The organism is Chryseolinea lacunae, assembly GCF_016735595.1.
GTDB lineage: Bacteria > Bacteroidota > Bacteroidia > Cytophagales > Cyclobacteriaceae > Chryseolinea > Chryseolinea lacunae.
In genome coordinates, this window is sequence record NZ_JAERRB010000005.1 from 57,672 (window position 1) to 519,044 (window position 461,373).

The 461,373-nt window shown below is 51.5% G+C and carries 397 protein-coding genes (2 of these 397 running past the window's edge); 174 read left to right on the top strand and 223 right to left on the bottom strand.

Annotated elements, in window-relative coordinates; genetic code table 11:
- Nucleotides 1-1,652, bottom strand: partial view of a heavy metal translocating P-type ATPase gene (locus JI741_RS15735; protein WP_439647550.1) — the 5' portion only. 268 nt of this gene lie to the left of the window's left edge; 1,652 of the gene's 1,920 nt are visible here — the first part of the coding sequence; it begins with the start codon at nt 1,650-1,652; its stop codon lies beyond the left edge, outside the window.
- Between the two features lie 212 nt (nt 1,653-1,864).
- Between JI741_RS15735 and JI741_RS15740 the strand changes: the two genes are divergently transcribed.
- From JI741_RS15740 to JI741_RS15755, 4 genes are all read left to right on the top strand, one after another.
- Nucleotides 1,865-2,548: a FadR/GntR family transcriptional regulator gene (locus JI741_RS15740; RefSeq protein WP_202011183.1), complete on the top strand. Its 684-nt coding sequence runs from the start codon at nt 1,865-1,867 to the stop codon at nt 2,546-2,548.
- A gap of 17 nt (nt 2,549-2,565) precedes the next feature.
- Nucleotides 2,566-3,792: an MFS transporter gene (locus JI741_RS15745; protein ID WP_202011184.1), complete on the top strand. Its 1,227-nt coding sequence runs from the start codon at nt 2,566-2,568 to the stop codon at nt 3,790-3,792.
- 244 nt (nt 3,793-4,036) lie between these two features.
- Entirely contained in the window at nt 4,037-4,654 is a 618-nt protein-coding gene (locus JI741_RS15750; RefSeq protein WP_202011186.1) for a cysteine hydrolase family protein, read from the top strand.
- Between the two features lie 3 nt (nt 4,655-4,657).
- Complete coding sequence (locus tag JI741_RS15755; RefSeq protein WP_202011188.1) at nt 4,658-5,188, top strand: hypothetical protein; 531 nt, start codon at nt 4,658-4,660, stop codon at nt 5,186-5,188.
- 24 nt (nt 5,189-5,212) lie between these two features.
- On the opposite strand, the gene JI741_RS15760 is transcribed toward JI741_RS15755, so the two are convergent.
- The 3 genes from JI741_RS15760 to JI741_RS15770 form a co-directional block, all read right to left on the bottom strand.
- Nucleotides 5,213-6,622 (bottom strand): sigma-54-dependent transcriptional regulator, encoded by a 1,410-nt coding sequence (locus JI741_RS15760; protein WP_202011190.1) that lies wholly within the window; start codon nt 6,620-6,622, stop codon nt 5,213-5,215.
- Nucleotides 6,623-6,721: 99 nt separating this feature from the next.
- Complete coding sequence (locus JI741_RS15765) at nt 6,722-7,513, bottom strand: MBL fold metallo-hydrolase (protein WP_202011192.1); 792 nt, start codon at nt 7,511-7,513, stop codon at nt 6,722-6,724.
- Nucleotides 7,510-8,451 carry a helix-turn-helix domain-containing protein gene (locus tag JI741_RS15770; RefSeq protein ID WP_202011194.1) on the bottom strand — a complete coding sequence of 314 codons (942 nt, stop codon included), beginning with the start codon at nt 8,449-8,451 and terminating at the stop codon, nt 7,510-7,512. Before JI741_RS15770 ends, JI741_RS15765 begins: the two co-directional genes overlap by 4 nt.
- 220 nt (nt 8,452-8,671) lie before the next feature.
- Between JI741_RS15770 and JI741_RS15775 the strand changes: the two genes are divergently transcribed.
- The gene (locus JI741_RS15775; RefSeq protein WP_236676103.1) at nt 8,672-11,230 is read left to right on the top strand and encodes a cation-translocating P-type ATPase; all 2,559 of its coding nucleotides are present in this window, start codon (nt 8,672-8,674) and stop codon (nt 11,228-11,230) included.
- A 62-nt stretch (nt 11,231-11,292) separates the two neighbouring features.
- On the opposite strand, the gene JI741_RS15780 is transcribed toward JI741_RS15775, so the two are convergent.
- The 6 genes from JI741_RS15780 to JI741_RS15805 form a co-directional block, all read right to left on the bottom strand.
- Nucleotides 11,293-11,970 (bottom strand): BON domain-containing protein, encoded by a 678-nt coding sequence (locus JI741_RS15780; RefSeq protein ID WP_202011195.1) that lies wholly within the window; start codon nt 11,968-11,970, stop codon nt 11,293-11,295.
- A 75-nt stretch (nt 11,971-12,045) separates the two neighbouring features.
- The gene (locus JI741_RS15785) at nt 12,046-12,432 is read right to left on the bottom strand and encodes a response regulator (protein ID WP_202011197.1); all 387 of its coding nucleotides are present in this window, start codon (nt 12,430-12,432) and stop codon (nt 12,046-12,048) included.
- A 113-nt stretch (nt 12,433-12,545) separates the two neighbouring features.
- Nucleotides 12,546-12,737, bottom strand: a complete 192-nt coding sequence (locus JI741_RS15790) for a hypothetical protein (protein WP_202011199.1) — start codon at nt 12,735-12,737, stop codon at nt 12,546-12,548.
- A 242-nt stretch (nt 12,738-12,979) separates the two neighbouring features.
- Nucleotides 12,980-14,302 (bottom strand): hypothetical protein, encoded by a 1,323-nt coding sequence (locus JI741_RS15795; protein ID WP_236676104.1) that lies wholly within the window; start codon nt 14,300-14,302, stop codon nt 12,980-12,982.
- A 53-nt stretch (nt 14,303-14,355) separates the two neighbouring features.
- Nucleotides 14,356-14,946, bottom strand: coding sequence for a YceI family protein (locus tag JI741_RS15800; protein ID WP_202011201.1), 591 nt, complete (start codon nt 14,944-14,946; stop codon nt 14,356-14,358).
- A gap of 449 nt (nt 14,947-15,395) precedes the next feature.
- Nucleotides 15,396-16,895, bottom strand: a complete 1,500-nt coding sequence (locus JI741_RS15805) for an OmpA family protein (RefSeq protein WP_202011203.1) — start codon at nt 16,893-16,895, stop codon at nt 15,396-15,398.
- A 774-nt stretch (nt 16,896-17,669) separates the two neighbouring features.
- Between JI741_RS15805 and JI741_RS15810 the strand changes: the two genes are divergently transcribed.
- The 3 genes from JI741_RS15810 to JI741_RS15820 all read left to right on the top strand — a co-directional run bounded on the left by JI741_RS15810 (nt 17,670) and on the right by JI741_RS15820 (nt 19,549).
- Nucleotides 17,670-18,482, top strand: coding sequence for a helix-turn-helix domain-containing protein (locus JI741_RS15810; protein ID WP_202011205.1), 813 nt, complete (start codon nt 17,670-17,672; stop codon nt 18,480-18,482).
- Between the two features lie 95 nt (nt 18,483-18,577).
- On the top strand, nt 18,578-18,976 hold the full coding sequence (locus tag JI741_RS15815) for a GNAT family N-acetyltransferase (protein ID WP_202011207.1): 399 nt from the start codon (nt 18,578-18,580) through the stop codon (nt 18,974-18,976).
- A gap of 9 nt (nt 18,977-18,985) precedes the next feature.
- Nucleotides 18,986-19,549, top strand: a complete 564-nt coding sequence (locus JI741_RS15820) for a dihydrofolate reductase family protein (RefSeq protein ID WP_202011209.1) — start codon at nt 18,986-18,988, stop codon at nt 19,547-19,549.
- A gap of 38 nt (nt 19,550-19,587) precedes the next feature.
- Here the strand turns inward: JI741_RS15820 and JI741_RS15825 are convergent, their stop codons facing one another.
- The 19 genes from JI741_RS15825 to JI741_RS15905 form a co-directional block, all read right to left on the bottom strand.
- Nucleotides 19,588-21,192 carry an arylsulfatase gene (locus tag JI741_RS15825; RefSeq protein ID WP_202011211.1) on the bottom strand — a complete coding sequence of 535 codons (1,605 nt, stop codon included), beginning with the start codon at nt 21,190-21,192 and terminating at the stop codon, nt 19,588-19,590.
- Nucleotides 21,193-21,322: 130 nt separating this feature from the next.
- A complete protein-coding gene (locus JI741_RS15830; protein WP_202011213.1) occupies nt 21,323-22,318 on the bottom strand; it encodes a type 2 periplasmic-binding domain-containing protein in 996 nt (331 codons plus the stop codon).
- A gap of 32 nt (nt 22,319-22,350) precedes the next feature.
- The gene (locus JI741_RS15835; protein ID WP_202011215.1) at nt 22,351-24,810 is read right to left on the bottom strand and encodes a TonB-dependent receptor; all 2,460 of its coding nucleotides are present in this window, start codon (nt 24,808-24,810) and stop codon (nt 22,351-22,353) included.
- 12 nt (nt 24,811-24,822) lie between these two features.
- The gene (locus tag JI741_RS15840; RefSeq protein WP_202011217.1) at nt 24,823-26,286 is read right to left on the bottom strand and encodes a sulfatase family protein; all 1,464 of its coding nucleotides are present in this window, start codon (nt 26,284-26,286) and stop codon (nt 24,823-24,825) included.
- A 161-nt stretch (nt 26,287-26,447) separates the two neighbouring features.
- Nucleotides 26,448-27,851: a sulfatase family protein gene (locus JI741_RS15845; RefSeq protein ID WP_202011219.1), complete on the bottom strand. Its 1,404-nt coding sequence runs from the start codon at nt 27,849-27,851 to the stop codon at nt 26,448-26,450.
- 26 nt (nt 27,852-27,877) lie between these two features.
- Complete coding sequence (locus JI741_RS15850; RefSeq protein ID WP_202011221.1) at nt 27,878-29,527, bottom strand: sulfatase; 1,650 nt, start codon at nt 29,525-29,527, stop codon at nt 27,878-27,880.
- A gap of 20 nt (nt 29,528-29,547) precedes the next feature.
- Nucleotides 29,548-31,185, bottom strand: a complete 1,638-nt coding sequence (locus tag JI741_RS15855) for an arylsulfatase (RefSeq protein WP_202011225.1) — start codon at nt 31,183-31,185, stop codon at nt 29,548-29,550.
- Nucleotides 31,186-31,222: 37 nt separating this feature from the next.
- Nucleotides 31,223-31,696, bottom strand: coding sequence for a DUF6841 family protein (locus tag JI741_RS15860; RefSeq protein ID WP_202011228.1), 474 nt, complete (start codon nt 31,694-31,696; stop codon nt 31,223-31,225).
- Nucleotides 31,697-31,718: 22 nt separating this feature from the next.
- Entirely contained in the window at nt 31,719-34,013 is a 2,295-nt protein-coding gene (locus JI741_RS15865) for an arylsulfatase (RefSeq protein WP_202011230.1), read from the bottom strand.
- A gap of 88 nt (nt 34,014-34,101) precedes the next feature.
- Nucleotides 34,102-36,006: an arylsulfatase gene (locus JI741_RS15870; RefSeq protein ID WP_202011232.1), complete on the bottom strand. Its 1,905-nt coding sequence runs from the start codon at nt 36,004-36,006 to the stop codon at nt 34,102-34,104.
- 36 nt (nt 36,007-36,042) lie between these two features.
- Entirely contained in the window at nt 36,043-36,981 is a 939-nt protein-coding gene (locus tag JI741_RS15875; protein ID WP_236676105.1) for a sterol desaturase family protein, read from the bottom strand.
- A gap of 24 nt (nt 36,982-37,005) precedes the next feature.
- The gene (locus tag JI741_RS32545) at nt 37,006-37,170 is read right to left on the bottom strand and encodes a hypothetical protein (RefSeq protein ID WP_236676106.1); all 165 of its coding nucleotides are present in this window, start codon (nt 37,168-37,170) and stop codon (nt 37,006-37,008) included.
- 7 nt (nt 37,171-37,177) lie between these two features.
- The gene (locus JI741_RS32830) at nt 37,178-37,303 is read right to left on the bottom strand and encodes a hypothetical protein (protein ID WP_255534566.1); all 126 of its coding nucleotides are present in this window, start codon (nt 37,301-37,303) and stop codon (nt 37,178-37,180) included.
- Nucleotides 37,304-37,442: 139 nt separating this feature from the next.
- The gene (locus tag JI741_RS15880; RefSeq protein ID WP_202011235.1) at nt 37,443-39,056 is read right to left on the bottom strand and encodes a RagB/SusD family nutrient uptake outer membrane protein; all 1,614 of its coding nucleotides are present in this window, start codon (nt 39,054-39,056) and stop codon (nt 37,443-37,445) included.
- A 35-nt stretch (nt 39,057-39,091) separates the two neighbouring features.
- Complete coding sequence (locus tag JI741_RS15885; protein ID WP_202011237.1) at nt 39,092-42,214, bottom strand: SusC/RagA family TonB-linked outer membrane protein; 3,123 nt, start codon at nt 42,212-42,214, stop codon at nt 39,092-39,094.
- Nucleotides 42,215-42,238: 24 nt separating this feature from the next.
- Nucleotides 42,239-42,412 (bottom strand): hypothetical protein, encoded by a 174-nt coding sequence (locus tag JI741_RS15890; RefSeq protein ID WP_202011239.1) that lies wholly within the window; start codon nt 42,410-42,412, stop codon nt 42,239-42,241.
- Nucleotides 42,413-43,017: 605 nt separating this feature from the next.
- A complete protein-coding gene (locus tag JI741_RS15895; protein ID WP_202011247.1) occupies nt 43,018-43,770 on the bottom strand; it encodes a tetratricopeptide repeat protein in 753 nt (250 codons plus the stop codon).
- A complete protein-coding gene (locus JI741_RS15900; RefSeq protein WP_202011250.1) occupies nt 43,770-45,785 on the bottom strand; it encodes an ABC transporter ATP-binding protein in 2,016 nt (671 codons plus the stop codon). The genes JI741_RS15895 and JI741_RS15900 overlap by 1 nt, the downstream gene beginning before the upstream one ends.
- Before the next feature lie 95 nt (nt 45,786-45,880).
- Nucleotides 45,881-47,281: a GumC domain-containing protein gene (locus tag JI741_RS15905; RefSeq protein ID WP_202011251.1), complete on the bottom strand. Its 1,401-nt coding sequence runs from the start codon at nt 47,279-47,281 to the stop codon at nt 45,881-45,883.
- A gap of 215 nt (nt 47,282-47,496) precedes the next feature.
- On the opposite strand from JI741_RS15905, the gene JI741_RS15910 reads away from it, so the two are divergent.
- Nucleotides 47,497-48,039 carry a hypothetical protein gene (locus JI741_RS15910; RefSeq protein ID WP_202011253.1) on the top strand — a complete coding sequence of 181 codons (543 nt, stop codon included), beginning with the start codon at nt 47,497-47,499 and terminating at the stop codon, nt 48,037-48,039.
- Between the two features lie 57 nt (nt 48,040-48,096).
- Here the strand turns inward: JI741_RS15910 and JI741_RS15915 are convergent, their stop codons facing one another.
- The 3 genes from JI741_RS15915 to JI741_RS15925 all read right to left on the bottom strand — a co-directional run bounded on the left by JI741_RS15915 (nt 48,097) and on the right by JI741_RS15925 (nt 50,125).
- Nucleotides 48,097-48,639 (bottom strand): hypothetical protein, encoded by a 543-nt coding sequence (locus tag JI741_RS15915; protein WP_202011255.1) that lies wholly within the window; start codon nt 48,637-48,639, stop codon nt 48,097-48,099.
- Between the two features lie 64 nt (nt 48,640-48,703).
- Nucleotides 48,704-49,309, bottom strand: a complete 606-nt coding sequence (locus tag JI741_RS15920) for an RNA polymerase sigma factor (RefSeq protein ID WP_202011257.1) — start codon at nt 49,307-49,309, stop codon at nt 48,704-48,706.
- Between the two features lie 159 nt (nt 49,310-49,468).
- Nucleotides 49,469-50,125, bottom strand: a complete 657-nt coding sequence (locus tag JI741_RS15925) for a response regulator transcription factor (protein WP_202011259.1) — start codon at nt 50,123-50,125, stop codon at nt 49,469-49,471.
- A gap of 202 nt (nt 50,126-50,327) precedes the next feature.
- On the opposite strand from JI741_RS15925, the gene JI741_RS15930 reads away from it, so the two are divergent.
- Complete coding sequence (locus tag JI741_RS15930; RefSeq protein ID WP_202011261.1) at nt 50,328-50,882, top strand: DUF4136 domain-containing protein; 555 nt, start codon at nt 50,328-50,330, stop codon at nt 50,880-50,882.
- A 34-nt stretch (nt 50,883-50,916) separates the two neighbouring features.
- Here JI741_RS15930 and JI741_RS15935 read toward each other — a convergent pair whose 3' ends face one another.
- Nucleotides 50,917-52,338, bottom strand: coding sequence for a sensor histidine kinase (locus JI741_RS15935; protein WP_202011263.1), 1,422 nt, complete (start codon nt 52,336-52,338; stop codon nt 50,917-50,919).
- 105 nt (nt 52,339-52,443) lie between these two features.
- The gene (locus JI741_RS15940) at nt 52,444-52,989 is read right to left on the bottom strand and encodes a hypothetical protein (protein WP_202011265.1); all 546 of its coding nucleotides are present in this window, start codon (nt 52,987-52,989) and stop codon (nt 52,444-52,446) included.
- A 481-nt stretch (nt 52,990-53,470) separates the two neighbouring features.
- On the opposite strand from JI741_RS15940, the gene JI741_RS15945 reads away from it, so the two are divergent.
- A complete protein-coding gene (locus tag JI741_RS15945; RefSeq protein ID WP_202011267.1) occupies nt 53,471-54,334 on the top strand; it encodes a sigma-70 family RNA polymerase sigma factor in 864 nt (287 codons plus the stop codon).
- Between the two features lie 76 nt (nt 54,335-54,410).
- Here JI741_RS15945 and JI741_RS15950 read toward each other — a convergent pair whose 3' ends face one another.
- Both JI741_RS15950 and JI741_RS15955 read right to left on the bottom strand, forming a co-directional pair.
- Complete coding sequence (locus JI741_RS15950; protein WP_202011269.1) at nt 54,411-54,842, bottom strand: hypothetical protein; 432 nt, start codon at nt 54,840-54,842, stop codon at nt 54,411-54,413.
- A gap of 65 nt (nt 54,843-54,907) precedes the next feature.
- Nucleotides 54,908-55,837, bottom strand: a complete 930-nt coding sequence (locus tag JI741_RS15955; RefSeq protein ID WP_202011271.1) for a Kelch repeat-containing protein — start codon at nt 55,835-55,837, stop codon at nt 54,908-54,910.
- Nucleotides 55,838-55,960: 123 nt separating this feature from the next.
- Between JI741_RS15955 and JI741_RS15960 the strand changes: the two genes are divergently transcribed.
- Both JI741_RS15960 and JI741_RS15965 read left to right on the top strand, forming a co-directional pair.
- Nucleotides 55,961-56,428: a hypothetical protein gene (locus JI741_RS15960; RefSeq protein WP_202011272.1), complete on the top strand. Its 468-nt coding sequence runs from the start codon at nt 55,961-55,963 to the stop codon at nt 56,426-56,428.
- 93 nt (nt 56,429-56,521) lie between these two features.
- Entirely contained in the window at nt 56,522-56,728 is a 207-nt protein-coding gene (locus JI741_RS15965) for a hypothetical protein (protein WP_202011274.1), read from the top strand.
- 62 nt (nt 56,729-56,790) lie between these two features.
- On the opposite strand, the gene JI741_RS15970 is transcribed toward JI741_RS15965, so the two are convergent.
- From JI741_RS15970 to JI741_RS32550, 4 genes are all read right to left on the bottom strand, one after another.
- Nucleotides 56,791-57,036, bottom strand: coding sequence for a hypothetical protein (locus tag JI741_RS15970; protein ID WP_202011276.1), 246 nt, complete (start codon nt 57,034-57,036; stop codon nt 56,791-56,793).
- 36 nt (nt 57,037-57,072) lie between these two features.
- A complete protein-coding gene (locus JI741_RS15975) occupies nt 57,073-57,726 on the bottom strand; it encodes a hypothetical protein (RefSeq protein ID WP_202011278.1) in 654 nt (217 codons plus the stop codon).
- A 114-nt stretch (nt 57,727-57,840) separates the two neighbouring features.
- Nucleotides 57,841-57,999, bottom strand: a complete 159-nt coding sequence (locus JI741_RS15980) for a hypothetical protein (protein ID WP_202011280.1) — start codon at nt 57,997-57,999, stop codon at nt 57,841-57,843.
- A complete protein-coding gene (locus tag JI741_RS32550; RefSeq protein WP_236676107.1) occupies nt 57,996-58,184 on the bottom strand; it encodes a hypothetical protein in 189 nt (62 codons plus the stop codon). The genes JI741_RS15980 and JI741_RS32550 overlap by 4 nt, the downstream gene beginning before the upstream one ends.
- Nucleotides 58,185-58,750: 566 nt before the next feature.
- Between JI741_RS32550 and JI741_RS15990 the strand changes: the two genes are divergently transcribed.
- Together JI741_RS15990 and JI741_RS15995 are read left to right on the top strand one after the other, a co-directional pair.
- On the top strand, nt 58,751-58,915 hold the full coding sequence (locus JI741_RS15990) for a hypothetical protein (RefSeq protein WP_202011284.1): 165 nt from the start codon (nt 58,751-58,753) through the stop codon (nt 58,913-58,915).
- A 462-nt stretch (nt 58,916-59,377) separates the two neighbouring features.
- Nucleotides 59,378-60,001: a hypothetical protein gene (locus tag JI741_RS15995; RefSeq protein ID WP_202011285.1), complete on the top strand. Its 624-nt coding sequence runs from the start codon at nt 59,378-59,380 to the stop codon at nt 59,999-60,001.
- An 11-nt stretch (nt 60,002-60,012) separates the two neighbouring features.
- Here the strand turns inward: JI741_RS15995 and JI741_RS16000 are convergent, their stop codons facing one another.
- The 3 genes from JI741_RS16000 to JI741_RS16010 form a co-directional block, all read right to left on the bottom strand.
- Nucleotides 60,013-60,726, bottom strand: coding sequence for a hypothetical protein (locus JI741_RS16000; protein WP_202011287.1), 714 nt, complete (start codon nt 60,724-60,726; stop codon nt 60,013-60,015).
- Nucleotides 60,727-60,854: 128 nt separating this feature from the next.
- Nucleotides 60,855-61,406, bottom strand: a complete 552-nt coding sequence (locus tag JI741_RS16005) for a hypothetical protein (RefSeq protein ID WP_202011289.1) — start codon at nt 61,404-61,406, stop codon at nt 60,855-60,857.
- 190 nt (nt 61,407-61,596) lie between these two features.
- Nucleotides 61,597-62,217, bottom strand: a complete 621-nt coding sequence (locus tag JI741_RS16010; protein ID WP_202011291.1) for a fibronectin type III domain-containing protein — start codon at nt 62,215-62,217, stop codon at nt 61,597-61,599.
- Nucleotides 62,218-62,584: 367 nt separating this feature from the next.
- Here JI741_RS16010 and JI741_RS16015 point away from each other — a divergent pair, with 367 nt between their 5' ends.
- From JI741_RS16015 to JI741_RS16035, 5 genes are all read left to right on the top strand, one after another.
- Nucleotides 62,585-63,010 (top strand): hypothetical protein, encoded by a 426-nt coding sequence (locus JI741_RS16015; protein WP_202011293.1) that lies wholly within the window; start codon nt 62,585-62,587, stop codon nt 63,008-63,010.
- A gap of 158 nt (nt 63,011-63,168) precedes the next feature.
- Nucleotides 63,169-63,783: a PAS domain-containing protein gene (locus tag JI741_RS16020; RefSeq protein ID WP_202011301.1), complete on the top strand. Its 615-nt coding sequence runs from the start codon at nt 63,169-63,171 to the stop codon at nt 63,781-63,783.
- A gap of 101 nt (nt 63,784-63,884) precedes the next feature.
- On the top strand, nt 63,885-65,075 hold the full coding sequence (locus tag JI741_RS16025; protein ID WP_202011303.1) for an FG-GAP repeat domain-containing protein: 1,191 nt from the start codon (nt 63,885-63,887) through the stop codon (nt 65,073-65,075).
- Nucleotides 65,076-65,454: 379 nt separating this feature from the next.
- Entirely contained in the window at nt 65,455-66,246 is a 792-nt protein-coding gene (locus JI741_RS16030; RefSeq protein WP_202011305.1) for a serine/threonine protein kinase, read from the top strand.
- The gene (locus tag JI741_RS16035; RefSeq protein WP_202011307.1) at nt 66,243-67,421 is read left to right on the top strand and encodes a hypothetical protein; all 1,179 of its coding nucleotides are present in this window, start codon (nt 66,243-66,245) and stop codon (nt 67,419-67,421) included. The genes JI741_RS16030 and JI741_RS16035 overlap by 4 nt, the downstream gene beginning before the upstream one ends.
- Here the strand turns inward: JI741_RS16035 and JI741_RS16040 are convergent.
- Genes JI741_RS16040 through JI741_RS16050 form a run of 3 tightly spaced genes read right to left on the bottom strand, consistent with a single transcriptional unit; the run spans nt 67,401 to nt 69,224 of the window.
- Nucleotides 67,401-68,063: a hypothetical protein gene (locus tag JI741_RS16040; RefSeq protein WP_202011309.1), complete on the bottom strand. Its 663-nt coding sequence runs from the start codon at nt 68,061-68,063 to the stop codon at nt 67,401-67,403. The two genes, JI741_RS16035 and JI741_RS16040, sit on opposite strands and share 21 nt — an antisense overlap.
- A 6-nt stretch (nt 68,064-68,069) precedes the next feature.
- Complete coding sequence (locus tag JI741_RS16045) at nt 68,070-68,738, bottom strand: PP2C family protein-serine/threonine phosphatase (RefSeq protein ID WP_202011311.1); 669 nt, start codon at nt 68,736-68,738, stop codon at nt 68,070-68,072.
- Between the two features lie 60 nt (nt 68,739-68,798).
- Nucleotides 68,799-69,224, bottom strand: coding sequence for a helix-turn-helix domain-containing protein (locus tag JI741_RS16050; protein WP_202011313.1), 426 nt, complete (start codon nt 69,222-69,224; stop codon nt 68,799-68,801).
- Between the two features lie 306 nt (nt 69,225-69,530).
- On the opposite strand from JI741_RS16050, the gene JI741_RS16055 reads away from it, so the two are divergent.
- Nucleotides 69,531-70,094, top strand: a complete 564-nt coding sequence (locus tag JI741_RS16055; protein ID WP_202011315.1) for a hypothetical protein — start codon at nt 69,531-69,533, stop codon at nt 70,092-70,094.
- A 63-nt stretch (nt 70,095-70,157) separates the two neighbouring features.
- Here JI741_RS16055 and JI741_RS16060 read toward each other — a convergent pair whose 3' ends face one another.
- The 5 genes from JI741_RS16060 to JI741_RS16080 form a co-directional block, all read right to left on the bottom strand.
- Complete coding sequence (locus tag JI741_RS16060; RefSeq protein WP_202011317.1) at nt 70,158-70,856, bottom strand: hypothetical protein; 699 nt, start codon at nt 70,854-70,856, stop codon at nt 70,158-70,160.
- Nucleotides 70,857-71,110: 254 nt separating this feature from the next.
- Nucleotides 71,111-72,475 (bottom strand): Gfo/Idh/MocA family protein, encoded by a 1,365-nt coding sequence (locus JI741_RS16065; protein ID WP_202012020.1) that lies wholly within the window; start codon nt 72,473-72,475, stop codon nt 71,111-71,113.
- 299 nt (nt 72,476-72,774) lie between these two features.
- Entirely contained in the window at nt 72,775-72,960 is a 186-nt protein-coding gene (locus JI741_RS16070) for a hypothetical protein (protein WP_202011319.1), read from the bottom strand.
- 383 nt (nt 72,961-73,343) lie between these two features.
- Nucleotides 73,344-74,150 carry a hypothetical protein gene (locus JI741_RS16075; protein ID WP_202011321.1) on the bottom strand — a complete coding sequence of 269 codons (807 nt, stop codon included), beginning with the start codon at nt 74,148-74,150 and terminating at the stop codon, nt 73,344-73,346.
- On the bottom strand, nt 74,147-74,635 hold the full coding sequence (locus tag JI741_RS16080; RefSeq protein ID WP_202011323.1) for a glycine-rich domain-containing protein: 489 nt from the start codon (nt 74,633-74,635) through the stop codon (nt 74,147-74,149). Before JI741_RS16080 ends, JI741_RS16075 begins: the two co-directional genes overlap by 4 nt.
- 667 nt (nt 74,636-75,302) lie before the next feature.
- Between JI741_RS16080 and JI741_RS16085 the strand changes: the two genes are divergently transcribed.
- On the top strand, nt 75,303-77,039 hold the full coding sequence (locus tag JI741_RS16085; protein WP_202011331.1) for a L,D-transpeptidase family protein: 1,737 nt from the start codon (nt 75,303-75,305) through the stop codon (nt 77,037-77,039).
- Between the two features lie 8 nt (nt 77,040-77,047).
- On the opposite strand, the gene JI741_RS16090 is transcribed toward JI741_RS16085, so the two are convergent.
- Nucleotides 77,048-77,848: a murein L,D-transpeptidase catalytic domain family protein gene (locus tag JI741_RS16090; RefSeq protein ID WP_202011333.1), complete on the bottom strand. Its 801-nt coding sequence runs from the start codon at nt 77,846-77,848 to the stop codon at nt 77,048-77,050.
- Nucleotides 77,849-78,265: 417 nt separating this feature from the next.
- Here JI741_RS16090 and JI741_RS16095 point away from each other — a divergent pair, with 417 nt between their 5' ends.
- On the top strand, nt 78,266-79,120 hold the full coding sequence (locus JI741_RS16095; protein WP_202011335.1) for an alpha/beta hydrolase: 855 nt from the start codon (nt 78,266-78,268) through the stop codon (nt 79,118-79,120).
- On the opposite strand, the gene JI741_RS16100 is transcribed toward JI741_RS16095, so the two are convergent.
- Entirely contained in the window at nt 79,099-79,383 is a 285-nt protein-coding gene (locus JI741_RS16100) for a hypothetical protein (protein WP_202011337.1), read from the bottom strand. The genes JI741_RS16095 and JI741_RS16100 overlap by 22 nt on opposite strands.
- A gap of 305 nt (nt 79,384-79,688) precedes the next feature.
- Here JI741_RS16100 and JI741_RS16105 point away from each other — a divergent pair, with 305 nt between their 5' ends.
- On the top strand, nt 79,689-80,135 hold the full coding sequence (locus tag JI741_RS16105) for a 5-fold beta-flower protein (protein WP_202011339.1): 447 nt from the start codon (nt 79,689-79,691) through the stop codon (nt 80,133-80,135).
- A 53-nt stretch (nt 80,136-80,188) separates the two neighbouring features.
- On the opposite strand, the gene JI741_RS16110 is transcribed toward JI741_RS16105, so the two are convergent.
- The 8 genes from JI741_RS16110 to JI741_RS16145 all read right to left on the bottom strand — a co-directional run bounded on the left by JI741_RS16110 (nt 80,189) and on the right by JI741_RS16145 (nt 87,910).
- Complete coding sequence (locus tag JI741_RS16110; protein WP_202011341.1) at nt 80,189-80,773, bottom strand: DedA family protein; 585 nt, start codon at nt 80,771-80,773, stop codon at nt 80,189-80,191.
- 49 nt (nt 80,774-80,822) lie between these two features.
- Nucleotides 80,823-81,797, bottom strand: coding sequence for a succinylglutamate desuccinylase/aspartoacylase family protein (locus JI741_RS16115; protein WP_202011343.1), 975 nt, complete (start codon nt 81,795-81,797; stop codon nt 80,823-80,825).
- A 25-nt stretch (nt 81,798-81,822) separates the two neighbouring features.
- Nucleotides 81,823-82,731, bottom strand: a complete 909-nt coding sequence (gene rimK, locus JI741_RS16120) for a 30S ribosomal protein S6--L-glutamate ligase (RefSeq protein ID WP_202011345.1) — start codon at nt 82,729-82,731, stop codon at nt 81,823-81,825.
- A gap of 30 nt (nt 82,732-82,761) precedes the next feature.
- The gene (locus JI741_RS16125; RefSeq protein ID WP_202011347.1) at nt 82,762-83,211 is read right to left on the bottom strand and encodes an ATP-dependent zinc protease family protein; all 450 of its coding nucleotides are present in this window, start codon (nt 83,209-83,211) and stop codon (nt 82,762-82,764) included.
- A gap of 91 nt (nt 83,212-83,302) precedes the next feature.
- Nucleotides 83,303-83,806: a DUF2911 domain-containing protein gene (locus JI741_RS16130; RefSeq protein WP_202011349.1), complete on the bottom strand. Its 504-nt coding sequence runs from the start codon at nt 83,804-83,806 to the stop codon at nt 83,303-83,305.
- Between the two features lie 311 nt (nt 83,807-84,117).
- The gene (gene ffh / locus JI741_RS16135; RefSeq protein ID WP_202011351.1) at nt 84,118-85,449 is read right to left on the bottom strand and encodes a signal recognition particle protein; all 1,332 of its coding nucleotides are present in this window, start codon (nt 85,447-85,449) and stop codon (nt 84,118-84,120) included.
- Between the two features lie 93 nt (nt 85,450-85,542).
- Nucleotides 85,543-86,670: a glycerate kinase gene (locus tag JI741_RS16140; protein WP_202011353.1), complete on the bottom strand. Its 1,128-nt coding sequence runs from the start codon at nt 86,668-86,670 to the stop codon at nt 85,543-85,545.
- A 46-nt stretch (nt 86,671-86,716) separates the two neighbouring features.
- The gene (locus JI741_RS16145) at nt 86,717-87,910 is read right to left on the bottom strand and encodes a molybdopterin molybdotransferase MoeA (RefSeq protein ID WP_202011356.1); all 1,194 of its coding nucleotides are present in this window, start codon (nt 87,908-87,910) and stop codon (nt 86,717-86,719) included.
- 36 nt (nt 87,911-87,946) lie between these two features.
- Here JI741_RS16145 and moaC point away from each other — a divergent pair, with 36 nt between their 5' ends.
- From moaC to JI741_RS16160, 3 genes are read left to right on the top strand one after another with little or no spacing between them, the layout of a single operon-like run.
- Nucleotides 87,947-88,423, top strand: coding sequence for a cyclic pyranopterin monophosphate synthase MoaC (gene moaC, locus JI741_RS16150; RefSeq protein WP_202011358.1), 477 nt, complete (start codon nt 87,947-87,949; stop codon nt 88,421-88,423).
- A 3-nt stretch (nt 88,424-88,426) separates the two neighbouring features.
- The gene (locus JI741_RS16155; protein ID WP_202011360.1) at nt 88,427-89,224 is read left to right on the top strand and encodes an ion transporter; all 798 of its coding nucleotides are present in this window, start codon (nt 88,427-88,429) and stop codon (nt 89,222-89,224) included.
- 59 nt (nt 89,225-89,283) lie between these two features.
- Nucleotides 89,284-89,676 (top strand): ACT domain-containing protein, encoded by a 393-nt coding sequence (locus tag JI741_RS16160; RefSeq protein ID WP_202011362.1) that lies wholly within the window; start codon nt 89,284-89,286, stop codon nt 89,674-89,676.
- Between the two features lie 59 nt (nt 89,677-89,735).
- On the opposite strand, the gene JI741_RS16165 is transcribed toward JI741_RS16160, so the two are convergent.
- The 3 genes from JI741_RS16165 to JI741_RS16175 form a co-directional block, all read right to left on the bottom strand.
- Nucleotides 89,736-90,521, bottom strand: coding sequence for a Type 1 glutamine amidotransferase-like domain-containing protein (locus JI741_RS16165; RefSeq protein ID WP_202011364.1), 786 nt, complete (start codon nt 90,519-90,521; stop codon nt 89,736-89,738).
- An 856-nt stretch (nt 90,522-91,377) separates the two neighbouring features.
- Nucleotides 91,378-91,809, bottom strand: a complete 432-nt coding sequence (locus JI741_RS16170) for a molybdenum cofactor biosynthesis protein MoaE (protein WP_202011365.1) — start codon at nt 91,807-91,809, stop codon at nt 91,378-91,380.
- A 92-nt stretch (nt 91,810-91,901) separates the two neighbouring features.
- A complete protein-coding gene (locus tag JI741_RS16175) occupies nt 91,902-92,144 on the bottom strand; it encodes a MoaD/ThiS family protein (RefSeq protein ID WP_202011367.1) in 243 nt (80 codons plus the stop codon).
- A 301-nt stretch (nt 92,145-92,445) separates the two neighbouring features.
- On the opposite strand from JI741_RS16175, the gene JI741_RS16180 reads away from it, so the two are divergent.
- Nucleotides 92,446-93,057 (top strand): hypothetical protein, encoded by a 612-nt coding sequence (locus JI741_RS16180; protein ID WP_202011369.1) that lies wholly within the window; start codon nt 92,446-92,448, stop codon nt 93,055-93,057.
- Nucleotides 93,054-93,767, top strand: coding sequence for a YqjF family protein (locus JI741_RS16185; RefSeq protein ID WP_202011371.1), 714 nt, complete (start codon nt 93,054-93,056; stop codon nt 93,765-93,767). The genes JI741_RS16180 and JI741_RS16185 overlap by 4 nt, the downstream gene beginning before the upstream one ends.
- A gap of 94 nt (nt 93,768-93,861) precedes the next feature.
- Here JI741_RS16185 and JI741_RS16190 read toward each other — a convergent pair whose 3' ends face one another.
- Complete coding sequence (locus JI741_RS16190) at nt 93,862-94,623, bottom strand: energy transducer TonB (protein WP_202011373.1); 762 nt, start codon at nt 94,621-94,623, stop codon at nt 93,862-93,864.
- A 242-nt stretch (nt 94,624-94,865) separates the two neighbouring features.
- Entirely contained in the window at nt 94,866-95,666 is an 801-nt protein-coding gene (locus JI741_RS16195; protein WP_202011375.1) for a DUF4349 domain-containing protein, read from the bottom strand.
- A 153-nt stretch (nt 95,667-95,819) separates the two neighbouring features.
- Here JI741_RS16195 and JI741_RS16200 point away from each other — a divergent pair, with 153 nt between their 5' ends.
- On the top strand, nt 95,820-96,209 hold the full coding sequence (locus tag JI741_RS16200) for a hypothetical protein (protein WP_202011377.1): 390 nt from the start codon (nt 95,820-95,822) through the stop codon (nt 96,207-96,209).
- 88 nt (nt 96,210-96,297) lie between these two features.
- Here JI741_RS16200 and JI741_RS16205 read toward each other — a convergent pair whose 3' ends face one another.
- Nucleotides 96,298-96,516, bottom strand: coding sequence for a hypothetical protein (locus JI741_RS16205; RefSeq protein ID WP_202011379.1), 219 nt, complete (start codon nt 96,514-96,516; stop codon nt 96,298-96,300).
- A 118-nt stretch (nt 96,517-96,634) separates the two neighbouring features.
- Between JI741_RS16205 and JI741_RS16210 the strand changes: the two genes are divergently transcribed.
- From JI741_RS16210 to JI741_RS16230, 5 genes are all read left to right on the top strand, one after another.
- Complete coding sequence (locus tag JI741_RS16210) at nt 96,635-97,510, top strand: cyclase family protein (RefSeq protein WP_369411802.1); 876 nt, start codon at nt 96,635-96,637, stop codon at nt 97,508-97,510.
- A gap of 246 nt (nt 97,511-97,756) precedes the next feature.
- Nucleotides 97,757-98,749, top strand: coding sequence for a GTP 3',8-cyclase MoaA (moaA, locus tag JI741_RS16215; protein WP_202011383.1), 993 nt, complete (start codon nt 97,757-97,759; stop codon nt 98,747-98,749).
- 7 nt (nt 98,750-98,756) lie between these two features.
- Nucleotides 98,757-99,266, top strand: a complete 510-nt coding sequence (locus JI741_RS16220) for a molybdopterin-binding protein (protein WP_202011385.1) — start codon at nt 98,757-98,759, stop codon at nt 99,264-99,266.
- Nucleotides 99,267-99,271: 5 nt separating this feature from the next.
- On the top strand, nt 99,272-100,012 hold the full coding sequence (locus JI741_RS16225) for a sulfite exporter TauE/SafE family protein (protein ID WP_202011387.1): 741 nt from the start codon (nt 99,272-99,274) through the stop codon (nt 100,010-100,012).
- Nucleotides 100,013-100,129: 117 nt separating this feature from the next.
- A complete protein-coding gene (locus JI741_RS16230; RefSeq protein ID WP_202011389.1) occupies nt 100,130-102,583 on the top strand; it encodes a YfhO family protein in 2,454 nt (817 codons plus the stop codon).
- A 92-nt stretch (nt 102,584-102,675) separates the two neighbouring features.
- Here the strand turns inward: JI741_RS16230 and JI741_RS16235 are convergent, their stop codons facing one another.
- From JI741_RS16235 to JI741_RS16290, 12 genes are all read right to left on the bottom strand, one after another.
- Nucleotides 102,676-103,968, bottom strand: a complete 1,293-nt coding sequence (locus JI741_RS16235; protein WP_202011391.1) for a Gfo/Idh/MocA family protein — start codon at nt 103,966-103,968, stop codon at nt 102,676-102,678.
- A gap of 39 nt (nt 103,969-104,007) precedes the next feature.
- The gene (locus JI741_RS16240; RefSeq protein ID WP_202011399.1) at nt 104,008-105,903 is read right to left on the bottom strand and encodes a rhomboid family intramembrane serine protease; all 1,896 of its coding nucleotides are present in this window, start codon (nt 105,901-105,903) and stop codon (nt 104,008-104,010) included.
- The gene (locus tag JI741_RS16245; protein ID WP_202011401.1) at nt 105,900-107,141 is read right to left on the bottom strand and encodes a M48 family metallopeptidase; all 1,242 of its coding nucleotides are present in this window, start codon (nt 107,139-107,141) and stop codon (nt 105,900-105,902) included. Before JI741_RS16245 ends, JI741_RS16240 begins: the two co-directional genes overlap by 4 nt.
- Nucleotides 107,142-107,248: 107 nt before the next feature.
- Nucleotides 107,249-108,583 carry an argininosuccinate lyase gene (gene argH / locus JI741_RS16250; protein ID WP_202011403.1) on the bottom strand — a complete coding sequence of 445 codons (1,335 nt, stop codon included), beginning with the start codon at nt 108,581-108,583 and terminating at the stop codon, nt 107,249-107,251.
- The gene (locus tag JI741_RS16255) at nt 108,580-109,170 is read right to left on the bottom strand and encodes a cysteine hydrolase family protein (protein WP_202011405.1); all 591 of its coding nucleotides are present in this window, start codon (nt 109,168-109,170) and stop codon (nt 108,580-108,582) included. Before JI741_RS16255 ends, argH begins: the two co-directional genes overlap by 4 nt.
- On the bottom strand, nt 109,167-110,228 hold the full coding sequence (locus JI741_RS16260; protein WP_202011407.1) for a M20 family metallo-hydrolase: 1,062 nt from the start codon (nt 110,226-110,228) through the stop codon (nt 109,167-109,169). The genes JI741_RS16255 and JI741_RS16260 overlap by 4 nt, the downstream gene beginning before the upstream one ends.
- Before the next feature lie 37 nt (nt 110,229-110,265).
- The gene (gene argB, locus JI741_RS16265) at nt 110,266-111,054 is read right to left on the bottom strand and encodes an acetylglutamate kinase (RefSeq protein ID WP_202011409.1); all 789 of its coding nucleotides are present in this window, start codon (nt 111,052-111,054) and stop codon (nt 110,266-110,268) included.
- 18 nt (nt 111,055-111,072) lie between these two features.
- A complete protein-coding gene (locus tag JI741_RS16270; RefSeq protein WP_202011411.1) occupies nt 111,073-112,032 on the bottom strand; it encodes an N-acetylornithine carbamoyltransferase in 960 nt (319 codons plus the stop codon).
- Nucleotides 112,029-113,147 carry an aspartate aminotransferase family protein gene (locus JI741_RS16275; RefSeq protein ID WP_202011413.1) on the bottom strand — a complete coding sequence of 373 codons (1,119 nt, stop codon included), beginning with the start codon at nt 113,145-113,147 and terminating at the stop codon, nt 112,029-112,031. Before JI741_RS16275 ends, JI741_RS16270 begins: the two co-directional genes overlap by 4 nt.
- Nucleotides 113,148-113,206: 59 nt before the next feature.
- The gene (gene argC / locus JI741_RS16280) at nt 113,207-114,184 is read right to left on the bottom strand and encodes an N-acetyl-gamma-glutamyl-phosphate reductase (protein ID WP_202011414.1); all 978 of its coding nucleotides are present in this window, start codon (nt 114,182-114,184) and stop codon (nt 113,207-113,209) included.
- Nucleotides 114,174-115,376, bottom strand: coding sequence for an argininosuccinate synthase (gene argG / locus JI741_RS16285; protein WP_202011416.1), 1,203 nt, complete (start codon nt 115,374-115,376; stop codon nt 114,174-114,176). The genes argC and argG overlap by 11 nt, the downstream gene beginning before the upstream one ends.
- 53 nt (nt 115,377-115,429) lie before the next feature.
- Nucleotides 115,430-116,233, bottom strand: a complete 804-nt coding sequence (locus JI741_RS16290) for a GNAT family N-acetyltransferase (protein WP_202011418.1) — start codon at nt 116,231-116,233, stop codon at nt 115,430-115,432.
- A gap of 475 nt (nt 116,234-116,708) precedes the next feature.
- Between JI741_RS16290 and JI741_RS16295 the strand changes: the two genes are divergently transcribed.
- Entirely contained in the window at nt 116,709-117,071 is a 363-nt protein-coding gene (locus tag JI741_RS16295) for a hypothetical protein (protein ID WP_236676108.1), read from the top strand.
- A gap of 46 nt (nt 117,072-117,117) precedes the next feature.
- Here the strand turns inward: JI741_RS16295 and porU2 are convergent, their stop codons facing one another.
- The 3 genes from porU2 to JI741_RS16310 all read right to left on the bottom strand — a co-directional run bounded on the left by porU2 (nt 117,118) and on the right by JI741_RS16310 (nt 122,665).
- A complete protein-coding gene (gene porU2, locus JI741_RS16300) occupies nt 117,118-122,049 on the bottom strand; it encodes a putative type IX secretion system sortase PorU2 (RefSeq protein ID WP_202011421.1) in 4,932 nt (1,643 codons plus the stop codon).
- 109 nt (nt 122,050-122,158) lie between these two features.
- The gene (locus JI741_RS16305; protein WP_202011424.1) at nt 122,159-122,461 is read right to left on the bottom strand and encodes a hypothetical protein; all 303 of its coding nucleotides are present in this window, start codon (nt 122,459-122,461) and stop codon (nt 122,159-122,161) included.
- Nucleotides 122,462-122,485: 24 nt separating this feature from the next.
- The gene (locus tag JI741_RS16310; protein ID WP_202011426.1) at nt 122,486-122,665 is read right to left on the bottom strand and encodes a hypothetical protein; all 180 of its coding nucleotides are present in this window, start codon (nt 122,663-122,665) and stop codon (nt 122,486-122,488) included.
- A 271-nt stretch (nt 122,666-122,936) separates the two neighbouring features.
- On the opposite strand from JI741_RS16310, the gene JI741_RS16315 reads away from it, so the two are divergent.
- From JI741_RS16315 to paaA, 7 genes are all read left to right on the top strand, one after another.
- Complete coding sequence (locus JI741_RS16315) at nt 122,937-123,245, top strand: PadR family transcriptional regulator (protein WP_439647551.1); 309 nt, start codon at nt 122,937-122,939, stop codon at nt 123,243-123,245.
- 22 nt (nt 123,246-123,267) lie between these two features.
- Entirely contained in the window at nt 123,268-125,652 is a 2,385-nt protein-coding gene (locus tag JI741_RS16320; RefSeq protein ID WP_202011430.1) for a PspC domain-containing protein, read from the top strand.
- A 222-nt stretch (nt 125,653-125,874) separates the two neighbouring features.
- Nucleotides 125,875-126,462: an RNA polymerase sigma factor gene (locus tag JI741_RS16325; protein WP_202011432.1), complete on the top strand. Its 588-nt coding sequence runs from the start codon at nt 125,875-125,877 to the stop codon at nt 126,460-126,462.
- Entirely contained in the window at nt 126,446-127,237 is a 792-nt protein-coding gene (locus tag JI741_RS16330) for a hypothetical protein (protein ID WP_202011434.1), read from the top strand. Before JI741_RS16325 ends, JI741_RS16330 begins: the two co-directional genes overlap by 17 nt.
- Before the next feature lie 6 nt (nt 127,238-127,243).
- On the top strand, nt 127,244-128,233 hold the full coding sequence (locus JI741_RS16335; protein WP_202011436.1) for a hypothetical protein: 990 nt from the start codon (nt 127,244-127,246) through the stop codon (nt 128,231-128,233).
- A 176-nt stretch (nt 128,234-128,409) separates the two neighbouring features.
- Nucleotides 128,410-129,006 carry a TetR/AcrR family transcriptional regulator gene (locus JI741_RS16340; protein WP_202011438.1) on the top strand — a complete coding sequence of 199 codons (597 nt, stop codon included), beginning with the start codon at nt 128,410-128,412 and terminating at the stop codon, nt 129,004-129,006.
- Nucleotides 129,007-129,148: 142 nt separating this feature from the next.
- Nucleotides 129,149-130,135, top strand: coding sequence for a 1,2-phenylacetyl-CoA epoxidase subunit PaaA (gene paaA, locus JI741_RS16345; protein WP_202011440.1), 987 nt, complete (start codon nt 129,149-129,151; stop codon nt 130,133-130,135).
- A 15-nt stretch (nt 130,136-130,150) separates the two neighbouring features.
- Here the strand turns inward: paaA and JI741_RS16350 are convergent, their stop codons facing one another.
- Nucleotides 130,151-130,390, bottom strand: coding sequence for a hypothetical protein (locus JI741_RS16350; protein WP_202011442.1), 240 nt, complete (start codon nt 130,388-130,390; stop codon nt 130,151-130,153).
- Between the two features lie 133 nt (nt 130,391-130,523).
- Here JI741_RS16350 and JI741_RS16355 point away from each other — a divergent pair, with 133 nt between their 5' ends.
- From JI741_RS16355 to JI741_RS16380, 6 genes are all read left to right on the top strand, one after another.
- On the top strand, nt 130,524-131,129 hold the full coding sequence (locus tag JI741_RS16355) for a phenylacetic acid degradation b (protein ID WP_236676109.1): 606 nt from the start codon (nt 130,524-130,526) through the stop codon (nt 131,127-131,129).
- A gap of 16 nt (nt 131,130-131,145) precedes the next feature.
- Nucleotides 131,146-131,901: a 1,2-phenylacetyl-CoA epoxidase subunit PaaC gene (gene paaC, locus JI741_RS16360; RefSeq protein WP_202011444.1), complete on the top strand. Its 756-nt coding sequence runs from the start codon at nt 131,146-131,148 to the stop codon at nt 131,899-131,901.
- A gap of 62 nt (nt 131,902-131,963) precedes the next feature.
- On the top strand, nt 131,964-132,434 hold the full coding sequence (locus tag JI741_RS16365) for a DinB family protein (protein WP_202011446.1): 471 nt from the start codon (nt 131,964-131,966) through the stop codon (nt 132,432-132,434).
- A 1-nt stretch (nt 132,435) separates the two neighbouring features.
- The gene (gene paaD / locus JI741_RS16370) at nt 132,436-132,921 is read left to right on the top strand and encodes a 1,2-phenylacetyl-CoA epoxidase subunit PaaD (RefSeq protein WP_202011448.1); all 486 of its coding nucleotides are present in this window, start codon (nt 132,436-132,438) and stop codon (nt 132,919-132,921) included.
- Between the two features lie 98 nt (nt 132,922-133,019).
- Entirely contained in the window at nt 133,020-133,625 is a 606-nt protein-coding gene (locus JI741_RS16375; protein ID WP_202011450.1) for a hypothetical protein, read from the top strand.
- 30 nt (nt 133,626-133,655) lie between these two features.
- The gene (locus JI741_RS16380; protein WP_202011452.1) at nt 133,656-134,771 is read left to right on the top strand and encodes an alkane 1-monooxygenase; all 1,116 of its coding nucleotides are present in this window, start codon (nt 133,656-133,658) and stop codon (nt 134,769-134,771) included.
- A gap of 24 nt (nt 134,772-134,795) precedes the next feature.
- Here the strand turns inward: JI741_RS16380 and JI741_RS16385 are convergent, their stop codons facing one another.
- From JI741_RS16385 to JI741_RS16395, 3 genes are all read right to left on the bottom strand, one after another.
- Nucleotides 134,796-135,923 (bottom strand): OmpA family protein, encoded by a 1,128-nt coding sequence (locus JI741_RS16385; protein WP_202011465.1) that lies wholly within the window; start codon nt 135,921-135,923, stop codon nt 134,796-134,798.
- Nucleotides 135,924-136,003: 80 nt separating this feature from the next.
- Nucleotides 136,004-137,098 carry a LysM peptidoglycan-binding domain-containing protein gene (locus tag JI741_RS16390; RefSeq protein WP_202011467.1) on the bottom strand — a complete coding sequence of 365 codons (1,095 nt, stop codon included), beginning with the start codon at nt 137,096-137,098 and terminating at the stop codon, nt 136,004-136,006.
- Nucleotides 137,095-137,907, bottom strand: coding sequence for a DUF4905 domain-containing protein (locus tag JI741_RS16395; RefSeq protein WP_202011469.1), 813 nt, complete (start codon nt 137,905-137,907; stop codon nt 137,095-137,097). The genes JI741_RS16390 and JI741_RS16395 overlap by 4 nt, the downstream gene beginning before the upstream one ends.
- Before the next feature lie 70 nt (nt 137,908-137,977).
- Between JI741_RS16395 and JI741_RS16400 the strand changes: the two genes are divergently transcribed.
- Nucleotides 137,978-139,360: an NfeD family protein gene (locus JI741_RS16400; RefSeq protein ID WP_202012024.1), complete on the top strand. Its 1,383-nt coding sequence runs from the start codon at nt 137,978-137,980 to the stop codon at nt 139,358-139,360.
- Between the two features lie 6 nt (nt 139,361-139,366).
- Entirely contained in the window at nt 139,367-140,107 is a 741-nt protein-coding gene (gene kdsB, locus JI741_RS16405; protein ID WP_202011471.1) for a 3-deoxy-manno-octulosonate cytidylyltransferase, read from the top strand.
- A 34-nt stretch (nt 140,108-140,141) separates the two neighbouring features.
- Here kdsB and JI741_RS16410 read toward each other — a convergent pair whose 3' ends face one another.
- Nucleotides 140,142-141,140, bottom strand: coding sequence for an alpha/beta hydrolase (locus tag JI741_RS16410; RefSeq protein ID WP_202011472.1), 999 nt, complete (start codon nt 141,138-141,140; stop codon nt 140,142-140,144).
- A 164-nt stretch (nt 141,141-141,304) separates the two neighbouring features.
- Here JI741_RS16410 and JI741_RS16415 point away from each other — a divergent pair, with 164 nt between their 5' ends.
- Both JI741_RS16415 and JI741_RS16420 read left to right on the top strand, forming a co-directional pair.
- Nucleotides 141,305-141,514, top strand: a complete 210-nt coding sequence (locus JI741_RS16415; protein ID WP_202011474.1) for a hypothetical protein — start codon at nt 141,305-141,307, stop codon at nt 141,512-141,514.
- Between the two features lie 80 nt (nt 141,515-141,594).
- Nucleotides 141,595-142,929: an APC family permease gene (locus tag JI741_RS16420; RefSeq protein ID WP_202011476.1), complete on the top strand. Its 1,335-nt coding sequence runs from the start codon at nt 141,595-141,597 to the stop codon at nt 142,927-142,929.
- A gap of 22 nt (nt 142,930-142,951) precedes the next feature.
- On the opposite strand, the gene JI741_RS16425 is transcribed toward JI741_RS16420, so the two are convergent.
- Entirely contained in the window at nt 142,952-144,718 is a 1,767-nt protein-coding gene (locus JI741_RS16425) for a discoidin domain-containing protein (protein WP_369411804.1), read from the bottom strand.
- Nucleotides 144,719-144,970: 252 nt separating this feature from the next.
- Here JI741_RS16425 and JI741_RS16430 point away from each other — a divergent pair, with 252 nt between their 5' ends.
- Complete coding sequence (locus JI741_RS16430) at nt 144,971-147,427, top strand: ABC transporter permease (protein WP_202011480.1); 2,457 nt, start codon at nt 144,971-144,973, stop codon at nt 147,425-147,427.
- Between the two features lie 311 nt (nt 147,428-147,738).
- Here the strand turns inward: JI741_RS16430 and JI741_RS16435 are convergent, their stop codons facing one another.
- Complete coding sequence (locus tag JI741_RS16435) at nt 147,739-148,833, bottom strand: lipase family protein (RefSeq protein ID WP_202011482.1); 1,095 nt, start codon at nt 148,831-148,833, stop codon at nt 147,739-147,741.
- 22 nt (nt 148,834-148,855) lie between these two features.
- Nucleotides 148,856-149,875, bottom strand: coding sequence for a 3-dehydro-L-gulonate 2-dehydrogenase (gene yiaK / locus JI741_RS16440; protein WP_202011484.1), 1,020 nt, complete (start codon nt 149,873-149,875; stop codon nt 148,856-148,858).
- Between the two features lie 236 nt (nt 149,876-150,111).
- Here yiaK and JI741_RS16445 point away from each other — a divergent pair, with 236 nt between their 5' ends.
- Nucleotides 150,112-151,440, top strand: coding sequence for an ammonium transporter (locus JI741_RS16445; RefSeq protein ID WP_202011486.1), 1,329 nt, complete (start codon nt 150,112-150,114; stop codon nt 151,438-151,440).
- Nucleotides 151,441-151,489: 49 nt separating this feature from the next.
- Nucleotides 151,490-151,834: a P-II family nitrogen regulator gene (locus tag JI741_RS16450; protein WP_202011488.1), complete on the top strand. Its 345-nt coding sequence runs from the start codon at nt 151,490-151,492 to the stop codon at nt 151,832-151,834.
- Here the strand turns inward: JI741_RS16450 and JI741_RS16455 are convergent.
- From JI741_RS16455 to JI741_RS16515, 13 genes are all read right to left on the bottom strand, one after another.
- Nucleotides 151,827-152,633 (bottom strand): alpha/beta fold hydrolase, encoded by an 807-nt coding sequence (locus JI741_RS16455; protein ID WP_202011490.1) that lies wholly within the window; start codon nt 152,631-152,633, stop codon nt 151,827-151,829. The genes JI741_RS16450 and JI741_RS16455 overlap by 8 nt on opposite strands.
- A 38-nt stretch (nt 152,634-152,671) precedes the next feature.
- On the bottom strand, nt 152,672-154,450 hold the full coding sequence (locus tag JI741_RS16460) for a glycoside hydrolase family 9 protein (protein ID WP_369411805.1): 1,779 nt from the start codon (nt 154,448-154,450) through the stop codon (nt 152,672-152,674).
- A 36-nt stretch (nt 154,451-154,486) separates the two neighbouring features.
- Nucleotides 154,487-156,409: a T9SS type A sorting domain-containing protein gene (locus JI741_RS16465; protein ID WP_202011492.1), complete on the bottom strand. Its 1,923-nt coding sequence runs from the start codon at nt 156,407-156,409 to the stop codon at nt 154,487-154,489.
- 124 nt (nt 156,410-156,533) lie between these two features.
- Nucleotides 156,534-157,583, bottom strand: a complete 1,050-nt coding sequence (locus tag JI741_RS16470; protein WP_202011494.1) for an IPT/TIG domain-containing protein — start codon at nt 157,581-157,583, stop codon at nt 156,534-156,536.
- A 50-nt stretch (nt 157,584-157,633) separates the two neighbouring features.
- The gene (locus JI741_RS16475; protein WP_236676110.1) at nt 157,634-159,310 is read right to left on the bottom strand and encodes a RagB/SusD family nutrient uptake outer membrane protein; all 1,677 of its coding nucleotides are present in this window, start codon (nt 159,308-159,310) and stop codon (nt 157,634-157,636) included.
- Between the two features lie 23 nt (nt 159,311-159,333).
- Nucleotides 159,334-162,507, bottom strand: a complete 3,174-nt coding sequence (locus JI741_RS16480) for a SusC/RagA family TonB-linked outer membrane protein (RefSeq protein ID WP_236676111.1) — start codon at nt 162,505-162,507, stop codon at nt 159,334-159,336.
- Nucleotides 162,508-162,934: 427 nt separating this feature from the next.
- On the bottom strand, nt 162,935-166,213 hold the full coding sequence (locus tag JI741_RS16485; protein WP_202011496.1) for a VCBS repeat-containing protein: 3,279 nt from the start codon (nt 166,211-166,213) through the stop codon (nt 162,935-162,937).
- Nucleotides 166,214-166,497: 284 nt separating this feature from the next.
- The gene (locus tag JI741_RS16490) at nt 166,498-170,676 is read right to left on the bottom strand and encodes a hybrid sensor histidine kinase/response regulator transcription factor (protein ID WP_369411807.1); all 4,179 of its coding nucleotides are present in this window, start codon (nt 170,674-170,676) and stop codon (nt 166,498-166,500) included.
- A gap of 141 nt (nt 170,677-170,817) precedes the next feature.
- Nucleotides 170,818-172,071 (bottom strand): MFS transporter, encoded by a 1,254-nt coding sequence (locus JI741_RS16495; RefSeq protein ID WP_202012034.1) that lies wholly within the window; start codon nt 172,069-172,071, stop codon nt 170,818-170,820.
- Between the two features lie 67 nt (nt 172,072-172,138).
- Entirely contained in the window at nt 172,139-172,801 is a 663-nt protein-coding gene (locus JI741_RS16500) for a beta/alpha barrel domain-containing protein (protein ID WP_202011498.1), read from the bottom strand.
- Between the two features lie 6 nt (nt 172,802-172,807).
- Nucleotides 172,808-173,806, bottom strand: a complete 999-nt coding sequence (locus tag JI741_RS16505) for a sugar kinase (RefSeq protein WP_202011500.1) — start codon at nt 173,804-173,806, stop codon at nt 172,808-172,810.
- 77 nt (nt 173,807-173,883) lie between these two features.
- On the bottom strand, nt 173,884-174,927 hold the full coding sequence (locus tag JI741_RS16510) for a Gfo/Idh/MocA family oxidoreductase (protein WP_236676112.1): 1,044 nt from the start codon (nt 174,925-174,927) through the stop codon (nt 173,884-173,886).
- Complete coding sequence (locus JI741_RS16515) at nt 174,924-175,625, bottom strand: beta/alpha barrel domain-containing protein (protein WP_202011501.1); 702 nt, start codon at nt 175,623-175,625, stop codon at nt 174,924-174,926. The genes JI741_RS16510 and JI741_RS16515 overlap by 4 nt, the downstream gene beginning before the upstream one ends.
- 107 nt (nt 175,626-175,732) lie before the next feature.
- Here JI741_RS16515 and JI741_RS16520 point away from each other — a divergent pair, with 107 nt between their 5' ends.
- From JI741_RS16520 to JI741_RS16535, 4 genes are all read left to right on the top strand, one after another.
- Nucleotides 175,733-177,379: a UxaA family hydrolase gene (locus JI741_RS16520; protein ID WP_202011503.1), complete on the top strand. Its 1,647-nt coding sequence runs from the start codon at nt 175,733-175,735 to the stop codon at nt 177,377-177,379.
- 246 nt (nt 177,380-177,625) lie between these two features.
- Nucleotides 177,626-179,005 carry an SGNH/GDSL hydrolase family protein gene (locus JI741_RS16525; protein WP_202011505.1) on the top strand — a complete coding sequence of 460 codons (1,380 nt, stop codon included), beginning with the start codon at nt 177,626-177,628 and terminating at the stop codon, nt 179,003-179,005.
- 8 nt (nt 179,006-179,013) lie between these two features.
- The gene (locus JI741_RS16530) at nt 179,014-180,255 is read left to right on the top strand and encodes a GDSL-type esterase/lipase family protein (protein ID WP_202011507.1); all 1,242 of its coding nucleotides are present in this window, start codon (nt 179,014-179,016) and stop codon (nt 180,253-180,255) included.
- Nucleotides 180,233-181,699, top strand: a complete 1,467-nt coding sequence (locus JI741_RS16535) for an MBOAT family O-acyltransferase (RefSeq protein ID WP_236676113.1) — start codon at nt 180,233-180,235, stop codon at nt 181,697-181,699. The genes JI741_RS16530 and JI741_RS16535 overlap by 23 nt, the downstream gene beginning before the upstream one ends.
- Before the next feature lie 130 nt (nt 181,700-181,829).
- On the opposite strand, the gene JI741_RS16540 is transcribed toward JI741_RS16535, so the two are convergent.
- The 5 genes from JI741_RS16540 to JI741_RS16560 form a co-directional block, all read right to left on the bottom strand.
- Nucleotides 181,830-182,189, bottom strand: coding sequence for a hypothetical protein (locus JI741_RS16540; protein ID WP_202011508.1), 360 nt, complete (start codon nt 182,187-182,189; stop codon nt 181,830-181,832).
- Nucleotides 182,190-182,338: 149 nt separating this feature from the next.
- Nucleotides 182,339-183,037: a hypothetical protein gene (locus JI741_RS16545; protein WP_202011510.1), complete on the bottom strand. Its 699-nt coding sequence runs from the start codon at nt 183,035-183,037 to the stop codon at nt 182,339-182,341.
- Nucleotides 183,038-183,046: 9 nt separating this feature from the next.
- Entirely contained in the window at nt 183,047-183,388 is a 342-nt protein-coding gene (locus JI741_RS16550; RefSeq protein ID WP_202011512.1) for a cupin domain-containing protein, read from the bottom strand.
- Between the two features lie 4 nt (nt 183,389-183,392).
- Nucleotides 183,393-184,577, bottom strand: a complete 1,185-nt coding sequence (locus tag JI741_RS16555) for a BT3233 family polysaccharide utilization protein (protein ID WP_202011514.1) — start codon at nt 184,575-184,577, stop codon at nt 183,393-183,395.
- Nucleotides 184,578-184,647: 70 nt separating this feature from the next.
- Nucleotides 184,648-185,898, bottom strand: a complete 1,251-nt coding sequence (locus JI741_RS16560) for a DUF2264 domain-containing protein (protein WP_202011516.1) — start codon at nt 185,896-185,898, stop codon at nt 184,648-184,650.
- A gap of 188 nt (nt 185,899-186,086) precedes the next feature.
- Here JI741_RS16560 and kduI point away from each other — a divergent pair, with 188 nt between their 5' ends.
- Nucleotides 186,087-186,914, top strand: a complete 828-nt coding sequence (kduI, locus tag JI741_RS16565; protein WP_202011518.1) for a 5-dehydro-4-deoxy-D-glucuronate isomerase — start codon at nt 186,087-186,089, stop codon at nt 186,912-186,914.
- Between the two features lie 301 nt (nt 186,915-187,215).
- Here the strand turns inward: kduI and rseP are convergent, their stop codons facing one another.
- The 3 genes from rseP to JI741_RS16580 are packed head-to-tail and all read right to left on the bottom strand — an operon-like array spanning nt 187,216 to nt 191,289.
- Entirely contained in the window at nt 187,216-188,547 is a 1,332-nt protein-coding gene (gene rseP / locus JI741_RS16570) for an RIP metalloprotease RseP (protein ID WP_202011520.1), read from the bottom strand.
- Nucleotides 188,548-188,585: 38 nt separating this feature from the next.
- Nucleotides 188,586-189,755 (bottom strand): 1-deoxy-D-xylulose-5-phosphate reductoisomerase, encoded by a 1,170-nt coding sequence (locus JI741_RS16575; protein WP_202011522.1) that lies wholly within the window; start codon nt 189,753-189,755, stop codon nt 188,586-188,588.
- Between the two features lie 43 nt (nt 189,756-189,798).
- Nucleotides 189,799-191,289, bottom strand: coding sequence for a GH3 auxin-responsive promoter family protein (locus tag JI741_RS16580; protein ID WP_202011523.1), 1,491 nt, complete (start codon nt 191,287-191,289; stop codon nt 189,799-189,801).
- Nucleotides 191,290-191,468: 179 nt separating this feature from the next.
- On the opposite strand from JI741_RS16580, the gene JI741_RS16585 reads away from it, so the two are divergent.
- Nucleotides 191,469-192,929 (top strand): S1C family serine protease, encoded by a 1,461-nt coding sequence (locus JI741_RS16585; RefSeq protein ID WP_202011525.1) that lies wholly within the window; start codon nt 191,469-191,471, stop codon nt 192,927-192,929.
- A gap of 86 nt (nt 192,930-193,015) precedes the next feature.
- Here JI741_RS16585 and JI741_RS16590 read toward each other — a convergent pair whose 3' ends face one another.
- Nucleotides 193,016-194,371 carry a 3-keto-disaccharide hydrolase gene (locus JI741_RS16590; protein ID WP_202011528.1) on the bottom strand — a complete coding sequence of 452 codons (1,356 nt, stop codon included), beginning with the start codon at nt 194,369-194,371 and terminating at the stop codon, nt 193,016-193,018.
- 142 nt (nt 194,372-194,513) lie between these two features.
- Between JI741_RS16590 and JI741_RS16595 the strand changes: the two genes are divergently transcribed.
- Nucleotides 194,514-195,050: an NUDIX hydrolase gene (locus JI741_RS16595; protein WP_369411808.1), complete on the top strand. Its 537-nt coding sequence runs from the start codon at nt 194,514-194,516 to the stop codon at nt 195,048-195,050.
- Here the strand turns inward: JI741_RS16595 and JI741_RS16600 are convergent.
- Both JI741_RS16600 and JI741_RS16605 read right to left on the bottom strand, forming a co-directional pair.
- Complete coding sequence (locus JI741_RS16600) at nt 195,042-195,203, bottom strand: hypothetical protein (protein ID WP_202011531.1); 162 nt, start codon at nt 195,201-195,203, stop codon at nt 195,042-195,044. The two genes, JI741_RS16595 and JI741_RS16600, sit on opposite strands and share 9 nt — an antisense overlap.
- Before the next feature lie 124 nt (nt 195,204-195,327).
- Nucleotides 195,328-196,233 (bottom strand): serine hydrolase, encoded by a 906-nt coding sequence (locus tag JI741_RS16605; protein ID WP_202011533.1) that lies wholly within the window; start codon nt 196,231-196,233, stop codon nt 195,328-195,330.
- Nucleotides 196,234-196,504: 271 nt separating this feature from the next.
- Between JI741_RS16605 and JI741_RS16610 the strand changes: the two genes are divergently transcribed.
- From JI741_RS16610 to JI741_RS16630, 5 genes are all read left to right on the top strand, one after another.
- Nucleotides 196,505-197,461 (top strand): L-threonylcarbamoyladenylate synthase, encoded by a 957-nt coding sequence (locus JI741_RS16610; protein WP_202011536.1) that lies wholly within the window; start codon nt 196,505-196,507, stop codon nt 197,459-197,461.
- A 69-nt stretch (nt 197,462-197,530) separates the two neighbouring features.
- Nucleotides 197,531-198,625 carry a 6-phosphofructokinase gene (locus tag JI741_RS16615; protein ID WP_202011538.1) on the top strand — a complete coding sequence of 365 codons (1,095 nt, stop codon included), beginning with the start codon at nt 197,531-197,533 and terminating at the stop codon, nt 198,623-198,625.
- Between the two features lie 57 nt (nt 198,626-198,682).
- Complete coding sequence (locus tag JI741_RS16620) at nt 198,683-199,597, top strand: threonine ammonia-lyase (RefSeq protein ID WP_369411810.1); 915 nt, start codon at nt 198,683-198,685, stop codon at nt 199,595-199,597.
- A 72-nt stretch (nt 199,598-199,669) separates the two neighbouring features.
- Entirely contained in the window at nt 199,670-200,563 is an 894-nt protein-coding gene (locus tag JI741_RS16625; RefSeq protein WP_202011541.1) for a TlpA family protein disulfide reductase, read from the top strand.
- 180 nt (nt 200,564-200,743) lie between these two features.
- The gene (locus tag JI741_RS16630; RefSeq protein WP_202011543.1) at nt 200,744-201,928 is read left to right on the top strand and encodes a phosphoglycerate kinase; all 1,185 of its coding nucleotides are present in this window, start codon (nt 200,744-200,746) and stop codon (nt 201,926-201,928) included.
- Between the two features lie 110 nt (nt 201,929-202,038).
- Here the strand turns inward: JI741_RS16630 and JI741_RS16635 are convergent, their stop codons facing one another.
- The 6 genes from JI741_RS16635 to rsmA all read right to left on the bottom strand — a co-directional run bounded on the left by JI741_RS16635 (nt 202,039) and on the right by rsmA (nt 207,085).
- Nucleotides 202,039-202,431, bottom strand: coding sequence for an HIT family protein (locus tag JI741_RS16635; RefSeq protein WP_202011545.1), 393 nt, complete (start codon nt 202,429-202,431; stop codon nt 202,039-202,041).
- A 30-nt stretch (nt 202,432-202,461) separates the two neighbouring features.
- Nucleotides 202,462-202,938, bottom strand: a complete 477-nt coding sequence (gene greA / locus JI741_RS16640; RefSeq protein ID WP_202011547.1) for a transcription elongation factor GreA — start codon at nt 202,936-202,938, stop codon at nt 202,462-202,464.
- 141 nt (nt 202,939-203,079) lie between these two features.
- Nucleotides 203,080-203,904 (bottom strand): pentapeptide repeat-containing protein, encoded by an 825-nt coding sequence (locus JI741_RS16645; protein ID WP_236676114.1) that lies wholly within the window; start codon nt 203,902-203,904, stop codon nt 203,080-203,082.
- Nucleotides 203,905-203,988: 84 nt separating this feature from the next.
- Nucleotides 203,989-204,924: an NAD(P)-dependent oxidoreductase gene (locus tag JI741_RS16650; RefSeq protein ID WP_255534567.1), complete on the bottom strand. Its 936-nt coding sequence runs from the start codon at nt 204,922-204,924 to the stop codon at nt 203,989-203,991.
- 6 nt (nt 204,925-204,930) lie between these two features.
- Nucleotides 204,931-206,292: a magnesium transporter gene (gene mgtE, locus JI741_RS16655; RefSeq protein WP_202011551.1), complete on the bottom strand. Its 1,362-nt coding sequence runs from the start codon at nt 206,290-206,292 to the stop codon at nt 204,931-204,933.
- A complete protein-coding gene (gene rsmA / locus JI741_RS16660; protein WP_202011552.1) occupies nt 206,270-207,085 on the bottom strand; it encodes a 16S rRNA (adenine(1518)-N(6)/adenine(1519)-N(6))-dimethyltransferase RsmA in 816 nt (271 codons plus the stop codon). Before rsmA ends, mgtE begins: the two co-directional genes overlap by 23 nt.
- A gap of 73 nt (nt 207,086-207,158) precedes the next feature.
- Between rsmA and pdxA the strand changes: the two genes are divergently transcribed.
- Together pdxA and JI741_RS16670 are read left to right on the top strand one after the other, a co-directional pair.
- Complete coding sequence (gene pdxA / locus JI741_RS16665) at nt 207,159-208,175, top strand: 4-hydroxythreonine-4-phosphate dehydrogenase PdxA (protein ID WP_202011554.1); 1,017 nt, start codon at nt 207,159-207,161, stop codon at nt 208,173-208,175.
- A gap of 91 nt (nt 208,176-208,266) precedes the next feature.
- The gene (locus tag JI741_RS16670; RefSeq protein ID WP_202011556.1) at nt 208,267-208,653 is read left to right on the top strand and encodes a TerB family tellurite resistance protein; all 387 of its coding nucleotides are present in this window, start codon (nt 208,267-208,269) and stop codon (nt 208,651-208,653) included.
- A 16-nt stretch (nt 208,654-208,669) separates the two neighbouring features.
- Here JI741_RS16670 and JI741_RS16675 read toward each other — a convergent pair whose 3' ends face one another.
- Together JI741_RS16675 and JI741_RS32555 are read right to left on the bottom strand one after the other, a co-directional pair.
- Nucleotides 208,670-208,840, bottom strand: a complete 171-nt coding sequence (locus JI741_RS16675; RefSeq protein ID WP_202011558.1) for a hypothetical protein — start codon at nt 208,838-208,840, stop codon at nt 208,670-208,672.
- A gap of 460 nt (nt 208,841-209,300) precedes the next feature.
- The gene (locus tag JI741_RS32555) at nt 209,301-209,570 is read right to left on the bottom strand and encodes a hypothetical protein (RefSeq protein WP_236676148.1); all 270 of its coding nucleotides are present in this window, start codon (nt 209,568-209,570) and stop codon (nt 209,301-209,303) included.
- Here JI741_RS32555 and JI741_RS16680 point away from each other — a divergent pair.
- The 17 genes from JI741_RS16680 (at nt 209,457) to JI741_RS16760 (ending at nt 229,993) form a co-directional block, all read left to right on the top strand.
- Nucleotides 209,457-209,858, top strand: coding sequence for a YceD family protein (locus tag JI741_RS16680; protein ID WP_236676139.1), 402 nt, complete (start codon nt 209,457-209,459; stop codon nt 209,856-209,858). The genes JI741_RS32555 and JI741_RS16680 overlap by 114 nt on opposite strands.
- Nucleotides 209,859-209,871: 13 nt before the next feature.
- Complete coding sequence (gene rpmF, locus JI741_RS16685) at nt 209,872-210,063, top strand: 50S ribosomal protein L32 (RefSeq protein WP_119755570.1); 192 nt, start codon at nt 209,872-209,874, stop codon at nt 210,061-210,063.
- Nucleotides 210,064-210,264: 201 nt separating this feature from the next.
- Nucleotides 210,265-211,260, top strand: a complete 996-nt coding sequence (locus tag JI741_RS16690; RefSeq protein ID WP_202011563.1) for a beta-ketoacyl-ACP synthase III — start codon at nt 210,265-210,267, stop codon at nt 211,258-211,260.
- Between the two features lie 81 nt (nt 211,261-211,341).
- Nucleotides 211,342-211,905, top strand: coding sequence for an elongation factor P (gene efp / locus JI741_RS16695; protein WP_202011565.1), 564 nt, complete (start codon nt 211,342-211,344; stop codon nt 211,903-211,905).
- Between the two features lie 101 nt (nt 211,906-212,006).
- Nucleotides 212,007-212,489, top strand: coding sequence for an acetyl-CoA carboxylase biotin carboxyl carrier protein (accB, locus tag JI741_RS16700; protein ID WP_202012040.1), 483 nt, complete (start codon nt 212,007-212,009; stop codon nt 212,487-212,489).
- 133 nt (nt 212,490-212,622) lie between these two features.
- The gene (accC, locus tag JI741_RS16705; protein ID WP_202011567.1) at nt 212,623-213,975 is read left to right on the top strand and encodes an acetyl-CoA carboxylase biotin carboxylase subunit; all 1,353 of its coding nucleotides are present in this window, start codon (nt 212,623-212,625) and stop codon (nt 213,973-213,975) included.
- A gap of 127 nt (nt 213,976-214,102) precedes the next feature.
- Nucleotides 214,103-215,743: a TldD/PmbA family protein gene (locus tag JI741_RS16710; RefSeq protein ID WP_202011570.1), complete on the top strand. Its 1,641-nt coding sequence runs from the start codon at nt 214,103-214,105 to the stop codon at nt 215,741-215,743.
- Nucleotides 215,744-215,758: 15 nt separating this feature from the next.
- On the top strand, nt 215,759-217,399 hold the full coding sequence (locus JI741_RS16715; RefSeq protein ID WP_202011572.1) for a TldD/PmbA family protein: 1,641 nt from the start codon (nt 215,759-215,761) through the stop codon (nt 217,397-217,399).
- Between the two features lie 23 nt (nt 217,400-217,422).
- Nucleotides 217,423-218,766: a TldD/PmbA family protein gene (locus tag JI741_RS16720; protein WP_202011574.1), complete on the top strand. Its 1,344-nt coding sequence runs from the start codon at nt 217,423-217,425 to the stop codon at nt 218,764-218,766.
- A gap of 183 nt (nt 218,767-218,949) precedes the next feature.
- Nucleotides 218,950-220,587, top strand: a complete 1,638-nt coding sequence (locus tag JI741_RS16725) for a TldD/PmbA family protein (protein ID WP_202011576.1) — start codon at nt 218,950-218,952, stop codon at nt 220,585-220,587.
- A gap of 1 nt (nt 220,588) precedes the next feature.
- A complete protein-coding gene (locus JI741_RS16730) occupies nt 220,589-221,926 on the top strand; it encodes a TldD/PmbA family protein (protein WP_202012042.1) in 1,338 nt (445 codons plus the stop codon).
- Nucleotides 221,927-222,110: 184 nt separating this feature from the next.
- Nucleotides 222,111-222,734, top strand: a complete 624-nt coding sequence (locus JI741_RS16735; protein ID WP_202011578.1) for a DUF4159 domain-containing protein — start codon at nt 222,111-222,113, stop codon at nt 222,732-222,734.
- A gap of 43 nt (nt 222,735-222,777) precedes the next feature.
- Nucleotides 222,778-223,791: an AAA family ATPase gene (locus tag JI741_RS16740; RefSeq protein WP_202011580.1), complete on the top strand. Its 1,014-nt coding sequence runs from the start codon at nt 222,778-222,780 to the stop codon at nt 223,789-223,791.
- Between the two features lie 16 nt (nt 223,792-223,807).
- A complete protein-coding gene (locus tag JI741_RS16745) occupies nt 223,808-224,704 on the top strand; it encodes a DUF58 domain-containing protein (RefSeq protein ID WP_202011582.1) in 897 nt (298 codons plus the stop codon).
- Nucleotides 224,704-225,981, top strand: coding sequence for a BatA domain-containing protein (locus tag JI741_RS16750; protein WP_202011585.1), 1,278 nt, complete (start codon nt 224,704-224,706; stop codon nt 225,979-225,981). The genes JI741_RS16745 and JI741_RS16750 overlap by 1 nt, the downstream gene beginning before the upstream one ends.
- Nucleotides 225,978-228,245 carry a hypothetical protein gene (locus JI741_RS16755; protein ID WP_202011587.1) on the top strand — a complete coding sequence of 756 codons (2,268 nt, stop codon included), beginning with the start codon at nt 225,978-225,980 and terminating at the stop codon, nt 228,243-228,245. Before JI741_RS16750 ends, JI741_RS16755 begins: the two co-directional genes overlap by 4 nt.
- The gene (locus tag JI741_RS16760; RefSeq protein ID WP_202011589.1) at nt 228,242-229,993 is read left to right on the top strand and encodes a hypothetical protein; all 1,752 of its coding nucleotides are present in this window, start codon (nt 228,242-228,244) and stop codon (nt 229,991-229,993) included. The genes JI741_RS16755 and JI741_RS16760 overlap by 4 nt, the downstream gene beginning before the upstream one ends.
- Before the next feature lie 56 nt (nt 229,994-230,049).
- Here JI741_RS16760 and JI741_RS16765 read toward each other — a convergent pair whose 3' ends face one another.
- Together JI741_RS16765 and tcmP are read right to left on the bottom strand one after the other, a co-directional pair.
- Entirely contained in the window at nt 230,050-230,643 is a 594-nt protein-coding gene (locus JI741_RS16765; protein ID WP_202011591.1) for a DUF3109 family protein, read from the bottom strand.
- Between the two features lie 52 nt (nt 230,644-230,695).
- Complete coding sequence (gene tcmP, locus JI741_RS16770; protein ID WP_202011593.1) at nt 230,696-231,544, bottom strand: three-Cys-motif partner protein TcmP; 849 nt, start codon at nt 231,542-231,544, stop codon at nt 230,696-230,698.
- Between the two features lie 145 nt (nt 231,545-231,689).
- Here tcmP and JI741_RS16775 point away from each other — a divergent pair, with 145 nt between their 5' ends.
- The 5 genes from JI741_RS16775 to murA all read left to right on the top strand — a co-directional run bounded on the left by JI741_RS16775 (nt 231,690) and on the right by murA (nt 238,802).
- A complete protein-coding gene (locus JI741_RS16775) occupies nt 231,690-233,948 on the top strand; it encodes an ATP-dependent helicase (protein WP_202011595.1) in 2,259 nt (752 codons plus the stop codon).
- Between the two features lie 159 nt (nt 233,949-234,107).
- Entirely contained in the window at nt 234,108-235,250 is a 1,143-nt protein-coding gene (locus JI741_RS16780) for an IPT/TIG domain-containing protein (protein ID WP_202011597.1), read from the top strand.
- A gap of 255 nt (nt 235,251-235,505) precedes the next feature.
- Nucleotides 235,506-236,441 (top strand): Kelch repeat-containing protein, encoded by a 936-nt coding sequence (locus tag JI741_RS16785; protein WP_202011599.1) that lies wholly within the window; start codon nt 235,506-235,508, stop codon nt 236,439-236,441.
- A gap of 222 nt (nt 236,442-236,663) precedes the next feature.
- Nucleotides 236,664-237,398 carry a DUF4290 domain-containing protein gene (locus JI741_RS16790; RefSeq protein WP_202011601.1) on the top strand — a complete coding sequence of 245 codons (735 nt, stop codon included), beginning with the start codon at nt 236,664-236,666 and terminating at the stop codon, nt 237,396-237,398.
- Between the two features lie 96 nt (nt 237,399-237,494).
- Nucleotides 237,495-238,802 carry a UDP-N-acetylglucosamine 1-carboxyvinyltransferase gene (murA, locus tag JI741_RS16795; RefSeq protein ID WP_202011603.1) on the top strand — a complete coding sequence of 436 codons (1,308 nt, stop codon included), beginning with the start codon at nt 237,495-237,497 and terminating at the stop codon, nt 238,800-238,802.
- Nucleotides 238,803-239,008: 206 nt separating this feature from the next.
- Here murA and JI741_RS16800 read toward each other — a convergent pair whose 3' ends face one another.
- From JI741_RS16800 to JI741_RS16810, 3 genes are all read right to left on the bottom strand, one after another.
- Nucleotides 239,009-239,782, bottom strand: a complete 774-nt coding sequence (locus tag JI741_RS16800; protein ID WP_202011605.1) for an exodeoxyribonuclease III — start codon at nt 239,780-239,782, stop codon at nt 239,009-239,011.
- 93 nt (nt 239,783-239,875) lie between these two features.
- Complete coding sequence (locus tag JI741_RS16805) at nt 239,876-240,028, bottom strand: hypothetical protein (protein WP_202011607.1); 153 nt, start codon at nt 240,026-240,028, stop codon at nt 239,876-239,878.
- A 153-nt stretch (nt 240,029-240,181) separates the two neighbouring features.
- Complete coding sequence (locus JI741_RS16810; RefSeq protein WP_236676117.1) at nt 240,182-240,514, bottom strand: helix-turn-helix domain-containing protein; 333 nt, start codon at nt 240,512-240,514, stop codon at nt 240,182-240,184.
- Nucleotides 240,515-241,005: 491 nt separating this feature from the next.
- On the opposite strand from JI741_RS16810, the gene hisS reads away from it, so the two are divergent.
- The 5 genes from hisS (at nt 241,006) to JI741_RS16835 (ending at nt 247,325) form a co-directional block, all read left to right on the top strand.
- Nucleotides 241,006-242,373 (top strand): histidine--tRNA ligase, encoded by a 1,368-nt coding sequence (gene hisS, locus JI741_RS16815; RefSeq protein WP_202011609.1) that lies wholly within the window; start codon nt 241,006-241,008, stop codon nt 242,371-242,373.
- Between the two features lie 44 nt (nt 242,374-242,417).
- The gene (gene hutH, locus JI741_RS16820) at nt 242,418-243,926 is read left to right on the top strand and encodes a histidine ammonia-lyase (RefSeq protein WP_369411811.1); all 1,509 of its coding nucleotides are present in this window, start codon (nt 242,418-242,420) and stop codon (nt 243,924-243,926) included.
- Nucleotides 243,923-245,833, top strand: coding sequence for a T9SS type B sorting domain-containing protein (locus JI741_RS16825; RefSeq protein WP_202011611.1), 1,911 nt, complete (start codon nt 243,923-243,925; stop codon nt 245,831-245,833). The genes hutH and JI741_RS16825 overlap by 4 nt, the downstream gene beginning before the upstream one ends.
- A 155-nt stretch (nt 245,834-245,988) precedes the next feature.
- Nucleotides 245,989-246,324, top strand: coding sequence for a YbaB/EbfC family nucleoid-associated protein (locus JI741_RS16830; RefSeq protein ID WP_202011613.1), 336 nt, complete (start codon nt 245,989-245,991; stop codon nt 246,322-246,324).
- Entirely contained in the window at nt 246,321-247,325 is a 1,005-nt protein-coding gene (locus tag JI741_RS16835; RefSeq protein WP_202011615.1) for a glycosyltransferase family 2 protein, read from the top strand. The genes JI741_RS16830 and JI741_RS16835 overlap by 4 nt, the downstream gene beginning before the upstream one ends.
- Here JI741_RS16835 and JI741_RS32560 read toward each other — a convergent pair.
- A complete protein-coding gene (locus JI741_RS32560) occupies nt 247,322-247,549 on the bottom strand; it encodes a PspC domain-containing protein (RefSeq protein WP_236676118.1) in 228 nt (75 codons plus the stop codon). The genes JI741_RS16835 and JI741_RS32560 overlap by 4 nt on opposite strands.
- 189 nt (nt 247,550-247,738) lie before the next feature.
- Between JI741_RS32560 and JI741_RS16840 the strand changes: the two genes are divergently transcribed.
- Together JI741_RS16840 and JI741_RS16845 are read left to right on the top strand one after the other, a co-directional pair.
- Nucleotides 247,739-249,514, top strand: a complete 1,776-nt coding sequence (locus JI741_RS16840; protein WP_202011617.1) for a TPR end-of-group domain-containing protein — start codon at nt 247,739-247,741, stop codon at nt 249,512-249,514.
- Nucleotides 249,515-249,651: 137 nt separating this feature from the next.
- Entirely contained in the window at nt 249,652-250,632 is a 981-nt protein-coding gene (locus JI741_RS16845) for a pyruvate dehydrogenase complex E1 component subunit beta (RefSeq protein ID WP_202011619.1), read from the top strand.
- 55 nt (nt 250,633-250,687) lie between these two features.
- Here JI741_RS16845 and JI741_RS16850 read toward each other — a convergent pair whose 3' ends face one another.
- The 3 genes from JI741_RS16850 to fahA are packed head-to-tail and all read right to left on the bottom strand — an operon-like array spanning nt 250,688 to nt 253,317.
- A complete protein-coding gene (locus tag JI741_RS16850; RefSeq protein ID WP_202011621.1) occupies nt 250,688-251,554 on the bottom strand; it encodes a flavin reductase family protein in 867 nt (288 codons plus the stop codon).
- Nucleotides 251,555-251,559: 5 nt separating this feature from the next.
- A complete protein-coding gene (locus tag JI741_RS16855) occupies nt 251,560-252,042 on the bottom strand; it encodes a hypothetical protein (protein ID WP_202011623.1) in 483 nt (160 codons plus the stop codon).
- Nucleotides 252,043-252,051: 9 nt separating this feature from the next.
- Nucleotides 252,052-253,317 (bottom strand): fumarylacetoacetase, encoded by a 1,266-nt coding sequence (gene fahA / locus JI741_RS16860; protein ID WP_202011625.1) that lies wholly within the window; start codon nt 253,315-253,317, stop codon nt 252,052-252,054.
- A gap of 145 nt (nt 253,318-253,462) precedes the next feature.
- Here fahA and JI741_RS16865 point away from each other — a divergent pair, with 145 nt between their 5' ends.
- Nucleotides 253,463-254,821, top strand: coding sequence for a methyltransferase RsmF C-terminal domain-like protein (locus JI741_RS16865; protein WP_202011627.1), 1,359 nt, complete (start codon nt 253,463-253,465; stop codon nt 254,819-254,821).
- Between the two features lie 105 nt (nt 254,822-254,926).
- Here the strand turns inward: JI741_RS16865 and JI741_RS16870 are convergent, their stop codons facing one another.
- Entirely contained in the window at nt 254,927-256,087 is a 1,161-nt protein-coding gene (locus JI741_RS16870) for an MFS transporter (RefSeq protein ID WP_202011629.1), read from the bottom strand.
- A 126-nt stretch (nt 256,088-256,213) separates the two neighbouring features.
- On the opposite strand from JI741_RS16870, the gene JI741_RS16875 reads away from it, so the two are divergent.
- Nucleotides 256,214-258,847: a valine--tRNA ligase gene (locus JI741_RS16875; protein WP_202011636.1), complete on the top strand. Its 2,634-nt coding sequence runs from the start codon at nt 256,214-256,216 to the stop codon at nt 258,845-258,847.
- Here JI741_RS16875 and JI741_RS16880 read toward each other — a convergent pair.
- From JI741_RS16880 to porX, 4 genes are read right to left on the bottom strand one after another with little or no spacing between them, the layout of a single operon-like run.
- The gene (locus JI741_RS16880) at nt 258,844-259,581 is read right to left on the bottom strand and encodes a hypothetical protein (RefSeq protein ID WP_202011638.1); all 738 of its coding nucleotides are present in this window, start codon (nt 259,579-259,581) and stop codon (nt 258,844-258,846) included. The genes JI741_RS16875 and JI741_RS16880 overlap by 4 nt on opposite strands.
- 44 nt (nt 259,582-259,625) lie before the next feature.
- Nucleotides 259,626-260,849 (bottom strand): alanine dehydrogenase, encoded by a 1,224-nt coding sequence (locus tag JI741_RS16885; RefSeq protein WP_202011640.1) that lies wholly within the window; start codon nt 260,847-260,849, stop codon nt 259,626-259,628.
- Nucleotides 260,821-261,279 carry a tRNA (adenosine(37)-N6)-threonylcarbamoyltransferase complex ATPase subunit type 1 TsaE gene (gene tsaE / locus JI741_RS16890; protein WP_236676119.1) on the bottom strand — a complete coding sequence of 153 codons (459 nt, stop codon included), beginning with the start codon at nt 261,277-261,279 and terminating at the stop codon, nt 260,821-260,823. Before tsaE ends, JI741_RS16885 begins: the two co-directional genes overlap by 29 nt.
- Nucleotides 261,276-262,835 (bottom strand): T9SS response regulator signal transducer PorX, encoded by a 1,560-nt coding sequence (porX, locus tag JI741_RS16895; protein WP_202011642.1) that lies wholly within the window; start codon nt 262,833-262,835, stop codon nt 261,276-261,278. The genes tsaE and porX overlap by 4 nt, the downstream gene beginning before the upstream one ends.
- 88 nt (nt 262,836-262,923) lie before the next feature.
- Between porX and JI741_RS16900 the strand changes: the two genes are divergently transcribed.
- The 8 genes from JI741_RS16900 to JI741_RS16935 all read left to right on the top strand — a co-directional run bounded on the left by JI741_RS16900 (nt 262,924) and on the right by JI741_RS16935 (nt 271,459).
- Nucleotides 262,924-264,147: an HD domain-containing protein gene (locus tag JI741_RS16900; protein WP_202011644.1), complete on the top strand. Its 1,224-nt coding sequence runs from the start codon at nt 262,924-262,926 to the stop codon at nt 264,145-264,147.
- Between the two features lie 106 nt (nt 264,148-264,253).
- The gene (gene lpxD, locus JI741_RS16905; protein WP_202011646.1) at nt 264,254-265,315 is read left to right on the top strand and encodes a UDP-3-O-(3-hydroxymyristoyl)glucosamine N-acyltransferase; all 1,062 of its coding nucleotides are present in this window, start codon (nt 264,254-264,256) and stop codon (nt 265,313-265,315) included.
- A gap of 89 nt (nt 265,316-265,404) precedes the next feature.
- Nucleotides 265,405-266,802 (top strand): bifunctional UDP-3-O-[3-hydroxymyristoyl] N-acetylglucosamine deacetylase/3-hydroxyacyl-ACP dehydratase, encoded by a 1,398-nt coding sequence (locus tag JI741_RS16910; RefSeq protein ID WP_202011648.1) that lies wholly within the window; start codon nt 265,405-265,407, stop codon nt 266,800-266,802.
- Nucleotides 266,799-267,587: an acyl-ACP--UDP-N-acetylglucosamine O-acyltransferase gene (gene lpxA / locus JI741_RS16915; RefSeq protein WP_202011650.1), complete on the top strand. Its 789-nt coding sequence runs from the start codon at nt 266,799-266,801 to the stop codon at nt 267,585-267,587. The genes JI741_RS16910 and lpxA overlap by 4 nt, the downstream gene beginning before the upstream one ends.
- A gap of 53 nt (nt 267,588-267,640) precedes the next feature.
- Nucleotides 267,641-268,297 (top strand): ABC transporter ATP-binding protein, encoded by a 657-nt coding sequence (locus JI741_RS16920; protein ID WP_202011652.1) that lies wholly within the window; start codon nt 267,641-267,643, stop codon nt 268,295-268,297.
- A 103-nt stretch (nt 268,298-268,400) separates the two neighbouring features.
- On the top strand, nt 268,401-268,886 hold the full coding sequence (locus tag JI741_RS16925; protein ID WP_202011654.1) for a glycosyltransferase family 29 protein: 486 nt from the start codon (nt 268,401-268,403) through the stop codon (nt 268,884-268,886).
- A 166-nt stretch (nt 268,887-269,052) separates the two neighbouring features.
- On the top strand, nt 269,053-270,834 hold the full coding sequence (locus tag JI741_RS16930) for a WG repeat-containing protein (RefSeq protein WP_202011656.1): 1,782 nt from the start codon (nt 269,053-269,055) through the stop codon (nt 270,832-270,834).
- A gap of 4 nt (nt 270,835-270,838) precedes the next feature.
- A complete protein-coding gene (locus tag JI741_RS16935; RefSeq protein ID WP_202011658.1) occupies nt 270,839-271,459 on the top strand; it encodes a DUF2306 domain-containing protein in 621 nt (206 codons plus the stop codon).
- On the opposite strand, the gene JI741_RS16940 is transcribed toward JI741_RS16935, so the two are convergent.
- Both JI741_RS16940 and JI741_RS16945 read right to left on the bottom strand, forming a co-directional pair.
- On the bottom strand, nt 271,437-273,797 hold the full coding sequence (locus JI741_RS16940; RefSeq protein ID WP_202011660.1) for an endonuclease MutS2: 2,361 nt from the start codon (nt 273,795-273,797) through the stop codon (nt 271,437-271,439). The two genes, JI741_RS16935 and JI741_RS16940, sit on opposite strands and share 23 nt — an antisense overlap.
- Nucleotides 273,794-274,168 (bottom strand): DUF4296 domain-containing protein, encoded by a 375-nt coding sequence (locus tag JI741_RS16945; RefSeq protein WP_202011662.1) that lies wholly within the window; start codon nt 274,166-274,168, stop codon nt 273,794-273,796. Before JI741_RS16945 ends, JI741_RS16940 begins: the two co-directional genes overlap by 4 nt.
- Nucleotides 274,169-274,315: 147 nt before the next feature.
- Here JI741_RS16945 and JI741_RS16950 point away from each other — a divergent pair, with 147 nt between their 5' ends.
- The 3 genes from JI741_RS16950 to JI741_RS16960 are packed head-to-tail and all read left to right on the top strand — an operon-like array spanning nt 274,316 to nt 277,144.
- On the top strand, nt 274,316-275,194 hold the full coding sequence (locus tag JI741_RS16950) for a DUF58 domain-containing protein (RefSeq protein ID WP_202011664.1): 879 nt from the start codon (nt 274,316-274,318) through the stop codon (nt 275,192-275,194).
- Nucleotides 275,195-275,199: 5 nt separating this feature from the next.
- Nucleotides 275,200-276,108, top strand: a complete 909-nt coding sequence (locus tag JI741_RS16955) for a hypothetical protein (protein ID WP_202011666.1) — start codon at nt 275,200-275,202, stop codon at nt 276,106-276,108.
- Nucleotides 276,101-277,144, top strand: a complete 1,044-nt coding sequence (locus JI741_RS16960) for a vWA domain-containing protein (RefSeq protein WP_202011668.1) — start codon at nt 276,101-276,103, stop codon at nt 277,142-277,144. The genes JI741_RS16955 and JI741_RS16960 overlap by 8 nt, the downstream gene beginning before the upstream one ends.
- Here the strand turns inward: JI741_RS16960 and JI741_RS16965 are convergent.
- Together JI741_RS16965 and JI741_RS16970 are read right to left on the bottom strand one after the other, a co-directional pair.
- On the bottom strand, nt 277,141-277,770 hold the full coding sequence (locus JI741_RS16965) for a LysE family translocator (protein WP_202011670.1): 630 nt from the start codon (nt 277,768-277,770) through the stop codon (nt 277,141-277,143). The two genes, JI741_RS16960 and JI741_RS16965, sit on opposite strands and share 4 nt — an antisense overlap.
- Nucleotides 277,754-279,310 carry a GH3 family acyl-acid amido synthetase gene (locus JI741_RS16970; protein WP_202011672.1) on the bottom strand — a complete coding sequence of 519 codons (1,557 nt, stop codon included), beginning with the start codon at nt 279,308-279,310 and terminating at the stop codon, nt 277,754-277,756. The genes JI741_RS16965 and JI741_RS16970 overlap by 17 nt, the downstream gene beginning before the upstream one ends.
- Nucleotides 279,311-279,351: 41 nt before the next feature.
- Here JI741_RS16970 and JI741_RS16975 point away from each other — a divergent pair, with 41 nt between their 5' ends.
- Together JI741_RS16975 and JI741_RS16980 are read left to right on the top strand one after the other, a co-directional pair.
- The gene (locus JI741_RS16975) at nt 279,352-280,026 is read left to right on the top strand and encodes a YggS family pyridoxal phosphate-dependent enzyme (protein WP_202011674.1); all 675 of its coding nucleotides are present in this window, start codon (nt 279,352-279,354) and stop codon (nt 280,024-280,026) included.
- Nucleotides 280,027-280,029: 3 nt separating this feature from the next.
- Nucleotides 280,030-280,407, top strand: a complete 378-nt coding sequence (locus JI741_RS16980) for a DUF423 domain-containing protein (RefSeq protein ID WP_202011676.1) — start codon at nt 280,030-280,032, stop codon at nt 280,405-280,407.
- Between the two features lie 95 nt (nt 280,408-280,502).
- Here the strand turns inward: JI741_RS16980 and JI741_RS16985 are convergent, their stop codons facing one another.
- Both JI741_RS16985 and JI741_RS16990 read right to left on the bottom strand, forming a co-directional pair.
- A complete protein-coding gene (locus tag JI741_RS16985) occupies nt 280,503-282,326 on the bottom strand; it encodes an IPT/TIG domain-containing protein (protein WP_202011678.1) in 1,824 nt (607 codons plus the stop codon).
- Nucleotides 282,327-282,542: 216 nt separating this feature from the next.
- Nucleotides 282,543-282,959: a DUF1573 domain-containing protein gene (locus JI741_RS16990; protein ID WP_202011679.1), complete on the bottom strand. Its 417-nt coding sequence runs from the start codon at nt 282,957-282,959 to the stop codon at nt 282,543-282,545.
- Between the two features lie 122 nt (nt 282,960-283,081).
- Between JI741_RS16990 and JI741_RS16995 the strand changes: the two genes are divergently transcribed.
- The 3 genes from JI741_RS16995 (at nt 283,082) to coaD (ending at nt 285,116) form a co-directional block, all read left to right on the top strand.
- On the top strand, nt 283,082-283,546 hold the full coding sequence (locus tag JI741_RS16995) for an NUDIX domain-containing protein (protein ID WP_202011681.1): 465 nt from the start codon (nt 283,082-283,084) through the stop codon (nt 283,544-283,546).
- A gap of 143 nt (nt 283,547-283,689) precedes the next feature.
- Nucleotides 283,690-284,577 carry a DUF3822 family protein gene (locus JI741_RS17000; RefSeq protein WP_202011683.1) on the top strand — a complete coding sequence of 296 codons (888 nt, stop codon included), beginning with the start codon at nt 283,690-283,692 and terminating at the stop codon, nt 284,575-284,577.
- Between the two features lie 74 nt (nt 284,578-284,651).
- Entirely contained in the window at nt 284,652-285,116 is a 465-nt protein-coding gene (coaD, locus tag JI741_RS17005; protein ID WP_202011685.1) for a pantetheine-phosphate adenylyltransferase, read from the top strand.
- Nucleotides 285,117-285,143: 27 nt separating this feature from the next.
- Here coaD and JI741_RS17010 read toward each other — a convergent pair whose 3' ends face one another.
- A complete protein-coding gene (locus JI741_RS17010; RefSeq protein ID WP_202011687.1) occupies nt 285,144-285,830 on the bottom strand; it encodes an NUDIX hydrolase in 687 nt (228 codons plus the stop codon).
- A 169-nt stretch (nt 285,831-285,999) separates the two neighbouring features.
- On the opposite strand from JI741_RS17010, the gene pyrE reads away from it, so the two are divergent.
- The 7 genes from pyrE to JI741_RS17045 all read left to right on the top strand — a co-directional run bounded on the left by pyrE (nt 286,000) and on the right by JI741_RS17045 (nt 293,219).
- Nucleotides 286,000-286,650 (top strand): orotate phosphoribosyltransferase, encoded by a 651-nt coding sequence (gene pyrE, locus JI741_RS17015; RefSeq protein WP_202011689.1) that lies wholly within the window; start codon nt 286,000-286,002, stop codon nt 286,648-286,650.
- A gap of 9 nt (nt 286,651-286,659) precedes the next feature.
- Nucleotides 286,660-287,868, top strand: coding sequence for an FAD-dependent oxidoreductase (locus JI741_RS17020; protein ID WP_202011691.1), 1,209 nt, complete (start codon nt 286,660-286,662; stop codon nt 287,866-287,868).
- Between the two features lie 45 nt (nt 287,869-287,913).
- Nucleotides 287,914-288,834: a methionyl-tRNA formyltransferase gene (fmt, locus tag JI741_RS17025; protein WP_202011693.1), complete on the top strand. Its 921-nt coding sequence runs from the start codon at nt 287,914-287,916 to the stop codon at nt 288,832-288,834.
- A gap of 52 nt (nt 288,835-288,886) precedes the next feature.
- A complete protein-coding gene (locus JI741_RS17030) occupies nt 288,887-289,399 on the top strand; it encodes a dihydrofolate reductase (protein ID WP_202011695.1) in 513 nt (170 codons plus the stop codon).
- A gap of 25 nt (nt 289,400-289,424) precedes the next feature.
- Entirely contained in the window at nt 289,425-290,225 is an 801-nt protein-coding gene (locus JI741_RS17035; protein ID WP_202011697.1) for an SDR family oxidoreductase, read from the top strand.
- Between the two features lie 13 nt (nt 290,226-290,238).
- Entirely contained in the window at nt 290,239-291,579 is a 1,341-nt protein-coding gene (locus JI741_RS17040; protein WP_202011700.1) for a glycosyltransferase, read from the top strand.
- A gap of 83 nt (nt 291,580-291,662) precedes the next feature.
- Nucleotides 291,663-293,219 carry a glycoside hydrolase family 32 protein gene (locus JI741_RS17045; RefSeq protein ID WP_202011702.1) on the top strand — a complete coding sequence of 519 codons (1,557 nt, stop codon included), beginning with the start codon at nt 291,663-291,665 and terminating at the stop codon, nt 293,217-293,219.
- A 92-nt stretch (nt 293,220-293,311) separates the two neighbouring features.
- Here the strand turns inward: JI741_RS17045 and JI741_RS17050 are convergent, their stop codons facing one another.
- Entirely contained in the window at nt 293,312-294,214 is a 903-nt protein-coding gene (locus JI741_RS17050) for a serine hydrolase (protein WP_369411813.1), read from the bottom strand.
- A gap of 86 nt (nt 294,215-294,300) precedes the next feature.
- Here JI741_RS17050 and JI741_RS17055 point away from each other — a divergent pair, with 86 nt between their 5' ends.
- From JI741_RS17055 to JI741_RS17100, 10 genes are all read left to right on the top strand, one after another.
- Entirely contained in the window at nt 294,301-294,744 is a 444-nt protein-coding gene (locus tag JI741_RS17055) for a nuclear transport factor 2 family protein (protein ID WP_202011704.1), read from the top strand.
- Between the two features lie 277 nt (nt 294,745-295,021).
- Nucleotides 295,022-297,433, top strand: a complete 2,412-nt coding sequence (locus tag JI741_RS17060; RefSeq protein ID WP_202011706.1) for an ABC transporter permease — start codon at nt 295,022-295,024, stop codon at nt 297,431-297,433.
- A gap of 79 nt (nt 297,434-297,512) precedes the next feature.
- Nucleotides 297,513-298,949 (top strand): amidohydrolase family protein, encoded by a 1,437-nt coding sequence (locus JI741_RS17065; protein ID WP_202011708.1) that lies wholly within the window; start codon nt 297,513-297,515, stop codon nt 298,947-298,949.
- Nucleotides 298,946-300,595: an amidase gene (locus tag JI741_RS17070; protein ID WP_202011710.1), complete on the top strand. Its 1,650-nt coding sequence runs from the start codon at nt 298,946-298,948 to the stop codon at nt 300,593-300,595. Before JI741_RS17065 ends, JI741_RS17070 begins: the two co-directional genes overlap by 4 nt.
- A gap of 210 nt (nt 300,596-300,805) precedes the next feature.
- Complete coding sequence (locus JI741_RS17075; protein WP_202011712.1) at nt 300,806-301,150, top strand: hypothetical protein; 345 nt, start codon at nt 300,806-300,808, stop codon at nt 301,148-301,150.
- Between the two features lie 294 nt (nt 301,151-301,444).
- Nucleotides 301,445-302,317, top strand: coding sequence for an alpha/beta hydrolase (locus JI741_RS17080; protein WP_202011714.1), 873 nt, complete (start codon nt 301,445-301,447; stop codon nt 302,315-302,317).
- Between the two features lie 165 nt (nt 302,318-302,482).
- Nucleotides 302,483-303,109, top strand: a complete 627-nt coding sequence (locus JI741_RS17085; protein WP_202011716.1) for an SRPBCC domain-containing protein — start codon at nt 302,483-302,485, stop codon at nt 303,107-303,109.
- A 54-nt stretch (nt 303,110-303,163) separates the two neighbouring features.
- Nucleotides 303,164-303,466: a hypothetical protein gene (locus JI741_RS17090; protein ID WP_202011718.1), complete on the top strand. Its 303-nt coding sequence runs from the start codon at nt 303,164-303,166 to the stop codon at nt 303,464-303,466.
- A gap of 83 nt (nt 303,467-303,549) precedes the next feature.
- A complete protein-coding gene (locus tag JI741_RS32565) occupies nt 303,550-304,632 on the top strand; it encodes an endonuclease/exonuclease/phosphatase family protein (protein WP_202011720.1) in 1,083 nt (360 codons plus the stop codon).
- A complete protein-coding gene (locus tag JI741_RS17100; RefSeq protein WP_202011722.1) occupies nt 304,629-304,970 on the top strand; it encodes a hypothetical protein in 342 nt (113 codons plus the stop codon). The genes JI741_RS32565 and JI741_RS17100 overlap by 4 nt, the downstream gene beginning before the upstream one ends.
- A gap of 479 nt (nt 304,971-305,449) precedes the next feature.
- On the opposite strand, the gene JI741_RS17105 is transcribed toward JI741_RS17100, so the two are convergent.
- Together JI741_RS17105 and JI741_RS17110 are read right to left on the bottom strand one after the other, a co-directional pair.
- Nucleotides 305,450-305,932: a DUF6232 family protein gene (locus JI741_RS17105; protein ID WP_202011724.1), complete on the bottom strand. Its 483-nt coding sequence runs from the start codon at nt 305,930-305,932 to the stop codon at nt 305,450-305,452.
- Between the two features lie 44 nt (nt 305,933-305,976).
- A complete protein-coding gene (locus JI741_RS17110) occupies nt 305,977-306,189 on the bottom strand; it encodes a hypothetical protein (protein ID WP_202011726.1) in 213 nt (70 codons plus the stop codon).
- A gap of 272 nt (nt 306,190-306,461) precedes the next feature.
- Between JI741_RS17110 and JI741_RS17115 the strand changes: the two genes are divergently transcribed.
- Nucleotides 306,462-308,237, top strand: coding sequence for a chloride channel protein (locus JI741_RS17115; protein WP_202011733.1), 1,776 nt, complete (start codon nt 306,462-306,464; stop codon nt 308,235-308,237).
- Nucleotides 308,238-308,325: 88 nt separating this feature from the next.
- Here the strand turns inward: JI741_RS17115 and JI741_RS17120 are convergent, their stop codons facing one another.
- Genes JI741_RS17120 through JI741_RS17130 form a run of 3 tightly spaced genes read right to left on the bottom strand, consistent with a single transcriptional unit; the run spans nt 308,326 to nt 311,054 of the window.
- Nucleotides 308,326-309,549 (bottom strand): hypothetical protein, encoded by a 1,224-nt coding sequence (locus JI741_RS17120; RefSeq protein WP_202011735.1) that lies wholly within the window; start codon nt 309,547-309,549, stop codon nt 308,326-308,328.
- A 31-nt stretch (nt 309,550-309,580) separates the two neighbouring features.
- Nucleotides 309,581-310,462, bottom strand: coding sequence for an anti-sigma factor family protein (locus JI741_RS17125; protein WP_202011737.1), 882 nt, complete (start codon nt 310,460-310,462; stop codon nt 309,581-309,583).
- Nucleotides 310,452-311,054: an RNA polymerase sigma factor gene (locus tag JI741_RS17130; protein ID WP_202011739.1), complete on the bottom strand. Its 603-nt coding sequence runs from the start codon at nt 311,052-311,054 to the stop codon at nt 310,452-310,454. Before JI741_RS17130 ends, JI741_RS17125 begins: the two co-directional genes overlap by 11 nt.
- Nucleotides 311,055-311,401: 347 nt before the next feature.
- Between JI741_RS17130 and JI741_RS17135 the strand changes: the two genes are divergently transcribed.
- Nucleotides 311,402-312,172 carry a class I SAM-dependent methyltransferase gene (locus tag JI741_RS17135; RefSeq protein WP_202011741.1) on the top strand — a complete coding sequence of 257 codons (771 nt, stop codon included), beginning with the start codon at nt 311,402-311,404 and terminating at the stop codon, nt 312,170-312,172.
- Between the two features lie 71 nt (nt 312,173-312,243).
- Here the strand turns inward: JI741_RS17135 and JI741_RS32570 are convergent, their stop codons facing one another.
- The 7 genes from JI741_RS32570 to JI741_RS17170 all read right to left on the bottom strand — a co-directional run bounded on the left by JI741_RS32570 (nt 312,244) and on the right by JI741_RS17170 (nt 317,827).
- The gene (locus JI741_RS32570; RefSeq protein WP_202011743.1) at nt 312,244-313,050 is read right to left on the bottom strand and encodes an archaemetzincin; all 807 of its coding nucleotides are present in this window, start codon (nt 313,048-313,050) and stop codon (nt 312,244-312,246) included.
- A 125-nt stretch (nt 313,051-313,175) separates the two neighbouring features.
- Nucleotides 313,176-313,460, bottom strand: coding sequence for a hypothetical protein (locus JI741_RS17145; RefSeq protein WP_202011745.1), 285 nt, complete (start codon nt 313,458-313,460; stop codon nt 313,176-313,178).
- A gap of 149 nt (nt 313,461-313,609) precedes the next feature.
- Nucleotides 313,610-314,170 carry a carboxymuconolactone decarboxylase family protein gene (locus JI741_RS17150; RefSeq protein ID WP_202011747.1) on the bottom strand — a complete coding sequence of 187 codons (561 nt, stop codon included), beginning with the start codon at nt 314,168-314,170 and terminating at the stop codon, nt 313,610-313,612.
- A 27-nt stretch (nt 314,171-314,197) separates the two neighbouring features.
- On the bottom strand, nt 314,198-315,259 hold the full coding sequence (locus JI741_RS17155) for a cobalamin-independent methionine synthase II family protein (protein ID WP_236676120.1): 1,062 nt from the start codon (nt 315,257-315,259) through the stop codon (nt 314,198-314,200).
- Between the two features lie 28 nt (nt 315,260-315,287).
- Entirely contained in the window at nt 315,288-315,827 is a 540-nt protein-coding gene (locus JI741_RS17160; RefSeq protein WP_202011750.1) for a carboxymuconolactone decarboxylase family protein, read from the bottom strand.
- Nucleotides 315,828-316,042: 215 nt separating this feature from the next.
- Nucleotides 316,043-316,588, bottom strand: coding sequence for a hypothetical protein (locus JI741_RS17165; protein WP_202011752.1), 546 nt, complete (start codon nt 316,586-316,588; stop codon nt 316,043-316,045).
- Nucleotides 316,589-316,660: 72 nt separating this feature from the next.
- A complete protein-coding gene (locus JI741_RS17170; RefSeq protein ID WP_369411814.1) occupies nt 316,661-317,827 on the bottom strand; it encodes an AI-2E family transporter in 1,167 nt (388 codons plus the stop codon).
- Between the two features lie 99 nt (nt 317,828-317,926).
- Between JI741_RS17170 and JI741_RS17175 the strand changes: the two genes are divergently transcribed.
- The 4 genes from JI741_RS17175 (at nt 317,927) to JI741_RS17190 (ending at nt 321,475) form a co-directional block, all read left to right on the top strand.
- Nucleotides 317,927-318,796 carry an alpha/beta hydrolase gene (locus tag JI741_RS17175; RefSeq protein WP_202011754.1) on the top strand — a complete coding sequence of 290 codons (870 nt, stop codon included), beginning with the start codon at nt 317,927-317,929 and terminating at the stop codon, nt 318,794-318,796.
- A gap of 63 nt (nt 318,797-318,859) precedes the next feature.
- The gene (locus JI741_RS17180) at nt 318,860-320,077 is read left to right on the top strand and encodes an ankyrin repeat domain-containing protein (RefSeq protein WP_202011755.1); all 1,218 of its coding nucleotides are present in this window, start codon (nt 318,860-318,862) and stop codon (nt 320,075-320,077) included.
- A 260-nt stretch (nt 320,078-320,337) separates the two neighbouring features.
- A complete protein-coding gene (locus tag JI741_RS17185) occupies nt 320,338-320,886 on the top strand; it encodes an RNA polymerase sigma factor (RefSeq protein ID WP_202011757.1) in 549 nt (182 codons plus the stop codon).
- Nucleotides 320,887-320,935: 49 nt separating this feature from the next.
- Nucleotides 320,936-321,475 (top strand): peroxiredoxin-like family protein, encoded by a 540-nt coding sequence (locus JI741_RS17190; RefSeq protein WP_202011759.1) that lies wholly within the window; start codon nt 320,936-320,938, stop codon nt 321,473-321,475.
- A gap of 125 nt (nt 321,476-321,600) precedes the next feature.
- Here the strand turns inward: JI741_RS17190 and JI741_RS17195 are convergent, their stop codons facing one another.
- Nucleotides 321,601-323,010 (bottom strand): PQQ-dependent sugar dehydrogenase, encoded by a 1,410-nt coding sequence (locus JI741_RS17195; RefSeq protein WP_202011761.1) that lies wholly within the window; start codon nt 323,008-323,010, stop codon nt 321,601-321,603.
- Nucleotides 323,011-323,556: 546 nt separating this feature from the next.
- On the opposite strand from JI741_RS17195, the gene JI741_RS17200 reads away from it, so the two are divergent.
- The gene (locus JI741_RS17200; protein ID WP_236676121.1) at nt 323,557-325,029 is read left to right on the top strand and encodes a glycoside hydrolase family 140 protein; all 1,473 of its coding nucleotides are present in this window, start codon (nt 323,557-323,559) and stop codon (nt 325,027-325,029) included.
- Here JI741_RS17200 and JI741_RS17205 read toward each other — a convergent pair.
- Nucleotides 325,026-328,046 carry a sensor histidine kinase gene (locus JI741_RS17205; protein WP_202011763.1) on the bottom strand — a complete coding sequence of 1,007 codons (3,021 nt, stop codon included), beginning with the start codon at nt 328,044-328,046 and terminating at the stop codon, nt 325,026-325,028. The two genes, JI741_RS17200 and JI741_RS17205, sit on opposite strands and share 4 nt — an antisense overlap.
- A gap of 219 nt (nt 328,047-328,265) precedes the next feature.
- Between JI741_RS17205 and JI741_RS17210 the strand changes: the two genes are divergently transcribed.
- Nucleotides 328,266-329,549, top strand: coding sequence for a cystathionine gamma-synthase family protein (locus tag JI741_RS17210; protein ID WP_202011765.1), 1,284 nt, complete (start codon nt 328,266-328,268; stop codon nt 329,547-329,549).
- A 156-nt stretch (nt 329,550-329,705) separates the two neighbouring features.
- Here JI741_RS17210 and JI741_RS17215 read toward each other — a convergent pair whose 3' ends face one another.
- The 3 genes from JI741_RS17215 to JI741_RS17225 all read right to left on the bottom strand — a co-directional run bounded on the left by JI741_RS17215 (nt 329,706) and on the right by JI741_RS17225 (nt 333,302).
- Nucleotides 329,706-331,214, bottom strand: a complete 1,509-nt coding sequence (locus JI741_RS17215) for a DUF6770 family protein (protein ID WP_202011767.1) — start codon at nt 331,212-331,214, stop codon at nt 329,706-329,708.
- A gap of 47 nt (nt 331,215-331,261) precedes the next feature.
- Nucleotides 331,262-332,695 carry a M48 family metallopeptidase gene (locus JI741_RS17220; RefSeq protein WP_202011769.1) on the bottom strand — a complete coding sequence of 478 codons (1,434 nt, stop codon included), beginning with the start codon at nt 332,693-332,695 and terminating at the stop codon, nt 331,262-331,264.
- Between the two features lie 340 nt (nt 332,696-333,035).
- Nucleotides 333,036-333,302, bottom strand: a complete 267-nt coding sequence (locus JI741_RS17225; RefSeq protein ID WP_202011771.1) for a hypothetical protein — start codon at nt 333,300-333,302, stop codon at nt 333,036-333,038.
- Nucleotides 333,303-333,317: 15 nt separating this feature from the next.
- Between JI741_RS17225 and JI741_RS17230 the strand changes: the two genes are divergently transcribed.
- The 6 genes from JI741_RS17230 to JI741_RS17255 all read left to right on the top strand — a co-directional run bounded on the left by JI741_RS17230 (nt 333,318) and on the right by JI741_RS17255 (nt 339,804).
- Entirely contained in the window at nt 333,318-333,686 is a 369-nt protein-coding gene (locus JI741_RS17230; protein ID WP_202011773.1) for a hypothetical protein, read from the top strand.
- 233 nt (nt 333,687-333,919) lie between these two features.
- Nucleotides 333,920-335,296, top strand: coding sequence for a sugar MFS transporter (locus tag JI741_RS17235; protein ID WP_202011775.1), 1,377 nt, complete (start codon nt 333,920-333,922; stop codon nt 335,294-335,296).
- Nucleotides 335,293-336,486 (top strand): N-acetylglucosamine-6-phosphate deacetylase, encoded by a 1,194-nt coding sequence (gene nagA, locus JI741_RS17240; RefSeq protein WP_202011777.1) that lies wholly within the window; start codon nt 335,293-335,295, stop codon nt 336,484-336,486. Before JI741_RS17235 ends, nagA begins: the two co-directional genes overlap by 4 nt.
- 79 nt (nt 336,487-336,565) lie before the next feature.
- Nucleotides 336,566-337,324 (top strand): glucosamine-6-phosphate deaminase, encoded by a 759-nt coding sequence (locus JI741_RS17245; RefSeq protein WP_236676122.1) that lies wholly within the window; start codon nt 336,566-336,568, stop codon nt 337,322-337,324.
- 22 nt (nt 337,325-337,346) lie between these two features.
- The gene (locus tag JI741_RS17250) at nt 337,347-338,894 is read left to right on the top strand and encodes a beta-N-acetylhexosaminidase (RefSeq protein ID WP_202011779.1); all 1,548 of its coding nucleotides are present in this window, start codon (nt 337,347-337,349) and stop codon (nt 338,892-338,894) included.
- Nucleotide 338,895: 1 nt separating this feature from the next.
- Nucleotides 338,896-339,804: a Gfo/Idh/MocA family protein gene (locus JI741_RS17255; RefSeq protein WP_202011781.1), complete on the top strand. Its 909-nt coding sequence runs from the start codon at nt 338,896-338,898 to the stop codon at nt 339,802-339,804.
- Between the two features lie 226 nt (nt 339,805-340,030).
- On the opposite strand, the gene JI741_RS17260 is transcribed toward JI741_RS17255, so the two are convergent.
- Nucleotides 340,031-340,441 (bottom strand): hypothetical protein, encoded by a 411-nt coding sequence (locus JI741_RS17260; RefSeq protein ID WP_202011782.1) that lies wholly within the window; start codon nt 340,439-340,441, stop codon nt 340,031-340,033.
- A gap of 386 nt (nt 340,442-340,827) precedes the next feature.
- On the opposite strand from JI741_RS17260, the gene JI741_RS17265 reads away from it, so the two are divergent.
- Together JI741_RS17265 and JI741_RS17270 are read left to right on the top strand one after the other, a co-directional pair.
- Nucleotides 340,828-341,265, top strand: a complete 438-nt coding sequence (locus JI741_RS17265; protein ID WP_202011784.1) for a nuclear transport factor 2 family protein — start codon at nt 340,828-340,830, stop codon at nt 341,263-341,265.
- 322 nt (nt 341,266-341,587) lie between these two features.
- Nucleotides 341,588-342,976 carry a Gfo/Idh/MocA family protein gene (locus tag JI741_RS17270; protein ID WP_202011786.1) on the top strand — a complete coding sequence of 463 codons (1,389 nt, stop codon included), beginning with the start codon at nt 341,588-341,590 and terminating at the stop codon, nt 342,974-342,976.
- Between the two features lie 101 nt (nt 342,977-343,077).
- Here the strand turns inward: JI741_RS17270 and JI741_RS17275 are convergent, their stop codons facing one another.
- The 12 genes from JI741_RS17275 to JI741_RS17330 all read right to left on the bottom strand — a co-directional run bounded on the left by JI741_RS17275 (nt 343,078) and on the right by JI741_RS17330 (nt 359,209).
- Nucleotides 343,078-344,142 carry a TlpA disulfide reductase family protein gene (locus tag JI741_RS17275; protein ID WP_236676123.1) on the bottom strand — a complete coding sequence of 355 codons (1,065 nt, stop codon included), beginning with the start codon at nt 344,140-344,142 and terminating at the stop codon, nt 343,078-343,080.
- Nucleotides 344,143-344,181: 39 nt separating this feature from the next.
- A complete protein-coding gene (locus JI741_RS17280) occupies nt 344,182-345,039 on the bottom strand; it encodes a S1 family peptidase (protein ID WP_202011788.1) in 858 nt (285 codons plus the stop codon).
- 208 nt (nt 345,040-345,247) lie between these two features.
- Nucleotides 345,248-346,624, bottom strand: a complete 1,377-nt coding sequence (locus JI741_RS17285; protein WP_202011791.1) for an alpha-L-fucosidase — start codon at nt 346,622-346,624, stop codon at nt 345,248-345,250.
- A 109-nt stretch (nt 346,625-346,733) separates the two neighbouring features.
- Nucleotides 346,734-347,420, bottom strand: coding sequence for a basic secretory protein-like protein (locus tag JI741_RS17290; RefSeq protein ID WP_202011793.1), 687 nt, complete (start codon nt 347,418-347,420; stop codon nt 346,734-346,736).
- A gap of 47 nt (nt 347,421-347,467) precedes the next feature.
- A complete protein-coding gene (locus JI741_RS17295) occupies nt 347,468-348,895 on the bottom strand; it encodes a glycoside hydrolase family 47 protein (protein ID WP_202011795.1) in 1,428 nt (475 codons plus the stop codon).
- Between the two features lie 5 nt (nt 348,896-348,900).
- The gene (locus JI741_RS17300; RefSeq protein ID WP_202011797.1) at nt 348,901-349,857 is read right to left on the bottom strand and encodes a hypothetical protein; all 957 of its coding nucleotides are present in this window, start codon (nt 349,855-349,857) and stop codon (nt 348,901-348,903) included.
- Nucleotides 349,858-350,005: 148 nt separating this feature from the next.
- On the bottom strand, nt 350,006-351,409 hold the full coding sequence (locus tag JI741_RS17305; RefSeq protein WP_202011799.1) for a PKD-like family lipoprotein: 1,404 nt from the start codon (nt 351,407-351,409) through the stop codon (nt 350,006-350,008).
- Nucleotides 351,410-351,420: 11 nt separating this feature from the next.
- A complete protein-coding gene (locus JI741_RS17310; protein WP_202011801.1) occupies nt 351,421-352,338 on the bottom strand; it encodes a DUF4843 domain-containing protein in 918 nt (305 codons plus the stop codon).
- Between the two features lie 12 nt (nt 352,339-352,350).
- Entirely contained in the window at nt 352,351-353,850 is a 1,500-nt protein-coding gene (locus JI741_RS17315) for a RagB/SusD family nutrient uptake outer membrane protein (RefSeq protein ID WP_202011803.1), read from the bottom strand.
- 12 nt (nt 353,851-353,862) lie between these two features.
- The gene (locus JI741_RS17320; RefSeq protein WP_202011805.1) at nt 353,863-357,240 is read right to left on the bottom strand and encodes a SusC/RagA family TonB-linked outer membrane protein; all 3,378 of its coding nucleotides are present in this window, start codon (nt 357,238-357,240) and stop codon (nt 353,863-353,865) included.
- Between the two features lie 228 nt (nt 357,241-357,468).
- Nucleotides 357,469-358,494, bottom strand: coding sequence for a FecR family protein (locus tag JI741_RS17325; protein WP_202011808.1), 1,026 nt, complete (start codon nt 358,492-358,494; stop codon nt 357,469-357,471).
- 133 nt (nt 358,495-358,627) lie between these two features.
- Nucleotides 358,628-359,209: an RNA polymerase sigma-70 factor gene (locus JI741_RS17330; RefSeq protein WP_202011810.1), complete on the bottom strand. Its 582-nt coding sequence runs from the start codon at nt 359,207-359,209 to the stop codon at nt 358,628-358,630.
- Nucleotides 359,210-359,564: 355 nt separating this feature from the next.
- Between JI741_RS17330 and JI741_RS17335 the strand changes: the two genes are divergently transcribed.
- The 3 genes from JI741_RS17335 (at nt 359,565) to JI741_RS17345 (ending at nt 364,048) form a co-directional block, all read left to right on the top strand.
- On the top strand, nt 359,565-360,395 hold the full coding sequence (locus JI741_RS17335; protein ID WP_202011811.1) for a fatty acid desaturase family protein: 831 nt from the start codon (nt 359,565-359,567) through the stop codon (nt 360,393-360,395).
- 5 nt (nt 360,396-360,400) lie between these two features.
- Nucleotides 360,401-361,345, top strand: coding sequence for a hypothetical protein (locus JI741_RS17340; protein ID WP_202011813.1), 945 nt, complete (start codon nt 360,401-360,403; stop codon nt 361,343-361,345).
- 276 nt (nt 361,346-361,621) lie between these two features.
- On the top strand, nt 361,622-364,048 hold the full coding sequence (locus JI741_RS17345; RefSeq protein ID WP_236676124.1) for a TonB-dependent receptor: 2,427 nt from the start codon (nt 361,622-361,624) through the stop codon (nt 364,046-364,048).
- 29 nt (nt 364,049-364,077) lie between these two features.
- Here the strand turns inward: JI741_RS17345 and JI741_RS17350 are convergent, their stop codons facing one another.
- Nucleotides 364,078-364,851, bottom strand: coding sequence for an NIPSNAP family protein (locus tag JI741_RS17350; RefSeq protein WP_202011816.1), 774 nt, complete (start codon nt 364,849-364,851; stop codon nt 364,078-364,080).
- A gap of 239 nt (nt 364,852-365,090) precedes the next feature.
- Nucleotides 365,091-365,780, bottom strand: coding sequence for a PAS domain-containing protein (locus JI741_RS17355; RefSeq protein ID WP_202011818.1), 690 nt, complete (start codon nt 365,778-365,780; stop codon nt 365,091-365,093).
- A gap of 546 nt (nt 365,781-366,326) precedes the next feature.
- Here JI741_RS17355 and JI741_RS17360 point away from each other — a divergent pair.
- Nucleotides 366,327-367,301 carry an aldo/keto reductase gene (locus JI741_RS17360; protein WP_202011820.1) on the top strand — a complete coding sequence of 325 codons (975 nt, stop codon included), beginning with the start codon at nt 366,327-366,329 and terminating at the stop codon, nt 367,299-367,301.
- Between the two features lie 75 nt (nt 367,302-367,376).
- Nucleotides 367,377-368,165 (top strand): helix-turn-helix domain-containing protein, encoded by a 789-nt coding sequence (locus tag JI741_RS17365; protein ID WP_369411816.1) that lies wholly within the window; start codon nt 367,377-367,379, stop codon nt 368,163-368,165.
- A 67-nt stretch (nt 368,166-368,232) separates the two neighbouring features.
- Here the strand turns inward: JI741_RS17365 and JI741_RS17370 are convergent, their stop codons facing one another.
- The 6 genes from JI741_RS17370 to JI741_RS17400 form a co-directional block, all read right to left on the bottom strand.
- Nucleotides 368,233-370,089, bottom strand: a complete 1,857-nt coding sequence (locus JI741_RS17370; RefSeq protein ID WP_202011824.1) for a M1 family metallopeptidase — start codon at nt 370,087-370,089, stop codon at nt 368,233-368,235.
- Between the two features lie 165 nt (nt 370,090-370,254).
- Nucleotides 370,255-370,560, bottom strand: coding sequence for a putative quinol monooxygenase (locus tag JI741_RS17375; RefSeq protein ID WP_202011826.1), 306 nt, complete (start codon nt 370,558-370,560; stop codon nt 370,255-370,257).
- Between the two features lie 58 nt (nt 370,561-370,618).
- Nucleotides 370,619-370,963, bottom strand: coding sequence for a putative quinol monooxygenase (locus JI741_RS17380; protein WP_202011828.1), 345 nt, complete (start codon nt 370,961-370,963; stop codon nt 370,619-370,621).
- Nucleotides 370,964-371,099: 136 nt separating this feature from the next.
- Nucleotides 371,100-371,771, bottom strand: a complete 672-nt coding sequence (locus tag JI741_RS17385; protein WP_202011830.1) for a type 1 glutamine amidotransferase domain-containing protein — start codon at nt 371,769-371,771, stop codon at nt 371,100-371,102.
- 398 nt (nt 371,772-372,169) lie between these two features.
- A complete protein-coding gene (locus tag JI741_RS17395) occupies nt 372,170-372,742 on the bottom strand; it encodes a Crp/Fnr family transcriptional regulator (RefSeq protein WP_202011834.1) in 573 nt (190 codons plus the stop codon).
- Nucleotides 372,743-372,905: 163 nt separating this feature from the next.
- Entirely contained in the window at nt 372,906-374,984 is a 2,079-nt protein-coding gene (locus JI741_RS17400) for a discoidin domain-containing protein (RefSeq protein WP_236676125.1), read from the bottom strand.
- Between the two features lie 154 nt (nt 374,985-375,138).
- Here JI741_RS17400 and JI741_RS17405 point away from each other — a divergent pair, with 154 nt between their 5' ends.
- Together JI741_RS17405 and JI741_RS17410 are read left to right on the top strand one after the other, a co-directional pair.
- A complete protein-coding gene (locus JI741_RS17405) occupies nt 375,139-376,011 on the top strand; it encodes an SDR family NAD(P)-dependent oxidoreductase (RefSeq protein WP_202011844.1) in 873 nt (290 codons plus the stop codon).
- Nucleotides 376,012-376,079: 68 nt separating this feature from the next.
- On the top strand, nt 376,080-377,021 hold the full coding sequence (locus JI741_RS17410) for a helix-turn-helix domain-containing protein (RefSeq protein ID WP_202011846.1): 942 nt from the start codon (nt 376,080-376,082) through the stop codon (nt 377,019-377,021).
- Nucleotides 377,022-377,047: 26 nt separating this feature from the next.
- Here JI741_RS17410 and JI741_RS17415 read toward each other — a convergent pair whose 3' ends face one another.
- From JI741_RS17415 to JI741_RS17425, 3 genes are all read right to left on the bottom strand, one after another.
- The gene (locus tag JI741_RS17415) at nt 377,048-377,464 is read right to left on the bottom strand and encodes a response regulator (RefSeq protein WP_202011849.1); all 417 of its coding nucleotides are present in this window, start codon (nt 377,462-377,464) and stop codon (nt 377,048-377,050) included.
- A gap of 360 nt (nt 377,465-377,824) precedes the next feature.
- Nucleotides 377,825-378,079: a YtxH domain-containing protein gene (locus JI741_RS17420; RefSeq protein ID WP_202011851.1), complete on the bottom strand. Its 255-nt coding sequence runs from the start codon at nt 378,077-378,079 to the stop codon at nt 377,825-377,827.
- An 82-nt stretch (nt 378,080-378,161) separates the two neighbouring features.
- Nucleotides 378,162-378,659, bottom strand: a complete 498-nt coding sequence (locus JI741_RS17425; RefSeq protein WP_202011853.1) for a hypothetical protein — start codon at nt 378,657-378,659, stop codon at nt 378,162-378,164.
- A 199-nt stretch (nt 378,660-378,858) separates the two neighbouring features.
- Between JI741_RS17425 and JI741_RS17430 the strand changes: the two genes are divergently transcribed.
- The 5 genes from JI741_RS17430 (at nt 378,859) to JI741_RS17450 (ending at nt 382,028) form a co-directional block, all read left to right on the top strand.
- A complete protein-coding gene (locus JI741_RS17430) occupies nt 378,859-379,140 on the top strand; it encodes a BON domain-containing protein (protein WP_202011854.1) in 282 nt (93 codons plus the stop codon).
- 88 nt (nt 379,141-379,228) lie between these two features.
- The gene (locus JI741_RS17435; RefSeq protein ID WP_202011856.1) at nt 379,229-379,801 is read left to right on the top strand and encodes a DUF4136 domain-containing protein; all 573 of its coding nucleotides are present in this window, start codon (nt 379,229-379,231) and stop codon (nt 379,799-379,801) included.
- A gap of 3 nt (nt 379,802-379,804) precedes the next feature.
- Nucleotides 379,805-380,395, top strand: coding sequence for a hypothetical protein (locus JI741_RS17440; RefSeq protein ID WP_202011858.1), 591 nt, complete (start codon nt 379,805-379,807; stop codon nt 380,393-380,395).
- Between the two features lie 55 nt (nt 380,396-380,450).
- Nucleotides 380,451-381,113: a DUF998 domain-containing protein gene (locus JI741_RS17445; RefSeq protein ID WP_202011861.1), complete on the top strand. Its 663-nt coding sequence runs from the start codon at nt 380,451-380,453 to the stop codon at nt 381,111-381,113.
- A gap of 72 nt (nt 381,114-381,185) precedes the next feature.
- Nucleotides 381,186-382,028, top strand: a complete 843-nt coding sequence (locus JI741_RS17450) for a universal stress protein (RefSeq protein WP_202011863.1) — start codon at nt 381,186-381,188, stop codon at nt 382,026-382,028.
- Between the two features lie 366 nt (nt 382,029-382,394).
- On the opposite strand, the gene ppsA is transcribed toward JI741_RS17450, so the two are convergent.
- Nucleotides 382,395-384,788: a phosphoenolpyruvate synthase gene (ppsA, locus tag JI741_RS17455; protein ID WP_202011865.1), complete on the bottom strand. Its 2,394-nt coding sequence runs from the start codon at nt 384,786-384,788 to the stop codon at nt 382,395-382,397.
- A gap of 246 nt (nt 384,789-385,034) precedes the next feature.
- Between ppsA and JI741_RS17460 the strand changes: the two genes are divergently transcribed.
- Genes JI741_RS17460 through JI741_RS17475 form a run of 4 tightly spaced genes read left to right on the top strand, consistent with a single transcriptional unit; the run spans nt 385,035 to nt 388,429 of the window.
- A complete protein-coding gene (locus tag JI741_RS17460) occupies nt 385,035-385,859 on the top strand; it encodes a universal stress protein (protein WP_202011867.1) in 825 nt (274 codons plus the stop codon).
- 59 nt (nt 385,860-385,918) lie between these two features.
- A complete protein-coding gene (locus JI741_RS17465; protein ID WP_202011869.1) occupies nt 385,919-386,695 on the top strand; it encodes an MlaE family ABC transporter permease in 777 nt (258 codons plus the stop codon).
- A gap of 6 nt (nt 386,696-386,701) precedes the next feature.
- Complete coding sequence (locus tag JI741_RS17470) at nt 386,702-387,439, top strand: ABC transporter ATP-binding protein (protein ID WP_202011877.1); 738 nt, start codon at nt 386,702-386,704, stop codon at nt 387,437-387,439.
- 3 nt (nt 387,440-387,442) lie between these two features.
- Nucleotides 387,443-388,429 (top strand): MlaD family protein, encoded by a 987-nt coding sequence (locus JI741_RS17475; protein ID WP_202011879.1) that lies wholly within the window; start codon nt 387,443-387,445, stop codon nt 388,427-388,429.
- Nucleotides 388,430-388,499: 70 nt separating this feature from the next.
- Here the strand turns inward: JI741_RS17475 and JI741_RS17480 are convergent, their stop codons facing one another.
- The 3 genes from JI741_RS17480 to JI741_RS32580 form a co-directional block, all read right to left on the bottom strand.
- On the bottom strand, nt 388,500-389,108 hold the full coding sequence (locus JI741_RS17480) for a hypothetical protein (RefSeq protein WP_202011881.1): 609 nt from the start codon (nt 389,106-389,108) through the stop codon (nt 388,500-388,502).
- Nucleotides 389,109-389,316: 208 nt separating this feature from the next.
- Nucleotides 389,317-389,541 (bottom strand): RagB/SusD family nutrient uptake outer membrane protein, encoded by a 225-nt coding sequence (locus JI741_RS32575; RefSeq protein WP_236676126.1) that lies wholly within the window; start codon nt 389,539-389,541, stop codon nt 389,317-389,319.
- Nucleotides 389,510-389,842, bottom strand: coding sequence for a sigma factor (locus JI741_RS32580; protein ID WP_236676127.1), 333 nt, complete (start codon nt 389,840-389,842; stop codon nt 389,510-389,512). The genes JI741_RS32575 and JI741_RS32580 overlap by 32 nt, the downstream gene beginning before the upstream one ends.
- 351 nt (nt 389,843-390,193) lie before the next feature.
- On the opposite strand from JI741_RS32580, the gene JI741_RS17490 reads away from it, so the two are divergent.
- Together JI741_RS17490 and JI741_RS17495 are read left to right on the top strand one after the other, a co-directional pair.
- Nucleotides 390,194-391,204: a helix-turn-helix domain-containing protein gene (locus JI741_RS17490; protein WP_202011885.1), complete on the top strand. Its 1,011-nt coding sequence runs from the start codon at nt 390,194-390,196 to the stop codon at nt 391,202-391,204.
- Nucleotides 391,205-391,405: 201 nt separating this feature from the next.
- Nucleotides 391,406-393,556 carry a M1 family metallopeptidase gene (locus JI741_RS17495; protein WP_202011887.1) on the top strand — a complete coding sequence of 717 codons (2,151 nt, stop codon included), beginning with the start codon at nt 391,406-391,408 and terminating at the stop codon, nt 393,554-393,556.
- A gap of 42 nt (nt 393,557-393,598) precedes the next feature.
- Here JI741_RS17495 and JI741_RS17500 read toward each other — a convergent pair whose 3' ends face one another.
- Nucleotides 393,599-394,123 carry a GNAT family N-acetyltransferase gene (locus tag JI741_RS17500; protein WP_202011888.1) on the bottom strand — a complete coding sequence of 175 codons (525 nt, stop codon included), beginning with the start codon at nt 394,121-394,123 and terminating at the stop codon, nt 393,599-393,601.
- Between the two features lie 144 nt (nt 394,124-394,267).
- Nucleotides 394,268-396,715 carry a tetratricopeptide repeat-containing sensor histidine kinase gene (locus tag JI741_RS17505; RefSeq protein ID WP_202011890.1) on the bottom strand — a complete coding sequence of 816 codons (2,448 nt, stop codon included), beginning with the start codon at nt 396,713-396,715 and terminating at the stop codon, nt 394,268-394,270.
- Nucleotides 396,716-396,978: 263 nt separating this feature from the next.
- On the opposite strand from JI741_RS17505, the gene JI741_RS17510 reads away from it, so the two are divergent.
- The 3 genes from JI741_RS17510 (at nt 396,979) to JI741_RS17520 (ending at nt 400,125) form a co-directional block, all read left to right on the top strand.
- The gene (locus JI741_RS17510) at nt 396,979-397,536 is read left to right on the top strand and encodes a hypothetical protein (protein WP_236676128.1); all 558 of its coding nucleotides are present in this window, start codon (nt 396,979-396,981) and stop codon (nt 397,534-397,536) included.
- Nucleotides 397,537-398,049: 513 nt separating this feature from the next.
- The gene (locus tag JI741_RS17515) at nt 398,050-398,679 is read left to right on the top strand and encodes a hypothetical protein (protein ID WP_202011894.1); all 630 of its coding nucleotides are present in this window, start codon (nt 398,050-398,052) and stop codon (nt 398,677-398,679) included.
- A gap of 51 nt (nt 398,680-398,730) precedes the next feature.
- Nucleotides 398,731-400,125 (top strand): hypothetical protein, encoded by a 1,395-nt coding sequence (locus JI741_RS17520; RefSeq protein WP_202011896.1) that lies wholly within the window; start codon nt 398,731-398,733, stop codon nt 400,123-400,125.
- A 279-nt stretch (nt 400,126-400,404) separates the two neighbouring features.
- Here JI741_RS17520 and JI741_RS17525 read toward each other — a convergent pair whose 3' ends face one another.
- From JI741_RS17525 to JI741_RS17540, 4 genes are all read right to left on the bottom strand, one after another.
- The gene (locus JI741_RS17525; RefSeq protein WP_202011897.1) at nt 400,405-401,469 is read right to left on the bottom strand and encodes a FecR family protein; all 1,065 of its coding nucleotides are present in this window, start codon (nt 401,467-401,469) and stop codon (nt 400,405-400,407) included.
- 65 nt (nt 401,470-401,534) lie between these two features.
- The gene (locus JI741_RS17530) at nt 401,535-402,137 is read right to left on the bottom strand and encodes an RNA polymerase sigma factor (protein ID WP_202011898.1); all 603 of its coding nucleotides are present in this window, start codon (nt 402,135-402,137) and stop codon (nt 401,535-401,537) included.
- A 78-nt stretch (nt 402,138-402,215) separates the two neighbouring features.
- The gene (locus tag JI741_RS17535; protein ID WP_202011899.1) at nt 402,216-403,820 is read right to left on the bottom strand and encodes a RagB/SusD family nutrient uptake outer membrane protein; all 1,605 of its coding nucleotides are present in this window, start codon (nt 403,818-403,820) and stop codon (nt 402,216-402,218) included.
- A gap of 23 nt (nt 403,821-403,843) precedes the next feature.
- Nucleotides 403,844-407,407, bottom strand: a complete 3,564-nt coding sequence (locus JI741_RS17540; protein WP_202011901.1) for a SusC/RagA family TonB-linked outer membrane protein — start codon at nt 407,405-407,407, stop codon at nt 403,844-403,846.
- Nucleotides 407,408-408,139: 732 nt separating this feature from the next.
- Here JI741_RS17540 and JI741_RS17545 point away from each other — a divergent pair.
- The 3 genes from JI741_RS17545 to JI741_RS17555 all read left to right on the top strand — a co-directional run bounded on the left by JI741_RS17545 (nt 408,140) and on the right by JI741_RS17555 (nt 410,416).
- Entirely contained in the window at nt 408,140-409,147 is a 1,008-nt protein-coding gene (locus JI741_RS17545) for a glycoside hydrolase family protein (RefSeq protein WP_202011903.1), read from the top strand.
- A 389-nt stretch (nt 409,148-409,536) separates the two neighbouring features.
- Nucleotides 409,537-409,794 carry a YegP family protein gene (locus JI741_RS17550; RefSeq protein WP_202011905.1) on the top strand — a complete coding sequence of 86 codons (258 nt, stop codon included), beginning with the start codon at nt 409,537-409,539 and terminating at the stop codon, nt 409,792-409,794.
- Complete coding sequence (locus tag JI741_RS17555) at nt 409,760-410,416, top strand: hypothetical protein (RefSeq protein WP_202011907.1); 657 nt, start codon at nt 409,760-409,762, stop codon at nt 410,414-410,416. The genes JI741_RS17550 and JI741_RS17555 overlap by 35 nt, the downstream gene beginning before the upstream one ends.
- 584 nt (nt 410,417-411,000) lie before the next feature.
- On the opposite strand, the gene JI741_RS17560 is transcribed toward JI741_RS17555, so the two are convergent.
- The 28 genes from JI741_RS17560 to JI741_RS33090 all read right to left on the bottom strand — a co-directional run.
- Nucleotides 411,001-411,816 carry a glycosyltransferase domain-containing protein gene (locus JI741_RS17560; RefSeq protein WP_202011909.1) on the bottom strand — a complete coding sequence of 272 codons (816 nt, stop codon included), beginning with the start codon at nt 411,814-411,816 and terminating at the stop codon, nt 411,001-411,003.
- Between the two features lie 4 nt (nt 411,817-411,820).
- Nucleotides 411,821-412,726, bottom strand: coding sequence for a glycosyltransferase (locus JI741_RS17565; protein ID WP_202011911.1), 906 nt, complete (start codon nt 412,724-412,726; stop codon nt 411,821-411,823).
- Nucleotides 412,727-412,754: 28 nt separating this feature from the next.
- Nucleotides 412,755-414,296, bottom strand: a complete 1,542-nt coding sequence (locus tag JI741_RS17570) for a condensation domain-containing protein (protein WP_202011913.1) — start codon at nt 414,294-414,296, stop codon at nt 412,755-412,757.
- 307 nt (nt 414,297-414,603) lie between these two features.
- On the bottom strand, nt 414,604-414,987 hold the full coding sequence (locus JI741_RS17575; protein ID WP_202011915.1) for a hypothetical protein: 384 nt from the start codon (nt 414,985-414,987) through the stop codon (nt 414,604-414,606).
- Between the two features lie 10 nt (nt 414,988-414,997).
- Nucleotides 414,998-415,705: a class I SAM-dependent methyltransferase gene (locus JI741_RS17580; protein ID WP_236676129.1), complete on the bottom strand. Its 708-nt coding sequence runs from the start codon at nt 415,703-415,705 to the stop codon at nt 414,998-415,000.
- Nucleotides 415,706-415,741: 36 nt separating this feature from the next.
- Entirely contained in the window at nt 415,742-417,214 is a 1,473-nt protein-coding gene (rfaE1, locus tag JI741_RS17585; protein ID WP_202011925.1) for a D-glycero-beta-D-manno-heptose-7-phosphate kinase, read from the bottom strand.
- Nucleotides 417,189-417,812 (bottom strand): D-sedoheptulose-7-phosphate isomerase, encoded by a 624-nt coding sequence (locus JI741_RS17590; protein ID WP_202011927.1) that lies wholly within the window; start codon nt 417,810-417,812, stop codon nt 417,189-417,191. Before JI741_RS17590 ends, rfaE1 begins: the two co-directional genes overlap by 26 nt.
- Before the next feature lie 40 nt (nt 417,813-417,852).
- On the bottom strand, nt 417,853-418,818 hold the full coding sequence (rfaD, locus tag JI741_RS17595) for an ADP-glyceromanno-heptose 6-epimerase (protein WP_202011929.1): 966 nt from the start codon (nt 418,816-418,818) through the stop codon (nt 417,853-417,855).
- Nucleotides 418,819-418,898: 80 nt separating this feature from the next.
- The gene (locus JI741_RS17600) at nt 418,899-419,615 is read right to left on the bottom strand and encodes a thioesterase II family protein (protein ID WP_202011931.1); all 717 of its coding nucleotides are present in this window, start codon (nt 419,613-419,615) and stop codon (nt 418,899-418,901) included.
- Nucleotides 419,616-419,771: 156 nt separating this feature from the next.
- Nucleotides 419,772-420,038 carry a hypothetical protein gene (locus JI741_RS17605; protein ID WP_202011933.1) on the bottom strand — a complete coding sequence of 89 codons (267 nt, stop codon included), beginning with the start codon at nt 420,036-420,038 and terminating at the stop codon, nt 419,772-419,774.
- Between the two features lie 10 nt (nt 420,039-420,048).
- On the bottom strand, nt 420,049-421,740 hold the full coding sequence (locus JI741_RS17610; RefSeq protein WP_202011935.1) for a cyclic peptide export ABC transporter: 1,692 nt from the start codon (nt 421,738-421,740) through the stop codon (nt 420,049-420,051).
- A gap of 41 nt (nt 421,741-421,781) precedes the next feature.
- Nucleotides 421,782-427,892, bottom strand: a complete 6,111-nt coding sequence (locus tag JI741_RS17615; RefSeq protein WP_202011943.1) for a type I polyketide synthase — start codon at nt 427,890-427,892, stop codon at nt 421,782-421,784.
- Between the two features lie 76 nt (nt 427,893-427,968).
- Nucleotides 427,969-429,573, bottom strand: a complete 1,605-nt coding sequence (locus JI741_RS17620) for a non-ribosomal peptide synthetase (protein ID WP_202011945.1) — start codon at nt 429,571-429,573, stop codon at nt 427,969-427,971.
- A gap of 17 nt (nt 429,574-429,590) precedes the next feature.
- Complete coding sequence (locus JI741_RS17625; protein WP_202011947.1) at nt 429,591-430,739, bottom strand: acyl-CoA dehydrogenase family protein; 1,149 nt, start codon at nt 430,737-430,739, stop codon at nt 429,591-429,593.
- A gap of 2 nt (nt 430,740-430,741) precedes the next feature.
- Nucleotides 430,742-430,996, bottom strand: coding sequence for an acyl carrier protein (locus JI741_RS17630; protein ID WP_202011949.1), 255 nt, complete (start codon nt 430,994-430,996; stop codon nt 430,742-430,744).
- A 20-nt stretch (nt 430,997-431,016) separates the two neighbouring features.
- On the bottom strand, nt 431,017-431,883 hold the full coding sequence (locus JI741_RS33085; protein WP_202011951.1) for a 3-hydroxyacyl-CoA dehydrogenase family protein: 867 nt from the start codon (nt 431,881-431,883) through the stop codon (nt 431,017-431,019).
- A 79-nt stretch (nt 431,884-431,962) separates the two neighbouring features.
- Nucleotides 431,963-433,324 (bottom strand): nucleotide disphospho-sugar-binding domain-containing protein, encoded by a 1,362-nt coding sequence (locus tag JI741_RS17640; protein WP_202011953.1) that lies wholly within the window; start codon nt 433,322-433,324, stop codon nt 431,963-431,965.
- A 28-nt stretch (nt 433,325-433,352) separates the two neighbouring features.
- Entirely contained in the window at nt 433,353-434,510 is a 1,158-nt protein-coding gene (locus JI741_RS17645; RefSeq protein WP_202011955.1) for a glycosyltransferase family 9 protein, read from the bottom strand.
- A gap of 48 nt (nt 434,511-434,558) precedes the next feature.
- Nucleotides 434,559-436,220, bottom strand: coding sequence for an MBL fold metallo-hydrolase (locus JI741_RS17650; RefSeq protein ID WP_202011956.1), 1,662 nt, complete (start codon nt 436,218-436,220; stop codon nt 434,559-434,561).
- 68 nt (nt 436,221-436,288) lie between these two features.
- Nucleotides 436,289-438,175 carry a condensation domain-containing protein gene (locus JI741_RS17655; RefSeq protein ID WP_202011958.1) on the bottom strand — a complete coding sequence of 629 codons (1,887 nt, stop codon included), beginning with the start codon at nt 438,173-438,175 and terminating at the stop codon, nt 436,289-436,291.
- A gap of 18 nt (nt 438,176-438,193) precedes the next feature.
- Nucleotides 438,194-443,269, bottom strand: a complete 5,076-nt coding sequence (locus JI741_RS17660; protein WP_202011960.1) for a non-ribosomal peptide synthetase — start codon at nt 443,267-443,269, stop codon at nt 438,194-438,196.
- 78 nt (nt 443,270-443,347) lie between these two features.
- Nucleotides 443,348-444,091: a class I SAM-dependent methyltransferase gene (locus JI741_RS17665; protein WP_202011962.1), complete on the bottom strand. Its 744-nt coding sequence runs from the start codon at nt 444,089-444,091 to the stop codon at nt 443,348-443,350.
- A 21-nt stretch (nt 444,092-444,112) separates the two neighbouring features.
- A complete protein-coding gene (locus tag JI741_RS17670) occupies nt 444,113-445,084 on the bottom strand; it encodes a TauD/TfdA family dioxygenase (protein ID WP_202011970.1) in 972 nt (323 codons plus the stop codon).
- A gap of 25 nt (nt 445,085-445,109) precedes the next feature.
- The gene (locus JI741_RS17675; RefSeq protein WP_202011972.1) at nt 445,110-456,164 is read right to left on the bottom strand and encodes a non-ribosomal peptide synthetase; all 11,055 of its coding nucleotides are present in this window, start codon (nt 456,162-456,164) and stop codon (nt 445,110-445,112) included.
- Between the two features lie 61 nt (nt 456,165-456,225).
- Nucleotides 456,226-456,696 carry an acyl carrier protein gene (locus tag JI741_RS17680; RefSeq protein ID WP_202011974.1) on the bottom strand — a complete coding sequence of 157 codons (471 nt, stop codon included), beginning with the start codon at nt 456,694-456,696 and terminating at the stop codon, nt 456,226-456,228.
- A 40-nt stretch (nt 456,697-456,736) separates the two neighbouring features.
- Nucleotides 456,737-457,705, bottom strand: a complete 969-nt coding sequence (locus JI741_RS17685; protein ID WP_202011976.1) for a 3-oxoacyl-[acyl-carrier-protein] synthase III C-terminal domain-containing protein — start codon at nt 457,703-457,705, stop codon at nt 456,737-456,739.
- A gap of 26 nt (nt 457,706-457,731) precedes the next feature.
- A complete protein-coding gene (locus JI741_RS17690; protein ID WP_202011978.1) occupies nt 457,732-459,816 on the bottom strand; it encodes an SGNH/GDSL hydrolase family protein in 2,085 nt (694 codons plus the stop codon).
- Between the two features lie 118 nt (nt 459,817-459,934).
- Nucleotides 459,935-461,373 carry the 3' portion of a carbamoyltransferase family protein gene (locus JI741_RS33090; protein ID WP_202011979.1) on the bottom strand. The gene runs 316 nt beyond the window's last position, so 1,439 of the gene's 1,755 nt are visible here — the last part of the coding sequence; the start codon falls outside the window, past its right edge — the gene reads right to left on this strand; the stop codon is at nt 459,935-459,937.

Here is a 461,373-nt window from a genome sequence, read left to right on the forward strand (position 1 = left end):
CCCATGGCAATGCCTGCATCGGCCAGCGCCACCACCGGTGCATCGTTCACGCCGTCGCCTACAAACGCGATGTGTTTGCCTTTGTCCTTTAAGGCCTGAACATGCTTCACTTTTTCTTCGGGCAACAGGTCGCCATAGGCATTGTCTATGCCCAGCGTGCCGGCCACACTTGTCACCACACTTTGTTTGTCGCCCGAAAGCATCACCGTGGCAATGTTCAGCGCATGCATCGACGCGATGGCCTGTCGTGCATCGTCTTTAATTTCGTCGGCAATGATGAGGTGGCCTGCATATTTTTCATTCACCGAAACCACCACCACGGTGTCTACCACTTCGGTGAGTGCGGCCGGGTAGGCAATGTTATGTTTCGCGAGAAGCTTTACGTTTCCGGCCAACACATTTTTTCCCTCCACAACTCCCGCGAGGCCGTGACCGGCAATTTCCGACACGTCTTTCACCGCGAGCGTTTTAAACGAATCGCCCGCATGGGCCACCACCGCCTTGGCAATGGGGTGTGTCGACTGATTTTCTAACGCCGCCACAAGGGCTACAAATTGTTCTTTATCAAAATCGTTTGTCACCACCTCCTGCACGTTAAAGACGCCTTTGGTGAGGGTGCCGGTTTTGTCCATCACCACGGTGTCGATGCGCGTCACCACATCCAGGTAGTTAGACCCTTTGAAGAGGATGCCGTTGCGCGAGGCCAACCCAATGCCGCCAAAATACCCCAGCGGAATAGACACCACCAACGCACAAGGACAGCTGATTACCAGGAACACCAGCGCCCGATAGAACCATTCCTGAAACACATAGTCGTGCACAAAAAAGTAGGGCACCACGCAAACACACAGCGCTAATGCAAACACGATGGGCGTATAGACTTTTGCAAACGTGCTGATGAAAAGTTGTGTTTGCGATTTGCGTGCCGTGGCACTTTGCACCATGTGGAGTATCTTGCTGAGCTTGCTGTCTTCATAGGGCGCCGTCACTTTTATTTCCACCACCTGGTCCAGATTAATCATACCTGCAAAAACCAGCTCGCCTTTTGTTTTGGTGTCGGGTCGGCTCTCGCCCGTGAGGGCGGCTGTGTTGAACGAAGCTTTGGTTGATTGCAATTCGCCATCGAGGGCCACCTTCTCACCGGCCTTCACCACCATGCTCTCACCCGGGTTTACGTCTTTGGGGTCCACCACGGTGGCCACGCCATGGCGTTGCACGGTGACCTCACCGGGCCGGATGTCGAGCAACGCTTTGATGCTGCGTTTGGCGCTACCCACGGCCGCATCCTGAAACCATTCGCCGATGGAATAGAACACCATCACCGCCACGCCCTCGCTATAGGCACCGATGGCAAAGGCTCCCACGGTGGCCACAGTCATCAACACAAACTCGTTAAAGAAATCAAGACGCATCGCTTTCCGAAACGCCAGGGCCACCACGCTGTAGCCCGCCAGGCAATAAGCCATTCCATAGATCGCAAGATCAAGAGGGAATAGGGATTTGATGTTGAAAGCAAATTCCAACGTCAACATCACCAGCAAAACAAACGTGGCCAGCAGCAACGCACCATGGGTACGCCACACCGATTCGGGCGCGGTGGTGGCCGGAGCCTTGGTCTTTTCGTTTTGCTTTACGGTTGCCGTTGTTTCCATTTTTTGTTTATTCATTGGGCCTTGAAGCTTACAAACGTTAATGCAGTGCTTCCAACGTTTCGGGAAGGTAATATTCTCGTGTTAAAAATCAGCCTTTCAGAGAAAAAAAATAGGCCAGCCTGTCTGGAGGAAATCTGCGAAACGATCTTTTTCGTTCTTGCAGAAAAAACACTACGTTTGTTCAATCATCAGATGATATGATGAATTAAGCCATGAGCCATCTCCTACGAAAATCGCTATCCGACGAAGTCGCCGCACGCCTGCAGGAAAAAATCTCGTTGGGGCACTACAAAGCCGGAGACAAACTTCCCATCGAGCCCGAACTGATGAAAACGTTTGGTGTGGGCCGATCAACCATTCGTGAGGCCATCAAGGTGTTGGCCAACGCCGGGTTTCTGAATGTGCGCCAGGGCCTTGGCACGTTTGTGGAAGCCGAAGCCGGCAGTAACGAGCCGTTTGACAAACGACTGAAACGCGCGCGCATGCAAGAGGTTGACGATGTGCGCGAAGTGCTGGAGCTGAAAATCGCCGCGAAAGCTGCGCTGAACCGAACCGAAAAAGATCTGCGCACCATCGAAAAACACCTGACACGCCGCAAGAAGGCCGCCACCGAAGGAGACCTCGAAGCCTGCGTGGAAGCCGACGTGCAGTTTCACATCTCCGTCGCCGAAGCCACCAAGAATCAAATCCTGGCCGACCTCTATCGCGTCATCTCCGTGCACCTGAAAAAAGGATTTATGCGTCTCTATAAAAACACCGACGCGTTCAAGGGAAGCCAACCCCTGCACGAAAAATTACTAAAGGCCATCGCCGCCCAAAACACCAGCCAGGCCAGCGATGCCGCCGAAAAAATTGTTGTCTATAAATATTCCAACGCCTCGAAAAGCATCTTGTAATCACACACATCATTCACATGAAAACAACGTCCGAAATATCACTGGAAGCCGAACCCATAAGTGTGCAAAAAACGGTGTTCCCCATCCTGTTCACCATCAGCTTCACCCACTTGCTAAACGACATGATGCAGTCGGTTATTCCGGCCGTCTATCCTTTACTCAAAGATCAATTCAAATTGTCGTTCACGGAAATAGGGTTGATCACACTAACGTTCCAACTCACCGCTTCCCTCCTGCAACCTTTTGTGGGATTTTATACCGACAAGAAACCCTTGCCGTTTTCACTGGCCATTGGCATGAGCTTCACGCTGGCGGGACTTCTCCTGCTTTCGGTGGCGGGCAGTTTTAGTGTGTTGCTGGTGTCGGTGGCGCTGGTGGGCATGGGCTCGTCTGTGTTTCATCCCGAATCTTCGCGCGTGGCGCAGCTGGCATCGGGTGGAAAGAAGGGGCTGGCACAATCCATCTTTCAGGTGGGTGGCAACGCCGGCAGTGCACTGGGTCCGCTGCTGGCGGCGCTCATCGTTATGCCCTATGGCATGCGCAGTGTGAGCTGGATTTCTGTGGCGGCCTTGCTGGGCATCTTTCTGCTTTGGCAGATCGGTAAATGGTATGCCAATCATTTACACTTAAAGAAAAGCAAAGTGGCTTCTCACCACGAGGGCCGTCCAAATTTATCCAAGGGAAAAATCATAGCGGCCATCGGCATTCTGTTGCTGCTCATCTTCTCCAAATATTTCTACATGGCCAACATGACAAGCTACTTCACCTTCTTCCTCATCGATAAATTTCACATCACACCACAGCAATCGCAGCTCTACCTGTTTGCGTTCCTAGCCGCCGTGGCGGTGGGCACCATTCTGGGCGGTCCCTTGGGCGATCGCTTTGGCCGAAAAGTAATTATCTGGTTCTCCATTCTCGGTGTGGCACCTTTCACACTGATGTTGCCCTATGCAAATTTGTTCTGGACCATTGTGCTCGCCGTCATCGTGGGGATGATCATCGCCTCGGCGTTCTCGGCCATTCTGGTCTATGCCACCGACCTGGTGCCGGGCAAAGTGGGCACTATTGCCGGATTGTTTTTTGGTCTTGCCTTTGGCATGGGGGGCCTCGGCTCGGCCGTGCTGGGAAATCTGGCCGATCACACCAGTATAAGCTTTGTGTTCAGAGTATGTGCTTTCCTCCCGCTTCTCGGCATTGTTACGGGGCTGTTACCCGATGTGGAGTCGCGTCATAAAAAATCCTGATCGCTTCAAAAAAAGTAAACGGCGTAAACTCAATATGATTTGAGTTTACGCCGTTTTGTTTTTCTATCTATCAAGACACCCGTTTCATCTGAATGCGTGCGAGGCTGCCGGCGTGAGTGTTGGACGTTGCAATCAATACATCTCCTTTCTGCATATAGCCATTGAACATCCGCTGGTCTGCACGCAACTTTGTGTTCCATCTCTTTTTCAGAAGTCAAAGTCGTTCACTTTAACACATAACCCTATGGCAACCTATCCTCACGAAAACACTGCGCTGGTTCTGGTCGATCCCTTCAATGATTTTCTTTCGGAGGGCGGAAAATTATATTCCTACACCCGAGAGACTGTGGAAGGTGTTGGGCTGGTAAAAAATTTGAAACGTCTTTTAACCGCGGCACGGCAACAGAAAATACAGGTGGTGTATGCACCCCACCACAACACTGTGAAGTCAGACTACCAGCACTGGCGATTCATGACACCCTCACACATCGGCAGTCAGAAAACCATGTTGTTTGAAAAGAATAGCTGGGGCGCCGAATTTCACCCGGAGCTTGTGGCGCACGAAGGCGACCTCATTGCACAAAATCACTGGACGGGTAGCGGCTTTGCCAACACCGACCTGGACTTCCTCCTGCGAAAACATGGCATCGACCACGTGGTGCTGGCAGGCATGCGCGCAAACACCTGTATCGATTCCACCGCGCGCTTTGCCGTTGAGCTGGGCTATCACGTCACGCTCATCAAAGACGGCGTGGCGGCGTTCAATTGGGAAGAGATCAAAGCGACGGTCGAAACAAATTTCCCAAACTACGGTCACGCGGTTTTGTCGACCGAAGAATTTGTCAACGCCATAACGCTGTAAGCCATGCAAGAAATCACCAGTCAATCCGTGACGGCGCTCGTTCATGCGCCGTTCGAAAAAATAAACCTGACCGAATGGTTGTTCACGTTGAGAGACCACGAATATCAGGCCTGCTCCGCAGCACACCTCGGTTGTGGCACGTCCGTCTCGCCCGAAGGCAAACGCATGTCGCTGAATGTGGAACTGATTGGCGGCACCCTGCTTGTGCAACATTATGTGGAAGACATCTCGCTGTCCGATCATTGCCGCGTCAACTCCATCTCCGATTCCATTTCGGCAGCCGGAAACACAACCTTGGGGATCACGTGGGAACTAAAGATCAGAAAGGTTAATGACGACTCCTGCGAGTTGACAAATCGTGTGGTTGTGAATTTCACAGACGCATTTCTCACACTGCTTCAACACGCCAACATCACCGACCTGGAACCGGTGAAACTCCGGATGGCCGAAAACGTGAAGGCTCACAACCACGAAGAAACACCACGCTTCGCTTCCGACATAGAGAAAAAAGCATTGGCCGGTGTGTGGAGTTGATGTGGCGGCCCGGCACGCAGGTCGTTAAGATTTTTTGAAGATGGTTTCTTTTTCGATGCCCAGCTTTTTGATTCTGGAATTGAGGGTCGACGAGTTCATGCCCAGCATTTCGGCGGCACCGCCTTTGCCAAAAATTTTGCCTTCCGATTTTCGCAGCACGGCAATGATGTGATCGCGCTCGTTCTCAAGCATGGTTTTCACCTGCTGTTTGTCGCCACCCGACGTCGGGTTCATTCCGGGGAGGAATACTTCCCTGATCTTTTTTCCCTCGGTGAGCAGAATGGAACGCTCCATGGTGTGGGCCAGCTCACGCACATTTCCGGGCCACGCATAGTTTATGAGTTCGGTGGTGAGGTCGTGCGCCAGCGGCTCGATAAGCTTGCCGTTCTTTGCCGAATAATATTCAATGAAGTGTTGCACCAGCAGGGGAATATCTTCGCGTCGTTCACGCAAGGGTGGCAACAGGAGCGGAAACACGTTGAGCCGGTAATAGAAGTCCATCCTGAACCGGCCTTCGGCGACCTCGCGTTCCAGGTTTCGGTTGGTGGCGGCCACGATGCGCACATCCACTTTAATGGTATCGGTGCTGCCGATGCGGTCTATTTCTTTCTCCTGCAACACGCGCAACAATTTCACCTGCACTTCCAGGGGTATTTCGCCAATTTCGTCCAGGAAAATTGTTCCGCCGTGGGCTTGTTCAAATTTGCCGATGCGTCGTTCGGTGGCGCCGGTAAACGAGCCCTTCTCATGGCCAAACAGCACCGACTCCACCAGGTTGGCGGGCAACGCAGCGCAGTTCACTTTAATCAACGGCTTCGCCCGGCGCGGCGACAGTTCGTGTATGCATTCGGCGATGCGCTCCTTGCCGGTGCCGCTTTCGCCCAACACCAGCACAGATGTGTCGGTGGGTGCCACAATGCGCAGGTTGTTCAACACCGTCTGGAGCCTGGGGCTTTTGCCGATGATGCCATAAAAGTTTCCGGGCCGTGGTATTCCTTCGCTGGGTTCGGTTGGGCGCAACGGGTTTTCGGTGTTGCGCATCATGGCTTCAAGGCTGTGCTGGTGGAGATACCACGCAATTTCCAACATCACCAGCACATCGGTTTCCCGAAAGGGTTTCACCAGAAATCCATAGGGCCGCGTGGCCTTTGCCGACTCCAGGGTTTCGCGGTTGGAGTTTGCCGAGAGATACACAAATGCAATGTTGCGTTCATTCAACTTCACGGCCAGGTCGATGCCCGTCAATGGGCCGCGCAGAAAGATGTCGAGCAACACCAGATCTGGTTTTTCAGACGCGACAATTTCAAGGGCGATGGGCACCGACCGCGCGATGCTGCACACGGAATAGCCGGCGCGTTCCAGAATCATCTGCAGGTTGTTGGCCTCTACAAACTGGTCTTCAACAATCAGGATTTTCTTGCTCTCGGTGTGCATAGCGCTTGGGGATGCCAGATAGGCGCGCGGGGTTCATGCCGCGGCAAAGTAAAAATACAAAAGTAAAAGATTCATCGCCCATCCCAGGTCCGCGGTTTGTCAAAACTTTGTTTTCTCTCCCGCCCTCAGAAACGTCACGCGATCGCGGGTGGTCAGGTTTCGTTTCAGAATGTTCATGAGGTCGCTTTCCTTTTCCTTGAAGTGCGTCCAACCCTTTTGGTGTATGGGAACAACCCGTCGCGGATTGAGCACGTCAACCGATTTCAGCAGGTCGCGGCTGTCCATGGTATATTGGCCAAACCCGGTGAGGTAGCGAAACTGCACGGCGCCCACGTGAAAAATGCCGATGTCGATTTTGGGAAAGTGTTTGGCCACGTCGCCAATGCCACCAAAATAAACCGTGTCGCCAGAGATATAGACAACGCCGTTTTGCTGGCCCTCGAATTCGATAACAAACCCGATCACCTTGCCCGACAAAAATTCAGGAATCCACCACGGGTGATGTTGGGCCGGGGTGGCCGTTATTTTCAGGTTTGGCACTTTGGGCGTATCTATCGCAATGCTCTCCCAGTCGTCAAGCCCGATGGTGCCGGGCATGGCGCGGCGGGCGGCTTTTGTGGAGATCACGGTCTGCACCGTTGAGGTCAGCTTTTTTCCGTTGTTGTCGAAGTTGTCTTTGTGTTGATGATGGCTGAGCAGAACAAGGTCGATGCCGTCGAGGTCGCCTTCGTTCCACACGGGGTCGCTGGTCTTTCGCGAGAAGGTGCCGTAGCCGTGGTAGTAAATTTTTCCGGCGCGGTCGAGCGTCGGGTCCGTCAGAATTTTGTAGCCGTTAATTTCCAGTAGCATGCAGGCCGTGTCGATGTGCGTGAGGGTGATGTCTGGTTTCATGTTGCACCGTGATTTTTCTGGAGGGAGGAAAGCTGCGTGTCGTGGTTCACGGACGACACGAACGCATGGGGCGAGCCCTTTTTGAAACGCGTGAAATTCACACCCGAGAAGTTTTTAAAAAACTTGCTGAAATGCGATGCGTCGTTGAAGCCGAGGTCGTAGGCGATCTGTTTCATGCTGTGGTTGGATTGGGCTGCGCGGCGTTTGGCTTCCGTCACCACATACTGGTGAATCCAGTGGCTCGCCGTGAGGCCCGACACACGTTTCACCACCTGGTTGAGATAGCTTGGCGTAACACACAACTCGCACGCATAAAATGAAACCGTTTTCTCGTTTGTGAAATGTTCGCCCACCAGCCGTGCAAACGAATTCATGAGTTCCACATTTCGCGAATATACATTCTGCGTCGACAGCACACCTTCCTTGCGCGACAGATACAGCAGGAAGAGCTTGAACAAGCCGGCCAGAATTTCGACCCGGAGCGAAAAGAAATGTAGAAACTCCTTTCTCATCTTATACAAGATATCATTTATTTCCGGCTGATTCTCATCGTCTACCTGATAGAGCAGCGGACTGTTCCGGTCGCAGCCGTTGGCCGACAACAACATGAAACTCAATTCAAATCCCGACCAGCGGAAATATTCGGCCGAAAGCGAAATGTAAAATCCTTCGAGGTCCTTGGTGAGACTCAACGTGCCCAGTTGCCCGATGGTGAGAATGCACACCGAGCCTTTCTCCATGGCAAACTCCCCAACGTCGGTGGTGAGCCGGGCCGTTCCGTGGGTAATGTAAAAGATCTCGTAACGATTCAATTGCCCCGTGAGGGTGAGGTCGGCAAACTTTCGTTCGCGCAGGTTCTTTAAGGTTTCAATTTCAAACTGACAGGTCAGGGATTGTTCGGAGGTGGTGGCACAACGTTCGTCCGTTCCTGGCGACATTGCATGTGGGGGTTCATGTTGCATAGGTCTAGGGTTGGGTTTGTGTGAATATCCCCGCTATGTCAAACGCTGTGCCTGAGTTTCAAATCGTTGGTGACCAATATCTTAACCAAATGGAGCAGCGCAGAATTTGTTATCTTTCGCAAATTGACGAAAGGCATTAGCGAAATATCACAAATACACCGCGTCATTTTCTCGCACCGTAAACGCTTGCACCTGAATGTCATTCAACCAAAAAGCTATCGAACCAGTAGTTATGTCGGCCAATAATTTCAACATCCAAGGTCTGTCGGCCAACCAAGTCCAGGAAGCCCGCGCCCGGCATGGCTACAACCGTTTGACGTTTGAGAAGGAGAATGGATTTTTGGATGCACTGAAAAGCCTCGCCAAAGAGCCGATGGTGATCCTGTTGCTGGCGGCCTCGTCTATCTACTTTGCGAGTGGCGCCGTGGGCGATGGCATTTTTCTGGCGTCTGCCATCGTGCTGGTGTCGGCCATTTCGCTTTATCAGGATTCGCGAAGCCGCAACGCCTTGGCCAAGTTGAAAGACTTCACACAGCCGTTGTGCAAAGTGATTCGCGACGGACAAACCCTCGAGATCAAAGGCGAAGAACTGGTGGTGGGCGATAGCCTTGTGGTGGACGAAGGAACGCTGATCGCGGCCGATGGCATCATCGTGCACTCCAATGATTTTTCGGTTAACGAGTCCATCCTCACCGGCGAATCGCTGGCGGTATACAAAGATAAAACCAAAGACGATCCTTTTGTCTACAGCGGCACCACCGTGGCCAGCGGCCTGGCCATTGCTACGATCACGGCCATCGGCACCAACACTAAACTAGGACGCATCGGAAAAAGTCTGGAGAGCATTGCCGAAGAAAAGACACCGCTCGAATTGCAGATCAACAATTTCGTAAAAAAAATGGTGATTGTCGGCGTGGTGGTTTTTCTCATCGTGTGGAGCATCAACTTCCTCCATTCCAGAAACGTGCTCGACAGCTTGCTGAAGGCGTTGACGCTGGCCATGAGCATTCTGCCCGAAGAAATTCCCGTGGCCTTCACCACCTTTATGGCGCTGGGTGCCTGGCGGCTCATGAAGATGGGCATTGTGGTGAAGCAGATGAAGACCGTTGAAACCTTGGGGAGTGCCACCGTGATTTGCACAGACAAAACGGGAACCATTACCGAAAACAAAATGAGCCTCGCGAAACTGTTCGTGATGGCCTCACAGAAAATCACCGCCGCAGAAGATGCAGCAACAGACCTCGAAAAACAACTCGTGCGCACAGCCATGTGGGCCAGCGAACCGATTCCCTTCGACCCCATGGAAAAAGCATTGCACGAAGCCTATGCACGACTGTTTCCGGTTGACGAACGTCCGCACTACACGATGGTGCATGAATATCCACTGAGTGGCAAACCACCCATGATGACACACCTCTTCGAAAACCGCGAGGGTCAACGCATCCTCGCCACCAAAGGAGCACCCGAAGCCATCGCCAATGTTTCAGGCCTCACACCGGCCGAACTGCAACAGGTCGACAACGCCATTGCGATGCTCACAGCCGACGGCTATCGCGTGCTAGCCGTGGGTGAGGCTCCGTTTGCCGGAAACAATTATCCCGCCACCCAACAGGAATTCAAATTCAATTTCAAAGGCATGGTGGCGTTCTATGATCCGCCCAAGAAAAATATCGGCGCCGTACTACAGGATTTTTACGCTGCCGGCATCCAGGTGAAAATTGTGACGGGCGACAACACTGCAACCACCACCGCCATTGCACGGCAGGTCAACTTTAGCGGCTCTGAAAAAAGCATCACTGGTGAAGACCTCATGAAACTGTCGGACACCGCGCTGCGCGAAAAAGTTTCGGACACGTTCATCTTCACACGCATGTTTCCGGAAGCAAAACTGAAGATCATCAACGCCCTGAAAGCCCAACACGAAATTGTGGCCATGACCGGCGATGGCGTGAACGACGGCCCCGCGCTGAAGGCCGCCCACATCGGCATTGCCATGGGCAAGAAAGGAACCGAGATCGCCAAACAATCGGCCTCACTCATCCTGGTGAACGACGACCTGTCGAAAATGGTCGATGCCGTGGCTATGGGCAGAAAAATATACACCAACCTCAAGAAAGCCATTCAGTATATCATTTCCATTCACATCCCCATTGTGCTCACCGTGTTTATGCCGCTGGTGCTGGGGTGGATATATCCCAACATCTTTTCGCCGGTGCACATCATCTTCCTGGAATTGATTATGGGGCCGACGTGTTCCATCATTTACGAAAACGAGCCGATGGAGAAGAACACCATGGTTCAGAAACCAAGGCCGTTCACCAGCTCGTTCTTCAACGGACGTGAACTGGGCACCAGCATCGTGCAAGGGCTCGTAATCACCCTGGGCACACTCCTCACCTATCGCTATGCTGTGGCACAGGGATGGAGCGAGGCGGTTACACGCTCCATGGTATTTTCGGCGCTGATCGCCGCCAACATTTTTCTCACGCTGGTGAACCGTTCTTTCTATTATTCAATCCTCACCACCATCCGCTACAAGAATAATCTTGTGATGCTCATCATCGGCATCACGCTGGCTATCACCACTCTGTTGCTCTACGTGAAGCCGTTAGCTGTCTTCTTTAACTTTGACGCGCTGAATGTCCTGCAACTGGGTTGGAGCATCGGCGCAGGGTTCGTTTCGGTGATCTGGTATGAGCTTGTGAAATGGCGGGGGCGCAGAAATCAGCGCGGGGCGCTGCATAGGGACAGATAACGATCAACGCGTGCGACCCTCGTGTTTCCCAAAAAACGAGTTTATAAAAACGATTTCACTTCCTACAAGGCAACCCAGGAGTAGTCGTGTTCGACCGACAATTTATTTTCAACGGACTCGACACCGGGCGCTTGCCACGCTATCTTGCTTGCCGCATCGCGTTCGTACCACGAGGTAACGATGCCACCGAGGGTAACGCGTGTGCCCGTGACGTTGACGTTGATGTTTTCTGCGTTAATGGACCAATGGCGCTTCAGGGCATTTTCTATTTCCACGGCTTCCACCGCGGCTTTCGATTCGGACTTTATGGTGATGTTCATCGAAATTCCTTTCACGCCCGTAAGGCCAGTCACGGCATGCTCTGCAGCCACGCGTTGGTAGTGCCAGGGCAGTTCGCCGGTGAGCGTGATCCAGCCATCTTCTACCTTCAGCGTCACATGGCCTTGCGGAACTTGCCCGTTCCACTTCAGAGCATTCATCATGACGCGCGTAAGCTCGGCGTCGGTCACCTTTTTTTCATTTCCAAACGCAACATCAATCCGATCAACGACGGCTTTCACGCCGGTGATATTCTTAACAGCCAGTTCCGCTTCTGTCTTTTTAGAATAGCTATCAACAATGCCACTCAGCGTGACGATGCCGTCTTTGACCGATACATCAATCTGGGTGGCGTGCAACAGCGGCTCCCAAACCAATGCCGTTTGAATATCTTTCTGCAATTGTTCGTTTGTCTTTGTCATTTCGTTATTGGTGCTCGTCGACTGTTATGCAAAGTGGCGACATCCGTTATTTTAGTATAATAAAGCAGCATCAGCCTATCCCGCCACTTGCAGCGTCTGCCGCAGTGCATTGCGAAAGGTTTCCAGACTGCTTGTCTTTTCAATGAATGCCACCGCGCCAAGCCCACGCACCTGCTCGCGATGCGCCACAGACGACGACAGCATGATGACCGGAACACCATTGATGGCCGGGTCCTTGGCAATCTCCGACAAACACTCAATGCCATTCATCACCGGCATATTAATGTCCATGAAGATCACGCTGGGAAGTGTCAATGCGCGCTGAAGTCTTTCAATGGCTTGTCTTCCGTTGTGAACCACATCAAACAAAATCGTATCCTTGATGTCGGTCAGGGCATCGATAAATAATTCCTGATCATCGCGATCATCCTCCACAAGCAGAATGGTTTTCAGAGATTTCATATTGGGATAGGTTAAATAAGATTTACCAAAAACTCCTAGACGACTAAGGATCTCCCGACAATTACAAAGAAATGCTGACAAAGCAACGGTGCAGCGCGAATGGGCTAGACCCCTCAAACGCGAGTGCTATCCTGAAATGTGACGGCCGACCTCAACTCGCGTTCAAAATACACGAGCTCTTTTCGTCGACCACCTTCCTGGGTCTTGCAATAGTACAGTCCGTCTTCGCAACGCATAATGATCAGTTTGTTTGTGGGACGCGTTCTCTCGATAACAATCTCGCCTTCCCGAAATTTAGTTTCCATATCCTTGCGATTTAAAGTTCACTGTCAGGTCAGGCGGCTACCGGAAAATCAAAGGACGGGATTTTGATTCCCGTCCTTCAAATCAAACAACTATATATACACTGAGCACTGGGGATTGCGTTTTTTTACGGCGCTGAATTGCCTATACAAAGATGACTATATCGACCTTTGAATCATTATACGGCTAAAAGAGATTCTTATATAAGTCACAGGTACACGATCACCACAATCGACACCAATCGTCAGAATCCAATGGACGCCTGAATGATGTAACCGTTAAACTTTCCACCGGCGCGGATGTCGGTATCGGCAAAGTCGCTGTATTGCTGTTGGGTATATTCCGCTTTCAGCATGATGTTCCGCGTAATAAACCATCCGGCCGATGCTGCCACGCGGTGTATCGTGATGTCGGAGCCATAGCGCGGAGGCGTGGCCGTCACGGAGTTATACCTTCCGCCGATCCAGAAATTTTCGCGGTGGCGGGGGAAGCGATAAATCAGGTCGATGGCATATTGTTTTGCCGTGCGCCGGGTTCGTTCGGTGATGATTCTGCCACGCGCCATCTCGTAGGTGGCCAGCATTTCAAGCCCATGGTATTTCAGAAACGGATTGATCATGAAGGTGGTGACCTGTTGACTGAACTGCGGATTGTAGCGTCCCGAAAAGGCATTATCGCCCACGGTGGCCTGCGTGTTCTCCATCACGTACACATAGTGCGAGCCGGTTCGATCGCCGAAGAACAACGTGTTGCTTGCTGTGCTTTTCACTGCATAGAAGGAACCCGTGAGCCTGAAACGGAATGCAGAGGTCAGTTGCTTGTCGAACCCCAATTTGCCGTGAAACGCCGGCGCATAGGTGTTCAATTTCTGTGTGGCCGAATCGATCTTCGCAGATTTCACGACGGTTGGATTAAGCTCGCCGTTGGTGATGCCGAGCATAACCATCAGGCCGTTGGGGTGATGATAGTATACCTCCCCGCCAATTTCGGTGGCAAACTCGTCCATGATATAGTTTTCGACAAAGGGATTATATATGGCATTGCCTCCGTCGGTGCGGCGATAGTGCTGGTCGCCATAGTCCAGCTCATAGTCGCCGATCTTGATGGTGATGTTCTTCATGATGTTGTCGATCACCGCGCTGTGAAAGAAAAGCAATTTGTCGAATTGAATGTAGCCACCCTTCACCCACGTTTCTTCGTGATGGCGCGACGATAAATACAACGTCAGGTTCATGCGAATGCCATCCGCGAGTTGCGCATCAACATTCAGGTTTGCCATGGCGCGGTTAAAGCCGTTGGTCAACCCCATGAGCTGGTTTGTATTCACGCCATCCACCACAACCGGCGTGGCCGTATTGGAATGACGAAGGCCCTGAAAGTCTTGCGTGAAATTGCCACCGATTCTCACTTTCATATCGGTAAACTGCGTGGTGTCGTGTTTGGTGGTTTCAAAAACATGAAGTCCGTCCTGGCTGTTGGGCCGGAAATATTGTATGGCCGGTTGTCCGCTGGCCACACCGGCAACGAGTGAAAGAAATGAAATGGTGATGCTCTTGATGCTGTTCATGGGGCTAATGCGGTGGGATTTAGAAATGGAGAATGCGGGATGCGCGATGGCGTTCACTTCGTATACACCACCGTGAAATCAAGCGTAATATCGTCGCCGGTTCGCATGGCACCCAGCATAAAGGATGGAGGTTTAACGTTGTAGTCGGTCATCTTCAACTGATCGGACCCCGAGCAGGTGATCGTGGCATCGGCGTTCACAACACAAAAAACATCCATAGCCACTTTGTTGGTCACGCCCGCGATTTCCAGATTGCCGGTGGTGACAACATGATAGGTATGGTCTTTTTCAGGCGATACTTTTGCCGAGATGAGCGTATAGGATATGTTTTTAAACTGGTCCGTCTTCAGCGCTTTGTAAGCATTCCGATCCAACGCTTTTTCGTCGCTTGTCAGGCTCAGCACATCCAGCTTCATCGTCAGCGAATGAATGCCATCAATTTGATTTTGATGACCCGGTGCAAAACTGAATTGCGCCGATCCCGTGAGTGTCTTCGTGTTCATAGACCACTTGTGAAGGGTGGACGTGCCTGACAATTTCATATCGAGTTCTTTCGAATCGCGAATGGTGTAAACAGTCTGCGCCTTCACCACCGTAAGCGTTGCGGCAACACAAACAAGGCCTAAAATAAATCTGGAGTACATGTGATTCCCGTTAAACAAGGGAACGTAAATGTGCGGCTAACGGGGCCAATCCTGTTATGCAATAAAATCGAATAGTTACATGATTCACGCTTCGGAAACAAAAAACTGAGCCGCTACAACACGCTGCCGCAAAAAAAAGGAGAGCTGTTGAAATTCAACAGCTCGGGGCTCCCAACATATACAGATATCTCTATGAAGATGTCCACAAATTCGAGGACAGAATGATCTATGCTCAGTGTAGGCAGTATCCTAAAGATGGGTGTTGGCCATTTTCCATTTCTTACATCCATGCTCAAAACATTTACATTTTTCACACATTTCAAAAACGACGATGTTTTCAAAAAGATAACCACGTTTCGAAACATGACACCAGATGGGACAAAAAAAGAGTGAATAACACCGTGTCATTCACTCTTGATCTTTAAAGGAAACTCTGTAACCCTATGAGACTACTTTAAAATCAGCTCCAGCGCCACTCTTCTGTTTTGCGCTCTGCCTGCTGCGGTGGCGTTTGTTGTGATGGGTTGATCCTCGCCATAGCCGGTGGCTTCAATTCTGCTTTCGGAAACACCTTTGCGGGTAAGGTATGCTTTCACAGCGTCAACCCGGGCCTGCGACAATTTGAGATTGGCGGCATTGCTGCCATTGGCATCGGTGTGTCCACCCATTTTTAAATTGTAGTCCTTATATTCTTCCAGTATGCTCGTCACTTCGTCGAGCATAGGGAACGACGATGCCTTGAGTACGGCTTTGCCGGTTTCGAACGTGATGCCGCGCATGGCAAAGTTCAATCGCTTCTTCACTTCTTCTTTCACCACGGGACAACCGCTGTTTGCGGGGTCACCTTTCGACTGGGGACATTTGTCTAAAGCATCCGTCACGCCATCGCCATCGCTGTCGGCAGGGCAACCGGTTTCATCCACTTTAACACCCTTCTCAGTGTCGGGACATTTGTCTTCCGAATCCTGCACACCATCACTGTCGGTGTCGGCGCAGCCTTCAAAGATGTCGAGACCGGCAAGGTTGGGACATTTATCTTTCGCATCTTCAATGCCGTCGCCATCCGTGTCGGGACAACCGGCAAAACGAGTAACACCTGGCACATCGGGACATTTATCGTCAAGGTCCGCCACGCCATCCTTATCTTTGTCGGGGCATCCATCGAGCAACGTCGAGCCGGCCAACATGGGGCACTTGTCGAGATAGTCGGCCACGCCATCGGTGTCAGTGTCTACCGGACATCCTTTCGAATCCACCTTGGCAGTAGAAGGGGTGTCGGGGCATTTGTCTTTCTTGTCCGACACGCCATCTTTGTCAGTGTCGGCTGGTTTACGGAAATTAAAGATAAGTCCTGCGCTGTGTTGCAGGTACAAATCGTTGCCACCGTTGTCAACACCATCCCACGCATCATAGAGCGGAGCGTTCAGCGTGTTGGCTACTTCAAGACCCACACGGTCGTTGAATTGAAACAAGATGCCGGCGCCCACGGCGAGGTTGCCTTTAAGTTCGCCATCGGAGATTTTGGCCGCACTCAAGTCATTAAATTGTTTGGAGTTGATATACGCTCCACCAATACCCGCCACCAGAAATGGCGCAATGGCCGCGTCCTCCTTAAAAATATAGCCGTTATTAAACTTGTATTTCAACTTCAAATTCACGCCATAGATGTCCGCATCAAACCCCTCGGTCTTGAGATCGTTTTGATACCGCAGCTGGTTAAACGAAATCTTCTCCACCAAATTAAAAGAAGAATTCAAATACTGCTGAAACGACAGCGCACCACCCACTTGTCTGTCTTTGAAACTATAGAAGTGATGCTTGTTGCCATTCAGATCGCCATCATACTCGGACATGGTGATGTGGAAGCCAATGGCCCCACTTTGTGCCCGCACTTGTTGCCATGTGATTAGACTGATCACACAACACATCAGAAATAATTTTTTAATCATACATTTTCATTTTTAGTTATTCATTTTCAATACTTCGTGTTCTTCATCCACTACTTCAAACGCGCGCCGAAGTGCCTTATCTTTGAACTCTTGTACGTCAATGCTATCCGCATCGATTGTTTTTAAATACACTTCCAGCAGGACACTTTCAACTTCGGTCTGGCCTTCAGATGCAACGATGATCGATCATGTTACAAAGGTGGGGCTAGGGGCCGGAAGACACCTTACACAATGTGCTCATATTGTTACATGGGTCACACCTTCAGTCGCCGGTTTTTTTAATGTATTGACAACGAGTGTCCGTGGCACCATTCAATGAATGTGCGGGTGGCTTCTGCGTTGTTTGCAAACCCTCGGTTGCACTTGCCCGCGTTAGCTTCTCCATAAATTATGATCGTTGTTTACAAGGGTCTGAGAAAAACTATGCCGCTTTCCCCCTCCAACACACTTCGCGTGCATTTGAAATCGGCAGTGAACCGATGCGCAGCAACACACAATCACAAACCCCGCGATAGGGGCTGTAAAGATCGATTCCGAAGAAAACCCTTATCAAAATAAAATATCACATCAACACTACCGTGGCGGCGTTGAATGAAGACGTCACCACCAAAACGGGCATTAAAGTTCACGTTATCGGAATTAATAGTCTCACGATCACACCGCTATATTTTCATGTTTGGAATGGCGCTTGTGGTTGTCGCAGCCTCTTCCCTGCCCTCACGTTGTCCATCTGGCAGCCAGGTATTATCTTTGACTAACGTCCGCGACTTCGCTATGATCTCTATTCAAACGCACGCACCCCTGGCGCTTTCTCCGCTCATCAAATCGTTCTGGCGTCTTCAGGTGTCCGAACGATTGGGCCAGCCCTACGTGGAAGACATTCTGCCGGATGGTCATCCGGAAATTATCCTGCATGCAAACACATCGCCCGTGCGCAGGAAAAGCGGAAGCAAAACGTGGCAGGCGGACCCGGCGGCCTATTTTACCGGGCAATACACAAAAAGCTACACACAGGCCTTGCGCCCGGGCACGGTTCTCTATGGCGTCCGGTTTCATCCGCACACACAGGCTTTGTTCTACAACCTTCCGGACTTGTCAACAGATACGCTACTGCCCCTTGCTGATATTGATTCAACCGACACGCTCGCAAGCTGCGTCCACGAAGATGCCGGAAAAACCTTTTCACGACTGGAGAAGATGTTTACAAAAAAAGCGGCGCGTGTAAAAAACAAAACCGATGCTTTTCAATATGTTGATGCCGCCATCCGAAACATCATGATGCACAACGGAAATGTGAAAATCCAGCAGCTCGAAAAAATCACAGGCGTATCGTCGCGTCATCTTGAAAAGTCGTTTCAGAAATTTGTGGGGCTTCGGCCAAAACAATTTTGCAACGTGATCCGCTACAGCCACTTTATTTCCTTTCGCGAAAAAAACCCTCACATGACGTTGACGACCTGTGCACTCGAAACCGGATTTTATGATCAATCCCAACTCATCCACCTCTCGCAGCCTCTCAGCGGACAATCGCCAAAGGCCTACTTCAACACCCCGAACCACATCAATACATTTTTTCTGAAGCCCTGACCGGCAGTTCGGATTTCGACAATTTTTCGACACCGCGTCGCTGTAGTTTTACAGTCGAACGATGAACAAAATTCAACATCAAACCCGAACAAACCATGGAAATAGTGTATGCCACCAACCGTATGCCCACGCCCGCGCAGGTCATCGAACTCTACACGCAAGCCAATCTGCCACGGCCCACGCACGATGTCACACGGATGCAGCAAATGTTTGACAACTCAAACCTCGTTATCACGGCATGGCATGGAGATATGCTTGCAGGAGTTTGTCGTTGTGTCACCGATTGGGTGTGGTGTTGCTACTTGGCCGATCTCGCCGTCAGTCCTGTTCACAAAAAAAGTGGTATCGGCAAAAAAATGATCAGTCTCACAAAAGAACTTGTGGGTGAACAATCCATGATCCTGTTGCTGTCGGTTCCGGACGCGATGGAATATTATCCGAAAGTAGGATTCACAAAAGAAAACCGTGGCTTCATCCTGAACCGTACACAATAAAAAACGAATATGCGAAAAATCATTCTGGACCTCGCCGTCTCACTCGACGGCTTCATTGAAGGACCACACGGCGAGACTGATTGGTGCGTCATGCCCGACGCGGCCGATCCCGGCACCGGATCGCCTTTCGACCGGTTCCTCTCGGGCATAGACACCATCTTCTATGGCCGCGTGAGCTACGACCTTTGGGGCCAGTATCAGCCCGACACCGGTGCTTCTGGTGAAGCGTTAAAACTTTGGAAGGGCGTGCACAGCAAAAGCAAGTACGTGTTCACGAACACGCCAACACCCGATAGCGACAAGGCAACCTACATCACATCAAACATCGCCGAGTCTGTTCAGGCCATAAAGAATAAACCCGGCAAAGATATCTGGCTTTACGGTGGCGCGAGCCTCATCACCACGTTCATCAATCTCGGCCTCATCGACACCTATCAGCTTGCCGTGCATCCCGTTCTGCTGGTCAGTGGCAAGCCGCTCTTTGCCAACGTCAAAACCAGAGTAGGCTTAACCTTAAACCATGTTGTGTCATCCAAGTCGGGTGTGATCCTGTTGCAGTATGATGCGCGATAGAAACCGGAATCGCTTCGCGGTGTGCCCTGCGCGTCGCGCTATTTCTGTCCCGGAATCGTCATGGGTTGTGTTGGCTTGATCTTGTCGTAGGGAACAACATCGGTACGCTCGGCCCATTGGAAATAATCTTTGGAAAGCTCGTCTACCACCAATGGGAATTTCGCGGCCACGTCGGTTGTCTCGCCGCGATCGGTGTCGAGGTCATACAGCTCCCAGGTAAAGCTGGGATAGGTCGACACGATCTTCCATTTTCCTTTTCGCACGGCGCGGTTGCCGGCCCGTTCCCAGAATAAAGGCTCACCCCGAACCACCTCTTGCGTTTGTCCGCGAAGCACAGGCAACAGGCTCTTGCCCACCAACGGATGTGGCGTGATCTTTTGCGCGCTCACATATTTTGCACCGGCCAGGTCGTAGAAGGTCGGCGCAATGTCTATCAGGTGCCCTGTGCCTTTCACAATGGCACCGCCCTTAATCTCCTTGGGAAACCACGCGATGAACGGGCTGCTGATGCCGCCTTCGTGCATGTTGTTTTTATATTGACGAAACGGTGTGTTTGACAGGTAGGCCCAGTTTTGTTCCTGGTAGTCGTAGCTGCCCGGCGTTCCCACGGGTCCCGAGTTGCGCGAAGGCTTGCGTGCGTTGCCCGCATAACCACCCTGTGCACCGTTGTCGGAGATGAAGATGATGAGTGTGTTGTCGTCTTTCTTCAGTTGCTTCAGGGTGCTCAGCAAGCGGCCAATGCTTTGATCCACACGGTCAAGCATGGCGGCATACACTTCCATCTTCGCCTTCCAGTATTGTTTTTGATCAAACGTCAGATAATCCCAACGGGGCACTTCCGGATCGTGGGTGGCCACGCGTTGACCTGCTGGCAAAATGCCAAGTTCTTTTTGGCGGGCAATGCGTTGCTGGCGCAGCGAGTCCCAGCCAATGTCATACACGCCTTTGTATTTGGCAATGTCTTCGGGCAACGCCTGCAACGGCCAATGGGGTGCGTTGAATGCGAGGTAGAGAAAGAAGGGCTTGGTGGTTTTGCTTTGCTCTGTCAAAAACTCCAGCGCGTTGTCGGTGATCTTGTCGGTGAGATATTCACCGGGCTTAAGCTTTTCTTTCTTATTGTTTTTCACAAGTACCACGGGCGCTGCTTTTCCATATTCACCAATGTCAAAGAAATCGCTGGCTCCGGGAATGAAACCATAGAAGCGGTCGAAGCCGCGTTGGTTGGGCCAGGCCAGGCTGTCTTTGCCAAGATGCGACTTGCCCGACATCAATGTACTATAACCATTCTGACGAAGCACTTCTGCCAACGTAAGCGACTCTTTGTTCAGATAGCCCTGATAGGCCGGCAACCCGAGGTTCACATCAAAGTAGCCCATGCCTGCGCGGTGTGGATATTGGCCCGTGAGCAACGACGCGCGCGTAGGCGCACAAATGGAGTTGTTATAAAATTCGCGAAAGCGTGTGCCTTCGGCGGCAAGCTTGTCGAGGTTGGGTGTTTTGATTTCCGAACCATACGAACCGATGTCCGAATAGCCCATGTCATCGACCATGATCAGGATGATGTTGGGTTTGGTTGCTTTTTGTGCAAAGGTGGCTGCACAAAAAAATGTGACCGCGAAAATTGTGATGACGAAATGTTTCATATGCAAGAAGATGTGGCTATGGGAGAAGATACGCAATATCCCGCACACCACCGAAGCCAATGCTGCCATCGACAGTTCAGGGCGATAAGGATCAAAGAAGCGATGCTATTCGTTTAACAAAATTTTAAGATTACGGTTGAGCCGGTGCTTTTCTGGCAGACCGCGTTTTCATTAACGCGTCGGCACCCTCGCACGACGAAACCGAAATGGCTTTGAAGGTGGCCGCGGCAATGGTGCGTTGCTCCTGCAGAACCTTTTCGTTTAGGGTCAGAAAGCCTGATGCGTGGTTAAAGGTCTGGCCTTTTGTTAACACCCAGTTCAGAAAAATTCCGGCCGCTGTGTTGGGCGATGTTTTGTTGAACAACACGTTCACGCGTTCGTCCACAAACTTTGCGTTGTTGGTTTTTTCGACATAGCCAATCACGTTGTCGAGTGTGGCATAGACTTGTTCGTCTTTGTCCACCTTGCCGTTCTCGTTCAAGTCGAGGGGAATCACGGCGAGGCCGTCCACTACTTTGCGGGTTTTCACATCGTAGATAAAACCCAGGTTGTTAAACGACACGCCGTTGGGGTCGTTCTTCACCGCGCTGGCCAGATCCTGATCGTCGCCTTTCACCCCTGTGCCCTGAATGGCCTTGGGGTCGTTGCCAAAATGTGCGGCAAATGTTTTCGCAGCACAGGCAGGTTTGTCGCGTGTGTATACGGTGATGGGCGACGGCGCCTGTGTTGACGCAAAGAAATTTGGAGGCGTTGGCGAGAAGTACAACGACTTAAAATCGCTTTCACTAAACCCACGCGCCTGCCATTGCGCCAGGTCGGCACGCTTGCTGTTGGCCACGGGCAACTGCACATAACGTGTGATGGCCACACCCCTGCGGTTGTTTTCCAGGTCCTTGCTTGTCAACGCATAGGCGGCGATGGTAAAGTCAATGCTGTCGGCCGGAGCGTTGGGCGCGATAGACACGTTTATCTGCGGGTATTCCTTTTTGAATTCCTCGATCCATTTGTTCACCAATGGATACGCGAGGCGTGTGCCACGAATCTTCACGATGCCGCTTTCGGTCGACTGGGCAACCGCCAGCGACGCGCTCGCCAGGAGCAAGAGGAAGGCTATTGTTTTTTTCATGATGGTATTGGTGTTATTATTTTTATGCGTTGTTAAAATTCCTTTTCACCGAATTCGCTTTCCGTGAACTTCAGCTTCTTTCCGATCTTGTTCAGCTGAAAACCGAAGTTGATGCGAAAAACATCCACCTCCTGAGTATAGTCGGTGGAACTATAAAAATCCGCGCCGCGCGTGGTGATGCGTTGTGCGTTCGAACCGAACACGCCGAGGTCTATGTTCTGCCATTGCAGGCTAAGCGAGCCCTGCCCTTTCAGAATTGTTTTTTTTACCGTGGCCGTGGGAATCACAAACCTGGAATCCACGCCCTGCGCCGTCACCGTTTCGGAGGTATAGTTCAGCGTCCACTGCAAGGTTAGGGTGGGCGATAACCGGAACGTGGTGTTGGCATTGATGGAATAGTTCACACTGCTGGTGTTCACGTCGGCATTGAACACGGTGCCCTGAATGTTGTAGGTATACACATTGCCGCCGGCAAACAGCGACCACCATGCCGTCAGCTTCAGGTCCGCGCCGGCCTCCAATCCAAACGCGTGCGCGTTGCCCGCGTTGGTGTAGGTGCGCAGCAAAATGGTGTCGTTATAGAGCGTGTTCACGCGGTTGATCACATGCTGCGTGTTTCGATAATACACATTGGCAAACACCGAGCCCTTGTTAAAATCCTTCACGCCACCCAACTCCACCACGTCGATATATTCCGGCAGCAAGTTCGGATCGCCAATCTCGATGGTCTCCGAATGCCGGCGCGCCGGAAAAGGATTCATCATGTTGGATGTGGTGTGCGCAATGCGACGACTGTAACCGGCCTTTAGCTTGTAGCCACGGTTGAGCGTGTAGAGCACGTTGGCGCTGGGAAATAAATTCAGCCGCTTAAACACATAGGGATCGGCTACGCTCTTGTCGGTGAGCACGCGATTCACCTCTTCCAATCTCAGGCCGGCGGTGTAGGACAACTTTCCAACCTCGTTCGAAAACTGGCTATAGAGCGAATGGATGTTCCGCGTGAGGCGGATGGTGCTGCTCAGGTCGTCGCGCACAAACCAGGTGTCGTTTTGCAAATCGCGCTGGCTATACACGAAGTCACCTTTATGCAGCAGGTAGCGGTATTGATAGCCCGCTTCAAATTTTCCTTTTTTTCCAACCGGCAGTGCATAGTCTGCTTTGAGGCGTGCGCCGTTCAGCGGATTGTTTTCCTGCATGTCGGCTTCGTTATACACATGCGCGTGCTGCTCGGGGTTCACGTCACGGTTGTGGGTCGGGCCACCTAAAATTGTTTTCTCATACAAACCCGACACAGCCAGTGTGGCGCCTTTGGGAAACGTGTGTGTATAGTCAAGATTGGTCACCACAAAATCGCCTTTGCGTTCGCGCAGGTTTTCGTTGAAGTAGTCCAGCGCATCAATGGGTGCACCAGTGGTCTCGTCAACACGTTTTTGTTGGTAAAGGATGTTTGCTTTTCTGAACTGCGATTTTTTGCCCGCATAAAATCCCGCTTCAACCAGGTTGTTCTTGTCGGCCTGATAACTCACCACGCCTTTCACGCCATAGGAATAGGAATGATAGCTTCTTTCACCGACAGAAGGAAAGTCGGTATACACATTGTCGACATACGACTTCGCTGTGCCGTCGCGATAGCCAGCAATGTCGTCGCGTTTATAGTTGGCACTGAGGGAAGCGTTCCATTTTTGTTTTTTATAGTTGGCCGTGATATCGCCACCAAAACGGATCGGTCGCTTTTCGTTGCCATAATCTTGAACGCTAGGCAAGCCGCCTTGTGCGTTTGCCAGAATGTAGTAGCCGTCGGTAGCGCCTTTTTTTGTGGTGATGTTAATGATGCCCGCTTTGCCATCGGGATCATATTTAGACGACGGCGTGGTGATGATCTCCACACTCTCCAGCGTGTTGGCCGGCAGTTGATTCAACACCACCAGCGGGTCGGCCTGCATGGCCTTGCCGTCGAGCATCACAATAAAACCCGTTGTGCCGCGCATGGCAACATCGCCTTCGCTGTTCACGGTGAGCGACGGCAGATTACGCAGCACGTCCACCGCGTTGCCTCCCTGACTCGCCTGAAACTGCGACGCTGTGTACACCTGCTTGTCGATCTGATGATAAGCTCCCATTTTTTCGGCGCGCACTTCAATCTCGTCCAGCAACGCCCTGTTAGCCTGCAACACAATGACGCCAGCGTCCACGTGTTGTCCTTTGGTGAGCGTGATGCCCGACACGTGCTTTTCTTCGTATCCCAGAAATTGCACCTTCAGATAATACGTCCCTACCTTCACATCCTTCAGCACAAAACTTCCTTTGCTGTCGGTTAGCGCGCCCGTGGCAAGTGTGCTGTCGCTGCGATAGAGCGACACCGTAGAAAACTCCAGCGGCTGCTGTGCTGCATGTTCAAGCACAGTGCCTCCAACCGACGCCGTCTGGCCCCACGCGAAGTGCGCGGCCAGCGTGCCGATTAGAACTAATACATATATCTTCAGCGCATGCATGCTGGTTCTTCTTTAGTTTCCTTTAAAATTATAGGCCGCCGCTTTGGCTTTCAGTTGCTTCACAATGTCGGGATGTTCGTGGGCCACGTCGCGTTGTTCGGCGGGATCGGTTTCCAGGTCAAAGAGCAATCCTGCGGCCGCGGGGACTCCGGTTTTTATTCCGGGAAATTGTGTTGCATTAGGTTGCTCGAACGGCGCGAGTATCGTCACCCCATCGGGCAGCCGTGGATCGATCCATGAAGCGTCAGAAGGCAACTGTGCCGACTCGGGCGACAACACGTGAAGTTTCCATTTGCCACTGCGCACCGTCTGAAGTTTGTCGTTATAGAAAGAGAACAACGCATCGTGTGGCGTCTTGCCGTTTGACACGAACAACGAAAAAATGTCGCGACCATCCAGCACCAGGTCTTTCGGAACAGCGAGGCCAACTACTTTGGCCAACGTTGGAAAAACATCAATCACGCCGGCAGGTTCTTTGCTCACCTGCCCGGGTTGTATACGACCCTTCCACCGGATGAGAAACGGAACGCGAATGCCTCCCTCCCAGTTTTGCGATTTGATGCCGCGAAGCCCGCCCGTGTTTCCTCCAAACCAGGGACCGTTGTCGGAGAGAAAAATCACGATGGTGTTTTCTTCCAGCCCGGTGTCTGCCAGTTTCTTCAGCACCTCTCCCACCGACCAGTCCAGCTCACGCATCGCGTCGGCATAGATGTCGCCTTTGGTTTGGGGCGTGTAGAATTCTTCCGACGGTGTCAACGGTTTGTGCGGCATCGCGTGGGGCAGATACAGAAAGAACGGTTTGTCTTTATGTTGCTCGATGTAGCGAACAGCTTCCTGCGTGTAGCGTTTGGTGAGCGTGGTCTGCACCACAGGATATTCAACAACCTTGTCGTTCTCCATCAGCAACACCGGGCGCATGTCGTTGGAATAGGGAATGCCATAATATTCATCAAAGCCATGACGTGTCGGAAAAAACTGGGGCTTGTGTCCCAGGTGCCATTTGCCAATGATCTTGGTGGCATAGCCCGATGTTTTGAATAACTCGCTTAACAACAACTGGCTATCGGCAATGCCAAGATCGTCGCCTCCGCGAAAGGTTTGAAAACTGTTGTTTACTTTTTCGGGATTCGGATTCAGAATGAGGCCGTGCCGCAGGGGGTAACGCCCGGTGAGCAACGACGCGCGTGTTGGCGCGCAATAGGGCGTGGGCGTGTAGAAGTGTGTGAGTCTCGCCCCCTCGGTGGCCAGCCGGTCAATGTTGGGCGTTTGCCAGCCGGGCTGTCCAAAAGAAGACAAGTCGCCATAGCCCAGATCGTCGGCGAGAATGAGAACGACATTGGGTGGACGTTGTGCGGCGGACTGGCTTCGGCCTTCCATCACCGCTGAACCCCACAACGCGACCACGAGAAAAAGGACTACACCATGCTTCGATACGAAGCGCGCCACACGTTCCACTACAAAAGAAAATCCCACCATGTCAGAAAGGTTAAAAGCATCGCCAACGGACTTCCTGGGGAAATCCGGTTGAGACAATCGATTGGTGGGATCAATTATCTACTTATTCTATAGACAAAACTAAAAAGTCTTCACGGAATTCCGAAGGCCCGGAGCAATAAACATGCTCCGGGCCACGGTTTTTATTTCACACCCTTTCGCTGCTTCAGTTTTTGAATATGGCTGTCGTCGGCGGGCATGCGCTGCACCAGCGGCTTTGGGGTTTCTCCCAGCTTGGCCTTGGCTGCATCCAAAGCCTTTAGCAAGCCGGGCACCACGGCGCGCTGCGAGGCCAGCAGGTTTGTTTTCTCTTCCACGTCCGTTTTCAGGTTAAACAGCAGCGTGTCGTTTGGTGCATTGTCGGCGCTGGGTGGAAGGGTTGGGTTGGCCGCGGCCGGGAATTTGATTTTCCAGTCGCCTTTGCGGAAAGCTTCAACCTTGCCGTTGCTGTAGTAGATAAACTCATCGCCCTTGCGTTTCCCCTTGCCGGTGAGCACATCCGAAATGTCTTCGCCGTCAATCGGGTTCTTATACATATAGGAGGTTGCGCCGGAGAGTTTCACAAATGTTGGGAGGATGTCGAACATGAGGGTGAGTTCGCTGTTCACCGTGCCGGGCTTAATTTTGCCGGGCCACGAGAAAATAGCGGGCACACGCTGGCCGCCTTCAAAGGTTGTGCCCTTGCCGTTGCGCAGCGGCTTGGCCGATCCACCTTCAATGTCAAACACAAGCCAGGGTCCGTTGTCGCTGGTGAACACCACCAGTGTGTTGTCTTCCACGCCTGCCGTTTGCAAAGCCTTCACCACCTGGCCCACACTCCAGTCGATCTCTTCAATCACATCGCCATACAGACCTTGTTTCGATTTGCCTTCAAACTCCGGTGATGCATAGAGCGGCACGTGTGGCATGGAATGCGCGAGGTAGAGAAAGAACGGTTTGTCTTTGTGCTTCTGAATAAACTTCACCGATTCGTCGGTATACACTTTCGTGGTATAGTGCTGATCCACGGCAAAGTTCTCCACTTCATTTCCGCGGAGATACACCACACCCTGCATGTCGTTGCTGTAAGGAATTCCAAAGTATTCATCAAAGCCCTGCTGCAACGGAAGATACTGACGGTGATGCCCCAGGTGCCACTTACCCACAATGCCTGTGTCATAGCCCTGCTCCTTCAACGCGTCGGCAATGGTTGTCTCCTGAGGCGAAAGCCCTGTGAAGCTCTCCGGAAAAAACACGTGATCAATGCCCAGTCTTCTGGGATAACGCCCCGTGAGCAAACCGGCGCGCGTAGGACTGCAAACCGGCGAGGGCGAATAGAACGACGTGAACTTCATCCCTCCCGCGGCAAGCTTGTCGATGTTGGGCGTGCGGATGGTTGTGGCGCCAAACGGACCCGTGTCGGCATACCCCATATCGTCGCAAAGGATAAAAACAAAGTTCGGCTTGCCTGCCTTCTTGCTTTGGGCGCTGCTTTCGGTTGAGGCGATCAGGAAAGGTGCCAGCGCCAGGCACGTGATCGTTTTGATTCTAGTTCTATATGCTTTCATCTTATCTTGAATGTACGGTGGAATAGCTACAATGTGAAACGGTCTTCTTTGTCGTCAAATTCATTCACAAAAAATCCGCTGCTGGGCCAGCGTGGCGACACCAATGTTTTCTCCCAGGCCGAAAGGGCTTCTTCCAGTTCTTTCACTTTTTCAGGATGTGTTGCCGCGAGGTTGTTGCGTTCGTTTTTGTCGATCGACAGATCATACAACACCAGGATGTTGTCTTTCTCGTTTCGCACAAGTTTCCAGTCGCCTTTGCGAACAGCTTTGTTAAAGCCGGCGCGCCAGAACAATGTGGCATGCGGCAACGTGGTGTCGGCTTTGGTGAGATACGGAATCAGGTTCACCCCGTCATAGCCGCGATCGGTTGGCAACTGCGATCCCGAAACGGCGGCGGCCGTGGCAAAAATATCAAGCGATATCACCGGGCTGTTAAACACCGTGCCCGCAGGCACGTGTCCTTTCCACTTCACCACAAAGGGAACGTTGAGGCCACCTTCATACAACGACAGCTTTCCACCTTTCAGGGGTGCGTTGTCGGTGGCGCCGGTATAGGTTGCTCCACCGTTGTCGCTGATGAAGAAGATTAGCGTATTATCTTCCTGTCCCACGGCTTTCACCTTCTGCACTATGGCGCCAATGGCGTTGTCCAGGTTTTCGATCATGGCCGCATACACGGCTTGTTTCCGGGTGAGACCTTTGGCTTCAAGTTTTTCAACATCATGCTTGGGCGCCTGGAACGGTGTGTGCGGCGCGTTGAAGGGAACGTAGAGAAAAAACGGTTTATCTTTTTTCTGCTCGATAAAATCAACGGCCTCGTGTGCAAGTTTGTACGTGAGATATTCTTTCTCGTCCAGAATTTCGTTTCCTCTGCGAATGAGCGAACCGCCCTGGCGGCCATGATCCCACACGTGCGAGTCCATGATGCCCTTCGCGCGCACGTTCACAAAATCGCGATCGGTGGTGTCGGCATACCACGAGAACGCTTCGTAAAATCCGTAGTGATAGTCGAAGCCCCGGTTCAGTGGTTGAAACGGTGTGTTGGCACCGAGGTGCCACTTGCCAATGATGCCCGTGGCATAGCCGTTCTTTCGAAGCAGGTCGGCAAGCGTGATCTCCTGCAATGGCAACCCTTGCTGTGCAATGCTTTCAAGCGTGGGCACTTTGGTGTGCTTCACAAATTCAAGCTGCTGCCGGTCAATGAACGTGTTGGCGAGAATCTGTTCCAGGTAGTTGCGCGCATACCGATTCACCGGTTGTGTTTCATGACCAAAGCGCTGCTGATAGCGACCGGTGAGCAAGCCCGCACGCGACGGGCTGCAGATCGCCGCCGTCACATATCCTTCGGTGAACGTGGCACCCTGCGCGGCAAGGCTGTCAATAAAAGGCGTCTTCACCGTCTTGTTTCCATAGAGCGGAATATCGGTTTTGCCGAGGTCGTCGGCCACCAGCACAATGATGTTAGGCTGACGCACCGTAGTGTCGCGAACAACAGATGCAGAAAGAAATGCCGTCTTTTGCTTTATACCTTCTTCATCGGGCGCGATGTCAAACTCGTGCGACGTGAACGGTTTTAACAACACAAATAGCAGAATGCCCAGCGGCAAGGCGATGTATAAAAATAGGCGAAGCCATTTCGGCAGAAATGATTTTCGGTTTGTAGAGAGCGATGTCATCGTGAAAGCGAGTAAGAGGTTTAAGGTTTTTGCAGTGTGGCCCACTCCACAACGCCAGCCCTAGCGGCCCATGCGTCGTAGAGCGCACTCAGCTCCTGAAGTTTTTCGGGATGTTGAGATGCCAGGTTGTGCAGTTCGGTGCGGTCGTCTTTCACGTTATAGAGCTCCCAACGGTTCTCCGGGAAAAACGAAACAATCTTCCAGTCGCCCTTGCGCACCGCGCGATTGCCCTGATGTTCCCAGTAGAGCACTTCGTGGCCGGCATAGGGCTTGCCGTCGAACGCGGCCTTCAGCGAAAGTCCTTCCTGGCGAATAAGCGGGTTGCCTTTGAATTCGGCTGGATACACCGCGCCGGCAAGGTCGAGCAACGTTGGTTGAATGTCGATCACGTGCGCGGGGGTGTGCTGAAACGTGTTGGGTTGAACTTTGCCCGGCGCATACACAATGAACGGCGTGCTCACACCACCCTCATGTTCCCAATGCTTGAACGACCGGAACGGCGTGTTGCTCACATTGGCCCAGTTGTATTCATACGACACATACGACTCCGGATTGTCGGCCGTGAGCGGCTTCACATACTCGGCCACTTCTTTGGTCTGCTTCCATAGCACGAAAGGATATTCGTGGCTGGCTCCGTTGTCGGAGAGAAAGATGACATAGGTATTTTTGTCAACACCAAGTTCCGTGAGCTTGTCGAGGATGCGGCCCACGTTGTAGTCGATGCGGTCCACCATGGCGGCAAACACGGCCATCTTCAAATCCCACGCTTCCTTTTCGGTTTGGCGAAGCTGATCCCACGCGGGCACAAGGGAGTCGCGCGGCGAAAGTTTCCATTCGGGTTTGATGATGCCCAGCGACAGCAGCTTCTGATAACGCTCGCTTCGCACCACATCCCATCCCTTCAGGTATTTGCCTCTGTATTTCGCGATGTCTTCTGTTCTCGCTTGCAACGGAAAGTGCGGGGCGTTGTAGGCGGTGAATAAAAAGAAAGGCTTGCCTTCGTTCTTTGTTTCATCCAGAAACGACAGCGCCTGGTTGGTGAACTCGTCGGTGAGATAAAAATCTGCAGGCTTTTTCTCTGTGGTGAATTGTTCCAGCTTGGTTCCATTCTTCACAAAAAAATCCACCTCGCGCAGCTTGTAGGGATGCGGATAAAATTGATGACTCGTGCCACCAATCAGCGCGAAGTATTTATCATAGCCGCGCGCACCGGGCCACTGTTCCGGCGTGTTGCCAACGTGCCACTTGCCCGACATCAGCGTGGTGTAGCCCGCGGTCTTCAGTCCTTCGGCAATGGTGATCACGCGTTTGTTCAGGAAGCCCTGATAGTTAGGGTTGCCCAGATTGCCATTCATAAATCCCACACCGGCCTGATGTGGATACACGCCCGTTTGCAACGCGGCCCGCGTGGGGCAGCATCGCGATGTATTATAAAATTGGGTGAACCGAAGTCCGTTGGAGGCAATCCGGTCCAGGTTGGGCGTGGCGATCTCGGAACCATAGGCACCGATGTCGGAGAAACCCATGTCGTCCACCAGAATGAGAACGATGTTCGGTTTTGAAGATGCCTTTTTCTTTTTGTCTTTTGACGATTGCGCAAAGGCCGTTGTGGTCAACAAAAGCGATAGTGCAAGGGCAAGGATTTGGCGTGCGTTCATAGCGTAAAAAAATTTCGTTGCGGGGTTTGTTGAATATCTATTCGGCATAGCTCGACCGGAGCTTCACACCCCACCGTCCATTTTCTTTTGTCAACACATAAAGTGACTCATACTCGCCCAGCTTTGTGCCGTCGGCTTTGAAGCGGCTGAAGCGCGTGTCCACATGCACCTTGGTGTCGCTTGCCTGCACAATGTTCCGATGATCCCACCGGCTGTGATGCCATCCCGCTTTTTGCAGGGGCACAAACACACTGGCCGAGTCGCGCAGCCCCGCCTTATCCAACACCGACATGCTGCCACTGGCCAGGCGATAGTGTGGAAACTGATAGGTGGCTTCCCACGCGGTCAGATTTTTGGCGTTGAAGGTGTTCATGTAGTCGTCGAGCACTTTCAGCACTTCGGCTTTTGTCTTGGCATCGATGTCGTGTGCGCCACGTTGATTGCCGTTCTGCGCATAGCTGGTGGAAGCGATGCTGATCAATAGCAGCATCGCCCAAATTGTTATTTTCATGGTGGTTTAGAATAAATTTTGTTTAGCGCGACCCGGTAAGGGCAGCATCCTGTTTTTTTAATTCGATGGTTACTTTATTCAGCGTTCCCGTAAAAGCAAAAGGAACTTTGTAGGTGTCAGACACGGGCGTGAGATCGTCGAAGCCCAGGTTCAGCCCTTCGTGACCAAAGATGCTGGTGCTGGTTTTGTCGATGCGCGCCTCACCCACTTTTGCGCCGTTGATGAAGAGTGTTCCCGTGCCACCCGCCGCTTTGCCGCCGTCATATTTAAAATCAAACTTCAATGCCGCTTTGCCGGGCGCGATCGCGTGGGCCGACGATGTGACATAGAATTTTTTCCAGCCTACGTTATAAATGAAATTCAATTTCTGATCCTGCACATAAAAGCTTGTTCCGTTGTCGCGGCCACCCGTCGAGAACAACACGCCTTCGGCACCGGCCGCCGGAATCTCCACATCGGCCGTGAGCGTGAACGATTTGTTGCGCAGATCGGGCGCAGCCAATTCAACAATGGTAGACACACCCGGGTAGAGCACAATCAGGTCTTTTCCGTCAAAAATGGTGGGGCCAATAATCGGTGTTGACAAATCCTTTAATGGATACACATTAAACTTGTAGGCCTGCTCGTCAAACACCGCCTGCAACTCCTTCAGTTTTTCGGGATGCTTCGCCGCCAGGTTTGTTCGTTCGTTAAAATCTTCGTTGAGGTTATACAGCTCCCACACGTCTTTGTTAAAATCATCGCCGTCCTTGTGAAGCGCGCCAGCCTTCCAGCCATCTTTGTAGATGGAGCGGGAGCCTTTCACTTCATAGTGCTGAATCGTATGCTTCGAAACCGCCGTGGCGTTGTCGATGCTATAGGCCAGGCTGGTGCCTTCGATGGATTCTTGCTTGTAGCCGTTGATCGACGCGGGCACTTGCGCATGAATCAAGTCAAGCGTTGTAGGCAACACGTCAATCACGTGACCGTATTGCGGACGAATGCCGCCTTCGTCTTTAATGCCTTTCGGATAAAAAACGATGAGCGGGTTGTGTGTGCCGCCTTCGGTGTTGGCGTCTTGCTTCCAATAGCGGAACGGTGTGTTGGCGGCCATGGCCCAGCCCAGCGGATAGTTGGGTTTGGAAAATTCGGTTCCAATAAGATCGATGTTCTCGATGTTCTTCTGCAAGATCTGATCTTCGCTCAACGCGGGGCCATAGTTGTTCACAACACCCACAAACGTTCCTTCCTTGCTCGCGCCGTTGTCGCCAACCGAAACAAAGATGAGTGTGTTGTCGAGCTGACCGGTTTTTTTCAGGTGTTTCACAATCCGGCCAATCTCATAGTCGGTTTGCGTGAGGAAGCCTGCATACACTTCCATGAAGCGGGCATACAATTTTTTCTCGTTGGCCGGAAGCGTGTTCCAGTCTTTGATACCGGGGTTGCGCGGGGGCAACACGGTGTTCCTGGGCACCACACCCAGTTTGATTTGGCGGGCCAGCACTTCTTCGCGGTATTTGTCCCAGCCGCCATCAAACTTTCCTTTGTAGCGATCCGACCATTCTTTGGCCACCTGGTGCGGCGCATGTCCTGCGCCCGTTGCCAGATAGAGAAAGAAAGGTTTCTCGGGTGCTGCCGATTGTTGTTCGGAGATATATCCAATCGCCTTATCAGCGAGCAGCGTGTTGAAATGTTTTCCCTGCGTGTCTTCATGACTGCGACGCGTGTCTTCCCATATTTGCGGATGCCACTGATCGGAGCTTCCGCGATAGGGATAGCCATAGAAATGTTCGAACCCGCGACCCGTAGGCCAACGGTTAAACGGACCCGCCGCCGTGAGGTCGGCCAGGGGTGTGATGTGCCATTTGCCCAGCGCGTAGGTGTTGTAGCCATTCTCTTTCAGGATCTCTGCCACCGTGGCTTTTTCAAAGGGCATGCGTGCATCATAGCCCGGTGTGCCCACGGCGTTTTCCGGAAACAAACCCATGTGCACCGAGTGCGAATTGCGTCCCGTGAGCAGGGCTGCACGTGTGGGTGCGCAAATGGCGGTGGTGTGAAAGTTGGTGTAGCGCAGGCCTTGGTTGGCCAGGCTATCAAGGGTTGGTGTGTCGATCAGTCCGCCAAACGAACTCACGGCACCATAGCCCACATCGTCGAGCAAGATCCAAACCACGTTGGGTGCACCCACGGGAGCTTTCTTTTTCTCAGGCCACCACTGTTGTGTTTCGCCAAGCGTTTTTCCAATCTTGCCCTTGTAGGCTTGCTGCGGATCCTGTTGCGCATTCATCAGCGAAGTGCAGGCCGTGATCAGCAGCGCGGTGGATATACTTTTTTTCATAGCGGTATTTTTTTTAGGAAGCTGATAAAAACAGCAAGAGGTGTCACCCTGCGGTGACAACCTTTGCTGAAAGGGATCAAACGTTTCGTTATTTCGACGACGGTGTCGTGGCGGGCTTCGGTGTCGGCGGCGGCTGAAGCTTGTAGCGCGTGGCCGCATGCTCAATGTCGATCAGCGGATAGATGTTGTATTTGGCCGCTTCGGCATCAAACAAATCCTTCAGCTCCTTCAACTTCTCCGGATGTTTCTTTGCCAGATCTTTCAATTCATTAAAATCTTCGTTGAGATTATACAGCTCCCACACCTCTGTGTCGGGATTGTTCTCGATGGCAGGCTTGGGTTCGCCGGCATAGGTGAACAACTCCAATGAATTGGGATGGTGTGCTGCCGCGGCTTTCCAACCGTCTTTGTAGATCGCGCGGTTGCCAAAGATGCAATAGTATTGTTGCGTGTGGCGCGATGCGGCGTCCTTGTCGTTGAGCGAGAAGGCAAGGCTGGTGCCGTGCAACGGATCTTGTTTGTAGCCACGAATCGTTTCGGGTTGTTTGGTGCCCGTCAACTCCAATGCGGTGGGATAGAGATCGATGAGGTGTGTGTATTGATTGCGGATGCCTCCTTTTTCTTTAATGCCTTTGGGATAATACACAATCAACGGATTGTGTGTGGCGCCCTCGGCGTTGGCATCGCTCTTCCAGAAGCGGAACGGGGTGTTGGTGGCTTGCGCCCAGCCCAGTGGATAGTTGGCCACGCTGGCCACATCTTTGCCCCCGATCTTGTCGTATTCGCTCAGCATAAATTTCCGGTAGTCTTCGCGTGTCACGGCATCTGCGCCAAAGCGAATCGATTTTGTGGTCACGCCATATTCAAGACCTTCCTTGCTGCCTCCGTTGTCGCCAATCATTACAAACACAGCCGTGTTTTCCAACTGGCCCGATGTTTTGAGGTGTTTCAGGAAGCGGCCAATCTCATGATCGGTTTCTTCGAGGAAGCCTGCATACACTTCCATGAAACGGGCATACAGTCTTTTTTCTTCAGCGGGCAAATCTTTCCACGCTTTCAGATACGAATCGCGTGCGGGCAGTTGAGCATTGGCCGGAATAACGCCCAGCTTCTTCTGGTTGGCGATCACCTTCTCGCGATACACATCCCATCCTTCATCAAACTGTCCTTTGTATTTGTCGGACCACACTTTGTCTACCTGGTGCGGAGCATGTCCTGCGCCGGTGGCATAGTAGAGAAAGAAAGGTTTGTCGGGGTTCACCGCTTTCTGGCGACTCACATAGCTGATGGCTTTGTCGGCCAGCAGTTCGTTGAGGTGGCGGCCATCGGGTTTGATGTGCTGGTTGTCTTCCACCAGGTCGGGTTTGTATTGATCGGTTGCCCCGCCAAGAAAACCATAGTTGTGATCAAATCCTTTTCCGGAAGGCCAGCGCACAAAGGGGCCGAGGTCGGTTGCTTCATCATCGGGAGTTAAATGCCACTTGCCCAGTTGATAGGTGCTGTAGCCGCTCTCGCGCAACGTTTCGGCAATGGTGCCTTTCTCGGGAAGAATGTGCCCGTTGTAGCCGGGATAGTCGGCCGAAAGATAGAAGTGCGGAAACAAGCCCATGCCTACCGAATGGTGATTGCGTCCCGTGAGCAACGCCGAACGTGTGGGCGAGCATATGCCTGCGGTGTGAAAGTTGGTGTAGCGCAGGCCTTGATTGGCCAGTGAATCCAGGTTGGGTGTGCGAATAAGTCCGCCAAATGCGCTGGTGGCACCAAAGCCCACGTCGTCGAGTATGATCCACACAATGTTGGGCGAACCGGGTTTGGCTTTTGTCACATAGTCTACTTTGTAGGGCTGCGAATCCTTGGCCGACTTGCTCACCTTTCCTTTCCAGGTCTGGTCGGTTTGCTGACCATGCGCCGAGGGCAGATAGACTGCCGCCGATAAAAACGCCACCGACAATACACGGAGCGTTTTCTCAACAGGGGTTTGTAAAATTTTCATTGGGGTTGGTTGATTTTGTGTTAAAGGTTGTGAGCGTTAGGTCAGTTTCAATTTCGAAGGCACAGCAACATCGGTAGTGGTTTCTTCTTTTGCCACGGGGGTCAGCACTTCGTCTTCCTGCACCATGGGGCCGTTGGCAGACAATTCGCTTCCCACTTTCTTAGATTTCAGAATGGGCCACATAAACTGCGCATACCATTCCTCCTGCTGGTAGTGTTTAATGCCATACGATGCAGGATACTGGCGCGTGATGATGCCTGTGCCAAAGATCATGTCCCACAGGAAAAACATGTTTCCAAAATTTCCTTTGTAGTGACCAACGCCATCGTCGTTGCTGTCGGCATGGTGCGCGTGATGCGTGGCCGGTGTGGAAATGGTGCGCTCCAAAACCCAGGCGATGGGATGCAGCCACTTGTTGTCATAAAAAGGTTTGTCCCACGGAATGCTGGAGTGGGCCAGCGTGGTGATGATCGACTTTATGCCCCGCACAAACAAGGCGGGATAGCCCAGGCCGAGATAGACAAGTGCCGTGGTGAGATAGGTCTGCGAAAAGAAAATAGTATAGATAATATTCTGACGGCTCGCCATGGCCATGCCCATGTAGGGCGCCGAATGATGGGTGCGGTGAAAGCGCCACAAAAACGGAACCTCGTGGTGCAGGCGATGATACCAATATTGCGTGAGGTCGTCGGCAATGCACAGAATGAGGAAGCCCCAAAAGAAGGGCACCCAGGTGAACGCATCTTTGAAGCCCGGCAAAAGAAACGGCAGAAACTTCAAACCGAAGTAGGCCACCAGCGGCCGCACCACGATGCGCGGAACAACATAACACACCAGGTCGAGTATGCGCTCGTTGGTGTTCCAGTTTTTTTTGTACAAGCCGAACGAAAATTCGACTATGCCAATGATGAGCATCAGCACGGGCAATCCCCACGTGTTGAGATTTTGAAAGATGGCTTCGATGAATTTTATCATAGCAATGGTATTAAGGGTTGGGCATTAGGGTTTCGAAACTTGCGCAGCCGGCACCGACTTCTTTTCCCACGGACGTTGACCGGTGATGTAGAAGGTGGCCAGCATAAGCAGAATGGGTAAGGCATAGATGAAAAGGCTCAACAGAACATTTCTGAATATCCGGTTGGCAATGTGCGGTTCCATTTTCATCGCGGCGCTAGTTTTGGGTGAGCACGGTTTGCAGCAGCCAAAGGCCACCAAACAGAATCAGAAACGGGACAAGCGTTACCAGTATTCCCACCAGTATTTTCTTTCCCAGAAGTCGTGTGTCGGATAGTGTCATAACTTTTTCGGTTTAGGGGTTCAGAAAAAAAGATTAAGTTCCTGCTCACTCCATCCACCACGAGGAGGAGCAGGATGTCATGTTGCCATGACCTTAATCTATATCGCGCAACGCCTCACGGACGCTGCTTATGTTTTTATCAATAGCCCGGGTTTTGATGTCCCTGCAGCTTTGCGTTCAATTCAATTTCCTGTTGAGGAATAGGATGCAGTCTGTGTTTGTCTTGCACGTTTGGCTTACCCACCGCTTTCAGTGTGCTCACAAAAATGGAATTGCCACTGGCATCCTTCTGCCGCACCAGGTCAAACCAGCGCTGGTATTCAAACACCAGCTCAAGACGGCGGTCCACATAGAGCGAGTCGCGGAACTGATCGCGTGTGAGGCCTTCGGTCAGGTCGTCGAGGCCGGCGCGATTTCTCACCGCGTTCAACGATTTATAAGCTTTTGCCGTGGGGCCGTTCAATTCGTTTTCGGCTTCGGCATGGATGAGCAACAACTCTGCGTAGCGTATGATGGCCACGTTGGCTGCCGACTCGCTGGTGAACGATGTGGTATTCGGGTCCCAGGCTTTGTTGAAGTAGGGAATAGAATCGACCTTATGCCCAGCGATGGTCGGGTCGTTCAGGCCACCAAATTTCTTTCCGGTAGTGGGGCTTTTGAAGTTGGTCACAAACGTCACATCACGGCGTTTGTCTTTGCTGGTGTAAAGTTTGAACACGCTGAAGAACTTGTCTTTGCCCCCGGGCTTTGTAGCGTCATCAACGGTGTAGAACCAAATCTGATCGGCATAGGTGCCGGCCAATCCGGGAACCTGTGTGCGGATGGAGCGGGCATTCTGGTTGTTGCCTTGCGTAAGGTAGCTGGAGCTTGACCCGCTCTTGAACTGCGCCGAGAAAATGTGTTCGGAGTTATTTTTGAAAGCCGGCAAAAACACTTTACTGTAGTCCGATTGCAGCGCATAGTTGAACGTTCCGGTTCCGCCGTCGGCAGGCGACAACGCTTTCTCTGCGGTGATCACCGCGTCTTCATAGTGTGCTGTCGCGTTCAGGGGAAGCGACGCTTTGGTGAGATACACTTTTGCCAGCAACGAAATGGCTGCACCTTTGGTGGCACGACCAACGTCGGGCGCCGAATATGAATTCGGCAACGCATCGGCGGCCTCTTTCAGGTCTTGCTCAATCTGCGAATAAACCTGAGCCGAAGGGGTGCGCTCCGCCGCAAAGTCTGTGGCGGCCACACCGGTCTGCACTTTTGTGATCAACGGCACGTCGCCATACAAACGCACGAGATTAAAATACCACAACGCACGAAGAAACTTGGCCTCACCAATCAGACGGCCTTTCAATGCCGCGCCGATATTGATGCCGGGTATTTTTTCAAGGGCCAGGTTCGCCTTCGCCACGGCCGCGTAGTGCTGTTGCCACAATTCATACACGCGAAGGTTCGACGACGTGTGCAACAGGTTGGCCATAGAACGAACGTCGGGGTTTGTTGCACCGGGGCCAGGAAACTCATCATCACACTCAAAATTCAATCCGGTGTTGAAGAGCGTGTTGTAGGGCGTTTGCACCGTGCTGCCGCCTTGATTCAGCAGGAAGTAGACCGCATTCACGGCGTTCACAGCATCGGCTTCTGTGTTATAGAAATTATCGGTAGCAATAAATCCTTTCGGATCTTCCTCCAGAAACTTATCGCAGGAAATCAGGATGGTTGCTGCGAAGCCAAGTAGAATTATATATCGTAATGATTTCATAAAAATCGTTGTTTGTAATGTGACTAAAAGCTGTGTTAGAAGGTAAGACTGATGCCGCCGAGAATGGTCTTGTAGTTGGGATACACACCATTGTCGATGCCGCGGTAAATAAGCGACTGCCCGTTGAAGCTTGCTTCGGGATCATAGCCGGTATAGTCGGTCCACGTCGCGATGTTCTGCGCAGAGCCATAAATTCTCAGCTTTTGAATTCTGATGCGCGATGTCCACGTAGACGGCAGCGTGTAGCCCACCGTCAAATTCTTTAACCGCACATACGACGCGCTCTCGATGAAACGATCCGAGATAGTCACCGCCGGATCCTGGTAAGCTTCCTTCACATCGGTGTTTGTGTTGGTGGCCGAATAGCGATTCAGCATTTCGCGCGAACCGTTATAGTAGCCCGTGCCCAGCTCAAGCGTTGCACGGTTGTTGTTATACAACTTTCCGCCCACGTTGGCCTGGAAGAACACGGTGAGATCGAAATCACCAAACGATGTCTTGTAGCTCACGCTGTTGGTAAACCCGAGGTTCACACCGGGTTGATTTTTGATCAGCACGCGGTCGTAGGTTTGTGTGATCACGCCATCGGGCACACCGTTGGGACCACTGATGTCTTTGTATTTCTGTCCGCCTGCGCTTTTGTTTGCCTGCGGTGTCAGGGCTGTGGTGCCGGCTTCCTCCGGCTGTATGATGCCATCCGTTTGGTACACATAGAACGATCCTACGGGAGCGCCCACCTGCAACACCGACGGAAGCGAAATATTCGGAACAATGCGTTGCACGCCTTCGCCAAGACTCACAATCTTGTTGGTGTTCTTCGAGAAAACAAGAATGGAATTCCAGTTTATCTTTCGCGTCACAATGTTTTGTGTATTCACAGCCACTTCCACACCCTTGTTCTCAACTTCACCAATGTTCTGGTAAATGGAAGATCCCTGGCTCGGGTTCAACACCGGGTCGTAGAACGACAGGCCCGATGTGCCCGGAACAGTAGCATTCAACAACAGGTCCGTAGTCTTCTTGCTATACACATCCAACACAACATTCACGCGGTTGTTAAACAATCCCACATCCACACCGCCGTTCACCTGGAACGTCTTCTCCCAACCCAGGCCAGGATTGTTCACGGTGTTTGGCGCATACCCCTGAACGGTGGTGTTGGAAAAATTATAACGGTAAGGCGAAATCTGTCCGATCGATGAGTACGGCGAAATGCCCTGGTTACCCGTAGTACCCACACTAACGCGCAGTTTCAAAAAGCTGATCTGTCGCACATCTTTGAGAAAATCTTCTTCATTCACATTCCATCCCAACGCTGCCGAAGGAAAATAGCCCCACTTGTTTCCGGCACCAAAGCGCGACGAACCATCGGCACGCAACGTAGCCGTGAGCAGATACTTGCTGTTGTATACATAATTCACACGTCCCAGAAACGAAGCCAGCTGCCAGTCGATAGACGACGACGAGGGCGTGCGTGCACCCGTTCCATTCTGCAGCGCGTTGTAGGTCAGATCGTCGAACGCAAACGTGGCGGCCGAAGCAATTTCACCTTGCGTTTTCGAGGCCTGCGCCGTGAAGCCCACCACCGCGTTGATGTTGTGTTTGTCGTTTATCTCTGTGGTGTAGCTCAGCGTGTTTTCATTCAGCCAGCTGGTGGTAAAAAGCGAACCCACGGTGGCAATACCACCCGTGCCCACACCACCCGAAGGGTTTCCTTCATACGTGCTGTTGGGCAGGTAGCGGTTCTGGCGGTTATAAATAACGTCTGCACCGAGCAGCACCTTCAGCGAAAGTCCTTCAATCAGTTTATACTCTCCCGCCACGTTGGTGAGGAAGCGCGACGTGCGCGTTTCGTTGATTTGATTCAACAGCGAGTTGATGGGATTCTGCAAAGGCGAATCGGTCGATGTGTTCTTCACAAAATTGCCCAGCGTGTCATACACCGGAATGGCCGGCGACGTCAGCAACAGGTTGGGCACAATGGCGTTGGGCGCAACCTTTCCAACCGTCTGCGACGCGGTGGTGTAGGACGTGAGTTTGAACTTGTCGTTAAATTCGTGATCGATGTTGAAGCGGATGGAGTAGCGCTTGAACCCGGTGTTTTTCAGAATACCGTCCTGTGCAAAATAGTTTCCCGACACCGCCAGCGCCGTGCGGTCGGAGCCTGTGAAGACGGAAAGGTTATGACTTTGGATGGGCCCTTGTTGAAAGGCTTCCTTCTGCCAGTCGGTGCCCACACCGGTGGTGTCGTATCTAAAATTTCCGGCAGCCGGCAATGTCGCCGCTTTTCCGTTGGGCGTGTTGCGATAAGCTTCCTTGCGCAACGCCCACCACTCCGCGCCGTTCAGCACGGGCACAGTGCGGATCACATCCTGAACACCATAGTAGCCATCATACTGCACCGAGCCGCGATCGTGTTTCGATCCTTTTTTGGTGGTGATCATAATCACACCATTGGCACCACGCGATCCATAGATGGCGGTGGCCGAAGCATCTTTCAACACATCGATGTCGGCAATGTCGTTGGGGCTGAGCGACGAAAGCGGGTTCAGCTTGGGGCCGTCCACCACGCCGGCATCGGCAATGCCATAGTCGTTGTTCACGGGAAAACCGTCAATAACATAGAGCGGGTCTGAAGCGGCTGTGATGGAGTTGTTGCCGCGAATCTGAACGCTCACACCACCGCCCGGCTGACCCGACGTTTGCGTGACGGTGACACCTGCCGTGGCACCCTGCAATAAGCGCTCGGGCGAAGCCACAGGTTGCGTCTTCAGTTCCACCGGCACCGACGCCACAGAACCGGTAATGTCTTTGCGTTTCAATTCGCCATAGCCCACCACCACAACTTCTTCCAGCACGTTGTCGATCTTCAGCACCACCTCAAGCGGTTCCTCGGGCAATTCAAAAATATCGACGTCCTGTGATTTATAGCCCACCAGGTTTATGGTGATGGTGAACGGAAACTGTTTTGATGTCACAAGCGAAAATGCGCCATCGGCATCGGCCAGGGCGGCCACCGATGTACCTTTCACAAAAACAGACGAGCCGGGCAACGTGCCGCCGTCCTCATCTTTCACAAGTCCTTTGATGGTTTGCTGGGCCAACACCGACCCGAGCGATAGCAACACAAACGCAGTCGCCAGTAAAATTCTTTTCATAAAAATGTAGTTAGGAATATGTAGTTAGGGTTGTTTAAAAATACCAGGAGTGTGCCCCACCATAGTGTCATGAGACAACGCGCGCGCCAGGCGCGAAGAAGTGTGTGCTTTTTTCGCTAAAGGTTTCTTCTGCGCAAACGACGCCGTGGTCAGCAGCAACAGGAAATAGAGGATCAGCACAGAAAGTACAGCTTTCATAGCGGTGATGAGTTTATTAAGTGTGTTTATAGAATGGAGGCCACGGAATGCACCAAATGCTCACAAAAAATCCCACCAGAATTTTCAGGAGACTGGTGCATCCGGAAACCATATTGGAAAATCAGTTTGCAAGTCGCGCATGGAGCATGCACGCTGGGGTATATGGGACTATACCGCAGTTAACCACTAGCAACAACAACCGTTACGGCCTACGCCCGATGCTTTTTGTGGTACAATTGGATGTGTGCTGAGAAACGCCTTTTGAGTTTTCATCGCATGGTGATTTTATAGGTCCCAAAAATTTGTCAACCAGGGTGTTCGGCCATTGTCTTGGTGGGGGACGTTATGCCAGAAGATCGTCGAGTTCCTGCTCTCTCCCTTCTTTTCTCTATAAAATCAATATGGTGGCTATTGATTATCTACTTATTCGATAGACAAAGTAATTATTACTTTACATAGGAAGCAAGCGCTTCGTCAAAAAAAAATTTATACGGGCGGCAACATGCCTTTGCAATCGATAATACCGTGTGGAATCGCGTCATGCGTATTGGTCTGCGTGGTGACTTGAACCTTAAAAACAACGTTTCTCCCGATCAGATCAACCGTCAGGGTGCCTGCTTCAAACGAACCAAATCCAGTTGCTGGCGGGCGTCGGCATCGTGCGGGTCAAGTTGCAACGTCTTCAAAAACTCCTGCGACGCGGCTTCTGTCTCGCCCCGCTCCTGCAGCAGCAGGCCCAGGTTGTAGTGTGCCCGAACATTGCCGGGTTCAAGAACGATGGCGCGTTGATATTGCTTCAGCGCCTCGTCTTTTCTGCCCGTGTCGTCAAGCAGGTTGCCAAGGTTAATGTGGGCTTGTGTTTCGTTGGGGTTCAGCCGAAGGGCTTCGTTCAGCGAGCGCTCGGCCTCAGCCTTCCGGCCAAGACTGGCGAGGTAGATGCCATAACTGGTAAGGATCGATGCCCGCGCGTGATCCTGCCCCGGGCCTTTTTGCATGTGCAACAAAAACTGAAAGTCAACTTCGGCCAGGCCTTCCGGTGGTTTGCTTCCCCACACGGGATCTTGATAGATCATGTTCACCTTTGCGCCTAAACGTTTCACGTCAATGTCGAGTCGCCGCTCTTCCGAAAGTTCGAAGGCCCTGTTGAAGGCCTGCTCGGCCATGGCATAGTTTTGTTCCGTCACGAAGTCGTCGCCAATCTGCACATACTGCTGAATGATGCGGCGCGACTCATAACGATCCCACTGGTCCTGGATAGACGGAATGAAAAACGCCAGCAGCATCACCGCAGCGCTTCCCAAACTCACCAGCAGCGGCCATATTCTTTTCCGGATCAGGCGTTTCATCGAATGCTTCATCACGATTGTGTTTCGTCGGCTTCCGTTCCGTCAGTGTCTTCGGCTTCCTCTTCGTCCGCATCCTCGTCGTCGGCTTCCTCGGCATACGCAACATCGTCTGTTTCTTCGTCAGCTTCCTCCTGCGTGTTGTCTTCTTCTGTTCCTTCGGCCGCGCTGGCAAAGCTGGCAAACCAACCGCCTTTGGCAAGGAGTTCGGCCGGTGTGCCTTCCTCCATCACTTCGCCTGCCGACAGCACAATCACATGGTCGGCGTTGCGCACCATCGAATAGCGGTGAGCAATCACAATCACCGTGCTCTCCGTTCGCAGGTCTTCAACCGTTTTTTGTATTTCGCCCTCTGTGGCATAATCAAGGTTGGCTGTTGCTTCATCCAGGATCAGGATGCGTGGGCGCGCCACCAGCACACGCGCAATCTGAATGCGCTGCCGCTCGCCCACCGACAAACCAATGCCGCCTTCGCCTACGCGCGTTTGCAACCCTTCCGGTAGACGCCGAAGCGTGTTCTCCATGCCCGCCGCCACGGCCGCCGCCATCACCTCGCTGCCGCTGGCCTCAGGGCGTTTGTAGCGAATGTTGTCGGCCAGTGTGCCTCTGAAGATGGCGCCGTCGGCCGCCACCATGCCAATCTGTTTCCGGATAGACGAAGGGCTTTGCGCACTCAGGTCCATACCGTCAATCGCGATGCTGCCAGCGCTGGGCTCATAAAGTTTCATCAGCAAATCCACCGTGGTGGTCTTGCCGGCACCGGAGCTGCCCACCAGCGCCGTTATTTTTCCCGGCTCAAGCGCAAAGGTGATGCCCTTCAGAATTTCACGCTCGGGAGTATATTGAAAATGAACGTCGTTAAATTCGATCCGCCCTTTCCCGATGGCCGCATCTGTCCCACTCTTTTCTTCCACCCCGTTGTCGAGCAACTTGAATGCACGCGAGATCGACGCGATGTTCTGTTGCAAATTCACCCACAGGCTCGTGAGCGAATCGATGGGATAATACAGCCGGTCAAGATACGACACAAACATCACCACATCGCCGGGCGTTAGTTTGTGCTCGAGTGTGAGGTAGCCGCCGTAGCCCAACACCAGCGCCGACGAAATCTGCATCAACGTGTTTTGCCAGAACACATAGCGGTTGCTGAGGCGCGTGCGGTTAATATATTCGGTATAGGCTTCGCCCGAAACTTTTTTCAGGTTGTCGGCTTCGCGTTGTTCTGCTCCCGAAAGTTTCACCGTCTTGATGCCCGTGAGCGCATCCTGCATGCGCGCCGACACATCTTCCCAACGCTCATAGTAAGTAGACAACCCCGTTTCTAATCTATTGGCCGAGCGCCAGGCGATCCACAAATACACCGGAATCACGGCAATGGCCAGCAACGTCAGCGTCACATTCTGCCAGAACATAATCACCAGAATGCCCACCAGACTAATCAGCTCCGGAAGAATCTCCTGCGAGAACCCCGTAACAATGGCCGACACTTCCTCGCTCTGATTGATCTGCTTTGCCACCGCCGCACTCGATCGTTTGCTGAAGAACGTTAGCGGAAGGCGCAGCACATGCATGAACGTGTTCTCGATGAACCGCTGCTCCACCAAACACGACAACTTCACGTTCAGGTTCTCTCCTACCAACGTCAGAATATAGCCTGCCACATTCACCATAAAAATAAGACTCACAGCCCACAGCAACGTTTCGAGTGCCTGTTGGGGCGAGCGCTCGGCCACGTGGCCCGCATGGTGAGGCTCCTTCACTTTTCGCGCTGGCTTAGGGTGGCCCTGCGCGATGTGATCGGGCGGTGTGGTTTGGTTTGTGCTGCCGGCTTCGGCCCGCACATCTTCTTTCGCCTGCCGCACAAACAAACCACTCACGTCGTTAATGGCCTCGCGGTAGATCAACGGCTCCACCAGGTTGGCGCCTGTGCTCAGCAAGCCGATGCAGACAATGACTATGAACTGTTTTCTGTGCGGCAACACCATTTGAACCAGGTGGCTCCAGGCATTTCGCTTTGTGTGCTTCTCCATCGTTTTAAAAAACCAGTATATCGTTTTGAATCACAACCGCACCACGCGCACCAACATCACACAGATTCATTCTTCTATTTACGTTTAATATTTTTCTACCGTCTGCCGCCATGCATGCCACCGCCATGAAAACCACCGCCTCCCATGCTGTGCATGCCACCGCCGTGCATCGGTTGCCAGCCCATGCTGTGAAACGAGTTTGCGTTGTAGTGATTAAAACTGCCGGCGTTAAAATTATTTCCCGGCCGCGCACCCGACTGCACACTGTGGCCACGATTTGAACCACCCGTGCGCGGCGCGGTTGACTGGCTGTTGTAGCTGCCGCGACGATTGATGGCCGCATGCGATGCATTGTTTCGCGCACGACCCTCGCTGGTGTAGCGACCATGATTGATGCCACCAAAGTGATTGCGCGCTGCCGTGTTGAACCCCCGATAGACGTTCACGTTTGTGATGTTGGCACGATGCACATTATAGTACGTGTTGTAATGTCTGTAGAGCAACGGATAGCGATGATAGCCAAAAGAGAAGAACCAGTTTGAATAGGCAAACGAAGGCAACCCAAACACCGTGAGGCCACCGTTGGCACCATAGTAGAAGCCGGTGTTATAATAGAAAGGTGTGGGATACCACATCGGGCTCGAATACCAATAGGGATAACCAAACCAATACGGATAAGGCGAACTTCCATAGTAGTTGTTGCTCACGGTGGCGGGACCGGCGTCGGGCTGATCATATTGTTTGGCAAATTCGTCGGCTGCACTTTTCATTTCTGCTTGCAGCTTCGGATCGTTCTCCACTTCTTTCTTGTAGGCATCGAGGTCTTTCGCGTTTTGGGCGGTCAGGTCGCTGTTCAGCGAATCGAGATATTGAATCACGCCGTTGGGGTCGCTCTTGTAAGACTCGCCCAGGCTCACCGTCAGGTCGATGTTGTCGGTCAGCAACGACATCACATCCGGACTACCCACCACTTTTTTGAAGTCGCTTTGAAGTTGTGGGGTGTACTTCGCCGTTATTTTTTCCAGCGTCGCCTCCGACGTTTGGTAGATGGTGCTGATGCGGGCGAGGTCATCGAAATGATTTGTATAAACATCCACAATGGCTTGCTGCGATCCTTCGGGATAGTCCTTCACCAACTCCCGGGCGCGTGCGGCGTTATCCTTTCCCAATGCAACCAACTGTGTGTTCAGCTCCGGGAAGCGCGAAGCCTGATAAAATTTTTCCTGCTCGTCGCGCGGATAGGAAGCAATCAGATCCTGAAACGACTGGCTGGTGCGGGCTTGTGTGCGCTCCAGTTTCACCAGCGCCTGCGGATACTGCGACACGTTCAGAATCGCCGCGCGCATGTCGGATGCGTAGGGCGCTATGGAAGCTACTATTTTGTTGTCGTCCTGCGAAAGGCTATCGATCAGCGCTTGTGCAAACGACACCTGCAACACTCCCAGCACGGCGGCCGTGAGCATCCAGGTTTTCAATTTCAATGCTGTGCTTTTCATAAACATTAAGGGTTTGTTCGTCCCGTTGCCCCGGGCTTCCCGCCACGCGAACAGTCTGTCATCGCATAGGCAACTTGGCCTGGGGCAAACGCGCTGATTAGATGAAAACTGCTTACCAAGGTCACGTCGCAATGCTGAAGAAATATTTTTTCCTGTCGCAGTGACTTCCGGTGTACGTCTCCATCTATAGTGATTACAAAACTCACCGACACCCCATGAGAAATTTCATCGTCACGTTAGCCTTCGCCATTGCAGTGTCTCCAAATGCCGAAGCGCAGATTTCGCAGATCAAGATCAAAGCCCGCGAAGCCGAAATTCCCGCCGACATTGTGCAGTCGTTCCGAAAAGACTATCGCGACACCAAAACTTCAGAATGGGCCATCATGCCCGCCGCGCTGGTGGGAGACGAATATGGCGTGACCGGCTACGACACCTCAAACGGTTCCCTGCCCACCGTCTATGAAGTGTCTTTTCACGGCAACCCCAAAGGCAAAGCCGTCTATGATCAGAATGGTATCCTGAAATATTCAAAAGAAACAATCTCCAACACATCCCTTCCCGCAGCCACCCGAAATGCGGTCGCCAAAAAATATCCGGACTTTGTTTTGATAAAAGACCAGGAAACCATTCGCCAGGGAAAATCACAAATCATTCACTATCGCATCGTCATCGAAAAAGCAGTCGAGCGCCGCGTGCTGGCGGTGGACGCAGCCGGAAAAATACTGAGAGAGAACAAGCCGGTGTTGAAAAGTAAATAGCAGAACGCAGGCTTCGTCTATCAGTCTTTGATATCTCGTATTTCCAGCGCGCCATTTCTACTTCCGAAAGAAACGTGTAATCGCATTAAAGATCCCCTGGTCCTGCGCAATAGTGTTAAAGAAAGAACCGGGAATATTATACAACGCCACCTGGTTCATCACCCGAATAAACAACTGTGCGCGATCATCCTGCGTGGTCACCAGCGCCGACAAATCGGCAGACGGTAGTATAATCACTTTGTGGCCCGCCTGAATGATGCCTTTCATCGCCTCGTTCGAAAGCAAGTCCGACTGCAGCACCGTGGTGATGGTGGGATTCTCGCGTATGTAGGCCAGCAACGTTTCCGCAAAATTTCCCGTCACAAAGTTGCGCCGGGTTTTCACGGGCGAGAGGCGATGGGAAAGCAATTGAAAGTTTTTGATGTAGAATCCCTGCGCCTCGGCCAGCGCGTGATAGATGTCGGCCAGCGGTTCGTTGCCCGCCGGTGCCGTGGTGGCAAAGAGCACATGTTTTGCCCGGAGTCTTCGCGACAACTCGGCCGACCAGGCATAGCCCACTTTGAAATCGCGATCAAGTTGAAAGGGGTACAGAATGGTCACGCTCATCCCAGGTTAGAGGCAATTCCCCGGCAGGGTCACACCGTTGTGTGTTCTATTTTTTCGCTCACACCAGTTGATTGTGCACATGGGCCAACGCCACGGCAAGACCCGCGTGCAGGGCAATGGCATAAAGATGGTTCAGTCTCTCCTTGGCGCGCTTCAGCCGCATCTTCACGGCACTGGCCGACAGGTGATACATGTGTTGCAAGGCTTCGATCGATTCGCCTTCGCTGTATTTGAGCAGCAGCAGTTTTTTCTCCGCTTCCGGCAAACTTTCAATCAGCGCCAGCATAATTTTTTCCAACTCGGTTTGACTCAGGCTGTCGTCGCCGGCATCGTCCATGCCCAGGGCCTCGCCTTGTTTGGCGGTGAGGGGATGGATGTGTTGTTTGTTTTTCTTCCGCAGAAATTCCAGGCAATGACGGTGCACAATGATGTAGAGCCAGGTGGAAAAAGACGCGTCGCCGCGAAAGGTGTGCAGGCTGTTCAGGGCTTTGATGAGGGCTTCCTGCGCAAGGTCGAACGCATCGTCGTGATCTTTCACGATCGATACACATTTCTGAAACACCTTGTTGTAGTAGCGGCTGTAGAGTTCTCCAAACGCTTCGGCATCGCGTTTCACAACCCGCCCGATCAGGGCTTCGTCGGTCATGTTTTCAAAAGTTTTCATAGGGCTGCGTGTTGCTGTTGATGGATCAAAATTGCATCAATCAACACACCTGTGTAAGCGTGAAAAACGGTATTTATCAAAAACGGCATTGTGCTTAGCGCCCAACCAATTCTCGCAGGGCGCTACGAGATTCTCGCAGCGGCAGCACTGCAATGTTTGCTAGATGAGGGCTTTTTCGATGGCATACTTCACCAGGCCGGCCGTGTTTTTCACTTGCAGCTTTTCCAGGATGTTGCGCCGGTGGGTGTCGACGGTGCGAATGCTGATGAAAAGTTTTTCGGCAATTTCGCCGTTCGAGCATTCCTGCGCGATCAATTGCAACACCTGTATTTCGCGTTCGGAAAGTGGAATGTCTTTGTTGGGTCTGGCAGGGGTCTTACTTTTCAGGTTGGTGAGCGCTTTCAGCAACGAAGCCGACACACTGCTGCTGTAATAGCTATCGCCTTTTGCCACGGCGTGGATGGCCGCCACCAACTCGTCGCTGCCCGTGTTCTTCAGCAGGTAGCCGCTGGCACCCGCTTCAAGCATCTGAATGATGTGTTCCTGCTCTTCGTGCATGGTAAGCGCCAGCACGTGCACATCGGGATAACGTTGTTTCACCTTTTGTGTGGTCTCCGTGCCGCTGGCCTTTCCCATGTCTATGTCCATCAGAATCACGTCAGTCACGTTCTTCTCCAGAAACGCCATCACGTCGTTGCCGTCTTCGGCCTCGCCCACTACGTCCACATCGGTCGCGCGTTGCAATATGCCCTGAAGACCCACGCGTATAATCTTGTGGTCGTCTGCAATCAATACTTTGATTTTGTCTGTCGTCATCACTTTCAGCTGAAACGTTTGCCCTTTCAATTTCTTGTTTAAGAACTGTGGGGCTATGCATGAAGTTACATCAAAGAACAAAAAAAATACATGAAAACCCAAGCAGGACCATCATCCTGTCCAAAACAAAATCATGAAAGGGGCGTGACCATGCAGCAGGGTTTACATCTCAAGTCTAAAACTTTTTAAAACCGATCAAACTATGAAACGCAACGCAATACTTGCTCTGCTGCTGTTCTCGGCAATGGCATCACAGGCACAGGTTCATGTGGACTTCGACAAAAAAGTGGATTTTAAAAACTACAAAACATTTCGCTTCGAGCCGGGAAAAGTGATCCGCAAGCTGGGCGTGCACGACACCGAAAGCACGTTCCTCAACCAATACATCGACGAGGCCGTCACAAAAGCACTGGTGGCCAAAGGACTTTCGCCCACCACCAACCATCCCGACCTGGTCATCACCTACCTGGCCGGCGCGCGCGAGAAACAACAGGTTCAGAACTACATGACCAACCCGGGCTTCTATCCCTACTCCGGCTTCTATGGCATGGGCGGATGGTGGGGACCGGGCTGGAATAATTTCTGGGTCCGCAACTATGAAGAAGGCACCGTCATCCTCGACATCTATGATGCACACAAAACCGAACTCGTGTGGCGCGCCTATGCCGTTTCGTCTATCAATAATTTCAACGAGAAAAAGTTTGTGGAAAAACAGATCGGCAAATCGCTGAAACATTTTCCGCCCACAGCAAAATAGAAATCCGCAAAGAATGTAAAGACTGCGCGGCGCCTTAGTTCTTCTTAGGTGCCACGGTGGGCAAGGTTACTACAAACGTGGAGCCTTCGCCCACCACGCTGGTCACAGAGATCTGACCCTCCAGCAGCGAAACAAGTTCCTTCACAATCGACAAGCCCAGCCCCGTTGAACCTTCGCCGGCGGTGGGCCGGTTGGTGAGCCGTTGAAATTTTTTGAAGAGGTTGGGCATCTCATCAACCGGAATGCCCAGCCCCTCGTCAATCACAGCAAAACTAACGGTGTCGTCGCGGAGCACCGTGTTCAGCTTCACTGTTTTTCCTATCGACGAAAACTTGAAGGCATTCGAGATCAGGTTTTCAAGGATGCGCTGCAAAATGTCGGGGTCGGTGTGGATCGTTCCTTCGGCGGGCATCACCTCCCATTGCAGGCTCTTCTTTTCTGCCGCGTGGCTAAACTCCGTGTTCAGTTTGTTCAGCAGACTGGCCAGCTCCACCTTGGTTTTCCTGGGTTGCGACTGGCCCTGTTCAATGCGGTTGATGTCCAGTAAATTCCGCACCAACTCCTGCATGGTTTTGCAGGCGTCTTCCATATAGTCCAGATATTGCAGATCGTTCTCCGAACGTTCGGTGTTTTCAAGACGCATCAGGGAAATGAGCCCCAGCACGCCGGCAATGGGAACTTTCAGATCGTGCGAGGCGATGCCCAGAAAATGATCTTTGGCCGTGTTGGCGTTCACCAGCTGCGTGGTGCGCACCTGCACCTTGTGTTCAAGGGTTTCGTTGGCCCGCTTGAGGTTCAACACTAGCGTGTTGATGTTGCGTTGTTTCAGGGCCAGCGTTACCAACGCCACGGCCGAGGTGAGCCCAATCAGCAGAAAGGCAAGAAACCTCACGTTGTCTTCCATGCGCGTGTTTGTTTCGAGCGTTTTGTTCTCGCGGTCCAGCAAGGTTTGTTCGCGGTGCACCAGGGCACGGATCAGCACGGTGAGTGTGTCCATATAGGCCTTGCCGGTTTTCTCGTGAATTCTGCGGGCCGCCGAATCTTTGCCAAACGTGTTGACCGCCGCCAGCGTGTTCTCCAGGTCGCGTCGTTTGTTTTGAAGGGCCGCAATAATTTTGTCTTCCAGCAAATAGGTTTGTTGCTCGTCGCCGTCGAGCAGTTTCTTGAGGCTGTCGGTTTGCATGGCCACCATGCCACGCGCTTCGTTGTAGGGTTCCAGAAAATCGCTGTCGCCCGTAATCACATAACCGCGCTGCCCCGTCTCCATGTCTTTCAGCAGCGACAACAGTTGTGTTGACGACCCGATGGACTGATAGCGCCGGATGACGCGGTCCATCGATTGTTTTTTCTCTTGCGTATTGTTGTAGGTTATGACGGCGCTCACGATCACAAAAACGATCGACAACGCCAGGAGCACATACACACTGCCGCTCCTTACTTTCACGATGGCATTCATATCTCTTTCAAATAAACCCAAGGTAACACGGGCGCATAGGGATTACAAACAAAAAAGTCTTTCCGAAACCGGAAAGACTTTTTCAAATCGATGGCCCCCTCTACCCTACGAATGTCTCAACGCATCTTTCGCCATCGTTCCATCGGGATTCACAAACAAATTTCGATGCTGCTTATTCTTGTGAATCTCCACATGAAAAACTTCCCGCACGGCGCCCTGGTGCGTGGTGATCTTTTCGCGATCGTTCACAATGCTCCAGTCCGGATATTTTTGATGAATGGCTGCCGACACTTCTTCCGGCAGGTCCGCCTTCTTCAACACCGTCTTCGACGACACCAGGTTTCCGTTCTTGTCGTAGACGGCTTTGTATTGTTCGCCGGCTTCCTTCATGTTCACCATATAAAAATCGGGCGTGGCACCGTTCAGATGATCGTCGAGGTTCACCGACCATCGCTCGCCATAGAGCTTTGCCGGCAGAATGTTGAGGTCTCCCACAATGGCCTTGGGAAAATCCTGTTTAATGGCCGTCATCACGGCGGTGGGTTCTTCGCCTTTCTTCACGCGGGTGAGCAGGAAGGTCTCGGTGTTGGATTGTGCCTGTGCAGCCAGCCCGGCCGCCATGCACGCAAAAATGAGAATAAGGTTTTTCATGGCTGTGATTGTTTTTTGATTTCGCCCTTTTGATGAAAGGCCACGCAAAAGTCACATGGACCGCGAAATAATAAGCGGCCAGCACCGCTTTCCGGCATTTTGGCCTACGCAAGCCGTCGTTGACCTGCCGGCCATCAAAAAAATCACATGTCCATCAATAATATTTCAATAAGCCTGTCGTCTCTGGTTTCTGCACATCAGCAAGATCAAAACCACCCTCACAGCGTCTCAAGGCACTTTATGGGCCGCAATCAGGGCAACCTTTCCCCACCTTCAACAGCACTTTGGGGCACCTCAGGGTGCGCGGTTCAATTAAAGACTGAAGTATCTCCTCCGAATTGACTACCTTGCGCGAAATCTGAACCGTATTATCTCTCTCCCTCCATTTTTTCGATAATCACTTGCAATTGCTTGCCGTTCGGGAAGTCGGGAAACTGACACTTTTGACTCTAGTATTTTAGTATTCACCAAATCAATACACATGCGACAACTAAAGATTAGTAAACAGATTACCAACCGCGAAAGCCAGTCCCTCGACAAGTATTTACAAGAAATAGGAAGGGTGGATTTGATTACTACTGAAGTTGAAGTAGAACTTGCCCGTCGCATCCGCGAAGGCGACGCCGTGGCCCTCGAAAAACTCACCAAAGCCAACCTGCGCTTTGTGGTTTCTGTAGCCAAACAATATCAAAACTCCGGCCTCACCCTGGGCGACCTCATCAACGAAGGCAACCTGGGCCTCATCAAGGCGGCCAAACGTTTTGACGAAACACGCGGCTTCAAGTTCATCTCCTATGCCGTGTGGTGGATTCGTCAATCGATCATGCAAGCGTTGGCAGAGCAATCGCGCATTGTGCGTTTGCCCCTCAACCGCGTGAGCTCCCTCACCAAAATATCAAAGACTTTTTCTGACCTGGAACAAAAATTCCAACGCGAGCCTTCACCCGAAGAGCTGGCCGAAGTGATTGGCGTGACCACCCAGGACGTGATCGACAACCTGAAAGTATCGGGCCGCCACGTGTCTATGGACGCTCCCTTTGCTCAAGGCGAAGACAACAGTCTTCTCGATGTGCTCAGCGACGCCAACGAAGCCCGTCCCGATGCATTGCTCATGTCGCATTCGCTGGTAGAAGAAGTGCAACGCGCTCTTTCAACACTTTCGGTGCGCGAAGCAGAAGTGCTGGGTCTGTATTTCGGTCTCAACAACACCGATCCCATGACCCTCGAAGAAATCGGCGACAAATTCAACCTCACCCGCGAACGCGTCCGCCAGATCAAAGAGAAAGCAACACGCCGCCTGAAGCACACGTCTAAGAGCAAAGCCTTGAAATCGTATTTGGGCTAAGGCATTCAGCAAGACCACATCAATCGATTAGCGCAAGCGTCGATTTAAAATACACATCAACCGGGGGTTGGAAATATCAAAGAGTTTTCTCTTGGGTATCTCCAACCCTCGCTGCATTTTTGAGCATCTGTATTCGCTTTGCCATGCGGATAACGTCCTGCCGGTATGCAGGCAGATTGAACGAGGTGGAAGAATTGTCGTTCAGAATAATCTCAAAAACATGATTGTATGGCAAATTCAATAACTCCAGCAACACCTCTCCCTGGGAACCATATTCCTTCGCAAATTTCAGCGATCTGATTTGACGAATCTTCAGGCGTTTTGCTTTTGTGAAAAAGGGAAGCAGGGATCTTTTTATGTCATAAAAGAATTCGTCATCAACCGCAAGGTCATGAACCGGAAGCACATAGATAAAGATGGTGCAGAGCACGCCAAAGATAACCTTGCCTACTATCACATCAGAAGTGCCAGCCTGAAGCGCCGCGAGGGCGCCATTGATCATCAACACCAACAAGGTCCGTTTGGACCACGTCCAGGGATTTCGAAAGTTATTGGTGCTTGTGAGGTGAGGTTTCACGGCACAAACACCCACACCTCTTTGCTTCTGTCGGGACACACCACAAAAGATCGTGTGTCGATGGTGAAGGTGGTGGGGCCATAGAAGTTTGCCGACGCGAAGTGTGTGTCGGTATACCATTCGTTGGTTTGCAGATCGTATTTATAAAGCCGGGCACCGTTTTGCGAATCGTGAATGCCAACATGACCAGCGCTGAAATTGGCGAACTTGAAGGTTGTGCTGCCGGGCATCATGGGCAGGCTGGTTTTTTCTGTCCAACGGTTGGCGGCGGCATCGTATTCATACAAGTCGTTGGTTGTGCCTGTGGTGGTGATGCCCAGGCCCATAAAGCCTTTGTCGCCGATGTTAAAGGCAACGGTCATCACCCTGGCGTCGCCGGGAAAATCTGCTTTTCGCGTCCACGTGTTGGCTACGGGATCGAACATCCAAAAGTCGTTCAGGATTTGAAAGGGAAACTCACTACTTGCGCCCGTGCCGAAATAGCCCTTGCCATTCGCCGCGAAGGCGGCAATTTCCGGTCGCGTATATTCCGAAAGCTTTGACTTGAACGTCCATGTATCGGCGGCCTCATCATACTCATAAATCGCACTGGAGGTAACCATCACATAGCCCTTCTTGCCGATGGTGAGCGCCACTTCTGCCGTGCCTTCGTAGGGAAAATCCTTTTTTTGCGTCCACGAATCGGCCGCAGGATCATACTCCCAAACCTCCTTGGACTGGTCGCTGGTTTGTGCCAACCCCACATAGGCTTTTCCATTCACCACAAACGAAACGTACTCGCTACCCGTCTTGCCCGGAAAATCGCCAAGCCTTTTCCATTCGCCTTTCTTGTCTGGCGCAGGCAGGGGCGCGATGGCCTGATCAGATTGACAGCCCGCACTGATAACGGCGAGAACAACGACGCCAACCTTCAGGATGCTTCTCATAACGTGGTCTTTTTTAATGAAGATAATGAATGGTTTTGAAAGTTGCCAAACACGTTGGCGCAGGTCATTCTTTTTCGCAAAATTGTAGCCCTCCGGTTCCCATAACCGCTACACGTCGCCGCCATGAAAAACTTCGAAAAGTTTGCCATCGTCACATCGCTCTCCCTGTTCCTGCTCCGAACGTTCACAACCTATGGCTCCGACGGCGTGTTCTTTCTCACCATGACGGCGCTTGCCATCTTCTACCTGATCTTTGGTTTTTTCCTGGTGAACAACTTCACCTTCACCGGCATCTTCAATCGCGCAGCCTACCAGTCCTTGTCAACGCTGCGCATCCTGGGTTCCGCCTGCGTTGGTTTTTTGCTGGGACCGCTGGTGCTGAGCACCATCTTTCTTTTCTTCAACTACAGTGGTGGCATGAATCTATACTTCATTGGTGTCGGCTCCACAACGCCACTGCTGGTGATCAGCGCTGTGAAATACGTTCTCACCAAAGATGTTTTTTATCGTGACAACATTTTCCGCTCCGCATTTTGGCTGGCATTCCCAACGGTGGTGCTGTTCATAACGAATCCTCCTGCTGCCTTCTGAAAACAATCCGTTGTCGTCCGTAGAAATGACGATGAGTGATAGCGTTGTTTGAATTTGTTATTTATTTTCGTTTGTCAACAAGCGCCGGACACTATGAAAACAATAAAAATCAAGCCGCTGTTTCTGTTAGTGCTTTGCACACTGGCTTCGTTCACTTCATTGATCATGATCGCGACGGGAAAAATTGGAAGCAAAGAAATGTGGCGGTTGATTGCGGGAGGCGTTGGCTTTGCCGGAATTTTGATGTTGTTGATTTGGGTGGCTTGGAATGTCGTTAGCGGTAGCCGAAGAAAATCATAGGTAGCTACGCATTCGCTTATTTTCTCAACGATCTGGGCAGATTCAACAACGTCCTTTCCTTCTCATCGTGCAGCACGGTTCACATAACCCCACACCCATTGCACCACTTTCAACACCACACCCACCAGCAGCACCATGCCGCCGCGACTCATGAGCGCGTTGGCCATGGCTTGTTCCTCATAGTAGCGCTTTGCTAATTCAGGCGGAGGGTCCTGGTAGGGAATGCCGGGGTCGGTTACAAGGCCGTACACAACAATGCACAGGCCCAGTGCCAGCACACCATTGGCAATCCATTTCAAAACGCGCATGCTGCCACGGCGTTAGCGGTGGACATCCGCGTCGTGTCACTTGAATGCTTTCTCATTCAGAAGCTCGATGGTTTCGGTGTGAAGCTGGTTGTTGGCAAAGCTCACGATCTCGCGTTTCCAGGTCATGTATTCGCCCACCCACTTGCTGCGCTTGGCGGGGTTGGTCTGGCGGTAGACGAGGGCCACATAGGTGGGCGCTTTCATTTTGAAGGTTGAATTGCGGCCGTTGTCGGACACGCGTTGCAGGGTGTCTTTGAGGAACACCGCGTTTTTGTTTTTCACATTGATCACGTCCACCAGTTGCACGTTGTTGAGAAAGGTGGTGTCGGAGGCGTAGTGGTCCGAAAGGGCCTTGATAAATTCGTAGTGGTCGGCCGGCGCGAAGCCGTCAATGATGTGGGTACGGGTAAACTTGACGCGTGGCACGCTGAAGATGCCCACGGCAAACGTTTTGGGATAGTTCAGGCCGCTATCGACCTCGGTGGCCTTTTGGCTCAGCACGTCGAACTCGTTCAGGTCGCTCACCTCAAAAATATGACAGGGCACATGGCGGGCCTCATAGAGGCGGAAGCTCTCGCACAGGTCGGTTTTCTTTTTTCGTCCGCACGCCGCCAGGGCCAGGGCAAAAACCAGCACCAAAAACGTGCGAAACAGGCCAGCGCCCGGCAAAACATTCATTCTTCTCTTCATGATCATGTCGACATTCATCGTGCGCCCCGGCCACATCCCGCAGCCACTAGACGCACTCCCCGCAAAGGTAACAACGATTTTGGTATGGGGCCAGAGGTGGTGGGGGTAGCTTCCCTATTTTGCAGACAATTTCTTCGCCCGCACACCGCCCCGCCCTTTGCGATGGGGCCTAACATCTGCTCTGGCCATCACCACGAACATGTAGATACAATAGGCGATTGTGCCAATGCCAAAAACCAACATCGCTGTGGCCACTATCGATTCCAGATTCATAGCTTTTTCAGTTTAGTGTATACAAACAAATATCTATTAGACAAATAGCTCAACACAATGCTGCCGCTAACGATCACATATAACGCCATATTAAAATAGGCACCCGTCTCGATGTTGCTGCCAATCACTGCCGCGCAAACACCCATCAAAAAAATGCCCGCCACCGACAACAAAATCAACGTCAATCTTTTCTCCGAGTTTCTTCTGCGCGCAACTCCCACCAAATTAAAATTCGTCACAAAAAGCGCAAGCCCACTCGACGCAACATCCGAAGTTTTAATGAACGCACAACATGAAAAATCCTGTCTGTTCAATTCGATCAGCAAGGAAGCCAAAAACGGAAATGCTCCGAAAAGAACAACCCAGACAAACCATTTCAAATCTCTATCAACCCATTTCAATTTTCGCTTACTCATCACCGTAATTCTTTCCAACGACATTCAAAAAAAACAGCTTCCTCAGAGGGTAAACGATCAGACCTGACCAGGCGAGCAAGAAGCCTCCACTAAACTACACACATCTCACAACCCGCGCAAATCCCCAAAACAAATTTCCACACCAACAACATCGCCCCTCCTCACAAAAAAAACACAGCCACCATCACAACACCAACAAATCCACTTTCTCACTCAACGCTTATCCCATTTTCACAAACACATTCAGACAAAACACGACACTAAAAAAATGCTTCCAAAAATTTCCACCCAACCAAAAATATTTTCATAATTTTAATTACAACCGAAAAAAAATTATGACTACCACCACCCAGAAAAAAGCAAAACAAAAAATCACCCTTCACAAAGACGATGTGATTGTAAAAAACATGAGAGACTACAGCAACGATCCGTTCGTGTTAAAAAAAGCCAAAGCAGCCCAGGAATTTCTAACAAAACACGGACTGCCAAAGGGTTTCTGAATTCATCTTCCCGCGCTGCCGCGAAGACGCTCCACGTTGGCAAATTTGCATCCTCACACGCCGAGTTCCATAGAAGTTCCTATGAAAAGTCACACCCTCACGCACAGAGCTCCGTAGGTGCTCCCTGTCTATAGAAACAACATCCATTCACATAATCAAGCTCCGTAGGTGCTTCCTTTAGCAGAGCTTCACGTCACCGACAACGCAACGCATTTTCAATCAGGCATTCTATAGAACAAACCAACTTCATCAACACACTCGCCACTTCAAGCCAGAAATTTAACAGTGTTGGGTCACGATAAAATAACCAACAAGAAATATCCACAAATCCGTTATTTTCAACCGGAATTTCAAAACCGACATTTCTTAAATGAGAATCTATGCCTTCCTTGACGGAGACACATACGAGTTTATCGAAAACGAAGACAACGAGGCATTTCTGAAAGGTGTTCGCAAAACCACATGGATCGATGTGTCCTCAACCGTTCTGTCGCTAAAGCACAGACAAACACCACTACCCACACCGTGAGAATCTACATCCTGCCGGACGGAAACAGATACGAGTTCATCGAAAACGACGACGACGTCGCGTTCATGAAAGGTGTCCGCAAGAATTCCTGGTTCCATCGCTATCTGAGAATTCTAACGCCCGACAATGAGCCACTCGCAACTATCAAGCTTTCGCAAAAATCCTTCTATTACTTTTTTAGCAGACCAGCCTATTCTGTAATATTCCATTCCGAAGACGAAAACATTATGCTCACACCCGGTGGCCTGTATGCCGGACACTGGCACTTTGAATGGAACAAAGATCAATACGATCTGTATTTTCAGAACTACAACGGTCCCAAGCGATCGCTCTACAAAAACGGCATCCAGGTGGCAAAGCTTGTGCAGGGGAAAACCCGCTTTGGTGACTTCAACTCCAGAGCCATTGTGGCCAACAACAACGAAAACAAAGTGATGCTCGTGTCCCTATGCGTCGCCTTCGATCTGCCCGACGGACATTCGCCAAACACGTTGGAAAAACAAGTGAAAGACTACGACGATCGATGGGCCCCGAATATGCCTAACCCAAACCTTTAACGCACGCCAAATCAACGGCCCAACCTCACGGGGTCTACAAAATCTCTAAACGTGTTCGAATAGATCGGCGCCGGATGATAGTCTTCGAAGTCGTGGTGAAATTTCAGTCGGCACAATGTTTCCACGCCGCGGGTGTGCAGCAGCACTTTCGAGATGCAAATTTCTTGTGGGCCCAGCACGATGTCTTGCAACACGGCGCCACAAAAATCGAGGGCGGTTGGATCTTCGTCCAGCTCAACCCAGCGGCCGTCGGGGGCTTGGGCTTCGCGCGATGTCCAGCGGAGAATGTTGTGGTGGCCCACCTGGATAGACGAGTCGGAGTGGTTGGTGACAATGAGGGGAAACGCTTTCTGATAGGCATGTGGCGGCACGTCCAGCACACGCCAGGCCAGGGTCATGGTGGTGTCGATGGCGAGGGTCAGGTTTTTGGGCGTGAAGCGTGTCCAGCGAAGGCCGTCGGGCGAAAGGTCGGACGTGGTGCAGTGGGTGGGCGAAACAATGCCGCGGGGCAGCTTGATGGTGTCGGCTTGCGGGCCCGCATAGTAGACGGGCAGAAAGAACGTGATTTGCGTGGAGTCGACCTTGAGCACGCCACCCGTCAGGGCCATGGAATCGATGAGCGTGAGCCTGCCGTTAGACTGAACATTGACCTCGTGTGTGGTGTGCGTGCACGATGCCAGGACGACGAGGAGCGCAAGGGCCAGAAATTTCACGGTGGTGGTCACGATTATTTCCCATAAGAATCTTTATAAATCCGTTATTTTCAAAGCGAAATTTCAGGAATTATCGGTTCTAACAGCCACACTACCTTAATTCTCCAATTCAGAGTCTGCGCCGATTCGTATTCTACTCTTCATTTTGCACTCCGCAGCTTTGCTTCAATTTCCATTTGCGTTTTGATATCCCACGTAAAGTGGTTCATTAAGATATGACCGACCACCTCATCACCCTTCGCCAGTGTCAGGGTGTTATAGCTCGTTGTCATGCCGTCTGACAGATTATCTTTGTAGAAGGAAAGGTCTTTATACTTATGAACTTTTGTGAATTCCCATCCACTGGTCGTCTTGGTTTTGAGGGTTAGTTCTTTTAACGCATCGTTAAACTTAAGCCCCACAACAATTTCCCTTTTCCCGTAATACGATCTAAGCCAGATCAATTCCACCACAACAAGGATGACAACAACAACGATGAATACGACCACGGAAGTAGCACTCATATAGGATAGCCCTTCTATAATTCTATCCAGTTTTGTTCTTCTGGCTCTGCCCTCATGATACACTATGGAATAGACCAACACAACAAGCCAGAATGCTAACACGGGATGTAGCAGCGCTAACCTTAGATAAAGCTTACTTACACGGGAAGAAAAATCCTGATCTGTTGAAACAAATTCCGTTATCATCATTCTGCCAACGCTGTTGGAAACCCTATTCGTCTCCAAAAATAGTTGTTCCCTCAACAACCACAAACAACAAATCCCAAGCCCAAAGCCCGCCACAAAAAAATTGCAGCAGCACTCCAGACTCAGGATTCATTGCTCAACGCCGCACGCCCTGAATGCTAAAGACTCAAGACTAACGACGCAAGACCAACCATCACGCCACTACGCGGGTCACCTCGTCAGAGAAAACCAGGGTTGGGTTGGAGCCTACGGCCGCTACGCGGAACGCATACTCTTTGGCCACCGTGAGATTAGAGATGATGATGGTGCGCGCCGTAGCGGCCTGGGTTTGCCACACGGAACCGGCCGTGACCGGGGCCTCGACATACTGAAACACGTAGCTGTCGGCACCTGTAATTTTGTTGACACTAAGACGAATGGAACCTTTGTTGGGACCGGCTTCAAATTTAGCAATGACCGGCTTACCCAGAATGCCCACGGGCGTGCTGGGTTTGCGAATGTTGAACCCTGAGTTGAGCGCAACCGTCGCATTGTTGTTACAATTCATTTCCACAAAGGTGGCAAGCTGACGCAACAACATTTCAAGTGCTTGTCGCTTTTCGGCTTTGCCTGAAGTTTTTCCTTTCGTCCCGCCCAGGGCCTCGCCCAGCGCAGTGATGTAGACCTGTAGTGCAGCCTCTATGTCGGCAAGCGCCGGTTTAGGGGTTGCGAAATCAGCATTGCCCGTCATTCCGCTAAGAACGTTTTGGGTGAATGCTACCAGCTCAGTGTCTGTTAGACGCGTGAAGCTGCTGAGTACTCTAACGATTGTCATAATGTTAAAAATTTATTTTTCCACACCCCTGGCAACCGTCGTGCCCGGAATGCCAGTCTTTTGTGGACAAGCTTGCCAGGCCACGTAATGAAATGTTTAGAAAAACAAAAAGACGATGTAAACACCGTTGATACCATTCGATGTTGCAACATTGCATTGCCCGGGCCGTGCAACACCTGAACCTGCATGGGCCTGGGCCGTGTGCCTGCGCCGTTTTGTGTATTGTAAAATGTGTTTGAAGGGCGATGAAAAAAAACTACCGACGCAAAAAACACTTTTGTTTTTGTTGCAAACACAAGTTGTTTTGGCCTGGACCTAACCAGGTTTGTTCCAAAAGCATTTGCCTTTGCTCCATTGTTAAGTTGATATGAAACAAAAGCAAATGCGTTTGCGCCATATCAACTTGTGTTTAGTCCCAAAAAAAATTCTTATCGCTCAAACCAACTTGCGTTTGAAGCAGATCAACTTAGCAATGCCCCAAAAGCAATTGCTTTTGCTCCAGACACAACTAGATATGGAGCAAACACAATTGCTTTTGCCCGTAAGAAAATTTGCAACGCCTCATCCGCATTTTGAAACGCACCTTTTCAATTTGAAAATGGCCCATATCAACTTGCGTCGGCTTCGAAAGAACTTGAAAACCATGTATTGTTTCCTATCAAGATTGCAGAATATCACCCCCTTGCACCCCCGACAACAGGGATGCTTGCACGCTGATTTTGATGAACGACAACGTGAAAAACAGCCGCGAGCCGACGAAATATCGTTGGCCCGACGAAATATCGTTGGCTGAGGCCCGAGTTCTGGCACGACACACCCCCACTTCAACGCTACAAACACAACGGCACCGGTGCCCTGGCACACCAAAACCGTTGAGATTTTCGGGTTTATTTGATACCTTATTTCAACAAAACGCCCACCTCCACATTCATTGCCCAAGCCCCCCTGCCAATGGAACTAAACAAAGACCTGGTCTACGACAAACTTTTCAAGGTCGCCCCCGTGTGCATAGACATTGTTGATCTGCAAACGCGCCAGCTGGTGCAAACCAGCGCGTGGGTGGTGAACCACATCGGCTACACCGAAGAAGAGTTTATTGCGCTCAGCAAAAATCTATTCGAAGGCATTGTGCACAAAGACGACCGCCAAACGCAACTGCAGACCTACGAGAGCCTGATGAACAACCCCACCGACCTGTTCAAAGAATGCGTGATTCGCTTCCGCAAAAAAGACGGCGACTACCTGCACGTGCAAATTCGCCTGTCGGTGCTTGAAGTAGACGAAACCAACAAACCCAAAAGCAGCCTCAACACCATCACCGACATTTCCGAACTGATAGACCTCCGCCACCGCCTCAACGCCGAACTGCGCAAGATGGACATCATCTCTTTCAAGAACAGCCATGAGCTGCGCGGGCCGGTGGCTACTATTTTAGGGTTGATCCAACTCATTGATCACGATGGATTGCATGGCGAGTTTTCGATGAATATTATTGATGCGTTGCGGCAGACAGTGAAAAAACTTGACGAGGTGATTGGAGAAATCAACCGCCACTCCAACGTTTAGCACTTTCACCATGGCCTCTCTCACCCGACGTTGCATGCCACTTTCGGAAACCTGTTGTCTATATTTGACATATCTAAAAATGTTAACACTCCATCCATAGCATGAAAATTCTCTTCTTTAGCATATGCCTTGCCAGCACAATAGCGCACAACGTTGTTGCCCAGACCAACCGTTCTGCTGCTGACCAGCAACATGAGAAAAAGAAAAACCATGGCAACGAATTTCCCAACTTCGACCGCTCCCTTCCACTGGAAGATCGCGTAGACACCACGGCCAATGTGAGCTTTGGCGATTTTGATGGCGATGGCCATCTCGACTTGCTGCTGGTGAAAGGAAGACATTGGCCCATTGTTGATCGCGTTCTGCTGGGCGATGGCAAAGGCGGCATCCGAAAGGCCCATGATCTCGGCAAGGTGGCCGACCGCTCCTACACCGGCGGCGTGGCCGACTTTAACGAAGACGGTTTTCCCGACATTGCCATTAGCAACGACGACCCCGACCGAAAACTGATTTATGTGAACGACGGCAAAGGCAACTTCAACGTCGCCTCCGAATTCGGGCGGCCTGAATGGCCAACACGAAACTTGTCGATTGCCGACGTCAACGGCGACCATCGGCCCGACCTCATCCTGGCCAACCGCGGCAACCGGCAAAACACGTCGAACTATGTTTGCCTCAACAACGGCAAAGGTCAGTTCGATGCCCCCTGCATGGCCTTCGCCCCCTACCCCGCCACCACCATCTATGCCACCGACATGAACAACGATGGCCTTATAGACCTCCTTGTGCCCCACCGCGACGGCGGCCAGAGCTATGCATACCTCGGCAACGCCGACCACACATTTGCCGACACCCATCGCATTCCCTTCGGCCCACCCAACGCCACCATCCGCCAGGCCGCCGCCGCCGACTTCAATGGCGATGGCCTGCCCGACATTGTGACGATCGACGAAAAGAAAGGTGTTAATCTCTATCTCGGCCAAAACAACAAAACCTTTTCCGAAGGCATCTCCCTTGCCAACGCCACCACAGTTCCCTATGCCCTGACCCTGGCACACCTGAACAACGACAAAAAAATGGACATCATTGTAGGCCACGTAGAAGCACCCTCCACGGTGTTTTTTAATGATGGCACAGGTCGCTTCAAATCAATTTCGTTTGGCGACGCGAAGGGCACGGTCTATGGTTTTGCCGTTGGCGATTTTGATGAAGATGGTGCGGTTGATATTGCCGCAGGAAGATCGGAGGCTACGAATGTTTTGTATTTCGGGAGTGGAAAATTGAAAAATTAAAAAAAATTAAAAGCACACCATCTCCAATGTGACCTACCATCTTCTAGTGAAATGCTGCCAACTTCTGTCCGAAATATTCCGTCTGCTGCAATTATTCATGTTTTTGAGTCTACATGGACATAAGCTTGCGTCGCATCAATTCAAACTTAAGGTCCTGATTCTTGATTTTGCAAAAGCTATCGTTATATTAGTATAACCATTCCATGGAATGAAAGCGCTCTGCTAATCGTTCGGCCCACTTGGATGATGGACAAAGTTCTTTATTGAACACAGTAAAAAATCCAGTTCTACATAATCAGATTCCAGCAAGTTTGGCTAGTCGGTTCAGTGTTTTTTAATGTCAACCATTCAAATTTTTTCTCACTTGTAGCTAGAAGCCATGAGTCCGCATCAACTTAGTCGTGAATTTATTAAGCACTTCAAAATCACAAGTTTTTTTCAAAGCCCGAAACGCGGCGGACAAAAATTTGTATACTTTCCTGTAATCGCCGGAAATAAGCTGGTTCTAAAGTTATTCCCTGGAGGTCTTGACGAAAGATTCACTAGGGAAATGAATGTGTATAAAACGTTCGAGCACCTCACGGGAATACCGAAGATAATAAAGACGGTGGAATTTAAGGGTGAACTAGTACTGTTTGAAGAATTCATCGAAGGTGATACTCTATCTGATATCACAAATGTTTACATAGGCAATTGCCCTCTGATCTGCCAACTCATGACGGACTTGGTTATCACCATGAAACCGATTTGGGAAGCACACTATGTACATCGTGATTTTAAGCCGCAAAATATAATTATCGCTCAAGATGGCACACCAACAATAATAGACTTTGGCATTGTCAGAAATTTAGAAGACCCCACAATAACTGCTGCCGGCTGGCAACCAAAGAGCTGGATGTTTGGGGCTCCTGAGCAATTCGCAGGCGACAAAGACAAAATCTCATATCGCACCGACTTTTTTAGCCTAGGCGTTATAGCATACTTTTTATTCCACAACAGACTGCCTTTTGGAAATAACGAGCACCAGGTCAGCCAGAAATTTAAAAAAAATGACGAAAAATTCATAACCGACTTAGGATTCACCCTTCGTCAATTCTGTGAAGAGACGATGAAATTCAGCCCCTCAGAAAGACCCAGAAAAATAGATGATATCCTGAACCTAATCTTATGAAAACACTACACTTAATAGGTCACATGCATAAATGGAATTTAGATAGTCACTTTAAAAACGGCGTTGGAGATGGGTTCATCTTTTGTGCCTACAGCTTCCCTTATGGCTACTTTGATCATGAAACTATGAATGACTACCCCATGAACGAAGTTCTTGCCAAGTCAATGATCGACCTTCAATACTATGGCAAAAAAGAGTCAGGTAACATTAACAAGGGAAAACTCAGTACCTATCCGTTCCATCCAGCTGCAAACCCGGACTCCGAACAACAAACAGAAGTGTATATTGAAAATGCCATAAGGGCTGGCATAAGATATCAGATTTCCATTGGCCTTAATAATATCGTTATTCCAAACTTCTATGAAAACGATGACTTGGACAAACTCATAATCGTCATAAAAAATATCAACAGCTGGCTGGTCTCAAATAAGGTAGACGGAAAGAAATACTATATGACTATCCCGATAGCCAATCACACCGTTATTGATGCATCCAAAATGGACAAACTTCTATACTCCTTAACCGACATTGATATTCAATATGATGGATACTACATCGTCTGTGAAGCCCGACCAGAACATCGACAAAAAATATCGACAGATTTCAAATACCTGAATAATCTCTCTCGCTTTCTCTCTGTCCTTAAGAAACAAAAATTTGAGACGATTTACTCCTATGCCAACTGGGATGTCCTTATTTTTTTAGCCGTCACCAACATAGACTTCATAACAATTGCTTCTTACGAAAATCTTCGAAATTTCTCAATACGAAGATTTCTAATAAACGAAGATGGCGGCCCATCAAAGGGATGGTACTTTTCTGAAAAAATATTAAATTTCATCAAAGCTCAATTAATTGATTTAGTCAGAAGTCAGGGCGGATTAAAAGTTATAAAAAATGAAAAAAACATTTTTTCCGATTCATGTCTCGAGGAATATTATGCATGGAGCAACCAGAAACCCGACGTTCATAAGAACTACCTCCTATCAATAGATAGACTTCTTAAAAAAGTCGCATCAATAGCAGACTTAAATGAAAGAAAAAAATATGTTCTTTCTTTAATAGAGGACGCCATTCACGCCTATCGAAAATTAGAGGAAAAGAAAATTTTTCTCACAGATGAGAGCAAAAATTATCACCTCGAGACTTGGAAATCATTTCTTCTTACCAAGTAAACTCAATTTTACTTGCTCACTAAGAAGAATGCTCATGCTTTCATTAATAGGTCTCTCTATTTTAGGCTTAAAGTGCACAGTTAACAGCCCATCGAGATCGATTACTGCCAGGCCGACATTCATTTTTTTGAAATGACTGAGATTTTTCACAGCAGGTAGGGAATATTTACTATCAAGCACCACGAACGCCTGTGATGCAAACCACCTATATCGAAACGCTTGATTCAATGCTCTCTTCCAATCTTTTAGCTTCGCTTCAACGGCCACGCTCTTTGAGATCACATGGGAATACGAGCGCTTTGCTCTAAATAATTCATCCTTGCTATCAATATAACCATTCATTTGTAGTTTGTGCAATGATCTCCTGACCTGAAGTTGATTTGCTTTTGTCTTCTCAATGATGTTCAAAAATGAAGCTTTTTTACTATCAGAAATTACCTTATATATCAGAATATCAAAATGACCCAATTCGTCCTTCACAAATGCAGCTTTGTTAACCTGAGAGATTACCAAGTCAGCAATACCAAACCCCAAATCGACCTCCTCCAAAATTTGCGTTTTTGATTTCTCTAAATTCCAGCAACAAATTTCCTTATAGTTAACCCTAAGTTTTTTCACCAATTGTTTTTCTGTCGCAAACATTTTTCTCTATTTAATCACCAACAGTGTAGCATCATCAAGATTATTACCTTTGATCATTTTCCTCAAATTCTCCCTTATTGTCGACGGCCTCTTCTTATTCAAAACATTAAAAAAAAGTAATTTATTCTTCTCCATCAATGAATAAAATCCATCCGTGCACAAGGCCAAGAATCCCCGCTCTAGCCTGAATCTTTTCTGTTCAAAATCCCCATGACCTAGTTCTGCCATTCCCAAACATTTATTTAGCACATTTGAATCAGACACCTTGTCATCCTTACTAATTTGCTCAATGTACTGGTTTGTTACCAAGTAGATTCTACTGTCACCAACTGAAATATAAAAAACATCCTCACTATGCTTCAAAATAACAACAATACAAACCGTTGAGAAGGGCTCAATTAAATTTGAGGCAACAATATAGTCATTACACTCGGCAATCATTGCCGACAATCTAATCCGCTCATGTAAGAATCTCTCATGATACTTTCTTATAAACATCGCAGCCATTTGCGTCGCTTTCTTTGCGTTTTTAGCTGATCCTACACCATCAAAAACAGCAAAAACATCATACATCTCACTTTGTATTACCAATCTTGCGTCCTGATTTTGCAATCTACCAATCCCTTTTAAAGAGAGAGCAAAGAAATTCTTATCTCGTTTAACATTCTCGGCCATGGAATGATCATCTAAAAAAAACAGAAACTCCCTTAAAGACCAATATCATTACTCTTGTGTTCATTCTTTCTTTCGGAACAATTCCTCCAACAACACAATCTTCTCATCCTTCTCCTTCAACAACGCCACATACAAACTCTTAATCTCATCTACAAGCTTCTTATTCTCCTCAAGCGCCTGTTCAAGCTTATCGTTGAAATGGCAGTTGTGAAAAGGTCCGTTATTTTGTAAAGGCGTAGATGAATCGTAGCTATTCTGAATATTATTAATCACCGCCTCATCATTATAATTCCTGATCACCTCTGGGGAGAAGCCCAGCACTTTGGCGATGCGGCCGAGGGTCACGTCTTCGATGGTTTCGTTTTGCTCGAGCTTGGAAACCGCCTGTTGGCTAATGCCCAGCTCTTCGGCCATCGTTTCCTGTTTAATTTCTCTGAGCTCGCGCAGGCGGCAAATGTTGCGGCCAATGTGGGGTGTTTTGGTCATAGACCAAAGGTAAGGAAAGAAGTCTTTAGTCAAGAGGGTTGAGTATTGAGATTTTTGGGGTCGTTTGGTTGTAGCCGTCTTTTGAATAGGGTCTGTCGGGGTGTAGCGAACAACCTTGCCGTTGTGATTGTGAATTTAATGCTCGCGGTCTGTTTGGCGGAGGTGAGGTGTTGCGCTATCTTTGATTTCGTACCGTCTGCCTCGTTGATGCGCCATTTTGTTGTTTCCCTGTTTGTTGCCTGTTGCCTCTTCTCATGCAAGCCCCCGGCTGCGCCCGCCGAGCCACCATTGGCAACCGACACGGTTGTGCACACAACCGAACCCATCGGGCCGTTGCCGCCACCAAAGGCCCGTGTGCCTTCGTCGATACTATTGTTCGACACTTTGCAGGTGCCGGAGTTTGTGGCGCTCTTCAAAGTAAAAGAACGACGTGTCTACGATCTGCCCAACGACACCACGCTGGTGCCTATCTGGAACACATCGGGCGTCAAGCATGCGCGCTGGATTGTCGTGAACGATTCAGTAAAAGCAGGTCCCCTGCAGGGCTATCCCATGTCGTTCCGCGAAATGAAAGGTGGCATCAAACGCTTCACCGTGGTTAGCGAACATGAGAACATCATCTACTTGACCGCCTACACGCTCGACAAGTTCTTCAACATTGTTGACACGGAACATCTGACCTACCAGGGCGGCGATGTTGATGTAGCCGAAGGAGCCAACGGCAAATTTGTGAACGACTCCACCTACCTGCGAACCGAAATAACAACCGAATATGACATCGTTGGCGACGACCCGCCAGACGTCTCCACCCACAAGGTGAAGCTGCTCTTTCATGCCAATGGACAGATTGAGGTGAAGGCGCATTTTTAGGCACTGATGCCGTCGCCCAGTGCTGTTGGACTCGAATTTAGTCCTGAGTAGTTGCCTCTCCCATTATTGCCCGGCACTTTTTGCTTTGTTGCTAAGGGTTAGAAATTGCAACAGGTATTCGCGTTTGTTCACGCCCAGCGTGTCGAAGTTGTGGCCGTTCCAGGCAATCAGGCAGGTGTAGTCGGTGGTCACCACGGTGGTGTCGTTTTCGTCTTCCACGCTTCTGTCGTCGGCGTCGTGCACCCAGATCAGGAATTGGGGTTTCGATTTTGTGTTAAAGATCCACGTGCGTTTGTCCATCGAATAGCCCGCGTCTCCAAACGATTCGGCCAATTCAATAAACTGCTCCTGCACAAACCGCCCGGTGTTGTTGGTCACAAACAATTTAATAGACGAGCTTTCATACTCCGACGGTGTGCGCACCAGCAAACCATCGTGCACGCTATCGAGTCTTATTTTCAAACAGCGATAAAACGGGTCATACAGCTGCGACGTCACCGGCAACCATCTCAGATCCAGGCTGTCAATTTCCGTTCCGGTATAGGGATAGTCCGGCTGGCCAAAATAGCTTCCCGAAAAAACTTCGAGCGAGTCTTTCAAAGCCCACTCAAACTTTTCCACGAAAGCCCCAAAGTCAGCTCTCTCGGGCGTGTGCGCCAGTGTGGTGCTGTCGGCACTTTTCGCACTGTCGGCAGAAGGTGTTTTGCATGCCTGCCAAACAAGCACAATAAAGACAACAGAAATCGGCAAGAAGATTTTCATTTCAGTTTTTTTGTATTTAGTCATGCACTCAACTACTGGCGTCCAGTGCAATTCACCATCAGGAAAAACAAAACGCATAGTTCCCGCGAGCGGAGACTATGCTACTACGTGAGTCACGGACGCAAGTATACAATACAAACCACTATCTCCTAAATGCTCAACACTCAACGTCGCAGCGATCAGTGTCGCAGCCCGCGAGCGGGAGACTATACTCGACAGTGAAAGACTAAATACTCAAGACTAAATACTAAACACTAAACCACCGGATGCACCCACGGCTCCCGATACGTCCGCTGCAACAGCTTCGTTGCTTCGGCGTCGCCCACAATCTCGCGTTTGGCGGCGTCATATGAGAGTGGTCGGCCTAGCTTCATCGACAAGTTGGCGATGATGCAGCTGGCTGTGCTGATGTGGCCTTCTTCGATGTCGGCTACGGGTTTGCCTTTGGTTTCGATGGCGTGCAGGAAGTTGAGCATGTGCAGGCGTGTGGCGGGGGCGGCGTTCAGCTCGATGTCTTTTTCTTTCAGGTCTTCGGGATACTTTTCTTTTTCGTAGACCACGTCCTGGTGAATCTTGGTGCCTTTGGGGTCGGTGGGTATGAAGTCATAGCGCATGGTGCTGGCTTTCAGGGTTCCCTTTTCGCCATAGAGAAAGAAGGCCCATGGATAGTCGGGGTCGGCCGGTGTGCCCCACGCACGGTGTTGCCACACGCAGTTGAGTTCGGGATATTCAAACACGGCGCTTTGGGTGTCGGCAATGTTGCTCTTGCCGGTCTTGTCTACATAGATGCCGCCCTCGGAGCTGATGCGTGTGGGCCAGCCCAGGTGCAGCATCCAGCGCACGGTGTCGAACATGTGAATGCACATGTCGCCCATAATGCCGTTGCCATATTCGCTGAACGTTCGCCACCAGCGCACGTGTGGCAGGCCGTCGTAGGGGCGCAGGGGTGCGGGGCCGGTCCACATCTCATAGTCGAAATAGTCGGGCACGGCTTGCACGGGTGGGTTGCCGTTGTTGCGCATGTGAAAGTAGCAGCACATTTCCACGTGCGATATTTTTCCCAGCAGCCCGGCGTCCACCACGTTCTTCTTGGCTTCCATGAGGTGGGGTGTGCTCTTGCGTTGTGTGCCCACCTGCACCACACGATTATATTTGCGGGCGGCGGCCACCATGGCTTCGCCTTCAATCACATCTACACTAATCGGTTTTTGCACATACACGTTGGCGCCTGCCTTCATGGCTTCGATGGCTTGCAGTGCATGCCAGTGGTCGGGTGTGCCCACCAGCACAATGTCGAGCTGGTTTTCGGCGAGCATTTTTCTGTAGTCGCCATAGAGGGCGGGGGCTTTGGCGTTTGAGGCAATGCGTTGTTTCACCAGGTCGCGTGCGGCTTCCAGTTGGTGGCGGTCCACATCGCAGAGGGCCACCACATCAACGGGGGCCACTTGCATGAGGCGAAACAAATCGCTCTTGCCATACCACCCGGTGCCAATCAACCCTACGCGCAGGGGCTTGGCGGGATGGATAATGTCCATGCCGTGTGCACCCAGCGCAGAGAGCGCCAGCGTGGCCGTGGCCGAACGAAGAAACAGTCGTCGGTTAATGTTGAAGTCTTTCATGGGGGCGGGAAGGGTAAGGTTGTGCACCGAAGTTATCATGAAATCGTTGGCGAAGCAACACTTGCGCCAACCGCTGGTGGAAAACCCAACGCCCTGTTCTTCTGCATTTGCTCCGGCGGAGCAGCCTGTCTATAGCACAAAACACTAACGCAACACCACGACTCCGTTATAGGAGTCTCCTATTCTTTCGCACACATGTCGTCTGGTTTTCACCAACGAAAAAAACACCTACGCGTTTTTTCACGGCAATATCAATCTGAAACAACGTGGGTGTTGTGTTTCCATCCGCGCTACCGACATTATATCTCGTCGGTGTCGCGCTTGTTCTTCAGCAACCCAATGCCCGACACAAAAAAGATAAGTCCAAGAATGGCAAGGGCCCACGGGCTCACGGCCACCACATCGGGACCAAACACACCGAGCACGCCAAGAATAAGTCCTGCAATACCCAGTACTACAAGAACAAGGGCAAGTATTTTAATCATAGTTGTTTTTGTTAGATCGCACCACGCGAATCTTTTTCTCGCGGAAGCAAAACACATTGCCTCCACACACGCCGTGGTCATGCGCATCTCACCAATTTCTATACCTAATCCAAAAGTGCCGTATTAACGGAGAAGGGCAATGTTTCTACACTTCCAAAGGGATTAAGACGAATTTGAAGGGGAAGAAATTCTACAGCTCCGTCAGGAGCTCCCTGTCTATAGAGGAAACCAACGCACAAAATTCGAGCTCCATCGGAGCTACCTGAAATTCTGGCCATCATGTTTCAGTCAACGCACCTGGATCCATGTTCACCTCCGTCAATACAAACAACCAACAACAAAAATCAAACAACAAAAATCACACACAACAAACATCACATCCATCAATCTCCTCCACAACCGCCACCACATCCTCCCCCACTACAACCACTGTCACCCCCGCTGTCGCCACCACATCCACTATCACCCGACGAATTATCGTTTCCGCATGAACTATCAAACTGACTATCATACGTACTGAAATCACTCCAGCATCCACCCCCTGCCACAAACGGCGGCGCCGTCTCTACCATGTGCTCCTGCAAGGCCCGCTCTATTGTGCGCGCCAATTCCACATCAATGCCGCTCAATAGAAAAATATTCCCGCCAATGCCCTTCAACATCTCCAATGTGTTAGCACGATCCTTTTTCATTTTTTGAGGCAGGTCGCTTTCCAACGTGGCAATCTCGTTTTCAACTTCCGTTTGCCACTGAAGACCCTGACGGGTATATGAAAATTTTCCACTAAAGCGCTGCCAGAAACTTCTTTCAAAAGCAGCGCCTAATGTGGCAGTACTAAAAAGGTCTGTAACATACCAACCACGCGATTTGGCATTTTCATAGCCAACCTTCACCAGGTTTCTGAACAGGATGCTCAGATCACTATTTTTTTTGCCCGACTTGAACGGCGACAGAAAAACCCTCTCGTGCACGCGCGCCTTATAGGTTGCGAACTGCGCGCCGGTCGAAACATATTTATACTTCTGCACAGGCTCCTTCGGGTGTGCCTGTCGCGTCACATCTTTCATCTCCAGCACCTGCTTCAGCAACAGATCCATGAGGGTGAACTTCAGCATCTCATTCAACGTAACCGTGTCGCCCTTTCGAAGCAACAGGGTTTCTGCGGGGGTCAGAGTCGAAAGCAGTTTCAAGCCAGTGGTTTTTTAATGATCCAAAATTTATCAACGTTCACGCGGCGGAAATTCACATCGCGAAAACGCACGTCGTTGGGTGGCCAAAGATCAGCAGGAGGTGGCTGGTTGAAGGTGCTGGCATAAAACGTTTTGGTGCGCGAATACCAGTCGTGATACTTGTCGCGCTCCTGCCCGCCGCCCCTGGTGGGGCCGTGATGTATTTTCTGTTGCAGCGTGTGTTCACAAAAATCTTCCCAATACGACCGGGTGTAGAGCAAGTGCAAATGCCACACCTGGTCCACCGCGTCCGACGGTGTGAGCGGCGTGGGCGAAATGCAGATCAGGAACATAAACCGTTTGTATTCTTCGATGGCGCGCAGGGCAAATTCGAGGGTCCATCCATTTTCGCGGGCCAGCCGGTCGCTAAACGTGAACGCCGCCGAGGGATCGTCCACTTCGAACGACCGGATGCTGTTCCAGAGTGCGGTATACGCAGGACTCATAGTGCCGGCTTGCTTTTTTCCTTGAATTCGTTTTTCCGGAAAGCACAGGAAACTTCCCCAAAACGAGTTCGTCAAAGATAAAAATTAAAGGCATCAACAACGCACATCCCTGTTTTCATGACACACCCGACAAGCCGAAATGACAGCCCGAAATTAACCTGAAAAATTATCGCTCCAAACCCAACCTGCCGACACCCGGCCCGTTACACACCCTTGTTTGGAGCGCGATGCCCGAAGCCGACTAACCACCGGGCTACGGGTGTAGCGAAAAACACTAAAAAACCACGTTAACAAGAATGTAAACGAATCGCTTGGCGCCGCACGGTAGATACACGGTTGCGCCGTTCCGGGAGGGACGTTGGAATTTTTATTCCGTTTCTAAGACAAATCCGAAACAAAGCTCAAACCACATGGGGATCTGACGCTATTATGCGCCATTTTTTCCTGTGCAACAGTTTGGCCCAATGGTTGCAATACCCTTCCCGATTGGAAGGCACAATGCATCCGGGACGGCCCGGACCGTTGGTGAAAAAACTTAGTTCGATTGTGCTTAAAAATCCACATGTCCCTCTCTGTGGGTTCCCGATTCTACACTTTGGTAGCGTTTTGACGCCTGTAGCGATTGGAATTGTTTTTGTAATCAGAGCAAAGGAGGGTTTAATCTAACATGTACACATCGTTCAAAATCTCGAAAAATCTTAACACACTCACGTACCTGACGCTGTCGGCCGCACTGTTCTATTCCTGCAGCCAACGCGTGGCACAGGTTGCCGTGGCACCCAAAGTGGCACAAGCCGACACCACCACGATGGTGGCGGAGCTACCGGCCAAGCCCGTGGGCATAGATTCCACTGCATTCAACAAAGCCGGCGCCGCCACCCTGGCCAAAGCCGCTCAATTCTATCGCCAGCACGGCTTTCAAAGCCAATGGCTGTTCGACACCAAGCCCTCGCCGCTCTTTGCCGCCCTTGAAGCAACGCTGAACGATGCCGGCAAATTTGGCCTGCGCGCCAGCGACTACGACGTGCAAGGCATTCAGGAAAAAGTAAAAATACTCTATAGCGAAAAGGCTGTCGACCGCAAAGCGCTCGCCACCCTCGACGTCTACATCACCGAAATGCTGTTCCATTTCACCACACACCTCAGCACCGGCAAAATCACCGAAGTGGTGAGCGGCCGCAGCATCTGGATGCCTGGCCAGCGCACCCTAAGCAGTGCCGACGTGGCCCTTATGAGCAAGGTGCAGACCCCGGCCGATTTCACCACGGCCATCCAACAGATTCAACCTGCCAACGAACAATACGGCAAGCTTCAGCAGGCCCTCGCCTACTATCGTGCCCTCGAAAAAAACACACCGGCCGCCATCGACATTGTGAAAGGCACCAAAGTGAAGCTGGACGACCACAACGCCATTGTGCCCTCGGTGCGCAAAAAACTTTCGCTCACCGACATGCGCCCCTACGCCATGACGCTCGACAGCCTTACGGGCACGTTCGATTCGCTGCGCTATGACGCCACGCTGGTCGATGCCGTGAAAATGTTTCAAGCCAAACACGGCCTGGAACCCGATGGTGTGATCGGCGAAAAAACACTCCGGTTCATGAACCAGTCGTTCAAAGACAAAGCCGACGTGATCGCCCTCAACATGGAGCGCATGCGCTGGTCAACCGAAAAGTATGGCGACAACTACATCTTTGTGAATGTGCCCGCCTACACCCTCACGGTCTATGAAAACCGGAAGCCCGCGCTGCAAATGCGCGTGATCGTGGGCGCGGTAGACAAACCCACACCCATCTTCAGCGACGCGCTTGAATACATTGTGTTCAGCCCCACCTGGACGGTGCCCACCAGCATCATCAAGGAAGAGATCATTCCGCGCCTCAAAAGCAACACGGCCTATTATGCCGACAAAAACTACGCGTTCTATAAAGACGAAGTGCCCATCGACCCCACCACCGAAGTGTGGGACGACACGGCCAATCCTTACAAATATCGCATCGTGCAGCAACCCGGTCCTGACAACTCGCTGGGTCTGGTGAAATTCATTATGCCCAACAACATGAGCGTCTACCTCCACGACACACCCAACCACCGCCTGTTCACCAAAGACTATCGCGCGCTGAGTCACGGCTGCGTGCGCGTAGACGAACCTGCCAAGCTGGCCGCATACCTCATGCGCGATCAGAAAGGTTGGGATACCAAGCGCATTCAGGAAGCCATGCATGCCACACAGCCTGCCACCATTCACCTGAAAAAGAAACTGGACGTGCACATCGAATACATCACCGCCTGGGTAGACGAGAACGACACCATCAACTTCCGGGAGGATATCTACGGACACGACAAACGTCAGCTGCAACAGCTTTATCCAAAAGACAAAGCCGGAGCCATTGCGGGATTGTGAGTGCTACACTAGTGTTTGGCGCTGGCCGTCACACTCAGGTTGTTGAGCACTTGTTCGAGGTTGAGATAAGACGAGCCGTGCAGATAGGCGGCATCGTTAAAGTAGGCAAAGATCAGGGTTCCGTCCTTGATGGCGTTGATAATGGTTTTTGACTGACCAATGGGCAACGCCGGGCAACCCTGGCTGCGGCCGAGGCGACCATATTTGCGGATCCAGCTTTCGCTCACATATTCGGCTTCGTGAATCACCACGGCGCGGTCGCGCACCTTGTCGTTTACACCTTTTTCCAAACCGTCAATCTTGAGGCTGTAGCCTTTGCTGCCCACATAGGTTTCGGCGGTGGTAAAAAATCCAAGGCTGCTTTGGTTGGAGTGCATGATGTTCGAAAACGCTTTGGCTTCGTTCTCGCCCGTGTTCTTTCCATGACTCACATAGGTGTAGTATTTCACTTGCATCAACGCCAGGTCGATGGTGTAGAAACGTTTCTTGGTGCTGGGCTTCGAAAAGTCGATGATGGTGAGCAATTGTTTCGAGCCAATCTTGCCTTGTTGCAGCAGTGAGTTGTAGCCAATCATGCCATAGCGAAACACTTCGCGCGACAGACTGTAGTCCGACAAGTTCAAGGCATCATAAAGTTGCGTCACCGTTTCTTCAAACTGCACACGGGCCATCTCCAGGGGTTGGTGCAGCGACACTTCCACAACAGAGTCGTTTTTCAAAAGCGTGTTGTCGGCAAGGGTGCCTGCGGTGTGAAATGCTGAGGAAAAAAAGAGGGATATTGCCGTCAGCGGGCCGAAGAGATTGTACATGTCGAAAAAATTGAGGGTTATTTTTACTAAACAGTTCAAAAGTAGGCCCCGACCGTTCCCCAAAAAAAGCAGCTACGGCTAAAAAGGTACGCCGTCCGTTTTTCGCCCGATTATGGCCCTGAACCGACAAAAAGAGGGGACAATTCTCCACAGATCCCGACGAAGAGCGGGTAACGCATCCCGAAAAAAGGGGCAGAAAAAGAGAAATGTTAAAAAAAGCACGGGATTGATATCCCTTGACCCTCGCAAAACGAAGGTCAATTACGCGCAGTTTTATGCCCGATCTTCCCCCTGCTCGCTCCTGCCTGGCAGCGTCAATCATGAGGATTTCATCCAACGTCATTCATCAACGACATGCCTTGCGCCGCATTAAATTTTAATGAATACATTTGATTGATGAGAAAATTATTCTGGCTTATGATGACGCTAGCGGGAAGTGTTCACGCACAACAAAACGTGATCAGACTATACAACGGTGCTGCTCCCGGTTCTGAAGGCTGGACATGGGAAGAGCAGATGAACAACAAGAATAGTGTGAACGTGATGTGCGTGTTCAACGTGGTGAACCCCACGCTCACCGTCTTCACACCCGAACCCGCCGTGGCCAACAGTGCGGCTGTTGTGGTTTGTCCCGGGGGTGGATTTCATTTTCTGGCCATCGATCACGAAGGAAACAACGCTGCAAACTGGCTTGTCAAAAAAGGCTTCACGGTTTTTGTGCTGCGCTACAGAGTGTTTCACATCACCTCCAACAATCCGTTCGACGACATGCTCAACACCAAAGATCACGAAGCGTGGGACAGAGAGGCCGACCCCATCATTCCCCTGGCCATTGCCGACGGCCGCGCCGCCATTGCCTATGTGCGCAGCCACGCCGCCGACTATAAACTATCACCTCAACGCATCGGCATCATGGGCTTCTCTGCCGGAGGCATGGTGGCCGCCTCCACCGCTTTTCACTACACTGCCGCCAACCGCCCCGACTTTGTTGCCCCCATCTATGCCGACATGCCCGAGTCGCGACTATCTGCCGTGCTGCCCGACGCACCACCACTCTTCGTAGTGTGCGCCGCCGACGATGATTTTGGTTTTGCCACGCACGCGCTCAACATCAGCTCGAAATGGCTGGCGGCGAAACGCCCCGTAGAACTTCATTTGCTTGAAAAGGGAGGACATGGCTTTGGCATCGGTCAACCCGGCAACACCACATCAAACTGGCTCCAGCGTTTCGAGGCGTGGATGCCCATGCACTATTCGCCGTCGTCGAAATGATCGATCGATCGGGCAATAATCTGTCTGTATTCGGCCAGCAGTCGCTCGTGCAATCCGTCTTCCTGGGTATAGCCCGAAACCTTCACCATCTCCTTGTTTGAATTCTGATTGGTGACCGGCGGTGTCACATAACTCACATTCATGCCCGCGCGTTGCATGCCGTGTGTGCCGTTCGTGAAAAAGTTGCTATTGCCCGTCTTGCCGCAAACCTCATACGTGCGCTTACCGTCGTCTTTAATGACCAACCAACATTTCGAATACATAAGCGCCGTGTTAAAAAGCCTGAGAAGCCTCAAAGGTACCCCAATTCCACCCACCGAACAACCACACACTGGCGCGGGTCTGCGACCCGTGCCCATCCTCCACTCAGTCTCCGACTGAGTCAGACGAAACCACATGCATAATCTAAGTCAGGTCTCCGTCGGAATCCGGCTGACGGAAACATCCTTTCATGATATAAATCATGCCCTCCCCTGTCACAAGTTTCCTCGCGGGCAAAGGTGATGCGTCATCTTTGGTGACGTATTCACCACGCATTCAAAAAATCGCTCACTAAAAACATAAAATCATGAAAGCAATCTTCACAATCCTCACGTTCCTGTTCATCACCGTCACCCTTGTCAATGCGCAGGAGCTTCCTCCCAAGCACAAGGGCATGCACCCACACCTCAAAGCCGACGGCACGGTGGTTGACGAAGCGGGCAAGCCCCTTGGCTCTATCAAAAACGGAAAAGTGTGCGACACCAGCGGCAAGGTGATCGGCATCATCGCCGACAATGGCGACGTGAGCACAGCCGCAGGCAAAGGCCTCGGCACCATCCAAAAAGACGGCAGTTTCAAATCCAAGAAAGGCCACGTGGTGACTACCGACCCCGACGGCGTTGTGAAAGTGGCTGGCAAAACAGTAGCGCAGGTCGAATCCGGCTACACCAACAAAAGCCATGGCTGCGCTTTGCATTGTTTCTTCAGCTCCGAAAACAAGGACGGCGACGCCGATGGCCACAGCCACAAATAGGGTGAACGAAATCGGAAACTGGCGCGGGTCTTCGACCCGTGCCCATCCTCCACTCAGTCTCCGACTGAGTCAGACGAAACCACATGCATCTTCCGCGCTGCAAAGTGCTTCACCGCATACCCAATCATCAACCCAAACGATGCAAACCCCAGCATTATAAAAAAGATATTGTCTTCAAACATCGTGGTCTTAATATCCAGAAAACGCCCGATGCTATACCCCACCGCATTCACCGTCGACGACCAGATGAGCCCGCTCACCAGACTATAAAAAAGATATTGCGACAACTTCAAATTGCTCATGCCGATAATGAGCGGAATGATGACCCGAAAGCCATACAGAAAACGATACGAAAACAGGATCTGAATTTTGTGTGTATCAAAAAAACGCCGCACCGGCGCCAGCTTCTCTTGCAGCTTGGGCCGCCGGGCCACAAAATATTTTCCATTGAGCCGGCCGATGGTGAAATAGAGCCAGTCGCTGATAAACGAACCGGCAAAGCCAAAGAAAACCGTGTAGGGCGCATCAAACAATCCCTGATGAATGAGTGACGACGCCACCAGAATAGCGGTCTCCCCTTCAAAAAAGGTGCCTATGGCAAGGGCGATGTATCCGTATTGTTCCAGGAAATTTTCCACAGCGATTGTTGTCTATCTTGATTAACCCATCCTGCTTCACAAATGTTCTTCACTCCACCGCGGGCTGATCGAGTTTGCAAAAATTATCCATGCCCAAATGCATGAGCGCATCGCCGGCGTTGATCACCGGAATGTTGTTGAGACCAATCACATAGCCCGTTTCGGAGGCCATCACTTCTTCCTTAAATTCTCCGAACGGATCGGTGATGGTGCCCACCCACTCCCCTTTCATCACCAATTGCCCGCACTTCACGTTCGACTGAAACAAGCCCGCGTTGCGCGCGCGTATCCACGATGTGCTCCAGATGATGCGGTTTTCTTCTCGCGGCTCGGGCGCCACATCAATCATGTTGAGGTGTTTCATGAGGCGCATGGTGCCGGCAATGCCTTCTTCGATGGCTTGCTGATCGAAGCGCAGCGATTCGCCGCCTTCATACACAATAATGTTTTTGCCTTTGCGCGATGCTTCCTTTCGCAGCGAGTTTGGCCGGAAGGGCGCATCGATGGTGAAGGGTGCGTGAAAGGCTTCGGCCATCTTCATGTTGGTTTCGTCTTTCAGCACGGCGCGCACCTGCGGATAGTTGGCGCGCATGGCGCCACCGGTGTGAAAGTCCACGCCCACATCCACATAGGGAATGACCTGGTGCATGAGGTGATAGGCCACGCGGGCGGCCAGCGATCCGTATTTGCTTCCGGGAAATGAACGGTTAATGTCTTTGCCATCGGGCACATCGCGCGAGTAGTTCAGGAAGCCATACATGTTCACAATGGGCATGCACACGGTGACGCCGCGCTTGGGTTTGTGCAGGCCGCTGTCCAATATGCGGCGCACGATTTCCATGCCGTTAATTTCGTCGCCGTGCATGCCTGCCGTGAGGGCCAGCACCGGGCCATCCTCTTCGCCCCGCGACACATAGATGGGCGTGTCGATGACCGTGTGCGACGGAAGCCGCGCAATGTTAATGTCTATCTCTTTAAATTCGCCCGGTTGAATTTCCTGGCCGGCTATGACAATCTTCTGCAAGGTGTTTTTTACGGGTATATGAAACTCAAGCGTTTATCTTATCCTTCTGTATCTTTTTCTTTCCAGCATTTTTCTCAAGATACTGAAAAATCTTTCCTGCGATGTCAACTTTTGTGGCACCTTCAATGCCTTCCAGCCCCGGCGATGAGTTCACCTCCAAAATCAGCGGCCCGCGTGCCGAGGGCAGCATGTCTACCCCGGCCACATCGAGGCCCATTTTTTTGGCGGCGGTGATGGCCGCTTGTTTTTCGGGGCGCGACAGCTTCACCACTTTGGCGGTGCCGCCGCGGTGCAGGTTCGAACGGAATTCGCCTTCCTTGGCCTGGCGCCGCATGGCGCCCACCACTTCGCCGTTCACCACAAACGCGCGGATGTCGGCGCCCTTGGCTTCTTTAATAAACTCCTGAACAATGATGCGTGCATGCAGTCCGTGAAACGCCTCGATCACCGACTTGGCGGCTTTTTTGTTTTCGGCCAGCACCACTCCCAGGCCTTGTGTTCCTTCCAGAAGTTTTATCACCACCGGCGCGCCGCCCACGGCTTCAATAATGCCTTCGGTGTCGCGCGAATAGTCCATGAAAATGGTTTTGGGAAGACCCAGGCCCGCGCGCGAAAGAATCTGCAGGCTGCGCAGCTTGTCGCGCGAGCGAATGAGCGCTTGCGACTCTACGGCCGTAAACACTTTCATCATTTCAAATTGGCGCACCACCGCCGCGCCATAGAACGTGACCGACGCCCCGATGCGGGGAATGATGGCATCGAAATAGTCAAGACGGCGCCCCTGATAGAGCACCACCGGATTTTTCTTTTCAATGAAGAGCACGCACTTCATGTGGTCGATAATCTCAACCTTGTGACCCCTCGCCTCGCCCGCCTGCTTGAGCCTGCGGGTAGAATAAAGCTTGGGGTTTCTCGACAGAATGGCAATGTTCATAAAGTAGCGGAAAAAGGTTGAGTTCTGTTGTTAACGATTCTTTTTCTTGACGGCCAAACGGCGACGACGTTTCTCGCGGTAGGAAAGATTTTTCTGCGTCACGTCTATGAGAAAGCGGTTACGCAAAATTTTCCGGCCAATCAGGATGGGAAACTTCAGGGAGCCACGGTTGCTGAGCGAAAATTCGGTTGTTATTTCTTCGCCAAAAATTCGCAGCGTGGTGAACACCACAAAGCGGCGCTCCACTTCACCAAAAGAGTTTTTGATGCTGCGCACTTCAAATTCGCGAAAAGAAAATTTCTTGCCCGAGAACTTCGGATGTTCGTCGTCGAGCAGAATGATTTCCAGCACGCCGTTCACCACTTCGGCCTTGTGGCAGTGAATGCACGAGGAGAACGCTCCGGTGTCGATCTTTGCATGGATATTATAGAGCCCAAGCAGGGGCAGGTCAAGGCGGTCGTAGCGTCCTAGAATGTGCATTGGGGCATCGTGGTTATGCGGGGCCAATATGCGGAAAATAAAAAAGCCCCGCCAGCGCGGGGCTTTTAAATTATCGTGAAGCAGAAGTTGCTTAGCCTTTCACTTTAAATGCTACGGCAGTGTTCTCCCATTTCAACTGCACTTCGTCTTTGCCGAGGGCGATGTTGAAGGTTTCTACTGCGGCTGCGGTTTTGGTGGGCTTCACCTTCACGCGCAACACGTCGTCTTTCTCTTTATAGCTGTAGGCACCCCACTGCTTGCTGTCTTTGTTGATCACGATGGTCCATTCGCTTTCACCGGGAATGGTGAAGAGGGCATACTTGCCGGCGGCCAGGTCCTGGCCTTCAATTTTCACGTCTTTGCTAAATTCGATGGTGGTGGCGTCGTTGGCTCCGGTTCTCCACACTTCGCCGAAGGGAACAAGACCCCCCATTATTTTGCGACCGCGTGCCGAAGGTTGACAATACACGATGGTGACATCGGCTGCTCCAAGCTTGCCTTTCACCGTGGCCTGAGGGCTGGCGGGTTTGTCTTGCGCCATAGCACTGGTGAGAACAGTTGCAAGCGCCACCATCAGAAATGTAATTCTTTTCATACGTTGTTGAGTTTGGTTGGGTGGATTGTTAAGGTATTTTACGGTGCACGATAATAGTAAAAATGCCCCGAAGTAGTCGGGGCATCTTTACTAATTTATATAACAACCTGTAAACTGTAGTAAGAACGGTGGATATGTCGGTTTGGTTTATGTCTTCGCGTTATATTTTCTAAAAAATATTCGCGTCGCAAACCGGTCCTACATTCTTTCTTCGCAACCCGTCTGTAAAACTTTGAGGGACATCATTTTCACTTATTTCCGTAAGCACGTGAAAGACGTTGCGCAACAAAATTGATTAACAATCGCCCGGGCTATCGGCCGAATGGATTCAGGGCCGACAAGGCGCGTTTGCCGCCACCCATTTTGTTCATGGTCTTCATGAGCTTGCGCATGTCGCTGAACTGTTTCAGCAGTTGATTCACCTGCTGCACAGATGTTCCGCTTCCCACCGCGATGCGGTTCTTGCGGCTGCTGTTGAGGATGTCCGGATTCTCGCGCTCGGCCAGGGTCATGGAACGGATAATGGCTTCGATGGGCTTGAATGAGTTATCGTCGATGTCGATGTCTTTGATGGCTTTGCCCATGCCGGGAATCATGCCCAGCAGGTCTTTCATATTTCCCATCTTCTTCACTTGTTCCAGCTGCGACAGGAAGTCGTTGAAATCGAATTGATTCTTGCGGATTTTCTTGTTGAGGCGGGCGGCTTCTTCCTGGTCAAATACTTCCTGGGCTTTTTCCACCAGCGACACCACGTCGCCCATGCCGAGAATACGGCTGGCCATACGTTCGGGATAGAAGCGGTCTATAGCTTCCATCTTTTCGCCAAGGCTCATAAACTTGATGGGCTTGTCCACCACGCGGCGGATCGAAAGGGCCGCACCACCACGCGTATCGCCATCGAGCTTGGTCAACACCACGCCATCGAAGTTGAGGCGTTCGTTGAAGGCCTTGGCTGTGTTCACAGCATCCTGGCCGGTCATGGAGTCGACCACGAACAAGGTTTCTGAAGGGTTCAATGCCGCTTTGAGGCGCGCAATTTCATCCATCATTTCTTCGTCAACCGCCAAACGACCGGCGGTATCCACAATCACGATGCGGTGGTTGTTTTTCTTGGCGTGTTCAATGGCCGCTTTCGCAATTTTCACGGCGTCTTTGTTCTCAGGCTCGGCATAGACCTCCACACCCACTTGCTCGCCCAGCACTTTCAGCTGGTCGATGGCCGCGGGGCGATAGATGTCACAGGCGGTGAGCATCACCGAACGTCCCTGTTTTTTCAGGTAGTTGGCAAGCTTTCCCGAAAACGTGGTTTTACCGGACCCTTGCAAGCCGGCAATGAGGATGACGGCGGGATTGCCGTCTATTTTAATGTCTTCGCTGTGGCCACCCATGAGGGCGGTCAGCTCGTCGTTGGTGATCTTCACCAGCAACTGGCCGGGCGAAATGGCCGTGAGCACATCCTGGCCCATGGCTTTTTCACGGATTTCGTCCGTTACTTCCTTGGCTACTTTATAGTTAACGTCGGCGTCGATCAGCGCTTTGCGGATTTCCTTTACGGTGGTGGCAACGTTGATTTCGGAGATCCTGCCCTGGCCTTTCAGCGTCTGAAAGGCTTTATCCAGCTTTATACTTAAATTATCGAACATGGGTCGATGTGTTAATGTTTGATGATGGCGTTCGCACGGTTTTCCGTGCGTTTCCCGAAGGGGAATAAGGGGCCAAAGGTAAGGCGCTGAGGGCTAAAGAAAAAGCGGAATAATGTCTTCTTTGATGCGCTGCCCGATGAGGGAAAAGGCCCGGGCCATGGCTTCGTTTTTATCGGTTTTCGCATTCACCAGGGCCACCACCTTCACCGCCCCCAGCCGATGCAGCTCTTCCGGGGTCAGGTCGGCCGTGCCGGCCACCACAAACAGGGGCTTTTCATATTTCACGGCCAGGTCGGCCACACGTTTCACCACTTTGCCATAGAGCGTCTGGTGGTCTACGCGGCCCTCGCCTGTGAACACCATGTTGCTCTGCGCCACCTTCTCGTCAAGCTTCACAAAGTCCATCACAAAATCGGCTCCCGACTGGAAGCGTATGTCGAAAAAAACTTTTGCTCCTGCTCCAATACCACCGCCAGCACCGGCGCCCGCAAAGTTGATGTCAACCCCAAACTGTCGCTGCACCACGGCGGCGAAGTTGCGCAGGCCATCGTCAAGCGTTTTCAGTGCTTCGGCATCTGCGCCCTTTTGCGGTCCAAACACATACGACGCACCTTCCGGGCCATAGAGGGGGTTGCTCACGTCGCACAGGGCCGTGAATAAAACTTCTTTCACGGCGGGTTCCAGGTTTGTGGTGTCGATGCGGTCGATGTGAATGAGGTTCTTGCCCACGGGCAATAGACGTTCGCCGCGTGCGTCATAAAAAACCACGCCGAGCGCTTCGGCCATGCCCATGCCCCCATCGTTGGTGGCGCTGCCGCCAATGCCCAGCACAATGTTTTTAACACCCTGGTCCACCGCATGGCGAATGAGGTGGCCGGTGCCATAGGTGGTGGTGTATAGTGCGTTTCGTTCTTCGGGCTGCAACAACAAAAATCCGGAGGCCGAAGCCATTTCCAAAAATGCTGTGGTGCCATCGCCCGATATGCCATACGTTGCTTTGACCGGTCGGAACAATGGATCGAGCACGGAGCACGTCACGCGTTGTCCATTCGAATAGTGCGTAAGGATTTCGCCCGTGCCTTCGCCGCCGTCGGCCAACGGGATGGACAGGGCGTGAAAGTCGATTCCTCCCTGGCGCAACCCTTCTTCCATGGCCTGGCAAACCTGCAAGGCGTTGAGCGATCCTTTAAATTTATCGGGTGCAAAAAGAATGGTCATCATACACAAAAAAATTATGCATCGATCATCGGTAGTAAAAACAACAGGGTTATCCCCGGAAGGGAATATACGGAAAACTTTCGCCGGCTTTGAAGGCCGATTGATTTAACGGCAGTTCCAAAAAACCCGTCACCTTTTTGAGGTTTGCAAAATCGCCGGAGCCGCCGCCCGCGTCGGGGTAGGCCATCAACGTTCCGTTTTCATTTTTCACCGTTACCTGCAAAAAATAAGTGAGCGGTGGTGCAAATGAAAAATCCGTGGCCAATGTCGCCATCAACGGCACTTCTGTAACACCCAAACTCTGCATCACCCACGGGCGGATGTAGCGATAGAAACACATGTAGGTAGACACCGGGTTGCCCGGCAAGGCAAACACCGTCAGACCTTTGTCTGACACCCCAAACCAAAACGGCTTGCCGGGGCGCTGACTTACCTGATGAAAAAGTTTTTTCACCCCGATGGCTTCCAGCACATCGGGCACAAAATCAAACTTGCCTTTCGACACACCCCCCGATAAAATGATGACGTCGTTTGCTGCTGCCAGCGCCGTCAACGCTTCCGTCATGCCGGCCTTGTCGTCTTTCACATGATGACTCTCGCCAGCCCAACCCAGCGTTTGCATGGCGGCCTGAATGGCAAAGGTGTTTGAGCGACGGATCTGGTGTGGCTCGGGCACAGCATCCACCTCCACCAGTTCGTCGCCACTTGCCACGATGGCCGTGCGTGGAAAGGCAAACACATTCACGGAGCTTTTACCAACCGAAGCCAGCAAGGCAATCTCGGCCGGCGACAGCACAAGCCCCGGTTCCAGGAGCAACGCATCTTTTTTGCAATCGGCACCCTGGCGGTGGATGTAGCCGTTTTCTTTTAGGGTGTCGGCAGCGATGGCGGCCACCTTGTTGGCAATGGTCAGGTCTTCGTAACGAATCACCATGTCGGTGCCTTCGGGCAGCATGGCGCCGGTCATCACTTCGATGGCGTTTTGGTTTTGGGTGAGCTTCTTTCGCGGTTCGCCTGCGGCCTGCACGGCTTCCAGGAGGAAAGCGTGTTGTCCGTCAAGCCAGGTGTCGCGATGAATGGCCATGCCGTCCATGGCTACACGGTCGAACGGTGGAAAGTCGCGGTCGGCATAAACGGGTTCGGCCAGCACCTGCCCCACGGCCGCCGTGAGCGCGACACGTTTCTGGCCGGGACGAAAGAGGTGAGAAAAAATTACCGAGGTTGCCTCTGCTACACTTACCATGTTAATTCTTTTTAACTTTGTTTGGACCCAAGTTACATGAGTAAAGAACAATTTACACACATCGACTCTGCCGGCAATCCCAAGATGGTGGATGTTTCGGAAAAGAAGGTGACCGTTCGCACCGCCAAAGCCCAGGCCACCGTGCACGTTGGCCCCGACATTCTCAGCCACCTCACGGGCGATGAGATCATCACCAAAAAAGGTCCCGTGTTTCAAACCGCCATCATCGCCGGGGTGATGGGGGCCAAGCAAACATCGTCGCTCATCCCCTTCTGCCATCCGCTGGGGTTGGAAGATTGCCAGATACACATTGCCGTGCGCGACGGAAAAATCGTGATCGACAGCAGCGTCACCATCACCGCCAAAACCGGCGTGGAAATGGAAGCCCTCACTGCCGTGACCGTGGCCGCGCTCACCGTCTACGACATGTGCAAGGCCCTATCGCACGACATTGTTATTCAAAACATTTCCCTGATGTCGAAAACCGGAGGCAAAAAAGACTTCAACCGCTAAGCTATGACCTTACGCCGACGACTATACCTCACGCTCGACCCCACCGAGAAAGGAGGCCTGCTGGAACGCATCTTCGAAATCCTGCTCATCGCCATCATCCTCCTCAACATCCTGTCGATCGTGATCGATTCGGTGAAGGAAATCGACCACGAATATTCCACCGTGTTTCGAAACATTGAAGTGTTCTCCATCATCTTCTTCACCGTCGAATACATTGCGCGCATCTATTCTATTGTTGAGAAGCCAACCTACGAAGACCCCGTGAAAGGACGGCTGAAGTTTGTGCTCACGCCCATGGCGCTGATAGACTTGCTGTCTTTTCTGCCATTCTACCTCACGTTTCTGCCCATCGACCTTCGCTTTCTGCGCATCTTCCGGCTCATGGCGTTGTTCCGTGTGTTCAAAATTGCGCGCTACCTGCATGCGTTAAAAATTTTTAAACGCGTGCTCACGGAACGGAAAGAACAACTGGTGCTTAGTTTTCTGTTCATCCTGTTCATCCTCGTCATTGTGAGCTTCATCATGTTCTATGTGGAGCGCGAAGCCCAACCCGACAAGTTCAGCAGCATTCCGGCCACCATGTGGTGGGGCATTGCCACCATCACCACGGTGGGCTATGGCGACATGGTGCCCATCACCGTGTGGGGAAAATTTCTCGGCGGCATTTTCGCGATCGCCGGTGTGGGTTTGCTTGCGCTGCCTGCCGGTATTTTGTCGTCAGGATTTTTTGAGTTGCTGCACGAAGACCGGCGGAAGACAATTGTGTGCCCGCATTGCGGGAAGGAGATTCATGAAGAATGACGAAATGATTTCCGTATTATCTTTGTCTTAGCGAATTCATCTACAAAAAAAATTGTCTTATGCCGGGAGAAAGAAATCTTGAAAAAATTCTCGCCTCTCTCGATCCGCTGTTGCAGCCGGGAGAGTATGTGTTTTGCAGCGTGGTGGACCCGTTGCAGATCGATGTCTCAAAATGTGTGGCCACGTTTCGCGAACACGAAGGATTTTCGGTGGTGATGGCGAGAGACGATGCCGACGATGCCAAGCTGGAATATCAACAAACCTTTTCGTGGATTGCGCTCAGCGTGCATTCGTCGCTCGAAGCTGTGGGGCTCACCGCCGCGTTCTCTACTGCCCTGTCGCAAGCCGGCATAAGTTGCAATGTGGTGGCCGCGTTCTATCACGACCACATCTTCGTGCCCGTGCCAGACGCCCAACGCGCCGTCGACATCCTGAAAGGACTCAGCGATTAAAAAAACAAAGTCGAGATTGGAAATGGATTGCCTGATGGTTGCGCCATGAACGCCGCGACTCACTTCAGCACACGGCGGTCCAGCACTTTTTCTTTTGCCACACCGTTTTCTTCATACACATAGTAGGCATTGCTTTGCTCGTTGGCCACCACCACTTCCTTCACGGTGTTGTCTTCAAAATAAATGGCCGCACGGTCGTCGCACGCATAGCCGGCCTTGAAGCGTTTGGATTGGATGTAGCCGTGATACAACGGGCGCCGGGTGGGTTCAGAATCATAGTGCGGGCAGTTGCTGGCCTTGATGAAACCGAGGCCTTCAATTTCTGATATTTCTTTGGGGCGCGAGTCTGTTGTTCCCTGCTCGAACCAGCAAAGCGACCCGGCGCTGCCCCCCGCCAGGATGATTCCGCTTTCCCAGGCTGTACGTAATATTTTGTCAACACCCTGCGCCTTCCAGATGGCCAGCATGTTCAACGTGTTGCCGCCGCCCACCACAATGGCATCCATGCTCAGCAACACATCCTCAAACGACTGCTGCTGTCCGTAGCTGGAAATGAACATGCGCTGCACAAAGGGTTTCACATTCAGATCCTGACATTGTTCATACCATGCGTTGATGCCCAGCGGACTATCGGCCGAAGCCGTGGGCAGAAAACACAGGCGCGGCACGGGCTTGCCGGTGAGGCCGGCCACATAGTTCACAAACTTCGGATTGGTTCCGGCGCCATAGGCCACAATTCTCTTTTTGATTTCGGATGTCTTCATGTCTTTACGATCGTCTGCCAGCGCCATGTTCAACGCCGTGAGTGTAGCGCCCGTGGCGCCGATAAATTCTCTTCGTTTCATGGTGTTGTGAAATGGCAAGGTAATACTACGCAACTTCATTGCACACTGCAAGCATCAAACGCGTCGCGTGCTCTCCCCGCGTGTTGCTCCATTCCAAGCCAACGGTGATCGCGGCGAAATGATGTCGGATAGACTTCTCGTAGTATAATAACGCCATTGACCTCGGGTCATTCCCATCAAAAACTCTCTTCTTTTAACCACAACAACGCCCATTCTGCACGCCGCTCAAACCGAAACGGCTGCCCATCCTGGAAATTCATTCAGATAAAGTAAAGCTTTAAGATAGCACAAGGAAGTGATGAACCCTGCCGGTGCTTCGCCACCTGCGCTCAGGGATTGTGGAAAGAGAATTTTCTAGGGCCATTTCTGCACGAAGGCCTGAATTCTTCGGCATTGGGGTTTGTTTCCGAAATCAACAATGCTTCATCAAGCTTTCAGTGCTGGGAAAGCGTTTTCGGAAGATCGCGGCAACAAGATTCGTTATGCGTTTTCGATTTGTGTTGTGATTGGGTTAACTGCGAAACTACTTGCTGGATTTCCCTCTTCCGTTAAAAATTTATGCGGTTACGTGAACCGTAAGTCAGCAACTTTTCATGTATCTATGCGTTACATCCGTGAACTAAACACGGGCGTATGTCTGTGGTCTTAAACTAAGTTGGCTTATGAAAGCACTCGCAAAACTTCACATCAACCCCATCCACCGGGACCTGCTCATCGCTATGGTCGCCGGATTTATGGTGGCCGTCTTCATTGTCTCGGCAGTGGTGATCGCCATGGGATAAACATGGGATACACAAAATGAAAAAGCCCCCGCCAACTGGCAGGGGCTTTTTCATTTATAACAGTTTCGCTGCGTTCAGACTTTTTCAGCAACGGCCGAGGGCCGGGCCGAGATCCATTCTTCGCCGTCTTCAAAAACTTCTTTCTTCCAGATGGGCACGTGCAACTTCAGGTTGTCAATAATGTATTCGCACGCGTCAAAAGAATCCTTGCGATGGGGTGTAGACACCGCCACCACCACGGCCACTTCGCCGGGGCGCAACGTGCCAATGCGATGGCTCACTGCCCATCCCTGCAACGGCCATTTGTGCGACGCATCGTCTATGATCTTTCGGATCTCTCCTACCGCCATGGTTTCGTAGGCTTCGTATTCCAGCCAGACCACATTTTTTCCGTTTGCGTTGTTGCGCACAGTTCCGACGAACACATTCACGGCGCCGGAAGCGAGACACGAAGCCGTATCGATGACCTTCTGAATGTCAATGGGCTTTTCCGTTATTTTAATCATGTTGCTGAGGGTTGGATTGAACAATAAGGAAGAGATGATGAAATTAGTGAAATGACCTTCAAATCACAATGAAAATTATGGGATTAAGGGCGTCAGCCGCCGCTCACGGGTGGAATCAGGGCTATTTCGTCGCCGGCACCCAGCACGCGGCCTTCTTCGGCGTAGTCGTTGTTCACGGCGATGTAGAGCGAGCGCAGGCCTTGCAGCCCGGGATAACGTTCCATCAGTTCAGACCGCAGCGCCGCCACGGTGTCGCCTTTTATTTCCACTTCTGCCTCTTTTCCTCCCAGGAAATCTTTGGTGATCCCAAAGGCTTTTATGCGATATCGGTTCATGTGGTGCAAAGCTACAAAAGGATTTTATTCCGCTTTTTAGTTCCCCAAAGAAATAGCCTTTTGCACAGGGGATGGTTTGATGTGATAAATTTTGCTATACTTGCAGTAGAACATCTGAAAAACCTAAGAATTTGCAATAATAACTCGTACCTAACCTAACCTAATGAAGAAAGACCGTCGAGCAATTGACGGTCTTTTTTTGTGAGGCTGTCCTTTCACGTCCCGCTCCAATGCAGGCTTTGGATGGAAACTGATCGGCGGGAATGTTAAACCTGATCCAACAAAAAAACTCAACTCACCCGTGAAAGAATATACCCTCACGTCCACCTTCGGCGACCGGCCCCGGAAGCTGATCCTGAGCCACGAGCACATCCGCTACGAAAACAAAGACCTCGTGGCCGATGCTTTCACAACGTTAAAGCGCGAAGACATCACCGGGTTCAAACATCGCGTGGATACTATTGTCTGGTATAGATTCCCGGTGGGCCGCCGGTTCATCATTTCCCTGCGCGGCCGCAACAACACCACCATCACCATTTCCTTCGCCAGCTATTTCGGTCTTCAAAAGCAGTCCTTTCAATGGTACACCGACATCGTTGAAACCCTTTGGGAATACTACATCCAACCCCAGGTCGACCACCTTGCCGAAATCTTCCACCAGCAGCACACCCTGACCCTCGGTTCCCTTCACCTCGACGCCAACGGGCTCCACATTCCTCCTGCACCCGCCCTTCGCTGGGACGATCTCGGCCTGCGGGAATACGAAACCTACTTTGCCCTCTATAAAATCAGCAACCCCCAGGAGCATCTTCGCGTTGGATTCGACGACTGGGATGCGGAAGTCATGTTAAGCCTTGTCCGTCACATTCTCGATCACCGAAAGAACGCATCGCTAAACACAACCCTCTCTTGAGCAACACTTTTCTACGCGCAGGCTGGCGCAAACTCGTGATGGCAAACTACGCCGTCGACCCCGCTGTTCTGAAAGATCACGTCCCCTACAAAACCGAACTTGACCTTTGGAACAACACCTGCTATGTGAGCCTGGTAGGCTTCATGTTTGTTGACACCACAGTGATGGGATTAAAAATTCCGTTTCACGTCAATTTCGAAGAAGTGAACCTGAGATTCTATGTACGCTGCAAAGACGGCCACGAATGGAAACGCGGCGTGGTGTTTCTTAAAGAAATTGTGCCGCGTGCCGTGCTGGCGTGGGTGGCCAACACCGTCTATCGCGAACGTTATGAAGCACTGTCCATGCGTCACACCTGGGAAGCCAGCGACGAGAACCTGCGCATCACCTACGGCTGGAAAAAAGGAACGTGGCATACGCTTCAGGTCACCACGTCGTCGCAAGGTCTTGCCATCGCACCGGGCAGCGAAGAAGAATTTATCACCGATCACTATTGGGGCTACACGCAGGTGGGTCCCGAAAAAACGTCAGAATATCGGGTCGAGCATCCGGCGTGGGAAGTCTACAAAACAAAAGCCTACAAGATTGATGTTGATTTTGGAAAAGTCTATGGCGAAGCGTTTGGTTTTCTTTCGCAGCAGAAACCCACTTCTGTTTTTCTGGCCGAGGGCTCGGCCATTGCCGTGAACCATGGCAAGCGGATCACCTAAGGAAAATTTATTCTTTCGCCTGTGCGCCAAACCCCGGGTGTGCAGACAACGGTGATTGAGGGTAGGTCGGGCGCACAGGCAAGAATAAAGTTTTTTAATTCAATTGAAATTTGATGGGCAACACCATACGCACCATCACAGGTGTGTTGCCTTGGCGACCGGCCGTCCAGGCGGGCATGGCCGAGATTACGCGTACCGCCTCTGCGTCGCATTCCTTGCTAATGCCTTTCAGCACGCGGGCGTCCATCACGCTTCCATCGGTGTTCACCACGAAGCTCACATACACAGAACCTTCAATGCCCATGCGGCGCGCCACGGCGGGATAGTGCAGATTTCTTTGCAGATAGCGTATCATACCTTCGTTTTTAGGCATCACTTCGGCCCATTCTACCGGCTTGGGAGGTTCCATCACCGCGGGTGCCGGTGGGGCTTCAACCGTTGTGCCGGGTCCTGCAGCCAACACCACCTCTTGTCCTTCGCCCACGGCTGTCTCAACAACAGGTTGAGTTAATTCAACTTCAACTTCTTCTGTCGTAACAACGGGGGTCACGTTCGCGGCCACGCGCTGTTGCGCTGGCGGGGGTGGTGGCGCTACGCGCGCCGCAGGAGGCTGTGCAATGTTGGGAGGAAGATCCATGATGATCACAGGACCTTTGGGAAGCACTGGCACTTTCGGAAATATGCTTGGAAAAACAAGCGGCAACATCGCGGCCGCAACCGACGCAAACAGGGCAAAGCCCAGTGCTTTGTGAATGTTGTCGGAGTAGGCTTTGCGAATGGCATAGGCGCCATACTCTTTGTTCCGGTTTTCGAAAACCAGGTCATCCATGGTCACTTCTTCATTTTCAGATTTCATAAAACAATTGGTTTAGGTTGAACATGAAGCACATCGCGTTGTCAGTTTAAAAAAAAGGCAGTATCGTTCCGGGCAGGTATTTTTTCTAATCCCTTCCCGCGTTGCCTTCGTCCGTCACGGGCATTGCGTGTGTTGTTTAAAAGCTTGTTTCCCTCATAATTGGTGGAGCGTTTGAAAGTCACAGCTTTTTTGAAAATTTTCTTTTTGAGTTTCTACTGGGGTAGGCATTGACCTATCCAAGTTTAAACAACGGATGTTCGCAACTTCCTGGTTTTCCGAAGGTGCAGCAGCCAGAACACCACACCCACTGTCATCACAATCCAGGGCCAGAGGCGCACGGCCTGCAACATCATGCCGAGAAACGCGCGCCAGCCGTTTTGCAGGGCCAGGCCAAGCTCGCGTGCAAATCCTGTGGGTGGTTCTTCATGATGCTGTGTGAACGAGAGGTCGATGGTGCAATAGGCCAGCTGGTGGCTCATGTATTTCAATTCGGCTTCCATCGATTCAATCTCTTCGCGTGTGGTGCCCAGTTGTTCTTCGATGGCCAACATGTCTTTCACCGTTTTGGCTTGTTGCAGAATCTGGTGGTAACGACTTTCAACTTCCTTTTTTGATTTCAGGCGCACGTTCAAGTCAGTGAATTGCATCGTGACATCTTTTAGTGTAATAGACCGATCGCTCACCTTTTGCCCGAGCGACTCGATGCGTTTCAGCAGGTGTTCGAATGCATTTTCGCCAACGCGAATGGTCATGGCCATGCGCAACCCGACGTTGGTTTTTTCCTGATGTTCGTCTGACGCGTAGGCCTGAAACTGGCTTAGCAGAGAACGTAGCGAGTCGGTTGTTGCATTCACATTCTTCACTTGCAGGACGAGCTTGGCTTCGCGAACCAGATTCAGCCGGGGCACCAGCGGGGGTGGCGCGTTCATCATCACCGCGTGCGTAATAGCGGGTGGTGCCGCAAATTTTCCTTCAACTTCACGCGACCTGGCATGACACGACAACAGTCCTGCCAGCAACACAATCAGGTATTTCGTTCTCATAGCTTTTAACGTTTAGGATACATCCCTGTAATGCGGCGACGGCATGGACGTCACACAAAAAGTGAAAAAGAAAAAAATCACGCACCACGTTTTTGAAATTCTGGACATTTCAAATAGTTTTACATCTATCCAATACAACCCTCTTTTAGTACTATGCCCTCCACGATTATCCGCGAAAGCAAACACTACTCCATTTCCATCACGCCCGAAAAAAACAGAGCCTACCTGAAGATTGTCGGGTTCTGGAGAAGCCCCGAAGTTGTTCCCGACTACATTGCCGATTGGAACAAAGCGGTGTCGCTTTTAAACAAAGGCTTCACCCTGCTCACCGACGCATCGGAAATGAAAACACATCCGCAGGAAGTGCGAAAGCTGCACGAACAGGCGCAAGCCATTCTGCTGAAAAACGGTGTGCGCAAAGTTGCCGAGCTGGTGAAAGACGAAGTGGCCGAAATGCAATTAGACGCCGTGGCCAAGACCACTCAATTTCCCAAGAGGAATTTTAGAAAAGCCGAAGACGCCGAGCGCTGGCTTGATGAATAATTTTTACAACCGAAACACAGCATTGTACATCATAATTTTTCCATGACCCTGCAAACAGGTCACGCTGAAATATTATTGCCGAAGCGGCTCACAATTTCACATCCCACTTGCCCTGGTCGTTTTTGAAATACGTGAGGCCGTTGCTCATCACATGAAGCGTCTTGCCCGCCGCATCGGTCTCCGTGCGTTTTTCGTAGACTTTGATTCCTCCGTTTTCACGGGTCAGCAAATTCACAAGCGCCGTCAGGGTGGGTGAAATATCAGATAGCGATTGTTCGTCGCCTTCTCTTACAAATGCCTGACTCATGGTGACTGTTTTTAGTGTGCAGGCAAGGTACGAAAGAATGACGGGTTTCGTCACCAATGTTGCGCCGGCCAGTAACCCATATCATTTCTTTTCCGTTCTTTGGGGCATGGACAAAAGAGTGAAATTCGATTTCGAGATCTATTTTACAAATGGCGGAAGCGTGAAAGGCGAAGACTTCAGGCTTGACATTGCCGGCCACGACATCTCAGATAAAGAACTTGCCGACTACGTTGTGGCCGACCTCCGGCTGCTGATGGTGGGTGAAGCCAAAATTCTGAACAAAGAAATCTTAACCGAGGCACACAAGCGAAAACCCATCAATGAAAAAAGTGGTGAGACTGTTTTTGTCGACCTCAGCCATACCATCACCTCGGGCCTTGTCACTTACAAAGGTTTGCCCGCTCCGTTGATCTGCGACTACCTGAGTCGCGAAGACTCCAAACAATACTATGCCCACGGCACAACCTTCCAGATCGGCAAGATCGAGATGGTGACCAACACGGGCACCTACATCGACTGCCCCTTCCACCGTTTTGAGAACGGCAAAGACATATCGGAAATTGGACTCGAACGTTTTGCCGACCTCGACGGCGTGGTGATCCGCGTGCCCTACACGGCGTCGCAGGCCATCACGGTCGAGCATGTAAAAAACCACGAGATCCGAAATCGCGCCGTGCTGCTGCACACCGGATGGGACGAACACTGGAACACCCCGCGTTATTATGAAGGTCACCCCTACGTGACACGCGAAGCTGCAGAATTTCTTCGCGACGCCGACGTGAAACTGGTGGGCATCGACTCGCACAACATCGACGACACCCGCGATTTGCTGCGCCCCGTGCACACCACACTGCTGGGTGCCGAAATTCTGATTGTGGAACACCTGTGCAATCTCTATACGGTTCCCGACGAAGGCTTCACCTTCAGCGCCATTCCACCCAAGTTCAAAGGCGTGGGAACCTTTCCTGTGCGGGCCATGGCCAAAATCCGCTAGCGTTTAATTCTTGTTAAAACATGGCGTAGTCCGTCATGTCTTCACCGCTTTTCATCGGCAGAAAACGATGGAGGCGTTATTTCCGACCGGCTATAACGCTACGTAGACCATCGCCAACCCGCGTCAAACACGATTTGACCATTTTCGCGCGTGGTTTCTTTGCCCTACGTTCCTTTGGAACGGTGCCGCACATTGGCGAATATTGAATATCTTTGGTCCTACGCAAAAGATAACCAAGTTCTCCCTGTGACACTTTACGATAATCACGGACGTCCATTGAACTACCTCCGGCTTGCCGTGACGGACCGGTGCAACCTGCGCTGTTTTTATTGCATGCCCGAAGACGGCATCCGCTATCTTCCCAAAAAAGACCTGCTGTCGTTCGAAGAAATCGGGCGTCTCATTTCCATATTGGCCACCCTGGGCATTTCGAAAGTGAGGCTCACCGGCGGCGAGCCCTTCGTGCGTCAGGATCTGATGCAACTCATTCACCGCATCACAGAAATTCCCGGCATAAAAGATTTGCACATCACCACCAATGGTGTGTTGACTGCCCCGCACATTGCTGCCCTTAAGAAGGCAGGAATTGGTTCGGTGAATCTCAGTCTGGACACACTGGACCGCGATCGTTTCAAAGCCATCACGCGCCGCGACGAGTTTGCTCCCGTGATGCACACTCTGGAACAATTGCTGGAGCACGACATTCCGGTGAAGATCAACGCCGTGGTGATGGAAGGAAAAAACATCGACGACATTTTTCCGCTCATCGAACTCACGCGACACCACAACGTGGACGTGCGGTTCATCGAAGAGATGCCCTTCAACGGCGAAGGCAACCACTACCCCACCCTGCATTGGACATACACTCGAATTCTGGACTATATCCGGACGCAATATCCCACGCTCACCAAAAAGATCGATCCCCAAGGTTCCACCGCGTATAGCTATCACGTGCCAGGCCACCGCGGCGACGTGGGCGTGATCGCGGCGTTCAGTCGCACGTTCTGCGGCACCTGCAACCGCATCCGCGTGACCGCACAAGGAACCCTGAAGACCTGTCTCTACGACGAAGGCGTGCTGGACATCCGTGCACTGCTGCGCAACGGATTGCCCGACGAAGCCATTCAGGAAAAACTTTTGACAGCCTTCCACCAGCGCGCCAAAGATGGCTTCGAGGCCGAGGCACACCGAAAAAATCACGCGCCCGTTTCCGAATCGATGTCAACCATTGGAGGATAAAAAAAATATGAAGCGAATCCTGTTCACCCTCCTGATCGTCGCGCCCTTTTGCCTCGCTGCACAAACCACCACCAAAACAGAATCATTCACCGTTAATGGCAAGGTGAAGTCGCCCGTTACCATCACGCTGGCAGACGTGAAGAAACTGAAGGCCTACAACCTCGGCGACGTTGTCATCACCAATCACCTGGGCGAAGTGAAGAGCACGGCCAAAAATCTTTCGGGTGTTTTATTGAAAGACGTTCTGAAAGACATCGCCCTCGACACAGACCAACCCAAGCTCTACAGTGAATATTATTTTGTGTGCCGCGGCAACGACGGCTATAAGGTGGTTTATTCCTGGAACGAACTCTTCAACACTCCGATCGGCAATTCCGTCTACCTGCTGACCGAGAAAAACCAGGAGACCATTCAACAAATGAAAGAGAGCATTCTCATGCTTTCATCGCAAGACGAACGCACGGGCCGCCGCTATCTCAAAAATCTTGAAGCCATCACCGTTAGACGCGCCGAATAGAACGTATGGATCAAACCCTCATCATTCTCATCATCAGTTTTTTTGTTATCGCCCTGGTCTATGCCTCCGTTGGTTTTGGAGGAGGCACAAGCTATCTGGCCTTGCTGGCGGTGATGCAGGTTAACTTCGAAGTGATGCGCCCCACCGCCCTGCTCTGCAACATTGTGGTGGTGACGGGTGGCACCTGGATATTTTTTAAAGAAGGGAAACTTGATCTGAAGAAAAGCTGGCCGTTTCTGGCGGCCTCTATTCCAGCAGCGTTTCTCGGCGGATTTTGGAAAATCGGTGAAGGCCCGTTCTTCATCATCCTCGGCACGCTGCTGATCATTGCTGCCGTGCTGTTGTGGTTTCAGGGGAGTGAATCAATAACGCATCGCGACGCGTCGCCTGTTCTCACCGCAGGGTTGGGAGGAGGCGTTGGGTTTCTGTCGGGGCTGGTGAGCATTGGTGGTGGCATTTTTCTGTCGCCGTTGCTGCACCTCATCAAATGGGACGAAGCCAAAAAGATATCGGCGCTGGCCAGCATGTTCATTCTGGTGAACTCCATCAGTGGTCTGGCAGGGCAGCTGGCGCGGTCGGTGGCCATTCCCTGGGCGTTTGTGCTTCCGCTGCTGATCGCGGTGCTGGCGGGTGGCCAAATCGGCTCCCGACTAGGCGCGAGGCGTTTCAATGCCATCTACATCAAGCGCATCACCGCCGTGCTGATTTTGGTGGCCGGGGTGAATATTCTGAAAGACCACCTTTAACACCTGTCTGACTCTGAATTCGGGGGGTTGCCGCTGGCGTAATGGCCCCGACATTCCATCGTCTGCGCTTTCCGACTTTGCCACTTCCTGCTTATTTTGCACTCTTTAATCCATTTCATGAAAAAAATAAACTTCGCCAAAGACGTCCTTCCGCATGGCCTGGCCATCGGTGTTTTCCTGATCGTGACGTTTTTCTTTTTTAACCCGGTGTTTTTCGATCATAAGGTGATCGCGCAGCACGACATCCAGCAATGGGAAGGATCGTCGAAAGCATCGCGCGACTATCGCGAAAAAACAGGCGAAGAACCCCTTTGGACAGAAGCCATGTTCAGCGGCATGCCGGCCTATCTGGTGAACGTGCAATGGGGCAACACGGCGGTGGCCTATCTCAAAAGCATACTCAGCTTCAGGCTGCCCCACCCTGTCTGCAACATCTATCTGGCTTTTCTCAGCTACTACATTTTGTTGTTGGCCTTTGGTGTCAGACCCTACCTGGCCATTGCCGGAGCGGTGGCCTTCGGGTTGTCGTCCTACATGATCATCGGGTTGAGCGCGGGTCACAACGGGCGCATCGGTGCCATTGCCTTCATGCCGCTTGTGATCGCGGGCATTCACCTCGCGTTTTCGGGCAAGCGCTTCCTTGGCTTTGGTGTGACCACCGCGGCCATGGCGTTGCACTTCCGCGAAAATCACTTGCAGATTACGTACTACATGCTGTTGATCGTGCTCGTCTATGGAGTGATTCAACTGGTTCAGGCCGTGAAGACCGGCGCATTGGTGGAGTTCGGAAAAACCGTTGGTCTGTTGATTGTGGCAGCGGCCATCGGCGTGGGCACCTTCCTCGGACCGCTGTGGGCCGTGACGGAATACAGCGCCTACTCTACCCGTGGCAAGTCGGAGCTGGTGTCGCCCGCCACCACCGGTGAAAACGGAAGCGGTCTTGCCAAAGAATATGCCTTTGGCTACAGCAATGGCATTCTTGAACCCATGGTGTTGCTCGTTCCAAATTTCTATGGCGGCAGCACCGGCGACTACCTGGTGCGCGATCAGAAGAGCGAAGTCTATACGGCACTGTCGCGTTCGGGCGATGAACAAACGGCCAATCAACTGGCCAGCTACACGTCGGCCTACTGGGGTCCACAAGACGGCCTCACTGCGCCTTACTATGCCGGTGCCATCATCGTTTTCCTCTTCGCGCTGGGCATCGCCTTCGCGGATAAAAAATACGTGTTGTGGCTCACCATCGTGGCCGCGCTGGGCATCATTCTCAGCTGGGGCAAAAACTTTGAAACGTTCAACTACTTCCTGTTTGATTACCTGCCCGGCTATAACAAATTCAGGTCGGTCACTTTCACGCTCGTCATGTTCATGTTTGCCGCGCCGTTGCTGGGCCTGCTCGGCCTGGAGAAGATCATGCAGAAAGGTTTGACAAAGGAAACCAAGAAAAAACTGCTCATCGCCTTTGCATCAACCGGTGGTGTGTGTCTGCTGTTGTGGCTTGGCGCGGGCATGTTTGGATTTATCAAGGAAGGCGAAGGCCAATTGCCACCGTGGTTTGTGAGCGCGTTGGCCGACGATCGCAAGAGCCTTTTCAGAAGCGATGCGCTGCGCTCGTTCATCTTTATCGGACTTGCCTTTGTGGTGATCTACTTCGAAGTGTGGAACAAGATTTCGACGGTAGCCTTCTATGCGTTCCTCATCGCCATCGTCACCCTCGACCTCGCCGTGGTGGACAGCCGCTATCTTGGCAAAGACAACTATCAGCGCAAGCGCGAAGACACTTTCTTCGCCATGACCGAAGCCGACCAGGCCATCGCCCAGGACAAGGGGTTCTACAGAGTGTATAACATTCAGCCCGGCGCCTTCACCAGTGAAGCGCACACGTCTTACTTCCACAATTCCATCGGCGGCTATCACGGCGCAAAGCTGCGTCGCTATATGGATTTGTATGACTCGTGTTTGTTCAACGAAACCAACGCCTTTATCCAGGATGCACAGGCGGGAAAATTTGACCTTGAAAAACGCGGCGTCATCAACATGCTGAACATTAAATACCTGGTATACGGACCGAAACGCGACAACATCATTCCAAACCGCGCCGCACTTGGCAACGCCTGGTTTGTAGACGACGTGGTGACCGTGAACTCGCCCAACGAAGAGCTGGCCAAAACCTGTTCGATCGATACGCGCCACACCGCAGTGGTAGACGGTTCGAAATTCAAAGTATCACCCTTCACCGCCGACAGTTCGGCCACCATTGCGCTGACCGAGCACACCCCAAACCGGTTGAAGTACGAAAGCCAGTCGCAGCAAAATGTGTTCGCACTGTTCTCGGAGATCTACTATGCCAATGGATGGAAAGCGACCATCGATGGCAAAGCCGCCGACATTGTTCGCGCCAACTATGTGCTGCGCGCGTTGGCCATTCCCGCCGGAAAGCACACCGTAGAATTTAAGTTCGAACCCGATGCCTACATCACGGGTAACAAAATCACCACCGCTTCGTCGTGGGTGATGCTGCTGGTGCTGCTGGGCAGTCTGGTGTGGACGCTGAAAGAAGAAAAGAAATAGTCCTCGAAAAAGAAGAGGCGCGAAGACGAAAGGTTATGCAGCGTTTATACTGCACCTTTCATCTTCGCGCCTTTTATTTTAAAGGATGATTTTTATAGTTGTGGATATTTCCATTCTCCGCGATAAGCTCTGCTTAACAACGCATTCGCTTCCGCATCGTTCCTGATCACGCCCTTCTCTCCATCCCAATCCACACCGCGTCCCAGCTTCAGGCTCAGCATGCCCAGCAGGCTCATGTTGGTGGAACGTTGTCCGATTTCAATGTCGCATACGGGAAGTTTGTTTGTCTTGATAGCGTTCATGAAATCGGTCCACAGCGCGGCAATGTTCTGTTGATCGGGCATGTCGAGCTTGGGATCCTGATGAATGATTTGCTTTTTTGTGTCGGAAGGATAGAACGTCCAGCCATCGAGCCATCCCATGTGGAAGGTGCCCTCGGTGCCATAGAAGTAACAACCGATGTTGGTCTTCTCCGCTTCGTTGCCCGCATACTGGCGATGCTCCCACGACGCGGTGAACGATTCAAATTGAAAGATCACGTTCTGTGTGTCGGGCGCATCGGTGTTGTCTTGCCGGATGAAGCGGCCGCCGGTGGAGTATACTTTCTTCGGATGTTTTTCTTCTGTCCACCACAGGATCTGATCCATCCAGTGAATGCCCCAGTCGCCCAGTGTGCCGTTGGCATAGTCGAGGTATGAGCGGAAACCCTTTGGATGCATGGTCTTGTTGTAGGGCCGCAGCGGCGCAGGGCCACACCACATGTTCCAGTCGAGTGTGGATGGTGCTTCGCTGTCGGGAGTTTTGGCGCCGGGGCCACCGGGATAATGCACGAAGGCTCTCACCGACCCGATCTTTCCGGCCTTGCCCGATTTCAGAAACTCCATGCCCGACACGTTGTGCGGCGACACGCGACGGTGTGTTCCCACCTGCACGATGCGCTGCGTGTCGCGGGCCGCTTTCACCATGGCTTTGCCTTCGTTGATGGTGTGGCACACGGGCTTCTCCACATACACGTGCGCGCCCGCTTGCATGGCCGCAATGGCAATGAGCGGATGCCAGTGGTCGGGCGTGGCCACAATCACAATCTCGGGTTTCTCTTTCGCCAGCAGTTCGCGAAAGTCGCGATAGAGCTTTGGTGTGTCGCCGGTGAGCTTCTTCACTTCATCCAGCGTTGTGTTGAGCTGGGTTGTGTCCACATCGCAGAGGCCCACAATTTTGCATTGGCCCGATTGCATGGCACAGCGCAGGATGTTGCCACCCCACCAGCCGGAGCCGATGAGCGCGGTGCTATACTTTTTATCCTTTCCCAGAACTTTGATGAGCGGCGCGGTGGCAAGTCCCACTGTGGCGGCCGCCGTGGTTTGAATGAATTGTCGGCGTTGCATGGCGATGCGTATGGTTGAGGTTTAAAGATTTCAAACAGATCAAAAGGTAACTTCCACATAGCCTTGCGACGGCTGCTTCTGGTGACCGTGCAAAAGTCCGGGCCGCCATGCGGGTCCTTCCTTGACAAGCCTGATCGCTTCGGCATCGTGCGCCGGCGAGATGCCTTCCATCACCACAAAATCCCACATCGCGCCGTCGAGGCCCACGTTGAAAATCAACTTCACCGTGCCGCCTCTGAAATCAGGCTTTCGTGTTTGAAGAAAAAGATATTTATTGAATTCCGCCATGCCCTTTACAGGAAAGGCATAGAAGCTCGTTTGATCGTAGACATAACGTTTGCCCTCGCGATCTTCAGACACTCCGCGAACAAGCCGGTTGTTGCGATAGAGTTCGCGGTAATACAGTTTGCCGTTGGGATGATAGCCGTACCAGTCGCCTTCGCGCTTCCCATTCTCATATGTTCCTTCTTCCGAAACTTGTCCATCGGCATACCAGTGCACCACTTTTCCTTTTCCATTTTGCACCTGCTGTCGCCCCAGCGAATCCCACAGGCTGCGCACATAAGCCTCTCCGTTGTAGAAGACCTCGCTTTCCAGCACACCGTTCCAATGATAGACTTCCCACCGCCCCACCGACTCTTCCTTTACATAACGCCCTGCCGACGTGTAGGTGCCACGGTTGGAGTAATATAAAAAGATACCGCTCTTCATGCCCTTGTCATACACGCCTTTCATCTGGATGGTGCCGTCGCGATAATAGTCGCGCACGCCGCCCTGCCACCTGCCGGCAGAGTCCACAGTGCCAATGCGATAATACTCCGATGTGTTGGGGTCGTCGGTTTCTTTCCAGGCCGCGTCGAAAAAAACTTTCTTCATCTCCAACGCCGGGCCTTTGCGCGCCGTGGTGTCGGGAGGTTCCACCGCGTCGGACAGTGTGAAGTTCAAAATGTGCTGCAACGGTGGAATGTTATTGAACCTTTCTTTCACTACCTCCAGGCTGTCCATGTACACATACGACTCGCGTTCGATGAGGTTGATGCGATACGCCGTCTCATCTTCGCGCACGGCGATGTATTGTTTCAGTACGGCGGTATCATATGCCAGCTCGGCGGGTACTGCGGGCAACGCATGTAAATTCTGTTGAATGTTTTTCCAGGTAGCCAGAACGCCGTGAAGGCTGTCGGCCAACGCCTCATCGCTGCGCACATCCCGAAAAAGATTGCTGGTCCTGTTCTCGTTTCCCAACACCCGCTGGAATAGCTGGTAGTAGCGAACCTCATCTTTTGGCAGGGCAAACAACGTGAGCGGAAAAACCAACAACACCACGGCCAGCATACGGCTATCGTAAAGCACTTTAAATCTGAAATGAAGCACCGCCAACGCCAACCCCACCACACATCCCCCCACGTGCGCCGCGAGGTCAACACTGAAGCTCAGCGAAATGAACGTGTTCACGACCACGAAGATGATAAAGTTGATGATGACCGTGCTGAGCCGTTGCCTATCGTGATAACTTCCAATGAGCTCCGCCCCCAGCCGATAACCAAACAGTCCAAACAATGCACCCGAGGCGCCGGCGCTGTTGGCATAGAGATTAAAAAGCAAGCTGGCCAACCCCGCTCCGATGCCACAGATAAAATACACCAGCGTGAAACGCACGCTGCCGATGGCCGGCTCCAGATCGTTGCCCAGCACATAGAGCGCATACATGTTCATCAACAAATGAATGACACCGAAATGCAAAAACATGGACGTGATCAATCGCCACGGTTCGCCTCCCAATGTGAACGGATTGAAGTTGGCTCCCGTGTGCAAAGTGGCCAGGACATCGGCCGGCGCGTCGAGCATGGGGTTTTGCTGATGAAACGCCAGCGCGGCATAGGCCAGAAGGTTAAGGCCCATCAAAACATAGGTGGCAATCGGTGTGTTCTTCATCGGGCAGGTTCATCTAAAGCGTGCAAACGACTAAGCAACGGCGGATGCGAATAATGAAAGAACACATACCACGGATGTGGATAGAGATCACTCAGGCTATCGACCGAAAGTCGCTTCAACGCACTGGCCAACGCGTTGCCATCAAAGGTCTCGCGGGCGTAGGCATCGGCTTCGTATTCATTTTTGCGGCTATAGAGGTGCATCAACAATCCCGTAACAAACGAGATGGGCGAAAACAAAATGCCAAACGCCAGCAGGTTGAGGTGAATGGCCAACCGCGTTCCGCCCAAAGCCAGCGACACGTTCTCGCTTCCGATCATGCGCGACAACACAAACAGCGTGAACACAATTTGCACCACCGAAAGAATATAGCCCACGATGATGTGTTTCTTTTTGAAGTGTCCCACCTCATGTGCCAACACCGCCACAAGCTCTTCTGTGGTGTGGTTGTCGATGAGCGTATCATAAAGCACAATCTTTTTCTTTTTGCCGATGCCCGAAAAAAATGCATTAGCTTTCTTTGAACGCTTCGAGCCATCGATAACGAAGATGTTATCGAGCGGGAAATTTACTTTGGTGGCAAACTTCTCGATGGCACTTTTCAACTCTCCTTCCGGCAGTGGGGTGAGTGTGTTGAACATGGGCAAGATGAGCGATGTATAAAACATGTTCACCACCAGAATGAACACTGCCGCCAGGATAGAAAACCAGATCCAGAAATCGGGACCGACCAGTTGAACGAGGTAGATCAATGCGGCGAGCAAACCTCCACCAACAATGGCGCCAAGGAAATAACCTTTCAGCTTGTCGGCAATAAACGTTTTGACTGTGGTTTTATTGAATCCATATTTTTCTTCGATCACAAACGTGCCATACCACTGAAACGGAATGGTGAGAATGTCGGAGGCCAGCATGAGAACGCCAAAAAACACCAGCGCCAGAACAATTTCATTTTCGATAAAAGGACGAAGTTGACCATCGATCCAGCCAAAGCCACCACTCAGCAACATCCCCAGCGACAACACAAAACTGAAGGCCGAGGTAAGAAATGAAAACCGGGTGAGTTCGCGGTGATAGGCCAATGACTTGAGGTATTTTTCCTTCTCATAGAACGCTTCGATTTCCTTCGGAATGTCGGTGCGTTGCGACTTCAGGTTAAGGTAGTCCAGGAACTGGTCGAACACATAGTTCACAACCGTGATCGCGAGAATGATGATAAGCAACGTATGGGGCGCCATGCGGATTTCTTTTGTATGGTAATGTTACCCAAATAACCCGAAACCTCCCGCAAAGGATTCACCACAACGGATTTTTTTTGGTCCGTCGGAAAGAAAAAATATCGTTGTTATCCGCGGACGAGGGCTTCCAGTTTCACGTCTACCGTTTCGAATTGGAAACTGCTCACGGCCTGTTGCATGGCCTGGCGGATTTCAGGAAGACACAGGTTGCCAATGCTGCCCTCGTGCGTGTGTTGCACCATGGCGGCGGGGTGATATTGCCCGAGTTCAATGTCCATCCCCACCTTCTTGTAGGCATCGCGGAAGGGTGTGCCCGACAGCACCAGTTTGTTCACTTCCTCCACGCTGAACAGGAACTTGTATTTCTCGTCGGCCAGAATATTCTCCTGCACCTTGATGTTCGAAAGCATGAGGTGTGCCATGCGCAAACAGTCTTTCAGGTTTTGGATGGCCGGGAACAAAACTTCTTTCAACAGCTGCATGTCGCGGTGATAGCCCGAAGGCAAATTGGCCGTAGCCAACGCAATGTCATTGGGCAATGCCTGCAGTTGATTGCAGCGCGCGCGGATCAGTTCAAACACATCGGGGTTCTTCTTGTGCGGCATAATGCTGGAACCTGTGGTGAGTTCGTCGGGAAAGCTGACGAACCCAAAGTTCTGGTTCAGAAACAGACAGGCATCCATAGACAACTTGGCCAGCGTGGCCGCAATGTTGCCCAGGGCACTGGCCACGATGCGCTCAGTTTTTCCACGCCCCATCTGCGCATACACCACGTTGTAGTTAAGCGATTCAAAGCCCAGCAACACGGTGGTCATGGTGCGGTTCAGGGGAAAGGAAGAGCCATAGCCCGCAGCCGATCCCAACGGGTTTTTGTTTGCCACCCGGTAGGCCGCCTGCAACGTGATCACATCGTCCACAAGGCTTTCGGCATAGGCACCAAACCACAACCCAAACGACGACGGCATGGCCAGTTGCAGGTGTGTGTAGCCCGGCAACAAATGCGCTTTATGTTTTTCGGATTGCTCCAGCAACAAATCGAACAGGGGCTGCACTTCGGCCACCACATTTCTGATTTCGGCACGAAGAAACAATTTGATGTCTACCAAAACCTGGTCATTGCGCGAGCGGCCGCTGTGTATCTTTTTGCCGATCTCACCACAACGCTTGGTCAGCTCCAACTCCACCTGCGAATGAATGTCCTCCACGCCTTCCTCCACTTTGAAATCGCCGGCAGCAATATGTTTGTAGATGTCCTTCAGCTCGGCCGAAAGAACTTTCAGTTCCTGTGCGGTGAGCAGGCCGATCGATTCAAGCATGGTGATGTGTGCCAGCGAACCCAGCACATCAAACGGCGCCAGGAACATGTCCATCTCCTGATCTTTGCCCACGGTGAATCGTTCAATTTCTTTCAGTGAGCTTTTATCTTTTTGCCAGAGTTTCATGCGGTCGTGGGGTTATGTTCGGGGCGAAGCGCGGCCATCACTTCCTGCGTGGTGGCAATGGTGGCATACTCCCCATTCAAATTTGATAAGGATATCTGATGGATCAAAGCCGACGGTTGTTTTGTGCCGTCGAGCAATACTTTGTCGAAGGTGGCTGTAGCGTCAGACACCACGGTGGTGTCGAACCCAAATTCGCCGGCCATGCGCGCCGTGGCTTCCACGCTGTTGTTGGTGACAAAGCCCGTGATGATGAGCTTTGACACACCTTGTGTTTGCAGATGCTGAAGTAAGTCTGTTTTCATGAACGCGCTGGTGGTCGATTTGTGAATCGACTTTTCGCCGGCCAGCACGTTCACAAAATCTTTCAATTCGTTTCCACGTTGTCCCGGACGGAACGGCGACGTGGGCGACACAGAGTCGTGTTGCACAATGACGATGACACAGTTCAATGCGCGGCAATGACGCAACAGTCGTTCAATATTTTCTTCAGCCTCGGGATTGTTCCGGTTTCCGCCCCAATGCGCCACAGCGTCTATGCCGTGTTGCACATCGATGAGCATCAACGCAGTTTTTCCGGCTGCCTTCATGACACGATTACGTTGTCGAGAAGTTTGATATAGGTGCTGATGCCCTGTTCAATCTCGTGGGCAAAGATAAACTCATCGGCCGAGTGCGAACGGGCAGAGTCGCCCGGTCCCATCTTCACCGACGGCACAGGAATGAGCGCCTGGTCTGACGTGGTGGGCGAGCCATACAATTCCAGTCCCAGCTTCTTCGCCGACAACACCAGCGGATGATCGAGGGCAATGCCCGACGAGCGCATGCGCAGCGAACGCGGCGTCACCTCGCACGACACATGCTGGCGGATAATATCGAGGGCTTCTTCCAATGTATAAGCATCCGTTACACGAACATCCACTGTGAAACGGCATTCGGCAGGCACCACGTTGTGCTGGCTTCCGGAGTTGATGATGGTGACGGTCATCTTCATCTGCCCCAATGTTTCCGAAACTTTATCATAACGATACGTACGGAACCATTCGATGTCGGGCAACGCCACATAGATGGAGTTGATGCCTTCTTCGCGGGCCGCGTGGCCTGGTTTTCCTTTGGCCAGACAGTCGAGCACCATCAGGCCTTTTTCGGCGGTGGCCATGTTGCACAGTGTGGGTTCACCCACAATAGCAAAGTCGATGGGTGTGAGGGCCGACCAGATGCTTTCAACGCCACCCGTGCCGGAGATTTCTTCTTCGGCCGTGGCGGCGATCACCATGTTATATTTCAGGTCGGCGCGATTATAGTAGTGCAGAAAGGTGGAGATGAGCGACACCAGCGGTCCGCCAGCGTCGTTGCTTCCCAGACCATAGAGCTTGCCGTCGATGATCTCGGGTTTGAAGGGGTCGCGCGTGTAACCCGAGTTGGGTCGGACAGTGTCGTGGTGCGAGTTCAGCAACACCGTGGGTTTGTCGGGGTTGAAGTGTTTGTTCTTCGCCCACACGTTGTTTGCGCGCCGATAGGTGTGTACGCCACGGCGATCCAAAAAATCCTCGATGATCGACGCCACCTCTTCTTCTTCCTTGCTGAAAGAAGGCGTGGCGATGAGTTTCATCAGGAGGGCTGTAGCTTCTGTGTGTAATGATTCCATAGTTCTCAGGCTTCAGGATGCGAACATCTCGAAGCGGTTACAAAGTTATCAATGTACCTTCCGTTTGCGCACCTGTGTTTTTCACCAGGTCACCGGCTTCTCCAATCAACACTTCCTTCACGCCGGCATTCAACGCGTTGTAGGCATTTTCAAGTTTGGGCAAAATGCCATCGGCAAACACGCCTTGTGGCAGGTATTCGTCGTAGAGGTTGCGTGGCAGATGGCGAATCACCGAACCGGCGTCGGCCACATCGCGCAGCACTCCTTTTTTCTCAAAGCAAAAGATCAAACGCACATCCGCCACTTTTCCCAACGCCACGGCCAGCACAGAGGCAATGGTGTCGGCGTTGGTGTTCAGTATTTTTCCATCGGCATGTGTCAATGGGGCAAAGACGGGAACCACATTTTGGTCGAGCAGTGTCGTCAACAATTTTGTGTTCACGCCTTCGGGCTTGATGTCGCCCACAAAGCCGTAGTCAATGTCTTTCACCGGGCGCTTCTTCGCGTTTATCAGGTTGCCATCGGCGCCGGTCACACCCCAGGCGTTGCAGCCCAGTTGTTGCAGTTGGGCCACGAGTTGCTTGTTCACGAGCCCGCCATACACCATCGTCACCAAATCAAGGGTCTGTGCGTCGGTGATGCGCCGTCCGTTGTGATAGTTGGCCGCGATGCCCAGTTGCTCGCCCAGCTTGGTGGCAATTTTTCCGCCGCCGTGAATGAGAATACGGGGTGCGTCAATCGACGCAAAGTCTTTCAAAAACGATTCCAACGCCGCCGGATTGTCCAGCACGTTTCCGCCAATCTTGATGATGAACAGTTTTTTCATAATCGTTCCCGTCTCAAGCTACGATTTATGTTTCAAAACCTCCGCCAACACGGCCTGCGCTGCCCACACACGGTTCGACGCCTGTTGGGTCACCACGCTGTTTGGGCCATCCAGAATTTCATCGCTCAACTCCACATTGCGGCGCACGGGAAGACAGTGCATCACTTTCGCGTTGTTGGTGCGTGACAATTTTTGATTGGTGAGCATCCATTGCGGATCGTTGCAGTAGATGCGACCATAGTCGACATAGGTACTCCAGTTCTTCACATACACAAAGTCGGCCTGCTCCAGAGCTTCCGATTGGTTTGTGGTGATGGTCGCTCCTTTTGTGAAACGTTCGTCCAGTTCATAGTCTTCGGGATGTGTGATCACAAAGTCTGCACCACCCCACGCATTGATCCATTGCGAGAAACTGTTGGCCACACACTGTGGCAACGACTTCACGTGAGGCGCCCAGCTCAGCACAATCTTCGGCTTCCGAACTTTGGTGTCGAAGTTTTCCATGATTGTTATCACGTCGGTAAGGCTTTGCAGCGGATGCAGCGTCGCGCTCTCCAGGCTGATCACGGGAATGCCTGCGTATTTTATGAATTGATTGATGTAGAGTTCGCTGTAGTCGTCGGTTTTGTTTTGCAACGATGGAAAGGTGCGAATGCCCAGCACATCGAAATATTTTCCGAGAATGGGGGCCGCGTCTTTCACGTGTTCCACCGTGTTGCCGCTCATGATGGCTTCGTCTTCAAACTCCAGCGCCCAACCATCCTGGCCCACGTTGAACACGATGGCTTCCATGCCCAGGTTCTGAGCAGCAATTTGTGTGCTCAGACGCGTGCGCATGCTGGGATTCAGAAACAACAGACCCATGCGCTTGCCCGCTCCCAACGCTTTTGCTTTGAAGGGATCGTTTTTGAAATCAAGGGCCTTCTTCACAAGTCCCTCGATGTCGGGCGCATCGGCGGCGGAAATAAAATTTTTCATAACTCGGCTTTGAGGGCGGTAAGGAAAATATCGATTTCGTTTTTAGACAAAGCCAGCGAAGGAAGCAAACGGATCACGTTGGGCTTGGCTTCACCGGTAAATACTCTATGTTTCAGCAGCAAATCGGTGCGCACGGTTTTCTTTTCTTCCGGAAGATCGAAGCCAATCATGAGGCCGCGTCCGCGAAGGTTCTGCAACAGCGGAAACTTCTTAAGTTCCTGCATGATGTAGTCGCCTTGCTTTGCAGCGTTCTCCAACAGCTTTTCATTTTCCATCACTTCCAGCACAGCAAGCGATGCAGCGCTGGCCAGGTAGTTTCCACCAAAGGTTGTTCCCAACATGCCGGCCCACGGCTTGATGTCGCCTTGAATGAGCAGGCCCCCCACAGGGAAACCGTTGCCCATCCCCTTTGCCGTGGTGATGAGATGCGGACGTATGCCCGCGAACTGGTGCGCAAAGAATTTTCCTGTGCGACCATAGCCCGATTGAATTTCGTCAAGAATAAGCAACGATCCATTGGCCCGACATTTCTTGTCCAGCAATTGCAGGAACGAATCGTGCGGCACCTGAATGCCACCCACGCCCTGAATACCTTCGATGATAACTGCCGCCACATCGCTGGTCAACGCTTTTTCAAATGCAGCTTCGTCGTTGAAAGGAACAAACACGATGTCGTGTCCGGCGTTGAAGGGGGCTACGATTTTCGGATTGTCTGTGGCCGCCACGGCGCCCGATGTGCGGCCGTGAAAGGCTTTGGTAAACGCAATCACTTTCTTGCGACCTGTCACAAACGAGGCGAGCTTCAGGGCATTCTCGTTTGCTTCGGCACCCGAGTTGCACAAGAACAATTGATAGTCGGGATAGCCCGACAGTTGCCCAAGCTTTTCCGCCAGTTTTTCCTGTAGTGGATTTTGAACACTGTTGGAATAAAACGCAATCTTGTTCAATTGGTCCGACAATGTTTTCACATAGTGGGGGTGCGAATGACCAATGGAGATCACGGCATGACCGCCATACAAGTCCAGGTATTTTTCTCCCTTGTCGTCCCAAAGCCAGGAGCCCTGAGCCTTCACAGGCGTGATGTTGAACAAGGGGTATACATCAAATAATTTCATCTCACAGTAGGGTTATTCCCGCCGGCACACATCAGACGCTGACGGGCCGCGGGAGGGTATTAGAATACAATGGATTTCAATTTCAGTCCGGCAGTTTCTTCGAGGCCACACATAAGGTTCATGTTCTGAACAGCCTGACCGGACGCGCCCTTCAACAAATTGTCGATGGCCGAGTGCACCACCAGCTTGTCGCCCTCTTTCTCGAGGGAGATCAGCGCCTTGTTGGTGTTCACCACCTGCTTCAGGTCAATGGTCTCGTCGGCCACAACCGTGAACGGATGCTGCGCATAGAAGTCGCGATAGATCGCCTTCACTTCGTCGAGCGATTTGTTCACCGTGATGCACGAGCTCACAAATATGCCCCGTGTGAAATCGCCACGCCAGGGCACAAAATTTATCGGCTCCGAAAATCCGGCCTGCAGCTGATGAATGGAGCGACCAATTTCTTTCAGGTGCTGATGCGTAAGGGTTTTATAGGCCGAGATGTTGTTGGCGCGCCACGTGAAGTGCGTGGTGTCTTGAAGCTTTTGTCCGGCACCGGTGGAACCGGTGATACCCGTGGCATACACTTCCTTCAACAGTCCGGCCTTGGCCAGGGGCAACAGCCCCACCTGAATGGCGGTTGCAAAACAACCGGGGTTGGCGATGTTGGAGGCTTGCTGAATGGCGGCTTTGTTCAACTCCGGAAGGCCATAGACAAAAGCACGGCTGCCACTGGTTTCACCCAGTCGGAAGTCCTGGCTCAGGTCGATCACTTTGGCATTTGCATCCAAAGGATTGTCTTGTAAAAACTTTTTACTCTCACCATGTCCAAGACACAGAAAGATAACGTCGGCGCCAGCGGGAATGCTATCCGAAAAAGCAAGTTCTGTGTCACCGAGCAAATCGGGATGCACCGCATAGAGTGGGTTGCCCGCATTGCTGCGGCTGTGCACAAACGCGAGGTCCACGTGCGGATGGTTCAACAACAAGCGAATGGTTTCGCCACCGGTGTAGCCGGCGCCGCCCACAATGCCTACTTTGAGTTTATTTGCCATCCACGTCTTCTTTAACCTGGTGATAGATGGCCACTTGGTTGCCAAATATTTTTGTGAAGCCCATCACGTCTTCGCCGGTCCAGCCGAGGTTCATCTCGCCATACTTTCCGAACTTCGACGACATGAGGTCGTAGGCCGATTCGATGCCCAGCACCTGGAACCTGTAGGGATAGAGTTGCACGTGCACATCGCCCGTCACATTTTGTTGCGCGCTGGTGAGGAAGGCCTCGATGTCACGCATGATGGGGTCGAGGTATTGACCTTCGTGCAGCCAGTTGCCATAGAATTGCGACAGCTGATCTTTCCAGCTCAGTTGCCATTTCGTGAGCACGTGTTTCTCTAACGCATGATGCGCCTTCAACACCACCATGGGTGCGGCTGCTTCAAATCCAACACGGCCCTTGATGCCGATGATGGTGTCGCCCACGTGCACATCGCGGCCCACGCCAAACGGTCCGGCAATCTGTTGCAGGTGTTGAATGGCTTCGGTGGGATGGGCGAAGGTTTTATCGTTCACTTTGGTGAGCTCGCCTTTCACAAACGAGAGCTTCACCGTTTCAGGATCTTTCTTTGTCACTTGCGTGGGCCACGCTTCTTCCGGCAACATGCCCAACGACTTCAGCGTTTCTTTTCCGCCCACCGATGTTCCCCACAATCCTTTGTTGATGGAGTACATGGCCTTGTCGAAGTTCATGCTCACGCCTTTGCTTTTCAGGTAGGCGATCTCTTCTTCGCGAGAAAGTTTCAGCTCGCGTATGGGGGTGATGATTTCGATGCCCGGAACCAGGATGTTCAAAATCATGTCGAAACGAACCTGGTCGTTGCCAGCACCCGTGCTGCCGTGCGCTACGGCATCGGCCTTGATTTCTTTTGCGTAGATGGCCACGGCCAACGCCTGCGACATGCGCTCGGCGCTCACGCTCAAGGGATAGGTGTTGTTTTTCAGAGCGTTTCCATAAATGAGGTAACGGATCACCTTGTCGTAATAATTCCGTGTTTCGTCCACGGTCTTGTGCGAGGCCACTCCCAGGTTGCGGGCACGCGTTTCAATTTCCTTTATTTCCTTCTCATCAAACCCGCCGGTGTTGACGGTGATGGTATGTACTTCATATCCCTTTTCTTCTCCCAAATACTTCACGCAGTAGGATGTGTCCAGTCCTCCGCTAAATGCTAATACGACTTTCTTTTTCATGTCAGTTTTTTAGGCATCCGCTCCAACCGTTTCGAATGGCGAAGCAAGACGCATTACCAAAAAAATATACTTAATAGTGATCTCTTCTTGTCGGGCGAGTCGCCGTTGCCTTCGTCTTTTCGTCGGAAAGATTTGAGCAACACAAACTGCTTGAAGCGAACCCATCGGTCGAACAGCTTCAGGTTTCCTTTGAACTCGCGGTGGCGATGGTGCACCAGTTCGCCTTCGGGGCTCACGGTGGTGGTCTCGGGTTTCTTCACTTCCTGCGCCTGCACTTTGGCGGCCTTGGCTTCGGCGGCTTTCAGCTTGGCTTCGGCCTCGGCAGGATCGAACAACATGGCGGTGCACATACAGTTCTTCCGACCTTTGCTCATCAGGATTTCGTAGTTCACACAGCTCTTGCAGCCTTTCCAGAACTCTTCGTCAGACGTGAGCTCGGAATAGGTCACGGGCTCGTAGCCAAGATCGGAGTTGATCTTCATGACGGCGAGGCCGGTGGTGAGTCCGAAAATTTTTGACGTAGGATATTTTTCACGCGAAAGCGCGAAGATCTTTTGCTTGATCTCGGTGGCCACACCCGTCTTGCGGAACGGTGGCGCCACAATGAGGCCCGAGTTGGCCACATACTTGCCGTGTTCCCACGCTTCGATGTAGCAGAACCCAACCCAGGTGCCGTCTTCGGTGACGGCGATCACCGCTTTGCCTTCCTCCATCTTCATTTCGATGTAGGCGGGTGAGCGCTTGGCAATGCCCGTGCCGCGGGCTTTGGCCGACTCTTCCATCTCCGTGGTGATGGTTTCAGAGTAATGTTTGTCGTCGGCTGTAGCCAGCCTGACGATAAGGTTATGATTTTCCAATGTATTTCAGAATTAATGGACCTATGACGAAAGCATCCGTGCGAAAAGCACAAAAGGCGTAATGTCCTGGACACCACGTCTTTTTATCAACAAAATGTGTGATGGAGGTATCAGATACGCACAAAGCGTGTCGGTCGAGGTCGCCTGGTCACCGTGCAGGCAATAGTCAAGAACTGAACCGTTCTTCTGGAATGGTAAGCAGCGATTGCTGCTGATACGATGGTGAACAATGTTTTCAATTTCTTCCTTAGCGTTTAATTGTTGAACGTCAGATAAAAATCATTCGGTTTCGTTTTAGTTATCATTTCAAGAATGCAAAATTAAACGATAAAGTTTGGTAAAAGATAACCTTTGCCCTAAAAGACCCTAAATATTTTTGCTTGCTAACGAAAGTTAGTAATGAATTACACGTTAATAGTTGCGGTTCTTCTTCCATGAATTGGTTACTTTTGCCCAACGTTTAATATTAGGTGTTATGGTGATGAAAAAAATTGTGATCTCGAGCATTTTTGTGGGGCTGATTGTTTGCCTGGCTGTTATTTTCAGACCGGTGCCGCCCGCCTCCCCAGAGAACACCCTGAAAACCCACGGCACCGTGGAGACCGTATTCGAAACCGGCGAGCATGACCTTGTGTTCAAGCTCAAAGGAGACGACCGGATTTACTACCTCAACCAGGGTCCTGAAAACGGTCCGACACTCGCAGAGCTTCGCGAAGATCTGTCCGGACGAAGCATTGAAATCTATTACGTGAAGTACTGGACCCCGATCGACCCCCTCAGCCGCATGAAGCACATTGCCAAGGTGGATTTGAACAAAACCACGTTGTACGCGAAATAGGTCTCCCGTTCCCCTTTCCTTTTTTGATTTAAGATTCTTTAAGTCTTTAGCGCACCAGCACAATTTTGCCTTGCTGGGTCATGGACTTGCCATTCACCGTGAGGTGAAGTGTGTAGATGTAGACGCCGCTGGGAAGCGGTGTGCCCTGCAAATCGGTTCCATCCCAAGCCAGCTCATTTCGGCCGGAGTGAAAATCCGGAAAGTCATCGCGCCCGAAATCAGCCAGCTGGCGACCATTCACGCTCACAATCTGAAGGCTCGCACCGTCGGGCAACACATCACCCGTGATGAGCACTCCAAAATAGACCTGGTAGTTGAACGGGTTTGGATACGGTGCCATGATGGTGACCGTGCTTTCATTTTTCACCGTGAAGGTGATCACATAGGGTGCTACCCCACTCTTGTTGCCCCGCGCATCGGCTCCCTCTACCTGAAGCGTGTACACGCCATCGGCCAGGTTCTTTGGATTGAACTCTACCCGGAACGGCGTGGTGGTTGTGGCTGCATACCACTTCACAGCATCGCTGTTGAGTGGAATAGCCGTGGCCGCACACGTTGCCAATGCACACGGGTACGTCAGGAAAATGCGAACACCCACCGTGTCGGTCTTCAATACAAAAGGATCTTCATCCCACACGTTCACCACAATGTTGGGGTTGGGCGACACAAAGTCTCCATTCACCAAATGCCGTCCGTCTACCAGCACATCCAGCACAGGATTGAGCCGGTCGCTTTGCACATTCAGGTGTGCGGTCAGCTGAAGGATGTTGTTGTCGTAATACTGCTCGGGCAAGATGAGCGGGTTCACATACACCTCCACATCGTTTAGTCCATCGCGCTGCGCGGTGCTCACGTTTACCGTAAACGACGTGGTGTCGCCGGGAGCCGGTGCTTTGATCTTCAAACGATCCTGCTCCGACGTGCGGAGCGCCTGGTTAAAAATATTGTACGCCACCGTGAGTGAGTCGCTGAATGTTTTGTCGCTGATGTTCACAAAGCCATACTTGCCCTGCCACACCACGCCTTCGTTCAGCACTTCCTGTTCGCGAACACCGCGATAGACCAGCAAACCTTCGGGCACCGGTGTGAACGACACCACCCAGTTTCGCAGTTGCGCCGCCGTGAGGTTAATGTCGTCGCCAGCGCGATACACAATTTTCAGATAGGGATATTCCGCAGCACTCACACCACTCAGATCCTGGTTGCCATTCACACCGGTCAGCACACTCTGCTCGACGCCACTCAGCTTCACCCCCACTATGTCGAAGCTCACCAGATCGGTGGCGCCAACTTCCCGCGTATGTGACTTGAGCGACACCCATTGCTGCGCGGGACCAATCAGGCCCGAACTCATGGTCGCCTCAGCATAACCTCCAGTGATGGTCTGATTTACCTCCAATACCTGCGTGGCCGCGGGCGACTGTGATGTTCTGAAAACTTTTGCCGTTCCTGCCACACTTCCCTTGCGGCCAAAGATCACAACGGGTTCGCCACTGGTCAACGCGTCGATCTGCGCCACGCTGATGCCCAGCTCTCCCAGCTTGGTCTTTGCCGATGGGGGCCACGAGAGGAAATTTGCATCGCCAATGGAAAACAAGAGCACAGAATCGCCTGCGTGAATATTGTCGACATATTGAATGAGGTCGTCGTTGGCGCCGGTCACCATCTGCTGCGGATAAAAACTGTTGATCACCCAAGGCTCGCGACCACACGCCCGGCCGTTTCGGTTATACCATTTGAAAGGAACACCGATATAGGGCACGGTAGACTTCCGGTCGAAAGCAATGAGGTTGATCGTGTTGTTGTTGCAATAGAACCCTTGTTGCAGCAGGTTATATTCCGCGCCACCGATTTTCACACTCATGGTGTAGAACGGCGCCGGATTGCTGCCACCTAAAACCTTTAACGACACCGGTGTCACCGTTTCCAGAAACTCCAGTCGACGCGACGTGGCATCCTTGAAGAAACCTTCGGAGCCGTTGCCGGTATATTGAGGAAATTGAACCTGCGCCCATCCTTCGGGGCCGTTCTTTATAAAGGTGAACGAGCTGGTGGTCCATTCTTCGCTTTCTCCCGGCTTGGGGTCCGCCAGCTTGCTGCGCCAATAATATGCCAACGTGTCGGCTACTACCAGCGACACGGGCTGCCGCGCCAGCACCTGGCCCTTCACCTTGAATTGTTTTTTGTATTGACTGTCGAATGTATAGGCCGTGTCGAGTTCAATAATAAATTCGCGCTCGTCCGAAAGCAGGTCGGTCGATTGCAGCGCAAGGCTGACCTGGTCGGTGTGCACAATGGCAAAGGCCGAAGGAAAGAGGTTCTTGGTGCCGTTGGAAGGAATGAACAACGTCTTCGATGCGGTGTTGTTCTCTTCATTCAACTCCAGCAAAACATCGTCGGGGTCCAGTGTTACGCGAAAGGTGTTGTTTCCGAAGCCCATCTCTCTGCCTTTGCGCACAATGAATGTGAGCGTGTCGCTATACTTTGCGGATGGATACAGCGAGTCATAGGTGATCAACGAATTGTCGTTCAGCGTGCGGGTCACTTCAATGCGGATTGTATTTTCCTTGGCCTGGCCAAAATTGCGGACGATCAATTTTATAGCGAACGAATCTGTGAGCGCGGTGATAGGCTGACCGTTGAACGACTCGAAAGAAACGTTGTTGTCGTTAATTTCCAGATCGGCCTTGGGCGCGCCAAACAGTTTTACGGCGGGGTCGCCCAGCAAAATCATTTGCTGCACCTGGGTCACGTTCACCGGCGCATCAAACGACGTTGCCAGATAGCGCTTCGCCGTTTCCTTCTGAATGTCACCAATACCTTTATAGATGAAGGTTGAGTCACCAAAGCCAACGTTATAGAAAGTCTCCGAATATTTCTTCAACAGGTCCACAAAGCCGTAGAAGCTGTGACCAATGAACCCGGCTGCTCCTTTATCGCGGGCCACCACCCAATCCTGTCCAAACAACACATAGTCCATAAAGAACGAACCGGCATAACACCCGTTCATCAGCAGGATGGGATACTTGCCTTTGTTTTTATAGCCCAACACCGGATCGGTAACATAGCCCACATCAAAGTCGAGCGTGCTGGCCGACGAGTGTCCAAAAAACGTGACGAGGCTCACACCGGCATTCACCTGGTCTGATATGTTGATGTGCTGAATCTCCTTTGAGTATTTGGCAATGGCCGATACTTTCCCACCCAGATGATAGCTTTCGGCTACTCCCTGAAATTCCTTGAGAAAGGATTGAAACAGCTGCGGCTCTCCTTCTTCTATGCCGCCGCTGAGGTGCAGAATGTTCTTACGCCACAAGTCATTGTAGGGCAACGCCTCCATCTCCTTCACCTTGTCGAGATAGGCGGCCACGTCGTCGGATTTCAGGGCGGGTATGCGTCCCGTGGGAATGGCGGGGTCGTAGGTTGTTCCTCCTAATCCGGCGGAGAAGGCCGCGTCGGAAGCGGGAAAGCCCGCCGAGGGCACGAAGTCTTTATATACAGGATACGCTGCCGGGTTTCTATAATAAGCATAAAACACGTCCATGCCCTTTCCCACCAACAGGAGGTATTTCGGCATTTTCACGTTGGCCATAAATTTCAGAAAACGAAAAATGCCCACCGGTGTCGGCTCGCCATAGCTGAACTGATCATAGAGTTGTTGGATGTTCACCACCAGCGTATCGTATCGTCCGCCCGCGGTTGACGCTCGATATTCGGCGTAGGCTTTTACGGGGTCGCTATAACCACCCGCCGGTTTTCTCAACAACGGATGCGTGATGATGAGGTAGTTGTATTGTGACGGCACAATCTGGCGGAAACTCACAGGCCGCAACGACGGCGTGATGGGCGCCGATGTTGCAAACAGCATTCGTTCCGTCGATGTGGACGACACCACTGCGTTTAACGTACCGCTGCTGGTCGTGCCGATGCGACTCACCGCGTCAGGATCTGTCACGTCAAACAAACGCATGGACGCGGACGGGTTTTCGATCTGCACGTACGTCTTATTGCCCGCATTGGCTGGCAGTATGAATTTCTTTTCCGTAGCCGAGGCTGCATCGGTCTTTTGAGCATACCGCAATTTGATAGCGGCTACGCTGATGCGATCGGGCTGTCCGGCTACACCGTTCACAGTCACCGTGAACTTCACGTTGCCATCGGCTCCAATATCCGACCACTCCAGCGTTTCGTGGATGGTGAAGGGATCATAGCCGGAGAAGTCGATCGACCTCAGGAAGCGTCCATTCACGGAGAGGTCGGCCTGGTGCTGCATGAGCCCGCGGCCGGCAAACACTACCTCCACTTCGGGCTTCCCTCCTGTCGCCACGGTCTGCACAACATTGCTGATAGTAAAGTCGGCTGATTGTGTCTGATAGATCGTTCTGCCCATCCACCCTTCTCCGATGTCGAAGATGGTGTTCACAATTTCACCATAGTCCACGCCGGCCGAGTAGTCAGTAAGGATCACTGACAGTTTTTCGTCGAGATGAAATGCCTGCACGGGCAATCCTGAATTTGCTTCGGAGAAAGAAGCCATGCGTTTCCCCGAGGCAGTTCCTATGGTAAGGAAATAGGCAGACGAGTCGCTATAGAGGTTGTAATACTTGTGAGGTTGTGCTTCGGGCTTGCTGTAAAGCTCGGTGTCGAGTGTGCCGTCGTTGCGCTGACCATAGAATTCCAGAAAATCGGCGGGATCAAACTGGCTGTCGCCCTCACCGGCCACATAGAGCGCCTGTTCTTTGCCGCGATGAAAAAGCTGGAGTCGCGTGGGGTTCACGCCGCTCAACGGGAAGCCTGCAGCCTGGAGATCGGCATAGGTGAGCCGATAAATGCCATCTCTGGCCACCGGGATTTTGAAATAGGGCTGATTAAAATCAATCCACTCGTTTCCGCTCTGCCCAAAGGCCGAACCCGTCAGCAACAGCCCTAAAAAAAATGCAGCAATCGAAACTTTCATCAGCAGACGTACAGCACGCATCGTTGAATACCAAAACAAGTGCGAAAGTAATCAAAAAGTGCGGTACATCCGGCCCGGGGAGACACTCTCCTGCCCGGGAAAAAGCAGGTTAAATTTGAGGGGTTCCCGATTATCCTTCAACCTTGGGCTTGGTCAGAATCTTCATCAGGGAAAGCACGGCATTCCATACCACGGCGATGCCGCCAACAAAGACGTAGAGTTTCTCGGACGGGCTGAGATCACAATTCAGGGGAAACAAGGCTTTGAAAGAAAGCAACGGACCTCCCACAACGGCCTGCGACGCCAGAACAATGCCCGCCACATGCAAAAACACGGCCTTGCTCCGGTGGTTCCAGAGATAGACGCCACACAAAATCATCGCCACGATGATCCCGGCGTAGAACGAGCTACTTAAAATCTGATAGAAATTCAATGGTGATACAACGTTGGTTGCGATTTAACGTGCCTTCTTTTGGCGCTGGGTGAAGAGGGCATGGAAAAGCATGAACATAGCCCCGGCAATGGCGCCGACAATCGGGATCGTGTTGCCTCCAATCGCATTGCCGATAACGGCTCCCCCAAATGCTCCCGATATTACGTCTGCAAATACGGGGACCATACTTTCCATGTTTTTCATATCCTACAGCATTTATTACACAATTTATACTCTTTTTTCCGAGAAAAAGATACGCCCCAATGCCCTCGAATACCCTCTCAGCTCTTCAAAAACACATTTTTTGCCGCATATGTCGGACCTTTCCTGATAACCGTCAAAAAGTTGCCAGGATTCGTTGATTAAAGATTTTCAACTTTTTTTTAACAGTACTTGGCCATACATAGTACTTTTGCGTATATAGTTATGAGAACTAAATATGGCGGGTATGAATGTCGAAAACACGCAAGTACAAATGAGGAAGGGAATATTGGAATACTGCATCCTCCACATAATTTCGCGGGGCGAAGTTTATGCTTCAGATATGTTGGATGAACTCACGTCAGCTAAAATCATCGTGGTGGAAGGTACCTTATATCCCCTCCTGACACGGCTAAAAAATGCCGGGCTTCTGGAGTATAAGTGGGTGGAGTCTAAATCGGGGCCACCCCGCAAATATTACAAACTCACCGATAAGGGAAGCAAATTTCTGGGAAGCCTCACCGAGACCTGGGACGAGCTTGTCCACTCTACACAAATGATCACCTCCAAACCCATCGCATAATCCTAACCAGACGAATACGTTTATGAAAAAAAATATAAGCATCAACATCAGCGGTATAATCTTTCATATAGAGGAGGATGGTTATGATACGCTTCGCAAATACCTTGACTCGATCAACAAGTACTTTGCGAATTTTGAGGATAGCAGCGAAATCCTGGCAGACATTGAGAGCCGCGTGGCCGAAATCTTTCTTTCCAAACTGAACGAAGGCAAGCAGGTTATCACTGTCGACGATGTGAACGCCCTGGTGGCCACTATGGGTAGCGTGAACGACTTCAAAGCCGCCGAAGAAACCGACGGTGCAGGTCAGGAAAGAACAACGCAACAGGCACGGCCCAACGCCCCGCCTGAACCCGAACCTGCCAGCCGCGACACCGGCAGCCGCCCCTATCGCCCAACCCAGCCGTTGCAACGCGACCAAAAACGCAAAATCATTGGTGGTGTGTGTTCGGGCATCGGAAACTATTTCAACGTTGACCCGGTCTGGATAAGGCTTTTGTTTGGCTTGCTGGCCTTCGCCTATGGCATCACCCTTTTGGTTTACGTGGTGATGTGGATTGTGGTGCCGGGCTCCTACACATTGGAAGAACCTGAATTGGCCAAAAAGATGTTCCGCGACCCCGAACGCAAAGCCATCGGCGGTGTGTCGGGTGGCGTGGCCGCGTTTTTTGGAATGGACATCGTGGCGGTGCGTCTGCTGTTCGTGCTGTTCACCATCTTCTTTGGCGTGGGCTTCATCATCTACATCATTCTGTGGATCGCGTTGCCCGAAGCCAAGAGCATCACCGACCGCATGGAAATGCAGGGCGAGCCCGTAACCCTTTCCAACATCGAATCGAACATCAAGAAAAATCTGGGCGAGACCGATAAAGAAGAATCAACTGCTACGAAGATCCTGTTGTTTCCCTTTCGCCTGATCGGGTTGTTGTTGAGTGTGCTGGGCAAAATTCTGGTGCCCCTCGTTGAAGTGATCCGCGTGGCCATTGGCATCATCGTGATCATCATCGGCATCTCGTTCATGCTGGCGGCCATTGTTGTGGGCGGTGTGATGATCGGGTTGTTCTCGGCAACTGCGTTCTCGTGGCCAGGCATGGGCCCTGCTGAAACAAGCCTGCCCCTGCAGGTGTTCACCAACAGTTTCTCGGGTTGGATTGTGTTGGCCGGTTTCTTAGGCACCATCATTCCCGCGGTGTTCATCACCTTGCTGGGATCGTCGATCGTGGCCAAGAAATATGTGTTCGGACCCACCGTGGGATGGACCATGTTTGTCCTCTTCTTTGTGAGCGTTGCCATGCTGAGTGTTGGCATCCCGAAAATTGTCTACTCTTTCAAGGAAGAAGGCGAATATAAAACGGAAGAGACCTTTAAAATCCACGGCAAAACCGCTGTGTTGAAAATAAACGAAGTGGGCATGGACGATTACCACGTCACACACCTCACCTTGAAGGGTTATACGGGCACAGATTTTAAACTGGTGCAAACGTTCAAAGCGCAGGGCGCCACAAAACAGAAAGCCATCGAAAATGCACACATGGTTTCCTACAACGTGGATGTGCAAGACTCAACGGTTACGTTCGATTCAAACCTTCAGTTCACCGACGACGCCGTGTTTCGTGCACAACGCCTCGATATGACACTCTACATCCCCTACAATTTCCCCTTCATCATGGACGAGCATGTCAGTCGCTTCATCTCCCAATATGTGGACGAAGAAAAACGCGACAGCTTCACCTGGACAATGACGGAAAAGGGCCTGGTGTGCGAAACGTGTCCCAAGTCGGAAGAAGAAGAAAATCAGATTGCCGACGAGTTTGGACTGCGCGACTTCAACGAGCTTGAGATCAGCGGTATGTTTGATGTACATGTGAAGCGTGGCGACGACTATGCTGTGGAAATGATCGGCCCGGACAATGAAAAGAGCAAGTATAAAATCTTCCGCTCGGGCGATGCCCTGGTGATCCGCTACGAATCCAAAAAGAAATTCAAGTGGAATTCTGAGATGGTCGACATCGACGAGATGCGCATCAACATCACCATGCCGCAGCTTGAAAAAATAGAAGCCGAAGGTTACGGGAAAGTGCAGTTCGAAAACTTCGAGAGCGAAAACATGAGCCTTGAAGTGCGCGGTCCCGTGAAAGTGCGCGGCGACTTAAATGTGAAAAACCTGGTGATGGAACTCACCGGCAAATCGGAAGTGGAATTGTCGGGTAGGGCGCACAACCTGGATGCAGAAATTCTGTTCGCCTCCAAGCTGCGCGCCTACAACCTGGAAGTTCAGGATGCCGTAGTAGAAGTGAATGGCGCCTCTTCCGCGAAAGTGAACGTGAGCGGAAACCTGGAAATTGAAGAAGGGCTGGCCAGCGACGTGGATTATCGAGGCAACCCCGCGGTTGTTAAAAAAGACTAACCCCGAACAGTTATGATAATTTTTCTGCTCCTCATTCTCGCATACCTGATCAGCCTCGTGCTCCATTAGAATGCGCTACCTTGCTCTCCTCGCCACCTTTTCGGAACTTACCGGAAAGGTGGCGAGGAGGCCTTTTTTCAGGGTTTTGACAACGGAAGAAATTTCTTCAGCCTCACGCAACCCCTGGCCGAAAGCGTGCATCTTAGTGGCGAGAACCTTTAAATGCAATTCAAAATTTACCGGGCAAAAGAAGACGAACTGATTAAAGGATGCCTCCGGCGCGACAGCAGCGCCCAGCGGCTTCTGTATGACACCTATTCGTCGAAAATGTACGGCCTCTGCTATCGCTACGTGAAAGATTCGATGGAGGCCGAAGACATCCTTGTGACGGCATTTATGAAGGTTTTTGACAAAATTGGACAATTTAAGAGCGAAGGAAGCTTTGAGGGGTGGATTCGCCGCATCGTGGTGAACGAGGCCCTCACTTTTCTCCGGCGAAACCGTTCCATGTATCTGGAAACAGACCTGGAACAGGCCGACCGCGAACCGGACTACAACAGTCTGAGCGACCACCTCGAAGCCGAGGATCTTCTGAAAATGATCCAGGAATTGCCAACCGGCTACCGCATTGTGTTTAACCTCTACGCGATCGACGGATACTCTCACAAAGAAATTGCCGAACAACTGGGAATCAGTGAAAACACGTCAAAGTCACAGCTGAGCCGTGCCCGCGTGTATTTGCAAAAAATACTACAGGATAAAGATTGGGTGGAGAACAAAAATTTAAGAAGCGATGAATCAGCAACCTGACAAATTTTTCCGCGATAAGCTGGAACACTACCAGCACCCCGCGCCCAGTGGCGCGTGGGACAAGATTGAGGCGGGCTTGGAAAAAAAAACAACTAGAGGAATCTGGTGGAGAATAGCCGCGTCGCTCCTGCTCGTGGCCCTGGTGAGCTTCACCTTGTGGAAAACAACGCATACAGCAACCGACGTGCCGGCGCTTGCCGATCAAACACAACCTGCACCTTCAACAACAATACAACCCGATCAGGCAAAACCACAAGCAACGCCATCTGAAACGATGCCGGAAAAAACAACCGAAGCGCACATCAGAAAAGAATTAGCACAGACCAAAAAACAAACATCGTCACACCCCGAACCACAGCACCGGAAAAATATTTCGGTGCCAAATCAATCCGTGGTTTCCGAACAGACCGTGGCACAAAACGCAGCTGCTCCCAAAGATCAACAGGCGCCTACCCTGGACGTTGTGTCTGAGCCGCTCACTAACAATACGGCAACGGTTGCCACCGCCACGCCCGATGTTGCGCCGGTCGTAGCAGAGAGTGCTCCGAAAAAAATCACGATCACCGTCACCGCCATCGAGTCTGAAGGGTATCTCGATAAAAAAGCATTGGCCGATGCAACCTCCGGAGAAAAGAAGTCATCTACGTTACAGAAGCTGTTGAAGAAAGCAGACGACCTGAAAAACAATCAGGATCCGTTTGGCGAACTGAGACAGAAGAAAAATGAAATTCTCGCGCTGAATTTTAAAAGTGAAAAACGTGGACAAAACAAGTAAATGACTATGAACAGAAATTGGATTTTAACCATACTACTCGGCGCCATCTTTACCGCAGGACAAGCCCAACAAAAAAGCGACACCGTGATTGTGGAGCTGGCCAAAACCAGCCGCGTGATCTTCACGGTGAAAGACCGGAAAGATCTCGACATCCTGAAGCACTATGACTTCCAGCAACTCTTCCAGGACATTCTGGTGAAACTGGAGAAGAACGACACCTCTGCCCTCGCGAAAGACACGACCAAAACCAACGACGTGGCCGCGACAACCGAAGACTGGAACACCGACAGCAGCAGCGACGATGACGACGACGATGATGATGACAATGACAACTGGAACGGTCACAACAACCGCTGGGGACGCACGTGGCAATCGTTCAACTTCGAATTGGGCACCAACAACTATCTGCAAAACGGAAAATTCCCCGACAGCAACAACGAACTGTATTCCGTTCGCCCCTGGGGATCGTGGTATGTAGGTCTCTCGTCTATTCAACGCACACGTCTTGGAAAAAAATTCTTTCTCGAATGGGGCGTCGGCATGAACTGGTATAACTTCAAGTTTCAACAAGACAACGTGGTGATGGTGAAAGACGACGCCGGTGTACACTTTGCCGAAGACACCCGCGACGTGCACTTCATCAAAAGCAAACTCACCGCGTCATACATCACGGCGTCGCTGGTGCCGGTCATCGACTTTGGCGATCACAGTCGCAAGGCGAGAATCTGGGAAGGCTATGGCAACTCGTTTCGCATCGGCCTTGGTCCCTACATCGGCTATCGTGTGGGCAGTCACTCCAAGCTTGTGTACAACGACGGTGGTCGTGAGAAAGACAAACAACGCGACAGCTTTTACCTCAACAATGTGCGCTATGGTGCGCGACTGCAAATTGGTTATCGCTCCACCGATTTATTCTTCAACTACGATATGAACGAGTTGTTTTCGGAAGGCCGCGGCCCTGCACTGAATGCCTTTAGCTTCGGCGTTATTTTCTAGAGAATACATCGCATCAAGACATAAAAATCCCCGGGTGACAAAAGTCATCCGGGGATTTTTTTCTACTAACGATTGTTTGTGGATGTAGAGGTTGAAACACTTGATCTTCAATCGTCAAGTATCATTTCAAGATTTCACGCTCATTACAGATTAATTTTCTAACTTTAAGTTATTTAATGAGTATGTCAGACGCCATCGCTAATCTTTCAAGAAAGGAACAAGTCATCCGGAAGGCCGCAGAACTCTTCAAAGACAAGGGATATGCAGCGGCTTCCATGCGCGACCTCGCCCAACTGCTGGGCATAGAGGCTGCAAGCCTTTATTCGCATATAAAATCCAAAGAAGAAATTCTCCGCAGCCTTTGCTTCGACATGGCGGCAGAATTCCGGAAATCGCTTGAGGAAGTGGAAAAGCAACACGTTCCGGCCAGCGAGAAATTACGCAATGGAATTATCGGGCACATCCAGGTGATGGCAAAGGACCTGACGGCATCGGCGGTTTTCATGAACGAGCACCGTCACCTCAGCGAGCCCTATCTGCGCGACTTCCTGCTCCTGCGCATCAACTATATCAACCGTTTCAAGACCATCATCGAAGACGGTGTGCGCACCGGCGAATTCAAAAACACCATCGACAAGAAACTTGCCGTGATGACGCTTTTCTCGTCACTCAACTGGATGCCCATGTGGTATGATCCGGATTCCTCTATCGATCCCCAGGCCCTCGGCGACCAACTTGCCGACATGCTGGTGAACGGTCTCAAAAAGGCATAGTACCTCGCGCCACCCAATGGCTAACAATCGTTTGGTTCAAACGTTTTAATGTTGTAAAATCGCTGATATTTATCGGCGGATGGTCTTCCTATTTTGAAGCTATCCGGCGACGCGATTTTTTCATTTTAACTTGTAGAAAATCATGTACGGTGGAGGAAACACATTCGAAGGCATAAAAAACGACGGTCTGGCCGAAGAAGATCCTGGCAAGCTGGCCGCCTTTGAAGCCCGCATTGCCCGGGGCGAAAAAATCGAACCGTCGGACTGGATGCCGCAGCTCTATCGCAAGCAGCTCATCCGGATGATTGAGCAACACGCACACAGCGAAATTATTGGTGCATTGCCCGAGGGCACCTGGATCACCCGGGCCCCCGGATTCAAACGGAAGCTGGCTCTCATGGCCAAGGTTCAGGACGAGGTGGGCCACGCGCAGTTGCTCTATAGCGCCGCCGAAACCCTCGGCAAAACACGTGAGGAAATGATCCACGACCTCATCACGGGCAAATCCAAATACTCCAACATCTTTAACTACCCGGCCTTCACCTGGGCCGACGCCTGTTTCATTTCGTGGCTGGTGGACGCGGGTGCTATTGTGAACCAGCTGGCCAACGCCAAAGGAAGCTATGGGCCCTATTGCCGTGCGTTAGAGCGGATCTGTGCAGAGGAATCGTTTCACCTCAAGTATGGCCACCACTGCGTTATTTTTCTAGCCGCGGGCACAGCACAACAGCGGGCCATGTTTCAGGAAGCCATCAACCGCTGGTGGGCTCCTATGATGCATTTCTTTGGCCCTTCCGACAAGATTTCGGCACACACCCAAACCCTCATGAAATGGAAGGTGAAGATGTCGACCAACGACGATACCCGAAATCAGTTTCTGGATATGTATGTGCCTAAAATATGGGAACTGGGCTTCACGGTGCCCGACCCGGCCCTGAAGAAAAACACCGACACGGGAAAATGGTCCTATACAGAACCCGACTGGGAAGAGTTTAAACGGGTGATCAATGGCGATGGACCGTGCAACAAAGAGCGATTGGAAGTGCGCAGAGTGGCCGAGGAACGCGGACGGTGGGTGCGCGAGGCGCTGCGATCGGAGAAAATGGCCTACGTCGAGCCGCTGGCGTGATGATGACTGTCCAACCTAATTCAACCGTGAAAAAGGTCCGGCCAGCAACAATACTTCTTTCCAAACGGCGGTGAATGCATCGTAGGGCGATTCGAAACAGCTTTTCAAATAGATCAGGCTGCTACTATCTTCCGGCAGTTCATTGTTGATCCACTTCAGAATATCATCGGCCAACAACAGCAATTCGTTGGAGTGATATTTCGGATGATACCTATAAAGAAGATCCAGAGCCCATAAAAAGTCGAGGTATTTCATAATACTTCTTGGTGGTGGTGGAAAAGTAACAACAATTGGCAGCGTATAGTTTTAAAAGTACACGAACGGAAACCGTCAATGGAAAAGGCACCCTGGCACAACCCCGAAACCGTTTCTAAACCAAAAGAAAAAATTGAAATCACTGGATCCCCGCGTTGAGCGCCTACCCGAAATCGGCATTCCCGAACAACCCCAGTCCAAACCGCCACTGGATCAGTTTGGCACGTTCGAAGTGTTTGTGCAACCCAAAGAAGGGAAACCTTTTCAGCATGAAGGCGCCGTGCACGCACCTAACCTGGAGATGGCCTATGTTCTGGCCAAAGAAACCTTTACGCGACGTTTTGTTTGCACATCGCTGTTTGTGGTGCTGACACAACACGTTGCCGTTTCGCCGTTTGCCGACCAAGGTGAACATGTGTTTACCCTTTTGAACAAAGCTTCCGCGGGAGGCACACAAGAATCGTATGAGATCTTCGCGCTAGCAAAACGTGGCAAACAACACACGCATGTCGGCAAGGTGCAAGCCACTAGTGCACAGGCCGCCATGGCTCAGGCCGAATCGTTGTTTGCCGCCGGGGCTGTGGTCATCAATCTGTGGGCGGCACGAACGCGCGACATCCGTTTCACCAGCACCGAAGAAAAAGATTTTTGGACGACGCTTCCGGAAAAAAAATTCCGCGACGCCTCCGACTACAAAGGCGGCGACAAGCTGAAAGAATTTTTAGAGCGCACCACCTGACAATAAACTCAACACGATGGAAAATGAAGCCTTGATTGAACTGCTTTATAAAATGGCTGACGACCAACTCATACTCGGCCACCGGAATTCGGAATGGACGGGATTTGGTCCTTTGCTGGAGGAAGACATTGCATTCTCATCGATGGCGCAAGACAAAGTTGGACACAGCCAGGCGCTGTATACGTTGCTGCATTCGCTGGGGGAACAAGCACCCGACACGATCGCGTTTTTGCGTTCCGCAGAAAAATTTCACAATTGCATATTGGTGGAGTTGCCCAACGGCGAATACGATTTCAGCCTCGTGCGGCATTTTTTGTATGACACGGCCGAAATGATCCGTTTCGAAATGCTGCGCGATTCCTCGTTCGTTCCGCTGGCACAACTGGCGCGCAAAATCCACGGCGAGCTGCGCTATCACACGCTTCACGCCAACACGTGGATAAAACAACTGGGTTCGGCAACCGAAGAGAGCATTTCCCGTTTGCAACATGCAATGTCGTTCGCGCTCCCTTATGCACTGGGCATTTTCGAAGCATCGCCCTACGAGCAAACGCTGATCGACACGGGCGTGTTTGCCGGCGAAAGGCAATTGCAGGAACGATGGATGGCAAAAGTCGCGGAAGTGCTGGCATCGACACAATTGCAGCTACCCGAGTGGTCGTTGCAGCAGGCCGTGTTGGGCGGGCGCGGCGGCCGGCATAGCGAGCACCTTGCACCGTTGCTGAACGAAATGAGCGAAGTGCTGCGCATCGATCCATCGGCCACGTGGTGAGTACATTTGAAGTAGAAGAACATAAAAATTTCACGAAGGATAAACAGGCAATCAACACAGGAATGAAACCTACGATCGACGAACTACGGCAGCTCATCAAAGACTACACGGCAAAATTCAGTGCCATACCCGAATCCGAATTTTCGGTGAAACCGTTGCCGCACAAGTGGAGCAAAAAAGAAGTGGTGGGCCATCTCATCGACTCGGCACACAACAACCTTCGCCGGTTTATTTGCGGACAATACGAACCCTTTCCGCCGCACATTGTTTATCATCAAGACTTTTGGGTGTATGCAAACGCCTATGGTCATGCGCCGCAGGAGGACGTGATCGTCCTGTGGAAACTCATAAATCACCAGCTGTGTACGGTTCTTGAAACCATGCCCGCCGAAAACTACGGACGCCAGTGCAACACCAGCAAAGACGGCACGCAATTGCGCACGCTGGAGTGGCTTGCCCAGGACTATGTGAAACACATGAAACATCACCTCAATCAGATTTTCCCAGGTTCGTTTGAGATCGCTTATACCTGATATGAACACGATGACCCAACGCGATATATACCACTGGCTGGAGACGGTGAAGGACCCGGAGATACCGGTGTTGTCGCTTGTTGACCTTGGCGTGATCACGGGTGTGACTGTGGACAATGATCGCGTGGCCGTTGAAATGACGCCTACATTTGTAGGATGCCCCGCATTGGATATGATGAAGCATGAGATCACCGAGGTGTTGACACAGCATGGCGCAAAGGCCGTGACCATTACCGTGAACTTTCGTGACCCCTGGTCGTCTGACAAGATTTCGGAAAAGGGCCGTGCGGCATTAAAACAATTCGGCCTGGCGCCACCCCCACAGGCGCAACTTGTCACCGACCTGGAGGTGCTTGAGCATGTGCCCTGCCCGCGCTGCGAAGGCACTCACACGGCGCTGAAAAATACCTTTGGGCCAACCCTGTGCAGGTCTATCCACTATTGCTACGATTGCAAGGAGGCGTTTGAGCAATTCAAACCCCTTTAAAATCGCAAAAAAACCTACATATCTTACAAACCGCCCAAAACCCAAATAACATTTCTTTTCTTTACAACGTATTCGACAACAGGAGTCCAACGTATAACATGAGAACTATCTTTCTGAGTCTTTTTATATCCAGTTGCGGAATGGTGGTGATGAGCTGTGGGGAGAAAAAAACGGAAGGCCCAGAAACCACGTTTACCCGGATCGATTCGCTTACCGACAGCTACCTGGCCTTGCAGGACAGCATGCTTCAGTCGTGGAATATGATGATCAACGACGACAACCAGAAGGTGAGCGCCATGCACAACCTGTTGCATGAACTGATTGTGTCTACGCCCGACAAACGCGAACAGCTGAAAGAATACGAAGAGCGTCTCAACCAACTGAGCCGCCTGCGCTACACCCAAAAATCCATGGGCAATGCCGATGTTGTGGAGGAATATGATTTCGCTTCAACATCCCTCATCACCGAGCTCATCAGCATGGCCGAAACCAAAGCAGAATTTACGTACAACACCACGCTTCAAAAACTGGTAGACGACATCCGGATGGCCGACCAGCGCGTGAATAACTATCGCGCCGAATACGACCTGATTACGGCCCGCTACAATACCTTCCTCGATAAAAACAGAGCCGACCTCAAAGAGATCAACCACGGCGATTCGCTGGAACTGAAGCCCTTGTTTCAGATGGTTTCGGTCGAATAGCCCCTCAGATTTTTTCGCTACATTCGGTGTATGAAAACGATGCTGCGCAAGATCGGCTTCTTCACCGCCTTCATCATTCCGGCGCTAACAGTATGGGGATTTTACCTCGGTAACCTCTGGAATTTTCTTCCAATCGTTTTTTCTTTCCTGCTCCTCCCCTTCATTGATCAGCTGCTCGGCACCGACACCTCGAACGTGCCCGAAACCAACGCCAAAGTTGTGGGTGAAGAATTCTACTATCGCTTTGTGACATACGTGTGGACCTATTTCCAGGTGGCGTTTTTGGTTTGGGGTGCATATGCTGTCACCTCCGGGAAGATCGACACCGCTGTGGAAGGCATCGGGTTTGTGATCAGCTTTTCGTTGGTGACGGGTGGCATCGGCATCACGGTGGCGCACGAGCTGGGTCACAAGAAATCGGCACTCGAACGGTTTTATGGCAAGTTGTTGCTCATCACAGTCTGCTATGGCCACTTTTATATCGAACACAACCGCGGCCATCATGTGGCCGTGGCCACTCCGGCCGATCCCGCCACGGCGCGCAAAGACGAGCCGTTCTATCACTTTTGGGTTCGTTCCGTGTTTAAAGGCTATGCACATGCCTGGAACCTTGAGAAGGAGTCGCTGCACCGGAAACAGCACAGCACCTGGAGTGTGAAGAATGAAATGCTTTGGTTTGCTGTTTTGCCCGTGGTGTTTTGTGGCGTGCTGACATTTGCCTTCAGCTATCGCGCCGGACATTTCGTGTGGCAGGTTCCCGCCTTCTTTTTCGCACAAAGCTTCTTTGCCTTCACACTGCTGGAACTGGTGAACTATGTGGAACATTATGGCATCGTTCGACGCGAGATCGCTCCCGGAAAATATGAGCGCGTGAACCCGCTTCATTCCTGGAACGCGAGTCACCTCATCAGCAACTTCTTCCTGTTTCAACTGCAACGGCACTCCGACCATCACGCGTATGCGCACAAACGCTATCAGGTATTGAATCACTACGACGAAAGTCCACAACTTCCGTTTGGCTATCCCACCATGATCATTCTCGCGCTGTTTCCCCCAGTGTGGTTTTCGCTGATGAACAAACGACTCGCCGCCTGGCGCGAAGACCACGCGACCACATTCACCCGATCGTCCGGCGTCGCTTCATAAAGGTGTCTTCGAAAAAAGGGAATTCTACTCCTTCACAAACGTGACCTCCACCCTGCGATTGACACTGCGGGCTGCTTCAGTTGTTGCATCCACCAGCGGCTTGCGCTTTCCATAGGCAAAGGTCTCGATGCGTGTGGACGCAATACCCTGCGATGTGCAGTAGGCGGCCACGGTTTTGGCGCGGGCCAACGAGAGCGCGTTGTTGTAACGATCGCCACCCACATCGTCGGTGTGGCCTGCGAGTTGAATGCGGGCTTCAGGGTGTTCTTCCAGCCAACCCACCAGCATGTCGAGTTGTTCGAACGATGAAGCCAGCAGTTTGTGGCTATCGAATTCGAAGCGGATGTTCCGGAGCACATAGTTTGTATTCCAGCGAACCCGCTCGGTAGTGAACGTGGGCGTGACGTTGGCCAGCAACAGATTTGCGCCGGCATATTTCGAGGTCACGCTCACATCGTCGATGTAGTAGTAGGCGGCGTTTGCAAGCATCTCCTGCTGGACGGACTGGAATTGAATTTTGTAGAACCGTGTTTCATCATCCAAAAAGAAATTGCCGATCAGAAGATATTGTTCACCGCCCCGCGCGCGATAGTCCAGCGCCCCGCTCTCCCAATAGCCGGTTCGTTTGGTTAAGGCTGAGTCCTGAATGACGGAGAGCACGGGTCTGGTGCGCAACACCCGGTCGTTTGTGATTTTGCGAAGTGTATCGGTGAGGTGGAGCCCCATGCGGTCGATGGCGTAGGCAGAATAGGACGCGAGCTTGTAGTGAAATTCGATGTGGTAGGTGGAGTCTTTCACCAGGGGTGTGATCAACGTGCATTGCAGGTATTCGCGGTAGTTTTTTCCGTTGTCCATCCAGGCATAGATGCCCGCATAGCCATTGCCTTCGTAGGCTTGCGACACGCCGGCCCAGTTGTAGGGCACGCCGCCTTCGCCGCGACTGCAGCCGTGGAAATGATCGGGAGTGCCGGCGGTGGCCGAATACCATCCTATTGCCTTAAACTCCGTCTGATGCTGTGCATAGCCGCCGGGGCATGCAGAAAATTCCTCAAAGCCTGGGTTGGTCACCAGATTTTGTGCCTGAAGCGTTGACACGGTCAGGCACAGCAGAAATACGACCCGGCGTATTCTTGAAAATAGAATTTGTTTCATGCAGGGGGCGATGTCCATTGTTTGCCAAAGGTCATTCCCACAGGTAAAAGAAAAATGCCTGAATTTATTGTGTGGCGGTGTTACTTATAATACGTCACCTCTACACGAAATTTCGGATCGATGGCGCCAAGGCGGTCGTAGGCCGATTTCGAAATGCGGATCACCAGTTTGTCGGTGAGGGCGGTGTCGGGAAGTTTGCCCATCACGCGCACAAACACTTCGCGGTTGTTCATTTCGTTTTTCACTTTCAGGATGGTGCCCACGGGTGCAGTGCGATGGAGCGCGAGGTATTTTCGGTTGCCATCGGTGCCTTCGATCAGTTCGGCCAGACCGGTTTGCACGATCTCGTCGCTGTTCTTCACCGATTCTGATATCGTGATGCTCGGTGCAGGGGTTGTCTCCTTCTTGGGTGGTGCGACGACCACAGGCGTTACGGTCTTTATCTCCGTTTTCGCCTCCGGTTCCTTCTTGATTTCAGGTTCTTTTATGGGATCCTTTTTCACTTCGGCTACTGGCGGCTGTGTAACCTTTACCTCCGCTGTTCCGGTCGGAGCAGCAACTTGCAATTCCTGACCAATGCTGATTTCGTTTCCTTCCAGCTTGTTCCAGTCTTTCAACTGCTGCACGGTGATGCCATATTGCTTCGAGATGGAGAACATGGTTTCCTTGGCGGCCACCACGTGTGTTCCCTTGTGAGTCGGGGTAACGGTTATCGTTGCCGTGGTGTGCGGCTGGGTTGGGGTGACTGGACGCGGAGTGGCCCCCTTTTTCACAACAATCTCCTGACCTATGGACAGGTTGTTGTCGGTAAGGTTATTCCACTGTTTTAGCTCGTCGACGGTGATGCCGTATTGGCGGGCGATAGAAAACATCGTTTCTTTCGCGGCCACCACGTGTGTGGTTCCGTCGGCCTTGCGGGGAGCGGTTGCTTTGGGTGTGTAGGGCACTTTGAGCACCTGGCCAATTTCCAGGCCTGCGTCGGCACCGGGGTTGGCCTGCACAATGGCGTCAACCGTGGCGCCATAGCGCTTGGATATGGCGTATAGGGTTTCTTTCTCGCCCACCTGGTGGAGGACGAAAATTTTCCCGTTGATGGTTTCTGTGCCTATGGAATCCTTCTGCTGTACGTGCGGATGAAAAAATGAGACACCCGCTAAAATCAGTTCGTTAATCATACAATCTTGTAACTATCCAACTCTACTCTATTCTTCACGAAAAATACGGAACCTGCGAGGAGGAAAAAAGTATCCAGACCGATTCCTTTCAGTGCTTCGTCTAATTTTTCTTTCAACACCACCTCACCTCCGTCGGATAGCACCAGCAAATGGTTCGCCAATTCTTTTTCACCGAGATAAAACGAGATAAAAATCAGAGAATCATGTTCCAGGTATTCCAACGCTACCACGGGCGATAAATTGAATGTAGTCTCCAAAAATGTTTTCACCGTGTGGAAGTAGGCATGGTCTGCGGGATATTGATGGGGCCGGTGGGCAACTTCCGTTTTCTCCGGTTCCGCAATGTCTGCTAAAGGTTTCACTTCCTGACCAGTCGCCACGGCCAGTACCACCTCGCGGACACCGTGTTTGGACGCCATGCCCCTGACCTGGCCATTGCCCACCGTGGTGAGTGCGAAGTCGTTGTGAAACCACATGATCTTTTTTTCGAAAAGATCGTAGGCCATAATGCCTTTGCGGTCGGGGTTGTTTGTTTCCAGATAGAGGGTGAAGATCACCGTGTGGTTTGTGACGGCAGCCAGGCTGATCCACCAGGGTTCGTCGAAGGTCAGGTTCTTCCAGAGCTGGCGGCCGGTGCGGGTTTCGAGGGCTGAAAACGAAACCTGCTGCACGTCGTGGCGGCGCACTTCCAGCACCATGATTTCGCTGTTTTCGGAAACGCTGGTGTTCCAGATCACGCCGTCAAAAACATGGGAAAAGTTAAATTCGATGCTGCGCCCCAACCGGTTTAAATCTTTAATTTTATGCAAATTAAAACAGGAATTCCGAATTCACGGAATTTAAACCGGATGCCTGATCCACCCGCGCCCCATGAACATCATGAAAAAAGTGACTACCCTCATCTTTTTTGTGTTGCCGCTGATTTCACTCCACGCCCAACACACCACCCCGGCCAAACAGACCCGGGTGATGGTGATGGACATTAAAGACGAAATCGATCCACGCATGATGCGCTCCGTGTCGCTGGGGCTCGAACATGCCGAAACAACAGAAGCCGACATCATCATCATCGAAATGGATACCTATGGTGGTGTGCTCACAGACGCCAAAGACATTGTCGACAAAATACTGAACGTGAAGAAGCCCGTGTGGGTGTTCATCAACTCCGACGCCGCATCGGCCGGCGCCCTCATCTCCATTGCATGCGACAGCATCTACATGTCGCCCGGGGCCAGCATTGGTGCCGCCACGGTGGTGGATGGCAGCGGCCAAAAGGCGCCCGACAAATATCAATCGTATATGCGCTCCATCATGCGCTCTACCGCCGAAGTGAACAAACGCAATCCCACCATTGCCGAGGGCATGGTAGACGAACAAGTGGAACTTGAAGGCGTGAAGAAAGTAGGACAGATCATCACCTTCTCGACATCGGAGGCCATTCAGCATGGCTATTGCGAAGGACAAGTGACCTCCGTAGAACAAATTCTCGCCAGGAACGGAATCAAAAATTATACGATCGACAAATTTGAATTGAGCACGGCCGACCGTATCGTGGCGTTCTTTCTCAATCCCTTCATCAGCGGTGTGCTCATTCTCATTGTGCTGGCCGGAATCTATTTCGAGATGCAGGCGCCGGGTGCAACCTTTCCCGGCATTGCCGCTGTGATCGCATTGGTGCTTTACCTGGTGCCCTACTACCTTAACGGCCTTGCCCAAAACTGGGAGATCATTGCCTTCTTTGTGGGCATCAGCCTCATTGCCGCGGAGATCTTTGTGATTCCGGGGTTTGGGGTGGCCGGCATTGCGGGCCTCGTGCTCACCATCGGTTCGCTGGTGCTGATCATGATCAACAACAAAGATTTCGATTTTGAATTTGTGCGCATGAACGACATCATCATTGCGCTGGCCGCCGCCACGGGCGGGCTACTGGGAGGCGTGGTGCTGTTCTTTGTGGGCGGCGCGCGACTGGCCAGCACACGCTTCTACAAACGCGTGGCTCTGACCGACACCCAGGACAGCAGCGAAGGCTACAACACCAACTTCAACAAACAATCAATGCGCGGCAAAAGCGGCGTGGCCCACACGGTGCTTCGTCCCAGTGGTAAGGTGACCATCGATGGTCAACAGTATGATGCCTTCACGCGGGGCGAATACATTGAACGCGGCACTACGGTGGAAGTGATTAGTGAAACCGGCTCCAGCCTACAGGTGAGACAAGCCCTCGAACTCCAAACTCAAACGCTCTCCGAACCCTTAACGTAATTTCAGATGAAGATTATCGGACTGATCCCCGCACGCTATGCGTCGTCGCGATTTCATGCAAAGCCCCTTGTATCCATTTCTGGCAAATCCATGATCCAGCGCGTGTGTGAACAAGCCCAGCGCGCCACGTCACTTTCGAAAGTGGTGGTGGCCACCGACCATGAAGACATCTATAACCATGTGAAATCCTTTGGCGGCCACGCCTGCATGACGCGCGAAGACCACGCCAGCGGCACCGACCGTTGCTATGAAGCCCTGGCCGCACAAGGCGAAAGCTTTGACTACGTGATCAACATCCAGGGCGACGAACCTTTTATTGAGCCCGACCAGATAGACCTGCTCGCCGCCACGCTCGACGGCAAAACAGAAATCGCCACACTCATCAAAATTGTGGACGACCCCGAGCAGTTGTTTAACCCCAGCGAAGTGAAGGTGGTGCTCAACACTTCGCGTGAAGCGCTTTATTTCAGCCGCGAGCCCATCCCCCACATCCGGAACATCGGCCGCGAAAACTGGATAGGCAAACATACCTTCTACAAACACGTGGGCATGTATGCCTATCGCGCCGACGTGCTGCACAAGCTCACACAGCTTCCTGTATCCTCGCTCGAAAAAGCAGAATCGCTGGAGCAGTTGCGCTGGCTTGAAAACGGTTTCAAAATCAAAGTGGTGGAAACGACAAAAGAAACGTTTGGCATCGACACGCCCGACGACCTGGTGAAGGCAGAAGAATTTTTGAGAAGCTAAGTCTAGGGACTTTTACGCCGGGAAACGTGTCAGGCTATTGCTTGACCAGTTTCAATTTTTCTATGCTGAATTTTTCAACGGCGGCATAAACACCTTCAAAGTCTTTGCATTTTTTGGCGAACCCGATGGGATGAACGCCCGCGTTGGGAATGGGCACAGCCGCTTTCATGTCTTCGGGTGTTCCCAACTTCTTGTGCATGTCCAGTATAGCGCTCACTTTCACGGTGGGGTCTTGCTCTTTTTCGTTTTTGTAATAATAAACAGAAAGCGACGGTTGTTTCACGCGTGCAAAAAGCTCGTCGGTCATGGTCTCCTCAATGAGTTCCTGCAGTTGGGTGGTGGCTTCGAGACGGTATTTGTTATACCAATATTCCGGAAAGTCGTTTGGCTTATCGCTCACCACATAGTCTCCGCCCTGCACTACGCGCGCGATCTGCAATCCCCAGGGGTTGTTGAGCAGAAATGCCGCGCCATTGTTGATGGCCACGTTGGGCGAAAGGTTGATGAGGGCATAGACGTCGTTGGGATATTCGGCGGCGAGCTTCAGGGCCAGGGTGCCCCCGGTTGACGTGCTCATGAGAATGACTTTGTCGCCCAGTTGTTTGCCGATGGCCAAGGCTTCTTTCGCACTTTCCCACACACGATCAACCGTGAAATTCAACAGGGCTTCCGTTGTATCGATGCCGTGGTCTGACAGTCGGGGAATGTAGAGGTTGCAGGCAAACGCTTTTGCGAAACGGTGGTGAATGGATTCGCCCTCCATGGGACTGGCCGAAAAGCCGTGCAGGTACACCAGCACATACTCGGTGCGTTGGGGCACGCTGTCGCGCCATTCGATGCGGCCTTCGTTGTCGGGCTTCAGTTTGTGTTTGGCGTCGTTGTTCTTCACAAAATCGACCAGCGCGGCGGGTTCGGCGGGAACCACAGGCATGGTCAGGGTCAGTTTAGGCTGGGCCGGCTCCGGACCGAGAAAGTAGACGCCCACGACCAGCAGAATGGGAAAGCTGATCTTCAAAAAACGTTTGGAGGCCATGATGTTTCGGGTTAATGCTAAGGGAAAGATAGGGAAACCACTTTCCAATCCCAATGGCGCAGAAAGGCTTCATGATTATATAACCTACCGTGTAGGGCAAAATAAAACAAAGCAGACTGCGTTTATGGATTTGGCGCCGGTCTGGCATCCTATTTGAAACGTCTATGATTGTTATGAAATCGCAAAGAACATTCCTTTTCACTATTTTGGCAGTAGCCATCATTTTGCTGGCGGGCTATGTGTATCGCCGGATCGAGCCGTCTTCTTCTCAAAACAAAGCCGTTCACAAAGAAAACCAACTTCGTCTTCCGCTCCGGAAGGTCCAACGTGCTGTGGCTTTCGTCCAGCCAAAACCTGCCTGCCGCCTGCGCTAACACTGCGGCTCGTTTGTCGCATCCTGTTTTTGATCTATATTGATGGCGCCCTTTCGGGGTTTGCTTAACTGCCGCCGTCTATGACAAAGATTACCGGGAATGAACCTGCACGCCACGAATTGAAAAAAGTGCTCGGCGTTGGCTTTGGTGTAGCCGTGATGATTGGTGGCACCATCGGTGCTGGCATCCTTCGCACCCCGGGCACCATCGCCCTCCTGCTCGACAACTATTGGCTCATTGTGCTTTGCTGGCTTTTTGGTGGCGCGTATGTGCTGCTGGGGGTCAGTTCCTTTTCTGAGATGTCTACCATCATGCCCAAGGCCGGTGGTCCCTACAACTATGCCATGCGTGCGTTCGGAACGTATGCCGGGTTCCTGATTGGCTGGCTCGACTTCCTCATCAACGCCATAGCCCCTGCTTATTTTTGTATTGTCATCAGCGAATACCTGTCGCTGTTGTTTCCGGTCATGGCCGGCTATGAATCGCTGGTGGCCGTGAGTTTCCTTTTTGTGTTCACCTTGTTTCACCTCGGTGGTGTGCAGCGCGGCAGCATCGCGCAGCAAATCATGAGTCTCGCCAAAGTGCTTTTTTTTGTGGTGCTGATCGGTGCGTGTTTCCTGGTGAAGGTCGAACATAGTGCACTTAGCCAACCGTTGCCTCCGCTGAAGGGTGGTGTCATCATTGCCATTCTCAAGTCGATGCAGCTGATCGTGGGCGCATACGACGGCTGGTGGTCGGGATGTTTTTTTGCCGAAGAAGATAAAGATCCAGGAAAAAATATTCCCCGTTCGCTTTTCACCGGCGCCATCACGGTCATTCTCATCTATGTGATTTTCAACATCGCGTTATTTTATGTGTTGCCCATCGGCTCCATCTCCACCTCAACGCTGCCCGCATCTGACGCTGCAAAAGTTGTGTTCGGATCTTCGGGTGCCACGTTTGTGGTGGTGCTGGCTGTGGCATCGCTTGTGAGCACGCTCAATGCGTATATGATGATTCCGCCCCGCATCCTGTTTGGATTGAGCCGCGACAAGTTTTTTGTGAATCAGGGAACGTTCGTGAATAAAGGAGGCACGCCGGTGGTCACGTTGCTTTGTTCGTCGGCGCTCGCGTTTGTGCTCATTCTGCTGGGTTCGTTTGAAGCGTTATTTTCGTTAAGTGCTTTCATTTCCCTCATCGTGCTGGGCTTCAGCTTTGCAGCGCTCGTGAAGCTGAGAATTTCGGAACCCAACCTGCACCGCCCCTATCGGGCACGCGGCTATCCCTACACGTCCATCGTTGTCTTGCTGGTTACGCTGGCGTTGTTTGTCGGCTTTGCCATCAGCGATCCGTTCAACCTCATACTCATTGTCATCATCACAGGGTTGACATATCCAGCCTACTGGCTCTTTGTGAAGCGTCGCGTAAATTCCTGAGTCGCCTTTTCTTTTATTGTTCTCACGGCACAAAAACCGTTTCGCTTTTTTGCGACACGCCATTCTCGTTGAAAGCTTCTATTGCAAAATAGTATGACACGCCCTTCGACAAGGCGCGGATCTCTTTCACAGAAGGTTCGTCTCCAAAAATCTGATAGGTCTGATAGAGCTTTTCACGGCCAATGCCCCACAAAATATTATAGCCAACAGCACCCGGCACTTTCTGCCAACGCACAAAAGCATTGCGTGGATCTGCGTCCCGCACGGCGGTGAATTGTGCCGGTGTCTTCGGCGGTTTTCCAAACCCGTTGCCAAAGATGCGCAAGTCGCTAACGGCGAGATTAGGCGACGCCACGTAGCCATGTTCGTATTTTATGTAGCGTGCGCGAACGGGCATCGTCAAGGGCACGTAGGCGTTGGGGCGGTCGCGTTTCTTTTCGCGCGACAGGTCGGCGACGAGGTCCCATTGTTTGCCGTCGCGCGAGGCATAAAGTTTGAATTGTGTATAGACTCGGGCCGAATCGTTATCAAAAATATCAGACTTGTAGTCCGTGTAGTTCACTTGGATGGCTTTCACGCTTTGTTCTTTTCCCAAATCGACGGTGATCCATTCGCCGGGTTTGTTTTGTTTCGCCACCCAGAATGTTCGCGGGTTTTCGTCGGTGAGGTTGGCTGTAGCAAAGGTGTCGCGCACCGAAGACGCTGTGGCGGGTTTGCGATAGGAAAGCAACATCCAGCCGAGAAAGAGATCGTCTTTGTTGTTCCATTTTTTGTCGGGCAGTGCGTGGGGCAGATCGCCAAAGCGTGTGTTGGAAAACATCTGTCCGTCGGCGTCGAAGCCCGCGGGGAACATGGCGATGCGGCGTTCGAAATTCCAGTTCACGGCAATCCAGGGTGTGCCGGTGTTCCAATAGTTTCCATGCTTGTCCTGAAACGTGTTGCCATGCCCCGCGCCGGTCACAAACCCACCGGGCTTGTACGACACCGGATTGTAGGGTGCATACGTGAAAGGTCCCAACGGACTGTCGCCCACATAGGTGCCGTTGGCGTACACATTATACTCTGTGCCTGGCGCGCCATACTGAAGATAATACTTGCCGTTGTGCTTCGTCATCCAGGCACCCTCCATGAATGGCTTGATGTTGCTGCGATGGTCGCGGCCGAAGCGTTCCCAACCGTGTTCTTCAGGATGCAGATAGAGCATAGGTTTGTAGTCGCCTTTGTAGCGCAAGCGCGCGTGTTTTTCGAGTTCGCTTCCATACATCGGGTAAACATTTGACGAGCCCCAATACATGAACCAGCGATTTAACTCTTCGTCGTAGAACAACGCAGGGTCCCAGGGGCCAACTTCCTTTGGCAAGGCCGGTAGCCAGCGGTTGTAAAACTTCAGCTTTCCTTTCTCGGGCTCGAGCGAATAGAAAATGGGGCGTTGCTCAAAGGTGGATTGAAAAAGGTAGAGCGTGTCTTTCACCGACATGGCGGCCGGGGCACACATGTCCTCCATAGGCCACTTGTCGGGCACGATATAGTGCCACTGCAAAAGGTCGTAGGAGTGCCAATAGCCACCCGAGATGGTAACGAACAAAAAATACGTGCCCTTGTGGTTCACGATGACAGGGTCGGCGCCGGAACGATACGAGATGCTGTCGTTCAGTTGTTCGTAGTTATATTTATAATCAATGTCGATGGGATTGCAGTAGGTTTTTTGCGCCTCCACCGGGCATCCCGCCACCGACGCGATTAATCCCAACATAATACTCCGGACAAGACTGACTTTCGTTACCTTCATGGGCATGTAGTTTCGGTAGAGTGAAGTTAAAACATTTGCCGGATGACCTCGCTGCCGCCGTTGGCTTTGGATGCCAGCTGTGCCCGGAAGATCCCTCTACGTCATATGGCCGGACATGCCGCTGCACAGATCCGAACACTTTTTAATAGTCTACCCTGAAAATTTCCCTGGAATGCATCTTTTTACAAAATGCATGGTCTTTGTAACGTTGTTGAAATTCAGTCACCCGATCCTTGCTAACCCCTTTGCCCTATGATTCAAAATTATCTGAAAGTAGCGCTTCGCTCCATTTTCCGGAACAAGCTCACGGCCTTCATCAACATAGCCGGCCTGGCGCTGGCCATGATGTGCTGTGTGATGATTTACCTGTTTATCCGCGACGAAATGAGCTACGACCGCCAGCACCGTGCGGCCAACCAGATCTATCGTGTCACACGCAATTTTCTTTCCGACGACGGCACGCCCAACCTTCACCTGGCCAACGTTGCGCCGCCCATCGGGCCTTTGCTCAAAAACGACTTTGGTGAGATCAAGGTCCTGGCACGCACCGTCAACTTTGGGTTGGTGATGGGTCTTGAGGAGAACGGGAAGCTGGAAAAAAATTTCTCGGAAGATCACCTCTTTCTTGCCGAACCCGGCATCTTCAAAATATTTGATTTCCAAATTGTGAATGGCGATCCGGCCAAAGCGCTGGAGCGTCCGTTCACTGTGATGCTTTCGCGGAAGTCGGCCCTGAAGTTTTTTGACGACGTGAATGTGATCGGCAAACGCCTTCGCGCCAACAACCAGTTTGACCTGGAAGTGACCGGCGTGTATGAAGACCTGCCCACGCAAGCGCACTGGCATCCCGAATACCTGGTGTCGTTCACCACGCTGGAGAACGACAACATATACGGTCGTAAAAATCTGGAAACCAACTGGGGCAACAACTCCTTTGGAACCTATATGTTGCTGGAAGAAGGCACCGACCCAAAAAAGGTAGAAGCGCGCTTCCCCGATTTTCTCAACAAACATTTTGGCAACTATGCCCGCGCCAATTGGGGTGTGCCCGCCGACTGGATTGCTTCCAAGTCGACCACCCTATTCCTGCAGCGCGTCACCGACATTCACCTCCGTTCCCACCTCGACGACGAACTGGAAGTGAACGGCAACATCAACACGGTCTATATGATGGGCGTGATTGGGTTGTTTATCATTCTTATTGCCTGTTTCAATTTCGTGAACCTCTCCACCGCGCGCGCCACCAAGCGTGCAAAAGAAGTGGGCTTGCGGAAAGTGGTAGGTGCCTTCAAGGGGCAGCTCATCAGCCAATATCTTAGCGAGTCGGTGCTCATTGCGTGTTTCGCGCTGGTGTTGGGAACAGCGCTGTCGTTTCTGGCGTTGCCGTGGTTAAATTCCTTTACGGGAAAAGGCCTTAGCCTCAATCCGGTTTCGAACTGGCCCTTGTTTGTGGGGCTTGTTGCTTTTGCCGTGCTGGTGGGTTTGCTCGCCGGTGTGTATCCAGCGTTTGTGGTGTCGGGGTTCAAGCCTGCGCTGGTGTTGAAAGGACAGCAAGGATCGCTGCGCGGAAAAGGAACCATCCGCAAGGTTCTGGTGGTGGCGCAGTTCGCTATATCGATCGTGCTCATCATTGCTACAGCCATCACGTTTCAACAACTCAACTTCCTCAACACGCGCGACCTGGGGTATGACAAAGACCAGATTGTGACGCTGCCGTATTACGATGAACTTGAACCTACTTACGAAGCGTTCTACAACGAACTAACCAAGTCGTCACAAATTAAAAATGCGTCGCGGTCGTCGCGCCTTCCCACGGGCAGACTACTGGACAGCAACGGCTCGCCGCTCATTATGAAGGGCGACAGTCTGGTGTCGTCGAATATCACCACGAAGTATGTGGTGGTCGACTACGAATTTTTCAACACGTTCGACATCACGCTGGCCGGTGGACGTGGTTTCTCCAAAAGTGTTCCGACCGATGACTCACTGGCGTTTATCGTGAACGAAACTGCGGCTGAACAATTTGGCTGGAAGTCGCCGGGCGACGGTGTGAACAAGGATTTTAATTATGCGGGCACTACCGGAAAGCTGGTGGGCGTGGTGAAAGATTTTCATTTCGAATCGTTGCATCAGGCCATTGTGCCGTTGGTGTTCTTTCCCCGGAAAAATGGATACAACAGAATTGCCGTGAAGATTGCCGGCAAGAATGTGCAGGAAGGCCTGGCGCATGTTGAAACCGTGTGGCGCGAGTTCCTGCCCAAGCGACCGTTCGACTATCAGTTTCTGAGCGAGCGTTATCATCAGCTCTATGACTCCGAGCAAAAACAAAGTCAACTGTTCACCATCTTTGCCGGGCTTGCCATTTTCATTGCGTGCCTCGGCTTGTTTGGGCTGGCGGTATTCAACACGCTGCAACGCGTGAAAGAGATTGGCATACGCAAAGTGCTTGGTGCTTCGGTGCCGAGCATCCTGGGCCTGCTCTCCAAAGAGATTGTGATCCTGATCCTGATCGCCAACCTGCTGGCATGGCCGGTGGCGTGGTATTTCATGAAGCAATGGCTCAACACCTTTGCCTATCACATCGACATGAACCTGGCGGCTTATCTGCTGGCCGCCGTGGCCGCCATTCTGGTGGCACTCATCACGGTGAGTTCGCAGACCATCAAAGCTGCCATCAGCAATCCATCGTCTACACTTCGCTATGAATAACAAAAAAATATCCGGCCCAATTGGTGGGCCGGATATTTCAAAAATCCTCATTCAATTTTATCATTCAAGTCAAAAATCTCGCGAGGACATCAATCGACACGTTTCAACACAGTTCACCTGCGCGATTGGTTGACTTGATTGATACTGATAAAATTTCATTGGGACTAGACATTTGTACCTCCTTTCTTTTCGTGGAACATACACAGCAGCGAAACAGCGGACCGCTGCGGGGCTACGGCGGATGACGCCCGTCATCGACATGAAGAACGCCAAAAAATTCAAATTTGTTTGCCGCGGATGAATTTAATTTTTCAGTCGGGCAGTTTTTCGGCCAGATAGAAGTAAGGATCGAATAAGTGGTGGTTAAAGATTTTTTCTTTGCTGTCGGGAAACTTTTTATAATATTCTTCATCCGCCAGCAGCACCACGAATGCGCCGGTACGCACATAGTGCGTGGAGTGATAAAATTCGGGCACCACAAATCCCGGGAGCTGCTTCTTCACTAGCTTTGACAAAAATCTCCCCAGGTACTTTTCATACTTCCGTTGTGCTTTCCGCGGCGGTTTTTCCAGTTGATTATAAACATGCCTCAGCACGACATCTTTGGGAAACTTTAGCTTTTTAATGGCGGGCCGGGCATTCGCGAATGCGTTGGTTTTGTTGAAGTCGTTCACGGTCTGAATGGTGATGGGCGTTTCCGGCACCCAGTCGGCGGAGTTCACCACATTAAAGGCCCATCCTGAAGTTGTGGCTTCATACTCATATGCGTAATAGAGATTGCCCGGTTTGGGACCGGCACTGCAATAGGTCTTGAATTGAATATCGGCCGGCAAAAGCTTTTGTTGCTGCAAGCTGCGCAAGTGCGAGGTGAGCAGGTATGAAATGGCACCGCCCTGGCTGTGCCCCACAATGATAAAGTCTTTCATTCCAGTCTTGTAGCACGAATCGATTTTCGGAACGATGTCGCGCGAGAGAAAACCAGTGGCGATGAGCCAGCCCACGTGCACGGCGGCTTGTGGCTGTTGACTGAGCGCATAGGTGAATTCGAAATCACTGGCCAACCTGATCTTGCCTTTGGCGGGAACCATGGCGGCATAAAAGTTTTCCAACCACCCCGCAGGCTTCACCGTTGTGCCCCGGATACTGATCACACCAATGCCTTCTCCATCGGTCCACAAATCCCAGCGGTTGTCAAGGCCTACCACTGGTGATCTATACGTTTTTTTGAATTTAGCGGGCAGCGGCAATTTCAATATCGCTTCTGCCGTGTCGTAATGCCTTGCCGTGGCCCGGAGCACTTCTATGTATTCAGCTTTTTGAAAGCCCGGTTTCAACTTTTGCGCTTGCGCGTAGCTGATGGTTAATACGACAAGGGCCACGATGGCGGGAAGGAATTTTCTTTTCATGATACACAAACATTTTTAGACGCTATAAGTTTTCGATTTCATCCCACACACTTTTGAGCACAGGAATGCCCTGGTCCGTATTCTCACTACGCACGGCCAGCACACGTTCGCCGGGATAGATGACGGGCGTTTTGCCTGCGGGTTGTGATTGATGATAGTCATCGACGATTTGTTGCAGGGCCGTGGCTATGGATTGATAGTTGCCCAGCTTTGACAAATCGATCGCGATGAACACCTGCGAAATGCCGGTCTCTGCTTTTTGTTGCGAGATGCCCGCCGTTGACAAACCGCCGGAGAGAATTGCGGCCAGCATGTCGAGCAGCAACGAGAGTCCCGACCCTTTCCAATAGCCGATGGGCAACACGCGCTGCGATTCGCGAATGGCGGTTGGGTCGGTGGTGAGCACACCTTCTTTGGTGAAGCCACCGGGCACGGGCAACTGCTGATTTTTGAGTTGATAAAAATCGAGCGCGCCATAGGAGTATTGCGACATGGCCATGTCGAGCACGATGGCGTCGTTTTGAAACGGAATGGCGATGACGAGGGGGTTGTTTCCCAACTTTGCGTCGAGGCCACCCCAGGCCGGCATGTTGGCGGTGGTGTTGGTCCAGCCGATGAACGCGAATCCTTCGCGCGCGGCTTTCCATCCATAGGTGCCGCCGCGCATCCAGTGGTTGGTGTGGGCCAGGGCCACGCAACCCATGCCCTGCACGCCGGCGATGTCCATGGCGCGGCGTGTGCATTGCAGGGCGTTCAGCGGGCCTGCGCCCGATTGTCCATCCCATTGTTCCAGGCATCCGGCGGCGTGGCGCAGCACGGCTTCGTTTTGCGGAAGGATGTGTCCTTCGCGGGTATACTTTATGAAACGGCTGAAGCGGTTCACGCCGTGGGTGTAGACGCCGTCGACACTGTTGGCCGTGAACACTTCGGCGCACACTTTTGCTTTTTCTTCGGAGAATCCAGTTTGCCGGAGAATCTTCAAAAAGCGGGCTTCCATCGTTGATTTTGGAATGCGTATAAATTCTGGTGTTGCTTCAGCCATGCCTTGTTATCGTTTGTTAGGTTCTAAAATTAATCTGATTTAGCAGTTTTCGATCTGTTTCTTTTCACGCATGGGTATATTTAGACCCTACGTTTTGCAGATCGCTTCAAACTACTTTATTTTGCCTCCGAAAATAAGGCAAGTCTCTAGACAGCCACGAAGCTTTTCCGGATGGGAAATGCTTACAATTTATAGAGATCCTTATGAATTGCTACAACCAACCCAATCTGCCTGTAATGAAAATTACTACACGCTTCTTTTTGCTTCTGGCGTTCCTCGTCCTTCCAGCATCTTCTTTAATAGCGGGCGAAGCCACGCCGGTAATCGACTCCGGTGCCACAGCCTGGATGCTGACGTCTGCCGCCCTTGTGCTTCTGATGATTCCGGGTCTGGCCATGTTTTATGGTGGACTGGTGCGCACCAAAAACGTGCTGGGCACTATGATGCACAGCTTCGCCGCCATGGGCATCATGACGGTGCTGTGGGTGGCCTGCGGCTATAGCATGGCCTTCGGTCCCAGTGTGCTGGGCGGTTGGTTTGGGTGGAGCGACGACTACTTTTTCCTGGGTGGCATAGACGACAAAGTGATGCCCGCGGGCATTCCGGAATATGTGTTCTCGATGTTCCAGGCGAAGTTCGCCATCATCACACCAGCACTCATCGCGGGTGCCTTTGCCGAACGTGTTTCGTTTAAAAGCTATTGCATCTTCATCGCCTTGTGGGGCGTGTTGATTTATAATCCCCTCTGCCATTGGGTGTGGGCATCCGATGGATTCCTTTTCAACCTCGGTGCAAAAGGTGCCATCGATTTTGCGGGGGGCACTGTGGTGCACATCTCCGCCGGTGTGAGCGGTCTTGTGGCCGCCATCTATCTGGGTGCGCGCAAATCGTTTCCGCATTTGCCCATGCGTCCTAATAACCTTGTGATGACCATGATTGGTGCAGGTTTGTTGTGGGTGGGTTGGTTTGGCTTCAATGCCGGCAGCAGCATTTCCAGCGGACTGAGCACAGCACAGGCATTGACCGCCACACAGGTGGCCGCTGCCGCCGGTGCACTCACGTGGATTATCATTGAAGGATTGCATCAGGGCAAAGCCACTGCTGTGGGATTTGTGAGCGGCATCCTGGCGGGCCTTGTGGCCATTACGCCTGCCGCAGGCGTGGTGAAGCCAGTTGGAGCCCTGGCGCTGGGCGCACTCGCCACCGTGATCTGCTACCTCGCCATCATCCTCAAAAACAGACTTGGCTATGACGACACGCTGGATGCCTTTGGTATTCACGGCGTGGGTGGAATTGTGGGCGCTATCTTCCTGGTGTTCTTTATCCGCGACAGCTGGATGGCCGAAGCCGCCACCGTTGCCGGCAGCTGGACTGTTTGGCAACAACTTGGTGTGCAGGCCCTGGCTGTAGGCATTGCCATCGCCTATGCGGGCATCGGCACATGGATTATATTAGTGGTGCTGAACAAGATTGTTCCGCTACGCGCCAATGCCGAAGCGGAAATGCGCGGGCTTGACAACTATTATCACGGCGAGCGTGGCTATGGCATGACCAACCCGAGCTAACGTGTAAGCAAGAAACAGCCCGTCAATGTCCATCTTAACCTCTACAACCATGAAACTGATCATAGCTATAATCCGCGAAAATCAACTGGACCAGGTGCGTGAAGCGCTTATCGATGCGGGCATCACCCGCATCACGGTGAGCCACGTGTCGGGTCACGGCCGCAGCAAGACGGAAGAAATTTACCGTGGCCAGGTGGTGATCCCCAACCTGGTGCCCAACATCCGGTTGGAGATTGCCGTGAACGCCGAGTTTGTCGACACCACGTGCAACGCCATCATCAGTGCCACGAAGGCAAACGACGGTGGCCTGATTGGAAGCGGAAAAATTTTTATTACACCACTCGAAGAAGTGATTCGCCTGCGCACCGGCGAACGCGGCCCGGACGCTATTTAAAAAACGTCAACACTTCATCGGCAAAGGCCTGCGTCTTCGAGGCACCGCCATGGTCGCCAGGCACGGTGTGATAGACGGACTTGGGGATCATTTTGGCCAGCGACGGCGCCGATCCATTGTCGGAATCTTCATCGCCACACAGGATGAGCACGGGGCGATTGATTTTGCCCAACGCAGCCACGCTGGTAGAGGGCTGTTCCTTTTGCAAGAAGGCCAACGCCTGCTGATCGAGTCCCGATTCCTGCACGCGTTTCACCATGCCTTCCAATTCTTTTACCGGCTCGCCACTGAGGGCTCTGTAGAACAGGATGCGGCGTGGCCATTCGGGATTGGTGAAGTCGGAACCCATGCCTCCCAATACCGCCCGGCCTACACGCTTGTCGAGCACCAGCAGCCTTGCCGTGATGATCGCTCCACGCGAGTAGCCCACCACATCGTATTTCTTGATTTTCAAAAATGATATCAGGCCCATGATGTCATTAGCCTCCGCGTCTTTTTCATAGGCGGCCGCGGTGTGGGGTTTGTCTGATTTTCCGTTGCCGCGCATGTCGAGGGTGATCACCTGGAAACCTTTTGCCACAAGGTCGTTGTAGAGCGCAGTTCGTTTCCACGATTCGCCGTCCACAATGAAGCCGTGCACCAGCAAAACGGGCGCACCACTCCCCTTCACTTCATAGTGAATTTTAACGCCGTCGGATGCGGTGTAGAACAGCAGAGAGTCTTCGGCGGCGGCCGAGGCTTTCGGCGTAGAGAGACCAACCAGAGCCAGCAGGCTCAGCAGGAACAGCGGTTTATACATACGGTGTGCGATTTGGGTATGTATAAAAATACGATCATTCAATGAGAATATCCTACCGTATTTTCCAACGCTTCCACGGCGAAGGCCAGGTAGACAAAGGGTGCATTCCAGTTGATGGCAATTTCGTTGGAGGCAAAGGAACACACATCGTCCACATAGGCTTCGTCGGGGATGGCGCTGGCGTAGTTGCATTTGTCTTGCATGGATGGATTTGGTCCACCAGCCAGCATACCGGGAATTGGTTCGGCTATTCCGTCAGCTTCGGATGGCCGATGGTGTGGGTGCATTGGGGTTTTGCTTCCGAAGCCGGTCATGAACGAGTAGCCTGTGGCATTGCGGCCCAAAAGGTAGTCGAGGTTTGAGAGGGCGTTGTCAACATACTTCTTGTCTTTGGTAACGGCGTAGGCCTGCAACAGCAATATGCCTTCGTTGGCCGCCACGGCGCTGCTCCCCCAGATAAAGTCTTTAGCACTTTGCCCCATAACCGACGGGTAGGCGCGTTCGTTCACGCCGACCAGCAATGCATCGGCTGTTTTCAGCAACGCACTTTTTATTTTCTCAGCATCAGTTTTTGCTGCACCCGTAAGTGTGTTTGATAAACGAAGCAGTGAATAGTATCCCAGCAAACGCACTTGCGCCCACGACGGCAAAGGCATTTTGTCGTCGGGTAGGATGGCGGCAGTGTTGTAGTAGCTTGTCTCGCCCGTAGTGAGGAAGAGTTCTATGGCGGCCCAGATAAATTCGTCTTTCACATCGCGATCGCCATAAGCACCGGTGCTTATCTTTGGTTCGAAGGAAGCATTGATGGCATTCTGCTCGTAGAGTTGTGCGGGATTTTTTTGTGCCCACGTCCACGCTTGTTTTGCGGCTGTCAAACAGGAGTCCGAAAGTCCCGGCCATTGTTTGGGGAATTCTTTATAGACGCGTGCGGCCTGGGCCATCACGGCAGCAAAGTCCAAGGCGGCAGCGGTGCTTTTTTGCACTGCATAGCGTAGAGCCACGGCTTTGTCGGGCATTTCCATTTTGTCGAAAGAGGCGTTGGTGCATTTGTGATAGACACCGCCGTCGTTGGGATCTTGCATGGTCAGCATCCACCGAACATTCCACAGCACTTCGTCAAGCAGGTCGGGTGTGGTGTTGCCGCTTTCCGGAATATTCCAGGTGGCGGTGTTCATGGCGGCCGGAAAATCTTCGTAGAGCGAAAGCAATGTGCCGGTGGTGATGCCGCTGTTCACGATGTATTTGTTGTAGTCGCCGGCATCATACCATCCGCGTGGTGACGAGATGATGGTGCCCGCCGGACGTTGTGCTGTAGCGGCCGATGAATGGACCAATACTTTATTGTCGGGGTGTCCTTCTGCCCTACTCCACTTTCCGGCGTACGTTGGCGTGAGCGGTGTGGATGCGCGGATGTAGTAGAAGGCTTTGATAGAACCTTTGGCAACCGCTTCGTGCACGTGCTTCCGAATGTTAAAAGGATAAGATTCTCCCACACCCTTCACGACGAGCCGATAAGTTCCCGGCTTTTGAAAAGCGCTGAAATCTGCGATGCTTGTTTTCTTTGGGTTGTAGGTTGACGCGCGGGCCGTTGTTAATTTTCCCTCCCACACTTTCTTTCCGTCGGCAGCGACTAAATAAAATTCATCGCCATGTTCGCCCGTCACCACCGCCAGTTTGGGTCCCTCCGGGTAATATCCCTCCTGATTCAACCTGATTTGTTCGCCACCATTCCGTTGTCCATAGACATTCAACATGCCACACCACACCGTAATCAACAACGCGATTGACCGCAGCAAAAAAAGCTCTTTTCTTTTCATTATATTCCTTTGAGTATATCGATCACTACTAGTTAACTACTGTGCCACCAATTTGTCTACCAAAATAATCTTTCCTCCCGACACCCGGATAAAATACAATCCCGATGGAATGCTGGTATGAAACTCGGCAGTTGTCTTGGTGGGATCAAGCGTTTCGGTATAGGCGGTGCGACCATTGGTGTCCAGCAATTCAAGTTTGTTGAAACCGGTTGTCGGGAAATCGATTCTGAAGTTTTCGGATGTGGGATTGGGATAGACTTTCATCTTCTGAACAGGCTGTCCTTTTTCAACGGGCGTGATTGTGTTTTCTCCGTTCTCCACCAACACATACACCACCGAACGCGGTGGCGCCGTGACTTTAACGCCGCCATTGATCAGGGCCGACTTCGCTTTTATACTTTCCACATTGGCCGGCCCACCTGCGGCCACGGTTGGTCCTTGCCCGTTCACAAATACCTTCAACGAAAATTCGCCGTTGTCGCTGCCACCGGTCAGGGTATGTGTGTGATATCGATTGCCGTAGCCAAAACCTTTCATGTTCACCGCCACGGTTTGTTCTGTAGTCCCCTGGTTCACGATAACCAGGCCTGCTTCGCCCGAGGCAAACTTTGATGCATAGGCCTTCACGTCGGCACTTCCCGACACGGAAGCGTTCACCATCTTGTCGCCAAAGTATTTCTGAAAGAAATACATGTAATAATACACCGGCCGGGGATTCCAGCGGGGAACGCCACCGGGTTCATCGCCCATGCTGAACATGCCGTGATCGTCGCCCCCAGACCATGCGTTTGCCAGGTCCCAGCGACTCGACATCCCGAACTTATTTTTGATAAGCTCACCCAAAACCAACGCCGCATGCATGCCACTGATGTAGGACACCATCTGCTTTGATTTCACAGCAAAGATGTTCCATTCCGTTAAGGCAATCGGTTTCACAGTCTGCCCCGCATCGGTGATAGTCTTTGTGAGGTAGGCCATGATTTCGGTGGGCACTTTTGTTGCTGTTGCAAGTATTTCGGCCGCTTTGGAGTCGGTGTCGTAGGGTGTGAAGTAGCTGTGCGCGATGTAGAAGTCGGAAGCCGATGCCGCGTTGGCGAGCACGCCGGTGTTCCAGTTTCTTTCTGTCTCGGTTGACCAACTGGCTGGTGGTGCTTCCAGGAGTTGTGCGCCGATGTGTATGGTGGCACCGATTTTTGTGGCGGCTTTGCGCATGGAGTCGGCAAATACTTTCAAGTGTTTTCCATAGAGGGCACCGGTAATAATTTCAGGTTGGCCATCCTTGTTGTCGCTGGTTTTGATGCGATAGCCGGCTTGCCAGTTTCCAAAATTTTCATTGCCGATCTCCCAGAATTTTGTTCGTCCGTTGTCGTAGCGAACCCACTCGGCCGCGAGGTGCGCAGCGGCCGCTACAGGGTCGGTGGCCGTGCTATAGCGCGAATAGCTGAAGTTGACCGTGATGATGCCCGTGCTTCCGGTTTGCTTCAGCATCTCATAGTAGTTGTCGAGCGACATTGTCCAGCCTTCATTGTTCTTCCCAAACCAATAAGGATTCTCGTCTTTGCTGCCGTCCGCTTTGACCAATGTGGCCGGAACATCGGCGGGGAGCTCGGTGGCATTTGCTGCGTTCCAGAAATAGACGCTGCTGATGTTTCCTCCGGGAAAGCGCAGCACGTTGGGTGCAAGCTTTTTGATGTGGTCGAGCAACACCGGCTGGTCCACCATTTGCGTCATGTAGATATTGGCATTGTTACCGTAGATATATTTTGAAACGGTGGCCACTTCTTCTGCGAAATTCACCGACACGGTGGATGTCGCAGCCCTGGCAGGTTTTTCTGCATCCACGTAGGGAGGTAGTGTTGCATTTTTTGATTGGGCATCGTCAAGAAAAAATCCCTGGGTGTTTTGCGACCTGGCAATCATCGCGGTAAAAAGCAGAATGACACTGTATAGTATTTTCATGCAGCATAAATTTTTGATGGAAGAAAAACATCACGACGATTGTGCGATGGTCTGGAAAATCCAGTGGTACGCCTTTGCAGACGTACCACCAGAATATTTCACCCAAACTTGTAAAAGGGTCTGTTTATAACAGTCCAATGTCGTCCACGAAGAACACATACGGCGCGCCGCCTTCGTCCTGGAAATTAAACTCGTTGATGGTGGCCGGGTTGCCCAGTTCGCTCAATGGAATGGTGAAGTCCGTCCACACACCTTCTGTAATGGTGAGCGACTTCTTGCTTCCCTCCACGCCGTTGGCGTCTTTGATATAGAGCATCACCTTCTTGCCCGTTGTTCCCGCGCCACCGTAGAGTGAAAGCTTCACGGCTTTGTAGACGTTTACCAACACAAAGGTGCTGGCCGGGTGAGACTGCACGCCACCCCACGCACCATCGTAGGTAATCTTCATGGATTTTGTTCCGCGCTTCGCTTGTTGTGTGCTGGTCCAGTCTACGGTGCTGCTCCAGCCGCCCCACTTCTGCCATGTAGCCACCAGGTCTTCGTCGTAGATGATGAACTTGAAACCGAACGCCGATGTAGACTTCACTGTTCCTGCTTTCGTGGTCACAAAAATGAACGCTGATGTCACGCCGTCTGGCACCTTCACCTGAATCTCTTTGCCGGTCGACGAAACCACTTCGGCTTCTGCGTCGTCGAACCGCACGCTCTCCAGGTTCTCGAAGAACTCACCCTTGATGGTCACAATTTCTCCGGCTCCCACAAATGCGGGGTCGAAGCTTGCAATGGATGGTCCAGGTTGCTCGACCACAAAATTCAATTCGGCCGATCCAAATTCTGTTACCACTCTGATTTTGTTTGGCACATTGGCAAAGGGTGCGTTGTCGGGAAGGCGTATGATGATATTGTCATTGCGAACCAGCGTGGTGTTCACCTGCGCGAGCAAGTCGTTGAAGTAGACTTCGCGTGTGGTGGCCAGGTTGCTTCCGAAGATAACGTAGGTGGTGCCGCGTTTCCCGCTCTGGGTCGTGGAATCTTTGGCTACCAGGCTCACACGTTCCAGCAACGGTGCTCCGCCTCCGGAGTCGTCGCTGCAGGACATGAACACCGCCGTGCTGCCCAGCAGCAGGCCTGCGGCGATCATTGTGTTTCGTACTATTCTTTTAAGTATGTTCATAAGTTTTATGTTTTTAACGCCTGCCATTGGGCCGGCAACATTCGTGTTGATCAATTGAAAACATAGGGTACCGGTTCCTTCGCCAGATTGGGCGCGCGCAACTTTTCGTTCGACGGAATCGGCAGTCTGAAATTGCCTTCATCCACAGGGAAGTTTCGCGAATTGTCGTCGGGATCCACAGCGATGGTCCACTTGGTGGGATCCGGAATTTTGTCGGGTGTGATCCGGTAGAATCCTCTGTCCTGGTTGCTCAGGATGTCGTAGGCAAGCTGCGGGTTGTAGTAGTGCAGGCGCACGAAGTCATACCAGAGTTGTCCTTCCATGGCAAATTCAAGATGGCGTTCGTCGAAGATGTCCTGCCAGGTAAGCACGTTCTTTGTGGTCACGTTGGCGCGGGTGCGCACTTTGTTGTAGTAGGTCAACGCTTCATTGTCGGTGGTGGATGCCGCGTCGCCCAGAATGGCTTCTGCATAGATGAGATACACTTCGGCAAGACGCATCATGTAGGTGTTGATCTCGGTGTGTTGTTGCGACACTTTGCCGTCGTTGTCTTCGGGTCTTCCCACCACATATTTCTTCACCCATGCACGGTTATTGTAACCGCTTCCGCCCAGGGGAACACGCAACTCCTGTGTTACCGGTTTGCCGGTGTTGCCATCGATCACCTGTTGGTGAATATACGAGTAGTGATCGCCGGGGAACATAAACGTGGCCTTGCGGCGAACGTCGGCGGTGTTGCCGTTGTCGATGAGGCCTTCGTATTTGTTCATCATGTAGAGCGATGCACCAATGTCGCCGCCCCAGCCATCGGCAAAGCCGGTGATGCTGGAACCGAAAGCGAGGAATGCCTGCACGCTGTTCTGCGATCCCCAGTCGGCTCCGTTATAGACCCACTGCAGGGCGAACAGTGTTTCGCCGTTGTTGTTGTTTTTTGTTTTGAAAAGCTCTTCGTAAAACTCTTCAAGCTTTGCACCACTGTTGTCGATCACATCTTTGGAAAGAACGCGTGCACTGTCGAGCATGGCCTGATCGCGGCTTCCGCTTTTGCCCACGCCGGCGCGGGTCAGGTATACTTTTGCCAGCATGGCTTCGGCTGCCCACCGGGTGAGACGTCCTTTTTGGATGGGCGTTTCAGGAAGGTGCGTGGTGCCATAACGAATGTCGCGGGTAATGAATTCCCAGATGGTAGGAATGGTGTTACGCGAAATGGTAGTGTCCTGCAACAGCTTGGTGTTGTCGGTGATGATGGGAACTTCGCCCCAGTTCTGCACCAGGAACATGTAAGCCATGCCGCGCATAAACCGTCCTTCGGCAATGGCGTGCTGCTTGATGTTGTCTGGCACATCGGGGCCAGCATATTTGTTGACGTTGCTGATGAGCGTGTTGGCTTGGGCCACCACGTTATAGAACGCACTCCAGGCACTGGTGTTTTCGCCGGTCACACTCGTTGTTTTGAACTCCACGTTCTCCAATTGATAGGAGCCTGAAGTCAACACACCGCCGCGGCCGTCGCCAATGCCGTGTGAGGCTTTGTCGTTGTAGGCAAACCACACGACGTTATACAGCGGGGCACTCCCCGCCAAAACCTGTTCGGATGTTTTATAGAAGTTCACATCCAAGATGGAATCTTTCGGAGGCTGTTCCAGGAAGTCGGAACTGCATCCTGCAAAAAGGCCGACCAGAACAAAGATGGCCAGGTAAGTTTTGCTATACATGATATGTTTCATCGCTAGAATATTTTAAATCTTTATTAGAAATCAACGCTCACATTAAAGGTATAGACCGGTGTCAGCGGATAGCGACCAAAGTCAACGCCGACCGATTGGTTATTGCTTTGTGAGTCACGGCCCACATAAGCGCCCACTTCAGGATCGTAGCCTTTATACTTCGTGAACGTGTGCAGGTTTTGTGCACCCACCGCCAGGTGAAGTCCCTGAATCACGTTTTGTTTGCCGATCAGTGATTTGGGGAATGAGTAGCCCAGCGTCACGTTTTTCACACGGATATACGAGCCATCTTCCACAAACTTGTCGGTGAAGCGCAAGCCGTTGCCGTTCACATCGGGTGTCACAATGCGGGGAATGTCGCCGCCCGGATTGGTGAGGTGTGCTTCGGATCCTGTGCCTTCTACGCGGGCATAGTCGAATGTTTCTTTCATCAGGTTTCTTCCGAGGTTGATGTTGTTGGGGTTCGTGTTGCTGAACCGCAGGAAGTTGTAGATGTCGTTGCCATAGGAGGCCGTCAACAGGATGTTGAGATCGAAACCTTTGTAGGAAAAGGTGTTGGTGAACCCGAAGGTTGCTTTCGGCCAGGGGTTACCAATGTTGGTGATGTCTTTCTCATCGATCTTGTTGTCGCCGTTAAGGTCTTTGTATTTGATGTCGCCAACCCAAACGCCACCGGGTGCCACGTCCTGACGTTGGCCGTTGGTTTTGGTTGGTATGGCGCTGTTGTTGATTTCGTCTACCGATTGGAAGATGCCATCATAGAGATAGCCTCTAAACAACCAGGGGGCCTGCCCCACGGCGGCGCGTTGTGTCCAGTTGTTTCCGGAACCGGTGTCGCCAATGAACCACGAGGTGCGGTCTACAAACGCGTTGTCGGAATAGAACTTGGTGATCTCTGTTTTGAAGCCCGACACGTTGAAATTACTTTTCCAGGAGAAACCATTTTGATCGATGTTCACCGTGGTCAGTGTGAAAGCCCATCCACGGTTTTCAAGCGAACCGATGTTCACCGGCGGCGGTTCGATGTGGCCTTCGTTGCCCGAGCCCATGTATAACGGCAGCGGGCTTGTCATGAGCACGTTGTCGGTTTTCTTAATATAGAAGTCACCTTCAAGCTGAATTCTGTTTTGCAGAATGCTGAGGTTGAACCCGATGTTGTTGGTGGCTGTTTCTTCCCATTTCAACGAAGAGTTCGGGAAGCGTTGCAGAATGAAACCCGATCCCCATGGCGTGCTCACCGACGACAGTGGTCCGTAGTAGCTTGTGCCACCCTGGCTTCCGGTGACGCCCGTTTCCACTCTCAATTTCAATTCGTTGATGAACGAAGCGCTTTGCATGAATGGCTCTTGCGAAATTCTCCAGGCGGCCGACACCGAAGGGAAGTATCCCCACTTGTTGTCCGGACCAAAGTTTACCGAACCATCGGCACGTATCGTTCCTTGCACGATATACTTGTCGTTGAATGAATAGTTGACACGTGCAAAATACGATTCCATGGCCCACGTGTTGTGACCACCACTGGTGGTTGCACCTTGTGTGTTACCGATGTTGAGGTCAGGAATTTCGTTGGTCACAAAACCTCTCTTCGAACCCGACACATTTTGCCACTCCGACTTTTGTGCTTCGTGGCTTACCATCACGCCGATGTCGTGTTTCTCGATGCGCGTGTTGTATTGCAACATCTGGTTCCAGTTCCAATAGTTGTTGTCGCTGCTGCCCGAGGTGAGGCTGGCCACGTCGTTTGTTTTGTTACCCAGTCTGTAGGTAGGTGTGAAATAGTCGGATCTTGAAAAGCCAAGGTTTCCATTCAGCGAGGTGCGGAACACAAGACCTTTGATCAGCGTCACGTCGAGATTCAATCCACCCAGCACCTGATATTTTGTTTGTTTGTTTTGAATCAGGTTGGCGATGGCCACGGGGTTGAGGGGTGTGAACTGAACGATGTTTCCATTGGTCAGGTCGGCACCGCCCCAGCTTCCATCGGGATTTTTCACGGGAATGTTGGGGGCAATCTGCAAGGCGTTGAGGATGGTATTTTCCTGTGTGGCCGTGAGTGTTTCTCTGGTTTGGTTCACGCTGAGGTTTGTTCCGATCTTCAACCACTTGCGTGTCTGGTTGTCTACGTTGAGGCGAATGCTGTTGCGTTTAAAGCTTGAGCCGATGGCCACACCATCCTGATCGAAATGTTCGCCCGACAGGTAGAAGTTTGTTTTGTCAGTTCCACCACTGAGGCTGAGCTGATGTTTGCTAAGGGGCGCTGTTTTGAAAAGTTCGTCCTGCCAGTTTGTGCCGGGACCCAGCAAGGAAGGATTTGCAAATTCAGGAGGCGGCGTGCCACCGGTGATCTGGCGTATCTCGTTTGTCATTTGTGCAAACTCGGCCAGGTTCATGGTCGGCAAGTTCTTGGGTTTTTCCTGGAGGCTGTACATGAAGCCGTAGTTCACTTTCATGTCGCCCGATTTTCCGCGCTTGGTGCTGATGAGGATCACACCGTTGGTTCCTCTGGATCCGTAGATGGCGGTTGCCGAAGGGCCTTGAAGAATTTCGATGTTGGCGATGTCAGACGGGTTGATACCGGCCAGCACGTTTGATGAACTGTTGGAGCCATAGCTTAGGGTGGACGGTTGAATCTGCACACCGTCGATCACATACAAGGGCTCGTTCGATCCGTTGATGGTGTTGATACCCCGGATGTTCACGGAAATGCCACCCCCGGGCTGTCCGGTGTTTTGGGTGATGTAGACACCCGCCGCACGACCTTGAATGGCTTGCTCGATGGTGGTGTTGATGGTCTTCGAAATTTGTTCAGAGCTCACGGAGGTTTGCGCACCCGAGATGTCGGCGCGTTTCATTTCACCGTAACCTACCACCACCACTTCCTGGAGTGTGGACACGTCTTCCTGAAGATCGACGTTGATGCGGGACTGGTTACCCACTTTTATTTCCTGCGACTTGTAGCCGATGAAGGAAATGGTGAGCACATCTTCATCGTTGGCCGAAATGGAGAAATTGCCATCGGCATCGGTCGACGTTCCATTGGGTGTTCCCTTGAGGAGCACATTCACACCGGGCATTCCGGCACCGGAGGGATCTTTGATTGTTCCCGTGACGACGCGCTGGCCATAGGCGACCATGCATCCCAGCAGCAACAACAACACGAAAGCCCCTTTGACAAAGCTTCGGTAGACTTCTTTCATAATCATAGATTTAGTTTGTTGGATAGAGTTTAGTTGTATAGGGTGACGCGTTTGGCTACGGAAACCGGCTGAAACGATGTTGTTCTCCTCCTCGTCCGAGGTCGCCTTCGGGGGTTGGTTTCTCCCAACAAACCCCTTCCGGCAATCCCGTCATACCTAACCCATAGGTACCGCTTCAAGTCTTTAGCAATCGTTTGACTGATTAGATTTTAGCAAACGATTGCAATTCCGTATTACAAATTTGAGCCGGAAACGCAGTTTCGAGGGTATGAAAATGTTGCGGATTACTTCCCGGCGCGTTAACCGAGGGGGTAGAATGTTTCAGGTGAATGGGTGTTTTGTTAACCACCCCGTTGCGGAGTGCTTCTACGAACCATAAAAAGAAGGTTTTCGCGACCCGCGCGGGCCGCTGAAGAAGGTTGTTTTGTTAACGCCGGAAGAGCGTGGGGAAGGCATTGTTGATGCCAAACAGAAGGTTGCCGTTCTCCAAAACAACGATGTTGCGCACGTCGCCACGCAGGATTAGGCCTGACGTTTTGGGGTCGAGGTGCGAAAAGCCGCCCTTGCCGTCATTGAGAAAAACATCTCCAAAACTGGCCGTCGCTTTGCCAAAACGCGAGCGCGTGGCCGTCAGATTTCCACCGGTCACCAGGTCAGGCTTGCCATCGCCGTTCACATCCACGGCCGCCAATGCCATGACTGGGGCAAACTGAATCTGGATGGGCAGTGCATGGGGGATGAAGCCGTTGCCCGTGTTTTTCAAATAGAGCGTTTCAAAGGTTGATGCTTCAAACACCCTCGCTTTGCCCAACTCAGCCGGGTTCAGGATGGTTTCCACGGTGGCCGTGGTGTAGGTGGCGTAGTCGGGGAATCGTTTCTTGAAGGAAGGCAACTGGTCCGTCAACTCATCGCGTGTTGGCATCGGGTAGGCCGCGCTGCCAATGAAGTAGGTCATCAGCGGATCCACGGATCCGTTGTTATCGAAGTCGGCAGCGTATAGTTTTACGGGCCGCGCAGGTGTGGCTTTGAAAAGATTGTTCATTCCAAAGTTGCCGATCACCAGGTCTTTGCGACCGTCGCCGTCGAAGTCTTCGGCGAGGATACGATTCCACCAGCCGCCGGTTTTCTCTTTACTATAGAGTGTTGTTTTATCTTTCAGCTTTCCGTGGTCGTTGATATAGATCTTCACCGGCATCCACTCTCCCACCATCACCAGGTCAAGCCATGTGTCGTTGTTCACGTCCAGCCAAACGGCGTCGGTCACCATGCCGGGCCGGATCAGGTCGGGTGCCAAGGTGCTGGTGGCATTGGTGAAGTTGCCTTTGCCATCGTTCAGCAACAAACAGCTTTCGGGTGCTTCGGGATAGCGACCGGGTTTGATTCGCGCGCCGACAAACAAATCCAGATCGCCGTCGTGGTCCACATCGCCGGGGCGAACACAGGCGCCACTGCTCAAGTGTGCGGGCAATGCAACGCTCGTGAAGTTTCCTTTGCCATCGTTGCGATAGAGTTGATCGAGCAGTGCCACGTCGGTGGTGTCGTATTCATAGCCGCCGGTCACCACATACAAATCCTGATCGCCGTCGTTGTCCATGTCGAAGAACTGTGCGTCGATGGTTTCGGGTGTTGCCTTGTTGTCGAATACACCTGATTTTTCGCGAAAGCTGCCGTCTTTCGTCTGCACATACAATGCACTATGTTGTCCCTTGGCGCCGCCCACAAACACATCGCGCAACCCGTCGCCGTTGATGTCGGCTGAGGTCAATGCCGGACCTTGTGTAGAATACATGCGCGGCAGCAAGGGCTGCACTTTGAAGTCCACAAAATCATTTTCAATATGTTTGAATGGAATTGCATGGGCCACCTCGCGATACTGTGTCACTATTTTTGCAGGGGCAACAGTCTTCACCACGGCATCCTTTTGCAACAAGGTCAATGTCTGGTCGCCCTTCATCTGCAGCACGGTTTGCCGTTCGCCCTTGGGCCATTCCACCACAAGCGAATCGATGACTGTGGCTTGTCCCAATCCAAAAAATAATACAGGCTCCACCGACGACTGAAATCCGCGGTACGGACACAGCATTCGTTTCATCAATTTTCCTCCCTGATAAAGTGTGACGGTTGCACCAAGACCTGCCGTGTTTTTGTCGCTTCCCTGCAACGTCACTTTCAAATAGTGATTGCCATTTGTGCCCGCGTTGTTGCGATAGATGCCTGCCGGTTCATCGAGGTTGTTAAACACAAGGTCAAGGTCGCCGTCATTGTCCAAGTCGGCATAGGCTGCTCCGTTGCTCAGGTTTTTGGCGGCAAAGCCCCAGGGAGCCGACACGTCGTTGAACAACACACCGTTTGTGTTTTTAAACATGTAGTTGTGTTCGGTGCCCGATGGCATTTTATTGAGCACATCCTGCAGCGTGGCTTCGCGTTGTCCCTGGCGTGCTTTCAATTCCAGGTCGATCTTGTAGCGTAGAAAGTCGTTGCTCGTGAAGTTGCGTTTGAAGCCGTTCGACACAAAGAGGTCCTGCCAGCCGTCGTTGTCATAGTCGGCAAACAACGCGGCCCAGCTCCAGTCGGTGCCTGCGATGCCGGCCAGTTGACCCACTTCGCTAAACGTGCCGTTGCCGTTGTTGAGGTGCAACATGTTGCGCATGTTTTGGTGATGCCTCCCGCTTTTCACCATGGCCGCATACACATCGTAGCGGTCGGGCCAGTAAAATTCTTTTTGCCGTTTGTTGTTGTCGGGCAACATGTCGAGAGTCACCAGATCCATATGGCCGTCGTTGTTCACATCGGCCATGTCTACGCCCATGGAGAATTGCGACATGTGTGTGAGAAGGCTGTCACCGGCGTCGTTAAAAAAATGACCGTGGTCATTGAGGAGCAGGTTATCCTTTTCGGTGTAGTCGTTTGAGGCATAGAGGTCAGGCCAGCCATCGTCGTTCAGGTCCCCATACACAACGCCCAGCCCATAGTTGGATGCCGGGCCATAGATGCCAAGCGAGTCGCTCACGTCTTTGAACGTGTTGTTGTCGTTGCGATAAAGTTTGTTGCCTACGTAGGGCACACGGGTCTTTGCGTAGCGGCGTGTCACGTCATAGGAGTTCGAGATGGTGAGGCGTGAGTGGTTCAGAAGAAACAAATCAAGGTCGCCATCGCGATCAAAGTCAAGGAAGGCCGCCTGAGTGGAATAGGAATCATCGTCCAGTCCGTAGTCGTGGGCTTTGTTGGAGAACGTGAGGTTTTTGTTGTTTATATAGAGTGCGTTTTGCCGGAGCATTTCGTGTTGCGGGCCTGAGCGGCATACGTAGAGATCGAGGTATCCGTCGCCATTCACGTCGGCCATGGCCACGCCGGTTTTCCATCCGCTGGTAGCGGCCACGCCTGCTTTTTCGGTGATGTCTTCGAAGGTGAAGTTGCCTTTGTTCAGATACAGTTTGTTATCGCCCTGGTTGGCGCTGAAATACAAGTCCACGAGGCCGTCGTTGTTGATGTCGCCCAGGGCCACACCGCCGCCGTTGTAGAAATATTCATAGGCCAAAATGTTTTGTCCCTGGCTTTCGGGGTTCAGGTTGGAGAATGAGACGCCGGTTTGTTCGGGGGTAAGCGCCTCAAAAACGGGCGGCGCGGTTTCCGGAGTAGGGCTGCATGCCTGAAAGACGAAAGCGATAGACAGTGCCAGGATGCAGGAAAGGCGTGTGTGCATCATCGTGAAGCCTTTGTTGAGTGTTGTCGCTGATCCTTAATTAACAATGGCATAGGCCATGGCGGATGCAATAAATATATAGAGAATAATCTCGAGGATGAGCATCATGCGGGAAAGTTTCTTCTTGTTGTCGGTCGCCATGGTTGTAGCCTCAGAAAGCAAAATTTTTCCAAAGCTACACGCACAGGCTTCTTATGATGGTCATAAAATCGTTACAATGTGTATGCAAAATGTTATACGCGCCACATTTTAACGGCACAGATTGTTAAAACGGGCTGTTGTCATTGCTAAACATCGGCGGCGGGCTGCGCGCCATTCTTTTTCGACGCTACGTAGGCCGAAGGCAACATGCTGAATTCGTCGCGGAAATACTTCGCAAAATATTTCGGACTGTTGAAGCCCACTTTGTAGGCCACTTCCGAAATGGTGAGCTGACTCTTCTCCAGCAACTGTGCCGCCCGTTGCAGGCGGATGGTGCGGATAAACTCCAACGGACCTTTGCCCGTGAGGGCCAACAGCTTTTTATAGAGGTGCACACGACTCATGCCCAGTTCGCGGCTGAGGTCTTCTACCGAAAAATCGGGATCAGAAATATGATCTTCCACCACTTTGATGGCATTCTGAATAAGCTTCTCGTCCAGCGAGGTGATGTTGATGCTGGTGGCCTTCACTTCAATCTGTTTCCGGAACTCCTTGTGAAACAATTCGCGTTGGTGAATGAGGTTGCGGATGCGCGATTGCAGGATTTCGAAGTTGAAAGGTTTGGTCACATAGTCGTCGGCACCAATCTCGAAGCCTTCCACCTTTTGTTCCTCGTTGGTGCGGGCAGTCAGCAAGATGATGGGTGTGTGCGACACGGCAGGGTCAGCCTTTATTTTCTTGCACAGTTCGATGCCGTTCATCACGGGCATCATCACGTCGCTCACAATGAGGTCGGGCAAGTGTTGAACCGTTTTTTGCCATCCCTCGCTACCGTTGCGGGCTTCCACAATGGTGTATTGTCCTTTCAGGTTGTCTTTCAGATAGAAACGAAAATCTTCGTTGTCCTCTACCAGCAGCAACACGGGTTTTCGGGTTTGGGATGCCTGTTGGTCTGCCGGAACGGCCTCTTCCGGTTGCGGCGATGCCACGGCAATTTCTTCCCACTGCGGTGGCGCGGGCGTTGGTGTGGTTGCGCCCGACAATTCCACCACGGGAATCAGCACCGTGAAGCAACTGCCTTCGTTGGGTTCGCTCTGCACGGTGATGGTGCCGTTGTGTGCTTTCACAAATTCTTTTGTGATGGACAACCCGATGCCGCTGCCCTGGTTCACCATGGTGTGGGGCAGGTCGTTTTGAAAAAAGCGCTCGAAAATCTTTTCGTGCATGTCGGCCGGCACGCCTATGCCCGTGTCCTTCACGTTGATCTCCATCCACTTCGACTGATCTTCGTCTTTCACACGCAAGGCCATGGCCACGTCTACCTTCCCTCCTTCGGGCGTGAACTTGAAGGCATTCGACAACAGGTTGAAGAGAATCTTCTCCAGCTTGTCTTTGTCGAATATGGTTTCCAGCGACGGCACCGCCGTTTGAAATGTGAGCTCTATGTTTTTCTTTTCCGAGAGATCGCTAAACGACAGCGTGGCTTCCTTCACAAATGCCACCAGGTCGCCTTCGGATGCGTTGAGCTTTGTTTCCTGCACTTCCATGCGGCGAAAATCCAGCAACTGGTTCACCAGATTCAACAGGCGACGGGCATTGCGATGTATCATCTGAAACTGTCCGCGCTGATCGTTGTCGTTTGTGTTTTTCAGCAACCGTTCCAGCGGTGTGAGGATGAGCGTGAGCGGTGTGCGAAACTCGTGGCTCACGTTGGTGAAGAATTTGATCTTCATCATGTCGAGCTCGTGCAGTTGTTGGGCTTCTTGTCGTTCCTTCTCGATTTTATATTTCATCCGTTCGCGTTCCAGGATGAGTTGGCGCGACAACAACAGGGCGCCGAGAATAATGAAAATGTAGAGTACAAAAGCCGTGCGGGTTTTCCAGAAGGGTGGCAGCACGGTAATCTTCAGCTTGGTGGGCGTTTCGTCCCACACGCCTTCGTTGTTCGACGCCAGCACCGAGAAGGTGTAGTCGCCCGGATCGATGTTGGTGTAGGTCACCTTGCGCTGCGAGCCGTCGGTTACGAGCCACTGGTTGTTGAAGCCCTCCAGTTTGTATTTGTATTGACTCTTCAGCGGATGGAAATAATTCAGCGCCACAAACTCGATGGAAAACACGTTGTCGCTGTGTTTGAGGGTGATGCTTTTTGTTTCTGTTATGGATTTTTCCAGCACCACGTTTCCATCGAACACTTCGCCGATCTTCACGCTCTTGTTAAAAATCTGCAGGTCGGTGATCATGACCTTGGGAATGTTTTTGTTGATGCCGATGAGATCGGGTTGAAACAGGTTGAAGCCGTTCGGACCACCAAAGGCCAACTCGCCTTGTGGTGTTTTCCCCACGGCGTTGTCGTTGAACTGTCGGCCCTGCAAGCCGTCCGACTCGTCGTAGTTTTTGAACGTCAGGTCCAGTGCACGCGAGTTCTTTTCAAATTTCACGAGAATATTGGAGAGGCCATGGGGCGTGCTCACCCAAAGGTTGTGACTGTTGTCTTCCACCACGGTGAGGATGGAGTTGTGTGGCAGACCGTCTTCTTCACGATAGTGTTTGAATTTTTTTGTTGTGGGGTCGAACACGTTGAGCCCGCCATGGGTCCCAACCCAAACCAGCCCGCGACTGTCTTGTGTGAGAAACAGCACGCTGTTGTTGCTCAGTGTTCCTGGAGTGTTGGCATCGCTCAGGTAGTGCACAAAGCGGTTGGTCGCTTTCTCCAGCACGTCAATGCCATAGCCGGTGCCGACCCAGAGGTTGCCTTCGTTGTCTTCCATCAACGAGGGTACATACGTGGAGTGTATCGAGTTGTCGTCGCCCAATTGATAATGTCTGAATTCCTGTTTCCGGCGATCGAAGAGGTCAAGACCCTGGTTCAGGGTTCCGATCCACAGGTTGCCACGACTGTCTTCAAAAACTTCCCAGCTGTTGTCGTCGGCGATGCTCTTCGGGTTGGCGGGATCGTGTTTGTAGTGCGTGAATTTTTTTCCGTCGAACATGTTGAGGCCGCCAAAGTAGGTGCCAATCCATAATTTTTTATCGCGATCCATCCACAAGCTCACGATCACGTTGTTGCTAAGGCTGTTCGGATTCTTGGGGTCGTGCACGTATTGCGTGAATGTGTTTTTCTGGCGATCGAAGTAGATCAGTCCCCCGCCGTTCGACCCGATCCACAAGTTGCCGTTGGCTTCGCTCACAAAGGCATTGATGTCGTCGAACATCAGGCCTTTGGGATTGGACGCCTGGTGGCGATAGACGTTGAACCGGATAATGTTTTCGTGATAATAGTTTACACCATGTTTAAATGTTCCGATCCAGATGATGCCCTCATAGTCTTTATACATCGTGTTGATGCTGTTTTGACTAAGGCTCTTCTCGTCAGACGGATCGTTGAAGATGTAGTTGACGGTGTTTTTCTTTTTATTGATGAGATTGATGCCGCCGTGATCGGTGGCCACCCAGATGATGCCTTTGTTGTCCTGGGCAACGCCGCGCACGATGTTGGTGTTGAGGCGCAGGGGCTGCGAATGGTCGTCGATGTGCTCGAATGTTTTTCCGCCGTTGCTAAAGCGAAAGAGCCCGCGATTGCTGTCGCCCACAAAGATCCACAATTCACCGTCACTGTCCACCACCAGGTTGTAGCGGGTGCCATCGCTTTTCAACTGTTTGCTGAGGATGTGATTTCTGTAAGCCACTTTTCCCGTAGCCACGTCCAGGCGTTCCAACACGCCGTTCTGGTGCACGATCCAAAGTTGTCCATGACCGTCTTCCTGCAAAGACGATACATGATTTGTGGCGATGGAGGTGCTGTCTACTTCTTTGTGAAACAGCGGCGTGAGCTTGCGTGAGGGCGCGTGATATTGAAATAGCCCGAGGGTGGCGTGGATGAACCAGAAATTTCCCTGGCTGTCTTTTTTGATGTCGGTGATGATGCCCTCAGGAATACCAAAGCGGTCAAGGTATGTGCGGGTATTGTGATGAAAGGTTTCCGTTTCAGGATCGTAGACGTCGATGCCGCTCCACGTGGTGAGCCAGATGTTGCCCGCCGGATCTTCAAACATTTTGTTCACATCGCTGTTACGGATGGACGTGGTGTCGGCGGCGTCGTTGCGATACACTTTTATGCTGTAGCCGTCAAAACGATTGAGCCCCGAAAGGGTTCCGAACCACACAAACCCACGGCTGTCTTTCAGAAAACATTTAATCTGGTTGTGCGACAATCCCTGGTTCACGTTGACGTGCGAGAACTTGTATTGCTCTGTTTGGGCACACATGGTTCCCCAGCAAAGCATCGCCAGAAAAAACAGCAGGAATGATTTTACGTTCGACGTCACACAGGTCAGCTTGTGAAAGAAAATTATAAAAAATCTCCCGGATAACAACACGTTAGTGTGCCGAGCGGCAAATGTTATAAATGGATTTCAGGGCCAGCAAGGAAACGCAGGCTCTGTCAACAGGAAAAATGACGAGGTGGCTTACAGTTTGACGCGCTCCATCTTTGGTGCCAGCAGGTGCATCATGCCCCACGCCAACAGGTAGCCAAATCCGCAAATCACAAACAGGATATTGTAGCCCACAGTAATGTCACCGGCGGTCTTGTAGTGATCGAGCAGGTTACCCACCAGCAGTGGGAACAACATGCCCCCGATTGAACCGGCCATGCCTCCGATGCCCACCACAGAACTCACCGCGTTTTTCGGGAACATATCCGACACCGTGGTGAAGATGTTGGCACTCCACGCCTGGTGCGCGGCCGCGGCCAGACTGATGAGTGCTACGGCGATCCACACGTTGCCTGCAAACTGGGCCGTCATGATGGGCACGACACATAATGCAAAGAACAACATGGACGTCTTGCGTGCCCTGAACACCGGCCAGCCTTTGCGAATGAGATACGATGACAAGTATCCACCGCCAATGCTGCCAATGGTGGTGGCCGTGTAGACAATCACGAGATGAAGGTTGGGCTTTTTCAGATCGATGTGATAGGCTTCCGAAAAGTAGGATGGCAACCAGAAGAGAAAAAACCACCAGATCGGGTCGGTCAATAGTTTTCCAAACACAAACGCCCAGGTCTGACGGACGCGCAACAAGGTGAGCCACGGCACCGATGTTCCTTTTTTCTCGGCGGCTTCGTCTGCATCGCTGTGGATGTATTCAAACTCTGCAGTGGAAAGGCGTTTTTGTTTTGTGGGGATCTCGTAGAAGATGATCCAGAACACCAGCCAGATGAAGCCAAGGGCTCCGGTCCAGATGAAGGCATGACGCCATCCGTACACACCCAAGATCCACGGGACCAGCACCGGTGCCACCACTGCGCCAATGTTGGCGCCCGAGTTGAAGATGCCGGTGGCGAAAGCGCGTTCTTTTTTTGGAAACCATTCGGCCGTTGCTTTGATGGCGGTTGGAAAATTTCCGGCTTCGCTGATGCCGAGAAATGCGCGCACTATGCTGAAGCCCATCGTGGTTCTGACCACCGCATGCAACATGGCGGCGATGCTCCAGAAAACCACCGACACGATGTAGCCCATCTTTGTGCCGATCTTGTCGACGATGCGGCCAAACAACAAAAGCCCCAACGCATAGGCTGCACTGAAGGCCATCACGATGTTGCTATAGTCGGTTTCCGTCCAATGAAAATCCTGCTCCAGCGTTGGCTTCAGCAACCCGATGACCTGCCGATCCACATAGTTGATGGTGGTGGCAAAGAACAAAAGGGCGCAGATCATCCAGCGATACTTGCCAACAGGTTGCGAAAGGTTTTGCACGGGGAAAGGGTTAGGATGGTTAGTGATTCTAGTGGCGGAGTTTTTTGGCCAGCGCCAGAATTTCCGTGACGCGTTGTGTCAGCAAGGGCCAGTTGCGTTGCTCTAAGATATCTTTGGTGAACAATTGAGAACCCAATCCCACACACGCGGCACCGGCTTTGAACCACGACGACAAACTCTGTTCGGTGGGTTCCACACCGCCGGTGATCATGAGTTGCAACCCCGGCACAACGGGCATGATAGACGAAACAAAGTTGGGTCCGAGCACCGATCCCGGGAAGAGTTTTATAATTTCTGCACCCAGCTGCATCGCCGTGATAATTTCCGTAGGCGTGGCGCACCCGGGAATCCACAGCTTGTCGTGTGCGTCGCAGACTTCGGCCATCTCCTGTTTCATGATGGGTGAAATGATGAAGTGTGCGCCGGCGTCGATAAATTTTTTCGTGGTAGGCCCGTCTGTCACCGTGCCGATGCCCAGCATCAGATCGGGGTAGCGTTGCGACTGGCTCAGCAGGTGTTGAAATACTTCGAACGAATTTTTGCGGCGGTTTGTAAATTCAAACACGCGGATGCCGCCCGCATAGGAGGCTTCCAAAACTTCCTGTGCGTCTTTGGGATTATCGTGGGTGAACAAGGGCACCACGCCCGAAGCTTTTATCCCGTCTACTATCTGTTGCTTGGTGAATGTCATGATCGTTTATCGTAAAAGTTTTCCAATATTCTCTCCTCGCATCAAGGCTTCCACCTCCTGCACGGAGGTGGTGTTCACATCGCCTTCAATGGAATGTTTCAGGGTAGTAGCGGCCGCAGCAAACTCAACCGTCTGCTGATCGGTCATGCCCGTGAGCCAACCATAGATGAGGCCCGCCATGAAGGCATCGCCTCCGCCCACGCGGTCCACGATGTGTGTCATGTCATATTCTTTCGACGTGAGCGTGACTTTGCCATCCCAGATCACCGCCTGTATTTTGTTGTGTGATGAGCTGATGGACTCGCGATAGGTGCACGACACTTTCTGAATGTTGGGATATTGCTTCATGGCCGCGCGGCTGCTTTCTTCCAGGGAGCCTCCGCCAATGCCGAGACAGTTTTCCAGGTCGGTTGTGCCGGCCACGATGTAGTCGGTTAACGAAATCAATTCGGGCATTATGTCGCGGGCCGTCTTGCCATACTGCCACAGGTTGCGGCGGTAGTTGATGTCGCCGGAAATTTTCACGCCGTGCTTTCGCGCCGAAACCAGTGCTTCGCGACATACGGTGGCGGCGCCTTGCGAGATGGCCGGGGTGATGCCCGTCCAATGAAACCACGCGGCGTCTTTCAGGATGCTGTCCCAATCCACGCTGCCGGGAGCGATGTGTGCGAAGGCAGAATCGAAGCGGTCGTAGATGATGCGCGATGACCGTTGCATGGCGCCGTTCTCGAGAAAATAGACACCCATGCGTTCGTCGCCGTAGAGTATGTGGCGTGTATCCACTCCGTGACGTTGCAGGGTTTGGGTGGCCGCGATGCCCAGGTCGTTGCTGGGAAAGCGGGTAACGTGGGCCGTGTCGCACCCAAAGTAGCGCAACGATACCGCCACGTTTGCCTCCGATCCGGCATACAACACCTGCAAGCTTTGCGCCTGCGTGAACCGCGCAAATCCCGGCGTCGACAGCCGCATCATTACCTCTCCGAAGGTGATTACCCTTTTCTTCATAACCTGATATTTTCCCACGCTGCCACAACGGTGCGTGTGTTCAGCATTTTATACGTATATGTTTTGTGTTCTTTACTTTAGAGCGCCACGGCTTTGCGCAGTCTGCTGCTTTCGTAGCACGCTTCAATGAGGCGTATCACGTCGCACGATTCTTCGGGTTTCACTGCCAGCGGTTTGCCTTCGCGAATCGCCCCGTACACATTTTCGTAGAAGCCCAGGTAGTTTCCGGCGATGGTTTCCACCTGGCCCTCCACGTGCAGTGTGCCCACTTTGGTGTTCAGCTTTCCCCACCATTCCTTGCCCTCATATCCCCATGACGTAGATTTGGGGCTCTTACCCTCTTTCAATGCCTGTTCTTGTGGATCAATTCCGTATTTAATATAAGAACCGTCGACGCCGTGCAGGCTGTAGCGCGGTCCCTGCTCACGCACCAGGTAGCTTGATTTCACGATGGCCTGCAAGCCTTCATAGTGCAGCCGTATGTCATAGTAGTCGTCTACTTTGCCTCCGGGGCGTTGAATGCCGACGCGGGCGTCCACTTCTTTGGGCATGCCGAAAAGCACCAGCACCTGATCGAGCATGTGCGAGCCCAGGTTATAGAGGATGCCTTTGCCAGCGCCGGGTTCTTCTTTCCAGGTGTTGGCCTCAATGTAGTTGCGGAAGCGATCGTAGTGCAGTTCAAATTCCACGGGTGTGCCCACCAGTTTGTTTTCCAGCACTTGCTTCACGGTAAGAAAGTCGCCGTCCCAGCGGCGGCTCTGAAAAACGGTGAGGGTCTTGCCGGTTTTGGTGGCCAGCGCCATGAGGCGGTTGGCTTCGGCTGAGGTGATGGTGAAAGGTTTTTCCACGATCACGTGTTTGCCGGCTTCGAGCGCCTGGGTGGCATAGGGCTCGTGGGTATCGTTGGGGGTGTTCACCACCACCAGTTCGATGCTTTTGTCGTTCAGCACATCGTTGAGTGTGCGCACGATGTTGACGGCTGGGTAGCGTTCTTTTGCCTGCGACGAACTTCGTTGCAACACGGTGCTGAGGGTGAATCCGGGATGGGCATTGAGCAGGGGGCCGTGAAAAACTTCGCCCGACATGCCGAAAGAGAGAAGTGCGGTGTTTATGGGATTCATGGAGAAACAGGATCTATGTTTACCGGTTTGACGGTGGCCTGAATTTTATGAATTGTTTTTAATAATGCCACAAGATTGTGTTCAATGGCTTTCCAGTTTTTTTCGGCGATGAGGTCTTTGGTGAACAATTGTGCGCTGAGTTTCACCGCCAACGATCCGGCTTCAAACCATTTGGCCAGTTCGGTGTCGCGCAAATCGGATATGCCCGAGGGGATGAAACGCAGGTCGGGATGTTTCCGGGCGAGCGGGGCCACGAATTCGGAACCGAGCACATTGCCCGGCAGCACGTTGATAACGGAGGCGCCCAGCGCTTTTGCTTTTTCAATTTCGGGAACGGTGGAGCACCCGGGCATCCACAGCATGTTGTAGCGGTCGCACACTTCGCCCATGTCGGGCCGCAAAAACGGAGAGGCAATGAAGTTGGCGCCGGAGTGAATGTAGCGCTCGGTCATGATGGAATCCAGCACGGTGCCCACGCCGAGGATCATGCCGGGAAATTCTTCGAGCTTGCTCACGAGGTATTCAAAATAGCGCAGACCCTTGTTGTCGCGCTGGTGCATAAATTCAAAGACGCGGACGCCACATTTATAGCTGATGGAAACCGTGCGCAACAAAACATCCACGTCGGGGTGAAAATAAACCGGCACCAGGCCCGATGCCCGGATATTCAAAATTGCGTCCTTCTTGCTTACTGACATTCTGGTGGTGATATTTATGCAGGATTTAATCCTGAGGCTCTTTCAGATTTATAAAAAATTTTAATCACGATGCGCAATCGTTTGCGCAAGATAGCCCTTTTACAAGCATGTCAAACAAGTTTTTAAAGATTCACCCCGCCGACAACGTCTTTGTTGCGTTGACCGATTTGAAAGCGGGAGAAAAAATTTCGTACGAAGGAAAATCACTCGTCCTCACCGACGATGTGAATGCAAAACACAAATTTGCCGAGAACGATCTCGCGCTGAACGACGAGGTGTTTATGTATGGCACTGTGGTGGGCAAGGCCCTGCGGCCCATCAAACAAGGCGGCGTGATCAGCACACAAAATCTCACACACAAAGCCGCCCCCTACTCGGGACGGACCAAGACCTATGAATGGACACCACCCGATGTGTCGAAATTCAAATCCAAAACTTTTCTCGGCTATCACCGCGCCGATGGCCAGGTGGGCACCGCCAACTATTGGCTTGTGGTGCCGCTTGTGTTTTGTGAAAACCGCAATGTGGAAATGATCCGCCAGGCGTTTGTGGACGAGCTGGGTTTCAGCACACCCGATTCTTACAAACATTATGTGCACGAACTGGTGAACCTCTATCGCGAGGGAAAGACCGATCAGATCGACACCGTTGCGTTTCAACCCACCACGGAGATTCCTTCGAAGCGCACGTTCAAAAATATCGACGGCATAAAAATTCTTACCCACCAGGGTGGATGCGGCGGCACACGACACGATGCACAAACCTTGTGCGCCTTGCTGGCCGGCTACATCCACAACCCCAACGTGGCGGGCGCTACCATCCTGAGCCTGGGCTGCCAGAATGCCGAAGTGAAAACCATTCAGGAAAAACTGAGCGCGCTCGATCCGAAGGGACTGAAGCCCGTCATCATCCTTGACCAACAACAGTCGGGCACCGAAACCGAGTTGTTGACACAAGCCATCCGCAAAACATTTCTCGCCCTCATTGAAGCCGACAAGATCGAACGCAAGCCCGCGCCACTCAGCAAGCTGGTGGTGGGATTGAAGTGCGGCGGCTCCGACGGCTTCTCGGGCATCTCGGCCAATCCGGCCATCGGCCACACAAGCGATCTGCTGGTGGGCCTTGGTGGCAGCACCATCCTCTCGGAGTTTCCGGAGTTGTGTGGTGTGGAGCAGGAGCTTATCAACCGCTGCGAAGATGACGAAGCCGGACAACGTTTCATTCAACTGATGCGCACCTATTCAGACGCGGCGCAAGCTGTGGGTTCGGGCTTCGACATGAACCCTTCGCCAGGCAACATCAAAGACGGTCTTATCACCGACGCCATCAAGTCGGCAGGTGCCGCCAAGAAAGGCGGTACCGCCCCCGTTGCCGACGTGCTCCCCTACGCCACCTATATCCGAAAGCCGGGCCTGAACCTGTTGTGCACACCCGGCAACGACGTGGAAAGCACTACGGGAACCACCGGCTCAGGTGCACAAATCATTCTCTTCACCACAGGCCTGGGCACACCTACCGGCAACCCGGTGTCGCAGGTCATCAAGCTGTCGACTAACACGCGGCTTGCCGAGAAGATGCCCGACATCATCGACTTCAACACGGGCCAGATCATCTCGGGAGAAAAGACCATCGAAGAAGTGGGTGAAGAAATTCTGGACTTCATTGTGGAAGTAGCCAGCGGCAGAGTGGTGGCCAAATCTGTCGCCCTCAATCAGGACGACTTCATTCCCTGGAAGCGCGGCGTTTCCCTTTAAGATTTAGTATCCTTTACATAAGCGACCCCGGTCTGCCTTCCCCTGCGGAAGATTAGACCGGGGTCGTCTGTTTTTATATGTTGGTTGTGCACCTCAGGCGATCGCTGGAATGCAGGGCCGGGCAGTCGTTATCGTCGGTGTGGCTTTGTGTTGTGGCGCGTGGGCAATGTATTTTTTGCTACTTTTGCGACAATACTTTTTTAGAAGTAACCGTTCAATTCGGGTAACATTTTTTAATCTTCTTCTGTGGGTCGGAATAAACTGCACTACGCTTTTGGTCTCTGCTTGCTGGTCATCGGCTTCCTCCTGCTGTTTTCACTGGTGAAGCCCTTTCATGTCGGCACGTGGAAATATAAAACGGTTGATCCGCTGGCCGACATTCGCGTGCTGACGGCCGACACCATGCTGGCCGCGCTCGATTCCATTCAACAGGATTCATCGTTTCAGAAAGCCGACTCGATCGCCCAGGTGGTGAAGTCGAACTGCCCGCCGGGCATCACCTGTGTTGACGACTATAGCCCCGACAGCACCGGCCTGAAGAAATTTTTTCGCGCGCTCAACCGGTTGAAAGAAAATCACGCACCCTTGCGCATCGCCCTCTATGGCGACTCGTTTGTGGAAGGCGATGTGTTTTGCGGAAGTCTGCGCGACACACTGCAGTCGTTATTTGGTGGCGAAGGCGTGGGCTATGTTCCGCTCACGTCGGAGGTGGCCGGGTTTCGCGGCACCATCAAACATCAATTTGAAAACTGGAAGACCTATTCGCTGGTGAGCAAGAAAGACTCGACCATAACAACCGAACTCGGTCCTGCCGGCTTCAGCTTTCTTCCGCAGCCCGAAAACTGGGTGGAGTATAAGCCTTCGCACCAGCGCTTCCTGAAAACATTCAACACCATAAAACTCTACTACAAAAATCAGGGGCATGCCACCGTTGACTACACCCTGAACGACGACACGGTGACCGTTTCAGAAAATCTTAAGATTTCATCGGAGCTAAAAGAATGGTCGCATCGGGGAAAGGACATCAAATCCATTCGCATGCATTTTCAAAATGCCGACAGCCTGAACCTGTTCGGGGCCAGCTTCGAATCGCGCGAAGGCATTTATGTTGACAATTTTTCGATGCGCGGCAATTCGGGAATCGGCCTTTATAAAATTGAGGACGACCTCTATAAAGCATTCGACAACTATCGCGACTACAAACTGATTATCTTGCAATACGGTCTCAACACGGTGATTGAAGACTCGCTGAACTATGGACGGTATGCCCACGGCATGATTAAAGTAGTAGAGAAGTTGAAACGTGTCTATCCCAAAGCCAGCATTCTGTTAGTGAGCGTGAGCGACCGCAGCTCCAACACCTCGGGCGAATACAAGACGATGAAAGCTATCCCGTATATGCGCAATGCCCAGCGGCTGGTGGCCACGCGGGCGGGCATTGTGTTCTGGGATTTGTATGAGGCCATGGGCGGCGAGAACAGCATGGTGAAGATGACGGAGGGCAAGCCGGCTTTGGCCGCCAAAGACTATACCCATCTCAACTTTAAAGGTGGCCGAAAGCTGTCCGGAAAACTGGCGAAGAGTCTGCTCTACGAATGGGAAAAATATAACACCCGGAAGAAGTGACCGGCCCAGTGCTTCATATTGTCCGCACAGCCTTCACGCTGCTTCTGTTGGCGGTGGGGCAACTCACGCTTGCACAGGCGCCGCTGAAGTTCACCTTCCGCACCTATGACCTGGCCGACGACAGCACCAACTTCATTCAAAATGCCGACTACCTTGAGCCCTTCTTTGAAGCGCTTGTGCAATTAAAAACCACCGGACGAGGAAAGATCAACATCATTCACCTGGGCGACTCACACATTCAGGCCGACTTTCTCACGGATGTGGTGCGCCGGAATTTTCAGCGCGACTTTGGCAACGCCGGGCGCGGGTTGATTGTGCCGGGCCGTGTGGCGGGAACAAACGAGCCCAACAACTTCCGCACCTCCGTTACCACCCCCTGGAAAAGCAAGCGCGCCATCTATCCCGAACAACCCATGCCCATCGGCATTGGCGGCATCACCATCAGCACCGACGAGACCGAGACTCGACTCTCCATAAAAGTAGACAACACACTGAACGACTACAGCTTCAACTCCGTGTCGCTGTTTTTTCAAAAAGATCCCAGCAGCTACAGCTTTTCTGTGAAAGACACACAGGGGCAGGAGCTTGGCATCAGCGGTCCTTATGAAGTGGGCACCACGCATTTTTCGCGCATCGAATTTCAAAACTGTGTTGACCAGGTGTTTATCCAGCCGGTGAAATCGAACGACGATCAGCGACAGGCTACGCTCTATGGCATCTCGCTCGAGAACGGCAACGACGGCGTGCTCTATCATGCCATCGGCGTGAACGGCGCCAAATACAAACACTACAACGCCGCGAAGTATTTTGTGAAGCAGACCCCGGCCCTTGCGCCCAACCTCTTCATCATCTCGCTGGGCACTAACGAATCGGCCGACTATCCGTATCTCGATCCCACCTTCACCTATCACCTTGAGAAGCTGGTGCAATCGCTGAAAGAAGAAAACCCGCAGGCAAAGTTTATACTCGTTACGCCACCGGAAGCGTTTCGAAAAAAAGTGAAGCCCAATCCGGCCATCGAAAAAATACGTCAGCAGATCATACAGTATGCTGTTGAGAATGGATTTGCTTTTTGGGATATGTATAAAGTGGTGGGCGGCAAACAGGCTGCCACGGCATGGCGTGCGCAAGGCCTGTTGCGACCCGATGGCATTCACTTCACCAAGGAAGGTTATGAGTATCAGGGAAATTTAATATACGAGGCGTTCATCAAAACCTACAATCGCTATGTTGGGCTTCGACATCCATAAGCTGGCAGAACAATTCGTGTATCATGCCGATGAACCGTTGCTGTTCAACAGCGGCTTCTTTCTTTTTTTGTTCACGGCATTTTTATGGGTCTATGTGGTGCTCAGCCCCACGCAACGCCCCAAGCTCATTTTTGTCACGCTGTTCTCGCTCTATTTCTACTACAAGTCGAGCGGCATCTACTTTGTGTTACTCATCTTTGCGGCCGTGGTCGACTTCACCCTGGCCAAGCTCATCTATGCAAGCGAATCGCAGGCGCGGAAAAAGTTTTTTATTTTCCTGACGTTAGTGATCAACCTGGGTTTGCTGGGATACTTTAAATACACCAACCTGCTCTATGAAGCTTTTTGCGGCGTGTCGGGCAAACCGTTTGAGCCATTGGATATTTTTCTCCCGGTGGGCGTCTCTTTCTTCACGTTCCAGTCGCTTAGCTACACCCTCGATGTTTATCGCGGCACCCTGAAACCGGTGGATCACCTGGTGGACTACGCCTTCTTTGTGTCGTTCTTCCCGCAGCTGGTGGCCGGTCCCATTGTGCGCGCGTCGGACTTCATTCCCCAGATTTATAAACCAACCCTGGTGACCCAGGAGATGCTGGGTCGCGCGGTGTTTCTTATTGCCTGTGGTTTATTCAAGAAGGCAGTGATCTCGGACTACATCAGCCTCAACTTTGTGGATCGCGTTTTCGATGCCCCTACCCTCTACACCGGGCTGGAAAATCTCTTTGCCATTTATGGTTACGCCATGCAGATCTACTGCGACTTCTCGGGCTATTCCGACATGGCCATCGGCATCGCGTTGCTGCTGGGCTTTCACTTCAACATCAACTTCGATTCGCCCTATCAATCTAAAAACATCACCGAGTTCTGGCGCCGCTGGCACATTTCGTTGTCAACATGGCTGCGCGACTATCTCTACATTTCGCTTGGCGGAAACCGGAAAGGAAAATTAAGAACCTATCTGAACCTCATGATCACCATGCTGCTGGGCGGCCTGTGGCATGGCGCTTCGTGGCGCTTCATGATCTGGGGTGGACTGCATGGCGCCGCGCTGGCCTTTCATAAATTCATCACCGAAAAATTTGATCTCTCGTGGCGGGGCTGGAAAGTTCTGGCGCCCGTGCTCACGTTTCACTTTGTTTGTTTCTGCTGGATCTTTTTCCGCGCAGCCGATCTCGAAATCGTTGGCCAGATGCTGAGCCAGATCACAACCAATTTCAACGTTGGCGTGCTGGGTGAATTTATTACCGGCTACAAAGGCGTGTTGCTTCTCATGCTGCTGGGCTACGTGTTGCACTTTATGCCCAAGTCGCTGGAATTGGAAATCGAAAGCACTGTGAGCCGTTTGCCACTGGTGGCACAAGCCGCAGGATTGACTGCTGTGATTGTGTTGGTGCTTCAGATAAAATCAGCAGGAGTGCAGCCGTTTATTTATTTCCAGTTCTGATTTGACGGCTTTTCAAGAACAAAGACAATTTCACTTTACGAAATATCTACGTTGCGCTATTCTGCCTCGCTTGTGGCGGTCGCAAATAACTGATCGGCAACGGCAAGAAAATTTTTCGGATCAAATGACATTAGACCAGCAACGAGTTCTTGATATTTAACACAGCAAATTCCCTTGGATATTTCTCCATCACCCAATTCAGCAACGAATCAATTATTGCTTTTATTTTTTCTATGGGCAACGAAGACACGACATCAACAAACAACACGCTCCATCCTTCATCCAAATGCTGATACTCCAACCGGGCATACTTTGCCTCGTCTCCTAAAAAGAACGTTATCTTTTGGCGAAGGTCGTTTAGCACTTCAACCAACGAAGGATTATCAAAAACTGCAGCGACTATCGCCTCAGGATTTTCTAACACATAGTTATGTGAAAGCTCCGAATAGATCTGGCTTCGAAGAATTAACGGGTGTTGGCTCTGTCTCATGGCGGGCATTGTGTTGTTTGCTGAAACAAAATACGGCAAATTTCACAACGGGTCAAACCACGCTCAGGCCATCGCGCGCATGACGTAAAAACTGACCTACGATCATGGCGGAATAGCTTACGAAAATCCGTAGTTAGTAAACGAACGCCCTATTTTATCGTCGAAAAAAAAGTTGCAGATTTTTTTTCCACATCCTTCGACCAGAGCTTTATGTTATCGATTTTGCCCGAATCGTCGAAAGAGCCAAAGCCGATATAGCCTTTGCCAAATGTTTTATCGTTTGCTTCCTCCACCAGTGTGCCGTCGAAGAAAACTTTGATGGTGCCTTCTTCCACGCTACGCTCAACACGAAGTTTGTGCCACACGTTTTGTCCCCAGGCCACGCCTTCGCTGGTGAAGGTGCTGATCTTGGCGCGGGGTGCGCTGTTCACCAGCATGATCTGATGCGCGTTGTCGTCGCCTTTGGTGGCCACGTGCGCGTAATAGAAATGCGATGGGTCCTGAAAGCCAAAGATGATGCACATGTCGCGGTGACCATACTCTTTGCCGGTTTGCAGCATGTCGGCTTCCAATACAAAACTACCGACCTGCAAGGTAGAAAGCAGGCCGATGGTGTGTGGTGAGCGGAACGGTGGCTGGTATCCGTCGCTGATGCCCGTGAACTCCAGCGACTGGCCCTTCTCTTCTTTGCTCAACAACCACTTGTCGGGTTGTGTGAACCTGAAATCTCTCAACGCAGCCTCCGACGCAAAGGATTGATCATAGACAATCTTGTAGCCTTTGGGCACTTGTGCCAGCGCTGTGCACGCCAGGAGCATGCAGATCATTGCAAAAAATCTCCCTTTCATAAGTATGGTTTATTTTGGTAAGAGATCGTCTCGAAGTGGATTGAAGCTGTCTACCAGCCGCGCTTTTTCGGAGAGCAGTTGAATGGTGTGAAGTTTATTGGAGGGGACATAAAACAAATCGCCGGCTTTGAGACGGCGCTCCGGTTCACCTTCACAAAAAAAGATCAGCTCGCCCGCTGCGATGTAGGTGGTTTGTTCGTGCACGTGTTGATGCATCGGCTCGGGCACAGACCACGGGCCGTTGTCGAAGTCAATGACCACGGTCATCAGTTCTTCCAGGTGAATCACTCTTCGCTGCACGCCAGGTTTCACAGGCGTGGCGGCTATTTGGTCGGCTTTCAATACGGGCATAGTGCTATTTCAATGTTTTGATTTGGACGGGCGCGGCCAACCGTGCGGCAACTTCGTTCAAGTGTGTTGTCCATGCTTCGAACGAGTCGAAGCGTCCGGCTTTCTTCCAGCCAAAGGCCGTGTAGAAGGTCACGTTTCCTTCGCTGGCTTTGGCCACGACATAAAGATGACTCAGGTCTTTTTTGGTGGTGCGGAAATCCTGAAACCGTTGCACGTGTGCCGGGTCGATCAGCACGGCAGTTCCCAGATAAGAATCGTCAAGCGGTTCCCAGTAGCTGGTCCAGCCGTGCAGTGAATCGGTTTTCACGTCGCCTTTCTTGTCGTGCAAGGTCACGCCGATGGTGCAGTTTGGAAGGGGCGCCGATGGACGGAGTATTTCTTCGATCTTGCTCATCTGGTTGCCCAGGTCGATGGTGATTCGTTTGGTTTCGTTCACGGTGATGTCGTCTACTTTCCAGGGCGCGTAGGTTAGTTCGAACACGGTGCGCAGCGGGCCGTTGGTGGTGGTTTTGTGGGTGACGTAATTTTTAGAGACGTAGAGCGAATCGTTTTTCCAGACGCCGATGCCACCACATCCGCGGCTAGCCCCCACGTGGTAGTTGTCGAGGCCTTCGCCGTCGTCGTGATGATAGGTTCCTCCGGTTTCTCCCTTCTTATACCATTTGTTGATGATGGGATAGTCTACGCGTTTCAGCCAACAGTCGATGCCGCTGGAGAGTGTGCCTCCCGGTTGTTTTTCATCGACCAGCCGCTGCGCTTCCGGGCCATAGGTGCGAAAAGCCACGCGATCGTTTTCCCAGGCAAAGTCGTCGATGCGCTCAGGCACAAAACGCGCATAGGTGCGCAGCGTTGCCTGCACGGTGTCGGCCGGCGATCCGCTTTCTTCAATACTATATTTCTGTTCTTCCTTTGGCTTCAACGTTACTTGAAAAAGAAGTTCGTCTGCTTTGCCGTCGTCGTTAACATCCACGGGCTGACTCACCAGTGTGTTGCCCGCAGCATCACGCACGATCAAATGCGTGCCTGCATGCCTTGCCGAATCCAGCGCGTGCACATCAAACGACACAATCTCTGTCCGTGCCAGGTCAAGCGGATTGGTGACCACCACGGTTGTCTTCTGCGGATGGCGACACGACACCAGCATGGCCATGCTCACCACGATCATCACACTATTTTTCACACTATCCATTTCTTTTATTAAGATGACGTATACTCAAAGCTCAACCCTGAACACTCCACCAACGCTATTAACGCTTCGCTCACGATTTTAATGCATGATCGATTGGCGCTTCCTTTCCACTCCACACTTTTTTTGCCGTCCATTCTTCCGGGGGCGTTGTCCAGAACGGATCGTTGGCGGGAAGGCCCAGCGGCAACAGTCCGACCGAACACAGATAGAGGCTGCCTGTAGAAATATACGGCTCGCCAAGGCCCGGCTGATGTCCGCAAAAACCAATCTGCAGCCAGCCGTTTTTATCAAACGTGCCGGGTGCTTCAACCGCTTTGTGAATGACGGCCGACATCGCACCCCGCACTTGCGCAGGCGATACATCTTCGGGCAATGCCTTCATCAAAGCAACCTGTCCCAGCAATTGAAACGCGCCAAAGCGATAGGCCAGCGAACGGCCGATGGGTGGAAATGTGCCCTCCGGCGAAATGAGCCGCTCCTGGATGGCCGCATAACGCCGGGCACGTTGCAGCACGGTGTCATAGAACGACGGCTCCGCTTTGCCCGCAGCCACCAGCACCTTCACCACGTCGATCAACATGGGTTGAATCACAAAGCTGTTGTAGTAGTCCCAATGAAACTCGGGGCCGTCGCCATAGGCACCGTCGCCCTGATACCACTCGCGGTGTTTTTGTATCGCCCGGTCTACACGCGTGGTGTCCCAGGCATAGCCTTGCGACAACAGGAACGCTTCCACCATGGCCGCAAAGAGCAACCAGTTGGATTCGCCGGGCTGAATGACGCGGCTCGACTCGAAGGCTTTCACCACGCGGGCTTTCGTATCGGCATCGAGTGGTGTCCACAACTGTGCGGGCGCGCGCAGCAAGGCGTGGGCAAGAAATGCGGTGTCGACGAGCGCTTGTGGATGCTGATAAAAATTCATGAAATCGGGCGACTGTGGGTTCACCGCCTGCGCTATGCAACGCTGCGCCAAGGCGATGCACGTGGCCCGTTGCCTGCCTTCTTCGGTGGCATCGGCGCCCAGCGCCAACCAGGGTGCCATGCCGGCCATGAGGCGACCAAAGGCTTCCAGGTGCGTCACCGACTTTCGTTCGGCCATCACGCTCTCTTTTGCCTCCACGGGCATAGCGGATTTCAGTTTTCCATCCGACAGGTTGGTTAGGATTGGGTTGGCCAGTTTTTGCAGCACAGCCACCCAGTAGGCCCGGCGTTCAGGATTTTCCGTTTTCGGAGCCGCAGGGCCGTCGTGATGCCCGGGCTTCGCGGCAACGCCAAGCCATGTGCCGGCGGGAAACAGATGTAGAAACTGGCGTCTGAACATTTGACAACACGGGGTTTGAAACGATGGCCTTTGCGTTTCGGCAAGCGGCAATCTCTCACAGTTTATTAACTTATTTCCATAATGAAAAGGGGATGTTCCGATTTCCGGGGTTTTGTCGTTCAGGTGGCTGTCGGCTTCTTTCGTCTTATCAGTATATTGCAACCTTCATCAACACAACCCGACAGCGCATGAAATCCGAAATCCGATATGCCATCCATCCGGATGCTGCAAAGACTTTTCAAACACAGCAACTTCGCGATGCCTTCCTGATTGAAGAGCTGTTTCCCGAGAACAACATTTACCTGTGCTACACGCATTACGACCGCCTCATTGTGGGCGGTGCCAACCCCACCACGCCGCTGACATTGGAAACCTTCGACGCTCTGAAGGCCGACTTCTTCCTGCAACGCCGCGAGATCGGCATCATCAACGTGGGCGGCAAAGGCAAGGTCACGGTAGACGGCACAGACTATGCTCTTGAAAACAAAGAAGCTTTGTATGTGGGCCGCGGGGCGAAAGAAATCATTTTTCATCCCGGCGCGGAGAAGCCCCTTTATTACTTCAACTCCGCTCCCGCGCACACCGCCTACCCCACCCGCAAAGTTTCCATTGGCGAAGCGGAGACGGTGGTGCTGGGTGCGCTGGAAACATCCAACCACCGCACTATACGCAAGCTGCTGGTGAACAGCGTGCTGCCGACGTGTCAATTGCAGATGGGGCTTACGGAACTGAACGTGGGCAGTGTGTGGAACACCATGCCGGCGCACGTGCACGACCGGCGCATGGAAGCGTATTTCTATTTTGATGTTCCCGCCAACCAAGTGGTGAGTCATTTCATGGGCGAGCCTACGGAGACACGTCATTTGTTTGTGAAGAATCATCAGGCGGTGATCTCGCCCCCGTGGTCTATTCACAGCGGCGCAGGCACGAGCAACTACACATTCGTCTGGGGAATGGCCGGCGAGAATCTTGACTATAGCGATATGGATGCTGTGGCGCCCACGCAGATGCGATGACGTGTGTGGTACGCGTGGGTTTTGCGGAGGAACAAGGGTGACGTATAGGGTATGCTTTCACCTTGCTTAATGCCTGCCTTTATCGTGCCTTTGCCCTGCATCAGCCCCGTATAGGGAAGGGACTTTCAAGGGAGTTTCTAAGGAGTTACTCAGGAGTTTCTTCTCCTCAGGGTTGTGTCACATTTGTGGCGACGTGTCGTGTTGTTTAAATATCATCAAAAAAGCCCGGTCATTCAAAAATGACCGGGCTTTTTCTTTTTCTGTATTTGTTGGTTGCTCCAACCCGCTTTGTTGCGGGCTATCAGGAGAACAGTTTAATGATGTCGTTGGCGAAGATGAAGACCATGAGGGCGAGCAGGAAGACCATGCCCACTTTTTGTGCGTTCTCGAGGAAACGGTCGGAAGGTTTTCTGCGCGATACAATTTCGTAGGTGAGGAACATCACGTGGCCGCCGTCGAGGGCGGGGATGGGCAGCAGGTTCATGAAGGCCAGCACGAGCGACAACACGCCGGTGAGTGTCCAGAAACGCAACCAGTCCCACTCGCTTCCAAACGCCTGCATGATGCCGATGGGGCCGCTCAGCGATTCGGTGGCTTTGAGTTTTCCGGTGACGACGCGGCTCAGGGCTTTTACCTGCACAGCCAATGTGGAGAAGGCGCGCACGGTGCCTTTGGGTATGGACTCGATGAAGGAGTAGGTGATGCGTTCTTCTGCTTTCTCGAGGAAGGCCGGATTTTCGGGGCCCACGCCAAGTCTGTTTTGATCTTTAAAATAGACGCGGAACGAAAGCACTTCGCCGCCACGATCCACTTTCAGGAAGAGGGAATCGGATGTGTTGTGTTTCACTTCATACGACATGTCGTCGAAATACTGAACCGGCTTTCCGTTTACTTCCACAAAGCGGTCGCCTTTCTTCAATTTGATTTTTTCGGCCACCGATTCTTTTTCGACTTCGGCTATGGTGGGGCCATAGCGGATCCACACAAATTTGCCAGGGCCTTCTTTCTTGTTGAATTTCTGTATGAAGTCGGCAGGGATTTTTATTTCCTTCAGTTCGCCATTGCGTTCGATGGTATAGGTTCCGTCGGTGCTCAGCAAGGTTTCGGGATGCAGGATGTCTTCAACGTAGCGAAAATCCTTTCCGTTGATTTTTACAATTTTATCGCCCGACTTCAAGCCCAGGTCCTCGCCTACTTTGCCCACCTGGAAGCCGCCGTTTGCGTTCACGGCATCTTTCAATAAATAGGTTTCTCCATACACATAGGTGATGCCGATGAAGATCATCACGCCAATCACCACGTTCACGAAGATGCCACCCAGCATCACGATGAGGCGTTGCCATGCGGGCTTGGCGCGAAACTCCCACGGTTGTGCGGGCAGCTTCATGGCTTCGGTGTCGAGCGACTCGTCGATCATGCCTGAAATTTTCACATAACCTCCCAGGGGGATGGCGCTGATGGCATATTCGGTTTCACCTTTTTTGAACGACCATATTTTCGGGGGGAAGCCGATGGAAAATTGCTCTACACGCATTCCAAAATATTTCGCCGCCAGCAAGTGCCCCATTTCGTGCACCGCCACCAGGAAAGACAAGCTCAAGAGAAGCTGAGCCAACATTATCATCCAATCCATTCTTTAAAATTCCTCTGGTTAAGTATGTCTAAATAGCATTATCCAATGCGTTTCACAAATTCAAACGCCCGGATTCGTGTCTCTTTGTCAGTGTTTACGTAATCGTCGTAGCCCGGGGTCTTAATAAAAGCCATTTTTTCGAGACATTGCTCCACCAGGTCTGACATTTCCAGGAACCCGATCCTGTCCTTCAAAAATTCGGCCACAGCCACTTCATTGGCTGCATTAAGCACACAGGGCATGTTTCCGGCGCGGTTAAGCGCCTCAAACGCCAGCGCAAGATTACGAAAAGTTTCCGTATCCGGCTTTTCGAATGTGAGGGCGGGGTAGTTCAGAAAGTCAAAACGCGGAAAATCGGACTTGAGGCGCTCCGGATACGACATGGCAAACTGAATGGGCAACCGCATGTCGGGAAGGCCCATTTGTGCCTTCATGGACCCATCTTCAAACTGCACCAGCGAGTGCACGATGGATTGTGGATGCACGATGACCTCCACCTGCTTTGTAGTTAATCCGAAAAGCCACTTTGCTTCAATCACCTCCAGCCCCTTGTTCATGAGCGTGGCCGAGTCGATGGTGACCTTGGCACCCATGGTCCAGTTGGGATGTTTCAATGCCTGGGCTTTGGTGACGGCTTTCAGTTCCGCAGATTTCTTTCCCCGAAAGGGTCCACCTGAAGCTGTCAGCACCACCTTTTCTATTTTATTATGAAACTCGCCCACGAGGCATTGAAAGATGGCCGAGTGTTCGGAGTCTACGGGAAAGATGTTCACCCCTTTTTCGCGGGCCAGCGAGGTGATGAGTTCGCCCGCTACCACCAGCGTTTCCTTGTTTGCCAACGCAATGGGTTTGCCCGCTTCGATGGCCTTGATGGTGGGCTTCAGTCCTGCATACCCCACGAGGGCTGTCAACACCAGGTCTACGGTGTCCATCTGCACTACTGAACTCAGTGCGCTTTCGCCTGTGTATACTTTCACAGGCTCGTCACGCAGTGCGTCTTTCACAATGGGATAGTGTTCTTCGTTCACCACCACCACGGCGTTGGGCTTGAAGCGTTTGGCCTGTTCCACCAACAGTGTGGCGTTGTGGTTGGCCGTGAGCACCTCGGCTTCAAATGCGTCGGGATGTGCGGCAATCACGTCGAGGGCCTGTGTGCCAATGGAGCCGGTGGATCCGAGAATGGCAATTCTTTTTTTGGGCGCGGTCAATGTAGGTCGGGATGTGTTGGTCGTGAAATGTCTTTGTCTTTTTTTATAAAGCCCCGAGCGCCGATGCGATCTTCCGGTCGTTTGACAGGCGTGGCACTTTGTTTTGGCCTCCCAACTTGCCCTGCGACTTCATGTAGTCGATGAATGCATTTCTGCGCATGTCGCGGATGCGCAGCCTGCTCAGGATGCTTCCGCTGATGAGGTCGTCGTAATAAACATTGAGCTGGCGCAATTGGTTATCGAGCTCCTGCGAAAAAGCTTCGAGGTTGCCGGGTGCTTTTGCAAATTCGATATACCATTCGTGATGGGGTAGCCCTTCTGTGGGCGTGACGTGCGGAGCCACGGTGAATTCTACGAGCTCCACGCCGGGAAATTTTTCCATAGTATACTTCATGGCCTTCTCCACTTCTTCGCCGATCACGTGCTCGCCAAAGGCAGAGATAAAATGTTTGATGCGGCCCGTCACTTCGATGCGGTAAGGATTTTTGGAAACAAACTTCACGGTGTCGCCAATGGAATAGCCCCACAGACCCGCGTTGTTGTTGATGATGACGGCATAGTTTTTTCCGAGCTCCACATCTTCGATGCCTACGCGTGTGGGCTTTTCGTTGAAGTATTCTTCGGTTGGTATAAATTCAAAGAAGATGCCACCATTCAACAGCAGCAACAAGCCCGGCTCGGTCTGCGAATCCTGGTAGGCGATGAAACCTTCGGAGGCCGGATAGGTTTCGATGGTGTCGACCGGTTTGCCGATTGACTCGAACAGTTTTGCGCGGTAGGGTTCGAAGTTCACGCCGCCATACACAAACAGCGAGAAGCTTGGAAACACGTCTTTTATTTTTTTGCCCGTGCGGGCATGGATGCGATCGAAATACATTTGCGCCCACGGCGGAATGCCCGAGATGAGTCGCATGTCGGCCGTGAGGGTTTCGTCGATGATGCGTTCCAGTTTTTCTTCCCAGTCGTCGATGCAGTTTGTTGCGTAGCTGGGCTTTTGGTTGGTGCGCAGGTAGGCGGGCACGTGGTGGTTGATGATGCCCGAGAGGCGCCCGGTTTTGATGCCGGCTTTTTCGCTGAGCACAGGGCTACCCGAAAGAAAGATGAGGCCGCCATCGAGAAACGACGCATTGCCGGTTTCGTGCACATAGTTGAGCACTGCATCGCGCGAGCTGGTGAATTGATGCACCACCGACGCGCGTGTCATGGGTATGTATTTGATGCCCGACGTGGTGCCCGATGTTTTCGAAAAGTAGGCAGGCTTTCCTTCCCACAGCACATCGCGTTCGCCGTGCAACACCCGCTCGATGTAGGGACGCAACTCTTCATAGTCGCGAATGGGCACACGGGCACGGAAGTCTTCATAGGTTTTGATGGACCCGAAGTCGTGGTCTTTTCCAAAGGCTGTGTTCTTGCCCACGGCCAGCAACTGGTCGAATACCTTTTGTTGTGACCCGACCGGATCGAGCGACCATTTCCGGATTCCGGATGCGATGTAGGAGGCAATTGGTTTTGCCAGAAAAGAGCGTATTCCCATAACCTTGCAAAACTAAGAAATTTGGGAAGTCAACCGCGACCCCGGTCGACCGAAACGTTTTCTTTAATAACGCACCTGTTCTAAACTTCCGGTCGTTTGGCTGCGTTATTGCTATTCATTTGAAACTTTTTGAATTTCGCACGCATCCCAAACGGACGTTTAACTTTTTACAGGAAAACATGAAAAATGCTTTGAAAATCATTGTGTTAGGTGGGCTGGCCGGTTTTGTGGGAGCCTTCCTCTTTTATTCTTTTGTGATCAAACCCGAATTGTCGAACCTGCAAACCGAGCCACAGTTCAACACCGTGCGCTACGAATTGCCGGCAGGCGACACGTCGTCGGCAGTACAGAATTCCTACACACCTGCCCCCGCATCGGGCACGGCCGCGGTGCCCACCGACTTCAGCGAGGCGGCGTCTAAAGCCACACAGAGTGTCGTTTATATTAACAGCATTTCGCGCGGCGCCACCTACACCACGTGGGACTGGTTTTTTGGTGAAGGCACCGCCGGCGGACGCACACAGGTGAGCAGCGGCTCGGGTGTCATCTTTTCTGCTGACGGCTACATCATCACCAACAACCACGTGATCGAATCGGCCGAGCGCATCGAAGTGACCTATAACAAACGCATCTATCCCGCCGAACTCATCGGCACCAACCCGTCAACCGATCTGGCGGTGATCAAGATCAATGAAACCGGATTGCCTGCCATTGCGCTGGGCAGTTCCAAAACGCTTCAGGTCGGCGAATGGGTAGTGGCCGTGGGCAACCCGTTCTCGCTGGCATCGACCGTCACGGCGGGCATTGTGAGCGCGAAGGGCCGTCGCATTGGCATCCTCGAAGATAAATTTCCCATCGAGTCGTTCATCCAGACCGACGCGGCCATCAACCCCGGAAACTCCGGTGGTGCGCTGGTGAACAAGAGCGGCGAACTGGTGGGCATCAACTCGGCCATCCTGAGCCGCACCGGTTCCTACACCGGCTATGCGTTTGCCATTCCCGTAGACATTGCCCGAAAAGTTTTTGACGACCTTGTGAAATACGGCATCGTGCAGCAAGGCTTCATTGGCGGAAGCGTGATTGAATACAACTATGAAAACGCCAAGAAGTATGATCTGAACACGTCGGTGAAAACCTTTAACGGCGTGTTGCTGGAAAGCCTCGACAAAGCCGGTCCCGCGCTGGCCGCGGGTCTGAAGCCTGGCGACATCATCACCAAAATCAACACCACCGAAGTGAACAGCCAAAGCGCCTTCGAAGAAGAACTGAGCTATCACTATCCCGGCGACAAAATTTCGCTCACCTACACACGCGACGGAAAATCGGCCACGGCGAGCCTTACGCTGGTGAACCTGAACGGCACCACGGAAATTATCAAGCGGAAAATTTTCAGCAACGCCGCCATTGGTGCACAGCTTGAGGCCACACAATACGGTGTGAAGGTTTTCAAGATCAAAGACAACAGCATTCTGAAACAAATTGGCGTGCCCGAAAATTTTACGATCATCGCCATCAACCGCGTGCGCGTGAAAGATCCGGAAGAGGTTGTGGAGTTTTTTGGCAAGTATAAAGGCGACGGTTATCTCTATGGCATCAACAGCTCGCGTCAACAGGTGGAGATACCCTTCAGGGTGCGCTAAACGAAATGCCCGAACCAAAAAAAAGAAAGAGTCCCCCGCCAGCTGGCGGGGGACTCTTTGCTTCTAAACCGAACCGTAAAAAAAAACTATTTCAATTCTTTGATCTTGATGCTGCGGAACGACACGTTGTCACCATGGTCCTGCAAGAGGATGTGACCTTTTTCGGCCATGCCGAAGTTTTCCCAGCTGGCATATTTGCTGCGTGCAACCAACGCGTTGTAGATGGGCGTGCCGCGTTGATATTCCACCACCTTGTAGCCATTCAGCCAATGCTCCACGCGGTTGTCGGGATAAACCACCACGCGGCCAAAGTTCCATTCGCCAATGGGGCGAATGCTGCCTTTTGTTTTCAGGGAAGGAATCAGGTCGTAGAGCGATGCCAGTGTTCGGTTGCCCACAGCACCGAGTTTGGCGTCGGGATGTTTCTCGTCGTCGAGCACCTGAAACTCCAGGCCAATGGCCGAGCCTTTGTTGCCTTCTTTTTCCGTTACAAAATATTTCACGCCGCTGTTGGCGCCTTCGGTGAGTTTAAATTCAAACTGCAGGTCGATGGCACCATATTCCTTGTCGGTCACCAGGTCGCCGCCGTTTTCCGATTCGGCTCCGGTCGACTTCACTACGCTGAGCACGCCATCTTTGATCTCCCATCCTTTCTCGGGAAACTTGTCTTTGTAAGCACCACGCCAGTTGGCCGTGGTTTTGCCATCCCACAGCAAGGTGTAGCCGTTTTTCTTTTCCTGCTCCGACAATTGGTTGGGCAAGGTGTTCATCACAAAAATGCCATCGGGTGCCGATGCCTTCAGGCCTTCGGTCTGGATGCGGATGTTGCGCCAGCGCACCTTTTGTCCGCTTTCTTCTTCTTTGCCAACCGAATGCACCTGCAAGCCGATGAAGCCTTTGAGGGTGAGGTTGTCTACAAGGTTGGCCGTGGGCACACCGTTGATCCAGGTGCGGATCACAGGGCCGATGCATTCGATGCGTGCTATGTTCCAGTCGGCTTTCTTGTAGGCCTTCTTGGCGTCGATATTATATTCCAATGAATAGAGCCAGCCGCGACGGGCTTCATCATAGATGCCGCCGGTCCACGCGCGGAGCGACGGATCTATTTCCATCTGATAGCCGTGCACGCGACCGTTTTGGTAGTCGTCTTTGCTTTCGCTGCGAAACTGAATGCCGGAGTTCATTTCGGCGTCGAGCTTGAATTCAAGTTCGAGAATAAAATCGCCATAGGGCACTTCCGTGACCAGGAACGAGTTGGGCTCTTTGAACACCGTGGTGCCTACAATTTCACCATTCTTCGCTTCATAGCGTGCCTTGCCGTTCAACTGTTTCCATCCGCTCAGGTCCTTTCCGTTGAACAGCTTCACCCATTTCGCCTGCGCCTGGCAGAACCCCGCCACCAGCATCATGGCCATCGCGGCCAGTAGAGTACGTTTTATCATGACTTCTTAAATGTTTTCGATCTCACATATTTACTGTAGGACGCAGTATTTTTCAGCCACCCTTACAACAACTCTCCGGAGAAGAGATGAGTGGTATAAATCAGTTTCGGGTTCCGGTGTATCTTTCGGCCAAACTAAAAACGTGAATCGTCAAACGCTGATTTCCGCACTCCTCGCCTATTCGCCTTCGCCCGACGAACACCCCTTTGTCGCACGCTTTCTCGACTTGCTGCAACACCCCGATGCCTACCAGCGCACACACCTGCCCGGCCACCTCACAGGCTCTGTGTGGATTGTGGACCCTTCGCGGAAGTTTGTACTACTCACCCATCATGCCAAGCTGAACCGCTGGCTCCAACCCGGTGGCCATGCCGATGGAGACGAAAACATTTTGAATGTGGCCCTTCGCGAAGCGGAAGAAGAAACCGGGTTAAGAAATTTCACACACCACGCGTCGGTGTTTGATGTGGACATTCACACCATTCCCGCCCGGAAAGATTTTCCGGAACACCTTCATTATGATGTGCGCTTTTTATTGGAAACTGATCGCGACAATTCACTTCACCTTTCTGACGAATCGCACGCGCTGGCGTGGGTGGCTGTGGAAGAACTGGCGGCCAAAACCGAAAACAACGTGTCTATGTTGCGAATGGCCGACAAAGTGAAGCGTTTACTTTGAACTGATCAACAGCAAGCCAAACGCCACCACCACGATCCAGAATTTATAGGCGACAATGGCAGGAACAATTACCCATTGCAATTGCATCACTACCATGAGCAACACAAGTATAACAGCAATGGCTTTCAATATGGAACGGGTGCGGTTGCTCATGTTTTCTGATTTTTTCTTTCGCCACTAAAATGTGCTATTCCTTTGAATTTTCAATACGACGCTAAAAAATATTCGCACGCAGGTCAACCCTTAAGCAACGTGTTATAAAAAAACGAACGCATCCTCAATGCCATTCCTCGATCTTGGCCGCGGGTGTCCAGGGCGAATCCGGCTCAAAATATTTCCACAGCAGGCGCGACACATTTCGCAACAGCACATACCCTTCGTTGGCGGGTGTCCACGATTGGTCTTCCTGCATTTTGGTGATCACACAAAACACATAGTCGCCATGCGGGGCGTTTACCAGCACCACTTCCGAACGCGACTGGTCCACGGCTCCCTGCTTGGATGCAGCCTGCACATAGGGTGGAATTTGCGACAACGCTTCGCTATCCCAATAGATGCGCACAAGATTTCGGTAGATGCGTTCGCTGGCGCGTGGGCTGATGAGCTTGCCTTCGCGAATGCGCACCACCAGCTCGGCCATTTCGCGGGGTGTGGTCTGGCCCCAGCCGTATTTGGCGCGGTGGGTTTCGCGGCCGGGTGTGCGCGAGTTCACGCGCGTGTTCACCAGTCCGTTTTTTTCGAGCAGGCTGTTAATCGTTGTGCCTCCGCCGGCAAGCGACTGGCACCAGAGGCTGGCCGTGTTGTCGCTGGTGGTGATCATGAGCATCATCACTTTGCTCAACGTTATCTTCTCGCCGTTTTTGAACGACCCCAGAATGTCTTCGCCGGCATAGAGCAATGAATCTTTATAGGTGAGTGTAGCATGATAGTCGATGGCGCCTTGCTCAATCTTGTCGAACATGCCCAGTGTGATGGGGATCTTGATCATGCTGGCCGTAGGAAAAACGGTGTCGGCACGAATGGCCACGGTCTTGCCGGTTTTGAGGTGTCGCACATAAACGCCGGCAACACCTTTGAAGCCTTTCAGGATTTCCTGCACGCGGGCCGTGAGTTGTTTATCTTCCTGCTGACCATACGTCGACAAACTGAAGAGTGTGACCAGGATGAGTAAAGTAAATCGCATGCTGAAGGTAATTTAAATAAAGCGTCGAATAAAACTTTTATTGCGCGAATCATGGGTATGTGCACGGGCACTGTTGTTTTATAAATAAGAAAAACTTTTTTATTTCTATAACCACTGAACGATTTTATTTTTGTTGAAGAATAAAAACACGCCTTCTTTCACACACTAAATCTTTTTTTATAGATTGAAGGAACGAATCCAGGATGGATGTTTTTAAGTTCGCATCGCGAAACAAGAACATGCATGATTGATGGAATAGCACTATACCTGAATGGCTGAGATAGGGACCGACATTTTAAAAGCGAAAGCGCTGCTGGAGAGCGGAGAGTTGGTGGCCATTCCTACCGAAACGGTATATGGTCTTGCCGGCGATGCCTTGAAGCCGGAAGCCGTCTCAAAAATTTTCGAAGTCAAAGAGCGTCCCACGTTCGATCCGCTGATCGTGCATGTGCCGGACTTTTCACATGTCAGCAAATATGCTGCGGATATTCCCGATAATGCCACAAAGCTGGCCGAGCGTTTCTGGCCCGGGCCGCTCACGCTCTTGTTGAAAAAACAACCTGTCATTCCACACCTCGTCACCTCCGGCCTCGACACGGTGGGGCTTCGCTGTCCCGACCACGCGCTCACCCGTGAGTTGCTGGCGTCGTTGTCCTTTCCGCTGGCAGCACCCAGCGCCAACCCGTTTGGCTACGTAAGCCCCACACGTCCCGCGCACGTGAACGAACAACTCGGCAAAAAAATAAAATACATACTCGACGGTGGCAAGTGCGGCATCGGCATCGAGTCGACCATCGTGGGGTTTGAAAACAACAAGCCCATCGTCTATCGCATGGGCGGCCTCAGTGTGGAAGCCATCGAAAAAGTTGTGGGCAAAGTAAATGTGCAGGCCTATTCGTCGTCCAATCCAAAAACACCCGGTCAGCTCAAGAGCCACTATGCGCCCACACACAAGGTGGTGATCGGAAAAATAGAAGAGCTGCTGCGTCGCTACCCGGCACTCACGTGCGGGTTGCTCACGTTCCAGAAAGACTACAAGTTTCCCTATCAATTTGTGCTGGCACCATCGGGCACGCTCGAAGAAGCAGCACAGAACCTCTTCACCGCGCTGCGGGAATTCGACAAGATGCCCATCGACATCATTCTGTCCGAGCCCGTGCCCGACCAGGGTCTGGGCCGCGCCATCAACGACCGCCTGCGCCGTGCGGCCGCCAACGGCACCGCCTGACCATTCGTCACTTCGGTGTTAACTGCCAACTATTTTTTTTAATATTGGTGACTACAACCAAATCGCGCCATGTCAAAAAAGATCCTTATTCTCACCGGAGGCGGTGACTGTCCCGGACTCAACGCCGTTATCCGTGGCATCGCCAAACGCGCCCGTCGCGAAAAGGGGTGGGAAACCTACGGCTGCATTGAAGGCTTCAATGGCGTGTTCAACGAACCGCAGGAAATTATCCGCCTCACCTCTAAAATCACCGGCGGTATCCACGTGCGCGGTGGGACCATCCTCAAGACGACAAACAAGTCGAACCCCATAAACTTCCCCATGCTGCAACCCGACGGCTCCACCAAATTTGTGGACCGCTCAGACGAACTTGTGGCCAAACTGAAAGCCCTGAACTTCGACGCCGTGATCAACATTGGCGGCGACGGCTCCCAGAAAATTTCGAAGGTGTTGCACGACAAAGGCATCCCCATCATCGGCGTGCCCAAAACCATCGACAACGACCTTTCGGCCACCGACATGACGTTCGGATTTCAAACCGCCGTGCAAATTGCCACCGACAGTTTCGACAAACTCGTTACCACCGCTGAGAGCCATCACCGCGTCATGATCATGGAAGTGATGGGGCGCGATGCCGGGTGGATTGCCGTGCACACGGCCATTGCCGGTGGCGCCGAAATTTGCCTGATACCCGAGATTCCGTACGACATCCGCAAGCTGGTGAAACGCATCGCGCTGCGCTACAAGAACGGACGCGGCTTTGTGAACATCGTGATTGCCGAAGGGGCACGCCCCAAAACCGGCACTATACACTCCACCGCCAACGACAAAGGTTCTGAACACGTGCGCCTTGGTGGTGTGGCCTATCAACTCTCCAAACAATTGAAAGATGCCGGATGCACCGCCGAGATACGTGAAACCGTGCTGGGCCATGTGCAACGCGGCGGCAGCCCCGTGGCGTTCGATCGCGTGCTGGCAACTTTGTTTGGTGTGAAAGCTTTTGAGCTGGTGCTCGAACAAAGATTCGGACGCATGGTGGCGTTCCAAAACAACGGCATACATTCGGTGACGCTGGAAGAAGCCACCAACGATTATAATTTTGTGAAAACAGATTCGTATCTCATTCAGGCAGCAAAAGGTCTCAACATCTGTTTCGGCGATTGATCTCGCAGGTATATGTCGCACGCTTCACATCGCCTCTCTCTTGCACGCATTGACACTGTGTCTGCGAAAATCGATCGTGTGTTTTCGCAGACCCCGCAATTTGTGGACGATGGGTTGAGTGGCGTCACCGGTGCGCGTGTGGTGTTGAAAGTAGAAACACTCAACCCCATCCGCTCTTTCAAAGGACGCGGTGCCGACTTGCTGGTGTCGGAAGCCGACCCAAGCGTGCCATTGTGTTGTGCCAGTGCCGGCAACTTCGGGCAGGCCATGGCCTACGCCTGTCGCAAGCGAAACCTGCCGCTCACCGTCTATGCCAGCACAAACGCCAATGCGCTCAAGGTCGAGAAGATGAAACACTTTGGCGCGAACGTGATTTTGCACGGCGAAGATTTTGACGCCGCCAAACTGGAAGCCCGCCGCGTGGCGCAGCATTCGGGTGGACGTTTCGTGGAAGACAGCCTCGACATCGAAACGCTGGAAGGCGCGGCCACCATCGGAGTGGAATTGCTACAGTTTCCGGAACCCATCGACACATTGCTCATTGCCTTGGGCAACGGCGCACTGCTCAATGGCATCGCGCGCATCTATAAGGAAAGAAGCCCGCACACCAGCATCATTGCCGTGCAGGCGAAAGGCGCGCCGGCTATGGTGGAGTCGTGGCAACAGAAAAAGATCATCACCCACCCAAGCGTCAACACCATTGCCGATGGTGTGGCCGTGCGCCTGCCCGTGCCACAAGCGCTGCAAGACATGGAAGGCATGGTAGACGATGCGCTGCTGGTGGACGAAGCGTCCATCATTCAAGCCATGAAGCTCATCCACCTGCACAGCGGCGTGGCGACAGAGCCTTCGGGTGCACTGGGCATTGCCGCGTTGCTGGAAAACAAAAGTCGCTTCGCCAATCACACCGTGGCTACCGTGCTGTGTGGTGGAAACCTGACCGAACACCAGATGAAGGTGTGGCTACACTGATTCATAAACGGACAGTGTCTTGTGGCACACGTTTTTTCAAAATATCTTACTGATCAACGTAAAAAACGATCCATGAAAAAACTGGCGTACCTGATGGCGTTATGGTTGACGACACAAACTTCGCTGGCACAGGAAGCGAAGGACGAGGCCATGAACCAGGCACAACGCATGGCGGCCGCATTCACCAACCGGAACTTCACCAGGTATGTCACACACGTGGTGCCATCGGAGTATGACAACGACGAGGCCACGAAGAAAAAACTCATTGCCAATCTGCAGGAGCAGGTTCCGGGTGGTGCGGAACTGGAGATTCTGGAGCTGACGGCATTCAAAACATTTGGCGCGTTGCACCAGGCAATTTTTCTCGTCACCTATCACCATGAATATAGTTTTGTTGCAGCCATCGACGATGCGGCTGGATACTGGCAGTTCACCATGCCAATGCCTCAGTCGGTTCACTTCGAGCGCATTCTCAAATTCATTCCCACGTTTGATGTGTCGTTTGCCACGCTCATTGATCCGGGCTTTGCCAAGCGAAAAACGTTTGAAGTAGGCAAACCGTTGCCTGACTTTCGCTTCGCCACACTGAAGGGCGACACGATTTCGTCCGGTCATTTAAAGGGAAAAGCAATCGTGTTGTTTTTCTGGGCACCGTGGTGTGTTGACTGCATGGATGCGTGGCCCTTGCTGAACGACGTGGTGCAAAAAGCAGCGGGAAGGAACATCGCGTTTGTGGCTCCGGCCGTGCATGCAAACGCCAGGTCGTTTCCACAGCCCTCGCCTGCCCTGCGCACCTTCCGCTACACCGTGGCGCTGGCCGACCGTGCCGACGACGACTATAGCCTGCTAGACTACCCCACACACATTGTGACCGACGAGAACCACATCATCGTGTTCAAGCACGAGGGGAGTCATGCCGACACCATTCAGAAGCTGAACGAAGCGCTGGCGAAGTTGAAGCACTGAGCGGATGATGAAGCGCTGCAATGACAGTGGGTGACAAGCTTTTTAACATAAGACAGCATCCATTAAGCATTTTCAAGTCCGAAAACGTTTGTTGAAAAATAAGCTTTGGGCCGGCCCATAACTGTGCCGAGTTTCCTAAATTCGTCCCCGATCATTACAAACAGCCAGAATTTTTAGCCTATGAAAACCATCAACGACATTAATTTTAAAGGCAAACGCGCACTCATCCGCGTGGATTTCAACGTTCCGCTCGACAAGAGTCTGAACGTGACGGACGACAACCGCATCCGCGCCACCATCCCCACACTGACCAAAATCCTGAACGACGGCGGAAGCTGCGTGCTCATGTCGCACCTGGGCCGTCCGAAAGAAGGACCGGAAGATAAATACTCTCTGAAACACACGCTGGCCAAAACAGAACAGTTGCTGGGTCGGCCGGTGAAATTTGCCGGCGACTGCATTGGCGAAGAAGCGTTCAAACTGTCGGCCGCCCTGCAGCCCGGCGAAGTGTTGATTCTCGAAAACCTTCGCTTCTATAAGCAGGAAGAAAAAGGCGATGTGGCCTTTGCTGAAAAACTTTCCAAACACGGCGACATCTATGTGAACGATGCCTTCGGAACCGCGCACCGCGCGCATGCCTCCACCACCATTGTGGCGCAATTCTTTAACGAGAAATGTGCAGGCTATGTGATGGCCGCCGAACTCGACAATGCCAAGAAGGTGATGGAGAAAGCCGACAAACCTTTCACCGCCATCATGGGCGGCGCGAAGATCAGCGACAAGTTGCTCATCATCGAAAACCTGCTCGACAAAGTAGACAACCTCATCATTGGTGGCGGCATGGCCTATACCTTCTTCAAAGCCCTGGGTGGCCACATCGGCAACTCGCTGGTAGAAGAAGACAAGCTGGAGCTCGCCAAAGAACTTATTCAAAAAGCAAAAGCAAAAGGTGTTGATCTGTTGCTTCCCATCGACTCGGTAGTGGCCGACAAATTTGCAGCCGACGCCAACACCGCCATCGCCAACAACCACGCCATTCAGGATGGCTGGATGGGGTTGGACATTGGCCCCCAATCGATCGCCGTGTTCAGCAAAGCTGTGAGCGAATCGAAAACCATTTTGTGGAACGGGCCTATGGGCGTGTTTGAAATGGAAAAATTTGCAGCGGGCACAAAAGCCGTGGCCGTAGCCGTGGTGGAAGCAACCCAAAAGGGAGCCTTCTCACTCATTGGTGGCGGCGACTCTGCGGCAGCCGTTGCCCAGTTTGGTTTCAACGACAAGGTAAGCTACGTGTCAACCGGTGGTGGTGCACTGCTCGAATACTTCGAAGGCAAAGTGTTGCCCGGCGTGAAGGCGTTGGACTAACTCCGCGCTGCGCTTAAAACAAAGAGCTGCTTCTTTCGAGGCAGCTCTTTTGTTTTTTCAGGATGTTGATGTCTGCGATCGCCTGAAAGACAGCGACCGTCAACGCAACATTACAGATTTTTCCGGATGGCTTCCGCGACTGCGCTCAGCTCAGCTTGTGTAGGCGTGAGTTTGGGACGTGAGAAGTTCACATCGTTTGTCACATTCATGGGGATGAGGTGCACGTGCGCATGCGGCACTTCGAGGCCGATGACCGACACGCCAATGCGCACGCAGGGCACTGCTTTTTGGATGGCGTGTGCTACTTTTTTGGCGAACACGTTGAGGCCTGCCAGCGTATCGTTGTCGAGGTCGAACAGGTAGTCTACTTCCAGCTTGGGCACCACCAGCGTGTGGCCGGTGGTCAACGGGCTGATGTCGAGGAACGCGATGTAGCGTTCGTCTTCGGCCACGATGTGACTGGGAATTTCGCGGTTGATGATGCGGGTGAAGATGGAGGCCATGGGCGATGTTGTTTCGTCGCGTGTGTTTGACTAGCTGGTGATCTTCATCACTTCAAATTCCATTTCGCCGGCGGGCGTTTTGATGGTGGCGGTCTCGCCTATTTTTTTACCCAGCAAACCTCTGCCGATGGGCGACATGGTAGAGATCTTGCCGGCTTTCAAATCGGCTTCTTCTTCCGACACCAGGGTGTAGGTTACAGAAGCATTGTTCTTCTTATTCTTGATGGTGACCTTCGATAGAATAGACACCTTCGAGGTATCGATGTTGTTTTCGTCCAGCAGGCGTGCGTTCGACACGAGGTCTTCCAATTGCGCAATCTTTGCCTCAAGATGACCTTGTGCATCTTTTGCAGCATCATATTCAGCATTCTCGCTGAGGTCGCCTTTGTCGCGCGCTTCCGCAATCTGGTACGCAATGTCCGACCGGCCTTTCGATTTCAGGTGCGTGAGTTCGCCCTTCAACTTCTCCAATCCTTCTTTGGTGTAGTATGATATTTTTTTACTCATAACTTACATTTTTTCTAAACGAAATTTTCGGAAATGACCTCATTGATTTGTTCGATAGAGGTCAAAAAAAGAAACAACGGTCTCATCGCTGAAACCGTTGCCGATGCACAAATGTAATACCTTTATTAATAAATGCAAAAATCAGGTCCCTACGAGGGTTGGCAGGTTGGTCTTGATTTGCTCCAGAATTTCGTCGTCGAACTTGGCCAGATACAGTGTTTTTACTTTGGCAAGTTGCTCTACCGTCAGGCCTTTTGCGCCGCGAAGGTCGGCTTTGTAGAGGCTGGCATTTTCAAAGTCAGCGCCCATCAGGTAACACCCCTGCAGATCGGACTCCATCAGGAAAGCATTGTTGAAGTTGGCCTTGATGAGAAACGCATTTTCGAAATGAGCTTTGATGAGAAATGCATCCTTGAAGTTTGCACCGCTGGCATACGCGCCCTTGAGGTTGGCCTGGTTTAGGTTGGAGTTCTCGAAGTTGGTTTGATTGAGCCGTGCATTTTCGAGGTTTGATTCGATGAGCGACGACTGCGACACGTTGGCGGAATTCATATTCGAACCGGCCAGGTTCGCATAGTTCAGGTTGGTGCGGGCCAGGTAGCAGTTCACCAGATTGATCTCGTGAATTTTGTGACGGTTCAGACGCTTGATGTTCCCCACCGTTCGAAAGGCCGCTTCTTCAGACTCCCACAACCGGAAGTCGTCGATCTCATCTTTATAGGTGCGTATGCGCTGACGGATCTCGCCGTTCTGGTTGAGCCAGAAAATGAGAATACCGATCACGGCGATATCGAAGATCATGCCGTGTGCTTCGGCCAGAATCTGCGGTATGAACGAGTCAAACTCCGTGAGGTAATACTTCATGCTGAGCCCCAGCACGAGAATGGTCACCAATATCAAAACAAGCGTAGACGTAAGCAGCGGTTTTTCAATGATCGAATTGAAAACCTCGCTTAACTTCTTCATCCGCTTCTGTAAAAAACCCATGGATAAACAAGAGTTGCTAAATGGAAATTAACGATTAAAATGAATTTACGCTAAGTTTTTTATTTACACGAGCCGTAGCGCTTCGATTTTGTGTACCAAAGCTACATTTATTTTGACATGCGACTCAAAGGTCCAGCCGGCAATGTGGGGGGTCAATATTACATTAGACCGGTTGGCCAGTAAATTGAAGGCGTGGCGCTGACTTGCTGTGAGCTTGTCCAGTTTTTCATTTTCCAGCACGTCCAGCACAGCGCCCCGCACCTGCCCTTGCTCCACGGCTTCGGCAAGATCGGTCAACGAAACAATCTCGCCACGCGCCGTGTTCACAAACACGATGCGTTTTTTGAAACGCTTCAGATACTCGCCGTTCACCATCATCCGGGTTTCTGCCGTCAGGGGAATGTGAAGGCTCAGCATATCGCTCTCGCTCCACAGGGTCTCCATCGACACCTCGCGCACAAAGGCATCCGTAAATCCGGTTTTATACTTATCGTAGGCCAAAACATTACATCCGAATCCCGACAGCCGGCGGGCAAACGCGTGGCCCATGTTGCCATAGCCCACAATGCCTATGGTCTTCCCCATGATCTCTTCGCCCCGGTTGCCTTCGCGATCCCACACGGACTGCCGCACCTGCTGGTCGCCACGCGGTATGTTGCGCAGCAGGCTTAGCAACGTGCCCACGGCATACTCCCCCACGGCATCGCGATTTCCTTCTGAAGCGTGCAGCACGTGTATGCCCTTCTCTTCCATATAGGCCAGATCCACATTGTCTAACCCGGCGCCCGCACGTCCAACCAACTTCAGCGTGGGCGCGTCGCCCAGCAGGTCGCGATCGATGGTGGTCTTGCTGCGCACGATCAATCCGTCGTAGCCTGTGTGAAGGGCTTTGATCTCGTCGCGCGTGATGTTGGGTTTATAGTCAACCTGCCAGCCGATTCCGGTCATCATTTCGAAAAGGCTTTCGTGCATGGGGTCGATTACTAAGCAAAGCGGCATAAAATATCAGAGCATGATGTGAACCGTGAAAAAATAAAGGGTAAGTCCCAGCAGGTCGTTGGTGGTGGTGATGAAGGGCCCTGCCGCCAACGCGGGATTAAATCCAAACCTGTTCAGAATAAGCGGTGTGAGGGTGCCGATGAACGACGCAAACAACACCACGCTGAACAACGCCAGCGACACTACCAGCGACAAACGATATTCCTGAAACAACACGATGTTGGCCCCAAAGACCAGCACCGACAGGAACACGCCATTGAGTATGGCTACAAAAAACACTTTCACCAAACGTTTCCACAACCCCTCGTCCACAAAGTCGGGATTGGCAAGACTTTGCACGATGAGCGACGACGACTGTATGCCCACGTTGCCCCCGGTGGCCTGGATGAGTGGTGTGAAGAAGGCAATGGCCGTGACGCGCACCAGTTCGGCTTCAAACAAACCCATGAACTTGGCGTTCATCAAACCACCAAAGATGCCGATGAGCAACCAGGGCAAACGCGCGCGTGTGTTGCGCCACACGCTGTCGTCTTCCTCTACGCTCTCGGTGATACCGGCCATCATCTTCCGTTCTTCGTCGGCCTGCTCGGTGATCACATCCACCACGTCGTCGATGGTGATGCGGCCCACCAGTTGGCCCTGCACGTTCACCACGGGCACGGATTCAAGGTCATACTTCTTCATCATGTCGGCCACTTCGGTGTCCGGCAAATAGGTCTCGGCCGAAACCACATCGTGTTCATAGATGTCGGCCACCAGTGTTTTCGCATCCGACACAATCAGGTCTTGCAAGGCCACGCGGCCCAGCAGCTTGTCGTGTTCGTCTACTACATAGACGGCATAAAATTTATTGACACTCTCGGCCTGCTTCCGGATTTCGTTTACACATTCCACCACCGTCCAGTGATAGCGGGCCTTGATGAGTTCTTTCGCCATTAACCCGCCGGCTACGTGTTCTTCGTAGCGCAGCAGTTCCGTTACCTGTCCTTTGAGTTCCGGCTCCAGTCCCGACAGCACCTGCTCGCGTTCCTTGATCGGGAGCTCGTTGAGGATGTCGGCCGTGTCGTCGGAAGCAAGTTGATTGAGGAAGTTGGTGATCTCGGCGGGAGGATATACTTTTAGAAAGCGCTTGCGTGTGTCGCGGTCCAGGTCGCTGATGATCTCAGCCTGGGTTTCGATGGGCAACAGGTCCATCACATACTTCGACTCTTCCGAATTAAATTCATAGAGCAGTGTGGTGATGTCGGCCGGCTTCACATCCTGCAAGATCGTCTTAATGAAAGCTTCGTCGCGTACATCCAGCGCTTCCTGGAAACGGCTCCGGAATTCAACGGTCAACTCAAATTCAACCAGGGGTTGTTGCTCCACGACTGCGCTCGATTAAAGATGTGAGGTTTATAAAATCCTGCACCGACAACTGTTCGGCACGCTTGTTAAAAATTTCAAGCGTCGTTATTTCGGCTGCCAAATTTAGATTTTTTAGTGCGTTGCGCAAGGTCTTGCGGCGTGTATTGAACGCCTGCTTCACCACCTGCACAAACAACGTTTCGTTGCATCCCAACTGCTGCCGCTGGTTGCGTCGGAGGCGAATCACGGCCGACATCACTTTGGGTGGTGGCGTGAACACACCGGGCGGAACCTTGAACAGGTTGTCGATGTCATAGTACGCTTGTAATAACACACTGAGGATGCCATAGGTTTTGCTTCCGTGTGGCGCGGCAATGCGATCGGCCACTTCCTTCTGCAACATACACACCACCTGATCTACGTACTCGCGGCGTGCCAGCACGCGAAAGAAGATCTGCGACGATATGTTGTACGGGAAATTTCCGATGATGGAAAAGTGACCGGGAAAAATTTTATCGACCTCCGTTTCCAGAAAGTCACCTTCCACGATCCGGTTGTTCAGCGCCACGGCATAATTTTTCTTGAGATAGGCCACCGAGTCGCGATCGATCTCGATCACTTTCAGATCCAGCCCTTCGCGTTCGAGCAAATACTTCGTGAGCACACCCATGCCCGGTCCTATCTCCAACACGGCGGGGCTTGTTCCGCTCACCTCCAACGCGTCGACAATGCGCCGGGCAATTTGTTGATCGTGGAGGAAATGTTGCCCCAACGACTTCTTGGGTCTTACCTTGTTTGTTTGTTCAGTCCGCATACATCCGGCACAATCTACAAGGAACAAATAGATATTTTCACTAAATCGCAAAAGAATTGAACTTACTCTAACGATGCAACCACAGAAACCTCGTATCGGCATAACCCTGGGCGACCCTAACGGCATAGGTCCCGAAGTAGTCATAAAGGCACTTGCTGATAATCGCCTGCACGGCATCATCACTCCGGTCATCTACGGCTCAGCCAAAGTCATATCCTTCTATAAAAAATTATTGAACATCGAAGAGTTCAACTACACACAGGTGCGCAACAAGGGGCAATACGCACCCAAGAGCATCAACGTGGTGAACTGCTGGGAAGAATCGCTCGAAGTGGTTCCCGGCAAAGCATCGAAAGAAGCCGGCAAGGCAGCCTTTGTGGCTCTGAAGCAAGCCTGCGAAGATCTGAAGGAAGGATTGATCGACGCACTCGTGACCGCGCCCATCGACAAACACTCCATCCACAGCGAAGAGTTTCCCTTCAAAGGACACACGGAGTATCTCACCAAATTTTTCGGATCGAACGAAAGCCTCATGTTCATGGTGAGCGACGCTCTGAAGGTGGGCCTGGTCACCGAACACATCCCCGTGAAAGACATTGCCACGGCTGTGACCAAGGAAAAGATCGAAGCCAAATTGAAGATCATGGACCAGTCGCTCCGGAAGGACTTTGGCATCAACAAGCCCAAGATTGCCGTGCTGGGCCTCAATCCCCACGCGGGCGACGGTGGCCTGATCGGCCAGGAAGACGACGCGGTGATCAAACCCGTGCTGGTGGAACTGAAGAACAAAGGCTGGCTGGTTTACGGACCGTTTGCGGCCGACGGCTTCTTTGCCACAGGCACCCACACTAAATATGATGGTGTGCTGGCTATGTATCACGATCAGGGCCTGTTGCCTTTCAAGGCGCTGGTGTTCGAAGAAGGGGTGAATTTCACGGCCGGGCTGTCGGTCGTGCGCACATCGCCCGACCATGGCACGGCATTCAGCATTGCCGGTAAAAATCAGGCAAACGAGAGTTCTTTACGGGAGGCGGTATACCGGGCGGCAGACATTTTTAAAAGCCGTACAGAACCATCCACAGAAAAATAAGCTTATTTAGGCAGGCTGGTTTCGCATTTGACCGACAGGTGGCCCTTATTTTTTATTATTAATTATATTTGATCTTCAAGTATTAGTTGAAATGGATATCGTCACAAAAAAGCAGCTGAACATACTTATCCAACTGGCCGAGGCGGATAAACATTTCGCAAAGATCGAGCGGGAGATGATTTTCAAGATTGCCCGCGAGCGCAAGTTCCCGGAAGAGGAGGTTCACGACCTCATCCGCAATCCGGAGCCCATCGATTCGCTGGGGGCCTTGTCGCTGGACCAGAAGTTCGACTACCTGTGGTCGAGCATCGAACTGGTTTTTGTGGACCAAAACGTGTTCGAGAGCGAGATTATTTTCTGTAAGAATATCGCCATCAAATTGGGCTTCAAAAAGGGCGTAATCGACTATTTCATTGAAAATTACGGGAAAAAGTCCAACGCGGAGTTCCGCGACGCCGCCCTTGGGGAGTTCATCTAGTTATTGTAAAACGGCATCATCGGGCATAATAATGTCTCTGGTCTTCCTCTTTGCGCTTTTTATCCAGAGCGGCCTCATGGTCTAGCCTCTTGTTCTCTTTCACGTAGTATATAATACCGGCTACAATGGGCACCATTCCACCCAGGAAGATGCCCGCTATCACGATGTATGAAAAAAGGTCGCTCATTTTAATCGTTTTTGTGTATGACATAAATTACAAACGCCAATATTCCACAAGCGATCGAAAAAATCATTCCGGCTGCGATCGATACGGAATGCCTTGCCGCCGATATTCCGCTAGCGAGCAATGTTAGTGCCCCTCCACCAGTTGCTATAAACAACAAAACAAGGAGCTTGATAATTTCGGTATTAAACTTTACCTGCTCTTTTTCCTTATCCTCCATTCTGATAACATTCAAAGGCCAACGGGTCATTCAAAAAACAGAATTATATTGGTTAAATGTTAATAAATTTTCAATTTAAAATAGGAAATAACTAACAACTGTTTGGAGTTCCTTTTAGGCCTATTTAGCCAAATTACCCACTAAATGGTCGCAGTAAACCAGATACTCTCAACGACGGCGGCTACCAATTGCGATCTCATTTTTACTTTCTGATTTAATTATTCTAAATTTGCCGACTAATTTTTAGCGCCCGAAAGGGTATTGAGGTTGGGGGCATACGGTATCAATATTGTCGGCCTGAGTAACAAAGAGCACCATTTCGATTACGAAATTGGTGAGGCGTTCTTCAGGAAATATGGGTCGGATCTTCTGTCGGAAGGTGCGTTTCATGCCGATGTGATGTTGTTTAAACACGAAACCTTCCTCGAAGCGGAGTTTAAAATCAAAGGAGTCGCCAAACTGGTCTGCGACAGGACCCTGGAACCCTTCGATTTCCCAGTTTTGAATACGCATAAAATCGTATTCAAATACGGAGACGCCGACGAAGAAATTACGGATGAAATCGTGATCATCCACCGTGACACGGCCACGCTTGAGCTCGGGCAATACATCTACGAGTTCATCGGCCTGGCCATACCGCTGAAAAAGCTTCACCCCCGTTTCAAGGACGAGGAGGAAGCCGAAGACGACGACATTGAAGGCAAAATCGTTTATTCGTCCGGAAGTCCGGACGATGACAGCGACGACGACAATGACGAAGACATCGATCCGCGTTGGAATATTTTGAAGAAATTAAAATAAAACAGTTTAGACTATGCCGAATCCGAAGCGAAAACTCTCGAAAACCCGTAGAGATAAAAGAAGAACACACTACAAAGCTACTGCGAAGCAATTAGCCGTGTGCCCCACAACGGGAGAACACCACCTGCCACACCGCGCCTTCTGGCTCGAGGGTAAACTTTACTACAACGGTAAGGTGGTTATGGAAAAAGAAGTTCTGGCATAACATTGCATGAACCCGCTGCACCTCGCGCAATTTCAGTTCACTGAAACCACTTTAGCAATTTTAGTGATCGAGGACAAGAGGGATTGTCTCTGTTTCCCCTAGGAAAATTATGTCATGCTCGGTGGCTCAACCTCCGGGCATTTTCTTTTTATATCATGGGCAGGTCCGCTCAACCGGATCGATAACGTTTTAACAAGAACTATGACCAAAATTAGAGCTGCTATTACAGGTGTCGGGGGCTACGTTCCGGACTACATTCTCACCAACCAGGAACTGGAAACCATGGTGGACACCAGCGACGAGTGGATCACCAGTCGCACGGGCATTAAAGAACGACGCATCCTGAAAGGCGAAAACCAGGGCGTGTCTGTGCTGGGCATCAAGGCGGTGGAAGACCTGCTGGCGAAAACCAAAATCGACCCCAAAGAAATAGACCTGCTCATCTTTGCCACGGTCACGGCCGACATGACGTTTCCGGCCACGGCCAACATTGTGGCCACCGCCGTGGGGGCTACCAACGCCTTCAGCTTCGACATGAGCGCGGCATGCTCGGGCTTTATCTACGGATTGGCTACCGGCGCCAGCTACATTCAGTCGGGCATGTATAAAAAAGTAGTGGTGATTGGCGGCGACAAAATGTCGGCCATCATGGACTATACCGACCGCACTACCTGCATCATTTTCGGCGACGGCGCAGGCTGCGTGTTGCTGGAACCCACCACCGAAGACGTGGGCGTGATGGACTCCATCCTGAAAAGCGATGGCAACGGCGAAGCCTACCTGCACATGAAGGCCGGCGGAAGCCGCAGACCTGCCACCCTCGACTCGGTGACAAAACGCGAACACTTCGTATACCAGGAAGGGTCGGCTGTTTTCAAATTTGCCGTCACCAACATGGCCGACGTATCGGCACAGCTGGCGGAACGTAATCACCTGAATGCCGACAACATTCAGTGGCTGGTGCCACACCAGGCCAACAAACGCATCATCGATGCCACAGCAAGCCGCGTGGGCATCTCGGAAGATAAAGTAATGATGAACATTGAGCGCTATGGAAACACAACCGCGGGCACCATTCCGTTGTTGTTATGGGACTATGAGAAGAAATTGAAGAAGGGCGACAACCTGATCATCGCGGCGTTCGGCGGAGGCTTCACCTGGGGTGCTGTCTACGTGAAATGGGCGTATAACAGCTAATCCTTTACCGACGACGGTTCACTCAAAACGTGAACTCTTGTAATTCATCAATTCATTTGTAACTTAAAGTTTGATTTTTTTATGGCAACCGTCTCTGATTTAAGCAAGGGAAACTTCATGCGCTACAACGGCGAAGTGATGCAGGTGGAAGAACTACAGCATCGCACGCCCGGAAACTTGCGCGCATTCTACCAAATTAAAATGCGCAACGTGCGCAATGGAAAAATTGCAGAGAACCGATTCCGCCCCGGAGAAGAAGTTGAAATCCTCCGCGTAGAAACGAAAGAATATCAATACCTCTATGCCGATGGCGACAGCCTCGTGTGCATGGACAACGTGACCTTCGACCAGGTATATATCGACCGGAAATTGCTGGGCGATGCCGTGAACTTCATCAAAGAAGGCGTGACCCTGTTGATTGCTTTTGAAAACGGCGACAGCGCCATCACAGCCGAACCTCCTTCGCACGTGGTGATGGAAGTGCAATATACCGAGCCCGGCATGCAAGGCGACACCGCCACCCGCACGCTGAAGCCCGCCACCCTGGAGAACGGCGTCGAGATCCGTGTGCCCCTGTTTGTGAACACAGGCGATAAGATTAAAATCACCACCAAAGGTGAATATGTTGAACGCGTAAAAGAATAACATATCCCATGAGCAAATCACGCGCATCGAAACCTGTGGCCAAGAAGGAAGCAGCTCCTTCGAAGACCGCCAACGATTCAGGATCTACTAACCAACCTGCAATGAAAACAACAGAAATAAGAGACCTTATTGATTTCATCTCCAAGTCAGGATTGAACGAGGTAAACATTGAAACCAAAGAACTAAAGCTCAGCGTGAAGCGCGAGCCGGATCAAAAGGTGTTCAAGTCAACACCTGTGATGACACAAGCAGCCGTAGCGCCTGTCGCGGCGGTGGCCCCTGCTGCAACGCCCGCGCTGGCGCCGAAAGCAGAAACAGCTGCCCCGGTTGCCGCAGGCAAGAAAACAGTCGAAATCAAATCGCCGATGATCGGAACCTTCTATCGCTCGTCCACACCCGACACCCCGTCGTTTGTGCAGGTAGGCGACAAGGTCTCCAAAGGCCAGACCGTGTGCATCATTGAAGCCATGAAACTATTCAACGAAATTGAATCGGAAGTTTCGGGAACCATTGTGAAAGCGATGATCGAAAACGCTTCGCCGGTAGAATACGATCAGGTACTTTTTGTAGTAGAACCAGACTAGTTAAAAACATATTCCGCTTCGTTTGAAGCCCACCGCAAGACATCATTACCCAACGGTATTGATGTTTTGGTTTTCCGGAGGTGGCCTCAACAAGTTGAAGCATGTTATCATTTGGACTTTAAACCCTGCAACTGTGTTCAAGAAAATACTCATAGCAAACCGTGGTGAAATCGCCCTGCGCGTGATCCGCACATGCCGCGAAATGGATATCAAAACCGTAGCGGTCTATTCCACGGCCGATCGTGAAAGCCTTCACGTTCGCTTTGCCGACGAAGCCGTGTGCATCGGCGACGCACCCAGCAAAGATTCATACCTCAACATTCCCCGCATCATCTCGGCTGCGGAAATCACCAACGCCGATGCCATCCACCCCGGTTACGGCTTCCTGTCGGAGCGCGCGGAGTTCTCGGCCATCTGTCACGAATATGGCATCAAGTTCATCGGCCCCACACCGGCCATGATCCAGGCCATGGGCGACAAGGCCACTGCGAAAGACACCATGAAGAAAGCCGGCGTGCCGACCATCCCAGGTTCGGACGGACTGCTGGACTCGATTGAGCAAGGCATCGAGATGTCGAAAGAAATCGGCTACCCTGTCATTGTGAAAGCAACGGCCGGTGGTGGCGGAAAAGGCATGCGCATCATCAACAACGAAGCGGAATTCAAGAAGGCGTGGGACGACGCCAAGCGCGAAGCCGGTGCGTCGTTTGGAAACGATGGCCTCTACCTCGAAAAATTTGTAGAAGAACCCCGCCACATCGAAATTCAGATTGTGGGCGATCAATACGGCAAGGTATGTCACCTGTCTGAACGCGATTGCTCCGTGCAACGTCGTCACCAGAAACTGGTGGAAGAAACGCCCTCCCCCATTGTGAGTCAGGAGTTGCGCGAGCGCATGGGCGAAGCGGCCATCAAAGGCGCAAAAGCCATCAACTATGAAGGCGCCGGCACCATTGAGTTTCTCGTGGACAAGCATGGCAAATTCTACTTCATGGAAATGAACACCCGCATCCAGGTAGAACACCCCATCACCGAAGAAGTGACGGATTATGACCTTATTAAAGAGCAAATCAAAGTAGCGGCCGGTGTGCCGATTTCGGGCAACAATTATTTTCCAAAAATGTTTTCGATGGAGTGCCGCATCAATGCCGAAGATCCGGCAAACGGCTTCCGTCCTTCACCCGGAAAAATCACCAACATGCACATGCCCGGTGGACACGGCGTGCGCATTGACAGTCACGTATACGCGGGCTACACCATTCCGCCGAACTATGACTCGATGATCGCCAAGCTCATCATCACCGGACAGTCGCGCGAAGAGGTGATTACGCGCATGAAACGTGCTTTGCAAGAATTTGTGATTGAAGGCATCAAGACCACGATCCCCTTCCACATCAAATTGATGGACAATGCCACGTTCCGATCGGGCAAGTTCACAACCAAGTTCCTGGAAACTTCATTCGATTTCAGCGCCCTCTCCGAATAGCCAACCCAGGCCGGAGCGCCGACCATTCATATAATCTATTGACTAAGGATACCTTTTCAGGTATCCTTTTTTATTTCTTTGACTATTTTACACTGCATTATAACTCACTTACCTAAACTCATTACCCTTGAAAAGAAGAGAATTTGTTCAACTGGCCGGGTTAGGCATTGGCGGGATGCTGGTGTCTGTGCCCATGATGGGGAACCCCATTCCTGTTGAAGCATTGCTGGACTCCCCCCTTGACGCCCTTCAGAAGAGACAACTTGCCGACGTTGCTCTGACCACCGCCAAGTCGATGAGTGCATCATATGCCGACATCCGGATCGGGCGCTACCTCAATCAATTTATTTCCACGCGCGAAAACAAAGTGCAGAACATTGCCAACACCGAATCGTTTGGTGCCGGCATACGCGTCATCGTGAACGGCACATGGGGCTTTGCCTCTACCAACACGGTGACGACAGAAGGCATCCGAAAAGCCACCCAGCAAGCGGTAGCCATCGCGAAAGCCAATTCAAAATTCCAGAAGGAACCCGTGAAGCTCGCGCCGGTGAAAGGCTATGGCGAAGTGACCTGGAAAACACCGATTGAAAAAAACGCGTTCGAAGTGCCGGTCTCCGAAAAAACAGACCTGCTGCTGAAAGCAAACGCGGCGGCTCTGCAGAACGGCGCCAACTTTGTTAGCTCCAACCTGTTTCAGGTGAACGAACAAAAATATTTCGCCTCCACCGAAGGTTCCTACATCGACCAGGACATTCATCGCATCTGGCCCACCTTCTCCATCACCGCCATCGACAAAGCCACAAACACGTTTAAAACACGTCAGGCGTTGAGCGCGCCGATGGGCATGGGCTATGAATACATGATCCCGAAAGCTTTTGACAAGCTGCACGGCCCCGCCGATGTGATGCTCTACAAGAACAGCTACGACATGGTGGAGGACGCCACACTCGCGGCTCAACAAGCCAAAGCCATGCTCACCGCCAAATCGGTGGAGCCCGGAAAATACAGCGTGGTGCTGGAGCCCAACCACCTTGGCCTCACCATCCACGAATCGGTAGGCCATCCGTTAGAACTGGACCGCGTGCTGGGCTACGAAGCCAACTATGCCGGAACCAGTTTTGCCACGCTCGACAAATGGAAGACGGGCAAGTTTAACTATGGCAGCAAGCTTGTAAACATCTTCGCCGACAAAACACAACCCGGCTCACTCGGCGCCGTGGGCTATGACGACGAAGGCGTGCAATGCAAGCGCTGGGATCTGATCAAAGACGGCGTGCTGGTGAACTACCAGGCCATCCGCGATCAGGTGCACATTCTCGGACAAAACGAATCGCACGGTTGCTGTTATGCGCAGAGCTGGAGCGACGTGCAGTTTCAACGCATGGCCAACATCTCGCTGGCACCGGGCAAAGATCCCTACTCCATCAACGACATGATTAAAGATGTGGAGAAAGGCATCTACATCGCGGGCCGTGGCTCCTACTCCATCGATCAGCAACGCTACAACTTCCAGTTTGGCGGCACGGTGTTCTATGAAATCAAGAATGGTGCCATTGGCAGCATGCTCAACGACGTGGCCTATCAATCGAACACACAGGAGTTCTGGAACAGCTGCACAAAGATCTGCGACGAAAAAGATTACCGCTTGTTCGGTTCATTCTTCGACGGCAAAGGACAGCCCTCGCAGGTCAGCGCCGTGTCGCACGGAAGCTCCACCACCCGTTTCGACGGCATCAATGTGATCAACACAGGAAGAACCCTATAACCCCCGGCAACGATTATGAAGAGAAGAGATTTTATCCAAATGGCCGGCATGGGCGCGGGAGCCTTGATGCTTCCCGTTACATCCCTGGCAAACATTGTGAGTCCCGAAGCGCTTCTGGAACCCGGCCTTGACGTGGCCCAGAAGAAACGCCTGGCCGACGTTGCCCTCAACACGGCGAAGTCGAATGGCGCAACCTATGCCGATGTGCGCATTGGCCGGTACCTAAATCAGTTTGTTATCACCCGCGAAAACAAAGTGCAAAGCATTCGCAACACCGAGTCGTTTGGCGTGGGTGTTCGCGTGATTGCCAACGGCACGTGGGGCTTCGCAGCCACCAACGAGGTGACACCCGACGGCATCAAGAAAGCCACCGAGCGCGCGGTGGCCATCGCGAAAGCCAATTCAAAATTTCAGAAAGAGCCGGTGAAACTCGCTGCCGAAAAAGGCTATGGCGAAGTGACCTGGAAAACTCCGATTCAGAAAAACGGCTTCGAAGTGCCCGTGAAAGACAAGGCCGACCTGTTGCTGAACGCAAACGCCAAAGCGATGGAGAAAGGTGCCAGCTTCATCAACAGCATCATGTTCCTGGTGAATGAACAAAAGTACTTCGCTTCGACAGAAGGCTCTTATATCGACCAGGACATTCACCGCACCTGGCCCAACTTCCAGGTGACGATGATCGACAAAGCCTCGGGCCAATTCAAAACCCGTTCGGCGTTTAGCGCACCGGTGGGCATGGGCTATGAATATCTCGATGGAAAGGCACAAGATAAAATTCAGGGTCCCGGTGGCATCATCCTCTACAACAAGTCATACGACATCGTGGAAGATGCGACGATGGCTGCCGAACAAGCCAAGCAACTGATCTCGGCCAAATCGGTAGAGCCCGGCAAATACGATCTCGTGCTGGAACCTTCACACATGTGGCTCACCATTCACGAATCGGTAGGCCACCCCTTGGAGCTCGACCGCGTGTTGGGCTATGAAGCCAACTATGCCGGAACCAGCTTTGCAACACTAGACAAACAGCAGTCGGGCAAGTTTCAATACGGCAGCAAGGCCGTGAACTTTGTGGCCGACAAAATACAACCCGGTTCGCTCGGCGCGGTGGGGTTTGACGACGAAGGTGTGAAAACAAAACAATGGGATTTGGTGAAAGACGGTGTGCTGGTGAACTACCAGGCCATCCGCGACCAGGTGCACATTCTGGGCCAGGGCGAATCGCACGGCTGTTGCTATTCACAAAGCTGGCGCGACGTGCAGTTTCAGCGCATGGCCAACGTGTCGCTGCAACCCGGCAAGGCACAACTTACCCCGGATCAAATGATCAGCGGCGTAGAGAAGGGTATCTACATTGTGAAAGACGGGTCGTTTTCGATCGACCAGCAGCGCTACAACTTCCAGTTTGGTGGTGTGTTGTTCTTCGAAATCAAGAACGGCAAGATTGCGGGCATGCTGAAAGACGTGGCCTATCAATCCAACACACAGGAATTCTGGAACAGCTGTGTGCAGGTTTGCGACGAACGCGACTATCGCATGAACGGCGCCTTCAACGACGGCAAGGGTCAACCGGCCCAGTCGAATGCAGTGTCGCACGGATCGGCCACCGCACGCTTCAACGGCGTGAATGTTATCAACACCGGAAGAACTCTTTAACCTAACCTATAAAAAAAATTATCATGGCTATATTTTCAAAAGAAGAAGCAAAAAAGATATTGGAGAAGGTGATTGCCTACTCCAAGGCAGATGCCTGCGAAGTGAACCTGAACGGAACCAACGGAGGCAATATACGCTACGCACGCAACAGCGTGTCTACGGCCGGCGAGAACAGCGATGTGACGCTGGTGGTTCAATCCAACTTTGGTAAAAAATCGGGCGTGGCCACCATCAACGAATTTGATGAAGCGTCGCTGGAAAAAGTGGTGCGCCGTTCGGAAGAGCTGGCAAAGCTGGCACCGGAGAACCCCGAGTTTATGGACCCGCTGCCTCAGCAAACCTATGGCGAATCGAAAACCTATTTCGAATCCACCGCCAAGATCACACCCGAGTATCGTGCACAAGCCGCGGCCAACAGCATCAACCCGGCCATCGCCAAGGATGTTACGTCGGCAGGCTATCTTGAAGACAACTACAGCTTTGCTTCGATGATGAACACGAAGGGATTGTTTGCCTACAACCAATCGACCGGTGTGAACTTCACCGTGACCATGCGCTCCAACGACGGCACCGGCTCCGGCTGGGTGACCCGCAGCTCTAACGACGTGAGCAAACTCGACACCGCAGAAGCGTCAAAGATCGCCATCGACAAAGCCCTTCAGTCGCGCAATGCAAAGGCCATAGAGCCCGGCAAATACACCGTGATTCTGGAGCCTGCAGCATCGGCCGAATTGATCCGCAACATGCTCTTCGCCATGAACGCACGCCAGGCCGACGAAGGCCGCAGCTTCCTTTCCAAAAAAGGCGGTGGATCAAAAATCGGCGAGAAGATCATGGACGAACGCGTCACCATCTACACCGATCCCTACAACCTCGACGTGCCCGCGTCGCCCTGGTCGGGCGATGGACAAGCGCGCAAGAAAATGGACATCATCAAGAATGGCACCGTGGCCAACATGTTCTACGATCGCTATTGGGCATCGCAGAAAAATGTGGCGTCGGTTCCCTTCCCGGGCAACGCCATCATGGAAGGCGGCAACGCCTCGCTGGAAGATCTGATCAAAGACACCAAGAAAGGTATTCTGGTGACACGCTTCTGGTACATCCGTCCCGTGGATCCTCAAACGCAGTTATACACCGGCCTCACCCGCGACGCAACCTTCTTTGTGGAGAACGGCAAAGTGAAGCACCCCGTCAAAAACTTCCGCTTCAACGAAAGCCCGGTGATCATGCTCAACAACGTGGAAACCCTTGGCAAACAAGTGCGCGTAGATGTTGACGGAGGGCCAGGCGGTGGCGCCAGCTTCCTCATCCCCTACATGAAGCTGCGCGACTTCACATTCACCAGCTTGTCTGACGCTGTTTAAGAAAGCAACACTGAAAATCCCTGGGCCTCGCCCGGGGATTTTTTCTTTACATATACCGGATACTTCGGTATTGCAGAGTTGAAAACCTTTCCGAATATAATTGGCGAAAGATTGATTTATACAAAACTTTTAGATATTGCTTTCCGATAAAGCTTACAGGAATAACTCTTAAACCCTAACACTTTGAAACGACGAGATTTTATGTACCTGACCGGCATGGGCACGACGGCGGCCATGTTGTCGGCCATCCCCGGTATGGGGCGCGCCATTGCTCCGGAACGCGCCCTGGAAACCGTGGACGTGGCCTTGAAGAAACAGCTGGCGGACGTGGCGCTCAACGCAGCCCGCAGCAAAGGAGCAACCTACACCGATGTTCGCATCGGTCGCTACCTCAACCAATTCATCATTACCCGTGAAGACAAAGTGCAGAACATTGTGAACACGGAGTCGTATGGTCTTGGTGTTCGCGTGGTGGCCCAGGGCGGCTGGGGCTTTGCCGCCACCGACAAGCTCGACAAAGACAGCATTGCCAAAGCGGCCGAACTGGCCGTGGCCATTGCCAAAGAAAACTCGCGGCTTCTTTCCGAGCCCGTGCAACTTGCACCCCAGAAAGGCTATGGCGAAGTGAGCTGGAAAGCACCCATCGAAAAGAATGCATTCGAAGTGCCCATCAAAGAGAAAGTTGATCTCCTGCTGGGGGTGAACGATGCGGCCATGAAAGGCGGCGCCAACTACATCAACTCGTTCCTCTTCATGGTGAACGAACAAAAGTATTTCGCCTCCACCGACGGCTCGTATATCGACCAAGACATTCACCGTATCTGGCCTACCTTCTTCATCACCAAAATTGATGCGACCTCGGGCAAGTTCGAAACACGCAATGCACTGAGTGCCCCTATGGGCATGGGCTATGAATATCTCTACGCCCGTCCGCAAGACAAAATTCAAGGCGTGACCACGCTCTACAAAGGACGCTACGACATGCTGGAAGACGCCAAGGCCGGTGCACAGCAAGCCGGAGAAAAACTCAAAGCCAAATCGGTAGAGCCCGGCAAATACGACCTCATCCTCGATCCATCTCACCTCTGGCTCACCATACACGAATCTACGGGTCACCCGACAGAGCTCGACCGTGTGTTGGGCTATGAAGCAAACTTTGCCGGCACGAGCTTCCTCACGCTGGATAAGTGGCAATCGAAAAAATTCAACTACGGCAGCAAGCTGGTGAACGTGGTGGCCGACAAAACGCAAGTGGGTTCACTGGGCGCAGTAGGCTACGACGACGAAGGCGTGAAGTGCGGCCAATGGGACGTGATCAAAGACGGCACGCTGGTTAACTACCAGGCTATACGCGACCAGGCACACATTTTGGGATTGCCCGCTTCACAAGGCTGTTGCTATGCCGACAACTGGAGCAGCGTTCAATTCCAGCGCATGGCCAACATCTCGCTGCAGGCCGGCAAGGAAAAGAAAAGCATCGACGACCTCATCAAAGGTGTGGAGAAAGGCATCTACATCATTGGCGACGGCTCGTTCTCGATCGATCAGCAACGCTACAACTTCCAGTTTGGCGGACAGCTGTATTACGAAATCAAGAATGGCAAAATTGTGGGGGCACTGAAAGACGTGGCCTATCAATCGAACACCCAGGAGTTCTGGAATTCGTGTACGGCCATTGCCGACCAGAGCGACTATCGTTTGGGCGGATCGTTCTTCGATGGCAAGGGGCAACCCATGCAAGTAAGCGCCGTGTCGCACGGCTCTGCTACCACGCGGTTCAACGGCGTTAACGTTATTAATACATCACGTAATATCGGATAATATCATGGCGCTACTAACAAAAGACGAAGCTCAGGCTTTATTGAAAAAAGTATTGAGCTATTCAAAAGCAGACGAATGCGAAGTGAACCTGACCGGCACCAACACCGGCAACATCCGGTATGCGCGCAATTCCGTATCGACCAGCGGCGGCATCAGCACCTACACGCTGGTGGTGCAGTCGGCCTATGGCAAGAAGCTGGGCACAGCCACCATCAATGAGTTTGACGATGCGTCGCTCGAAAAAGTGGTGCGTCGTTCGGAAGAACTGGCACAACTTGCTCCGGAAAACCCGGAATATGTTTCGGTGCTCGGCCCGCAAAAATATGCCGAGCCCATCACTTACGTACCGGCCACGGCAGCCATCACACCCAAAATGCGCGCCGACGCTGTAGCACAAAGCTTGCAGGTGGCGAAAGAAACAAAAACCGTTGCCGCAGGATTTATGGAAGACACCACCACGGTGAACGTGATGATGAACAGCAAAGGGTTGTTTGCCTACAACACCTCCACCGGTGTGAACTTCTCCATCACCATGCGCACCGAAGATGGTAAAGGCTCGGGTTATGCCACACGCGGCTATAACGACATCACCAAACTGGATGCGAAGAAGGCCTCGCAGATTGCCGCCGACAAAGGCGTGAAGTCTGCCACCGCCCGCGCCATTGAGCCCGGAAAATACACCGTGATCCTCGAACCCGCAGCAGCCGCCGTGCTCATGGAAAACATTTTCTTTGGACTCGACGCACGACAAGCCGACGAAGGCCGCAGCTTCCTCAGCACCACCGGTGGCAAAACACGCCTCGGTGAAAAACTGGTGGACGAACGCGTGAACATCTATTCTGATCCGCTCAACCCAGACCTGCCCACCAGCACCTGGGCCGCCGACGGCAGACCACAAGAGAAAGTGAGCTGGATTGAAAAAGGTGTTGTGAAGAACCTCACTTTCTCCCGCTACTGGGCCGAGAAGAAAGGTGTGAAAGCCGTGCCTCCCCCCGCTGGCGTGATCATGGAAGGCGGAACAAAATCGGTAGAAGAATTGATCAAGGGCACCAAGAAAGGAATTCTCGTGACACGCCTCTGGTACATCCGTCCGGTAGATCCTCAAACACTCCTGCTGACGGGGTTAACACGCGACGGAACTTTCTACATTGAAAACGGTGAGATCAAATATCCGATCAAGAACTTCCGCTTCAACGAAAGCCCGGTGATCATGTTGAACAACCTGGAAGAATTGGGTAAGGTAGAACGGACGGTGAGTGTTGAATCGAACACGAACTATCTGTTGCCCCCGATGAAAATCAGGGACTTCACGTTCTCGAGTCTTTCGGACGCCGTATAAAAAAACAGTAAACCTGCATAAAATCCCCGGCCCAAAGCCGGGGATTTTTCATTATAGACGAAGCGAAATCGTGTTCGATGCACAAGCGCGTTTGACCTGTATTCTGGGAGCAAAGAATTCTCTCCGTTTGTATAAAATCATAGTGAGGATGGCGCAGCAAAAGGCGACATTGTAAGATTATCGTATGCGCGACGCGAACAAATTTTTCTTTACACGCCTGCAGTATGAATCGGGCGATTGGGATGTAGACCAGCGCATGCCGGCAAACCTGCTCAACTCGCTCATCGAGTATACCACCATACCCGTGGACACGCAGGAGAACATTGTGCCGTTAAACAGCGCCGACCTGTTTGCCTGTCCGTTCTGCTACCTGAGCGGGCACAAGCTGGTGGAGTTCACCCAACAGGAACGCGAGAACTTTGAACGTTATGTTCGCCAGGGAGGCTTTGTGTTTGTAGACGACTGCAACCACGACATCGACGGCTTGTTTGCCAAATCGTTTGAAGGACAAATGGAGCGCATCTTTGGCGCCAACGCGTTGAAGAAAATACCAAATCAACACCCGCTCTATTCCATATTCTTTCAATTTGAAGGCCCTCCCACCACATCGCAGGAACTGAACGGCTGGGGCGACGACATTGTGCACGACTATCTGAAAGCCATCGAGATCAATGGCAGGATTGGGGTGCTGTATAGCAACAAAGACTATGGGTGTGAATGGGACTATGATTTTCGGAACAAACGATTCTACAAAATAGACAACACCCGTTTCAGTGTGAACATCGTGATGTATGCCATGATGCGCTGACCCTGAAACAAAACAAACATGAACGCTTAGACTTTTTACGGATATGACACAGGATCTTAAAACCACCGAGCACGCCGTGCAGGAAATTATCGGCAAGCTGAACGCGCTCAAGCAGGAGATACGAAAAGTTATTGTGGGGCAGGAAGAGACCATTGATCAGTTGCTGATCACGTTTCTCGCCGGCGGTCATGCGTTGCTGGAAGGCGTGCCCGGATTGGCCAAGACGCTCATGATCCGCACACTTTCGGACGCGATCGATTTGAAGTTCAGAAGAATTCAGTTCACGCCCGATCTAATGCCCTCCGACATCATCGGAACAGAAATTCTGGAAGAAGATCATACCACGGGCAAACGCTTTTTCAAATTCAACAAAGGACCGATCTTCTCAAACATCATTCTGGCAGATGAGATCAACCGCACCTCGCCAAAGACACAAGCGGCGTTACTGGAAGCCATGCAGGAATTTGAAGTGACCTATGCCGGCGTAACGTATCCGCTGGAGCGACCGTTCTTCATCCTGGCCACACAGAACCCGATTGAACAAGCTGGAACATTTCCATTACCGGAAGCACAGTTGGATCGCTTCCTGCTGTACATCAAAATAAATTATCCCACCGCAGCAGAAGAACGCGCCATTCTTGAAAACACCACCGGACGAAAATCAAATCCTGTTCAAAAAGTAATCGAAGGCAAAACCATACTCGAAGCCCAGCGCCTCGTGCGCGAAGTGCACATCAACAGCGACCTCATTGACATCGTGAGCCGCATGGTGCGCGCTACACGCCCGGGAGAAAGCGAAGTGCCCTATGTGAACGAATGGGTGCGCTGGGGTGCTGGTCCCCGCGCAGGCCAGGCGATGATCCTTATTGCAAAAGCCCGCGCATTGCTACATGGCAATTTTGCCGTGACGCTCGACGACATTCAGAAAGTTGCCTACCCCGTGTTGCGCCACCGCATTCTGATGAACTTCAAAGCCGAAGCAGAAGGCGTGACACCAGACCAGGTGACGGCCAAATTATTTGAGAGCATTGCCGCGGTGAAAAGCAATCGCATATAAAAAAAACAAACGCGTCGTGAACCCGCAGATCAAAGACTTGCTGAAACCTGAAATCCTGAACACGGTGAACGGCCTCGAGCTGTTGGCCCGCATCATCGTGGAAGGATTTATGAGCGGCAGCAATAAAAGTCAGGCCGTGGGTTCGGGACAGGAGTTCAGTCAATACAGAAGCTACGAGCCCGGTGACGACCTGCGCCAGCTGGACTGGAAGATGTATGCACGATCGGAACGTTATTACATCAAGCAAGCCGAAATAGAAACCAACATCACCGTGAAGTTCATTGTCGATGCAAGCCACTCGATGGCCTACACCGAAGATGGAATTTCGAAACTGCAATACGCCAAAGTGCTGGCGGCAGCACTCGCTTACCTGTGCCGCAAACAAAGCGACACGTTTGGGTTGTTCACCGTGAACAACAAAACCATCAGCACCGTGCAGCCGCGGTTCGAGCAACAACAATTTATTCGCTTCCTCAACGCGCTGGTGCACATCAAAGGCGAAGGCACCTGGCGCAAAGACAACGGCCTGGAACAATTGTTCGACCACCACGGCAAAGAACTTATCATCTTCTTCACCGACCTCTACGACGACGGCGAAGACTTGCAACGTTTCATCTCCCGTTTGAAAACACCGCGAAACGAAGTGATTGTTTTTCATTTGATGGGCCATCACGAACTGAACCTCGACCAGGAAGGTTCCTTCACGTTCGAAGACCTGGAAACACACGCGCAACTGAAAGTAGACACGGTTCAGCAAAAGGAACAGTATGTGACCCGCGTAACCACCTGGCTGCAACACTCGCGCATGTGGATGCTGGAAAAACACATCACCTACCAGCTCGTGTCGATGCAAGACGCGTTCGAGAAAACGCTGCGCGACTTTTTGAAGGTACGTAAAACCCTGATGCGCTGATGGCTTTCACCAATCCGATATGGCTTTGGGGATTGACGGGACTACTGGTTCCGATCAGCATTCACTTGCTCAGCCGCAAGGAGGGCAAGGTGATTCGCGTCGGCAGCATTCGCCATTTGGAAGACTCCACCACAAAGCAATTCAGAAGTCTGCGCCTGAACGAGCTGCTGCTGTTGCTGCTGCGTTGCTGTGTTATAGCCCTGGTGGTTTTGCTTTTGAGTGGACTCCATTTCAACACAGACGCCAATCAACAACGCCACTGGGTGGTGATTGAAGCGGGGCTTGAGAAAGATACCGACATCGCGAAGGTGCTGGATAGTTTGACGCAACAAGGGTTCGAGGCAAAACAACTCAGCGCGGGGTTCCCGCCGATCGACAGTGCCACGGCTTCTCCCCTTCCCTATTGGACGGCCATAGAAGCGTTGAAGCAAAAGTCGTTGCAACGCGTCGTCATCATTTCACATAACCGGGTGGCCGACTTCCGTGGAAAGCGGATCGCGCTTCCAACGAACATGCAATGGATCGTGAAGGAGTCAGCACCCAAAACGTTTCCACTCCACGCCATCCGCCTCTCATCCGATTCTGTTTCCATTCGCACGGGCAAGTCAACATCAACGCTCACCACCTTTCAGGACACGAAGGTTTCTCTATCGCCCGGCGACACATACTTCCACCACGAAAAAGATTCGGTCAGCATTGACAAGCCCGACACGGTTGCTCTGGAGATTGCCAGCGACAAAGAGTTTTATTACGATCAATTGATTTTGGTGGCCTCCCTCGAAGCGTTGAAACAAACTCTTCCCGTGGTGCTTACCTGGAAAACAGTTTCAGCACAAGATCTAACAAGCGGCACTTCTGCATCATGGCTTATCTGGCTTTCTGATAAAAAAATTCCAGCAGGCGCACGGCACTACATTGCACTCCAATCAAAAAGCCTTCGACATTCGGGCCCACTGTTTGCCCAACGAGAAGAATTGGATAATGCCAGCGGATGGACTATCACCCGCCGGCTGAACGAAGACATTGCGTTGGAAGAAAAGCTACCCCTGCAATTGGCCTCCATCCTGTTCCCGAACAAACGCGACAACCTCCGCGCGGCACAACACGACCAACGGATGCAACCCGAAAAAACACAATGGTCGACAGAAACACAATCTGACACTGATGCCTCAACACCCTCGCGCAAAGATCATGCGCCGGCCTCTCCCCTGCTGGCCTTTGCCGCCATTGCCATGCTGGTGACGGAACGTGTTGTGGCCTATAAACGAAATCAATGAGCGCGACCGAAGCACGATATCGCCTGCAAAGCCTGAAGCGGAAATACCGGCTGATCCGCCTGTTGGAGACGTTGCTGTTTTCCGTGGCCATCGCGTTGGTAGTGTACGCAACACTGAACTTCTTCCGTGTGCCGAACGTCTGGATCTGGACGTCGACGCTTGTGAGTCTGATTGCGTCGTATGTTGTCCGTAGCATTCGACTCAAGCTGTGGAAAATTTCGGAAGCCGGGGTGGTGCATTATATGAACCAGCACTATCCACAATTGGAAGAAAGTACGGACTTGTTGGTGCGCGATGACGAGAGTCTCACGTCGCTGCAGCAATTGCAAAAGCGCAGAACGCTTCAACACTTTGAAACGCTCTATTCCACGGTGAAGCTTCCTCACAATCTGGCTCAGGCTTCCCTGGTATTTGTGTTGGGGGTGGTGGCCTACGTTTCGTTGACCGCATTCGCGGGAAAAGAAAACACGCCCTCCGATCGTGCTGCACAAGCTAACGTAATTGCACCTGTAGAAGAAACACACTTGCCCGCCACCATCAAACGTGCAGTCATCACCTTCACGCCACCGGCCTATACCGGGCTCCCCAAAAAGAGTAGCAACACCTTCAACGTTCGCGTTCCGGAAGGCACCACGGTTGCATGGGATCTTCAGTTCACGGAAAACGTGACGCATCCCGCTATCATCTTTTCTGCACACGACAGTCTTGCGCTCGCATCGCAGGGTGAACAATACAACGCCCATCGCCAGTTTGATGAAACCCTGTTCTATCAAATCGCATGGACCAACACGGATGGTTCAAGGAAATATTCCGACTACTTCACGATAGAAATTGTTCGCGACCAACCGCCCGTAGTCTCTGTTGACAACCTGGATCAATTCATCAGCCTGCGTCTCACGGACAACCTGAAGATCAATCTCAAATCCACCTTGACCGACGACTATCGCGTGAAGGATGCCTACATCATTGCCACGGTGAGCAAAGGCAGTGGTGAGTCGGTGAAGTTCAGAGAAGAAAAACTGCGATTCGACACACCCGGAACATTTTCAGGAAAACACATCGCGGCCACGCGCACGCTCGACATTGTGAAGCTGGGACTTGACCCCGGCGACGAATTGTATTTCTATGTGGAAGCGTTTGACAACAAAGTGCCCAAAGCCAACCGCGCACGAACCGAAACCTATTTCATTTCCCTGCAAGACACCAGCCAGCAAACCACCTCGATCGACCCCGGCCTGGGCGTGGACCTGATGCCCGACTATTTCAGAAGCCAACGTCAGATCATCATCGACAGCGAGAAATTGCTGAAGGAGAAAAAACAACTCTCAAAAGAAGTCTTCAACGCGCGCAGCAACGAACTGGCCTACGATCAGAAGGTGTTGCGTCTTCGCTACGGAGAATTTCTGGGTGAAGAGTTTGAGTCGGGCATCGGCCCACAAGTGGAAGCGCCCGCAGCAGACGATGATGAAGACGTGACCAAAAAATACGGCCACGCACACGACACAGAAAACGAACACAACCTGGTGGACGACAAGAAGACCGCACCCGCACAAGCCGGGCAAGATCATCATGACCATGCCGGTGCCGACAACGACGACCCGGTGAAGGCCTACACGCACGCGCACGACAGCGAAGACGAAGCCACGTTCTTTGCGCAGTCCATTCGCTCAAAGCTGAAGGCCGCCATCACCATCATGTGGGATGCCGAACTGCACCTGCGACTCTACGATCCACAACAGTCGTTGCCCTATCAGTATAAGGCCTTGAAGCTGCTGAAAGAAATCAGTCAGGACTCGCGCATCTATGTGCACCGCACCGGTTTCGATCCGCCACCCCTAAAAGAAGAAAAACGTCTCACGGGCGATCAGACGGAATTAAAAAACTCGTCAGCACAAAACACGTCATTAAAAACCGAGACGTATCCAAACATTCGAAAGGCCGCCACATTGCTTGAGAAGTTTTCGGACACAACACCCATCGTGGTGACACCTGCCTCAAAAGACATTCTGTTGAAAGCCGGACAGGAGCTTTCGGCTATAGCCATTGCTCAGCCCGGGCGTTATTTAAAAAGCTTGTCGTTGCTGAAGGGGCTTGCTGAAAACGAGTTGGAGAAAGCACGTCAACCCGAAGCCTTGCGCGTTGTGAAAGCGGCGTTGTGGAGTGTGCTGCCACAGGAGGCCGCCTCACCCCAAGCCCACGCGCGCACAACCCACAGCCTCGATGACCAATTCTTAAAACACATGGAGACTTTGAAACAGAAATGAAAGCGATGATCACGTTTCATGCCCTCCTGTCTCCACTGCTCATCGCCGGTTTGCTGGTGCCCATCACCATTTTGTTTGGATGGCTGGAGTGGAACCGTAAACATCGTTTCCGCGGACTGCGAATACTAGCCGTGGTTGTGTTAATGACGGCGCTGGCACTCATCCTGCTACGTCCTTCCACCACCGAAGAAAAAGACGCATCCGTATTGTTGCTCACGCCCGGCTACACCAGCAAACAGGTGGATAGCCTGTTGCAAAAACAACCGAACCTGCAAGTGTGGCATACTGCCGATGCCGTGCCGTTCAAAAATTCCATCGCGCTTTCGTCAACACACACCCTCGCCCTCCACGGCGACAACATTCGTTTTGTGATCGGCAATGGCCTCGCCGATTACGATCTTGATTTGATCAAGGAGAAACACTTCACCTATCTTCCCGGCCAGCCAATCGAAGGCATCACGACGATCGCGGTGAGTGAACCTGTGCGCGCGCATCATCTTGCTACTGTAGAGGGGACGTACGCCAACATCGCCGGAACAAAATGGATCTACCTGAATGGACCCGGCGGTAAGGAGGATTCTCTAAAGGTGACGGGTGCCGGTCGCCATCCTTTTCAACTTTCCTTCACGCCCAAACAAAAAGGCTCACTACTCTACACTGTCATCACAAAAGACAGCGCAGGCCATGCCACCGAAGATCGTCTTCCGGTTTTTGTTGACGAAGATCGTGCGCTCACTGTGCTCTTCATTCAAAACTTCCCAACGTTCGAAACACAATACCTGAAGCGCTATCTCGCGCACGCTGGTCATAAGCTCACGTTGCGCTATCAACTCTCCAAACAAATTTTCCGCTTCGAGTACGCCAACCGCGCATCACAACCGGTGAACAAACTCACGACAGAGGTATTGCAACAAGCAGACTTGCTTATACTCGATCGCAATGCCTGGCAGAGTCTATCCACAACAGAAAAGGCGGCCGTTCACAATGCCGTGCGTGCAGGCTTGGGGTGGTTGACATGGCCGAACGCAAAAGAAAAAGTGAGCCAGGATTTTCCATTCGCGCTTGCGGCTGTGAAAACAGATACGACGCAAATCACCTTGCTTCAAAAAGCCATCACCCTGCCCGCGCTTCCCTATCGTGTCGAAAATCAAACCGGCATCCAGACATCTGTTAAAAACAAAAGCGGCATCGTTGCAGCCTATGCGCAGGTGGGCAGAGGTAAGATCGGTTTGCAGACCCTACAAGAAACCTATCGACTCAGCCTCTCGGGCGACTCGCTACGCTATGGTGCCTTGTGGTCGCCTCTGATTGAAGCTTTGGCGCGGAAGTCGGCGGGAGTTACGGCGGTGCGCATCGTCACACCGTTCCCGTGGTATGCCGACGAGCCCATCGCGGTGCAACTGCTCTCGGCTCACCCCAATCCTGCATTGCTCGCCGACAGCATCGGCATTCCCCTACAGGAGGATGTCCAGTTGGATGATGTGTGGTCCGGGAAATTTTGGGCAGGCCAACCCGGTTGGCACACGTTGCAAGCAGACGATGCAACACCAAGTCTCTATTACATATCGACTACGGGAGAATGGAGCGGTCTGCGTCAGGCAACCCTGCGCGCGCAGAACATGGCCGCCTCGGAAAGCCATGCGTTGCAAACTGAAAAGGTTTATGTGAGTCGCGAAATTTCTCCGGTCTATTTCTTCGCGATGTTCGTGCTGGCCGCCGCCTTCCTGTGGATGGCCCCAAAGCTGTGAAATGAAAAGCGACGTGCTGATGACGTCGCTGTTCTTTATGCTCTATGTTCTTATGCTTATGCTTTTTTCGCTTTCGGCTTGGGCTTCGGATTTTGTTCGATAGCGCCTTCAAGTTCCTGATACCACGCTTCGCCATACTTGCGGATCAGTGGATCTTTCAAAAATTTATAGACCGGCACCTGCAGTTCTTTTCCCAGCGCGCACGCCGGTGAGCAGATGTGCCACTTGTGATAGTTAAGCGCCTCGAAGCTTTTCTTTTGTGTGACGCGGATGGGATACAGGTGGCAGCTGATGGGTTTCTTCCAGTCCACAACACCGTCTTTGTAGGCGGCTTCGATGCCACACTTCAGAATTCCTTTGTTGTCGTAGATGGCATACACACATTCGCGGCCTTCGATAACCGGGGTGCAAAGTTCACCATCGTCGTCCACCACGTGCGTGCCCTGCTTTTCAATTTCGCGGATGCCTTCGGGGGTGAGGTATTTTTTGATCTTCGGAAAGATTTCGTTCAGAATGGGAATTTCGTCAGCCTGAAGGGGCGCGCCAAAATCGCCTTCCACACAGCAGGCACCTTTGCATTTCTCGAGGTTGCAAACAAACTCCTTGTCGCGGATGTCGTCTGAAACCAATATTTCTCCGATCTTCATCATAGGCTGTAAAGGTAAGGACAATTGCGCCAATATTCACGTTGGCAAAACGCCATCAGGCAAACAATTCAAACTGCAGATGCTCTGTGACGTTCATGTCGCGCAGAATGGCCTGGGTGGAGAATTGTTTTGAGAAGAAACCCATATAATACGCCGGCAGGCTCACCAACTGCGATTCAAGCTTGTGTACCGACAGGGCAGCGTTCATGCCCATCACCAGCATATTGTTTTGATAGACGCGCACCAGCCGTTTGTAGAACTGGAGGTTGCCCGTGGCCTTTGCCAGGGACTCGCTTCCCGATGCGCCGGCAAACTTTCGAAGGAGCTCGGCGTGATCTTCGGTGTAGTGGCGGTAGTTCACCCGGTCGTTGAGAATGAATGTGAAGGGCACCACAAAGCTAAAGCCCAGCCCAATCCATTTGTCCATCAGCGCCAGCGGCATTTCCAATGAAAACGGATCGACGAGACACAGCACGGCCGCTTTATGACCCCGGGTGGACGTGGGTATGACAGACCTGAGGCGGTCGGTTAATTCGGGGAGCGGGTCGGCAAACACCGACACGTTTTTTTCGGGTGCCGCTTTCTTTGCGCGCATATACAGCGCGTGGGCTTGTTCGGGATCGCGTTCGCAAAAAATCCACCGGTCAATGGGCAGGTCGCCGCACAACGTGGCCAGCGATGGTCCTGCAAAAATTTCTTTCTGATGGCCGACCGAATAGAGGCCACTGCCGGCAAACGCGTCGACAAAAACAATTTCATCAGCCTTTGCTGCGGCGTTCATGATGAAGGCCTGAACGTAACGTTCTATAAGTTGAACCTTTACTTTAAACCAGGGTTCTGTGGCGGTGATGGTGAATCCATCGGCTTGAAAATTCGAAGCGTGATCACGCGATTTTGGATTCAAAAAGCTTTATGTTTAGTGTTTTCGTTATCAAAAATAGCGCGCTGCCGCGGCATCTGAAAGCATCGTGTACACGATCCGAAAAACATTACAAAAAAATCCGGGTTTCCGGGCAATCCAAAAAACTCTGCTCTAACTTGCAGCCCTTATGACCGATTATCTCGAGAGCTTAAATGAACCCCAACGCGAGGCTGTGCTGAACACGGAAGGCCCTTGCATGCTTATTGCCGGCGCGGGCTCAGGCAAAACGCGTGTGCTCACCTTTCGCATCGCCCAACTCATGAATAAAGGTGTCGACCCCTTCAACATCATGTCGCTCACCTTCACCAACAAAGCCGCACGCGAAATGCGCGAGCGCATCGAAAAGGTAGTGGGCCACGATGCCCGCAACCTGTGGATGGGAACCTTTCACTCCGTGTTCGCCCGCATCCTCCGCGCCGAAGCACACCACCTGGGCTATCCCAACAACTTTACCATCTACGACACCGACGATTCGAAGGCCATGATCAGAAGCATCGTGAAAGAGATGGGCCTCGACGACACCGTCTACAAAGCCAACACCGTCTACAATCGCATCTCGGCTGCCAAAAACAGCCTCATCGGCTGGCAAGACTACCTGCAAAACGCCGAGCTCATGGGCGATGATACCGCCAACCTGCGCCCTGAAGTAGGCAAGATTTACAAAGCCTATGCCCTCCGCACCTTCCGCGCCGGCTCCATGGACTTTGACGACCTGCTGTTTAACACCGACAAACTTTTTAAAGAGCACCTGGAAGTGCTGAACAAATACCAGCAACGCTTCCAGTATATCCTGGTGGACGAGTTTCAGGATACCAACCTGTGCCAATACTTCATCATCCGCAAGCTGGCCGCCGTGCGCCAGAACATCTGCGTGGTGGGCGACGACGCGCAGAGTATCTACGCCTTTCGTGGCGCCGACATCACCAACATCCTCAACTTCGAGCGCGATTATCCCGAGCTGAAGGTGATCAAGCTGGAGCAGAACTATCGTTCCACCCAGAACATCGTGCACGCCGCCAACTCGGTCATCAAAAAGAACCGCGCACAGCTTCCCAAAAATGTGTGGACAGCCAACGAAGAAGGACCGCTCATCGAGCTGATCAAGGCCGTGTCTGACAACGAAGAAGGCCGGCTTGTGTCGAACTCCATTTTCCAGGAAAGACTTCAGCACCAGCTCAAGTTCAGCGACTTCGCCATTCTCTATCGCACCAACAGCCAGTCGCGCGCCATTGAAGAAGCGCTGCGGCGGATGAACATCAAGTATAAAGTGGTGGGAGGTCTTTCCTTCTATCAACGCAAGGAGATCAAAGACCTGCTCGGCTACATGCGCTTTGTGCTGAACCAGCAGGACGAAGCCTCGTTCCGCCGCATCATCAACCTGCCCAAACGCGGCATCGGCGACTCAACGGTCGACAAGATTGTGGTGGCGGCCAACGACCACAGCATGACCATCTGGGACGTGTTGCAGAACGCCGCGCCGTTTGTGGGTGGCCGCTCGGCCACACCCATCGAAGACTTTGTGGCCATGATCAAACGCTTCGCGCTGGAGGTTGAACGCAAGGATGCCTACGATGCGGCCTTCGAAATTGCCAAAGGCTCCGGCCTGCTGCGCGAGCTTTATGAAGACAAAACCGTGGAAGGCCTGAGCCGCTACGAAAACGTGCAGGAATTGCTGAACGCCATCAAGGAATTTGTAGACGACCCCGAGCGCCAGGAAAAAGACTTAGGCTCCTTCTTGCAGGAAGTTTCGCTGGTGACCGGCCAGGACGAAGACAAGGACAAAGATCCCGACAAGGTGACGCTCATGACCATTCACATGGCCAAGGGACTGGAGTTCCGCTATGTGTATATCGTGGGGCTGGAAGAAGACCTCTTCCCGTCGCAGATGATGCTGAGCAGCCGTGCCGACCTGGAAGAAGAACGCCGCCTGTTTTATGTGGCCATCACCCGGGCCGAGAAACGATTGTTCCTGTCGTATGCCCTCACCCGCTATCGCTTCGGCCGTCTGAAAAACTGCGAGCCCAGCCGGTTCCTCGACGACATCGATCAGTCCTTTATTAAGGTCGCCAGCAAATTCGGCGGCCTGGAGTCGACGCCTCCGCCAACCAGCCAGTATGCCAAGACCCTGGTGAACGGCATCAAGAAGACCATCGCCTCCACCCCCGTGGCCAAACCACCGGCCGGCTACAAACCTTCTGCCGACTTCGCCCCAAGCGACACCTCGTCGTTGAAAGAAGGCATGAAAGTGGAGCACCCGAAGTTTGGTTTTGGCACTGTTTTGCAGATGGACATGAGTGGTGCCGACCGAAAGGCGCGCATCAGCTTCGGCGCCGTGGGAGAGAAAACTTTGTTATTAAGTTTTGCAAAACTTCGAATTGTAGACTAATCCTTACATGATACTTTTTTGAGGCCGGTTTTCTTAACCGGCCTTTTTTTTGCGTCATACTTTTGCCTTCGGCTTCGCTGATGGCCATGGGATGTTCACTTCCCGCCGGTCGGCTGCACACTTTTTCAACAACCGTTTAATCCAATTTCCCGCATGATCATGAAAAAATTTCCCCTTTCCATTTTTGCCTTGCTGCTGATACTGGCCTGCTCCAAAGACGACGCGCTGACGCCCGTGCTGCTGGGCATCGATCCGAACGTTGGCAAATACAACGACGTGGTCACCATCAACGGCGCCAATTTCGCCACCGACGTCCTCAAGCTACAGGTCACCTTCAACGGTGTGCGTGCCGAGATCGTGTCAGCCACACCATCCGCCCTCACCGTTAAAGTGCCGCCTACATCGTCGACCGGAAAAGTATCGGTGGTGAGCGACGGACAAACCCTGGTGAGCACCGAAGACTTCACGGTGCTGGTGGGCGATTGGGAAAAACGCAGCGACGCACCCAAAGCCGGCCAGCAATATGCTTTGGAAACCTTTACGGTGAACAACAAGGCTTACGTCTTGCTCGGCGAATACAGCACCAACAACTATGTGGAGTTTTCTACCCTATGGCTCTACGATGAGAGCGAAGACACGTGGACGGCCAAGAGCACCTATAGCATGACCGCCAGCCTGTCTGGATCGGTTTCGTGGGGATCGGATATCGGCAAAGCGTATGTGCTTGAGCCGGGCGGTCTGCCCCTCCGTGAGTATGATGCAGCCACCGACAAGTGGTCGGAAAAACAACATCCTTTCACCGCCGAAAACCAGAACGTGAACCTCAACACAGCCTTCAACGTCGGTCACAACGGATACGTCCTGATGGCCGATAAAGCATTGTTAATCTACGACATAGACGACAATAACTGGACAAAAAAGGCCACCTTTCCCGGTACCCTCATAAACAATCAGGCTTCGGCCCATGTGATCGGAGACAAAGCTTATGTGCTTACCGGAAACACCCTCTGGCAGTATGATCCTGCCACCGATAAGTGGACGCAGAAGGCTGGCCTTGATGAAGACTATACCTGCACCTTCGCAGCGGAGGGTAAGTTTTACGCCGGCGACTATGCCCGCGACGCGCGGTCTACATTTGAATACAATCCGGCGACCGACCGCTGGACACAGAAGGCAAGCTTCAGCGGCGGTGCACGCATCGACCCGCTTTGCATCAGCGTCAACAACCGCGCCTTTGTAGGTCTTGGCAAGCAGCAAAGCAACAACACGCGCGTGAAAGACATGTATGAGTTTCTTCCTTAAACCATGAACCAGGGTGATGATGCCGATCTGTTTTCAAGATCGCTTCATCACCCATTCATTACCCGTTGATGACCATGTTGTGCGCAAAATTTTTTAATTATCATTAAATTCTTACCTCGCTCGTTTCTCAACACTTTTGTAAAATCATCAACGACATTCATGTCATAACTTTACTAGTGAAAGCACGTCGTGTATGTGATCGCCCGGCAGGGGCAGAAACATTGCGACAGCCAACACGAACAAACCCTCTCTGACATGAAAAAATCGGTCCTCTTCCTGGTCATAAGTTTTCTCTTTTCCTGCGCTGAAGAAGACAAATCACCCGTGGCACTCAGCGCCACGACCGATCAGGGACAGTGGACCGCGCGCACCAGCGCCCCCATGGTAGGCGACGAAACCAACATCACCTTCTTCTCCACCCAGGGCAAAGGCTTTGTGCTCTTCGGCCAGCAAGCGCTGGACGGCGCACCTCAGGATGCCACCTTCTACGTCTTCGATCCGGCCGGCAACAGCTGGTCACCCAAAACCATCTACGACAAAAATTTCTCTCCCGTACAACACGTGTCATGGGCTGCCACTGCGGGCAAAGGCTTTGTGCTGGAACCGTATGGCGGCGACCTCCATGCCTACGACGTGGCCACCGACACCTGGTCGATCCGGAAGAATCCCTACATCAACGGCCAAACCGATCTCTATCCCGTAACGGCATTCGGCATTGGTGACAATGGTTTTGTTTTGCTGTCGGACAACACGCTGTGGAAATATGACTACACCGCCGATCGTTGGGAAAGCCAGGGCACATTCCCGGCCACCTTCAACGACGCCTACACCATCGACGGCAGTGCTACCGAAACCAAAGGCTACATTACCAACGGACCCAGCGTTTGGGAGTTCGATCCTTCTTCCACCCAGTGGAAAGCAACCACAAAATTTCCGGGCGCGGCCTCGATCGCATTTGCCACCGAAGGCCATCTCTACGCGGGCGACTATGCTGCGGCTGACAAAGGTCTGTGGCAATTTGATGCTGCGGGCAACCGCTGGGAACGCGTGTCTACGCTGGCCGGCAACGCGCGCTATGCAGCCTTCCACGTCGGCATCGGCAACAAAGGTTATGTGGGCCTGGGCGTGCTGAACCAGAGCGACGAACTGGTGAAAGACTTCTTTGAATACACCCCGGCAACAGGCCAATAAGCCACTTCTCAAAACCAGCCCTTTTCCCTTTCGCAAACACCGCTTCAGAGCGCCTTTTTTCCTTGGCACAAGCCATTTCGGGGCACTAAATTTTCGATTCTCGAACCGAACCCGTATACTTGCTGTTCCAAATCGTAGAGAATACGAGAACAAAAGTTCTTTTTTAACAAGCCAATACGTTTCTCGTTACATTAAACGTCACGCTTTTACACCAACATCATCATGATCGGAGAATACAATTCGCAGCGCCCGCATATTATTCTGAAAGAATATGGCCGCAATGTTCAGAAGCTGATAGAGTACATCAAGAGCCTCCCCAGCATTGAAAAGCGCACAGAGCTTTCCTATACCCTCATCGAGCTTATCAAGCAACTCACCCCCAGCATCAAAGAACAACCCGACAATCCTCAACGGTTGTGGGATGACCTTTATATCATCGCCGACTTCGACCTTAGCGTAAACAATCCCTACCCTGTGCCCGAGCGTGAGATTCTGTTCAAGAAACCCATGCGCATGGAGTATCCCAAAAACGATGTGCGCTTCCGTCACTATGGAAAGAACATCGAGAACCTTGTGAAGGAAGCCTTGAAGAAAGACGATCCGCAAGAGCGCGAAGATGCCATCATATACCTGGGCAAGCTCATGAAAACTTTCTACGGAAACTGGAACAAAGAAACGCTCGACGACTCGGTTATCCTGCGCGACATCCAGGCCATGTCGGGAGGTGCGTTGAGCATGACCATCGAGAAAGTGCGCGAAGACAACCTGTTCGAGAAACTCTACAAAGAGCGCAAGAAGGCAAGACCGCAGCAAGGTCAGGGTGGCAACGTAACGGGGCATCAGCAACACCCGCCGCGTCACAATGGCGGAGGCGGTGGCGGCGGACACCGGCCGTTCAACAAGAATAATAACAACAAAGGCGGTGGTGGCAACTTCCGTCGCCGAAGAGATCAGTAAGACGATCGAAAGAGACCGCGCCGTGTTTTATGACCGGCGCATTTTTTTATACATTTCGGTACAGATTCCACGTACTCATTTTTTCATTTATCACCGATGAGCATTTTCAAGATCAAAGGCGGAAAAAAGCTGAAAGGCGAAATCATCCCGCAAGGCGCAAAAAACGAAGCGCTGCAAATTCTTAGTGCAACCCTGCTTTCACCCGAGCCGGTCACCATTCACAATGTGCCCAACATTGTAGACGTGAACAAACTCATTGAACTCATCGGCGACCTGGGCAGCAAGGTGGAGAAACTCGGACCTGAGTCCTATCGCTTCACCGCGGCTAACATCAACGTGGCCTTTCTGGAATCAGACGAATACCGCAAGAAGGCCGCAGCCCTCCGGGGATCGGTGATGTTGCTCGGCCCCATCCTGGCCCGCTTTGGAAAAGCATCGATGCCCAAACCGGGTGGCGACAAAATCGGCAGAAGAAGGTTGGACACTCACTTTCTGGGCTTTCAGAAACTGGGCGCTAAATTCAACTTCGACGCCGAAGAGCACCTCTTCCACATCGACGCTTCCGAACTGAAGGGCTGCTACATGCTTCTCGATGAAGCCTCGGTGACCGGCACCGCCAACATCGTGATGGCCGCCGTGCTGGCCAAAGGCACCACTACCATCTACTACGCCGCCTGCGAACCCTACCTGCAACAGCTCTGCCTCATGCTCAACCGCATGGGTGCAAAGATCAGCGGCATCGGCTCGAACCTCCTCACCATCGAAGGCGTGACAGCGCTGAAAGGCACCGACCACACCCTTCTACCCGACATGATCGAGATCGGCAGTTTCATTGGCCTCGCCGCCATGACGCAGTCGGAAATCACCATCAAGAATTGTCGCATCGACATGCTGGGCATCATCCCCGAAATGTTCCGCCGCCTCGGCATTAAAATGGAATTCCGCGGCGACGATATTCATATCCCTTCACAAGATCACTACGAACTTGAGACGTTCATCGACGGCTCCATCCTCACCGTGTCGGATGCTCCATGGCCCGGCTTCACGCCCGACCTCATCAGCATCGTGCTGGTGGTGGCCACACAAGCAAAGGGCTCCGTGCTTATTCACCAGAAGATGTTCGAGAGCCGGTTGTTTTTTGTTGACAAGCTGATTGACATGGGGGCACAAATCATCCTGTGCGATCCCCATCGTGCCAACGTGATCGGCCTGGATCGCAAGCAACAACTCCGCGGCATCAAGATGTCGTCGCCCGACATACGTGCAGGCGTGGCGTTGCTCATCGCAGCATTGTCGGCCAGCGGCACCAGCGAAATATCCAATATCGACCAGATCGACCGCGGCTATCAAAACATCGATCAGCGGTTGAAAGCCCTGGGCGCGGATATCGAACGCATTGCGTAAAGGTTTTTGGATAACAGTCTGTTGACTGCTTCGACGTAAGCCTGCCATTTACTTCTTGTCACTTTGTCTTTGAATGTAAAGAGCTTCGACTTTAAAGTTCAATGCTATTGCATGAAGAAATTCCAGTGCGTTTTTTTATCACACTCATCTTCATCCAGTCGTATACCAAAGGCTACATGCAAGGGCCGTAAACCGGCCTTCAGTTTCTAAGCGGGGATTTCAATCTTCAGACCCACTGGGCAATGATCGGAACCCAGATATTGATCGTAGACCATAGCGTCTTTCACGTGATCCATGAGCGACTCGGTTACCAGAAAATAATCGATGCGCCAGCCCGTGTTCTTGGCGCGCGCGTTGGTCACATAATTCCAATACGTATACTTCACAGTCTCCGGATAAAACCTCCGGAACGTATCCACATAACCGGCTTCCAACAGGCGTGTGAAGCCGTCGATCTCGCGCTGCGTGTAGCCCGCAGACTTGTTGTAGTTTTCTTTGGGACGGGCAATGTCGATGGGCTGATGCGCCACATTAAAATCGCCACAGGTGATGACCGGCTTGCGGCGGTTCAGCCACAGCAAGTACTCACGGAACTCGCGATCCCACCGTTCGCGATAGTCGAGACGTGCCAGCCCTTCGCCGGAGTTTGGCGTGTAGACCGTGACGACAAAAAACGTGTTATACTCCGCCGTGATCACGCGGCCCTCCTGATCGTGCTCTTCCAACCCCATGTCGTAGGTCACTTGCAACGGTTCTTCTTTCGACAGGATGGCGGTGCCCGAATAGCCCTTGCGTGCCTTCGAAGAATTGACGTAGACATGATAGCCCGGCACCAGCTCCATAGACGAGCGCACTTCCTCTACGGCGGCCTTGGTTTCCTGGAAGCACAGAATGTCGGGGTCCATTTCCTTGATGTCTTTCAGGAAGTCTTTCTTGACGATCGACCGGATTCCATTCACATTCCAATTGACGAGGTGCATAGCAGAAAGGGTAAAGCGGTTGGGTGTTACAGGCCGTAAAATAAAAAAAGTCCTGCTTCGGCAGGACTTTTCAAATATTTTAAAGGAGAAAGATTAAGCTTTCTTCGCTTTGAATTCTTCTTTGATTTTCTCCACATCCACGTTTTTGATGACGGGTTGGAAATTCTGATTTTTCAGCGACTGACGTCTTACTGCTGATTTCGCCTTATCTTTGCGGCCTTTTCTCTTAAGTCTGGTTACTGACATGATTGAAATTCTTTAAAAGGAGCGCAAAAATAACCCCTATTTCCGGTTTTGCAAAGGCCCGTCTTTCTTTTTTTGATGGAATATGGAAAAGGCACGAAAAACTTTTTGCTCCGGCCTTGGCCTCAACCCCCGGCATTCATTGCCAAACCTGCTCTAAGCCGCTGAAATACGCTTGTTTTCGAGCTCAATCCGCATATTCACTTTGGCCTTCAGGGCATCGAAGATCCGGAGAATGGTGCCGATGGTGACGTTGGTAGCGTTTTTCTCCAGTTTCGAGATTTGCGCTTTCTGAACGCCCACCAGCTTACCCAACTGTTCCTGGGTGAGGTGGCGTTGCAGCCGCGTGGTTTTAATCATTTCTCCCAGCAGCTCCAGCGTCAGTTCAAATTCGTATTCGTCGCGCTTTGCCGTGCCTCGCTTGCCGATCATTTCATCCTTGATCTGCTCAAGGGTGTAGGTTTTGATTTTTGGTTCTTTTGCCTTCATTTGGTTTTGTATCTAGAAAGTAATGGTGCCTTAACTGATTTGCCCGCTCGATCTCCTGGCGCGAAACCTTGCCCTGTCTTTTTCATAAACCCGTGTGTCGCGATCACGAGCGTTTTGGTGTTTTCAACATCCCAGAAAGCCAGCATCCGGTATTGAATTCCCCTGATATAAAGTTCTGAATTCCCATATCTCGGACGTTAGCTTTTTGAAAGCGTTGGATCGTTCAAAAATCTCGCCTTGTCCAGATTGTATAGAATTTTCCGCCTCGCCTTCTCATTCAAGGGCCGATAAACGAACGGGCCTCCTCCAGAAAGAGAATTTCAAATTTTGCTTCCATACACTATCCGGGCTAACGGTAAAACAAAGATACAAAGTTTCCTTAAATGGAAACATTCTCCACCCATTTTTTTCACCCAAAGTGCCCAACAATCCGCAAAACCCCACAAACACCTTCGAATCCTAAATTTCCTTTTTAGCTTTGCCGCCATATTATGGAAAAACCCACCTTACCCAAAGGCACACGCGATTTTGGTCCGGCCGTGATGGCCAAGCGTCAGTTCATTTTTGAAACCATCAAAGGCGTATTTCAAAAGTTCGGCTTCCAACCGCTCGAAACTCCCGCCATGGAGAGCCTCTCCACCCTCACGGGAAAGTATGGCGAAGAAGGAGACCAGCTGCTGTTCAAAATTCTGAACTCAGGGGACTTTCTGAAAGACGTCGATGCCGCTACACTCGAAAGCAAAAACTCGAAGCAGCTGTCGTTTGCCGTTTCCGAAAAAGGCCTTCGCTATGATTTAACGGTTCCGTTTGCCCGGTTTGTGGTCATGAACCGTCACGAAATTTCATTCCCGTTCAAACGCTATCAGATTCAACCGGTTTGGCGCGGCGACCGTCCGGCCAAAGCCCGCTATCGAGAATTCTACCAATGCGATGCCGACGTGGTGGGTACCGATTCGCTCATCTGCGAAGCAGAAATCATTCTTATGATCACCGACGTCTTCAAAGGACTGAACATAACCGACTACACCATCAAGATCAACCACCGGGGCATCCTGTCGGGTATTGCAGAATCTATTCAGGCCAAGCAAAACGAAACCGCGTTGTTTGTGGCCATCGACAAGCTTGATAAAATTGGTGTCGACAAAGTGAAGGAAGAACTTCGCCCCAAAGGATTTTCGGAAGAAAACCTCACGGCCTTGTTCGACATCCTGAACGTGAAAGGCTCTACCACCAACAAGATTGCATTCCTCCAATCGCGCTTCGACACCAGCGAGAACGGACAGAAAGGATTGCGCGATCTCCAGGAAGTGTTCACATTACTAAAAAGCTACAACGCATCCGACAAACACGTAGAGTTCGACGTGTCGCTGGCCCGCGGCCTCAGCTACTACACAGGCTGCATCTTTGAAGTAAAGATCAACCACGTGGGCATTGGCAGTGTGAGCGGCGGTGGTCGCTACGACAACCTCACGAAAGCCTTTGGCGATAAAGAAAATCTGTCGGGTGTTGGTTTTTCCTTTGGTGTGGACCGCATCTATGACGCTATGGAAGAATTGAGTCTCTTCTCCAAAGGAACACAGGCATCGTCTAAAGTTTTGGTCTGTCATTTTGATGATGACAGCCGCTACTATGGCCTGGGTGTGTTGTCGGCATTGCGCGAAGAAGGCATTGCTTCCGAGATTTATCCCGACCAGGTGAAACTGAAAAAGCAACTGGACTTTGCCAACAAGAAAGCCATTCCCTATGCCATTGTGATCGGCCCCGAAGAAGCGGCATCCGGGCAACTTGCTTTCAAGGACATGGAAAAAGGTGAACAACAAAAGCTCACCCTGGCACAAATTATTTCAACGTTAAAATAAGTCGTGGCGCCTTCGGCCTGGTGCGAAACCTTGACCTTGCAGCCGTGAAGACACAAGACGCTATGGTGCACTACATATCCAGCAAACCCCTCACGCTCCAGGACCTCGCCCTGCTGCACGCCGGCAAATTGCCCGTGCAACTTTCGGACGAGGCCCGCGACAAAATTGTGCGCTGCCGCGAATACCTCGACCAGAAACTACAAAGCTCAACCCAATCCATCTACGGCATCAACACCGGCTTTGGGTCGCTCTACAACAAAAACATTTCGGCCGACCAGCTCGAACAACTCCAGGAAAATCTCGTGATGTCGCACGCCTGCGGAACGGGCCCCGAAGTTCCGCCGGAGATCGTGAAGCTCATGATCTTTCTGAAAATACAATCGCTCGCCTATGGCTATTCCGGTGTGCAGCTTGAAACCGTGAACCGCCTGGCGGAGATGTTCAACAAAGACGTGCTGCCGGTGATTTATGAAATGGGTTCATTGGGCGCATCGGGCGACCTGGCACCGCTGGCACATTTAACACTCCCCATCATTGGCCTGGGCGAAGCGCATCACGAAGGCAAACGACGCACGGGCGAAGAAATCGGCAAGGCCCTGCACTGGTCACCCCTCCGTCTTCAGGCAAAAGAAGGTTTGGCCATGTTGAACGGCACGCAATTCATGAGCGCCTATGGCGCATGGTGCACGCTGCATGCCCATCGGATTCTTAAGCTGGCCAACATCATTGGTGCGCTTTCGCTGGATGCGTTCGATGGCCGCATCGAGCCGTTTCTTCCGCAGGTGCACACCATTCGGCCCCACGCCGGACAAATGCGCGTGGCCGCAAAAGTGAAAGAACTGTTGCAGGGAAGCGAACTCATTCTGCAGGCAAAGAAACATGTGCAGGACCCCTACTCCTTCCGTTGCATCCCACAGGTGCACGGCGCCAGTGCCGACACCATCGACTATGTGACCGGTGTGTTTCTGGTGGAAGTGAACAGCGTGACCGACAACCCCAACGTGTTTCCCGAAGAAGACACCATCATTTCGGCCGGCAATTTTCACGGCCAGCCACTGGCCCTCGCGCTCGACTTTCTGGCCATTGCGTTGGCCGAACTGGGCAGCATTTCGGAGCGCAGAACCTACCAGCTCATCGCCGGATTGCGCGACCTGCCCAATTACCTTGTGGCCAATCCCGGTATCCATTCCGGACTGATGATACCGCAATACACCGCTGCTTCCCTCGTGAGCCAGAACAAACAACTCTGCTCGCCGGCTTCCGTCGACTCGATCGTGTCGTCGAACGGGCAGGAAGATCATGTGAGCATGGGCGCGAACGCAGCCACAAAAGCCTATCGCATCGTGAACAACCTGTATTCCATTCTGGCCATCGAACTGCTCACTGCCGCACAGGCGCTGATGTTTAGACGACCTTTGAAAACTTCTCCTTATCTTGAAGATTTCGTGGATACTTTCCGAAAGACCGTGCCGTTTATAGAGGAAGACCGCGTATTGCATGACGACATTAAAAAAGCAGAAGAATTTCTGAAACACTGGGAGCCCGCTTCATGAATTGTAAACCCGTCATACTTTTCCTGTTTCTGATCCTGGCTGCACTGACCCTCCAGGCACAGCCGCCCTATCAAAGCACAAACCCGAGTCCCCCGCGTTTTGAAGTTGACCAGGTGCGTGGATGCGCGCCGCTCACCGTCACCATCACCCAATTTTTGAACGGCTACCAATGCAACGGCACATCGCCGTGCGACATGGACTATGAGGGCAACAACACGTTCGAATCGCTCAAGTTCAGCCACACCTACACAACACCGGGCAAGTACACCATGCGGGTGCTGTTTCAGGCGTCGGGCTTCGCCGAGATTCCCATCGAAGTCTATCCCAACATACAGCCGGAGTTCGACATCTACACGTGTGGCGGAAATCAGGTGCAGGTGAAGGTGACCGACACCAACTACAATCAATACGTCATCAACTACAACGATGGCTCTCCGGATGTGATCGTGCCCTCGGGCAGCCTCGCCAAAGACAGTCACACCTTCGGATCTTCGGGTCCCAAGAACATTACCGTGCGCGGAAGATTTCTGAATGCCGACGACAACTGCAACGCCATGACCAAGCCGGTGGATGCCGTAAGTTCTCTTGCCCCACCCGCCATCACAAAACTCACTGTGACGGCCAGCGACCAGATTCAACTCGACTTCGACAACAAGCCGAATGTGATCTACAAATTGATGATTGCCACCAACGGTGGCAACTTTCAGGCCTTGCAGAATGTATACAACACCACGTCGGTCACCGTTCCCAACGTGCGGACCGACGACAACTACTATTGTTTCCGCCTGGACGCATTCGATCCCTGCTTTAACACCACCGCCGCATCCAACACCATTTGCAGCGCCAATTTTGATCTGGTCACACAGAACAATGTGAACAAGTTGCTGTGGGCCACATCCTCTGCGGGCATTGCCAGCTTCGCCATCACAAAAAACGGTGTTATGGCCATCGGCATCGCCAACGCCGCCGCGGTTTCTTATGACGACACCAACGTGGTGTGTGGCACCGAGTATTGCTACGAACTGACGACGAGCTACATCAACGGCAGCACCAGCACTTCCCTGTTGAAATGTGGAAAAGCTTTCTCCACAAATATCCCTTCCGTTGTGACGGACATCTCCAGCGTGGTGAGCGACAACACTGTGAAGCTGCAATGGACACAAGACCCGCTGTTCACCGTCAAAGAATACACGATGGTGAAATCCACCAACGGCAATTTCAGCACCATTGGCACAACGGCCACGCCAACGTTCACCGATGAAGCCTACGCTGCCGACGCGGCATCGTGTTATCGCATCACCTACAAAGACGCCTGCGACAATGCCAGCCCGGCCAGCGTTGACGTGTGCCCGATTGTGCTTTCGGGCGCGTTGCAAAGCGACAACAGCATCAATCTCAACTGGACGGACTACGCCGGATATGTGAACGGTGTGGCCAACTACCGCGTCGAGAAGTTTGACGATCAGGGCAACCTGCTTCAGACCTTCGACATGGGCACGGCCATTACGTTGCTTGACAACAGCCAGGACCTCGTTAACCAGGTCTACGTGTATCGCGTCACGGGCATCGCCAACGACGGCGGCCTCATTTCATCGGTGTCCAACACGATCACCATGATCAAAGAGCCCAACCTCTTTTACCCCACAGCCTTCACACCCGGCAACGACGGCCTGAACGATGTATTCAAAATCTTTGGTCAATACACAGCCAAGTTCGAATTCAAGATCTTCAACCGCTGGGGCGAACTGCTGTTCATCACCAGCGACTTCTCGCAGGGTTGGGACGGCACCTACAAGGGAAATCTGATGCCCGAAGGCACCTATGTGTTCCGCGCAAAAATCACCGACTTCATAGACCGAACCTCAGAACGCTCGGGCACTATTGTGCTGTTCAGGCGAAACAAGTAAGGCACACGCTCAACAACGAGCGGGGCATTCTCCGAACCGAATGTTTCGGCGCCAGCAAAAACTATCCGTCAACATCTTTACCTTTGCCCCGTGAGGAACAGCCTTGCGCTGCTTTTTCAAGAAACAAAATACACCAACCGAAACAAGCGACCTATATGTTTGATATGATGAAGATGATGGGTAAGGTAAAGGAATTCCAGACCCGCATGAAGGAAGTACAAGAAGGCCTCGGCAAACTGAAAGCCTATGGCGAGTCGGGCGCCGGCATGGTGAAGGCCACGGTGAACGGAAAGAAACAATTGATCTCCGTCGACATCGACCCTGCGTTGATGAAAGCTGAAGACAAGATGATTCTGCAAGACCTGGTGGTGGCGGCCGTGAACAAGGCCATGGAAGAAGCCGACATCATGGCCAAGGAAGAAGTGCGCAAGAACACCGAGGGCCTGTTGCCCAACATTCCCGGTATGGACCTCGGCAGTTTGATGGGATGAGCCGCACGGCAGTTGTCATTCTGAACTACAACGGCGAAACGCTGCTGCCCCGATTTTTACCGTCGGTGCTCCTGCATTCGGAAGGTGCCGAAATTATCGTGGCCGACAATGGCTCCACTGATGGCTCCGTGGCCTTGCTCAGGCAGTCGTTTCCCCAAGTGCGTTTGGTGATCCTCGACAATAACTATGGGTTCTGCGGCGGCTACAACCGTGCCCTTGCGCACGTGCAAGCCGATGTGTATGTGCTGCTCAACTCCGACATCGAAGTGACGCCGCGCTGGCTGTCGCCACTGGAAGAGCTCCTCCAGACCCGTCCGGAAATTGCCGCGGTGCAGCCAAAGATTTTATCCTACAACAAGAAAGATACCTTCGAACATGCCGGGGCAGGCGGTGGTCTCATCGACGCATTGGGCTATCCGTTTTGCCGTGGCCGTGTGTTTGATTCTGTCGAGCAAGACACCGGTCAATACAACGACACCACCGAAGTCTTCTGGGCCTCGGGCGCATGCCTCGCGATTCGGGCCAATCTGTTTCATCAACTGGGCGGCTTTGACGAAGACTTCTTCGCGCACATGGAGGAGATTGACCTGTGCTGGAAGCTGAACCGGGCCAGGCACAAAGTATACTACTGTGGCCAAAGCACCATCTATCACCTCGGTGCCGGCACGCTGGGCTACAACAGTCCACGTAAGACGTACCTCAACTTCAGGAATGGTCTGTCACTGATCTTCAAACATCTCAACCCGGGCGAACTGCTGGTCAAGCTGCCACTGCGCATGATGCTCGACTGGCTGGCGGCGGTGGTGTTCCTCCTGAAAGGGCAGGCGGGGAACTTCAACGCGGTGGGTAAAGCGCACCTGCATTTTGTGCTGCACATCGGGCGGGATAGGCGAAAAAGACGGTTACTTCGCGCGATCTATCCGGCCTATAGCAAGACCTCGGTGTTCCCGGGATCCGTTGTGTTTTCGTATTATATGAAGGGGAAAAGGAAGATCGGCTAGTAGTCCCACACGGCTGTGCGCTTGCGCAAATGTTTGCGCATGTTCATGACGAAGGCAAGGGACAAATAAATGATGACCGGTGATCCGAAGGTAATAAAGGTCGTATAGATGAAGAAAAGGCGAATGGAGGATGTTGCAACACCTAACTTTTCACCCAGGTGCGTACACACACCAAAGGCATGGGTCTCAAAGAAAAGTTGAATTTTATCCGTTAGACGGTCCATATCAGCGGTCCATTATACTTTCGACTTCCCAAAAAGTTGATTTGTCGACCAAAAATCCGGCTTACAAATATAACGCGTCAGGCCCTTCAAAATGTCGGGCTGCTTCATATTTTTTTGAGTATAATTGCAAAAAAATACACATAAGTATAGTTTTGCAACCTGTTTAAATCAACCATAAATCTAAATCCAATGAGAAAAGTAGTTTACTCATTTCTAGTCTTCGCAGTATTGACCCTCGCGGGCTGTACCCTGCCCAAGATGGTGAAAATGTCAAAAGACCAGCAATTGACGGTTACGCCGAACCCGCTGGAGGTTCACAAGGACACTGTTGCCTTCGACTTGGCAGCAAACCTGCCCGTGAAGATGCTGAAGAAGGGAACAGTATACACCCTGAACAGCTTCTACAAATACGGCACCAGCGAATTGGCCCTCGACCCTATTCCTTTCAAAGCGGAAGATTATCCCAACAGCAAAACTGAAGCTCCACGTGTTACAAAGAGCTTCTCGTTCCCTTACCAACCTGCTTACAAAGTAGGCACATTGGAAGTGGAAGGTGTTGCTTCGAAAGGTGAAAAGGCGAAGAAAACTCCCCGTCTCCCAGTAGCTACCGGTATCATCACAACGTCGAAACTCGTGAAGCCTGTGTCATTCGCAGCGTTCGCAGAGCACGGCTATAACAACCAGGAAGAACTTGTTCCCGTGGTTATCCCTGATTTCATTTTCGAACAAGGTCGTTCGGTACTCAGACCTACTGAGATCAAGAGCACAAAAGGTAAGCAACTCGATGCATTCATCGCCAGCAAAAACGCTACCCGTACCGTTACCATCACCGGTACTCACTCTCCTGAAGGTGCTGAGCGTATCAACGCTAAATTGTCTCCCGATCGCGCTGCCGCCATCGAAAAATTCTATCGTGCTGAAATGAAGAAGTACGACTACAAAGGCAAAGCCGATTCAATCAACTTTATCCTGAAGCCTGTTATCCAGGACTGGAACGAATTCAAAACTGCTTTGTCTTCTTACGAAGGCATCTCTTCCGAAGAGAAAGCTGAATACCTGAACATCATCAACGCCGGTGGTTCTTTCGAAGATGTTGAAAAACAATTCAAGAAACTGAAGACTTACAAGAAAGTGTTCAAGGATGTATATCCTAAGTTGAGAACTGCGAAGACTGAGATCCTGATCGTGAAAGACAAAAAGACCGATGCTGAAATCTCTGTATTGTCTAAGCAAGTAACACAAGGTTCGGTTTCTGCCGACACGCTTTCTTTCGAAGAACTGATGTATGCTGCAACCCTCACACCTTCTTTGGAAGAGAAAGCAGCGATCTACGAAGCCGCTACTAAAAAAGGTTCGAACTGGAATGCACACAACAACCTTGGTGCAGTATACATCGCACAAGCCAACGAAAACCCTAGCAACGCAGCCGCTTTGGCCGACAAAGCTCAGGCTCAACTTGACCTGGCTGTGAAACTGAACGAAGCTCCTGAAGTACACGCCAACCTGGCCTCTGTAGCAGCCCTGAAAGGCAACGCATACGCTGCCTACAGCCATGCTTCGAAAGCCCTTGGCGCTGGCCTCCGCGGCGACAACGCAGCCGGTGTGAACGGTGTGAAAGGTTATGCCGAAATCGTGAAAGCACAATACGCTGCCGCGGTTAGCTCAGAGTCTTCTGCAACCGACAACGCCGACAACCTCTTCAACAAAGGTCTTGCTCAGGTGTTGAACAAAGACTACCAAAATGCCTTGACTTCTTTCAAAGAAGCTACTAACAAAAACAGCAACCTGGCTATCGCTTACTACGGTGCCGCTGTTGCCTCTGCCCGCCTTGGCAATGCCGAAGGTGTGGTGAGCAACCTGGGCAGCGCTGTGAAAGCTGATCCTTCCCTGAAAGAAGCAGCTTTGAGCGACCTGGAATTTGATAAATTCAAAGCCTCTGAAGCATTCAAAGGCGCATTGAAATAAACGATTCTCATTGGTTAAACAGAGAGCCCTGGCCAAAAGCCGGGGCTTTTTGTTTGTGCCCGGCCCAATAAAAACCGGCGAATTCTTTTATCCTGTTAATCCTGACCCTATTTTTACGCACTTTCTGAAGAAATGCTATGAGAGAAATCCAGTTTAGAGAGGCCCTTCGTGAGGCCTTGAACGAAGAAATGCGCAGAGATCCCAGCGTAATCTTGATGGGGGAAGAAGTGGCAGAATACAACGGCGCCTACAAGGTGAGCCAGGGTATGCTGGACGAATTCGGACCGGAACGTGTGTTGGATACGCCCATTTCTGAGTTGGGCTTTGCAGGCATTGGCGTGGGCGCGGCCATGAACGGCCTCCGTCCTGTGGTGGAGTTCATGACCTTCAACTTCTCGCTGGTGGCCATCGATCAGATCATCAACAGCGCTGCCAAGATCTATTCCATGTCGGGCGGACAATACAGCGCTCCCATGGTGTTTCGCGGCCCCACCGGCAACGCCGGGCAGTTGGGTGCCCAGCACTCTCAGAACTTTGAAAACTGGTTTGCAAACACCCCTGGTTTGAAGGTGGTGGTACCTTCCAATCCCTACGACGCCAAAGGCCTCCTCAAGTCTTCCATCCGCGACAACGACCCCGTGATCTTCATGGAGTCGGAAGTGATGTATGGCGACAAGATGGATGTGCCCGCAGAAGAATACCTCATTCCCATCGGCTTGGCCGACATCAAGAAGCCTGGCACCGATGTAACCATTGTGTCGTTTGGCAAGATCATGAAAGTGGCCCTGGCCGCGGCTGCAGAGCTTGAGAAGGACGGTATTTCGGCCGAAGTAATTGACCTGCGTTCGGTTCGCCCCATCGACTATGCTGCGGTGGTGGAATCGGTGAAGAAAACCAATCGCCTCGTGATTGTGGAAGAAGCATGGCCGCTGTCGTCTATCGCGACAGAGATCACCTATCACGTGCAGAAGCATGCCTTCGACTACCTCGATGCTCCTGTGCAACGCGTGAACAGTTTCGACGTGCCCCTGCCCTACGCACCCACGCTCATCGAAGCTATTCTGCCCAACGTGGCCAAGACCATCAAGGCCGTGAAAGCCACGCTGTACAGAGACTAGTACGACATTTTTCGTTAACGATAATTCAGAAGCCCTTTGCAGGGCTTTTGTTTTTTCAGGCCAGCAGGATCGTCCAGGCTTCAACCACCTGCCCTTGTTCCAGGTAGCCCTGGGCGAGTCTGTGAACGGCCTCTTCGCCTTTCATTTTGGCCTGGTGAAATTCCGGTGTGCTCTTCCTCTGCGCGATCTGGTCGGCGCCGGGGATCTTCTCCACGTTGCCCAGCATGCCCAGGTTGTTTCCCGTCAGCACCCTGCTGTTCCGGATGTGCAGGGGAATCTGATCGAACCCGATGCCGATGGCCTGCAACGGCTTTGGCACCTTGAAGATGGCATCGGCCTGCACGCGGCAATACCAGTCGCCACCAAGCCTCGCCACAACATCCAGCTTGAAGGGATCGATCTTTCCGCGGTCGTCCAGAATCGCTTCGTTCACGTGTATCATCACCACTTCGCACAGCACCAGGTTGCCCGCACCTCCACCATCGCCCGTGTTGATGACTTGCGTGACTTTGCATTCGAACGACACGGGCGACTCGGCCACGCGGGGTGGACGAACAACCCGAGACGGTGCTTCTGTGAAACCCGCCTTCACAAACTCGTTGACCCCGCGTGGATATTCAACGCTGGCCAGCGACGTTTGCTGCACCATGGCATAGTTCACAATGTTGATGACTACCTCGGGCACTTCCAGCACATTTTCGAGCGTGTGTTTTGTGGTGTTGTCGCGGCCGCGTCGCGCAGGCGAAAACACCAGCAGTGGCGGGTTGTAGCCAAAGCAGTTGAAGAAACTGAACGGACTGAGGTTCACGTTGCCCTCGCGATCTATGGTGCTGGCAAACGCAATGGGCCGTGGTGTGACGGCCCCCAACAGGTATTGATGAAGTTCTGGAAGCGATACGTTGTGCGGATCAATGGTGAGCATACAGGCTAGGGTAAAGTGGGCAGGTCGTTGTTGGATGACGATCCGGGTTGCAGCGGCGATTCGGGGAATGTCTGTTGCGGCCTGGGCAGCTTCAACAAACCAAACGTGAAGATCACAATCAGCAGCGTTGGCAGCATGTAGGCACCAAAGCGAAAACGCAAACCGGTGTGGCTATACGTCCATGCCTGAAAGTCGATGCCGGTTTTCACCAGAATGCCAAACGACAGGGCGATCAATACAATCAGCACGATGCTTCCGGTAGCCCGTTTCAAAACGGAGCGTTTCACCAGGAGTTCAATCAACTCCGCGATGCCAATGGCAACGGCCACCACAATTGCCACGGTGAGCAAGGTGCGTGGAAAGGTGCGGAGGTAATGATACTTGTAGATGATGAGACCGATCTTGCCCAGCAGGTTGGGTTTTGAAATGAGAAGACTGTCAACAATCACCAACGCCAGCACAAAGAGATAGAACGTGAGTTTACGCATACATCAGGATTATAGTGAAGGAAGAATTTTTCCGCTGCATGCGCCAAAGCCAATGCGCACGCCATCGCGCGAGGCATAGGCGTGGAGGGTCACCGTGTCGCCATCGAGCAGGAAGGTTCGGGTGGTGTCATCGGTCATGTGCAGTTTCTTCTGGCCGTTCCAGGAAAGTTCGAGCAACGATCCGAACGAACCCGGCGAAGGACCGCTGATGGTTCCGGAAGCATACACATCGCCCACTTCAATGTTGCAGCCGTTCACCGTGTGGTGCGCCAGTTGCTGGTTCACATTCCAATAGAGATATTTCGCGTTGGTGCGGCTCACCACCACCGCTTCGGCCCCTTCGGGTTGTAGCAACGTTTCGATCACGACATCAAAATTCTTTTTTCCTTCGAATGCCAGATAGGGCAACACATGCGGATTTTGTTCCGGGCCGTCAACGCGGAAAGGTTCAAGCGCGTCGAGGGTAACGATCCACGGCGACAAGGTGGACGCAAAGTTTTTTCCCAGAAAAGGTCCGAGGGGAACATACTCCCACTGTTGAATGTCGCGGGCAGACCAATCGTTGAACAACGCAAACCCTGCGATGTGGTCTTCGGCTTCGTGCGTGTGGATGGGATGACCCAGTTTTGTTTCACCACAGGTGATGAACGCCATCTCCACTTCAAAGTCCAGCTTGTGTGTCGACATGAACATGGGAAACTCCGAGTCGGTTTTCACCTGCCCGCGGGGCCGGCGAACCGGCGTGCCCGACACCACGATAGACGACGCGCGTCCGTGATAGCCTACCGGCAAATATTTCCAGTTGGGCAGCAACGCATTTTTTGGATCGCGAAACATAGACCCCACGTTGGTGGCGTGTTCTTCGCTGCTATAGAAGTCGGTGTAGTTGGGCACGCGCACAGGCAAAAGCATCTCCACATCGTGCATCGCATGCAACACCTGTTTTCGAATGTTCTCCGCCTGCAACGTGGAGTTATCGTGACGAAGCAACAACGACACTTGCTCGCGAACGGCGCGGATCGTTTTTTTGCCCAGCGCAAAAAAATCATTGAGTCGCGAACGGTCGAAAACACCCGAGGGCAAATTCAGATTTCTGAAATAGCCCTGGCCTTCAAGATAATGCAAGTCCAACACGTGGTCGCCAATGGCCACGCCGGCACGCGGTGTTTGATGCTGGGGCCGGAAGATTCCAAAGGGCAGGTTTTGGATGGGGAAGTCGCTGTGTGCAGCCACGGCCACCCAACTTTTCAGGCCAGGGTCGTTTGGGTTAATCATGGCATCCAAGGTAGCGATTTATTAAAAATGATCTTTTAGCACAGCGCCGATAAATCAACCCCAAAGCATTAATTTGCCGTGAACAAAAGATGATGCCTTATACAAATCCGGTTTTGTATGGTGCACATCAACTTCCGGCCAACGCATGAGTGACATCTCCTTTCCCCCGGCTTTTGAACAACGCATGCGCGAACAGCTGGGTGCGCAGTGGGCCGATTTTGAAGCTGCACACCATCAGCCATCGCCGGTGAGCATTCGCCTCAACCCGGCAAAGGTGAGCGCACCACCCGCCGGGGCTTCGTCCATTCCGTGGACGTCGCATGGATACTACCTGCACGAGCGTCCGTCGTTCACCCTTGATCCTGCATTTCACGCCGGTGCATACTATGTACAAGAAGCAAGCTCGATGTTTCTGGAGCAAGCATTCCGCCAGGTGGTGGATCCTGACAAGGCCATTCGCGTGCTCGACCTTTGTGCCGCGCCCGGAGGCAAATCCACGCACTTGCTGAGTTTACTAAACAACCAAAGCCTGCTGGTGTCTAACGAAGTGATCCGGGCACGCGCGTCTATCCTGGCAGAGAACATCCAGAAGTGGGGACACTGCAACGCTGTGGTGACACACAACGATCCACAGGATTTTCAACGACTACAGGGCTTCTTCGATGTGATGGTGGTGGATGCACCCTGCTCGGGCGAAGGACTGTTTCGCAAAGATCCCGACGCCATGCAGGAATGGTCGCCCGACAACGTGGCGCTCTGCAGCAAACGGCAACGGCGTATCCTTAGCGATGTGTGGCCCGCCCTTAAAGAAGGCGGTGTGCTCCTCTACTCCACCTGCACCTATAACGCCGACGAAAATGAAGCCAACCTCGCGTGGCTTCAACAGGAACACGGCGCCGAGTTCATTCCCTTGTTGCTCAACGAAAGCTGGGGCATTCAACGCGTGCTGCATCAGAACATTCCCGGCTATCGATTCTATCCGCACAACGTGAAGGGCGAAGGTTTTTTTATGGCAGCCGTCCGCAAAACAGAATCTACGCCGCTCAGTCGTGTCAAAAACAAAACGTCGTTCATGTCGCCTCCCAAGAAAGCAACGGAGCAACTACCGGCCTTTGTGCGTAACGTGGAGGAAAAGATGTTTATTCTGCGCAACGATCAGATCCAGTTCTTCCCAAAACATCTTGCCGGCGAAATCGAGTTTCTCACCAGAAGTCTCTACCTCCTCACGGCCGGCACCGTGATGGCAACGCTGAAACACGACAAGCTTGTGCCCGAACATCCGCTGGCGTTGTCGTTGGAATTGGAACGCGATAATTTTTCACAACTGAATCTTGAACTTCCCGAAGCGCTGCAATATCTCCGAAAAGAAGGGATACACGTGGAGGGCGCCCGGAAAGGATTTGCCCTGATGCTCCACAACACTTTACCGCTCGGATGGATGAACGTGCTCGACAATCGCTCCAACAACCTGTATCCCTCCGACTGGCGCATCCGGAAGAGTTAACATTTCTTCACGCCTTTGGTCTCGGCAAACGCGCTAAAAAAAGAATGGCCGGCCGAACGTATCGACCGGCTCATTCCCCATAAACCAACCATTTGTTTATGTTACTTAGAGGGCCTGCAAAACTTCCAGAATACTATCGGGCAGGGCCACACCGCTAAAGAATATACCGACACAAAAAACCTTTTCGGCAAACGTTGATTGTTTGATCGCCAACGGAAGTGCACTCACCGAAAGCGATGTAAACATCACAGTAAAAAGGATTGTCATCACAAACACCACGGCCACCGATTGAACCGTGAACACAAACACCATGCTGACCGCGATTGCCACGGCACTGCCCCAGAACGATTTCTCAAGTCCCAGTTTGTTCACCAGGTTGCTGACCGGCCACGAGATGAGCGCCGACAGCACGAGGATGTTTACCATAATGATCTTGCCCTGCCATCCGTTGAACAATGAACCGATCTTGGCTTCGAGCACGTTGGGAAACAGGTTGAACAACACGGTGGTGGCTGTGCCCAGCACGAGCCCCATAAAAAAGATGAAAGCATAGTTCGATTTGGCCAGATCAGGTTGGGTATTCTCTTCGGGTTTTGCCTCCTTGTTTTCGCTGGTCGTGAAAAGCGTTAGCGAATTTTTCTTGAGGGCTATGCCCGAGATGAACACCACCAGCCCGCCGCTGATGAACGTGAGCGGCGCACCCACATAGTCGATGATGTCGACAATGACGGGTTCCACAGCATAGATAAGATTGGCTACAATGGTGAGTATGGCCATGGCGCGTGGCAATTTGTCAATGGGCGAAAACAGTTCCATGGTCGACAGCGCCGGGCTGGTGAAAATGCTCATGGCAATGAGCCAGAAGATAATGAGCACGGGCAGTATCCAGCGGAAAATCTCGCCGGGGTTGCTGAACAAGGTGAAGGCCACGGCCATGAACACCATAGACGCAAAGCTAATGCCCGCAGAAATTACCGGAATGCGATGGCCTTGCTCAAGCCGGTAGCGGTCGCCAAGCTTTCCGGCCACGGGCGGGGTAACAATAAGAATGATGCCCTGGGCGATGGCGAGCAACAGGGTGTAGTTTTTGAAATGAAATTGTTCGAGGAGCTTGGGTTGATAGTTCTGGTAGGCAATCCACCCGATCACAATGGAGCCATAGAGGGCCACGAGGCTCCAGAGCTGCTTCCATTGGATTGTGTTTCTTTCGGATGAGGTCAGCGCAATGGCTTTCATGGTCTTGCGTTCAGTTGGTTGGGTTGACATAGCGATATACGAAGTGTTTAGGGGTGTCGGATTTCGAAGGTCAGAGATTCCGTTATTCAGGCCATTTTCTTTATTTTTACGCCCATTTTCAACCCATTTATAAACCACTGCACCCCGCGTCGCCTCATGCTATCAACCAAATACAATCCTGCCGAAGTAGAAAATAAGTGGTACAGCTATTGGATGGAGCATGGCTTTTTCCATTCGGAACCCCATGCTGACAAAGAACCATATTGTATCGTCATACCCCCCCCAAACGTAACCGGTGTGTTGCACATGGGCCACATGCTGAACAATACCATCCAGGACATCCTGGTGCGTCGCGCGCGCATGCAGGGCAAGGAGGCTTGTTGGGTGCCGGGAACCGACCACGCGTCCATCGCCACCGAAGCCAAGGTAGTGGCCATGTTGCGCGAACGCGGCATCAAAAAGTCGGACCTGACCCGGGAGGAATTTCTGAAATATGCCTGGGAATGGAAAGAGAAATATGGCGGCATCATCCTGGAACAGCTAAAAAAACTGGGCGCCTCATGCGACTGGGACCGTACCAAGTTCACGATGGACCCGGACTATTACGACGCCGTGATCGACGTGTTTATCGACCTCTATAACAAAGGCAACATCTACCGCGGCCTGCGCATGGTGAACTGGGACCCCGCCGGAAAAACCGCCCTGTCAGACGACGAGGTGATTCACCGCGATGTGCCCTCGAAATTGTATTACATCAACTATCCCATCGAAGGCAGCCCCAACGAATTTGTGACCATCGCCACCGTGCGTCCGGAAACCATTATGGCCGACGCGGCCATTTGTGTGAACCCGAACGACGAACGCTATAAACACCTGAAAGGAAAGAAGGCCATCATCCCCCTTATCGACCGGGCCATCCCCATCATCGAAGACGAGTATGTGGCCATGGACTTTGGAACCGGCTGCCTCAAGGTGACGCCCGCCCACGACATGAACGACAACGCCCTGGGCTTGAAACACAACCTGGAGGTGATCGACATCCTGAACGAAGACGGCACACTGAACGACAAAGCCCGGATCTTTATCGGCGAAGACCGTTTCATTGCCCGCAAAAAAATCGGCAAGGCGCTCGACGAAAAAGGATACCTGCAAAAAATGGAAGACTACACCAGCCACGTGGGCTTCTCGGAGCGCACCGACGCGGTGATCGAGCCCCGTCTGTCGCTGCAATGGTTTTTGAAAATGCAGGACATCACCAAGCCCGCACTGCAGCACGTGATGAACGACGACATTCAGCTTATCCCGCCAAAGTTCAAGAACACCTACAACCACTGGATGTCGAACGTGCGCGACTGGTGCATCTCGCGTCAGTTGTGGTGGGGACATCGCATTCCGGCGTGGTATGATCAGGAAGGATTTTATGTTGTTGCCAAGACCGAAGCCGAAGCGTTGAAAGTATACGCCGAGAAAAAGCCCGGTGCTAAAACACCCGTGCTCACACAAGAAAGCGATGTGCTCGACACGTGGTTCTCCAGCTGGCTCTGGCCCATCGCCGTGTTCGACACATCGGTGTTTAAAGGCGATGGCAACAAAGGCAACACGGATCTTAACTACTACTATCCAACCAATGATTTGGTGACGGCTCCCGAGATTCTTTTCTTCTGGGTGGCGCGCATGATCATTGCCGGCTATGAATATCGCGGCGACATGCCGTTCAAGAATGTTTACCTCACGGGAATTGTGCGCGACAAACAGGGACGAAAGATGTCGAAGTCGTTGGGCAACTCGCCCGATCCCCTGGACCTCATCGCCACGTCCGGGGCGGACGCCGTGCGCACGGGCATGCTGTTTAGCTCGCCCGCGGGCAATGATTTGTTGTATGACGAAAAACTGATTGAGCAAGGCCGCAACTTCGCCAACAAGATCTGGAATGCCTTCAGGCTTGTGAAGGGTTGGACCATCGACGCGGGCATTGCCCAGCCGGAAGAAAATAAAGTTGCCATTCAGTGGTTCGAATCAAAATTCAACACGTCGCTGGCAGAGTTGAACGACCACTTCGGAAAGTTCAGAATGTCGGATGCGTTGATGACTGCGTACAAGCTCGTTTGGACGGACTTTTGCGCCTGGTACCTGGAGATGGTTAAACCCGAATTCGAAAAGCCCATCGATGCCGCCACGTATGCCTCAACCGTTGATTTCTTCGAGCGACAGCTACGCGCGCTTCACCCGTTCATGCCCTTCATTACCGAAGAGCTGTGGCACGAGTTGAAAGACCGTTCGGAAGGCGACTGCATCATTGTAGCGCCATGGCCCGCCGAAGGAAAACAGACCGCCTCCATCCTTGAAGAAGGCGCATTTGCTTTCGAGGTGATCACCGAAATCAGAAACTTCCGCAATGGCAAAGGCATTTCCCCAAAGGATGCGCTGAAGCTGATTGTGAAGCAGGGCGATGGCATTGCGATACAATCCTTCTGGCCCATCGTGAAGAAACTTTCCAACGTGAGTGAGGTTTCGTTCACACAAGAAAAAGCAAACGCCTCCGGCTTCATCGCCAGATCGACCGAATTCTTCATCCCTGTTGAAGGTAAGATCGATGTCGAAAAAGAGCGCGAAGCCCTGCAAAAGAAATTGGACTACGAGCTTGGGCTACTGGCAAAGCTGGACCAAAAACTTTCGAATGAGAACTTTGTGAACAGCGCAAAACCTCAGGTTGTTGAACTGGAGCGCAAGAAAAAATCAGATACGGAAGCTAGAATCAAATCATTGCGGGAAAGCCTCGAACGACTTTAGTTCGAGGCGACCAGCGTGTTGTAATAGGCAAAGACTGATTTCAGATCGTTTTCCTTGGAAAGCGACAGGTCTTTTTCTTTGATGTATTGCTCAACGGCGGTGGCTTTGTCGCCAAACACCGGAAGCAGTTTCTTTTTCGACGAGGGCACTTCGAGCGCCGTGCTTCCTTTGAGGTAGAACAACGTGGATTCTTTCATGATCTTGTCATCGCGGTTGCCCACGTTCAGTACGGCGTTGTAGTCTGCCTTTTTAACATACACCGTCATCCGCTTCAGCAACGTCACCGATCCTTCGGCCATCACTTCAAAGAAGCCTTTCAGGGGCGCTTTGCTTTCCGTCAAAAAGTCCTTCGCGTTCACAAAATACGTCGGCTCTTTCGACACGGAATCGATCCACACAAAACTCTTGATCAATTTGGAGGGCATGACCCGCACACCATTTTTTCCACGCAACTCCACCTCGTCGGCATAGATATCGTAGCGGGCCGGGAAACCTTCTACCATCTTGTCGGTATAGAGCAACAACGACGTGGGGCTCCAGTACAACTTATAATATGTATCGCCGATAACCTGTGGCGGAGGCATGGGTATGCCGTAAAGAATATCTTTGTTTGTCGATATGGCGTCCAGTTGCTGCAAGGTGTTTTGTGCACGCATGTTGCTGGGCAAAACAGTCTGTGCATAGCTTGCCGCACAAAGTGCCACGAGCACGACTACGAGTAATTGTTTTTTCATAGGTTGGGGAATTTGCATGTATCGTATTCTAACGTCAGGTATACTCAGAACCTTGCGGCCATCAGGAGTTCAATGTTTTTATATTTCAATCCAAACTTGCGGGCCACGTGTTCGTTGGTGAGTCCGCCTTTGTAGGTGTAGACGCCCTTCATAAACCACTTGTGCGAAAAGATCATCGCCTCCACGCCGCCTTCTTCTGACGCGCGCAATATGGTGGGTGTGAAAATATTGCTCAACGCGTTGGCCGCAGTGTGGGCCACGCGCGACGCCACGTTGGGCACGCAATAGTGAATGACGCCGTGCTTCCGGAAGATGGGCTTGCTCAGTGTGGTGATCTCTGATGTCTCCACACAACCACCCTGATCGATGCTGAGGTCGATAATAAGTGAATCAACCTTCATCTGCGCCACCATTTCTTCGGTGATGACGTGGCGGGGCCGGCCCTTCTCGGCGCGCAACGCTCCCACCACCACATCGGCAGTTTTCAGCGTGTCGCTCAGCGTTATTGTGTCGATGGTAGACGTGTAGATCTGTTGTCCCAAAAGGTGTTTGATGCGGCGAAGTTTGTAGAGGTGGTTGTCGAACACCTGCACGTCGGCACCCAACCCGAGGGCTGCGCGCACAGCATATTCGGCCACCGTGCCCGCACCGATGATGACCACCTTGGTGGGTGGCACGCCGGTGATGCCGCCGAGGATAACCCCCTTGCCGCTATTGGCTGTGCTGAGATATTCTGACGCGATGAGCAGCACACTGCTGCCCGCAATCTCGCTCATGGCGCGAACAATGGGCATGCCCCCTACTTTGTCTTCGATAAACTCGTAGGCCAGGGCTGTAATTTTTTTCTTGGTGAGTGCCTGCAGACTTTCCACTTTCAGTTGGCCGAGTTGCAACGCCGAGATGAGCGTTTGCCCCGCGTGCATCAGTTCGATTTCTTCCAGCGTGGGCGGTTCGATTTTGAGGATCACGTCGGCCTGGTATACTTCCTGCGGTGAATACACAATCTTGGCACCCGCGTCGCTGTATTGTTTGTCGGAAAACTTGGAGCCGTTGCCGGCCTTGGCTTCCACCCACACTTCGTGGCCGTTGTTCACCAGCAGGGCCACGGCATCGGGCGTGAGGCTGATGCGGTTTTCCTGCAGGGAAATTTCTTTGGGCAACCCGATAAAAAACGTATGCCGTCTCTTGCGCACTTCGAGCAGTTGCTCTTGCGGATGCAGGCTCGCTTTGGCCAGGGCTTCAAACCCTGTTTTCTTCTTCTCGCTCATGGACTGAAATCACTATGGTTCGTTCTGTATTATTTTCAACCTGGATGGAAACTTTTGCACGGCGCCCGGGAATGAGCGACGGAATTTTTTCCGGCCATTCAATGAAGCAAGGATAGCCTGAATAAAAATATTCCTCCGTCCCAATGTCATACGCCTCGGCTTCGTGCTTTATTCTGTAAAAGTCAAAATGATATATTTTTGAATGCTCCCGGGTTTCGTATTCGTTCACAATCGAAAACGTGGGGCTGCTCATGGCTTCTTCCACACCGGCGGCGCGGCATATGGCTTTGATGAAGGTGGTTTTGCCCGACCCCATTTCGCCATGAAAAAGCCACACCGGAATCGTGTTCAATCGCTTCACCACTTCTTTCGCCACGTCCGCCAAATCCGATTGTGTCACGGAACGAAACACCGCTTCCTCCGGCATCATGATGCATTTTTCGAATTTAAGAAAATTATAGGAATGATAATCTCTTCCATGCTCACACCACCGTGCTGAAACGTGTCTTTGTAGAAGTTCACGTAATAGTTGTAGTTGTTGGGATAGGCAAAGAACTGATCTTCGATGGCAAACACATACGACGACGACACGTTGAGCTTGGGCAGGAACAATCGCTCCGGCTTCAGCACCGTCATCACTTTCTCGCCTTCATAGCCCAGGTTCTTGCCTTGTTTGTAGCGCAGGTTGCTGTTCACGCTGCGGTCGCCAATGATTTTGAAAGGACGCTTCACGCGGATGGTGCCGTGGTCGGTGGTGATCACCACCTTCACATCTTTCTCGGCAATCTTCTTCAGGATGTCGATGAGCGGCGAGTGCAGGAACCACGACTTGGTGATGGAACGGTAGGCCGATTCGTCGGGGGCCAGTTCGCGCACCATGGCCATGTCGGTGCGGGCGTGCGACAGCATATCCACAAAGTTGTAGACCACCACGTTCAGGTCGTTCTGAAACAGGTTGTTCACCGTGTCGGCCAGGCTCCGGCCCTCCTCCAGGTTTTTGATTTTGTGATACGACATCTTCACGTTGAGGTTGTTCCGGCGAAGCTGTTTGGCAAGAAATTCCGATTCGAAATTGTTCTTCCCTTCGTCTTCGTCTTCCCCAACCCAAAGATCGGGGTTGGTCTTGGCCATTTCCGAAGGCATCTGGCCCGAGAAGATGGCATTGCGGGCGTATGCCGTGGTCGTTGGCAGGATTGAATAATACGTCTCTTCGCTGGTCACGTTGAAATATTCCGTCAGCACCGGCTCAATCACTTTCCACTGGTCGTAGCGCAGGTTGTCGATGAGGATCACAAACACCGGCTTCTTGCCCAGCTCGGGAAACACTTTTTTCTTCATGAGCTGGTGCGAAAGCAAAGGCTTTTCGGCCTTCGGGTCGTTGAGCCATGAGTCGTAGTTACGGATGATGAACTTGGCAAAGTTGGCGTTGGCTTCCGTCTTCTGCATGTCGAGCACTTCGCCCATGTCCTGGTTGTCGGCATGGTCCATCTGCAGTTCCCAGAACACCAGTTTTTTGTAGATGTCGGCCCACTGCTCGTGGTTCATGTTGTCCTGAAAGGCCATGCTGATCTTCCGGAACTCCTGCTGATAGTTGAGGTTTGTTTTCTCGATGACGAGGCGTTTGTTGTCGAGGATTTTTTTCACCGACAGCAAAATCTGGCTCGGGTTGAGCGGCTTGATGAGGTAGTCGGCAATCTTGGAGCCGATGGCCTCTTCCATGATGTGTTCTTCCTCGTTCTTGGTGATCATCACCACGGGAAGATTCGGTTTGTTATTTTTTATTTGCGTGAGGGCTTCGAGTCCCGACATGCCCGGCATGTTTTCGTCGAGGAACACCACGTCGAAATGTTTTTCGTCGGTGAGTTCCACGGCTTCGGTGCCGTTGTTGACCGGGGTGATGTCGTAGCCTCTTTGCTCGAGGAAAAGAATATGAGGCTTCAATAAATCGATCTCATCGTCGGCCCACAAAATGCTATATCTTTGCATAATCGAAATTTTCACCAATTTAACCATTAATCGTTATCCCCTGTCAGTTAATTTCTGACAAACGATTGGAGAAATAAACCCGCGCAGGATGAACAAAAAAAAGATCATCAACGATCCCGTCTATGGCTTTATCACCATCCCCTCCGAACTGATCTTTGACATTGTCTCCCATCCCTACTTCCAACGCCTCCGCCACATTAAGCAACTGGGCCTGACCGACTATGTCTATCCCGCCGCCCAGCATACCCGTTTTCAGCACGCCCTGGGCGCTATGCACCTTATGGGCAAGGCCCTCGACACCCTGAAGTTTAAAGGCATCGACATCTCCGACGAAGAATATGAGGCCTCGCAGCTGGCCATTCTCCTCCACGACATTGGCCACGGACCGTTTTCGCATACACTGGAATACTCCCTGTTGCCGGGCATCCGCCACGAAAGCCTGTCGTATCTGATGATGGATCAACTGAACAAGGAGTTCAACGGCGCCCTGGCCCTGACCCTGAAAATTTTCCGGAACAGCTATAAACGCAAGTTCTTTCACCAGCTGGTGTCGAGCCAGCTCGACATCGACCGGCTGGACTACCTGAACCGCGACTGTTTCTTCACAGGCGTGCAGGAAGGTTCCGTGGGCGTGGACCGTATCCTTTCAATGCTCACCGTGCACCGCGACCAACTGGTGGTAGACGAGAAGGGAATCTACAACATCGAGAATTTTCTGAATGCCCGACGGCTCATGTACTGGCAGGTCTACCTACACAAAACAACGGTGAGCGCCGAGCGCATGCTGGTGAATCTGATTCGCCGGGCGCAGGTGCTGGTGCGCGGTGGTGAAACCGTGCCGGCCAGCCACGCGCTCTCCATCTTTCTCACCCAGGAACTCACGCTGGCCGACTTCAAAACACCACAGATTCTCCACGCCTATGGGCAGCTCGACGACAACGACATCTGGGGTGCCATCAAATGCTGGCTCCATCACGACGACCGGATATTGGCCCTGCTTTCGCAGATGATCACGGAGCGAAAACTGTTTCGCATCAAACTCGGCGCCGAGCCCATCAAAAAAATTCACATCGAAAAAATACGAGAGGCGATCATGAAAAAATACGGCACGCTGCGCGCCGATGCCTCGTATCTTTTTTCGCACGGCACCGTCAGCAACGAAGCGTATGCCGAGGGGCATCACATCAACATTCTCATGCGCAGTGGCGAGGTGTTAGACATTGCCCAGGCGTCGGAGCTTCCCAACATCAAGGCGCTGAGCAAAATCGTGAAAAAAAATTATCTCTGCTGGCCTAAAAATGTATCTTTGTAGAATTCGTTAGGGTGTGTTGACAACCCGTGAACCCGATAGCACAATGCTCTGGCTTTAGCACGACGAACAAGACAAGAATCGAACGCTTTATTTAACGATCAACAGAATGGAATTTACGGTCAATCAAGTAGCCGCCATGCTGGGCGGAGAAGTGAACGGCAATGGCAACCAGAAGATCAACATGCTGGGCAAAATCCAGGATGCCAAGGAAGGCCAGATTGCGTTTCTCTCCAACCCGAAATACGAACAATATATCTACACCACCCTGGCCACGGCCGTGATCGTGAAAAGAGATTTTGTGGCCCGCAAAGAAATCTCCGCCACTCTCATCCTGGTAGACGATCCCTACATCAGTTTCACACGCCTCCTGGAAGAATATCACAAGCTGGTGAGCTTTCAGAAAAGCGGCGTGGAGCAACCCTCTTTCATGGGCGAGAACTCCACCATCGGCAACGGATATTACCGGGGTGCATTCTCCTACATCGGCAACAACGTGAAGATTGGCGAGCAGGTAAAAATCTATCCCCATGCCTATGTTGGCGATAACGTGGTGATCGGCGATCATTGCATCATCCACTCGGGCGTGAAAATTTATGCCGACACCAAAATCGGAAACCACTGTGTGATCCATTCGGGAACCGTGATTGGCAGCGACGGCTTTGGCTTCGCGCCCCAGAGCGACGGGTCCTACAAAACCATTCCGCAGCTGGGCACGGTCATCATCGAAGACCATGTGGCCATCGGTGCCAACACCGTCATCGACTGCGCCACCCTGTTTGGCGATGCCACCGTGGTGCGCCAGGGTGTGAAGCTCGACAACCTCATTCAGATTGCACACAACGTAGAGATTGGCAAGAACACCGTTATTGCCGCCCAGGCCGGCATTTCGGGCTCGACCAAGATCGGCGAAAACTGCATGATCGCGGGCCAGGTCGGCATTTCGGGGCACATCGTCATTGCCAACCACACCGGAATCGGGGCCCAGGCGGGCATCTCCAAATCCATCAAGGAAGAAGGTAAAAAGTTGATGGGATCGCCCGCCTATGACTTCAGCGAATACTATAAGGCCTATGCCGTCTTCAAAAAGCTTCCGGACATTTTCCACCGCCTCAGAGCCGTGGAAGACAAGGCTAAAAAGTCTGAAAATACCTCGCTTTCAGTAGATTAGCGAGCATAGCATCCCGTGCGGGGGAGGGCAAAACTCAAAATTGGATATTCTGGAGTTTGAGGTTAACTTTGCCAACTTTTGCACACCACATGCTCAATATAAAACAGCAAACCATTCAGAAATCGGTGACCCTTTCGGGCGTCGGGCTTCATAGCGGGGTTCAGACCAACATCACCTTTTTGCCCGCGAAACCCAACCACGGAATAAAATTCCAGCGCGTTGATCTGCCCGGCTCGCCCATCATCGATGCCGACTGCGACAATGTGGTGGATGTGTCGCGGGGAACCACCATTGAGCAAAGCGGTGCGCGTGTGAGCACTATCGAGCACACCTTGGCCGCCTGCACTGGTCTTGAAATAGACAACGTGCTCATCCAATTGGACGGCCCTGAGTGCCCCATCATGGACGGCAGCTCCATCGAGTTTGTAGAGGTATTGAAAGCCGCCGGCACCGAAGAACAAAACGCCCTCCGCGATTTCTTCGAAGTGCAGGAGCCCCTCTTCTACCGCGAAGCCGCCCGTAACGTTGAAATCGCCGCCCTCCCGCTGGACGACTACCGCGTGACGGTGATGATCGACTACAACTCGCCCGTGTTGGGCAGCCAGCACGCATCGATCACCGACATCCGTCAATTCGAAAAAGAAATCGCGAACTGCCGCACCTTCTGCTTCCTGCACGAACTGGAGATGCTGTATAAAAACAACCTCATCCGCGGCGGCGACCTGAACAACGCCATCGTGATTGTGGACCGCGTGGTGCAGGAAAACGAACTGGAAAACATCGCCAAAATGCTGGGCAAACCCAAAGTTGCCGTGAAGCAGGAAGGCATTCTGAATAACATTGAACTCCGCTACAAAAACGAGCCGGCACGCCACAAGCTGCTGGACATCGTGGGTGATCTGACGCTTGCAGGCAGACCGCTGAAGGCACAAGTGCTCGCGGCCCGTCCCGGACACGCCGCCAACGTGGCGTTTGCCAAGAAGCTGAAGAAAGCCATGCAGGAGTCTGACAAGAAGGGCAGACCAAAATACAATCCCAGCCTGCCTCCGGTAATGGATATCAACAAGGTGGCCGCCACCTTGCCCCACCGCTACCCGTTTCTGCTGATCGACAAGATTATTTACCTCGACAACGAAAGCGTGTCGGGTGTGAAGAACGTGACGGCAAACGAATACTTCTTCCAGGGCCACTTCCCCGGAAACCCCGTGATGCCCGGCGTGCTTCAGATTGAAGCCATGGCGCAGATCGGTGGCATACTGGTGTTGAACACCGTGCCCGACCCGGAAAACTATTGGACATACTTCCTGGGTATTGAAAATTTCAGATTCCGAAAAATGGTACTGCCCGGCGACACCCTCGTGATTCAGTGCGACCTGCTCGCGCCCATCAAGCGCGGCATCGCGAAAATGACAGGACGCGCCTATGTGGGCAACACCCTGGTTTGTGAAGGTACCATGACCGCCAGCATAGTTCGTAAAGACGCATGAGCCGATTCCCCATGACCAACGTACACCCCGACGCCGTCATTGGCGAGAACGTGATCATCGAGCCGTTTGCCACGGTGCAAAAGAATACAGTGATCGGCGACGGTTGCTGGATTGGTCCCAACGTGACCATCATGGAAGGTGCGCGTCTTGGCAAGAACTGCAAAATATTTCCCGGCGCCGTCATCTCGGGTGTGCCGCAGGACCTGAAGTTTAAGGGCGAAGAAACCACTGCCGAAATCGGCGACAACACCACCGTGCGCGAGTGTGTCACCATCAACCGTGGCACCATCGACAAATACAAAACCGTGATCGGCTCCGACTGCCTCATCATGGCCTATGCGCACATTGGTCACGACTGCATCATTGGCAACAACTGCATCCTGGGCAACACGGTGCAACTGGCCGGCCACGTGGTGATTGACGACTACGCTATTTTTGGCGGAGCCTGTGCTGTGCAACAGTTCTCGAAGATCGGTGCGCACGCCTACATTGGTGGTGGGTCGCTGGTGCGGAAAGACATACCGCCGTTTACGAAAGCTGCGCGCGAGCCGCTGTCGTATGCCGGCATCAACACCGTGGGCCTTCGTCGCCGCGGCTACAGCTCCGAAAAAATCAACGAAATTCAGGAGATCTATCGCATGATCTTCATGAAGGGGCTCAACAACTCCAAGGCTATTGAAATGGTGGAAAGCGAAATGCCCACCAGCGAAGAACGCGACTACATCCTGGACTTCATCCGAAACTCGGAGCGGGGCATCATGAAAGGTTATGAAGGGAATGACTAGGCAGTGGGCGGACGCTTTCGCTTCGTTCTGAACGTGTGAAAGAAGAACGCGCAATGTCACATTCTCCCCTACCCTCCACTTCCAGCCCTCAACTTTCCATTGGCGTTGCCGACCTCGGCAAGAAATTTAACCGCGACTGGATTTTCCGCAAGCTCACCCACACGTTTAAAGGGGGAGAGATCTATGCAGTGACGGGCCCCAACGGCTCGGGCAAGTCCACGTTGTTGCAAGTGCTTTGGGGACAGATGCCCCCCAGCACAGGCACCCTCACCTACGACATTTCCAGCACTAACGTTCCGGCCGAATCCATCTTCCGTCACGTGGCCATTGCCACACCCTATCTCGACCTCATTGAAGAATTCACGTTGCGGGAGCAGTTGCGTTTTCATTTCAGCCTGCGCCCAAGCCGTTATGCGTGGAGCGAAAACGAAATGCTGGAGCGTATGTATCTCACGCATGCGCGCGATAAATACATCTCCAATTTTTCGTCGGGCATGCGACAGCGTGTAAAACTTGCCCTGGCGTTTTTTTCGGAAGCGTCCATTCTTTTCCTGGACGAGCCGGGCACCAACCTGGACCAGCAGGCATTCGATTGGTATCTGGAACAATTGAAGGCTGTGCCCGCACACTGCCTGGTGTTTATTGCCAGCAACCAGCCGGCCGAATATCCGGCCAACGCGCAGAAAATTGACATCATGCGCTATAAATAGCGGTTACAAGATTTATCCCTATTCCATTAACAGTATCCACGCGGGTGACTAAGTTTGATTTTAATATTTTTACTAGCATATTCGTATTCTTAAAAGTTAACGCATGAAACATTTAGCCAGATTATTATCCCTTTTGATACTCGTTAGTGCAGGCTTTTTCTATGCCGGTTGCAGCAAAAAAGATGACAACCAGTCGGAAGAAGAAACCCAGCTTAACAAGTTGAAGTCCGATCAGTGGACGTTGACTTCCGCCAAAGATCCTTCCGACAGAACTTCTGAATATCCCGGCATGAAACTCACGATCTCCGGCACGTTTAGCGAAGGCGGCGTGTATCACTACACCAGCTCGGCAACCTCGTGGCCCAGCGTGAGCCCCTGGAAAAAAGAATCCGATTGGAAATTCCAGGCCGGTGCCGTATCCAACACCATAATCCGCCTGGCCGACGATCAGGTTATGAACTACACACTGTCGAATGGCGACAAAACATTGACCATCGCCTTCACCTACCCCGAAAGCGGCGAGGGCTTTAATAACGGCCGCACCGAATCGGTTTCCGGCGACTGGACATTTGTGTTCACAAGACCTTAACGAAATTTCAATTTCCACCAAGAAAGGCTTCCTGTAGAGGAAGCCTTTCTTTATGCGCCGTGGCCACCGATCTGGCTTTAAACTTCCCTACTTTTGCAGCACGGGCAAAACCCTGCTATCTTCCGCCACGTTCCTTTCAATCTATAAAACACCGACCCTCTTGTTTATGAAAACATCCGCGCTGCTCAGCCTGTCTCTGGTTATGCTCATCCTCTTTGGCTGTAGTGTTGCCAAAAAAGAATCGTTCGAGAAAGACATCCAGGTTTTCCTTACCTCCTTTCAGGCCAGCCTGGGCCAGGGCGATGAAGCCGCGCTGAAATATTTCGACACCAACCAGTCGCGCGAGTCGCTGCTCAAGGCCCTTCACGTGTTGCAAAACAAAGAAGGCGAATATGTGCTCTGCGAAGCCATGTTTCAGGCCGCCACCATCACGACCGACGAACACGGCACAAAAGTTTCTATCCCCGCCCGGTTCTCGGCAAAAGAAAAGGACGTGAGCCAGGACACCACCTCGGCAACGCTGGTGCTATGGCTCGAAACACGCAAACCTTCGTTTGTGATCACACGGCTGGAAGGCGAAGCGTTCTACGAAAAATATGCTTCCCTCAGCAACGCGCTTCAATGGGATGTGGACAGACACAACGAACTCAAAAAACGCGAACCGATCTATGCTCAGGCAAAAGCCCTCCAACAAAAATTCGACTCGGTGATCTGGTTCACCATCTACAAAACAAAAACGTATTTCTATGCCGTGAAAGGCCAATGGGAAAACAGCGATACGCGAAAAACCGATGCCTACACGATGGGCCTGCTCGACGACGCCGGTAACGTGGTGATTCCCGTCGAGTATGAAATGATCGGCACACTGGGCTATGACCTTCCCAACATTGTGGAAGTGAAAAAAGGCGGCAAGGTTGGCTACTTCGACATCGACACCAAACAAATGCTCATTGATCCTGCCTACGACATGATCGTTCCCTACAACCGCGAAAACACATTGGCGCTGGTGAAGAAAGACTCGGTCTATGGCTTTGTGAACTATCAACTCGCCTATGCGGACGGCTTCCCTACGGCGAAAGCAAAAACATGGGTGACCAACTTTGAGTATCTGCCTAAAGAACTTCGCCTCGTGAACGGTTCGCAGGCCCTTTGTGAAGTGCCCAATGCCGAGAACCTTGGTGTGGGCAACCTGGCCATGCCCTCCTACCTGGTGAAGACCGGCGTGTTTGAAGAACTTTTGTCGGGCATCTCCACCACCGTGGCGCCCATGGGCGGATGGACAGAATCGATTGAAACACACGGCAGCTTCCTGCAAACCGTGTCTGACAACATCAACGCGCTGATCACCGCCGTGACCAGGAACTACCTGGAAGGACGTGAGGAATTTTATACCGAAAACCGCGTCGTGTTCATGGATCACAAAAACGATACCCTGGCCGTTGCCAACATCCCCACCAAGGTGGTGACGCAGATGAAAAGAATCGGCCCCGACATCCTGGAAATTACATCAGAGACCGAAGACATGTGGTATGAACCCCAGGGCTATGAAGATTTTGACGGACCACAGTATACCTACTTCAAACTCGCCGAGAACGGAACAGTGCTGGCGTTGACATCGCATCGCATGTTTGCACAAACTGAGTTTATCAAACTTGACAGCAGCTATCTGTCCGGTAAATTCACACACGTCGATCCCAACACCGGCCAAACAGATTCGACTACGTTTCTGTCGGTGCCAACGCTGAACTTTATGCGCGACGAAATTCTGGCCAGCTATGGCATGCGTTTCCCCGAAGGTTCTGCAAACGCTGGCTATATCTCGGGCAATTGGTACACGCCCCGCTATGACAAGGTGGAAGAATTTGAAGACCAGCTCACCGACATCGATCGCCACAACCTTCAGTTTCTCGAGAAGGTGATCGCCCTGCTGACCACCAAACCGGCTTGACGCGATGATGCGTTTTGTTTGGGGCTTTGCGTTGTTGCTGACGGTGCTGCTGGCCGGCAACACGCTTACGTACCTGAACTTCGATCCGCAATTTAGTTTTCTTCGCCTGAAGCAGGAGGCGATAGCCACGGGGTGGTATCTTCCCTTCTACTATTCGCACGTGCTTGTGGGCGGCATCATTCTGGTGGCCGGGCTGCTGCAATTGCATCCGTGGTCGCTTCAGAAATTCAGACCCGTGCATCGCGCCCTGGGCTATGTGTATGTGATGGGGATTTTGTTTTTTGCTGCGCCGGGGGGACTCGTCATGAGTTTCTTTATTCACCGCGGGCCTTGGGTGGAGATCAGCTTTGTGTTGCAGTGCACGCTGTGGTTTGCATTCACGGCGCTTGCCTTCGACCGCATACGCAAGAAAGATGTGGCAGCGCACAGGCGCTGGATGTTGCGCAGCTATGCCCTCACCTTTGCCGCCGTGACGTTGCGGCTTTATATTTTCGCGAGCTCGTCGCGCTTCAACCTGAACCAACCCGAAGCCTATGCCACCATTGCCTGGCTCAGCTGGGTTCCGAATCTTCTGGTGGCCGAGTTCTATATCCGACGGGCTGTCACTTCAGCACTACCACGGTGATGCCGTCGCCGCCGCGTTCAATGTGTTCGTCTTTGATGCTGGCAACTTCCTTGTATCCCTTCAGGTGATCGCGCACCACTTTGCGCAAAACGCCTTCGCCTTTGCCGTGCAGGATGCGGAGTTCGCCTTGTGCCAACAGAATGGCCGTGTCCATAAACTGATCCAGTATGCCAAGCACTTCGTCAACCCGCTTGCCACGAATGTCGAGCGTGGAGTTGAACAGTGTTCGCTTTTCGTGCACGTTGATGCCGGCGGAGCGGAGGCGGGCCACAATCTCTTTCTCCACGGCCGCTGTTATTTTTTCGAGCTTGTCGAGCTTGGTCACTGACTTCAGCAAGCCAAATTGCACGGTGGCATTCTTGCCTTGAATGGTGAGGATGATGCCGCTTCCCTCCTGCCCGATGATGCGCACGCGATCGCCTTCCTTCAAAGTTTGGACCGGCTTCGTTTCTTTCTTCGGCGCCTCCACCTGTTGCGTCAGCGACTCCAGGTTTTTTCGCACCTTGAGCGTTTCTTTTTTCTCTGCCTTGTTTTCCTTGATGTGGCGGATGGTCTTTTCGATTTCGCGGTTGGTGTTTTTCAGCAACGTGGCCGCGTCTTCTTTTGCACGGTTGATGATGTCTTTCTTTCGTGTCTCCAGGTCGGTAGACAGCGTTTGATAGCGCGACAGGGATTGTTTCAATTCAATCTCCTGCTTCTCCATGCGTTTTATCTTTTCACTCAGCTCCTGCCGTTCTTTTTCCAGCGAACGCACCATCGACTCCACGCCGGCGAGGTCTTTGCCCACCAGCTTTTCGGCCTCCTGCAAGGTGCTTTTGGGCAGACCTGTTTTGCGCGCAATCTCCAGGGCAAACGAGCTCCCGGGCTTGCCGATGTCGAGCATGTAGAGCGGCTCCAGGTGTTCGTCGTCGAAGCGCATGGCCGCGTTGCGTATGCCGGGTTGCTGCCCCGCGAAGAGTTTCAGGTTGTAGTAGTGCGTGGTGGCGAGGCCCCACACCCTGCGCTGCAGCAACGCATCCAGTATGGCTTGCGCGATGGCGCCGCCAAAGTCGGGATCCGTGCCCGAACCCAGCTCATCCATCAGCACCAGCGACTTGTCGGTGGCCGATTGAATGAACATGTTCATGTTTCGCAGGTGACTGCTATAGGTACTCAAATCATTTTCGATGGATTGCTGGTCGCCGATATCCAGAAAGATGCTTTTAAAAATTCCGGCACGCGAACGGTCCGACACGGGAATGAGCATGCCACATTGCAGCATGTATTGCAGTAGCCCCACCGTTTTCAGACACACCGACTTTCCACCCGCGTTTGGACCCGACACCAGCAGCATGCGTTGCTGTTCGTTCAGTTCCAGCGTGAGGGGCACCACATCGCGTTTTCCTTTCAGGCTCAAATACAGCAGCGGATGTTTGGCCACATACCACACCAGCTCGGGTTTGTCGGTGAGCAAGGGAAGGTCGGCGTTGATGTCGAGGGAGAATTTTGCTTTCGCGCGAACAAAATCCAGTTGTGACAAAAAGCGGTAGGCACTTTTCAGGGCCGGCAGTTGCACGCGAAACGAATCGGTAAGTTCTTTCAGGATGCGTATCACTTCGCGTTTCTCGGCGTGTTCGAGGTCGCGGATTTCGTTGTTGGCGTCCAGCAGCTCGGCGGGTTCCATAAACACGGTCTGGCCCGTGGCCGACTCGTCGAGGATGAAGCCTTTGAGGCGGCGTTTGTGTTCGGCTTGTATGGGAATGACCAACCGGCCATCGCGAATGGTGGGCAGCGCGCCGTCGGGCACCCAGCTTTCGCTCACGGCGTTGCGATAGATCTGGTCGGCCAGTTTGCGCAGGCGACCTTGTTCGTCGCGCAGCTTCTTGCGCACCCGGCCCAGTTCTACGCTGGCCGAATCGCGCACCATGGCTTTGTCGTCTATTTTGGTGGTGATGTTCTGCACGAGCGAGGCCGTCACCGTCACGGGCTCCGTCATGCGGAAAAGCTCGGGATAGACCTCGGCATTCTTCACCAGAAAATTCTTGCAGGCAATGATGGTCTCGAGCGAATAGGCCAGTTGCAGAAATTCGTCGGCCTCCAGCCAATTGCCTTCCAGGGCAATCTTCTGAATCCAGTCGGAGGCGTCCAGGAAGTGTTGGGAGGGAAACGTTTCGCCTTTTTCCAGTATCTGCCGGAACTCCAGGTTTTGCTTCAGCAACACGCGGATAAAATCGTGCTCGCTGCTGAAACGCATACGGTCTACCCAGTCTTCGCCGGCGGGCGAATGACAGTAGGCTTTCAATTTTTGACGAATCTGGTTAAAGCCCAGTTTTTCTTCGAACGAATCGGGATAAATCATTGTGGATGCTGACCGGAAAGAATACGCTGCTCCCGCAAATTCAGGGAGTCTACCAATTGGGAATAGATGCCCTCGATGACACCGGGACGATCGACATAGTAGTCAAGTGAAACCCGGAACGAGGAATCGGTCACGCCGTTCTTTTCAAACACTTTGTCTTTCAATTTTGCAAAAATCTGTTCGCTGGTGTCGCGCTTCAGGGCGAGGGCATTCACCTTTTGCTCCACTACGTAAAGATCGGACAGAACGTTCACCACCTTGTCCTGGGGGAGCAAATTCTGGGGTGCCTTTTCCTTTCCACACGAAAATGCCAGGACTGCCACCAGCAGAACGAGCCCTGTGCAGACGGGGGCAATCATCGGACCTTTCACAGATTTTCTCAACCTATATTCAATTTTGGGTGCGGCAAAATACTCATAATTGTTCTATTTTTGGCCAATTCCCTAGTGGTTAGGGTATGGAGAACGTCGGAAAGTGGTTGCTTTCCGGGTCTTTTCAAACAAATACAATACCAGCCGGTGAAAGCGCTTTTAAAAAAGTTACGTCGCTACGAGATCCAGATCCGCAAGGCTATCAACAGCCAGATGCAGGGTGACTTTCACTCTGTGTTCAAAGGATCGGGTCTGGAGTTTGACGATGTGCGCCCCTACCAATATGGCGACGATGTGCGCATCATCGACTGGAACGTGACGGCCAAAGGGCACGGCACCTTTGTGAAAACATTCCGCGAGGAAAAAGAGCAAACTGTGTTCTTCATCCTCGACGTGAGCGCTTCCGAAGACATCGGCAGTCCCGGCGCCACCAAGGCCGACATCGGCAAAGAAATTTGTGGCGTGCTGGCCCTGTCGGCATCCAAAGAATCAGGACACGTGGGCCTGATTTGTTTTTCGGATGTGAAGGAAAAATACATGAAGCCCAACAAAGGGCCTTCGCAGGCCTATGAAATCATCAGCACCCTGGCCAAGCTGAAACCTCAGTCGCTGAAAACAAATCTCTCCAAAGCCCTGGCCTTTGCGCTCAACGCCATCCGCCGCCGCAGCGTGGTGATTCTCATCTCCGACTTTATAGACGAAGGATACTCCAACAACCTGAAAGCGCTGGCCCGCCGGCACGACCTGGTGGTTATTCACATCAGCGACAAACGCGAAACACGCTTGCCCAAGCTGGGCATCATTCCCGTGATCGACAAGGAAACGCAAAAGACGTTGTGGATCAACACGTCGTTTGGCGACTTCCGCGAAAAGATCAGCAAGGGCCACGACCAGCGAAAAGCGGAGCTTCAAAAATTCAGTCGCAAACACGAGATCAATTTTATATCGCTCGATACAGACGAAGACTATGTGCCCAAGTTGCTGAGGTTATTCAAAGTGCGGAACAAATCGTTAAAAACTTCGTGACGGCAATGAATCTGAGGCGCAGGCTTTACGGCATACTTTTACTTTTTCTCTGCACCCTGGGCACCACCCAAGCGCAGGACGTGACGGTGCACAGCGGATTTTTTCTAGACAGCGTGCGCGTGGGAGATGTGTCGGGCTATTACCTTACCGCCCGCTATCCACGCAGCCTCACCGTGCTCTTCCCCGACTCGGCCTACAACTTTGCACCCTTCGAATTCGAGCGCAAAAAATATTTCACCACGCAAACCCACGACGGCAAAAGCTATGACAGTGTGGTGTATTATGTGTCGACCTTCGAGATCGACCGCATCCAGACCTTAAGCCTTCCGGTATTTCAACTGAACCCACGCGACTGCACCGTCTACGAATCGCCGATAGACACTATCCTGTTTACTGCGCTGGTGCCAAATTTGCCCGACACCGTGTCTATTGAAAAGCTGCCGCTCAAGGTTTCCATTGCTCACCAGGATGTGCCGTCGGAGTTTAACTACCCGGTGCTGTTTATTGTGTTGGGTGCACTGGTGGTGCTGGGCATTGTGGGATGGTTTGTTTTTGGCAAGCGTATTCGTCGTCACTATCGCCTGAAGCGACTGCAGGCCTCACATCAGAAGTTTATGGAAGCCTACACGGCAAACGTGGAGTCTATACGCAGCACGTTCTCAGTGCCAGTCACGGAGCAGGCGCTATCGCAATGGAAAAAGTATATGGAACAGCTGGAGTCGCGTCCGTTCACCAAGCTCACGGCCAAAGAAATTGCGCGCATGGAGAAAGACGACTCGCTGGGGAAAATTCTGCATGCCGTAGACGGTGCCATCTATGGACACGACACCACGGTGGTTGATTCGCTGGAGAATCTGAAACAGATTGCCGGCCAACACTTTTCTAAAAAACTGGAGGAGGTGAAGCATGGATAATTTCGCAGCACCGTGGTATTCGTTGGACTGGTTCAGCCTGTCGTCTTTCAAGGCCTATACGTGGGATAATCCTTCGTTTCTTTATGCCCTGGTGGCGGTGCCGTTTTTGTTTTTGTTCCGCTGGCTGTGGCGCTATCGTTTCAACCAGAAGCTGCCGGTGGCAGTGACGCAGAAAGACCTGCGCGTTTCTCCGCTCACGCTCATCCGTTTGTTGCCCGAATTTTTCCTGATGCTGGCGCTGGCGTTGATTGTTGTGGCTCTGGCACGACCCCAGAAGTCGAACGAGAAAGTGGAGCAGTGGACCGAAGGGATCGACATCATGATCGGCCTTGACATTTCGCAGTCGATGAAAATTGAAGACTTTTCTCCAGACCGACTGGAAGCAGCAAAAGGCGTGGCCCGCGATTTCATTAGCGGCCGTGTGCAGGATCGCATTGGCATCGTGGTGTTTTCGGGCGATGCATTTTCGCTTGCGCCGCTCACCACCGACTACGACTTATTAAAATCCTACCTGAACGAAATCAGCTTCGAGATGATTGAGAACCGTGGCACCGCCATTGGCAGCGCGCTCGCCGTGGTGACCAACCGCATGAGCGAATCGGAATCAAAATCGAAAGTGTGTATCCTGTTGAGCGACGGCGACAACAACGGCGGCAACATCGACCCCATCACGGCCGCAGAACTCGCGGCTGCCTATGGCATCAAGATCTACACCATTGTGGTGGGCAAGGAAGGCCAGGTGCCCTATGGCAAAGACTTCTTCGGACGCCCCATGATGATCGACAACACCGTGGACGAAACCACCATGCGCCGCATTGCCAAGATTGGCGGCGGAGAATTTTTCAGGGCCACCGACAACAAGGCACTGAGCCAGGTGTTTGCCCGCATCGATCAATTTGAAAAAGCAGAGATCAAGGAAACGCGTTTCAAAGACACTACCGACTATTACTTCATCTACCTGCAGTGGGCCATCGGCTTCTTTTTGCTATGGCTCCTCATGAAGTCCACCTTCCTCAGCAACGTGCTGCAGGATTAGTGCGGAATGTTGTCAGGGAAAAAGATCAGCCTTCCGGCAAACACAATCAACACAATGCCCAACACGATGTTCATGATCCGGATGAAGCGCGGCGTGATGAGCGCGCGGAGTTTGTCGGCAAGTTTGGCTTTGATAAGGTCGGTAGAAAACACCGTGCCCACAATGGAACCAAAGAACACAAACGCTTCGTCTATGGACGTGTAGCCCAAACGGGTTGTGGCCACGCCTACGGTGGCGATCCAGAAGAACAGCACCATGGGACTGAGGCCGTTGATAAAAAATCCTTTCAGGGCAAGGCGAAGCCAGTTGCGTTCCTGAATGTTTTTCGGATCGAAGGCAACAAGCTTGCGGCTTTTCACAAAGAGGTAGTAGACGCCAAACCCCAGCAACACCAGCCCTCCGCCATAAGCCAGGTAGTGACGAAAGCTTTCGGCCTGCATGAACTGAATTAACCCAAAGTAGGAAACGAAAATATAGAGCGCGTCGCTGCACGAGATGCCGACGGCTACCCAGAAGCCACTCCAGAACCCACGCTCGATGCTGGTTTGGAGCAAGGCAAAAAACACCGGCCCAATGAGGAAGGCCAGTACTATGCCAGACAGCACACCGTCACGAACGATTCCCATTCGAATGCTGTTGAAGGAAATTTTTCCAATCGTCTAACTGGGCGTTTTTCATTACCCGTGGAAATTTGTTCTGACCGCCAACTTTTCCCTTCGACTCCATCCAATCATAAAATGTTTTCAACGGCAGCACGTCCACAAATATTTCCTTCAAGGCTGCGCTGCGCTCCACGGCATAGTCGTCGTTGAGGGCCTTGAGGTGTTCGTCAATTTTTTCTTTCAGAAGTTTCTTATCCACCTTTTCGTCGGTGCCCACAAACCAGTGGTGTGCAAACAACGAATCGTGTGGAATGCCTGCCACGGTGAACTCGGGGATGTTTACGTTGAAATCGTTAGACACCAGCTCGATCGCTTTGTTCATGTTGTCCACCGACAAGTGTTCGCCGCAAAGGCTGAGAAAATGTTTGGTGCGACCGGTGATGACAATTTCAGCTTCTTCGAGCGACGTGAACTTGATGACGTCGCCGATGATGTAGCGCCACGCGCCCGCACACGACGACAGCAGTATGGCGTAGTCTTTTCCTTCTTCCACTTCATCGATCATGAACGACTCGGCGTCGGGGTTCACTTCGCCGTTGGCGTCGAAGTTCTTTTCATCGAACGGTATAAATTCGTAGAAGATGCCATTGTTGAGTACCAGGCGCATGGTGCGTCGGTTGGGATAGGCCTGAAAAGCGATGAAGCCCTCGGAAGCAAGATACGTTTCGATGTAGCTGATGGGACGGCCCAGCAGTTTTTCAAATCCCTTGCGATAAGGATCGAACGACACGCCACCGTGCACATACACTTCGAGGTTGGGCCAAATTTCGTGGATGTTTTTGAGACCGTGATAGCTGATGATTTTTTCCATCAGGATTTGTATCCATGCGGGCACCCCCACCACCACGCCAATGTCCCAGCCGCTGGCCTTGCGTGCTATCTCATCGAGCTTCGCATCCCAGTTGCGTGTCTTCGCGATTTTTTTTCCGGGCTTGTAGAAATGTTGAAACCAGAAGGGCAGACGCGCGGCCTGTATGCCGCTGAGGTCGCCTTCGAAGTAGCTGCCGCGTTTGTTCAAGTGTGTGCTGCCCCCGAGCATGAGAATGCCCGACTGAAAAATTTCAGGTTCGAGATCGTATTTGGAAAGCGACAGAATCTGACGGATGCTCGTCTTCTGTATCGCCTTGGTCATGTCTTTGGTGACGGGAATATATTTCGACGAGGCTTCGGATGTTCCGGAGCTGAGCGCAAAATATTTTATTCTTCCGGGCCAGCACACATTGGTTGCTCCCTGCAAGGCAAGCGTCCACCACTCCGCGTGAATTTTGTTGTAGGTATGAATGGGGATTTGTTTCTTGAAGCGTTTGTAGAATTCTTTGTCGCCTTTGCGAAACCCTTGCAGCACGTCGGCAAAACTGTAGTGTTTTCCAAATTCCGTTTGACTGGCGGTCATAAGCAATTCCTTCAGCTCTTTTTTTTGCAGATCGAAGGGAGAGGTATATTCCTGCTCCATCATTTCGCGGAGCCGGATCCCTTTTTTCAGCAATGTTCCGAGGAGTGCCATATTTGCGTTAGCTTTGGTGGATTGAAGGGCTAAAAATAGGCATGAATATTAAGAATAACATAAACAATTTTCGCCAAAACTTACCTGCGGGATGCGAACTGGTGGCGGTGAGCAAAACCAAACCCATCGAAGCCATTAAAGAGGCCTATGCCGCAGGCCAGCGTGTGTTTGGCGAAAACAAGGTGCAGGAACTTGTGCCCAAGCACGAAGCCTTACCCAAAGACATTGCCTGGCACATGATTGGGCACCTGCAATCCAACAAGGTGAAATACATTGCGCCGTTTGTGTCGCTCATCCATTCGGTAGACAGTGCCAAATTGCTGGAAGAAATCAATAAGCAAGCAGCCAAAGTCAACCGCATCATCCCCTGCCTCCTGCAACTACACATTGCCGAAGAGGAAACAAAATTTGGTTTTTCGGAAGACGACGTACAAAAACTTTTTCAATCGCCCGAATTTCAAAACCTTCAGCACATCGAAGTGCGCGGACTCATGGGCATGGCCACCCTCACCACCGATGAAGCACAGATTCGCAAAGAATTTCACGGACTGAGAATGTTTTTCAATACCCTGAAATCATTGCCGCTTCCACCACAGGTCACGATGGAAGAATTGTCGATGGGCATGAGCAGCGACTATAAAATTGCCGCCGAAGAGGGCAGCACACTCATCCGCGTGGGAAGTGCTATTTTTGGCGAACGAACCTATCAACACTAACACATGAATCAACGCAACACGCTTTTGACCGCCGCCGTGCTGGGCTTCGTGGCCGTGGCCATCGGTGCCTTTGGTGCCCACGCCTTTAAACCAACCTTGATCGCCACGGGACGGCTGGACACATACGAACTGGCCGTGCGCTATCAATTCTACCACACCTTCGCGCTGTTGGCGGTGGGCATGCTGATGAGCCATTTCGATTCGAAAAAATTATACTGGGCATCGCTGTTTTTCTTTTTAGGGATTCTGCTTTTCTGCGGAAGCCTCTACGTGCTGTGCATGACCGGCATCGGCGTGCTGGGCGCGGTGACACCCCTGGGTGGCGTGCTGTTTCTATTGGGATGGGCGTTTCTTTTGCTGGGTGTCGCGAAGCGCAAGTAAAAATTCCGATGTTCATAAAAAAAGCCAGCTCCTGAGAGATGGCTTTTTTCATTTACAGTGTTCGATGAACCTGCCTGTCTATCGCAACATCCAAATCATTCAAAACTGATTTTCCGAATGCGACTGTTTCTGTAGTCGGCAACATACAACGCACCACTGGCATCGACGACGATGCCCGTTGGAAAGCTGAACCGCGCCTCGCTCCCGTTGCCATCGGCATAGCCTTCTGTTGTGCTGCCCGCAATGGTGGTGACCACGCCGTTACTGATTTTTCGGATACAATTATTGTCGGTGTCGGCCACATAAATGTTTCCGGCGGCGTCTACGGCAACACCGCGTGACTTGTTAAATTTTGCTTCGGTCGCCACACCATCCTGATAGCCATACGCACCACTGCCCGCCACCGTGGTGACCAGACCACCGGGTGTGATTTTGCGAATGTGCGCACCACCAAAGTCTGACGTATACAAATTGTTATCGGCGTCGATGGCGAGGGTTACCGGGCCGCTAAACATGGCGTTGCTTCCCTGGCCATCGGCATAGTTGGCTGTTCCGTTGCCGGCGAGTGTGGTCACGTTGCCCGCTACGATTTTTCGAATGCGGTGGTTCCCTTCGTCGGCCACATACACCGTGTTGTCGGATGCCACGGCAATGCCCGAGGGAAGACTGAACCGCGCATCGGCCGACGCGCCGTCGGCAAAACCTGGCATGCCGTTGCCCGCGAGGGTAAGCACGTTTCCAGTTGGCTGCACTTCGCGAATCCTGAGGTTAAGATAATCGGCCACCAGCAAATTCCCCTGACGATCGACTTTCACTTCGCGGAGCTGATAGAATTTGGCCGCAGTGCCTTGTCCTTCGGCATAGCCATTGGTGCTTCCGGCAATGGTGGTGACCTGTCCGGCTGTGGAGATCTTCCGAATGCGTGACGATGCAAACTCAGACACGATAATATTTCCATCGCCGTCGATCGCGAGGCCATGTGGCCCATCGAAACTTGCCATTGCATTCACACCGTCGATGCTGGCCGCCATGCCACTGCCGGCCAGCGTGCTCACCACGGCGGTGTAGTCGTAGGTGAACACCGGCCCTTCTGCCGTCTGTGTTCCGCGTGTTACTTTCACCACGCCGGTGGCCGCACCAACAGGCACTTGTGCCTTCAACGTTGTGGCTGTGGCCAGCGTCACTTCCGCGGGCTTGCCATTGAACGTGACGATATTTTCTCCGGCGTTGGTGCCGAAGCCTGTGCCGATGATGGTCACTTCCGTTTCTTTCGGACCTCTTGTAGGACTAATGCTGCTCACGACCACCGGCGTTTCGGTTACGGTGAATACCGGACCTGTGATAACCGAACCGTTCACGGTGACCACTACCACGCCGGTCGTAGCCAATGCGGGCACAGTCACCACCAGCTCTGTGTCATACGCGCTGACGATGTCGGCGGCGACACCATTGAACGTCACAGCGAGATTTGTGGCAATGCTCCCAAACGATGTGCCCTTGATTCGTATTTGTGTGCCAACCGGCCCTTGTGAAGGGTTGAGCGATGTGATGGCAGCGGGTGTACTCTTTTTTGTTACAGTGAAAACCGGTCCGGTCACTTTTGTGCCATTCACGGTGACGGCGACCGGTCCTGTTGTGGCAAGGTCGGGCACCGTAACCACGAGCAGCACATCGGTTGTGCTTTTAATTGTTGCCTTCACGCCATTAAACGTCACGGCGAGGCTAGACGGCGTAGTTCCAAAGCCCACGCCTTGCACACTCACTTCTGTTCCCACGGGGCCTTCGGAAGGCATCAGTGTGCTGACCACCGGCAGAATAGGAGCCGTGCCTTCATCACTATGACACGCATAGAACACCATTGCCATGCATGCCACAAGCATCACGGTCGCATGCTTCACTCTCACGTTTTCATTTTTCATATCAGAAAGATTTATGTTTCGGCAAACCTAGGCCGCCACACTGCAACCACGTTTCAGTTCCTCTTTCTGTCAGAAATTTGAATGCGATCATCTACACAACCCGACCGATAGTGCCGTGAAAAAAAATGACATAAAAAAAACCGTTCTCGTGAGGAGAACGGTTTTTATGCTTTTACACTTCCGTCGCGACGATGCGCGCAGAAAAGCAGGGAATGCTTATTGAGGTGTTACTTTCTTCTCCAACACGTTGGTGGTGAAAGAAACCTGGGCACCATCGGCATTCACGGCGTTCGATACGATCGTGACAACCTTGTTTTGTTTGCCCATTTTACCCGCGCTGTTGAACGCGATGGTCACTTCGCCTTTGCCACCGGGTGCGATAGGATCGCGGGGCCATCCCTTAGGAGTGGTGCATCCGCAAGTCACTTGCACGTTGGTGATGATGAGGGGTTCGGTGCCGGTATTGGCGAACTTGAACACTTCTTCCACTTTATCGCCTTGAACGATGTCGCCAAAATCATGCGTTTTCTTTTCAAACGTGATCACAGCGCCAGCCGCTTTGGGCGTGCTGGTTTGCGCAAAACCTTGTGCTGCCAGGGCCAGCAAAACGATCAGAAACAAATTCTTCTTCATACCTAATTATTTTTTTCAAATTTAAAACCTTCATTCAACAATTCTGCCAGAATATAGAAATTTCTACCGAAAATCCAGCGACTTTGTCTTCCATATCACTTCCTTCACCTGAGTAACCGTTCATGGATCAAAAAATCACGGAAATGTATGGCCACAAAGTTCGCGTGCGGGCCTGCGGGCTGTTGTGGGAGGGCGATAAGTTGCTGATGGTCAATCACAAGTTGCTACGCGACGGCGACTTCTGGGCACCTCCGGGCGGAGGTGTGGAGCCTGGTGAAACGCTGGAGGAGGCTGTGAAGCGTGAATTCCGGGAAGAAACCGGTCTGCTGGTGAACGTGGCCGGGTTCCGGTTTGGCTGTGAGTTCATTCAGACACCACTACACGCCATCGAGCTGTTCTTCGACGTGACGCGCGCCGATGGCACGCTCAACGCCGGCCACGATCCCGAACTTCAGCTCATCGCCGACGTGGCCTTCCTGTCGTCCGACCAAGTTCAGCGACTTCCCCGCGAAGCCCTGCATGGAATCGTCACCCTTCGTCAGCCCTTGGAAGCCCTGCGCCAGTTGTCGGGGTTTTACCGTATTTAATTGGTATTCCGCAAATTCCGTCTTGTGATTTCCCCTATAAAATAATTATTATTGCACACGTGAACCCTAACGTAGAAGCTAAACGGCATTGCTGACGGCGCTTTCCTTGGGGGTTTACAAATCGGCTTAACCCGGGAAAAACTTTGGAGACCACGGCGCTTACCTACAAACTGATACGCAAAGTAAAAGACGATTTGTTCGATGAGGAATTCATCCACCACTATCATCTGCTGATCAACATCGGTGCGCGCGACTTCCAGCTTTCCGTCATCAAACCCGACGACGAGAAAGTGCTCCTCCTCGAAGATTTTGTTTTGCCCAGCCTCACCTCCAACGAAGAGCTCATCAACATACTCGACCACCTCTTCGACTCGCATGCGTTGTTGAAAGCGGGCTTCTGGAAAAAGATCAAAGTTTCTGTCAAGAATACCAAGTTTGTGCAAGTGCCGCAGGCGTTGTTTGCCGAAGCGTCTATTGCCGACTATCTGAAATTTAACGCGCACTTCGATCCCGCGAAAGAAGATATACTTGCCTCGGTGAACGAGCGCTCGGAGGCGGTTACCGTGTTTGCCATGAGCAGCGACCTGAGAAGCTGGCTCAACGGCATGTATCCCAACAACCCGCCCACGTTCACACACCAGTCGGCCGCGCTCATTGAGGGCATCATGCAGTTTGCCGAAAAACGTAAAGACAGTCCGCTGTTCATCTACGTCGATCGTTTCAAGTTGCACATCGTGGCGTGTCGCGACAAAAAGCTGTTGTACTACAATCAGTTTGCCATCAAGCAATTTTCAGACTACATCAAATACATCATGCTGGTGATGAAGTCGCTGAACATGGATCAGCAAACCAGCCAGGTGATTTTGTGGGGATATATCGGCAAGAACTCGCCACACTATCATGAGTTCTACAAATACATCAACAACGTATCGTTTGGTGGCGAACCCGATGATCTCAACTTCGGCTATGCATTTGACGAAGTGCCCGAACATCACTACTTCGATCTGTACAGCATCCACCTGATAGATTAACCATTCCTTTTCAGCCGGCTGAAAAGGAACCGCGAATACATCTCCGACATCTTTAACGCGCACGTGCTCGACCTATGGCAAAACGAATCGCCCTCTTCCCCGGATCGTTCGATCCCTTCACCAAAGGACATGAAGACATTGTGCTGAGAGGCCTGCAGATGTTTGACGAGATCATTGTAGCCATTGGCTATAACAGCCAGAAGAGCAATCGCTATTTCGAAATCGATTTTATGGTGGAGCGCATCAGTTATGCCTTCCGCAATTATCCCAACATCACCGTAGTGAAATTCTCGGAGCTGACGGCCGAATTTGCCCGCAAGAACCACGCGCGTTTCCTGCTGCGCGGGCTGCGCAACACCACCGACTTTGAATATGAAAACAGCATCTCGCAAGTGAACCGGAAGCTGTTTCCCGAAATGGAATCCGTGTTCCTCATCACCACGCCGCACCTGGCCTGGATCAGCTCGTCAATCATTCGCGAGGTGCATAAATATGGTGGTGACGTGTCGGAGTTTATCCCCTACGCACTGGAGCCGTAATCAAATCAGATTTTTCTCTTTACGAACTTATTTGGCGGGGTTGATCTCCATCACTTCGTAGTATTGTTCAAAAACGTAGCTGATGGATTTGTAGGAATGTTCGAGGGCGTGGTATACTTCCTTGCGGTTCATCCAGCGAGTCTCTTCAATGTCTTCGGTGATTTGTGCGCGCATCTTTGTGTCGTCGATCACGTCCATGACATACCAGCGCGTTTTTTTCATCATGGCACGTTTGTTCATGGTGTAGGTGTGCCAGGTGGTGCATATTTTCTGGCCGAGCTTCACCGACACGTTGCACTCTTCTTCCACTTCGCGCACGGCCGTTTCCTTGTTGCTTTCACCTTTCTCGCGTTTGCCTTTGGGAAGGTCCCACTTTTTGAGGCGATAGATCATGAGAAACTTATCCTTCTTGCGCACCAGTCCGCCGGCGGCCTTCACCACCTTGAATTTGCTGCGCAGGTAGGTTTTGATGGCGTCGTAGTCTTTCACGGATACACTCACGGAGAGCACGCTTGTGGGCACTTTGGCGTCGAGGAAGTTGAGCAGCACGTTGGTTTCGGCTTCGCCCGCATTTTGCACCCACACGTGATGGATGAGCTTGGCTTGCGTGACGGGCTCCACAGCGGCGTCAATGATGTGGTTCACCCGGCCCTCGCCGGGTTGTTCATCTGCCTTAAGAATCCGGACGGGAATGTCGTTGATAAAAATGATCATGGGCCGATGAGTTTACTACTTAACCACGTTCGCAAAAGAGCAAATAATTTGCAACGTGGCAAGGGGGTTTGGTGATTTTTTGCCGGGCGGCCGACAAGATTTTTTTTCGTGCACACGTTCGGGGGCCGGGCATTTACCGGAAAGGATTTTAATTCTAACTTTCGGCACTATGCCAATCATCAAAGTACAAGAAGAAACGGCCGCAAAGGTTGCCGCCATGCTGCTGCAAATCCAGGCCATCAAGCTCAATACCGACAAACCGTTCACATGGAGTTCGGGATGGAAGTCGCCTATTTATTGCGATAACCGCCTGTCGCTGTCGTATCCGGAGATCCGGACGGCCATCAAGCACGGGCTGGTGCAAGCCATCCGCGAAAATTTCTTCACGGTCGAAGCGGTGGCCGGTGTGGCCACCGCGGGCATTGCGCAAGGCGCCCTGGTGGCGGAAGCGCTGAACGTACCCTTTTTGTATGTCCGCCCTAAACCAAAAGACCACGGCATGGAAAACCTCATTGAAGGTCGCGTGGTGAAAGGCCAGAAGGTGGTGGTGGTGGAAGACCTGGTGTCGACCGGTGGCAGCTCGCTGAAAGCGGTGCAGGCCCTTCGCGAAGCCGGCTTCGAAGTGCTGGGCATGGTGTCGATCTTCAACTATGGATTCGACATTGCCACCCGCAATTTCTACGAGGCCAACACGTCGCTGATCAGCCTTAGCGACTACAGCCATTTGCTGAAATATTCGCAGGAACAAAACTATGTTTCCGAAGATCAGATCACCTCGCTGAAAGCCTGGCGGGTAGACCCTGCAAACTGGAAAAAATAAGCCCGCAGCATGACACTCCCCAACCTGAACACCTTCGCGCCCAACGCACGCCCGGAAGCCCTGGCGTCGAAACGCGCACCGGCCTTTGCCAAAGGGTCGAGCGTGGTGGTGGTGGGTGCCGGGGCCTTTGGCGGGTGGTCGGCGCTTTACCTGCTGCGCAAGGGATTTCAGGTGACCTTGGTTGACGCATGGGGTGCGGGGAATTCGCGTTCCAGCTCCGGCGACGAAACCCGTGTGATCCGCTCCACCTATGGTGCTAACCAGACGTATTTCGATCTGAACGTTCGCGCCCTGGAACTGTGGAAAGAGAACCAGGCGCGCTTTGATAAAAAATTATTTTTCAACACCGGCGTGCTGTGGTTTTGTTATGACGAAAAAACACCGCTTGTTGACGACTCCATCGCGTTTGCCCGGCGGCACACGATGGACTATGAATACCTGACCACGCAGGAACTGAACCGCCGCTATCCGCAGATCCACACCCACGACCTTCATCACGCTTACCTCGATCCGTATGGTGGCTACCTGAAAGCGCGCGAATCGATGCAAGCCGTGCAGACCGCCGTGGCGGAAGAAGGAGGACACTACATCCAGGCACACGTCCAGCCCATGCCTGAACAGCACGGCACGCTGGAAACCCTGCACCTCTCGAATGGCGACACGCTGACGGCCGATGCGTTTGTGTTTGCCTGTGGTGCGTGGATGGGCACCATGTTTCCCGAACTGTTGCAACGACAAGTGAACTGCACAAAGCAGGAAGTATATTATTTCGGCGCACCGGCCCGCCACGCCGCAGCCTTTGAACATTTGCCCGTGTGGATTGATGTGGACGGCCAGGATTTTTATTATGGCATTCCGGGCAACACCCACCGCGGCTTCAAGATCGGCGTGGACATTCGCGGCGATGTTTTTGATCCCACTCATGGTGACCACACTCTGACGCCCGAGGCGCTGACAAAAGCACGCACGTTTCTGGCGCATCGCTTTCCCCAGCTGAGAGATGCACCCCTCAGCGAAAGCCGTGTGTGTCCCTATGAAAACAGCAGCGACGGCAACTTCATCTTCGACCTTCATCCCGAAACCGACAATGTGTTTTTGCTGGGTGGCGGATCGGGCCACGGTTTCAAACACGGCCCCGCGCTGGGCGAGCAGGTGGCGCAAACGCTGGCCGGCGAACGCCAGCTCTCTGAAATGTTCGCCCTAAAAAAAACAGATTGACGGCGGGGCGTTGTATGTTTGCCTCCTGTTAACATCAACATCCCGATGAACGACCTACGCATCATCTTTATGGGCACACCTGAATTTGCTGTGCCCAGCCTGGAGATTCTTATCCAGAACAATTTCAACGTGGTGGCTGTGGTCACGGCGTCCGACAAACCACAGGGCCGCGGGCAGAAGATTGTGTATTCGCCGGTGAAGGAGTGCGCGTTGCAACACAACGTGCCCGTGCTACAACCTACCAACCTGAAGTCGCCCGAGTTTCAGGAAGAGTTGAAGCGCTTTCAAGCCAACCTTCAGGTGGTGGTGGCATTTCGCATGTTGCCGGAAGCCGTGTGGGCCATGCCGGCCATTGGCACGTTTAATTTGCATGCGTCGCTGTTGCCCGACTATCGCGGGGCGGCGCCCATCAACTGGGCGGTGATCAATGGCGAGAAAGAAACCGGGGTGACCACGTTTTTTCTGAAGCACGAGATCGACACGGGCAGCATCATTTTTCAGGAGAAAGAAACCATTGCAGACAACGACACCGTGGGCACGCTCTACACGCGGCTCATGGCAAAAGGCGCAGCATTGGTGTTGAAGACTGTGAACGCCATTCAACAGGGCGATTATCCCGCCGTGCCACAGCCTGAACCTGCGGTGAACAAACATGCGCCAAAAATCTTTAAAGAAACGTGTGAAGTGCAGTGGGACAAGCCCGCCGTGGCCGTGCGGAATTTTGTGCGGGGTCTTAGCCCCTACCCCGCGGCGTGGTGCGTGCTGGCGGGCAAAACCTATAAACTCTTCGCGGTGTCGGCAACGGAAAAAGCCGCCGGTCAAAATTCTCCGGGCGACATGGACACTGACAACAAAAATTATCTTTACATTAAAGCATCCGACGGGTGGCTCTCCATCGACGAACTTCAGCCGGAAGGCAAACGGCGAATGAGTATCCAGGATTTTTTCAGAGGAAATAAATTGTAAACGCTCACGCTTGATTAAAAATCAAAGCACGCAGAAATTGTAACACAAGCGTATGATCATCTCGCTCATTGCGGCCATGGCGCAAAACCATACCATCGGAAAAAACAATGACCTGCCGTGGCGGCTGCCCGACGACATGAAATTTTTCATGGACACCACCAAAGGCCACCACACCATTATGGGTCGCAAAAACTACGATTCGATTCCGGAAAAATTCAGGCCCTTGCCCAACCGCACCAACATTGTGGTGACGCGCCAGCTGGGCTTTAAGGCACCAGGTTGCCTGGTGGTGCACTCGCTGGAGAAAGCGCTGGAGATTGCCGAGAACAACGGCGAACGCGAAGTCTTTATGATTGGTGGCGCCGAGATTTATTCAGCCAGCCTGCCCCTTGCGGACCGACTTTACCTGACGGAGATTCACGCCGTGATTGATGGCGACACCTTTTTTCCGGCGTTCGCGCCAACCGCGTGGAAAGAAACGTCGCGCATAAAACACGCGTCCGATTCGCGTCACCAACATGCATTCGATTTTGTGACCTACGACCGCACGCCACCAAAAGTCTGATGTTGTTAGCGAAACTTCCGTTGCTATGGCCCGTGTGAAAAACAAAGTGATCTGGCTCACGGGGGCTTCGTCGGGAATCGGTGAGGCGCTGGCCTATGAACTTGCCCGTCGGGGCGCGAGGCTTATTCTCTCGGCACGACGCAAAGAAGAATTGGAACGTGTGAAAGGCAATTGCAGCGTCGAGGCCCAAGCCAACATCCACACACTGCCGCTCGATCTCACACAGCCGGCCACCCTGCAACTCTCAACCCAGGCCGCCATTCAGGTGTTTGGTCATATCGACATCCTCATCAACAACGCCGGCATGCGACAACGCAGCCTCATTCAGGAAACATCGCTGGAAATGGATCGCAAAATGATGGAGGTAAATTATTTCGGCACAATCGCCATCACCAAATATTTGCTGCCGCATTTTGTGCAACGCAAAGGCGGACACTTTGCCAACATCAGCAGTGTGACGGGGAAATTCGGAACACCCTACCGCTCGGGCTATGCGGCCACCAAACACGCCCTCCACGGTTTCTTCGACGCCCTGCGTGCCGAACATTGGAAAGACCACGTGTCGGTGACCATGATCTGTCCCGGCTTTATCCGCACAAACGCCTACGGGAAACCTTCGGCCGACGAAAATTCGCCGGCCACAAAAGAAGAAGAATTCCGGGCGCGAGGCAAGTCGCCCGAGTGGTGTGCGCACAAAATTGTGCGGGCCATAGAACGCAGGAAAGAAGAAGTGTATCTGGGTGGACGCGAGGTGATGGGAGTTTACATCAAACGCTTTTTTCCGTCGTTGTTTTCGCGAATCATCCGAAAAGTTTCCACTCGATAGTTTTTTTTGAAGCATGCGCATTCTGTTTCTACCCTACCATGGCTACGGGCACATTCACCCCCAGCTGGCAGTGGCCAGCATGCTGCGAACGCACGGGCATGAAGTGTTTATGGCCGGCACAACATTCTTTCAAGGCTATGTAACGCAACAGGGATTTTCATATACGCCGCTGCAATCTGTTCCGTTCGGAATGAACTTTGAAGATTGGGTGAATCAAACCAAAAAAAAACGCTGGGTCTATTTCGCGTCGTTGAAGGACCGCATCACAGACGGGCTGTATGTTCATCGCGAAAAAGAACTTCGGGCTGTGCTTGATGCCGTTCGGCCTGACGTCATTGTGCTGGACGGAACACAGGCGACCGACTTCATTGTGCTCTATCCCCTTCTGAAACAGCGGGGCATCCGCGTCGCCGTGCTGCACGCCATGTTGCCCACGCACGTGCTGCCCGGCAGGCCCCCCGTGAACAGCGACGTGTTTCCCTCAGACGAAGAAGGGTGCGAGGATGCCCTTTGGAAACTGGAAGAAAAGCAAACCAAAAAACAGGAACGTCAGAAATTCAAATACGCCGGCTTCGACGACGTATACATCCTTTCGCGACGGATGAAAAAAAATCGCGTGCCCGAAAAATACTGGTCGTCGTTGCGCAGTCTGCTGAATTTCTCCATCGACTGCATCCCGCAATATATTATAGCACCCCGCGCATTTGACTTTCCCGATTTCAAAAATCAACCCTATCATCACTACCTGGGCTTTTTGGTTGGGACCAAGATGACCAGTAGTAACAGCCGGGAATTTGCCGAAGCACTTCCCCGCCTGCTGGAACGGAAACAGCGTGAGCAACGAAAGCTTTTGTATTGCGCATTTGGCACGCTTGAAGGCGATCAGAAAAAGCTGATCACGTTGTTTCTGAACAAACTGATTGCCATAGTGAAGCAGACCCCTCATCTGCTGATCGTCTCCACCAAACAAAAGAACGAATTGACCTCACCCTTGCCCGACAATGTGTATGTGTTTGACTTTGTTCAACAGACTTTGTTGTTGCAGCACACAGACCTGTTCATTTCGCATGGGGGCTTCAATTCGGTGAGCGAGTCCATTCAGGCCGAAGTGCCCATGTTGCTCTATCCTGTGCACGACGCCTTTGATCCACGCGGCAACAGCACCCGGGTGGTCTATCATGGTATGGGTTTGCGCGGCGATGTGCAGGAACCGGAAGCGGAAGTGCTGGAAAAGATATCGGAGCTATTGGGCAATCCGCTTTACAAACAATGCTTGCGAAAAATGAACGAGGCGAACGAGGCCTGCACCGCAGAGCGCTTCATAGCCGCCTTTCAACCGGTGCTCGTAGATTGAATTGCCACGCATTTTCCGGAGCATTCATTTCGCATGCGTGGAAAAACACAATTCGCTTTGTAACTTCACCTAAACCCAGCGTCATGAAAAAAATAGTATTCCTTCTGATTCCTGTTGTTGCTCTTCTGGGCTGTGGCCGCAAGGCTCCGGTGGAAGCGCCTGCCAAAACATCGACCGATTCGGTGAAACGTTATGCCGAAAATTACCGGCCACAATTTCACTTCTCGCCCGACCACAACTGGACCAACGATCCGAACGGACTTGTCTATTACCAGGGCGAATATCATCTCTTCTATCAATACAATCCCTATGGCGACCGCTGGGGTCACATGAGTTGGGGACACGCCGTGAGCAAGGACCTGTTGCACTGGGAACATATGCCGGTAGCCATCGAAGAATATGTTGACAAAACATCGGGTGACAGCACCATGATTTTTTCGGGCAGCGCCGTGGCCGACCTCACCAACACCAGTGGTTTTTTCCCAAAAGATTCGGGTGGGCTGGTGGCCATCTACACGTCTCACATTCACCGCCGCGGGCAACAGCTCACGCAGCATCAAAGCATTGCCCACAGCAGCGATCGCGGACGCACGTTTACACGCTACGAAAACAATCCGGTGCTCGACATCAAGCTGAAAGATTTTCGCGATCCGAAAGTATTCTGGTATGCACCGGAAAAAAAATGGGTGATGACCGTGGTGATCCCCAACCGATACCAGGCACAGTTCTATGAATCCAAAAATCTGAAAGACTGGAAACTGCTGAGCACCTTTGGCCCGCTGGGCGACACGGCAAAAATCTGGGAGTGCCCCGACCTGATGCAGGTGCCCGACGCCAGCGATCCGTCGAAAAAGAAATGGGTGCTTCTCATTTCGAACTCACATCCACAAGGCCCGACCTATGTGGGCATGCAATATTTTGTCGGAAACTTTGACGGAAAAAAATTCACGCCCGAGAACCCCAAACAATATCCGTTGTATCTGGACCATGGAAAAGATTTTTATGCGGCGGTGAGCTTTAGCAATGTGCCGGAGCAAGACGGACGCACCATCATTCTCGGATGGGCCAACAACTGGGCCTACGGCCAGCACATTCCCACCGCGCCGTGGCGTAGTGCCATGACGTTGCCGCGCGAATTGTATCTGGTGAAGACCGCGTCAGGCTTGCGCCTGCAACAGCACCCGGTGCGCGAACTGGCCACGTTGCGCGGCGACAGCGTTGCCATGCAGGCTTCGGGTGAGACACCCATTGGAAAGGCAACCGAGGTGGAGTATGTCTTCACCGGCGGAACGGCAACGTCGTTTGGCATAACCCTGGCCACGGGTGCGAATGAGCAAACGCGTATCGGCTACGACAAGACCAAAGGCGAAGTGTTTGTGGATCGCACCGCGTCGGGCAATGTGAGCTTTGATCCGGCATTTCCCAGCATTGAACGCGCACCCGCATCGTTGAAAAACGGTGTATTGAAATTGCACGTCTACATCGATCACTCTATTGTGGAAGTTTATATCAATGACGGCGACCAGGTGATTACCGATCAGATTTTTCCTTCGTCCAACTATGCTCTGAAGCTGTGGAGCGAAGGCGGTGATGCAAAAACCGATCTGCAGATCTGGGATGTGAAATCGGTGTGGCCTTAGCGGCCACTACGCGCAATTTTCTTGATCATTAAAATCAACATATCACGCAACAGTCGACATGCAGTTAGCATACCGTTCCTTCTGGAACGGGTTCATTCTTCCTTTTGCTGCGCCACGTAGTTGTAGATGATTTTGGAAACGGTGCTTAGCGCTTCAACGCCTGCCTTTTCATCTTTCAGTTGTTTCGACAACAGAATGAGCACATACTTGCGGCCATCGGGCAAAAAGACAATGGCCGAGTCATGATGAACGCCGGTGACCCATCCGGTTTTGTGGGCCACTTTCACGCTGTCGGGAAGCTGGGCGGGAATGATGTCGTTGTATTTCTGGTCGAGCAGGATGTTGACCATGGCTTTTGAGGCTTCGGGATTCACCGCCTCGCCGTTGGCCAGTTTTTCAAAAATCACCAGCAGGTCGTAGGCGGTGGTAACGTTGTTTAGTTTTTTCTCGAACGCCTTTTGGTCCTCCACGCCCCGACGCACCTGAATGTCTTTGGCTCCCAAGTCGCGCACGGTCTGCGTCACCTTTTTGCCATCGGCCATTTCGATGAGAATGTTTGTAGACAGGTTGCTGCTGACGGTGATCATTTCGTAGACCAGCGAGGCGATGGTTCTTTTTTTGCCCAGCTGGTTATAAAGTTCATACTCGCTGTCGTCTTTGGGATCGAGGCTGTAGGCACTGCTGTCGACAATGCTCTTGAAATCATTCTTCAATACAATTGAATCCTGTAGCGAATATCTTCCTTCGGCCGCTTGCTTAAACACTTCGATCATGACGGGCGTTTTCATGGTGCTGGCCGCATGAAAGGTGTCGTGTTCGTTCATCAGAATTTCGTCGCCAGTGCCCAGGTCATGGAAGGCCACGGCAAATGTTCCTTCCTGTGCAGACAGCACGCTGGCTATTTCATCTTTTACTTTTTCTTTTTCGGATTTGCAGGAAGCGAGAACAACGCCAAGGGCCAGCGTCAGAAACACGATGCGGGAACGATTCATCATAGGGCGTGCAGAAAAGATTTAGGCTTCCTAAATTTAGCAATACAAATCATTATCTTAACCGTTTAATTTTTTTAACCCCTCTATCCATGAATTCTAAAACGACCACTCTTCTGCTCTTCACCCTGGCGGCGGCGATCTTTGCCTGTGCGCCAAAGAAAACGGAAACGTCGGATTCCAACCATGACGAGGCCACGCGTAGTGTGCTGGAACACCACTGGAAATCGTTTCAGGACCGCGACATCGATGGGCTTATGTCCGACTATACCGACGAGTCCATTCTCATCACACCCGACCGGACTTACAAAGGGCTGGCCGAAATCCGCGACAATTATATAAAGGCTTTCGCGGTGTTTCCCAAAGATTCCACTACCATGAAAATCACCAAAACGATTGTGCAGGACGACCTGGGTTATATTCTGTGGGAGGCGACAGTTCCGAAGTTTAAACTTCCCTATGCCACCGACACCTTCATTATCCGAAACGGAAAAATTGCCCGACAAACCTTCGCCGGCGCACCCGATTTTCTCTGAACAATTGTGCGCGTAGCCCGGCGGTAAGTTGCATCGCTGGATTTGGATGAACGTGGACAATCAACGTTGCTGGCAGGCCTTTATCAGTCGCCCGAACAGTCCGCCAACGCACAGACCTGACCGTGATTGAACAAACGTGTTTGTTGCAAAGGGCGATTCCGGCGCAATGGAGGATGTTGGCGAGTTTGGTTCGAATTTGGAATAGCGTCTTGTAAAGTATATCCGGACGCACTGCCTTTTTGGGCTGCGCGATCAATGGAACCTAACACCAAACCGCATGGCTCTTCATTCCCTTACCCTCGCGTGGCGCAATCTGGTCCGTCACAAATCGTTTACCATCATCAACGTGCTGGGGCTTTCCATCGGCATCACGTGCTGTCTTTCGTTGCTGGTGTTTGTGCAGTATGAAACGAGCTTCGATGCCTATCATAAACACGCCTCCCAAACCTACCGGGTGGTCGAAGATTTCAAAAACCCCGAGGGCACGTTGCATTGGAACACCACGGCCTATCCACTGGCCGAAGCGCTGCGCAACGACTTCCAGGAAATTCCCCTCGTGACACAAACGGCCGGACCGCTGCATCGCCTGTTCAAGATTGAAGATGCACAGGGCAACGTGTCGCGCTATGAAGAAGACCGCGTGATGATGGTGGACCCGTTCTATCCTAAAGTGTTCGACATTGCCTGGCTCGCGGGCAACCCGGAAACCGCATTGCTCCAACCCAACTCTGCCGTGCTCACCGAAACCCTGGCGCGCAAGTTTTTTGGCGACGCCATGAAAAGCCATGAATCTGTTTTAGGCAAACACATCCTCCTCGAAAACAAAGACGAGCTCACCGTGACAGGGCTTGTGGCCGATGCGCCCATGAACAGCAACCTGCGCTACACGATGCTCATTCCGTATGCGTTTTTCAAAGTCAACAATCCCTACTTCAGTGGCAACTGGTCGGGCAACTACCAGGGCACAACCTTTGTGGTTTTGCAGCCCGGCCAATCGGCCGCCGCGCTTGAAACGCGCATTGCCGCGTGGAAGAAAAAATACCTGAAGCCCGAAGACGACAAACGTATTTCCTATGCACTACAACCACTGACCGAAGCCCACAACGACGAGCTGTATGGCGCCGGGCCGCAGGGCTACACCATGCCGCAAAAGTTTATCTTCGCCGCCACAGGCATCGGCTTTTTTATCCTCCTCATCGCCTGTGTCAACTTCATCAACCTGGCCACGGCCCTGGCGGCCAACCGTGCCAAGGAAGTGGGCATCCGCAAGGTGCTGGGCAGTTCCAGGTTTGGGTTGGTGAAACAATTCCTGCGCGAACACAGCCTGCTCATTGTGTTGTCGCTGCTGGTGTCGCTCGCGCTCACGCAAGGGGTGCTGCGGTACCTCAACACGGCGTTGGCCATCATTGACCTGAAGCTGGCCATGGACGCAAACGTGTTGCTGTGGGCGCTGGGCATTGGTGTGGTGGTGATGTTGCTGGCCTGTTTCTATCCGGCCCTGGTGATGTCGGCATTGCGCCCTATCGAAGCGTTGAAAAGTAAATTCTCGGGACGCGACAGTCGCGGGCTTTCGCTGCGGCGGTCGCTCATTGTATTTCAGTTTGCCATCGTTCAGTTGTTCATCATCGCCACCATTGTGGCCGCCACGCAAATGGACTACTTCCGGCAGAAGGATCTGGGCTTTAGCAAAGACGCCGTGCTCATCACCTATATTCACAACGGCAAAGATCATGAAACCTTCCGTCAGCGGTTGTTGTCTAACCCGGCCGTTGCCGATGTCACCTTCTCGTCGAGCAGCCCCATGGCAAGCTACGACTATCGCTACGGCACCAGCTATCGCCTGCCCGCCCAGCCAGTGGAAGAGGGCAAAGAAGCCGAAATGAAAGGCGCCGACGCGAACTACCTCTCCTTCTACAATCTTCAACTGCTTGCCGGAAGAAATTTCACAAAGGTCGAGGAAAACCTGAGCGAATTTATTGTGAACGAAACCCTCCTGAAAGGTTTGGGATGGACTCCCGAAGAAGCTGTGGGCCGTCGCCTCACCATCAACGAAGGCGAAGGCACTGTGGTGGGTGTGGTGAAAGATTTTCACAACGAGTCGTTGCAGGAAGCGATCACACCCTGCCTGCTCATCAACTGGCAACCGTTTCTGGAGTTCACCAGCATCAAAGTTTCCGACCAGGCAAACCTGGCCGAAACCGTTTCGTTTGTGGAGCGCACGTGGAAGAGCACCTATCCCGAAGGCATCTATTCGTATGAGTTTCTGGACGACGCCCTGGCTCGGAAGTATGCCCTGCAGCAACTCGTGTTTCAGGGCTTCACATCGTTTGCCGGGCTCACCATCTGCATTGGTTGTCTGGGCCTCTATGGGCTACTGTCGTTCATTGCCATTCGCAAAACCAAGGAGGTTGGCATCCGCAAAGTGCTGGGCGCCTCGGTGCGACAGATTGTGATGTTGTTTAGCCGCGAGTTCATCGTGCTGTTGCTGGTGGCCTTTGCCGTGGCAGCGCCGCTCGCAGCCTGGCTCATGGAACACTGGCTCCAGGACTTTGCCTATCGCATCTCGCTTTCGTGGTGGATGTTTGTCCTGGGTGCCGTGGTTACGCTGGCCATCATGCTGTTCACCATCGGCTACAAGAGTGTGCGCGCTGGCATGGCCAACCCCGTAGATGCTTTGCGAAACGAATAAGCCATTGGCCGAAGCAACGTGAGGGCATGTTACATTCGCGGTTCATTCTTTATATTCGTATCGCATTCCCGAACGAACTATGCGATACCTGATTCTTCTGAGCATTGTGCCTGCCCTTTTGTTTTCGTGCAGCCAACGCCCATCCAAAACCGAAGTGGATGTGCTTATCCGTTCCGCCGCCATCATCCAGGTGGAAACCGGGCGGATCGACTATAACAAAACCATTGCCGTGAAGGGAGACTCGATTGTGGCCGTGGTAGATGACTCTGTCGGGGTTTCTTTTGAAGCCCACCATGTGGTGGACGCGACCGGCAAATTTGTGATTCCGGGACTGTGGGACATGCACGTGCACTTTGGTGGCGGCGACACGTTGATACAAGAGAACAAAGACCTGTTGCCGCTCTATGTGGCAAATGGCATCACGGCCGTGCGCGATTGCGCAGCCGACATCAGCCCCAGCGTTTTGCAGTGGCGAAAAGAAATTGCCGCAGGCACGCTGCAAGGTCCAACGCTCTTCACCTCGGGGCCCAAACTGGAAGGCATAAACTCGATGTGGATCGGCGACCTGGAGATCGACAACACCGAAGACATGAACAAGGCACTGGATTCGCTCCAGCACATGCAGGTGGACTTCGTTAAAATCACCGACAACACGCTGCGCCCCGCGTTGTTCCTGGAAATTCTGAAAGCAGCCAAAACACGCGGCCTTAAAACATCGGGACACATTCCCTTTGCCCTCACCATGCAGCAAGTGTCGGCCGCCGGGCTGGGTTCGGTTGAGCACATGACCTATATCCTGAAAGCCGGCTCGCGCGACGAACAGAAAATTTCGGACGCCGTGGCCGCAGGAAAACTCACCTACCGCGAAGCCCTGCCGCTGTTGCTTGATTCTTTTGACGAGCAAGTGGCCAACAAAGCCTACAACGACATGGCCGCAAACGGAACGGCCGTAGTGCCAACCCTGAACATCAGCTATCAAACTGCCTACCTCGATCAGACCGATCACCAACACGACGACTACCTGAAATACATTGGCAAGGGCCTGAAGAAAACCTACGATTGGCGCGTGGAGCGTGCCGCCAAAGACGATGCAAAAGCCATTGACACACGTCATAAAATTTACGAAAAGACAAAAACACTTTTGCCCTTGCTGCAACGGGCGGGTGTCACCATCATGGCCGGAACCGATGCCGGCTATCTGAATTCGTTCGACTATCCCGGCCTGGCCTTGCACGAGGAACTGAAACTTTTCACCGAAGCCGGGCTCACCCCGCTTGAAGCATTGCAGACCGCCATACTTCACGGCCCCGCGTTTTTGCAGAAGCCACGCTATGGCGAAGTGGTGCCCGGCAAATTCGCCGACATGCTCATCCTGAACCAAAATCCGCTGCTCGACATCCAGGCCACGCGAAGCATCGACGCTGTGATGCTGAAAGGAAAACTGCTCGACCGAAAGGCGTTGGATGCGCTGTTCGAAGACGCAGCGAAAAAAGTTCGCGAACAAACTCCCCTATGAAAAGAAGACACTTTCTGAGAACCGGCACCCTGGCGGGAATAACGCTGCCGACCTTGTTGCTTGAAGCCTGCCGCCGCGGCGTCATTAAAAATGATGTTATTGCTCCCGCGCCACCCGACGCCAACGATGCGTTTGCACTCGACGAAGTAACCCTCGACGTTTTGCAACAAAAGATGCAAAGCGGAGAATATACCTCGCGCGCCATCGTGGAGTTGTATCTGAAACGCATCGACGCCATCGACAAGAATGGGCCGGCGCTCAACGCCATTATTGAAGTGAACCCCGATGCCCTGGCATTGGCCGATGCACTTGACACCGAGCGCAAGAATGGTCGCGTGCGCGGCCCGCTGCACGGCATTCCCGTGGTGGTGAAAGACAACATCGACACCGGCGACAAGATGATGACCACGGCCGGCTCGATTGCCCTGGAAGGAAACCTGGCCGCAACCGACGCATTCATCATTGGCCGCTTGCGCGACGCAGGCGCCGTGATTCTGGGCAAAACAAATTTAAGCGAGTGGGCCAACTTCCGGTCCACGCGGTCGAGCAGCGGGTGGAGCAGTCGCGGAGGACAAACCAAAAATCCCTATGTGCTCGATCGCAATCCCTGTGGTTCCAGTTCCGGCTCGGGCACAGCCGTGGCCGCCAACCTTTGTGCCGTGGCCATTGGCACGGAAACAAACGGGTCCATTGCATGCCCCGCGTTGCTGAACGGCGTGGTGGGTATCAAACCAACGGTAGGGCTGCTGAGCCGCGCGGGCATCATTCCTATTTCGCACACCCAAGACACCGCCGGCCCCATGGCACGCACGGTGAAAGACGCTGCAATGCTGCTGGGCGCCCTCTGCGGCGTGGACCCGCACGATCCGGCCACCAGTGCCAGCGAAGGAAAAACCCATCGCGACTACACCACCTTCCTCGACAGCAACGGCCTCAACGGAAAACGCATCGGCGTGGAACAAACCTTACTGAAAGAACACGAAGGCGTGGACGCGTTGTTTCGCGAAGCTATCGAAACCATGAAAGCCGCCGGTGCCACCATTGTGGAAGTGGATGTGCGCTCGAAGATGAACGATCTTGGCGGCGCAGGCTTTGATGTGCTGAAGTATGAATTCAAACACGGTCTCAATCTCTATTTGTCGGGCGCACATGGCAAAGTGAAAACCCTGAAGGAGCTTATCGCCTTCAACCTCGCGCATGAGGCGCAGGCCATGCCGTTTTTCAAACAGGAAATCCTGGAGCTTTCCGAAGCCAAGGGCGACCTGGAAAGTGCTGAATACAAAGATGCACTGAAGAAGACGCTCACGTTATCGCGGACAGCCATCGACACGGCGCTGCGCGACAATAAACTCGATGCCATTTGCGGGCCAGCCAACGGCCCTTCGTGGTGCACCGACCTGGTGAACGGCGACGCGTTTAATGGTTATGGTGCCTACAGCACGGCGGCGCGCGCGGGCTATCCACACATCACCGTGCCCATGGGGCTTGTGGCAGGGTTGCCGGTGGGGCTGAATTTTTTCAGCACGGCCTTCGCGGAGCCAGCGCTTATTGCCATTGCCTATGCCTTCGAACAACGTTCGGCAAAACGAAGCAAGCCGTTGTTCATACCCACGTTTCAACCAACGCGCACCACGCCCGTCGCCTAGCAAATAGCCCGATCGGCGTCGCACGTGTTGTGGAATTTCTTCATCAATTCGCTACAGAATACTGAAAACCTCCACAACGCACTTTTGTTAAATTCTTCTTTCTGACGTGCAGTGCCACGGCAATCGTGGTGAAATGTTCGCGCACACGATCTGGCATGAATTTGTGAGTTCACTTTATCAAAGTATACTACACCTAACCCACAGTGCGTCATGAAAAACATCTTTATCTTCCTGGCTGGCATGTTCCTGGTGAGCATGACCGCGCAGGCCCAGGTTGAGCCCGACACCCTTTCGAATGTGCGCGAGGGCAATCCTCAGGTTGTTGCACCGAAGCTGGTGCAGGACCAAGGCTACACCAAAGACATGATCCGTGTGAAAGCGGCCGACATACCCGCTGCCGTGCAACTGGCACTGAAGGGCAATGAATATAACGGCTGGGAAGATGCCAGCCTATTCAAAAGCAAATCGGGCGACGTGTATCGTATTGAAATGAAAGACGGCGACATGACCAAAACCTACCGGTTCGATCGGCGTGGCAAACGCATCAAAGAGTAGGCGCATAAAAAACTTTGGTGAGTTGTTTTCATAGTCGTATTTGTTGACAACGCACTAGAAAGGAAGTAGCGGGGCCGTTCCCTCCGGACGGGCTCCTTCTCACTCCTCCCGGGGACCTCTTCGGTCCGGCTTCTTCAGCCCACACGGCAAGGGCTCTCCTGCCGCGTGGGCACTTTCGTTTTTAGCCCGCTGTCATTTATCGCTACCGTGGTATTGTTATTTTAAATACATTGTGATGATTGCCATACTCCCAATCAACCATGGCCGACGTTAATACCTAACTTTTATCATCACATGAAAAAAATCTTATCCCTTCTCCTGCTGTTTGCGGCCCTGGCAACCCAGGCGCAAAACGGACTCCTGAAAGAAAGCCTGAAAGTGAAAAGCGCCACGCTTGGAAAAGATGTTGAATACAGCATCTATCTTCCGGCGGACTACGACAAATCAAACCGGCAGTATCCCGTGCTCTACCTGCTGCACGGCTACTCCGACGACGAAACGGGGTGGTCGCAATTTGGCGAAGCCCAGATCATCGCCGACAAACTGCAAGGCGAAATTGCACCCATGATCATTGTAATGCCCGACGCGGGCGTGAGCTGGTACATCAACAGCTTCGACGGCAAAGTGAAATATGAAGATTTTTTTATCAAGGAATTTATACCCTTCATCGACGCGAACTATCGCACGCGCCCGGTGAAACAATACCGCGCCATTGCCGGTTTGTCCATGGGTGGCTATGGCACACTCATCATGTCTACCAAACATCCCGAACTGTTTTCGTCGGCGGCGCCCCTGAGTTCCGGTGTCTTCACTGACGATGAAATTGCCAACGGCGACGAGCGCATGTGGAAAGACGTGATGGGCGATTTGTATGGAAAGAAAGATCTCACCGGCAAGAGTCGTTTAACGGAACACTATTACAAAAACTCGCCACTCAAAATTATCGAGACCGGCAATGCCGACGAATTGAAAAAGGTGCGCTACTACATCGACTGCGGCGATAAGGATTTTCTGATTAAAGGAAACATGGCCCTGCACAGCGTCATGATCGACAAGAAAATACCACACGAGTTCCGCGTGCGCGAAGGTATGCACAATTGGACCTATTGGCGGACAGCGCTGCCGGATGTGCTGAAGTTTGTGAGTGTGAGCTTTCACCAACAGTGATTTAGTCTTTAGTCCTGAGTCGTTAGTATTGAGTAAATACAAACTCAATACTAACGACTCAATACTCAGGACTAAGGACTAAATACTCAAGACCATTTTCCGAACCTACTGCCATTCTGTTGTCACCCCGGCAGGTTTCTTTTGTGGATACTAAACTCAACGTGTATGGCGAAGCAAAAAGAAATCTACGAACTGGCCGGCGTTTCGAACGAATCGGTGAAGGGCGCCACGGGCAAGGGGTGGGCCTATTGGATTCACTATCTGGCACGAAAGAATGCCGATAGCCTTGTGCAGCGCGAGCTGGTGAAGCTTCTTCCCGCCACAGTTGCGTCGCCCTGGTGGCGGCAGAAGATTGCGTTGGGGTTTCGTGAGGCCAAGGGAAAACGGATCACAGGACAAACCGCTGCCAGTGGATTTCAGATCGGCGTGCGCCGCGCATTGCCATTGACTAAAGACGCCGCGTGGGACTTCCTCATTTCTCCGGAAGCCATGAAGATATGGCTTGGCAAAGCCATCGCCCCGGACGATACAAAACCGCGCACGGTGAAAAAAGGACTGCGCGCCGAACTGGTGGTGTTCACTCCCGGTTCTCACCTGCGCCTGCGCTGGCATCCCGACAAATGGATTTCGCCTTCCACCTTGCAAGTGCGGGTGGTGGCCGGCGCAAAAAGCTCAACCCTCAGCTTTCACCACGACGGATTACCCGACGAAGCGGCGCGCGAAGAAATGAAAGCGCATTGGAGTGCCGTGCTGGGCAAGCTTGCCGGCCAGCTTTCGAAGAATCTGACGTAGTAAGACAGCGTAGATCAATACTTGCAAGGGCTGGGCCCAAACGAACCGAGTTCTATGAAATTTAGAGTATCCCCCACAAGACTAGTCCTCTACAGCATTCTAGTACTGCTCACACTTTTTGTGAACATCATCGTGAGGCCCTATCCAACAAAGTATGCAGCCATTGGCATTGACACGATCATTGACGAAGATGCCGTTCTGGTGGGTTTCATCCTCAGTGTCATGCTGCTGCTGTGTTGCGTTGGTATTTTCATGTATGTTAGACACACTAAACAGAAAATGGATGCATGGCTGATCGGGCTGCTCATCGCAAATAGTGTGGCGGTGTTCTATTGGTACAGCTACAACCCTGGCTAGGGCCAGCACAGAAATTTAGAGTCGTGGCTCATCCCAAACCCGCATTATCCTGCTAAATTGCCTGATAAAATCCGGGCAATCGCGTGACCTATTTTAATTTCTTCACAGCCTTGCTGTTAGCCATCGTGTTTGCCCTGGGAAGGGTGGAGCCCACGGAGGGAAATTATTTGTGGCTGGTGCCATATCTCATTCCGCTGGCGTTGATGCTCACCATCATACTGCTGTTGGTGATGGCGGTGCGGCGCAAAAAATCGGGTGTCTACTATCTTGCTTCGCTGGGGCTGGCCCTGCCCTACATCATAAGCACGGTAGGCATGAAACATTTGGTGCATACGAAGATCTCCTCCTCCAAACAATTTTCAGTTCTGAACTACAACGTGTCGCTCACCGGTTTTCCGTATGTGCAAAGCTGGGCGTTCTATACACCTCCCACGCTGGCCTTTCAAATGAAATACTGGATACTAAACCAGGATGCCGACATTCAATGCTACCAGGAGTTCATGACCTTTAACGGCGAACAAAACTTCGACATGCTGAAGCTGCTGACCGACAAAGGTTATCACTGTTATCTTTCAACCGACCGAAAAAAACCAAACGAACCCACCGTGGGCGTACTCATCGCCTCGCGCTTTCCGATTGTGAAAAGCGGCGATGTGGCCGCCAGCGAAAACGGCTTCAACCGCATTGCCTATGCCGACGTGCTGGTGCAACACGACACCGTGCGCATCATCAGCCTCCACCTGGAATCGATGGGCCTGCGTCAATACAATCCTGCAAAGGCCTGGAGCATCGGTTCGGCCGTGGCCAAGGTGGGTCTCATCCTGAACCAGCTCGAAGCCGGCATGAACGAGCGCAACCGGCAAATCAAAAGGCTCACTAGCTTTATTCGCGCTTCACCTCACCGCGTGGTGTGCACCGGCGACTTCAACGATCTTCCTTATGCATTTCCCTATCAGGCCCTAAAGAAACAACTGCACAACACCTTCGAAGAAGCAGGACGCGGCTTTGGCTTCACCTACAACGGCAGCACACTACGCACGCTGCGCATCGACAACCAATTCTATTCACCCGGTCTCACACCCACAACCTTCAACACCCTCAACACCGTGACACTCTCCGACCATTTCCCCTTGCTGGGAACGTACACATTAACCGAACGCCGATGAGAAAAGAACTAGCGAAGCAAGCCGGCGACCGCAAAAAATTCACCGCCACGTTTGTCCGTCTTGGTAAGAAGGCCGGCTACACCGGATATTCCGAAGAAACTATTTTGCTGAAAGATGTTGTGGACGTTGACACACAAAAGGTGGTGGCCGACCATGTCTGGTTCAGCTTCACTAAAGGATTTCAAGATGCGCGCCTCACGGAAGGTGCGAAAGTATCGTTTGAAGCACGTGTAAAAGAATATACCAAAGGTTATCTGAACCGAAGTGCCGGTATAGACAAACGGAGGAAAGATTTTCGGCTTAGTCATCCTACGCGGATTGTGGTGTTGAGTAGTTAGTGGTTAGTGGTTAGTGTTAATTGGATTCGGTTGGTATGACGTGTGTGTTTGAAAGTCGTATTTCATTCACGTATCGGTTGCCAAAATCCATCGCTTAAACTGACACTTCCCTCAGCATGTTCCATCAGGGCTTGACCCGACCCGCGCGTGCCCTTGCCAGGCCGAAGGTCGACTCAGGCCCTGATGGAACATGCTATGATAAAGTTGGGTGGTGTGGAACGGGTTGTGGAAATGTGCGAAAAAAAACTCATCAATGTCTTCTGTGTTTGAAGGTCGGTTTTCTATCGAGCGACTTTCTGTTTTTTTTAAACATTTGGTCTTGCTGTGAACGCCGCCACATAGTCGCGAAACGCAGACTATGCTACGACGTCAAGAATCAAGGCTTAGCACTACGATAGACTAAACTAATGGGGTGAGTGTAATGCCAAAAAAATACCCGCCAAGAGACGGGTATTTTTCGAGAAAGAAATGTTCAACGGCTAACGCACATCGACAGTGTTACTGGTATAAACCGTGTGCACGTGCTCGCGGTGAAACGCTTCGTTGAGGGCATTGACAATCTGGGCTATGTATTCTTTTTTGTTGCTTACTACGGCGTTTTTCTCTCCTTCGGCTGTGGCAATGCGAACGGCATAACGTTCACGAACAATGGCCATCACAATGAGGCCGAACAACAACAGTCCTGCGCCGATCCAAAGGGCCAGGTAGTTGGCCGTATAAAACGTGCCGTTAATCTGGACGTCTTCGATCATGGTGGACGGGATGAGTTTCAGCAAGCCAAACAGGCCTATCAGGATGCCCATGCCCACCAACAAAATGCCGGGTAAGCGCTCGGGAGCCAGCGTGGAAAGTCCGTGCTTGGTGATGCCGTTCAGTCTGTAAGACATGTTCTTCACCTGGAAGGTTGAGTCGGTGACCGTGATGCCGCGGCCATCGGTGTAAAGTACTTTGTCAGGTATCATAGTGGTTTGATTGTTAATGATGGTTTGAAATGGTTTTTCGTTTTCTAGATTTTCTTTTTGCCTGCCACCAGAATGATGAGGCCGGCCGCAGCCAGGATGCCGCCCGTGATAGGTGACCAATAGACCGGTGTCTTTTCCTCCTTGTTGATTTCAACCGGACCGAGATCGACAACCTTCTTTTTGGTGACAATGTTGAATCCGGTGAAAATCGTCATGATGAGGCCGAGGGCAAGTACAACTATTCCTAAAGTCTTCATAATTTGTTTGTTTGCTATAACCCCTGCAATTCACCCGCCACTCGATTTCAGTTGAAATTCAGCGTTTTGCTGTTGTTCGTTGGGTAGTTATCTCCACAACTCTCCACACCCCTATCGACACAATTCCTCTTCGCGGCACTGCGCAGTCTCTGCAACTTCTACGGGGAATCAACGAACCAACCGGTGCTTTCGGCGTTTCTTTCATTCGCGGGCGTTTCATAAATGCCTGTGATTTTGCTATTCTTACATGATTACACCCTCAAGTCTCCGGAATGATTCATAAGATACACACCTTCGTCAGCAAGCCCATTCTCTACCTTCACGATACGCTGTCGCAGCGGCAGTTTTTTGTTTTGTCGAGTATCCTGGTGGGGCTTACGTCGGGTTTGGCGGCGGTGGTGTTGAAATATTTTGTGCACTCCATCGAGTCGTTTGTCACGTTCTACTCCAATTACTATGAGCGCTTCTTTTTGTTTGCCGTGTTCCCCCTGGTGGGCATCCTGCTCACGGTGGCCTATGTGCGCTATTTTCTGAAAGGAAAATTCAAGAAGGGCAGCGCCGAAATTGTCTACACCATTGTGAAGAAGTCCAGCACCATCGAGTCGCAGCAAATGTATTCGCATCTGGTCACCAGTGCGCTCACCGTTGGTTTCGGAGGGTCAACAGGGCTGGAGTCGCCCATGGTGAGCACGGGGTCGGCCATTGGTTCAAACTATGGCCGCATGTATAACCTGTCGTATAAAGACCGCACCATTCTGCTGGCGTGTGGCTCGGCGGCGGGCATTGCGGCGGCGTTCAACTCGCCCATCGCGGGCGTGCTGTTTGCCGTGGAAGTGTTGCTCACCGACGTGAGCGCCGCGGCGTTTATTCCGCTCATCATTTCGGCAGCGTGTGGCGCGTTGCTGTCTAAAATAATCCTGAAGCAAGGTGTTGTGCTTTCGTTCTCGTTGCAGCAGCCTTTCAACTATCACAACGTGCCGCACTATGTGGTGCTGGGTGTTCTGGCGGGCCTGATCTCGCTCTATTATGCACGCATGTTCACCTGGGTGGATGTGAAAATGAAATCGGTTGCCAATCGCTGGACACGCGTGATCATCGGCGGTGTGTTGCTGTTTCTTCTGCTGATCTTTTTTCCGCCGCTATTTGGCGAAGGCTACGAGTCCATCAAGGTGCTGGCCTCCCTTCGCCCCTCCGAGCTGGTGAACGCCAGTTTGCTGCAGAAGTTCATTCACAGCGACGGTGCCATTCTGCTTTTTCTTGCTGCGCTCATGTTTCTGAAAACTATTGCCGCGGCCATCACCATTGGCAGCGGTGGCAATGGCGGCAGCTTTGGTCCTTCACTTTTTGTGGGTGCCTACATGGGCTACATCTTTGCGCGCGTGGTGAACCTGATGGGGTTTGTGCACATTCCGGAAGTGAACTTTGCGCTGGTGGGCATGGCGGGCATTCTCAGCGGCGTGTTCTATGCGCCCCTCACGGCCATCTTTCTCATTGCCGAAATCACCGGGGGCTATGGCCTCATGATTCCCCTCATGATCGTGGCCGCCCTCAGCATCACCGTGGTGCACTATTTCGAACCTTTGTCGATGGAGGCCAAGAAACTCGGCACCATGCTTGACACCACCGTAGAGAACCGCGACAAATTTCTACTGAGCAAACTCGACCTCAGTACCCTCATCGAAACCAACTTCTCGACCGTGAAGCCCGACGACACCCTGCCGTCGCTCATCAAAGTGATTTCCACGTCAAACCGGAACACGTTTCCTGTGGTTGACGAACACAACGAGTTGCAAGGGCTCATTCACATGGACCACGTGCGCAGCATCATCTTCAGTCCCGAGAAACACAGCGGCACCCTCATGAAAGACCTCATGACCAGACCCGCCGCCGTGATCCGCACCAACGAAAACCTCCACAGCGTGCTCAAAAAATTCGACGACACCAACCAGTGGAACCTCCCCGTGCTCGACAACAAACAATACCTCGGCTTTGTATCGAAGTCAAACGTGTTGACGAAGTATCGTTCGGAGTTGCTGAAGTCGGTGTAGGATTTCCTGCTTCCACTCCATCACAAAAAAAATCACCCCACAACAACGCTGCGGGGTGATCTCTTTCGGCTATAGCCGATTTTAGCGCTTACTGATTTGCGCCTTTCTTCACATTGAACTTGCTCATCGCCGCATTGCGGTCAATCTTCCCGGCGTTGAAGTCTTTCAGCACCGAGGCCTTCAGCGAATATTCGAGCGATGAGGGGATGTTGCATTTGTTGCAGCGCGTCACCTTCACCTGGAATACCAGCACTTCTTCGTCTTTCAGGCTCTTCAGTGTGCGGCCGTATTCCAGAATGTTGTCTTTCAGTTCCTGCTCAAACTTGGGATAAATTTCTTTTGCTTTTTTGTCGCGTGTTTCCTGGTCCACGTCGTTCAGGCCTTGGGTGGGCATGATGTAGCGGTGCGAGTCGCGTTCGCGTTCAATGCCGCTGTAGGCTTGCATGTAGAAGATCACACCAAAGTCTTTGAGACGTTCGAAGTACACATTGTCTTGTGTGAAATAGGTCTTCGACAGGTCGGGGCTATAGAGGCGGCTGAAGATGCTCGACAGCAGTTCAAGATCGGGTGCCACTTCTTCTACCGTCTCGGTGTTCACCACTTTCATTTTTGCCAGCGCCTGCTCGCGGGTAAGCTTGCCGGTGCGATAGGCCGTGATGTCGGCTTTTGTGGCTTCCACCGAAAGGTGTGTGCGATTGGGGGCGTTAAAGAACTGGTTCACCCACATGCGCGGCGAGTTGCCCTGGTTCGATACCACCACGCGTTCGGTGGGCGCAAGTTGTGCAATCATGTCGCCATAGTCGAGAATGAACGTCTTCGAAGCTTCAATCACTTTGTCGTTGTAGGCATCGCGGATGCTGTCCATATCGGCGTTGTTCTTTTTGGTGGCTTTGTCTTCCAGACGGATTCTGTTGTCGGCCGTGTTGGCGGCATTTTCATCATTGTCTTCTCCGCGAATACCAAAATCGTCACCAAACACCTGCACGTCGGCACCGTTGTTTCCGTAGATGGTCATCGCGCGGTTATTCATATCCGTATTCATAAACGCGATGGGCGTGGTGAAGTCGGCAGGCAAAGTGAACGTCACGCCGTAGCCTTCCTGGTAGCTGCCGTTCACTTCCAGTTGAAAAAACGTGCGCTGGTTGTTGAATTGTTGTTTAATGAGTGTGCTCAGCACGTTTTCGCCCACGGCAATGTCGCGTGTCATGCGCTGTTCGTCAAATTTCTGGGCCATGGTCGCCGGCGTGGTGGCCAGCATCAGCATGACGGTCATCATTGCCAAGGCTATTCTGTTTCTCGTTTTCTGTATCATGATGTCGTTCTCGTTTCGAGGTTGTTGTCGTTCAATTTAAATTCTGCTTGCTCGTGTTCTTGCCCGTGCCCACCGTGGTGATGATGCTGGTCAAGATCTGTTCGGTTTCCTGTTTGAACAAGTCTGTGTTTTGTTGCAGGCTGTTGATCTGCGTCTTCACAATCTGTAAATCGTCGTTGCGTTGTTGCTGCAAATATTTGGCAAAGTCCACCAGCAGGCCTTCCACATACTGTTTCTGTTCGTTGGCGCTCAGTTGAAAATAGCTTTTCACCAGCTTGGCATTTTCGGTTTGCAGCGAGGCCACAAAGTCGCGCACCTGTTGCTGCGAGGCCGACGACGCCTGCTTCACCAGGTTGTCGACCTGGCCCGAGTTGAGCGCGAGGCTCTGACGAATGGAAGCATTCAGCTTTTGTTCCGTGGCCGACAGGCTCGCCTGCAACGCCGCGTTGTTTTGCTGCACCGAGGTGTTGATCATGTCCTGCACCTGCTGCTGGGTGAGCGTGGGGGCCGAGGCTATTGTCGGAGGGGCTGTAGCGGGAGCGACCGGCACGGTTTCAGGTGCACCGCCATTGAAACTGATCTTCAATTCATTTTGCTGATAGCGGATGTTCAAGCCCGCCAGCTTGCCCACCAGCATCACAATGAGCAGCGATGCCGCAATGCTCACAATGGTTTTGAAATAGGGCGTGTGCCAGAAGTAGTGCTGCTGGCGGTCGCCCACAAAAATGGGAGGGGCAATCACTTCCTTGTCTTTCACCTGTGCCAGTGTGCGGCGCAGGCCTTGCAGTTTCTCCAGCTCCAATCGGGCGTCGGCATGCTCCAGCAGATATTGCTCCAGGGCAGCGCGCTCGTCGCCTTCCAGCTCACCATAGAGGTAAGCCATCAGGTCGTGTTCTGTGGGTTTATAGCTCATAGCCTAAGGTATCTTTACCAATATTTTTCCGTTCCAAAATTTTTCGAAGGCCGTCAAGGCCATAATACATACGCGACTTCACCGTGTTTTCAGAGAGGTTCAGCACGTCTGCAATTTCTCTGAACTTCAGCCCTTCATATTCTTTCATGATCACCACTTCGCGTTGTTCGTCGCTCAGTTCGCCCAGCGCTTGTTGCAGCACGTCGGCCAGCTCGGCTTGTTGCAGTTGTCGTTCGGGGTTGTCGAGGCGTTGGGAGGATCCTTCCCAGGCTGGCGATTCTTCGGCTTCGCGGTTCCACACCGAGTCGAACGAAAGGGAGCGGTTTCCTTTCTTCTTCCGGGCTTCTTCGCGGCAATAGTTCACGGCAATCTTATAGAGCCAAGACTTGAACCGGGCGTTGTCCTGCAGGCCGGCCAGATTGCGGCACATGGATATGAACGTTTTCTGCGACACCTCCATGGCCATGTCGTGATCCAGGAAAAACTTGTAGCTGAAGTTGTAGATCCGCTTATACCACAACTGCACCAGTTTGCCCTGGGCGTTCTGATCTCCCTCCTTCGCGCGCGTCAGCAGGGTATCAGAGTGCATCATTGCGCTGTCCAGTAAAGTTTCGGCCACGGTCTAGTCTAATAGGTTCAATGCCCTAAAGATGGCACCCCTCCCCAAAAAGTTTTACCCCTTCCCGGTATTTTTTTCCACCCGCGGGCAGATCTCTATACCCTTCCCAAAATCCCTCCCATGGCCACCGTTTAGAGGCTTTTTCAAAGTAGCAAGTGCAAAAGGACTATGCTTTTCTGGCGGCCTCCGTTCCGTCCGCCCGCCAACTGGCGGACGGAACGGAAACGGAACGGGCTTTCGCTGCAATCCCTGGCCGAAGTCCCCACAGACGTCCGCGACACCGCAAACTTTCTCGCACCTTTTTTTACCTTTGCCCCCGCATGAAAAAAATTATTTCCTGGCTCATCCGCCATGTGCCCCGCAAATATCTTCAGCGCGTCAGCGGCGTGGGACTCAAAGTGGTGAGCGTGTTCTATGCAGGATCGGCCGTGACCTGCCCCGTATGCAGCAAAAGTTTCAAAAAATTTCTTCCCTATGGCCGCATCAACCCGCGACCCAACGCCCTGTGTCCCAGCTGCCTTTCGCTGGAACGCCACCGGCTCATCTGGCTCTATCTTAACGAAAAGACTACCTTCTTCACTGCCCCGCACCATGTGCTGCACATCGCCCCCGAAGCGTGTTTCATCAAACGCTTCGAGAACGTGCACGGCGATCGATACATCACCGCCGACATCGAGTCGCCCCTCGCCAAAGTGAAGATGGACATTCACGCCATTCCCTTTCCCGAAAACACATTCACGGCCGTGCTCTGCAATCACGTGCTCGAACACGTGGCCGACGACATCAAAGCCATGAGCGAAATCCACCGCGTGCTCAAACCCGGCGGTTTTGCCATCATGCAAATCCCCTTCTTCAACCCCATCCCCGACGTCACCTTCGAAGACGCCACCATCACCGACAAACGCGAACGCGAAAAAATATTCGGCCAGGACGACCACGTGCGCAAATATGGCCACGACTACACCCAACGCATTGCCCGCGCCGGCCTCACCCCCCTCGCCGACGAGTTCGTGAACACCCTCGACGAAACCGTACGCCAAAAGTTCGGACTGGTGAAAGGTGAAACCATCTACGTGGGCTTCAAAAAATAATCACACAAACTGAAACACGCCATGGCTGGTGTCTTACCGCCATGGCCGCACATTCGCATCCCCGCCATCATTCAAAATCCCAACGCCTTCGAGTCCCTCGACGCAACGTCATAGTCACTTTTCAATTCATGCCTCACAAAGAAGTTGTTCAGGTTCGCAACTCGACGCTTCACATCAAAGCCCAGATTCCAAAACAACTTCCGATGACAATCGTAGCACAGGCGGTTGGGGCGGAAGTCTGACTCAGGCAAACTGTTCGATCCGTTCATGACACACCGGGCATAGGTGCAGTGCTGGCATGAGAACATGTGCGCTATTTCGTGCGAACCTGTTTTGATGAGGCGCATCAGGCCCACGTGCGGGTCCTCCGACTCAAGTCTGTAGATGGACGAAACGCCCACGCGTTTTTTCAATCGGGCCTGGCCAAAAACAAAGTTAAAGTCGTTGCTGGGATAGAGATCGGCCGAGGTAATGGCCATCACCACAATGGCGTCGTCGGGAATGTTGTCCTGAAGAATGTCGAGCAGATAGGTGGTGAGCAATTGACGCCGTCCTCCGTATAGTTGCCGTTGGGCAGTGGCGGGAATGTTGTCGTCGCTTTTTGTCGGCAGCATCACGGTTTCAAGGCCGAAGAAAATCGTGAGATAGTCAGCCGTGTGTTCCAGCATTGCCTCTTGCGTGGCCGTGAATGTTCCCCAGGGCTGCAAGTAGATTTTGTTCTGGCGCGCGTTGGTAGAAACGGGGTTGGACTTGATGTAGGTTTCGAAGGGTTGCCCCGGCTCCGCTTGCACATCAAGCCAATCGCCTGGCTGCGGTTTGCCCAGGGGAATGTCTAGCGTCTTAAGTTCTTCAAGGTTCACATCAGTGAGAAGGTGCACTTCGGTGTGAGGGTTCGCATCGATAGGAGCCCGCGTCCGATTCTCCTTTGTCGATCGTCCACAGCCTGACAGGAAGAGGCAAGCGATCAACCATAACACCGCCTTTATGCGTGGTTCAAAAATCATCATAGATCTAATATGGTCACGGCCGAAAAAACACGCTTGCGCAAAATCCGATAGTTCACAATATCCGCTATCACTTTTGCAAACAACTCGTCCTCAGTATGCGTCTTGTCTCCAACAAAATAATTCCGGGCAACACCTGCGATAGCGTCACCGCCCTCGTGCGCCATTTGCCAACTCGCATACATCTGCTTATCAGACATGTTCAGAATGTTAATCGTGCCGGAACACGGCCTGCTATGTCCATCATAGGTGATAACGCCTGCAACTTTGATCCGGTCCTTCATTTATTTACAACGATTTTTTACAACAAACTCCGGACTAATATCATATCGTTTCCCATCAAAAACAATCGTGTATTAATGCATTTGTTGGTGGACACCATTTCAAAATATGCCCATGTTGGTGTCCCACCAACATGGGCATATCAATGGCGTCACCCCTTCAATCCCGCATACCGATTCTCCGAAGGCAAATAGCCTTTGTCTTTCAAAATCACCGCAAGCCTTTCATAGAACGCAGGCTCGGCCGGTGTCACACTGGCGAAGCCGTCTACGAGGCGGTTGTATAGCGAGAACAGCGCGGCGATCAACACGGTGTCGTGAATCTCCAGGTCTGTGGCGCCAGCAGCTTTTGCGTTGTCGACCATTTGGATGGTCACGTTCTTTCCACTCACCTGCACGGCACGGGCAATGGCCAGCAGTGTCTTCATCTTCGGGCTCACGGGGGCGTGGTCTGGATCGTGTTTCACTTTTTCGGCGGTTTCCTTTTCGCCCAGCAAAATGTCGGCGGCGGCGGTGTGGGCCGCGGTGCAGAACTTGCATTCGTTGCCGTGCGACACCACCGTGGCGATCAGTTCGCGCTCGCCTTCAGTGAGCGTCGATGGTCCGCGCAGCAGGGTTTGGGTTAGCTCGCGGATGGGTAGCGCGGTGTCGGTTCGGAAATTGAGAATGCCGGTGATGCCCGGCAGTTTTTCGTCAAGGGGTATGTGCGGCATCGGTGTTTGTTGTTTGGCTTATGTTCGTTATGCAAGTTTCTTTTCGGCCAGCGCGGTGCCTTCTATGCGTGCCTTGATTTTGGCGAAGGCAATCTCGCGCGCGGTCGACACGTCGTCGGCAAAGGGTGAGAAGCCACAATCGTCGCAGGTGCCCAGCTGGTCGGCGGGAATCACTTTGGCGGCGTCTACAATAAGGTTGCATATTTCTTCGGGTGTTTCCACGCGTGGGTTCAGCACGTCGGTCACTCCCAGGAACACACGTTGTCCGGGCTTCAACGATTTTTTGATGGCGGCCAGCACGCCGGCCTTGTCTTTTTCGCCTGCATATTCCAGATAGAAATTTGTGGCGTGCAGTTCGAACAGCAGGGGAAGCAAATCGCCATAGGGCACGTCGGCACTGTGTGTTGAATCGTGATCGCCCCCAGGGCATGAGTGCACACCCAGTCGCTTGCGTTCATCTGCTGTGAAACGGTCGAGCACCTGGTTGTTAAGATCAATAAACATCTTGAGCAACCCTTTGGACGGATCGAGCTTGATGGCCAGACGCGCTTCTGTGAAATCGATCTGAACATTGTAGGCGCCATTGTTCAAACACTTCCGGATGTCGGCTTCAGCTTCGTTCACCAGGTCGGCGATAAACTGTTCGCGCGTGTAGCCGGCAATGCCCTCCTGCGGATAGAGCAGGCTGATGGCCGACGCCGAGATCACCGCCTGCTTCACGGGAAGTTTGGTGAGTGTTTTCGCTTTGTCGAGATAGCTGTTGGCATATTGCTGATAGCGAAACGCACCGGCCGTGAGCTTTGGAAGCTGACGTGTGTGGCCATCGGCAAACGGAATCACCACGCCTCCCGGCGCAAGCTCTTTCATGCCCGAGATGGGATAGGTAACAAAGCTTGGCTTCGACTGCTCACCGTCGCTGATGACGGGCGAGCCTGTTTGCTCGAACAGCTGAATGGTTTCGGCCAGTGCCTTGTCGGTGAGCCGCGACAGTTCCTGGACGTTTATCTCTCCTTTCGAAAACGCGCCAAGCGCCTGAACAAGATAGGCCGGCCGTGGCACGCTGCCGATGGGTTCGGTTGGTATTTTCATGATGTTGTGGATAAGGCGTTATAAAAAACTAGAACGACATATAGCCTTGCTTGGCCAGCTTTTCGCCCATGGGCATATAGGCTTCGTTGTTGGGTGGCGCCCAGGTTCCGAGTCCATCCACGTAGCGGTTATACATGCAGAAGGCGGCGGCGATCAGCACGGTGTCGTGAATCTCGCGATCGGTGGCGCCTTCGCTGCGGGCCGCGGCAATGTCAGCTTCCGTTACTTTCTTTCCTCCTTGCTGAACATGCGCGGCAATGTTGAGCAATGTGCGCAGCTTGGGCGACACCTGGGTCTTCACAAAACCCAGTTTGATGTCGTCGATGAAGTTGGCGTCTTTGTTCAGGTGGGCCGCTGCCGCTGCACCGTGCGATGAGTGACAGAAATGACAATCGTTTTTATAAGAAACATACGACGCTATCATTTCGCGCTCGCCGCTGGTGAGCGTGGACTCGCCACGCAACAATATTTCCGCCAACGCGCTGAGGGGTTGACCGGTTTCTTTTCTGTAGTCCAGCAAACCTACGATGCCGGGAAGCTGGTCGTTGAGCAATTGAATGTGTGCCATAAGGGTATGATGTTTTGGTTGTTCAATAATTTGTATAGAGAAATGTGCGACGACATGAATGATCTTCATAGACTGCATGAACATATCCAGCAACAAAGCCGGCATATATCTCTGCAAACATGAGTATCAGGAAAGAAATGCAAAACGCTGAACATCGAACACATTTGTATCATCGTTCAGAAATGTTAACGAGCGGCGTTCGCCGATGCGTTTGCTCAGGCGAGAAGGTCAGGAGGTGGTGTCAACACAGGCAGGTCGCGAGTTGACAGGTTTGTGTGGATCACGGTGCCGAACAACATCGCCACGCTATGGTGCTGTGACGTCGGCAGCGAAGGTGATGCGGGCAAGTAGTCTTTGATAAGACCACTCAGCAATTTTAATGTCTTTTGTGACGCCGACGGAATGTCGCACGAAAGTTTGATGAAGTCGGTCATGGCGGCGTGAAGCTGGCGTTCCTTGTGGTCTTTGATGCAGACAACATACAGGGTGTCCATCGCTAGTTTTTGTTTCACCAGCGTGAAGAATTCGCCGTGGTGTTCGAACGTGCCCGTCGCGCGCTCATAGTCGGGGTTGAAGGTGTTGTAGGGAACGGCGAGCGGAACTTTGATGGTGATGGTTTCGTCGGCGGTGTAGGTTTCGCTGTCGAGGCGCTGGGCCATTTCCATTCGTGCCTGATAGCGCAACGCCCAGAACATGGGGTGGTATCCTATCACGTTGAATAGGAACACGCTTAACAGGACAATGGAAAGGAAACGCTTCAAATGTTGATGAGGGTGATTGGATTACGTAGTTATGGAAATAATTCAAAAAATCAAAACTCCCCCACCAACAACTCATTTGTTTGGTGGTGTGTTTGTGCCAAGGATCATGGAGATGGTTTTCCAGGCGGGGTTTTGGTCGGCAATGAGTTTGGCGATGCCGGCGAAGGGAACAAAAAGGATCATGCCAGCCATGCCCCAAAGCATGCCACCGGCAAAGATGACGAGGAGCATCACCAGCGTGTTCACGTTGAGGCGACTGCTCACGGCGATGGGAAATATGATGTTGGCTTCGAGGTATTGCACCAGGGTGAAGATACCGACCACACCCAGCGGGTACCAGATTGAATCGAAGGTGATCCAGGCCATGGCCATGGGCAACAGCGAACCGGCAACGATGCCCACATAAGGAACTATGGTGAGTATGGCCGCGATGAAACCGAACAAGATGGCGTGTGGTATGCCCAGCAGCAACAACCCGATGCTGTTGAGCGTGCCCACAATCAAATACACGATCACCATGCCCTTCACAAAATTATAGTAGGTGCCGATAGACAAGGAAATGATCTTCACCAAATGCTCGCGCTGTTGTGCTGGGAAGATGCGCGCCAACACGTCCATCCAATAGCGACGGTAGTACAGGATGAGCACGGCATATACCGGAATCAACACCAGCAACAAAAGCGAAAACGCCGAGGCCGTGACCGTACTCTGAATGACGCGGAACAAATTGCTTCCCGACTGTGCCGAGAGTTTGCCTATAATATTTTTTTGTTGTTCCGGCCCAATACCAAGACCTTCGTCAAGCAGGTAACGCACATCGGCCAACGCCTGCTGAAACTTGGCCTGCAACGACGGCCATTCGTTGAGAAACGAAATGAACTGACTTGCCAGCAACACCATGAGCAGGATGCCGAACACCAACAGCAACGAAAGCGAAATCGCGATGGCGGTGGCCCGACCAAAACCCTTTGTTTCCAGCCACTGGCAAACAGGATACAGAATAAAACTGATGAGCAACGCGAAGCTTACGGGGATGAAAAGGTCTCTGCCCACATACAGAATCACGCCGGCATACACCACCAGTTGAATGTAATACAGCGGTGTGGATTTTGAACGAGCCGGGTTTTCAGTTTGCATGGCGCAACCTAAGCTTCCGGTGGAATGAAATTCCTGATTAAAATCGTGTTTGAAGGTGACAAAGATCAGTTTTTCGGTGAACGATGGTGTGTCTCTATGCACCTTTGAGATCAGATGAGTTTCCCGGATATTTGGAGCTGCCAACTTCGTTTGCTGCCCGACCAGACGAATTTGTATCTTGGTGTTTCAATCCAACGCACAATGACCGCACGTTATCTTCTTGTTGCCGCACTGTTTTTCACTCACGTTCTCAGCACCGTTGCTCAACACACTGCTCCCTACAAATCCACACCCAGCGAGGTCGTCACGCTCGCGTCAAAAATATTGAAAGAAGATCGTCAGATTTTCATTCACGTTCCCAAGCGGGATTCATCGAACCTGAACAAACGTTTTCCGGTGCTTTATCTTATGGATGGCGAAAGTCATTTCGATATGCTGGCGCAGTATGCCGACTACCTGGGGCGCTGGGATGTGGAAGCCATTCCGCCCATGATTGTGGTGGGCATTGTGAACACAAAACGCACACGCGACCTCACGCCGACCGAAAGCATCACCAACTATTTTGGAAAGCCCGACACGGCGGCTGTCTCGTGGATGAAACCCAGCGGCGGCAACAAGGCGTTCCTGCAATTCATCCGCGATGAGCTCATGCCCTACGTCAACACACACTACAAAACACAACCCTTCTCCATATTTGCCGGCCATTCGTTTGGCGGACTTGCATCGGTGCATTGCCTGCTCACCCAGCCGAATCTGTTCGACGCCTACATCGCCGTCAGTCCTTCGTTCTGGTGGGACAACGATTATGTGCTGAAACTTGCCGACAAAACCCTGAAGCCCGGAACCACACTCACTAAAACCATTTTCTATAGCGACGCCAGCGAAGGTGTGGCCGACAACAGCACCTACCACACCAACCTGCTCAAGTTCGATGCACTGCTCACAGAACACGCACCAAAAGGTCTCTCCCACCAATACAAATACTACCCCGCCGAAACTCACATGACCTCTCCCGTGGTGGCGTATTTTGACGGGCTTCGTTTTATCTTCAAAGATTGGAAATCGCGCTAGGCACATGCGTGACGAATATGCATTCAGGCCGCAGTTCCCTTTTTAAAATATTTACCATCCGCGATGAATGAACTCAGCTTCCCACTTGGCGCCTATCTTCAACTAAAAGACAACATTGCCTCCATCCGGGAGCAACTCGACGAAGAGACGGCGAGCTGGCAGCGCGTTCGAAATATGGTCGCGGAGCGAAAACGCTTTTCCCTTGACGAACAATTTAAAGCGGCATTCGAGACGCTTGCACAACTCGACCTCCATGCGTCGGCCATTGACTTGCGTAAGATCCTGCAAAGCCTTCGGGAATTGGTGCACGACGGCGCATCGGCCGAGCGGCTGGGCAACGATGAACTGGGCACCTACAACCTGGCCATGTTCATTCAAAACATTCCCGCGCTGAAAGGCAAGGACAGTCTTGACACGGCCACCGAAATAGTGCGACTCTCGCTGGTGGCCAATGCCGACCTTGTGCGTCAGAAAGCGTATGCCGGCAACGGCGGTGCCAACACGCTGGAATGGCTCTGCATGTACCTCGGTGCAGGTGTCACCTCCACGAGCTACCTCCGCGACATCGACCAATACAAATGCTGCCACACACTATTTGCGTGGGTTCTTGAAAAAAATCACACGGAAGACTCAGGCGCCAACGTAAACCCATTCACACTTTACATCACGTGCGTGAGAGACTCGCCGGGGTTGAAAGAATTGCAGGAGAGAGCAATCCTGAGGATGATCTGCCTGGGATTGTCGCCCTTCTCGGACAATGGTGTTTATCAATCCGTTTCGTTCTTCAACCGGCTTGCTGCTATTGACGTGCGCTGGCTCACCCTGCTCTTCCCGTATGAAAGCGAACACGTGAGCCACTACGTGCGCGTGGTCACAAAACACACAACCCCTGCGGTGGTGAAAGACCTGCTCAACTGCTACACCAGCAACACCAAATACCGGAAACACTTCCGGGCTTTTTTCTCGCTTCGCCCCCACTGGCTCCTGCACTACATTGTCGACACTACCCCGGAGCTAATCTTCAACCTCGTAAAGAGAAACGAAAGCGATTTGATAACCCCTTTCCTAAAAAATTTCAAAACCCAGATGACGCGTCTCCGGGACCAGAACGGAAACACATTGCTGCACCACGCCGTGTTGTCGCGGGCGCGCGTAGAACACACCGTCGAACTCCTGTTGAACGCGAAGCTCTCGCCTCACGAAAAAAACAACAACGGGCAGACGCCTGCTGAGCTTGCACTTCTGCACAAAAAAGACAATTTAACAAAACGCTTTACGTAACTTATTCGAACGACATCCCAACTCAAAAAAACGTTGTAGACAAGTCTCCTGTCGCTTTATCAGACCGAGTATGATCCTGCTCTTCATTATCCTGGAAAAAGCCACAACGGGCCAATTTCCAGAATGACGGCCCAAAAAACTAAAGCCACCCATTCTGTGTTGTGGTGCCAGGCACGCAGCCCGACCACGCTTTTTTGCTGTCCGGAAAATAAAATCGTTAGTTTTGGGTGATTGCTGCACGCCGCACGGTATTAAACGTCATGATTCCTGAAAACCACATGCTCGACGAACTCCGAAAACGCGACAATGCCGCCTACAACCTGCTCTACACGTTTTATTATCCCGGCATAGAAAGCTTTGTCCGCAAAAACAGCGGCACCAAAGCCGACGCGCAGGACATTTTTCAGGAAACCATTCTGGTGCTTCTCGAAAAAGTGCCAAAGGAAGATTTCATGCTCACCTCATCCATCAAGACCTACATCACTGCTGTGGCCCACAACCTGTGGCTGAAACGCCTGCGCGACGCCAAACGTGTGCTGCCGCTGGCCATCGACTATGAACTGGAAGACATGACGCTTTCGGAATTTGAACAACACGAAGAACGCCTGCGCAGCAAGAACGTCATGAAACGCCTCTTCGAACGCCTCACCCGCCACTGTGTGATCTTTCTCACAAAAACATTTCTATCCGGTGCCTCACGCGAAATGCTGGTGGAAGCCATGGGCTATAAAAACCCGCACACGTTCGACAATCAGAAATATAAATGCCTGGAACAAGCGCGTAAAAATTATTCGAAGAACGACGGGTGATTGGAAGGGTGGTCCGGGTATTATACCCAAATCGCTATCTGATTATCGTATGAAACTTATCCAAAATCAAACCGCTCCCGCCCTGCGCGTGGTCGACGTCAACGGAAAAATAATTGATCTTCAATCGCTGCGCGGACAAAAAGTTTACCTCAGCTTCGAACGCAACGCCGGCTGCCCGGTGTGCAACCTCCGCACCCACGATCTTTTGAACCACGCATCCCTCTTCCGCGACAACCAGGTGGTGGTGGCCATGGTCTATGAATCACCTGTGGCCCGCATGAAAGAATATCTGGGCGACAAAACGTATCCCTTTCATTTCATATCCGATCCAGACAACATGCTCTACAACACCTATGGTGTGGAACGCTCGTTGCTGAAAATGATGCGCAGCCTGGGCAACGGCCTGCTCGACAAAGTGAAGCGCGGTAAAAAACTTTTCGAAAAAGAATTCAAGCAAGACGGCAACGCCACACGAATCCCCGCCGAATTTATCATCGACGAAGCCGGAAAAATCAAGATGGCTCACTATGGAAAATTTGTCGGCGACCATGTGCCATTGGAAACGCTAAAGCAAATCATCACACGTTAACAACAGGCGCCGTGATCTAATTCTCAACAAGACATAGTATGATCACGGCGTTTTTTTCCATGATTCCAGAATCATCTCACCACAGCCTGAGTCAGGATGTCAAATAATCAAAACGGCTAATAGACTTATTTAACAGTCAACCGGTCAGCTTTCTCATCCGGTATTTTTAGATACGATCTTGATTTCCTTTTCTCCATGGCGGCAAGCTGGGCGTTTCCAAAATTTGTGCGATCGCCGGTAAACAGAACGCGCCAGATCTTTCCCTTCTTCGACTCCGACACATAGAGTGAGCCATCGGGTCCTTCTGATAATCCCATCGGTCGGTATTTGGCGTCGGCCATGCTGGCAATGGTGTCCACGCCGGCGAAGCCATCGGCAAAAACTTCCCAGTGGTCGGTTGGCTTTCCGTTCTCGAAAGGAACAAACGCCACGATGTAGCCCCCCTGCGGGTAGGGCGCGCGGTTGGTCGACCCGTGGAATGCAATGAAGGCGCCCTTCTTATAGCGCGCCGGAAACTGATCGCCTTTGTAGAACAGCAAATCGTTGGGCGCCCAATGTGCCGGCAGTCCCATGAGCGGATCTTCATAGCCGGTAGCTTCCTTTTCGCCGTCGCCTCCATATTCGGGCGCGATCATTCGCTTGTGTTTAAAGGGATCGTAGTATGTGTAGGGCCAGCCGAAGTCGCTGTCGTTTTTGATCTTCACAAACTCCTCTGCCGGGAGCACGGCGTTTTCCCATTCCGTGAAATGCAGCGGATCATGGCCCGACAAATAATCACGTCCATGCTGAACGGCATAGAGGCCACTGTCGGCTTCGTTCCACGCGATGGCCACAACACTCCTCAACCCGGTGGCATACAACCGTCCATCCGACTGCGACTGTTGCAACTTGTTGGCATCAAACTGCCAGATGCCACCAAAGGCTTTTAATTGCTCGCAGGGATATTGTCCCTTCACAAACTCCGTAGACTTGCCCGATACCGACGACCAATCTTCACACACATTGGTGGGCGCACTGAACGTGACATACATCGCCCCCTTGTTGTCGAACGCCAACGATTTGGCATTGTGCCAGCGAAGCGGATAGGGATCGATGACAACGATTTCCGAATGACCATCGGGAATGAGGTTGGGCGGCGTCAGTTTTTGCCTGTACACACGCAGCTCCGAACTGAAATAGATATAGCCGTTGTGAATGCGCATTTCGGTGGCAAAGCTTCCGTCGTTTTCATAGTCGCCAAAACGTTGGATGATGTCGGCACGGCCATCGTCGTTGGTATCGCGCAAGGCCACCGTTCCGGAATCGCGATCGATGATGCGCATTTTCACATAGATGTCGCCGTTGTCGTTCACGGCCAGGTGGCGCGTAAGGCCAAGGCTATCCACCACCACCAACGCTCCGAAGCCATCGGGCAAAATGAGCCCGCCGTTGTCGGCATCGGCTTTGGGCAGGGTGAATGTTTTCTTTTGTTGACAAGCGATCAAAACAATCGATAGTGCAAACAGCAAGAGGACTTGCCTGGTGAATGAGGTCATCGTTACGCAATAGGTTTAGGTCGGATTGTAAATTTATAAAAACAACGGGCCATATCATAATGAAGGAGAGAACAACCAAACCTCTGCAGCGGCCTGATTTGTTTACCTCCTTCACAACAAGCCCACGGCTTCAGCGCTTGCCGTTTGCCTCATACTTCACCACCACAAAAGTTCTTCCACAGCCAGTCCATGAACCAGGCACGAACGATATATGGACGATATATGGACGATATATGGACGAGTAAATTATCGCAACGTCCCATCAACACTGCGGTTGCGACGGTTCACAGGCACCGCCGCCGCATCCATTCGGTGAGCGCAAAAAGGAACACTAAAAGTTTCTGAAAAAGACAGAACTTCTCAGCCCGCACGTTGGCTGCGGGGGACCGCAATATTTTCGCCATCCATGCCGAAAAAAAATTTAGTGTGGTAAAAACGGCACATTGGATCGCAATAAAGCTGGCAGGAAAAACCACGAAGAAAAACAATTTGCACCGAGTCAAACCTATGCCCATATTTAATATCGCTCTCGACCATAAACCCACTATGAAAACACCCTCCACCTTCGCCAGAATTTCGACAGGCATGCTCATGCTCTTGGTGCTGTGCACGGCAAAAGCACAGATTAAAGTAAGCGACAACGCCCGCTTCCTTGCCACGCACGACGGCAAACCCTTCTTCTGGTTGGGCGACACCGACTGGGAATTGTTTCACCGCCTCACGCGCGAAGAAGCCGAGGAATTTATTGCGATACGCAGCGAACAAGGCTACAACGTGTTGCAGGTGGTAGCCCTCGCCGAATTTAACGGCATTCGTCAACCCAATCGCTATGGCGATGTGCCGTTGAACAATGAAGATCCCACACAGCTTTTGGAAACACCGGGCACCGATCCAAAGAGTGCCTACGAATATGATTATTGGGATCATGTTGACTTTGTTATCCGCGCCGCCGCCGCGAAAGGAATGTATATCGGCCTGCTGCCCACGTGGGGCGACAAGGTGACGCCGATGTGGGGCGATGGTCCGAAAATCTTCAACGAGAAGAATGCAGAGGTCTATGGCGCCATGCTGGCAAAACGTTATGCAAAGGACTGGAACATTCTCTGGATTCTTGGCGGCGACCGTCCTGCTGTGTATACTTCCGAGCGCGAAGGCACCAGGAAGAACTATGACGATCGCAGCCTTTGGAAAGCCATGGCCAAGGGCATCGAAAGTGTGTTGGGCAAACAGGCGTTCATCACCTACCATCCGGCCGGAGGTTCCTTTTCCACATCGCAGCAGATACACGATGCCGCATGGCTCGACATGAATGCGTTTCAATCCGGTCATGGTTCACGAGAGGCCGAAGCGTGGGACTATGTGACACGCGATCTCGCCCTCACGCCAACGAAACCAACACTCGACATGGAGCCTTGCTATGAAGATCATCCCGTCAATCCCTGGGATGGAAAATGGACGCGTGCTTCGCGAGGCTACTTCACGGCCTACGATGTGCGTGCCCGCATCTATCGCGGTGTGTTTGCCGGAGCCTGCGGTGTCACCTATGGGCATCACCAGATCTGGCAATTCATGAACACGGCACTCAACCCTCCCATCAACCCCGGCGACACAATTATTCCCTGGCAAAAGGCCGCGCGCGCAGCAGGTGCAAGCGAGATGTTATACCTGAAAGATCTCATGCTGTCGCGACCGTATTTCAGTCGCATTCCCGACCAAACGCTCATCGCCTCCGCCACCGGCACAAACTATGTCGACAAGATTATTGCCACACGCGACAGCAACGGTGCCTATGCATTTGTTTATCTGCCCCAAAACAAAACGGTGAAAATTAATCTTGGTAAGATTGGCGGCACCAGCAAAACCGTGTGGTGGTTCGATCCGCGAACGGGAAAAGCCGTCGCTGCAAAGCCTGCGAAGGGTAACAACACACAATCGTTCACACCGCCGCACGACGGAAAAGACTGGGTGCTTGTGATTGACGATGCTTCCAAAAAATTCCCGGCACCGGGCACGCACTAGCCTGTGCCATACATTCGTGTGTCGGTGTCGACCCGGCGGCGTGCAAACGAGATGGAAAAGGCGGCACCCTTGCCCGGTTCGCTCTCGCACTGAATGTCGCCATCCATCGCGATCACAAATTTTTTCACGATAGACAGCCCCAGCCCGGTCGATGTTTCGTTGGCCGTGGGTCTGGCACTTAGCTTTTGAAATTTTCCAAAGAGCTTTTGTTTGTCTTCCACACTCAAGCCCGGGCCTTCGTCTCTGATTTCACAAACCACCTTGTCGGTGCTGGTGCGCAGGTTCACATACACGTTGCGATCGAAAGGCGAAAATTTGATGGCGTTGGAGAGCAGGTTTTCCACCACCTGCTCAAGATAAACTTTGTCGCCGCTCACATACCCTCCGGGGTCGATATTTTTCACAATCGAAATTCGCTTCTTCATGGCCTCGTGCCTGTAGCGATCGGCCACGGTGTTGCAAATGTCGGAGAGGTTCACGTCTTCCAGTGTCAGATTAAGTTTCCGTGAGTCGATGGCATTCACGTCCAGAATTTTCACGATCATAGAGTCGAGGCGCTCAACGCTGGTTCCCATGAGGTTCAGATAGGTTTTCGTTTCATCGTCGGCCTGACTGTTCATTCTCACCAGCGAGATCAATCCCGTTATTTGCTGCAAGGGGTTTCGGAGGTCGTGGGCCACGATGCCAATCAGGTTATTTTTTTCAAGATTCAGTTGAATGAGCTCTTCGTTGCTGATGCGCAGTTCGTTTGTGCGCGCGTCGATGAGCCTTTGCATGGCGTGGCTTTTCTTTCTGTTGCGTGCATTCACGCCAACAAACGTCAATACCACCAGCACCGCGGCGGCCACCAAACACAGACCAAAAAACCACCACCGTTGCCAGAAGGGTTTGGCAATCGTGAAATGAAGGTGCGAAGAATTGCTCCACACAAAGGGACCATTCTTTTTTGCGCGCACTTCCACCGTGTGAGCGCCGGCAGTCAGGCCCGAAAAATGAAGTTCCGTTGCCGAAGTCGTGGCCCATGCTTCGCCGGGAACAATGCGGTATTGAAAGATCACTTCATTTTCAGGAAACGTGATGGACGAAACGTGGATAGACAAAAAGCTGCCATAGTCAATTTGGGTGTCGCCGCGCAGGCTTGCGTTTTTTCCATTCACACGCACCTGGGTGAATTGTGGCGCGGATGTTTTGCTCAACACCGTTAGCGGCCGCGTGCTATAGCACAATCCCTTTGCCGTGCCGACCCAAACGTTTTCGCAACGGTCCACAAAAAGTCCGCGCGGCGTGATGGTGTTCGACAACAATCCTGAACTTTCATTAAACAAGTCGGTTGTGCCGGCGATGCGATCAAACAACGCCATGCCGAATGCGTTGGCAACCAAAAGTTTGTTTCCCGCGTAGGTGTGAATGGCTTTCACCGGCAACTGGGCAAAGCGTTGGCCCAGGTCTACTTTATGGAGTTGAAGGCCGTCATATTTCAATAGTCCCTCTGAGGTGGCTAGCCAGAGCAGGTCGTCGGGGGTAACCACAAAATCAGTCACATTAAAATCAGGATGCATAGCAAAAGTCACCGGCACACTCGCGTTGTGAAACACCGTGTCGGCGCGGCCTTTGAAGAAAAGATAACTCGCCTTTCCTGCCGACGCCACATACATACCCCTGTTACCTTCGCGAATCATATTGACAACACCCGAGCGCCCCAGAGGAATGTTAAATTGCCGCAGCACCAGATCCTTGCCGATGCCATACACCTTCGGACTGCCCGGAACGGTGAGCCAGATTGTTCCGGCAGCATCGCGCGTGAGCGTGGTCACAAAGCGACCGTGGGCGCTCAGGTCATATTGTTTTTTTATTTTTTGTCCGGTCAGCAGGAACACTTTGAATGCGTTGGCCACCCACAGACCTTCCTCTGTGAAGACCACTGATTGAAAGTAGCCCGAAGGAATATCGAGCACGACCGTGTTCTTTTTTGTAGCGCGATCGAAGGCATACAATGTGCGCCGTGTGGCATAGTAGACTATGCCCGCTGCAGCATCCTCGGCAATACACTCAATGAAGTCCGACACATTCTCGTCGGTTCCGCGAAACAGGTTTTCCTTCATCACCACCAATCCATCGTTTCCGGAAATCCAAAGATCATCTTCTTTGCTACGGTAAACGTGGTTGATGTTGTTGATGGGATACGAAATGGCTGTGAACGTGCCGTTGTCGAGATTCGCCATGAAATGTTTGTTGCTGCGTGTGGCCACAAAATACGTGTCGCCGTGAAGCTCGCGAACAAACGACACAAGGGAGATGCCAAGCACGAGCTTGGGTGCTTTAACGCCACCTGCTTCGGGAAGATCGGCCCGATACACGCCGTCGGATGCGCCGATCACGAGCGTGTTGTTCACAACGGACACAAACTCTACGCCGGCCGGAAACTTCAGGTCAACGCTCTCAAATTCGTCGTATCGCGCATTGTATCGAAACACGTTGCCCTGCAGAGACGTGATGAACAGCGTGTGGCGTTTGTCTTCGAAGAATGAAAACGCTCTCAAAAATTGTGTCGACCGGTTGGCGATGTCAAACCCGAAGCGCTTCAGTGTTTTGCCGCGAAGCCGCACTACGGCTTGCGACTCGCTCACCCACAGGTCGCCTTGAATGTCTTCGAAAAGAAGTTTGGGATAAGAAAGACATGTGTCGTTTGCAATGCGCGCCACGGGGCACAGGCTTTTAAAGGAAACGGTGTCGCCGCGGTTCTGAATTTCGACGAGGTCGAGATCGCTATACGCCAGGAGCCTGCCGTTGCGGGTAGTGAAAAAACCTTTTGCGTAGTCGCCGTGTATGGCATCGCGATAGGTAGTAAAATTAACGCCGTCGTATTTAGCGATGCCCTGGTCGGTGGCGATCCAGAAATAGCCGAGCGCATCCTGCGTGCAGCCTTTCACAATATCGCTGGGCAGGCCTTCGTCTACACGGTACTTTTTAAAGAAGTACTCCTGTGCCGTTACAGCAATAGGGAGCTGTAAAAGCATCAAAAGAATGATGCATTTAGTCACAAGTCTAGTAATGGATGGGCTCTTCTAAGATATGAAAACTTGGGGGGACCTATACCGGAAAAGGCGTCTTTTTTTTTGCCGGGCGCGGGTCTTGGTTGTCGTGTGAACGCCGGAAAATCGTATTTCATTGACGCACCTGCAAAACTGATCTGCTGAAAATACTAGTATCTGATGCTATGGTGAAAGCCTGATTTTATGAGATATTTGGCGATTCAAAAAATTCCATTTCGAAATAGCAACGACATGCCCAAACAACCCGGTTTCACCACCACCATTCTTCATTCAGACCGACTGCGCAAGCCCGAATTCGGAGCCCTGCACCAACCGATTCACACGGCCGTCACCTGGGGCTACGAAAATGTGAACGACCTCATCAACGTGTTCCAGAACAAGCAAAAGGGTTTTGCCTACTCCCGGCAAGGCAACCCGACGGTGGCGGCTCTTGAGCAGAAAGTGACACAAATGGAAAATGGCCGCGACAGCGTTGCGTTCTCTACGGGCATGGCCGCCATCTCCGCCACCCTGCTGGCATTGATCCGGGCGGGTGACCACATCATCGCCAGCAGCTTTCTTTTTGGAAACACACGCAACTTCTTTCACACCCTGATGGGCATTGGCATTGAAGTGTCTTTTGTGGACGCCACAAAAGTTGCCAACGTGGTGGCGGCTCACCAACCCAATACGAAAATGGTGTTTGTAGAAACCATTGCCAACCCCGTGACACAGATCCCAGACCTGGTGGCCATCGGCGATTTTTGCAAGACAAACAAACTCCTCTACATCGTCGACAACACCATGACGTCGCCCTACCTGTTCAAGCCCATCAACGTCAACGCAAGCCTCGTCATCAATTCGCTCACAAAATACATCGGTGGACATGGCAACGCGCTCGGCGGATGTGTGACTGACACGGGCCTGTTCGACTGGATCGGTTTTCCCAACATTGCCACCACCTTCCGAAACCAGATTGCCCCTGCACAGCAAGGCCTTGTTCAGATCAGAAAGCTAGGCTTGCGCGACGCCGGCGGAACCCTTTCGCCCGAAGCGGCGCATAGCATTTCTGTAGGCGCCGAAACGTTGGCCCTCCGGCTCCAGCGCACATGCGCAAATGCCCAAACCCTGGCAAACTATCTTGCACAACACCCCAAGGTTGAACGTGTGAACTATCCCGGCCTGAAAAGTCATCCGCAGCACGATCGCGCAGCAACACTCTTCACCGGGTTTGGTGGATTGATAAGCTTCGCCCTGAAAGAAGGCGTTGACTACCTGTCGGTGTTGAACAAACTAAAAATCGTGATCAAGTCAAGCAACCTGGGCGACACACGCACGCTGGCGATACCGGTGGCCCAGACCATTTTCTTCGAACTCGGTCCCCAACGCCGAGCAGAAATGAACATCCCCGAGTCGCTCATCCGACTTTCGACCGGCATTGAAGATGTGGACGATCTGCTGGAAGATTTTCGCCAGGCGTTAGAGTAGTGTATACAAAAACAAAGGCCCGAAGATATCCGCGTCGCCGCATAGTCTGCCACCCCGGCGACTATGCGGACTTTGGAACGAAACTGTACAACGGTCTTGTAAAACAAAAGGCCCGCTCCGAATATCGGGGCGGGCCTTTATTTTTTTTTGCTACAGTTAGTAGTTTAATTTTTCCAACCTGTTGTCGATGCGTTTTTCTTTCTTAAAGTATTCGCTCACCATCACATAGCCCTCCTTGGCGGGATAAACATAATATTCTGTCGACGACCGCGTGAGGGGAAGCTTGTCGACAGCGAACACTTTTTCGGGGGTGTAGATCACGGAGCCGAGCACGTTCTTGGCTTTCTGTCCTTTCTCGCGATCGTAGTTGATGTAGTTCACGACAAACGTGTTTTTGTCTGCCGACGTTTGCAGGAATTGAAAGTCGAATGCGTTCATCGATTTGGCCACATAGGAAAGCATTTTTGCCGACGCTATGATGAAGCCTTGCGGGAACGTGAAGGCGTTCTTGTCTTTCTCGAACACGTGCAGTTTCTTGATGCTGAAGTCGGCGTCGAACTGAAACACCACGAGGTTGTAGACCAGGATACGCATACCTGTCATGGGGTTGCCGCCTCTTCTGTATTGCTCGCCAATGGCAAAGATCTGGCCATCGCTGGTGCGCACAAAATCGTGGAAGAGAATGTTGGTATCTTCAAACGTTTCTTTGTCTTTGGCGGCCACCAGTTTGTTGATGTCGGCGGTCCACGAGTTGGTCCGTTCCGATACTATTTTTCCTTTCATATCCACCACCACGGCAATGAAACCCTGGCTTTGGTTCTTGATCACGTTCTCGTTCTTGTCGAAATATTCGCCAAAGATGGTGAACTGCTGCTTGGCCTTGTCGAAGAAGACTTTGGCCAGCATCATTTTATACTTGGTCGATTCCATCGGAATGCGGAAAACGGTTTTTCCGTCGCCGATGTTTTGTACCAACAGGTCGATGTCGATGTCGCTCGAAAGCACGGACGTTCTTTTGATGATGGTAGACCCCACATACTGCTCATCCTGAAAAGCTTCCATAGCCGTTTCGAAGTCAAACTTATCGTCGGGGCCGAATGAAGTCCATGAACGTTTCATGGTGTTGTCATAAAACTCCACTTCAAAATCGCTCTTCGATTCCTCCTTGATGCCATAGTACATAAAACCTTTGTTGGGCACAGCAATCAAAAACGACTGCATCGGTTCATGTCCCTGGGCGATGTAGGCATACATCGCGTTTGCATATTTGTTCTTCAGGGTCTTGGTAACCTTATTGGTTTCCTTCAACGTGCGGTCATAACCAATGATCTCCAGCGTTCTTTCGCGCATGTCATAAAACAAAAATCCAAACGCTTCACCGTTGAACGAGGCATCCATGAGCAAATAGGAATTGGGCCGCACGATGTTAACAGAATTGATCTCGCGCAGATTTTCATCCGTTACGCTCAACATGTAGTTGTTGTTCTTGCGATCTTGTTTCTCAAGATTGTAGAACGTGTAGTATCCTTTCACCTGGCCGTTCTGCAGAATGGCGCCGGTGTTTCTCACTTTCACATCGCCCGTCACGGTTTTGCTTAGTGTTTGGGCGGTGGCCGTCTGCCACAAACATCCGATGAGGCATAACAGAAAAATTGATTTCTTCATAATTTTAAAACGTTGGATAGGTTAAGTATTGATAGGTATATGAGGGATCATTTCATCTTCGACAAATATCTGCCCTGTGGAAAGTTGGCGATGTATTCGGTTTTGATCTTGCCCGGATCGCTCTGACTCACTTCTGTTTTACTGCTGAGCCAACAGGCGTAGAGCAAATCTTCCTGCACCCCAAAGCGCTCGCGTTGCGTGCTGGAATAATAATACGACAACGAGGCCAGTTCCATCAGCCGCAGCGTGTGCACAAACGACAAATAGCGATCGTAGTTCTCTTCGAAACGGGCATCGGGCAGTGACAACACTTTGCCCAACTCATGATTTTTCTGATACCAGTAAAGCTGATAGAGTCCCTGGCCAATCATGGCGTGCACATAGGCATTTTCCGGATAACGCTCTGCCAGCGCGAGATACAAAAACAACCCGCGACCATAGTTTCCAAAATGATATCTCGACACAGCAATTTCAAACTCGCTGCGACGACGCATTGCATCGCTTTGTTCCGTCCCATAGTCGATTGCTTTTCGGTTAGCCCCTTGGGCCGTGAGCAGTTGACGCTTGATAGCCACAATGCGCCTGGTGCAGCTGGGGTGCGTGTGCAAACTGTCGGCATCCTCGTTAGCATGCCAGGTGTTCGACGGTGCATAGGTCAACCAGCGCTCTTTGAAGGGATAGGCTTTGAAGTCGAAATGTTTTCGCAGGTCCAGGTTGGTGCGGAAGGGTTCCACGTCGGCGCTGTCCAGAATTTCGAGTGTGCGCACCGGGGCTTGCAGGTCGTAGGTGGTGTTGAGATAGTAGCGCAGGGCCAGCGAGTCGGCTTCAAATTCCTTGTCGCGACCGTGGCGGGTAATGGACATGCCGAATGAGCCTACCAGTTTGGTGAGGCGTGTGTACTGCCCAAACTCGTTTTTCTCAATTTCCTTCACCTTCTTTTTTGTTTCGGGGTCGAAAAGAAACCGCGCCACTTCAGCGGCCTTGAGATCGGAATGGTGTGTGTGGTAGTGAGCCAGCTCGTGACACAGCACAAACGCCACCTGCGCCTCGGTCTCCATACGCGACAACAGGCCGAGTGTGAACGCAATGGTGCCCTCGCCATAGCTCATGGCGTTGACGGCCTCGCTGCGGTGAGCATAGACTTTTGTTTCGCGCGGCAACGCCGGGTTGGCCGCATAGATGTTATTAAGTACAGACTGCAGGTAGGGCGACAGTGTTTCGTCTGTCAGAATATAATCTTCGTTGAACTGGTCGATCACAAAGTTGGCGCGCTTGTCATACAACTCCTTGATGTAGTTGCTTACTTCTTTTGAAGGCTCGGCAACGCGAGCTTTGTCGGCCGCCAGTTTGGCCTTCAGCGTGGCAAGTGTGGCGGGCGGAATGGTGTCCTGCAACGGGGCCGGAACATAGTTTTTTTCAAATTGAGCAACGGCTACACCCCAGACCAGGCACGTGAGGAGCGTCAAACAAAAACCTTTCATCGGGGGTATGGAACAAACGTTAATAGCGGTCTAAAAATAATATTTTTTTCCTGCTCACGGAAGGATGTACTAAAATAGACACTTTCGGCGGATTGGACGCCTATTCAGCCTTATCTCCTTCTGCCTTACTTTTTGCGATTGCCTTTTCAAGGAGCGCATTCATGGATTGCAACAGCACCAAATTGTTCTTTTTACGAGCTTAGACGAGAATAGCGTTGATTTTTTATGGCCCTTGTCCAAGCGATCGTATGGCACGAATTTGCACTCCACGGCTTCAAAAAAACGACTCCCTAGAACTGAAGTTCCCAATCACTCCTGGAAGCCTGGTCGATATTCGGCTTCACAAATCCGATTTGCTCGAATCCGGCGCGACCACAAGTTTTTTCACAACCAATAACCTTTCCGTTGGCTTTTCCGTATTGGAGTGGAATGACATCAAAACAGCCTGCCCTCCGCTGCCACCATTGTAGAATTTATTCGGCAAAAACGTTTCACTGGGTAACATATTCATCACGGTAAAACCAGCTAGTGCCTCTGCGTTGTTTTTTTTATGGCTATCGCGTCCTTCCAGCGTGGCACGGATTTGTCTTTGACCCTCTCTATACATAAAACCCTCTACTACATGAAACTCTCTCTTTTACTCATTGCCGGAAGCCTTTTCGCGACCACTTCCTATGCCCAATTGGCTTCTAACGTAAAGCAAAACGAGAAATCTCCAAAAGAAAACAGCGATCGTATGGAACGCACCCATTCAGATGATATCGCGTCAGAAGATGAAGCAGAATACAGCAGCCGTACGCGCATCAAGGCCAACGAAGCTCCGGAGTCGCTGAGAAAGACGCTTCAGGGCGCGGAATATAAAGGTTGGGAAAATGCGCACCTGTTCCGTCGCGCCGGCAACGGTGGTTACATCCTGGAAATCTACACCCGCGGCGAAGTTCACTCCTATCGTTTCAACAACGCAGGCAAGATGACACGACACACACGTTAGTAGCCCATCGTCCGGAAGTGATATAAAAAAAAATATGATAGCAATGGTGTGTGTGTTTTGTGCACACACCAAACACATTGCTAACTGTTGTGATGCCGGTGTGACCGGCCATCTTCAATCGATGCCGCGTCAACATGTGTGTTTGTCGCACACATAATCCTTTGCTGATTTTGTTTTGCATTTTGTTACATTCGTCCTGAACGGTTTTCGACTTCTGCCTTCATGAACGATCAATGAACAAACCTGCAGCAACAGTACAGGCTGGCTCCATCAGCAGCCGGGATATGTATTTTTCTATCCTGATTGTGGGCGGGCTCTTCTTCATCTTCGGGTTCGTTACCTGGATCAACGCCATCCTCATCCCCTACTTCAAAATTGCCTGCGAGCTCACCAACTTTCAATCGTATCTGGTGGCGTTCGCGTTCTACATCTCCTATTTCGTGATGGCCATTCCCTCGTCGTTGCTCCTGAAGCGCACGGGGTTTAAAGCCGGCATGATGATCGGCTTTTTCACCATGGCCCTTGGCGCGTTCATCTTTGTTCCATCGGCGTTGACAAGAACCTACGAATTGTTTCTGATGGGCTTGTTCACCATCGGCATCGGCCTGGCCATTCTGCAAACGGCGGCCAATCCCTACATCACCATTCTGGGTCCGAAAGAAAGGGCAGCACAGCGTTTCAGCATCATGGGCATCTGCAACAAAGCCGCGGGCATTCTCGCACCGTTGTTGTTGGCAGCGGTCATTCTTCGCGCCACCGACAACGACATGGTGGCCCAACTGCCCGGCATGACCGCATCGCAGAAAGACGCTGCGCTCGACGAATTTATTGAACGCGTCATTCCTCCTTATGTCATTGTGGGCATCGTGCTGGTGGCACTGGGGTTTCTGGTTCGGATCTCTCCGCTGCCGGAAATCAATACCGACGAAAGCGATGACAGCGTGGAGACGAACACCAGTCGTTCACGTGTTGTCGAAATTTTCCGGTTCCCTCAACTGGTGCTGGGCGCCGTGGCAATCTTTTTTCACGTGGGTGCGCAGGTGATTGCTGTCGACACCATTGTGGGCTATGCGGGATCCATGCAGCTTTCGCTATCCGAAGCCAAGGTGTTTCCTTCGTACACACTCTTTGCCCAGATCTGCGGCTACCTGTTGGGGGTGACACTAATCCCCAAAATAATCACCCAGGTGAGGGCTCTTCAGTGCTGCACCATGCTTGGCGTAGTGTTCACCTTCTTGATTATCTACACCCATGGACACGTTCGCGTGCTGGGGCATACGACAGACATCTCGTTGTGGTTTGTTGTGCTGCTGGGCTTTGCCAATTCGATGATTTGGGCCGGACTGTGGCCGCTGGCCCTCGATGGCGTGGGGCGCTTCATAAAAACCGGTGCTGCCCTCATGATTATGGGACTGTCTGGCAATGCCATCCTTCCGCTCGTCTACGGCTACTATGCCGATCACTATGACCTGCGCACGGCCTATTGGATTTTGTTGCCTTGCTACCTCTATTTGGTATTCTATGCTACGTACGGATACCGACTGCGACGGTGGAGCATGTCACTGGCCACTACACCAACAACACCTGAAAACGCTTCGATAGATTCATGAACACCGAGAGACTGAAAATTATCAACGGCAAAATCATTACACCCTTCCGCATTTTGCAAGGCGGCACTGTGCTGGTGGCCAATGGAAAAATTGAAGCCCTTTCGCAGGGCGACATCGAAGCCGGCGATGCACAGGTCATCGACGCAAAAGGAAACTATGTGGCCCCGGGTTTCATCGACATACATGTGCACGGCGGTGGCGGGCACGACTTTATGGACAACAGCCTGACCGCCTTCCTGGAAATTGCCAAACTTCATGCACGCCACGGCACCACGGCACTCACCCCCACCACACTCACCGCCGAAAAGCGCGACCTGATCCAAACACTCGAGTTATATGATCAGGCCCATCGCGAAAATACGCAAGGCGCTCAGTTCATCGGCATGCACCTTGAAGGCCCCTATTTTGCTCTGAACCAACGCGGCGCCCAGGACCCACGTTACATCCGCGATCCCGATCCGGAAGAATACAAAGCCCTGGTGCCCCACTTTCCGTCTATCAAGCGATGGAGTGCCGCGCCGGAATTGAAAGGCGCGCTGGACTTTGGCCACTACATGCGCACACATGGCGTGTTGCCCGCCATCGCCCACACCGACGCGCTTTATGACGACGTGCTCGAAGCTTTCGAAAAAGGATACACACACGTCACCCATCTTTACTCCTGCATGAACGGCGTGGTTCGACGCAATGCGTTCCGCTATGCGGGTGTAGTAGAGAGTGCTTACCTCATGGATGAAATGACCGTGGAGATCATCGCCGATGGCATTCACGTGCCGGCGCCGCTGTTGAAGCTGGTCTACAAAATCAAAGGTCCCGACAAGGTAGCGCTCATCACCGACGCCATGCGCGCTGCAGGCATGCCTCCCGGCGAAAGCATTCTGGGAAGCCTCACCGGCGGCCTGAAGGTGATTGTGGAAGACGATGTGGCCAAACTGCCCGATCGCAGCTCCTTTGCCGGAAGCGTGGCCACGGCCGACCGATTGGTCCGCAACATGGTGACACTGGCCGATGTGCCCCTGACCGACGCCGTGCGCATGATGACCAGCACACCGGCCGCCATCATGGGCATCGAAAAAACAAAGGGCAAGCTCGAACAGGGAATGGATGCCGACATCATAATTTTTGATGCGTCCATCTCGGTAGACACGACCATTGTTGGAGGGCGGATCATATTCCGCAAAGAGGCGTAAGGAAATCATTTCCACGACAACCACTAAACATCACTACGTACACCGGACTCAATTCCGGAGCATAAAAATGTTTTTAAAAATGAACGCGACACAAATCGACAAACTCATCGTCAGAAAATATGCGACACGGTTAGCCATGGGTCAGGCAGCAGCACAAGCTGTGAGCGAACGCATTACTGATTTGCTGCAGTCGAAAGACACTATTAACATGATCTTTGCCGCAGCACCTTCGCAGAATGAATTTCTCGAGGCCCTTCGCAGCGATAACACCATTGATTGGAAACGCATCAACGCCTTTCACATGGACGAGTATGTGGGCCTGCCCGAAGATGCCCCGCAGCGATTTGCAAATTTCCTGAAACTAAAAATCTTTGACGCGATGCCGTTTCGCGCCGTTCACTACCTGAATGGCAACGCACCCGATCCGGCTGCCGAATGCACGCGTTACGAAACCCTGCTCAACAAAATGCCCGCAGACATTGTGTGCATGGGCATTGGAGAAAACACACACATCGCATTCAACGATCCACACGTGGCCGACTTCAATGACACACACCTTGTGAAGGTTGTGGACCTGGACATGGAGTGCCGTCAACAACAAGTGAACGACGCATGCTTCGCGGTGCTTGAGCAAGTTCCCACCCACGCGCTCACACTCACTGTGCCCGCCCTGGTGAGGGCTGCGTACATCTTTTGCATGGTGCCTGGAGAAAAGAAAGCAAATGCCGTGTACCACACGCTGCACGAGCACATCGGCGAACGTTATCCGTCCACCATCCTGCGCACACATGGCAACGCCACGCTCTATGTGGATGCCGACAGCGCGGCCAGAATATAATAACAACCCGAAATCAACAACCATGCGAATTTTTCCAGCGACGCTCTTCTTGCTTGTCCTTGCCTTCTGCGCTTCGGCACAGACCAACACGAAAGATTTCACCGTAAAAGGTTTTCACCTCGATCTGCGCATCCAGGTTATGTCGCCCGATGCGCTGAAGGATTTTGCGCTGCGGCTGAGCCGGAGTGGCATCAACACGCTGATCATGGAATGGGAAGGAACGTATCCTTTTGAAAAACATCCCCTCATTGCCAACCGCTATGCCTACAGCAAAGCGGAAGTCACTTCCTTTGTGAGCTATTGTAAGAGCCTTGGCCTCGACGTGATTCCGCTGCAGCAAAGTTTTGGCCATGTAGAATACATCTTGCGACACCCGCGCTACAAGGACCTGCGCGAAGATCAGAAAGACTATTCGCAGGTGTGTCCTTTGAAAACAGAACTGAACCGCGAACTCTTTAATGATCTGTTTACGGAACTTGTCTCTACACATCCTTCCAACTATTTCCACATCGGTGGCGACGAAACCTATTTGCTGGGTCACTGCGATCAATGTCGCTTGAAATCGGAGAAAGAAGGAAAGTCCAAACTCTATATTGATCACATCAAAATGCTGGCAGAGCTCGTGATCCGTCTGGGCAAACGCCCTGTGTTGTGGGCCGACATTGCGCTTAAGTATCCCGAAGCCCTGAAGTCGCTTCCACCTGAGACGTTGTTTATTGATTGGAACTATGGCTGGGAGATGAACCGGTTTGGCGATCATCAAAAATTGATGGACAGCGGCTTCGAGATTTGGGGCGCACCCTCGCTTCGCAGCCATCCCGACAACTATTTCCTGACGCAGTGGCAAAAACATTTCAGGAACATTCGCGACTTTGTTCCGGCAGCCCGACAGTTGGGCTATTCGGGCATCGTGATGACATCGTGGTCCACCTCGGGCATCTACTCACCGGTTTTTGAAACAAGCAACGACATTGTGGACCTCTATGCCATACGGCATGTGTATCCGCTCAGCGGTTTCTCCCTGTTGCTGTCCGCCTACACAGAGAGTCTGAAGTCGACGGCACCGCTGGACATTCCTGCCTTTGTTCAAAAATATGGAAACGAAACCTACGGTTTCAGTAAGGACCAATCGCTCAAATTCTGGAATGCCTTGCGGACCGCTCCCTATGAAATACAACAAGGCCAGGTGCAAGGCCCCACAACCATGTCGGTTCAAAACGTGCTGGACAGCGCCGCGCTGGCAGCCCGGTGGCTTCGCGAACTGACGCCATCAAAAAACAAAGACGAGTTCGAACACTACCGCCTCATGGCCGACATCCGCGTGCACTATCTGGACTATCAGCGCATCGAGAAACAAGTGAACAAGCCAGCGTTCACACAAAAAGATTTTCCGGATGTTCTGAAACAACTGAAAAGTTTAATCGTCCAGTCGGAGAATCTCAATCAACGTTTTGTCGCGCTCAACAAAGCTTATCTTCACCCCGGAGAAATGGATGTAGAGAATGTTTTGCGGATTGACAAGGCAAAACTTCTGTATGCCCGTTTGTCCAGACAACGCCTCTCGAAATAACATGTTAAAAATAGGAATCATCGGTCTGGGCGACATTGCCCGCAAGGCATACCTGCCCGTCATCAGCACGCGGAATGTTGAGGTTCATCTTTGCACCCGAAACGAAACACAGCTTGTCGAGACTGGTGCACGCTACCGGCTCAACCATCTCCATCGTACGGTTGACTCGCTCATTCAAAGCGGAATCGCAGGAGCATTTGTGCACACGGCCACCGATTCGCACGATGCCCTTGTGGAGCAACTGCTGATGCACAACATTCACGTTTATGTTGACAAACCCGTTAGCTATCACTATGCCGCTGCCGAACGCCTGACCGAATTGGCGCGAACAAACAACTTGCTGCTTCATGTGGGATTTAATCGCCGGTTCGCGCCCGCCTATCAATATGCACGGGAGCTTCCATCGCCCAACGTCATCACACTCCAGAAAAACCGGCGGGCACTGCCGGGCGCGATTCGCACTTTCATTTTTGACGACTTCATTCATGTGGTCGACACCCTCTTGTTTTTGTTTCCTCACCCCATCGACAAAATGATTGTGAACGGCAAAAAGAAAGACGGACTACTCTACCACGTGGTCGTGCAATTTGTCGCCACCGACGGCACCACGGCGATAGGAATCATGAACCGCGACAGCGGCACTGTGGAAGAACGCCTGGAGATTGCCAACGCCGACGAAAAACGCGTGGTCGTTAATGTCACGGATGTGACGGCTTATCGCGATCGCCAGGAGACACGCCATGTTCGCGACGACTGGGAGCCCACCTTGCACAAGCGAGGGTTCGATCAGATCGTTGATCACTTCCTGCACGCACTGGAATCAAAGCCACCTTATCCACCTGCGAACCCAGACTACCTGCTATCGCACAAAATCTGTGAACAGATCGTGGAACAACTGGAGCGATCATAGTCACAGGCAATTTCATCCTTCCATGTTGTGACGCGTCACTTGACCATTATTTACCAATGATTTTCTTCCGGTGATTTTCTTCCGGTGATTTTCGCCCTACAGAATTATCTCGTCCACCACAGCTTATGCACCCGACACAAGCGACTGATTCGAGACTATTGCAAGCGATTGACGGACTCTCATCCTTGTGGTTTGGCGTGAGAAGAATTCGTGATGATCTGCGTGGTCACGACAATACTCTATACGGTATCTCGTATTGTTTCAAAAAAGTCTCCACGTATATCCACTCGGTCTTCCAGATGTTGAAGGTATATTCATCATTGTCGTCGGCTCCTTCAATGTCGGCAGATTCTTCGCTGGTGTAGCGCTGGAGGTGCTCGAGGTTTGCACGGCGCAACCCTTTCTTCACCACGGCCACGGGCTGGTAGTAACTTTTATCATCACCCGAAACGAACCTATCCAAATCCGAAATCGACCGCACCCACTGCACCACCGTGTTCCGCTCATCTTCCGGCAATGCGGCACAGAGCTCACGCAAGGCCTTTGCTGCACGGATCAGCTTGTGTCCTGAGCGTTGCGTAGTTACCGCATCGACAAATTCTACTTTATGAACTCTTATTTCTTCTGGTGTAGGCATGTGTGGTGATTTGATGTGAACGGCGCCCGTAAAAGTACGGTAATTATCTCATCTATAAGTTTAAATTTGTCTTCAGGCAAAAAGATGACTATTACTACTGTATTTCATAGAAGTTACAGAAGTTACAGTCGACAAACGCGCCGCAGGTGCTCACAACCGCCATAGCCACGGAAAATGCATGCTTCGCGTGAGCCGTAAACAATACCACTATGCCTTTATACTATGCCCCCGATCGGAACGTTCCCCTTGTCGTAATGGCGACTATGAAAGCAACACTCCCTCTACTTATCTTTTCATTGCTATGCCGCTGTGCCTGCGCACAGAACATCGATAGCGTGACCGTCTCAAACGCCAACACGTCCCGGCTTTCACTTCAACATACTTCCATGCCTTCGCTAAACGCTGCACATGCCGCGGACAAGTGGGCGATTGTCAGCAAAGGCAATATCAGCATCAAAACACACGGCTTGTCTTTGTCGGCGCTTGAAACCGAAATCACCGATCTGGAATCGCGCGAATGTGACGCGGTGCGAAAACGAGATACGCTGATGTTGATGAGGCTCTGGTCGAGAGACTTCACGCTACAGGAAAAACAAGATGAAATTATCAACAGTAAAAATGGTCTGCCAAACTACATTTCGCTCACACGAATGATCGAGACTATTACCATTCTTGACAACAACACCGTGTCGACATCCGGATTCGAGTTGTTCAGAGAAATCAGGGCCGACCGAAAAAGCAACCCGGAAGAAACCAGAAAGTACTTCCACATCTGGACAAGAAAAAACGACCTCTGGAAACTGACAACAAAACGAGCCGGTTGACTTTGTCGAGTGCTATGACCATAGCCATGCACCACGCGCTTCATGACGATTTTTTATCACCTCTCCCCTACAACGTAAAATCAAAAAGTCAAAATCGCCAATGCCCTCAGGTTTCACTGTAACCGATGGTGGAATTTTTATGCATTCAACTGCGCTTGCAACAAGTTGCATACAATTTTTTATTAGATTTGGTTTGACCGGTGGTACATGTTGTGTTCCTGCTGTACACTCCTCCTTTTCCCTATCAACGATCATTGACAGCAATCATGTTCACGGGTCAACACAAGTGAAACGATTTGTCAGCCTTCCCAATCAAAAGTTTATGCAACAAAAAAACAAGATCGGCCGGAGAGCATTTATCACGAAGTCGGCCAAAGGCATTGTGTCAACATCGGCCTTGCTTGGTGCTTTCCCCTCCATAGTGCCTGCCTCGGTCTTTGGAAAAAACGCGCCCAGCAATCGCATCAACGTTGGAGTGATCGGCACCGGCCGCATTGCGCTCACGCACGACATGCCCGGCACCATCAAGTTTGACAACGCCCGTATCATGGCCGTGTGCGACCCCGATAGCGTCCGCGCCAACAACGCAAAGAAGTTTGTGAACGACTTCTATACCAAAAAAACCGGCAAGACCTACGACGGCGTGGCCGTCTATGAAAACTATAAAGACCTGTTGCAAAACAAAGATGTTGACGCCGTCATCATCACCACACCCGACCATTGGCACGCTCCCATCGCGGTGCACGCGGCGCGTGCGGGCAAAGACATTTACATGGAAAAGCCTGCGTCGCTCACCATTGAAGAAGGACGCATCATGAGCGACGCCGTCTATCACACGGGGCGCATTCTGCAAGTGGGAAGCCAGCAACGATCGATGCCGCAGTTTCGCTACGCCGCCGAGCTCGTGCGCAACGGCCGCATCGGACAATTAAAAACCGTTACGGTGGGTTTGCCCGGCGATCCCAGCGGCGAGGCCGAACCGGAAATGCCTATTCCCAAAAGTCTGAACTACGACCTGTGGCTGGGCACAACGCCCGAAGTATACTACACCGAGAAACGCGTGCACCCACAGGCCGACCTAAGCCGGCCCGGCTGGCTTCGCTGCGAACAATTTGGCGCCGGCATGATCACCGGCTGGGGCTCGCACCACATCGACTGCTCGCATTGGGCCATGGACACGGAACATACCGGCCCCATTGAAGTTTGGGGCAAAGCAGAATTTCCGAAGTCGGGTTTATGGGATGTGCACGGCCTCTTCAAAACAGAAGCCCTCTATGCCAACGGCGTGAAAATGATTGTGGGCAATGAATTTGAAAACGGCATCCGCTTCGAAGGCACCGAAGGATGGATCTTCGTGACGCGCGGCGACTATGCCGTTACCTCCAGCGACCCAGTGGCAAAGAAACCCAGCAAGGCACTAACGGCCAGCGATCCAAAGATCATTACATCGGCAATCGGCCCCACAGAGATTCATTTGTACGAAAGCAGCGACCACCACGGCAATTGGCTTGACAGCATTAAGTCGCGCAAGCAACCCATCGCTCCTGTGGAAGTAGGCCACCGCTCGTGTTCCACCTGCCTGATTCATCATGTGGTGATGAAGCTGGGAAGAAAAGCATATTGGGATCCGGCCAAAGAGCGCTTCAAGAATGACGATGAAGCAAATGCCATGCTGTCGCGGCCGCAGCGGCATCCGTATTTGATTGGGTAGTCCGCCAGGCAATTCCCGGCTAACATAAGGGGAACAGATCTGTGACATACAGATCCGTTCCTTTATCCAGACAACGTTCTATACTAAACCGCCCTTTGTGGCTAATGAAAAATTTCTTCCAGCTTTTTGGCAAGCTCTTCGCCGCGCAAGTTGCGTGCTATGATTTTTCCCTGGGGATCGATTAAGAAGTTGGCGGGAATGGCACGCACGCCATACTGCACTGCGGCTTCGTTGTTCCATCCTTTCAGATCAGAAACGTGTGCCCAGGGCAGGCCGTCTTTTTCGATGGCTTTTTTCCACTTGGTGGCGTTGTCGTCCAATGAAACACCCAGCACCTGGAAGCCTTTGTCTTTATAGAGCTCATACTCCTTTTTCAGGTTGGGGTTCTCCTGGCGACAAGGTCCACACCAGCTGGCCCAGAATTCCAGCAACACATAGTTGCCCTTGTAAGACGAAAGGCTCACCGTTTTTCCGTCGAGGTCGGTTTGTTTAAAGTCGATGAAGCCGTTCCCAACTTTGGTTTTCTTCAGGTTCTCTATGCGTGCCACAATCTCCGCTGCTTTCTCTGTCTTCTTCAGGTTTGCATCCAGGCCGTTGTAGATGTTGGTTGCTTCATCAAGATTGTCTTCGCCCACCCAATTCAACAGCTCGTTGAGGCTTGCATAGCTTTTGGGATGGGTGAGCACAAATTGTTTGCGCAGATCTTTTTCGCTGTTGTAAAGACTGTCGGCTTCTTTCTTAGCTTTTTCGCTTTGTGTGTAGAGGGCCGTCACCTTGTTGCGCAGCACCTGCACACCGTCTTCCAGCACTGTGAAATCATTCTGTGCCGGAGAGCCGGAAACTTTCAGGTTTGTTAAGGCATCGGAAGTGCCTTCCACTTTCATCGGCAGGTTTTCGATGTAGAACACTTTCTGAAACCGGGCTTCGGGCGAATAGATAATGCCCATGGTAGGTTCAGCACCAACTTTGCCCTTGAACGAAAACGTTCCGTTCTTCACCAGGCATGAGTCAAAACTTTCCACACCCTTCACCTGGTAGCGCATGTACATGTATTTTACGCTGAGGCCTTTTATGGAACCGGCCAGCGTGAAGCCTTTTTGTGCATAGAGCGACGATGTCGCCAAGGTCAGCACAACCAGGCAGGTGATTTTGATAATTTTATGCATAGTGTATTTCAAGGGTTAGTGATTCAGTATATGTGATTGTTAACGAACGATCAGCGCGCGTATGCGCGTGGTGGGAATGGCTTCTTTTGAAACCATTTGCACATTCTGATCGGAGTGATAGAGCGCACGCGATGCCGACACCACGCCAATCACTTCGCCATGATTGTTGATGACGGGGCCACCGCTGGAGCCCTGGGCAAAGTCGGCCGTAACGCTCATCTTCTCGCCGCCGTCGCGCGCATACAATCGCGAAACGTTTCCTTTAGTGAACGAGTAATACATGGAGTGCGGGTGCGAGATGATGCTCGCCTCTTCTCCCACCACCGGCTCGGCCAGGGGCATGGGCACAAACTTTTTGCCACCGCCGTCAATTCTAAAGATGGCGATATCGTCTTTCAGGCTGGCGGCCAATACTTCTACTATGGGATACACATTTCCATCGGCGTCCATCACCACGTGGGCCAGGTCGGTGTCGTGGTTGCTTTGGTTGGACCGGAAGATGTGATAGCTCGTCACAGCAATGCCTTCTTCAGCAATAATAAATCCGGAGGCAGACCGCGCATGGTCGTTGGGGCAATTGGGACATTTGTATAGCGTGCCCACAATCAACACACTTTTACGACAGCGGTCATAAACGTTGACATAGTTTTCTCGTGTGCGTTGCGGCTTCAAGTCAACCCGGCAGGAGATGCGCTGCAGTTGTTCTTCCAACACATTCAACTTTGGCACCTTTTGATTGTCCATGAGCTTGCGGGCACCGGATTCGAGCTGCTGGTATACTTTCTCGTCTTCAATGGTGCCCTGGCTAAACGCATAGGTGGTGGTCTGTGCACAGGCAGGTTCCATCAGCATAAACAACGTCAGTGCTACAGCGCACGTTCCTAAAACTTTCATCATAACTTTTATACTTGCAAAAAATGACACATACTTCATCGGAGGCGATAGAGCTTAAAAAAACAAGGTCCGGAGTCACACTACTATTTAACCTAAATAAACTCGTATGGGACTTTACTCTACTTATCAACATCCGGCCTTGTTTTTAAATATGTATACTAAGCGGGGTCTATCCCTAAACAACCGACTAACTTTATTATCGCTCTTCCGGCTAACGTCTTTCATCGTAAAGCCCCACTTCCGCCAACGCTGGCGCACCGTTAAATTCGTCGATCGTGATGCGTAGTCGTTCGCCCCACACACGATCAAAGCGATGCACGTTAAATTTTCCTTTGCTCTCTGCGGCCAGCAGAAGTTTCCAGGTTCCGTTGCTGTAGTATTCGATACGATACGTTTTCACGTGGGCATCGCTCTCCATCACGGTGACGGTGTTGAACGGTTTTTCGCCCTGCAGATTCACTTCCCACCACGGTTTTTTCACGGTAGGGTTCGAGATCCACGCCGTGGAAAAATCGTCGTCGTTGGCAAAATCCATAATCCACATGTCGTCGCTCCAGCTGCTTCGGGTGGGTTGATGTTTGGCTATGTTGGATGAGATGATGGGGTGCGCTGTTGTGGGAAGTTTCGCCGTGGTGGTTGCGGGCTTCCAGCGTTTGCCAATTTCCTTTAGCGCCGCCACGGCATTGTCGTCTATCAACCCGTCGCGGTTCGGGGCAACGTTCAGGATAAAATTGCAATGAGTCATGTTGAAGGGAATAATATTTTCGTCCACCAGCTTCGCCGCGTCCTTCACCGGCTCGTGCGGGAACCGCGTCTTCCAAAACCAGCTGCTGTTGATGGGCAAACACGACAAGGCCGGGAGGCGATTGGTTTCGCGGGCGATGTGCTGACCCGCGCCCTGTTCGTATGATTTTATGTCGGTATAGAACAGCGCCTCTGCGGGATACTTCGCCGCATTCAGATCCATGACCAGGCAGTTGGGCTGGAGCGATTTGATGAGACCATAGATTTCTTCGAACGGAATGTCATCGTAAGAGATGCGCGACCAGGGTGCGTCCCACCCGTCTATTATCAGGGCGCTGATGTCGCCATAGTTTGTGAGCAGCTCCGTCAGTTGTTCCTTCACCAGCGTGATATGGTTTGGGGTGATCTGGTGTGGGCGCAGGTTGTGGTGCGTGTCGAGTATGGAGTAGTAGAGCATCACTTTCAGACCGTTGGCACGGAAAGCGTTCACATATTCGCGCACAATGTCTTTCTTCACGGGGCTGTTCATCACCGAGTAGTTGGTGGTCTTGGTGTCCCAGATGGCAAAGCCACTGTGATGTTTTGTGGTGAGACAACCGTATTGCATGTTGGCTGCCTTTGCTGTTTTGGCCCACTGGTCGCAACTGAGCTTCGTTGGATTGAAGATTGCCGGCGATGCTTCGGGATCGGCCCAATCCTGATCGAGGTAGGTGGGGATATTAAAGTGAATGAACATTCCAAAGCGAAGGTCCACAAATTCCTGTTGCAACTGACTCAGCGCTCTGGGCTCCTGCCGCTGCGCCTGTGCACCAATCGCTAAAACGAACAATATCAGGGCAGACATTCCCTTCCTGATGGACTGTGGTATACGGACGCTTACTGAGGTTTTAGTAGAATATTTCATGATTACTTTTTTCGTAGGTGACAATGTGTGTTCCGCTGTCACGGCATCATCAATTTTTATGGACACTAAACACGGGATTGCTGGTTTCGTATTCCAGCCACAGGTCGTCGACGGTCCGGTTGGTTTCGTCGCGCCATGTTTTCTCCGAATACGTGCCCGCGCGCATGGCCGCGTCGATAGCTTTCACAATGCCAGGCCGTATATTTTGTTCCAGCCAAACAAAGAAGCGCGCGGTGACGCGGTAGCCGTGACTGTAGTGCTGCCCCGCCTTGAACGGCGGCAACGACCAACCAGCCCCGGCGTTGTCGACACCAAACGTGTAGCGCACATAGTCGGCAATGCCCTCGGTGATCCACAGCGGTTCATACTTCGGATAATCCTGAATGACGTGCATGATCTCGTGCGTAACAATATCAATGTCGCTGGCATAGTGGTGAAGCCATTGAGCCCCATAGTGCGTAACGCAGCCATAAGCTTCGCCCACGCCGTGGTAGGCCGTGTCTACCTGAAACACCACGGCACGGCAAGCGTTAACATTATACTCCTTGGCCAATACGGGATACAACTCAAAAAACGTTTTTATCATGCGGGCACGCAACCGGCCATCCAAGGTCGAGTCGTTGCTGATGAAGGTGAGCGAAAAGCCTTTGCGTTCCAGCACCTCATCGCCTTGCGCGGCCACGAACAAGGGGCACAACGTGAGCAACAGATAACCAAGCCAAACAACTTTATTCATAACACTTTTTGCAAACGGGTTTAGAAATTTGAGCACACACTTGATTGTCAATTCTTCAATAAAATCTCATCCACAACCTTCTGATCCAGCAAGCTCTTGCGAAACGTGTGGGCTTCGGTGTTAAACACGTGGTCTTCAAAGTTGAAGGTGCCCGCGTCTTCCGAGAACAGCAGGTAGAAATATTTCATAGTCTCCGCAAAAAAGAACGTAGCCAGTGCGTCGCCCTGTTGTTTGGTGACCACATTGTCTACTTTGGTATAGGCCACATCGGTACGGCAATATTTTTCGATGTCGTCGAAATATTTTTCGGCCATGCGTTTATACTTTTCATTTTTGGTAAAATGATAGAGGTAGTAGGCCGATTCAACAATTTCCGGATTGAGGTCGTAGGTATGGCTTTCAATGATTGCGGTCTTGTAGTTATAGGCCATCGGTTCCAGTCCATATTTGTTCCAGAGCCAGTCCCAGGTGGTTTGAAATTTCTCGGCTTCAGGCAGATATCCTCCCACGGCCAGCGTGGCGGGATAGAAAGCATCGTATAGTGTCACATTGCCTCCTGCACGTGCGCCGGTGTGCATGTCTACGGGGCCATACCACACCAGTCCGTCTTTTTCTTCGGGCATGTTTTTCTGAACGGCTGCGGCGGTCACATCCCACATGGCTTTCATGTCCGGGTCCTTAAACAGCAGCCAGGTCTTGATCATGTATTCATAATACGAATCCGATCCGGCGCTGATGCTGCTTTTGCCGCTGAGCCAGTCGCCACTGTTGATGTGAATGAAGTCGCCAATGAGGTCGCGCTCCGAGCGCCGGTCGAACATCGCCTGCATGGCCTGTTTTGCTTTCTTGTAATAGATGGGGTCGCGGGTGTAGTAGCTGAGCAGTCCAAACTCCAGCGTATACGTTCCAGCCCCTGCCGGCCCTGCACCGTCGCCACTCACGGCACCGGTGTGAAGATTTACGGAAGCATAGGGAATGCCCGTGGTGGAATTGAAGGCGGGCAACAACCGGTCGCCAAAATCTTTTGCCTTCGCCAGTATTTTTGGATTGGTTGTGTATTGATACATGGACAAAAGCCCGCCCAGCACCCGGATGTTTGTTTCAAACACCGACACCGAAATATCCTTGTTGAAGTTTAATGTCTCCACATACAATTCCACCTCTTTCGCTTCCTCGTCCAGCCCCATCACCCGCAGCGTGCTGTAGGCATCGATGGGCGAAATAGCCAGGGGCACATCATACCAGTTGCTTCCTGTTTTTGTTAATGGATTAAACTCATCCATACCCCAGGCATATCGCTTATATCCTTCCCACGCCCGCAGCGTTTCGCTTTTCACGCGGGCCGCGCGATCATCTGTTGTTACATCTACATTTGTTTCCTCGCTGCAAGCAAACGCCACGGAGCATAACAACACGCCCGATGCACACCATTTCATTAGCAGCGTGTTCCGAAGACCGGCCAAGGTTCGTGTCATCGTTGCTAGTAGTTAACGTTTGGAAAGTCTTCTTGCGCCTGCATGAATTGCGCCTCATAGTCGTCTGACCAGCCAAAGGCAAGTGTGGCTTGTTCCTTCAGGTTCACACCGGCCGCGCCACTCCAGAAATGAATGAACTCTCCCATGTTCATGCCCCGGTCATAGAGGCTGTAGGTTCCCGTGTCATCTTTGTGTGTGGGGAAATTCTTTGACAGCAACACAAAAAACTCGTTGAGCACTTTGCTCCCGCCATACTTGCTGTAGATGGGATAGAACCAGTCGCGAAACCAATGCGTGCCCGGCCGTGGATACACATCGCTGGTGGCCATGCAGATGTCGTAGGTGAGTTTGGCTTCTGTGTTCATGCCAATGCCTTTGTATACATCGTAGGTATAAATCTCGCACCACTTGCTGTCGCCCCATATGCCAAACGCGGGAGATTCGCGAATACCTTTCGATCCGCCTTCCACAATGTGACCCACCTCGTGTATGGGAATGCCGTAGCTGTCATATTCATCTTTCCACGACGTGTTGCCGTCGCGTCCCGACCCATTGTCTATCGCGTTTCGGTTTCCGTGGCTGGCATCCAGGTAGGATGCCGGATGACCACCCGAATATTTGTTGGCGTGCATGATGCAGTAAAGCCGGTTCTCTTTTCCAAAATCGCCGTACACCGACTTCGTATAGCGCCAAACCTTGGGCAACAGCGCATCCATCCATTTCTGTGAGAAGTCCATGTCTTCATCAAAATAGATGGCCACATCGTCGTCGTAGTAGACCCGTTGCAGCAGCATGTCGTGTTTGTCTTTGCCCGTGCCCCAATCTTCCTGCCACGTCTTCGACGGTGCACCCGGCGGGTCAATTTCTTCTTCAATTATTTCAGCATCCTTTCCGCCACATCCGCTCAGCATCGACAAGCAGAGCAGAAAAAAACTATACATGACCGACTTCATTGCTTTCATATTTATGTTTTTGATTTCGTTAAAACCGTATATAAACGCTGTTTATGTTTTTCAGACAATGCATTCCCGGCAACAGCTTTCGCCATTGAAAAAATGCATCAGAACAAAAGGTAAATCACCCTGTCGCAGGCGACAGGGTGCATGTGTTTTATCTGCGGATGACGATGTCGATCGGGTTGCCAGGAATGTTCCCGACTTTTTTCAACAGGTCGCCATATTTGCCGGCGCTCACGTCCATGTAGTAGAGCGCACCTTCCACACCTGCCACCAGCAAATCATTGTCAATCAGCTTGAGCATGGTGATGTTTTTGCCTCCGAAATCCTGTTCAATGCGCTGCAGATCTTGGTTCAGCGGATTGTAGCGATAAATGTTGCTACCCGACGTGAAGTAGATGATCTCCAGGAAAGAGCCTTGCCATTTGGTGTTGGCGTCCACCAGGTTCGAGCCCGAAAACACACGATACGATTTCGGGAAGATCATGCCGGGCACATGCATGAACTTTGCTTCCTGAAGCGTGCCATCGGTGTTGCGGAAGAACGCATAGGTCGACTCGCCCGTCAGCATTTGCATATACACCAGCTCCTTGCCGATGGCCTTGGGGTTGAAGTCAACGCCTTCATCGCTCATCACCTCGTATTGCGCACCGGCATAATCACCGACCGCACCAAACTGCACAAACTGTTGCCGGTTAACGTCGAAGCCCAGATAATGCGAACCGGCATAGATGAAGTTGTCGGATATCTTATAGTCTCCGGGCATGGCATCGCCAAATTTTCCAAACACCGGGCTGAACGGCGCCGTTGTGTAAGCACCGATATAGAGTTTCCCGTTGATGACGCCGGTGGGCACATTGGCACCGTGACGCACCAGCGATCCCATTTGAATCTGTTTGGGTTCGGTGAAGAAATTTTCGGCGAGGTATCGCTTCCGGAACAAGGTGCTCAAACTCAACATCACGCCGGGTTTGTCGGGCTCGCCGCACAACACAAAATAATTATTATACCAATCCTGCGAAGGCACAGCTTCAATGCTAAACAACTGCAGCGGTTTGTGTGGCAACGGCTCGCCATGCAACGCTTCATAGATGTTGGCCTGAACGGTTTCGTCTGGTTTCACAAAGGCCAGTTGCGCCACACCGCCCACGTCGCTCAGCACCAGTGTGCCCTTCGTGAATTCGGAACGCACTTCGATCTTAAACGGAAAGAAATATTTCATTCCGTTTGACTTATCGGTCACAATAAACTTGGCGCTGTAGGTCGACTCTTTCAGGTGACAGACAATATTGAGATTCTTTCCGTCGTAGAACTCCTCGCGAAGGTCAACAGGATTTGAGATGTCCCACTTGTATTCCATCTGGTCGGTGGCCGACAGCGAATGTTTCACCGTGGGACGGATGATGAGACTGTCGCCGACAAAGGCTACGATCTTCACCTGCATGCCGGTGACGATGGGCTCTTCTACTTCGTTATAGGTATAGTTCCCCAGATCGTTGTAGCACGAGGTCAATGCCATGAGACCGAAGAACAGCAGAGATGCAAAACTTTTTTTCATGATTGACTGCATTAGTGGTTGATGGTTATGGGCTTGCCCTTTTCGTCGATAAAGTAATATTCACCATCCTCCTGGCTCTTTTTCAGCAAATACTTCTTTGCCGGATTGGCTTCGGTGTGAAGAAAGAAGGTGTCGTCTCCATTATCCGTGAGCACATACCCTTTGTCATTTTCAGCCACCCAGTCGAAGGGAAAGACCAGCAACGCCTTTAGCTTCTCGATCAGGTAAAGATTATAGGGTATCTGGTATTGATTCTCACCATCATAGTTGGCCACCAAGTCGATGTTGCCTACGGCGATGATATAGAGGGCGTGCTTGGTGCGAGAGTAGCTTGCCAGTTCGCCTTGCCAGAGTGTCCACCACAACGGTTTTTCGAGTCGGTTGGAGAACATGATCGCCGTCTCGGATTTTCGCGCAACGTCCACACTAAAATCTTCGGTGGATGCGAGTTTAAGGTTGATGAACAGGCTTTGTGAATCAAGCTTTGCATCGGTGTTATAGAGGATGACGGGAACCCACGTCTGACCTGAGTCGGCCGGCAGGGTATACGATTCCAGCAACGGCTGATAGTGCACCGAAGATTCGGCCGTCGTCTTTTTAGACGTAACAACGACTTTAAACTTCCGGTCGTGATGAACGCGTGTGCCCGAGAGCGAAACCGGCACATACACGGTGTCGGTGGTCTTCTCCGGCGTGAGAGCAAACGTGTAAGACAAAACACTGTCGCGCTTGTCGAGCTTTTTGTCCTTGATTTCCTCTTCCGACAGTCCCACTTCCTTGCTGGAGCCAAAGTATACATTATCCGCGCTGGAATACTTCAGCGGTTCGTCCGCATTGCAGGCAAACAGCAGGGTCATGAGCAGCATGCATCCTGCACGCCATCCGTTCGACAGCGTCATGCGGGTATTTATAGTGTTATGTAAAATCATGTGTTGATGTTTTTAGTTGCCTGAAAACTGAATCTCATCGTCTGGCAGTGGCAATACAAAAATCTGACTGGAAGGGCCATAGGTTTCCGTGCCACTTTGGTTGATTACCGGTCTGTTCAGTCGCTTGTAGAAATAGAACAGTTGCCCTTCTGCAAACAATTCTTTCCGGTATTCCTTCGACAGTTTGGTGTAGAAGAATTCCGGGTCATACTCGCCGTGAATTTCATAGAGTCCACCAATACCGCGGTTCAGTCGCACCTCGTTAAAATAGCGCCACGCTCTTTCGCTGTCGGAGTTGAACACGCATTCGGCAGCGATGTAATACATCTCGCTGAGGCGTATGGCCGGTGCCATAATGGTATGCATATTTCCGTCGTTGCTGCGTTTGTATTTCTCCAGCGACACCGTAGTGCCCTGGCTGGCGAATTTAAACCACTGTTTGTAGCGCAGATCTTCCGCACCTTCTGCGGCCACTTCATAGATGAAGTCGCATGAGTTTTGTTTCAGTGTGAGGCCAATGCTTCCCCGCTGAAATCGATCCGACAGGGCGCCGGTGTAATTGGGAATCTCCCATCCAAAAATCAGTTCCTTATACAGGATGCGGTCTTTCTTGGCTTCGTCTACTGCGGCGAAGTCGTTGGGTTCGGTCCACGGAAATTTCTTCGAAGCAATAACCGTCTCGGCGTTGGTCAATGCATTTTCTTTGTCGCCCTTATACAGGTAGGCACGTGCTAATGCACCGCACACACCATAAAAATTAAGGCGATGACGTCTGTTTCGTAAAAACAGGGCGCCGGCTTCTTCGTTCGAGCCATCGTCGGGAAGTGTGTTGCCATCGTCGCCATCGAAGGTATAGCCCACCACATAGGCGCCGTTCAGAATGGGATCGGAACTGCGCAACAAGTCTTTGGCGTTGTTCAGGTCGGCGAGGATGCTGTCGAGCGCCGCAGCCACGGTAACTTTCTGAACAACCTTATTGCTGTAGCGGGTCACATAGGGAATACTTTCAGCTGTGGGCCCCACGGCATACGACGGTGCAAACATTCTCAGCAGATCGAGGTGCAGATAGCCGCGCAACGCCAGGGCCTCACCTTTCACGATCAGATAATTGTCGCCTGTGAAAATATTCTCACGGGCATCGATGTTCTCCAGAATCAGGTTGCAGTTGCCAATGGCACCGTAGAGTCCGATCCATGCGGCATCTCTCCGTTTCACAAAATCCTTGTCTTTGTAATTGTACTGCGCGGTCTGCTCATAAGGGAATAGCGTGTTGGTCACGTCTACCACGTCGTAGTTTTGAGCCATCACATCCAGGAAACCAAAGGTCAGTTCGTTGCCGTAGAGTTCGGGTTTGATGCAGCGCGAATACACGCCGTTCAACGCCTCCAGGAAACCTTCTTCGGTCTGGAACAAACTTTCCCTGTCCACTTCAGACTGTGGCTTGATGTCGAGGTAATCACCACAGGAAGCGAGTGCCACCAGAGCAAAAATCCATATTGCATACTTTCTCATGATCATCTGAGGTTAGAATCTTGACTGAAGTGAAAATGTTACCATGCGCGCAAACGGATACTCAATGCCACGTTCCATGGTCACGGCCGACCATCGCCAGGGATCGTTCATGGTCACGGTGAAGCGAAGCATTTGCATGGCCAACTTCTGCGTAATGAAACGCGGTGTTTCATACGAGAGCGCCAACGTGCGCAGCTCGATCACATCGTCGGCCTGAATGAAGCGAGAGCTGGCCTTGGTCGGATTCTGGTCGGCAATGTTCTTGAAGAACACCTGGTCGCCGGGCTGTTTCCAGCGCTGGTCCAGCACACGCTGATCCACGTTGTAGCGGGGGTCGGCATTCTCCACACGATCGATCAGTGTCTGGTTGTATACATCACCTCCCCACCGGGTGTAGAAGCTGAGCATCAACATGAAGTTCCGGTAAGAAATGTTGGTACCGAAAAATCCTTCTACCTTGGGGCTTGAGTTTCCAACGGCCACTATGTCTTTCACATCATAGTCGTAGGTGAGCGAGCCATCCTTCTTCATAAAAATCTCTTTGCCGTTTTCGGGGTCAATGCCCAGCGAACGCACAGCATAGATGGTGTTCAGTGACTGACCTTCCTGGAAACGCAACAGCGGAACACTCTGGTAGTCTTCTTCGATCTGCTTTTCATCGGCCTCGTCGTTATATTTTTTCAGCGAGTTGGCGATGCGGCGGATTTTGTTTTCGTTGTGCACCAGGTTGGACGTAATGTTTACCGTCCAGTCTTTGGCGCGCACCACGTTGGCCATGAAGTTGAGTTCAAAGCCGGTGTTCTGCATCTGTCCCAGGTTGTCTTTGTAGGCGAGATATCCCAGCGAGGGTGGCACCACAATGTCGGCCAGCAAGTCGTCGGTGATCTTATAATAATAGCGCGGCGACACCATGATGCGGTTGTTGAACAACGTAGCATCAATGCCTACGTCATAGTTGTGCGTGCGTTGCCACCGGAGGTTTTCGTTTCCATAGCCCATGGGTTCCACGCCAATGCCGGTAGAATACCAGTCGTTAAAATACTGATAGGTGGTTTGTGCCTGGTAGGCCGGGAACGCCACAACACCGGTGAGGCCCGTGCTGGCGCGCAGCTTCAACTGGTCGATGTAGGTTGCTCCCGACAGGAAATCTTCCTTGTGCAGGTTCCAGCCAATGCCCGTTGCCCAAAACGGCGCCACCTTGTTGTCGGTGCCGAACTTCGACGAGCCATCAAGACGCGCCGCCACATCGAGCAGATATTTGTTGTCATAAGAATAGTTGACGCTCAGAAAACCAGACGCCAGGCGCTCGTGTATGTAGATACCCGTTGGCGGGTCGTCGCTGTAGCGGTTGGCAAAGTCGATGTTGGGAAAGCGGTCGTTGGAATATCCCAGCGCCACAAACTTTTTGAAGTCCGAACGATAGTCGCGGAAGTTGCCACCCAGCGACGCATTCAGAAAGTGCTTGCCCAGTTCCTTGTTGTAGGAAAGCACGGCGTTTCCGTCGAGTGTAAATTCGCCCGTTGTGCCAAACGTATACTCACCGCGTTTCTTCGGGTCGGTCTCCGTCTGGTATTCGTTGCGGAAAGGCGATTTGAAAATGTCGGTAGTGGCATCATACTTCGTGAAATTCAAAAGCCCACGCAAGGTCAACCCGTTGGTGATGTTCCACACGGTCGAGAATGAATTAATGATCTGTGTATAGGCCGACTGGTTTTTGCTGTTGAGGGTGGCGTCATACAACGGGTTCAGCACACCGCTTGTGATCAGCGAATTCTGGTTGTCCACCGTTCCGCGGGTTACCCAGCTGTCGACTTCGCGGATGATGTTTCCCTTCTCATCACGTTTGAGGTAATAGGGATTCATGCGCACATAGTCGGCAAAGTTTCCGTAGGGCGACTCTGTCGATTTCACAAAGTTCACCGACAGGTCGTTAGAGAAAAGAAGCTTGTCGTTGAGGTTGTGTATAAGCTTGATGTCGCCGCCATACCGTTTCCGTCCCGAGCTTTTCATCACGCCGGGCAACTGGTGATTGTAGGCCGTAAGGGCATAGCGCGTGGCCTTTGATCCGCCTTGTATGCTCAGTGAGTTTTTATGACCGATGGCCGTCTCTACTGGTTCAGAAAGCCAGTAAGTGTCGACCCCCGACAATACACTTTTCTTTTTGTTATAGTACAGCTCGTCAAACTCTCCCTGGCTCAGTGTCGATTGTAACACATTCGCATCATAGAGGCCGGCCAGTCGTTCGTATTCCAGTTTATCGGAAGCGTTCAACACGTTGTAGACCGAGAGGTCGGGACCTGTAACGTTCATTTCATAATTGTAGAACAATTGTAGTTTTCCCTCCTCCGGCTTGTGGGTGGTAATGACCAGCACGCCGTTGGCTGCACGCGAACCATACACGGCCGTAGCGGCAGCATCTTTGAGCAAGGTGACCGACGCCACGCGATTGATGTCCAGGTCGTAGATGGTTTGAAGCGTCACCTCAAAGCCGTCCAGGATGAACGTGGGCAGGTTTGGGTTGCTCTGCAAGCCGTTCTTGTTCAGCTTGTCGATGTCGCCCGCGCTCGAAGGCAATCCGGAAGCGCCACGCACGTTGATGTCGGGCAGCTTGTTGGGGTTTGATCCAAACGCGTTGTTCTGAATAACTTTGAACGACGGATCGTAGGCCTGAATACTTTGAAAGATGTTCACCGGGTTCACTTTCTTAAGGTCCTCGCCCGACACGGTGATGGCCGTGCCCGTGAAACTTTCCTTGCGAATTTCCTGGTAGCCGGTGATGACCACTTCCTTCAACGCCGAAATGTTTTCTTCCATCGACACATCAATGGTGGTGCGACCGTCAACGGCAATTTCGTAGGTGGCAAAGCCGATAAACGAAAACAGCAGCACATCGCCTTCGGCCGTTTCCAGCGTGTATTTTCCGTTCACATCCGTGGCCGTGCCCCGCATGGTGTTTTTGATGAGCACGTTCACACCAGGCATAGCCTGCCGCGTCGTGGCATCTACCACGGTGCCGCTAACGGCGTGGGCGATCCAGCGTTCGGCGTTCATACTGCCCTGGCTCTTGTCGGCCACCAGATTGTCTTCGGCCTTGAACAGCAGAATGTGATTGTTCACCAGGTTGAAGCCAATGCCTAGCGGCTTGAGCATGTTGTCCAACACATCTTTGAGTTGTGCCTGTGAAACCTGGATGGAGACTTTTTCCAGGACCGGGATAGCCGAAGGGCTATATACAAATTTTACATTCACTTGTTTTTGGATCTCCGTCAGCACCTGACGGACTTCGGTGTCGGTCACCGCGAGGGACACCGGCTTTTCCAGCATCGATTGTGCGCTGGCGGTCAATGCGAGGCACGCGCCCAGCCATGCCAGGAAAAATTTCGCACGCATAGCCATCCTTGTTGTTTTAAGAAAAACAACAAATTGTTTTTTTTCCATACCTTTAAATAAGTTTTGTTGCAGATGATGTTCTCGACAAAACACTGCCCTTCCAAGAGCAGGTTAAGCGCTGGCGGTGTTCGTGCATCGTCAGCGTTTTCTATTTAAGGGCTATGTGTGTTCGTAGATGTTAGCGTTCATAGGTTCTTCAGGTTTAGGTTTATACATTATATTAGGTGGTCATGGATTGCAATGCCCTCCGCGAATGACGATGGAGGTTTCCTGCACGGCATAGGTCGCGCTGACGGACCTGCACACCAGGTCAAGGCTGGTGTATACATCCAGGCCTGTCAAATCTCCCGTAAAGGTGCAGTGGGTTATGGTCGCTTGCTCCAGTGACATGGGAATGTTGTAGGTGCGCGCCAGGCGATCAAACACTTCGGCCACAGATTCTGCAGCGAAGTTGACATCCACAGCCACTACTTCTTCGGTCACCGGCTTGGGCACGGCCACCAACGACACATTGAGTTCTTCGGTGTCGGGCAGATAAACAACCCGTTGATTTGGGGTGAGCGCTATGCTCTTTTCGAGCGGAAGAATGCGTTGAATGAAGCGCGCCTTTTCGTTGCGAACCACAATAACTTTCCCGGAGGTCACAGAAACTTCACTTTGCTTATTGGCACCGTTGGCCTTGATGGTGAAACTGGTGCCCACCACTTGTGTGATGAGGTTATCGCTGAAAACATAGAACGGCTTCGTCCGGTCTTTGGCGACCTGGAAAAAAGCTTCGCCACGCAGAGTCACTTCTCGCTTTGCGCCGGTGAACGCAACGGGATAGGTCAATGATGCGCCGGGTTGAAGCGTTACCTTGCTGCCATCTTTCAATACAATTTCCAAAGGCGATTGCGACTCATTGGTGCGTTCCACAATGTCGCGTTGCACCGTGGCCACAAAGGCAGGCTCGATGGCCGGTACACGCACAACGTAGGCCACCACACACAAAATTCCGATCAGCGAAGCAGCGATGGCCAGGGCAGGCCACAGGGTTCTGACCTTGGCGGGCACAACCGGTGTTTCTTTTCCCATCCTGGACTGAAGTGCCGTCCAAAGCCTTTCGTCCATGCGGTTCAATTCGTGCGCATCGGGCCCCTCAAGCTCTTCGTCGTCGAGCAGCCCATACCATTGCTCAACAATGCGCTTCTCCGCTTCAGAACATTTTCCTTCCTGATAGCGCTCTAATAGTCGATGGAATGCTTCGCGGCTCATAGAAATAAACTTGGTGGTTTTTAAAGGCTATGTAGCGAAAGTGGTACCCCACCCCTAAACGGGTGTTAACAATTTTTTAACAACTTTCTTTGTCAGCAGGGAATAACGTTTGCGGTAGGCAAACACGCAAAGGTCACAGCAGGTTGATGAAGATCAACCCGGCAACAAAATAGTCTTTCAGGTGAAGACGCATAATTTTAAGAGACTGGGTGATGTGATACTCCACAGCCTTTTCGGATATGTCGAGATCTTTGGCGATCTCTTTAACGGTTCGATTTTCGAAACGACTCAGCCGAAACACCACGCCCGTCTTGTGAGGCAACAATTCAATTCCTTTCTCGATGGCTTCCGACAGATCGCTTAGCATGGTGATCTCCTCGGTGGTGTGGGTAATGGTTTGATTATTCCCCTGCACATAGTTGACATACTTCTCGTGCACCATCTGCACCTTATAGTAGTTGATGATGCTGAACTTAATCGCGCCAAACAGCCACGATTGCAAATTCAGGATGGCGTGTTCACGTCGGCGCTCCCACAAGCTCAAAAACAGATTCTGCACCAGCTCTTCTGCCGGCTCCTTGCTTTTCACTTTCCTATAGGCAACCCAGAAGACTTCCTTCCAATAGCGGTCATAAATTTCACGAAACGCCACCTCGTCCTCGTGCTGTGTCACGAGGTTCAAGAGTTGTTCATCCTGAAGGTTTGCGTAGATCATGAAGTTTACCTGGGGTTAAATTTATAGAAAAAAAAAGCGCATCGTCAAATTTTCTCCGGCATCCTGAAATAAACACCGTGTAATCGTTTCCTGAAATCCAAAAAAACCAAAGGATAACCGGCCGCAACCGATTCCAGAAAAATTATCTCGATTTTCTCTGAACAAAAATATCTACGAGGCGTGCGAACCACGCAGACATTTTCAGTTGCGCGAGCTAATGATTTCTAAATCCCAATTGAAAGTTTGATTCCCGGTGATTTGCATCGGTGGGTATGAGGTAACAAATTCGCTCAGAATGTCGGATTTGCGAGGTGCTATTTCATACTTACATCTCCATTTTGACAACAGCATCCGTTTGAACAGCACCTCACCGACTCAACGCCCCACCCTTGCAGAATTAGGCTTCGATCTCCTCAACTTGTCGAGCACGAAGTTGCTGCTGACCATTGGACAGCCGTTGCTATTTTTTGTGCTCTACTTCATTTTCGGTGCCCGCTACTATTGGTTGCCAGGTATCATTTGCGCCATGGGGCTGAGCTTCACCACCTACGGCTCCACATCGCACGACCTGGTGCATGCGAACCTGAAAATCAACCAGAGACTGAATGAATGGCTCTTGTTCTTTTTTGAAGCGATCACGTTTCGAAGTGGACATGCCTATAAATTAAGTCACCTCTATCATCACAAGCGCTATTCCCACGACGACGACGTGGAAGGTGCCGCCGCACGTATGCCGTTGTTTCGCGCACTGGTTGAAGGATTTATCTTTCAAGTCAAGATATACGTATGGGCACTCTCAAGGCGGAACAGCAAATATCATCAATGGATTGTGGTGGAAGGAATTGTTGTGATCACGTTGGCAATGTTCTGTGTATTTTCCATTCCCTATACATACGTCCCGTTCGTGTACCTATGCCTGATGGTAGCCGGAAGCTGGATTATTCCGCTGGTTACTTCCTATCTGGTGCATACGCCCGCGGGCGAAACAGACCTTCATCAAACACGTCTGTTCCGCGGGAAGTTTTTTTCCCTGATTGCTTTTGATCACCTCTATCACCTGGAGCATCACCTCTACCCAATGGTGCCACACAAAAACTGGCCCGAGTTGGCCAAACGATTGGATCATTACTTCGATGCTCAGGGGATACGACCGCTTACGTTGCCAGGCATATCCAAAAATCAATAGAACTCATGGATCGAAGAACTCTGACAGAAGCAATTTTAGGTGACGGACGATTCCTGTTAATTTTTGTCAGCCTCATTTTGGTGTTGGCTGGTTTGTTTGTGATCGTGCAAAGTTTAACGGGCCACTTTCTTCCTCACGACGTTGCCTATCTTGGGCTTGATGCACAGCAATTGTCGCAGTTCAATAACGGCACGATTACAGGCTTTATGTTTCATGACCGCATATCGTTTGGTGGTTCGATTATAGCCGTGGGATTTTTGTATATGTGGATGGCTGAGTTTCCCCTAAAGAACAAGGAAGCATGGGCTTGGTACATTTTTGCATTTTCCGGACTGATCGGTTTTGGCAGTTTCCTGACCTACCTTGGTTATGGCTATCTCGATTCTTGGCACGGCATGGCAACACTGCTATTAATGCCGTTTTTTATCGTCGGTCTGGTTCGCTCGCATGCGCTGATAAAAACAGATGGTGCCATCAAGGACATGTTGTTGCCTGGCGAAAAATTTCGTTGGAAGTCTACCTATGGAGTGGGTAAGATTCTTCTGCTGGTAACCTCCGTTGGAATGTTTCTGGCTGGTGTAGTCATTATGATTGTGGGAATGACCACCGTGTTCGTGCCACAAGACCTCGAGTACATGTCTATCACCGTGTGTGGGCTGGACGAGGTGAATAGCAAACTCAAGCCTTTGATCGCACACGACCGGGCTGCCTTTGGCGGTGGCTTGGCAACCATCGGCCTGCTCTACTTCTTTATTATTCGTAGAGCCACGCCCGTGATCAATCTCTGGCAAATCACTGCCGTGTCCATGGGTGTTGGTTTTGCTTCGGCTATCGGTGTGCACTACTTGATTGGCTACAGAGATCTTTCACATTTAATGCCCGCCTATGTGGGTGCGGGCATGAGCATGGTTGGGTTGGCGCTTACCTACAGCCGCATGAAAAAAGGTTGAACCAGGAACTTGACTTCATCGTCTTACAACGGTATCGGTATTGGTGATTTGAGATGGATTGCGTTCCCGTTTTTTTCCGGCTTGTCAACAAAATTCCATCGTTCCCCGCGAGCAACCCAGACCAGCCAGGTAAGGTATATTCTGTTACAATGGCTCCATTTCCTGATAAGTGGTGCCCATTGTTTTTTCATTTGCCCTATCTTAGGTCACGCATTCAAAGCCCCCAAATTGAAAGTCTCTACACAGCATTCTATCCTACACCTCGTTTCGAAAAGTTTGCCTGGCAAACGCTCGGTAGGCATTGTCGTTTTTGCTTCACTCCTGCTATCTGCGCTGGTGGGCCATGCCCAAAACAAAGGCACGGTGAAAGGTCAGGTGGTCGATTCACTTTCTGCACTGCCGCTTGGTTATGCCAGCATTGCCATTCATGCGGTGGGCGACAACAAGCTCATCAATGGAAACCTCACCGACGAGCAGGGGAAATTCACCATCGAAGTGCCCCGAGGTCAGTATTATGCCGTGATCAATTTTGTTGGCTATGGTGCTTCTCAAAGCAATCCATTCACCGTTTCTTCGGATGTTTTGCATGTGGACCTGGGAACGCTGTTCATAAAACCCAAAGTAGATGTGCTTCAGGAAGTGGTGGTGCAGGCCCAAAAAAGTTCGATGGAACTGTCGCTCGACAAGAAGATCTTCAACGTGGGACAAGACCTGGCCAACAGCGGCGGCACGGCGTCTGACATTTTGATGAACATCCCTTCAGTGGCGGTGGACCCGGAAGGTAATGTGAAATTGAGAGGCAGCGACAACGTGAAAATATTAATCGACGGCAAGCCCTCGGGTTTAGTAAGTTTTAAAGGCGGCGCCGGCCTGCAACAGTTGCAAGCCAGCATGATTGAGCGGGTTGAAGTGATCACAAACCCGTCGGCGCGCTATGAGGCCGAAGGTTTAGGGGGGATCATTAACATTGTGCTGAAGAAGGAAAAGAACGAGGGCTTCAATGGCTCTATCGATGTGATTACGGGCCATCCCACAAACTATGGCCTGGCTGCCAACCTAAACTACCGGCGCAAAAAAATAAACTTCTTTATCAACTACGGCTTTGCTTATCGCGATCAGCCGGGCAGAAGTTCCATGTACCAGGAAACCTACGTAAACGACACCACCTTCATTCTCGATCAAACCAACCAATCGACAATGAAAGGACTCAACAACAACATTCGCGGAGGCATCGACTACTATTTTTCAGAAAAAAGCATCCTCACCGGCTCATATCTTTTCAGAAGAAGCGATGCCAAACGCCTCACCGACATTGTGTATAAGGACTACCTGTTTTCCAAAGACCACATGGTAGACTACTCCACGCGCCGCCAGGATGAAACCGAAGCAGAGCCCAACTCCGAATATTCACTGATCTATAAAAAAATCTTCCCGGGCAAAGGACACGAGTTGCTCACAGAAGTGAAGTATCTCGACAACTGGGAAAGCTCCGACCAAACCTTCACACAACATTTCTTCCAACCCGACGGAACGGAAGATGCTTCGCAGGCCATCCTCCAAAAATCGCTGAACGACGAAAGCGAGAAACAATTCCTGGTTCAGGTAGACTACACGCGGCCCATTGCCAAAGAAGGAAAGCTGGAAGGCGGCTTCCGCAGAAGCGACAGAAACATGATCAACGACTACGTGGTGACACAACAAAATCCAGACGGCAGCTTCTCTGTGGTGGGCGATCTGGACAACATCTTTTATTATGACGAAACCATCACCGCGGCCTATGGAATTCTCGGCAACAAATCGAAATGGTTCTCCTACCAGGCAGGCCTTCGCGCCGAGTGGACCGATGTGAAAACGACGTTGCAGAAAACCAGCGAAGTGAATCCACGCAAATACAACAATCTTTTCCCCAGCGTGCACGTCACCTTTGCCCTACCGAAAGAAAACAGTTTGCAGCTGAGCTATAGCCGCCGGGTGCGACGTCCTTTCTACAACGACCTCAGCCCCTTCATGACCTATTCGGATAGCCGGAATTATTTCAGTGGCAACCCCGATCTCAACCCCGAGTTCAGCAATGTGATTGAAGTGGGACACATGAAATATTTTGAAAGCGGTTCGTTGTCGTCGTCGTTGTATAGCCGGAGCACAAACGACAAAATAGATCAGATCAGGATCGTCGATGAAAACGGCAATGCCACCACCATGCCGCGCAATTTGCTCTCCGAAAAAGCTTACGGCCTGGAAGTATCGGGCACGTTCGACATCACCAAATGGTGGAAGTTCGACGCGAACGCTAACTTCTTCTATGCCAGCGTGGACGGCAGCAACATCGAGAGTGGCTATAAAACCACCACCTACAGCTGGTTCGCCCGGCAAACATCGCGCTTTTCCCTTCCCGCGAACATTGACTTTCAATTGCGCATGAACTATGAAGCACCCCAGAAGACCGTGCAGGGAAGCCGGAAAGCGCTAAAGTATATGGATGTGTCGTTCAGCAAAGACATCTTCAAAGGAAAGGGCACCCTCAACCTCAACATCCTTGACGTTTTCAATTCCCGCATCCAACGCAGCGTGGCCGAAGGCGAAATCTTCTACAGCGACCGTAGCAACCAATTCCGCCGAAGACAAATCAACCTGGCCGTAAGCTACCGGATCAACCGCGTGAAATCGGCACGGAAACAACGTGAGGAAACGGTGGCGGATTGATCGCACACCACCGAAACCTGCGGTTCTACCTAGACCTGCGAATAAGGCGCGGGCACCAAAAAGGTGTTAGTAATCTTGGAAATCGTATTTGCATACTGTGGATCGCCAACCAGTTTTTTCCATTCGGGATCGGCCACGAATGCAGACCATCCCTTGTCGCGTTCTTCCATGTTTTTGCAGGTGATCATGTATGTGAGGCGGGGTTGTCTGTCGCCGGCAATCACTTCGCCACAGAACACCGGGTTCAGTTTCGCTCTGCTGAAAATGGGAAACTCGCCGTCGTTAAACATCTTGATTTTTCTTCTTACGGCGTCTTCGCTATACCCCTCATAGGTTCTCAATTCAAATATCCGTTCGCCCGACGGCACAACCAGGGCAGGGAAACCATCAAAAGCAATCATCAGCGAAGACGTGAAGCGGGTGTATAAAGCTTTGTCGGCCGCTATGCTGTTATAGGCTGCGCTGTTTTTAATATAGTCCACGTCTGCTTTCACTTTTGAATTTATGGTGAGGTAGCTATCAAGAGAAGAATAAGGCGCCAGCAAATAAAATTTACGGGGTTCCGAATGACTCCAGTCTTTAAACACGCCAACGGTTTTCACGCCATGTTTATTCAGTGCAGGAATAAGCGCCGTCTTAAGATACTCGTCCAGTTGCCCTTGGTCGGAACCAAAGCGCATCTCATATTCACGCCACTCATATACTTCTTTTTGGGATGGATCTTTTTCGCCCGCCCGGGCAGGATTGATGCTGACGGCCGCGGTAGCCACAAGTGAAGATTGGAGAAATTTTCTGCGTTGCATAATGGTTATAGTTTTTAATAGATAAACGAATGCTGTGTGCGATGCTTCCATTACACTGTGAAGCCAATGACAAAATTCCTGCGCAAAAGATTTCCACACAGAAGAACTTTCAAAGATCTTAACAGAGAAACATAACGTTCTAAAATACCATATTTATCCCGAAATCCTTTTACCCTATTCATGGGTATTTCAACGTGAAAAGGTGTGCCTGAGATATCGGTCAAAAACAAATTGGAGTGCTACTGGTCGTCTTCCTGCGGAGTATATTTCACAATTTCGTCGAGCTCCCGGGCAATGGTGCCCGTGATTTTGTCCAGCTCCTCCACTTCGTATTCCACCTTTTGTGTAAGCCATTTATAGTCGATGGTCTCCTCCAGGCGGATCAAACTGAGCAGTCCTAACATTCGCGCCACCGGGCCGCGCACCTGGTGGGCATTCGAAAACGAATAGCGAAGCAATTGTTCATAGTGCTTGCGCAATTCTATCTCAAGATTCTTTTTGTCTGTAACGTTAATGTGGGTACCCAGCGTTACGTTGCCAACCGAACCATCGGGCTTGCGCAGCGTGCGGCCGCGTGACAATATCCAAAGCCAGGAACCGTCTTTGTGACGCAATCGAAACACGTTTTCATACATACCCTTCGCCCCGCCTTTCACGTACTTTTCAAACTTGCCCGTGGCCGACTGAAAGTCATCCGGATGAAGCTGGCCGATCCAGGCGTCGTTCAGGTTTCGCTTTCGTGTTTGAAAAAATTCTTCCTCCGAAAATCCAAGCATGGTATAATATTCCGGGCTGCACCACAGGTAGCCGGTGTCCGAATGATACTCCCAGGCTCCCGTGAGCGAGACTGCGATAATGGAACGGTAGCGTTCTTCATTTTCATGTTGCACAATCTCTTCGGCATCGCGCGCTGTTTTAACCACCAGCATCAACCAAATTATATACGCGCAGCCGAGAACTGAAATCACAAAAAGAGTGATCAACCCCATAGCCGAGTCTGGTGCATGTTTCAAGGCTACATAGAACAGCAAACATAAAGTCACCAGGATCATCAAAATTGCAGCAAGCAGTATGAATCTTAGCCATTTGCGTGTGCGTTGACGCCGGTGATGGGAGTTGGAAACAAGGTTCATGGCAAAGGTGCCGCTAATTTAAAATCGGAGGACTAATATAGCCTTTTAAGGGCTTTTGCTCCAAGCTCAGACTTGGTTACGGCTGTCATGGCATTGATGCGTTTAGGAAATACAATACAAAATGCCCCCGGTTTGGGTAGGTCCGAACCCTTACATCCAAAATTTCTTCGGCGATATCCGGGCATGTGGTTTTTCTGACCACAGATCGATGCAGCCGCCACGAAGCCAACGTCGATAAAAATAGGCGAGCTATACAGACAAGTAAATTGAGCCCTGGAAGAAAGCAGCCAGACGACGCAATGGCTGACCTTTGTTGTCACAAATCAAAAACAATAACAAGCAATGACAACAACAATCAAAAAAATAGCACTGGGCAATAACGGCCCGCTGGTATCTAAACTAGGATTAGGCTGCATGCGCATGTCGTCCGTGTGGGGCAGCACGGCCAACGACGAAAGCGAAAGCATCGCTACCATTCACGAGGCGCTTGACCGTGGCATCAACTTTTTGAACACCGGCGACTTCTACGCGCACGGTCACAACGAAATGCTGGTGGGCCGCGCCATCAAAGGAAGAAGAGACGAGGCCTTCATCAGCGTTAAGTTTGGTGCCATCTTCTATGGCGGCCAATGGCTTGGGTTGGACCTTCGCCCCAACTCCATCAAGAACTTTATCAACTATTCGCTGGTGCGTTTGGGCATCGACACCATTGATCTGTATCAGCCCTGCAGACTCGACAACAGTGTTCCTGTAGAAGATGTGATCGGCACAATAGCGGACCTCATCAAAGAAGGAAAGGTGCGTCACCTTGGCGTGTCCGAGATCAGTGCCGATCAACTGCGCAAGGCACACGCTGTGCACCCCGTCGCAGCATTGGAGATAGGCTATTCGTTGGCCGATCGCCAGATAGAAAGTGATCTTCTTCCAACCGCGAAAGAACTGGGCATTGGGGTGGTCGCTTTTGCCAACACCGCCGAGGGGTTGCTGACCGGCGACATGAAGGCGCCGCTTGCTCCGGGAAGTTACCAAAATCACTTCTCACGCTTTCAAGGCGAAAACCTGATCAAGAATCTGGAAAAAGTTGAGGTCTTAAAACAGCTAGCCAAAGCAAAAGGATTCACGCCTACACAACTGGCAATTGCCTGGGTGAATGCGCAAGGCGGTCACATCATGCCCTTGGTTAGCATGGGCCGCAGATCGCGCCTGCCAGAAAACATACAGGCCACGGCTATCGAATTCACGACCGAAGAGATGAAAACTCTTAACACTCACTTTTCGCCCGGATCGATACTGGGCGGCACTTACCTGCAAAGATGACGATGGGGGCACAACGCCCCCTTCTGTTTTTTATATCTTTACATAATGACAAATCCCAACGAAATAATCCCGGGAGTGCTTTTTTACTCCTATTTCTCTACTTCGCGAAAGGAGAAAGTGGGCTTTCTCTCTAACAACACCCTGGTGCTGCAGGTGTCGGGACACTTTACATTAGAGACCGCCGCACAGACCATTTCCATGAGCAGTGGTGAGATGTTGCTGATTGGGAAAAATCAACTGGGGCAAATCACCAAAACTCCTCTGCCTGGCGAATATTATGAAACGATCGTCATCTCACTAAGAGAAGATCTGCTCAGAAAGATTGCGCTTGAGGAACACCTTGCGGTGCAAGAAAAATATGTGGGGCCACCCAACATTCTCATTCCTTCCAATGAATTTCTGAAGGCCTATTTTCAATCGGTGATTCCATACGTTCGCAACCCGGAAGAATCCATAACGAACGACATCGGCCTTTTGAAAGTGAAGGAAGCCGTGAAGTTGCTACTGCATGCCATGCCGCGGCTCAGCAGTGTGTTGTTTGACTTTTCGGAACCCCACAAGATCGATCTGGAAAAATTTATGGTCAGCCATTTTCACTATAACATTCCGGTTAAAGAATTTGCCGAGCTCACCGGAAGAAGCCTGGCGGGTTTCAAACGCGATTTCCAAAAAACATTCGGTATGGCTCCGCGACAATGGTTGCAGGAAAGGAGGCTGACAGAAGCCAAAAACCTCATCGACAACAAAAACAAAAAACCATCAGCCATCTATCTCGACCTGGGCTTCGAAAGCCTCTCCCATTTCTCAAATTCTTTTAAGAAGAAGTTTGGCAAGGCACCCACCGAAAAGTCAATTTCAGGGTAGCGGCTTCGTCGTGGAAAGTGTAGGAATATCACATGCCTTTCGCGGAGCAACCCGTCACATAAGTCGACTATTGTTTATTCCAGACATTGTTAGACTTGTCAATATCTGCATCAAAAGCATTACCCAACACAATCCGTTGAATCTGCTTTGCTGTTTTGATCTTATAGACAACGGAATTGTTCCCCTTCGACCAACAGCCGATGTGTGATGAACGTTGTTCATGCGTGCCGTCCGAATATTCTATATCAAGATGAACGGGCGTGCTGCCCACTCCTGCTTTCTTTACTTCGATCACGTATTGCGATCCGCGATGCGTAACGTTTCCAATGGCCAGGTCGGGACGGATTTGATTATAAAACCAGTCCACCCAAAACCAACTAAGGTCCACGCCGGCCCCCGTGTTCATGCAATTGAAAAAGTCGTTTGGCGACGGGTGTTTGCCTTTCCAGTGAACGATAAAGTATCGTAGCGCCTCCGAAAATTTTTCATCGCCCAACATGTCTTTCACATAGTGAAATCCAAGTGCAGGTTTCAGGTCTTTATTCGAAAATCTTGATTTGCGATTCAGTTGGGGTGTGAGTGTAATGATCGGGTTGTCGTAGTCCGCGCCAGCCGTTTCATTAACTTCATTAATCTCGTAGTGTATAGGAACTTCAGGGGCAATCAGGGGAGGCAGCGTGAATTCTGCCAGAGTTGCCAGACCCTCATCCATAAAGGAGTATTTGGTTTCATTGGTGCCCACATAGAACGGAAACAGTGTATGAAAAACTTCATGCGCCGTAAACTGCACAATCTGTTGTGCCTCTTCAAAGGGCAGGTTGTTCACCATCATGGGATATTCCATCGCATCAAGACCATCAAAAATTGTGATGTGCGAATAGGGAAATACGACTTTTGGAAAAACATTGCGCATGGCCGATACGGTGCCCTTCGCATAGCCGACAACCGGTTCATATTGAATGTGATCGGGATTATAAACTGCATCAACACGCACTCTTTTGTTTGCTGCCGAATCGACCAGCACACTGCCCGACTTCCAGATGTAGTGATTGCTGGTTGTGAAAGCTACATCGGGAACGTCGGTGGCTTCGAATATCCAGGTGTTTCGAACATTGCTTTTGCTGACAAAACCCGCAGCGATGTCTTCTTTTGTGATGATGTCGACAATGCCGTCGCTCGTGCTTGCTTTCTCAATGCGTTGTATTTCCTTATCGTGAAGAACACTCCAGGCGTTTATCAGGTCGCCCGTACACCAAACCTGGTAGTCGCCCGGAACAGAAATTTCAACATGGAAGTCGCCATAGTCATTGTAAAATTCATCAAACCCCATGTAGGCATATTCATTCCACCCGTCTATGTCGTCATAGACGGCAATGCGTGGAAAAAAATAGGCCACCACAAATGCCCCCGGATCTACCTGACCCGTTCGGATGAACGAGTGTTCATTTAACAGATAAGAATATTTCAAACTGACGCTGAGCTTGTTCCCAGGCAAAACAGTTACGCCCTGCACCGTCATATTTGTTCCGCGAATGGATATCTTTTTCGAGTCTATCGATTGGCCATCTATCACAAGCGATTCTATGTCGACACCCTTGCCAAGATCACTGCCGGAAACAGGTTTGGCCCTGATCGATTCGGTTTTGTAGAGATTGGGGAAGAGTTTGAACACAACCTTCGAAAGTGTGTCGGGACTGTTGTTCAGATATTGAATATCAACATGCCCAGATAGTAAACGTGTTTCGGGAGAAAACTGTACGCGAATGGAATAGTCAGCCCGATTTTGCCAATAGTTTTTTCCAGGCACCCCACTCCTATCCCTGACATGATCGCGATAGCTCTTCCTGAAATTGGTGGCAACGGGCAGTTGCGTTTGGGCCAGGCATTGCAGGCTGGCAAAGACAAGTAGGGCGATTCGGATCATATTAGTCAGGTTTCAAAACTAAACAAAACCCGGCCAGTTTTCACGGATGGAGGGCATGGAAAAACCACATCAAACGTGTTTGATGTGGCTCCACAGTTCATCGGGACCTTGCTTGTTCATGCCGGGCACCGGCCTTTCGATTCAAATAGAAACACAAAGAAACATTTAATCAAACGTCAGCTGCGTGGCCAGAACAACCTCGCGGTTTTCCAGCAAGGGTACAATTTTTTCCACAACAAGCTTTTGAAAATGTTCCGATTCACGGTGCCTCGTCACCGCCTCTTCGTCTGCATATCCTTCAAACAATAGAATGGTATTGGCGTCGGCATTGCTTTGATAGACTTTGTAAACAAGGTTGCCCGCTTCTTTCGTGCTCTTTTCCGATACCTCCTTTAAGAGGGTCAACACGGTTTGCAACTGACCTTCTTTAACGCGCCATTTGGCAAATACATGCACTGGTTTTGATTTCATAGTCGTTTTGATTTTATAGATGTTAAGATTTATTTATCTGCTTTCCCGGCACGCGGCGCTACAACACCGGAACCCTCTGACGTAACGGAACACCCGGCAAAGCAAACATGAGCTGGGTGCCAACGATAACTTCGCGCTCCTTCAATAGTGCGGAAATTTCTCCCTCCACCAGGTTTTGAGCGTGCTCCAACTGCAGGTGTTCCGCGAAGGCAGCTTCATCAATATAGCCTTCAAATATCAACAAGGTGTTGGGATCTGTTTTGCTCTGATGTACTTTGTAGTACAGGTTGCCCGGTTCTTCAATACTTCTTCTTACTACTTCCACAAACAGGCTGAGCAATGCGTTCATCTGACCTTCTTTCACCTGCCATTTTGTGAATACGTGAATTGTTTTCTTACTCATAAATCTTTCATTTAAAATTTCGAGTCGTCTATCCCACCTCAGCACCCCAATAGCAGAACGGTCATGAACGGATTGCCTCAAAACAACTCAGACGTTGCGCCAGTCCTTTTGAGACAACCCGATGGCATGCACCTTATTATGCTTCCAGGATGGTGATCATCTTTTCGGCAACACCTTTGGCAGACGCGGGATTTTGACCGGTTACCAGGCGACCATCTGCAATGCTATTGGCAGACCATGGCGCGGCGGCGTGGAACTTTGCTCCCTGGTTGGTGAGTGCCGTCTGCAAATCGAATGGCACGTCGGGCCGCGCATAGTTATCTTCTTCTGCAGTGGTGAACGAAGCGATGTTCTTGCCGTTCACCAGGTATGATCCGTCGCTGAGTTTCACATTCAACAACGACACGGGACCGTGACAAACCGCTCCCACTACCGCCTTGCGATCGTAGGTTTCGGCAATGACTTTCTTAAGCAGTGGATTTTCGGGCATGTCTACCATCGGCGCCAGACCGCCTGGAACAAACACGGCATCATATCCTTTAACGTCCACATCCGAAAGTTTCACAGCCTTTTGCATGGCTGCCCATCCCTTTCCGGTTAAGAACGCAAGGTTGTCGGGATCGGACGCCAGGTGGAGCGCATCCAGATAGGGTGTGTCGCCGCTTAGGCTGGCAAAGTCAACCTGGTAGTTTGCCCTGTCAAATTCAGCATAAGGGTGGGCTACTTCAGGCAAAAAGGTACCAGTTCTTCTGTTGAATGGTCCAATGGCATTTGCATTTGAAACGATAATCAGAATTTTCTTTTTCATGGCTTTAAAATTTTAGGTGTTGATAAATGTTTGATTTGACTATTCTGAATTGAGCTCAATTTCTTTCACAAAGTTGACGATCTGCACGGCGCTCGAGAAGGACGCGAGTCACCGTTTCGGTGTGACTGAAATCACACGTCAGAGGGGACCACAGTTCCATCGCAAAGACTCCTTCTTTAGCAGAGCCGATGCAGGAAATGAAAATCTGTTTTTGGTTGAGATGGCGTTTCATCGTTCGCTGTGTTTGATTGATGAATCAAAATTAGATCACAGCGATGCCTTGGACGAAGGAGGGAAATCACAAAAAAGGTGTGAGGGAAATCACACTTTTAAAATGGTGGCCCGTTCATTTTGAAATGAATCTGACAGGAATGGTGCGCTTGGGGCTTGCTGAGCGCTTAAGCCCGGTTCTCGGAATAGAGCCGGCTGAGCGTTTCGCGGCTTACGCCGAGGTATTCGGCAATGTATTTTTTGGGGATTTTCTGCATCATGTTTGGATACAGCTCCGCAAATTCCTCGTAGCGTTGTTGCGGCGTGCTGGACAACAGGGAGATGATTCTTCGTTGCTGACCTACATATCCGTTGGTGAGTTTGACTCTGAAAAAATGTTCCATCTTATGAAGATCGGCCGATAATTTTTCCCGACCATAAAGCGTGGTACTGAAGACTTCTCCGCTTTCCATGCATTCGATGTGCATGTTGGTTTTCTTCTGATGGAAATACGCGCCATAGTCCGACATCCACCAGTTCTGCTGTGCAAACTGAACAATGTGTTCTTTTCCATCCTTGTCAACATAAAACACACGGAAGATGCCCTTGGCTATACAATATTCATGTGTAGCCTGGTCGCCATCCTGCAGCAGGTATTGATGTTTTCGTACCTGCTTGAGTGTGAAGAATGTTTTGATGTAGTCAAACTCTTCATCTGTGACGGAAGTGATTTCTTCTATGTGCTTTCGCAATCTTTCCATATCCAATAATGCAAAAAGTCCGTTGTTCCTGAAATATGTCTCAACCAGATCAGCGTTCTTGTCCTCGCTTTTTCAACCCTTTTGCTACACCGACATGGTTAAAATATTAGTAGTGCAATAAATCAACTATAATTTTTCATTCCGATCAGTTGCCCCTGCATAATCAGTTTGTGACAACGTCCAGTTCCGCATAACCGACAGTATCATTGCCTTCGCTATTGCTCAACGCTTGAATCCTGACATAGCGCGCTTTCCTAGGCGCAAACGTCTTGACTTGCCACACGGGATTGTTTTTGATGTTGGCGAATTCGCCGCTGTCAACCAGCGTCCATTCCTTGTTGTCGCTCGACATATAGAACCGGTAGGTGGTGATGATGCCGGGGCTCCATGGGCTTTGATCGGGAAAGTATTTGAACCCGGATAGATTTTGTTCGCTGCCCAGGTCTATCGTTAGATCGACAGGAAGTCTTTTGTCTTTCGGTTGATGCCATGCCGTGTGAATGTCTCCGTCGAGCACGGCATAGGCCTTTTCGTCGCGCTCATCTACAATTTTCCAGTCTCTTCGGGGAAGGTCAAACTTTTCACCCGACACCGGGCTGCTCTTGCCACTCTCTTTATCGTGGGCAATGGCTTTCACTTCCAGCTTGCCCTGGGTTTGAAGGGGACCGGCATAGCGTGTTGACGCCGTGGTGGGTGTGCTTCCGTCGAGCGTGTAGTAAATGACCGATTCGGTGTCAACAGGAATGATGGCCACTTCGCCCGATTGTTTTCGCACAATTGCAGGTGCGTTCAGAATTTGTGGGGCATTATAGATGCCGATTTCGGAAATGACGGGGCAGCTTTTTGAGTCGGTGATGTTGACACGAACCTGTGTGGCGGCTACGGTGGGGAAACGAACGATACGTTTATATCCGATGGTGGTTGCCGTGGCCAGTGTCTTCCAGCTTCCATCAACCCATGCTTCCACGGTAAACGCTTTCACGCGTTGCCCCAGGCGGATAGGCTCCTGCAAAACAATGCGGTTAAAAGTCGTGGGTTTGCCAAGATCGATGGTTAAGGATGCTTTGGTGATTCCATCATCGACCGCCCAATAGGTGTCCTTCTTGTTATCGATCGCGTTGGAGGCGCCAAACATTTTTGCATTTCCCCGAACGTTGGAGGCCGAGGCTTTTGATTTCGCTGCGAGATTAGTGGCAAACGCTTCTTTCACCGCCTGGGCAAATTCAAGCGCCGCTTTTTCATCGTTGGCATGAATGAGGCCATTGGGCATGATGGGAAAGTTGAGCAACAACGTGGCATTGTGGCCAACGGAATTGTAGTAGATATCCATTAGCTGCGGCACTGTTTTCACTTTCAGATCTTCACTGGGATGATAGAACCATTCCGGCCTGATAGACGTGTTCACCTCTGCCGGCACCCAGGCATTTCCGTCTTCCAAACCAAAATGCAACATGTCGTATCCTACGTCTCCTTTGTCGTTCAGCAAACTCCAGTTTGTTTCACCAACAGCACCGTCTTCAGTTCCTACCCAACGCAGATCGCCCCGGTCGCCGCCATCGTTCCAGATCACGATGTTGGGCTGAAGTTTTCGAATGAGGCTGTAGGTGTTGCTCCAGTCATAGTAAGTTTTGCGATCGATGGTGCGGGTCTCGTTCGCGCCACCGTAGTAGCCCGAGCCTCCATTGGCACCGTCGAACCACACTTCGAATATCGGTCCGTAGTTGGTGAGCAGCTCGGTGAGCTGGTTGCGGAAATAGGTGATGTATTCCGGTTTTCCATAGTCCGCATAATTTCTGTCCCAGGGCGAAAGATATAGCCCTAACGATAGTCCATATTCTTTGCAGGCATCGGCCATTTCGCGCACCACGTCGCCCTTGCCATTGCGCCACGGCGCATTTTTTACCGAATACTCTGTGTATTTCGATGGCCAGAGACAAAAGCCACTATGATGTTTGGCGGTGAGTATGATTCCCTTCATGCCGGCCGCTTTGCAAATACGAGCCCATTGACGACAGTCTAATTTTTCAGGATTAAATAGTTTAATGTCCTCGCCCCCATAGCCCCACGACTGATCGGTATAGGTATTTAATGAAAAATGAACAAACGCATAAGACTCCATTTCCTGCCATCGCATCTGATTTTGTGTGGGAACCGGACCAACCGGCGCCGGGGCTTGCGTCTGGGCAACGGAACTTTCCATAAAAAGCGAGGAGACCACAAGTCCCCAGAGGAATACTTTCATCGTTAGATTTTTTTTCGAATATACGGATCAGAAGCTGATAACAATGGCAAAATTCACTTCTCCCCATACTCAAAATGGATACAAAGTCCCTCAATTAGCACACACACCGGCGACGGCCACCACTGACCTTTGTTCTGTAAATCATTAAAAAAACATGACACAGCAAAGCAAAACTAAAAAGGTCTGGTTCATCACCGGTTCATCGCGCGGCTTCGGTCGCGTTTGGACAGAGGCGGCCCTGCAACGCGGGGACAAGGTTGTTGCCACGGCACGAAAGTTGGCCAGCATTGCCGACTTCAAAGAAAAGTATGGCGAAAACGTTCTCACCCTAGAACTTGACGTGACCCAACCAGACCAGGTAAAAAAAGTAGTGGAGCAGGCACACGCACATTTCGGAAGGTTGGATATTGTGTTGAACAACGCAGGCTATTCGCTGGTTGGCACAATTGAAGAAGCGAAGGCCGACGACATCCGGGCGCTCTACGAAACAAACGTTCTTGGCCCCGTTGCTGTTATTCAGGCGGCGTTGCCCTTGCTGCGCCAGCAGGGCGGTGGTCATATTGTGGGCACATCCAGCAACCTGGGGCATGTGACCCTGCCGGTTATTGGATACTACAGCTCTTCAAAATGGGCCTTTGAAGCCATCCACGAAAGCCTGGCCGCGGAGGTAAAACAATTTGGCATTAAAGTAACCATCGTTGAACCCGGAGCCTATGCCACTGAATTTGGCAGCCCCGAGTCGCTGAAGTTTGCTGTGGGGCTCGATATTTATGGAGCGTTTAAGGCAAACTTTTTTGATCAACTCAAAGCACTGGAGCGCGGCGATCCCAACGCCACACCCGATGCACTGTTCCAAGTCGTAGACGCAGAAGAACCACCGCTGAGGTTCTTTCTGGGAAGTCAATGTTTAGCGTGGGTGCGCCGTGCCTACGACGAACGTTTGGCCGAGTGGGAAAAATGGGAAGAGGTTTCTAATTTGGCCCAGGGCAATCTTAGCGAGAAGGCCCTGAACAAGGATATTGTTTGACACAACAAAAGATGACAACCGATGTTCGCGTTGCAAAATCGGTTGTCATCTTAAAATGATTTTTGAAAATGAAAAAGGAAGAAAACACCCTGCATAAGTTCAATTCAATATCCGATGCACACAAAGAGTTTGGCTTGCCCAAACCCAAACATCCGTTGATCAGCCTGCTCCATGGCAACGATGCAAATCCTCACTTCATTGAACCCTCCGGTTCTCATGTGCTGAATTTTTATAAGATATCGTATAAACCCATGCTCAATGGGAAACTACGGTATGGGCTACATCACTATGATTTTGAAGGAGGCGGCCTGTTGTTCGCGGCACCCCATCAGATTATGGGAAGCAGTCACGAGAACAATAGCGAAACAACACCCTGCTCGATAGATTCGTCGGTCTACACCTTGTTGATCCATCCTGATTTTTTGCTGAGCTATCCGTTGGCCAAAAAAATCAAACAGTACAATTATTTTTCCTATGCCGTCAACGAGGCACTGCACCTTTCGGAAGCAGAAAAAGAAACCATCATCTCCGTTTTCAAAATGATTGAAACCGAGCTGAACAGCCGGATCGACGACTTTAGTCAGGATGTGGTTGTTTCGCAGATTGAAGTGCTGCTGAACTTTGCCAATCGTTTCTACAAACGCCAGTTCATTACACGAAAGGCGGCGAACAACGACCTGCTGCAAAAGCTCGAAGAAATATTGATCGATTACTTTAACAACGAAACGGCCCTGCGGTCGGGCGTGCCCACGGTTGCCTACCTTGCCGGGCAACTAAACCTGTCACCAAGCTACTTAAGCGATATGCTGCGTTCGCTCACGGGCCGGAACGCACAACAACACATTCATGACAAAGTGATTGAAAAAGCGAAGGAGATACTGTCGACAACAAATCTATCGGTTGGTGAAGTTGCGTATGCGCTAGGGTTTGAATATTCACAGTCTTTCAGCAAACTGTTTAAGAGCAAGACCAACTTTTCGCCGCTGGAGTTCAGGCAACAGTTTAACTAATCTCCCGATGACGCGCGGTGAAATTATTAAACCCGCACACCCAAAGTTTTTTTGTGCTTATGTTCTTCAGGCTCGGCCGGATACAGCAGGATCTGTTTCAACTGGTCAATTTGCACCGGCTTGATGAATGATCTGATCTTATAGAGTTCATATCCGTCGAGGGGGATAGAATTTGGCGAGGTGCTGACCACAATGATCTGTATTTTTTCCTTGCCTGGGAAAACAAGCGTCCGAAAGGCTTGCAGAAATTCGCGGCCATCCATAGTGGGCATCTCTGCATCCAGGATAATATAGTCTGGGATTTGCTGCGCGCCCTCAATGCAGGTGTGGATGTCCTGAAGGCCTGCGGCCCCATCTTCAGCCATACGGATTTCCAGTCCCGGGTCTACTGCCAACAACAATCGTTGATGCATGAAACGAAAAAATGGATCATCGTCGATCACAAGAATACTCTTTTTCAAATTAGTCGGCGACAGGGTTAGGTTGGGCAAAGGACTCGTCGAAATTCTAAGGTACAACGAATCGACCTATTTTGAAAGCCTGAAGCGCTTTTTCATTTCTGAGCACGTCTTCAAGTCAATTCCATTGCCGGGGCCATGAACAAAGATGAAGGATCTTTTCCGTTTCAGCATGCCGATATGCTGGCTGCGGTCATCCTCTTGACACACGACACACCCTACCAACTCGCCTCCTTTGAAATCAACTGCCTGATGAGACTGGCGACTAACTCCAATAACCGAACACCGCGCGCGTTTTAAGATGACAGAGATCACCTTGCACCTTACCCATCATTCCCTGGCAATTCACACGTTCTCATCCGAATCTACAGTTTCTGCTTTTGAGTTCGTTCTGTTCTTTTTCATTCGGCACGACAGGGTGTCCATAAGTTCATCAAACTTCTCATCAATTTTATCATTCACAGCATCGGCAAGGTCTTCGCCTTTCCGGACGATGGCTCTTCGTGTACGTGATCCTTTTTCGGGGGCTAATAAAATGCCCAATACGGCACCGGCTGCAATACCAGCGACAATGCCCATCAATGCTTTTTTCGAATTCATGCTCATTTATAATTTTAATGTTTCAGATGAGGTTGGTTAACCGAACTGACAATACGTTTTGTCAGCGTCTTTTTTGCACGGCCTATTTGCCGGATAGCATGTGCATTATCTTTTCCGTTCTGAGGATTTCTTCCGCAATCTGCATAAACGTTCTTTTCAGTAGCCTGTGACTTTTCAAGAAGGTCATCATCTCATTTTCCAGTTCTTCGTGATTGTGCTTGTAGAGCAGCTCATCTACATATTGAAATGGATTTTGAACAATTTTGAGCATTTGACCTCCATGCTCCACAATGCGACCCTGAAGATCAACACGCTGCTTTTCGAGCTTCGCCAGGTCGGCGGTCAGCGTTCTGCTTTTTTCGGCATGCGCGGTGTCCATAAACCGGGCAAAATGTTCGGAGATGAGTTTCCGAAAGAAGTCGATTTCATCTTTTTCAAATTGCAGGTCGGATTTCCATTGTTCAGTGATGACGTGATAAGACTGCCATGTCTGCAACGCGTCGTCACCGATCTTGTCAGAAACCGGCCTTCTGGCCGACGAATCAGCGGGGGTTTGAGAACCCAATATTTTCTTTTCCATAGGTTTTTTTTTCAAAGATCGGAAGCGAAGATGGCTTGGTTTGCTGAGTCCAATCAGCCTGTCGACTAATAAATGTCAGGGTTCGGCACTGCAGATTACCCTTCTTTCCTGACGGAAATCATCGGGGGAGTTGGGTGCGGATCATAAGAAAAATAGTGAAGCACGTGTTCTTTTGTGATGTCAACAAAACACAACCCTTATGAAAACGAACAAAGACCTCATGGTTGAAATTCATGCGGCACTCGCGGCGGTGCCCGAGCTGACCGACTGCCTGTCGGACATTTATATTCTTGCTAATGATGGCTCCGTCATTGTTTCCGGTCAGGTTAACAGCCCCAGGCATGGTGACCTCATCAACGAGATCATACGCGGCGTTGCCGGAGTAAATCAGTTGATTGACGAGATCAAGGTCCAGCAAAATATTAAGCATCGTGTGGGGGTGGAAATCGACTGGAATGCCGGTCACATGGAAATTCACTAATCGTGCCCTTCCACTATCGGCCGTGGGTTCCGGAGATTTCATCACGTCGCGTTCGACACGCATCAGCAACTTCTTTAACACTTACCATATGAAGCCCTACATCATTCCCATGCTGGCAGCGCTGATAGGGTGCAGCCCGCAACTTAAGGTACACACCGATTTTGAATGGGATTATGATCAATGGACCTATCGAACATGTGCCTGGGCTTCAAAGACAACCGCCGGGTCTTCACAAAGTCCACTCTACCATGATGAACTCATCGACAGAACGATAAAGCAGGCGGTAGACTCACAACTCGCTGCGCATGGCTACGCCATATCAAGCGATGGCCCCGACCTTATGCTGCATTACCAGGTTATTGTGAACGAGGAAGCCACCCTGCCCTCGGGAGCCTTTGCCTACAGCAACGATCCGTACTGGATCGACATGCCGCGTCAACCTTTCACCTACCGCGAAGGAACATTGATCATTGACCTCACCGATGCCCGGTCGGGGCATTTAGTGTGGCGTGGCTGGGCCGTTGCACCCGTTGATGAGCGTTACAAAAGCGAAAAGATCAAGGCCCGAATTCATACCGCCGTTGAACAGATATTCAAGAACTTTCCCGGCAATGCAAAGGCAATCACTGGTCAGCAAAGAACAGCAACAAAAATTTGGTGAGCCATGAAAAAGCTCAACGCCGTGCACGGTGCATTCATCTTTCTGACGATCCTTCTTCCGGCGCTGGTGTCGCAAAATGTTTGTGCACAGATGGACTCCACACAACGCCCACAACCAAACCGATGCAACCTGGCTGTTGGTGCAGGACAATTTGGAGACGATTGGGGCATCAGCGCTGAACTAACAACCCCTACGTTTTGGAACAAGGCTCTGGCGCTTCGCTTTAAGGGAAGCACCTATTGGCTTGAATGTTATAAAGCAAGACAAGACCATTGGGCTCCTTACCGGATGGTGAGCGTTTCGCTTGTCTATAAGTTCCGGATAACAGCCGATGCGGGGACCTACGTCGCATACGTTGAGGCTGGACCTTTTACCATTCTGCCTGACGAACGCTATTCCACCCAAAAGCATGTCGAGGGATTTTCTGCCGCAGTGGGTGCGGAGTTGTTCTTTCGGCAATGTCCGCGTGTGCCCGTCTGCTATTTCCTTGCCTTAGGTGCCAGCGCTTGCAAGGCATCGGCCGATACCCTGGATGGTGAACCACGCTACGGTGAAGGACTGACGTTTGTGAATGGATTCCGGTTTTACTTTTAAGTCACTCCCAACGCGCTCTTCAGCTTTCATTGCAATTGCCCTCACGACATGAAATATGAAAACTTCAGCTTTAATTCCTACCGATCATTCAAATCCTGTTTTTGAAAAGATACTGCTTACCTGCGGCATTCTCTCCTCCTGCTGGTATGTCGCGATCAATATCTATGTGCCCCTACGATACAAGGGTTATAGTCTGTCTTCGCTCACAATAAGCGAGCTCTCTGCGCTGGGCTCTCCTACACGCACGTTGTGGCTGCTGGCTGTTATTCCCTATCTGATTTTGTTTGCAGCTTTTGGCTGGGGGCTTTTAAAAACTTCGCAGCAAAAATCTCCGCTGCGCAAGATTGGCGCACTCATCCTGGCCTATTGTTTTTTCAATGGCTATTGGCCTCCGATGCACGCCCGCGGCGAAGAGCCTACATTAACCGATACGCTCCATATCGTTTGGGCGGCCGTGACGGTTATACTCATGTTGGTTATCATGGCCTTAGGTGCAAAGGCATTCGGAAAAGCGTTCCGATGGTATACCATTTTGTCGATCCTGTTTTTGATTGTCTTTGGCGCATTAACCAGTCTCGAAGCGCCAAACATTCCCGTGAACAAGCCAACACCGATGATCGGCGTCTGGGAAAGAATTAACATCGGCATCTATCTTTGCTGGATAGCCGCGCTTTCGGCAGGGGCTTTGCGAACTGTAAAGAGGCCATCGAGAGACTGACAACAATCATCAAAAGTTCAAGCATCTGTCACACTCCGCTTCTGTTGGGATATATACTTTTCGAAAAAAAACATGAAAAAGATACTTGTCCCCTGCGATTTCTCTCAGCCGGCGCGCAATGCATTGCTGGTGGCTACAGAAATTGCCGCTAAATCAAAAGGAGAGATCATCGTATTGCACGTGATCTATCTTCCGGCATTGACCGACCCCTATTATGGAAGCACACCCATCAGTTATAGTAGCGGCCTGATTTCACAAATGGAAGCCGACGCCCAGGCAGGATTTGAACGCTTGACACAAAATATGCCGGCCGGCATCCCGGTGAAGTTGCAGATCGAAATGGGCAGTGTGTTGGAAACCATCAAACAAACCATTCACGACCAGTCCATCGACCTGGTAGTGATGGGCACATCGGGCAGCTCCGGCCTGGCCGAAATGCTGGTGGGCTCCGTCACCGAAAAGGTGGTGCGCCATTCGCCCGTGCCCGTTTTGTGTGTGCCCAAGGCCGTGGCACTGGCTTCCCTCAAAAACATTCTGGTGCCCACAGCACTGTTGCTGAACGAGAGCGATTTCATTAAAAAACTAAAAGCCCTGCAGAATTTTGTAGGTGCCACGCTGCACATCCTCTATGTGAACACTCCCGCACACTTCAGACGGGACGCCGAAATCAAAGAAGCGTTGGCCGAGTTTATAAAAAACTATCACCTCGAGAATTGCAAGACCTACATCAAAAATCATTACACCGAAGAGGAAGGAATTATCGATTTCGCCGAGCGCGAAAAGATGGACCTGGTGGCCATGGCAACGCATGCCCGGAAAGGATTGTCGCACGTGTTCAACACCAGCATCACAGAGGATGTTGTGAACCATATTGCTTATCCGGTCTGGACCTATACCCTCAAGCCTCAGGCCTAAACATAGTATACAACATGAAGCGAACAGCATCGTTTTAAAAACGCGATGCTGTTCGCTTCTTTTGTAACGTTTCGTTTGCGTGCACGTTCCGGATCGTGTTTACCCTTGGCCGTTGCCGGGTTGCCCCGTGGAGAGCACCTTAAGAATGTTCTCCTGGCCTGGAAGAGATCTTCCTTTTTTTAAGCTCCCGAACAATCGACGCAGGCATTTCGCGGCACCCGCATGCCTTTACATGTTCGACGTGCCATTTCAGGCGTTGCTCCAGACTGGGGTTCTCTGGCATCGGGTGTTTCTCGTGCCAGGCTTTGTTTAGTTTCTTGATCGTTGTTGTATTCATAGCTGTGTTCATTTTGCCTGGTGCCGTTATTAACTTGCCGCCAAATTTGCTTCCACCATTTTTTCTGCTTCAACAATGTTTTGAATGCCCCGAATTAACGCATCGGGATTGAACGATATGGAGTCGATGCCACATTCAACCAGGAAGCGTGCAAACTGCGGATAGTCGCTTGGTGCCTGGCCACACAACCCCACACTAACCCCTTCGGCATGGGCCGCCTCAATCAACGTCTTGATTAGGTATTTAACAGCCTCATCATTCTCGTCAAAAAGATGACTAACAATGGCCGAGTCGCGATCAAGCCCCAGGGTGAGCTGCGTGAGATCGTTGGAGCCAATAGAAAAGCCGTCGAACAGCGCTGCAAATTTGCGAGCCAGCAACACGTTGCTGGGAATTTCGGCCATCACATAAACCTGCAGCCCGTTCACGTTTCGCTCAAGTCCAAACTCACGCATCACCGCCAGCACCTTGCGGGCTTCTTCCAGCGTTCGGCAAAACGGAATCATGATCTTCACATTTTGCAACGCCATTTGTTCGCGCACCTTTTTTAATGCCTGACACTCCAGGGCAAAACCGGCCCGGTAGCGATCGTCGTAATAACGGCTGGCTCCCCGAAAGCCCAGCATCGGATTTTCTTCGTGAGGCTCAAACACCGCCCCTCCCAATAACTTTGCGTATTCATTGGTTTTGAAATCGCTCATGCGCACAATAACATCCTTCGGATAAAATGCAGCGGCAACCAATCCGATGGATTCTGCCAGCCGGTCCACAAAAAATTGTGTCTTATCCGTGTAGTGCCTGGTGAGCGCATCGATCTGTCGCTTCACCCCGTCCTCGGGCAAACTAGTGTAGTTCACCAGCGCCATAGGATGCACCTGTATTGTGTTGTTGATCATGAATTCCATCCGGAGCAATCCAACACCACGGTTGGGATAGGCGGCATACTCCAATGCCTTCAGCGGGTCGGCCAGGATGAACATGGGGCGCGTGGCGGTTTCTCCCAAAACTTCCATCGGCACTTCTTTCTCCTGCCACGGCAGCCTTCCATCATACACGCAGCCCTGGTCTCCATCGGCACACGACACGGTTACCGTTTGTCCGTCAACAAGTTTTTCAGTGGCCGTCAGCGTGCCCACCACTGCTGGGATACCCAACTCGCGCGCCACAATAGAGGCATGACTGGTGCGACCGCCCTTGTTGGTGACTATACAGATCGCCTTCCGCAACAATGCATTCCAATCGGGATTTGTAATGTCGGCCACAATGATGTCTCCGGCCTTCACCTTACCGCTGTCGGCCAGCGACTTCACAATGACCACCCTTCCGCTAACAATGGTGCGCCCCACGGCTTTTCCCACCACCAGCGGAGTTGCTTTGGTTTCCAGCGAATATTCCGTGAGCGCCACGTTTCTATGCTGCGAATGCACCGTCTCGGGGCGCGCCTGCACAATGAACAACTTGCCCGTTATACCGTCTTTTGCCCATTCAATATCCATGGGCATTCCATAATGATTCTCAATGGCAAGACACCATTTTCCCAATTGTTCCAGGTCGGCGTTGTTCAAAACAAACTGGTCTCGCAGGGCAGGCGGCGTATCCTTAAATTCCGTTTTCTTAGCCGGAGCATTGCCATAAACAAGCATCTGCTGTTTGGCCCCCAGCGTGCGATACACGATCGCCTGTTTCCCTTCGCGCAGCGCGGGTTTAAAAAGATAAAATTCATCGGTGTTCACTGCGCCTTGCACCACGCTCTCACCCAATCCCCAGGCGCCGGTTACATAGATAAGATTTTCATTCCCCGTTTCGGGCTCTATGGTAAAAATCACCCCGGCACTTCCTACGTCCGAACGAACCATGACCTGAACGCCAACACTGAGCGCCACCTGCATGTCGGCAAAGCCGTTGTCGATGCGGTATTTAATGGCTCGGTCGTTGAACAACGAGGCATAACACCGCTTCACCGCTTCCAGCACATGGTTGGAGCCTGTGACGTTAAGAAACGATTCATGCTGACCTGCAAAACTTGTTGTCGCCGAATCTTCTGCTGTGGCACTGCTTCTCACAGCAAGTGTCGGGTTAAGCCCAAACTCCATGAGATCGTTGTAGGCGACACGTATCTCCTTTTCGACACGCTCGGGAATATTTCCTTTCATAATCAATTCCCGGCAAACGCGCCCAACGTCGGCAAGGTTCGTCAGTTCCTTTCTGTCGAGGGTTGCCAGCACGTTTTCCAACGGCTTACTTAAGCTATTAAAAGAAAGATATTCATTGTAGGCTTCCACGGTAACGGCAAAGCCTGCCGGAACCTGCACGCCCAGTGGCATCAGTGCCTGAATCATTTCGCCCAGTGATGCATTTTTTCCGCCCACTTGTGCGAGATCGCGCAGCGACAAACGGCTGAAGGGTATGGTGACGTTTTTCATAGTGCGCCCGCATTTTGATCGTGTGAAGCGGGTAAACAAACCTATCTATGCCGCCGCAAAAACAACCTGACTCAGATCAGCACAGCACCATGATTATCGTCATCACTATGGCCAGCTATATTGCGCCACGCCCATTCGATTCTATCGCCGGGATTCTCCAAATTTTCCTGACAAAAATCATCACCTCACCCCCACGTTGATCAGCCGCACGACAAGGCCATCCAAGTAGCTTGCTAATAAAAAAATATGCAACGCATTCTTGTACCCTGCGACTTTTCACCTTCGGCAGAAGAAGCTTTTTCGTTTGCCGTGAAACTGGCACTGCAAAGCAAAGGCGACCTTCACGTTCTGCATGTGTTTGACCTCACCTTTCTTCATGGTGTTCCTTCCGTGTCCACCTCCTATATGTTTCAGCCAACTTTTCTGCAACAAATGGAAAAGGAAGCCCGCGACAAATTTCAAAAGCTCTGGGAAAAACATTCGCCAATGACCCTGGCCGTGAAGTTCAGATATCACCTTGGCTCTGTAGCCCATGAAATAAAAACATATGTCCACCAGGAAAACATCGATCTGGTGGTGATGGGAACGCAAGGAACAGGAGAAGCCAAATGGGGTTCGAATGTGGAAAAGGTGATTCGATCGGTCAGTGTGCCGGTAATGGCCCTCCGCAAAGCACCCTCCATGCCCATTCGCAATATCGTCTTTGCCGTGAACCCTGCAAATAAAAACAAGGCCGTGACCGAGAAAGTAAAAAGTCTGCAGTCATTTTTTGATGCGAGGCTTCATCTGCTCAATGTAAATACGCCCGTGATCTTTACACCCGATCGCACCATGGAAACAGCGTTGCAGAATTTTGCCAACGAGTCAGAACTCACCAACTATACCCTAAACATCCGTTCCGACTATTCCGTGCAAGAGGGCATTGCGCACTTCGCAAAAGAAATACAGGCCGATGCGATTGCCCTGGGCACACACGCATGGGCAGGCCTGATCCACACCGTGGTGGGCAGCGTTACCGAAGATGTGGCAAATCAATCAAAAATTCTCACGTGGAGTTGCGCGTTGGAATAAGCCAAAAAAACTCATCAGGATTGCTTTAGCGGAATTCAACGCTTCATCGCCTCAAGACCATGAAATCGCCATTCACGAACATACACTCGACCTTTCTAAAAGAAACCGGTGGCATCGCTTTGTTCACAGCCCGTTTCTTTAAAGAACTTTTCAAACCACGACAGGAGTTCGAGGAATTTCTTCGTCAGTGCTTTTGGGTGGGCTATAAATCATTGCCCCTGGTGGCGATCACGGCATTTATCATGGGGTTGGTGCTCACCATTCAATCGCGCCCCACGCTGGTGGAGTTTGGAGCACAATCCTTGTTGCCGGCCATGGTGTCGGTGTCCCTTGTCAGGGAAATCTCGCCCGTCATCACAGCGCTGATCTGTGCTGGCAAAATCGGCTCCGGAATGGGCGCCGAATTGGGATCGATGCGGGTAACCGAACAGATAGACGCCATGGACGTGTCGGGAACAAACCCGTTTCGCTACCTGGTTGTTACACGCGTGTTGGCCACCACGTTAATGTTGCCCATCCTTTCCAACATCTCCAATGCCGTTTCATTGTATGGCGGATTTCTCGGCGTGAACATTCGCGGGCAGGTGAGCTGGAGTCTGTTTTGGACACAAGTGTTCAACGCGCTCAGCTTTGGCGACGTTGTTCCCGCGATCATTAAAACGTTCTTCTTCGGTTTTGCCATCGGCGTTGTGGGATGCTACAAAGGCTTCAATTCCACCAAGGGCACCGAGGGTGTCGGGCAGTCAGCCAACTCGGCTGTGGTCGTTGCCTCGCTACTGGTCTTTATTATAGACCTGGTGGCTGTTCAGATCACAGACCTGTTGGGTTTAACGTAGACAGCCATGGAAAACGCACCTGTCATCGTTGTGAAGAACCTTCACAAGTCGTTCGGAGAAAATCATGTGCTCCGGAATTTCTCCGTGTCGCTGCATTCGGGTGAAAACCTCGCCATCCTTGGAAAGTCCGGCTCCGGGAAATCGGTGCTCATCAAATGTATTATCCGCCTGATCGAATCGGACCAGGGCGACATCACCGTTCTCAATCAAAACATCGACACCCTATCGAACGACGAATTGGACAACCTTCGCGCCAAGGTTGGATTCCTCTTCCAAAGCAATGCCCTCTACGACTCCATGACAGTGAGAGAAAATCTTGAGTTTCCGCTGCGTCGACACTGGAGCGATGAGCAACGCCGCAAGGGCACCGAAACCGCTATCCTCGAAGCACTGAACGACGTTGGCCTGGCGCACACCATCGACATGATGCCCTCCGAACTGTCGGGAGGTATGCGAAAGCGCATTGCCCTTGCCCGCACCCTCATTCTTCGGCCCGCCATTATTCTCTACGACGAACCAACAACAGGACTCGATCCGATTACCGCGCGGGAAATAAGCCATCTGATCGTGAACGTGCAACAGAAATACAACGCCTCGTCCATCATCATTTCTCACGACATGCACTGCATCGGCATCACCTCGAACCGCGTGGTCATGCTGATTGACGGAATGTGTTACGCCGACAACACCTATGAGGCACTGCGGCAATCAGAAGACGACAGAATTAAAGAATTTTTCGATTGATCTATGAGAAACAAACGTGCAGAAAACACAAAAGTAGGAATGTTGGTGGTGGCAGGACTGGCCTTCCTGATTCTCCTGCTCTACATGATCGGCAAAAACAGGAATTTGCTTGGATCAACGTTCACCATCACCGCTGTGGTGACCAACGTTAACGGGCTTGTAGCCGGCAACAACGTCAGGTTCAAAGGCATGGATGTCGGCACCGTGAAATCCATCACGGTCACAAACGATTCAGACATCTTCATCGTCATGACCATTGACGAAAAAATGAAAGCGTACATAAAACAAAATGCCCTGGCCTCCATTGGCACCGACGGCTTAATGGGAAACAAACTTGTGAATATAAATTCCGTGGCCGGAACAGCGCCCCCGGTCATAGAAGGCAGCATTCTTCAATCGCGACCGCCTGTAGAAACCGACGAAATGCTGCGCACCCTCAACACCACCAACACCAACATCGAAAAAATATCAAAGAACCTCTATGAGATCACCGCAAAACTGAACACCAACGAAAATTTATGGAAGCTGCTGTCCGACACGGCCATCACACACGATCTCAAAAAAGCTGTCGCCGGTTTCAGAGATGCCGGTCACAACACAGCCGACCTCACAGCAACCACAAAACGACTGGCCCTGAAACTAGAGCAAGGAGATGGTCTGGCCAACCGCCTCTTCACCGACACAACACTGTCAAACCAACTCGCCGCATCGCTCCAGCAGATGCAAGCGGCCAGCAACAAAACTGCCGATATGATGAGCAACTTAAAAACTATTGTAGACCACATGGAAAACGGCGAAGGCTCAGCCGGCCTCTTGCTAAGAGACACAGTGTTCCGGAAAAGCCTCATGAACAGTGCCGTTAATCTCGAACAAGGCATTGGCCGGTTCAATCAAAACATGGAAGCACTCAAAACCAATTTCCTGTTCCGTAAGTATTTTAAAAAGCTTGAGAAAGAGCAGGCCGAAGACGCCCGGCAAAACAAAAAGTAAATAGACCATCCTGACATTTCAAAAAAAGACACACCGCATTCCCGAAATGGAGAGTTGCAGAACTGCGTCTTCATTCTACAAAAATGCTATCGGCAATTTGCACGCCCGCACCAAAGGCTAATGACACGGCTACGTCGACATTAGATTTATCGAGTTGCTGTTCGTCGTTAGGGCGCATCAGCCAATACGTGTTGGATGCCACCAGTCTGCCTCCCCTGCCCGTGATGCTGTTCTCCAGCAACTGCTGGGCGCGACGCGTTGAACCGGACCCGACGGTGATGGCCACAATGGGTTTGTCGATGAGTGCATCGTGTTTCTTGATAAAATCGGTTACGGCCCAATCGGGTGCCCAGTTGTAGGTGTTTGCGCAGAGCACGTAGGCATCAAAGTCGGCAAGGGTTGTTTCATCGACGGCCGAAACCGTAGCCACCACAACATCCGTGTTGCGCTGCGCCAGTCCGTTGGCAAATGCCCGGCAAACTTTTTCGTCCAGATTATAGATAGGATCGGGATCAAAGATGACGATAACTTTTCGCGAGGCATTCGCCACCGGCTTGTGCCATGTTCGGGCCACTCCGATTCGTTCTACCCAAAGCGTGAGTATGAGCCACCCCAGTGCGATGAGGCAAACCGTGAGGGCTAACCTGCGGAGCCACAGTCGTTTTTTTGTTTTCAGCATACGGTTCAAAGATTTCCTGTATGGCAAAGCTCACACCGGTGTCGTGGCGATCGCATGAGAAAACTCACGTCGGGAAATGATTTTTGTGCGAAAATGCGGGACGTCGAAAAAGGCTAGGATTGGACACAAAGAAATGGCGAATACATTGCCAGAAATAAAAAAGCCGATATCCCCTTCGAGCATATCGGCTTTTATTTTCATCAGAGATCTACCATCCCTCGTTTTGTGTCAATGTTCCTTTGCTCACCGCGATTTCATCCGGGGGGATCGGCCACACGTGGTGCACCGCCGGGTTGAATGCCCGGCCGGCATAAATTTGTTTGGGCTGACCGTTGTCCAGTGTAAATGCGTGGTAGAGCGGTTTGGCATACGTCGCTTCTGCATCGCCCCAACGCACGAGGTCAAAGTGGAGGTCTGTCCACTCGCCAGCCAACTCGCAACGTCTTTCGTGCTTGAGGTCTGTAGTCCAGCACAGCATATTTAATCGCCGTGCAGAGATAGGACGAGACGTTGTTCCGCACATGCAGGGTCTCGCGTTTTTGCCAGATGTCGGCGAACACATCCTGCACAATCTCCTCGGCAGTTTCCTTTGACTTCAATCGGTTGTAGGCCACAGAAAGAAGTTTGTTACGGTAACGGAAATACAGGTGATCAAACGCTTCTTCGTGCCCATCTTTCAACAGGGCCAGAAGTCTTTCGTCGCTAAGATCAGTGTATCCTGTTTCGGAAATCATGCGCGTCTGAGATTGTCGCTCAAAAATAGAGCAGCCGACGGTGAGTGAAAATGATTGTCCATTAAGGCTATGTTAAAAAAATAGCCGCGTTGTTACGGACATAGTTCCATGAAGGGGAGCAATAAACACCAGGCAACCGTGGCTTTTGCAGCAATGCCTGGCCATTTCATTCTATGAAAATAGTTTTGATATCTGCACGCAGATGCTTTAATTGATAGCATGAGTCTTGCATCTTTCCTGAACTCAATTGTGCTATTAGGTTCCGTTCAGGGCTTTATAGTGGGTACGATACTTTATTTTTCGTCAAAGGAAAAACCATCCGGAAAACTGCTTGCGTGGCTTCTTCTACTCATGGCCCTCGCCTGTCTGAAAATCTATCTAAACAACATTGGTTTCACATACACTTCGGTGGGCGCACTTGTCGACGCATTCGTTCCCTTCATGATCATCATGCCCATTGGCCCATTGATTTATCTATATGCCAAAGCCGAACTATTCCCCAATTTCAAAATTGACCGCACGGCTCGCAAGCATTTTTACTCAGCCATTGTCGATTTGTTTCACCACGCCTGTGCTTTGGTTTTTTTGTTCGTCCTGCTTTTGGGTTGGGTCAATCCACATAAAAATAACTTTGGCGCTTGGTTCGATGCCTACAATGTATACTCAGACATCCCCCGCTGGATTTCGCTAACGGTATATTTGTTGCTCGCACTCCGGTTGGTGAATAACGTTGTGAAGGAGGCCAGGCTTAAAAATGAAATCGTGCCGGCGCTACCGTGGCTGAGAGAATTTCTGTGGGTCTTTCTTGCGTTTGATTTCCTTTGGCTCCTTTACCTCATTCCTTATGTCATTCCACAATACACGGACCTTATTCTTAGCTCCGTCGATTGGTTTCCGGTATATGTTCCCCTGGTGGCGATCATATACTGGTTAGGCGTGCGTGGATTTCTGATTGGACGACAAGACAATAATCTCCTGCCAAAGCCACCTCAGCTGCAACTCTCTGCCGAGATGATCGACCAGACACTGAAAAGCCTTCACAGGTCCATGACAGAAAACAATCTATATCTGGATGCCGAATTGAATCTGGCAAAGCTTTCAAAACATGTGGGAATGCATCCTAAAATCGTTTCGGCCGTGCTCAATCAAAAGCTTGGGAAAAGTTTCAACGAGTATGTCAATCAATTCCGTGTGGAAGAGGTTAAGAAGCGTCTGGTAAAGGAGGAGAACAAAAAATATACGATTGCTTCCCTCGCCTACGAATGTGGCTTCAATTCACAACCTACTTTTCAACGCGCATTCAAAACCGTGGTTGGACTAACGCCCCGCGAATTCCTCCAACGCAACGGCGATGCAGCGTGAGCTTTAATTCAAAATAGGCCTGAATAGTATTCAAATCACGATTTGAATAGGTTTCACCGCGTTCCAGCCGGTGTTTTGCCTGAAATGTAAAAACATATGAAACATTTCGGCCTCGTCTTTCTCCTTTCAGCATTAACGCTAAATCACGCATTGGCTCAAGCGCACTCCGGTGAAGATTACACCGGAGTTTATGTCTTCAGAATGGATTCCACGTCCCCGCTCACCATTCAGAAAGGAAAAAATAGCCTTCTCACTGTAGAATTTGCAGGGCAATGGCGCACCTCATTGTCCTATATCGGAAAAGACCGGTTTAGGCTCGAAGGGGTAAGGCCAAAAGCAATTCTGGCGTTCAACAGAGATAGTCTGGGCAGCATCACCGGCTTCAACTGGGTGCAGGCTATCCCGAAATTTACATACCAGCGAATATTTACCCTAAGCAAAGACAGCCTGCTGATTCACCCAAGCGGACGCCTTTCCCGGTATGTTGGAAATTACCGACTCGGCAACAACCCACAAAGGTTCTTGAAGGTGAGAATCGAAAATGATCGCCTTACGGCACAGCACACTGGCGAAGGCAAATTGACTTTAAAACAAATTTCAGAAAATCAATTCATGCTCTTCGATAAGGATTTAAAACTGGTGTACAACTTTATTCCCGACAACCATGGCAACATAACAACCATCGCATTTTCCAGGATTGGCGCACCGGAATTTGTGAAGACGAATGCAGATCCCGCCTTGCATAAAGTGTATGGATTCAACCGGTCCAATGGCTTTACACGCGCCGATACGCTAAGGGGCAAGCTGACGCCCTTGCGGGCCTGCTATGATGTTTTGTTCTATGACCTGAATGTTACTGTAGACCCAGCATCCAAATCCATACGTGGCAACAACACGATAAGATTCAAGGCGGTGAACACGTTCGATCGGGTGCAGGTCGATTTGTTCGAGAACATGAACATCGAAAAAATTCTCTACCGAGGCACTTCACTTTCCTTCAGGCGCGAATTCAACGCCGTTTTTATTGAATTCCCAACACCGATACAAGAAGGAACGGTGGATGAAATCATTGTCCTTTATTCCGGCAGACCTCAAACTCCCGACGGAGCAAGTTTAGCCGGAGGAATTTTCTGGCTTTGGGATAAGGAGGGAGAATACTGGATCGAGACCGTAACCCAGGGATCGGGCGCAAGCTTATGGTGGCCATGCAAAGATCATCTTTCAGACAAACCCGACAGCATGAAAATAAACGTGACCGTGCCACGAGGATTGTCGGACATTTCGAACGGAAGGCTGTTAAGAAAAACAGAAGTGCCCGGCAATCAAACACGCTTTGAGTGGCATGTGAGCTATCCCATCACACCCTATGGTGTGGTTATGAATATTGGAAACTATACGCACTTTTCAGACAAATACATTTCCGGAAACGACACGTTGGTTTTGAACTACTACTGCATGCCGCACGATCAAAACGTGGCCAAGGCCATTTTCAAGCATACCAAACCTATGTTGGCCCTCTTCGAAAAAAGCTTCGGCCGATATCCATTTTGGCGCGATGGTTTTACGGTGATGCAGTCGATCTATCCTATGGAGCACCAGAGCGCAGTGAGCGTTGGATCGATTTTCAACCCTTTTAACAGCGACAGGTTCGATTCGCTCGACGTCATTCGCACAATGTGGCATGAGTGTGCCCATGAATGGTGGGGAAATCACGTAACGGTCAAAGACATGGCCGACCTTTGGCTACATGAATCGTTCGCCACATACGCCGAGGCGCTAGCCTATGAGAAGTTACAGAACAGGGCAGCGATGATGAAATATCTAAAAGATCAAAAACCCGGAAACAACGGGCCGATGCTTGGCAAAATCGATGTCAACGATTTTCGTCTGGGCGACATCTATTCGAAAGGCCTGCTTATGCTGCATACACTAAGAAACCTGATCGACAACGATTCGGTTTGGTTCGATCTTCTTCGCGGCATGCAAGCACATTTTGCTTTTCAAACGGTCACTACGCACGATATTGTCAGTTACATCAACAACAAAACAGGCACAGACTACACCTATTTTTTTGAACAATATCTCACAAAAGCCTCCATTCCAAAATTGCAGTTGGCGTTTACAGAGCAAGGCAGTGTCACACATGTTAAATACCGATGGGATGTTGAAGTAGAGAAATTCGACATGCCTATAAAAGTAACGGCCACCAAAAACATTTACACCTTTATTTATCCCACCAGGAATTGGAAGGATCTTGATCTGGGGCAGATGAAGACCAAAGAATTCAAAGTCGATACGGACAACTTTTACATCGATGTTCAGAATATCAACGCAGCTTCACAACAAAATTAGATACGCCATACATTCTGTTTACCGTGTGAGCGCCAACTTTATCTAACGTTCGGAAAACGAAAGAAACATTCGATGGCTCACATCAAAGTGCGTTTCCGTGACATAATAGTTGTGACTACCAATCACCATAAACCCCGCCTTCCGATAAAAATCAATCGCCCTGTTGTTGCCAATCCAGGCATACAACCACATGCCCGATTGGCCATTATCTTTTGCCAGGTTGATATTAAAATTCAGAAGCTGCAGACCGAGCTTCTGTCCATAAAATTCTTTCCGCAGATAGATCCGGTCGAGCTTGGTCACATTCGCGACACCAATATCCGGATGACTGTCGTTTAAGACAATTTTGGAAAATCCAGCCGACTCACCATTGTACTGAATGATGTAGTAAATGTTATGGCTATCATGGAGTTCCTCCCGAATCGCCTCGGGGTTATAATTCCTTTCGAGAAACTCAGTCATGACTTCCACCGAAGAGCTGCCCCGATGAGATTCTTCCACCGCCGTTTTGCCAATGTCGGCAATGGATTGGCAGTCTCTTTCTGTTGCCTGTACAATTGAAATCATCCGTAGAATTTTATTAAATGCCTTAACCTATCAAATCACTGAATAACAAACCTACGGTCTAAGATATGAATGGTAAGGGTTTGTTGCGGCAATATTGGGGTTGATCGCGACAAAGTTCCGAACGTTTTCGATGACATGCCATGCTCACACCTGAACAAGCTTCTGGCTTTCCCTGCCAACACCGGTCGTAGCCGACAAGGGATAGTCTGCACCAAAAACAATTCGCACAATCACCCCGCCATCCGAATGAATGGAAAACTGTCCTTCAATGTCTTCGGTCAGGCCGCGCATCAGTTTGATGCCCAGGCCTGCCTGGCGGTGGCTCTGAAAATCAGCGGGTAGCCCCATACCATTGTCGGAGATGGTTAACGACACTTTTTTGTGTTCGTCGGCGGTGAGCGATAGCGAAATGATGTTGCCTTCCAGGGAGCGGGCAAAGGCATACTTTATGGCGTTGGTCACCGCCTCGTTCACAATAAGCCCCAACGGAATCACCTTCGACACATCGAGGTATATTTCATTCACATGAATCTGGAAATGAATGTAGCGCCCCAAGTCAAAACTTTTGTCGAGATAGCGAACCAGCTCGGGCAAGTATTCGGCCATGTTGATGGTGGTCATGTTGTCGGAGCGATAGAGCTTCTGGTGAATCAGCGACATGGCGTGCACACGATGCTGACTGTCCTGGATGGCCGACAAGGCCTCGCTGTTTTTCAAAAAGGCCGACTGCGATTCCAGTAAGCTCACAATGGTTTGAAGATTGTTCTTGACCCGGTGATGCATTTCTTTTAGCAACCAGTTTTTTTCGTCCACCAGGTGTTGCAAGAGCGTGTTCTTTTGTGCGATCAGTTTCTCGGAATTCTGCTTTGCTTTGAACTGCCTGAACAGCAACACGGCGATGGTGGTCACCAGCACAATGAACACCACAATGATGTTTCGAATCACACCTTGCTGCGCCAGTTCCGCTTCCTGAAGCTTGGCTTGCTCGTTCAGAAACTGAATGTTCTGATCTTTCAGTTCCAGGTCGGCTTCCTTTTTCTGTGCCGCCAGCCGGGCGCCGTCCAGTTCAATTTCCTTTAGCTTCGATTCTTGTTCAGACACGATCACACGCTGATGCAGCAGATCTGCATTTTGGTTGAGCAACTGAATGTCTTTTTCACGCAACAACAAGGCGGCCTCCTTTTTTTCGGTCTGGTATTTCACTTCCAGGTTTCGGTATTCTGCCATTTTGCTTTTGGCCTCCAGCGAATCTTCGATGTGCTTGCCACGCAGATAGTTTCGCATGGCAGGCAAGAAGGCACCTTTTGCAGAGTCGATCTTATACTCCAGCAAGTGAATGCCCGACCAATATTCGGTGGGCTCATAGCGATGAATTTTTCGGAGTCTGCTCACATACTCACCGGCCTTGTCAAATTTCTCCCATTCAACATAGAACCGGATAATGTTAAGATACATCTCCCCTTCTGCCAACACCGTGTTGTAGTAGGGCGGAATGAGTTCGATGGCCCTGAGCAAATAATTCTCGGCCTGCGCATAGTCTTTGTCGGCCCGGAGGTTCTCGCCCAACGTGGCAAAGTAATACATCGAATCCTGGCGGGCTTCTCGCGGAAACGCCTGAGCACATTGGCGAAAGTAGGCGTCGCTCTCTTTGTTTCTCCCCAACACATTCTGATAGCGGATGATGCGATTAATGATCGTCCAGTTGTCGGATTCTTTTTTGGTGTAAGCCTTGCTCAGATTGGCCAGGGCCGATTTGTAGGCATCGATGCTTTTTTCCCATTCCTTCACCGCACCATACATCTGGCCCAGTTGCAAAAAAGTTCTGTAGCGATCGTAGGGCGAGTCGGTCAGGTTTTGCTGCGCCTGGATGCAATAGGCAATGGCTTCGCCAAAGTCGGAACGCGAACGTGCATTGGCAGCCAATTCCATATACATGGCCGCTCTTGAATAGCCGGGGGCACTCCCATGATTTTTCAAAAAGTCGTTAAACACCTGCTGCGCGCGATCAAGTTTTCCAAACTTGGTGTAGAGATAAGAGATATACCATATGCGTTCGGCGGCCTGTTGCGTTTTGTCGGGTTGGCGATGAAGCACGCTCATGTTAAAAGCCCATTCGCAATATTTCAGCGCAGAGTCCAGCAAGGGCAAATCCTGCGGGCTGTTGCGATAGGCCACGGGCGACCAATAATAGTCGCCAATGCGCATCACCAGTTTGATCTTTGCCGTGTCGGAGGTGAGGGCGATTAGTTTTTTGGGTTTCTCAAATTCCTTCCGCTCAAAGTGAACGTTGGCACGAAGCAACACCTGCTCCTGAAAACCTTCCTTATCTTTTAGCCTCTGCGCCAGCACACCGGCCTGGTCAAGAAAATAAAGGGTGCTGTCGAAATGTGGTTTTGTTCGATACAAATAGAGGCTGGCAACCTGCAACAACGTTTGCACCCTGTGCTTGGTGGGCGGGGCGGTCTTCAATTCGGCAAGCAAGCCTGGCAACAACTTCTGGTCGAGGGGAGATGCTCCGGGAAAATATTGCCCGGCGGCCGAAGCACAAATCATCCAGAGAAGCACAAATAGGCTTGGTCGCAGGTTTGCCATGGCACAGAGAGGGGTTAGGTATGGTTCGCCGTCAGAAGGCGAAAATAAATTATCCCCCGCTAATTTTCAATGACAGAACCGGCCGTGTGTTGGCTGTTTAAGAGAAATTGCTTGTGCATGGCGGCAAGGACTAAACTAATTTTCCTTCCGAAGACGTTGCATTGTCACCATTATTTTCCAAACCAACGCGAAGCTTTTTTCCAAAAAGGTGGACATAAAAGAAAGTGCTGCAGATAGCCAGCAGGTGAAATTCATATATTGCGTTGACAAAAGGAAACCCACACTTTGGCACGGACTATACGCCGTTCATCCTTAGTGTTAAACAATTGACTACAATACGCATGGCATGTAAGTGCTCGACATATCCAGATTTAGAGTTGATTCGAGAATCAATTGATAAGAGAATTGCCATCACAAAGGGCATCAAGAAACAACTGCAATTCCTTTCAGAATCTCCCTCGGGCGATAGCCTTTATAAATGCGCGGTATGCCAGCAGTTGTGGCAAAACAGCCGTGCCTGGAATTGGGGAAATAAGGAATATGTATTTAAAGTGCCAAACATTGATGTTGCCGATTGGATGATCGAATCCTTTGCCCTCCCTGATCAAATGTTAATCTATTCCGCGACAATGAACGACTACTTTAAAAAGAACACACTGGTCGAGTCCGACAAAGGATGTCAAAAGAATGGTTGTGGCAATAACGCCCTCTTGAACAATGTCCTTTGCCGTGAACATTTCATTCAAAATCTTCAACAATTCGGACTGCTCACGAAATTTCCCCGGGGCAGAATGTTTAGTCCTTATCTAGTGGGCTCGTGAAATTTCATTATTTTATATTCCCAGGAAATATTCAACGACCGATATGGCTACGATTATCCCCACCGTGGCCAAACAAACCACCCAGCCGGTCCTGACGTATGACGGGCTGCGATTCACCAATCCGATAACCAAAAAGAAGATCCCAGATGATAGGCCCACGAGTGCTATCAGGACTTTTATAATAATAGAAATCATCTGGCGTGAGAAGTTGATCGCATGATGTACAGGATAAAGTATGGCAATGTAGGATCAACTCAAAAAACTTCCAAATCATTCAGTTCAGCCCTGCCCTATTCTTCCATTCCAAATTACGTTCTCAGCATAGCATTCCATCCATTCAACAATGGACAATGTCCACCCCGGAACAACTACTACATTTTTATACTACCGGCCTCAGTATATTTCAACACGGAACAAACTGCGATCACAGGATCTATCTCCTGTTTTTTTGATGCATACCCCTACCGGTGGAACCGCATTACTTTGCTATTTTTACTCCCAACTCATAAAACGATGGACAGCCAGCAAATAAAAAATCTAGTCAAAAGGGCATCGAACGATGTTTTGTTTGATGCCATTTATTACAAGCAGTTCTCTGACGAGGAATTGGTATTTTTTAAAGAAGAAATAAAGTCCAGACGGATTGAACCTGAATTCCTTGCTGAGATCAACAGAAAGGAGTCTCAAAAATCCAAGATAAAAGAGAACGCTAAAACGCTGCCCAAGGATGATCTGCTGGCGATCGTTGCCTATAACATTCATCAATTCACAGCGGAAGATCTTGCCCTGTTAAAAAATCACGTGAAAGAAAGAGGATGGGAGAAAGAACTATCGGATCTCATGAAAAAGAAAGAGGCGGATTCAAGGGCGTTCAAAGAGCAGGTAGAGAATGCCTCGAATGACGTCGAGGACTTAATGGCAAATTTTAACTCTTTTAATGAGAAGCAGTTTCCGGAAATGGCAGCGCGGATTAAAAAAGAGAAGAGAAAGAAGTCAATCGTCAGCGTTATTGCAGGCACCGTGTTTATCCTGATCGGGGCTGGGCTCACGGCCTGGTCAGAGGGCGGAGTTATTTTCTATGGAGCCATTGTCGTGGGCATTTTCATGATCATACGGGGTGTGTCCAGCATCTATAAAGAATAGCGCCGCGCTTTTAAACATAACTTTCCACACATAACCTTCCACATATTTTTTATGTCGACCTATACAATTCGGAAGCCTTCATCAAGCGACCAACCTTCATCACAGTTGTTTACAGACCTCTGCACCTTTGTGGGCTCCAGGGCACACGGATCGCTGGGTTGGTTTGATACATTCGGCCCTGAACCTGTTCCCGCCGAATGGGACGCCGCCGTGGCAGCACGGGTCAACGCCCACGGTTTCGCCTTCATGCAACTGCCCGACGGTTCGTTTCTGGTGTTGCTAGATACCGGTGTAACCGCTGCACCACATGCTGTAGCACTTCTTGGTTCGGAAGGAGAAATTCGTACCGTGGCAAACAGTCCCGAAGAATTTATTTTGCTGTGGTCGTCGGGCGAGACTGGCATTGGCGAACTCGACGACGAAGAAATCAGCGACAGAGCATCACTCCATGCCTGGGCAAAAGCGCGCAATGTGCAATTGCCATCCGCAACAGAGTTTGATTTTGGTGCATGGCTGGAGGGAAACCAAACAACAAGCACAACAACAGCCTCTCCGTCACAGCGCATGCCCACGGCAGATTACCACAAGCTGGGACCGAAAATGCGCGAGCTTGCCGACATGATGGGACGCCGCGCCGACGACGAAGGCCTGATTGCCTGGATAACGCAAACGCTCGGAAAAAAAATGCCACGCTACACCGCCGACAGCGTAAATGTAGTAGCGCCCAAGGCAGGCCTGGAGCTGGTGTTCTCGCACAACGTGCTGAATGAAAAGTATCCCTTGCTAAAACGGAGCGCGCGGTCATTCATCCCCTACTTGTCTTATGCGTGGGTGCGGGAGAAAGTCGGTGAGCCTGTGTTTGGCATCGACCTGAAGAAAGGCACCGAAGCAGATGCCATACAATCGTTGGGACAACCGGATGGCCGCAGGCCACAGTTTATGAATGATGCAGAGGAAACCATTGCCTACTGGCACCGCGTTGTTGATGCCGCGGCCGAGGTTGTGTTTATCGTGGAATCGGATGACGGCATCGACGTGAAAGTCACGATAGAATCATCGCGCGCGCTGGAGGAATTTCCGGATATGAGCACAAGTTTGTTCGTGGCGTGGGCCGCCGAAAATAATCTTCTCAATGAAGCAGCGTTTTCGCAGCACGCTGCGTTGCTGGCCAAAGTGAAAGCACGGCAGGCATCAGGATCTGATCTGGTGAAGGCAGCGCTGCCCCGTGGACTGTGGGATAGTCATTTGGTGGACAAGCCCGGCCTTCATCGCAAAGCTTATCAATGGTTTCACAACATGGCTGGCCTATGGATAACCGCCGACCTGAAGAAGATATTTGGATCCCGCAAAGGACCCTATGGCCATGACGAACCTGTGCTTGACGACGACGGTTGGGACAAGGTGGATGCCGCCGCTCCCGCATTTCGAAAACTAGTAGAGAAATGATACAACGTGGCCTTCGTTCGAGATTTATCACTCGGTTTTTTTATTCGCTAACGTGCAGACAAAATGAAAGAAGCAAACGAAAAATCCAGGAGTTCACAGAACGACAAGTTGAAGATTAAAATTAACTCAAATGACAACCCCTATCCTTCTGCGGATACCCAGCAAAAACTGCTTCAACCTCGCAGGTTGGCTTCCTATTTCATTGTGCTGATTGACAGCGGCTCCATCACTTACACGACCCAGACTATTTTTCAAGGCTATTCACATGGTGGGCCATCATCATTCGCAACCCGGACCGGTAACAACGATTTGAGAATCCATAATTTCATACTTCGCTTCCAGCGTTTTGCAGATCAATCGCATTTTTTCATACAGGGGCATGTCTGCCAGTGAAACGTTCAGCACACAATTCTTCATAATTTCTTCGTCATAAACAATGGTCACCCCATAGGCCTCCTCCAGTGATTCAAACACTTCTTTCACCGGCGCATCCTCAAACAAAAACTTTCTTTTCACGGCAGAGTTAATCAATGCAGGATTCTCAATCAAAGATTTTGAAAGCGTCGATTCTTCCCTGGAGTAAATAACTTGCTGATTTGGAATCAACACAACCGTGCTATTGGGATGAGCTTTTTTCGATTTCATTTCTTTCACCGTTTGAACAGAAACCTTGCCGGTCTTGACCTGCACCAGTATGTCGGGTTCATTTTTGAATGCCCGCACGATAAAACTTGTACCCAGAACGCGGGCCACAACTTTGTCGGCATACACATAGAAAGGTCGTGTTGGTTCCTTTGCTATCTCAAAAAATCCTTCTCCGTTCAGGGTCACTTCCCTGGCGCTTTCAGAAAACACCCGGGGATATTGCAACGAACTATTGGGCTGAAGCACTACCGAACTACCATCCAAAAACATCACTGTTTTTGGTGTCACTCCATTGTTTATCACCGAAATCAAGTCTTGATCATCTTGTGTTGTTTGACCGGATTCGCGAAAAAAGACGACCAAACTCAGAACGGCTATTGTCAACACGGCTACGCTTGCTGCCATCCATTTTTTTGAAACAAAAGGCAGCTTCGCTTTTGGCTTTGTGTTCAGTGAATGGTCAAGTCTGTTCCAAACTTCATCTTCTTCCTTTCTAAGCTGCAAACTTTCGCCTTCACCGTGGATGGCCCCAATGAGACGCTTCGCTTCCATTACCTCCTCTAGCTTGTCGGGATACTGCATAGTCCACGCACGCCAAAACTGGTCCAATTCCGGATACATGCCTGGATGCCTGGCCCACTTTTCAAATCGCTCATCAAGGACAAGATCAATTGCTGTATAAGTATTATAGTCTTTCATTTTATTTTAAAAACGGTCAATATAAAATTGTATCAAATCTTCAACCCACTTCCCAACGCCGAACATCACCACACCTTGTCTATTGTCCGGCATAGCAGAATCAACCCGAGCAGCGTTATCTGAGAATACTTTCTCAACAATTCAAGCCCGCGCTGAACCAGATTTCGAGCGGATTGTTCATTCACGTCCAGCTTATCTGCAATTTCACGGTAAGACAATTTATTGTAGAACTTCATCAACAAGGCTTCGTACTGGCGTGGTGGGAGGTCCTGCATATATTTTCTCAGTTTACGTGTTCGGGCATCATCACACTCGCTCTCAATTATTATTTCTTCATGCGAACTGTCGGCCGCCACACTTATCCAATCCGATTTATAGTTAAAGGTGGAGAACCGACGGTGGTTTTGATTATTCAATACGATTCTCCTTTTCAGGGTAGTAAACAAATAGTACCGGACGGAAGTCGTTGGCTGGAGTTTTTCTCTATAGTTCCAGATATCCAGGAACATATCATGTATGGCATCTTTCACCAATTTTGAACTGGTGAACTTGGTTCCATAGCGATAGAGCATACCAAAAAGTTTTCGATAGAGCATTTCCAACGACTCTCGATCACCGCTTTTTATTTTGAGCCAAAGACTCTCGTCTTCATCAAACATTGAATGCATAGTAGCCACTGTTAACCTGAAATAAGGAAGCCCCGGCAGGTTTGCCGAGACTTCCTTGTTATCAGGTTTGTCTTTTGTTTAGTATCCAGGATTTTGTGATATCAGAGAATTGGACAAGGCCACTTCATCCTGCGGGATGGGAAAACTCTCATGCTTTCCGTCTTGAAATGCCTTGCCCTTCAACGTCGAATACTTGGCGGCAAAAGATCTCAACACACTGCCGGCGCGCCCCTGCCGAACCAGGTCGAAAAATCTGAGATTCTCTCCGGCAAGCTCAACCCGGCGTTCGTGCCAAATCGCATTGCGCAGGGAGGTTTTGTCTCCCGCGGTCACATCCGGCACACGATCTTCCGCATCCATTGCCTCATCAAATTCATATCCTTTCACGTTGCGATATGGATCTGTAAAGCTCGACTCACGCGCACGCTTCCTCACGGTGTTTAGCGCATCCTGAGCCTGAGCAATTTTTCCATTCTCGTTGGCTGCCTCGGCATACATCAGCAACACGTCGGCATAGCGAATAACCGTGTAGTTATAATCTGTCTGACCTACCGGCAGCAGAAAGTTCAAAGGGTCCCAAAGCTTCCGAAGATGCATTTTGTCCGGATTCAGTCCGCCTGAAAACGACACAACCGAGGCGTTTCCTTTGCTCACATCTTCGTCGCCTTCAAATAAAAATGTCCATACAATTCTCGGGTCTCCGGGATTCTGCTCAAACTCCGTCAACAGGTCTTTAGACAATCCACTCAATCCCCATCCGCCATAAGCGCCTCTGGGTTGTTGAGCCGAGGCCCACCAGGAGGCGTGCGAAAAATCGTAGCCCGTGCCAAAATACTTATCGATTGTGTAGCCGAGTTCAAAGATCGATTCCACACCGTGCTCTTTGTCCTTGCTAAAAACGTCCTTGAACTCCGGCGCGAGCCGATACTCCTTTGAATCAATAACCTTTGATGCATAGGCTTCACAGTTCACCCAGTCTTTTGTGTAAAGATAAGAGCGTGTCAACAAAGCCTGGGCCGCTCCCTTGGTGGCACGTCCCACCTGGTCAACCGGATAGGAAGACTTAACCGGGAGCCGTGCTTCGGCATCTTTCAGTTCGTTAATAATAAAATTCCAGGTATCCATAAAATTAGATCGCGGCACCTTGCCCATTTCACTTTGCAGCAACACATGGTCAATGATGGGAAGGCCCTTGTCTTTGGATTCACTACCATACGCCATCATTATTCGCATGTAGGCGTAGGCACGCAGAAATTTAACTTCGCCAATATAGCGGTCGCGAATTGATTCACTCACGTCGGTTGCCTTTGAAAGACCCTCGAGTGCCGTATTGAAGAAAAAGATGTAGTGGTAGTTTAGTCTGTAAACGCTTCTGATCGCCGGATTGCTGGGCAGCGTTTCGAAACGCTCCATGATCCCCAGATCGGGTTGGTCTCCATCGTTCTGACCGCCCTTGTAGGCATCGTCCGAAAGAATGTTGCCCATGGCATAGATGTGCCATGCTTCCCATATTTGCCAGTCTTTGTCGTTGCTATAGAAAGCGGCATAACATCCGGTCACCGCTTGTTCCGAAGCAAAAACATCGGTGGATATATTTCCCTTCAAAGGAACATCCAGAAAATCATTGCAGGAGACAACCCCAAGCAGCATGATCATGAAAAGTGATGTTGTAATTTTTTTCATACTCGTAATTTTTTTCAGGTCTTTTAGAAATTTGCAACTATCCCAGCGCGATACGTCTTCGGTTGTGCATACTCATACGAACTCACACCGGTTTGCTGAAATCCTTTCACCCCAAGCTCAGGCTCAATGCCCGGGTAGCTTGTGAACGTCAAAAGATTTTCTCCACTCACGTATACCTTCAAGTTCGACATCTTGATGCTGGATGTTACAGCAGACGGGAAATTGTAGCCCAGCTGCAGACTTTTTAAGCGCATATAGGAGCCGTTCTCCAGGTAATAATCCGACATCCTGAAATTGTCGTTCGGATCATTGGCCGAAATTCTGGGCTGCGCATTGGATGTGCCGGGTCCATGCCATGAAGACGCCACCAGGCCTTCAACAATGTTATTGGTGCCTTGGCCCCTGTAGCTAAAAAACTTCTCATACATCAGGATCTTGTTGCCGTATTGTCCTTGAAAAAACATACTCAACTCTATGCCCTTATATTCCAGGTTGAGACTGTATCCATACGAAAATTTAGGAAGCGCCGAACCGATCACAACCCGGTCGTCATCGTTCAGCACGCCGTCTGCATTCACATCTTTAAATCTAAAATCTCCGGGTCTTGCGTTGGGTTGCATAAGAACGCCATCGCTTGATTTGTGCGCATCCACTTCCTCTTGCGTCTGGAAGATGCCATCCGTTTTAAAGCCTATAAATTCACCTATCGAACGTCCCGCTTCGGTCACGGTCGGGATGCCACTGAACCGGTAGCTATACCCCAAAATCTTATTATCTTCTTCTCCCAGGCTTATCACTTTATTCTTATTCACCCCCAGATTTCCGCTGAGGCTATAGGTGAGTCCACCGACTTTATTGGTGTAGGATGCGTAGAATTCAACACCCCGGTTTTCTATTTTCCCCAAGTTAGACCAGGGTTGCAAGTCGCCATAGCCGGCGTTCAATGGGGTGGTTACGCGAAGCAGGTTGTCTTTTGAAGTGCGGATATAATAATCAGCCGTTAGTTTAAACCTGTCCTGGAACAAAGCAAGGTCAATTCCGAAGTTCGTTTGCTCCTGGGTTTCCCAGGTCAAATCCGGTGTGCCAATGGTTCCGGGTAGTATGCCTTGCCAAAGTGTTTGATAGGGATATCCTGACGGATCGCCACCGGGAAACGGACCCGAGGCCGAAAACGGATAGGTGATGTGCCGCGAGCTGTTATACAATGATTGAGTTATGTAGGCCGGCACGGCCGAGTTTCCAAGTTGTCCCCAACCCGCACGTATCTTCAGGTCGCTGATCACCGACACGTCGCGAAAGAAGCTCTCTTCCGAAATTCTGTAGGCTGCAGAGAACGACGAAAAAGTGCCCCACCGGTAGTCTCGTGTAAATTTAGACGACCCGTCGCGGCGGATACTGGCTGTCAGTAAATATTTGTCTGCATAGTTATAGTTCAGTCGTCCAACATAAGAAAGAAGTTTGCTTTCATAATATTGTTCACCCACCGCCGGGCCAGAGGTGGCCAGGTTCAAAAATTGCACGTTCGCATTGTTAGACGGCAATCCCTGAGCGGAAGCCAGAACTGTTTCCGCCTGATTGTGCAAGGCATCAATGGCACCGACCAGGCTCACAGCATGTTTCCCAAAATTCTTTGAGTAGGTGAGTTGATTGATCCAGTTCCAGGTGTTTGATGCATCGTTCGAACGCGATGTCGAGTTTACCTGCCTTCTGTCCTGACCGGAAATGAAATAGTTTGGTAAGGAATTTTTTTCAAGACCGCGTGTCATGTTGATGCCGATGTTGGTTTTAAACACCAGGTCCTTCAGGATCGAGTATTCTATGAAGCCATTGCCGAACAACTGAAATTGGGAGTATTTCAGATTGGTTCGGGCGAGCCCTGCAACAGGATTGGGTGTGCCGGTGAAAAGGGAGGGCGAATATAAATCGTAAGGATTTCCCGGATTGCCGCCCGCCAGCTCAGTGTCCTGTGGCGTTCGTGTCACCGTTGTGAGCGGGTCGATTTGAAAAGCCTGCGACAACAATGAGTTGTCTGACGAAAAATTTAACCCACCGGTTGTTGTTGCATCATACAACGGGTTTATGCCTTTACGCGTAGAGTTAACCAAATTTAGATTGACTCCGACTTTGATCTTATCACTCACCTTATAGTCGGTGTTGTATCGGAACGAGAGTCTGTCAAAATCAGTCGCCCGCACGATGCCCGATTCGTTGTAGTAGCTCACACTGGTCAGGTATTTAAAGGAATCGTTACCGCCTGAAATTGAGACGTTATAGTTTTGAACAACGCCTTTCTGATAGAGTTTGTCGGCCCATTTCGTGGAGTTTGGATTTGCCTTCTGCAGTTGGTTATATATATTGTCCTGAACCGCAGAATAGTCTTTCGTCAGATCAACACCGTCAAGAAGGGGATAGTAAGGCTTGTAGTAGTCAACGATGTCGTTGACCGTTGCACCCGCAGCTTTTTTCGACAGCAGATACGTTGTGCCGAATTCCGCCGAACCCGCGGGCTGGATAGATTCACGCAACATTTTCACGCCAACAAACGAATCAAACGTGACGCGCGGGGCACCTGTTTTGCCGCGCTTGGTTGTTATCATAACAACACCGTTTGCTCCTTGTGCGCCATAGATTGCCGCGGCCGAAGCATCTTTCAGCACTTCAATTCTTTCGATGTCCGAGGGATTCAAAAACGTGATCGCATTCGGCCCTGCTCCCAACTGAATTCCATCAACCACATACAACGGGTCATTGCCGCTATTGATTGATCCGGTCCCTCTGATTCGGACCGTGACTCCCCCACCCGGCACGCCCGAATTGGAAGTAACATTGACGCCGGCCGCTCTTCCCTGCAACGCCAATCCCACGTTCGACACACCGGTGGCCACAATTTCTTTTGACTTCACAGAACTCACCGCGCCGGTTAAGTCTCTTTGTTTAACATCGCCGTACCCAACCACAACCACTTCGTTCAGCGTCTGCGAATCCGGTTCGAGCGCTACGTTGATTTGCAATTGGCTTCCTACGCGTATTTCCTTTGGTGAGTAGCCAATAAATGAAAAGACGAGAACAGCATCTTCATCTTTTACATTAATTGAATATTTTCCCTCATTATCCGATGTGGTTCCGTTTGTCGTTCCCTTTTCAATGACATTCACACCGGGCAATGCAAGGCCGGTTTCGTCGGCAATAGCGCCTTGAATTTGCAGCGAATAGGTTGCCGCATACAGATCAGGTTCAGCATCCGGCAAAGTCCTGTTGGATGCCGTTGCCTTCTTGGTGAGAATGATGTGGTCACCATCCACATCGTATTTGATGTTTTTCGAAATAAGAATGGTGTTCAGCACGTCGCCTAGCTTTTCCTGACTGGCTTGAATGGTGACCTTTTCGGTGGCCGCAATTAAGTGCGATTGGAACAGAAACGTGACGTTTGCAGCTTCACCGATTTGATTAAGGGCCTTGCGCAGCGTGGTGTTCTCGATCTTCACAGAAATTTTCTTCTCTAGCACACCCTGCCCAATCACCGAACCCGCATAGGCAAAGCTTAAACAACCTGTTAGCAGCAGGCCGTGGATAAGTGTGACTCTCATAAGGAACAAGACTTTTTCATGAACTTGTAATCGTTTTTTCATAATTTTAAATGTTTGTCTGAAGTATAAAAGGGACAAATGGTAGCCGGCCCCCAAAAGGGAGCAAGCCGGGTACTTGAAAAAACCGGTGATGCTCGTAACATCCCGGTTTTTTAATGTTCAAAAGCTATTGGTTAGCCATAGGGTAAGGGTTTAGGTGGTTGGTAAGGTTGGGGTTGTTTAAAATGATGCATTCGTTTGTTTACGATAAAGAGAGCTGTTTTTCGATTCAACTCGTCTATGACCGATAATTTTTTTTGAAGCATTAACAAAATGAGCCTGAATGACTCAAATTCACACCGATTCTCCCACAGTCAACCGTAGGGGTATTTTCGAAATATCCCGGAGCAGAGCGTTAAACCAGCGCCATGCGCTGTTCCTTTATTCGGCAATCAAATGAAACGCATTTTTTTACGGTGGTCATCGGCACGGCAACCTCTTTTAAAGGCAGAGATGAGGGCGGGACAGGATCACCGGATTTATCACCTCGGCTAAAGGAAAAAACTCCTTTTGAATTTAATGTTCTTCTGACTGCAAACGCAATCTGACTCATGAGACTTCCCCGAAACTATAGCCCCGCTATGACGTTGTTGAAAACTGCACACCAGTTGACTATGAACCAATATCCACGCTAAGAAATACATTTAACAAGTTGTAGATTAACTAACTTAAATACTCAATCACCATAGATTCATGAGAGCAACTTTCATTGCCACCCTTGTCCTCGCCTTCCTAGCATTGTCCTGCAAGGAGGATAATGAGAAATCAGGGCTTTCTTTTAAAAAGGTATCCAATCCTGTCTGGGAAGGAACGTTGACTGCTGCTGATCCGGACGTGGTGAGGGACGGCGATACACTGAGAATGTACTACTCAAGCCTTGTCATTGATGGCCATGAGAAACTGGTTATCGCCGGCGCCAAATCTATCGATGGAAAGCAGTGGATACCTTCAGACAATAATAAGGCAGGAGACGAAAGCATTTCGCTTGACGCAAATCCCGGCAAATGGGACAATCATCTTGAAGCCAATGCCGTGATGCGTGAGGGTGATAAAGTGATGATGTTTTATTGTGGCTATGAAAAAGAGGCCGACGCTGCCGGAACCATTGTAGCAAAAGGACAAATTGGGCTGGCTACCTCAGCGGACAAAATCAACTTCACCCGAATTTCATCGGACCCGATATTGGCGATCGGAGCAAACAACGCAAAGGATGCAAACGCCTTGTTCTCTCCAACCCTATTGAAAGAGGGCGATACCTACTACATGCTCTATGTAGGCTATTGCATCGAGAATTGTTCGCCGGCATTTATCGGGATTCTCGGAGCGACTTCTCCCGACGGCATAAACTGGACAAAGCTCCCCAACCCTGTATTGACGGGAGCCGACAAAAATCTACCCTGGGCCGAAGTCATTAAAGAACCGGACTTGGTGAAAGGGCCCGATGGCCTATTCTACTTGTTCATTTCCGGCGATCACAGCATTGGTGTTGCCCGAAGTGAAAACATACTGGGCCCTTACGAGGTGTATCCTGATCCGATCATTCAACCCACCTTGGATTGGGAAGGCAGCGACGTAATAGCCCCCTCCGTAATCATCGAAAATAATAAAGTCCGCATTTGGTATATGGGCGTAACCGTCAAGGGCAGTGGTGCAGACTTCTCCATTGGGTATGCCGAATCTGATTTTCCTTTGGATTGGTGATTTTATGGGCACTCCCATGCTCCTACAACTATTTGTCGGGATAAAAATACTAAGAGATCATCGACATAATCATAACAATTTCCCGTCCCGCCGCATGTCTTATTCTACTTGCGAAATTTTTCAAATCCCTTAGAAGGTCGGATAAATTTTAGTGAGCAGGAAGTAGAACAATTAGATTGAAGATAAAAAATTATCCCCAGCCCTTGCTTGACTAAAGACCTTGGAGAAGTTCCAATCAGGCAAGTCATCACTTTTATTGATAAATCGTCACCTGTTCCCTTGCCGCGGATGTTGTTATTGGGATTTGGGAAACTTTTTCGAGTGTCTAGGAAAATCAATTATCTATTGCTCTAAGTTCAAGATAGTTTCGCTGACTAAATCCAATAACTATGGAAAATCCAAAATTTCGAATCAAGCCCTCGATCAACAATCAATTCTATTTTGTGTTGCGCGCTAGGAATGGAGAAATTGTATTAGCGGCTAGCGAGAACTACACGACAAAACAATCGTGCAAAGTGGGAATTGCTTCGGTGAAAGAAAATGCCCCCTACAATGACCGCTACGAGAAGAAAAACACATCGAGCAATTATAGCTTCCTATTAAAGGCTTCAAATGGAAAAGTCCTTGGCAAAAGCGAAACCTATTAACACCAACAAGAAAATGACAAACCCTTTAAATATTCATTTTTTCAAAGCCGTGCATTCGTGCTTGACAATTGTCTGCTTTATACTTTTGTTTCACATATGCGCGCCATCAAATGCGCAGGATCAAAAGACTCAAGAGAAGCAACTGACTACTAAATTTGAAGAATTTAGCTCAAAGGTAGGTTCCATGCTTAAATTTGAAGACTATCCGCTGTCCCCTCTAAAAATCAAATTAGGCGGATCAGTTGAAACGCGAATCAGAAAATTGTCAAGCGGCGGAGTCACCATGCATTTCTATCAAATTCAAAAGCGAGCGCAATACAGTACCTCTTCCGCATCCATCGAATATTCCGACCTATTGGAAATCCTAAGATCTCTTGCTACTTTGAAGCAAGCGTCCGGAGCAGACCAAAGCCGCAATCCTTACTACCTGGAAAATAAGTTTATCACCACCGATGGATTTCAGGTTGGTTATTTTGTAAGCGACGGAAAACTGAGCTGGTATATTAAACTTGAGCAATACGGATCCGACAATACTCTTTTTATCAGTGACCCTGAATTTCTCGCCTCGTCCTTTAATGAGGCTAAAGCCAAAATTGACGATTTAACCAAAAACAACCGTTAGGTGTAAATTCATCGGCACTGGACAGGGCTGGCATACAGGCTCCTCTAAGGCTTGCTTTGCCCCTGGAGATACAACTTTATATTCCACACATGCACCTGATTGTCATGTGTGGAATAATTTAAACAGTACATCCAAACAACCTTTGTCAAATCGACTTAGTCTGACGTAAAACTTCACCCCTTTTTTACGAGATAATCACCTCCGTTTTAGAGGGACCAAGTCCAGTGCACTTACGCGGAGAGGGCGGGACAGCCACCTACGTTGCAATGAATTGATCCTCACTTAGCAGAGCTCATTCCTTAAGATCAACGAATCTATCACCTCAGGGAGAAGAAAAATTCAAGATTCACATTAAGCAATTAGAGGGATAAATTACTATTAGCCAATAGGGAGATCTTAACCATGATATACCAACAAGTTTATGCTCATGTTAGGTAACATCAGCGGCCTCCTTTCGTGGCACATGGAGCGGTGAAGTTTTCCAGGAGACCAGTTTCTATTTGCAAAAAAAGCAACAAAGATGAATTCCCTTTGTTGCTTTTTTTCGTGGATATAGAGGATGTTAGCGCTCTATGAAAATCCAATTACACTTTTTCCAAAGGCATGTCGACATTTCTTTCAACGTTGTGCAACGCAAACTTGTGTGAGCCGGGGATTTTGGAAAACAACATGTTCTGAACTTCATTGTTAATGAGGCATTTTGATTTGCCATTAAAGTGAACGTTGCAGGGAAATGTGCGCGATATCTTGCTGTATAGCCTGCCGCGGCTCACCATAAAGTTTTTTGTAAACCACTCCTGCTTGCTGTCCTTGTATTGCTGATAGCTGACCTTGTCGCCTTCCACAAGTCTGTCTTCTCCTATCTCGGGTGAGAACGTGCAGAATATCTCGCAGGCAGAGTCGAGCGATATCAAGTCCTGGTTGTTCAGATAACGGATCGTCCAGAGATATTGATTGCTGAATTGAAAGTTGTCTTCGTGATCGGCCAGGTTGTCCGACAGAAAATCCTTTATTAGTCCGGCTCGTCCGATAAATCCGCCACTGTTCAGATAGCGATAGGGCGTTTCCGTTTTCGGGTATTGCTGCGCTAGGCTTTTGTCGGGATAACAAAAGCTCTCTGCGCTAAACAACAGATCTGTTTTTGCCTGTTTGAACTTGTACATGATTTCGTACTCGTCGCTCATGAGCAGGGAGTCGTAGCCATCGGTGAATAAGACAATTTCGTCGCTGTTCACATCTTCCAAGTAGTCGCGCAGCAATGAATCCTTCATGCGATTGCCCGAGAATTCATCATCGTTGCAGTGGATGGTCACAAATTCCAAACTGTTGAGCGCGCAAGACAATTTCAACAACACGAAACCGTGTGAGTTCTGATCGGAAATAACTGTTATGACTTTCATAGTTTCAAGAGGTTATGCGTGAAGGCTCCGACTGGAGGGCCAGAATTTTGTCGTTCAATTCAACAAACGTGCAGTCCATGAACAGCCGCGTTGCAAGGGTGTTGTACTTTCCGTTGAAGTATTTCTTGTTAGCCACTTCCTCTCCAAATTTTTCTTTCATTGTTGCTTCGCGGTCGTGTGGAAAGTGGATCGACTCGGCAGCGGCGTTCACCACAAACGATACATCGTTGGCATGCAGCCTGTACCCCAGGTCGAGATCTTCAACACCCCAGTTGTAGTCGTAGTTTTCATCAAACATTCCCACTTCCACCAGGCTCGCTTTTGTGGCCGACACGTTGCAGGTAACAAAAAATATCCACGGCGCGGGCAGTCCGGCAAGGCTGTAGTTGACGCTTTTGTAGAAGTCGTGTCGCATGTCCAGAAACTCACCGCGTTCGCGCAGCAAGCCGATGGTGCGGTCGGGGTCGAGAATGTCGATCGCGTCGCGAAACGTGTCAACATTTTTGATGTATTGGTCGTAGCCATACACATAGCCGATAACGGCCTGTGGCACCTCTTTCGCCCGGTGTGTTTGAATGTGCTCGCGTATGCAACCCGATGCCAGCAAAACACCACTGTCTACAAAAATCAAAATCTCTCCCTGTGCATTTCGAATGCCCATGTTTCGTGCCGACGCCACACGATAACCTTTGTCGTCCTGAAAAAAATAACGAAGGCGCATCAGCGGTTCATACTTCCGAACAATTTCGCGCGTGTTGTCGTCCGAGCCATCGTCGGCCACAATCACTTCGATGGTTTGGTGGCCAAGGTCCTGGTTCAGGATCGAATGAAGGGTGTAGTCCAGCAACGTGCTCCTGTTGTAGGTCGGAACAATCACCGTAGCATCAATCTTTGTCTCTTTGTTGTTCATAGCTTTTCTTTGGATCGTTTTGAAAATATTAAACCAGCAGGTCAATGATTCTCGTGGTTGGGTTCCGTGTTGTTGCGTGCAGAAATTTGATGTATTGCTCAAACAGCGCCTCGATCATACCGGGTGCATAATAGTATTGATAGCTGCGACACTCCAGCGAAAGACCGTTTGCATATTCCTTTATTTCCAGGTATGAGTTGGCCAACATCCGCTCGGGTGAAGACACCTGGCTGACGTGCCGTGGCGTGAAATCAAGGATGTGGTTTTGTTTTGATGCTTCGGTGGCCAGGTAGTTGATCTTGAATATGTTCTTGTTGCAGAAGGGCCAACTGCCGTCGGCTTCCCACGGGTATTTGAATTTGGTTGATTCCAGAAAATTATGGCAGAGCCCCACCACCGCGTCGGTCACCGAATTATCAGGATCGATCCTGTTGAACAGAAAGATATATTCCGTGCAATTTCCCACCATGTTCTCCAGCTCCAGGCGGTCGCGGTCCATAAACAAAATGGAGGTGAGCACATTTCGTTGCTCAAATATTCTCGAAAGAAAAATTATAAACGTAGACGTTACCAAACCAAAAAGACTGACGTGACGTTGCACAGCCAGCACGCGCAGTTTCGCGATCAAGTCTTCGCCTACAAAAAATGTATGGAAATGTTTGTGCGCCAATTTCTCGACGTGACGTTCAGAAAATCGGGCGTAGAGTTTGTTAAAATCAAATTCAAAAGAATTGTCCAAATGGCGTTCCTCCCAATAGGCTTTGTGGTCGTAGTGTGCCATGGCGTCGTTTTTCCAGGCCACAAAATCTTTCAGCTGAATTTGCTCACGCGTCGTAGGCACGTCGCTCCAAGCCACAAATGCGTTGTAGATCTCAAAAAATTCATTCATTAGAAAATCGATCGACGCAAGGTCGAACACAATGTGCTCGGCGAAGACCGCGATCAGGCACGACTCGTCGTCAACGTGGTGGACCTGCATCTTGAAGAGGCATTCTTTTTCAAGATCAATCATACGCGCAGTTTCCTTATCAATACATTCTTTTGCAGCGCCGCCGGGGTCATTTTGTTGTCGCCAGTCAAACACTTCCACCCCATAGCGTTGTGCATCGTAGTCGTGAATTTTGAGTTTCAGTTCGCCATCGAGCGTAAAGAAATTTGTGCGCAAGGCTTCATGGCTTTTGATGATATGGATGAACACGCGTTTCAATACATCGATGTCGACGGAAACGTTTTTGACAATTGTCATCTTGAACAGATCTTCGCCACGGCCTCGTTTGGTAGCAAAATTCCAGTCGACGCGCTGGTGGTTCGAGGTGTTGTAGTATTCCTGATCTTCTATGGGTTGAATGGTCTGCGGGGTGGTGTGGCGTTCTGAAAAATACGTGACCATGGCGGCCTTATTTGCTTTCAGCAGGTGCATCAGTTCGGGTGTGAGATTCTCTTTGGCGCCCGAGATTACGAGCTGACCATCCTTCACGCGAATGCTCACATTTATGGCCTTCAAATTTTCCAGCAGGGCCGTTCGAACATCGTTTTCAACATCCATTGTTTCGTTTGTTTCTGCGTGCATGACAGGCTTCAGTTTTTATGCCGTGAGGTAGCGTTTTGCCGGTGTCGGGCTGTCGCCAACCGCTGACCGTACTAAATACGCGATCCTGTTTCGCGACATAAAAAATTTTAGACAAACGTTGCTCTGGTGTAGACGTAATTGGATTTCGGGCTGTCTCGTTTAAAAACCGGCATGCGAGAATCCCGACGCGCTCACCCACCATCGTCGCAAAAACATCACCATGGATTTTTCTTTTTTAGCAATGTCTACAAACAAAAAAAGCCCCGACAAGTCGGAGCTTTTTTTGCGCTACAGGTGAGCTGGGTTTTTAGTGAATCTTGTCTATCGCTTCATCATGAACGGGTTTATAGTGATCGTGCCATTGCATTTTCTTTTTCATTCGTTGTGCTTCAGTCAATTCCGGAACAAGCTCATAGACCAGTTCTTTCATTTTAATGGACTGCATAAAAATTCGAACGTCGTCCGAAGGTGATTCAAAACACGCCATGATCGACCGGCGCAAATTAGACGTCTCGCCGACCATGCGGGGGTTAGCCGCTTTGCCACCGATGCGCCCGCAAATCAAGTAGACGGCCGGAGCCTCCGGTATCGTCTGCAGGTTGTCGCGACCGTCGAGATTGTTGGCGTGGTGATATAGTGTTGTGCTGAGGTAGCCGGCGTGTTTTTCGAGCGGAACATAGAAGTGGGGCATACGCTACTTTTTAAAACGGATCGATATTGAAGCTGTGGCCTTTCACAAAATAGCCGAGTGAGCCATTTCTTATCTTAAACGAAATACCAAATTCATCTTCCCAATGATGAAGTATGGATTGCTCGCCCGGGCGATCGGCATCGTCCAGAAACACGATGGCATTGGGGGCCAGTTTAGTCATAACAAACTGCATCGCCGGGTAGCGTGCCTGGCCCTTGGTTTCCTCCCATGCCGGTGGTCCGTCAATCACCACCATGTCCCACGGGCCGGCAAACAAATTCAATACGTTCAAGTCGTACCACACGTTGGATTGCAAGGCCAGGGGGCATGGTTTGAGCGGTGCATAAATAACGGAAAGCACATCGTCGAGCCGCTCGTTTTTTATGAGGGTTTCCATCACCTTCACCCATTTCAGATCATGCTCTACGGTAGTGACCGTTGCCGTCAGTTTATTCTTCCGAATCAGACGCCCCATCAAAATGGTCGACATACCAGCTCCGAATTCCAGGATATTTTGCCGGCCGTTCACAACGATGTCGTTGAGCAGATACGTCAGGTCTACGGGGCCCATGGCCGAATTAGACATCGGCAAGTAGGGACCCTCAAGCAGTGTCTGGAGAATGTTGAATGCATATACGTCTTTCAGTTTCCGCTTGACATCGTGAACATGTTCGTCAAGGTCTATTTCTTTTAGTTCCAGATATTCGTTCATTGTCATGTTTCAGGTTACGTTGAATCGATTTTGCTTTGATTGTCAATTGACCGCCACCATTTCCGGCGCAAACCGCGGCACTTTCACAGACTGCATTTTTGATATAATGCCCGTGGTGCTGGAGTTTTTGATGTAAGGCGCCAGTACGACATGACCACCATAGGATTGGATAAAATCAAATCCCACAACGTCTTCACGTTTATAGTCGGCGCCCTTAATGAGAACATCGGGTTTCAATGTGCGGATCAAATGCTCCGGCGTGTCGTCTTCAAAGAGCACGATGGCGTCGACGCTGGAGAATTCCGACATCACGATGCAACGTTCTTTCTCATTGTGAATAGGACGCGTGGCGCCCTTGAGCCGCTTCACAGAACAGTCGCTGTTAACAGCCACGATGAGGCGGTCGCAATTCTTTTTGGCAAACAGTAACGTCTGGATGTGGCCGACGTGAATGAGATCAAAACAACCGTTGGTGAACCCGACGGTCAATCCTTCTTTACGCCAGCGCTGCACCAGCAGCGACAGTTCTTTCATCTTACTGACCTTGCTGTCGGCACGTACTTCTCTTTCTATCTCCGCTGCGGTGGTAGTGGACGTTCCCGTTTTTCCCACCACAATGCCCGCCGCAATATTCGACAGCGCGCAGGCATCGTCCATTTGCGCGCCGGTGGCATAGGCCGCTGCCAGCGAGGCGATGACCGTGTCGCCTGCCCCCGACACATCGTATACATCGCGCTTGCATGCGGCAAACCACGTGCTGTTTTCGGGAGTAATCAACATCATGCCCTCCTTGCCCAGTGTGAGCAGACAATACTGCACGCCCAGGCTGGCGATCAGTTCCCTTGCATAGAATTCTTCCTTGCCAACAATGTTCGCGTTGGGAAAGGCTTGCCGCAGTTCTTTTTCATTTGGCTTTATGAGTGTGGCATTTCTGTAGAGCGAGTAGTCGCTTCCTTTGGGATCGACAAACACCGGAATGTTTTTTGACGTTGCCAGTTTGATGATGCCCTCGCACAACCGGCTTGACAACACACCCTTCTTGTAGTCCGACAACACAATGATGTCGGTGGTGGCCAACTGGAGGTTCACCAGTTCGATAATCTGGTTCTCGACGGCCACAGAATGAACGGGCGCGCCCTCCACATCGGTTCTCAAAATCTGTTGATATCCTGACACGTATCGTGTTTTAGTGACGGTGGGTGTTGCCTTGCATTTCAGCAAGTATGACGTCACGTTCTCGATCGCGTTCAGCAGGTCGGTCACCTTTCCGCCATTTTCGTCGGTTCCGATAATACTGATCAGACAGGACCTGGCGCCCAGTGAACTCAGATTTGAAATTACGTTGCCGGCGCCGCCCAACATGGCCTTCTGTTCCTGAATTTTCAAGACGGGGATCGGCGCTTCCGGAGAAATGCGATCGACCGAACCGTAGACATATGTGTCGAGCATAACGTCACCTATAACAAGGACGGATGCATTCTGGAGGTTTCTAGTAATGGAGTGTATAGTGTTCATCGCAAAATTCACATAAGAGGTGACCAATTAAAATATGTGCTTCCTGTATTCTCGCCGTGTCGTTGGCGGCCACGATGATCGGCAGGTCCACGAGGTTGCCGGCCACGCCACCATCTTTGCCCAGCAAACCGATGGTGAACACGCCGCGTGTTTTTGCCGCTTCAATGGCCTTCACAAGACACGGGCTGTTTCCTGAAGTGGATATTGCCACCAACACATCGCCTGGATTGCAGAGGCTGCTGACCTGACGTTCGAATATGTATTCATAACCAAAGTCGTTGGCCACGGCGGTGATGATGGAAGTGTCGGTGGTGAGGGCCATGGCCGGCAGCGGCTTTCGGTTGGTTTTGAAACGACCCACAAATTCTGCGGCCAGGTGCTGGCTGTCGGCGGCCGATCCGCCGTTGCCCATAAAACAAATCTTGCCACCGCTGTTGAAGCATTTTAATGTGGCCCTGCAAAGTTCCTTTATGCCGTGCATATTGAACAGCAGCAGAGATTCGATCACGTTGGTGTGTGACTGAATGATTTCTTCAATCTTTGTGTCCGCTTCAGAATCAATCGCGCTGTCGTGGAGTGTGACATCATATGTATCCATAAAGTAAAAGGTTATAGGATGAAATTGTACAGGAGGAAAATCAGTTATTGCCATACGCCCTGTTGTGCTTCAGATAGTTGTCGACATAGTCGGCGATGCCGTCTTCGAGCGTATAAAACTCTCGTGTGTATCCTGCGTTTCGCAGCTTGTCGACATTTGCGCGGGTGAAATATTGGTAGGTGTGCCGCATCTTCTCCGGCATGTCTATGAATTCGATGGCTTCGGGTTTGCCGCATACGCGGAAGAGTGCTTGTGCCAGGTCGCAAAAACTTCGGGCCTTTCCGGAACCGACGTTGTAGATTCCAGACGCGGGGCGATGGTGCGCCATGTGCAGGCATACATCAACAATATCTTCGACATAGATAAAGTCGCGTTCCTGCCGGCCGTTTTCGAATTGCGAATTGTAGGATCGAAAGAGTTGAATCTTATGCGTGGTGTTGATTTGATGATAGGCATGCCAGATGACCGATGCCATCCTGCCTTTGTGATTTTCGTTGGGGCCAAACACATTGAAGAATTTCAGACCCGCCCAAAACGGCGGTCGCTGTTCCTGCTTCAATGCCCACGTGTCGAAGTGATGTTTTGAGTCGCCATAAGGGTTGAGGGGTGTGAGGCTGTCGAGGTGATCTTCGTCGTCGTTGAAGCCCAGCGTTCCCGCGCCGTAGGTGGCGGCCGAAGAAGCATAAACCAACGGGAGGTCATAGCGCACACAGCGTTGCCAAATGGCTTTTGTGTAGTCGGTGTTGAGTGCTCGCAGCAGTTCACGATCAAACTCAATGGTGTCGGTTCGTGCACCGAGGTGAAAAATAAAATCGACAGCGGCGTGATGCTTGTCGAGCCACGCCAGAAAGTGACGGCGGTCAACGCGCGTCAGGTTTGGCACATCGCGCAGACGGTTCTTGCGTTCCTCGTCGTGGAAGTTGTCTACCGCCACAATTTCGGCACCACGCAATTTTCTGGCAAGCACACTGCCGATAAAGCCCAGCGCACCGGTGACTACGATCATATTGATTTGGGTAAATGTTTTTTTTAAACAAGACTATTCCCTTGTGCGGGAAGCTGTGCCGGCACGAGAGGCCGATGTGTTTAGTCCACGGCTACGAGCGACTCGGTGGCTACGGTGTTCTCGATGATACGAACGATCTCCTTGACGTGATCGAAAATAAAAAAATGGTTTCCTGGAAATTGCCGGGCCACAATGGGCCGTGTTGTTTCGCGCTGCCAGGCCACAACCTGTTCGTAAGAAACCTGCTCGTCGGCGCCGGTCATTACGGTGATGGGCACATCAAATGCTTCCGACGGTTCGTATTCATAGGTGTCGAGCGCCTGAAAATCGGCTCTGAAAATGGGTTCGAAAAAACTCATGATGTCTTCGTCGTCCAGCACTTCGGCGGGGCTGCCGCCCAGCTCTTTAATGGCTTGGATAAATTTATCTTTGCTCAACAGATAGCGCGCCGGTTTCACATCGTCGCTGATGGATGGCCCGCCCCTGCCGGTCACAAAGAGGTGCAGGGGTTTTGGCAAATTGTCTCTGACGATGCGCTTAGTGACGAGGTAGGCCACCACGGTGCCCATGCTGTGTCCGTAGAGCGCATAGTTTTCGCCGGCGTGTTTCTTCACAAACTCGTAGGCGTCGTCAACGATGCGGCTCATCTCCGTCAACAGCGATTCCTTGAATCGTGCTCCCCTACCGGGATAGTCCAGCGGAACGATGTGAAGATGCCTGGGGGCAATCTTCGAGAACGTGTTGTAGGAATATTTACTGCCTCCCGCAAACGGGAAACACAAAAGATTAATTTTCATAGTTTTCGTGTTTAATGGCGCGGTGCAAAAACATCGTCGCCTTGAAATTCGGGAATTTGGTAACGATGATCTAACCAACCATCGTTACCCCAAACCATAACTAAACTATCAACGTCCGCACAGCGCCCTGGGCGGGTGCGAACCTTGTGCCCGACGTCATGTGTCGGGTCTGGCAAATGTGATACGGTATTCCAGCTGCGAGAGCGTTTTCTCTTCGTTCGGCCGATAGCTAAAATTGTCGTATCGTTTCAGTTCGTTGCTGATCGCATCGAGCTTGGCATCTTTCTCCGGTGTCAGAAAGAAGATGGCAGCACTCAAGCGCGTGAGGATGTTCTCATAGGGAAGTTCCCATGATTTTACAAGCCCTTGGCTTCGTAATTCATCGAGGTGCGTTTTCACTTCTATTATAGCGGGTATGTACATTGTTTTGTTTTTACGTTAAAAATGGAATTAGCAATTCTGATCCCTCGGCAACGACGATGTCGCCGTTTGTTTGCCGATCGTAGCATATGTTACCGTAGTCGAATTTGAGAATCCGATCGGCGCACGAAAAGTAGGCATCATCATGTGTTACGGCGATGATCGTTTTTCCCATGGCTCTTAGCTTTTTGAGAAACACCTTGTAGAAGTAGGCTCTGAAAACAGGATCCTGCTCAGCCGCCCACTCGTCCAACACCAGCACATCTCTTTCCTCCATCAACGCGTATACCATGGCTAGCCGCTTTTGCTGACCCTTTGATAGCTCGTGATGGATCCGGTTGTTGTCGTCATCGAATACGACAATCTTTGATAGCTGCATCTCGCCAATGTGGGCGCGTAGCGTCGGGTTGCTGCTCGACAAATTAAACTCATCATAGTTTTCATTAAACAGGTGGTTTTGAGTGAATATTACGGATAGTTTATTGCTGTAATAAGGATAGTTCTCCAGCAGAATTTTGTTTTCGTTGTAGTAGATATGACCGGCAACAGGCTTGTAGAGACCTGTGAGCAAATGAATGAAAGTGCTTTTTCCACTTCCATTTCCACCTACAATAAAGATCACTTCGCCCTTTCGTATCTCCAGGTTGATCGGCCCCACAACAAAAGGCTTCTCGCTTTCCTTCGCGGCATATTCATAGGTCAGCTGTTCGAAGCGCAGGCTTTGAAAATCGCCATTGAAGTCGAGCGCCGAATTGTAGGAGATGTCGCGTTCGGTGATGGTGCTCATGGTGTCTTCGTATTTCTTTAGTCGCTCCATGGCAATTTTCACACTGGTGTAGAACGGAACAAGCGTTATCAGCGTGCCCACCGGCCCGATGAGATAAAGTATGGTGACAATGAAGGTCGACACCATGCCCGTTTTCACATCGGTAATCACGGGAAGCAAATACATGACAAGTCCGAGAATGATGTACCAGCTGTAGCGGCCCATCAATTCGTTGTCGAGATATTTTATCGCTGTGGTTTCACCGAGACGTTTGCCGGTTACCCGGTTCGTGCGCAAACAGGTGTTAAAAATATTCTCGCTGCGCTTGAGACCCATTTTGATTTCCTTAAACCCCTGCAACATGTCGTTGAGGTAGCGGTAGTAGTCGTTTTGCAGGTCGCGGAGTTTATTCAGCTCCGTTTCAATGCCTTTGTTCCGCTTCAGGTATACCAACAGCAAGAACACGATCACACCCAGAATAAACACGCCGCCTATAGGGGAATTTATGAACATATAGCCCATACAGCACAGCACGATGATGGCCGAGTTGAATGCATTGATAAAGGTTTCCGGAATCTTGCCCAGCACACGTGTGTCTGAGATTGCCGTGAACACTTTCTCCACGCCCAGTTGCTCGAAGGCCTCGAATTCAGCATGTCGCAGTTTTTCGAGTACTTCCATCTCGAATTTGAACAGGATGTCGTTGGTTAGCTTCACCACATAGTATTGAAATATTTTGCTGCAAATGGCGGAGATCACAATGACACCAAAAAACAATGGCGCATTATATTTCGCATTGTCAAACAATGTGTGGTTCGAAATAGAATTGTTAATCAGTATCAGTAATCCGGTATAGGTAATGCTGTTCACTATCCCTAACAGTACCAAGAACGAGTAAAATATTTTTGATTTGCTCTTGAAGACATTGTAGATGTTCATATGCACTAAAAGTTAGGGTTAGAAAAAGAAGAAAGGCTGCACTAGTTGATGTTCACAGAAATATTTTCCAACACTTGCGCGGGAAACATCTTTTCGAAAATGGCGTTTGTCAACTCGCGTAGGGTTGAGCGGGTGTAGACGATACTTGTTTCCATTTTGACTTGAAACTTTTCCTGCACCATTTTTATAAATTCAATGGCCATGAGCGAATCCATGCCCGTGTCCAGGAGGTTCCTGTCGATGTCGAGCGCACAAATGCCGAGCACGCTTTCTGTAATCAACTGAAGGTTGTGAACGATGAGTGCGCGTGATTTATCTTCCGGCAAAATCCGGATCTGTTGCGACAGTGGTGTAACGTCTTCTTCGGCATCGGCCGCCTGAGGTGCGGGAAAGTCGTTGAACATGGCAGTCGTCTGACTAAACACCTGAAAGAGTTTTCGCACATCGCAGTCCATAGCCACAGCCTGACGCGCACGTTGCACCGCCAGCCGATCGAGAATTTGCGGAATGGCGGCAACGTCCAGCAGCCTGAGTCCTACTTTTGCCATAAAACTTTCGTCGAACACGTCTTTCAATTTTGCCACCATGCCCAGTTTGCCCACAGGCCCCCAGTTAATGCACAGGCACGGCAGGCCACACGATTTGCGATAGTGTGCAAAGCCGTCGAGAAATGCATTTGCCGCTGCATAGCCACTCATTTGTTTTGATCCGGTGAGCGAAGAGATCGACGAAAAACAGATGAAAAATTCAAGACGCATCTCTTTCGTGAGTTGGTGAAGATTCCAGGTGCCCACCGTTTTGGGAAGCAGCATGGCGCTGAATTCGTCCTCACTTTGGTCTTGCGCCATTTTTAGCTGGGCCGTTCCGGCAGCGTGGACAACACCGCCCACTTCGCGATCTAAGGTGTTGAACACGGCTTCGATCTCATGACGTTTGGCAACATCGGCCTTTCGCACCTGAATGTTCACCGTGTGACTGACCAAACGACTAAACGATTCCTGATCGCCGATGACACCGCTCTTGGTGACCAGCACCAGGTGCCGGGCTCCCTTGCGTATCAGCCACTCTGCTGTTTGCAATCCCAGACCGCCAAGCCCCCCCACCACGACATAGGCCTTTTGTGCATCGCACACCAGGCCAGACGTTATGCTGGCAGGTGCGGCACTCTTGACCATGCGCATCACAAAGCGTTCGCTGTTGCGATAGGCAATCCGGTCCTCCTTGCTCACGTGGCATAGTTCGTCGCGCAAACGGACAACGTTCGTTTCGTCGTTGTCCACATCGAGGTCAATGTTTTTGAATTTGATCCTGGGATTTTCAAGGCCCAGGGTGCGGCCGAGTCCCCACAGGGTGGCGTGTTGCACGCGAAGATTTTGTTCTGTGTCGACTACATGTTGGGTGGCCCGTGAAATGATAAAGAAATGAAGATCGTTTTTGCGATACGTCGAAAAGGCATTGAAAAGATGAATCACCGATTGGCATGTGCGCATGTATTCACTACACAGCTCGTCGCCCGAAAAATCGCCGGGAAGAGACGTGCCGTCGAGGCACCAGAGGTTCACCAATCCTTTCACCACCATAGACGGATGACGGATTATATCGGTTGCCAGTTTTTCACAGTGACTCGCGTTGGCGGGGTCGATCCGGTAGTGAAACGGATCAACCTGCTGATAGCGATCGTTCTGCTCCACCAGAATGTAGGGGCGATCGTGTTGCGCGAGTTGCTGCATCAGCCGGTCGGCAAAGCCCGACCGATCGGCAAGCAAAATCCAGGGTTGATCTTTTGTGAGGTCCGTTTCCGGCAGCGCAGCGTCGTCGTCATTGATTTTCCAGAACACATCGTAAAGAAGATTGTCTACCGTTTTGTCGGGCAGCTGTTTGGTGCTGGGGGTTTCCGGTTGGGGCGTGGTGGTGCTCCGATTGTTGTCGGTGAGCCAGTAGCGTTTCCGTTGAAATGGAAATTTCGGCAGGTCGCAACGGTGCGCGCCTTGCGGATAGAGGTTTTCCCAGTTCACATCAAACCCGATGGCATATAGCTTTGCCAGTGCGGTGTACATTGTCTTATGGGCGCTTTCGTCGCGCTTCAGGGACGTGAGCACCACGGCTTCTTTTCCGCTTGCTTCCAGCACCTGGGTGATCGGCGACGACAACACGGGGTGAGGCCCTATTTCGAGAAACACGTTGAATTGGTCGCGCAGCAAACTTTCCATAGCCGCGGCAAACCGCACAGGGCTCACCACATTTTGAACCCAATAGTCAGCACCGAACTCCAGACCGTCGCGAACATCGCCGGTGAGGGTAGAATAAATCGGAACGGCATGCATGTGAGATTCAACGCTACCCATATGTGCCTCCATGGTTTCGCTGCAAGCTTGCATGAGCGGGCTATGAAAGGCGTAGTCTCTCGAAAAATCTTTCACGGCAAGACCCTTGCTTTTTAGTCGCGCCACGGCCATTGCCAGCCGATCGTGTTTTCCGGAAATCAAGGTGTTTGCATGGCTATTGTAGGCAGCAATGCTAACGTCGCTTCCAAATTCCGATGCAGGCAAATTTCCGTTCACCGTGGCCGGATCGTGATAGACGATGGCCATGGCGCCGTGACCTTTGATTTCCTGCATGGTCTTGCCACGATGATATATAATTTTTATGGCGTCGTTCAGGGTAAGAACGCCGGCCACACAGGCTGCTGCCACTTCGCCCATGCTGTGGCCCACCACGGCGCTGGGCACGATGCCCCAACTCTTCCAAAGTTCGGCCAGCGCTATCTGAATGCTGAAGATGATGGGCTGGGCAAACTCTGTTTCATTATGGTCTACCCATTGACGGTCTTCTGTTATTTTGTTTATGAGCGACCAACCGGCCGACTCTGCTTTTAGCAGCCGTTCGCATTGTTTGATGACGTTGCGAAAAACTTCTTCCTGCGCAAACAATTCGCGCGCCATTCCCAGCCATTGTGCTCCTTGTCCGGAGAAAACAAACACCAGGTTTTGCTGTTGGTGCGTTTTGGTTCTGCCGGGCATTGCAAAGGCATTGACCCGTTTTTGAACACTGTCGCCCAACACCTGCAACAGGTGGACCGGCGAATCAGACACCACCCCAAGCCTGCAGGGATGATGCATGCGTTTCACTCCTGCTGCATGCGCCGCGTCGGTCATGTTGAATGCCCCGTGTGCCGCTTGCTTCTGAAATGTTTTCGTATAGTCTATCAACGCCTCGGGCGTGTGGGCCGACAGTGGAAAAATGTTCCAGCGCGATGGCTTGCCTGATGCCGGCGGTATTGCCAGCCAGGGTTCCAGGCTCGATGGTGCTTCGTGTCGCGAAGTTCGCGCATAGATCGTGTTCCAATCGACATCGTGGCCTGCTTCGCAGGCGGCCGAGAGGGTGGCGAGCATCGTCTTTCGCGCATCCTCGTTTCGTTCGAGCGTGCTTTTTATCCACGCATTTTTCTCCTTGTTGTCAAGTGTTTCGCTAATGGATTTGCTGAGGATCGGATGCGGACTCAGTTCGATAAACAAATGATCCTGTTCACCCGCCAACACACCAATGCCCTGAAAGAAGCGGACCGGCTTTCTCAAGTTGTGAACCCAGTAGGTGCTGTTGAACTGTTCATAGCCGAGGCGTTTCCCATGAACGGTTGAAACGATGGGGATATGCGCCGGCAAGGGCGTGATGTCGGACAGGGCCTCCAGAAGTTCTTTGCGCAGGCTGTCCATCTGTGCACTGTGCGACGCCACATCCACGTTGATTTGTTTGCAATAGATGTTGGCCGTGTTCAATTGATCTACGATTGCGGCCACTGCGGTGGTGTCGCCCGAAAGAACGGTGGATACGGGACTGTTGTAGGCTGCAATGGAAACGCTGTCGCCATACGGTGCCAGTATCGGGGCAAGGGCATCGCTGTTCAGTTCTACTACGGCCATGCTTCCCTTTCCGGCCACGTTCGACAAGAGTCTGCTTCTGACGCAAATGATTTTCATGGCATCGCGCAAGGTCAACACTCCGGCGATGTGCGCCGCGGCCACCTCTCCCATGCTGTGACCGATCACCACGTTGGGCCGGATGCCCCACGATTCCCACAATGCCGCCAATCCCACCTGAATGGAAAAGATGAGCGGCTGAATGATTTCTATCGGAGTTTGTTTTGCACTGGCGCCGGCGGTGAGTTCTTCAAGAACCGAAACACCATAAAATGTTTTACCAAGGGCATCGCATTGTTTGATTTTGCTTCTAAACACAGGTTCGTGTTGAAGCAACGACAAGCCCATGCCAATCCATTGCGACCCCTGACCGGAGCACACAAACGCGATTGGCGGCACAGTGCTGTTGATATCTGTTTTTTCGGCAAAAGGTTCACCGCCCAGCGCGGTCGTTAGTTGCATGGCAAGGTCTTCGAACGTGTCGGCCGTGAATGCGCGGCGATGTGCGGCAAGCGAAACTCTGCTATTGATGGCAAAGCAAAACTCGCTCAGTGTAAGTGTCTTTTCTGCCTGGACCAGTGTTAACGTGGCCTTCATCAGATTCTGTAATTCCTCGTGCGTGGTCGACGACAAGGTTAACAGGGCTTGGAGCCGCGATTGCGCTTCGCCTTGCAACACCACGTGACAGTTGGTGCCTCCAAAACCAAATGAACTAACCCCCGCGAGTGCAGGCTTGCCCAGTTCGGGCCATGGCGTCAGCGTTTTGGGAACGCTCAGCTTCAACTCGTTGAACGAGATGTTGGGGTTGGGACTTTCGAAATTAAGATTCTGCGGAATTTGTCTGTGTTCTATGGCCAGCGCTACTTTGATGAGGCCTGCAATTCCGGCAGCGCCTTCGAGGTGACCAATGTTTGTTTTGACAGAGCCCAACAACAGTGCGTTGTCGTCATTTCGATTTGCCGATAAGATCTTGCCAAGGGCTTTTGCTTCGATGGGATCGCCCAGGATGGTGCCCGTCCCGTGAGTTTCTACGAAGTGAACTTTGTGCGGTTCCACCCCTGCGCGTTCGTAGGCTTCGCTCAGGGCTTCTTCCTGGGCCTTGGGATTTGGTGCGGTCAGGCCGTTGCTAAAGCCGTCGTTGTTCACGGCGCTCTCCAGCACGGTGGCATAGATGCGGTCGCCATCGCGCAATGCTTTCGACAATGGTTTCAGGACCACCACGCCGCCGCCTTCTCCACGTACATAACCGTTTGCGCGCGAATCAAACGCCTTCGATTGTCCGTCGGGCGCCATGGCTCCGAATTTGGCCATGGCGATTGTGCTTTCGGGTGTCAATATCAGGTTCACGCCGCCGGCCAGTGCCATATCGCATTCGCCTCTGCGAATGCTTTGCATGGCCAGGTGCACGGTGACGAGACCGGAAGAACACGCGGTGTCGATGGTGAGGCTGGGGCCGCGAAGTCCAAACGTGTAGGACACGCGGTTAGCAATGATGCTGTGGTGCAGCCCTGTGGCTGTGTGCTGAACAATGTTGTTTGGACCATTGCGGCTGTTCAAGATGAGGTAGTCGTTCCAGATGGCGCTGTAAAACACACCGGTCTTACTGTCTTTCAATGACGCCGGAACAACGCCCAGGTCTTCAAACGCCTCCCACGAAAGTTCGAGCATGAGCCGCTGTTGCGGATCTATCTGAACGGCCTCCTTGGGTGTGATGCCAAAAAATTCGGGATCAAATTTATCTACCTGTTCCAGAAACCCTCCCCATCGTGTGTTCATCTTTCCCGCCTGGGTATTGTCGCTGTCATAAAACTCGTCAGCGTCCCATCGATCGGCGGGCACATTCACAATGCCGCTGAGGCCATTCTTCAACAACTCCCAGTAGGCATTCTTATCGGCCGCATTTGGAAAACGGCAAGCCATGCCCACGATGGCGATCGGCTCGTGTGTTACGGGTGTGTAGTCGCGCGGGCGGGTCTGCGTTGATGGTGCCGGGCCCGATTTTTTTGATATCAGGTGGGCGATCAGTTCCTGAAGGGTTGGATAATCCCAAACCAACGTCTGCTCCAGTGGCCTTGAAAGCCAGGCGGATAATTTATGTATAAGTAATGTCGCATTTTTCGAATCCAGTCCATATTCTTTGAAGCGCTTGTGGATGCTGATTTGATTTCTGTCAATGCCCAGTATATCGGACAATTTCTCCAGCAACCATGAACGTATTTCATGTTCCTCTTTCATAAAAACGATGGTTAAGATAAAGGTTAAGCAAAGGCTGCCGCGATGGGCATGGTCTTAACACAAAAGCGGGCGCTCGTTAAACGGAGCGTGGGTCCGGCAATGCTTTCCGATCGGCCTTGCCGTTTGGCGTCAAGGGGATGGCATCAAGCTTTATGAACCGCGAAGGGATCATATAGTCGGGCAAGTTGCCTGCCAGGAAGTTTTTCAATTCTTTGGGTGCTATTTCGGTCGTCGCGGTGTAGTAGGCCACAATCACGACGACGCTTTCGGAGTATTGTCTGGTATGGACAATGCACTCGTCAATTTGTTCGTGCTTCAGCAACCGGGCTTCAATTTCTCCCAGTTCAATGCGCAGTCCGCGAATTTTCACCTGGTTGTCGATGCGGTTGATGTAGTCGATGTTGCCATCGGGAAACCAACGGGCCAGATCGCCCGTCCTGTACATTTGTTCGCCTTCAGCAAAAGGATTTTTTACAAATTTTTGTGCCGTCAGTTCCACGCGATTCAAATACCCTCTCGCCACGCCTACGCCGGCAATGATGAGCTCGCCTTCTTCGCCCACCGACAAAACATTGTGTTCGTGGCCGGCAATATAGATCTGCGTATTGCTGATGGGTTTTCCGATCGGAATTTTTCCTTCCACCTCGCCGTTTGCACAATCATAGTGCGTTACGTCGACCGTGGCTTCCGTGGGACCGTAGAGGTTGATTAGCGATTTGTTGCCGTCTACATTAAACAATGTATTGAACTGACTGACGTGTTTGGTGCTGAGCTTTTCTCCGCTGGCAAAAACCAGTCGCACGCTTGCCAGTTTGTTTGTGCTGTCGTAGGCCTGGATGTATTCCAGAAACACACCGAGCATAGACGGCACAAAATGCATAACGGAAACGCTATGCTGTTCGATGGTGTCGATAATCGTGGCCGGATTTTTTTCACCGTTTGGTGCCAGAAGACACATTTGCGCGCCTTCTATGGCCCACCAGAACAACTCCCACACCGACACATCAAAATTGTAGGGTGTCTTTTGCAGCAGCACATCGTCTGGCTGAATGGGATAGGCATGTTGCATCCACTTCAACCGATTCACTACCGATCGATGTTCGATGAGCACACCCTTGGGCATGCCGGTTGAGCCCGAGGTGTAGATGACATAGAGCAGGTCGCGACTGGTGTTGATGCACGGCAGCGGCTGGTCGTCTACAGGCACGTTAAAATTTTCAAGCGCCACCACGGCGCCGGTGAAGTCCTTCACCTTGTCGCGCCACTCTTCCTGTACAAGCAGGATGCCCGCCTGACTGTCGTCGAGCAGCAGCAGCACTCTGGCAAAGGGATCGTAGGGAGAAAGGGGAAGGTATGCGCCACCGGCTTTCATGATACCAAAGATTCCGATTATCATTTCGAGCGATCGCGTGCACAGGATGCCCACAATCTGTTCGCGGCAAACACCTTCCTTGCGGAGGTGGCGTGCCAACGCATTGGCGCGGGCATTCAGTTCGCCGTAGGTCAGCGTTTCATTTTTATATTTCACGGCGATGCGGCCGGGATCGCGCGCCACATGGCGTTCGAATAATTCCTGCACGGTCACGTCTTCTTCGAACGGAAAATCGGTGTCGTTGAAGTCGATCAACACGTCGGCTTCGTTCGCAGCCCATGCGGTGGTTTTTGGATACGTGGTGTTCATGGTGCGTTCAGTTTTTATCAATTGAGCACGAGCGGTTCGGCACGGTTCACATAATAGTTTCCCAGAACATTTTGCAACACCTGTGTGGTGCCCTCTATGATTTCCATGATTTTTGCGTCGCGATAGAAGCGCGCGGTTGGCGACGACTCTTCGTGGCATCCGTGTGCACCCGAGATGACCACCGCCTGCGATGCTGCGCTGACGGCATTTCGGGACGCGACATATTTCGCAAGAATTGTTTTTTCTATGGCCTGAAGCGAACGATTGTCTTCTGCGGTGGCGGCATTCAAACACATCATCAAGCTGGTGTCGTAGCTGATCCCCATTTCGGTGATGACGGCCCGGATGGAACTGATGTTGTTCAAGGTGGCATGCGACACCACGCGCGTCGACGCCCGCTTGATGCTCGTTTCCATGGCGGCGCGAATGAGCCCCACCGACGAAAACGCTGTGCTCAGTCGGCCATAGTGCAGCCCCAAGGGCGCGATGTGCGAGAGCGCAAATCCTGCTTTGCCAATGACGTTGGCGGCGGGAATCTGCACGTCGTGAAAATCGAGCTGTGCCAGGTGACACGCCTTGAATCCGAGCATGTCGCGAATGGGTGTGACTTCCACACCCGGCATATCTTTTTCAACCACACAGGCTATGGGACGACCGTTGAGCTTACCAAACACCAGGTAGATGTCTGCTATTCCCGCAAAGGTGATCCATCGTTTTGTGCCGTTGAGCACGAGCATGTCGCCGTGTGACTCGAACTGTGTGCCGATGGACTGTATGTCGCTGCCAACGTTGGGTTCGGTCAGCGCAAAGGATGCAACGATATCGCCCTTTGCCATGGGGGGAATCCATTTGGCAACCTGCTTTGCGCTTGCCCATTTGAGCAAACACGTGGCCACCATGTTTTGCACCGTAAACAAAACGGTTAGCGATGAGCTGCCGCGTCCAAACGCTTCGTTCAGCAAGCCGAACGTCACAAAGTCCCACGCCTTTCCGCCCAGTGCCTCGGGCACAATAGCCCCGAAATAGCCTTCGCGCCCGATGGCCCGAATGACGTCGCGCGGCATTTGCTGGTGGAGGTCCCAGTCGCCGGCATAGGGCGTGACGTTGTCGTTTACAAAATCGCTAAACTCCCGGTAGCGATCTCGTTGGGCTTGGTCGAGGTTCATCACTACTTTCCTTGTTTACGTCTCACAAAATTGCACACTGCGTCAACGGACTTAAAGTTATCCATGTCTAGGTCGTCCTGCGTAATTTCCAAACCAAACGATTTTTCAATAAACGTGACGAGCTGTATAGAAAAAAGCGAATTCACAATTCCCGAATCAAACAGATCTTCATCGTCGCGAATGTCGCCGATGCCAATGCTCTTTGTGATGAATTTCCGAACGGACGTTTTCACGTCGAAGTCTGCCAATGTTTCCATATGTTGTTTAGTTATGTTGGTTAGTTTGCTTGGTGAGCGTAGTCATAAAATCCCTTTCCCGATTTTCGACCCAGGTTTCCGGCGAGCACCATCTTGCGCAGCAGCGGGCAACACCTGAATTTGCTGTCGTGATAACTTTCGTATAGCACATCGATGGATCGCATCACCGTGTCGAGCCCGATGAGGTCGGCGGTTTCGAGAGGCCCCATGGTGTGGCCATAGCATTTCTTGAAGATGGCATCGATCTGCTGCGGGTTGGCCACCTGGTCTTGCACCACGTAGGCCGCCTCGTTCATGAAGAGGTGCGAAATCCTGTTGGACACAAAGCCCGGATAGTCGTTTACCACAATAGACTCCTTGCCCATCTGGCGGAGCAGTGTTTCCAATGCCTGCAGTGTTTCGTTGGAGGTATGAAATCCGCGAATGACTTCTACGGTGGGTTTCAGAAATACCGGGTTCATGAAGTGCACGCCCACAATTCGTTCGGGTCGCGAAACAACGCTGCCCGCCTGTGTTATGGATGTGCACGATGTGTTCATGCCAAAGCAGATGTCGCTGTCGCATATCAGGTCCAGGGCTTTGTATACGTGTTCCTTTATCGTCCACTCTTCTGTCACGTTCTCGACGATGAACTCGCAGTTCCTAACGTCGTCGAGGTGTGTAGAGAAAGTTACGCGCTCCAGCACGGTCACTTCCGAAACTGCCTTCACATGCTTTGCGAGCATCGGTGCAAATCGAAGGGTTTTTATGATTTCCGCCCGGGCTTCCTTCAGCCGATCTTCGGAGACATCGATCAGCACAACATCCATGTCGTGCAACAACAAATCTGCAGTCACGCTGACACCCATCGTTCCTGCACCAATAACACCTATAGTTGAAAATTTCACGTTTAAAAAGATTTAGTTTATGGATACAATTTTTTATTGACCACACACGCCGTCGATTCGGGCGTGGCGTCTTGCTGTGTCAGGAAACAAGATAGGACTCGATAATATCAACCACTTCGGTAGACTTTTCGTAGCTGCGATAGACCTCGCGCATCTTCTCCACGTTTCTTTTGTAGGACGGGTCGTTCAACACACGATCGATCTTTGCCATGATGCTTGTGCCGTTTTCGCTGTTGATATCGCCCCGCAGACCCAGTTGCCGATAGGCGACGCGCGCGGCATTGCCATGCTGATCGATGTTGGCACTTAGCGGGTATACAATCATGGGCACCCCGGCAAAAATGCATTCGTTGATGGAATTGATGCCGCCGTGTGTAATCATGACACTCGCGTTTTCGAGGATATCGATCTGGGGCACGTATTTAAAAATGTGCACGTTGTCCGGCACGTTAACAAATTTGTTCAAGGGAATCTCCGAGCCCACGGCCACGAATAAATCATATTCAGGTCGGGTGGCAAACGCTTCCATCAACATCTGGAAAAACTGACTGCTGTGTTTGTACCAGTTGATGTTGATGGTGCCGAGCGAACAATAAATGAGTGGCCTGTTTTTTTCGGGGTCGGCTTGCAACTCGCGTTCAAGGGCAACCTCGAGATAGCGTTCGTCATACAACACGTCGTTGCGATTGAACTCCACCATCGGGCCCACAAAATGCTGTCGCGTTTGCGATGGCCGAGGAAAGTCGAATTCTTTTGCGCACAACACCAGCTCGGGCACGCTGCTGATGCCCGCGTGAAAAACCCGTTTGTTATTGATGTGATGCGCCGGAAAATTGCATGTGCGCACCAGGCTGTTGAAAATACTGTTGCGATCGAGGCCCAGAAACACGACGCGGTTCCAGAGGTTTCTCAAAAAGCGTCGGGCAAAATACGTTCGCCACGCCACCTCAATGCGCACCCGGCTCCAAAATGTGTGGTCGGGTATGTGTTTTGAATTCAGCGGCGGAACATTGTCGGCTTTATCGGTGGCCACATAGGTTTGCAGCAGCACGGTTTTAACATTGTGCCGATAGATGAGGATGGCGTGCAGGATGTGAAACACGTCGACCACAAAAAGATCGGGCTTCACGCGTTCGATGAGCTTCGCCATTTCGTCGCCGTGCATCAACGCTTGTTTGTAGCGCTTCAGGTGTTTGATGTAGTTTCGGAGCGTCTTGATTTTCCCCAACACACCTTTTTCTTTTGCGTCGTTGAAGCTTTCAAAAAAATCGTGGTAAATGGTTTCAAACCGAAATCCCTGCCCCACCACTTCCTTCTCACGCTTCCGGCTGTCGCCGATGTAGACAATGGTATGTCCCTCCTTCTTTAGCCGATTCGCGATTTTATAGGACGCGTTGTGATGACTAATGGAATCTGCCATCGCAAAGACAATTGTAGACATGTGCTGAAGTTGTTTAGACTATTTTTTTCTAGAATGTTTCGCTGATGGCAAACGACAGCTCGCAGGTGAGCTTGCATGTTTCCATCTTCTTCAAGATTTCCTTCTTCACATCGTTCACCTGAATCTTGCGCATGCACTCGTGGTTGTAGGGACATTGCGATTGATTGATCAGACCCGAGCACGGTGAACACGACGTTCGCCTGATGACGTTGGTGTTGCTGGCCTGGGCAAACATATGAAAGGGCGATGGCCCGAACAGCACCACGCCCGGAACGTTGACCGCGGCAGCGGCGTGCCCCAGAAACGAGTCGACACCCACATAGCATAGTGTATGTTTCAGGATGGCAACCGATTTTCGGACGGGCTGGCCGCGAAAATCTATGGCCCCTTTCAGCAAGGGATCGTTCTTGCCACCCAACTGCACAAACGAATAGGAGGGCATCGCTTTGATCAGGTCCTCCCACCGCTCCAGAATCCACTGCTTGTTTTTGAACGACACGGTGCTTGGACAAACCGCTATCGGTTTTTTGAATGATGCAATCGCTTCCTTGCCTTCGCTGTCTTCGCGCTCGGTGAGAAACAGTTGCACCTGTGTGTCGGTCAATGTCAGACCAAGGCCTTCGGCAATCACATCGCTCATTTTTGTTGCGCCAGGTTCCTTTGGCAAGGTGTAGCTATAGTTCAACGATTCCAGTGTTCTTATTCCCAGCTTGAAGGCCAGCCACGCCAACGGATATTTCCAGAAAGAAGCTTCCCGCAGTTTGTCGATGTATGGATTGTTTAACAGGATGTCGCGGTGCCATCGTTGATGATAGACCGTGACCACGCTGTGGGGATAGGTCTCCTTCAACGCCTTCAGTGCCGGTGTGGCCAGCAACGCATCGCCGAGGCCGCCCCAGGTAATGAGGTTGATGTTCTTTTTGTGGTGCACCGGCGGCGGCAGCGCCTTGTGAAAGTCATGTTCTACCGGCTCGGTTTCCGACTCCAGCAACGGATCGTTTGTGAACCAGGCGATTTGCTTCAGGGCGTAGCTATACACGCTCTGCTCTTTCCATATGAAATTCAAAAGTCTGCTATCTCGTTTGTCCATGGGCTTATCCATCTGTTCCTTTTTTAATTTCTTTAGTATTTCAAGTTTCTCCTTCAGATAGGAGGTCTGCTCGAAAATTTCCCTATGCTGTTTCATAAAATGTATCAGTAACGTCTGGGCTTCAGAATTTTTGGCTCGGTTTCGTTAAACGGTTTCGAGCAGCTCGGCCGTCTCCGCTTCCTGTAGCGACAGGGTTTGCTGGCCGGCTGTATAGTGATAGAGCAACTCCTTCTCTCCGAACAAGCGCTCCGACACGATGCCGCGGCTCAAACATTCGTTCACAAGTTTGTCTGATGCCACAATGGGGTTAGACTCGGGTGTGTATTTCAGGCTGCTTATAAATTCCAGCCAAGGTTCCTGACCCATGGCATAGACATACACTTCCTTCGGTTTGAAAACATTCACCAGCGCTATTCCCTTTTCGTAGTTAGACCCTGCCAGGCGTCGCGAGTTGTCCATGTCGCGGGGAAGATCTTCCGACAGCAGCGGGCCGTATAGCCATGTCAACGGCGCACCGTCGCATTCCATGCCCAGGAAGATGATATCGACATCGCCCATCTGGCGATGCACATGTTCATATAACTGAGGGGTGACGTTGCACGAGTCTGCAACAAACAACATGGTGAAGTCGCCCACCCGCGCATGATGACAGACTTTTGAATGAATATTCAGATCGCTGTGTTCGCCGATAAACGGAATGCCCGTTAAGGTGCAATCCGGAAACTCCATCGGTTCCATCTCATCGATCTCCACCACATTTTTGAATCCCAAGCTTTTGAACATGAGCTTCAGGTTGGGGTCCTGCAAGGCACCGCTGGTGCTTTTGGGAATCACCAGGTTTTTGATTTTATGACGCAACGGAAGCAGTGTCTCGAAAAGGATATGATCCTGGTGGTTGTGTGTTATCAGCACATAGTCGATAACGTCGGGAAGATCCATGTCCGAAAACCTCGACACATCCGAATAGTAGCCATAGTAGCTGATGATGGGATCGATAAGGATGTTCACGTCTTTTGTTTCCACGAGTATGCAGGCATGGCCGAAGTAGCGCATCCGCAGCTTGTCGCCCTCATATTTTTTATAGGCCGGTGGTGCCTCGTCTGTAAAGAATGTCTCAAACAATTTTTCTTGTTCGGGCGTCAGCGTCACCTGTGCTTTCAGGTCGGTCAGTGCTTTGGGGGTTCGTCTCATTTCGCTCAACGCATCGATGAAGGTGCTGTTGAAGGGTATGTTCAAATGCAACACATCGTTGCTGTCTACACGAGGGGTGCTGAGCACAAACGGCCGCTGATCGTTGTTTGTTATCCAAAACGAAAAGCTTTGCATCGACGGCTTGTAGAACTCGCTGGCGTAAAGCAGATGTTCAAAAAAACGAAACGACGGATTGTTGTTGAGATCGTATACCAGCTCCACATATCCCTTGAGAATTTCCGGAACTTTATCATAGAGCGGCTCCAGCGAATAGCCCTTCACATGACTCTTCAACAATTTTTCGAGCGCTGTGATGGCGTCCGAAAATTCCAGCAGGTCTTTGTGATTGGTTTGCGTTTGCTCCCTCAGGTTCTTTACTTCCTGCATGCTTCCCTGGGGCAAGTCCATGAACGGACCGCCCAACAATTTAGGATTCTTCACAGCCGCAGCATGCACATGAGGTGCCTGAATGTAGGAGTTCATAATCTTGAGATGTCTGCCCGAGATGTTGCGGGCTGCGGTTGCGGGAGAAATCAAATGGGGCCACGCATACCAGCGATCGACCAGCGGCTCGATCACCACATTGGGTTTCAGGTAGAATAATTTTTCACTCATAGTAGTAATAGAAAGAAGTAAAAAAAACTTATGAACGCGATGCGACAAACGTCGTCTTTGGTTTTAGTTCAAGATCGCGCAACCGCGGGCAACTGTTGTTGCAGAAATCCGGCGATCGTTGCTATTGTAGGACAGCAGTATGCTGTGCGGGCATGAAATACAACCCCCGTGCTTTTCTGAATGATGTCTGCCGCGGCAACAACTTCCATGGATGTTGCGCCAAGCAAGAAGATATTGTCGTGAATGCTCATGCCAGCGGTGTTCAGAATGTCTTGCCAAACCTGCGCCAGCATGGCTTCAAGCTGGTTTCGGGGTGCGGTGAAAACGGCATCAGATTGCACCGGCTTTGCTGTTTCGGCCTGCGTTGCATGGCGTGTAGTCATGGCGAACTCGCGATCATGGTCCGACACCACGTGCAGCGCGTTCAGCCTTACCGTGCTGTCTGCCACAACAAATTCCAATATTTTTAAAAAATGCCACCACACCAAATTCACATAGGCATAGTCATAAACATCGGTGTTGTATTGCAGCGAAAGGCTGAGGCCGTATTCTTTCTCATAGAACGTGAAGGCCAAATCAAACTTGCTGGTATTTCTTTTGCATTCATAGGGTTGAATTGTTACTTCGGATGCGGGTTGTGCCGACAGCGCGTTGGCGAACCCGGCCGGCGCATTCAAGTCGATGTTCTGCAGGGCCACGATCACATCAAACACGGGCGACCGTGTTGTGTCGCGCGCCAGAGGCAACGCTTCCACAAGTTTGTCGAGTGGGTAGCGTTGATGCTCGAACGCTTCCAGCGCGGTGGCTTTGACACGATGCACCAATTGAGCAAACGAGTCGTCGTGGCGGAAGCGTGTGCGCAATGGCAACATGCTGGTGTAGAGACCAACCTGATCTTCGAGGTCGGCATGGTCGCGACCCGCCGTGGGTGTTCCCACAATCACATCGGTTTGGCCGGTGTGTGTATAGAGCACTGTTATGATGCCGGCCAGAATCGTCATAAACAAACTGGCCTGCTCTTCGCGCGCAATCCGTTTCAATCCCAGCATAATGTTTTTGGGAACAACGTAGTCAATGGCATCACCGCGAAAGGTTTGAATGCCCGGTCGTGTTTTCATGCCCGGCAGGCTGAGCACGGGAATGTTGCCCCGAAGTTTTTGAAGCCAATAGGCTTTTTCAGCGCCCTGGCCAGACAACAGCTGGTTGTTTTTCCAGGCCACATAGTCTTTGTATTGTATTTTCAGGGGTGTCCATGTGCGTGTTTCGTTGGCAACGTGCGCAGCATAGCGGCGCATCAATTCGGAGTAGAGCACTTTGTTTGACCACCCATCGCTAACGATGTGATGTGTGGTCATTAAAAGGATGACTGTTTCACCGTCCATGCGAAGCACCTTCACTTTAAACAAAGGGCCCGTGGCCAGGTCGAACACCGTGAGCGACTCTTCCTGTGCGATTGCCTTTGCCTTCTGTTCCCTGTCGGGGCATTCGCGAAAATCCTCTACGCACACCGAAAAATTCACTTCGGCAACGCTGTGTATTTTTTGCTTCACGGCATCGCCCACGCGATGAAATGTTGTTCGCAGAATTTCATGCCGCGCGGCAAGATCGGCAAACGCTGCAGCCAGTGCGTTGACATCGAGGCCGCGTATGCGATAGGACGCGGGCATGTTGTAGGCTACCGGCGCTTCGGCCAACTGATGCCACAACCACATGCGCCGCTGTGCGGGCGACACGTCGTAGTATTCCTGTTTGGCGGCGAGGGGTATGTTTTGAAAATCGTCGTTGTGCGAACCGGCATTCAAATAGGCCACGATCTCGAATTTTCTGGCGCGCAAATCGGCGAGCAAGGTTTCGGGAACTTTCCCTCCCAACGCCGTAACGTTCAGGTTGTTGTCAACACATCGCACGACAACCTGCGACTCGCGGCATCGTAGCAGTAGGTCTGTTACGCTCATGGTTTACCGGCCGGTGTGTTAGATAATGATTTCTTCCCGTTCGCCCACCAGGCTTTCTTCTGCATAAAGCTCAGGGCTCAACAGGTCGTTCGATACAATTTCCCGTGCCAGGCTTCGTATGGTCGGCTGATTGGTGAACAGACTTCTCAGCGACAGGCGCACGTTTAGTTCTTTATAAATTTTTGAAATGATTCGCATTGCTTTTAGCGAGTGTCCGCCCAGTTCAAAGAAACTATCCTCTACACTGACCGGGCTAACGTTCAAGACATCTTCCCAAATTGCCGCGAGCTTTCTTTCCACATTGTTGGACGGCGCAACATATTTCACGGTTGCGTTTGTCTTTTCGGGGAGCGGCAATTTTTCGGCATGCACTTTGGCATTGGCCGTCAGCGGGAATTTTTCCAGGCTCACGATATAGGCCGGAACCATGTAGTCGGGAATAGTTTTCCGCAACGCGTTCTTGATTTCGGTCGACGGAATGGGCTGTCCTGTTGTGTAAGCCAGGAGTTGAGCGTCGCCGGTTTCATCTTGCCAGACTCTGGCAAAGGCGCCGGTGATGCCCTGTATTTTCAGGAGATGTGATTCTATTTCGTCGAGCTCGATGCGATGTCCTCTGATTTTCACCTGGCGGTCTTTGCGACCAAACAGTTCGAGGGTTCCATCCACATTCCACCGACCGATGTCTGCGGTGTGATACATTCTTTCTGCAGCAGCAAAAGGATTGTCCACAAACCTGGATGCCGTCAGCGTGGCGTCGTTGTGATAACCGCGCGCCAGCACAATGCCGCCGATGCAAATTTCCCCTTTCACCCCGATGGGTTGCACGTTCCGGAATTCGTCTACGATATAGATCTTGCTATCGGCCACCGGCACGCCAATGGTATACACGTCGTCGAGGTTGATGATCTCCTGAACCACGCATCCCACCGTGGCCTCCGTGGGTCCGTATTCGTTGTAAATTCGGATGAGGGGATTGATGGCCCACACCGTGGAAACGTGTTCTTCGCGCAACACTTCACCTCCCAAAATCACTTTGGTGATATTCGTCTCTTTGATGTCGAGTGTTCCCAACACACTCACGTGCGATGGTGTGAGTTTCACAACGCTTGCCTGTCCGCTGGGCTGAAATATTTCATACAGCATGTCGGAGGTCTGGTCGTGCGTATAGTTATAGATCACAATGCTGTCGCCGCGCAACAGTGTTGTGAAAAGGCTGGTGATGGTGAGGTCGAATGCAATGGACGTGTGCAGCGCAAAGGCATGACCCGACTCGTTGTTGAAATAATACTGATTTGCCCAGCGCACATAGTTCACAACACTGGCATGCTCAACGGCCACGCCTTTTGGCGCGCCGGTCGATCCCGATGTGTAGATTATATAGGCGAGGTTTGACGCTTGCGTTGTGCGCACAGGGTTGGTTGCAGGGAAGCTTGAAATTTCCTCCGCTGCTTTTGAAATCAGAATCTTCTTGAACTGATCGCCGACCAGACCGCTGAATTTTGTGTCGAGGATTATTCCCTTCACACCCGAATGGGTCAGTATCTGTTCGATGCGTTGGGTGGGATAGGCCACGTCGATAGGCACATAGGCCGCGCCGGCCTTCAATATGCCCAGAATGCCTACTACCAGATTTATTGACCGGTCGAGGGCAATGGCAACGCGATCGTCGGGTTTCACCTGCCAGGTTTGCCGGAGATAATGTGCCAATGCATTTGCACGGGCATTGAGTTGTTTGTAAGTAAGGCTATCGCCTTCGCAAACCAACGCAACAGCGTTTGGTGTGCGTTCGGTCTGTTGTTCAATCAGTTCGTGAAGCGTTGCGGGCTTGCTTGATGTTGCCACCGTTTCGTTGAACTCGTGCAAGAGTCTGTGACGCTCTGCAGCGGGCACATATTCCAGCGCATGCACCGGTGTGCTTCCTGAGGCCACAATGGATTGCAACAAGGTGGTGTATTGCAGCGACAGCGCATTGATGAACGGCGCAGAAAAGACGTCGCTATTGTATTCGATGATGAGGTTCAATCCCGCTGTTTGATTCTCAGCAAAGTTGAGGTTGAGGTCGAACTTGGTAGATCTCGGCTTACTGTAGTAGTTTCCGATTTCAACATTCGACAAGGCCTGGGGTTGCTTTGCTTCGGTCTTGGTGTCGTGAAACACAATCATGGTATCGAAGAGCGGCGAACGGCTCACGTCACGCACCAGGTCGAGCTGGTCCACGAGATAGTCGAAAGGATAAATCTGATGTGCGTAGGCTCCCGAGGTAACTTCTTTGACGGCGCTCAACACTTGCACAAACGAGTCGTGTGGACTAAACCGCGATCGCAGCGCCAGCGTGTTAACATACAATCCAATCTGATTTTCAAGTCCTTCGTGATCGCGGCCTGCGGTGGGTGTTCCGATGGTGATGTCTGATTGACCCGTGAGACGATAGAACAGAATATTGATTGAGCTCAACAGGCCCATGAAGAGTGTTGCATCGTTTTGGCTGCACAGTTCGCGCAGGGGCTTCAGGATGCTCTGATCGATTTTGATGCCGAGGTGTTTGCCGTTAAACGTTTTGGTTGCCGGACGCACCTTGTCTGCCGGCAATGTCAACGTGGTGGGTAGTGGCGTGAATTGCTTTAGCCAGTAGTCCTGATGTTTGGTGAGTTCGGTGCTGGCGATGAGTTTGTTTTGCCAGGCGGCAAAATCCTTATACTGTATGCTGAGTGGTTTCAGCGGGTTGGGTTCATTGCGGCTATAGGCGTTATACAGCGCCATCACTTCCTGAATCCATATGGATGTGGACCATCCATCGCTCACGATGTGGTGAATGGCAAAAAGGAATACGAATTTTTCACCCGGTAGTTGCAATAATTTGGCGCGCAGCAGCGGGCCTTGCTCCAGGTTGAACGGGATGGCCCATTCATTTTCGGCCAGCGTGGCAGTGATGGTATCCGGATCGTCTTCGCCCCGCAAATCAATTTCCTCCATGGCAAAGCCAAGCTCTTCAAACGACAACACCTTTTGCTTGGGTTCGCCATTCACGCTAACCATCACCGTGCGCAAGCTTTCGTGACGTTCGATAACAGTTTGCAGTGCTGCATGAAGACTTGCCACCTGAAGGTTGCCCTCGAAGGTGTAGGCATACATCATGTTGTAGGCAATGTTCTCGTCTCCAAAATGACTGAGTATCCAAAGCCTGCGTTGTGCATGCGACACGTCGTGATAGGCACTTGCTCCAATGGGTGTGATTTCGGCAAAACTCTTTTTGGCAGACTGCGATAACAATTCTGCCAACTGCCGGATGGTGGAGTGTGTGAACAGGTCGGAAAGTTTCAACAACACGTTGCATTCCTTATAGATCTTGGAAATGATCTTGATGCCCTTCAACGACGACCCGCCAATGGTGAAGAACGAATCGTCGCGGCCGATATCGGCCACCTTCAACACGTCTTTCCAGATGGTTTCCAATTTCCTTTCCAGCTCGGTGAGTGCACCCGCGGTGGGTTGTTCTCTCACCTTGGTGGGTTTGGGCAGTTCGTTGCGGTCGAGCTTTCCGTTTTTATTCTTTGGAAAAGTTGCCAGCCGCACATAGTATGACGGATGCATATAGGAGGGCAAATATTCCGTCAGGTATTTTTTCACCTGTGCTTCGTCCATGTCGGCTTCACCGGTGTAGTAGCAAGCCAACACCTTGTCGTCGTCCGATTCTTCAATGATGGTTACGGCCACTTCCTTCACGCCCTGAAAGTTCACGAGCACTTTTTCCACTTCCAGAAGTTCGATACGATTACCGCGGATTTTTATTTGATTATCCTGGCGTCCCAGGAAGATCACGTCCATGTTGTCGGCAAACTTCGCCATGTCGCCGGTGTCGTATATAACATCGTCAAAATCCGTGTGTAGCGGATTCTGCACAAATTTCTCTTTTGTCAACGCCTCATTCCGGTAATAGCCTTTTGAACGGAACGGTGTTTTTATGTAAAGGCGACCTGGCTCGCCGATCTGGCACAGTTTTCCTTCGTTTAGAATAAGAGCTGCTGTGTTCGAAATGGCTTTGCCCAACGGGATGATGGCATAGGGATCGACCAGCTCATCGCCAATGCGATGGAACATTTTTGCCAGCGTTGTTTCTGAAGGACCATAGATGTTTACCAGTTGCGTTCTTTTGTCGCGGGCCGATTGCCACCGCAGCACATCTTTGCCAAACAGGGGCTCGCCTGCCAACAACACATAGCGTAGTGTGGTCAGGGCATTGGTAGCCTTTGATTCGATCAACTCGTCGGTGAGCAGCCTGAACAGTGTGGGCACAATGTGCACCATGGTGAGCTGCTGATCGTTCATCCATTGCACCAACTTTTGTGGCACCGTTCGCACTTCCTTGTCGGGAATGCAAAGCGTACCCCCGGCCAGCAGTGGAACAAAAATATCGCGGAAACTCACGTCAAACGAAATGGGAGCAAGCTGGCTCACCCGCACCGTGTCGTCAAGGTTGAATTCTCCAATTTCCCAATGTATGAAATGACTCAGTCCCTTGTGGCAGCCTTCAATCACTTTGGGCCGGCCGGTTGAACCCGAGGTGTAGATGAGGTAGTTGCTGTTGTTGCCGTCGAGCACCACGTTCAAATTTTCGCTTGCATACAAACCGTCTGGCAGCGATGCACCACGGCGATCATAAACACGTATCGCGATGTCGTCGGCAAGAGGGTTTATGGTGAGAATTGTCACCGTCAGGCCGCCAAGCACTTCGCGTTCCAAAATGGAAAGCAACGCGGGCAACGTTTGTTGGTGGGTGATGATGAACGCCGGGGCCACTTCGCCCAGCAGGTGTTCCAATCGCTTCACAGGAAAGTCAAGCTCAAGGGGCATAAACACTCCGCCCGCCTTGTTGATGCCAAGGATGCTTGTGACATACTCAATCGAACTTTCAAAGTATGTACCCACCACACTTTCCTTTGTCAGCCCAAGGCCCTGAAGCGCGTGTGCAATTTTATTGGCATTTGCATTCAATATGCCATACTGGATCGATTGACCATTGTGTTCTATTGCAACTTTATCGCTGTGCCGCGAGGCCATGCTTTCAAAAACCTCATGTACGATTTGCTTGTTCATATCTGCGAAAGGGTTAGATTAAATCAAATGTTATGCGTAGCGCGCTTGCCGCCGGTGCACGGTGGTGGATGAGACGGGTTAGCTTTTGTAGGCAATGGTGCCCGCAAAACGAGCCTCCTGAAAAACGGTTGTTATGTGTTTGAACCCGGCCGCGGCCAGGTGGTGTAACTGATCGTCGAGGAAGGCTTCCTTGTCGCCTTCTTCGCCCCGAATGCGGCGATCGTTGGCGGTGATGTTCTCAATGCTCAGTTCGTCGATCAGCTCATCCAAATCCAACTCCGCTTGCAACCGGCGCTGATGATCGCGACACGCCAGGTACTCAAGCAGCGCTGACCCCTGCTGATCCTTGAGTTTAAAAAGATCATACAAGATAAAGATGCCGCCATCGTCGAGATGGTCATAGATGCGCTGAAATAGTTTCCACTTGTCGGCGTCCTGCAGGTGATGAATGGCTAACGCCGAGAAGATGACATCGACCTTTGCGGGCATCTGATGCCAGTTGATGTTTTCAAACAACGCGCAATGGAGGTGGGCTTTCAGCTGTCGAGACAAAAAACGGTCTTGCGCAATGTCGAGCATTTCCTGGGAGCCATCCACCAGATAGCCGTTTATGCGGGGGAAAATTTCATAGAATACTTCTGTGAAATAGCCCGTGCCACAGCCGAGGTCGAGAAACGACGTGGGTGCATTTTTTTGCGAGCACAGGAGATCGACAAGAAAATTCCGATGCTGCTCGCGATTGCCTTTGTCCAGTTTCGATTCATCGTCGTAGTTGGAGGCTCTGAAGGCGCTGTAGGCTTTGATGTTATTTTGTTGATACATGACAAATGTCTCTTGTTGTGCTTATGACATGGACACGAGTATTTTCCGATCGCCCGTGAAGGGCATTCTTCCGTGACAAACCAGGATATTGTCGACCATCAGCAAATCGCCCTTCTCCCACGTATTCAAAACGATCTCCTTGGCCACGGTGTCCTGAATCTCTTTCACGGCGGCTTCGCTCAACACGCTGCCGTCGCCAAAGGCGCCATACATGGGCAGGTCTTCTTCGCGTGAATACATCAGCATCAACATTTCATAAATGTCTTTGTCGAGGTGCGACGGATGAAACTGATCGACCTGGTTAAACCAAACTGTTTCGCCGGTTACGGGATGATCTATCACGGCCGGACGGAATTGGGTGAGCTTAATGCCGCCATCTTCTTTCCACGAAAATTCGATATTGTTCTCGGTGCAGAATTTCTCCACATCCGCTCTGCTTTCGGTTTCATAGGTCTGCTGCCACGACGGGCCCGCACCACCACCGCCGTGCAAGTTGCGCACATACTTCACCCCCTTCTGTTTCATTTCGGCCAACAACTCCGGGCGCATCCGTCGCAAAATTTTTCTGCCGTCGGCAATGGCCGTTTGGCCGCCGGTCTCGCTGGGTATGATGCAGCAAAAGAAAATCTTTGCCGGCCATTTTGCCGAATACGACAACTCGTTGTGAAGCGTTATAAAGAAGTCCTTATCATATTCGGTAGAGGTGTATGTGCTCGACGAAAGTTTGGTGCGTGGCGAAAAACCGTCGACATATCGCAGGGGAGTGCCCGCAATATTTTTCATGATGTAATCAAAGTCGCCCAGCTCGCCAATGCCGATATTTTTAAAAAGCACGGCACCGTTGTCGTGGATTTTTGTTTCCAGGAACTCTGCATGCCTTTTATACCAGTCGATGAAACTGTCTGTCTCAATCGTGTTCTCAAATTTTATAATGAGGGGAAGGCCGTTGTCTGTAACCGCGATCTTCTCACCGGTCAATGCTTCTTGTACCATGATATTTGCGTAGTTGGTTGTTGTCTTAAAAATTTTCGTCGATGCTGGTGCTGGCCCCTTCCAACACTTGCTCGGACAGCGTGTTGTTTCTGAACGGCTTCACCAACGAGGCGATGGGAACACGCGGACTGTTCACCACTTGTTCGGTCAGCAGAATGAAATTATCTCTGACTTTTTCCATGGTCTCAGGCTTGTAGAGGTCTGTGTTGTAGCGAAGCCTGAAGCTGATGTTGCTGTCCGATTCTGAGCCGTAAAACCAAACGTCGTGTTTGGAGAACGAACACGCTTCATCCAACTGCTCCACATCAACGCCAGGGAACACGGCTTTGCCATCGCTGTGCATGCCCATCTGGTTTTGCCAGGTTATGCCGATGTCGAACAAGGGCGATTGATTTGACTTTCGTTTGATGTCGAGGTCTTCAACGATCAGGTCGAAGGAATACTGCTGGTATTTATAAACATCCAGAATGTTGTCGCGAACGCGGCGAACCAGATTCTCCATGTGATCTTTCTCGTCGATCTGCACACGAACGGGCAACGTGTTCAGGTAGTAGCCGATCTGGTTTTCCAACGATTTATGATTGCGCCCTGCAATGGGAAATCCAATAACAATATCCTTCTCCCATGTGTAGCCATGCAGCAGCACATCAACAAGCGCCACGATAGACATGAACACGCTGCAATTGTTGGCCAGGCTGAATTGCCGAAGTTTTTCCGACAACGACGCGCCCAACGAAAAGGCCACGGTGCCTCCATGACTTGTCCGGCTATATTGTCTTGGGTAGTCCGTCGGGATTTCAATCGGTTTGATATCGCCCTGCAAATAGTGAAGCCAGAAGTTCCGATGTTCTTCCAATCGTTCGCCGCTCATGTATTGCAATTGCCACGCTGCATAGTCTTTATACTGAATGGGAAGCGGCGGCAATGGATTCTCGCGTGAGGACGAAAATGCTTCATAGAGAACGGATATCTCTTTTATCAAAATCTCAAACGACCATCCGTCGGAGATGAGATGGTGCATGGTTAACAGAAACACAAACCTGGCATCCTCGATCTGAAAGAGCTTGGCCCGCATAAGCGATCCGTTTTCGAGGTCGAAAACGCTGTCGCGTTCGCTTCTCATTTCGGCCATCGCCTGCTCCCATCCGTCGGCGGCGTTTCTCACATCCACATAGTCGAGTCGTGTGGTCGAGTCAGAAGGTACGTGTATCTTTTGGCGAACCTCATCGTCCACAAAAACAAACGATGTTCGCAAGCTGTCGTGCCGTTCGATGAATGTGGCAAATGCTTTCCGGAAGGCTTCCACATTCAATTCGCCTTTCAAGAGGAACGCGTCGGGAATGTTGAAGCCAGTAGAATTTCCTTCCAGCTGACTCAACACCCACAGGCGTCGTTGCGCATGCGAGGTTGCATAGAACTCCTGCGCGGCTACCACGGGGATGGTTACATGCTCCATGGGCAATGTGTTTTCCACCACCGTGGCCAGCTCTTCAATTGTGGCGTGACTGAATATTTTATTGAGGTCCAGGTGGACACCGAGTTCCTTGTAAATTTCCGATATCACCTGTGTGGCCTTTAGGGAGTGGCCGCCCAGTTGAAAGAAATTTTCCCGGGTGCTGATGTTTTCGATTCTTAAAACATTTTCCCAGATGCGGGCCAGCTGTTTTTCAATGTCCGTAACGGGTGCCGTATACGCCGCTCTGTTTGTGTTGGCATCGGTTAGCGGGTTGGGCAGATTTTTACGATCCACTTTGCCATTGGCCGTCAGCGGAAGGTGTTCCAGCTGCACAAAAAAAGCGGGCACCATGTAGGCCGGTAATTTGTCTTTCAGGTAGCCCGTCAACGCGTCGGTTGACAGTACGCTTTCGGCCGTATAATAAACGGCCAGTTGGCTTGCGCCGTCACGATCCTGAATGACGGTGACAGCCGTTTCTTTCAAGGCTGCATGTTTCAGGAGAGCATTTTCTATTTCACCCAGCTCGATGCGGTAGCCGCGAATTTTTACCTGGCCATCCTTGCGCCCAAAGAACTCGATGTTGCCGTCGGGTTTCCAGCGGCCCAGATCGCCAGTGCGATAGAGTGTGCCGTGCTGTGTGAATTGATCGGTCAGAAAACGTTGTTGTGTGAGCGAAGGGTTTCCGGCATAGCCTTTGGCCACCCCCACGCCGCCAATGTAGATCTCTCCTTTCACACCCAGCGCCTGCAAGCCCTGGTCTTCATTCAAAATATAGATTTGTGTGTTGGCAATCGGTTTGCCAATCAAAATGGTTTCGTCGGTAGCGGTCACTTCTTTCACCATGCATCCCACCGTGGTTTCGGTTGGTCCATACTCGTTGAATACTTTTATGTCAGCATTCAACGAAGTGAGCACCTCCACCTGTTCGCGGGTCAGCGCTTCGCCACCCACAATGACACGCTTCACATCGGTTTTGTCGAGCCCGAGATGGCGCAACAAGCTGATGTGCGATGGGGTGAGTTTCACCGCGCCAAGGGTAGACCCTGGTTTGAAAATTTCTTTCAGCACCACGTTGCTGTCGCGTTGGTCATAGACCACCAGTCTGTCGCCGCGAAGCAACGTGGAAAATATGCTGGTGAGCGTGAGGTCAAACGTCAGGGGCGTAAAGAACGGGAAGTCATACGCCGCCGTGTCGTCGAAATAATACCGATTGGCCCAGGTGATGTAGTTAACAAAACTCCGGTTGCTCACTTCCACACCTTTTGGCATGCCCGTGGAGCCGGAGGTATACAATATGTAGGCAAGGTCATCGGGCTGGGCTGGTGTGTGAACAATGTTATCTGCGGGTTCCAGCACATCCAGTTCAATATCAATAGCCATCACGTCGAGGGTGTGCTCGGCGAGAGAAAGAATGAAATCCATTTCGGTGAGCACGAGCCTGATTTTGGCATTGGCAATCATGTAGTCAATCCTGTCTTTTGGAAATTCAGGATCGATCGGCATAAAGGCTGCGCCGGCTTTCAGAATGCCAAGCAAAGCAATTACCATCCGGTCGGAACGACCGGCCATCACCCCCACGGCATCCTGTGCACCAACCTTATACGTTTTGCGCAGGTGTTGTGCAAGGGCATTCACCTTACTATTCAGTTCGCCATAGGTCCATGTGCGGTCGAGACATGTCAATGCTATTTTCTCCGGATTTTGCAATGCATTTTTTTCAAACCTTGCGCTTATGTTTTCGTCCCACGCAAGTTCCACACTGGTGTCGTTAAAATCGACCACCTGTTGTCGTTCTGCTGCATTGATAAATTCCAGTTTGCCCAAGGGCGTGTCAATGCCGGCATCGAGGGCGCATATCAATTGTGCAAGATGATTGCACATGCGCCCGATGGTGGACGTGTCGAACAAATCGGAGCTGTATTCAATCCCTCCAAAAATTGTGTCACCCACATTGAACCGGAATGTCAGGTCATATTTGCTTGCCCACGCTTCTTTGGCATAGGGTTCGATGTCTACACCTTCTATCGCCTGTTGCTGCTCAAATTCAACATCAACGTCGTCCAATTCGATCATGATGTCGAACAGTGGTGACCGGCTGAGGTCGCGTTCGAGTTTCAGATCTTCAAGAAGCCTGTCGAACGGATAGACCTGGTGTTCGTAGGCACCTAGCGTTACTTCCTTTTGCAAGGCCAACAGTTCCTCAAATGTATGTTGACCACTGAAGGTGGTGCGGAAAGCCAGCGTATTGGCAAAGATGCCGATCTGGTTTTCAAGCTCCACCTGATCTCTTCCGGCCGTTGTGGAACCAATAACAATGTCGTGCTGGCCAGTGTATTTGGATAGCAGCACGTTGGTCAAGGCCAGCAACGTAGTGAATGTGCTGACGTTGTATTTGCGGCTGATGGAATGTATTTTTTCGCTGGTTGACTGGTCAAGACTGAACGGCACAAGGCCGCCGTTGAACAATTTTGCAGCAGGGCGCTCGCGATCTGTCGGAAGATCGATAACAGGAATGTCTTTTGAGAATACATCCAGCCAATATTGTCTGGACAACCCGATGACGGGGCCAGTTATCAATTTGTTTTGCCACGCCGAAAAATCCTTATACTGGATAGCAAGTGGCTCGCGAGTCGGCAATTCGTTACGTTGAATGGCATTGTAGCACGCAATGACTTCGTTGACCAATATTTCCATCGACCAACCATCGGCGGCAATGTGGTGTATGGTGAGGCTCACCACGTAGGCCTGTTCATCCACGTGAATCACTTGCACGCGCAGCGGCACATCCTTTTCCAATGCAAACACGGCGCGCTCGCTTTCGTCTACGCGTTGCCTTATGATCTGTTCCTTGTCGGCCTCTGTTCTGATGTCTACGTAACGAATGTTGAATCCGCACGTTTTGTTGTCAAGAATTTTTTGTTTGGGTTCTCCATCAACGAGAACAAAAATTGTTCTCAGGCTTTCATGACGGGCCACTACGGTTTGAAATGCTTTTTCAAAAGCCGATCCGTTAAAGACACCCGTGATGCGATATGTTTTGGAAATATTATAGGCTGCCTGGCCGTGTTGAAACTGGCTCACAATCCACAACCGTTTTTGAGCATTCGATAGCTCATAGTACGGTTGCTCGTCAACAGCCACAATGGGTTCGTATGCCGAGCGGGCTGTGCCTTTGATGATGTCGGCCAGTTGGCCGATGGTGGGGTGCGTAAATATTTTGCGGAGGGCAATTTTGACCTGGAACGCGATGTGAATTTTAGCCACCACCTGCACGGCTCGCAAACTGTTTCCACCCAACGCGAAAAAATTGTCGTGCACGCCTACGCGGTGTGTGTTCAACACCGCGCTGAATATCCCGATGAGTTTCTGCTCTGTTTCGTCGGCTGCTGCCTGCCCCGGGTTTTCGTTGGCCGCCGAAGACGACCATACTGTGGGCAGCAGGTGGTTTGGAAAATATTTTCTCAGGTGAGTTTCCAGCGCATCGTCGTTCGAAACTTTATCGACCACATACTGCACCCGCGCCGTGAACCTGCCGTCGGTTCTGGCCAATGAAATTGACTGCACGTTGTTGAGCAACCCGGCTGCATCGCTCACCAACGTATCCAGAATAAAAGCGCCATTGGAGCGCAGGTCCAGGCTGAGTTGATCGTTCTTCACGCGCCGACATCCGGCAACACACTTCACCAGGTTCTGCGTTTCATTCTGTTGTTTGTCGTTGGCATCGGAGAAGTAAAGGTCCCCGACAATGCCGTCGAGGACGGTGTTATGATGACTGTCCAGCAATTGATATCGCATCGGTTCCAGCAAAGTGCCCAAGGGTGCCACAATGCTTTCTTCATTTTCGGCAAGCTCAATAGCAGTCACCAGCTTGCCAATCACGTTGGAGAAATATCCAAAAAACAAGCGCGACATTTTGATTGCATTGTGCCACACGCGAACATATTCGTTCAAAAGCGGTGTCTCGCCAATGACAACAACTGACGTTTGCAGATTTTTTACGGAAGGATAATGCTCGAGCGTTCTGGTCATTTCTGTCCAGGCAAATTTGTGCAAAACAAGGGCTGACTTCGCTTTGTCAGTCTCTATGCTTTCCCATAGTCCATCAGACGATTCTGTGTATGCCACCTTCTTTCCCGCCAGCATCGCAGCGAGAGAAATGTCTACGATAAAATCGGATGACAGCCCCCGCGTTAGTATTGTTATGGATGATGCATTGCCGATTTCAAATTTCTGAAGAAGGCTTTCATGATAGGCAAGGTCTATATTGCTTATGTAATTTGTAGTCTCTCCTCCTATCGCATCGGCTCCCGACAAATCGGTTGATGTGTCTGGCCATTGCGTGAGATCAACAAGATCCGTGTCGTATCCGGAAGCCAACGCTGCAGTAGACAACGTGACCGATGACCGGATGTCTGCTAACAACGCGTCTCCAGCTACCGACCCATTCAACAATACATAGGAAAAGCCTGCTTTCAAAGCGCCCCATGCACTTGCCACGATGTCGGCGTGATTATCCAACAATATGAACACACGGTCGCCCTTTGTTAGTGTGCGTTCGTCCAGCACACGTGCGATGTGATTTGCTTTTGCCGCCATCAACAGGGTTTCGGCTGAGAATTTTTTTGCTGCGCTGCCTTTCCGTTTGGTCTTGCGCTTCTGCACAACGGTTTCGCCATCACCAGCAGGCGATGTCAATCGAATGTCGGTCAGAGCCGATGTGGGATCAGCAAGGATATGGTGAATCAGATTTCTGAAACCATTAACCCAACCTTCCATGATCGCTTCGGGATAGCGGGCGTTGTTGTATTGAAATGTAAGCTTGAGAGTCTTGCCGACTTCTGCCACATTCAAGAACAGATCGTATTTATTGAACTCCGATTCTTTTTTATACAGTGCACCCCGACTATCGTTGGCCGATTCTTCGTGAGGCGAAGGCGCATCCATGTTGAAGGTGATGTTGATGGACGGAATGTCGAAGTTACCTTCCTTGGCCAGTTCGGTATACTGAAAGTTTCGAAACTTGTAGATGTCGAGCCATTGGCGTTTCACCGCAGCCAGAAGCGAGGCGAATGTGCTATCGCCGTCTATGCCAAGGTGAAACGGTTTCATTTGCACGCAGCAACCCACCAGGCTTTCGGCCTCCATGTTGAGTTGCCCCGCTGATGGAATGCCGATCAGAATGCTTTTGTCGCCCGACAATTTTTCGACGAAGGCGGTGAACGATGCCAGCAAAAGCATGAACAACGTAGCGCCTTCTTTCCTGGCCAGACTTTTCAATTCGCCGGTTGTGGCCGGATCTATCTTCAACACAAAACTGCTTCCCGACAACATCTGTTTTGTTTCCAGAACGTCGTGTGGAAGCACGGTTTGACGAATGCCTTTTGAAAATTGGTTTGTCCAGAACTGGCGTGCTGCTTCGTCTTGCGGGCCTTGATGATTTGCTTTTTCCCACTCTATGTATTGTGTGAACGACACCACCTCGGCGAGACTGGCCTGGGTTTGCTCACACTCGGCAAGATAGAGCGCTGAGAGTTCTTTCAGGAGCACACCAATAGACCATCCATCGGCAATGATGTGATGAATGATGAGGACAAACATAAACTGTTGCCGCTCCTCTACCACATGTATTCTGAAGAATGGACCTTGAGCCAGGTTGAAGGCTTTGCCTTTTTCGCGATGCACAAAAGCATACACGCCGCCCTCTTCGGGCAATGAAAAATAGTTTACTTCATAGTCTAGCGACGGTTGCACTGTTGCGTAGTCGCCATCGATCGAGACTGCACGCAACAATTCGTGGCGCGCAATCAATTTTGCAACGGCGTTTGAAAATGCGGGCTTTGAAACCTGGCCCTCCACGGTGATGACGCGCGACGAATTGAATGCCACCGAAGCATTTTCTTCAGCAACCGACAAAAACCACAGTCTGCTCTGTTCTTCGGTGAGTGGAATCTTTACTAACGCCGTCTGGCTAATTGTTTCGTCTTGCGCAGAATTTTGTGACGGTGCGATTATCTTTATCTCTCCAGCTTCTATAGCATTGCGTTTCCCTGCTGCGGGTATGAATCCCTGTTGTCGCAAGTCATGCAACACTTCTTTGAACACGGCAATAAGAAACTGAACGTCTTCTTCGGAGTGGGCCGTTGATATGAAGAAGGTCATGCCCTCCCAAGCATAGATTCCTTTTGCCAGGAAGTGATAGACGATGAGCGACAGATTATAGTTTGTGCGGATTTGAAACAGAGAACCAAAGTTCACGATGTTTACATCGTAGTGGTTCTGTTTAAAAAAATCGTTGAGCGTTTCCGCCATTCTCGACGTCCGGTCGTTGAGGGCCTCTTGCAATGCGGGGCCTTCGTTTTTCAAATGAAGTAAGGCTGCCTTGGCCGACGCCATCGCCAACGGGTGATGACAAAACGTGCCCGCCACAAATGTTTTGCGATGATCGAACGTGGGTTGCGAGTCGTCGCCATACTGCCACATGCCGCCATCAACGCCCATCATGTATTCTGCCTTGCCGGCGATGATGCCAAGGGGCAAACCACCACCGGCGATTTTGCCATAGGTGACCAGGTCGGCCTGAATGCCAAACCATGCCTGCGATCCTCCGGGGTGTATTCTGAATCCCGTGATAATCTCATCAAAAATCAATGGTATGTTAAGCTCTTGAGTAAGCGCTCTGAGTTGCAGCAAATATTCCTTGGGCTGAAATTCAGGGCGCCTACTTTGAACTGGCTCCACCAACACCCCTGCCAGTTCGTGACGATGTTTTTTAATAGCCTCCAGTGATGCGGGCGTTCCATAATCGAGGAAGAGCACTTCGTCCAATATAGATTGTGGAATGCCGGTCGACTTTGGAACGGCTTTATTGTCTTTTGAAAAGCGATCTTTTTGTGCCAGCACGCCATCGTATGTGCCGTGGTAGGAACCGACAAACATGGCGATTTTTGTTTTTGATGTGGCCGCACGCGCCAGACGCAACGCCAGCATCACCGCCTCGGTTCCCGAATTGTAGAACGCCACGCGCTCCACACCGGTCAACTCGCACACCAGTTTCGCTACCTCTCCCGGCAGCGCCGACATCGCTCCCAGATAACTTCCCTTGTCGGCCTGCTCTGCAATGCCTTTCACCACCGCGGGATGGTTGTAGCCCAACAGGTAAACACCAAAACCCATGCAAAAATCGGTATACTGATTGCCATCGACGTCGGTGATCTTTGCGCCTTTCGCATGATCGACGAGGATGGGATACATCATTTCTTTATACACCTGATGGTAACCGGCCACGTGCCGGTTGTTGGCATACCATTTCCGATTTTCCTGTGTTAGCGATTTCGATGTCTTTGTTTTTAGGTTGAACGCCGCGATAAAATTCCGAATGTAGCGTTGCTGATTTTCAGTGAGGTCATTCAAGCTATCGTCTGTGGCCGTTGCAGGCTTTGGTACCGCCGCGACAGTCTTCTCGTGGTTTGACTTTGTGGAACCAACATTCACCTGAGGTCTTTGTGTTGCAGGCACAACGGGCAACGCTTGACGCGCCACGTTCGCAGGTTGTCCCTTCAACACGGCCAGTTGTTGTTCCATCAGCTTCAATTGCTGACTCACAATTTCTTCCACGGCCTGAATTTTGCCGACAGTTTGGGGAGCCGCGCTTGTTGCTGTGTTTGCTTTTGTATTTTGATCCGAATTCATCTCTGGTGTTGATTTCTTGAAACTGTCCAACACGGTTGGTGCTTTGCGTTGTGTGGCCGCAATGTCTTCGTCAGGATAGGTGATCCAGCATCGCTTGTGTTCAAAAGGATAGACCGGCAAGCTCACGCGTCGTGAAGATTTCGCGGAGTAAAGTTTCTCCCACGAAACATCGGCGCCAGCCACATAAGCTTCCGACAGTTTCGACAGCGTGTCTGCCGTGAACGGTGTCAGCACGGAAAGATCGACCTGTGTCTTTGTGTCGCGGGGAACTATGCCGTAGCAAATGCCTTGCGCTGCAAGTTGTTCGGGCGACTGTGTTTTCAACAACGCGAGTTTTGCCGCCAGCGTCTCTATGGTGTTCACTACAAAACTGAGTCGGTGGTCGTGATGCTCGCGGCCCGCGGAAGCGGTGTAGCAAATCGCATCAATTGTGACGCCATCGGGCGCAGTGTCAACGTAGGCGCTATACTGGTGCACCAGGTTGTGCAGCGCGGTGTTTGATTTTGCCGAAAGGGTGAACAGGAACGTTGCCGGTTCAACTGTCGTTTCTGCAACGGCAATGCCCGGCGCCTCTTCCAGGATGACGTGAGCGTTTGTGCCGCTCATGCCAAACGAACTCACACCACACCGTCGCGGGGTGTTTGCCGGTGCGTCCCACGGTGCCAGCCGATCGTTTATGTATACAGGCGAAGTTTCAAAGTTTATTTTGCTGTTGGGACGTTCGAAATGCAATAGCGGGGGGATCGCCTTGTTCTTCAACGCCAACACCGCCTTGGCGATGCCGACAACTCCTGCCACGGAATTGAGGTGACCAATATTTGCCTTCACCGATCCAATGGCGCAGAACTGTTTTTTATCGGTGTGTTTTTTGAATGCTTTGGTGATGCCATCGATCTCTATCGGGTCTCCCAGCGTGGTGCCGGTGCCGTGTGCCTCAATGTAGGAAATGGTTTCGGGATTGACTCGGGCTTCGGCCCATGCCTTCTCCATCACGTCGGCTTGTGCCAACGCGTTGGGCGCCGTGATTCCAATGGAGCTGCCGTCCTGGTTGCAGGCAATGCCCTTCACCACGGCCAGGATGTTGTCGTTGTCGCGAAGGGCTTTGTGCAGCGGCTTGATGAAAATGGCAACACATCCTTCGCCGCCCACGGTGCCGTCGGACGAGTTGTCGAATGTTTTTGTTTTGCCCGATGTGGAAAGAATGCCCAGGCCTCTGTTCTCTTCTTCGAAGGGCATCCAGCTCAAATTTATGCCGCCGGCAATCGCCGTGTCGCAGGTGCCGTTTCTGACGGCCTGGCATGCAAGATAGAATGCTACCATCGACGACGAACACGCTGTGTCTATCAGCATGCTTGGACCTTTAAAATCCATCAGGTAAGAAATTCTGCTCGCAATCACAGAGGGGAGATTGGCGGGATATGCCATGGTGGCAAATGCAGGCTCTATCTCTTTTATCAACTCCAGATATTCGGACGAGCCGCCGGTGTAGCCCAGGTAAATGCCCGTGTTGCTGCCACGCATTTTGCTGCAGGCATAACCCGCGCTTTCAATGGCATGATAGGTTGTCTCCAGAAAAATGCGCTGCGCGGGGTTCATCACGCTTCCCTCCTTCGCGGTGAGCTTGAAAAATTTGTAATCAAACCCATCGATCGACTGCAGGAAACCTTTGCGTTTGAAGCGGAAGTCCTCGTCGGTATAGGCAACATTTTTGAAGGCCAGGTATTTTGCGATTTCCTTTTTGCGATCGTCGGGATAGTCGATCACACCGTCTACACGGTTCGAAAGATTGGTCCAGAACGCATCCAGGTTTTCCGCCGAAGGCAGTTGTCCTGCCATGCCAATGATGGCCACATCGGTCTTCGAAAACTTTTCGATGGCCGTTGTGCCACCGACTGCCTTCGGCGATCGCTCAGAATTGAAAAAGTTCTTTCTCATGGTTCGCTGATTTTTACTGCCCATGTGCTACGCGTCGTTCCGTGCACACCCTCATTGTTGCCTAACGTTGTTGTGCTTCTGCCAGGGCCTCGATTTGCTTTGCCATCACCTGCAACTGGTAGTTGATGATGCTTTCCAGAGAAGTGCCTCCGTCTGTGTTGCCGGGCGTTGCGAGTTGCGCTGGCCGACGCTCCACCACCGGAGCATTCGCAGAAGGCTGTGGCAATGCCACAACGTTCGCGCGCGCTGCCACCACGGGTGGCAATGTGGCTTCGACAAAACTGGCAAGCTTTTCAAGCGTGTCGATATCGTCGAACAACCGATTCACCGGAACGTCAAGTGTGTATTCATTTTTTATCAGCTGCTTCACCTGAATGATCGAAATGGAGTCGAGCCCCATCTCCAGAAAAGTAGCCTGTATGTCCACATCTTCCGCTGCCATTTCATATACCTGACTGATAACGCCCCTCAGGTTGTTGATGATGCTGGTGTTGCGGGGTGCAGATTCCGCTGGGCTATTGGCTTGTTTCATAGGGTCTATTTATGCGTGTTGGATTTTCTAATACTCACGGTCATACCTGTATCAAAACATTGCTCCATGCCGCCACCGGGCTATTGTTCATAATCAGCACATGTTCGCCTTTCTGAAATATTCCCCGCTCCAGTCCGGTCAGATAGTTTAACATCACGTCGGATGGCCCGAGGTGCCCGTAGTTTGCCAGGTTGTAGTGACAGGCCTTTGAAAATTTTATCTGCATCGACGATTCATAGAAGTCGTAGGCGCGAAGCGATATGTTCTGGAGAATATAGTGCTTCACATCTTCGGCGGTCAGTCCATTTTTTTCGAGCACGTCGTTGTTCAATTTCAGAAACGACATCTTGCTTTCGATGGCCAGCTCAAATCCGTAGCGACGCAGGCTGGTACACTCTTCTTTGTATTCGGCATAGTTTCGGTTGGCATATTCCACCTTAAACAAATCCCAATACTTTCCCTGTGTTTTGATGTTCACGTCCACAATCTGATTTTCGGCGGTGCGTGTCACCAGCAGTGCAATGCCGCCGTCGCCGTTGATGGTGACGGGAAACCTGAACCGGCTTGGTGCATACGGTTTGTTGCCGTAGCTAATCAGCACACAGTCGGCTTCGTGATTGGCCGACAAAAAATCTTTCGCCAGCTTGATCGCCATCGACATGTCGGTGCATCCCAGGTCCGACAGCGAAAAAGTGTTGGCGTTGGTGGCTTCAATGTCGTGTTGCAACCTCGCCGCAGACGAGCTCATGAAATATTGCGGCAGTCGGTTTTGAATATAGATTATGAGGTCGATGTCGGTGCCTTTCACATCATTTTTTTGCAGCAGTTTCACTGTGGCCTCCTTTGCCAGGTCGTATCCGGTATAGTCGGCTGCATCACAAACGCTGTAGATGCCCACACCGTTGAAGTATTCAATGGCGGCTTGCTCCATGTCTTCGTTTTCGATAAGCTCTTGCGTGCGCACCTTTTGGTCTGTGAAGAACGAAGCGATATCCTGAATTCCTACCATGATCTGAAATTTATGTAGCGTGTTGTTTATTCGGCCGAGGCGGTGAAGTGAATGATTTCTCCATACACCTGGTATAGCCTGTCGAGGATGGCGTCTTTAGCAATTTTTGATCTGAACTTGGGCACGTCGGCAAACTCGAAGGTTGAGGACCAGACGAACTTCACCACGTTGATCTCATCCACCACCAGTTCGGCAGGGATGGTGATCGCGTGCGTAGACCATTGTTCGGAGGCGGAGAGCTCTTTAAAAAACGCACCGTTTATGAACATGTTTATTTTGTCGCTTGGCGCATTGCGTTGTGGTGTTCTGTAGGTAAGTTTTGTATTGACAGACTTGCCCTCGTCGGCGACGATAAAAAATTCGGACTCCACATTTCGGGATTGATAAAACGAAGGTGTTCTGCCCTGATAAATATCATAGGACGTGGAATTATAGAACGACTCCAGCAAATTCACTTTGCGGCCGTTCACACCATGCTCTTTTTTCCGCAGGGCCTTCACGCTGCCACTCAGATCGATGTTCACCGTTTTGAGGGCCTTTATCATGGCGTTCACCAAAGCGATGTCCATAATTTTTTGTTCGCGTTTGTGCAGAAAGCCCACGCCACCGCCATACTGATTTATCCATTCGTTCTCCACCAGCTTCTCATGGCTTTTGCACAGCGTTGACGATATGCGTCGCGTGGCGAAATCGACATAGCTGGTCATGATCTCGATGGCTACGGGCGAACACTTCACGGCCATCTCGCAGAGGTAATAGAGCACATCGTGTGTCTGGCCATAGTGGGCGTTGTGAACCGCCGCGCAAGCATAGGCCACGGCCTTCACTTCGTCGCTGGCCTTGAACTGCCAAGCGTTGAAATCTTCCAAGGCAACCTCCTTCCCCACCGTATATTTCAGCAGCGCCTTGGCCGCAGCGGCCATAGCGATTTGTATTCCTTCTTCCGAAAGGTGACAGTAGTCCAGAAACAAGTCTCTGCCCGGTAGTTTGCCGCCGCGCTGTTGTGTGAACACCGTGGGAAGGTCTATCACCTTGATGTCAAAATTGTGTGCTTCTTCCAAAAAGATCTCGCGCACCAGGGCATGCGTGCGGGGCTTGCTGTCGGCACGATAGTATATCGATGTGTCTCTGGCCGACTCGAGGCAGGTTCGTGCTTCATCGTAGAGGCCCGTCTGCAATTTTCCGTAGGCCATAATTTCATAGCCCCACGGATGCGAATGATCTGCATCAATCATCTGCTGCGCATACCCGCACGCCGCTTTCAGGTCGCCCGTGGACAGTGCTTCTTCAGCCGAGGCCTTCGCGCCATGCCACGCACGCAACACGTCGTTTGATAGCGAGGTAAGAATTTTTTCGTTGGCACTGCTGCGCCAATCCACGAGGTTGAATTCGGGAATGATAAACAACACGGGGATGTTGCGCTCGGCAGCGATCTTGCCCAGGCGTTTCAACAGGTTGTGGATTAGTTTTTTGAACTTGCCCAACAAGAATTGTTCGAGTCCTTTTGTGCCTTCCCGCTCGAGCACGCTTGCCATTTCTTTTACCTCATTTTTGCTAAGGTCGCGACGTACGGAATTGTACCAGTTGTTGCCCGCAAAAATAACCATGGCATCCGGGTCGAGGTTCACGCTGTCGGCAGCAAATTCAAACAGGCCCTTCAGGTCCATGTTTGTGCGCGCCAAGTCCACGATCTCGTAGTCTGACGTTCCGTATTTTTCCAGAATGTTTTCCAGCACTTGCGCAGGATAATAGTAGGGATCATAGAGATATCCGCGGGCCACCGACTCGCCCAGCATCAGCACGCGCTTCTTGCTTGACTTTGGCGGAATTTCGTGTATCTGTGCCCAATATGCCCACTCTGCATTTCGGCGGGAATCGCGCACATAGTATGTGTCGCCATTTCTGATTTCCGGTTTCCAGATACCCACCGTGGTGCTTTGCTCTTGCTCGTCGCGAAACCACGACGTTGATTGCTGCTCTTCATCCACCAGGTTGAGCTTCAGTTGCTCTATCAATTTTTGCTTCGTCGTGCTATCGTTACTTTCCGTAAAAATTAAATTCGCCAACTCGGCGGCAATGATTTTTTTTGATTGTACTACGAGGTTTGACATTGGGTTGATTTATAAAGTTAGGGATGGAGTATTTGCTCCGTTGGCACACCACACGCGTTTGGGTGAAATGCATGAAACGGACACAAGAGTTCACACGCGAAAGAACTTTCCGTGTGAATTAAATGAAGGTGTATACATCGTGAACAATGCCACTGGACTTTTGCTGGAAGTTTATCATCCAGGCCATCAGTTCCAGGCTGTTTTCAGAACGGTTGACGATGGAATCGCCCAACACCAGGCAGTCGATGTCGGTGGTAACAAAACAGCGAAGCGCATCTTCGGGTGTGCAAACAATGGGTTCGCCACGAACATTGAACGATGTGTTCAACAAAATGGGACACCCGGTGATGGCGTTGAAATATTGAAGAAGTTTTGCAAACCGCTCATTCGTTTCCTGGCTCACGGTCTGCACTCTGGCCGATCCGTCAACGTGGGTGATGGCAGGCAAATCAAGCGCCGACTTTACCTGACAGGTTTCCAGCATAAATGGCGATGGGTGATCGAGGTCAAAATGATCGCGCACGCGTTCTGCCAGCACGGCCGGTGCAAAAGGTCTAAAGCCTTCACGTTTTTTCACCATGGCATTGATGCGGTCGCGCATGTCGGCGTCGCGCGGGTCGGCCAATATGGAGCGCGTTCCCAGCGACCGCGGACCAAACTCCATGCGCCCCTGAAACCATCCGATCACTTTTCCTTTCGACAACAGCGTGGCTACTTCGGTGAGTAGCCCTTCGGTGTCGCCGGCAAAATGATGCGCGTTGAACGACGTGGCTTCCAGCATGGTGGTGATTTCGCTTTGTGTGAACGAAGGCCCGAGATACACATGTTGCATCGGTTCGTTTTGCGGACGGCGACCCGTGATGTCAACATGGGCGAGCGCTGCCGCGCCCAAGGCACAACCCGAGTCGCTTGATGCCGGTTGCACGAACAGTTTTTTGAATGGTCCGTATTTCAGAATGTTTCCGTTGGCAACGCAGTTCAATGCCACGCCGCCGGCCATGCAGAGGTTGTCCATGCCTGTGACGTCATGGAGGTAGCGCGCCTTTTCTAACAAAATTTCTTGCAGCACTTCCTGCAGGCTTCGTGCCATATCGGCATGAACCTGTTCCATTTTCGATTCGGCCACACGCGCCGGCACGCCCATTAGATCAACCAAGGCCTGCGAATACATTTTATCGCCCTGCAAAAAATCAAAATATTTTAACTCTAGCTGAAACTGGCCATCGTGTTCCATGCGAATCAGTTTCCGAAGCTTTGTAGAAAATACCGGCTTGCCATAGGGTGCAAGACCCATCACTTTATATTCCCCTTCGTTCACTTCAAAACCCAGGTAGTTGGTGATGGTGCTATAGAGCAACCCGATGGAATGAGGAAAATGAACTTCCTCAAACAGATCGAGTTTGGCACCCACACCTTTTCCATAGGTGGTGGTGGCCCATTCGCCCACTCCGTCGACGGTGAGGACCGCTGCCGATTCAAATCCTGAATAATAGTAGGTGCTGGCGGCGTGCGATTGATGATGGTCGAAAAATTTTATGGGACCTTCAAATCCCAGCA

Coding starts and splice junctions, on each gene's coding strand:
- JI741_RS16780 (WP_202011597.1), top strand. CDS start 234,108: ATGAAAAAATTTCCCCTTTCCATTTTTGCCTTGCTGCTGATACTGGCC.
- yiaK (WP_202011484.1), bottom strand. CDS start 149,875: ATGGCTGAAGCAACACCAGAATTTATACGCATTCCAAAATCAACGATG.
- porU2 (WP_202011421.1), bottom strand. CDS start 122,049: ATGCGTGCTGTACGTCTGCTGATGAAAGTTTCGATTGCTGCATTTTTT.
- JI741_RS16310 (WP_202011426.1), bottom strand. CDS start 122,665: ATGAAAAACATGGAAAGTATGGTCCCCGTATTTGCAGACGTAATATCG.
- JI741_RS17630 (WP_202011949.1), bottom strand. CDS start 430,996: ATGGAAACATTGGCAGACTTCGACGTGAAAACGTCCGTTCGGAAATTC.
- JI741_RS16515 (WP_202011501.1), bottom strand. CDS start 175,625: ATGTCAGTAAGCAAGAAGGACGCAATTTTGAATATCCGGGCATCGGGC.
- JI741_RS16935 (WP_202011658.1), top strand. CDS start 270,839: ATGATGCGTTTTGTTTGGGGCTTTGCGTTGTTGCTGACGGTGCTGCTG.
- argB (WP_202011409.1), bottom strand. CDS start 111,054: ATGAAAAAACTGTTCATCATCAAGATTGGCGGAAACGTGCTGGACAAT.
- JI741_RS17270 (WP_202011786.1), top strand. CDS start 341,588: ATGCAACAAAAAAACAAGATCGGCCGGAGAGCATTTATCACGAAGTCG.
- JI741_RS16025 (WP_202011303.1), top strand. CDS start 63,885: ATGAAAATTCTCTTCTTTAGCATATGCCTTGCCAGCACAATAGCGCAC.
- JI741_RS16975 (WP_202011674.1), top strand. CDS start 279,352: ATGAATATTAAGAATAACATAAACAATTTTCGCCAAAACTTACCTGCG.
- JI741_RS16040 (WP_202011309.1), bottom strand. CDS start 68,063: ATGTTTGCGACAGAAAAACAATTGGTGAAAAAACTTAGGGTTAACTAT.
- JI741_RS15770 (WP_202011194.1), bottom strand. CDS start 8,451: ATGTCGCCAGGAACGGACGAACGTTGTGCCACCACCTCCGAACAATCC.
- JI741_RS16385 (WP_202011465.1), bottom strand. CDS start 135,923: ATGAAACAAATTCTATTTTCAAGAATACGCCGGGTCGTATTTCTGCTG.
- JI741_RS16050 (WP_202011313.1), bottom strand. CDS start 69,224: ATGACCAAAACACCCCACATTGGCCGCAACATTTGCCGCCTGCGCGAG.
- JI741_RS16520 (WP_202011503.1), top strand. CDS start 175,733: ATGTCAAACAAGTTTTTAAAGATTCACCCCGCCGACAACGTCTTTGTT.
- JI741_RS16510 (WP_236676112.1), bottom strand. CDS start 174,927: ATGAATCCCATAAACACCGCACTTCTCTCTTTCGGCATGTCGGGCGAA.
- JI741_RS17660 (WP_202011960.1), bottom strand. CDS start 443,269: ATGAACAAGCAAATCGTACATGAGGTTTTTGAAAGCATGGCCTCGCGG.
- JI741_RS16720 (WP_202011574.1), top strand. CDS start 217,423: ATGGCTATATTTTCAAAAGAAGAAGCAAAAAAGATATTGGAGAAGGTG.
- JI741_RS16850 (WP_202011621.1), bottom strand. CDS start 251,554: ATGCTCACCATTGATCCGCACAACGTATCGCTTCCAGAACTTCATCAA.
- JI741_RS17050 (WP_369411813.1), bottom strand. CDS start 294,214: ATGATGAATCGTTCCCGCATCGTGTTTCTGACGCTGGCCCTTGGCGTT.
- JI741_RS17080 (WP_202011714.1), top strand. CDS start 301,445: ATGAAAAAAATCTTATCCCTTCTCCTGCTGTTTGCGGCCCTGGCAACC.
- JI741_RS16455 (WP_202011490.1), bottom strand. CDS start 152,633: ATGTATAAACCGCTGTTCCTGCTGAGCCTGCTGGCTCTGGTTGGTCTC.
- JI741_RS17195 (WP_202011761.1), bottom strand. CDS start 323,010: ATGACCTCATTCACCAGGCAAGTCCTCTTGCTGTTTGCACTATCGATT.
- JI741_RS17350 (WP_202011816.1), bottom strand. CDS start 364,851: ATGCAACGCAGAAAATTTCTCCAATCTTCACTTGTGGCTACCGCGGCC.
- JI741_RS16400 (WP_202012024.1), top strand. CDS start 137,978: ATGAAAAAAGTGACTACCCTCATCTTTTTTGTGTTGCCGCTGATTTCA.
- JI741_RS16600 (WP_202011531.1), bottom strand. CDS start 195,203: ATGAGCAACCGCACCCGTTCCATATTGAAAGCCATTGCTGTTATACTT.
- JI741_RS16845 (WP_202011619.1), top strand. CDS start 249,652: ATGAGAGAAATCCAGTTTAGAGAGGCCCTTCGTGAGGCCTTGAACGAA.
- JI741_RS15820 (WP_202011209.1), top strand. CDS start 18,986: ATGCGAAAAATCATTCTGGACCTCGCCGTCTCACTCGACGGCTTCATT.
- JI741_RS16230 (WP_202011389.1), top strand. CDS start 100,130: ATGAAAAAAATAAACTTCGCCAAAGACGTCCTTCCGCATGGCCTGGCC.
- JI741_RS15940 (WP_202011265.1), bottom strand. CDS start 52,989: ATGAAAAACCTTATTCTCATTTTTGCGTGCATGGCGGCCGGGCTGGCT.
- JI741_RS17685 (WP_202011976.1), bottom strand. CDS start 457,705: ATGGTAGGAATTCAGGATATCGCTTCGTTCTTCACAGACCAAAAGGTG.
- JI741_RS16630 (WP_202011543.1), top strand. CDS start 200,744: ATGAAAACCATCAACGACATTAATTTTAAAGGCAAACGCGCACTCATC.
- JI741_RS17655 (WP_202011958.1), bottom strand. CDS start 438,175: ATGAGCGTAACAGACCTACTGCTACGATGCCGCGAGTCGCAGGTTGTC.
- JI741_RS15765 (WP_202011192.1), bottom strand. CDS start 7,513: ATGAAACCAGACATCACCCTCACGCACATCGACACGGCCTGCATGCTA.
- JI741_RS17330 (WP_202011810.1), bottom strand. CDS start 359,209: ATGATCTACGCAAACCTTCAGGATGAACAACTCTTGAACCTCGTGACA.
- JI741_RS17135 (WP_202011741.1), top strand. CDS start 311,402: ATGAAAAAAATTATTTCCTGGCTCATCCGCCATGTGCCCCGCAAATAT.
- JI741_RS17065 (WP_202011708.1), top strand. CDS start 297,513: ATGCGATACCTGATTCTTCTGAGCATTGTGCCTGCCCTTTTGTTTTCG.
- JI741_RS17515 (WP_202011894.1), top strand. CDS start 398,050: ATGGACAGCCAGCAAATAAAAAATCTAGTCAAAAGGGCATCGAACGAT.
- JI741_RS17380 (WP_202011828.1), bottom strand. CDS start 370,963: ATGAGTAAGAAAACAATTCACGTATTCACAAAATGGCAGGTGAAAGAA.
- JI741_RS17650 (WP_202011956.1), bottom strand. CDS start 436,220: ATGAGTGAAAAATTATTCTACCTGAAACCCAATGTGGTGATCGAGCCG.
- JI741_RS17125 (WP_202011737.1), bottom strand. CDS start 310,462: ATGAGCTATAAACCCACAGAACACGACCTGATGGCTTACCTCTATGGT.
- JI741_RS17155 (WP_236676120.1), bottom strand. CDS start 315,259: ATGAAAATACCAACCGAACCCATCGGCAGCGTGCCACGGCCGGCCTAT.
- JI741_RS16330 (WP_202011434.1), top strand. CDS start 126,446: ATGAATCAGCAACCTGACAAATTTTTCCGCGATAAGCTGGAACACTAC.
- efp (WP_202011565.1), top strand. CDS start 211,342: ATGGCAACCGTCTCTGATTTAAGCAAGGGAAACTTCATGCGCTACAAC.
- JI741_RS17200 (WP_236676121.1), top strand. CDS start 323,557: ATGAAAACACCCTCCACCTTCGCCAGAATTTCGACAGGCATGCTCATG.
- JI741_RS15930 (WP_202011261.1), top strand. CDS start 50,328: ATGAAACGCAACGCAATACTTGCTCTGCTGCTGTTCTCGGCAATGGCA.
- JI741_RS17035 (WP_202011697.1), top strand. CDS start 289,425: ATGGCCCGTGTGAAAAACAAAGTGATCTGGCTCACGGGGGCTTCGTCG.
- JI741_RS17505 (WP_202011890.1), bottom strand. CDS start 396,715: ATGGCAAACCTGCGACCAAGCCTATTTGTGCTTCTCTGGATGATTTGT.
- JI741_RS17160 (WP_202011750.1), bottom strand. CDS start 315,827: ATGGCACACATTCAATTGCTCAACGACCAGCTTCCCGGCATCGTAGGT.
- JI741_RS15740 (WP_202011183.1), top strand. CDS start 1,865: ATGAGCCATCTCCTACGAAAATCGCTATCCGACGAAGTCGCCGCACGC.
- JI741_RS15990 (WP_202011284.1), top strand. CDS start 58,751: ATGACTACCACCACCCAGAAAAAAGCAAAACAAAAAATCACCCTTCAC.
- JI741_RS15955 (WP_202011271.1), bottom strand. CDS start 55,837: ATGAGAAGCATCCTGAAGGTTGGCGTCGTTGTTCTCGCCGTTATCAGT.
- JI741_RS17255 (WP_202011781.1), top strand. CDS start 338,896: ATGTTAAAAATAGGAATCATCGGTCTGGGCGACATTGCCCGCAAGGCA.
- hisS (WP_202011609.1), top strand. CDS start 241,006: ATGGAAAAACCCACCTTACCCAAAGGCACACGCGATTTTGGTCCGGCC.
- JI741_RS15800 (WP_202011201.1), bottom strand. CDS start 14,946: ATGTACTCCAGATTTATTTTAGGCCTTGTTTGTGTTGCCGCAACGCTT.
- JI741_RS15980 (WP_202011280.1), bottom strand. CDS start 57,999: ATGAATCTGGAATCGATAGTGGCCACAGCGATGTTGGTTTTTGGCATT.
- JI741_RS16090 (WP_202011333.1), bottom strand. CDS start 77,848: ATGTACAATCTCTTCGGCCCGCTGACGGCAATATCCCTCTTTTTTTCC.
- JI741_RS17405 (WP_202011844.1), top strand. CDS start 375,139: ATGACACAGCAAAGCAAAACTAAAAAGGTCTGGTTCATCACCGGTTCA.
- JI741_RS15925 (WP_202011259.1), bottom strand. CDS start 50,125: ATGACGACAGACAAAATCAAAGTATTGATTGCAGACGACCACAAGATT.
- JI741_RS17525 (WP_202011897.1), bottom strand. CDS start 401,469: ATGAAAGACTATAATACTTATACAGCAATTGATCTTGTCCTTGATGAG.
- JI741_RS16200 (WP_202011377.1), top strand. CDS start 95,820: ATGCCCTCCACGATTATCCGCGAAAGCAAACACTACTCCATTTCCATC.
- JI741_RS17230 (WP_202011773.1), top strand. CDS start 333,318: ATGAAACTCTCTCTTTTACTCATTGCCGGAAGCCTTTTCGCGACCACT.
- JI741_RS17410 (WP_202011846.1), top strand. CDS start 376,080: ATGAAAAAGGAAGAAAACACCCTGCATAAGTTCAATTCAATATCCGAT.
- JI741_RS16030 (WP_202011305.1), top strand. CDS start 65,455: ATGAGTCCGCATCAACTTAGTCGTGAATTTATTAAGCACTTCAAAATC.
- JI741_RS15895 (WP_202011247.1), bottom strand. CDS start 43,770: ATGAAGCATTCGATGAAACGCCTGATCCGGAAAAGAATATGGCCGCTG.
- JI741_RS17225 (WP_202011771.1), bottom strand. CDS start 333,302: ATGTATAGAGAGGGTCAAAGACAAATCCGTGCCACGCTGGAAGGACGC.
- JI741_RS15780 (WP_202011195.1), bottom strand. CDS start 11,970: ATGACAAAGACAAACGAACAATTGCAGAAAGATATTCAAACGGCATTG.
- JI741_RS17070 (WP_202011710.1), top strand. CDS start 298,946: ATGAAAAGAAGACACTTTCTGAGAACCGGCACCCTGGCGGGAATAACG.
- JI741_RS17615 (WP_202011943.1), bottom strand. CDS start 427,892: ATGAAAGAGGAACATGAAATACGTTCATGGTTGCTGGAGAAATTGTCC.
- JI741_RS17055 (WP_202011704.1), top strand. CDS start 294,301: ATGAATTCTAAAACGACCACTCTTCTGCTCTTCACCCTGGCGGCGGCG.
- JI741_RS16015 (WP_202011293.1), top strand. CDS start 62,585: ATGAAACAAAAGCAAATGCGTTTGCGCCATATCAACTTGTGTTTAGTC.
- JI741_RS15910 (WP_202011253.1), top strand. CDS start 47,497: ATGAGAAATTTCATCGTCACGTTAGCCTTCGCCATTGCAGTGTCTCCA.
- murA (WP_202011603.1), top strand. CDS start 237,495: ATGAGCATTTTCAAGATCAAAGGCGGAAAAAAGCTGAAAGGCGAAATC.
- argG (WP_202011416.1), bottom strand. CDS start 115,376: ATGAAAAAGAAAGTCGTATTAGCATTTAGCGGAGGACTGGACACATCC.
- JI741_RS17075 (WP_202011712.1), top strand. CDS start 300,806: ATGAAAAACATCTTTATCTTCCTGGCTGGCATGTTCCTGGTGAGCATG.
- JI741_RS16160 (WP_202011362.1), top strand. CDS start 89,284: ATGCCGGGAGAAAGAAATCTTGAAAAAATTCTCGCCTCTCTCGATCCG.
- JI741_RS17185 (WP_202011757.1), top strand. CDS start 320,338: ATGATTCCTGAAAACCACATGCTCGACGAACTCCGAAAACGCGACAAT.
- JI741_RS16125 (WP_202011347.1), bottom strand. CDS start 83,211: ATGCACATTCTAGGACGCTACGACCGCCTTGACCTGCCCCTGCTTGGG.
- JI741_RS16340 (WP_202011438.1), top strand. CDS start 128,410: ATGAGTATGTCAGACGCCATCGCTAATCTTTCAAGAAAGGAACAAGTC.
- JI741_RS15760 (WP_202011190.1), bottom strand. CDS start 6,622: ATGCACACCGAGAGCAAGAAAATCCTGATTGTTGAAGACCAGTTTGTA.
- JI741_RS16690 (WP_202011563.1), top strand. CDS start 210,265: ATGACCAAAATTAGAGCTGCTATTACAGGTGTCGGGGGCTACGTTCCG.
- paaD (WP_202011448.1), top strand. CDS start 132,436: ATGAACACGATGACCCAACGCGATATATACCACTGGCTGGAGACGGTG.
- JI741_RS16105 (WP_202011339.1), top strand. CDS start 79,689: ATGAAAGCAATCTTCACAATCCTCACGTTCCTGTTCATCACCGTCACC.
- JI741_RS16670 (WP_202011556.1), top strand. CDS start 208,267: ATGGATATCGTCACAAAAAAGCAGCTGAACATACTTATCCAACTGGCC.
- JI741_RS16645 (WP_236676114.1), bottom strand. CDS start 203,904: ATGAAGAAGTTAAGCGAGGTTTTCAATTCGATCATTGAAAAACCGCTG.
- JI741_RS17575 (WP_202011915.1), bottom strand. CDS start 414,987: ATGCCCCACTTCTATGTTCCGCTCGAAAAACACGCCGGCTACCTCAGC.
- JI741_RS17265 (WP_202011784.1), top strand. CDS start 340,828: ATGCCTTCGCTAAACGCTGCACATGCCGCGGACAAGTGGGCGATTGTC.
- JI741_RS17280 (WP_202011788.1), bottom strand. CDS start 345,039: ATGATGAAAGTTTTAGGAACGTGCGCTGTAGCACTGACGTTGTTTATG.
- kduI (WP_202011518.1), top strand. CDS start 186,087: ATGAAATCCGAAATCCGATATGCCATCCATCCGGATGCTGCAAAGACT.
- JI741_RS16990 (WP_202011679.1), bottom strand. CDS start 282,959: ATGAAGAAGAATTTGTTTCTGATCGTTTTGCTGGCCCTGGCAGCACAA.
- JI741_RS17520 (WP_202011896.1), top strand. CDS start 398,731: ATGTCGACCTATACAATTCGGAAGCCTTCATCAAGCGACCAACCTTCA.
- JI741_RS17100 (WP_202011722.1), top strand. CDS start 304,629: ATGAGAAAAGAACTAGCGAAGCAAGCCGGCGACCGCAAAAAATTCACC.
- JI741_RS16555 (WP_202011514.1), bottom strand. CDS start 184,577: ATGGATAGTGTGAAAAATAGTGTGATGATCGTGGTGAGCATGGCCATG.
- JI741_RS17560 (WP_202011909.1), bottom strand. CDS start 411,816: ATGAAAGTCATAACAGTTATTTCCGATCAGAACTCACACGGTTTCGTG.
- JI741_RS16465 (WP_202011492.1), bottom strand. CDS start 156,409: ATGAAAATACTATACAGTGTCATTCTGCTTTTTACCGCGATGATTGCC.
- JI741_RS16070 (WP_202011319.1), bottom strand. CDS start 72,960: ATGATTAAAATACTTGCCCTTGTTCTTGTAGTACTGGGTATTGCAGGA.
- JI741_RS16765 (WP_202011591.1), bottom strand. CDS start 230,643: ATGATGAAGATCGGAGAAATATTGGTTTCAGACGACATCCGCGACAAG.
- JI741_RS16960 (WP_202011668.1), top strand. CDS start 276,101: ATGGATAATTTCGCAGCACCGTGGTATTCGTTGGACTGGTTCAGCCTG.
- JI741_RS17550 (WP_202011905.1), top strand. CDS start 409,537: ATGGAAAATCCAAAATTTCGAATCAAGCCCTCGATCAACAATCAATTC.
- JI741_RS17475 (WP_202011879.1), top strand. CDS start 387,443: ATGAGAAACAAACGTGCAGAAAACACAAAAGTAGGAATGTTGGTGGTG.
- JI741_RS17300 (WP_202011797.1), bottom strand. CDS start 349,857: ATGAAAGCAATGAAGTCGGTCATGTATAGTTTTTTTCTGCTCTGCTTG.
- JI741_RS16175 (WP_202011367.1), bottom strand. CDS start 92,144: ATGAACCGATATCGCATAAAAGCCTTTGGGATCACCAAAGATTTCCTG.
- greA (WP_202011547.1), bottom strand. CDS start 202,938: ATGAGTAAAAAAATATCATACTACACCAAAGAAGGATTGGAGAAGTTG.
- JI741_RS16750 (WP_202011585.1), top strand. CDS start 224,704: ATGGCTTTCACCAATCCGATATGGCTTTGGGGATTGACGGGACTACTG.
- JI741_RS17355 (WP_202011818.1), bottom strand. CDS start 365,780: ATGCTGGTGGTTAAAACAGCGCGCGATGCCGAAGAGATTGTGCAACAT.
- rseP (WP_202011520.1), bottom strand. CDS start 188,547: ATGGATTGGATGATAATGTTGGCTCAGCTTCTCTTGAGCTTGTCTTTC.
- JI741_RS15880 (WP_202011235.1), bottom strand. CDS start 39,056: ATGAAATCATTACGATATATAATTCTACTTGGCTTCGCAGCAACCATC.
- JI741_RS17645 (WP_202011955.1), bottom strand. CDS start 434,510: ATGAAACAGCATAGGGAAATTTTCGAGCAGACCTCCTATCTGAAGGAG.
- JI741_RS15870 (WP_202011232.1), bottom strand. CDS start 36,006: ATGAAAATTTTACAAACCCCTGTTGAGAAAACGCTCCGTGTATTGTCG.
- JI741_RS16170 (WP_202011365.1), bottom strand. CDS start 91,809: ATGATTAAAATAACGGAAAAGCCCATTGACATTCAGAAGGTCATCGAT.
- JI741_RS32580 (WP_236676127.1), bottom strand. CDS start 389,842: ATGATTTCCGAAACAGGATACACTGATCTTAGCGACGAAAGACTTCTG.
- JI741_RS16985 (WP_202011678.1), bottom strand. CDS start 282,326: ATGAAAAATGAAAACGTGAGAGTGAAGCATGCGACCGTGATGCTTGTG.
- JI741_RS17115 (WP_202011733.1), top strand. CDS start 306,462: ATGATTCATAAGATACACACCTTCGTCAGCAAGCCCATTCTCTACCTT.
- JI741_RS16065 (WP_202012020.1), bottom strand. CDS start 72,475: ATGAAAGACTTCAACATTAACCGACGACTGTTTCTTCGTTCGGCCACG.
- JI741_RS15965 (WP_202011274.1), top strand. CDS start 56,522: ATGAAAACAATAAAAATCAAGCCGCTGTTTCTGTTAGTGCTTTGCACA.
- JI741_RS16505 (WP_202011500.1), bottom strand. CDS start 173,806: ATGAAGAAAAGGGTAATCACCTTCGGAGAGGTAATGATGCGGCTGTCG.
- JI741_RS17680 (WP_202011974.1), bottom strand. CDS start 456,696: ATGAAACAAGCCAATAGCCCAGCGGAATCTGCACCCCGCAACACCAGC.
- JI741_RS16740 (WP_202011580.1), top strand. CDS start 222,778: ATGACACAGGATCTTAAAACCACCGAGCACGCCGTGCAGGAAATTATC.
- JI741_RS16145 (WP_202011356.1), bottom strand. CDS start 87,910: ATGGTAAGTGTAGCAGAGGCAACCTCGGTAATTTTTTCTCACCTCTTT.
- JI741_RS16495 (WP_202012034.1), bottom strand. CDS start 172,071: ATGATCTGCGCCCTTTTGTTCTTTGCCACCACCATCAACTATGTGGAT.
- JI741_RS15975 (WP_202011278.1), bottom strand. CDS start 57,726: ATGAAGAGAAGAATGAATGTTTTGCCGGGCGCTGGCCTGTTTCGCACG.
- JI741_RS16755 (WP_202011587.1), top strand. CDS start 225,978: ATGAGCGCGACCGAAGCACGATATCGCCTGCAAAGCCTGAAGCGGAAA.
- JI741_RS17150 (WP_202011747.1), bottom strand. CDS start 314,170: ATGCCGCACATACCCCTTGACGAAAAACTGCCGGGCATCACCGGCATT.
- nagA (WP_202011777.1), top strand. CDS start 335,293: ATGAACACCGAGAGACTGAAAATTATCAACGGCAAAATCATTACACCC.
- JI741_RS15775 (WP_236676103.1), top strand. CDS start 8,672: ATGTCATTCAACCAAAAAGCTATCGAACCAGTAGTTATGTCGGCCAAT.
- JI741_RS17105 (WP_202011724.1), bottom strand. CDS start 305,932: ATGATACCTGACAAAGTACTTTACACCGATGGCCGCGGCATCACGGTC.
- JI741_RS32545 (WP_236676106.1), bottom strand. CDS start 37,170: ATGAAAATGGAACCGCACATTGCCAACCGGATATTCAGAAATGTTCTG.
- JI741_RS16020 (WP_202011301.1), top strand. CDS start 63,169: ATGGAACTAAACAAAGACCTGGTCTACGACAAACTTTTCAAGGTCGCC.
- JI741_RS32560 (WP_236676118.1), bottom strand. CDS start 247,549: ATGGACCGTCTAACGGATAAAATTCAACTTTTCTTTGAGACCCATGCC.
- JI741_RS16885 (WP_202011640.1), bottom strand. CDS start 260,849: ATGAGCGAGAAGAAGAAAACAGGGTTTGAAGCCCTGGCCAAAGCGAGC.
- JI741_RS16010 (WP_202011291.1), bottom strand. CDS start 62,217: ATGACAATCGTTAGAGTACTCAGCAGCTTCACGCGTCTAACAGACACT.
- JI741_RS17545 (WP_202011903.1), top strand. CDS start 408,140: ATGAGAGCAACTTTCATTGCCACCCTTGTCCTCGCCTTCCTAGCATTG.
- JI741_RS16295 (WP_236676108.1), top strand. CDS start 116,709: ATGGTGATGAAAAAAATTGTGATCTCGAGCATTTTTGTGGGGCTGATT.
- JI741_RS32555 (WP_236676148.1), bottom strand. CDS start 209,570: ATGCGTATTCAAAACTGGGAAATCGAAGGGTTCCAGGGTCCTGTCGCA.
- JI741_RS17220 (WP_202011769.1), bottom strand. CDS start 332,695: ATGAAAGGTTTTTGTTTGACGCTCCTCACGTGCCTGGTCTGGGGTGTA.
- JI741_RS15790 (WP_202011199.1), bottom strand. CDS start 12,737: ATGGAAACTAAATTTCGGGAAGGCGAGATTGTTATCGAGAGAACGCGT.
- JI741_RS17045 (WP_202011702.1), top strand. CDS start 291,663: ATGAAAAAAATAGTATTCCTTCTGATTCCTGTTGTTGCTCTTCTGGGC.
- JI741_RS15945 (WP_202011267.1), top strand. CDS start 53,471: ATGCGACAACTAAAGATTAGTAAACAGATTACCAACCGCGAAAGCCAG.
- JI741_RS15995 (WP_202011285.1), top strand. CDS start 59,378: ATGGATCGATGTGTCCTCAACCGTTCTGTCGCTAAAGCACAGACAAAC.
- JI741_RS16155 (WP_202011360.1), top strand. CDS start 88,427: ATGACCTTACGCCGACGACTATACCTCACGCTCGACCCCACCGAGAAA.
- JI741_RS15835 (WP_202011215.1), bottom strand. CDS start 24,810: ATGCATGCGCTGAAGATATATGTATTAGTTCTAATCGGCACGCTGGCC.
- JI741_RS16635 (WP_202011545.1), bottom strand. CDS start 202,431: ATGGCCTCCATCTTCACCCGCATCATCAACCGCGAAATTCCCAGTCAC.
- JI741_RS16900 (WP_202011644.1), top strand. CDS start 262,924: ATGAACAAAAAAAAGATCATCAACGATCCCGTCTATGGCTTTATCACC.
- JI741_RS16425 (WP_369411804.1), bottom strand. CDS start 144,718: ATGAAGGTAACGAAAGTCAGTCTTGTCCGGAGTATTATGTTGGGATTA.
- JI741_RS15850 (WP_202011221.1), bottom strand. CDS start 29,527: ATGACATCGCTCTCTACAAACCGAAAATCATTTCTGCCGAAATGGCTT.
- pdxA (WP_202011554.1), top strand. CDS start 207,159: ATGCAACCACAGAAACCTCGTATCGGCATAACCCTGGGCGACCCTAAC.
- JI741_RS16315 (WP_439647551.1), top strand. CDS start 122,937: ATGAGGAAGGGAATATTGGAATACTGCATCCTCCACATAATTTCGCGG.
- JI741_RS17460 (WP_202011867.1), top strand. CDS start 385,035: ATGCAACGCATTCTTGTACCCTGCGACTTTTCACCTTCGGCAGAAGAA.
- JI741_RS17670 (WP_202011970.1), bottom strand. CDS start 445,084: ATGGTACAAGAAGCATTGACCGGTGAGAAGATCGCGGTTACAGACAAC.
- JI741_RS17250 (WP_202011779.1), top strand. CDS start 337,347: ATGCGAATTTTTCCAGCGACGCTCTTCTTGCTTGTCCTTGCCTTCTGC.
- fmt (WP_202011693.1), top strand. CDS start 287,914: ATGAACGACCTACGCATCATCTTTATGGGCACACCTGAATTTGCTGTG.
- JI741_RS15745 (WP_202011184.1), top strand. CDS start 2,566: ATGAAAACAACGTCCGAAATATCACTGGAAGCCGAACCCATAAGTGTG.
- JI741_RS16445 (WP_202011486.1), top strand. CDS start 150,112: ATGAAAATTACTACACGCTTCTTTTTGCTTCTGGCGTTCCTCGTCCTT.
- JI741_RS16870 (WP_202011629.1), bottom strand. CDS start 256,087: ATGTCAACCCAACCAACTGAACGCAAGACCATGAAAGCCATTGCGCTG.
- argH (WP_202011403.1), bottom strand. CDS start 108,583: ATGAAACTCTGGCAAAAAGATAAAAGCTCACTGAAAGAAATTGAACGA.
- JI741_RS16350 (WP_202011442.1), bottom strand. CDS start 130,390: ATGAAATACCTCGACTTTTTATGGGCTCTGGATCTTCTTTATAGGTAT.
- JI741_RS16260 (WP_202011407.1), bottom strand. CDS start 110,228: ATGGAATCATTACACACAGAAGCTACAGCCCTCCTGATGAAACTCATC.
- JI741_RS16585 (WP_202011525.1), top strand. CDS start 191,469: ATGAAAAATGCTTTGAAAATCATTGTGTTAGGTGGGCTGGCCGGTTTT.
- JI741_RS15785 (WP_202011197.1), bottom strand. CDS start 12,432: ATGAAATCTCTGAAAACCATTCTGCTTGTGGAGGATGATCGCGATGAT.
- JI741_RS17040 (WP_202011700.1), top strand. CDS start 290,239: ATGCGCATTCTGTTTCTACCCTACCATGGCTACGGGCACATTCACCCC.
- JI741_RS17295 (WP_202011795.1), bottom strand. CDS start 348,895: ATGACACGAACCTTGGCCGGTCTTCGGAACACGCTGCTAATGAAATGG.
- JI741_RS17010 (WP_202011687.1), bottom strand. CDS start 285,830: ATGATCATTTTTATCAACGACATTCCCGTCCGGATTCTTAAGGCAGAT.
- JI741_RS15825 (WP_202011211.1), bottom strand. CDS start 21,192: ATGAAACATTTCGTCATCACAATTTTCGCGGTCACATTTTTTTGTGCA.
- JI741_RS16590 (WP_202011528.1), bottom strand. CDS start 194,371: ATGATAAAACGTACTCTACTGGCCGCGATGGCCATGATGCTGGTGGCG.
- JI741_RS17530 (WP_202011898.1), bottom strand. CDS start 402,137: ATGCATTCAATGTTTGATGAAGACGAGAGTCTTTGGCTCAAAATAAAA.
- JI741_RS16410 (WP_202011472.1), bottom strand. CDS start 141,140: ATGGCCTCCAAACGTTTTTTGAAGATCAGCTTTCCCATTCTGCTGGTC.
- JI741_RS16540 (WP_202011508.1), bottom strand. CDS start 182,189: ATGAGACAGAGCCAACACCCGTTAATTCTTCGAAGCCAGATCTATTCG.
- JI741_RS15905 (WP_202011251.1), bottom strand. CDS start 47,281: ATGAAAAGCACAGCATTGAAATTGAAAACCTGGATGCTCACGGCCGCC.
- JI741_RS17315 (WP_202011803.1), bottom strand. CDS start 353,850: ATGAGAAAGTATGCAATATGGATTTTTGCTCTGGTGGCACTCGCTTCC.
- argC (WP_202011414.1), bottom strand. CDS start 114,184: ATGGCAAATAAACTCAAAGTAGGCATTGTGGGCGGCGCCGGCTACACC.
- JI741_RS16550 (WP_202011512.1), bottom strand. CDS start 183,388: ATGCCCGTATTGAAAGCCGACCAAATAGCCGCCACGCCTGTGAAACCT.
- JI741_RS17030 (WP_202011695.1), top strand. CDS start 288,887: ATGATCATCTCGCTCATTGCGGCCATGGCGCAAAACCATACCATCGGA.
- JI741_RS17060 (WP_202011706.1), top strand. CDS start 295,022: ATGGCTCTTCATTCCCTTACCCTCGCGTGGCGCAATCTGGTCCGTCAC.
- JI741_RS16190 (WP_202011373.1), bottom strand. CDS start 94,623: ATGAAATCTGAAAATGAAGAAGTGACCATGGATGACCTGGTTTTCGAA.
- JI741_RS17480 (WP_202011881.1), bottom strand. CDS start 389,108: ATGCTGAAAACAAAAAAACGACTGTGGCTCCGCAGGTTAGCCCTCACG.
- JI741_RS16225 (WP_202011387.1), top strand. CDS start 99,272: ATGGATCAAACCCTCATCATTCTCATCATCAGTTTTTTTGTTATCGCC.
- JI741_RS16875 (WP_202011636.1), top strand. CDS start 256,214: ATGCTATCAACCAAATACAATCCTGCCGAAGTAGAAAATAAGTGGTAC.
- JI741_RS16760 (WP_202011589.1), top strand. CDS start 228,242: ATGAAAGCGATGATCACGTTTCATGCCCTCCTGTCTCCACTGCTCATC.
- pyrE (WP_202011689.1), top strand. CDS start 286,000: ATGCCAATCATCAAAGTACAAGAAGAAACGGCCGCAAAGGTTGCCGCC.
- JI741_RS16500 (WP_202011498.1), bottom strand. CDS start 172,801: ATGACATTCACCAAGCAACAGATAGTAGACGGGATAAAAGCTTCGGGC.
- JI741_RS17570 (WP_202011913.1), bottom strand. CDS start 414,296: ATGCACGCAGAAACAAACGAAACAATGGATGTTGAAAACGATGTTCGA.
- JI741_RS15865 (WP_202011230.1), bottom strand. CDS start 34,013: ATGAAAAAAAGTATATCCACCGCGCTGCTGATCACGGCCTGCACTTCG.
- JI741_RS15885 (WP_202011237.1), bottom strand. CDS start 42,214: ATGAAAAGAATTTTACTGGCGACTGCGTTTGTGTTGCTATCGCTCGGG.
- JI741_RS17690 (WP_202011978.1), bottom strand. CDS start 459,816: ATGTCAAACCTCGTAGTACAATCAAAAAAAATCATTGCCGCCGAGTTG.
- JI741_RS17090 (WP_202011718.1), top strand. CDS start 303,164: ATGAAATTTAGAGTATCCCCCACAAGACTAGTCCTCTACAGCATTCTA.
- ppsA (WP_202011865.1), bottom strand. CDS start 384,788: ATGAAAAACGTCACCATACCCTTCAGCCGTTTGTCGCTGCGCGATCTC.
- JI741_RS17085 (WP_202011716.1), top strand. CDS start 302,483: ATGGCGAAGCAAAAAGAAATCTACGAACTGGCCGGCGTTTCGAACGAA.
- JI741_RS16095 (WP_202011335.1), top strand. CDS start 78,266: ATGATGACGCTAGCGGGAAGTGTTCACGCACAACAAAACGTGATCAGA.
- lpxA (WP_202011650.1), top strand. CDS start 266,799: ATGAGCCGATTCCCCATGACCAACGTACACCCCGACGCCGTCATTGGC.
- JI741_RS17590 (WP_202011927.1), bottom strand. CDS start 417,812: ATGGATACATATGATGTCACACTCCACGACAGCGCGATTGATTCTGAA.
- JI741_RS17340 (WP_202011813.1), top strand. CDS start 360,401: ATGGATCGAAGAACTCTGACAGAAGCAATTTTAGGTGACGGACGATTC.
- JI741_RS17325 (WP_202011808.1), bottom strand. CDS start 358,494: ATGAGCCGCGAAGCATTCCATCGACTATTAGAGCGCTATCAGGAAGGA.
- JI741_RS16880 (WP_202011638.1), bottom strand. CDS start 259,581: ATGAAAAAACAATTACTCGTAGTCGTGCTCGTGGCACTTTGTGCGGCA.
- JI741_RS16615 (WP_202011538.1), top strand. CDS start 197,531: ATGTCAAAAAAGATCCTTATTCTCACCGGAGGCGGTGACTGTCCCGGA.
- JI741_RS17420 (WP_202011851.1), bottom strand. CDS start 378,079: ATGAATTCGAAAAAAGCATTGATGGGCATTGTCGCTGGTATTGCAGCC.
- JI741_RS16335 (WP_202011436.1), top strand. CDS start 127,244: ATGAACAGAAATTGGATTTTAACCATACTACTCGGCGCCATCTTTACC.
- JI741_RS16415 (WP_202011474.1), top strand. CDS start 141,305: ATGATTGTTATGAAATCGCAAAGAACATTCCTTTTCACTATTTTGGCA.
- rsmA (WP_202011552.1), bottom strand. CDS start 207,085: ATGCGGACTGAACAAACAAACAAGGTAAGACCCAAGAAGTCGTTGGGG.
- moaC (WP_202011358.1), top strand. CDS start 87,947: ATGAGTAAAGAACAATTTACACACATCGACTCTGCCGGCAATCCCAAG.
- JI741_RS16365 (WP_202011446.1), top strand. CDS start 131,964: ATGAAACCTACGATCGACGAACTACGGCAGCTCATCAAAGACTACACG.
- JI741_RS16060 (WP_202011317.1), bottom strand. CDS start 70,856: ATGAAAATCTTCTTGCCGATTTCTGTTGTCTTTATTGTGCTTGTTTGG.
- JI741_RS17235 (WP_202011775.1), top strand. CDS start 333,920: ATGAACAAACCTGCAGCAACAGTACAGGCTGGCTCCATCAGCAGCCGG.
- JI741_RS16775 (WP_202011595.1), top strand. CDS start 231,690: ATGACCGATTATCTCGAGAGCTTAAATGAACCCCAACGCGAGGCTGTG.
- JI741_RS16480 (WP_236676111.1), bottom strand. CDS start 162,507: ATGAAAGAAGTCTACCGAAGCTTTGTCAAAGGGGCTTTCGTGTTGTTG.
- JI741_RS17540 (WP_202011901.1), bottom strand. CDS start 407,407: ATGAGAGTCACACTTATCCACGGCCTGCTGCTAACAGGTTGTTTAAGC.
- JI741_RS17375 (WP_202011826.1), bottom strand. CDS start 370,560: ATGAAATCAAAACCAGTGCATGTATTTGCCAAATGGCGCGTTAAAGAA.
- JI741_RS16085 (WP_202011331.1), top strand. CDS start 75,303: ATGTACACATCGTTCAAAATCTCGAAAAATCTTAACACACTCACGTAC.
- JI741_RS16940 (WP_202011660.1), bottom strand. CDS start 273,797: ATGATTTATCCCGATTCGTTCGAAGAAAAACTGGGCTTTAACCAGATT.
- JI741_RS17120 (WP_202011735.1), bottom strand. CDS start 309,549: ATGATACAGAAAACGAGAAACAGAATAGCCTTGGCAATGATGACCGTC.
- JI741_RS16325 (WP_202011432.1), top strand. CDS start 125,875: ATGCAATTCAAAATTTACCGGGCAAAAGAAGACGAACTGATTAAAGGA.
- JI741_RS16855 (WP_202011623.1), bottom strand. CDS start 252,042: ATGCGTAAACTCACGTTCTATCTCTTTGTGCTGGCGTTGGTGATTGTT.
- JI741_RS16735 (WP_202011578.1), top strand. CDS start 222,111: ATGCGCGACGCGAACAAATTTTTCTTTACACGCCTGCAGTATGAATCG.
- JI741_RS16790 (WP_202011601.1), top strand. CDS start 236,664: ATGATCGGAGAATACAATTCGCAGCGCCCGCATATTATTCTGAAAGAA.
- JI741_RS16675 (WP_202011558.1), bottom strand. CDS start 208,840: ATGAGCGACCTTTTTTCATACATCGTGATAGCGGGCATCTTCCTGGGT.
- JI741_RS17580 (WP_236676129.1), bottom strand. CDS start 415,705: ATGACAATGAACGAATATCTGGAACTAAAAGAAATAGACCTTGACGAA.
- JI741_RS16035 (WP_202011307.1), top strand. CDS start 66,243: ATGAAAACACTACACTTAATAGGTCACATGCATAAATGGAATTTAGAT.
- JI741_RS16270 (WP_202011411.1), bottom strand. CDS start 112,032: ATGAAAAATTTTATTTCCGCCGCCGATGCGCCCGACATCGAGGGACTT.
- JI741_RS16785 (WP_202011599.1), top strand. CDS start 235,506: ATGAAAAAATCGGTCCTCTTCCTGGTCATAAGTTTTCTCTTTTCCTGC.
- JI741_RS16245 (WP_202011401.1), bottom strand. CDS start 107,141: ATGGCGCCCCATACGTTGCTTATCATCATTCTCGCGATCACGGTTGTG.
- JI741_RS17495 (WP_202011887.1), top strand. CDS start 391,406: ATGGATTCCACGTCCCCGCTCACCATTCAGAAAGGAAAAAATAGCCTT.
- JI741_RS17110 (WP_202011726.1), bottom strand. CDS start 306,189: ATGAAGACTTTAGGAATAGTTGTACTTGCCCTCGGCCTCATCATGACG.
- JI741_RS16625 (WP_202011541.1), top strand. CDS start 199,670: ATGAAAAAACTGGCGTACCTGATGGCGTTATGGTTGACGACACAAACT.
- JI741_RS16235 (WP_202011391.1), bottom strand. CDS start 103,968: ATGCAACGCCGACAATTCATTCAAACCACGGCGGCCGCCACAGTGGGA.
- JI741_RS17310 (WP_202011801.1), bottom strand. CDS start 352,338: ATGATTTTACATAACACTATAAATACCCGCATGACGCTGTCGAACGGA.
- JI741_RS15900 (WP_202011250.1), bottom strand. CDS start 45,785: ATGGAGAAGCACACAAAGCGAAATGCCTGGAGCCACCTGGTTCAAATG.
- JI741_RS17435 (WP_202011856.1), top strand. CDS start 379,229: ATGAAGCCCTACATCATTCCCATGCTGGCAGCGCTGATAGGGTGCAGC.
- paaA (WP_202011440.1), top strand. CDS start 129,149: ATGTACGGTGGAGGAAACACATTCGAAGGCATAAAAAACGACGGTCTG.
- JI741_RS16205 (WP_202011379.1), bottom strand. CDS start 96,516: ATGAGTCAGGCATTTGTAAGAGAAGGCGACGAACAATCGCTATCTGAT.
- JI741_RS17500 (WP_202011888.1), bottom strand. CDS start 394,123: ATGATTTCAATTGTACAGGCAACAGAAAGAGACTGCCAATCCATTGCC.
- JI741_RS16100 (WP_202011337.1), bottom strand. CDS start 79,383: ATGTATTCGAAATGTTGGTTGGTCATTAAAGACGACGGTAAGCGCACG.
- JI741_RS16220 (WP_202011385.1), top strand. CDS start 98,757: ATGAAGCGAATCCTGTTCACCCTCCTGATCGTCGCGCCCTTTTGCCTC.
- JI741_RS16805 (WP_202011607.1), bottom strand. CDS start 240,028: ATGTCAGTAACCAGACTTAAGAGAAAAGGCCGCAAAGATAAGGCGAAA.
- JI741_RS16605 (WP_202011533.1), bottom strand. CDS start 196,233: ATGCGATTTACTTTACTCATCCTGGTCACACTCTTCAGTTTGTCGACG.
- JI741_RS17290 (WP_202011793.1), bottom strand. CDS start 347,420: ATGAATAAAGTTGTTTGGCTTGGTTATCTGTTGCTCACGTTGTGCCCC.
- JI741_RS17470 (WP_202011877.1), top strand. CDS start 386,702: ATGGAAAACGCACCTGTCATCGTTGTGAAGAACCTTCACAAGTCGTTC.
- JI741_RS16920 (WP_202011652.1), top strand. CDS start 267,641: ATGTCACATTCTCCCCTACCCTCCACTTCCAGCCCTCAACTTTCCATT.
- JI741_RS17565 (WP_202011911.1), bottom strand. CDS start 412,726: ATGAACAACAAAGAGACAAAGATTGATGCTACGGTGATTGTTCCGACC.
- JI741_RS17400 (WP_236676125.1), bottom strand. CDS start 374,984: ATGAAAGTATTCCTCTGGGGACTTGTGGTCTCCTCGCTTTTTATGGAA.
- JI741_RS16450 (WP_202011488.1), top strand. CDS start 151,490: ATGAAACTGATCATAGCTATAATCCGCGAAAATCAACTGGACCAGGTG.
- JI741_RS17610 (WP_202011935.1), bottom strand. CDS start 421,740: ATGAACATCTACAATGTCTTCAAGAGCAAATCAAAAATATTTTACTCG.
- JI741_RS16535 (WP_236676113.1), top strand. CDS start 180,233: ATGTTGGGCTTCGACATCCATAAGCTGGCAGAACAATTCGTGTATCAT.
- JI741_RS16390 (WP_202011467.1), bottom strand. CDS start 137,098: ATGATTAACGAACTGATTTTAGCGGGTGTCTCATTTTTTCATCCGCAC.
- JI741_RS17675 (WP_202011972.1), bottom strand. CDS start 456,164: ATGAGAAAGAACTTTTTCAATTCTGAGCGATCGCCGAAGGCAGTCGGT.
- JI741_RS17285 (WP_202011791.1), bottom strand. CDS start 346,624: ATGTCTGCCCTGATATTGTTCGTTTTAGCGATTGGTGCACAGGCGCAG.
- JI741_RS16080 (WP_202011323.1), bottom strand. CDS start 74,635: ATGAGTCCTGCGTATACCGCACTCTGGAACAGCATCCGGTCGTTCGAA.
- JI741_RS15755 (WP_202011188.1), top strand. CDS start 4,658: ATGCAAGAAATCACCAGTCAATCCGTGACGGCGCTCGTTCATGCGCCG.
- JI741_RS16485 (WP_202011496.1), bottom strand. CDS start 166,213: ATGATGCACACACGCCTTTCCTGCATCCTGGCACTGTCTATCGCTTTC.
- JI741_RS16825 (WP_202011611.1), top strand. CDS start 243,923: ATGAATTGTAAACCCGTCATACTTTTCCTGTTTCTGATCCTGGCTGCA.
- JI741_RS17490 (WP_202011885.1), top strand. CDS start 390,194: ATGGCCCTCGCCTGTCTGAAAATCTATCTAAACAACATTGGTTTCACA.
- JI741_RS16715 (WP_202011572.1), top strand. CDS start 215,759: ATGAAGAGAAGAGATTTTATCCAAATGGCCGGCATGGGCGCGGGAGCC.
- porX (WP_202011642.1), bottom strand. CDS start 262,835: ATGCAAAGATATAGCATTTTGTGGGCCGACGATGAGATCGATTTATTG.
- JI741_RS17395 (WP_202011834.1), bottom strand. CDS start 372,742: ATGGAAAGATTGCGAAAGCACATAGAAGAAATCACTTCCGTCACAGAT.
- JI741_RS17385 (WP_202011830.1), bottom strand. CDS start 371,771: ATGAAAAAGAAAATTCTGATTATCGTTTCAAATGCAAATGCCATTGGA.
- JI741_RS15810 (WP_202011205.1), top strand. CDS start 17,670: ATGATCTCTATTCAAACGCACGCACCCCTGGCGCTTTCTCCGCTCATC.
- JI741_RS16130 (WP_202011349.1), bottom strand. CDS start 83,806: ATGAAAAGAATTACATTTCTGATGGTGGCGCTTGCAACTGTTCTCACC.
- JI741_RS16165 (WP_202011364.1), bottom strand. CDS start 90,521: ATGAAACGAAGAGAATTTATCGGCGCCACGGGCGCTACACTCACGGCG.
- rimK (WP_202011345.1), bottom strand. CDS start 82,731: ATGAACATTGCCATTCTGTCGAGAAACCCCAAGCTTTATTCTACCCGC.
- JI741_RS16470 (WP_202011494.1), bottom strand. CDS start 157,583: ATGAACATACTTAAAAGAATAGTACGAAACACAATGATCGCCGCAGGC.
- JI741_RS16865 (WP_202011627.1), top strand. CDS start 253,463: ATGAGTGACATCTCCTTTCCCCCGGCTTTTGAACAACGCATGCGCGAA.
- JI741_RS16430 (WP_202011480.1), top strand. CDS start 144,971: ATGATTCAAAATTATCTGAAAGTAGCGCTTCGCTCCATTTTCCGGAAC.
- JI741_RS17245 (WP_236676122.1), top strand. CDS start 336,566: ATGAACGCGACACAAATCGACAAACTCATCGTCAGAAAATATGCGACA.
- JI741_RS16240 (WP_202011399.1), bottom strand. CDS start 105,903: ATGAAGAACACACCGATTGCCACCTATGTTTTGATGGGCCTTAACCTT.
- JI741_RS17360 (WP_202011820.1), top strand. CDS start 366,327: ATGACAACAACAATCAAAAAAATAGCACTGGGCAATAACGGCCCGCTG.
- JI741_RS15840 (WP_202011217.1), bottom strand. CDS start 26,286: ATGGTGGGATTTTCTTTTGTAGTGGAACGTGTGGCGCGCTTCGTATCG.
- JI741_RS16375 (WP_202011450.1), top strand. CDS start 133,020: ATGAGAACTATCTTTCTGAGTCTTTTTATATCCAGTTGCGGAATGGTG.
- paaC (WP_202011444.1), top strand. CDS start 131,146: ATGGAAAATGAAGCCTTGATTGAACTGCTTTATAAAATGGCTGACGAC.
- JI741_RS15830 (WP_202011213.1), bottom strand. CDS start 22,318: ATGAAAAAAACAATAGCCTTCCTCTTGCTCCTGGCGAGCGCGTCGCTG.
- JI741_RS16580 (WP_202011523.1), bottom strand. CDS start 191,289: ATGGGAATACGCTCTTTTCTGGCAAAACCAATTGCCTCCTACATCGCA.
- JI741_RS15845 (WP_202011219.1), bottom strand. CDS start 27,851: ATGAAAGCATATAGAACTAGAATCAAAACGATCACGTGCCTGGCGCTG.
- JI741_RS15890 (WP_202011239.1), bottom strand. CDS start 42,412: ATGAAAGCTGTACTTTCTGTGCTGATCCTCTATTTCCTGTTGCTGCTG.
- rfaD (WP_202011929.1), bottom strand. CDS start 418,818: ATGATCGTAGTCACCGGTGCGCTGGGCTTTATCGGCAGTGTGCTTGCC.
- kdsB (WP_202011471.1), top strand. CDS start 139,367: ATGAAGATTATCGGACTGATCCCCGCACGCTATGCGTCGTCGCGATTT.
- JI741_RS17445 (WP_202011861.1), top strand. CDS start 380,451: ATGAAAACTTCAGCTTTAATTCCTACCGATCATTCAAATCCTGTTTTT.
- JI741_RS16955 (WP_202011666.1), top strand. CDS start 275,200: ATGAATCTGAGGCGCAGGCTTTACGGCATACTTTTACTTTTTCTCTGC.
- JI741_RS17625 (WP_202011947.1), bottom strand. CDS start 430,739: ATGAACCTCGACCAAGCCCAACGAGATCGCTACCGGGAGTTTAGCGAT.
- JI741_RS17535 (WP_202011899.1), bottom strand. CDS start 403,820: ATGAAAAAAATTACAACATCACTTTTCATGATCATGCTGCTTGGGGTT.
- JI741_RS16545 (WP_202011510.1), bottom strand. CDS start 183,037: ATGAAAGGGAGATTTTTTGCAATGATCTGCATGCTCCTGGCGTGCACA.
- coaD (WP_202011685.1), top strand. CDS start 284,652: ATGGCAAAACGAATCGCCCTCTTCCCCGGATCGTTCGATCCCTTCACC.
- accB (WP_202012040.1), top strand. CDS start 212,007: ATGAAAACAACAGAAATAAGAGACCTTATTGATTTCATCTCCAAGTCA.
- JI741_RS17020 (WP_202011691.1), top strand. CDS start 286,660: ATGACACTCCCCAACCTGAACACCTTCGCGCCCAACGCACGCCCGGAA.
- JI741_RS16995 (WP_202011681.1), top strand. CDS start 283,082: ATGGATCAAAAAATCACGGAAATGTATGGCCACAAAGTTCGCGTGCGG.
- JI741_RS17665 (WP_202011962.1), bottom strand. CDS start 444,091: ATGTATCAACAAAATAACATCAAAGCCTACAGCGCCTTCAGAGCCTCC.
- JI741_RS32830 (WP_255534566.1), bottom strand. CDS start 37,303: ATGACACTATCCGACACACGACTTCTGGGAAAGAAAATACTGGTGGGA.
- JI741_RS16925 (WP_202011654.1), top strand. CDS start 268,401: ATGAAACATTTAGCCAGATTATTATCCCTTTTGATACTCGTTAGTGCA.
- JI741_RS17205 (WP_202011763.1), bottom strand. CDS start 328,046: ATGCTTTTACAGCTCCCTATTGCTGTAACGGCACAGGAGTACTTCTTT.
- JI741_RS16980 (WP_202011676.1), top strand. CDS start 280,030: ATGAATCAACGCAACACGCTTTTGACCGCCGCCGTGCTGGGCTTCGTG.
- JI741_RS16930 (WP_202011656.1), top strand. CDS start 269,053: ATGAAAACATCCGCGCTGCTCAGCCTGTCTCTGGTTATGCTCATCCTC.
- JI741_RS15960 (WP_202011272.1), top strand. CDS start 55,961: ATGAAAAACTTCGAAAAGTTTGCCATCGTCACATCGCTCTCCCTGTTC.
- JI741_RS16560 (WP_202011516.1), bottom strand. CDS start 185,898: ATGTTCAGACGCCAGTTTCTACATCTGTTTCCCGCCGGCACATGGCTT.
- JI741_RS16810 (WP_236676117.1), bottom strand. CDS start 240,514: ATGAAGGCAAAAGAACCAAAAATCAAAACCTACACCCTTGAGCAGATC.
- JI741_RS17640 (WP_202011953.1), bottom strand. CDS start 433,324: ATGTCTACAATTGTCTTTGCGATGGCAGATTCCATTAGTCATCACAAC.
- JI741_RS17145 (WP_202011745.1), bottom strand. CDS start 313,460: ATGAAGGACCGGATCAAAGTTGCAGGCGTTATCACCTATGATGGACAT.
- JI741_RS17465 (WP_202011869.1), top strand. CDS start 385,919: ATGAAATCGCCATTCACGAACATACACTCGACCTTTCTAAAAGAAACC.
- JI741_RS15750 (WP_202011186.1), top strand. CDS start 4,037: ATGGCAACCTATCCTCACGAAAACACTGCGCTGGTTCTGGTCGATCCC.
- JI741_RS15970 (WP_202011276.1), bottom strand. CDS start 57,036: ATGCGCGTTTTGAAATGGATTGCCAATGGTGTGCTGGCACTGGGCCTG.
- JI741_RS16680 (WP_236676139.1), top strand. CDS start 209,457: ATGTTGTTTAAACACGAAACCTTCCTCGAAGCGGAGTTTAAAATCAAA.
- JI741_RS15815 (WP_202011207.1), top strand. CDS start 18,578: ATGGAAATAGTGTATGCCACCAACCGTATGCCCACGCCCGCGCAGGTC.
- JI741_RS16835 (WP_202011615.1), top strand. CDS start 246,321: ATGAGCCGCACGGCAGTTGTCATTCTGAACTACAACGGCGAAACGCTG.
- JI741_RS17320 (WP_202011805.1), bottom strand. CDS start 357,240: ATGCGTGCGAAATTTTTCCTGGCATGGCTGGGCGCGTGCCTCGCATTG.
- JI741_RS15855 (WP_202011225.1), bottom strand. CDS start 31,185: ATGAACGCACGCCAAATCCTTGCCCTTGCACTATCGCTTTTGTTGACC.
- JI741_RS16965 (WP_202011670.1), bottom strand. CDS start 277,770: ATGGGAATCGTTCGTGACGGTGTGCTGTCTGGCATAGTACTGGCCTTC.
- rpmF (WP_119755570.1), top strand. CDS start 209,872: ATGCCGAATCCGAAGCGAAAACTCTCGAAAACCCGTAGAGATAAAAGA.
- JI741_RS16045 (WP_202011311.1), bottom strand. CDS start 68,738: ATGGCCGAGAATGTTAAACGAGATAAGAATTTCTTTGCTCTCTCTTTA.
- JI741_RS17175 (WP_202011754.1), top strand. CDS start 317,927: ATGACCGCACGTTATCTTCTTGTTGCCGCACTGTTTTTCACTCACGTT.
- JI741_RS16840 (WP_202011617.1), top strand. CDS start 247,739: ATGAGAAAAGTAGTTTACTCATTTCTAGTCTTCGCAGTATTGACCCTC.
- JI741_RS17425 (WP_202011853.1), bottom strand. CDS start 378,659: ATGGAAAAGAAAATATTGGGTTCTCAAACCCCCGCTGATTCGTCGGCC.
- JI741_RS16910 (WP_202011648.1), top strand. CDS start 265,405: ATGCTCAATATAAAACAGCAAACCATTCAGAAATCGGTGACCCTTTCG.
- lpxD (WP_202011646.1), top strand. CDS start 264,254: ATGGAATTTACGGTCAATCAAGTAGCCGCCATGCTGGGCGGAGAAGTG.
- JI741_RS16005 (WP_202011289.1), bottom strand. CDS start 61,406: ATGATGATAACGGAATTTGTTTCAACAGATCAGGATTTTTCTTCCCGT.
- JI741_RS17600 (WP_202011931.1), bottom strand. CDS start 419,615: ATGAAAATTAATCTTTTGTGTTTCCCGTTTGCGGGAGGCAGTAAATAT.
- JI741_RS17620 (WP_202011945.1), bottom strand. CDS start 429,573: ATGAACACCACGTATCCAAAAACCACCGCATGGGCTGCGAACGAAGCC.
- JI741_RS17450 (WP_202011863.1), top strand. CDS start 381,186: ATGAAAAAGATACTTGTCCCCTGCGATTTCTCTCAGCCGGCGCGCAAT.
- JI741_RS16435 (WP_202011482.1), bottom strand. CDS start 148,833: ATGAAAAGAAAATTCCTTCCCGCCATCGTGGCCCTTGTCGTATTAACC.
- JI741_RS15920 (WP_202011257.1), bottom strand. CDS start 49,309: ATGAAAACTTTTGAAAACATGACCGACGAAGCCCTGATCGGGCGGGTT.
- JI741_RS17440 (WP_202011858.1), top strand. CDS start 379,805: ATGAAAAAGCTCAACGCCGTGCACGGTGCATTCATCTTTCTGACGATC.
- JI741_RS16830 (WP_202011613.1), top strand. CDS start 245,989: ATGTTTGATATGATGAAGATGATGGGTAAGGTAAAGGAATTCCAGACC.
- rfaE1 (WP_202011925.1), bottom strand. CDS start 417,214: ATGAACACTATACACTCCATTACTAGAAACCTCCAGAATGCATCCGTC.
- JI741_RS15935 (WP_202011263.1), bottom strand. CDS start 52,338: ATGAATGCCATCGTGAAAGTAAGGAGCGGCAGTGTGTATGTGCTCCTG.
- JI741_RS16610 (WP_202011536.1), top strand. CDS start 196,505: ATGGCTGAGATAGGGACCGACATTTTAAAAGCGAAAGCGCTGCTGGAG.
- JI741_RS17260 (WP_202011782.1), bottom strand. CDS start 340,441: ATGCCTACACCAGAAGAAATAAGAGTTCATAAAGTAGAATTTGTCGAT.
- JI741_RS16320 (WP_202011430.1), top strand. CDS start 123,268: ATGAAAAAAAATATAAGCATCAACATCAGCGGTATAATCTTTCATATA.
- JI741_RS16800 (WP_202011605.1), bottom strand. CDS start 239,782: ATGCACCTCGTCAATTGGAATGTGAATGGAATCCGGTCGATCGTCAAG.
- JI741_RS17215 (WP_202011767.1), bottom strand. CDS start 331,214: ATGAAGAAATCAATTTTTCTGTTATGCCTCATCGGATGTTTGTGGCAG.
- JI741_RS17370 (WP_202011824.1), bottom strand. CDS start 370,089: ATGATCCGAATCGCCCTACTTGTCTTTGCCAGCCTGCAATGCCTGGCC.
- JI741_RS16195 (WP_202011375.1), bottom strand. CDS start 95,666: ATGAGAACGAAATACCTGATTGTGTTGCTGGCAGGACTGTTGTCGTGT.
- JI741_RS16140 (WP_202011353.1), bottom strand. CDS start 86,670: ATGATGACCATTCTTTTTGCACCCGATAAATTTAAAGGATCGCTCAAC.
- JI741_RS15860 (WP_202011228.1), bottom strand. CDS start 31,696: ATGAAAATAACAATTTGGGCGATGCTGCTATTGATCAGCATCGCTTCC.
- JI741_RS16255 (WP_202011405.1), bottom strand. CDS start 109,170: ATGAAGGCAGCCGGAAAAACTGCGTTGATGCTCATCGATGTGCAACAC.
- JI741_RS16650 (WP_255534567.1), bottom strand. CDS start 204,924: ATGCCGCTTTGCTTAGTAATCGACCCCATGCACGAAAGCCTTTTCGAA.
- fahA (WP_202011625.1), bottom strand. CDS start 253,317: ATGATTAACCCAAACGACCCTGGCCTGAAAAGTTGGGTGGCCGTGGCT.
- JI741_RS17555 (WP_202011907.1), top strand. CDS start 409,760: ATGGAAAAGTCCTTGGCAAAAGCGAAACCTATTAACACCAACAAGAAA.
- JI741_RS17430 (WP_202011854.1), top strand. CDS start 378,859: ATGAAAACGAACAAAGACCTCATGGTTGAAATTCATGCGGCACTCGCG.
- JI741_RS16475 (WP_236676110.1), bottom strand. CDS start 159,310: ATGAAACATATCATGTATAGCAAAACTTACCTGGCCATCTTTGTTCTG.
- JI741_RS15875 (WP_236676105.1), bottom strand. CDS start 36,981: ATGATAAAATTCATCGAAGCCATCTTTCAAAATCTCAACACGTGGGGA.
- tsaE (WP_236676119.1), bottom strand. CDS start 261,279: ATGATGCCGGAGGAAGCGGTGTTTCGTTCCGTGACACAATCGGATTTG.
- JI741_RS16380 (WP_202011452.1), top strand. CDS start 133,656: ATGAAAACGATGCTGCGCAAGATCGGCTTCTTCACCGCCTTCATCATT.
- JI741_RS17130 (WP_202011739.1), bottom strand. CDS start 311,054: ATGATGCACTCTGATACCCTGCTGACGCGCGCGAAGGAGGGAGATCAG.
- JI741_RS17190 (WP_202011759.1), top strand. CDS start 320,936: ATGAAACTTATCCAAAATCAAACCGCTCCCGCCCTGCGCGTGGTCGAC.
- JI741_RS15805 (WP_202011203.1), bottom strand. CDS start 16,895: ATGATTAAAAAATTATTTCTGATGTGTTGTGTGATCAGTCTAATCACA.
- JI741_RS17605 (WP_202011933.1), bottom strand. CDS start 420,038: ATGTACATACCCGCTATAATAGAAGTGAAAACGCACCTCGATGAATTA.
- JI741_RS17210 (WP_202011765.1), top strand. CDS start 328,266: ATGAGATATTTGGCGATTCAAAAAATTCCATTTCGAAATAGCAACGAC.
- JI741_RS16275 (WP_202011413.1), bottom strand. CDS start 113,147: ATGAAATTATTTGATGTATACCCCTTGTTCAACATCACGCCTGTGAAG.
- JI741_RS16420 (WP_202011476.1), top strand. CDS start 141,595: ATGACAAAGATTACCGGGAATGAACCTGCACGCCACGAATTGAAAAAA.
- JI741_RS17180 (WP_202011755.1), top strand. CDS start 318,860: ATGAATGAACTCAGCTTCCCACTTGGCGCCTATCTTCAACTAAAAGAC.
- JI741_RS16460 (WP_369411805.1), bottom strand. CDS start 154,450: ATGAAAAGAAAAGAGCTTTTTTTGCTGCGGTCAATCGCGTTGTTGATT.
- JI741_RS17305 (WP_202011799.1), bottom strand. CDS start 351,409: ATGAAAAAAAGTTTTGCATCTCTGCTGTTCTTCGGTCTCATGGCATTG.
- ffh (WP_202011351.1), bottom strand. CDS start 85,449: ATGTTCGATAATTTAAGTATAAAGCTGGATAAAGCCTTTCAGACGCTG.
- JI741_RS15795 (WP_236676104.1), bottom strand. CDS start 14,302: ATGAACAGCATCAAGAGCATCACCATTTCATTTCTTTCACTCGTTGCC.
- JI741_RS17275 (WP_236676123.1), bottom strand. CDS start 344,142: ATGCATAAAATTATCAAAATCACCTGCCTGGTTGTGCTGACCTTGGCG.
- JI741_RS16970 (WP_202011672.1), bottom strand. CDS start 279,310: ATGGCACTCCTCGGAACATTGCTGAAAAAAGGGATCCGGCTCCGCGAA.